Source organism: Rhodococcus sp. 05-2256-B1 (genome assembly GCF_002258465.1).
Classification (GTDB): Bacteria; Actinomycetota; Actinomycetes; order Mycobacteriales; family Mycobacteriaceae; genus Rhodococcoides; species Rhodococcoides fascians.
Map to the genome: position 1 here is coordinate 1 of NZ_NOZA01000026.1, position 461,373 is coordinate 461,373.

At 65.0% G+C, this 461,373-nt stretch carries 397 protein-coding genes, 6 tRNA genes, 4 pseudogenes and 2 riboswitches (1 of these 409 only partly in view); of the genes and pseudogenes, 239 read left to right on the forward strand and 168 right to left on the reverse strand.

Translation table 11 applies throughout. The features are described 5' to 3' along the window. The 3 genes and pseudogenes from CH285_RS13405 to CH285_RS13415 all read left to right on the forward strand — a co-directional run. Positions 1-127 (forward strand): annotated as a pseudogene (locus CH285_RS13405) (MBL fold metallo-hydrolase); the annotation flags it as partial. Positions 128-272: 145 nt separating this feature from the next. Then, entirely contained in the window at positions 273-947 is a 675-nt protein-coding gene (locus CH285_RS13410) for a DUF5642 family protein (RefSeq protein WP_371129016.1), read from the forward strand. 169 nt (positions 948-1,116) lie between these two features. Next, positions 1,117-2,232, forward strand: coding sequence for a DUF4192 domain-containing protein (locus CH285_RS13415; protein WP_094643152.1), 1,116 nt, complete (start codon positions 1,117-1,119; stop codon positions 2,230-2,232). Positions 2,233-2,244: 12 nt separating this feature from the next. Here the strand turns inward: CH285_RS13415 and galE are convergent, their stop codons facing one another. Then, positions 2,245-3,225 (reverse strand): UDP-glucose 4-epimerase GalE, encoded by a 981-nt coding sequence (gene galE / locus CH285_RS13420; RefSeq protein WP_027496874.1) that lies wholly within the window; start codon positions 3,223-3,225, stop codon positions 2,245-2,247. A 46-nt stretch (positions 3,226-3,271) separates the two neighbouring features. Continuing rightward, a complete protein-coding gene (locus CH285_RS13425) occupies positions 3,272-3,958 on the reverse strand; it encodes a metal-dependent transcriptional regulator (RefSeq protein ID WP_027496875.1) in 687 nt (228 codons plus the stop codon). Between the two features lie 185 nt (positions 3,959-4,143). On the opposite strand from CH285_RS13425, the gene CH285_RS13430 reads away from it, so the two are divergent. Together CH285_RS13430 and CH285_RS13435 are read left to right on the forward strand one after the other, a co-directional pair. Then, on the forward strand, positions 4,144-5,412 hold the full coding sequence (locus CH285_RS13430; RefSeq protein ID WP_052054723.1) for an acetoin utilization protein AcuC: 1,269 nt from the start codon (positions 4,144-4,146) through the stop codon (positions 5,410-5,412). A 64-nt stretch (positions 5,413-5,476) separates the two neighbouring features. After that, positions 5,477-8,134: a bifunctional acetate--CoA ligase family protein/GNAT family N-acetyltransferase gene (locus CH285_RS13435; RefSeq protein WP_027496877.1), complete on the forward strand. Its 2,658-nt coding sequence runs from the start codon at positions 5,477-5,479 to the stop codon at positions 8,132-8,134. A 137-nt stretch (positions 8,135-8,271) separates the two neighbouring features. On the opposite strand, the gene CH285_RS13440 is transcribed toward CH285_RS13435, so the two are convergent. The 3 genes from CH285_RS13440 to CH285_RS13450 form a co-directional block, all read right to left on the reverse strand. Then, positions 8,272-9,243 (reverse strand): sigma-70 family RNA polymerase sigma factor, encoded by a 972-nt coding sequence (locus tag CH285_RS13440; protein WP_027496878.1) that lies wholly within the window; start codon positions 9,241-9,243, stop codon positions 8,272-8,274. A 169-nt stretch (positions 9,244-9,412) separates the two neighbouring features. Further along, positions 9,413-10,894 carry a N5-glutamine methyltransferase family protein gene (locus CH285_RS13445; protein WP_094643246.1) on the reverse strand — a complete coding sequence of 494 codons (1,482 nt, stop codon included), beginning with the start codon at positions 10,892-10,894 and terminating at the stop codon, positions 9,413-9,415. 45 nt (positions 10,895-10,939) lie between these two features. Continuing rightward, the gene (locus CH285_RS13450) at positions 10,940-11,308 is read right to left on the reverse strand and encodes a DUF3099 domain-containing protein (RefSeq protein WP_027496880.1); all 369 of its coding nucleotides are present in this window, start codon (positions 11,306-11,308) and stop codon (positions 10,940-10,942) included. 91 nt (positions 11,309-11,399) lie between these two features. Here CH285_RS13450 and CH285_RS13455 point away from each other — a divergent pair, with 91 nt between their 5' ends. Further along, positions 11,400-11,636, forward strand: coding sequence for a DUF3039 domain-containing protein (locus tag CH285_RS13455; protein ID WP_027496881.1), 237 nt, complete (start codon positions 11,400-11,402; stop codon positions 11,634-11,636). Between the two features lie 38 nt (positions 11,637-11,674). Here the strand turns inward: CH285_RS13455 and CH285_RS13460 are convergent, their stop codons facing one another. After that, positions 11,675-12,757 (reverse strand): YihY/virulence factor BrkB family protein, encoded by a 1,083-nt coding sequence (locus CH285_RS13460; protein WP_255032307.1) that lies wholly within the window; start codon positions 12,755-12,757, stop codon positions 11,675-11,677. A 191-nt stretch (positions 12,758-12,948) separates the two neighbouring features. On the opposite strand from CH285_RS13460, the gene CH285_RS13465 reads away from it, so the two are divergent. Next, entirely contained in the window at positions 12,949-14,688 is a 1,740-nt protein-coding gene (locus tag CH285_RS13465; RefSeq protein ID WP_027496883.1) for a DEAD/DEAH box helicase, read from the forward strand. 149 nt (positions 14,689-14,837) lie between these two features. Here CH285_RS13465 and CH285_RS13470 read toward each other — a convergent pair whose 3' ends face one another. Continuing rightward, the gene (locus tag CH285_RS13470; protein WP_027496884.1) at positions 14,838-15,032 is read right to left on the reverse strand and encodes a DUF7455 domain-containing protein; all 195 of its coding nucleotides are present in this window, start codon (positions 15,030-15,032) and stop codon (positions 14,838-14,840) included. A 233-nt stretch (positions 15,033-15,265) separates the two neighbouring features. Here CH285_RS13470 and CH285_RS13475 point away from each other — a divergent pair, with 233 nt between their 5' ends. Both CH285_RS13475 and CH285_RS13480 read left to right on the forward strand, forming a co-directional pair. Continuing rightward, the gene (locus CH285_RS13475) at positions 15,266-16,195 is read left to right on the forward strand and encodes an EamA family transporter (RefSeq protein WP_094643153.1); all 930 of its coding nucleotides are present in this window, start codon (positions 15,266-15,268) and stop codon (positions 16,193-16,195) included. Positions 16,196-16,266: 71 nt separating this feature from the next. Continuing rightward, complete coding sequence (locus CH285_RS13480; protein WP_027496886.1) at positions 16,267-16,626, forward strand: DUF952 domain-containing protein; 360 nt, start codon at positions 16,267-16,269, stop codon at positions 16,624-16,626. 78 nt (positions 16,627-16,704) lie between these two features. On the opposite strand, the gene CH285_RS13485 is transcribed toward CH285_RS13480, so the two are convergent. Further along, positions 16,705-18,033 carry an RNA polymerase sigma factor gene (locus tag CH285_RS13485; protein ID WP_032365052.1) on the reverse strand — a complete coding sequence of 443 codons (1,329 nt, stop codon included), beginning with the start codon at positions 18,031-18,033 and terminating at the stop codon, positions 16,705-16,707. 160 nt (positions 18,034-18,193) lie between these two features. Then, a complete protein-coding gene (ppgK, locus tag CH285_RS13490) occupies positions 18,194-19,018 on the reverse strand; it encodes a polyphosphate--glucose phosphotransferase (protein ID WP_048318496.1) in 825 nt (274 codons plus the stop codon). 198 nt (positions 19,019-19,216) lie between these two features. On the opposite strand from ppgK, the gene CH285_RS13495 reads away from it, so the two are divergent. Next, positions 19,217-20,116 (forward strand): inositol monophosphatase family protein, encoded by a 900-nt coding sequence (locus CH285_RS13495; protein ID WP_370878780.1) that lies wholly within the window; start codon positions 19,217-19,219, stop codon positions 20,114-20,116. Between the two features lie 48 nt (positions 20,117-20,164). Here the strand turns inward: CH285_RS13495 and cei are convergent, their stop codons facing one another. Beyond that, complete coding sequence (cei, locus tag CH285_RS13500; protein ID WP_027496890.1) at positions 20,165-20,845, reverse strand: envelope integrity protein Cei; 681 nt, start codon at positions 20,843-20,845, stop codon at positions 20,165-20,167. A gap of 545 nt (positions 20,846-21,390) precedes the next feature. Between cei and CH285_RS13505 the strand changes: the two genes are divergently transcribed. Then, entirely contained in the window at positions 21,391-21,693 is a 303-nt protein-coding gene (locus tag CH285_RS13505; protein ID WP_027496891.1) for a DUF4193 domain-containing protein, read from the forward strand. 103 nt (positions 21,694-21,796) lie between these two features. Here CH285_RS13505 and CH285_RS13510 read toward each other — a convergent pair whose 3' ends face one another. Then, the gene (locus tag CH285_RS13510; RefSeq protein WP_032365098.1) at positions 21,797-22,291 is read right to left on the reverse strand and encodes a DUF3093 domain-containing protein; all 495 of its coding nucleotides are present in this window, start codon (positions 22,289-22,291) and stop codon (positions 21,797-21,799) included. A gap of 196 nt (positions 22,292-22,487) precedes the next feature. On the opposite strand from CH285_RS13510, the gene dut reads away from it, so the two are divergent. Both dut and CH285_RS13520 read left to right on the forward strand, forming a co-directional pair. Then, on the forward strand, positions 22,488-22,955 hold the full coding sequence (gene dut, locus CH285_RS13515; RefSeq protein ID WP_027496893.1) for a dUTP diphosphatase: 468 nt from the start codon (positions 22,488-22,490) through the stop codon (positions 22,953-22,955). A 78-nt stretch (positions 22,956-23,033) separates the two neighbouring features. Continuing rightward, positions 23,034-23,861, forward strand: a complete 828-nt coding sequence (locus CH285_RS13520; protein ID WP_032370445.1) for a DUF3710 domain-containing protein — start codon at positions 23,034-23,036, stop codon at positions 23,859-23,861. Positions 23,862-23,867: 6 nt separating this feature from the next. On the opposite strand, the gene CH285_RS13525 is transcribed toward CH285_RS13520, so the two are convergent. Continuing rightward, on the reverse strand, positions 23,868-24,578 hold the full coding sequence (locus CH285_RS13525; protein WP_255032309.1) for an alpha/beta fold hydrolase: 711 nt from the start codon (positions 24,576-24,578) through the stop codon (positions 23,868-23,870). 167 nt (positions 24,579-24,745) lie between these two features. Here CH285_RS13525 and CH285_RS13530 point away from each other — a divergent pair, with 167 nt between their 5' ends. Continuing rightward, a complete protein-coding gene (locus CH285_RS13530; RefSeq protein WP_027496896.1) occupies positions 24,746-25,123 on the forward strand; it encodes an OB-fold nucleic acid binding domain-containing protein in 378 nt (125 codons plus the stop codon). A gap of 28 nt (positions 25,124-25,151) precedes the next feature. Further along, positions 25,152-25,895 (forward strand): DUF3159 domain-containing protein, encoded by a 744-nt coding sequence (locus CH285_RS13535; RefSeq protein ID WP_371827921.1) that lies wholly within the window; start codon positions 25,152-25,154, stop codon positions 25,893-25,895. Here CH285_RS13535 and CH285_RS13540 read toward each other — a convergent pair. Further along, complete coding sequence (locus CH285_RS13540) at positions 25,869-26,528, reverse strand: potassium channel family protein (RefSeq protein ID WP_032365054.1); 660 nt, start codon at positions 26,526-26,528, stop codon at positions 25,869-25,871. The genes CH285_RS13535 and CH285_RS13540 overlap by 27 nt on opposite strands. A gap of 49 nt (positions 26,529-26,577) precedes the next feature. Beyond that, on the reverse strand, positions 26,578-27,243 hold the full coding sequence (locus CH285_RS13545) for a potassium channel family protein (protein WP_027496899.1): 666 nt from the start codon (positions 27,241-27,243) through the stop codon (positions 26,578-26,580). Positions 27,244-27,423: 180 nt separating this feature from the next. Between CH285_RS13545 and CH285_RS13550 the strand changes: the two genes are divergently transcribed. From CH285_RS13550 to CH285_RS13560, 3 genes are read left to right on the forward strand one after another with little or no spacing between them, the layout of a single operon-like run. After that, positions 27,424-29,421 carry an APC family permease gene (locus tag CH285_RS13550; protein WP_032372799.1) on the forward strand — a complete coding sequence of 666 codons (1,998 nt, stop codon included), beginning with the start codon at positions 27,424-27,426 and terminating at the stop codon, positions 29,419-29,421. Next, positions 29,418-30,689 carry a class I SAM-dependent RNA methyltransferase gene (locus CH285_RS13555; protein WP_094643155.1) on the forward strand — a complete coding sequence of 424 codons (1,272 nt, stop codon included), beginning with the start codon at positions 29,418-29,420 and terminating at the stop codon, positions 30,687-30,689. The genes CH285_RS13550 and CH285_RS13555 overlap by 4 nt, the downstream gene beginning before the upstream one ends. A 44-nt stretch (positions 30,690-30,733) precedes the next feature. Beyond that, positions 30,734-31,729, forward strand: coding sequence for an iron-siderophore ABC transporter substrate-binding protein (locus CH285_RS13560; RefSeq protein ID WP_052073644.1), 996 nt, complete (start codon positions 30,734-30,736; stop codon positions 31,727-31,729). Here the strand turns inward: CH285_RS13560 and CH285_RS27525 are convergent. After that, a complete protein-coding gene (locus tag CH285_RS27525) occupies positions 31,681-31,878 on the reverse strand; it encodes a hypothetical protein (protein ID WP_141215011.1) in 198 nt (65 codons plus the stop codon). The genes CH285_RS13560 and CH285_RS27525 overlap by 49 nt on opposite strands. 25 nt (positions 31,879-31,903) lie before the next feature. On the opposite strand from CH285_RS27525, the gene CH285_RS13565 reads away from it, so the two are divergent. After that, on the forward strand, positions 31,904-32,425 hold the full coding sequence (locus tag CH285_RS13565; protein WP_027496903.1) for a CGNR zinc finger domain-containing protein: 522 nt from the start codon (positions 31,904-31,906) through the stop codon (positions 32,423-32,425). Positions 32,426-32,447: 22 nt separating this feature from the next. Here the strand turns inward: CH285_RS13565 and CH285_RS13570 are convergent, their stop codons facing one another. Together CH285_RS13570 and CH285_RS13575 are read right to left on the reverse strand one after the other, a co-directional pair. Further along, entirely contained in the window at positions 32,448-33,287 is an 840-nt protein-coding gene (locus CH285_RS13570) for an ABC transporter permease (protein ID WP_094643156.1), read from the reverse strand. Beyond that, complete coding sequence (locus tag CH285_RS13575; protein WP_045841783.1) at positions 33,284-34,297, reverse strand: daunorubicin resistance protein DrrA family ABC transporter ATP-binding protein; 1,014 nt, start codon at positions 34,295-34,297, stop codon at positions 33,284-33,286. Before CH285_RS13575 ends, CH285_RS13570 begins: the two co-directional genes overlap by 4 nt. A 163-nt stretch (positions 34,298-34,460) precedes the next feature. On the opposite strand from CH285_RS13575, the gene CH285_RS13580 reads away from it, so the two are divergent. Continuing rightward, positions 34,461-35,216, forward strand: coding sequence for a sigma-70 family RNA polymerase sigma factor (locus CH285_RS13580; RefSeq protein ID WP_027496905.1), 756 nt, complete (start codon positions 34,461-34,463; stop codon positions 35,214-35,216). Next, the gene (locus CH285_RS13585) at positions 35,213-35,971 is read left to right on the forward strand and encodes an anti-sigma factor (protein ID WP_032382119.1); all 759 of its coding nucleotides are present in this window, start codon (positions 35,213-35,215) and stop codon (positions 35,969-35,971) included. The genes CH285_RS13580 and CH285_RS13585 overlap by 4 nt, the downstream gene beginning before the upstream one ends. A gap of 42 nt (positions 35,972-36,013) precedes the next feature. Here the strand turns inward: CH285_RS13585 and glsA are convergent, their stop codons facing one another. Then, a complete protein-coding gene (gene glsA / locus CH285_RS13590; protein ID WP_094643157.1) occupies positions 36,014-37,840 on the reverse strand; it encodes a glutaminase A in 1,827 nt (608 codons plus the stop codon). A gap of 180 nt (positions 37,841-38,020) precedes the next feature. On the opposite strand from glsA, the gene dxs reads away from it, so the two are divergent. Continuing rightward, on the forward strand, positions 38,021-39,901 hold the full coding sequence (dxs, locus tag CH285_RS13595; RefSeq protein ID WP_027496908.1) for a 1-deoxy-D-xylulose-5-phosphate synthase: 1,881 nt from the start codon (positions 38,021-38,023) through the stop codon (positions 39,899-39,901). Here the strand turns inward: dxs and CH285_RS27945 are convergent. From CH285_RS27945 to CH285_RS13640, 9 genes and pseudogenes are all read right to left on the reverse strand, one after another. Continuing rightward, complete coding sequence (locus CH285_RS27945; protein WP_176458607.1) at positions 39,888-40,112, reverse strand: hypothetical protein; 225 nt, start codon at positions 40,110-40,112, stop codon at positions 39,888-39,890. The genes dxs and CH285_RS27945 overlap by 14 nt on opposite strands. A 61-nt stretch (positions 40,113-40,173) precedes the next feature. Next, positions 40,174-41,151, reverse strand: a pseudogene (locus CH285_RS28710) (MFS transporter); the annotation flags it as partial. A gap of 99 nt (positions 41,152-41,250) precedes the next feature. Continuing rightward, positions 41,251-42,648 carry a sugar porter family MFS transporter gene (locus CH285_RS13605; protein WP_032365061.1) on the reverse strand — a complete coding sequence of 466 codons (1,398 nt, stop codon included), beginning with the start codon at positions 42,646-42,648 and terminating at the stop codon, positions 41,251-41,253. Between the two features lie 218 nt (positions 42,649-42,866). After that, positions 42,867-43,613 (reverse strand): SDR family oxidoreductase, encoded by a 747-nt coding sequence (locus CH285_RS13615; RefSeq protein ID WP_057474669.1) that lies wholly within the window; start codon positions 43,611-43,613, stop codon positions 42,867-42,869. A gap of 92 nt (positions 43,614-43,705) precedes the next feature. After that, complete coding sequence (gene sigJ / locus CH285_RS13620; RefSeq protein ID WP_057474670.1) at positions 43,706-44,566, reverse strand: RNA polymerase sigma factor SigJ; 861 nt, start codon at positions 44,564-44,566, stop codon at positions 43,706-43,708. Positions 44,567-44,663: 97 nt separating this feature from the next. Beyond that, positions 44,664-46,769 carry a 3-hydroxyacyl-CoA dehydrogenase NAD-binding domain-containing protein gene (locus CH285_RS13625; protein ID WP_027496914.1) on the reverse strand — a complete coding sequence of 702 codons (2,106 nt, stop codon included), beginning with the start codon at positions 46,767-46,769 and terminating at the stop codon, positions 44,664-44,666. Then, on the reverse strand, positions 46,766-47,992 hold the full coding sequence (locus CH285_RS13630; RefSeq protein ID WP_094643159.1) for a thiolase family protein: 1,227 nt from the start codon (positions 47,990-47,992) through the stop codon (positions 46,766-46,768). The genes CH285_RS13625 and CH285_RS13630 overlap by 4 nt, the downstream gene beginning before the upstream one ends. A gap of 72 nt (positions 47,993-48,064) precedes the next feature. Next, positions 48,065-49,345, reverse strand: coding sequence for an HRDC domain-containing protein (locus tag CH285_RS13635; RefSeq protein WP_094643160.1), 1,281 nt, complete (start codon positions 49,343-49,345; stop codon positions 48,065-48,067). Positions 49,346-49,404: 59 nt separating this feature from the next. Further along, positions 49,405-49,947: a DUF3000 domain-containing protein gene (locus tag CH285_RS13640; protein WP_239536507.1), complete on the reverse strand. Its 543-nt coding sequence runs from the start codon at positions 49,945-49,947 to the stop codon at positions 49,405-49,407. A 221-nt stretch (positions 49,948-50,168) separates the two neighbouring features. On the opposite strand from CH285_RS13640, the gene hemE reads away from it, so the two are divergent. From hemE to CH285_RS13665, 5 genes are read left to right on the forward strand one after another with little or no spacing between them, the layout of a single operon-like run. Further along, positions 50,169-51,242 (forward strand): uroporphyrinogen decarboxylase, encoded by a 1,074-nt coding sequence (hemE, locus tag CH285_RS13645; RefSeq protein ID WP_094643247.1) that lies wholly within the window; start codon positions 50,169-50,171, stop codon positions 51,240-51,242. After that, complete coding sequence (locus CH285_RS13650) at positions 51,239-52,594, forward strand: protoporphyrinogen oxidase (RefSeq protein ID WP_094643162.1); 1,356 nt, start codon at positions 51,239-51,241, stop codon at positions 52,592-52,594. The genes hemE and CH285_RS13650 overlap by 4 nt, the downstream gene beginning before the upstream one ends. A gap of 5 nt (positions 52,595-52,599) precedes the next feature. Beyond that, entirely contained in the window at positions 52,600-53,295 is a 696-nt protein-coding gene (hemQ, locus tag CH285_RS13655; RefSeq protein ID WP_094643163.1) for a hydrogen peroxide-dependent heme synthase, read from the forward strand. Further along, positions 53,292-53,996: an HAD family hydrolase gene (locus CH285_RS13660; protein ID WP_228139211.1), complete on the forward strand. Its 705-nt coding sequence runs from the start codon at positions 53,292-53,294 to the stop codon at positions 53,994-53,996. The genes hemQ and CH285_RS13660 overlap by 4 nt, the downstream gene beginning before the upstream one ends. After that, entirely contained in the window at positions 53,993-56,314 is a 2,322-nt protein-coding gene (locus tag CH285_RS13665; protein WP_255032310.1) for a molybdopterin-dependent oxidoreductase, read from the forward strand. The genes CH285_RS13660 and CH285_RS13665 overlap by 4 nt, the downstream gene beginning before the upstream one ends. Here CH285_RS13665 and CH285_RS13670 read toward each other — a convergent pair. From CH285_RS13670 to CH285_RS13695, 6 genes are all read right to left on the reverse strand, one after another. After that, positions 56,292-56,750 (reverse strand): MaoC family dehydratase, encoded by a 459-nt coding sequence (locus tag CH285_RS13670; RefSeq protein ID WP_027496923.1) that lies wholly within the window; start codon positions 56,748-56,750, stop codon positions 56,292-56,294. The two genes, CH285_RS13665 and CH285_RS13670, sit on opposite strands and share 23 nt — an antisense overlap. Positions 56,751-56,838: 88 nt before the next feature. Then, a complete protein-coding gene (locus tag CH285_RS13675) occupies positions 56,839-57,648 on the reverse strand; it encodes a polysaccharide pyruvyl transferase family protein (protein WP_094643164.1) in 810 nt (269 codons plus the stop codon). 125 nt (positions 57,649-57,773) lie between these two features. After that, the gene (msrB, locus tag CH285_RS13680) at positions 57,774-58,202 is read right to left on the reverse strand and encodes a peptide-methionine (R)-S-oxide reductase MsrB (protein ID WP_027496925.1); all 429 of its coding nucleotides are present in this window, start codon (positions 58,200-58,202) and stop codon (positions 57,774-57,776) included. 27 nt (positions 58,203-58,229) lie between these two features. Then, positions 58,230-59,507 (reverse strand): glycosyltransferase family 87 protein, encoded by a 1,278-nt coding sequence (locus CH285_RS13685; protein WP_205912393.1) that lies wholly within the window; start codon positions 59,505-59,507, stop codon positions 58,230-58,232. A 47-nt stretch (positions 59,508-59,554) separates the two neighbouring features. Further along, positions 59,555-61,129, reverse strand: a complete 1,575-nt coding sequence (locus CH285_RS13690; RefSeq protein WP_045841772.1) for an alpha/beta fold hydrolase — start codon at positions 61,127-61,129, stop codon at positions 59,555-59,557. Positions 61,130-61,177: 48 nt separating this feature from the next. Beyond that, positions 61,178-61,963, reverse strand: a complete 786-nt coding sequence (locus CH285_RS13695) for a pyrimidine reductase family protein (protein WP_032370461.1) — start codon at positions 61,961-61,963, stop codon at positions 61,178-61,180. Positions 61,964-61,997: 34 nt separating this feature from the next. On the opposite strand from CH285_RS13695, the gene zapE reads away from it, so the two are divergent. Continuing rightward, complete coding sequence (gene zapE, locus CH285_RS13700) at positions 61,998-63,011, forward strand: cell division protein ZapE (RefSeq protein WP_027496929.1); 1,014 nt, start codon at positions 61,998-62,000, stop codon at positions 63,009-63,011. A gap of 21 nt (positions 63,012-63,032) precedes the next feature. On the opposite strand, the gene CH285_RS13705 is transcribed toward zapE, so the two are convergent. The 7 genes from CH285_RS13705 to CH285_RS13730 form a co-directional block, all read right to left on the reverse strand. After that, positions 63,033-63,560 carry a GNAT family N-acetyltransferase gene (locus CH285_RS13705; protein WP_255032312.1) on the reverse strand — a complete coding sequence of 176 codons (528 nt, stop codon included), beginning with the start codon at positions 63,558-63,560 and terminating at the stop codon, positions 63,033-63,035. Then, a complete protein-coding gene (locus tag CH285_RS28420; protein WP_032382104.1) occupies positions 63,557-64,009 on the reverse strand; it encodes a hypothetical protein in 453 nt (150 codons plus the stop codon). Before CH285_RS28420 ends, CH285_RS13705 begins: the two co-directional genes overlap by 4 nt. Before the next feature lie 17 nt (positions 64,010-64,026). Next, positions 64,027-64,734, reverse strand: coding sequence for an alpha/beta hydrolase family protein (locus CH285_RS13710; RefSeq protein ID WP_094660337.1), 708 nt, complete (start codon positions 64,732-64,734; stop codon positions 64,027-64,029). Next, a complete protein-coding gene (locus CH285_RS13715) occupies positions 64,727-65,077 on the reverse strand; it encodes a hypothetical protein (protein WP_094643167.1) in 351 nt (116 codons plus the stop codon). The genes CH285_RS13710 and CH285_RS13715 overlap by 8 nt, the downstream gene beginning before the upstream one ends. 126 nt (positions 65,078-65,203) lie before the next feature. After that, a tRNA-Val gene (locus CH285_RS13720) sits at positions 65,204-65,278 on the reverse strand. 38 nt (positions 65,279-65,316) lie between these two features. Next, positions 65,317-65,387: transfer RNA gene (locus CH285_RS13725), tRNA-Cys, on the reverse strand. Between the two features lie 17 nt (positions 65,388-65,404). Beyond that, a tRNA-Gly gene (locus CH285_RS13730) sits at positions 65,405-65,476 on the reverse strand. A gap of 265 nt (positions 65,477-65,741) precedes the next feature. On the opposite strand from CH285_RS13730, the gene CH285_RS13735 reads away from it, so the two are divergent. From CH285_RS13735 to pdxS, 9 genes are all read left to right on the forward strand, one after another. Further along, a tRNA-Val gene (locus CH285_RS13735) sits at positions 65,742-65,813 on the forward strand. 147 nt (positions 65,814-65,960) lie between these two features. Next, a complete protein-coding gene (locus CH285_RS13740) occupies positions 65,961-66,353 on the forward strand; it encodes a TIGR02611 family protein (protein ID WP_094621941.1) in 393 nt (130 codons plus the stop codon). Between the two features lie 101 nt (positions 66,354-66,454). Continuing rightward, positions 66,455-68,515 (forward strand): threonine--tRNA ligase, encoded by a 2,061-nt coding sequence (thrS, locus tag CH285_RS13745; RefSeq protein WP_094643168.1) that lies wholly within the window; start codon positions 66,455-66,457, stop codon positions 68,513-68,515. Position 68,516: 1 nt separating this feature from the next. After that, on the forward strand, positions 68,517-69,071 hold the full coding sequence (locus CH285_RS13750; RefSeq protein ID WP_032365076.1) for an HIT family protein: 555 nt from the start codon (positions 68,517-68,519) through the stop codon (positions 69,069-69,071). A 25-nt stretch (positions 69,072-69,096) separates the two neighbouring features. After that, a complete protein-coding gene (gene pgsA / locus CH285_RS13755) occupies positions 69,097-69,780 on the forward strand; it encodes a phosphatidylinositol phosphate synthase (RefSeq protein WP_027496936.1) in 684 nt (227 codons plus the stop codon). Beyond that, a complete protein-coding gene (locus tag CH285_RS13760; protein ID WP_032372505.1) occupies positions 69,777-70,682 on the forward strand; it encodes a phosphatidylinositol mannoside acyltransferase in 906 nt (301 codons plus the stop codon). The genes pgsA and CH285_RS13760 overlap by 4 nt, the downstream gene beginning before the upstream one ends. Then, positions 70,679-71,803: a glycosyltransferase family 4 protein gene (locus CH285_RS13765; RefSeq protein WP_027496938.1), complete on the forward strand. Its 1,125-nt coding sequence runs from the start codon at positions 70,679-70,681 to the stop codon at positions 71,801-71,803. The genes CH285_RS13760 and CH285_RS13765 overlap by 4 nt, the downstream gene beginning before the upstream one ends. Beyond that, positions 71,803-72,828 carry an NUDIX hydrolase gene (locus CH285_RS13770; protein WP_032365079.1) on the forward strand — a complete coding sequence of 342 codons (1,026 nt, stop codon included), beginning with the start codon at positions 71,803-71,805 and terminating at the stop codon, positions 72,826-72,828. Before CH285_RS13765 ends, CH285_RS13770 begins: the two co-directional genes overlap by 1 nt. Before the next feature lie 239 nt (positions 72,829-73,067). After that, the gene (gene pdxS / locus CH285_RS13775) at positions 73,068-73,943 is read left to right on the forward strand and encodes a pyridoxal 5'-phosphate synthase lyase subunit PdxS (RefSeq protein ID WP_094652899.1); all 876 of its coding nucleotides are present in this window, start codon (positions 73,068-73,070) and stop codon (positions 73,941-73,943) included. 22 nt (positions 73,944-73,965) lie between these two features. Here the strand turns inward: pdxS and CH285_RS13780 are convergent, their stop codons facing one another. Then, the gene (locus tag CH285_RS13780) at positions 73,966-74,619 is read right to left on the reverse strand and encodes a hypothetical protein (protein WP_230073520.1); all 654 of its coding nucleotides are present in this window, start codon (positions 74,617-74,619) and stop codon (positions 73,966-73,968) included. A 40-nt stretch (positions 74,620-74,659) separates the two neighbouring features. Between CH285_RS13780 and CH285_RS13785 the strand changes: the two genes are divergently transcribed. The 12 genes from CH285_RS13785 (at position 74,660) to CH285_RS13840 (ending at position 87,876) form a co-directional block, all read left to right on the forward strand. Beyond that, positions 74,660-75,511 (forward strand): acyl-CoA thioesterase, encoded by an 852-nt coding sequence (locus CH285_RS13785; RefSeq protein WP_027496942.1) that lies wholly within the window; start codon positions 74,660-74,662, stop codon positions 75,509-75,511. Next, a complete protein-coding gene (gene pdxT / locus CH285_RS13790) occupies positions 75,508-76,110 on the forward strand; it encodes a pyridoxal 5'-phosphate synthase glutaminase subunit PdxT (protein WP_027496943.1) in 603 nt (200 codons plus the stop codon). The genes CH285_RS13785 and pdxT overlap by 4 nt, the downstream gene beginning before the upstream one ends. 88 nt (positions 76,111-76,198) lie before the next feature. Beyond that, on the forward strand, positions 76,199-76,957 hold the full coding sequence (locus tag CH285_RS13795) for a YebC/PmpR family DNA-binding transcriptional regulator (RefSeq protein ID WP_027496944.1): 759 nt from the start codon (positions 76,199-76,201) through the stop codon (positions 76,955-76,957). A 106-nt stretch (positions 76,958-77,063) separates the two neighbouring features. After that, entirely contained in the window at positions 77,064-77,681 is a 618-nt protein-coding gene (gene ruvC, locus CH285_RS13800; RefSeq protein ID WP_032370470.1) for a crossover junction endodeoxyribonuclease RuvC, read from the forward strand. Continuing rightward, the gene (ruvA, locus tag CH285_RS13805; protein ID WP_027496945.1) at positions 77,678-78,283 is read left to right on the forward strand and encodes a Holliday junction branch migration protein RuvA; all 606 of its coding nucleotides are present in this window, start codon (positions 77,678-77,680) and stop codon (positions 78,281-78,283) included. Before ruvC ends, ruvA begins: the two co-directional genes overlap by 4 nt. A 54-nt stretch (positions 78,284-78,337) precedes the next feature. Further along, positions 78,338-79,366, forward strand: coding sequence for a Holliday junction branch migration DNA helicase RuvB (gene ruvB / locus CH285_RS13810; protein WP_045841916.1), 1,029 nt, complete (start codon positions 78,338-78,340; stop codon positions 79,364-79,366). A 138-nt stretch (positions 79,367-79,504) separates the two neighbouring features. Then, positions 79,505-79,930, forward strand: a complete 426-nt coding sequence (gene yajC / locus CH285_RS13815; RefSeq protein ID WP_032370471.1) for a preprotein translocase subunit YajC — start codon at positions 79,505-79,507, stop codon at positions 79,928-79,930. Between the two features lie 160 nt (positions 79,931-80,090). Beyond that, positions 80,091-81,860, forward strand: a complete 1,770-nt coding sequence (gene secD, locus CH285_RS13820) for a protein translocase subunit SecD (RefSeq protein ID WP_032370472.1) — start codon at positions 80,091-80,093, stop codon at positions 81,858-81,860. A 1-nt stretch (position 81,861) separates the two neighbouring features. Beyond that, positions 81,862-83,043 carry a protein translocase subunit SecF gene (gene secF / locus CH285_RS13825; RefSeq protein ID WP_032370473.1) on the forward strand — a complete coding sequence of 394 codons (1,182 nt, stop codon included), beginning with the start codon at positions 81,862-81,864 and terminating at the stop codon, positions 83,041-83,043. Positions 83,044-83,063: 20 nt separating this feature from the next. Continuing rightward, positions 83,064-84,767: an ABC transporter substrate-binding protein gene (locus tag CH285_RS13830; protein ID WP_032388433.1), complete on the forward strand. Its 1,704-nt coding sequence runs from the start codon at positions 83,064-83,066 to the stop codon at positions 84,765-84,767. Continuing rightward, positions 84,764-85,321, forward strand: coding sequence for an adenine phosphoribosyltransferase (locus CH285_RS13835; RefSeq protein WP_052066250.1), 558 nt, complete (start codon positions 84,764-84,766; stop codon positions 85,319-85,321). Before CH285_RS13830 ends, CH285_RS13835 begins: the two co-directional genes overlap by 4 nt. 299 nt (positions 85,322-85,620) lie before the next feature. Beyond that, positions 85,621-87,876, forward strand: a complete 2,256-nt coding sequence (locus tag CH285_RS13840; RefSeq protein ID WP_167327864.1) for a RelA/SpoT family protein — start codon at positions 85,621-85,623, stop codon at positions 87,874-87,876. A 72-nt stretch (positions 87,877-87,948) separates the two neighbouring features. Here the strand turns inward: CH285_RS13840 and CH285_RS13845 are convergent, their stop codons facing one another. Together CH285_RS13845 and CH285_RS13850 are read right to left on the reverse strand one after the other, a co-directional pair. Continuing rightward, a complete protein-coding gene (locus CH285_RS13845; RefSeq protein ID WP_255032314.1) occupies positions 87,949-88,746 on the reverse strand; it encodes a peptidylprolyl isomerase in 798 nt (265 codons plus the stop codon). Further along, positions 88,743-89,606, reverse strand: a complete 864-nt coding sequence (locus CH285_RS13850; protein WP_094643249.1) for a peptidylprolyl isomerase — start codon at positions 89,604-89,606, stop codon at positions 88,743-88,745. Before CH285_RS13850 ends, CH285_RS13845 begins: the two co-directional genes overlap by 4 nt. 191 nt (positions 89,607-89,797) lie before the next feature. On the opposite strand from CH285_RS13850, the gene CH285_RS13855 reads away from it, so the two are divergent. The 3 genes from CH285_RS13855 to CH285_RS13865 are packed head-to-tail and all read left to right on the forward strand — an operon-like array spanning position 89,798 to position 92,392. Further along, positions 89,798-90,490: an MBL fold metallo-hydrolase gene (locus tag CH285_RS13855; protein ID WP_032372498.1), complete on the forward strand. Its 693-nt coding sequence runs from the start codon at positions 89,798-89,800 to the stop codon at positions 90,488-90,490. 2 nt (positions 90,491-90,492) lie between these two features. After that, complete coding sequence (gene hisS / locus CH285_RS13860) at positions 90,493-91,764, forward strand: histidine--tRNA ligase (RefSeq protein WP_032388471.1); 1,272 nt, start codon at positions 90,493-90,495, stop codon at positions 91,762-91,764. After that, entirely contained in the window at positions 91,754-92,392 is a 639-nt protein-coding gene (locus CH285_RS13865) for a hypothetical protein (protein WP_032365086.1), read from the forward strand. The genes hisS and CH285_RS13865 overlap by 11 nt, the downstream gene beginning before the upstream one ends. Before the next feature lie 13 nt (positions 92,393-92,405). On the opposite strand, the gene CH285_RS13870 is transcribed toward CH285_RS13865, so the two are convergent. Beyond that, entirely contained in the window at positions 92,406-92,876 is a 471-nt protein-coding gene (locus CH285_RS13870; protein WP_032370476.1) for a DUF3237 domain-containing protein, read from the reverse strand. A 128-nt stretch (positions 92,877-93,004) separates the two neighbouring features. Between CH285_RS13870 and CH285_RS13875 the strand changes: the two genes are divergently transcribed. Continuing rightward, positions 93,005-94,033 carry an Rv2578c family radical SAM protein gene (locus CH285_RS13875; protein WP_032370477.1) on the forward strand — a complete coding sequence of 343 codons (1,029 nt, stop codon included), beginning with the start codon at positions 93,005-93,007 and terminating at the stop codon, positions 94,031-94,033. A gap of 11 nt (positions 94,034-94,044) precedes the next feature. On the opposite strand, the gene ypfJ is transcribed toward CH285_RS13875, so the two are convergent. Beyond that, positions 94,045-94,962: a KPN_02809 family neutral zinc metallopeptidase gene (gene ypfJ / locus CH285_RS13880; RefSeq protein ID WP_032370624.1), complete on the reverse strand. Its 918-nt coding sequence runs from the start codon at positions 94,960-94,962 to the stop codon at positions 94,045-94,047. Between the two features lie 169 nt (positions 94,963-95,131). Here ypfJ and aspS point away from each other — a divergent pair, with 169 nt between their 5' ends. Beyond that, on the forward strand, positions 95,132-96,919 hold the full coding sequence (gene aspS, locus CH285_RS13885) for an aspartate--tRNA ligase (RefSeq protein ID WP_027496961.1): 1,788 nt from the start codon (positions 95,132-95,134) through the stop codon (positions 96,917-96,919). A gap of 81 nt (positions 96,920-97,000) precedes the next feature. Here aspS and CH285_RS13890 read toward each other — a convergent pair whose 3' ends face one another. Continuing rightward, positions 97,001-98,044: a hypothetical protein gene (locus tag CH285_RS13890; RefSeq protein ID WP_027496962.1), complete on the reverse strand. Its 1,044-nt coding sequence runs from the start codon at positions 98,042-98,044 to the stop codon at positions 97,001-97,003. 230 nt (positions 98,045-98,274) lie between these two features. On the opposite strand from CH285_RS13890, the gene CH285_RS13895 reads away from it, so the two are divergent. The 13 genes from CH285_RS13895 to aroB all read left to right on the forward strand — a co-directional run bounded on the left by CH285_RS13895 (position 98,275) and on the right by aroB (position 117,244). Continuing rightward, the gene (locus CH285_RS13895) at positions 98,275-101,664 is read left to right on the forward strand and encodes a transglutaminase family protein (RefSeq protein ID WP_032387320.1); all 3,390 of its coding nucleotides are present in this window, start codon (positions 98,275-98,277) and stop codon (positions 101,662-101,664) included. 127 nt (positions 101,665-101,791) lie between these two features. After that, on the forward strand, positions 101,792-104,476 hold the full coding sequence (locus CH285_RS13900; RefSeq protein ID WP_027496964.1) for a circularly permuted type 2 ATP-grasp protein: 2,685 nt from the start codon (positions 101,792-101,794) through the stop codon (positions 104,474-104,476). Beyond that, positions 104,473-105,381 (forward strand): transglutaminase family protein, encoded by a 909-nt coding sequence (locus CH285_RS13905; protein ID WP_032382091.1) that lies wholly within the window; start codon positions 104,473-104,475, stop codon positions 105,379-105,381. The genes CH285_RS13900 and CH285_RS13905 overlap by 4 nt, the downstream gene beginning before the upstream one ends. 153 nt (positions 105,382-105,534) lie before the next feature. Further along, positions 105,535-106,704: a kinase gene (locus tag CH285_RS13910; protein WP_027496966.1), complete on the forward strand. Its 1,170-nt coding sequence runs from the start codon at positions 105,535-105,537 to the stop codon at positions 106,702-106,704. A gap of 133 nt (positions 106,705-106,837) precedes the next feature. Then, positions 106,838-108,145 (forward strand): replication-associated recombination protein A, encoded by a 1,308-nt coding sequence (locus tag CH285_RS13915; RefSeq protein ID WP_239536259.1) that lies wholly within the window; start codon positions 106,838-106,840, stop codon positions 108,143-108,145. A 43-nt stretch (positions 108,146-108,188) separates the two neighbouring features. After that, on the forward strand, positions 108,189-110,858 hold the full coding sequence (gene alaS / locus CH285_RS13920; protein ID WP_094643170.1) for an alanine--tRNA ligase: 2,670 nt from the start codon (positions 108,189-108,191) through the stop codon (positions 110,856-110,858). Positions 110,859-110,860: 2 nt separating this feature from the next. Next, entirely contained in the window at positions 110,861-111,394 is a 534-nt protein-coding gene (ruvX, locus tag CH285_RS13925) for a Holliday junction resolvase RuvX (protein WP_032372486.1), read from the forward strand. Next, positions 111,391-112,824, forward strand: coding sequence for an endolytic transglycosylase MltG (locus CH285_RS13930; RefSeq protein ID WP_094643171.1), 1,434 nt, complete (start codon positions 111,391-111,393; stop codon positions 112,822-112,824). Before ruvX ends, CH285_RS13930 begins: the two co-directional genes overlap by 4 nt. Position 112,825: 1 nt before the next feature. Next, on the forward strand, positions 112,826-113,638 hold the full coding sequence (locus tag CH285_RS13935) for a shikimate dehydrogenase (protein ID WP_094643172.1): 813 nt from the start codon (positions 112,826-112,828) through the stop codon (positions 113,636-113,638). Between the two features lie 144 nt (positions 113,639-113,782). Continuing rightward, positions 113,783-114,370, forward strand: a complete 588-nt coding sequence (locus CH285_RS13940; RefSeq protein ID WP_094643173.1) for a prepilin peptidase — start codon at positions 113,783-113,785, stop codon at positions 114,368-114,370. A 12-nt stretch (positions 114,371-114,382) separates the two neighbouring features. Next, entirely contained in the window at positions 114,383-115,570 is a 1,188-nt protein-coding gene (gene aroC / locus CH285_RS13945; protein WP_094643174.1) for a chorismate synthase, read from the forward strand. Continuing rightward, positions 115,567-116,121, forward strand: coding sequence for a shikimate kinase (locus CH285_RS13950; protein WP_027496974.1), 555 nt, complete (start codon positions 115,567-115,569; stop codon positions 116,119-116,121). Before aroC ends, CH285_RS13950 begins: the two co-directional genes overlap by 4 nt. A 10-nt stretch (positions 116,122-116,131) precedes the next feature. Continuing rightward, on the forward strand, positions 116,132-117,244 hold the full coding sequence (gene aroB / locus CH285_RS13955) for a 3-dehydroquinate synthase (RefSeq protein ID WP_032365738.1): 1,113 nt from the start codon (positions 116,132-116,134) through the stop codon (positions 117,242-117,244). 101 nt (positions 117,245-117,345) lie between these two features. On the opposite strand, the gene CH285_RS13960 is transcribed toward aroB, so the two are convergent. Further along, positions 117,346-117,996, reverse strand: coding sequence for a B-4DMT family transporter (locus CH285_RS13960; protein ID WP_027496976.1), 651 nt, complete (start codon positions 117,994-117,996; stop codon positions 117,346-117,348). A gap of 115 nt (positions 117,997-118,111) precedes the next feature. Between CH285_RS13960 and CH285_RS13965 the strand changes: the two genes are divergently transcribed. From CH285_RS13965 to CH285_RS14040, 16 genes are all read left to right on the forward strand, one after another. Further along, positions 118,112-119,203, forward strand: a complete 1,092-nt coding sequence (locus CH285_RS13965) for a M24 family metallopeptidase (RefSeq protein ID WP_032388425.1) — start codon at positions 118,112-118,114, stop codon at positions 119,201-119,203. Between the two features lie 76 nt (positions 119,204-119,279). Next, entirely contained in the window at positions 119,280-119,843 is a 564-nt protein-coding gene (gene efp, locus CH285_RS13970) for an elongation factor P (protein ID WP_027496978.1), read from the forward strand. Between the two features lies 1 nt (position 119,844). Continuing rightward, positions 119,845-120,399 carry a transcription antitermination factor NusB gene (gene nusB / locus CH285_RS13975; protein ID WP_032365740.1) on the forward strand — a complete coding sequence of 185 codons (555 nt, stop codon included), beginning with the start codon at positions 119,845-119,847 and terminating at the stop codon, positions 120,397-120,399. A 141-nt stretch (positions 120,400-120,540) separates the two neighbouring features. Beyond that, positions 120,541-121,128 (forward strand): bifunctional pyr operon transcriptional regulator/uracil phosphoribosyltransferase PyrR, encoded by a 588-nt coding sequence (gene pyrR / locus CH285_RS13980; protein WP_027496980.1) that lies wholly within the window; start codon positions 120,541-120,543, stop codon positions 121,126-121,128. Further along, positions 121,125-122,093, forward strand: a complete 969-nt coding sequence (locus CH285_RS13985; protein ID WP_094643175.1) for an aspartate carbamoyltransferase catalytic subunit — start codon at positions 121,125-121,127, stop codon at positions 122,091-122,093. The genes pyrR and CH285_RS13985 overlap by 4 nt, the downstream gene beginning before the upstream one ends. Next, positions 122,090-123,406 carry a dihydroorotase gene (locus CH285_RS13990; protein WP_094643176.1) on the forward strand — a complete coding sequence of 439 codons (1,317 nt, stop codon included), beginning with the start codon at positions 122,090-122,092 and terminating at the stop codon, positions 123,404-123,406. Before CH285_RS13985 ends, CH285_RS13990 begins: the two co-directional genes overlap by 4 nt. A gap of 4 nt (positions 123,407-123,410) precedes the next feature. Then, positions 123,411-123,917, forward strand: coding sequence for a PH-like domain-containing protein (locus tag CH285_RS13995; RefSeq protein ID WP_027496983.1), 507 nt, complete (start codon positions 123,411-123,413; stop codon positions 123,915-123,917). After that, entirely contained in the window at positions 123,803-125,044 is a 1,242-nt protein-coding gene (carA, locus tag CH285_RS14000) for a glutamine-hydrolyzing carbamoyl-phosphate synthase small subunit (protein WP_373454737.1), read from the forward strand. The genes CH285_RS13995 and carA overlap by 115 nt, the downstream gene beginning before the upstream one ends. Next, complete coding sequence (carB, locus tag CH285_RS14005) at positions 125,044-128,385, forward strand: carbamoyl-phosphate synthase large subunit (protein WP_032382082.1); 3,342 nt, start codon at positions 125,044-125,046, stop codon at positions 128,383-128,385. Before carA ends, carB begins: the two co-directional genes overlap by 1 nt. After that, positions 128,382-129,212, forward strand: coding sequence for an orotidine-5'-phosphate decarboxylase (gene pyrF, locus CH285_RS14010; protein ID WP_094643178.1), 831 nt, complete (start codon positions 128,382-128,384; stop codon positions 129,210-129,212). The genes carB and pyrF overlap by 4 nt, the downstream gene beginning before the upstream one ends. A gap of 205 nt (positions 129,213-129,417) precedes the next feature. Further along, the gene (gene mihF, locus CH285_RS14015) at positions 129,418-129,738 is read left to right on the forward strand and encodes an integration host factor, actinobacterial type (RefSeq protein WP_027496987.1); all 321 of its coding nucleotides are present in this window, start codon (positions 129,418-129,420) and stop codon (positions 129,736-129,738) included. Between the two features lie 5 nt (positions 129,739-129,743). Further along, on the forward strand, positions 129,744-130,355 hold the full coding sequence (gmk, locus tag CH285_RS14020) for a guanylate kinase (protein WP_176457079.1): 612 nt from the start codon (positions 129,744-129,746) through the stop codon (positions 130,353-130,355). A gap of 72 nt (positions 130,356-130,427) precedes the next feature. Next, positions 130,428-130,733: a DNA-directed RNA polymerase subunit omega gene (gene rpoZ, locus CH285_RS14025; protein ID WP_008716576.1), complete on the forward strand. Its 306-nt coding sequence runs from the start codon at positions 130,428-130,430 to the stop codon at positions 130,731-130,733. A gap of 23 nt (positions 130,734-130,756) precedes the next feature. After that, complete coding sequence (gene coaBC, locus CH285_RS14030; protein WP_094643179.1) at positions 130,757-132,010, forward strand: bifunctional phosphopantothenoylcysteine decarboxylase/phosphopantothenate--cysteine ligase CoaBC; 1,254 nt, start codon at positions 130,757-130,759, stop codon at positions 132,008-132,010. 180 nt (positions 132,011-132,190) lie between these two features. After that, a complete protein-coding gene (gene metK / locus CH285_RS14035) occupies positions 132,191-133,405 on the forward strand; it encodes a methionine adenosyltransferase (protein WP_032365746.1) in 1,215 nt (404 codons plus the stop codon). A gap of 156 nt (positions 133,406-133,561) precedes the next feature. Next, a complete protein-coding gene (locus CH285_RS14040) occupies positions 133,562-135,529 on the forward strand; it encodes a primosomal protein N' (RefSeq protein ID WP_176457092.1) in 1,968 nt (655 codons plus the stop codon). A 96-nt stretch (positions 135,530-135,625) separates the two neighbouring features. Here the strand turns inward: CH285_RS14040 and CH285_RS28715 are convergent, their stop codons facing one another. After that, positions 135,626-136,051, reverse strand: a complete 426-nt coding sequence (locus tag CH285_RS28715; RefSeq protein WP_373454738.1) for a hypothetical protein — start codon at positions 136,049-136,051, stop codon at positions 135,626-135,628. On the opposite strand from CH285_RS28715, the gene CH285_RS28720 reads away from it, so the two are divergent. The 3 genes from CH285_RS28720 (at position 136,046) to CH285_RS14055 (ending at position 138,942) form a co-directional block, all read left to right on the forward strand. Further along, positions 136,046-136,465, forward strand: a complete 420-nt coding sequence (locus tag CH285_RS28720; RefSeq protein WP_032365748.1) for a PadR family transcriptional regulator — start codon at positions 136,046-136,048, stop codon at positions 136,463-136,465. The genes CH285_RS28715 and CH285_RS28720 overlap by 6 nt on opposite strands. 87 nt (positions 136,466-136,552) lie before the next feature. Then, on the forward strand, positions 136,553-137,476 hold the full coding sequence (fmt, locus tag CH285_RS14050; protein WP_032372469.1) for a methionyl-tRNA formyltransferase: 924 nt from the start codon (positions 136,553-136,555) through the stop codon (positions 137,474-137,476). Further along, positions 137,473-138,942 carry an RsmB/NOP family class I SAM-dependent RNA methyltransferase gene (locus CH285_RS14055; protein ID WP_032400775.1) on the forward strand — a complete coding sequence of 490 codons (1,470 nt, stop codon included), beginning with the start codon at positions 137,473-137,475 and terminating at the stop codon, positions 138,940-138,942. Before fmt ends, CH285_RS14055 begins: the two co-directional genes overlap by 4 nt. Here CH285_RS14055 and CH285_RS14060 read toward each other — a convergent pair whose 3' ends face one another. Further along, entirely contained in the window at positions 138,943-139,332 is a 390-nt protein-coding gene (locus CH285_RS14060; protein WP_094643180.1) for an MmcQ/YjbR family DNA-binding protein, read from the reverse strand. 36 nt (positions 139,333-139,368) lie between these two features. On the opposite strand from CH285_RS14060, the gene rpe reads away from it, so the two are divergent. The 16 genes from rpe to CH285_RS27535 all read left to right on the forward strand — a co-directional run bounded on the left by rpe (position 139,369) and on the right by CH285_RS27535 (position 155,792). After that, positions 139,369-140,043, forward strand: a complete 675-nt coding sequence (rpe, locus tag CH285_RS14065; protein ID WP_032365752.1) for a ribulose-phosphate 3-epimerase — start codon at positions 139,369-139,371, stop codon at positions 140,041-140,043. A 38-nt stretch (positions 140,044-140,081) separates the two neighbouring features. Then, positions 140,082-141,074, forward strand: coding sequence for a bifunctional diaminohydroxyphosphoribosylaminopyrimidine deaminase/5-amino-6-(5-phosphoribosylamino)uracil reductase RibD (gene ribD / locus CH285_RS14070; RefSeq protein ID WP_094643252.1), 993 nt, complete (start codon positions 140,082-140,084; stop codon positions 141,072-141,074). Continuing rightward, positions 141,075-141,686: a riboflavin synthase gene (locus CH285_RS14075; RefSeq protein WP_027496999.1), complete on the forward strand. Its 612-nt coding sequence runs from the start codon at positions 141,075-141,077 to the stop codon at positions 141,684-141,686. It abuts the gene before it with no gap. A gap of 87 nt (positions 141,687-141,773) precedes the next feature. Continuing rightward, positions 141,774-143,072 carry a bifunctional 3,4-dihydroxy-2-butanone-4-phosphate synthase/GTP cyclohydrolase II gene (locus CH285_RS14080; protein WP_094643253.1) on the forward strand — a complete coding sequence of 433 codons (1,299 nt, stop codon included), beginning with the start codon at positions 141,774-141,776 and terminating at the stop codon, positions 143,070-143,072. Further along, positions 143,069-143,566, forward strand: coding sequence for a 6,7-dimethyl-8-ribityllumazine synthase (ribH, locus tag CH285_RS14085; RefSeq protein WP_032382074.1), 498 nt, complete (start codon positions 143,069-143,071; stop codon positions 143,564-143,566). The genes CH285_RS14080 and ribH overlap by 4 nt, the downstream gene beginning before the upstream one ends. Then, positions 143,563-144,036, forward strand: coding sequence for a PH domain-containing protein (locus CH285_RS14090; RefSeq protein WP_027497001.1), 474 nt, complete (start codon positions 143,563-143,565; stop codon positions 144,034-144,036). The genes ribH and CH285_RS14090 overlap by 4 nt, the downstream gene beginning before the upstream one ends. Before the next feature lie 80 nt (positions 144,037-144,116). After that, positions 144,117-146,210: an excinuclease ABC subunit UvrC gene (gene uvrC, locus CH285_RS14095; protein WP_048318514.1), complete on the forward strand. Its 2,094-nt coding sequence runs from the start codon at positions 144,117-144,119 to the stop codon at positions 146,208-146,210. Positions 146,211-146,296: 86 nt separating this feature from the next. After that, entirely contained in the window at positions 146,297-147,163 is an 867-nt protein-coding gene (rapZ, locus tag CH285_RS14100) for an RNase adapter RapZ (RefSeq protein ID WP_057474741.1), read from the forward strand. Then, positions 147,160-148,188, forward strand: coding sequence for a gluconeogenesis factor YvcK family protein (locus tag CH285_RS14105; RefSeq protein WP_094643181.1), 1,029 nt, complete (start codon positions 147,160-147,162; stop codon positions 148,186-148,188). Before rapZ ends, CH285_RS14105 begins: the two co-directional genes overlap by 4 nt. After that, positions 148,179-149,162, forward strand: coding sequence for a DNA-binding protein WhiA (whiA, locus tag CH285_RS14110; RefSeq protein ID WP_027497005.1), 984 nt, complete (start codon positions 148,179-148,181; stop codon positions 149,160-149,162). Before CH285_RS14105 ends, whiA begins: the two co-directional genes overlap by 10 nt. A 121-nt stretch (positions 149,163-149,283) precedes the next feature. Continuing rightward, on the forward strand, positions 149,284-150,303 hold the full coding sequence (gene gap, locus CH285_RS14115; protein ID WP_008716538.1) for a type I glyceraldehyde-3-phosphate dehydrogenase: 1,020 nt from the start codon (positions 149,284-149,286) through the stop codon (positions 150,301-150,303). Positions 150,304-150,308: 5 nt separating this feature from the next. Beyond that, the gene (locus CH285_RS14120) at positions 150,309-151,520 is read left to right on the forward strand and encodes a phosphoglycerate kinase (protein ID WP_094643182.1); all 1,212 of its coding nucleotides are present in this window, start codon (positions 150,309-150,311) and stop codon (positions 151,518-151,520) included. A gap of 3 nt (positions 151,521-151,523) precedes the next feature. Beyond that, positions 151,524-152,309 carry a triose-phosphate isomerase gene (gene tpiA, locus CH285_RS14125; protein WP_027497007.1) on the forward strand — a complete coding sequence of 262 codons (786 nt, stop codon included), beginning with the start codon at positions 151,524-151,526 and terminating at the stop codon, positions 152,307-152,309. A gap of 119 nt (positions 152,310-152,428) precedes the next feature. Further along, positions 152,429-152,662 carry a preprotein translocase subunit SecG gene (gene secG, locus CH285_RS14130; protein ID WP_027497008.1) on the forward strand — a complete coding sequence of 78 codons (234 nt, stop codon included), beginning with the start codon at positions 152,429-152,431 and terminating at the stop codon, positions 152,660-152,662. A gap of 51 nt (positions 152,663-152,713) precedes the next feature. Beyond that, positions 152,714-155,545 carry a phosphoenolpyruvate carboxylase gene (gene ppc, locus CH285_RS14135; protein ID WP_032372464.1) on the forward strand — a complete coding sequence of 944 codons (2,832 nt, stop codon included), beginning with the start codon at positions 152,714-152,716 and terminating at the stop codon, positions 155,543-155,545. A gap of 61 nt (positions 155,546-155,606) precedes the next feature. Continuing rightward, positions 155,607-155,792: a hypothetical protein gene (locus tag CH285_RS27535; protein ID WP_139278435.1), complete on the forward strand. Its 186-nt coding sequence runs from the start codon at positions 155,607-155,609 to the stop codon at positions 155,790-155,792. Positions 155,793-155,845: 53 nt separating this feature from the next. Here the strand turns inward: CH285_RS27535 and pgl are convergent, their stop codons facing one another. Genes pgl through tkt form a run of 5 tightly spaced genes read right to left on the reverse strand, consistent with a single transcriptional unit; the run spans position 155,846 to position 162,274 of the window. Further along, positions 155,846-156,589, reverse strand: coding sequence for a 6-phosphogluconolactonase (gene pgl / locus CH285_RS14140; protein WP_027497010.1), 744 nt, complete (start codon positions 156,587-156,589; stop codon positions 155,846-155,848). After that, entirely contained in the window at positions 156,582-157,490 is a 909-nt protein-coding gene (gene opcA / locus CH285_RS14145; protein WP_027497011.1) for a glucose-6-phosphate dehydrogenase assembly protein OpcA, read from the reverse strand. The genes pgl and opcA overlap by 8 nt, the downstream gene beginning before the upstream one ends. After that, complete coding sequence (gene zwf, locus CH285_RS14150; protein WP_027497012.1) at positions 157,487-159,043, reverse strand: glucose-6-phosphate dehydrogenase; 1,557 nt, start codon at positions 159,041-159,043, stop codon at positions 157,487-157,489. Before zwf ends, opcA begins: the two co-directional genes overlap by 4 nt. A 3-nt stretch (positions 159,044-159,046) precedes the next feature. Further along, the gene (gene tal / locus CH285_RS14155; protein WP_027497013.1) at positions 159,047-160,171 is read right to left on the reverse strand and encodes a transaldolase; all 1,125 of its coding nucleotides are present in this window, start codon (positions 160,169-160,171) and stop codon (positions 159,047-159,049) included. 3 nt (positions 160,172-160,174) lie between these two features. Continuing rightward, complete coding sequence (tkt, locus tag CH285_RS14160) at positions 160,175-162,274, reverse strand: transketolase (protein WP_094643183.1); 2,100 nt, start codon at positions 162,272-162,274, stop codon at positions 160,175-160,177. A 444-nt stretch (positions 162,275-162,718) separates the two neighbouring features. Between tkt and CH285_RS14165 the strand changes: the two genes are divergently transcribed. Continuing rightward, positions 162,719-163,723 (forward strand): heme o synthase, encoded by a 1,005-nt coding sequence (locus CH285_RS14165; protein ID WP_027497015.1) that lies wholly within the window; start codon positions 162,719-162,721, stop codon positions 163,721-163,723. A gap of 28 nt (positions 163,724-163,751) precedes the next feature. Here CH285_RS14165 and CH285_RS14170 read toward each other — a convergent pair whose 3' ends face one another. Next, positions 163,752-164,717: a quinone oxidoreductase family protein gene (locus CH285_RS14170; protein WP_094643184.1), complete on the reverse strand. Its 966-nt coding sequence runs from the start codon at positions 164,715-164,717 to the stop codon at positions 163,752-163,754. A gap of 135 nt (positions 164,718-164,852) precedes the next feature. On the opposite strand from CH285_RS14170, the gene CH285_RS14175 reads away from it, so the two are divergent. Next, positions 164,853-165,227, forward strand: a complete 375-nt coding sequence (locus CH285_RS14175; RefSeq protein ID WP_027497017.1) for a hypothetical protein — start codon at positions 164,853-164,855, stop codon at positions 165,225-165,227. Between the two features lie 188 nt (positions 165,228-165,415). Here CH285_RS14175 and CH285_RS14180 read toward each other — a convergent pair whose 3' ends face one another. The 4 genes from CH285_RS14180 to mptB all read right to left on the reverse strand — a co-directional run bounded on the left by CH285_RS14180 (position 165,416) and on the right by mptB (position 169,884). After that, on the reverse strand, positions 165,416-166,420 hold the full coding sequence (locus tag CH285_RS14180) for a COX15/CtaA family protein (protein WP_094622132.1): 1,005 nt from the start codon (positions 166,418-166,420) through the stop codon (positions 165,416-165,418). 67 nt (positions 166,421-166,487) lie between these two features. Continuing rightward, on the reverse strand, positions 166,488-167,288 hold the full coding sequence (locus CH285_RS14185; RefSeq protein ID WP_032387335.1) for an ABC transporter permease: 801 nt from the start codon (positions 167,286-167,288) through the stop codon (positions 166,488-166,490). Further along, positions 167,285-168,229 carry an ABC transporter ATP-binding protein gene (locus CH285_RS14190; protein ID WP_032365765.1) on the reverse strand — a complete coding sequence of 315 codons (945 nt, stop codon included), beginning with the start codon at positions 168,227-168,229 and terminating at the stop codon, positions 167,285-167,287. Before CH285_RS14190 ends, CH285_RS14185 begins: the two co-directional genes overlap by 4 nt. Continuing rightward, complete coding sequence (mptB, locus tag CH285_RS14195) at positions 168,226-169,884, reverse strand: polyprenol phosphomannose-dependent alpha 1,6 mannosyltransferase MptB (RefSeq protein WP_230073640.1); 1,659 nt, start codon at positions 169,882-169,884, stop codon at positions 168,226-168,228. The genes CH285_RS14190 and mptB overlap by 4 nt, the downstream gene beginning before the upstream one ends. Positions 169,885-170,056: 172 nt before the next feature. Here mptB and CH285_RS14200 point away from each other — a divergent pair, with 172 nt between their 5' ends. Genes CH285_RS14200 through CH285_RS14230 form a run of 7 tightly spaced genes read left to right on the forward strand, consistent with a single transcriptional unit; the run spans position 170,057 to position 176,625 of the window. Next, positions 170,057-170,983 (forward strand): helix-turn-helix transcriptional regulator, encoded by a 927-nt coding sequence (locus CH285_RS14200; protein ID WP_371828012.1) that lies wholly within the window; start codon positions 170,057-170,059, stop codon positions 170,981-170,983. Continuing rightward, positions 170,980-172,425, forward strand: coding sequence for a Fe-S cluster assembly protein SufB (gene sufB / locus CH285_RS14205; protein WP_027497021.1), 1,446 nt, complete (start codon positions 170,980-170,982; stop codon positions 172,423-172,425). Before CH285_RS14200 ends, sufB begins: the two co-directional genes overlap by 4 nt. Before the next feature lie 24 nt (positions 172,426-172,449). After that, entirely contained in the window at positions 172,450-173,640 is a 1,191-nt protein-coding gene (gene sufD, locus CH285_RS14210; protein ID WP_094643254.1) for a Fe-S cluster assembly protein SufD, read from the forward strand. Between the two features lie 39 nt (positions 173,641-173,679). Next, positions 173,680-174,456, forward strand: coding sequence for a Fe-S cluster assembly ATPase SufC (gene sufC, locus CH285_RS14215; RefSeq protein WP_027497023.1), 777 nt, complete (start codon positions 173,680-173,682; stop codon positions 174,454-174,456). A 2-nt stretch (positions 174,457-174,458) separates the two neighbouring features. Beyond that, complete coding sequence (locus CH285_RS14220; protein ID WP_094643186.1) at positions 174,459-175,751, forward strand: cysteine desulfurase; 1,293 nt, start codon at positions 174,459-174,461, stop codon at positions 175,749-175,751. Continuing rightward, on the forward strand, positions 175,751-176,248 hold the full coding sequence (sufU, locus tag CH285_RS14225) for a Fe-S cluster assembly sulfur transfer protein SufU (RefSeq protein WP_027497025.1): 498 nt from the start codon (positions 175,751-175,753) through the stop codon (positions 176,246-176,248). The genes CH285_RS14220 and sufU overlap by 1 nt, the downstream gene beginning before the upstream one ends. Further along, the gene (locus CH285_RS14230) at positions 176,245-176,625 is read left to right on the forward strand and encodes a metal-sulfur cluster assembly factor (RefSeq protein WP_027497026.1); all 381 of its coding nucleotides are present in this window, start codon (positions 176,245-176,247) and stop codon (positions 176,623-176,625) included. Before sufU ends, CH285_RS14230 begins: the two co-directional genes overlap by 4 nt. A 21-nt stretch (positions 176,626-176,646) precedes the next feature. On the opposite strand, the gene ku is transcribed toward CH285_RS14230, so the two are convergent. Genes ku through CH285_RS14245 form a run of 3 tightly spaced genes read right to left on the reverse strand, consistent with a single transcriptional unit; the run spans position 176,647 to position 179,597 of the window. Further along, complete coding sequence (gene ku, locus CH285_RS14235; RefSeq protein WP_027497027.1) at positions 176,647-177,618, reverse strand: non-homologous end joining protein Ku; 972 nt, start codon at positions 177,616-177,618, stop codon at positions 176,647-176,649. Between the two features lie 51 nt (positions 177,619-177,669). Then, positions 177,670-178,812, reverse strand: coding sequence for a lycopene cyclase family protein (locus tag CH285_RS14240; RefSeq protein WP_094643187.1), 1,143 nt, complete (start codon positions 178,810-178,812; stop codon positions 177,670-177,672). Then, positions 178,809-179,597 (reverse strand): SDR family oxidoreductase, encoded by a 789-nt coding sequence (locus tag CH285_RS14245; RefSeq protein WP_094698396.1) that lies wholly within the window; start codon positions 179,595-179,597, stop codon positions 178,809-178,811. Before CH285_RS14245 ends, CH285_RS14240 begins: the two co-directional genes overlap by 4 nt. A 156-nt stretch (positions 179,598-179,753) precedes the next feature. Between CH285_RS14245 and CH285_RS14250 the strand changes: the two genes are divergently transcribed. Further along, complete coding sequence (locus CH285_RS14250; RefSeq protein WP_027497030.1) at positions 179,754-181,385, forward strand: ABC-F family ATP-binding cassette domain-containing protein; 1,632 nt, start codon at positions 179,754-179,756, stop codon at positions 181,383-181,385. Here the strand turns inward: CH285_RS14250 and CH285_RS14255 are convergent. Next, positions 181,373-181,954 carry a TetR/AcrR family transcriptional regulator gene (locus CH285_RS14255; RefSeq protein ID WP_027497031.1) on the reverse strand — a complete coding sequence of 194 codons (582 nt, stop codon included), beginning with the start codon at positions 181,952-181,954 and terminating at the stop codon, positions 181,373-181,375. The two genes, CH285_RS14250 and CH285_RS14255, sit on opposite strands and share 13 nt — an antisense overlap. 117 nt (positions 181,955-182,071) lie before the next feature. Further along, the gene (locus tag CH285_RS14260) at positions 182,072-184,882 is read right to left on the reverse strand and encodes an aconitate hydratase (protein ID WP_027497032.1); all 2,811 of its coding nucleotides are present in this window, start codon (positions 184,880-184,882) and stop codon (positions 182,072-182,074) included. Positions 184,883-185,229: 347 nt separating this feature from the next. Between CH285_RS14260 and CH285_RS14265 the strand changes: the two genes are divergently transcribed. The 8 genes from CH285_RS14265 to CH285_RS14300 all read left to right on the forward strand — a co-directional run bounded on the left by CH285_RS14265 (position 185,230) and on the right by CH285_RS14300 (position 194,092). After that, positions 185,230-185,772, forward strand: a complete 543-nt coding sequence (locus CH285_RS14265) for an Rv1476 family membrane protein (RefSeq protein ID WP_057474701.1) — start codon at positions 185,230-185,232, stop codon at positions 185,770-185,772. Positions 185,773-186,175: 403 nt separating this feature from the next. Continuing rightward, positions 186,176-187,726, forward strand: a complete 1,551-nt coding sequence (locus CH285_RS14270; protein ID WP_371129002.1) for an NlpC/P60 family protein — start codon at positions 186,176-186,178, stop codon at positions 187,724-187,726. Positions 187,727-187,947: 221 nt separating this feature from the next. Then, entirely contained in the window at positions 187,948-189,258 is a 1,311-nt protein-coding gene (locus CH285_RS14275; protein ID WP_373454739.1) for an AAA family ATPase, read from the forward strand. Continuing rightward, the gene (locus tag CH285_RS14280; RefSeq protein WP_032365771.1) at positions 189,255-190,241 is read left to right on the forward strand and encodes a DUF58 domain-containing protein; all 987 of its coding nucleotides are present in this window, start codon (positions 189,255-189,257) and stop codon (positions 190,239-190,241) included. Before CH285_RS14275 ends, CH285_RS14280 begins: the two co-directional genes overlap by 4 nt. Next, the gene (locus tag CH285_RS14285; protein WP_032365772.1) at positions 190,238-191,236 is read left to right on the forward strand and encodes a VWA domain-containing protein; all 999 of its coding nucleotides are present in this window, start codon (positions 190,238-190,240) and stop codon (positions 191,234-191,236) included. Before CH285_RS14280 ends, CH285_RS14285 begins: the two co-directional genes overlap by 4 nt. A gap of 66 nt (positions 191,237-191,302) precedes the next feature. Continuing rightward, on the forward strand, positions 191,303-192,025 hold the full coding sequence (fabG1, locus tag CH285_RS14290) for a 3-oxoacyl-ACP reductase FabG1 (protein ID WP_094643189.1): 723 nt from the start codon (positions 191,303-191,305) through the stop codon (positions 192,023-192,025). 60 nt (positions 192,026-192,085) lie between these two features. Then, positions 192,086-192,910 carry an NADH-dependent enoyl-ACP reductase InhA gene (gene inhA / locus CH285_RS14295; RefSeq protein WP_027497037.1) on the forward strand — a complete coding sequence of 275 codons (825 nt, stop codon included), beginning with the start codon at positions 192,086-192,088 and terminating at the stop codon, positions 192,908-192,910. 102 nt (positions 192,911-193,012) lie between these two features. Continuing rightward, positions 193,013-194,092, forward strand: coding sequence for a ferrochelatase (locus CH285_RS14300; protein ID WP_032365774.1), 1,080 nt, complete (start codon positions 193,013-193,015; stop codon positions 194,090-194,092). A 63-nt stretch (positions 194,093-194,155) separates the two neighbouring features. Here the strand turns inward: CH285_RS14300 and CH285_RS14305 are convergent, their stop codons facing one another. Further along, the gene (locus CH285_RS14305; RefSeq protein ID WP_176457081.1) at positions 194,156-194,989 is read right to left on the reverse strand and encodes a hypothetical protein; all 834 of its coding nucleotides are present in this window, start codon (positions 194,987-194,989) and stop codon (positions 194,156-194,158) included. A gap of 76 nt (positions 194,990-195,065) precedes the next feature. On the opposite strand from CH285_RS14305, the gene CH285_RS14310 reads away from it, so the two are divergent. The 3 genes from CH285_RS14310 to CH285_RS14320 are packed head-to-tail and all read left to right on the forward strand — an operon-like array spanning position 195,066 to position 197,550. Beyond that, on the forward strand, positions 195,066-195,872 hold the full coding sequence (locus tag CH285_RS14310) for a DUF3097 domain-containing protein (RefSeq protein ID WP_032365846.1): 807 nt from the start codon (positions 195,066-195,068) through the stop codon (positions 195,870-195,872). A gap of 56 nt (positions 195,873-195,928) precedes the next feature. Further along, entirely contained in the window at positions 195,929-196,360 is a 432-nt protein-coding gene (locus tag CH285_RS14315) for an NfeD family protein (protein WP_027497041.1), read from the forward strand. 5 nt (positions 196,361-196,365) lie between these two features. Then, a complete protein-coding gene (locus tag CH285_RS14320) occupies positions 196,366-197,550 on the forward strand; it encodes an SPFH domain-containing protein (RefSeq protein WP_032370513.1) in 1,185 nt (394 codons plus the stop codon). Here the strand turns inward: CH285_RS14320 and CH285_RS14325 are convergent, their stop codons facing one another. From CH285_RS14325 to CH285_RS14335, 3 genes are read right to left on the reverse strand one after another with little or no spacing between them, the layout of a single operon-like run. After that, positions 197,551-198,060 carry a hypothetical protein gene (locus CH285_RS14325; protein ID WP_032370514.1) on the reverse strand — a complete coding sequence of 170 codons (510 nt, stop codon included), beginning with the start codon at positions 198,058-198,060 and terminating at the stop codon, positions 197,551-197,553. Beyond that, a complete protein-coding gene (locus tag CH285_RS14330) occupies positions 198,057-198,656 on the reverse strand; it encodes a hypothetical protein (RefSeq protein ID WP_032370515.1) in 600 nt (199 codons plus the stop codon). Before CH285_RS14330 ends, CH285_RS14325 begins: the two co-directional genes overlap by 4 nt. Before the next feature lie 31 nt (positions 198,657-198,687). Continuing rightward, entirely contained in the window at positions 198,688-199,404 is a 717-nt protein-coding gene (locus CH285_RS14335; protein ID WP_032370516.1) for a TVP38/TMEM64 family protein, read from the reverse strand. A gap of 199 nt (positions 199,405-199,603) precedes the next feature. On the opposite strand from CH285_RS14335, the gene mutA reads away from it, so the two are divergent. Genes mutA through meaB form a run of 3 tightly spaced genes read left to right on the forward strand, consistent with a single transcriptional unit; the run spans position 199,604 to position 204,752 of the window. Continuing rightward, positions 199,604-201,484, forward strand: a complete 1,881-nt coding sequence (gene mutA / locus CH285_RS14340; RefSeq protein ID WP_094643191.1) for a methylmalonyl-CoA mutase small subunit — start codon at positions 199,604-199,606, stop codon at positions 201,482-201,484. Continuing rightward, a complete protein-coding gene (gene scpA / locus CH285_RS14345; RefSeq protein WP_032365779.1) occupies positions 201,481-203,751 on the forward strand; it encodes a methylmalonyl-CoA mutase in 2,271 nt (756 codons plus the stop codon). The genes mutA and scpA overlap by 4 nt, the downstream gene beginning before the upstream one ends. Positions 203,752-203,753: 2 nt before the next feature. Then, entirely contained in the window at positions 203,754-204,752 is a 999-nt protein-coding gene (meaB, locus tag CH285_RS14350) for a methylmalonyl Co-A mutase-associated GTPase MeaB (protein ID WP_032370517.1), read from the forward strand. Here meaB and CH285_RS14355 read toward each other — a convergent pair. Together CH285_RS14355 and CH285_RS14360 are read right to left on the reverse strand one after the other, a co-directional pair. Next, complete coding sequence (locus CH285_RS14355; RefSeq protein WP_032370518.1) at positions 204,729-205,802, reverse strand: nucleoside hydrolase; 1,074 nt, start codon at positions 205,800-205,802, stop codon at positions 204,729-204,731. The two genes, meaB and CH285_RS14355, sit on opposite strands and share 24 nt — an antisense overlap. Then, complete coding sequence (locus tag CH285_RS14360) at positions 205,799-206,269, reverse strand: OsmC family protein (protein WP_032370519.1); 471 nt, start codon at positions 206,267-206,269, stop codon at positions 205,799-205,801. The genes CH285_RS14355 and CH285_RS14360 overlap by 4 nt, the downstream gene beginning before the upstream one ends. A gap of 306 nt (positions 206,270-206,575) precedes the next feature. On the opposite strand from CH285_RS14360, the gene proP reads away from it, so the two are divergent. Next, positions 206,576-208,006: a glycine betaine/L-proline transporter ProP gene (gene proP / locus CH285_RS14365; RefSeq protein WP_370878783.1), complete on the forward strand. Its 1,431-nt coding sequence runs from the start codon at positions 206,576-206,578 to the stop codon at positions 208,004-208,006. Here proP and CH285_RS14370 read toward each other — a convergent pair. The 5 genes from CH285_RS14370 to CH285_RS14390 all read right to left on the reverse strand — a co-directional run bounded on the left by CH285_RS14370 (position 207,995) and on the right by CH285_RS14390 (position 213,955). Next, a complete protein-coding gene (locus CH285_RS14370) occupies positions 207,995-209,323 on the reverse strand; it encodes a CoA transferase (RefSeq protein WP_176458609.1) in 1,329 nt (442 codons plus the stop codon). The two genes, proP and CH285_RS14370, sit on opposite strands and share 12 nt — an antisense overlap. A gap of 5 nt (positions 209,324-209,328) precedes the next feature. Further along, positions 209,329-210,594 carry a saccharopine dehydrogenase family protein gene (locus CH285_RS14375; RefSeq protein ID WP_094643192.1) on the reverse strand — a complete coding sequence of 422 codons (1,266 nt, stop codon included), beginning with the start codon at positions 210,592-210,594 and terminating at the stop codon, positions 209,329-209,331. A 38-nt stretch (positions 210,595-210,632) separates the two neighbouring features. Beyond that, a complete protein-coding gene (locus CH285_RS14380) occupies positions 210,633-212,129 on the reverse strand; it encodes a glutamate-cysteine ligase family protein (RefSeq protein ID WP_027497054.1) in 1,497 nt (498 codons plus the stop codon). A gap of 134 nt (positions 212,130-212,263) precedes the next feature. Next, the gene (locus CH285_RS14385; RefSeq protein ID WP_032382054.1) at positions 212,264-213,727 is read right to left on the reverse strand and encodes an SDR family NAD(P)-dependent oxidoreductase; all 1,464 of its coding nucleotides are present in this window, start codon (positions 213,725-213,727) and stop codon (positions 212,264-212,266) included. A 142-nt stretch (positions 213,728-213,869) separates the two neighbouring features. Next, positions 213,870-213,955: transfer RNA gene (locus CH285_RS14390), tRNA-Leu, on the reverse strand. A gap of 193 nt (positions 213,956-214,148) precedes the next feature. On the opposite strand from CH285_RS14390, the gene CH285_RS14395 reads away from it, so the two are divergent. Together CH285_RS14395 and CH285_RS14400 are read left to right on the forward strand one after the other, a co-directional pair. Further along, positions 214,149-215,507, forward strand: coding sequence for a M20/M25/M40 family metallo-hydrolase (locus CH285_RS14395; RefSeq protein ID WP_080729261.1), 1,359 nt, complete (start codon positions 214,149-214,151; stop codon positions 215,505-215,507). 16 nt (positions 215,508-215,523) lie between these two features. After that, positions 215,524-216,051 carry a YbhB/YbcL family Raf kinase inhibitor-like protein gene (locus CH285_RS14400; protein ID WP_027497057.1) on the forward strand — a complete coding sequence of 176 codons (528 nt, stop codon included), beginning with the start codon at positions 215,524-215,526 and terminating at the stop codon, positions 216,049-216,051. Positions 216,052-216,116: 65 nt separating this feature from the next. On the opposite strand, the gene CH285_RS14405 is transcribed toward CH285_RS14400, so the two are convergent. From CH285_RS14405 to CH285_RS14415, 3 genes are all read right to left on the reverse strand, one after another. Continuing rightward, complete coding sequence (locus CH285_RS14405; RefSeq protein WP_032382135.1) at positions 216,117-217,187, reverse strand: quinone-dependent dihydroorotate dehydrogenase; 1,071 nt, start codon at positions 217,185-217,187, stop codon at positions 216,117-216,119. Positions 217,188-217,265: 78 nt separating this feature from the next. After that, entirely contained in the window at positions 217,266-217,505 is a 240-nt protein-coding gene (locus tag CH285_RS14410; protein WP_027497059.1) for a DUF5703 family protein, read from the reverse strand. 81 nt (positions 217,506-217,586) lie between these two features. Further along, a complete protein-coding gene (locus CH285_RS14415; protein ID WP_094643193.1) occupies positions 217,587-218,612 on the reverse strand; it encodes a YncE family protein in 1,026 nt (341 codons plus the stop codon). On the opposite strand from CH285_RS14415, the gene CH285_RS14420 reads away from it, so the two are divergent. Further along, complete coding sequence (locus CH285_RS14420) at positions 218,611-219,144, forward strand: hypothetical protein (protein WP_228139215.1); 534 nt, start codon at positions 218,611-218,613, stop codon at positions 219,142-219,144. The two genes, CH285_RS14415 and CH285_RS14420, sit on opposite strands and share 2 nt — an antisense overlap. A 21-nt stretch (positions 219,145-219,165) precedes the next feature. Here CH285_RS14420 and CH285_RS14425 read toward each other — a convergent pair whose 3' ends face one another. The 4 genes from CH285_RS14425 to CH285_RS14440 form a co-directional block, all read right to left on the reverse strand. Then, positions 219,166-219,999, reverse strand: coding sequence for a heme ABC transporter ATP-binding protein (locus CH285_RS14425; protein WP_027497061.1), 834 nt, complete (start codon positions 219,997-219,999; stop codon positions 219,166-219,168). Next, the gene (locus CH285_RS14430; RefSeq protein WP_027497062.1) at positions 219,996-221,063 is read right to left on the reverse strand and encodes a FecCD family ABC transporter permease; all 1,068 of its coding nucleotides are present in this window, start codon (positions 221,061-221,063) and stop codon (positions 219,996-219,998) included. The genes CH285_RS14425 and CH285_RS14430 overlap by 4 nt, the downstream gene beginning before the upstream one ends. Next, on the reverse strand, positions 221,060-222,025 hold the full coding sequence (locus CH285_RS14435; RefSeq protein ID WP_371828013.1) for a heme/hemin ABC transporter substrate-binding protein: 966 nt from the start codon (positions 222,023-222,025) through the stop codon (positions 221,060-221,062). The genes CH285_RS14430 and CH285_RS14435 overlap by 4 nt, the downstream gene beginning before the upstream one ends. Positions 222,026-222,128: 103 nt before the next feature. Further along, on the reverse strand, positions 222,129-223,061 hold the full coding sequence (locus CH285_RS14440) for an aldo/keto reductase (RefSeq protein WP_032370527.1): 933 nt from the start codon (positions 223,059-223,061) through the stop codon (positions 222,129-222,131). Between the two features lie 244 nt (positions 223,062-223,305). Here CH285_RS14440 and CH285_RS14445 point away from each other — a divergent pair, with 244 nt between their 5' ends. From CH285_RS14445 to mshC, 5 genes are all read left to right on the forward strand, one after another. After that, a complete protein-coding gene (locus CH285_RS14445) occupies positions 223,306-224,136 on the forward strand; it encodes an undecaprenyl-diphosphate phosphatase (protein WP_370878785.1) in 831 nt (276 codons plus the stop codon). A gap of 25 nt (positions 224,137-224,161) precedes the next feature. Next, the gene (locus CH285_RS14450; RefSeq protein ID WP_027497066.1) at positions 224,162-224,881 is read left to right on the forward strand and encodes a histidine phosphatase family protein; all 720 of its coding nucleotides are present in this window, start codon (positions 224,162-224,164) and stop codon (positions 224,879-224,881) included. Between the two features lie 135 nt (positions 224,882-225,016). Further along, positions 225,017-225,607, forward strand: coding sequence for a DUF3090 domain-containing protein (locus CH285_RS14455; RefSeq protein ID WP_027497067.1), 591 nt, complete (start codon positions 225,017-225,019; stop codon positions 225,605-225,607). A gap of 35 nt (positions 225,608-225,642) precedes the next feature. Further along, positions 225,643-226,416: an SCO1664 family protein gene (locus CH285_RS14460; RefSeq protein WP_167328042.1), complete on the forward strand. Its 774-nt coding sequence runs from the start codon at positions 225,643-225,645 to the stop codon at positions 226,414-226,416. Positions 226,417-226,440: 24 nt separating this feature from the next. Further along, the gene (gene mshC / locus CH285_RS14465; protein ID WP_027497069.1) at positions 226,441-227,682 is read left to right on the forward strand and encodes a cysteine--1-D-myo-inosityl 2-amino-2-deoxy-alpha-D-glucopyranoside ligase; all 1,242 of its coding nucleotides are present in this window, start codon (positions 226,441-226,443) and stop codon (positions 227,680-227,682) included. On the opposite strand, the gene CH285_RS14470 is transcribed toward mshC, so the two are convergent. From CH285_RS14470 to CH285_RS14505, 8 genes are all read right to left on the reverse strand, one after another. After that, complete coding sequence (locus CH285_RS14470) at positions 227,679-228,917, reverse strand: DUF2399 domain-containing protein (protein ID WP_176458610.1); 1,239 nt, start codon at positions 228,915-228,917, stop codon at positions 227,679-227,681. The two genes, mshC and CH285_RS14470, sit on opposite strands and share 4 nt — an antisense overlap. After that, positions 228,907-233,091, reverse strand: a complete 4,185-nt coding sequence (locus tag CH285_RS14475) for a TIGR02680 family protein (RefSeq protein WP_094643194.1) — start codon at positions 233,089-233,091, stop codon at positions 228,907-228,909. Before CH285_RS14475 ends, CH285_RS14470 begins: the two co-directional genes overlap by 11 nt. Positions 233,092-233,095: 4 nt before the next feature. Next, positions 233,096-234,511 carry a DUF2398 family protein gene (locus tag CH285_RS14480; protein WP_032370531.1) on the reverse strand — a complete coding sequence of 472 codons (1,416 nt, stop codon included), beginning with the start codon at positions 234,509-234,511 and terminating at the stop codon, positions 233,096-233,098. Continuing rightward, on the reverse strand, positions 234,508-235,983 hold the full coding sequence (locus CH285_RS14485; protein ID WP_027497073.1) for a TIGR02677 family protein: 1,476 nt from the start codon (positions 235,981-235,983) through the stop codon (positions 234,508-234,510). Before CH285_RS14485 ends, CH285_RS14480 begins: the two co-directional genes overlap by 4 nt. 158 nt (positions 235,984-236,141) lie before the next feature. Next, on the reverse strand, positions 236,142-236,441 hold the full coding sequence (locus CH285_RS14490; protein WP_027497074.1) for a Rieske (2Fe-2S) protein: 300 nt from the start codon (positions 236,439-236,441) through the stop codon (positions 236,142-236,144). Further along, positions 236,438-238,927 (reverse strand): nitrite reductase large subunit NirB, encoded by a 2,490-nt coding sequence (nirB, locus tag CH285_RS14495; RefSeq protein ID WP_094643195.1) that lies wholly within the window; start codon positions 238,925-238,927, stop codon positions 236,438-236,440. The genes CH285_RS14490 and nirB overlap by 4 nt, the downstream gene beginning before the upstream one ends. Beyond that, the gene (locus CH285_RS14500) at positions 238,927-239,274 is read right to left on the reverse strand and encodes a hypothetical protein (protein WP_027497076.1); all 348 of its coding nucleotides are present in this window, start codon (positions 239,272-239,274) and stop codon (positions 238,927-238,929) included. Before CH285_RS14500 ends, nirB begins: the two co-directional genes overlap by 1 nt. 101 nt (positions 239,275-239,375) lie before the next feature. Further along, on the reverse strand, positions 239,376-240,356 hold the full coding sequence (locus CH285_RS14505) for a PAC2 family protein (RefSeq protein ID WP_228139408.1): 981 nt from the start codon (positions 240,354-240,356) through the stop codon (positions 239,376-239,378). A gap of 104 nt (positions 240,357-240,460) precedes the next feature. Here CH285_RS14505 and metH point away from each other — a divergent pair, with 104 nt between their 5' ends. Genes metH through hisG form a run of 4 tightly spaced genes read left to right on the forward strand, consistent with a single transcriptional unit; the run spans position 240,461 to position 245,914 of the window. Beyond that, positions 240,461-244,030, forward strand: a complete 3,570-nt coding sequence (metH, locus tag CH285_RS14510) for a methionine synthase (RefSeq protein ID WP_094643196.1) — start codon at positions 240,461-240,463, stop codon at positions 244,028-244,030. Then, on the forward strand, positions 244,023-244,691 hold the full coding sequence (locus CH285_RS14515; RefSeq protein ID WP_032365803.1) for an HAD family hydrolase: 669 nt from the start codon (positions 244,023-244,025) through the stop codon (positions 244,689-244,691). Before metH ends, CH285_RS14515 begins: the two co-directional genes overlap by 8 nt. Positions 244,692-244,750: 59 nt before the next feature. Continuing rightward, entirely contained in the window at positions 244,751-245,014 is a 264-nt protein-coding gene (locus CH285_RS14520) for a phosphoribosyl-ATP diphosphatase (RefSeq protein WP_027497080.1), read from the forward strand. 48 nt (positions 245,015-245,062) lie between these two features. Next, positions 245,063-245,914 (forward strand): ATP phosphoribosyltransferase, encoded by an 852-nt coding sequence (gene hisG / locus CH285_RS14525; protein WP_094643256.1) that lies wholly within the window; start codon positions 245,063-245,065, stop codon positions 245,912-245,914. Positions 245,915-245,947: 33 nt separating this feature from the next. Here hisG and CH285_RS14530 read toward each other — a convergent pair whose 3' ends face one another. Together CH285_RS14530 and CH285_RS14535 are read right to left on the reverse strand one after the other, a co-directional pair. Continuing rightward, on the reverse strand, positions 245,948-246,760 hold the full coding sequence (locus tag CH285_RS14530) for a thioesterase family protein (protein WP_094643197.1): 813 nt from the start codon (positions 246,758-246,760) through the stop codon (positions 245,948-245,950). Then, positions 246,757-247,563, reverse strand: a complete 807-nt coding sequence (locus CH285_RS14535) for a RecB family exonuclease (protein WP_045841904.1) — start codon at positions 247,561-247,563, stop codon at positions 246,757-246,759. Before CH285_RS14535 ends, CH285_RS14530 begins: the two co-directional genes overlap by 4 nt. A 447-nt stretch (positions 247,564-248,010) precedes the next feature. Here CH285_RS14535 and CH285_RS14540 point away from each other — a divergent pair, with 447 nt between their 5' ends. Further along, positions 248,011-248,826, forward strand: a complete 816-nt coding sequence (locus CH285_RS14540; protein WP_048318521.1) for a tRNA (adenine-N1)-methyltransferase — start codon at positions 248,011-248,013, stop codon at positions 248,824-248,826. A gap of 22 nt (positions 248,827-248,848) precedes the next feature. On the opposite strand, the gene CH285_RS14545 is transcribed toward CH285_RS14540, so the two are convergent. After that, positions 248,849-249,334, reverse strand: a complete 486-nt coding sequence (locus tag CH285_RS14545) for a hypothetical protein (protein WP_255032336.1) — start codon at positions 249,332-249,334, stop codon at positions 248,849-248,851. Positions 249,335-249,518: 184 nt separating this feature from the next. On the opposite strand from CH285_RS14545, the gene arc reads away from it, so the two are divergent. The 5 genes from arc to prcA all read left to right on the forward strand — a co-directional run bounded on the left by arc (position 249,519) and on the right by prcA (position 254,961). After that, positions 249,519-251,282 (forward strand): proteasome ATPase, encoded by a 1,764-nt coding sequence (arc, locus tag CH285_RS14550; RefSeq protein WP_027497084.1) that lies wholly within the window; start codon positions 249,519-249,521, stop codon positions 251,280-251,282. Positions 251,283-251,363: 81 nt separating this feature from the next. Continuing rightward, the gene (gene dop, locus CH285_RS14555) at positions 251,364-252,863 is read left to right on the forward strand and encodes a depupylase/deamidase Dop (protein ID WP_094643198.1); all 1,500 of its coding nucleotides are present in this window, start codon (positions 251,364-251,366) and stop codon (positions 252,861-252,863) included. A 195-nt stretch (positions 252,864-253,058) separates the two neighbouring features. Further along, a complete protein-coding gene (locus tag CH285_RS14560) occupies positions 253,059-253,253 on the forward strand; it encodes a ubiquitin-like protein Pup (RefSeq protein WP_027497086.1) in 195 nt (64 codons plus the stop codon). Continuing rightward, positions 253,250-254,191, forward strand: a complete 942-nt coding sequence (prcB, locus tag CH285_RS14565) for a proteasome subunit beta (protein WP_027497087.1) — start codon at positions 253,250-253,252, stop codon at positions 254,189-254,191. Before CH285_RS14560 ends, prcB begins: the two co-directional genes overlap by 4 nt. Further along, complete coding sequence (gene prcA / locus CH285_RS14570; RefSeq protein ID WP_027497088.1) at positions 254,188-254,961, forward strand: proteasome subunit alpha; 774 nt, start codon at positions 254,188-254,190, stop codon at positions 254,959-254,961. The genes prcB and prcA overlap by 4 nt, the downstream gene beginning before the upstream one ends. Positions 254,962-254,998: 37 nt before the next feature. Here the strand turns inward: prcA and CH285_RS14575 are convergent, their stop codons facing one another. Next, complete coding sequence (locus tag CH285_RS14575) at positions 254,999-256,468, reverse strand: bifunctional phosphatase PAP2/diacylglycerol kinase family protein (RefSeq protein WP_027497089.1); 1,470 nt, start codon at positions 256,466-256,468, stop codon at positions 254,999-255,001. Between the two features lie 76 nt (positions 256,469-256,544). Between CH285_RS14575 and pafA the strand changes: the two genes are divergently transcribed. From pafA to CH285_RS14610, 7 genes are all read left to right on the forward strand, one after another. After that, the gene (gene pafA / locus CH285_RS14580) at positions 256,545-257,903 is read left to right on the forward strand and encodes a Pup--protein ligase (RefSeq protein ID WP_174557245.1); all 1,359 of its coding nucleotides are present in this window, start codon (positions 256,545-256,547) and stop codon (positions 257,901-257,903) included. Positions 257,904-257,996: 93 nt separating this feature from the next. Beyond that, on the forward strand, positions 257,997-258,989 hold the full coding sequence (locus CH285_RS14585) for a helix-turn-helix transcriptional regulator (RefSeq protein WP_027497091.1): 993 nt from the start codon (positions 257,997-257,999) through the stop codon (positions 258,987-258,989). After that, positions 258,986-259,981: a helix-turn-helix transcriptional regulator gene (locus CH285_RS14590; RefSeq protein WP_027497092.1), complete on the forward strand. Its 996-nt coding sequence runs from the start codon at positions 258,986-258,988 to the stop codon at positions 259,979-259,981. Before CH285_RS14585 ends, CH285_RS14590 begins: the two co-directional genes overlap by 4 nt. A gap of 85 nt (positions 259,982-260,066) precedes the next feature. After that, complete coding sequence (tatA, locus tag CH285_RS14595; RefSeq protein ID WP_027497093.1) at positions 260,067-260,333, forward strand: Sec-independent protein translocase subunit TatA; 267 nt, start codon at positions 260,067-260,069, stop codon at positions 260,331-260,333. A 109-nt stretch (positions 260,334-260,442) separates the two neighbouring features. Beyond that, the gene (gene tatC, locus CH285_RS14600) at positions 260,443-261,414 is read left to right on the forward strand and encodes a twin-arginine translocase subunit TatC (RefSeq protein WP_094643199.1); all 972 of its coding nucleotides are present in this window, start codon (positions 260,443-260,445) and stop codon (positions 261,412-261,414) included. A gap of 27 nt (positions 261,415-261,441) precedes the next feature. Continuing rightward, positions 261,442-264,216 (forward strand): DEAD/DEAH box helicase, encoded by a 2,775-nt coding sequence (locus CH285_RS14605; protein WP_051365148.1) that lies wholly within the window; start codon positions 261,442-261,444, stop codon positions 264,214-264,216. Between the two features lie 122 nt (positions 264,217-264,338). Continuing rightward, complete coding sequence (locus CH285_RS14610; protein WP_094643200.1) at positions 264,339-265,343, forward strand: DUF4333 domain-containing protein; 1,005 nt, start codon at positions 264,339-264,341, stop codon at positions 265,341-265,343. A gap of 6 nt (positions 265,344-265,349) precedes the next feature. Here CH285_RS14610 and CH285_RS14615 read toward each other — a convergent pair whose 3' ends face one another. Then, entirely contained in the window at positions 265,350-266,327 is a 978-nt protein-coding gene (locus CH285_RS14615) for a 5'-3' exonuclease (protein WP_027497097.1), read from the reverse strand. Between the two features lie 27 nt (positions 266,328-266,354). Here CH285_RS14615 and CH285_RS14620 point away from each other — a divergent pair, with 27 nt between their 5' ends. Both CH285_RS14620 and CH285_RS14625 read left to right on the forward strand, forming a co-directional pair. Then, positions 266,355-267,485, forward strand: a complete 1,131-nt coding sequence (locus tag CH285_RS14620; RefSeq protein WP_027497098.1) for a M24 family metallopeptidase — start codon at positions 266,355-266,357, stop codon at positions 267,483-267,485. Then, positions 267,482-268,069, forward strand: coding sequence for a nucleotidyltransferase family protein (locus CH285_RS14625; protein ID WP_027497099.1), 588 nt, complete (start codon positions 267,482-267,484; stop codon positions 268,067-268,069). Before CH285_RS14620 ends, CH285_RS14625 begins: the two co-directional genes overlap by 4 nt. Here CH285_RS14625 and CH285_RS14630 read toward each other — a convergent pair. Further along, positions 268,066-268,479: a TIGR03618 family F420-dependent PPOX class oxidoreductase gene (locus CH285_RS14630; RefSeq protein ID WP_032365855.1), complete on the reverse strand. Its 414-nt coding sequence runs from the start codon at positions 268,477-268,479 to the stop codon at positions 268,066-268,068. The two genes, CH285_RS14625 and CH285_RS14630, sit on opposite strands and share 4 nt — an antisense overlap. A gap of 64 nt (positions 268,480-268,543) precedes the next feature. Here CH285_RS14630 and CH285_RS14635 point away from each other — a divergent pair, with 64 nt between their 5' ends. The 3 genes from CH285_RS14635 to CH285_RS14645 are packed head-to-tail and all read left to right on the forward strand — an operon-like array spanning position 268,544 to position 271,310. Then, positions 268,544-269,302 carry an SDR family NAD(P)-dependent oxidoreductase gene (locus tag CH285_RS14635; protein ID WP_027497101.1) on the forward strand — a complete coding sequence of 253 codons (759 nt, stop codon included), beginning with the start codon at positions 268,544-268,546 and terminating at the stop codon, positions 269,300-269,302. Next, positions 269,275-270,567 (forward strand): precorrin-6y C5,15-methyltransferase (decarboxylating) subunit CbiE, encoded by a 1,293-nt coding sequence (gene cbiE / locus CH285_RS14640; RefSeq protein ID WP_237606212.1) that lies wholly within the window; start codon positions 269,275-269,277, stop codon positions 270,565-270,567. The genes CH285_RS14635 and cbiE overlap by 28 nt, the downstream gene beginning before the upstream one ends. After that, a complete protein-coding gene (locus CH285_RS14645; RefSeq protein ID WP_027497102.1) occupies positions 270,564-271,310 on the forward strand; it encodes a cobalt-precorrin-6A reductase in 747 nt (248 codons plus the stop codon). Before cbiE ends, CH285_RS14645 begins: the two co-directional genes overlap by 4 nt. Here CH285_RS14645 and CH285_RS14650 read toward each other — a convergent pair. Genes CH285_RS14650 through cobG form a run of 3 tightly spaced genes read right to left on the reverse strand, consistent with a single transcriptional unit; the run spans position 271,293 to position 274,594 of the window. Next, complete coding sequence (locus CH285_RS14650; protein WP_027497103.1) at positions 271,293-272,786, reverse strand: precorrin-2 C(20)-methyltransferase; 1,494 nt, start codon at positions 272,784-272,786, stop codon at positions 271,293-271,295. The two genes, CH285_RS14645 and CH285_RS14650, sit on opposite strands and share 18 nt — an antisense overlap. After that, on the reverse strand, positions 272,783-273,409 hold the full coding sequence (locus tag CH285_RS14655) for a precorrin-8X methylmutase (RefSeq protein ID WP_027497104.1): 627 nt from the start codon (positions 273,407-273,409) through the stop codon (positions 272,783-272,785). Before CH285_RS14655 ends, CH285_RS14650 begins: the two co-directional genes overlap by 4 nt. Positions 273,410-273,463: 54 nt before the next feature. Next, positions 273,464-274,594, reverse strand: a complete 1,131-nt coding sequence (gene cobG, locus CH285_RS14660) for a precorrin-3B synthase (protein ID WP_094643201.1) — start codon at positions 274,592-274,594, stop codon at positions 273,464-273,466. 281 nt (positions 274,595-274,875) lie between these two features. Here cobG and cobN point away from each other — a divergent pair, with 281 nt between their 5' ends. The 3 genes from cobN (at position 274,876) to CH285_RS14675 (ending at position 279,394) form a co-directional block, all read left to right on the forward strand. Continuing rightward, positions 274,876-278,481, forward strand: a complete 3,606-nt coding sequence (gene cobN, locus CH285_RS14665) for a cobaltochelatase subunit CobN (protein ID WP_032388381.1) — start codon at positions 274,876-274,878, stop codon at positions 278,479-278,481. Positions 278,482-278,499: 18 nt separating this feature from the next. Further along, complete coding sequence (locus CH285_RS14670; RefSeq protein WP_027497107.1) at positions 278,500-278,880, forward strand: PPOX class F420-dependent oxidoreductase; 381 nt, start codon at positions 278,500-278,502, stop codon at positions 278,878-278,880. Between the two features lie 88 nt (positions 278,881-278,968). Continuing rightward, complete coding sequence (locus CH285_RS14675; RefSeq protein ID WP_032365857.1) at positions 278,969-279,394, forward strand: VOC family protein; 426 nt, start codon at positions 278,969-278,971, stop codon at positions 279,392-279,394. A gap of 39 nt (positions 279,395-279,433) precedes the next feature. Here CH285_RS14675 and CH285_RS14680 read toward each other — a convergent pair whose 3' ends face one another. The 3 genes from CH285_RS14680 to CH285_RS14690 are packed head-to-tail and all read right to left on the reverse strand — an operon-like array spanning position 279,434 to position 283,096. Continuing rightward, complete coding sequence (locus tag CH285_RS14680; protein ID WP_094643202.1) at positions 279,434-280,795, reverse strand: metallopeptidase TldD-related protein; 1,362 nt, start codon at positions 280,793-280,795, stop codon at positions 279,434-279,436. Beyond that, positions 280,792-282,318 carry a TldD/PmbA family protein gene (locus CH285_RS14685; protein WP_094643203.1) on the reverse strand — a complete coding sequence of 509 codons (1,527 nt, stop codon included), beginning with the start codon at positions 282,316-282,318 and terminating at the stop codon, positions 280,792-280,794. The genes CH285_RS14680 and CH285_RS14685 overlap by 4 nt, the downstream gene beginning before the upstream one ends. A gap of 10 nt (positions 282,319-282,328) precedes the next feature. After that, entirely contained in the window at positions 282,329-283,096 is a 768-nt protein-coding gene (locus tag CH285_RS14690; RefSeq protein WP_032370548.1) for a TSUP family transporter, read from the reverse strand. Between the two features lie 17 nt (positions 283,097-283,113). Between CH285_RS14690 and CH285_RS14695 the strand changes: the two genes are divergently transcribed. The 7 genes from CH285_RS14695 (at position 283,114) to CH285_RS14725 (ending at position 316,831) form a co-directional block, all read left to right on the forward strand. Next, positions 283,114-284,274: a sensor histidine kinase gene (locus CH285_RS14695; RefSeq protein WP_032372415.1), complete on the forward strand. Its 1,161-nt coding sequence runs from the start codon at positions 283,114-283,116 to the stop codon at positions 284,272-284,274. A 16-nt stretch (positions 284,275-284,290) separates the two neighbouring features. Then, the gene (locus CH285_RS14700) at positions 284,291-284,947 is read left to right on the forward strand and encodes a response regulator (protein WP_027497113.1); all 657 of its coding nucleotides are present in this window, start codon (positions 284,291-284,293) and stop codon (positions 284,945-284,947) included. 81 nt (positions 284,948-285,028) lie between these two features. Next, complete coding sequence (locus CH285_RS14705; protein WP_032400742.1) at positions 285,029-285,565, forward strand: FxsA family protein; 537 nt, start codon at positions 285,029-285,031, stop codon at positions 285,563-285,565. A gap of 17 nt (positions 285,566-285,582) precedes the next feature. Further along, positions 285,583-287,178, forward strand: coding sequence for an amidohydrolase (locus CH285_RS14710; protein WP_094643204.1), 1,596 nt, complete (start codon positions 285,583-285,585; stop codon positions 287,176-287,178). Then, a complete protein-coding gene (gene lnt / locus CH285_RS14715) occupies positions 287,168-288,745 on the forward strand; it encodes an apolipoprotein N-acyltransferase (RefSeq protein ID WP_032388456.1) in 1,578 nt (525 codons plus the stop codon). Before CH285_RS14710 ends, lnt begins: the two co-directional genes overlap by 11 nt. A gap of 636 nt (positions 288,746-289,381) precedes the next feature. After that, on the forward strand, positions 289,382-316,135 hold the full coding sequence (locus CH285_RS14720) for a non-ribosomal peptide synthase/polyketide synthase (protein ID WP_176458611.1): 26,754 nt from the start codon (positions 289,382-289,384) through the stop codon (positions 316,133-316,135). A 99-nt stretch (positions 316,136-316,234) separates the two neighbouring features. Then, complete coding sequence (locus tag CH285_RS14725) at positions 316,235-316,831, forward strand: hypothetical protein (protein WP_032365824.1); 597 nt, start codon at positions 316,235-316,237, stop codon at positions 316,829-316,831. Positions 316,832-316,885: 54 nt separating this feature from the next. On the opposite strand, the gene pabB is transcribed toward CH285_RS14725, so the two are convergent. The 3 genes from pabB to CH285_RS14740 form a co-directional block, all read right to left on the reverse strand. Continuing rightward, a complete protein-coding gene (gene pabB, locus CH285_RS14730) occupies positions 316,886-318,961 on the reverse strand; it encodes an aminodeoxychorismate synthase component I (RefSeq protein ID WP_032370553.1) in 2,076 nt (691 codons plus the stop codon). A 10-nt stretch (positions 318,962-318,971) separates the two neighbouring features. Then, positions 318,972-319,367 carry a chorismate mutase family protein gene (locus tag CH285_RS14735; protein WP_027497119.1) on the reverse strand — a complete coding sequence of 132 codons (396 nt, stop codon included), beginning with the start codon at positions 319,365-319,367 and terminating at the stop codon, positions 318,972-318,974. Positions 319,368-319,642: 275 nt separating this feature from the next. After that, positions 319,643-319,981 (reverse strand): RNA polymerase-binding protein RbpA, encoded by a 339-nt coding sequence (locus tag CH285_RS14740; RefSeq protein WP_027497120.1) that lies wholly within the window; start codon positions 319,979-319,981, stop codon positions 319,643-319,645. A 30-nt stretch (positions 319,982-320,011) separates the two neighbouring features. Between CH285_RS14740 and CH285_RS27955 the strand changes: the two genes are divergently transcribed. The 4 genes from CH285_RS27955 to CH285_RS14755 all read left to right on the forward strand — a co-directional run bounded on the left by CH285_RS27955 (position 320,012) and on the right by CH285_RS14755 (position 322,930). Continuing rightward, positions 320,012-320,152: a hypothetical protein gene (locus CH285_RS27955; protein ID WP_155288453.1), complete on the forward strand. Its 141-nt coding sequence runs from the start codon at positions 320,012-320,014 to the stop codon at positions 320,150-320,152. Between the two features lie 6 nt (positions 320,153-320,158). Then, complete coding sequence (locus tag CH285_RS14745; protein ID WP_032370554.1) at positions 320,159-320,491, forward strand: hypothetical protein; 333 nt, start codon at positions 320,159-320,161, stop codon at positions 320,489-320,491. Positions 320,492-320,633: 142 nt separating this feature from the next. After that, positions 320,634-321,089 carry a tellurite resistance TerB family protein gene (locus tag CH285_RS14750; RefSeq protein WP_027497122.1) on the forward strand — a complete coding sequence of 152 codons (456 nt, stop codon included), beginning with the start codon at positions 320,634-320,636 and terminating at the stop codon, positions 321,087-321,089. Between the two features lie 203 nt (positions 321,090-321,292). Continuing rightward, a complete protein-coding gene (locus CH285_RS14755; RefSeq protein ID WP_032370555.1) occupies positions 321,293-322,930 on the forward strand; it encodes a cation:proton antiporter family protein in 1,638 nt (545 codons plus the stop codon). A 51-nt stretch (positions 322,931-322,981) separates the two neighbouring features. Here CH285_RS14755 and CH285_RS14760 read toward each other — a convergent pair whose 3' ends face one another. Then, positions 322,982-324,580: a TPM domain-containing protein gene (locus CH285_RS14760; RefSeq protein ID WP_032370556.1), complete on the reverse strand. Its 1,599-nt coding sequence runs from the start codon at positions 324,578-324,580 to the stop codon at positions 322,982-322,984. 661 nt (positions 324,581-325,241) lie between these two features. On the opposite strand from CH285_RS14760, the gene CH285_RS14765 reads away from it, so the two are divergent. From CH285_RS14765 to CH285_RS14775, 3 genes are read left to right on the forward strand one after another with little or no spacing between them, the layout of a single operon-like run. Next, the gene (locus CH285_RS14765) at positions 325,242-326,345 is read left to right on the forward strand and encodes a tyrosine-type recombinase/integrase (RefSeq protein ID WP_094643205.1); all 1,104 of its coding nucleotides are present in this window, start codon (positions 325,242-325,244) and stop codon (positions 326,343-326,345) included. Further along, the gene (locus CH285_RS14770) at positions 326,342-326,680 is read left to right on the forward strand and encodes a helix-turn-helix domain-containing protein (RefSeq protein WP_032365829.1); all 339 of its coding nucleotides are present in this window, start codon (positions 326,342-326,344) and stop codon (positions 326,678-326,680) included. Before CH285_RS14765 ends, CH285_RS14770 begins: the two co-directional genes overlap by 4 nt. Beyond that, a complete protein-coding gene (locus tag CH285_RS14775) occupies positions 326,670-328,148 on the forward strand; it encodes a recombinase XerD (protein ID WP_176458612.1) in 1,479 nt (492 codons plus the stop codon). The genes CH285_RS14770 and CH285_RS14775 overlap by 11 nt, the downstream gene beginning before the upstream one ends. A 22-nt stretch (positions 328,149-328,170) precedes the next feature. Here the strand turns inward: CH285_RS14775 and CH285_RS14780 are convergent, their stop codons facing one another. Continuing rightward, complete coding sequence (locus CH285_RS14780; protein ID WP_094643206.1) at positions 328,171-329,466, reverse strand: hypothetical protein; 1,296 nt, start codon at positions 329,464-329,466, stop codon at positions 328,171-328,173. 377 nt (positions 329,467-329,843) lie between these two features. Between CH285_RS14780 and CH285_RS14795 the strand changes: the two genes are divergently transcribed. Then, the gene (locus CH285_RS14795; protein WP_094643207.1) at positions 329,844-330,257 is read left to right on the forward strand and encodes an SgcJ/EcaC family oxidoreductase; all 414 of its coding nucleotides are present in this window, start codon (positions 329,844-329,846) and stop codon (positions 330,255-330,257) included. A 97-nt stretch (positions 330,258-330,354) separates the two neighbouring features. Here CH285_RS14795 and CH285_RS14800 read toward each other — a convergent pair whose 3' ends face one another. Beyond that, a complete protein-coding gene (locus CH285_RS14800) occupies positions 330,355-331,239 on the reverse strand; it encodes a hypothetical protein (RefSeq protein WP_141215013.1) in 885 nt (294 codons plus the stop codon). Between the two features lie 330 nt (positions 331,240-331,569). Between CH285_RS14800 and CH285_RS14805 the strand changes: the two genes are divergently transcribed. The 3 genes from CH285_RS14805 (at position 331,570) to CH285_RS14815 (ending at position 333,097) form a co-directional block, all read left to right on the forward strand. Beyond that, positions 331,570-332,109 (forward strand): helix-turn-helix domain-containing protein, encoded by a 540-nt coding sequence (locus CH285_RS14805; RefSeq protein ID WP_094643209.1) that lies wholly within the window; start codon positions 331,570-331,572, stop codon positions 332,107-332,109. Continuing rightward, on the forward strand, positions 332,106-332,591 hold the full coding sequence (locus CH285_RS14810; RefSeq protein ID WP_094643210.1) for a YbaK/EbsC family protein: 486 nt from the start codon (positions 332,106-332,108) through the stop codon (positions 332,589-332,591). The genes CH285_RS14805 and CH285_RS14810 overlap by 4 nt, the downstream gene beginning before the upstream one ends. 161 nt (positions 332,592-332,752) lie before the next feature. Next, the gene (locus tag CH285_RS14815) at positions 332,753-333,097 is read left to right on the forward strand and encodes a cupin domain-containing protein (protein ID WP_255032328.1); all 345 of its coding nucleotides are present in this window, start codon (positions 332,753-332,755) and stop codon (positions 333,095-333,097) included. A 462-nt stretch (positions 333,098-333,559) separates the two neighbouring features. On the opposite strand, the gene CH285_RS14820 is transcribed toward CH285_RS14815, so the two are convergent. Together CH285_RS14820 and CH285_RS14825 are read right to left on the reverse strand one after the other, a co-directional pair. Then, complete coding sequence (locus CH285_RS14820; RefSeq protein WP_094643212.1) at positions 333,560-334,105, reverse strand: pyridoxamine 5'-phosphate oxidase family protein; 546 nt, start codon at positions 334,103-334,105, stop codon at positions 333,560-333,562. Positions 334,106-334,331: 226 nt separating this feature from the next. Further along, complete coding sequence (locus tag CH285_RS14825; RefSeq protein ID WP_094643213.1) at positions 334,332-334,706, reverse strand: winged helix-turn-helix transcriptional regulator; 375 nt, start codon at positions 334,704-334,706, stop codon at positions 334,332-334,334. 122 nt (positions 334,707-334,828) lie between these two features. Between CH285_RS14825 and CH285_RS14830 the strand changes: the two genes are divergently transcribed. Together CH285_RS14830 and CH285_RS14835 are read left to right on the forward strand one after the other, a co-directional pair. Continuing rightward, the gene (locus CH285_RS14830) at positions 334,829-336,166 is read left to right on the forward strand and encodes an MFS transporter (RefSeq protein ID WP_094643214.1); all 1,338 of its coding nucleotides are present in this window, start codon (positions 334,829-334,831) and stop codon (positions 336,164-336,166) included. 368 nt (positions 336,167-336,534) lie between these two features. After that, entirely contained in the window at positions 336,535-337,722 is a 1,188-nt protein-coding gene (locus CH285_RS14835; RefSeq protein ID WP_094643215.1) for a Cmx/CmrA family chloramphenicol efflux MFS transporter, read from the forward strand. Positions 337,723-338,254: 532 nt separating this feature from the next. Here CH285_RS14835 and CH285_RS14840 read toward each other — a convergent pair. Beyond that, positions 338,255-338,707: a MerR family transcriptional regulator gene (locus tag CH285_RS14840; RefSeq protein ID WP_094643216.1), complete on the reverse strand. Its 453-nt coding sequence runs from the start codon at positions 338,705-338,707 to the stop codon at positions 338,255-338,257. 56 nt (positions 338,708-338,763) lie between these two features. On the opposite strand from CH285_RS14840, the gene CH285_RS14845 reads away from it, so the two are divergent. Continuing rightward, positions 338,764-339,741, forward strand: a complete 978-nt coding sequence (locus CH285_RS14845; RefSeq protein ID WP_094643217.1) for an SDR family NAD(P)-dependent oxidoreductase — start codon at positions 338,764-338,766, stop codon at positions 339,739-339,741. 182 nt (positions 339,742-339,923) lie between these two features. Here the strand turns inward: CH285_RS14845 and CH285_RS27960 are convergent, their stop codons facing one another. Beyond that, positions 339,924-340,070 carry a hypothetical protein gene (locus tag CH285_RS27960; protein WP_176458613.1) on the reverse strand — a complete coding sequence of 49 codons (147 nt, stop codon included), beginning with the start codon at positions 340,068-340,070 and terminating at the stop codon, positions 339,924-339,926. Between the two features lie 60 nt (positions 340,071-340,130). On the opposite strand from CH285_RS27960, the gene CH285_RS14850 reads away from it, so the two are divergent. Together CH285_RS14850 and CH285_RS14855 are read left to right on the forward strand one after the other, a co-directional pair. Continuing rightward, entirely contained in the window at positions 340,131-340,688 is a 558-nt protein-coding gene (locus CH285_RS14850; protein ID WP_094643218.1) for a TetR/AcrR family transcriptional regulator, read from the forward strand. 149 nt (positions 340,689-340,837) lie between these two features. Then, entirely contained in the window at positions 340,838-341,791 is a 954-nt protein-coding gene (locus tag CH285_RS14855) for an aldo/keto reductase (protein ID WP_094643219.1), read from the forward strand. Between the two features lie 848 nt (positions 341,792-342,639). On the opposite strand, the gene CH285_RS14860 is transcribed toward CH285_RS14855, so the two are convergent. From CH285_RS14860 to CH285_RS14880, 5 genes and pseudogenes are all read right to left on the reverse strand, one after another. After that, positions 342,640-343,086 carry a VOC family protein gene (locus CH285_RS14860; RefSeq protein WP_032372409.1) on the reverse strand — a complete coding sequence of 149 codons (447 nt, stop codon included), beginning with the start codon at positions 343,084-343,086 and terminating at the stop codon, positions 342,640-342,642. A gap of 139 nt (positions 343,087-343,225) precedes the next feature. Continuing rightward, positions 343,226-344,065 (reverse strand): SDR family NAD(P)-dependent oxidoreductase, encoded by an 840-nt coding sequence (locus CH285_RS14865; RefSeq protein WP_094643220.1) that lies wholly within the window; start codon positions 344,063-344,065, stop codon positions 343,226-343,228. Further along, positions 344,062-344,406 carry a nuclear transport factor 2 family protein gene (locus CH285_RS14870; protein WP_255032329.1) on the reverse strand — a complete coding sequence of 115 codons (345 nt, stop codon included), beginning with the start codon at positions 344,404-344,406 and terminating at the stop codon, positions 344,062-344,064. Before CH285_RS14870 ends, CH285_RS14865 begins: the two co-directional genes overlap by 4 nt. A 93-nt stretch (positions 344,407-344,499) precedes the next feature. Then, positions 344,500-345,738, reverse strand: a pseudogene (locus CH285_RS14875) (benzoate/H(+) symporter BenE family transporter). Positions 345,739-345,753: 15 nt separating this feature from the next. Then, positions 345,754-345,841: riboswitch (ZMP/ZTP riboswitch) on the reverse strand. Between the two features lie 223 nt (positions 345,842-346,064). After that, complete coding sequence (locus tag CH285_RS14880; RefSeq protein ID WP_230592982.1) at positions 346,065-346,928, reverse strand: hypothetical protein; 864 nt, start codon at positions 346,926-346,928, stop codon at positions 346,065-346,067. Between the two features lie 12 nt (positions 346,929-346,940). On the opposite strand from CH285_RS14880, the pseudogene CH285_RS28425 reads away from it, so the two are divergent. The 3 genes and pseudogenes from CH285_RS28425 to CH285_RS14890 all read left to right on the forward strand — a co-directional run. Further along, positions 346,941-347,024 (forward strand): annotated as a pseudogene (locus tag CH285_RS28425) (hypothetical protein); the annotation flags it as partial. A gap of 33 nt (positions 347,025-347,057) precedes the next feature. Further along, on the forward strand, positions 347,058-347,852 hold the full coding sequence (locus tag CH285_RS14885; protein ID WP_052068838.1) for an EAL domain-containing protein: 795 nt from the start codon (positions 347,058-347,060) through the stop codon (positions 347,850-347,852). Positions 347,853-348,110: 258 nt separating this feature from the next. Continuing rightward, on the forward strand, positions 348,111-348,518 hold the full coding sequence (locus CH285_RS14890) for a hypothetical protein (protein ID WP_094643260.1): 408 nt from the start codon (positions 348,111-348,113) through the stop codon (positions 348,516-348,518). Here the strand turns inward: CH285_RS14890 and CH285_RS14895 are convergent. Beyond that, the gene (locus tag CH285_RS14895) at positions 348,491-349,000 is read right to left on the reverse strand and encodes a hypothetical protein (RefSeq protein ID WP_141215014.1); all 510 of its coding nucleotides are present in this window, start codon (positions 348,998-349,000) and stop codon (positions 348,491-348,493) included. The genes CH285_RS14890 and CH285_RS14895 overlap by 28 nt on opposite strands. A 94-nt stretch (positions 349,001-349,094) precedes the next feature. Here CH285_RS14895 and helR point away from each other — a divergent pair, with 94 nt between their 5' ends. Then, positions 349,095-351,257: an RNA polymerase recycling motor ATPase HelR gene (gene helR / locus CH285_RS14900; protein ID WP_032370561.1), complete on the forward strand. Its 2,163-nt coding sequence runs from the start codon at positions 349,095-349,097 to the stop codon at positions 351,255-351,257. Here helR and CH285_RS14905 read toward each other — a convergent pair. Next, positions 351,213-352,133 carry a LysR family transcriptional regulator gene (locus CH285_RS14905; RefSeq protein WP_032370562.1) on the reverse strand — a complete coding sequence of 307 codons (921 nt, stop codon included), beginning with the start codon at positions 352,131-352,133 and terminating at the stop codon, positions 351,213-351,215. The genes helR and CH285_RS14905 overlap by 45 nt on opposite strands. Positions 352,134-352,206: 73 nt before the next feature. Here CH285_RS14905 and dapA point away from each other — a divergent pair, with 73 nt between their 5' ends. The 5 genes from dapA (at position 352,207) to CH285_RS14930 (ending at position 358,609) form a co-directional block, all read left to right on the forward strand. After that, the gene (dapA, locus tag CH285_RS14910; protein WP_048320355.1) at positions 352,207-353,151 is read left to right on the forward strand and encodes a 4-hydroxy-tetrahydrodipicolinate synthase; all 945 of its coding nucleotides are present in this window, start codon (positions 352,207-352,209) and stop codon (positions 353,149-353,151) included. A 71-nt stretch (positions 353,152-353,222) separates the two neighbouring features. Next, the gene (locus CH285_RS14915) at positions 353,223-355,604 is read left to right on the forward strand and encodes an ATP-binding cassette domain-containing protein (RefSeq protein ID WP_032388369.1); all 2,382 of its coding nucleotides are present in this window, start codon (positions 353,223-353,225) and stop codon (positions 355,602-355,604) included. Positions 355,605-355,633: 29 nt separating this feature from the next. Next, a complete protein-coding gene (locus tag CH285_RS14920; RefSeq protein ID WP_027497135.1) occupies positions 355,634-356,194 on the forward strand; it encodes an isochorismatase family protein in 561 nt (186 codons plus the stop codon). Between the two features lie 98 nt (positions 356,195-356,292). Then, positions 356,293-357,093, forward strand: coding sequence for a HugZ family pyridoxamine 5'-phosphate oxidase (locus tag CH285_RS14925; protein WP_027497136.1), 801 nt, complete (start codon positions 356,293-356,295; stop codon positions 357,091-357,093). Between the two features lie 112 nt (positions 357,094-357,205). Continuing rightward, complete coding sequence (locus CH285_RS14930) at positions 357,206-358,609, forward strand: NAD(P)/FAD-dependent oxidoreductase (protein ID WP_032366182.1); 1,404 nt, start codon at positions 357,206-357,208, stop codon at positions 358,607-358,609. 91 nt (positions 358,610-358,700) lie between these two features. Here the strand turns inward: CH285_RS14930 and CH285_RS14935 are convergent, their stop codons facing one another. The 8 genes from CH285_RS14935 to CH285_RS14970 all read right to left on the reverse strand — a co-directional run bounded on the left by CH285_RS14935 (position 358,701) and on the right by CH285_RS14970 (position 365,906). Further along, positions 358,701-359,360 carry an urease accessory protein UreD gene (locus CH285_RS14935; RefSeq protein WP_032370565.1) on the reverse strand — a complete coding sequence of 220 codons (660 nt, stop codon included), beginning with the start codon at positions 359,358-359,360 and terminating at the stop codon, positions 358,701-358,703. Positions 359,361-359,363: 3 nt separating this feature from the next. Continuing rightward, the gene (gene ureG, locus CH285_RS14940) at positions 359,364-360,068 is read right to left on the reverse strand and encodes an urease accessory protein UreG (RefSeq protein WP_032370566.1); all 705 of its coding nucleotides are present in this window, start codon (positions 360,066-360,068) and stop codon (positions 359,364-359,366) included. Positions 360,069-360,129: 61 nt separating this feature from the next. Beyond that, positions 360,130-360,819, reverse strand: coding sequence for an urease accessory protein UreF (locus tag CH285_RS14945; protein ID WP_052060889.1), 690 nt, complete (start codon positions 360,817-360,819; stop codon positions 360,130-360,132). After that, positions 360,819-362,540 carry an urease subunit alpha gene (locus tag CH285_RS14950; RefSeq protein WP_027497140.1) on the reverse strand — a complete coding sequence of 574 codons (1,722 nt, stop codon included), beginning with the start codon at positions 362,538-362,540 and terminating at the stop codon, positions 360,819-360,821. Before CH285_RS14950 ends, CH285_RS14945 begins: the two co-directional genes overlap by 1 nt. Further along, positions 362,540-363,172 carry an urease subunit gamma gene (locus CH285_RS14955; RefSeq protein ID WP_052060888.1) on the reverse strand — a complete coding sequence of 211 codons (633 nt, stop codon included), beginning with the start codon at positions 363,170-363,172 and terminating at the stop codon, positions 362,540-362,542. The genes CH285_RS14950 and CH285_RS14955 overlap by 1 nt, the downstream gene beginning before the upstream one ends. Positions 363,173-363,222: 50 nt before the next feature. Further along, positions 363,223-364,494 carry a DUF6986 family protein gene (locus tag CH285_RS14960; protein ID WP_052066255.1) on the reverse strand — a complete coding sequence of 424 codons (1,272 nt, stop codon included), beginning with the start codon at positions 364,492-364,494 and terminating at the stop codon, positions 363,223-363,225. A gap of 5 nt (positions 364,495-364,499) precedes the next feature. After that, a complete protein-coding gene (locus CH285_RS14965) occupies positions 364,500-364,961 on the reverse strand; it encodes a PaaI family thioesterase (RefSeq protein ID WP_027497142.1) in 462 nt (153 codons plus the stop codon). A gap of 222 nt (positions 364,962-365,183) precedes the next feature. Then, positions 365,184-365,906 carry a hypothetical protein gene (locus CH285_RS14970; protein WP_228139410.1) on the reverse strand — a complete coding sequence of 241 codons (723 nt, stop codon included), beginning with the start codon at positions 365,904-365,906 and terminating at the stop codon, positions 365,184-365,186. Between the two features lie 222 nt (positions 365,907-366,128). Here CH285_RS14970 and CH285_RS14975 point away from each other — a divergent pair, with 222 nt between their 5' ends. From CH285_RS14975 to CH285_RS14985, 3 genes are read left to right on the forward strand one after another with little or no spacing between them, the layout of a single operon-like run. Next, the gene (locus tag CH285_RS14975; RefSeq protein ID WP_080729245.1) at positions 366,129-367,604 is read left to right on the forward strand and encodes an iron chelate uptake ABC transporter family permease subunit; all 1,476 of its coding nucleotides are present in this window, start codon (positions 366,129-366,131) and stop codon (positions 367,602-367,604) included. A gap of 47 nt (positions 367,605-367,651) precedes the next feature. Continuing rightward, on the forward strand, positions 367,652-368,704 hold the full coding sequence (locus CH285_RS14980) for a FecCD family ABC transporter permease (protein WP_174557250.1): 1,053 nt from the start codon (positions 367,652-367,654) through the stop codon (positions 368,702-368,704). Beyond that, the gene (locus CH285_RS14985) at positions 368,701-369,570 is read left to right on the forward strand and encodes an ABC transporter ATP-binding protein (RefSeq protein ID WP_027497146.1); all 870 of its coding nucleotides are present in this window, start codon (positions 368,701-368,703) and stop codon (positions 369,568-369,570) included. The genes CH285_RS14980 and CH285_RS14985 overlap by 4 nt, the downstream gene beginning before the upstream one ends. Positions 369,571-369,579: 9 nt before the next feature. Here the strand turns inward: CH285_RS14985 and CH285_RS14990 are convergent, their stop codons facing one another. Together CH285_RS14990 and CH285_RS14995 are read right to left on the reverse strand one after the other, a co-directional pair. After that, on the reverse strand, positions 369,580-372,102 hold the full coding sequence (locus tag CH285_RS14990; RefSeq protein WP_094643261.1) for a bifunctional lysylphosphatidylglycerol flippase/synthetase MprF: 2,523 nt from the start codon (positions 372,100-372,102) through the stop codon (positions 369,580-369,582). Positions 372,103-372,203: 101 nt separating this feature from the next. Beyond that, positions 372,204-373,505, reverse strand: coding sequence for an alpha/beta hydrolase (locus CH285_RS14995; protein ID WP_094643221.1), 1,302 nt, complete (start codon positions 373,503-373,505; stop codon positions 372,204-372,206). A gap of 194 nt (positions 373,506-373,699) precedes the next feature. Between CH285_RS14995 and CH285_RS15000 the strand changes: the two genes are divergently transcribed. The 4 genes from CH285_RS15000 to gndA all read left to right on the forward strand — a co-directional run bounded on the left by CH285_RS15000 (position 373,700) and on the right by gndA (position 378,757). Continuing rightward, the gene (locus tag CH285_RS15000; protein ID WP_032366177.1) at positions 373,700-374,116 is read left to right on the forward strand and encodes a BlaI/MecI/CopY family transcriptional regulator; all 417 of its coding nucleotides are present in this window, start codon (positions 373,700-373,702) and stop codon (positions 374,114-374,116) included. 23 nt (positions 374,117-374,139) lie between these two features. Beyond that, a complete protein-coding gene (locus tag CH285_RS15005) occupies positions 374,140-375,096 on the forward strand; it encodes a M56 family metallopeptidase (RefSeq protein WP_032370570.1) in 957 nt (318 codons plus the stop codon). Between the two features lie 281 nt (positions 375,097-375,377). Next, positions 375,378-377,141: a DEAD/DEAH box helicase gene (locus CH285_RS15010; protein ID WP_032370571.1), complete on the forward strand. Its 1,764-nt coding sequence runs from the start codon at positions 375,378-375,380 to the stop codon at positions 377,139-377,141. A gap of 164 nt (positions 377,142-377,305) precedes the next feature. Then, on the forward strand, positions 377,306-378,757 hold the full coding sequence (gene gndA, locus CH285_RS15015; protein ID WP_032388365.1) for an NADP-dependent phosphogluconate dehydrogenase: 1,452 nt from the start codon (positions 377,306-377,308) through the stop codon (positions 378,755-378,757). Between the two features lie 71 nt (positions 378,758-378,828). Here the strand turns inward: gndA and CH285_RS15020 are convergent, their stop codons facing one another. Then, on the reverse strand, positions 378,829-379,356 hold the full coding sequence (locus tag CH285_RS15020) for a DUF4262 domain-containing protein (RefSeq protein ID WP_052060886.1): 528 nt from the start codon (positions 379,354-379,356) through the stop codon (positions 378,829-378,831). 87 nt (positions 379,357-379,443) lie between these two features. On the opposite strand from CH285_RS15020, the gene CH285_RS15025 reads away from it, so the two are divergent. The 9 genes from CH285_RS15025 (at position 379,444) to CH285_RS15070 (ending at position 391,970) form a co-directional block, all read left to right on the forward strand. Next, positions 379,444-380,772: a DEAD/DEAH box helicase gene (locus CH285_RS15025; protein ID WP_094643222.1), complete on the forward strand. Its 1,329-nt coding sequence runs from the start codon at positions 379,444-379,446 to the stop codon at positions 380,770-380,772. Beyond that, positions 380,769-381,668, forward strand: a complete 900-nt coding sequence (locus CH285_RS15030) for a DMT family transporter (protein ID WP_094643223.1) — start codon at positions 380,769-380,771, stop codon at positions 381,666-381,668. The genes CH285_RS15025 and CH285_RS15030 overlap by 4 nt, the downstream gene beginning before the upstream one ends. 11 nt (positions 381,669-381,679) lie before the next feature. After that, a complete protein-coding gene (locus tag CH285_RS15035; RefSeq protein ID WP_032366171.1) occupies positions 381,680-383,116 on the forward strand; it encodes a GuaB1 family IMP dehydrogenase-related protein in 1,437 nt (478 codons plus the stop codon). 331 nt (positions 383,117-383,447) lie between these two features. Beyond that, positions 383,448-384,827 (forward strand): hemolysin family protein, encoded by a 1,380-nt coding sequence (locus CH285_RS15045; RefSeq protein WP_027497158.1) that lies wholly within the window; start codon positions 383,448-383,450, stop codon positions 384,825-384,827. Then, positions 384,820-385,941 carry a hemolysin family protein gene (locus tag CH285_RS15050; RefSeq protein WP_027497159.1) on the forward strand — a complete coding sequence of 374 codons (1,122 nt, stop codon included), beginning with the start codon at positions 384,820-384,822 and terminating at the stop codon, positions 385,939-385,941. Before CH285_RS15045 ends, CH285_RS15050 begins: the two co-directional genes overlap by 8 nt. After that, complete coding sequence (locus CH285_RS15055) at positions 385,942-386,856, forward strand: 3-methyladenine DNA glycosylase (protein ID WP_094643224.1); 915 nt, start codon at positions 385,942-385,944, stop codon at positions 386,854-386,856. Positions 386,857-386,920: 64 nt separating this feature from the next. Further along, a complete protein-coding gene (locus tag CH285_RS15060) occupies positions 386,921-389,095 on the forward strand; it encodes a malate synthase G (RefSeq protein ID WP_094643262.1) in 2,175 nt (724 codons plus the stop codon). 67 nt (positions 389,096-389,162) lie between these two features. Next, positions 389,163-390,827, forward strand: a complete 1,665-nt coding sequence (locus tag CH285_RS15065; RefSeq protein ID WP_255032330.1) for a VWA domain-containing protein — start codon at positions 389,163-389,165, stop codon at positions 390,825-390,827. Positions 390,828-390,830: 3 nt separating this feature from the next. Continuing rightward, positions 390,831-391,970, forward strand: a complete 1,140-nt coding sequence (locus tag CH285_RS15070; RefSeq protein ID WP_094643225.1) for a metallophosphoesterase — start codon at positions 390,831-390,833, stop codon at positions 391,968-391,970. 31 nt (positions 391,971-392,001) lie between these two features. Here CH285_RS15070 and gcvP read toward each other — a convergent pair whose 3' ends face one another. The 12 genes from gcvP to idi form a co-directional block, all read right to left on the reverse strand. Continuing rightward, a complete protein-coding gene (gene gcvP / locus CH285_RS15075) occupies positions 392,002-394,842 on the reverse strand; it encodes an aminomethyl-transferring glycine dehydrogenase (RefSeq protein ID WP_094643264.1) in 2,841 nt (946 codons plus the stop codon). A 205-nt stretch (positions 394,843-395,047) separates the two neighbouring features. Next, a riboswitch (glycine riboswitch) is annotated at positions 395,048-395,145 on the reverse strand. Positions 395,146-395,157: 12 nt separating this feature from the next. Then, on the reverse strand, positions 395,158-395,697 hold the full coding sequence (locus CH285_RS15080; protein ID WP_157226114.1) for a MerR family transcriptional regulator: 540 nt from the start codon (positions 395,695-395,697) through the stop codon (positions 395,158-395,160). Between the two features lie 413 nt (positions 395,698-396,110). Beyond that, positions 396,111-396,584 (reverse strand): bifunctional nuclease family protein, encoded by a 474-nt coding sequence (locus CH285_RS15085; RefSeq protein WP_027497166.1) that lies wholly within the window; start codon positions 396,582-396,584, stop codon positions 396,111-396,113. 97 nt (positions 396,585-396,681) lie between these two features. Beyond that, positions 396,682-397,419, reverse strand: coding sequence for a transcriptional regulator FtsR (ftsR, locus tag CH285_RS15090; protein WP_027497167.1), 738 nt, complete (start codon positions 397,417-397,419; stop codon positions 396,682-396,684). Continuing rightward, entirely contained in the window at positions 397,416-397,913 is a 498-nt protein-coding gene (gene garA / locus CH285_RS15095; protein WP_027497168.1) for a glycogen accumulation regulator GarA, read from the reverse strand. The genes ftsR and garA overlap by 4 nt, the downstream gene beginning before the upstream one ends. A gap of 229 nt (positions 397,914-398,142) precedes the next feature. Continuing rightward, the gene (gene gcvH / locus CH285_RS15100) at positions 398,143-398,547 is read right to left on the reverse strand and encodes a glycine cleavage system protein GcvH (RefSeq protein WP_027497169.1); all 405 of its coding nucleotides are present in this window, start codon (positions 398,545-398,547) and stop codon (positions 398,143-398,145) included. A gap of 40 nt (positions 398,548-398,587) precedes the next feature. Continuing rightward, on the reverse strand, positions 398,588-399,319 hold the full coding sequence (locus CH285_RS15105; RefSeq protein ID WP_027497170.1) for a DUF881 domain-containing protein: 732 nt from the start codon (positions 399,317-399,319) through the stop codon (positions 398,588-398,590). Positions 399,320-399,322: 3 nt separating this feature from the next. Then, on the reverse strand, positions 399,323-399,703 hold the full coding sequence (locus CH285_RS15110; protein ID WP_027497171.1) for a small basic family protein: 381 nt from the start codon (positions 399,701-399,703) through the stop codon (positions 399,323-399,325). A gap of 56 nt (positions 399,704-399,759) precedes the next feature. Continuing rightward, on the reverse strand, positions 399,760-400,614 hold the full coding sequence (locus tag CH285_RS15115) for a DUF881 domain-containing protein (RefSeq protein ID WP_032366220.1): 855 nt from the start codon (positions 400,612-400,614) through the stop codon (positions 399,760-399,762). Positions 400,615-400,616: 2 nt separating this feature from the next. Then, a complete protein-coding gene (locus CH285_RS15120) occupies positions 400,617-401,222 on the reverse strand; it encodes a CDP-alcohol phosphatidyltransferase family protein (protein ID WP_032366166.1) in 606 nt (201 codons plus the stop codon). 67 nt (positions 401,223-401,289) lie between these two features. Next, a complete protein-coding gene (locus CH285_RS15125; protein WP_094643265.1) occupies positions 401,290-401,871 on the reverse strand; it encodes an NUDIX hydrolase in 582 nt (193 codons plus the stop codon). A gap of 69 nt (positions 401,872-401,940) precedes the next feature. Continuing rightward, on the reverse strand, positions 401,941-402,549 hold the full coding sequence (idi, locus tag CH285_RS15130) for an isopentenyl-diphosphate Delta-isomerase (RefSeq protein ID WP_032366164.1): 609 nt from the start codon (positions 402,547-402,549) through the stop codon (positions 401,941-401,943). A 44-nt stretch (positions 402,550-402,593) separates the two neighbouring features. On the opposite strand from idi, the gene CH285_RS27965 reads away from it, so the two are divergent. The 3 genes from CH285_RS27965 to CH285_RS15140 all read left to right on the forward strand — a co-directional run bounded on the left by CH285_RS27965 (position 402,594) and on the right by CH285_RS15140 (position 404,373). Further along, a complete protein-coding gene (locus CH285_RS27965) occupies positions 402,594-402,755 on the forward strand; it encodes a hypothetical protein (RefSeq protein ID WP_176458614.1) in 162 nt (53 codons plus the stop codon). Positions 402,756-402,859: 104 nt separating this feature from the next. Continuing rightward, positions 402,860-403,114 carry a hypothetical protein gene (locus CH285_RS15135; RefSeq protein WP_027497175.1) on the forward strand — a complete coding sequence of 85 codons (255 nt, stop codon included), beginning with the start codon at positions 402,860-402,862 and terminating at the stop codon, positions 403,112-403,114. After that, complete coding sequence (locus tag CH285_RS15140; RefSeq protein WP_052053295.1) at positions 403,111-404,373, forward strand: cupin domain-containing protein; 1,263 nt, start codon at positions 403,111-403,113, stop codon at positions 404,371-404,373. The genes CH285_RS15135 and CH285_RS15140 overlap by 4 nt, the downstream gene beginning before the upstream one ends. 15 nt (positions 404,374-404,388) lie before the next feature. On the opposite strand, the gene CH285_RS15145 is transcribed toward CH285_RS15140, so the two are convergent. Then, positions 404,389-405,150, reverse strand: coding sequence for an SDR family NAD(P)-dependent oxidoreductase (locus CH285_RS15145; RefSeq protein ID WP_027497177.1), 762 nt, complete (start codon positions 405,148-405,150; stop codon positions 404,389-404,391). 34 nt (positions 405,151-405,184) lie between these two features. After that, entirely contained in the window at positions 405,185-406,981 is a 1,797-nt protein-coding gene (locus CH285_RS15150; RefSeq protein WP_094643226.1) for an acyl-CoA dehydrogenase, read from the reverse strand. Positions 406,982-407,313: 332 nt separating this feature from the next. Here CH285_RS15150 and car point away from each other — a divergent pair, with 332 nt between their 5' ends. Together car and CH285_RS15160 are read left to right on the forward strand one after the other, a co-directional pair. Then, the gene (gene car, locus CH285_RS15155; protein ID WP_179271315.1) at positions 407,314-410,859 is read left to right on the forward strand and encodes a carboxylic acid reductase; all 3,546 of its coding nucleotides are present in this window, start codon (positions 407,314-407,316) and stop codon (positions 410,857-410,859) included. 72 nt (positions 410,860-410,931) lie between these two features. Next, positions 410,932-411,228: a DUF503 domain-containing protein gene (locus CH285_RS15160; protein WP_032366161.1), complete on the forward strand. Its 297-nt coding sequence runs from the start codon at positions 410,932-410,934 to the stop codon at positions 411,226-411,228. Positions 411,229-411,269: 41 nt separating this feature from the next. On the opposite strand, the gene CH285_RS15165 is transcribed toward CH285_RS15160, so the two are convergent. Beyond that, positions 411,270-411,833, reverse strand: coding sequence for a dihydrofolate reductase family protein (locus CH285_RS15165; RefSeq protein ID WP_032366160.1), 564 nt, complete (start codon positions 411,831-411,833; stop codon positions 411,270-411,272). 103 nt (positions 411,834-411,936) lie between these two features. On the opposite strand from CH285_RS15165, the gene CH285_RS15170 reads away from it, so the two are divergent. The 4 genes from CH285_RS15170 to CH285_RS15185 all read left to right on the forward strand — a co-directional run bounded on the left by CH285_RS15170 (position 411,937) and on the right by CH285_RS15185 (position 413,531). Next, positions 411,937-412,239 (forward strand): hypothetical protein, encoded by a 303-nt coding sequence (locus CH285_RS15170; protein ID WP_032366159.1) that lies wholly within the window; start codon positions 411,937-411,939, stop codon positions 412,237-412,239. Positions 412,240-412,287: 48 nt separating this feature from the next. Beyond that, the gene (locus tag CH285_RS15175) at positions 412,288-412,716 is read left to right on the forward strand and encodes a hypothetical protein (RefSeq protein WP_094643228.1); all 429 of its coding nucleotides are present in this window, start codon (positions 412,288-412,290) and stop codon (positions 412,714-412,716) included. Beyond that, positions 412,713-413,024, forward strand: coding sequence for a transcriptional regulator (locus CH285_RS15180; protein ID WP_032366157.1), 312 nt, complete (start codon positions 412,713-412,715; stop codon positions 413,022-413,024). The genes CH285_RS15175 and CH285_RS15180 overlap by 4 nt, the downstream gene beginning before the upstream one ends. 87 nt (positions 413,025-413,111) lie before the next feature. Then, positions 413,112-413,531 (forward strand): VOC family protein, encoded by a 420-nt coding sequence (locus CH285_RS15185; RefSeq protein ID WP_032366156.1) that lies wholly within the window; start codon positions 413,112-413,114, stop codon positions 413,529-413,531. Positions 413,532-413,555: 24 nt separating this feature from the next. Here the strand turns inward: CH285_RS15185 and CH285_RS15190 are convergent, their stop codons facing one another. The 3 genes from CH285_RS15190 to CH285_RS15200 form a co-directional block, all read right to left on the reverse strand. After that, on the reverse strand, positions 413,556-414,827 hold the full coding sequence (locus CH285_RS15190; RefSeq protein WP_094643266.1) for an MFS transporter: 1,272 nt from the start codon (positions 414,825-414,827) through the stop codon (positions 413,556-413,558). A 13-nt stretch (positions 414,828-414,840) separates the two neighbouring features. After that, positions 414,841-415,473 (reverse strand): GyrI-like domain-containing protein, encoded by a 633-nt coding sequence (locus CH285_RS15195; protein ID WP_048320319.1) that lies wholly within the window; start codon positions 415,471-415,473, stop codon positions 414,841-414,843. A 123-nt stretch (positions 415,474-415,596) separates the two neighbouring features. Next, positions 415,597-416,814, reverse strand: a complete 1,218-nt coding sequence (locus tag CH285_RS15200) for an EAL domain-containing protein (protein WP_255032332.1) — start codon at positions 416,812-416,814, stop codon at positions 415,597-415,599. A gap of 169 nt (positions 416,815-416,983) precedes the next feature. On the opposite strand from CH285_RS15200, the gene CH285_RS15205 reads away from it, so the two are divergent. The 4 genes from CH285_RS15205 (at position 416,984) to CH285_RS15220 (ending at position 423,003) form a co-directional block, all read left to right on the forward strand. Next, positions 416,984-418,324, forward strand: a complete 1,341-nt coding sequence (locus tag CH285_RS15205; RefSeq protein WP_057474942.1) for a serine/threonine-protein kinase — start codon at positions 416,984-416,986, stop codon at positions 418,322-418,324. Between the two features lie 31 nt (positions 418,325-418,355). Further along, positions 418,356-419,699 (forward strand): flavin monoamine oxidase family protein, encoded by a 1,344-nt coding sequence (locus CH285_RS15210; protein ID WP_094643230.1) that lies wholly within the window; start codon positions 418,356-418,358, stop codon positions 419,697-419,699. Positions 419,700-419,856: 157 nt separating this feature from the next. Further along, entirely contained in the window at positions 419,857-421,920 is a 2,064-nt protein-coding gene (locus CH285_RS15215) for an AMP-binding protein (protein ID WP_094643231.1), read from the forward strand. A gap of 414 nt (positions 421,921-422,334) precedes the next feature. After that, positions 422,335-423,003 carry a response regulator gene (locus CH285_RS15220; protein WP_032366150.1) on the forward strand — a complete coding sequence of 223 codons (669 nt, stop codon included), beginning with the start codon at positions 422,335-422,337 and terminating at the stop codon, positions 423,001-423,003. Between the two features lie 7 nt (positions 423,004-423,010). On the opposite strand, the gene CH285_RS15225 is transcribed toward CH285_RS15220, so the two are convergent. Further along, positions 423,011-423,379 carry a response regulator gene (locus CH285_RS15225; RefSeq protein WP_255032337.1) on the reverse strand — a complete coding sequence of 123 codons (369 nt, stop codon included), beginning with the start codon at positions 423,377-423,379 and terminating at the stop codon, positions 423,011-423,013. 75 nt (positions 423,380-423,454) lie between these two features. On the opposite strand from CH285_RS15225, the gene CH285_RS15230 reads away from it, so the two are divergent. The 8 genes from CH285_RS15230 (at position 423,455) to CH285_RS15265 (ending at position 432,529) form a co-directional block, all read left to right on the forward strand. Further along, positions 423,455-425,275, forward strand: coding sequence for a sensor histidine kinase (locus CH285_RS15230; protein ID WP_094643233.1), 1,821 nt, complete (start codon positions 423,455-423,457; stop codon positions 425,273-425,275). A gap of 117 nt (positions 425,276-425,392) precedes the next feature. Next, on the forward strand, positions 425,393-426,214 hold the full coding sequence (locus CH285_RS15235; protein ID WP_032366147.1) for an alpha/beta fold hydrolase: 822 nt from the start codon (positions 425,393-425,395) through the stop codon (positions 426,212-426,214). A 40-nt stretch (positions 426,215-426,254) separates the two neighbouring features. Further along, positions 426,255-427,088: an NmrA family NAD(P)-binding protein gene (locus tag CH285_RS15240; protein ID WP_094643234.1), complete on the forward strand. Its 834-nt coding sequence runs from the start codon at positions 426,255-426,257 to the stop codon at positions 427,086-427,088. Then, a complete protein-coding gene (locus tag CH285_RS15245; RefSeq protein WP_094643235.1) occupies positions 427,049-428,704 on the forward strand; it encodes an MFS transporter in 1,656 nt (551 codons plus the stop codon). The genes CH285_RS15240 and CH285_RS15245 overlap by 40 nt, the downstream gene beginning before the upstream one ends. Then, a complete protein-coding gene (locus CH285_RS15250; protein WP_080729248.1) occupies positions 428,701-429,084 on the forward strand; it encodes a VOC family protein in 384 nt (127 codons plus the stop codon). Before CH285_RS15245 ends, CH285_RS15250 begins: the two co-directional genes overlap by 4 nt. Positions 429,085-429,131: 47 nt before the next feature. After that, a complete protein-coding gene (locus CH285_RS15255; RefSeq protein ID WP_032384307.1) occupies positions 429,132-429,950 on the forward strand; it encodes an Fpg/Nei family DNA glycosylase in 819 nt (272 codons plus the stop codon). Between the two features lie 153 nt (positions 429,951-430,103). After that, positions 430,104-431,957: a DEAD/DEAH box helicase gene (locus tag CH285_RS15260; RefSeq protein WP_094643236.1), complete on the forward strand. Its 1,854-nt coding sequence runs from the start codon at positions 430,104-430,106 to the stop codon at positions 431,955-431,957. Between the two features lie 197 nt (positions 431,958-432,154). Continuing rightward, a complete protein-coding gene (locus tag CH285_RS15265) occupies positions 432,155-432,529 on the forward strand; it encodes a hypothetical protein (RefSeq protein ID WP_141215015.1) in 375 nt (124 codons plus the stop codon). 16 nt (positions 432,530-432,545) lie between these two features. Here CH285_RS15265 and CH285_RS15270 read toward each other — a convergent pair whose 3' ends face one another. Further along, positions 432,546-433,010, reverse strand: coding sequence for an SRPBCC family protein (locus CH285_RS15270; RefSeq protein WP_027497200.1), 465 nt, complete (start codon positions 433,008-433,010; stop codon positions 432,546-432,548). Between the two features lie 131 nt (positions 433,011-433,141). Between CH285_RS15270 and CH285_RS15275 the strand changes: the two genes are divergently transcribed. Continuing rightward, entirely contained in the window at positions 433,142-434,086 is a 945-nt protein-coding gene (locus tag CH285_RS15275) for a phosphotransferase family protein (RefSeq protein ID WP_217900680.1), read from the forward strand. A 35-nt stretch (positions 434,087-434,121) separates the two neighbouring features. Here CH285_RS15275 and CH285_RS15280 read toward each other — a convergent pair whose 3' ends face one another. Then, positions 434,122-436,110, reverse strand: coding sequence for a TerD family protein (locus CH285_RS15280; RefSeq protein WP_094643238.1), 1,989 nt, complete (start codon positions 436,108-436,110; stop codon positions 434,122-434,124). Between the two features lie 272 nt (positions 436,111-436,382). On the opposite strand from CH285_RS15280, the gene CH285_RS15285 reads away from it, so the two are divergent. Further along, complete coding sequence (locus CH285_RS15285; RefSeq protein ID WP_255032333.1) at positions 436,383-437,255, forward strand: SMP-30/gluconolactonase/LRE family protein; 873 nt, start codon at positions 436,383-436,385, stop codon at positions 437,253-437,255. Between the two features lie 361 nt (positions 437,256-437,616). Here CH285_RS15285 and CH285_RS15290 read toward each other — a convergent pair whose 3' ends face one another. The 4 genes from CH285_RS15290 to CH285_RS15305 all read right to left on the reverse strand — a co-directional run bounded on the left by CH285_RS15290 (position 437,617) and on the right by CH285_RS15305 (position 441,275). Further along, entirely contained in the window at positions 437,617-438,366 is a 750-nt protein-coding gene (locus CH285_RS15290) for an amino acid ABC transporter ATP-binding protein (protein ID WP_032384335.1), read from the reverse strand. A gap of 44 nt (positions 438,367-438,410) precedes the next feature. Beyond that, positions 438,411-439,151 carry an amino acid ABC transporter permease gene (locus CH285_RS15295; RefSeq protein ID WP_032366140.1) on the reverse strand — a complete coding sequence of 247 codons (741 nt, stop codon included), beginning with the start codon at positions 439,149-439,151 and terminating at the stop codon, positions 438,411-438,413. Positions 439,152-439,181: 30 nt separating this feature from the next. Further along, on the reverse strand, positions 439,182-440,042 hold the full coding sequence (locus tag CH285_RS15300; protein ID WP_032388343.1) for an ABC transporter substrate-binding protein: 861 nt from the start codon (positions 440,040-440,042) through the stop codon (positions 439,182-439,184). A gap of 228 nt (positions 440,043-440,270) precedes the next feature. Further along, the gene (locus CH285_RS15305) at positions 440,271-441,275 is read right to left on the reverse strand and encodes a LacI family DNA-binding transcriptional regulator (RefSeq protein WP_032388342.1); all 1,005 of its coding nucleotides are present in this window, start codon (positions 441,273-441,275) and stop codon (positions 440,271-440,273) included. 171 nt (positions 441,276-441,446) lie between these two features. On the opposite strand from CH285_RS15305, the gene CH285_RS15310 reads away from it, so the two are divergent. From CH285_RS15310 to hydA, 4 genes are read left to right on the forward strand one after another with little or no spacing between them, the layout of a single operon-like run. Beyond that, entirely contained in the window at positions 441,447-442,409 is a 963-nt protein-coding gene (locus tag CH285_RS15310; RefSeq protein ID WP_032388341.1) for a dihydrodipicolinate synthase family protein, read from the forward strand. Continuing rightward, positions 442,399-443,547 carry an NAD(P)/FAD-dependent oxidoreductase gene (locus CH285_RS15315; RefSeq protein ID WP_094643240.1) on the forward strand — a complete coding sequence of 383 codons (1,149 nt, stop codon included), beginning with the start codon at positions 442,399-442,401 and terminating at the stop codon, positions 443,545-443,547. The genes CH285_RS15310 and CH285_RS15315 overlap by 11 nt, the downstream gene beginning before the upstream one ends. Positions 443,548-443,560: 13 nt before the next feature. After that, positions 443,561-443,947, forward strand: coding sequence for an allophanate hydrolase-related protein (locus tag CH285_RS15320; protein ID WP_032388339.1), 387 nt, complete (start codon positions 443,561-443,563; stop codon positions 443,945-443,947). Continuing rightward, complete coding sequence (hydA, locus tag CH285_RS15325) at positions 443,917-445,332, forward strand: dihydropyrimidinase (RefSeq protein WP_230073625.1); 1,416 nt, start codon at positions 443,917-443,919, stop codon at positions 445,330-445,332. Before CH285_RS15320 ends, hydA begins: the two co-directional genes overlap by 31 nt. Positions 445,333-445,388: 56 nt before the next feature. Here hydA and CH285_RS15330 read toward each other — a convergent pair whose 3' ends face one another. From CH285_RS15330 to CH285_RS15345, 4 genes are all read right to left on the reverse strand, one after another. Beyond that, positions 445,389-445,805 (reverse strand): hypothetical protein, encoded by a 417-nt coding sequence (locus CH285_RS15330; RefSeq protein WP_032366134.1) that lies wholly within the window; start codon positions 445,803-445,805, stop codon positions 445,389-445,391. Positions 445,806-446,722: 917 nt separating this feature from the next. Further along, positions 446,723-447,505 (reverse strand): cyclase family protein, encoded by a 783-nt coding sequence (locus tag CH285_RS15335; protein WP_032388338.1) that lies wholly within the window; start codon positions 447,503-447,505, stop codon positions 446,723-446,725. Positions 447,506-447,689: 184 nt separating this feature from the next. Continuing rightward, positions 447,690-448,634: a fumarylacetoacetate hydrolase family protein gene (locus CH285_RS15340; protein WP_094643241.1), complete on the reverse strand. Its 945-nt coding sequence runs from the start codon at positions 448,632-448,634 to the stop codon at positions 447,690-447,692. A gap of 73 nt (positions 448,635-448,707) precedes the next feature. Then, entirely contained in the window at positions 448,708-450,159 is a 1,452-nt protein-coding gene (locus CH285_RS15345) for an amidohydrolase family protein (RefSeq protein WP_032388336.1), read from the reverse strand. A 159-nt stretch (positions 450,160-450,318) separates the two neighbouring features. Here CH285_RS15345 and CH285_RS15350 point away from each other — a divergent pair, with 159 nt between their 5' ends. The 3 genes from CH285_RS15350 (at position 450,319) to CH285_RS15360 (ending at position 452,647) form a co-directional block, all read left to right on the forward strand. Beyond that, positions 450,319-451,221, forward strand: coding sequence for a LysR family transcriptional regulator (locus CH285_RS15350; protein ID WP_032388335.1), 903 nt, complete (start codon positions 450,319-450,321; stop codon positions 451,219-451,221). Between the two features lie 377 nt (positions 451,222-451,598). Then, on the forward strand, positions 451,599-452,000 hold the full coding sequence (locus tag CH285_RS15355) for an ester cyclase (protein ID WP_032388440.1): 402 nt from the start codon (positions 451,599-451,601) through the stop codon (positions 451,998-452,000). A 251-nt stretch (positions 452,001-452,251) separates the two neighbouring features. Next, positions 452,252-452,647, forward strand: a complete 396-nt coding sequence (locus CH285_RS15360; protein WP_141215016.1) for a hypothetical protein — start codon at positions 452,252-452,254, stop codon at positions 452,645-452,647. 279 nt (positions 452,648-452,926) lie between these two features. On the opposite strand, the gene CH285_RS27970 is transcribed toward CH285_RS15360, so the two are convergent. Next, positions 452,927-453,082 carry a hypothetical protein gene (locus CH285_RS27970; RefSeq protein WP_155290163.1) on the reverse strand — a complete coding sequence of 52 codons (156 nt, stop codon included), beginning with the start codon at positions 453,080-453,082 and terminating at the stop codon, positions 452,927-452,929. Between the two features lie 365 nt (positions 453,083-453,447). Between CH285_RS27970 and CH285_RS15370 the strand changes: the two genes are divergently transcribed. Then, complete coding sequence (locus CH285_RS15370) at positions 453,448-454,335, forward strand: hypothetical protein (protein ID WP_141215017.1); 888 nt, start codon at positions 453,448-453,450, stop codon at positions 454,333-454,335. A 137-nt stretch (positions 454,336-454,472) separates the two neighbouring features. Here CH285_RS15370 and CH285_RS15375 read toward each other — a convergent pair. The 8 genes from CH285_RS15375 to xerD all read right to left on the reverse strand — a co-directional run. After that, positions 454,473-454,546: transfer RNA gene (locus CH285_RS15375), tRNA-Pro, on the reverse strand. A gap of 85 nt (positions 454,547-454,631) precedes the next feature. Beyond that, positions 454,632-456,080: a ribosome biogenesis GTPase Der gene (der, locus tag CH285_RS15380; RefSeq protein WP_027497207.1), complete on the reverse strand. Its 1,449-nt coding sequence runs from the start codon at positions 456,078-456,080 to the stop codon at positions 454,632-454,634. Next, complete coding sequence (gene cmk, locus CH285_RS15385; RefSeq protein WP_094643244.1) at positions 456,077-456,760, reverse strand: (d)CMP kinase; 684 nt, start codon at positions 456,758-456,760, stop codon at positions 456,077-456,079. The genes der and cmk overlap by 4 nt, the downstream gene beginning before the upstream one ends. Then, positions 456,760-457,941, reverse strand: coding sequence for a pseudouridine synthase (locus CH285_RS15390; protein ID WP_080729250.1), 1,182 nt, complete (start codon positions 457,939-457,941; stop codon positions 456,760-456,762). The genes cmk and CH285_RS15390 overlap by 1 nt, the downstream gene beginning before the upstream one ends. A gap of 12 nt (positions 457,942-457,953) precedes the next feature. Further along, positions 457,954-458,637: an SMC-Scp complex subunit ScpB gene (scpB, locus tag CH285_RS15395; protein ID WP_032388333.1), complete on the reverse strand. Its 684-nt coding sequence runs from the start codon at positions 458,635-458,637 to the stop codon at positions 457,954-457,956. Then, positions 458,634-459,470 (reverse strand): segregation and condensation protein A, encoded by an 837-nt coding sequence (locus CH285_RS15400; RefSeq protein ID WP_032388332.1) that lies wholly within the window; start codon positions 459,468-459,470, stop codon positions 458,634-458,636. The genes scpB and CH285_RS15400 overlap by 4 nt, the downstream gene beginning before the upstream one ends. Beyond that, complete coding sequence (locus CH285_RS15405; RefSeq protein ID WP_048320374.1) at positions 459,467-460,432, reverse strand: ParA family protein; 966 nt, start codon at positions 460,430-460,432, stop codon at positions 459,467-459,469. Before CH285_RS15405 ends, CH285_RS15400 begins: the two co-directional genes overlap by 4 nt. A 164-nt stretch (positions 460,433-460,596) precedes the next feature. Continuing rightward, a protein-coding gene (gene xerD / locus CH285_RS15410) for a site-specific tyrosine recombinase XerD (protein ID WP_094643245.1) crosses the window boundary here: on the reverse strand, positions 460,597-461,373 show its 3' portion. Its footprint extends 138 nt past the window's final position; 777 of the gene's 915 nt are visible here — the last part of the coding sequence; its start codon lies beyond the right edge, outside the window; it ends in the stop codon at positions 460,597-460,599.

Genomic DNA, 461,373 nt, shown 5'->3' on the forward strand with positions numbered 1-461,373 from the left:
CGGCTCGATCCGGGATCGGTTGTTCGCGTTGCCCGCCGAGACCCGGGTCAACACCGGGCACGGAGACGGAACGAGTATCGGGGACGAGTCCCCGCACCTGGAGGAATGGATAGCCCGCGGGAACTGACACCGACGACACTGCCGTAGCTCGCCTGCCGCGTTCGAGGTAGGTGGAATGAGACAGTGGTGGGGACGCCGAAGCGCTCGCTGCGGCGTCCCCACGAACTCGAAGAGGACTTCACGTGAGCCGCGCCGCACAGACCCGCCTGACCATCGCTGCCACGTCGGCGGCGATCGGAGCATTCGTGCTGGTGGGGTGCAGCTCCACCGTCACCGGAACAGCCGAGCCCACTGCCGGTGGCACCACCGCATCGCAGCCCGGCACGGACCTGAACACACTGCTCATCGACCCGGCGAGCTTCCCGGCCCCGTACGACGCGTTGGTTCTGCCCCAGCAGGCCATCTCGCAGGCCGCTCCCGATCTCAGCGGAATACCGGCCGGCGCCGAGGTCAGCCCGGCGGGGTGCAAACCAGCGGACCAGGACTTCGGCCCGACCGGTACGGCGATGATCGTCGGCACCGACAACGACAGTCGATCCACGATCTCCATCGAACTGACCGCTGTCGACCAGCCGCTCTCGGCGCGCAAAGAGCAGCTCGAACAGTGCGGCGAAGTGACCGCAACCAAGTCCGGTGCCACCTCCACGGTCACGTCCACGCTGACACCCGCACCGCCGATAGACGCTGACGACACACTCGCCGTGCGACAGACCGTCTCGTCGGGCACCGGCGGGGATGCCGTCACCCAGTCGATGTTGACCCTGATGGCGCAGGTCGACGGCGTGCGGATCTCGGCGACATTCATGTCCTTCGGGTCCGCCACACCCGATGCGATGACGTTGGACGAGCTGTTCACGGCCGCGGTGCAGAAGGTGAACCAGAGCTGACGTTCTCCCGCCGGAGTGGCGGCCTCTCTAGCAGAGCGGACCGACACGGTCCGCTCGGCGGAGGCGGGTGGACGCCGTTTCATCCACAGAGAGTCCGGCATGCACAGGGTGCTGCTCGGCCCCTGGTCGAGCCGGGAAGGCACCACGGAGCCTCGTAAGACTTCGAGGCATGTACACACCGACGAACTCCCACGACCCCTTTTCCGGTCGACACCGCGTACGGATCGGTGACGCGAGCGAACTGTTGGCCGCGATCCCGGCGATGCTCGGCTTCGATCCCCATCGATCGATGGTGCTGATCGCGCTCGAGGACGGCGGCACCAGCATCGGCCCAACGATGCGGCACGACCTCGTGCTGGCCGGCGAACACACCGATCGACGTGCGGGTAGCGACACTCGCGCCACGCCGGACATGCTCGACGTCATCGACTACCTGGCGGGCTACTGCGCATTCGAGAACATCGTCTCGGTGATCGCTGTGTTCGTCGACGACAGACTCGGCCGCAACGAGCGAACGCACTACACACTCGACGTTCAGGATCTGGTGAACGAGCTCGAGGTCACCCTCCCGACGTTCGGTGTGCGGCTCGAAGCCGCCTTCGCAACCTCGGCCATTGCCGATGCCGCGCACTGGTGGTCGCTACAGGGCCCACGGCAGCACGGTCGTATCGCCGATCCGACGGCATCGCCGCTGACGGTGGCCAGAGTGCTGGACGGCTATCCGGTGCGAGGATCGAGAGACGAGCTCGCCGAATTCATCGCACCCGGCCCGGTCGAGACGGTGCAGGCAGTCGCCGCCGAGATGGCAAGGTTTCGGCGCAGCGATGCACTGTCGCTGACCGACCACCTGACAGCGGTGTTGTCCTACCTCGCGCGGTCTCCCTACGACTCCGAGCTCGAGACCATCGACTTCGCGCGGGTCGCCGTCGCGATCGGGCATGTGCAGGTCCGGGACGCGGTTCTGGCACTGACTCTCGGTGAGGATGCAGATGTCGTCGAAGAATTCTGGGCGCACCTCGTCCGTGTGGTTCCGAACCGCGAAAGAGCAATAGCAGCAACACTTCTCGCGTTCAGTGCCTACGTGCGAGGAGACGGACCGATGGCCCGAATCGCGATCGATGCGGCCCTGAAGGCAGACAGCTCCCACAGTTTGGCGTCGCTGTTGGACCGGTCGCTCGGTGTCGGTGCCAGTCCTGCCCTGGTTCGCGAAGTCGCCGAGAGTGGGTTCGCCTGTGCGCGAGCCTGTGGCATTCGGCTACCGGGCGACCCGTTCGGTCGGCGCTGATCTGGAGTCTGCTCAGCGAGCCGCGTGAGAACGGTCGCCGAGCTGCTGCAGAAAGTCCCACGCATCGGACACGATGCGATCGAGATCGGTCAACTCCGGCGTCCAATGCAGTTCCTCGACGGCACGGGCGCTCGATGCGATCAGCACGGCCGGATCACCGAGCCTGCGAGGCGCATGTTCGACGGCAATGGGCAGTCCGGTGACGCGCTTGCACGACGAGATGACCTCGTCGACGGAGAATCCCGTTCCGCTGCCGAGGTTGTAGATGGAGTGCCGACCGGGTTGGGCGGCATCGACGGCGAGGATGTGCGCTTCGGCGAGATCGGCGACGTGGATGTAATCGCGGACGGCTGTGCCGTCGGGAGTGGGCCAGTCCGTGCCGAACACCGAGATCTTCTCTCGCTGACCGAGGGCGACCTGTAATACGAGGGGGATGAGATGGGTCTCGACGACGCGGTTCTCACCGAAACCCTTGTACGCGCCGGCCACGTTGAAGTACCTCAGACTGGTAGCGGCGAGACCGTAGGCCGCTGCGTACGAGGTGATGGCGTGGTCGATCGCGAGTTTCGTCGCACCGTACGGGTTGGTGGGACGTGTGGGGTCGTCCTCGGTGATGGGAGTCTTCTCGGGCTCGCCGTAGGTGGCCGCGGTGGAGGAGAACACCAACTTGGGGGTGCCGGAGGACCGGATCGCGTCCAGAAGAGCCAGGGACGTCACTACGTTCCCACTCCAGTACTTGTCCGGCGACACAACCGACTCGCCCACCAACGACTGCGCTGCGAAATGCAGAACTGCATCGAAGTCGCCGCCCGTCAATACTTCCGCCGCGACGTCTTTGATGTCACCCTCGACGAAAGTGACCCCGGCGGGAACGGCATCCCGATTACCGGTGGACAGGTTGTCCACGACGACGACCTCATGGCCGCGTTCGTCGAGTACCGCCGCGCACACACTGCCGACGTACCCTGCACCACCGGTAACGAGAAGCTTCACTGTTCGATCTCCCTCACACGCGGCAGAGGCCGTCCGTGGGAAGAGATCAGACCTTCTTCACCTGAACGGCATGCGCCATTTCGTCGGATATGTCGACACCACTGTGTCCTGGCACCGTGATCGTCACCGACCCGGGCTTGGCTTCGACTGTAACCCGGGCATCGGGAACCACGCCCGCCTCGCGTAGCTGAGCGATGACCTCGGGGTCGGACTGAACGTGCTCGGCCAAGCGGCGAACGACGACCGCCGTAGGCTCGCCGAGCGGTACGTCGGTGAGACGAATGAGAGCCTCCGGTGCCAGTGTCGTCTGACCCAGACCCAACTCCGCCAGACCAGGGATCGGATTACCGTAGGGCGAGGTCGTCGGGTTGTTCAGCACGGTGACCAACCGGCGCTCGACCTCCTCGCTCATCACGTGTTCCCAACGGCACGCCTCGGCGTGCACATCTTCCCAGCGCAGTCCGATGATGTCGACGAGCAGACGCTCCGCGAGACGGTGCTTGCGCATGACCGCGACGGCCAGGCTGCGGCCCTTCTCGGTCAGCTCCAGATGCCGGTCGCCGGCGACGGACAGAAGACCGTCGCGCTCCATTCGGGCGACGGTCTGACTGACGGTGGGACCACTCTGCTCCAGCCGCTCGGCGATCCGCGCGCGGAGCGGGATGACGCCTTCTTCTTCCAAATCGTAGATCGTCCGGAGGTACATCTCCGTGGTGTCGACCAGATCCTTCACACTCAACCCCTTCGTCGGGTTCGATCCTACCGTCAGCGGCTCTGAATCGGCGCTGCACCCGATGGCGGCGGGCGCGGCGCATCACAACCCCGGAAGCCGCTCGCCGTGGCGCGTCACAACCGGGTACCGAACACAACACCGGAACCCGGCAACACCATCCCGCGCGGCAACGTAGTTTTGTCCGTATGTCTGATCAGGCGACACGCGCCGCCGTATCCATTCCGAACCGTCCCGAGGACATCGTCGTGTGGAGCGCGGACTATCTCGGTTACCGGTGGAGCGACGACCATCCGATGAACCCGACGCGGCTCGATCTGACGATGGCCCTCGCCACCGATCTCGGTGTGTTGGCGGGCGTGGAGCTCGTCGAACCGTCGGCGGCACCGGACTCGGAGCTGCTGCGTTTCCATACCAGCGCGTACATCGAGGCCGTCAAGCGCGCGCCGTCGCAGGGTCCGGCCCTGCGAGACCCCGACGACGTCGTCCACGGTCTCGGTTCCGACGACAACCCGGTGTTCGAGCACATGCACGAAGCCAGCGCGATGCTGACCGGCGGCTCCTTGGCGGCCGCGCGTGAGATCGCGTCGGGGCGGGCCAGGAGAGCAGTGAGTATCGGCGGTGGAATGCACCACGCGATGGCCGATTGGGCCTCGGGCTTCTGCGTCTACAACGACGCCGCCATTGCCATTTCGTGGTTGCTGGACAACGGGTTCGATCGCATCGCCTACATCGACGTCGACGCACACCACGGCGACGGCGTCCAAGCAGCGTTTCTCGGTGATCCTCGGGTTCTGACGGTTTCGCTGCATCAGCACCCGGCAACACTGTGGCCGAACACCGGATGGTCGACGGAGGTAGGAACCGAACGCGGCGAGGGTTCCTCGATCAACGTCCCGCTGCTGCCCGGTACCGCAGATCGACTCTGGCTCCGTGCATTCCATGCGATCGTTCCGGGCGCGATCGGAGCGTTCCGGCCGCAGATCATCGTCAGTCAATGCGGCGTCGACAGTCACCGCGAGGATCCGCTCGCAGACCTCGCGCTCACCGTCGACGGGCAGAACGCGGCCTTCCTGGCGATGCGCGACCTTGCGGACCGATACTCGGAGGGACGGTGGTTGGCCGTCGGGGGAGGCGGGTACGGCCTCGTTCGGGTGGTTCCACGGGCCTGGACTCATCTGATCGCCGCTGCCCTCGGCCGCGACATCGATCCGATGGCACCCCTACCCGACACCTGGCGCGAGCGAGTGAGAACCATGGCACCGAGCGTGGATCTGCCCCAGACCATGGGCGACGGTGGGGATGTCGACTATCCCGCCTGGGACGGTCCCGGCGGATCGTTGGCCGGAACGGACGGCACCGACCGGGCACTCGAACGCGTCGACTCGGCCATCATCGCCACTCGTCGAGCAGTGTTTCCGCTGCTCGGACTCGATCCGGAGGACCCGCGTGACTGATTCCACCGGTACCGACCCGGCCGCCGAACAGGCCGCCGCGACAGACGAGAAGAGCAGCAAGGAACTGGCGCGAGAGCGCGCGGAAACAGAGTTTCCGCGGCACTGGGTCGCCGACGTTCTCACGTCGGACGGCGGCGTCGTGCACCTGCGGCCCATCGTGCCCTCGGACTCCGAGGCCATCGTGGCTTTTCACGGACGACTGTCGGAGCGCACCAGATACCTTCGGTACTTCGGCCCCTATCCGACGATGCCGCAGCGGGACGTTCTGAACTTCACCACTGTCGACCATCACGACCGTGTGGCCTTCGTCGCAGTACTGGGCGACGACATCATCGCGGTCGGCCGGTACGAGCGGCTACCCGAGGGCGACGGCAACTCGGCCGAGGTTGCATTCGTCGTCGCCGACGCCCACCAGGGCCGCGGACTCGGACCCATCCTGCTCGAGCACCTCGCGGGCGCGGCCGCCGAGAACGGCGTCAACATGTTCGTCGCCGAGGTGCTGGCCGAGAACCGCAACATGGTCACCGTGTTCCGGGAGGCCGGATATCAGGTGAGCCGTTCCTTCGAGGGCGGCGTCCTACGGCTGGAATTCGCGATCGATCCGAGCGAGGCGTTGCTGTCGGTGCGGAACTCTCGCGAGCGCGCAGCCGAGGCCCGTAGCGTTCGAAACGTACTCAGCCCTCGATCGGTCGCCGTCATCGGCGCATCGACCGACAGCTCCAAGGTGGGCAACGCGGTGCTGGCGAACTTGCTCGCCGGTAACTTCACGGGCCCGGTGTACCCCGTCAACGCCGACCACCGCTCGGTGCGCGGTGTCCGCGCGTACGCCACGGTGCACGACATCCCGGACCCGGTCGACCTTGCTATCGCGGCGGTTCCGGCCGATGCCATCGACGCGGTGCTCGACGACTGCCTGGACAAAGGTGTCAAAGCACTGCTGGTGGTGTCGGGTGGATTCGGCGAGACCGGGCCTGCGGGGCAGGAGAGCGAGCGCAGGCTGGTGCTCGCCGCCCGTGCCCACGGGATGCGATTGATCGGGCCCAACGCGCTCGGCGTCGCGAACACCGACCCGGAGTTCGGGTTGAACGCCACATTGGCGCCGCATCTGCCGACCCCGGGCAACGTCGGCTTCTTCTGCCAGTCCGGCGCGCTCGGCATCGCAATTCTCGACGAGGCAGCCAATCGCCGACTGGGTCTGTCGACATTCGTCTCTGCCGGCAACCGAGCGGACGTCTCGGGCAACGACCTGTTGCAGTACTGGGACTCCGACCCGGCGACCGAGGTGATTCTGCTGTACCTGGAGAGCTTCGGAAATCCCCGCAAATTCACCCGAATCGCTCGACGGGTCGCGCGCAGCAAGCCGATCATCGCGGTCAAGAGCGGCCGCGGAGCCGTACCACCCGCACACGCCATCGGTGCCGACATCGACGATTCCATCGTCCGAGCGTTGTTCGCCCAAGCCGGAGTGATCCAGGTCGACACCATCTCCGAATTGTTCGACTGTGCAGTACTGTTCGGCAACCAACCCTTGCCGGCCGGCCCACGCGTGGCCGTCGTGGGCAACTCCACGGCCCTGGGAGTCCTGGCCGTGGACGCCGCTCGCGCCAAAGGCTTGCATGCCGATATCCCGACCGACGTCGGACCGCAGGCCGGTCCCGAGGATTTTGCCGCGGCCGTCTCGTCGGCACTGGCCGCCTCCGACATCGATGCAGTGATCGTCGTGTTCGTGCCCCCGGTCGCGGTCGAGGTCGAACCGTTCGCGACTGCGCTGGGCAATGCGGTCCGGGGATCCGACAAGCCGGTGCTGTCGACATTCCTTGCCACCGAAGGTATCCCGGATGTGCTGGCTGTACGCGGGCCCGGCGGGCACCCGGTTCGGGGCTCAGTTCCGTCGTATTCGAGCCCCGAACGAGCCGTGGCGGCACTCGCCGCCGCGTGGCGGTATTCGTCCTGGCGCTCGCGGCCGGTGTCGAATCTGGTTCGACCCAAGAGCATCGACGGCGATCGCGCCAAGCAGCTGGTCCGGGATTGGCGTTCGGCAGGTGGCCAAGGGCGCTGGCTGTCGGATTTCGAGACTGCCGAACTGTTGGCCTGTTACGGCCTCGACGTCGTGGCGTTCCGCGCCGTCACCGACGAGAACGAGGCCGTCGCGGCGGCCGACGAACTGGGGTACCCGGTTGCCGTGAAGGCGACAGGGAAGCGGTGGCGGCACCGGCCCGATCTGGGCGGTGTCCGCTTGGACGTCGCCGACGCCTCGGCAGTACGGGTGGCATACCGCAACCTGGCCGCCGAATCCGGAGAGCCGCTACTGCATGTCCAGCGCATGGCAGTCAAGGGAATCGGCTGCGTGGTGCGGGTTCAGGACGACCCGTCGTTCGGATCGCTCATCTCGTTCGGTCTGGCCGGAGTGATCTCGGATCTGTTGGGCGACCGTGCCTACCGTGTGCTGCCGTTGACCGAGGACGAAGCGGCACAGTTGATCGACGCGCCGAAGGCTGCTCCGCTGTTGTCGGGCTATCGAAACGCCGTGCCGGTCAACAAGAGTGCGCTGATCGACCTCGTCCAGCGCATATCTGCGCTGGCCGAGGACATTCCCGACATCCGTGAGATTTCTTGCGAACCGGTGCTGGCATCCGCCGACGGCGCATACATCACCGATGCGCGAGTACGAATCGGGCCCGAACCGACGAAGGCAGACCTGGGTCCCCGACGATTGCGTTGACGAGGACTGTGTCGCCGAAAACGAGAGAAGCGGCGACCGAGCCGACGTCCCGAGGGGAAAGAACGTCGGTTCGGCCACCGCGTCGGATGGCGCGAACAGGAGTGGTCACCGTCGCTCCACCGGTCGGAGAACCGGAATCAGCTGGCGTACGAACGCAACTTCTCGGCGCGGTCACCCTGGCGAAGCTTGACCATCACCTCGCGCTCGATCTGACGCACGCGCTCGCGAGACAGTCCGAAGAGCTTGCCGATCTGATCGAGGGTGCGCGGCTGGCCGTCGTCCAAGCCGTAGCGCAGACGAATGACCTGCTGCTCACGTTCGTCGAGAGTGCCGAGCACGACGCGAACGTCGCTGTGCAGCAGCCCGGCGATGACGGCGTTCTCGGCGGACGTGGCTTCCGAGTCCTCGATGAAGTCACCCAGCGGCGCTTCCTCGTCGCTACCCACCGGCATGTCGAGGCTGACCGGATCCCGGCTGTGGTCGAGCAGATCCGCAATCTTCTCGACTGCGATGCCCGATTCACTCGACAGCTCCTCGTCGGTTGCCTCGCGTCCGAGCTGCTGATGCAGCTCCCGCTTGATCCGGGCGAGTTTGTTGACCTGCTCGACGAGGTGGACGGGGAGCCGAATCGTTCGGCTCTGATCTGCCATGCCGCGAGTGATGGCCTGACGGATCCACCACGTTGCGTAGGTCGAGAACTTGAAGCCCTTCGCGTAGTCGAACTTCTCCATGGCGCGAATCAGACCCAGGTTGCCCTCCTGGATCAGGTCGAGCAACGGCATTCCGCGACCGGTGTAGCGCTTGGCGAGCGAGACGACCAACCGGAGGTTTGCTTCGAGCAGATGGCTGCGCGCCGCACTTCCGTCTCGGACGATGATGGCCAGGTTGCGCTTCTTGACTGCGCTCAACCGCTTCGTGTTCTCGAGAACCTGCTTGGCGTACAGACCCGCCTCGATCCTCTTGGCCAGGTCGACCTCTTCTTCAGCCGTCAGCAACGCGGTGCGGCCGATGCCGTTGAGGTAGACGCGAACGAGATCGGCTGCTGGGCTCTGGGCGTCCAGATCGGCATCGGTGGGCCGCGGACGAATCGTGGTGCTGGGGCTGGTCATGACTTGCCTCCTGGTCGGTGGTGTCTCACAGGTTCAACGCTCGGGACGCTCCGATAAGTTCCCACGCCGATCCTTGTGATACCCGCCTGACCAGGGAATACGGCGGGTCCGTCCTGAGAAGTTGCTGAGAACGTTCGCAGCGGGAACGGCAGCGCAGCCCCAGGTCCGTTCAGCGAGCCGGCAACACGAGTCCGTGCCGCACCAGACCCTGCATCAGCGTCACCGCATGCCCCGCCAGTTCGTCGGCATCCTCACCGTGCGCGGCGGCGAGCAGCTCGACCAGTTCGCCCACCGCGAGCCCACCCGGACGCAGGCCTGCCAGAAGCGCGGCACCGAGATCGTCGACGTCGTGCTGCCACTGTGGTCCGTTTCCGCGGTGGACACGGATCGCCACCGGAGCCCAGCCCTCGTCGCCGGGAAGAAACACCCGTTCGAGCGCGGTGTTGGGGTCGAGAGTCAATACCGAGTCGAGAATGTCGTTGTCACGGAGCCACTCGAGCCGAGAGAAATACTCGAGCGACTCGTTCCCGAGCGGGTCGGAGAACCCGTGCGTCAACTCCTCGGCGAGCAGATCCGTCGGAGAGTCCGTCTTGCGTAGATAGACGAACCCGAAACCGACGCCCTCGACACCCGCGGCGGCGAAATGATCGAGCCAGGACTGGGCCACCGCGGCCGCATCGGGGTCGCGCGGGTCCAAACCGCCGTCGCGCATCCAGGTGCCCACATACAGAGCGGGGTCTGCCACGTCACGCTCGACCACCCAGGCGTCGACGCCGTGGGCGGGAAGCCAGGACGCCACTCTCGTACGCCAGTCCTCGCCCTCGATGTGCACCCACGACGCGAGGATGGCAGCAGTCCCACCGAGGGTGAGGTGCTCGGGTGCCTGGGCGATCATCAATGCGCTCGCACCGTCGAGGTCGAGGCCGGAATCTCGGTACGAGTGCAGTACTTCGGCTCGTCCCACGACGAACGGGGGATTGGCGACGATCCGATCGAACGTACGTCCGGCCACCGGCTCGAACCACGAACCGTGCAGCAATTCGACGTCGAGACCGTTGAGGGCCGTCGTCGCTGCCGCCAGATCCATCGAACGCGGGCTGATGTCGGTCGCGGTCACCGTCGTTGCGTAGTCGCACGCGTGGACGGCTTGGACGCCGCATCCGGTTCCGACGTCGAGGACGGTGTCCACTGAAGAGGTCGGTGTACCGCGCAACAACGACAGCGACGCCTGGCCGACGCCGAGCACATGATCGGTGGCCGTGTCGGCGACGCGCATGCTGCCGTCGGGATCGGAGACGATCCACCGGGTTCCGTGCCCGGCGTCGAGGGGCCGGATGTCGAGCAGGGTGCGCACCGTGGATCCGGTACGAGTGAGAATGCCGGCCGAGATGGCTTCGGAGACGGTCAGCGGTGCGAGAGCGGCCGCGACCTCGTCCTCGGGGCAGTCGTCGACCAGCAGGAACAATCGCACCAAGACACCCAGATCTCCGCCGCCGAGGCTCGCGTTGCGGACCGGTACCGGTTCGCTGCGTCCCAGTGCGGCGTGGGCGTCGGAGCCCAGCAACCTCAGGACGCCGTCGGCGTCGTAACCCGTGCGATCGAAGGCTTCACGGAGGGCAGCGGCGGCAGCGACCAGTGGGGACGGAGAAATCTGTGCGTTCACCGAGCAAGTGTCGCACCGCCTGTCGGCTTCCTGTCAGTCCTCGCCGGCTTCGATCACGCGGTGATTGCTCGATTCGATGGCCGGACTGTCGATGGTCCGGTAGTCGTACCGGCTCATTTCGTCCTTGGTACGCGGCGGCCGATCGTTCGCGATCAACACCGCCATCCATGGGAGCGGAATGGACAGACCGACGATCGCCATGGATATCCATGGGTTCATCCACATTCCGTATGCCAGTGCAGCGAGCACCAAGGCCGGTATGCGGAAGGACATGATGAACATGTACTTGCGGACACGCGCTTTGTGCTGCTCTTCCACCGACTGTTGCGCCTCGGTGATCAGGACGGGCCCATCCGGCGAGTCGCTGTACGCGCTTCCGTCGAACCCTGGGGTTCTCGTCATACCTCCACTGTGGCACTACCGCTCACAGATTGCATACGACGAGCTGTGCGACCGGTTCGAACACAGTGTGGCGACGGATTAATCTGTGTTCATGAGCACTCAGACGAAGGACCGTCCCGACATCGCTCCGGACGAAACCACCGACGATGACCGGCCGAAATTCTTCCATTACGTCAAGAAGAACAAGATCGCCGAAAGCGCCGTCATGGGTACCCATGTGGTAGCGCTGTGCGGCGAGGTGTTTCCGGTCACCAAGTCTGCAAAACCGGGCTCACCGGTGTGCCCCGACTGCAAGAAGGTCTACGAGGGCCTCAAGAAGGGCGAGTGACGGCTCACGTTCGACGGTGACTCCGCCGGGCCCGACCGTCACTGAGACGGTTCGGGCCGGTCGGATCGCTGCCGATCGCCGACCACTTTGATCGGGCCTGTGACTTTGATCGGGCCTGTGGCCAGACGCCGCGCTACCGCGGTCACCGGTCCCGACGGCTTGTCGTCCGCCGCTGCCTGCGCTGCGAGCCATTCACGCATTTGATCCATTCGGGTTGCTCTGGCCGGCCAGAACTCCTGGATCGTCGCGTTGAACTCGGCTCCGAGGACCACGGCGAAGCCGAGAAAGAACGTGAAGAGCAGAAACGCGATCGGAGTTGCCAGCGCACCGTAGGTGTAGCCGGTGCTGGTGACCCAGGTCAGGTACCGGCGGAGTACGGCGCTGGCAATCATGAAGAACACCCCGGCCAGCAGTGCTCCGCCGAGCAGACGATGCCAGGGCAGTGACGTGTGCAACGCCAGCTTGTACAACGTGGTCAGGCCGATGATCAGCAGCAAGCCGACGGCCGGGTAGTACAGGAAGTCGACGAGTTCGCTGCCGACGGTCAGCCACGAATCGGGCAGTATCTGCTGGACGTACACCGGTCCGAGTGCGACGAGCGGAAGCACGAACACCGCGATGATCAGGAAGCCGACGTACAGGAGCAGCGCGAAGAACCGCTGCCAGACGGGATTTCGAGCGTCGGCCTGTCCGTGTGCTTCGACGATGGAGTCCACGAACGTCGAGATCGCCGACGAGCCCGCCCACAGCGAGAGCAGAAAGCCGACCGAGACGATTTCACCGCTGCCCTGTGCGAGGACGTCTCGGACGGTCGGCGCGATGATCTGATCGACGACACTGCTGCTGAAGAGCGTGTTGCTGAAGGTGATGATCTTCGACTCGATGATGTCGACGGTGTTGGGGCCGAACCATCCTCCGACGAAACCGAGACTGCCCAGCACCCCGAGCAGAAGGGGCGGTAGCGACAGCGTCTGCCAGAAGGCGGCGGTCGCGGCCTTGCTGAAGATCGAATCGTCCCAGGCCTTGCCGAGCGTGCGCAGAGTCACTTTCCACACCGCACGTAGCGGGTTTCTCGCCGACAATCGCGGCGGCGTGGGAGTTGGGCTTGCAGACTCGCTCATGGTGCCTCCAGCATTCCTGACCGATGCCGACTTCGCCTAACGACCGACGCGCCGTGTCGCGTCCGACATCACCCCAGCGATGCGGGATCCGTCGGTACGGAGCGATAGGCTCGTCGGCGGACACTGCAGGGCTACCGAGAGCGCGAGGAATTTACATCGATGCCAGGAACCGGCGGCCAGTGAGCGCTGACATGTTCGATCCCACACCACCATCCACCGATCAGACGGCTGCGCCCGTCGCCGGCGGGGCACCTCTACGTGCCTGGCAGCGACGCGCGCTGACGAAGTATCTCGTCGCCTCGCCCAAGGACTTCCTGGCGGTGGCGACCCCGGGTGCAGGTAAGACCACGTTCGCCCTGCGCGTCGCCGCCGAACTGCTCGCGCACCGCACCGTCGATCAGGTGACGGTGGTGGCACCCACCGAGCACCTCAAGCATCAGTGGGCCGAGTCGGCGGCGCGGGTGGGCATTGCGTTGGACTCACGCTTCTCCAACTCGACTGGGCAGACCTCGAGTGACTACCACGGTGTGGTGGTGACCTACGCGCAGATCGCCTCGCATCCGTTCAAGCACCGAGTGCGCACGGAGGCCCGCAAGACTCTGGTGATCCTCGACGAGATCCACCACGGTGGTGACGCGAAGAGCTGGGGCGAGGGCATCCGCGAGGCGTTCGGCGACGCCACCCGACGCCTTGCGTTGACGGGTACTCCGTTCCGCAGTGACGACAGTCCCATTCCGTTCGTCAATTACGAACCGGATCAGGACGGCCTGATGCGGTCGAAGGCCGATCACGCGTACGGCTACTCCGACGCCCTCGCCGACGGAGTCGTTCGCCCGGTCGTCTTCCTCGCGTATTCCGGGGAGGCACGGTGGCGGGACAGCGCAGGCGAGGAGTACACCGCTCGGTTGGGCGAGCCGCTGAATGCGGAGCAGACCGCACGGGCCTGGCGTACCGCCCTCGACCCGCAGGGCGACTGGATGCCCGCGGTGCTGTTGGCTGCGAACACACGATTGGCACAGTTGCGGTCGGGCGGTATGCCCGACGCAGGTGGTCTCGTGATCGCGACCGACCAGACGGTGGCGCGGGCCTACGCCAAGCTGATCGAGGTGATCACGGGGGAGACGCCGACCCTCGTCCTCTCCGACGACCCCACATCCTCGGCTCGTATCGCCGAGTTCGGCAAGAGTGATCAGCGGTGGATGGTTGCCGTTCGCATGGTGTCCGAGGGTGTCGACGTTCCCCGTCTCGCCGTCGGCGTCTACGCCACCAGTGCATCCACTCCGCTGTACTTCGCGCAGGCGATCGGCCGTTTCGTGCGATCACGCCGTAAGGGCGAGACGGCGAGCGTCTTCCTGCCGTCGGTACCGGTCCTGCTCGACCTCGCCTCACAGCTCGAGGCTCAGCGCGACCATATTCTCGGCAAGCCCCACCGCGAGAAGGACGGCTTCGACGACGAGCTGCTGGCCGACGCCAACAAGCAGAAGGACGAGCTGGGCGAGGAAGAGAAGGCGTACACCTCCCTCGGCGCGGATGCCGAGCTCGATCAGGTGATCTACGACGGTTCCTCGTTCGGGACCGCGACGTTCTCGGGCAGCGACGAAGAGGCCGACTATCTCGGGCTCCCCGGCCTGCTCGACGCGACGCAGATGCGCGACCTGCTTCGCCAGCGTCAGCAGGAGCAGATCGACAAACCCGCTGCGGGCCCGGCGGTCCCCGCGCCTGCCGTCGTCAACGACAGGGCCACCAGTGCCGGCCAGTTGGCCGGCCTGAGGCGGGAATTGAACAGTTTGGTTGCGGTGTACCACCACCGGACGGGGAAGCCGCACGGCGTCATTCACGGCGATCTGCGTCGAATCTGCGGTGGCCCGCCGACGGCGATGGCATCGGCGGAGCAGCTGGGTGAGCGAATCGCACAGTTGCGCAAGATGTAGCACCCGACGGACGAGTGCTGCCGGCGGACTGTGCCGGTGACACGACAACGACGGACGGTCCAGAGACCGTCCGTCGTTGTGATCGTGCGTTGATGCAGTTGTATCGGTACAGCTGTGGCGAACTGGCGTCCCCCGACGAGTCGGTGGGGTTACACCGTGGAGTCCGATTCGGTCATCACCGTTGCGTTCACTTCACGCAAGCGGGCTTCGTGCTCGGTGGCGTGGTGACCGCAGAAGAGAAGCTCTCCACCGGTCGAGAGCACGACACGCGCGCGAGCCCCTGCACCGCACCGGTCGCACCGGTCCGCTGCTGTCAATTGTGGGCTGGTCAATGTTCCGGGCATGACTCCTCCGTACTGGCTTGCGGGTATGTCCCGTTCGCCTGGGGCCGGTCCGCCGCGTCGGTATGGCGCGGTTCGTTCACTCTGTCAGACGTATGGCGGTCACGCGTTGTTCCCGAGCGCGTTTCTTTGTGTTGTCACTAACACGAAACATGTCCTACGAGCAGGAACGCCGTGGATCCTGTTCGCTGACAGCTGATACGGAATGGGACGGGTGGCGGCAGTAGGGTCCCGGTGTGGCTTCGACTTCTTTCTCGCTGTCCGGCGCTTCGAGGCTGGGTATCCCGTCGCTGTTCGTGATCGGTGCCGTATGCATGTACGTCGGTGCGGCCATCGGAGTGTTCCTGTTCGACACGGTGAACCCGGCTGCGGTGGCCTGGCTGCGGGGCTTCGGTGCCGCTGTCGTCCTGATCGCCTGGCGCAGGCCGTGGCGTCGACGCGGCGGTGCCGGATCCGCATGGACGGTACGACGCGCGGTGACCGCTGCCGCGTTCGGAGCGGCCACCATCGGCATGAACGTGATGTTCTACGAGGCCATCGCTCGGCTGCCCCTGGGTGCGGCGGTCGCCATCGAGTTTCTGGGCCCGATCGTCGTCGCCGCAGCAGGATCTCGGAAGCTCACCGATGCACTCGCGGTCGTTCTGGTGGTCGCCGGCGTTGCTGCCATCGCGTCGGCTCAGTTCGAGGGCGGCGAGGTGGGATTGATCGGAATCGCGTTCGCGCTCGGTTCGGCGGCTCTGTGGGCGGCGTACATCGTGCTGGGCAAGTCCGTGGCCGACGCCGGGCAGGGGCTCGACGACATGGCCGCCGGTTTCGGAATCGCATCGGTGGTTCTCGCCGTGCCGCTGTTCGCACCGTTCGCATTCGCGCACACCGACGTTCTGAGCGACTGGCGCATCTGGGTTCTGGGCCTGGGCGTCGGATTGCTGTCGAGCGTCGTTCCGTACGTTCTCGACCAGTACGTCCTGGTCCGAGTGGGTCGGGCTCGCTTCGCGTTGCTGTTGGCGTTGCTGCCCGCGACCGCGACTGTCGTCGGTGCCGTGGTGCTGACCCAGGTGCCGACGCTGCTCGAGTCCCTGGGAATCCTTGCCGTCATCGCCGCAGTGGTGCTCGGCGGCCTGCCGGGCCGAACGCGCGGTGGGGCACCCACGCTGCCCCCGCCCTGACTTCCAGGACACGGCTCGGGGACGCGCGGGGTAAGGGACACGAGGCCCCGAGAACCCGGCACAATGGCGGTGTGACCGAACGAACCGACGTCCTCGTACATCTGTGCACCACGGAGGAGTGGTCGAGAATCCGGGGCGGTACCGAGTACACGCCGGAGTCGTTCGCCGAACTGGGTTTCGTTCACCTCTCCACGCCCGAGCAGGTGCATCTGCCCGCGAACCGGCTCTTCCCAGGACGCACCGATCTGGTGCTGCTGGCGCTGGACCCAGCGCGGTTGAGTGCGCCGGTGCAGTGGGAGCCGGGTGTGCCGTCCGACCCGCAGTCGATGCTGTTTCCGCACCTGTACGGACCGCTACCGCTCGTGGCCGTCACTGCCGCCGTCGAGTACCGACCGGGGCCAGCCGGGGATTTCGGGACGCCCGTGCTCTGACCGAAAGCCTGGCAGTCGCCAGCAACGAGAAGCGACCGCCGATCCGAAGATCGACGGTCGCTTGTCGTTCGAAGATTGTCAGTCCAGGTAGTCGCGCAGAACCTGGGACCGCGACGGGTGCCGCAGCTTCGACATCGTCTTGGACTCGATCTGACGAATTCGCTCGCGGGTGACTCCGTACACCTGCCCGATCTCGTCGAGGGTGCGGGGCTGTCCATCGGTGAGGCCGAAGCGCAGGCGGACCACGCCTGCTTCTCGCTCGGAGAGCGTCTCGAGCACCGACTGAAGCTGATCCTGCAGAAGCGTGAACGACACCGCGTCGACCGCGACGACAGCTTCGGAGTCCTCGATGAAGTCCCCGAGCTGGCTGTCACCCTCGTCACCGATGGTCTGGTCGAGGGAAATCGGCTCGCGAGCGTACTGCTGGATCTCCAGCACCTTCTCGGGCGTGATGTCCATCTCCTTGGCGAGTTCTTCGGGAGTGGGCTCGCGGCCCAGATCCTGCAGGAGCTCACGCTGGATGCGTCCGAGCTTGTTGATGACCTCGACCATGTGCACCGGGATACGAATGGTGCGGGCCTGGTCTGCCATGGCACGAGTGATGGCCTGGCGGATCCACCAGGTGGCATACGTCGAGAACTTGTAGCCCTTGGTGTAGTCGAACTTCTCGACTGCGCGAATCAGACCCAGGTTGCCCTCCTGGATGAGATCCAGGAACGCCATGCCGCGGCCCGTGTAGCGCTTGGCCAGCGATACGACGAGGCGGAGGTTTGCCTCGAGCAGGTGGTTCTTGGCGCGGTTGCCGTCACGGCAGATCCAGGTCATGTCACGCCGCTGGGCGACGGGGAGCTTCTCGCCCTTCTCCGCGGACTCGCGCATCTTCTCGACGGCGAACAGTCCTGCCTCGATCCGCTTGGCGAGCTCGACCTCTTCCTCGGCGTTGAGAAGGGCGACCTTGCCGATCTGCTTGAGGTACGCGCGGACCGAGTCCGCCGATGCGGTGAGCTCGGCGTCCTTGCGGGCCTGACGCAGCGCTTCGGATTCCTCTTCGTCCCAGACGAAGTCTCCCGACGCCTTGTCCTCGGCGGTCGGCTCGCTCGTTGCGTCCTCTTCGGTGTCGTCGCCTGCGGCGACGACCTCGACGACGTCGTTCGCTGCGGCGGCGAGATCACCTTCGGAGATGTCGATGTCTTCGATTCCCGGGGTGCTCTCGTCGACGTCATCGCCGGTGGCGGGAGCTGCTGTCTTCTTCGCTGCGGCCTTCTTGGCCGGTGCCTTCTTGGCGGCGGCGCGTTTGGCCGGTGCCTTCTTAGCCGGTGCCTTCGCGGCGGGTGCCTTGACAGCAGGTTCAGGTGTCGCAGTTCCAGGTTCGGAATCTACGGTCTGACGGATATCGGTGGCTGCCACGTACGCCCTTTCGTGACGAAGTCGTGCGGCGTCACGCCAGAGTTGTTTCCGGCGGAGAGGTCTTCGGATTCGGCCGGCTGCGTACCGGCACACACCATTGTAACGACCTCTCAGGAGTTTGTTACCTACCCTCGTCCTTCGCAGGTGGCGACACCGCGTGTCAGTGCGGAGATCCAGCCGATGTACCGGTCTCGGCAGACGCGACGGCACTGTCCGCAGCGAGGGCCGCTCCGACGATGCCCGCCGTGTTCAGCAGGGTCGCGGGGACCACCGGAGTTCGGTTGGTCAGGTGCGGAATCCACTTCTCGCTCTTGCGACTGATTCCGCCACCGGCAATGAACAGGTCGGGCCACAGCAGCGCCTCGAACGTCGCGAGCACGGTGGAGACCTCTTTTGCCCATTCCTTGTAGGACAGCCCCTTGTTCTCCTTCACCGAGGACGCCGCGCGATGCTCGGCTTCCTTGCCACCGATCTCCATGTGTCCGAACTCGGTGTTCGGCAGCAGAACTCCGTTGTGCAGAACGGCGGAACCGATCCCGGTGCCGAACGTGAGCAGAACGACGACCCCGTCCTTGCCCTTGCCGCCGCCGTACTTGTCCTCGGCGACCCCGGCGGCATCCGCGTCGTTGAGGACGGTGATGTTCTCGTTTCCGATGGCCTTCGCGAACAGTGCGCGCGCATCGGTGTCGATCCAGCTCTTGTCGATGTTGGCGGCCGAACGAGCCACACCGTTGGTGACCACCGCGGGCAGAGTGACGCCGATCGGTCCGGTCCACTCGAAATGAGCGACGATCTCGGCCACGGTCCGCGCGACGGCGTCGGGGGTCGAGGGCTGAGGCGTCTCGATCTTGTAGCGATCGCCCACGAGCTCACCGGTGTTCAGGTCGACGATGCCGCCCTTGATGCCGCTGCCACCGACGTCGACGCCGAACCCGTGACGCTCGGCCGTCGCCGCGGTGCTGTTGTCCGAACCTGGCTGTGTCATGTCGATGCCGCTCCTGGCCTGATCGAATTCGTGTGTGCCGTCGCTTCGGAACAATAGTGCCGTCCGTTCGTCGGCGTGACGCCGACGCTGTAGCGGACGGCCCGCCGAGTGCCGCGGTGGTGCCGCGCCGGCGAAGTGTGTTGCGATGTACGCGTGCCGAAACATGACGGAACGCAGACCCACACCGCCACTGAGCAATTGCCGCAGACGCCGGCAACCGTAGAACGGTCGGATACCGAACCGACGACACGTGATGTGGAGGCACTGCGCGGGGTCGCCGTTCGGGTTGCCACGGAGGCAGCCGAACACGTGCGAACGCGTCGTCCGCAGGTGTTCGGTGGCAGTCCCGCTGCGGAGGCAGCTGCCGTGCAGTCCAAGAGCACACCGACCGATCCGGTCACCGTCGTGGACACCGAAACCGAACGTGTTCTTCGCGAATTGTTGGCGCGGCTGCGTCCCACCGATTCCGTCCTCGGTGAGGAGGAAGGTGGCGGAGACGAATCCGTCGACGGAGTTAGGTGGGTGCTGGATCCGATCGACGGAACCGTCAATTTCATGTACGGCATTCCCGCGTACGCGGTCTCTGTCGCCGCGCAGATCGACGGAGAGAGCGTGGCAGGGGCCGTCGTCGACGTGGCCCGCGATGTGGTCTATTCGGCCGCGCAGGGGCATGGGGCGACGGCTCGGTACGCAGACGGTCGTATCGAACGGCTGCAGTGTTCGGGTGTGACCGAATTGTCGATGACGTTGTTGGCCACCGGATTCGGGTACGGATCACGACGCCGCGCGGCGCAGGGCGCGATCATCGCCGAACTGCTGCCGAAGGTGCGAGATATTCGCCGAATCGGTTCTGCAGCATTGGATCTGTGCATGGTCGCGTCCGGTGCCGTCGACGCACACTTCGAGCACGGGCTCAGCCCGTGGGACTGGGCGGCGGGGTCGCTGATCGCTGCCGAGGCCGGAGCCCTCGTCGATGTGCCCGCAGCGACGTCGACGAGTGCGGACGGAGTCGTCACCGTGGCGATGGCCCCGGGAATCGCCGAACCCCTGACTGCCGCCCTACGACTCGTCGGCGCACTCGATCCGATTCCGAGCTGACGGACTGGTCCGTCTCAGCAGTGCAACCGTCTCAGCAGCGCGATCGACTCAGCAACGAGACTGGCGCGCGGCGGCGAGCAGATCGGGGTCGAGGGGCTGCGGCGCGGCACCGGGGGCTGCGCCCGCCAGCGTGCGTAGCACTTCCTCTGCGTCGTCGTTCGGCTGAATCTCGCTGAAGTAGGTGCCGAGTGCCAGATCCACCGAGTCGTCGGTTCTCGAGTCCTCGATGAGTTCTGCACACGGTGCGAGGAGCCATACCGCGCTCGCGGCACCGATACCCGCGGATCCGAATCGGATCTGGCCTTGGCACTGCATGTTCTGGTCGACGTAGACGGGATCGTTGCCCACCTGCACGTCCGGAGCACTCGCGAAGCCGTAGTCACTGAGCTGAGCCGCCACGTGTGCAGCTTGGCCGCGTTCGCCGTTGGCGTTGAACACTCGTACCTTCGATGCCGACAGGGCGGCAGGCTCGACGTCGAGAAGTGTCGTCGGGTCGACTTCCTCGCCGAGGGCAACCGGCTGCGTTCCGTCGGTGGCAGCGGTCGTGGTCGGGGTGTTGCATTCGGCAGTGGCCGATGTCGTCTCGGTGGTGGTGAACACCTTGACCCACACGACCACGGCGAGCAGAGCGAGTACTGCGAACACGGCGATGATCGGAAGTGCGCGGCGTCGACGGAACGGACGGCCGCGGTCGTCGACCGGCTGGCCTTCGGTGATCAGAGAAACCACAGTGATTCTTCGCCTTTCCGTCGGCAGTCGCCGAGACCGGTACACGGAGTCGGTTCACACCGACGCGTGCCTACTGTAGATGCCCGCGGTCCTCGGCGACGGCACACTCGGCCGCGAGGTCGCCGAAAGCAGTGCACGCGACCCGTTTGCACCGCGAAAACCAGCAGCAGAACTGCTTCTGCGGACTGCGGAATGAAGCCGGTGATCTCGGTGTTGATGCGGCGTGCACGGAGGCAATGAAGTGATCGGCGATTCGGTTTCGGCTTTGGGGTCGGCGTCGGCTATTGTCTGGCGGCCGCAGTGCTTAAGAAACAGAAAGCTGCCGGTGAATCGTCGATCAGGTGAGCGAAATCTCGATCGAGTTTCAACCGGCGGAATTCGGGAACTACCCGGTGTAGTTTCCGGCACCGCGTGATGAACCTGTTCGATCGAGAATCAAATCGGTGGGAGCGAGCAAGCGCCCTCTTCACAGCCGACGGCCACAAGCCGACCACACCGGCAGCTTCCACCACACACACGTACGAAGATGAGGGGTTACGAGAACAATGGCAACCGATTACGACGCTCCGAGAAGAACAGAATCCGACGACGTCTCGGAGGACTCTCTCGAAGAACTGAAGGCTCGCCGCAACGAGGCGCAGTCCGCAGTCGTCGATGTGGACGAGTCAGACACCGCCGAGTCCTTCGAGCTCCCGGGTGCCGACCTGTCCGGCGAAGAGCTTTCGGTCCGGGTGGTTCCCAAGCAGGCGGACGAATTCACCTGTTCGAGCTGCTTCCTGGTGCACCACCGCAGTCGACTGGCCAGCGATGCCAACGGTGTCCTCATGTGCCGGGACTGCGCTGCCTGATCGACGGCAAGCCCTGATCGACGGCAAGCCCTGATCGAGGGCAGGCGATGCCCGGCCGAGCGGCCGGGCAGTGAGGTTTCGCAGCGAGAGCCCGACGGCTGGGTCAGCGGGCTTCCACGCCGTGGGCACTGAGCACGGCGAGTAGATCCTCCGGCCGCTTGGTGCTGATCAACCAGTAGGGCGTCGGGTCGTCCGGGTCGTCCAGTACGACGATCACCATCTGTTTCACCCAGGTGCGGTGCTGTACGAAGGCAAGCGGGTCCAGCTGCCTTCCCAGCGCCGCACTTTTTGCTGTCGCGGGCACCACGGCTGCCTTGGACGCGACATCGAGAGGCAGATGCGCTTTGCCGACCCGTAGCTCGAGGCCGGCGGACGACGACTCGGTCGAGTCCGAGCTCGGATCGGTGGCCACCACCTGCACACGTAACCTGCTGAACGCCACCAGAGCCCAGGCGACCAGGGGCAGGAGCAACACGTAGGGCAGCCAGGCGCGAACACCGGGGGCACCCATGTGTACCTCCGCTGCGAGTAGTACCGCCAGCGCTGCGCCGGCCACCCACCACCAGAGGGGTACCCACAGTCGTTCGGCGTAGAGCACCGACTCCGAGCCGGGGGAACCGGCACGCGAGGTGGGGTCGTCGGACTCGGGGTTCGCCCGATCGGCCTGTCGATCTGCAGTCACCCCACCCAGGGTAGTCGCCGCGCCGACGGCGAAGCAGATCAGCGTAGTCTCGTTCGACGTGAGTGACGAAGTCATCGAGTCCCGCAACACGCTTTCCGGCGACCAGCTCGAGGTGCCCCCGGACCGCCCCGGGGAGGTTCGACTTCGCCGGTTGGACCCAGATCTACCGGTTCCCACGCGTGCGCACGAGGGTGACGCGGGTGTGGATCTGCGGATCACCGCGCCAGTGACGATCGCTCCGGGCGAACGGGTTCTCGTGGGCACGGGGATTGCGGTGGCCCTGCCCCTCGGGATGGTGGGGCTGATCCACCCGCGCTCGGGCCTGGCGGCCAAATCGGGACTGTCGGTCGTCAACACCCCTGGCACCATCGACGCTGGATACCGCGGGGAGATCAAGGTCTGCTTGATCAACCACGATCTCCGGACGCCCATCGTGCTCGATCGCGGCGATCGAATCGCTCAGTTGGTGGTGCAGCGCGTCGAATTGGTCGAGTTCGTCGAAGTGGATCGACTCGACGACACCGTTCGAGGGGACGGCGGTCACGGTTCGACCGGCGGACATGCGAGTCTGGTGCAGTGACGTCCTACGTAGTGCGTCTGTCGCGACGGTCGTCGGTGTACAGCGAACTGAATGCAACCGAGAAGAAGAGAGCTGAACATGTTCGGACGGCGTAAGAAGAACGACGCCGGCAGTGCCTCCGCGTCCAGCGCGGAGCCATTCGTCGACGGCCGCGACGACGACAACGACGATGCGACCGCGGACACCACCGTCGAGGGGCCCCACGATCTCGGTGATCTGGACGAGGATCGCGAGAGCGTTGCGGCGAACCGGCTGGATCTCGGCTCGGTGTTGATCCCTCTCCCCGAGGGCGGGCAACTGCAGGTCGAGATGTCTCAGGCGGGCAGCCCGCAGGCAGTACACATCGTCACCCAGTTCGGGCGCATCACCATCGCCGCCTACGCTGCCCCGAAGTCTCCGGGGCAGTGGCGCGAGGTGGCGGCCGATCTGGCGACATCGCTCCGCAACGACAAGGCCGAGACGACCGTGGAGACCGGGCCGTGGGGCCGCGAGTTGGTCGGTGTCACCGCCAACGCCGATCTGCGCTTCATCGGTGTCGACGGGTATCGCTGGATGGTTCGATGCGTCCTCGCCGGGCCGTCGGGCGCGGTGGCGGAGGGGCAGCCCCTGGTCCAGCTCGCGCACTCGATTCTGCGACAGACCGTCGTCGACCGCGGCACCGATCCACACCCGGTGCGTACTCCGTTGCCGGTGGTTCTGCCGCAGGTGTTGGCCGAGCAACTGGCGGCTGCCGCGCAGCAGCAAGCAGCGCAGCAGGCCGCGCCGGCGCAGCCTGCTGCCCCTGACGCGAACACCGATGCGGCGCAGCAGCAGTCGATTCCGCAACCGGACGCCGAACAACCCGGTGCCGAGCGCGCTCCGCGCCGAGGGGCGTCCGGATCGGCGATTCAGCAACTGGGGGGCTGATCGGCGTCAGCCGTCGAGCGCCGCGGTCAGAGCGTCGACGGCTTCTCGGCCCAGGACCCCCGGGTCGAGTCCGATATCCGTCAATGTCACGGTCCGCAGTACGCCTCTCGGCAGGGCGCGAGCCCACTGCTCCGCCACCGCGATCGGATGCACCGGGTCGTCGATCGCGCCGACCACGACGGTCGGCGCGTCGATCCGCGCGAGACGGTCCAACTCCGGGCCTCGGTACGAGGCCGCCTCGTCCAGCGCGCGGGGGAGCGCCGGCCACTGCGACGCCCAGGATCGCGCCAGGGTGCGCGCGAGCCATTCTGGGCTCGACTCGGCCATGGTCGCCGTGACGCGGTCGAGCCCGTGTTCGCGAAGCGACCCAGCCGTGAACCGTGCACTCAGTGCAGCCGGTGAGCCGGTGGGATCGCCCGTCCACGCCGGCAGCGCCAGCGCCAACGCGACGACACTCGAGCGGTTGCGTTCGGCCCAGTGCGCCGCGACGGCTGCACCCAGCGAGATTCCGGCGACCACGACGGGACCGTGCGCGCGTACAGCGTCGTCGAGTGCACCGAGATAGCTCCCCACCACGCCGGTCGGGTCGGGTTCCACGGCGACAGTGGTCAATCCCACAACGTCGAACGCCTGCCCGAATGCCTCCTGCGCGAACTGCGCGTCCGATCCCGTCCCCGGTAGAACGATCGCGGTGGAGGTCTCGAATCGGGTGTGCACGAGACGATTGTGCACGCCCCCGTTCGACGGCGTGGCGGTGGTTGGTCAGCGCGCCGGATCGGGTCTACAGTGGCGAAGTACCAGCTATGACGAGGGAAACTCCCAGGTCGCCGCAACTGCTCCCAGGAGTGGAGCTGCGAGACGACCCCCACCCGCAGGAGCGCACAATGGCACCCGCTGCCGCAGGATACTTTCGCCGTTTGACGCGAAAGTTGACCGAGGACATCGATCAGCTCGACGCCGAGGAGATGGCCGAATCCTCCGAAGCGTCCGGAGCTCGACGCGCCTGCGATTGCTCGCGTGGCGAAGAGGTCACGATGTTGGGTCGTCTACGCAGCGTCGAAGCGTGTTCCAAGGCCGCGAACGCCAACATCGAAGCGGAGTTCTTCGACGGCACCGACACGGTGACTCTCCTGTGGATCGGCCGGCGCAAGATTGCCGGAATCGAGCCGGGCAAGACGGTTCTGGTGCGTGGCCGGGTCGGCGAACGCGATGGGCGCAAGATCGTCTACAACCCGTACTACGAACTGCGCGACGACAACTGATCGTCCCCGGTATGGCACTCTCGTTCTCGTGACGAACAGCGACGATGCAGTGCCGCACCCGAGAACGTCGGACACGCCGGAACCGGTACCCGACACGTCGACGCCGGACGCCGTGAAGACCGCCGCCCCCACCGTGCTCGAGCAGCTCGGCGGTGTGAGCGGATTGGTGTATTCCACGCTGCCCGTGGTCGTCTTCGTCCCGTTCAACAGCTACTTCGGCCTGTCGGTCGCTCTGTGGGCGGCGTTGGGTGTCGCCGCGGCCGTTCTGGTGTGGCGGCTGGTACGCCGCAGCCCGATACAACCGGCCATCTCCGGATTCTTCGGCGTCGGCATCTGCGCATTCATCGCGTACCGCACCGGGGACGCCAAGGGCTACTTCCTGTTCGGCATCTATACATCACTCGTCTACGGCGGGGCGTTCGTGCTGTCGGTACTCGCCCGGTGGCCGCTCGTCGGCGTCATCTGGGGTTACCTCAACGGCAAGGGAACGTCGTGGCGTCGGGAGCGGTCTGCGGTTCGCTACTACGACGTGGCCACTATCGCCTGGGCGTCGGTGTTCGCTGCGCGCTACATCGTTCAGTCCCAGCTCTACGACTCGGACCAGACCGGCTGGCTCGCGGTGGCACGGATCGGGATGGGGTGGCCCCTGACCGGCGTAGCCCTACTGGTGACTCTGTGGGCGGTGCGTCAGGCAGATCGAGCGCTGGACCTCGCATCGAACGACGAACAGGCCGACGAGCTGCCGTCAGGTCAGACCGACCGCAGCACGTAGTTCGTCCTCCACCTCTTTCGCCGCGACGAAGAGCAACTCGTCACCGCCTTCGAGTGGATCGTCGTGCTGCGGAACGATGACACGGCCACCGCGAAGAATCGTCACCAGTGCTGCGTCCCGCGGTAGCTGGAGCTTGCGTACCGGCTTGCCCGCCAGGGGCGTGTTCTCGGGCAGAGTGATCTCCACGAGATTTGCCTGCCCTTTGCGGAATGTCATCAGGTGGACCAGATCGCCTACCGATACGGCCTCCTCCACCAGTGACGCCAGCATGCGCGGGGTCGAGACTGCGACATCGACACCCCAGGCCGCGTCGAAGAGCCATTCGTTTCTGGGGTCGTTGACCCGGGCCACCACGCGGTTCACGCCGAACTCGGTTTTGGCCAGCAAGCTGAGCACCAGGTTCGCCTTGTCGTCGCCGGTAGCGGCGATCACTACGTCGTAGTTCTCGAGATGGGCGGCCTCGAGCAGACTCAACTCGCAGGCGTCCGCGAGCACCCATTCGGCCTCGGGTACCGCGGCCTGATCGACGTGGTCGAGTTTGCGTTCGAGGAGCATCACCTCGTGCTCGCTTCGGATCAATTCGCGTGCAATGGATCTGCCGACTGCGCCGGCACCGGCGATGGCGACTTTCATGGCTTCCCGTTCGGGTCGATGGGGGAGGAGAACAACGTACGGGCGAGCATCAGTCGTCCGACGGCGGCGGATTGCCGGCCAATGCGATGGCCTCGGCGACGGTCCCGGAGACGGCAGCGACGTACACCTCGTCGCCTGCCTGGATCACGGTGCGCTTGTCGGGCAGCAGTCCGGTGCCGAAACGGATGACGAACGCGGCCCGCGACCGGGTCGCATCCTCGAGTACCGACAATTTCTTGCCGATCCACGCATCGTGGAAGTCGAGCAGCACCACCGCGACGCTCCCGGACGGATCTCGCCACTTGGTGGTGGGGTCGTCCCGCAGAAGATTGTGCAGAAACCGGTCGGTCGCCCACGGCACTGTGGCCACGGTCGGAATACCGAGGCGCTCGTACACGGCGGCGCGTTTGGCGTCGTAGATCCTGGCGACGACCTTCTCGACGCCGAACGTCTCGCGCGCGACGCGCGCGGAGATGATGTTGGAATTGTCACCGGAGGATACGGCTGCGAATGCCTCCGCCTTCTCGATTCCGGCGCGCACCAACACATCTCGGTCGAATCCCATACCGACTACTCGATGCCCGCCGAAGTCGGGGTCGAGGCGCAGAAACGCGGTTTCGTCGCGGTCGATGATCGCCACCTCGTGCCCGATGCGCTCGAGCGCTCCGGCCAGCGATGCGCCGACACGGCCACACCCCATCACAACTACGTACAACGCCCAGCTCCGTCCCGATCTCGATTGCCGACCAACACTGCCGACGACATTGCCACCGTGTGCATGCGAGCACCAACGTATCGGGGATTCGTCACCGGCTCGACCGTGGGTGGGCATCGGATGGAAGTCAAAGGGCGCGTGGTTGCGCCGCCGGCGACCCGACGGCCTACGCTTCTGATCGTGTCCAAGGTCTCGACTGCCGCAAAGCGGCTGGTTCTCGGTAAGCCGTTCCGCAGCGACAAGCTCGGTCATACCTTGCTACCCAAGCGAATCGCGCTACCGGTGTTCGCCTCGGACGCCATGTCCTCGGTTGCGTACGCACCCGAAGAGATCTTCCTGGTGTTGTCCGTGGCCGGGATATCGGCGCTCACGTTCACTCCGTGGATCGGTCTCGCGGTCTGTGTCGTGATGGCGGTGGTGGTCGCCAGCTACCGGCAGAACGTGCACGCCTACCCGTCCGGCGGTGGTGATTACGAGGTCGCGACCACCAACCTCGGTCCTGCGGCGGGTCTGACCGTGGGTAGTGCATTGTTGGTGGACTACGTGCTGACCGTGGCGGTCTCCATTTCGGCGGCCGCGTCGAACATCGGTTCGGCCGTGCCCTTCGTCGCGCAGCACAAGGTGCTGTTCGCGGTGGTGGCCATCGTGTTCATCACGTCGATCAACCTGCGCGGTATCCGCGAGTCGGGTGCCGCGTTCGCCATTCCCACATACGCCTTCATGGGCGGCATGTTCCTGATGTTGGGCTACGGGTTGTTCCGGGTCTACGTGCTCGGAGACGACATTCACGCCGAGTCGGCGACGTTCGATCTGAAAGCCGAGGACTCGCATCTGTACGGGATCGCGTTCGCGTTCCTCGTCGCGCGGGCGTTCTCGTCGGGTTGCGCGGCGCTGACCGGAGTCGAGGCCATCAGTAACGGGGTGCCTGCCTTCGAGAAGCCCAAGTCCCGTAACGCGGCAACCACGCTGTTGCTGCTCGGCGGTATCGGCATCACGTTGTTGATGGGCATCATCGTGCTGGCGCAAAAGATCGGCATCAAGTACGCGATGGACCCGGAGGCGCAGCTGATCGGGGCACCGGATGGCTACCACCAGAAGACGTTGATCGCGCAGTTGGCGGAGGCGGTGTTCAGCGGGTTCCCCGTTGGGTTCTTCTTCATCACCGCCGTGACGGCGTTGATCCTGGTACTCGCCGCGAACACGGCATTCAACGGCTTCCCCGTGCTGGGCTCGGTGCTCGCTCAGGACCGGTATCTACCCCGACAGTTGCACACGCGCGGCGATCGCCTTGCCTTCAGTAACGGCATCCTGTTCCTGTCCGGTGCAGCCATCGTGTTCGTCGTGGTGTTCGGAGCAGAGGTCACCAAGCTCATCCAGCTCTACATCGTGGGTGTGTTCGTCTCGTTCACCCTGAGCCAGACCGGCATGATCCGGCACTGGACCCGCCTGCTCCGAACCGAGACCGATGGCGAGCAGCGCGGCAGGATGCAGCGCTCGCGGGTGGTCAACAGCGTCGGTCTGGCCATGACGGCGACCGTTCTCGTGATCGTGTTGATCACCAAGTTCGCTGCCGGAGCCTGGATCGCGATCGTGGCGATGGTGGCCATCTTCATCCTGATGCGGATGATCAGAAAGCACTACGACACCGTGGCGCGCGAGCTCGAGAACGAGGTGTGGGACGGCGTACTACCCAGCCGCACGCACTCGATCGTGCTGGTGTCCAAGCTGCACATGCCGACCCTGCGGGCTCTCGCCTACGCACGCGCGACCAGGCCCGACACTCTCGAAGCCGTCACCGTCAACGTCGACGAGGTGGACACCCGAGCATTGGTACGTGAATGGGAGGCCAGTGACGTCTCGGTACCCCTGAAGGTAGTCGAATCGCCCTACCGCGAAGTCACCAAGCCGGTTCTGGACTACGTCAAACGAGTTCGACGCGACTCACCACGTGATGTGGTGACCGTCTTCATCCCCGAGTACGTCGTCGGTCACTGGTGGGAGCAGGTCCTGCACAACCAGAGTGCGCTGAGATTGAAGTCCCGACTGCTGTTTCAACCCGGCGTGATGGTCACCAGCGTTCCGTGGCAGCTGCGCTCGTCGGAGAAGGCCAGGCGCGAGGTGCTCGGAAATGCGCCGGGTGCATCGCGTCGCGGCTACGAACCGCCGGCGGGCAAATGACCGAGAACTGGTTCGGGCTGGTGCTCGACGTCGAACTGGGTGCTCCCGGACACGGTGGGTTCTGCGTGGCCCGTCACGAAGGTCGGGTGGTGTTCGTCCGCCACGGGCTACCGGGGGAACGCGTCATGGCCAAGGTGACCGAGGATCGCGGTGGGTCGTTCTGCCGCGCCGACGCGATCGAGATCCTCACCGCGTCGCCGGACCGCATCGACGCTCGCTGCCCCATCTCCGGCCCCGGTGGTTCGGGATGCTGCGACTATTCTCACGCGATCCCCGAAGCCGGTCGTCGACTCAAGTCCTCCGTCGTCGCCGAACAGCTGCGCCGCGTCGCGGGCATCGAGAGGGACGTTCCGGTCGAGGAGTTGCCGGGCACCGGCGACGGCACCGGATGGCGGACCCGCGTTCGGCTGGCAGTGGATTCGGGTGGACGGCCCGGCTACCACCGCTATCGAAGCAGTTCGATCGTCACGGAGTTGTCGTGCCCGCAAATGGATCCAGTTGCGTTCGACGGATTGTCGGACCGTGAGTGGCGCGCAGGTGCCGAATTGCAGGTGGTCCTCGACGGTATGGGTGAACGCCATGTGGTGGAGGTGGCACCGGCCCAGTTGACGCGAACCGGACGCCGGTCTCCGGGCCGCCGCGGTGCGTCGGCGCGTCGAGCAGCGTCGTCCCGGGCCAGGCCGGAAAAGGCTGTCATCGGGTCGGGTCGCGTCACCGAATTCGTCTCGGCGCGGCCGTGGACACTCGATGCCACCGGCTTCTGGCAGGCGCACAAGGGAGCGGCCCAGGTGTACACCGACGTCGTGCGCGACTGGGCGGACGCCGATCCGGGTGACGGCGCATGGGATCTCTACGGCGGTGTCGGCGTGTTCGCGGCGGCTCTCGCCGAGCGGGTGGGATCGAGCGGACGAGTCACCAGCGTCGAGTTCTCGCGCCGGGCCGCCGAGGACGGGCGTTCGGCGCTGCACGACCTTGCTCAGGTCTCGTTCGCGCCGGGCCGGGTCGAGCGATCGATGGATTCATTGCCGGAATCGGTGGCGGTGGCGGTACTCGATCCGCCGCGAGCCGGTGCCGGACGCGACGTCATCGAAGGTCTCGCGACGCGGTCTCCCCGCACGATCGTCCATATCGGCTGCGATCCGGCATCGTTCGCGCGGGACGCGAGCCTCTACCGGGCAGCCGGTTACGAGCTGACGGACGTGCGCGCGTTCGACGCATTTCCTCTGACCAGCCACGTCGAATGTATCGGCCGCTTCGTCCGTAAATAGGGTTGCCTCACCAATCTTGGCGAGTCTGACGTACCGTTTCTCGGGTGAGAATTCGTCGCACCGTCGGTGCTGTGTCGGTCGCCCTGCTGTTCCTGACCGCCGTCGTCTCGTGTGGGTCGGGCGGGGACGACGGACCCGGATCGGAGGCACCGTCCGACGGAACGGCGGCTGCGTTCCCCGTCACGATCGATACCGAGTTCGGCGGCGTGACCGTCGACAGTGCCCCGCAGCGCGTCGTCGCGCTCGGCTGGGGCGACGCGGAAACCGCACTCGCGCTCGGTGTCTCACCGGTCGGTGCGAGCGACTGGCTCGCCTTCGGCGGCGACGGCGTCGGTCCGTGGGCGGCCGGGCTCTACGACGCACCACCGCAGATCATCGGGACGCAGGAGCCGTCGTTCGAGCAGGTCGCGGCGCTCGAGCCGGATCTGATCCTCGACACCAAGAGCTCCGGTGACGCCGATCGGTACGCCACGCTGTCCGCCATTGCTCCGACGGTGGGTATACCGGCGGGGGCGGACAACTACCTGACAACGCTCGAGCAGCAGGTCACGATGGTGGCCACGGCACTCGGCAAGCAGTCCGAAGGGGACGCGCTGCTCGCAGGAATCGCCGACCGTTTCGATGCAGCGGCCGCTGCCCATCCGGAATTCGCCGGCAAGACAGCGGTGGTCGGGGCCTACAGCGGCACCGGATACGGCGCATACATCTCGTCGAACAGTCGACTCGAGTTCATGAAGAAGCTCGGCTTCGTCACCAGCCCGGCCATCGATTCTCTTCCGCCGCGCGGCTTCTCGGTTCCGATTTCCGGGGAGGAGCTCGACCTGCTCGACGCCGACGTACTGATCGTCTTCCCCATCCAGAAGGCGCCGTCCGAGGTGACCGACAATCCGCTGTTCCAACGGATTCCGGCTGTCGCGGACGGCCGCTACGTCGTGTTCGACGACCCGGAAGTCGCGAAGTCCTACGCCACCAACTCGGCGCTGTCCATCGGCTATGCACTCGACACGGTGGTGCCTGCGGTGGCGAACGTGCTGGGGTGATCCATTTCGGCAACCGGGGCGAACGTCTGCGCGGGTACCGAGACGATGCGTTGAGCTCCGCAGTGGCAGCCCTGGTAGCCGACGAGGCCTTCGCTGGTGTCGTGCAGCGAGCGGGTGGTCCAGGAGTGTTTGCTGTGTTCGATGTCCATGCATCCACTGTGATGTAATGGTCTTGTGCACATCAACCCTTACGGGGAATATGCCGTGAAACTGGGCATCGACCTCCTCAACCGGCCACCCACGTCGCCGAGCGAATTGGGGGCCCGCTGCATCGACGCCGGCCTCGTTCCCGACTGGACTGCCACCGACGCCGATCTCGCGGACACACTCGAGTTCCTCCGCGAGTGGGCTCGCGTGGTGGATGCAGAGACAGCCGAGGAGCGGGCCGAGGCCCTGAACGCCCTCCTTGCACAGGCATCCGCGTACCCACGGTTGACCAACCATGCCGACGACGGCTGGCACATGCACTATCGCGATCCCAACATCGCGTTGGGTGGCGTCATCAGGGCACTGGTCGGTGTCGGTACCGCGCTGCACTTGACCGGTCGCGGAATGGACAGACTCCATCGGTGCGCCGCAGCCGACTGCACGACCGCCTTCGCCGACACCTCACGCACCGGACGGCAGCGGTACTGCGGAACCGTGTGCTCGAACCGGGACGCAGTCCGCCGACACCGAGCCCGCGCCGCATCCTGACGCTTGCACCGGGAGGCGCGGATCAGGACTTGCGGTTGTACAGCCGCATCGTGATCGGTCCGAAGATCGCCAGCATTGCCGCCGACAGCACCAGAGTCACTCCGAGTTGGCCGGTGTCGACATCGCCCTGCATCAGGCCTCGAAGTGACGTCACCAGAAAGCTGACCGGGTTGACGTCGACGAACGCACGAAGCCACCCCGGCATCGTGTTGGGGTCGACGAAGATGTTGCTCGCGAACGTCAGCGGAAACAGGATGAACATCGACATCCCCATCACGGCTGCCTCGGTGCGCACGATCATGGCGATCATCGTCCAGATCCAGGACAGGCAGAACGAGAACACGAGCAACAGCACTATCGATGCGATCACACCGAGCAGCCCGCCTTGCGGCCGGAAACCGAGAATCAGCCCCAAGATCAGTACGATCACCGACGCCAACGTGTAGCGCACGACGTCACCCAGCAACGCACCGACCAGCGGCGACGGACGCCAGATCGGCAACGATCGGAACCGGTCGAACACACCCTTCTCGATGTCCTTGTTCATCGTCACGCCGGTGTACATCGTGATCATCACCACGGTCTGCACCAGGATGCCCGGCAGCAGAAACTGGATGTACGCGTCGGTCGAACCGGCCAGAGCGCCACCGAACAGGTACGTGAACAACAGCGTGAACATGATCGGAAACGCCGTCACGTCGAACAACTGCTCCGGTACGTGCTTGATCTTCAGCAACGCCCGCCAGCCGAAACTCAGCGAGGTCGACAGCGACGACGGACGCTCCGGCCTCGGACCTGCGGCTGAGAGAACATCGATGATCGTCGACGCCTGTGGGGCGGATCGTTGGGCCTCGGTGTTCATGACGCGATCTCCCCGTTGTCGATTTCAGCTTTTTTCGCACCCACCGGCTCCACTCCCGCTCCCGCGTCGTGCCCGGTCAGCGCCAGGAACACCTCGTCCAGACTAGGCTGACCGAGGGTGAAGGACGCGATGGCGATTCCGGCGGATTCGAGAGCAGGAAGGATCGGTGCCGCCTGCGCCGGATTGTCCAGTCGTGCGGACACGGTGAACGGGTCGGCGTCCTCGGTCACGGTGCTGCCGACCAGATCTCGAACGATTCTCGCCGCGGCATTCCGGTGCCCGGCATCGAGCACGCGCAGGTGCAGTGAGTTCGATCCCACCGATGCCTTCAGCTCGCCCGTCGTGCCCTCGGCGATGACTTTGCCGTGGTCGATCACCGCCACGCGCCCGGCCAGGTGGTCGGCCTCGTCGAGATACTGCGTCGTCAGCAGTACCGTCGTGCCGCCTGCCACCAGTGCACGGACGATCTCCCAGACGTGATTGCGACTGCGGGGGTCCAGGCCGGTGGTGGGTTCGTCGAGAAAGATCAGCTCGGGGGTGACGATGATGCTCGCCGCGATGTCGATGCGCCTGCGCATGCCACCGGAGTAGGTCTTGACCTGTCGCGGTCCGGCGTCGGCGATGTCGAATGCTGTCAACAGTTGATCAGCGCGCGCTCGGGCGGCCGGACGTGAGTAGCCGAGCAGCCGCGCCAGCAGAACGAGATTCTCGGTGCCGGTCAGATCCTCGTCGAGCGAGGCGAATTGACCCGTGAGAGAGACTTTTCGGCGAACGGCCTCCGGCTCGGTTGCCACGTCGTGTCCCAGGACTCGTGCGCTGCCGCCGTCTATCGGAAGAAGTGTCGCCAGCATCCGGATGGTCGTGGTTTTCCCGGCCCCGTTGGGTCCGAGTACGCCGTACACCCCGCCGGACGGGATCGACAGATCCACGCCGTCGACTGCGGCGGTGGTGCCGAAATGTTTGACGAGCCCGTGGGTTTCGATGGCCGTCATGCGTGTCCGTCCCTCCATCGAGCTGTCCGCCCGATTGCCCGCGTTTGTCGATTCTCGCACCCAGGATGAAGCCCGGTCCAATTCTGCGCAAACGAATTTCGGTCGCGGACCATCCCTCGGGGTGTTTGTTCCGAATATGTACTGCGGCGGGAAAACGCGGAGGTTTCGATATGAGGGCTACATGACCACTAGTGTCATGATCGATGAACTCGATCATGAACCCGTCTGCTGGGACGACAGTCCGATGAGCGTGCCGTTCTCCGACGCTTCCGGATCTGCGGGCACCGGCCGTGACCGAACGCCGCCCGAGTCCGAGGACAGCACCTCGGTCGAGGATGCGGTGTGCGCAGTACCGAGCCCCCAGCTGAAGAATCTGCGTGCCGAGGAGACGGACCGTCTCCGTCGCCTGATGGCCGCCGTTGCCCAGGGCGACCGGTCGGCCTTCGCCGAGCTGTACGACGCCACGTCCTCCCGTGTGTACGGGATGGTGGTGCGCGTGCTTCGCGATCCGGGGTACAGCGAGGAGACCGCGCAGGAGGTGTTCCTCCAGATCTGGCGTGCGGCACCGAATTACGATCCGAGCCAGGGGAGTCCGCTGGCGTGGATCATGACGCTGGCACATCGCCGGGCGGTCGATCGGGTACGTAGCGAACAGTCGGGTACCGACCGCGAGGCGGCGTACGGTGCCGTGAGTCACACACCCGAGCACGATGAGGTACTCGAGACGGTGACCCAGCGGCTCGAATCGGAGGCGGTCGTGGCCTGTCTCGACACTCTGACCGATACGCAGAGCGAGTCGGTACGAATGGCTTATTACAGCGGGTACACCTATCGCGAGGTTGCCGAACGGCTCGGGGTGGCCGTGCCGACGATCAAATCGCGCATACGAGATGGATTGATCAAGTTGAAGACATGCCTGGGGGTGATCCCGCAATGAGTGAAGCGTCACGGCAACGACTGCTGGACGAAGCGGAGGTCTATGCCCTCCACGCGATGAGCGAGTCCGAGCGGCGCGCCATCGAATCCGAGCGAATCCGCGTCGACGAGACGACCCGGGCACAATTCGACATCCTCGTGGGTGAGATTCACGAAACGCTGGCGTTGGCTGCGGCGGCAGACGCGACTCCCGCACCCGAACGCGTGCGGGAGGCCGTGCTCGCGCGTGTCGCCGCGAGCGATCAGGAGCCGACGGTCCGAGAACTTCCGCCGAACGTCACTCCGCTGCACCGGCACCGACGTGAGCGCTCCAAGACGTGGCGATACTCGATGGTGTCCGCGGCTGCCGCGATCGTCGTCGCAGTCGGTGGTGTCGTCGTCGTCACGCAGACCATGGGCTCGGACCCGCAGCCTTCCCAGGCCGAGCAGATCGTCGCAGCGCCCGACGCTCGTGAGGCGTCCGCGGAGTTCCCGGGTGGCGGCACTGCAAAGGTGTCGTACTCGCTGAGCCGAGATGCGGTCGTGGTGACTCTGAACGGTGTCCCGGAGCCGCCCTCGGGCCGGGTCTACCAGATGTGGTTCGTCGACGGTGCGCCGCGCTCCGCCGGCGTTGTCACCGAGGATCAGCTCACGTCGAGCGACGGCACCGTGGTGGACGGCATGGGAGCGTCGACCAACTTCGCGTTCTCGCTCGAGCCTGCCGGCGGCTCGGCGCAGCCCACCGAGGTCCTCACGATGATCACGCTCGACGCCTGATCAGGGGCCAAGCACGTCCACTCGGGCGGTTCGACAGTCGGATCAGATGCCGATGTCGAACCGCCCGAGCGTCTTGACGACGGCCGCCATCTGGCCGTACGCGCCGCTGGCCAGATTTTCCAGTAGCGCCAGCTTCACTTCCGGGGCGTCCCGAGTCAGTGCCTCGAAATGCGATACCGACACGACCACCAGATCGACAGGGGTGTCGGCCACCATGTCCAGCAGGAACGGCACCGACATCAGCAGCGGCATCTCGCCGAAGCTCATCCCGGGGGAGAGCGTCGTGATGCGGTGTGTGCCCCCGTCTGCGGACACGGCCGTCGATGTCACTTCTCCGCGCAGAATCAAGAACAGACCCGCTGCCGGCGCACCACGGTGAACGATGACGTCGCCCCGTGCGTAGTGACGTTTCTCCAGATAAGGAGTCACCGAGTCGAATTGCTCGGTGGACAGACCGGCGAGCAACGGGTGCTCGGCCGGAGTGATCTCTGCCGGTTGCCGCGCGCCGGAGCAGTGCCGATCGAGCAGCAGGTTCTCTGCCCACTGGATGGCCGAGCTCAGACTCGAGTACACCCGGCCCGCCGGATCATTCGGGTCCAGGCTCGACGTCGTGTGGCCCATGATGGCTCTGGGATCCACCAGGCACACCACACAGCCGTGGTCGGCGAGATCGCGGCGTAGGTCCTCGAACATCGAACGGGCGATGTCGCTCACCTCGTCGACGCCACGAACGTCGATGACGAGTGCATCGAGATTCCGGTCGAGGTTGCCGATCTCGCGGACCGCTGTCTCGGCACCCGAGAACAGCAGGTCCCCGTGCAACTCGTAGACCCGCGCGCGGTCGCCGACTGCAGCGAGTGTGGCCTGTTCGATCTCGGATCGTCGTTTTCGCGACGGTGCCTCGGTGAGAACGTACCGACGTCGAATCGACGATTTCGCGGCCCGAGTGACGTGCAGAAAGTGCAATTCGAGTCTGGTGGAGAGTTCTCGGCAGGCAGCAACGCCGCGCACGCTGTTGCCGTGCGAATCGAGGCGGGGGGAGTAGACGGCGATGCCCATCTGCCCGGGAAGCACCGCCAGGATGCCGCCGCCGACCCCACTCTTGGCCGGCATACCCACCCGCGCCACCCAGTCGCCTGCGCCGTCGTACATGCCACAGGTCGTCATCACCGACAGCACGCGTTCGACCAGTGCGGGTGCCAGGGCGCGCTCCTTGGTGTGGGGATTGACTCCGTTGTTGGCCATCGTGGCGGCCATCATGGCCAGATCAGCCGCCGTGACGTCGATCGAGCACTGGCGGAAGTACAGGTCCACGGCGGCCTCCGGATCGTGGTCGATGATGCCGAAGGACCGCAGCATGTAGCCGATGGCGCGATTGCGGTGTCCGGTGCGCGCTTCGGATCGATACACCGCGTCGTTGAAGCTCAGAGACCTTCCTGCGTACCGGGAATACGACGCTCGGATGCGCTCGAATCGTTCCTCTGCGGTGCGGCCGCCGATGAGCGACGCGGACGTGATCGCACCCGCGTTGATCATCGGGTTTCGGGGCCGCTCGGTGACGGCGTCCAGGCTGATCTCGTTGAACGGCTCACCCGAGGGTTCGACGTCGATCTTGCCCGCGACGACGTCGAGGCCGCGGTCGGCCAGCGCGAGTGCATAGGTGAAGGGCTTGGAGATGGATTGGATGGTGAACGGCATCCTCGTGTCGCCGACTTCGTACACGTAGCCGTCGGTGGTCGTCAGGGCGATACCGAAGCCGTCCGGCGTCACGGCTGCGAGTTCGGGGATGTAGTCGGCGACCTGTCCCGACGCGTCGTCCCGGCACAGTTCGTGAACCCGGGTCAGGATGGCATCGACGACGTTGCTCATGGGCGACACTGTATGTCGGGTGTCCGTTTCGAGCGTATTCGAGGTTAGGGGCGACTGACCCCGGGCACCTGCCTACTCGACGGTAGTGTCGGCGAGACAATGCTGGACGGGGCGGCTGGGCGCAGCCACTCCGTAGACTGGTTTTTCGAATATGTTTTCCGGCCGGAGGGAGCGATCTCGTTGGGTGTCCTAGCGCGAATTCAGACGCCCGAGGACTTGCGCGACCTCGATAGTGCGGAGCTGGCCGAACTGGCTCGCGAGATCCGCGCCTTCCTGGTCGAGAAGGTATCGGCAACAGGGGGCCACCTCGGTCCCAATCTGGGAGTGGTGGAGCTGACTCTGGCGATCCACCGCACCTTCGACTCACCGCGTGATCCGGTCATCTTCGACACGGGCCACCAGGCCTACGTGCACAAGATGCTCACCGGACGCGCAGGAATGTTCGACACACTCCGCAAGCAGGGCGGGCTGTCCGGCTATCCGTCTCGGGTCGAGAGCGAACACGACTGGGTCGAGTCCTCCCACGCATCGGCATCCTTGTCGTATGCCGACGGGTTGGCCAAAGCGTTCGCCCTCAAGGGAGAGACCGACCGGCATGTCGTGGCTGTTGTCGGTGACGGCGCGCTGACGGGCGGTATGTGCTGGGAGGCGCTGAACAACATCGCCGCCGGCCGAGACCGGTCGCTGGTGATCGTCGTCAACGACAACGGCCGTTCGTACGCCCCGACCATCGGCGGGCTGGCCGATCACCTGGCAGCTCTGCGACTGCAGCCGGGATACGAGAAGATTCTCGACAACGGCCGCCGGATCGTACGACGGATCCCCGTCGTCGGCCGCGCCGCCTACACGATGCTGCACGGCATGAAAGCCGGAGTGAAGGACGCCATCAGCCCGCAGGTCATGTTTACCGATCTCGGCATCAAGTACCTCGGCCCGGTGGACGGTCACGACCAGCACGCCATGGAATCGGCACTGCGCAGAGCCAAGGCGTACGGCGGCCCGGTCATCGTGCACGCGGTGACGCGCAAGGGCATGGGCTACATCCATGCCGAGAACGACGTAGCCGACCAGATGCACGCCACCGGCGTCATCGATCCTGCGACCGGCCTGGCCCGATCCAAATCGGCTCCGGATTGGACGTCGGTGTTCTCGGCGGCGCTCATCGAGCAGGGCGAGCAGAACGAGGACGTCGTGGCCATCACCGCCGCAATGGCCGCGCCCACCGGGCTCGCGGCGTTCGGGGTGCGGTTTCCGGACCGAATGTTCGACGTGGGTATCGCCGAGCAGCATGCGATGACGTCGGCCGCCGGGCTTGCGCTCGGCGGCATGCATCCCGTGGTCGCCATCTACTCCACGTTCCTCAACCGCGCGTTCGATCAACTGCTGATGGACGTCGCCCTGTTGGGTCTTCCCGTCACCATCGTGTTGGATCGCGCGGGAGTCACCGGTGCCGACGGCGCGTCCCACAACGGCATGTGGGACATGTCTCTGCTCGGCATCGTTCCGGGCATGAAGGTGGCAGCGCCACGAGACGCCGCCACTCTTCGAGAGGAGCTGGCCGAGGCGATCGCCACCTCGGACGGCCCTACGGCACTTCGCTTCCCGAAGGGCGCGGTCACCGAAACGGTGCCTGCGGTGCGCAGGTTGGACGGAATACTCGATGTGCTGACCGAGCCGTCCGAGGCCACCGGCGACGTGCTGATCGTTGCCGTCGGGGTGTTCGGGTCGCTCGCCCTCGACGCCGCGAAAAAGCTCGAAGCAGAGGGTATTTCGGTTGCCGTCGTGGATCCACGCTGGGTGCTCCCGGTCCCGCAGTCGCTGCTCAAGATGGCCGAGGATTACCGGTTGGTCGTCACCGTCGAGGACAGCGGCCTGCACGGCGGGATAGGTTCGACGCTCTCGGCCGCGCTGCGCGGTGCCGGTGTCGACGTGCCCTGCCGCGATCTCGGTGTGCCGCAACGATTCCTGGACCACGCATCTCGGGAGCAACTGCACCACGAGTTCGGACTCACCTGCGAAACCGTGGTGCAGCAAGTTTCGCATTGGGTCAAGAGCCTCTGACGGCGTCGGCCGGCTCCGCCTCGCTTCCGACCACGGCGCGGCGGCCGGCCACCGCACCTGCTGCAGCCATGGGAATCGTGACCAACAGAAGAAACACAATCGACGGTTCCCACCGCTGCGTCGCCGAATGAACGGCCCCGCACACCAGCGGACCGGCAGCAGCCAGCACGTATCCGACCGTCTGCGCCATGGAACTGAGCGACGCAGCCATCACGGGCGTTCGAGGCCCGCAGATTCATCAACGTCATCGCGAGCGACAACTGCCCGCCCTGGCCCAAACCGAGCAGTACCGCCCACACCAGGGCCCAAGAATCGGCCGACGACACTATCCCGAGCAGGCCCACGCACGTCGGTAGCGTCACGGCGACCGCCAACGCGCTCTGATTCCCCAACCTTGTCGCGAGGCTCGGAACCGTCAATGCAGTCAGCACGCTGCTGACCGACAATGCCGTCAACAGCAGACCGGCATCACGCGCGTCCACCCCGCGATCACGAAAGATTGTAGGTAACCACGCGATCATCGAATAGGCCATCAGCGACTGCAAACCCATGAATGCCGTCAACGACCACGCCACGGGCGATGTCAGAACCCCCGTGCGACTCCCAGGAGCGTCGTCGGGGAGTGTCGCCGACCCGGCAACCGACCGCCCGCGCGACAGCGTTCGCCCGAAGATCGCCATACATCCGGCGGCCAACACGACCGGAATCGACCACAGCCCCAGAACAATCCGCCAACCACCGTCGAAGGCCTCGGCCAAGGGAACGGACACTCCCGACGCCACTCCCGCACTGGCACTGATCACAGCGGTCAACAGCCCGGTCAACAACCCCAGTCGTCGCCCCGCCGCCGCATCGGGTTCACCTGTCGAGCTCCACTCTCGTACCACCAGACGGACGAAAACCGGACCCAACACATTCGCCACCGCGATACCCGCCGCCGCGACGAGAGTGCCGACCACGAGGATCGGCCACGACGGCACCGCGCGTACAGCTGTGCCGACGGCCACCAGGGACAGGCACACCACAAGAACGTGCGTGACAGGGACCCGGCGCACGAAATAGCGTGCGGTGGCGGCGAATACACCGAGGCAGATCACCGGGCCCGTGGTCAGCAACGCCATGGATGTCGAGTTCGCGGAGTAGAACTCGGCGATGTCGGAGGTGAGTGCCGACGTACTGCCGAACAGCAGGCGCAGGCTCAGTCCGAACACCACGACGGTGCCCACGGCGCATGCGATACGAAGCTTCATGTCCTACGTTCGACGGCAGATCGACCGACAGAGTGCACCCCCACCCTGCCTTATCGGTCCGAAAAACCGTGGACCCGCCGTCGTTCGGGCAACCTCGATTCAGACGCCCATCTCTTCGAGTTCCATCCCTTTGGTCTCGGTGATCTTGTATTTGACGAAGAAGAAGGAAAGGAGAGCGAACAGTGCGAAGAACGAGTAGATGAAGCCGAGTCCGATGGTGTCGGACAACGGCGGGAATGCCAATGTGATGGCGAAGTTCGCTATCCAGTTCGCGGCGGTACTGATGCCCAACGCCACTGCACGCATTCGATTGGGGAACATCTCTCCGAGCATCACCCACATGATCGGTCCCCATGTTGCTGCGAAGAAGACCACGAACAGATTTGCGCCGACGAGCGCTACCGGGCCCCACGGCGACGGCAATTCCAGTTGGTCGCCGCTTCCGACGGCTTGCGTGAACGAGACTGCGGCCAGGACCAAACCGACGAACATGCCGATCGAGCCGATCATCAACAGATTTCGGCGACCGAATCGATCGACGAACAAGATTGCGACGAATGTCATCGACACATTGATGACGGACGTGATCACCGACGTGACGAACGATTGATTCTCGCTGAAGCCCACCGACTTCCACAACGTCGTCGAGTAGTAGAAGATCGCGTTGATCCCGACGAACTGCTGCAGAATCGCCATCGTGATACCGACCCACACGATCGGCTGCAGACCGAATTTGGGTCCTCGGATATCGGCGAACGAGGATTTGGATTCTCGCCGGAGAGTCAGGCGAATTTCCCGGATGCGTTCGTCGGGGTTCACTTCGCCGGTGATGTCGCCCAGAATGCGTGCAGCTTCCTCGTCGAGGTGTTTACCCACCAGGTACCGAGGTGATTCTGGAATGAGTGTCGCGAGAAATCCGTAGACCAATGCGGGCGCGACGCCGACCAGGAACATCCACCGCCACGCTTCGAGGCCGAACCATAGATCGTTCGACGGTCCGCCTGCCGCATTCTGAAGAACCGCATCCGAGAGCAGCGCGGCAAAAATGCCGACCGTGATGGCCAGTTGCTGCAGCGATGCCAATCCACCGCGATAGCGAGCCGGTGCTATCTCCGAGATGTACGCGGGCGCGATCACCGACGCAATTCCGATACCCAGCCCGCCGAGGACCCTCCACAACATCAGATCGGGGACACTGAAGGCGAACCCGGACCCCACCGAGGAAATGGTGAACAGCGCAGAGCCGAGCAGCATCACCTTCTTGCGGCCCCAACTGTCGGCCAGGCGACCGGCGAACCAGGCTCCGACCGCGCACCCGAGGAGTGCGATTGCGACCGCGAACCCCGTGACGAACGAGGACAGAGCGAAATTCTCCTGGATCGAGTCGACTGCACCGTTGACGACGGACGAATCGAATCCGAACAGAAACCCGCCGACAGCGGCGGCGATGGTGACTCCGATGACCTTTGCGGTGTGCCGATCGGTCGATTGCGTCATGGCATGAACCAGCTTTCGGGTGAACAGCGTCCATGGTGGTCATCGCCATCTTCGTCCTCGCACACACGGAATGGGAGCGAAATCGCCTCGATATTCGTGGCGTGCAGCAATCCAAGTGCCGAAATAGGTGAATTGTCCGATATTGCGCTGTCGAACTCGAAGTTGCGGACGGAAAACTGCCGTAAGTCGTCCATAGCTTCGAGTTCGGCGGCAGGTGGCTATCGCGCCAGGGTGGCCGACCACTGATCGAAGGTCTGGAAACCGTGATCCGAACCGGTCGTGGTGACCAGCGTTCCGTCTCGCATCGCGCGACCGTATGCGCCGGGAATCGGGACCTCGAGCACCAGGCCACGGGCACCGATGGCACGTGCATAGCGCCGCACCATCTCGGCCATCCGTTCTTGTCTCGGCCCGCCGAGGTCGGCAACGCGGCCCGCGGGGGAGTGCTCGGCCAGATCAATCAATCGATCGGCGACCTCGCGGGCGGCGATCGGTTGCGAGACCATCTTCGGGACGATGCTCACCGGACCGAACGACGCGCGTGCACGGATCTGAGCGGCGAATTCGTGGAACTGAGTGGCTCGCAGGATCGTCCACGGCACCGACCCGGACCGAATCATGTTCTCCTGCTCGACTTTTCCGGCGTAGTACGAGTGCGGAGCCTTGTCTATCCCCACGATGGACAGCGCCACATGGTGGCCGACTCCGGCCTCGATCTCGGCCGCCAGCAAGTTGCGGGTGACGGCGGAGAAGAACGCCGTCGATTCCTTCGCCGAGACCGTTTGTGTCGACGCGACATCGACGACAGCGTCGACGCCGGCCAGAGCGTCGGACAGGCCGGTCCCGTCGGCGAGGTCGACACCGGCCGACCGCGACAGCACGACGATCTCGTGCCCTCGCTCACGCGCCACGTCGACGACATGCGTTCCGACGGTTCCTGTTCCACCGGCTACGGCGATTTTCATCGTGTGTCCACCTGTCCTGTTCGGAGTCGATCGGCTCGAGAAGTTCGGGCCTCACCTGCACTGACGACGTAGCCCACGAGAATGTATGGCCGTCACGACCAGTGTCGAAGTTTTTCCGGGTTGAGCACGATCCACACGTCGGTGACCACGGCGGAATCGGTGCGGAAACCGATCACACCGGTGACCACACCGTGTCGGCGAAGGACGACTCCGGTCAGGCCGTTGACCGATTCGATCGACCGGTCGAGGTCGGTGGACTTGACGGTGATACCCAGAACGAAGCGGGCGACCCGATCGGCCCCGCGAACCGGGTTGCGGGCCGCCGACACCCGTCCGCCGCCGTCACTGACGAGGGTGATGTCGGGGGCGAGCAGTGCGACGAGCGCATCGAGATCTCCGCCGGCGGCGGCAGCCACGAAAGCGCGGACGACGCGGTCGTGGGTGTTGGGTGCGCTCGGGCCGCGGCGATCGTCGTGCACCCGTCGCCGGGCGGCCGAGGCCAGTTGGCGGCAGGCGGCGGGGGTCCGACCGAGAACGTTCGCGATGTCGTCGAATGGAACCGCGAATGCATCGTGCAGCACGAACGCGACACGTTCTGCCGGGCTCAGTGAGTCCAGAACGACGAGCAACGCCAGGCCGACGGACTCGTGGAGGGCGATGCGGTCGGCCGGGTCCGATGTGCCGTCGTCGCCGGGCGCAAGGGCTCGGACGGGTTCGGGAAGCCATTGCCCCACATAGTGTTCCCGGCGTACGCGGGCGGATCCGAGCAGGTCCAGACAGATGCGGCCGACGACGCGGGTGAGCCACGCACGGGGGACGTCGATTTCGTCACGTTCGGCGTCGGTGAGTCGGTACCAGCGGAGCAGCGCTTCCGATGCTGCGTCCTCGGCGTCGCTGTAGGAACCCAGCATTCGATAGGCGATGCCGATCAACCGACTGCGTTCGCTGTTCATCGGATCAGACCTTATCCCGACACGAAAAAGCCGAGTTCGAGGTTATGGACGAAAATCAGAAGAAATCCGTCCATAACCTCGAACTCGGCAGGTAGAGCTAGACGCTGGCTACACCGGGCGCGAGGAAGCGCTGACCGGTGGCGGCCTCGGACGCGCCGCTGCGATCCAGGTACGGAGTGATACCGCCGTTCCAGAATCCGAAGCCTCCGCCCAGCAGCAGGCAGAGATCGATGTCCTGGGCCGCGGCAACGACCCCTTCGTCGAGCATGATCTTGATCTCGTCCGCGAAGGCGTTACGGGTTCGCTCGAGAACCTGTTCGGCCGTCGACGGTGAGTCACCCTGCGGCCACAGTGCGGCCACCTCAGGGTCGACGACCTGGCCCTCGGGTCCGTAGGTCCACACACCCGGCTTCTTCGCCTCGACGAGTGCACGGAATCCGGCGGAGTCCTTGAATCGCTCCGGGTACGCCTCGGCCAGTGTTTCCGCGGTGTGCAGAGCGACGGCCGGTCCGACGAGTGCCAGCAACGTCAGCGGGCTCATCGGCATGCCGAGTTCGCCCACAGCGCCGTCTGCCACATCGAACGGGGTGCCCTCGTCGATCGCGCTGATGATCTCGTTGGACGCGCGAGTAACGAGACGGTTGAAGACGAATCCGGGGAGATCCGCCGACAACACGGCCGACTTCTTCAGTGTCTTCGCCGTCGCGAATGCTGTTGCGAGAGTGGCATCGTCGGTCTTCTCGCCCTTGACGACCTCGAGCAGCGGAAGTACGGCCACGGGATTGAAGAAGTGGAAGCCCACCACGCGCTCGGGGTGCTTCAGGTCGGCCGCCATCTTCGTGATCGACAACGACGAGGTGTTGGTCGCGAGAATCGTCTCGGCAGAGACGAATTCCTCGACCTCGGCGAACACCTTCTTCTTCACGTCGAGGTTCTCGAAGACTGCCTCGATAACGAAGTCGGTGTTCGCGAATGCGGACTTGTCGATCGATCCGGACACCAACGCCTTCAAGCGATTTGCGGCGTCGGGGGACAGGCGCTTCTTGCCGAGCAGCTTGTCGATCTCGCTGTGAACGTAGCCGACGCCCTTGTCGATGCGCTCCTGATCGATGTCGGTGAGAATCACCGGCACCTTCAGCTGGCGCACGAACAGCAACGCGAGCTGGCTGGCCATCAGACCGGCACCGACGATGCCGACACCGGAGATCTTGCGGGCGAGCGACTTGTCGGGCGCACCGGCGGGACGCTTCGCGCGCTTCTGAACCAAGTCGAAGGCGTACAAACCGGCACGCAACTCGTCCTTGACCAACAGCGTCGACAGCGCGTCGTCCTCGGCCGCGAAGGCCTTGTCGAGAGACGCGGAATCGGTGATGTCGGTGTTCTTGGCCAGCTCGAGCAGGTCGACGGCAGCGACCGGTCCCGGTGCGAAATTGCCGGTCTTGCCGGCCACGATGCCCCGGGCACGGGCGATGGCGTCGTCCCAGGCCTGCCCGCGGTCGATCTCGGGACGAGCAGGGGTGATCTCGCCCTTGATGACCTGAGCGGCCCACGCGAGAGACTGCTCGAGGAAGTCGGCTCCGCCGAAGAGGGCGTCGGCGATGCCGAGGTCGAGTGCCTGCTTCGGCTTGAGGACGCGGTTCTGGTTCAGTGCGTTCTCGATGACGACGGTGACGGCGTTCGAGGCACCGATGATGTTGGGCAGCAACTGAGTTCCGCCCCATCCCGGTACCAGGCCGAGGAAGGCCTCGGGCAGGCCGAGCGCGGCAGCGTTCTCCGCGACGGTGCGGTAGTGCGAGTGCAGTCCCACTTCGAGTCCACCGCCGAGTGCGGCACCGTTGATGAAGGCGAACGTGGGAACCGTCGACTCGCGCAGGCGGCGGAAGACCTTGTGGCCGAGCTGCCCGATCTGCAGCGCCTCGTCCTTGGTCTTGATGTTCGGCACACCGTTGAGGTCGGCACCGACGGCGAAGATGAACGGCTTGCCGGTGACGGCGATGGCCATCGGGTTCGCTGCGAATGCCTCGTCGAGTGCGGCGTCGAACTTGGCGAGTCCGCCGGGACCGAAGGTCGACGGCTTGGTGTGATCGAAGCCGTTGTCGAGGGTCACGAGGGCGATGGAGCCGTCGAGCCCCGGTACGGACACAATCTTGGTGAACGCGTTCGTGACTACCTCGTCCTCGAACGCCGTCGTGATGTCACTCATGCCTTGACTCCTGAGTAATCGGCGTGGTTGGGGTTCTCCCAGATGACGGTGCCGCCCATGCCGAGACCGATGCACATGGTGGTCAGGCCGTAGCGGACGTCGGGTTGCTGGGCGAACTGACGGCTGAGCTGCGTCATCAGGCGAACGCCCGAGGAAGCGAGCGGGTGGCCACACGCGATGGCGCCGCCCCACTGGTTGACGCGGGGGTCGTCGTCGGCGATGCCGTAGTGCTCGAGGAAGGCGAGAACCTGGATACCGAAGGCCTCGTTGATCTCGAACAGGCCGATGTCGTCGATGCTCAATCCTGTTCGGCCGAGCAGCTTTTCGGTTGCGGGGACCGGGCCGATGCCCATGACGGCGGGATCGACACCGGCGAAGCTGAAGCCGACCATCCGCATACCGATGTTCAGGCCAAGTTCGTGCGCGGTGTCCTCACCGGCGAGGATCGCCGCGGTGGCGCCGTCGTTGAGACCGGCAGCATTGCCTGCGGTGACTCGACCTGCAGGCCGGAACGGCGTCTTGAGCTTGGCGAGATCGTCGACGGTGGTGCCGGGACGAGGTGGCTCGTCTTCGGTGGCCAGACCCCATCCTGCGGCGGATTTCGTGGCGACCGGAACGAGAGTGTCGGCGATGTAGCCGGCCTTCTTGGCGGCGTCGTACTTGTTCTGGCTCGCGACGGCGTAGGCGTCGGTGCGGTCCTTGGTGATGCTCGGGAACCGGTCGTGCAGGTTCTCGGCGGTGTTGCCCATCACCAGTGCACTGGGATCGACGAGCTTGTCGGCGAGGAAGCGCGGGTTGGGGTCGACACCCTCACCCATCGGGTGGCGGCCCATGTGCTCGACTCCGCCTGCGATGACGACGTCGTACTGGCCGAATCCGATTCCCGATCCGGTGGTGGTCACCGAGGTCATCGCACCCGCGCACATGCGGTCGATCGCAAATCCCGGGACGCTGCGGGGGAGCCCGGCCAGGAGAGCGGACGTCCGGCCGATGGTCAGGCCCTGATCGCCGGTCTGTGTGGTCGCAGCGATCGCGACCTCGTCGATGCGCTCGGGAGGAAGATTGGGGTTCTTGCGGAGAAGCTCGCGTATTGCTTTGACGACGAGGTCGTCTGCGCGAGTGTCGGCGTACATGCCCTTGGGGCCTGCTTTGCCGAACGGGGTACGGATGCCGTCGACGAAGACAACATTCCTCTGTGAGCTGGTGGACGGGGGTACAGACACGCTTTTCGATCCTCCCGACAGATGCGGACGACTCGTCCGGGTGCCCGGACGCGCCACCCACTGTAGCGGGTATTACCCGTCGGTAACTTGGGAAGGGTGCAGTGCCTTCGTCAGAACCGGTACCACCAGCGAGCGTTGCCAGGGCCGCGCCCCTCCTTCGGTCAGGCGAGTGTCGATGAGAGCTTCTGGATCGAGAGCGTCGTCGTCGGGAGTCCGCCAATCCCATACCAATCGGCGTAGCAGGTCCGGCATCAGGAGGTTCTCGACCGGCACCGATACCGACTCGCTGAGCTCGGTCATCGCCGCTCGCACGTCGGCGAGTCGGGCCGCTGCGTCCGGATCGCGGCGGGCCCATCGGTTGACCGGTGGCGGCCCGTCGAACGATGCCGCCATCGACGGCAACTCCGCGGTGGGCAGCGCCCGTGCTCGGGTCAGTGCCGAGGCCCACAACCGAGAGGACCGACGCTGACGGGGGCCGCCGAAGACGGGTAGCTGTTCGAGCTCCCGCGAGGACTTCGGATCGGCCGTCGCCGCGGCGACGATCGCCGAGTCGGGCAACACCCGGCTCGGTGCCACATCACGCTTGGCCGCCAATTCGTCTCGCGTGGCCCACAATTCGCGGACGGCAGCGAGGGTGCGGGGAGATTTGATCGCATGGATCCCCGATGTCCGACGCCATCTGTCGGTTTTCGGTTTGGGCGGGCCCAGGGCGAGGATGTGGGCGAACTCCTGTGCTGCCCACTCGGTTTTGCCCTGTGCCTCGAGTTCGGTGGCCATCGCGTCTCGCAGCTCGAGCAGAACTTCGACGTCGAGGGCGGCGTAGTTGAGCCAGGTGTCGGGGAGGGGTCGGGTGGACCAGTCGGCCGCGCCGTGCCCCTTCTGCAGGGCCAGGCCGAGGGTTCGCTCGACTATCGCACCGAGGCCGACGCGGTCGAATCCGGCCAGGCGGCCGGCGAGTTCGGTGTCGTAGAGCGTGGCGGGGACGAGCCCCAGTTCGGCGAGACCGGGCAGGTCCTGGTCCGCGGAGTGCAATACCCATTCGAGCGGGTTGATGACCTCGGCCAGGGGTGCGAGGTCGCCGGTGACGGGTATGGGGTCGAGCAACACGGTGCCTGCGCCGCGGCGGCGGAACTGCACGAGGTACGCACGTTGGGAGTAGCGGAAGCCGGACGCGCGCTCGGCGTCGACGGCGAGGGGCCCGTGGCCTGCGGCAAGTGCCTCTGCGGCTGCGCGAACGGCATCGGCGGTGTCGACGACGTCGGGAACCCCGTCAGCGGGGGCCAACAACGGAACGGCGACAGGCTCGTTCGCTTCTGCATCCGACGCGGTGTCCGGGGAACTCTCGGCTGACATGAGATGTGACTCTAGGCCCTGGGGCCGAACGGACCGGCAACTATGTACGACTGGAACTGCTATGTCCGACTGGAACTGCGCTGCCCGAGGGTGGTGATGCCCGCGGGCGGCAGGCCCGCGGCGTAGGCGAGCACCTCGCAGAACGCCTCGACGTGGGTCGAGAGATCCTCCGACGTCGCCGTCCAGGACGCACGAAGTTCGAGTTGGTGAGCCTTCGGCGGGCCGGCGATGTCGCCGTACCGTACCGAGCTGGTCGAGGTGACCGTGCCGCCGAGCGCGTTCAACGGTTCCGATCGCGATTCGAGGGCGTCGACCAGCCAACTCCAGCCGACCTCGGGGAGCAAAGGATCGTCGGCGAGGGACTCGTCCACATCGGCCTGGATGTACGCGACCAGGCGGTGAGTGCCGTTCCAGGCCTCGGCACCGTCGGGGTCGTACAACAGGATCAGACGGCCGAACGCGTCGCCGTCGCTCTGTTCGTCGATCTGCTCGGAGTCGGCGTGCTTGACCTCGGCACCGATCGCATAGCTGTAGGGAGCGAGTCTCTGCGGCGGCCGAATCGGACCGATTTCGATCGCCGGGTGTACCTGCGCCCGATGCATCGCGTCGATGGCGGCGCGGAAAGGCGCAGGTTCGGCGTCAGATCGGTGCTCGGTCACGTCACCGGACGTTAGACGCGTCACGTTGTCCTGCGATGGAGGCGCGCCGAGCCGTGATCGAACTGCGCCGAGCGTCCGTCGAACGATCCGAGTGTCCTGAACTGCGATGAGTGTCTCGCCCTCGAGGGTAACGGCGGTTGTCGCACGTGGCAGCATGGACGGTGATGAACGCCGAATCGCACACCGCAGCCCCCGCCCGACGAGAACTTCCGGAGGCACCGTTTCTGGCCGCGATCGACGGCCGACCGACGTCGAGGCGGCCGGTGTGGTTCATGCGTCAGGCCGGCAGGTCCCTTCCGGAATACCGCAAGATCCGTGCAGGCATCGGGATGTTGGACTCGTGCTTCCGGCCCGATCTGGTCGCCGAGATCACCTTGCAGCCCGTACGTCGTCACGACGTCGACGCAGCGATCCTCTTCTCCGACATCGTGGTTCCGCTCAAAGCCGCGGGCATCGATCTCGACATCGTCGCCGGTACCGGACCGGTGGTTGCGCATCCGGTGCGTTCGGCTGCGGACGTCGCGGCTCTGCCCGTCCTCACTGCCGACCAGGTGCAGCCGGTGGCCGACGCCGTCCGCATTCTCGCGCGTGAGCTGGAAAGCACTCCGCTGATCGGATTCGCCGGCGCACCCTTCACCCTTGCGTCGTACCTGGTCGAGGGTGGTCCGAGCCGCAATCACGAGAAGACCAAAGCTCTGATGCGGTCCGATCCGGCCACGTGGCACGCTTTGCTCGACGCATTGGCCTCCACCACGATCACCTTTCTGCAGGCCCAGCTGGCTGCGGGCGTCGACGCCGTTCAGGTGTTCGACTCCTGGGCGGGTGCACTCTCGCTCGCCGATTACCGCGAGTACGTATTGCCGCACTCGACACGAGTGTTCGACGCCGTGTCCTCGGCCGGCGTCCCGAAGATCCACTTCGGGGTCGGCACCGGAGAACTGCTCGGTGCCATGGGCGAGGCCGGTGCCGACGTGGTCGGGGTCGACTGGCGGATTCCGCTCGACGACGCGGTGCACCGGGTGGGCCATGGCAAGGCTCTACAAGGCAATCTCGATCCCGCAGTGCTGTTCGCGGGCTGGGACGCAGTCGAGGCCGAGGTCCGACGCATTGGTGCCGAGGCGGATCGTGCGATCGCGGCCGGTGCCCGCGGACACGTGTTCAATCTCGGCCACGGCGTGCTTCCCGATACCGATCCCGACATCCTGACTCGGGTCGTCTCGTTGGTGCATTCGTTGTGACCGTCCGGCGTTACGCCGTCGTGGGCGGCGGAATTTCCGGCCTCGTCGCGGCGTATCGCCTGCGGCAGGCGTGCGGGCCCGATGCTGAGATCACCGTGGTCGAGGCATCGTCCCGGGTGGGCGGCACCCTGCGCACCACCTCGGTCGGCGATCAGTCGCTCGATGTCGGTGCCGAGGCGTTCATCGGGCGCCGTCCGGAGGTGCCCGCCCTGCTTGCGGAACTGGGGCTCACCGATCAGCTGGTGCACCCGTCGACGGTGCGACCGCTCGTCTTCTCCGGTGGACGCACTCATCCACTTCCGGTGGGCACCCTGATGGGTATCCCGTCGTCGGCGGAGTCCGTCCGAGAGCTGGTCGATCCGTCCGAGCTGCACTTCATCGACACCGAGACCGAGCGGCCGTTTCGATGGGTCCGGGGCTCCGATGCCAGCGTGGCCGATCTCGTGGGCACACGTTTCGGGAACCAGGTGGTGAGCCGTTCGGTCGATCCACTGCTCGGCGGGGTCTACTCCGGTTCGGCGAGCTCCATCGGTGTCCGTGCTGCGCTGCCGACGCTGGCCGCTGCGTTGGACAACGGCGCGGCGAACCTGACCGAGGCTGTGCTGACGGCACTCCCGACTCCGTCCCCGGGGCCGGTGTTCGGTGGACTCCGGGACGGCTACGCGGTGCTGCTCGACGCCGTGGTTACAGTCACCGACGCTCGCGTTCTGCGCGAGACGAGCGTCGGCGAGATCCGCCGTGAGTCGGGCGGCTGGTTCGTCGATCGGGTAGGTGTGGTCGACGGGGTCGTGCTGGCGGTACCGGCACCGATACTGGCCGATCTCATCGCAGACCTCGCACCGGACGCGTCGCGCGCGGCCCGTGAGATCGAACTCGCGTCGTCGACGGTCGTGGCCATGGCGTTTCCGACGTCGACCGAGCTGCCGCAGAATTCGGGAATTCTGGTGGCGACGGACGCGGGGCTGGACGTGAAGGCGTTCACGCTGTCCAGTCGAAAGTGGCCGCACCTGGCCGAGCGCGACGCGGTACTGCTGCGAGCCTCGCTCGGGCGTTTCGGCGACGACACCGCCGCGCAGCGATCCGACGAGGACACGATCGACGTCGCGCTCGCCGACCTGGCCACGGTCTCGGGTATCGACACCCGGCCGCTGGCAGTGACCGTCCAGAGGTGGCCGGGCGGATTGCCGCAGTACGCTCCCGGACACCTCGACCGCGTCGCCGCCATCGAATCCGGAGTGTCCGAACTCGCCGGGCTCGCCGTGACCGGAGCGTGGCAGCGCGGCGTCGGGGTACCGGCCTGTATTGCGTCCGCCACCACCGCTGCCGCCCGTCTGGTCGAGGTGGCACGATAGGGGCCATGGCACGCCTCGATTACTCAGCGCTCAATTCGACTCTTCGGTACTTGATGTTCTCGGTCTACAAGGTCACACCCGGGGTTCTGGGCGACGACCGCGCGGCCGCTGCGAAGGAAGCCCGGGCATTCTTCGAGGGCCGTGAGGACAAGGGTGTCGTCGTGCGCGGGGTCTACGACATCGCCGGCATGCGGGCCGATGCCGACTTCATGGTGTGGACGCACGCCGAGCGCATCGAGGACCTGCAGGCGACGTACTCCGACTTCCGGAGCACCACCGCGCTGGGCAAGGCGAGCACGCCGGTATGGAGCAACACTGCTCTGCACCGCCCCGCCGAGTTCAACAAGAGCCACGTGCCTGCGTTCATCGCGGGCGAGGATCCGGGCGCGTACATCTGCGTGTACCCGTTCGTCCGCTCGATCGACTGGTACCTGCTGCCCGACGAGGAACGTCGAACGATGCTCGCCGATCACGGGAAGGCAGCACGCGACTACAAGGACGTGCGCGCCAACACCGTCCCCTCGTTCGCGCTCGGTGACTACGAGTGGATCCTGGCTTTCGAAGCCCCCGAGCTCGACCGCATCGTGGACCTGATGCGCGATCTCCGGGCCACCGAGGCACGCCGACACGTGCGCGAGGAGACGCCGTTCTTCACCGGCCCTCGGGTCGAGGTGGACGCGCTCGTCGAATCACTACCGTGACGGGGACGGACACACCCATCGTCGACGCCGTTCTCTTCGACTTCTCCGGCACACTCTTCCGACTGGAAGAGGAGCCGTCGTGGTTCGACGGTGTGCACGATGCCGACGGCGTTCCGGTCGACGGAGCCGGAGCCGCCGAGCTCATGCGACGCATGACCGCTCCGGTCGGCGAGACCGTCGAGTTCGACGACGCCACTCGGCACGCATGGCGTCATCGCGATCTGGATCCGGCCCTGCATCGGCAGGCGTATCTGCACGTTCTGGCGCAGTCCGGCATCACCGCCGAGGCACAGGCCGAATCGGTGTACGGACGAGTCATCGACGCCGACTCCTGGACGCCCTATCCCGACACGGAAGCGGCACTGTCGACATTGGCGGGACGGTCGATTCGCGTCGGGGTGCTGAGCAACATTGCCTTCGACATCCGTCCTGCGTTCACTGCTCGGGGCCTGGACCGGTACGTCGACGAATTCGTGCTCTCGTTCGAGGTCGGGCACGTCAAACCGCAACCGGAGATCTTCCGACATGCGGTGGCCGCTCTCGGCGTCGAGCCCGCGCGGACGCTGATGGTGGGCGACAGTGCCGAGGCCGACGGCGCGGCACAGGAGATCGGGTGCAGTTTCGCACTCGTCGATCCGGTGCCGACGGCCGAGCGTCCCGACGCACTGCTGGCAGCGTTGAGCGCGTTCGGGATTCGATGACCGGAGTGACCGGCGTCCAGCACATGGGCCACTGGGGGATGTTCCGCGCCGACTCGGACGGACGTGACGTCACCGCGATTCATCCTCAGGTGACGGACAGTAATCCTTCCCCGGTGCTGGGCAACCTCGTCGGTTCGGTGACCCATCGATCCCGCGTCACGTCGCCTGCGGTACGCAGGGGCTGGCTCGAGAACGGTCCCGGCCCCACCGACAGGCGCGGTAGCGAGGAGTTCGTCGACGTCTCGTGGGACGAGCTCACCGACCTGTTGTCGCGCGAGTTGCGCCGCGTGGTGGACACATTCGGTAACAACGCCATCTACGGCGGGTCGTACGGTTGGGCCAGTGCCGGCCGCTTTCATCATGCGCAGAGTCAGGTACACCGCTTCCTGAACTGCATCGGCGGCTACACGCGATCCGTGCACAGCTATTCGCTCGGTGCGACCGGCGTCATCATGCCGCACGTGCTCGGCGCGCACTGGAAGATGTTCTCCCGCTCCACATCCTGGTCCGTGATCGCCGAACACACCGAACTGCTGGTCGCATTCGGCGGTGTTCCGGTCAAGAACACAGGCATCAATCACGGTGGTACGTCGGATCATCCGACCGTCGGTTCGCTCGACGCGATGCGCGCCCGCGGCGGGCAGATCGTCACCGTCGGTCCATTGCGCAACGACATGTCGGGCGAGGCGCGGTGGATCGCCCCACGCCCCGGAACCGACGTGGCGATGATGCTGGCTCTGGCAAACGTCCTGGCCGACGAAAACCTGCACGACACAGCGTTTCTGGCGAAGTACTGCGAGGGTTACCCCGAGTTCGAGCGCTACCTTCTCGGCGTCTCGGACGGTGTGGCCAAGTCGCCGCAGTGGGCGTCGGAGATCTGCGGTATCGAGCCGTCCGTAATCGCAGAGCTGGCACGGGACATGGCGTCGAAACGCACGATGGTGACCGTCACGTGGTCCCTGCAACGTACGCAGCACGGTGAACAGGCTCCGTGGATGGGCATCACGTTGGCAGCGATGTTGGGCGAAATCGGCGTGCCTGGTGGGGGATTCGGACACGGATACGGCTCGATGAACGAGCCCGGCCTCGCTCCTGTGCCGTATCCGTTGCCGACACTGCCGCAGGGAATCAATCCGGTGGCCGATCTGATCCCGGTCGCAGCTGTCTCGGACATGCTGCTCAACCCCGGGCACGAATTCGACTACGACGGCCGACGTTTGGTCTATCCCGACATCAAAGTGGTCTATTGGGCGGGCGGCAACCCGTTTCATCACCACCAGGATCTGGGACGATTGCGCCGGGCACTCGGCAGGCCAGATACCGTCGTCGTTCACGATCCCTACTGGACGCCGATGGCCAAGCACGCAGACGTCGTCGTCCCGTCGACCACATCGCTGGAACGGTCGGATCTGAGCTGCACACGCAACGATCCACTGCTCGTGGCCATGGCACCGGCCGCCGAGCGATTCGCCGATTCGCGCGACGATTACGACACTTTCGCAGAACTCGCTATGAAACTCGGTGTGGGGCAGCAGTTCACCGAGGGGCGCACGTCACAGCAATGGCTCGAGCACATGTACGGGCAGTGGCGTGAGTATCTGCGGGCAGACGGCGTGCAGACCCCGGAATTCGACGACTTCACGCGTGAGGGTTCGTTCCGGATGAAGACCGAGGACGAGTTGACGTTCCTGGAGGATTTTCGCCAGGACCCGATCGGCAACGCGCTGCGGACACCGAGCGGCAAGATCGAGATATTCTCGGCGACGGTCGCGGGGTTCGATTACGAGGATTGCCGCGGGCACCCGATGTGGTTCGAGCCGCAGGAATGGCTCGGCGGGGCGCGGGCCGAGCAGTTTCCTCTGCACTTGATCGCCAACCAGCCGCGCACCAGGCTGCACAGTCAGCTCGATCACGGTGCGGTGAGCCGACATTCGAAGATTCAGGGCCGCGAGCCGATACGAATGCACCCGTCTGCGGCGGGGGCCAGGGGAGTGTCGGACGGCGATGTGGTGCGAGTGTTCAACGACCGCGGTTCGTGCCTGGCCGGGGTGGTCGTCGACGATGGGATGCTGGAATCGGTGGTGCAGTTGTCGACCGGTGCCTGGTACGACCCGTTGGACCGGGCCGACCCAGGGTCGATGTGCGTGCACGGCAGCGTGAACGTTCTCACCGCCGACGTCGGGTCGTCGTCGCTCTCGCGGGGGTGCACCGGGCAACACGTGCTGGTAGAGATTGAACGCTACGACGCGCCGCTGCCGCCGATCACCGCGTTCGATCCACCTAAGCGGACGAAGGTCAGAACACTACCCGCGAGATAATTTCGGCAACCAAGGCCGGCTTGTCCTCGCCTTCGATCTCGAGCGTTGCGGTCGTCACGATCTGCAGCGCTCCGCCCGACGCGTCCTCGACAGAGGTGAGGGTGGTCCGCAACCGGACATGGGATCCGACCTTGACCGGATTGATGAAGCGAACTTTGTTGGAGCCGTAGTTGATTCCGAGTTTGGTGTTCTCGATGGTGTAGATCTGCCAGTTGAGCATCGACACCAGGGACAGGCTCAGGAATCCGTGGGCGATCGGAGCGCCGAACGGGCTTTCTTTCTTCGCTCGTTCGACGTCGACGTGGATCCACTGGTGGTCGCCGGTGGCGTCGGCGAAGGTGTTCACCCGTTCCTGGGTGATCTGGAGCCAGTCGCTGGTTCCCAGTTCTTCGCCGACGGCCGCCTTGATCTGCTCTGGTGAGGTGAAAGTGCGCATGCTCACAGTATGCACCGTCGTAACAGGGCGCTCGAAAGCGATCGTGTGGGAGCGAACGATGACCGGCTCGAGTTTCGGCCTGTCGAATTCAAGCTGTGTAAGGCAGGGCGAACGGAAAAGCTCCGATCAGATTGTCCTGTTCTTTCAGATTCGGGACCGGCCGATATTCGTGCTGTAGCTGCGCCATTCGATCGTGATCTCGCGCAAGGTCCGATGAATGCTGGACAGCTTCTCGGTCGAAAGCAGAGTAATAATCGTCGAATTTGTATCCGTTGCCGCCTATGTCTCGCGGCAGCTTTATCCATGCGTTGGGGATGCCGTACGAGTCAGCAACGATCAAGCCGTGCAGACTCGTGGACATCACGAAGTCACAGGCAGTGATGTCGGCGATGACCTTGGCCGGCTTTCTGGACGGGTCGATCAACGTGACGCTCTTGTCTCGCGCAAGCGAGCGCACTACGGGATCCTTCTTGTGCACCCAGTGGTAGACGAGGCCGATCCGGCCGGGTACCCGTGGGGAGCGTGCATAGACTCTGTTCGCCAGCAGCCCGGGGTCCCCGACCGCGACCTCGCGCTCGGACTTGATGCGTCCCAGCGACAGATGTCCGCGAACCGCGTAGAAGTCGAAATCGGGGTAGCTGAAGTCTCGTTCGTGGGCGGCGTCACTGAGCATGAAACCCGAGCCCCAGACCTTGAGACCCTTCCGGGCCTGCATCAGCTGGACCATTTCCAGGGTGGAACCTGCCCCGATCATGTCGCAGCGCTTCGCGCGACGCCAGGAACACTTCTGCCCGAACAATGTTCCGACCAGTCCCGGCGTCAATTCGTCACCGAAATTGGGTGTGACGCCGGTGATTTTCACCTGGCACCACCAGAAGGTCTTGATCGACGTGGCCACAACCCCAAAGCTACCCTAACGATCGGGTCAAGCAGAGGTAATCTCCGGAGTTCGCGGCTCGGTTTCGACGCATCCTCAGCGCAGGTTCGCCGAGTGCGCGGCGATCCCCGGGATGTCCGGACCGATCAGGATGCAGGCTTGAGCACCAGAGAAATCGAGTTGATGCAGTACCGCTGGTCGGTCGGGGTGGGGTAGCCCTCGCCCTCGAAGACGTGGCCGAGGTGGCTGTGGCAGTTGCGGCAGACGACTTCGACGCGGCGCATACCGAGGGTGGTGTCCTCTTTCAGGATGACGGCGTCGCTGTCGGCCGGGTCGAAGAAAGACGGCCATCCGCAATGCGATTCGAACTTCTCGGTGCTGCGGAACAGTTCGGCTCCGCAGGCGCGGCACTCGTAGATGCCTTCGGTGGTGGTGTCGGTGTATTCGCCGACGCCCGGGCGCTCGGTACCGGCCTGACGCAGAACCGCGTACTCCTCGGGTGTCAGCTTCTCCCGCCACTGCGCGTCGGTGAGCTGGACGGCCGGAGCGGCATTGTTGTCTGTTGCTGAACTCATGCTGACACGCTAATACGATTTGCCGGGTTATGCCGTTTTCGCTGGTGACGCGGTCGGTAACAGGTAGCTGGGCTCGATTCCCTCGTCGAGCCGTCCCTCTGTTCTCGCGGCGAACCAGCGTCCGACGAGCACTCCGAAGATCACGACGATCAGCAGCGCCCAACCGAAGGTGGTGCGGAGATAGTCGAGGGCCCGTCCGGTTTCGATCCACCGTCCGGACAACCAACGATCGGCGTTCATGAACCCGTAGATCGCGAGCCAGGCCGGCCAGTTCCGGAGTAGCGAGTTCCTGAGCACGACCGTCATGAGCAACGGGAACAGCATCATCGAGTAGTACATCTGGCCCAGTGAGCCCAGCAGCCAGTGCGCGGTGAGGATCAGGCCGGAGGTGGTGGCGAAGAAGAACAGTCGATCTTCTCGGCAGTACCGGTAGAGCAACCACAGCGAGACCAACACCATGATGCCCAGGACGGCGCGGATGCCGAGGGTCAGGAACTCGGGCACTCCGTAGTAACGGCCGTTGCCGACGACAGCGCTGTTGAAGTAGTCACGCGTCTGCAGCAGGTACGGCAGCGTCCGATCGATGAAATTCATGGGATCGACGGACAACGGCCAGGCGATGGCCATCATCACCACCGGGATGGCGATCGAGGTGATGAACACCTTCCACTGTCTCGTCATCAGGGGGAGCAGCAGCAGTGGTGCGAGCATCGGCTTGATCGCCAGGGTCAAGCCCATCGCGACACCGGCGGACAAATCCTTGCGCTGCAACAGGAATCCGAGAAACGCCACTTCGCCGAGGAGTACGAAACCGTTGAAGTTGGTGAACACCAGTGTGTTCGTCACCGTCTCGCTGACGAAGGCAGCCAGGAGCAGGGCGGGTGCAGCCACCGAGTCCAACCGGAAGCCGAAGATGCGCAGCAGGATGTACAGCGCGACGAGGATGGCCACGGTGCTGGCAAGGATGAACAGCCAGCGAGAGCGCTCCGGGTCGATGATGGCGATGGGGGAGAGCAGCATCGTCGCGCTCGGCTGGTACAGGTAATGAGGATCGACCGAATCGAAGTTCGCGGTGTACACCGGCTGCCGGTTGAGGAACGCGAGAGCTGCGTTGTACACCGGGTTGAAGTCGTTGGTGACATCGCCGTTGACCGCCCTGATCACCACCCGATGCACGACGGTCATGATGGCGATCGGCCAGAGCGCGTACTTGATTACTTCGGCGGTGGTCCGCCCGGTACGCGGCTCCAGAAAGCTAAGTGACACCCGCGAACGGTACCCGAGACGGTCGGTGCGGCCGTTCAGGACACCCCGCGGGGCCCGTGTCTTTCGCGACCCTCCGAGGAGTCGAGTCAGGCCGGACAGACGGTGCCGTCGGTCGGAAGCGTCGTGTCTCGGGCGTAGGTGACAGCAGCACTCTGCAGGCACTGCGACCCGCCGATGCTCGGATGCCCGCTGCCCTGCCAGGCGGCCGACGCGACGGCGGCACCCGTCGCACCGATCAGGCCGGTGACCGAGGACAGGCCGCCGTTGCCGACGATCGGGTCGCCGGCGTTGGACAGCACCAGGACCGGAACGTCCAGCGAGGTGGGCAGTGGGACGGAGGGAGCTGTCGGCCAGGACGAGCACAGCAATGCCGTCAGGGCAGCGTCGGTTCCGTAGATCGGGTAGCGGTCGGTCCACCCCGGCGCCAGGTCGCGGACGCCCTGCGGAGATGGCCACTGCTGCCCGTCCGTGCAGCGGGCGACGAACTGGCCGTCGGTGCTGTACGCCGCCCGGCCTCGTTCGGCGAGCGCTGCGAGCGCAGTCGTGTCGGAGGCGGCGGCAGCGGAGAGCGTCGAGGACAGATCTCTCGCCCGCGTCGACGCGTCTCCCGCGGTCGAGGCCAGCGCAAAGGTGATCGCGTCGAGAATTTCGTGTGTGGACAGCGGTGCGAATTCGCCGCCGGCGGCGCGCTTGATCAACTGTGCCACTGCGGCCGTCGGGTCACTTCCGAGCGAGCAGTTCAGCGCGACGCAACGCTGTGCGAAGGCAGCGAACGCCGCTTCCTTGCCCTGAGTTCGCTGCTCGGCGAGCGTTGCCTGGTCGGCGTTGACGCCCGTCGGCGAATCGAGGATCAGGCGCGCGACGTTGTCGGGAAACTTCGCGGCGTAGGCCATGGCGGTGAGAGAACCGTTTCCCGCTCCGATCAGGCCGATCCGGTCCACGCCCCACAACTGTCGAAGCCGATCGAGATCGTCCGCGGCGTACCCGGTGCCGAAGGCGAGCTCCTGCGGCTGCAGGGTGTCGGTGCATTCGATGGTGGCGTCTCGTCCGGCGTCGACCGCGCGGTCGACGGAGTCCGAGTCGGATCTGGAGAACTGTCCCAGGGCATCGACGGCAGCCTTGGTAGGCGCCTGGGGTGTGTCGTCGATGCAGTCCACGGCCGTCGAGCGTCCGATGCCGCGGCGATCCACGGCAACGATCGGATGTGCCTCGAGCAGCGTGGCGAGTGGGCCGGCGGCCATCGTGGCCAAGGTTGCGATGGACGAACGATCCGAACCGGACGTGAACACCAGGGGCCCGGCATCGACGGGTGTCCGGTCGAGCGTGGCCCGAAGCGCCCCGACGGCGAAGGTGCCGAACATCTGACCGCTGGCGTCGACATCGGCCTCGTATTCACCGCATTCGAGCGTCAGGCCCGGCGTGGTGGCGGTGAGCCCGAACATTCCGAGGGTGGCCGAGGTGCACTCGGACCAATCGAGGTCGGTGGTCGGAACAGCGAGTGCAGCCGGTTCGGGCGGGGTTTCGGGCGACGACTCGGCGGGCTGACCGGGCGAGCGCTGCTCCACCGCCACTTCGGGACGGATCGACGGGCCGCCTCCACAGGCCGCGCAGACCGTGGCGACGAGGAGTACTGCGGCGAGCAACGAACGTTTCTGCGTCACGGTGCGAGGCTATCTACTTATGCTTCGCTGCCGCGCCCGCGTCTCTCGTCACGGCCGCACCCAGCGGGTCAACAGCGTGCCGTCGGTGTCGCCGAGCACGAGTGCGCGCTGCATGGACGTATCGGCGGCGTGTGCGGCATGGGCGATGCGGCCGGCAGGCCCACTGATCACCTTCGGTGAGATCGTCAGGCACACGTCGTCCGCCGCCCCGTCGGACACCAGCTGACCGAACAGTCCTGGTCCGCCCTCGCACAGCACGCGACCGAACCCGAGCTGGGACAGAGACTCGACAATGTCGGTGGTCGACACCGATTCGCCGGACACCTCGAGCACCGTCGCCCCGGCCGTCCGGAGTTCGCCTACCGCAGAGCGGTCCGCCGCGGCGGACGTGAGCACCACCGGCATCACCGCTGTGTCCGTCAGTAGGCGAGACCGCGCATCGATGGAGCCGGAGGCGGTGACGACCACGATGGTCGGCACCGATTCCTGACCGTTCGCCTGCCGGCGAGAGATGACATCGGGAGACAGGGCGACCCCGCCGTAGTTCTCTCCGCGCACGGTGCCGGCGCCGACGAGCACCGCATCGCACAGCTCACGCAGGATGCCGAACAACCGGGTGTCTGCCGGGGTGCCCAATCCGGCCGAGGCACCGTCGGAGGTGACGGACCCGTCGATACTGGAGACGAAATTGGTACGGATCCACGGTCGGCCCACATCGGTCGGGTAGGCATACAGCGATCGCAGACCGTCGTCGTCCACTTCCGTTCCGATGGCGGGGAGCGCTGCGGCGGCCTGCTCCGATGTGAAGTAGGTCCCAATATCGAGAAGCTGCATGAGTCACATGAGACCACGTCGTTACGCTCGATCAATGCCCGCACGCCTTGTCGACCGAAATCCCGTGGTCCCCTCCGATCAGCTGATCGCGCAGATGGTTCCGCCGGCGATGTTCGACGACGTCAGCTTCTCCTCGTACATTCCCGATCCCAAGGAGCCGACGCAGGCCGCTGCAGTCGCGAAAGCCGAGGAATTCGCGAACAAGGTGCAGAAGATTCGCGGCAAGGGCAAGCGCGGACTGTTCGGTAAGAAGACCCCGGCCACCGGTGCGGGGCTCTACCTCGACGGCGGCTTCGGCGTCGGTAAGACCCACTTGCTGGCCTCGATCTATCACAGCGTCCCCGAACCGAAGGCGTTCGGCACGTTCGTGGAGTTGACGCACGTCGTCGGTGCATTGGGCTTCAACAAGGCTCTCGAAGAGCTCTCGAACCACAGTGTTCTGTGCATCGACGAGTTCGAGCTCGACGATCCGGGCGACACGATGTTGGTCTCGCGACTGCTGTCGGAGCTCTCGCAGCGCGGCGTGTCCATCGTGGCGACGTCGAACACCCTGCCCGGCCAGCTCGGCGAAGGCCGCTTCGCAGCCGAGGACTTCCTGCGGGAGATCAAGAAGCTCGGTTCGATCTTCGAGTCCGTCCGCGTCGACGGTCCCGATTACCGGCACCGCGATCTGCCGCCGGCCCCGGAGCCGACGTCGGAGGGCGAGCTCATCGAGCGTGCCGACGGTATCGAGGGCGCGACCTTGGACGACTTCGACGACCTGCTGGCGCACCTGAGCACGCTGCACCCGTCGCGCTACGGCAAATTGTTGGACGGTATTCCCGCGGTGTTCCTGAAGAACGTTCACCCGGCTTCCGATCAGGCAATTGCGTTGCGACTGGTCGTCCTCGCCGACCGCCTGTACGACGCGGGTATTCCGGTGACGGCCTCGGGTGGCAAGCTCGACGAGATCTTCACCGAGGAGATGCTCGCGGGTGGTTACCGGAAGAAGTACCTCCGTGCGACGTCCCGTCTGCTCGCACTGTCTCGTTTCGCTGCCGTCGGCTGACCTGCCTCGGTCGAGGCAGGCTCAGAGCTGCACCTGCATGACGTAGTCGTCGTGCGTCCGGTCGCCGACGACGAACGTCTTGGTGCCGGCTGTCTCGAATCCGTGCTTGGCATAGAACTTCTGGGCGCGGACGTTCTGTTGGTTGACGCCCAGCCACGCCCCTCGGCAGCCATGCCGACGAGCACTGTCCAGCGCCGACGTCATCAGGCGCGCTGCGACTCCGCCGCCGTGTTCGGTGGGTCGGACGTACAGCTTGCTGATCTCTACCGTCGGCTCGTGGGACAGCGCCGAGCGGATGCCGGAGTCGGTGGGAGTGCCGAACACCAGCATCGCGTATCCGAGTACCTGTGCCTCGGCCGACTCGTCGAGCAGTACGGTCCGGTTCGGGTCGACGATGTACGTCTCGAAGTGCTTGGCAGACAACACGTTCGAGATGAAAGTCTCGATATCACCGGGTTGCGTTCCCGGTGGGCAGGCCAACGGGAAGGTCAGTGCGGCCAGGTCGGCGACTCGGTGCGCATCCGCCGGGCCCGCCTCACGAACGCTCACAGCTGATCGACGGCATTCTTCGCGTCCCGCAACGACAGCCCTGTTCGATCGCGCAGCAGCTTGATCGCCGCAATCGCTTTGCCTTCCGATTTGAGTGCCGTCAATCGGGGGAGGAGGTCGTCCCATCGCACGGGACCCGAACTCGCTGCATCGAGAATGGTCGACGGGGGAGGAAACGGTGCTCCGCGTTGCATCGTCTCGATTGCGTTCTTGGCATCGAGCAATCCGGCACCGGTTCGATCACGGAAGACCTTGATGGCCTGAATCTTCTTGTCGGCGGCCAACAATTGGTGAATTTCGGCTCGCGCACCGTCGTCCAGTCCTACCAGTTTCGAGCTCTGGGACGTGGCACGCGATCTGTCCGGCTTTCGACGCGCGAGGAACCAGGCCGCGAGCACCGCGGTATCGACGAGGACCAGCGCAACGATGAACCATCCCCAGGTCGGCATAACGTCAGTACACCACTTCAGCGTGACGGGTCGAAGAGCGGGACGACGCCCGGCCGATCGGCGGGCAGCGACTCGAACAGTGAGACAGCAGCATCGAGAGTCCGCTGCGCTGCGTCGTACTTCGCCGGTGCGAGATCGTGGCCTGCACCGTCGATGTCGATCAGCAGTGTGGGCGCGGGAACCAGCGCGAACGCCGCCCCGAGTTCTTCGGTGGTAGCGAACGGATCCTTGGTGCCGTGCAGCACAACAGTGGGGGTACGTAGGTCGGGCAGATGGTGGGTCCGAAGCTTGTCGGGCTTTCCCGGTGGGTGCAGGGGATAGGACGTCAGCACCAGACCGTCCACGAGACCCGGCTGCTCCGACGCGATCATCGATCCCTGCCTGCCGCCGTACGAATGCCCGCCGAACACGACGAACCCGTCGGTTTCCGCGCGCAGTCGATCGACGGCCGCGGCGATCCCCATCCGGTCCTCCTCGGAACGGGAGGGATGCGGAGGACCCTTGGCCTTGCGGACTCGGAACGGGAGGTCGAACCGCAACACCGTGAAGCCGGCCGCCGCCCACACCGACGCAATGTTCTGTAGGAGCACCGACCCGCAGTTGCCGCCCGCACCGTGAGTGAGAGCGAGCCCTCCGCGCGACGGGATCGGCGGCGTGTGAAGAAACGCGACGCCCCCGCCGAGTTCGATGTCGGCGGGGGCGTCGGGAACGTCGTGTTCAGCCATCGGTCGAGGACGTTACCTTTTCGTCGCTGCCGGCGTGATGGGTGTCCGTGCTGTCTGTTTCGGAGCTGTCGGATGCATCCTGATCGTCGGCATCCACCATCTCACCGTTGTCGTCGACCATGTCGGCAAAGGCTGTACCCGCGACGGTGCCGTTGGTTCCGGGGAGAGCCACAGTGGGCCGAGCGCCGGGTCGGTATCGGTCGTCGAGTCCCTCGACCGATTTCTTCGCTTCTTCGAGTGTGGCGTCGTCGACCTGAGGCTCTTCGCTGTCGGTCGCGTTACCGGGGCCGGCCGTGTCGGTGGGTGTTTCGTCCGTGGGTGCACTGCGAGCATCGTCCGACACGTGAGTGTCCTTCCATCGAAGTGTGTGCGTCGTCTCCACTGTGCACTTCTATGGCGTGAATCACCACCGAGACTGGGTAAGCCACAAAAAAGGACCCCCTCGAAAGGGGGTCCTTTGTTCTGACTGTGGTGCGCGATACTGGGATTGAACCAGTGACCTCTTCCGTGTCAGGGAAGCGCTCTCCCGCTGAGCTAATCGCGCATGTCCTCGCATCGGCCTTCACAACCGATGCACTAGCGAGGTGGAGACGGGAATCGAACCCGTGTGCACGGCTTTGCAGGCCGTTGCCTCACCACTCGGCCACTCCACCATGGGTCGAGACCCTCGAGCGGATGACGGGATTCGAACCCGCGACCCTCACCTTGGCAAGGTGATGCGCTACCACTGCGCCACATCCGCATACCCCGGAGGCAATCACTGCTGGGCAGTTGCTGTCTCCGTGGTGCGGGGAAAACATTAACCCAACGGGAGTGAAACTCACAAATCTCGTGGTCAGCCCCAGAATTCGGGTCTCTGGCGGCTGTGAACCGTGTGAAAGATGGGGTCGGGCCGGGTCCGGGGGAGCGAGGTCTGCGCTCGATGCAGGCGTCGAATGCGACATCGACGAGCCGGAGCAGGCGATTCGATCCACTGCGACACCTCGTGTTAATGTTTTGCCTCGTTCGGTCCCGTGGCTCAGTGGAAGAGCGTCCGCTTCACACGCGGAAGGTCGCTGGTTCGATCCCAGCCGGGACCACAGAGGAAGAAAGCCCGCACCGCTTGTCGGTGCGGGCTTTTTGGTGTTCCGTCCCGGTAATCTGACCCGGTGAGCACCGACGGATACACGTCCCGCGAGGCGGACGGCAAGACCAGCACAGCGGACTCGAGTGGTCCGGCAGAACAGCTGGCGAAGAAGCATCGACGGTTTCGGTCTCGCATCGCCGAGAACAAGTCGCTCGATCTCGCCTACCGGATCACTGTCGGTGTCGTCGGAGCTCTGGTGTTGGCGTTGGGTGTGCTGGCCATTCCGTACCCCGGCCCCGGCTGGCTGATCGTGTTCGCAGGACTGGGCATCCTGGCCTCGGAGTTCGAGTGGGCCAAGGGCGCGCTGCGCTTCGTCCGCAAGAGGTACGACGCGTTCATGGCCTGGTTCTCGAAGCAGTCGATCGTCGTCAAGGGACTCGGCGTGTTGTTCACGACGGTCGTCGTGCTCGCAACACTGTGGCTTCTGGGCACTTTCGCGCTGGTCGGAGGTTGGTTCGGCCTCGACTGGACCTGGCTCGAGAGTCCCTTGTGACGCACGCGCCGCGCTGAGGGCCGCGCGGTGGCCCGTTGCCGATAGGCTGTCGGAGGCCTTCCTGGCCAGATGAACCGATCGAGGAGTACATCGCTGTGAGCATGCCCGTTGTCGCCGCCGTCTTGCCCGCCCGCATCTCGGTGCAGGCAGGAACGACCGCAGGTACGGCGCTACGCGATACCGGTCTGCCGAACAAGGGTCCCGACGCGATCGTCGTCGTGCGAGATCCGGAGGGCAAGCTCCGTGATCTGTCGTGGGCTCCCGACTCCGATACCGAGGTCGAGCCCGTGCCGGCGAACACCGAGGACGGGCGAAGCGTCATCAGGCATTCGGCTGCGCACGTTCTTGCTCAGGCCGTTCAGGAACTCTTCCCCGATGCCAAGCTGGGCATCGGACCGTTCATCAAGGACGGCTTCTACTACGACTTCGACGTGAAGCAGCCGTTCACCCCAGAGGATCTGACTGCGCTCGAGAAGAAGATGAAGCAGATCGTCAAGGCCGGGCAGCGGTTCTCGCGTCGGGTATACGAATCGGTGGATCAGGCCCGGGAAGAGTTGGCGAACGAGCCCTACAAACTCGAACTGATCGACGACAAGTCCGGGATCGACGATCCCGAGGTCATGGAAGTCGGCGGGGGAGAGCTCACCGCGTACGACAACCTCAATCCCCGTACCGGTGAACGCATCTGGGGCGATCTGTGCCGCGGCCCGCACATCCCCACCACCAAGTACGTGCCGGCGTTCAAGCTCACCCGCAGCTCGGCTGCGTACTGGCGGGGCAACCAGGACAATGCCGATCTGCAACGCATCTACGGCACCGCGTGGGAGTCCACCGAGGCGCTCGATGCGCATCTCGAGTTGCTCGCCGAAGCCGAACGTCGTGATCACCGCAAGCTCGGTTCCGAGTTGGACCTGTTCAGCTTTCCCGACGAACTGGGTTCCGGTCTTCCGGTGTTCCACCCCAAGGGCGGCGTGATCCGCAACGAACTCGAGAACTACTCACGTCAGCGCCACATCGAAGAGGGCTACGAGTTCGTCAACACCCCGCACATCACCAAGGGCCATCTGTACGAGGTGTCCGGTCACCTCGATTGGTACCGGGACGGCATGTTCCCGGCGATGCACCTGGATGCCGAACTCGACGAGAACGGCGACGTGCGCAAGCCCGGCCAGGATTACTACCTCAAGCCGATGAACTGCCCGATGCACAATCTGATCTTCCGCTCCCGCGGCCGCTCGTACCGTGAACTGCCGCTGCGCTTGTTCGAGTTCGGCTCGGTTTATCGCTACGAGAAGTCCGGCGTCATCCACGGTCTGACCCGAGTGCGCGGCATGACCCAGGACGACGCGCACATCTTCTGCACTCGCGAACAGATGCGCGGCGAGCTCACCAGCACCCTCGAATTCGTTCTCGGGCTGCTCAAGGACTACGGACTCGACGACTTCTACCTCGAACTGTCGACTCGTAATCCGGAGAAGTCCGTCGGCAGCGACGAGGTCTGGGAAGAGGCCACCAACACCCTCGCCGAGGTGGCCGCGGCGTCGGGTCTCGATCTGGTGCCCGACCCGGGCGGTGCCGCGTTCTACGGTCCGAAGATCTCGGTGCAGGCGAAGGATGCGCTCGGCCGCACCTGGCAGATGTCGACCATTCAGCTCGACTTCAACCTGCCCGAGCGTTTCGAGCTCGAGTACACCGGTTCCGGTGGTACCAAGGAGCGCCCGGTGATGATTCACCGTGCCCTGTTCGGATCCATCGAGCGGTTCTTCGGTGTGCTGACCGAGCACTACGCCGGTGCTTTCCCGGCCTGGCTGGCGCCCGTGCAGGTCGTCGGAATTCCGGTGGCCGAGGTGCATCAGGACCACCTCTTCGCGGTGGTGAAGGAACTGAAGAAGCGCGGAGTCAGGGCCGAGGTCGACGCGAGCGACGACCGAATGCAGAAGAAGATCTTCAATCAGACAGCGCAGAAGGTCCCGTTCATGCTGCTGGCCGGCGAGCGCGACGTCGAAGCAGGTGCCGTCAGCTTCCGATTCCGGGACGGCACTCAGGTCAACGGGGTTCCGGTGGCGGAGGCCGTGACCGTGATCACCGAGTGGATCGCCGCGCGCAACAACGCATCACCGACCGCCGAACTCGTGCAGACCAGTACCGCCGGAGTGAGCTGACATGGAAGAACACGACGAGTCGATCGTTGCCACCGGTGCCGGTGAACCGGATCGGCTGCAGCGCTTGTGGACTCCCCATCGGATGTCGTACATCGCCGAGGCCCCACAGGGTTCGGCGGAGGGTTCGGTGAAGTCGACCGAGCCGTTCTCCGACATCCCGAAGATGACGGACGAGGACGGACTGGTCGTCGCGCGCGGCGAATCGGTGTATGCCGTACTCAACCTGTACCCGTACAACCCCGGCCACACGATGATCGTGCCGTACCGACGTGTCGCGGCGCTCGAGGATCTCACGCCCGCCGAGAGCTCGGAGCTGATGGCGTTCACGCAGAAGATGATTCGCGTGATCAAGCGAGTGTCGAGCCCGCACGGTTTCAATGTCGGCCTCAACCTCGGGGCGGCTGCAGGCGGTTCGCTGGCCGAGCACCTGCACCAGCACATCGTGCCGCGGTGGGGTGGTGACGCGAACTTCATCACGGTGATCGGCGGTGCCAAGGTGATGCCGCAACTGCTCCGCGACACTCGGGCCCTGCTTGCCTCGGCCTGGAACGAATGAACCACCGGCAAGGGGAGAGTGCGGCGTGCTGAGCATCTTCGGCCGTGCGCCGGTCTCGAAGTTGACGGCCCCGTTGGGCCGCGCGCTCAACAGCACCGGCCTGACTCCGGACTCGGTGACAATCATCGGCACGGTCGTCACCGTGACCGCTGCGGTGACGATGTTCCCTGCCGGCTACCTGTGGTGGGGCTCGATCGTCATCACCCTGTTCGTTCTGTTCGACATGCTCGACGGCGCGATGGCTCGCGCACGCGGAGGCGGCACCAAGTACGGTGCCGTTCTCGACGCGACGTGCGACCGCGTTGCGGACGGCGCGATCTTCGGCGGCTTGGCCTGGTGGGCCGTGTATTCCGAGAACGACAAGCTACTGCTCGTTGCCACTCTCGTCTGCCTGGTCACCTCGCAGGTCATCTCGTACGCCAAAGCGCGCGCCGAGGCCAGCGGCCTGTCCGCGGACGGTGGTTGGATCGAACGACCCGACCGCCTCGTCATCGTTCTGGTCGGGGCCGGGCTCACCGGTGTCGGAAGACATTTCGACATACCGTGGCTGGACAGTCTCATCTATCCCGCAATGTGGATTCTTGCCGCGCTGAGCATCGTGACCGTGTTCCAACGAGTGCTCGCCGTCCGCGGATCCGAGGGTGCCCGCGACATCATCGTGCCGCCGGCTCCATCGGTCTCCGACGACGGCGGTGTGGAGCCGACATGAATCTGTCGGAACGCGCGTCCGACGCCGGGTACGCCGCGGGGTGGCGTCTCGTCCGGTCGTTACCCGAGGGTGTCGCCCGTCGGTTGTTCGACCGCGGTGCCGACTTCGCCTCGTCCCGTAACGGCGGCCCGGATCAGCTGCGCCGCAATCTCGCTCGGGTGCTGGGGACCACGGCGGAGCAGGTCCCGGATGACCTGATCCGAGAGAGTGTTCGCTCCTACGCCCGGTACTGGCGTGAGGCATTCCGGCTGCCGTCGATGGACCTGGCCGCTCAGGCGGCCGTCATCGATCGATGCGTGTACGGCAAGGAACATCTCGAAGCGGCGCTCGGTGCCGGCAAGGGAGTGGTGCTCGCACTACCGCACAGCGGCAACTGGGACATGGCCGGAATGTGGTTGGTACGGACGCACGGTGGCCTCTCGACCGTGGCCGAGAGGCTAAAGCCGGAGTCGCTGTACCAACGCTTCGTGGCGTATCGCGAGAGCCTGGGATTCGAGATCTTTCCGCTCAGCGGCGGCGAGCAACCGCCCCTGCTCGCGTTGTCCGACAGACTGCGCCAGAACAAGGTGGTCTGCCTGCTCGGCGAACGAGACCTGGCCAAGCACGGAGTACCGGTGACCTTCTTCGGGGAACCGACACGAATGCCGGCAGGTGCGGCCAAGCTCGCCATCGACACCGGTGCCACGCTGCTCCCGGTACACGGCTACTTCGACGGCGACGGTTGGGGATTCGACATCTCGCCCGCGGTGGACGTCTCGCAGGGAGTAGCCGCTGCGACTCAGACGGTTGCGGATCATTTCGCCGCCGGAATCCGCGCTCATCCCGCCGATTGGCACATGCTGCAGCCGCTGTGGATGAGCGACTGGTCGGCAGAGCGCCGGGCCCGAATCGAGGGCACATGAGAATCGGCATGGTGTGCCCGTACTCGTTCGACGTGCCGGGCGGAGTGCAGGCCCACGTCCAGCAGTTGGCCGAGGTCTTCATCGAGCGCGGTCACCGGGTCAGCGTTCTGGCTCCCGCCTCGGACGGCGTCGAGCTCCCCGAATTCGTGGTGTCGGCCGGAGAAGCCTTGGCCATTCCGTACAACGGGTCGGTCGCCCGGCTGCGATTCGGCCCGGTGACGTACTCACGGATCCGAAAGTGGATCTCGGAGAACGACTTCGACGTGCTGCACATTCACGAGCCCAATGCGCCGAGTCTGTCGATGCTCGCACTCAAGGCCGCGGACGGCCCGATCGTGGCCACGTTCCACACATCCACCACCAAGTCTCTCGTGCTCAGCACGTTCCAGGGCGTGCTGCGGCCCTATCACGAGAAGATCAGCGGTCGGATCGCCGTGTCCGAGTTGGCGCGGCGATGGCAGGTCGAGGCGCTCGGGTCCGATGCGGTCGAAATTCCGAACGGAGTCGACGTGCCGGCGTTCGCCGACGCAGACGTGCTCGACGGCTATCCGCGTCCGGGCCGGACAGTGCTGTTCCTGGGCCGCTTCGACGAACCGCGCAAGGGAATGGCCGTGCTGCTGGGCGCGCTACCGGCCCTCGTCGAATCTCACCCCGACATCGAAATTCTCATCGTCGGCAGGGGCGACGAGGACAAGCTTCGCAAGGAAGCAGGCGCGCTGGCCTCGCATCTGACCTTCCTCGGCCAGGTGGACGACGCCACGAAGGCTTCCGCGATGCGTAGCGCCGACGTGTATTGCGCCCCCAACCTCGGCGGCGAAAGCTTCGGCATCGTTCTGGTGGAGGCGATGGCAGCCGGAACCCCCGTGGTGGCAAGCGAACTGGACGCTTTCCGTCGGGTCCTACGCGACGGCGCATGTGGCCTGCTGGTTCCGATCGACGATTCCGCGGCCCTCGCGGCAGCCGTCACCTCCATTCTGTCCGACGACGCCGTCCGCGAGCGTCTCGTCGACGCCGCCTCGGCGGCCGTGTCCACGTACGACTGGCCTGTTGTCGCCGAGCAGATCCTGCGCGTGTACGAGACGGTCACCCTCGGCGGGCAGAAAGTGCGAGCCGCGAGCTGATGACACTGTCTGCCGTCACCATCCTGGTTCTCGGACTGATCGCGGTTCTGATCCTCGTCGTCGGGCTGTGGGCCTACGGAACCGCCAACCGACTCGATCGGCTCCACGTTCGCACAGACCTCGCCTGGCAGGCCCTCGACGCCGCACTCGCGCGCCGAGCCGTCGTCGCGCGAGCCGTGTCGGCCGCCACCCGGGGCTCGGTGTCGTCGAGCAAAGAGCTTGCTGCACTGGCAGATCGAGCCGAACGCGCCGACCGGTCGCAGCGGGAGGAAGCGGAGAACGCGGTGTCCATGGCACTCGCCGTTGTCGAACCGGCTGCGCTGCCACCACAACTGGTCGCCGAACTCGCCGACGCCGAAGCACGCGTGTTGATCGCACGACGCTTCCACAACGACGCCGTCCGAGACACCCTCGCTCTGCGGGTTCGCCGTCCGGTGCGGTGGCTGCATCTCGGCGGCACCGCGGCCCTGCCGTCGTACTTCGAGATCGCGGAGCGCTCGGCCGCGGCAACGTTCGGTAGTGAGACTCGGGCGACGCCGCGTACCTCTGCGCGGGTGGTGTTGCTCGACGAGCGTGGCCGTGTCCTGCTCCTGCGTGGACACGACCCCACGGTGCCCGAGACGTTTTTCTGGTTCACCATCGGAGGTGCGGTCGAGAAGGGAGAGTCCCTTCGCGAGGCAGCGGTACGCGAAGTGCACGAGGAGACCGGCCTGACCGTCGACGCGTCCGACCTGCGCGGACCGCTGTGGCGTCGAGTTGCGACCTTCCCGTTCAACGGAACGTTGATCCGGTCCGAGGAACTGTTCTTCGCGCATCGGACGCAGGAGTTCGAGCCCGAGAGTGCCGGGTTCACGGACTTCGAGAGACGAACCGTCACCGGGCATCGCTGGTGTACCGAGGCAGACATCCGGGCGCTGAGTGCGGTCGGCGAAAACGTGTACCCACAGGATCTGGCCGAACTTCTCGACGAGGTCAACGTAGCGCTCGCGCGACGCGGCGACCCGGACGTCAGGGCCATCCGCTGACAATCTGGACCTTTCCGACCAGTCCAGCAATCGTCAAGTGGTTATGGGAAACGACGCGGTAGCGGCCTACAGTTCTGGGCGCGTCGCCGCGCCGGCCCGCCCCTTCGCGGGCAGGGCCGCGGCTCTGCGCGAAGATCCGGACTGCCGAGAACACAGGAGTTGGCTTGAGTACCCCACACGCCCCCAATTCGCCCGCTGCTTCCACTGGATCCGCTGACGGCGGGTCCAACGAGAACGGAATCGGCACCGCTCGCGTCAAGCGAGGTATGGCCGAGATGCTCAAGGGCGGCGTCATCATGGACGTGGTCACCGCAGACCAGGCGAAGATCGCCGAGGATGCCGGTGCCGTTGCCGTCATGGCGCTCGAGCGCGTTCCCGCCGACATCCGCGCGCAGGGCGGGGTGTCGCGGATGAGCGATCCGGACATGATCGACAGCATCATCTCCTCGGTCAGCATTCCGGTGATGGCCAAGGCCCGCATCGGGCACTTCGTCGAGGCGCAGATCCTGCAGAGCCTGGGTGTCGACTACATCGACGAGTCCGAGGTCCTCACCCCGGCCGACTATGCCAATCACATCGACAAGTGGAATTTCACCGTTCCGTTCGTGTGTGGTGCCACCAACCTGGGTGAAGCACTGCGTCGAATCACCGAGGGCGCAGCCATGATTCGCTCCAAGGGCGAGGCCGGCACCGGCGACGTCTCGAACGCGACGACCCACATGCGCAAGATTCGCGACGAGATTCGTCGTCTCACATCACTTCCCGAAGACGAGCTCTACGTCGCGGCGAAGGAATTGCAGGCTCCGTACGATCTCGTCGTCGAGATCGCCCGTGCCGGAAAGCTGCCCGTCACGTTGTTCACCGCCGGCGGTATCGCCACCCCGGCCGACGCAGCGATGATGATGCAACTCGGTGCCGAGGGAGTGTTCGTCGGATCGGGAATCTTCAAGTCCGGCAACCCGAAAGAACGTGCCGAGGCAATCGTCAAGGCCACTACCTTCTTCGACGACCCGGATGTCCTCGCCAAGGTCTCCCGTGGACTCGGCGAGGCGATGGTCGGCATCAACGTCGACGACCTGCCCGTCGCACACCGTCTCGCCGAGCGCGGTTGGTGACCGTCCTCTTCCGGTTGCGTAGCTACTGACTGCGTTCCAGTGCCGGTCGGTCCGGATGGTCCCACCGGACCGCGAAGTCCGGCCGCTCGGCGTACTCGTCGATCGAGTCGTAGTACTCGAGCAGTGCCGTGCAGGTCCATTGGTCGGCCGTGTCGGTTCTCCGACGCAGCGCACCCTCGGACAACCGCAACTGCACTCGAAGATCGACGTCCAGTCCTCGGCCCAGCAGCATCGGGCCGGCAATCAGGACTATGTGATTCGGCGCGGCCTCGACGGTACGAGCGCGGGCGGATCGATCGGTTGCCTCATCCCACAGACGCGGCAGATAGTGACCTCGGCCACCGGCACGCAGCGGCGCGATGACCTCGCGGATTACGGCATCGTAGTCGAACCACACAGTGCGGTAGCTCAATTCGTCCGTTCGCGAATACTCGAATCGAATGGACGCCGGCCGGACGTAATCGTGCAGGTCGACGACGTCGGCACGCCTGCCCTGTGCGCGGGCGTGTTCGGCTGTGCGAGAGGCGAAGTCGACCGGCTTCGCGGCGTCGGCACCGTCGACGACAACGATCGTTCGCGACTCGGCGGGGCACGCATCGACGATCGACCTGGTCAGAAGATCGGGAAATATCGGTATCGGTTGACCCACACCGACCATCTTGCCTGGTCCACTCATTGTTAGCCTGAGCCGTTGTCACAGAAAGGTGGACACAGCCATGGCCAGCATCGAGGACATTCTCGAATTGGAACGAATCGAGAACGACATCTATCGGGGACGCACGTTCCCGAGCCGGCTGCCGCGGACGTTCGGCGGCCAGGTTGCCGGCCAGGCGCTCGTCGCGGCCGTGCGCACCGTGGCACCCGAGTTCCGCGTGCATTCGCTGCACGGCTACTTTCTTCGGCCGGGTAACCCGAACGAGCCGGCCGTGTTCATGGTCGATCGTATTCGGGACGGCCGGTCGTTCTGCACTCGTCGAGTGACCGGAATTCAGCACGGCAAGGCCATCTTCACGATGTCCGCCTCGTTCCACGGCGACGACGACGGGATCTCCCATCAGGACCTCATGCCCGAGGTGGTCGGACCGGAATCGTTGCCCGACCCGACCACTCTGGCGGAGTACGACACCTCCTACTACAAGGAGTGGTCCGAATGGGACATCCGTCTCATTCCCGACGATCAGACCGTCAAGCATCCCAGTTTCGCTGCGCAGCAACGGGTCTGGTTCAGGTACCGCGACACGCTGCCCGACGATCAGGTGTTCCATGTCTGCGCGCTCGCCTACATGAGCGACATGACGCTCATCGGATCGGCCAAGGTGCCGCACCCGGACGCCGTCACGCAGACGGCCTCCCTCGATCACGCGCTGTGGTTCCTCAGGCCGTTCCGAGCGGACGAATGGCTGCTCTACGACCAGACGTCGCCGTCCGCTGATTTCGGACGAGCACTGGCACAGGGGCGAATCTTCGACATCTCCGGTCGTATGGTCGCCGCCGTCGTCCAAGAGGGACTGATGCGCTTCGAGCGGGACACCTCGAAGCCACACGTCGATCCCTTCGGATTGAAGTGACGCCGCCGACGATCGGCGTACTCGCACTGCAGGGCGATGTTCGCGAGCACTTGGCCGCACTGGAGTCGAGCGGTGCGCACGGAATCACCGTGCGGAGGCCGGACGAACTCGCCCGAATCGACGGGTTGATCATTCCCGGCGGCGAATCCACGACGATGAGCACTCTGCTCGGTGTATTCGATCTGCTCGGGCCGCTGCGCGCTCGTCTGGCCGAGGGTATGCCCGCGTACGGATCGTGCGCGGGGATGATCCTGTTGGCGTCGGACATTCTCGACACCAGGCCCGACGCGGAACACCTCGACGGTCTCGATATCACCGTGCGCCGCAACGCTTTCGGCCGACAGGTCGACTCGTTCGAGACCGATCTCGAATTCGCCGAGATCGAGGGCGGACCGATGCGCGCAGTGTTCATTCGTGCGCCTTGGGTCGAGCGTGTCGGTGCGGACGTCGAAGTACTCGCCACCGTCCCGAACGGGCCAGCTGCGGGCCGCGTGGTTGCCGTGCGGCAGAACCGAGTGCTGGCCACCAGCTTCCATCCCGAGGTCACCGGAGACGATCGAGTGCACCGACTCTTCGTGGACATGGTGCGCAGCGCGTAGAAACCCGTAATCGCCGGTTGGGGCGGAGCGATGACACGGGCGAGTAAAGTCGACAACACCGAATTCGAGCAGGAAGGGGCTCTATCGCATGAGCGGCCACTCAAAATGGGCCACCACCAAGCACAAGAAGGCGGTGATCGACGCCCGACGCGGCAAGTCGTTTGCCAAGCTCATCAAGAACATCGAGGTGGCGGCCCGCACGGGTGGTGGTGACCCCACGGGCAACCCGACGCTCTACGACGCCATCCAGAAGGCGAAGAAGACGTCGGTTCCCAACGACAACATCGAACGTGCGCGCAAGCGCGGAGCCGGCGAAGAAGCGGGCGGAGCCGACTGGCAGACCATCATGTACGAGGGTTACGGCCCCAACGGTGTCGCCATCCTCATCGAGTGCCTCACCGACAACCGCAATCGTGCAGCAGGCGAGGTTCGAGTAGCAATGACTCGAAACGGCGGAAACATGGCCGATCCGGGTTCGGTGTCCTACCTCTTCTCACGCAAAGGCGTCGTGACGCTCGAGAAGAACGGACAGAGCGAGGACGACGTGTTGATGGCGGTTCTCGAGGCCGGTGCCGAGGAAGTGAACGACAACGGCGACACGTTCGAGATCGTCAGTGAGCCGACCGATTTGATCGCAGTGCGTACCGCACTGCAGGACGCGGGCATCGACTACGACTCCGCGGAGGCGAGCTTCCAGGCTTCGGTCAACGTCCCGGTGGACGCGGACGGAGCGCGCAAGGTCTTCAAGCTGATCGACGCCCTCGAAGACAGCGACGACGTGCAGAACGTCTGGTCCAACGTCGACCTGTCGGACGAGGTCATGGCCGAACTGGACGACGAGGACTGACCCGGTCCTTTTGCTCACGGTGATCGACCGGGTGTCGTAGCCCTGATCCGTCGGTGCGCTCCGCTACGCTATCGAACAACAGTTCGTAAGCGGAAGGTGTGGTGGCGTGCGGGTGATGGGTGTCGACCCCGGTCTCACCAGGTGTGGGCTCAGTTTGATCGAGGGAGGCGTCGGTCGCACAGTCGTCGCTCTCGACGTGGATGTGGTCCGGACTCCCGCCGACATGGATCTCGCGCAGCGTCTGCTGCGGATATCCGAAGCAGCGGAATACTGGCTCGATACACACAAGCCGTCGGTCGTGGCGATCGAGCGAGTGTTCGCTCAGCACAACGTACGGACGGCCATGGGCACCGCGCAGGCAGGCGGCGTCATCGCACTGGCTGCGGCCCGGCGCGGTATCGACGTCTGCTTCCACACTCCCAGTGAGGTGAAGGCAGCCGTCACCGGCAACGGTTCGGCCGACAAGGCGCAGGTCACCGCCATGGTCATGCGCATTCTCGGGCTGCAGACCGCGCCGACTCCCGCTGATGCCGCAGATGCTTTGGCTCTGGGTATCTGTCACTGCTGGCGCGCCCCGATGATCGCCCGGATGGCCAAAGCCGAGGCGATGGCCGCCGAACAGAAGCGCAAGTACGACGCGCGTCTGGCCGAGGAACGCAAAGCTCGCGCCGCCGTGGCGCGCAAAATCGAGAAACTGGCCAAGAAGGAGGCGGGCGCACGGTGATCGCATCCATTCGCGGGTCGGTGATCGACATCGCTCTCGATCACGCAGTACTCGAGGCGGCCGGTGTCGGATATCGCGTCAATGCCACACCGGCGACGTTGGCGACGCTGCATCGGGGGAGCGAGTCCACTCTGCTCACCACCATGATCGTTCGCGAGGACTCGCAAACGCTGTACGGGTTTCCCGACAAGGAATCACGTGAGCTGTTCGAGCTGCTGCTCACGGTTTCCGGAGTCGGGCCACGAATTGCGATGGCCACACTTGCGGTACACGAACCCGACTCCCTGCGAACAGCTTTGGCGGACAGCGACATCGGGGCCCTCACCAGAGTTCCCGGTATCGGCAAGCGCGGGGCCGAGAGGATGGTGGTCGAGCTGCGAGACAAGGTCGACGCCGTTGTCGGCCGCGCCGGCAGTTCCGCGGTGCCCGGTTCCGGGGCCGGCAACTCGATGCGCGATCAGATCGTCGAAGCCCTGATCGGTCTCGGATTTCCGGCGAAGCAGGCCGAGGAGGCCACCGACGCGGTACTCGCACAGCAGCCCGAGGCCACGACGTCCACCGCACTGCGGGCCGCGTTGGCGTACCTCGGTAAGTCCAGGTAGGTCGGCGTGACCGAGGACGACGAGTTCGGGGAATCCCAGGTCGGTGCGGAGGCCATGTCCGACGACCTCGACATCGAGACCAGTCTGCGTCCGAAGAACCTCACCGATTTCATCGGTCAGCCTCGGGTGCGTGAGCAACTGCAGCTGGTGCTCTCGGGGGCGAAGATGCGCGGCGGCACCCCCGATCACATCCTGATGTCGGGTCCGCCCGGCCTGGGAAAGACCAGCATGGCGATGATCATCGCCGCGGAACTCGGCACGTCACTGCGGTTGACCTCCGGGCCCGCCCTCGAGCGTGCGGGCGATCTGGCCGCGATGCTCAGCAACCTCGTCGAAGGGGACGTGCTGTTCATCGACGAGATTCATCGGATCGCCCGGCCGGCCGAGGAAATGTTGTATCTGGCCATGGAGGACTTCCGTGTCGACGTGATCGTCGGCAAGGGGCCGGGAGCGACATCCATTCCCTTGGAGGTCGCCCCGTTCACTCTCGTCGGTGCGACCACCCGGTCCGGCGCGCTCACCGGACCGCTGCGCGACCGCTTCGGGTTCGTGGCGCACATGGATTTCTACGAGCCGAGTGAACTCGAACGAATTCTGATGCGATCCGCCGGGATTCTGGGTGTCCCCATCGACCGTGACGGCTGCGCCGAGATCGCAGGACGCTCGCGTGGCACACCCCGAATCGCGAACCGACTGCTGCGCCGAGTTCGCGACTACGCGGACGTGCGCGGGGACGGCACCGTCACCCAGGACACCGCCAAGGCCGCGCTCGTGGTCTACGACGTGGACAAGCTCGGACTGGATCGCCTCGACCGTGCCGTCCTCAGCGCGCTGATCCGAAGTTTCGGCGGGGGACCGGTGGGAGTGTCCACTCTCGCTGTCGCCGTCGGCGAGGAGCCCTCGACGGTCGAGGAAGTGTGTGAGCCGTTCCTGGTACGGGCCGGGATGATCGCCCGCACGCCGCGCGGTCGCGTCGCCACCGCCGCCGCCTGGCACCACCTCGGTCTCACCCCACCGCCGGACCTCGCAGTCGGGGGAATTTCGGTGCGATCGGCCGAGGTCCAGCAGGGATTATTCGAGTGAAACGGCCGCAACACGAGACGAACGGACCGAGCGGGCCACAGGTGATGGCACACTGGGTAGCTGCGAGGCCCGCACCAGCGATGTTCTCGCACGAGACAATGACGATTATCGAACCGAACTTCGAGGACTGACCTTCCGATGGATTTGCTGTTTCCGCTGCTGATCGTGGCCCTTCTGGTACCGCTGTTTCTCAACGCGCGCCGACAGAAGAAGGTGCTGGCCAAGACCACGGAAATGCAGGACTCGCTGAAGGTCGGCGACGAGGTCGTCACCACCGCAGGCCTGTATGCACGAGTGGTCCTGGTCGAGGACGACACGATCGACCTCGAGATCGCCGACGGCGTCATCACGACGTGGTCACGCGCCGTCGTGCGTGAGGTTCTGCCCGACGACACCGAGTTCGACGACGGCGAGTTGGACGAGAACACCTTCGATTCGGTGCCCGGCGCCGGCACCGCCGCGGTCGGCCCCACCGAGCCGGCAGCTCCGTCGCTGCACAAGGACGTCGGGAACCCCGCCGACGAAACCGTCGAGCAGACGACGAAGCGCCTCGAAAAAGAGTGACGTAACGAAGATCCGAACCGCTGTCGGAGACACAATCCGGCAGCGGTTTCGTCTGCGGTGAGCGTCGTGGTGCACAATCGCACCGCCCGCCGCTGACACAACGAGGCACGAGCCAACAGGAACAGACACTTTTCCACCGCCCAGAGGAGAATCACACACCGTGGCACCTTCCAGCGGATCGGTGCATCCCGCCCGCTATCTCGCCGTCTTCGCGGTGCTGATGGCGGCGGTGTATGCCCTGGTCTTCTTCACCGGAGACAAAGACCCCTCGCCGAAGTTGGGAATCGACCTGCAGGGCGGCACGCGAGTGACGCTGACTGCACGCACGCCCGACGGGAATGCGCCGTCGCAGGACAGCCTCAAGCAGGCGCAGCAGATCATCGAGACCCGCGTCAACGGTCTCGGCGTGTCCGGTTCCGAGGTGGTCATCGACGGCGACAATCTCGTCATCACGGTGCCCGGTGACGACAGCTCTCAGGCGAGAACTCTGGGGCAGACCGCTCGACTGTTCATTCGTCCGGTGGTGGGGTCGGTTGCACCATCCGCAGGCCAGGCAACGCCGGGTTCTCCGCAGACTCCGACGGACCCGGCTGCGCCGGCAGATCCGGCGACAGCCGTCGATCCTGCTGCTCCAGCTGCTCCGCAGAGTCGGGTGTTTCCGGCGCAGGATCCGACGACGGTAGACCCGACCCCCGCTCCGACAGCCGGTGCTCCGGCCTCGGACGCACCCGCGACGGACGCCCCGACCTCGAGTGATCCCGCCGAAGACGCGTCGCTGTCCGACGCCGATCGCGCCGCCCAGGAGATCGCCGACGCGAAGGCGCTTCGTCAGAGCGAGGATCAGCAGATACAGCAGCTCGCCATGCAGTCGCTCGATTGCAACGCCGCGGACCCGCTCGCCGGCAACGACGATCCTGCACTCCCGCTCGTGGCCTGCTCCACCGACGGAACAGCTGTCTACCTTCTCGGTCCGACGATCATCGACGGTCAGCAGATCGCCGACGCGACGTCGGGATTCGACAACCAGCAGGCTCAGTTCCAGGTGAGCCTGACGTTCGATTCCGAGGGGTCGAACACCTGGGCGCAGTTCACGGCTGCGAACCTGCAGAAGCAGGCCGCATTCGTACTGGACTCGAAGGTGATCAGCGCGCCGGTCATTCAGGGTGCCACTCCCGCCGGTAGTGCCACGTCGATCACCGGCAACTTCAACGCGCAGAGCGCTTCCGAACTGGCCAACACGCTCAAGTACGGTTCGCTGCCACTGTCGTTCGTGTCCTCCGAGGCCGAAACGGTCTCGGCCACATTGGGATTGGCGTCACTCGAAGCAGGCCTGATCGCCGGTGCCATCGGCTTGGCACTCGTGCTGGTCTACTGCCTGCTGTACTACCGAGCCCTCGGCCTGCTCACGGCTCTGTCGTTGGCGCTGGCCGGGCTCGTCGTCTACGGCATTCTGATCCTGCTCGGCAGGTGGATCAGCTTCACCCTCGACCTCGCCGGCATCGCCGGCCTGATCATCGGTATCGGTATGACCGCGGACTCTTTCGTGGTGTTCTTCGAACGCATCAAGGACGAGATTCGCGAGGGCCGCAGCTTCCGGTCCGCAGTGCCCCGCGGTTGGGCCCGCGCACGCAAGACCATCCTGTCCGGCAACGCGGTCAGCTTCATCGCCGCTGCCGTTCTGTACGTACTGGCGGTCGGTCAGGTGCGCGGCTTCGCGTTCACCCTGGGACTGACGACCATCCTCGATGTCATCGTCGTGGTGCTGGTGACGTGGCCGCTGGTGAATCTGGCGTCGAAGTCGAAATTCTGGTCCAAGCCGTCCGTCAACGGTCTCGGCGCGGTCCAGCAGATCGCGCTCGAACGAAAGCGCGCCGCCAACAAGGCAGTCGCCGTCAAGACCGGCGCCGCGTCGCCGTCGAAGGAGGCATGACATGTCCGATACGGCCACCTCGACCCCATCGCCTCTCGACGATTCGAGCGTCGACCAGTCCACGCAGCCCAGGCACAGTTGGTTCTCTCGTCTCTACACCGGCACCGGTGCATTCGAGATCGTCGGACGCCGCAGGTTCTACTACGTGCTGACCGGCGTCATCGTGCTGATCTGCCTGCTCAGCTTCCTCGTGCGTGGGTTCACGCTCGGTATCGACTTCGAGGGCGGCACCCGCATCGCATTGCCCGCCGCGGACAACATCTCCACCGAGCAGGTCGAAACCGTCTACAACGACTCGCTGGGTATGCCCCCGGTGTCGGTCCAGACGGTCGGCTCGGGTGCCGCGGCCACGGTGCAGATCCGTTCCGAGGCGCTCGATCCAGCCGAAGTCGACACTCTTCGACAGGCGCTGTTCCAGTCCTTCCAGCCGCAGGACAACTCGGGCACCGCAACGCCCAATGCCATCAGCGTCTCCGACGTGAGTGAGACATGGGGGAGTCAGATCACCCAGAAGGCTCTGATAGCCCTCGCGGTGTTCTTGGTGATCGTCAGCATCTACATCGCCATCCGATACGAACGAGACATGGCGCTGGCGGCCCTGGCCGCATTGGGCTTCGACCTCGTCGTGACCGCGGGCGTCTATTCACTCGTCGGCTTCGAGGTGACCCCGGCCACGGTGATCGGTCTGCTGACCATTCTGGGCTTCTCGCTGTACGACTCCGTCGTGGTGTTCGACAAGGTGGAGGAGAACACCCGAGGCATCTTGAACCTGCACCGCAAGACGTACGCGGAGCAGGCCAACCTCGCCGTGAATCAGACTCTGATGCGATCGATCAACACGACCGTGATCGGTGTTCTGCCGGTCATCGCATTGATGATCGTCGCGGTCTGGCTGCTGGGCGTGGGAACGCTCAAGGATCTCGCTCTCGTGCAGCTCGTCGGCATGATCGTCGGTGCCTACTCGTCCATCTTCTTCGCCACGCCGCTGTTGGTGACCCTGAAGGAGAAGTGGGGCCCGGTCGCGGTCCACACTCGCAAGGTCCACTCCAAGCGTGCCGACGCGGCGGCGCGCGCCGCCGGTCTCGCACCCGAACCGGTGGCCGTCGGCGCGGATGTCAGCAAGGCGTCGGCACCGCAGCCCGGCAATCGCCCCACTGGGAAGCGGAACAAGAAGCGCCGATAGCGAGATCGTAGAGATGGAGAGTGCACGTGGAACGTAGGTGGAGCGCGGCACTGCTGGCAGCGGGTCTGGCCGCAGCGTCGCTCACCGCATGTTCGGCCTCGGAGGACAAGGTGCCTTCCATCGGGTACTCGTTCGACAACGTGGTGAACAACTACAACGCCAGGACCGTCGACGGGGCCGCGTCGGGAGCGCGTCAGGCGTTCACACGAGTCCAGGTCGGGTTCAGCTACCTGGGACCGGACGGTGATGCGCTGTCGGACAACGACATCGGTACCGTCGCCGTGGTGCCAGGGGACGTTCTGACGCTGCAGTACACGATCGCGCCTGCGGCGAAATACTCCGACGGCGCACCGATGGCGTGCGATGACCTGGTGCTGGCGTGGGCCGCCAACAGCGGCCGGTTCGCCACCGACCGTCCCCTGTTCGACGCGGCGTCGACGGCGGGATACTCCGACATCGCGAGCATCGACTGCGTCCCCGGGTCCAAGGACGCCACCGTCGTCTTCGCCCCGGGCCGCAGCTACCAGAACTGGCGAGCTCTGTTCGGTGCCACCGATCTGTTGCCCGCACACGTGGCTGCGCGCGCGGCCGGGGTACCGAACGTCGTCGATCCCATAGTGGCCGGCGATGACGGTGTCGTCTCTCGGATCGCCGATTTCTGGAACACCGGGTGGACGTTGACGCCCGGTTCTGTCGACACGTCTCTGTTGCCGTCGGCCGGTCCGTACCGCGTCGACTCGTACACCGCCGAGGACGGGTTGGTTCTGGTCGCGAACGACGCCTGGTGGGGCATTCCGCCGGAGACGCAGAGAGTCGTGATCTGGCCCAAGGGCACCGACGTCCCGGCCAAGATTGCCGATGGATCTCTGGACGTGATCGACCAGGGTGCGGGTGCCATCGATCTGGGTTCGACCGAGGGGTTCGAGACCGTCACGGAACCGTCGCGAGGCGTCGAGCAGCTGACGTTCGCGACCCAGGGCGCGCTGGCGGAGGCGAGCGCTCGCCGGGCCGTGGCCGCATGCATCCCGCGAACGGACCTGTTCGACACACTCGGGCACCCTGGCTTCGAGGCACCGCCGGCCGGGCCCGGCTCCGGCGTCGTCGATTCTCGGCTGATGCAGCCGGACACTCTGGTGTACCCCTCGGTTGCCGCGACGGTCGGGGACCGGTACCAGCGGTCGGACCTGGACCGCGCGGGCAAGGAACTGGCCGCGTCGGGTAACAGTGCGCTGACCGTACGCGTCGGCTACCTGGCACCGGACGCGCGCCGCGCTCAGCTGGTCAGCCGAATGGCGACCGATTGTGCGGCGGCGGGGATCACCGTCGAGGACGCGAGCTCACCGGAGTTCACGCCGTCCGCGCTTCGTGCCGGAACAGTGGACGCCGTTCTCGGCGGCGCGGGGTCGCTGCCAGGGCCGACCGGCTCGGCGTCGTCCGTCGTCGCACGGTACTCGTTGCGAACCGGTATCGGCCTCAACGTGGGCGGGTACAGCAACGGGCGGATCGACTCGATCGTCGACCAGCTGGCGGTGACCGACGATCCCGAGCGCGTGCTGGCGTTGGCGACCGAGGGCGAGAACATTCTGTGGAACGACATGCCGTCGCTTCCGCTGTACAGCGAGCCGCGCACCACCGTCGTGAGCGACGGTATGCAGGACGTCGTGGCCAACCCCACGGCGGCCGGTGCCGGCTGGAACATGGATCGGTGGGTACTTCTGAAATGAGCGATTCGACAGTGGCTCAGGACGGCGGGGTGCGCGGTGATGCCGTGTCGGCCGTGCATCGGCTGACGCGGTGGGTGGACGATTTTCCCGTGGACGGGGTGCGGTTCGGCGACCTGACCCCGGTGTTCGCGGAGGGGCCCGCGTTGCGCAGCGTCGTCACGGCACTGGCGGAGGGTTTCGAGAACGTCGATCTGGTGGCCGGCATCGATGCCCGAGGGTTCCTGCTGGGAGCGGGCGTGGGACTCGAGCTCGGTTGCGGGGTGCTCGCTGTACGCAAGGCGGGCAAACTGCCGCCGCCCGTGCACTCGCGAACCTACGATCTCGAATACGGAACCGCGGAACTGCAGATTCCGACCTCCATCGAGCTGGCCGGTCGACGGGTGCTCGTGGTCGACGATGTCCTCGCCACCGGCGGTACCGTCGATGCGACAGCTCGGTTGTTGGCCGAGCAGGGCGCGGTGGTGGTCGGGGCGACCGTGGTGTTGGAAATCGAGGCGCTCGACGGCCGCAGCAAGTGCAGTGACTACCCGCTCGCCTGCCTGGTTCGAGTCTGAGGACTAAAGTCGACTGATACAGCGTCGACCGGATCTGTCCTGGCGTCGGCGCGAATGTGTGGCAGGAGGTGATGAGAGTGACCCGTTACATCGATCAGCCCTTGCCCGAGCGGCCCGCAGTCGCCGATCGGCCGGGAACCGGTGCGGATTCGGTCGCGTCCGGCGATACGAGCGCGGTCGTCGATACCGCAGTGGTCAACGATCCGGTGGTGGACAGACCGGGCGTGCGCGAGCCGGTGTCGAGTGATTCGGCGCAGGCCGACGACCAGGCGCCGTCGGGTGCACGCAATTCGGCACCCGTGCCCACCTCGGCCTCCCGTCGAGTTCGGGCGCGGCTCGCTCGTCGCATCACGGCCGGACGCAGCGCGGCGGTCAAGCCCGTCCTCGAACCTCTGGTCAGTCTGCATCGCGAGCTGTATCCCAAGGCCGATCTGACGCTGCTGCAGCGGGCCTACGACGTCGCGGACGAGCTGCATTCCACACAGATGCGCAAGTCCGGCGACCCGTACATCACCCATCCACTTGCCGTGGCGAACATCCTCGCCGAACTGGGTATGGACACCACCACGCTGGTTGCGGCCCTGCTGCACGACACGGTGGAGGACACCGGCTACTCGTTGGCCAAGTTGACCGAGGAGTTCGGTGACGAGGTGTCCCATCTTGTCGACGGGGTCACCAAGCTGGACAAGGTCGTACTGGGGACGGCCGCCGAGGGCGAGACCATCCGAAAGATGATCATCGCGATGGCGCGGGACCCGCGGGTGTTGGTCATCAAGGTCGCCGATCGACTGCACAACATGCGCACGATGCGATTCCTGCCCCCGGAAAAGCAGGCCCGCAAGGCCAAGGAAACACTGGAAGTCATTGCGCCGCTTGCTCATCGGCTGGGTATGGCCACCGTCAAATGGGAGCTCGAAGACCTGGCCTTCGCCATTCTCCATCCCAAGAAGTACGACGAGATCGTTCGGTTGGTCGCAGATCGGGCACCGTCCCGCGACACGTACCTCGAGAAGGTACGGGCCGAGATCAACGCCACACTGGCGGCATCGAGAATCAGCGCCGTCGTCGAGGGACGTCCCAAGCACTACTGGTCGATCTACCAGAAGATGATCGTCAAGGGCCGCGACTTCGACGACATCCACGACCTCGTGGGAGTGCGCATTCTGTGCGACGAGATCCGCGACTGCTATGCCGCGGTCGGCGTCGTGCACTCGCTGTGGCAGCCGATGGCGGGCCGCTTCAAGGACTACATCGCGCAGCCACGGTACGGCGTCTACCAGTCGCTGCACACCACGGTGATCGGGCCCGAGGGCAAGCCACTCGAAGTGCAGATTCGCACCAGGGACATGCACCGCACCGCGGAGTTCGGTATCGCTGCTCACTGGCGATACAAGGAGACCAAGGGCAAGCACTCTCAGGACAACGCCGAGGTCGACGACATGGCGTGGATGCGCCAGTTGCTCGACTGGCAGCGTGAAGCGGCCGACCCGGGCGAGTTCCTCGAATCTCTGCGCTACGACCTGGCGGTCAAGGAAATCTTCGTCTTCACCCCGAAGGGCGATGTCGTCACGCTTCCCGCCGGATCCTGTCCGGTCGACTTCGCCTATGCGGTGCACACCGAAGTGGGTCACCGCTGTATCGGAGCCCGGGTCAACGGTCGCCTGGTGGCACTCGAACGGACCCTCGACAACGGCGAGGTGGTCGAGGTCTTCACGTCCAAGGCCGTCACGGCCGGGCCGAGTCGAGATTGGCAGGGCTTCGTCGCGTCACCGCGTGCGAAGACCAAGATCCGTCAGTGGTTCGCCAAGGAACGTCGCGAAGAGGCCCTCGAAGCCGGTAAGGACGCCATCGCGAAAGAGGTCCGTCGCGGCGGACTTCCGTTGCAGCGCTTGATGAATGCCGAGTCCATGTCGGCCATCTCCCACGAACTGCGGTACGTGGACGTGTCGGCGCTGTACACCGCGGTCGGTGAGAACCACGTTTCTGCTCGCCACGTCGTGCAGAGGCTGGTCGCTCATCTCGGTGGTGTCGGTGACGTCGAGGAAGAACTCGCGGAGCGCTCTACGCCGTCGACCATTCCGACCAGACCGCGTCAGGTCGGAGACGCCGGGGTACTGGTCACCGGTGCCGAGGGTGTCGTGGCAAAACTCGCCAAGTGCTGCACCCCTGTACCCGGGGACGAGATACTGGGGTTCGTCACCCGCGGCGGGTCGGTCAGTGTCCACCGCACCGACTGCACCAATGCGCGGTCGCTCGAGGAGCAGTCCGAGCGCTTCATCGAGGTGCAATGGGCACCGTCGGCCTCCTCGGTGTTCCTCGTGGCCATTCAGATCGAGGCCCTGGACCGGCATCGGTTGCTCTCGGACGTCACGAAGGCTCTGGCCGACGAGAAGGTCAACATCCTCTCGGCATCCGTCGCGACGTCGGGCGATCGGGTGGCGATCAGCAAGTTCACGTTCGAGATGGGTGACCCCAAGCATCTGGGGCACGTGCTCAACGTCGTGCGCAACGTGGAGGGCGTGTACGACGTGTACCGGCTCACCTCGGCGGCCTGACCGAATTCCGACCCGATACGACGACAGGGTGAGCAGACATTTCTGCTCACCCTGTCGTCGTCGTGCGGTACCTCAGGTTGCCGAGGTGATGACCACCGGATTCGCTGGTGCTCCGTCCTCTGCACCGCCGCTGACTCCACCGGCCGCAATGGTGTCCAGGGTCTGCAGGCCGGCATCGGAGATGGTGCCGAACACCGTGTACTGCGGCGGCAGCACCGAGTCGGCGTATACCAGGAAGAACTGGCTGCCGTTGGTGTCAGGGCCTGCATTGGCCATGGCCAGGGTGCCACGGGGGTAGACGACCGGGTTCTGGGCCTGCGCGGGATCGTCGGCGAACGCGGTTGTGGGGTATTCGTTGGCGAAGCTGTAGCCGGGGCCGCCACGACCCGATCCCGACGGGTCGCCGCATTGCAACACTTCGAGGCCGGGGGAGGTGGTCAACCGATGACACGGTGCGCCGTCGAAGTAGCCCTGCTGAGCCAGGCTGACCACACTGTTGACGGCGCACGGGGCCTCGGTACGGTCGAGCGTCATTCCGATGTCGCCCTGGGTCGTCGACAGCGTCACGTCGACCGTTCCGAAGACGTCGATGTTCTCGGTCGGAGGCGGAGCAACCTCCTTGGCGGCCGGAGACTCCGCCGGGTACGCACACGAGACCGTATCGGTGGTCGGTTGCGGAACGGGCGGCAGCGCACCGAACCGCGACAGATTCAGCGGCGGCCGCGGGGTGGTCGTCGTGGCCGCCGTCGAGGCAGCGGTCGTCGAACCGGCCGGAGTGGGCGTGGCAGCGGTCTCTGTGGATCCGGAGCAGCCGGCGAGAAGAAGTACCGCAGCGGAGGCTGCGATCACCAGACCGGGTACGCGTGTCACAGGTCGCTCTGCATGGAGGTGATGTCCACCGGCTCGGCCGGTGCGCCGTCGGAGGCACCGCCCTGCGCACCCTTGGCCGCGATGGCATCCAAGGTGGCGAGACCGGTCTCGTCGATCGTGCCGAAGGCGGTGTAGGCGGGCGGGAGTTGCGAATCGCCGTAGACGAGGAAGAACTGGCTGCCGTTGGTGCCCGGGCCGGCGTTGGCCATCGCCAGGGTTCCGCGGGGGTACAGGACAGGAGTCTGCGCGGCAGGATCGCCCTCGGCGTACGTGTCGGTGGGGAACTCGTCGGCGAACTGGTAGCCCGGCCCGCCACTACCGGAGCCGGTGGGATCGCCGCACTGCAGCACCTGCAGGCCGGCACCCGTCGTCAGGCGGTGGCAGGTGGTGCCGTCGAAGTAGCCCTGATTGGCCAGGGACACGAAACTGTTCACCGTGCACGGGGATTCGGGGTTGTTCAGTGTCAGGCCGATGTTGCCGGCGGTGGTGGCCATGCTGTAGCTCAAGGGCTCGTCGCTGGTGGGGATGTTCTCGGTGCGGGGAGGGGTGTTGGGCTTGGCGGCCGGCTGTTCGGCGGCAGGGTACGAACAGTTCACCGTCTCGGGCAGCGGTTCCGTACGGCCCGCAGCGATGATCGAATCGGCCGGTGCAGACGTGGTCGAGTCCTGCGCCGTGCTCGCGTCGTCGTCACCGCGGGTCACCACGAAGACGACCGAGACAACGGCCACGACCGCAACCACACCGAGGATGGAGCCGGCGATCGTCAACTGCTTCCGACGTCGTGCTCGCTCTGCACGTCGTACGAGTTGGCGTTCGAGCTTTCGCTTGGCAGCCTCGCGCCGTTGCTCGTTGCTGGGCAATTCGTGTCCTCCCGCTTGTCCTGGTTCGACCACGCCTGCTCGCTGAGCGGGTGGGTCGTGTGGTAGCCGGCCGAAAATCGGCCAACGCGAGTTTGCCATCATTGCCTGAGAGCATGCTGGGGGGACCCGACGAGAACCTCCCCACTAAGCTGGCTCGGTACTTCGGCCTCTGCCTCTTAGGAGCGATTGTCTTGCTCGTCACCGGATTCCCCGCAGGAATGTTTCAGACGAACTGCTACATCCTCGCTCAGGACGACGCCTCCGAGTGCGTCGTGGTCGATCCCGGCCAGGATGCCGCCGATCCGTTGGTCGACTTCCTGACGCGATCCTCGCTGACCCCGACAGCGGTGCTGCTGACCCACGGTCATCTGGACCACACGTGGTCCGTGGAGCCGGTCTGCTCGAAGTACGGAATCCCCGCATACATTGCGCCCGAGGACCGATACATGTTGGCGGACCCGATCAAAGGGACCGGTCCGACGCTCGCTGCAGTGCTCGGCGACCTCGAGTTCCACGAGCCGGACGAGGTGATCGAGTTGGCACACGAGCAACGTCTGAGCCTCGCGGGAATCGACTTCACTGTCGTGCACACTCCGGGGCACACGCAGGGCTCGGTGGTGTTCCTCGCCGAGGCGGACGGCCCCGACGGGAATGTTCCGTTGGCGCTGACCGGCGACACCCTGTTCGCCGGGTCGATCGGCCGGACAGATCTGCCCGGCGGCGACCACGATCAACTTCTACGGTCCATCGCGTCGCGGTTGCTGCCGCTGCGCGACGAGACCGTCGTGCTCCCCGGACACGGCGGACAGAGTTCCATCGGTCAGGAACGCGGGTCCAATCCGTTCCTCGTTGGACTCGGCGACCCCGAGCAAGGAAAGCTGTGACCGTGAGCAAGCCGACCACCTTTTCCGCGCCCAAGGGCATTCCCGATTACTTCCCCCCGAATTCGGCCGAATTCGTCGCTGTCCGGGAGGGCCTCCTCGGTGCCGCCCGCGCCGCCGGGTACGGCCATATCGAACTCCCGATCTTCGAGGACACCGGGTTGTTCGCCCGGGGAGTCGGCGAATCGACCGACGTGGTCAGCAAGGAGATGTACACCTTCTCCGATCGCGGCGACCGATCGGTGACATTGCGTCCCGAGGGCACCGCCGGGGTCATGCGCGCTGTGATCGAGCACGGCTTGGACCGCGGGGCGCTGCCGGTCAAGTTGGCCTACGCCGGACCGTTCTTCCGGTACGAGCGCCCGCAGGCCGGCCGCTACCGCCAACTGCAGCAGGTCGGTGTCGAGGCGATCGGCGTCGACGACCCGGCGCTGGACGCCGAGGTCATCGCCGTTGCCGACGCCGGGTTCCGCGCCCTCGGTCTCACCGGGTTCAGGCTCGAGATCACCTCGCTCGGTGACGACACCTGCCGCCCGCAGTATCGAGAGTTGCTGCAGCAGTTCCTCTTTGCGCTTCCGTTGGACGAGGACACGCGTCGACGCGCCGAGATCAACCCGCTGCGGGTTCTCGATGACAAGCGGCCGGAGGTTCGCGAGATGACTGCCGACGCGCCGTTGATGCTCGACCATCTCTCCGATTCTGCGAAGCAGCACTTCGACGAGGTGCTGGCCTACCTCGATGTGATGAATGTTCCGTACCTGGTCAACCCGCGCATGGTTCGTGGACTCGACTACTACACGAAGACGACGTTCGAGTTCGTGCACGACGGCCTCGGGGCCCAATCGGGCATCGGCGGCGGCGGCCGCTACGACGGCCTGATGGAGCAGTTGGGCGGGCAGGCGCTGTCGGGTATCGGATTCGGGCTCGGTGTCGACCGCACCGTCCTCGCGTTGGCCGCCGAGGGCAAGACCGCAGGCACGACGTCGCGGTGTCAGGTGTTCGGCATCCCGATGGGTGCCGCGGCCAAACTCGCGATCGTCGACATCGCGGCGCAGTTGCGTGAACGTGGCATCGCGGTGGACATGGCGTACGGAAATCGCGGCATGAAGGGAGCGATGAAAGCGGCCGATCGTTCGGGAGCCCGATACGCACTCGTGCTGGGCGATCAAGAGCTGTCGGCCGAATCCATCGTGATGAAAGACCTTTCGAACGGCGAGCAGGAGACGGTCGCGTTGGCCGACGTGGTCGACGTCCTCGGAGTGCACCTTGGCCGATGACCCTCGGCCCTCGGCGGGTCCGGTAGCCCTCGATCTGGTCTCGGCGGAGTTCCTCGCGCCGCGGTTGCGCAAGATCGTGGTCGGTTCGCTACTGGTCGGAGTCGTGCTGGGCGTCGTTCTGGCGCTCGTCGTCCCCGTGTGGGTGGCAGTCCTCGTCGGAGTGATCGTCGGTGGTCCGGCGGCGCTGTCGGGTTGGCTGGGATTGCGCCGCCGGGTGTGGATCGACGGGCCACGGCTGTGCGCTCGGGGACTGCGTACCCGACGGCTGAACATGCCGGAGGTGGTGACGGCGGAAATGACCATCCGCACGGCCGGAATCGACCAGATCTCGCTGCGGCTCTACGACGGTCGTACTCGTATCGTTCTGCCGTTGGCGCTCTACACCAGGGGTGGCGGCCGCGAACTGCCGATTCTTGCGTTGCGCACGCTCGCCGATTCGCTGTGGACCACCGAACTCGTTCCCGCGGCGGCCATCGCGTCGGTGCTGGTGGATCAGCTGCGGGCCGAGGCGCGCGACGCCGGGCTGGACGAACGGCCCCTCTACCGAGCGATCGAACTGGTTCGCAGCAAGGGTCGCACTCCGCACGCGACGTTGACCGACCGGGAGGTCGCGCAGCTGCTCGGATGAGAGCGGACGGCTCTCAGGTCACCAGGAATGCGTCGAGCACCACGGCCTCGGCCGATCGTGAGCCGGAGGTGACGACGAGGGCCCGGTTGAGGTACGTGAACTTCGGAACAGCGGTCGACACTCGCAACGTGCCGCGGAAGTAGTAGGTCGCCGGGTCGACCTCTCGGTCGGGATCGTTCAGAGCGTCGATGACCTCGGCCGGTCCGAACTGGACTCCTCGGTAGTCGAGCGAAAGGTAACCGCCGGTTGCCAATTCGAGGACGAGATCGCTGCTGAACTCGGTGCACCCGTCGGGCCGGGTGACGCTGACGACGGTCGATCGAGCAGCCAGAGTGCCCTCGATGTCCGGGCCGGGTGCGGCCCCGCCGAGGACGGTGGTGACGACTCGGTCGCCTTCGGGCACCGAACCGATCTCGATGGCCGGTCCCAGGGTGAGGCCCAGGCGCAGAATGGGTTCCAGGGTCGGTGTGTTCGGGGCGGTCACGTGCGGTGCACTCCTAGGATCGACTTCGGGCCCTACGCTATCGCTTGTCGGCTGCCGGACCCGACCGGGGGATGCGGGGGAGCGATGCCGACCTTGACACGGCATAGAACAAATGTTCGACTGTGTGCATGCGATGGGCCGGTCAGACTCTCGATGCCGCAGACGAGGGCGCGCTACCGGGGCTGGAACGGTCCGGGCTCGTCCGCAGCGTGCAGACCCCGGAGTTCGAGGGCATCACATTTCACGAGGTGCTGTGCAAGAGTGCCCTGAACGAGGTTCCGGGCGAATCGCAGGTGCCGTTCTCGTGGACCGTCAATCCGATGCGCGGATGCTCGCATGCGTGCCGGTACTGCTTCGCGAGGCCGACACACGAATACCTGGACCTCGATTCCGGCAACGATTTCGACTCGCAGATCGTCGTCAAGACGAACGTTGCGGCAGTCCTCCGCAAAGAGCTCGCACGTCGATCCTGGAAGCGGGAGCCGGTCGCGCTGGGGACCAACACCGATCCCTATCAACGCGCCGAGGGGCGATATCGGTTGATGCCCGGCATCATTCGCGCGTTGACCGAGTCGGGTACGCCGTTCTCGATCCTGACCAAGGGAACGCTGTTGCGACGGGATCTGCCGCTGCTGACCCTGGCTGCACAGAAGGTCGACGTACACGTGAGCATCAGTTTGGCGATCCACGATGCAGATTTGCAGAAGCAGCTCGAACCCGGAACACCAAGTCCGCGAGCAAGGTTGGACCTCATCCGCGCCGTGCGGGATGCGGGACTCGACTGCGGTGTGCTGGTGGCGCCGGTCATTCCGTTTCTCACCGACGGAGCCAAACAACTCGACGGGCTGATCGCTGCGCTGGCCGAGGCCGGGGCGACGACCGTCACGGCGCTGCCGATGCATCTTCGATCGAGCACCAAGGACTGGTACATGAGCTGGCTGGTGAAGGAGCACCCGGCGTTGGTACGCAGATACCGCCAGCTCTACGGACACGGGGCGTACGTCACTCCGGAGTACAAGCAGTGGCTGAAGGCGAGAATCGATCCGCTGCTCGACACCTACGGTTTCGCCGCCGACCAGACCCGCGCGTTGCCCGCGAACGAGCCTGCCGAACCCCGCGGGTTGGTGACCTCGGGGCCGGCACTCACGCTGTTCTGAGCAGTACTGGTTCAGGGATTGTCGAGGTCGCGAGCCGAGAACGTGTCGCAGGCGGCCACTTGTCCGGTCTCGTAGCCGGTGGAGAACCACGCCTGGCGCTGGGCGGACGAGCCGTGCGTCCAGCCCTCGGGGTTGACCCGGCCGGTGGACGCCTGCTGAATCCGGTCGTCGCCCACCGAGGATGCGGCGGACAGTGCGTCGTCGATCTGGGCGGAGGTCAGCGGTTCGAGAAATGGGACGCCGCTCTTCGGGTCGACGGTCTCGGCCGCGTAGTGCGCCCAGATTCCTGCGTAGCAATCGGCTTGCAATTCCACCCGCACGCCACCGGACTCGGGACCCTGAGGGTCTTGCTGTGCGCGCCCGATGTCGCCCAACTGGTTCTGGATGTGGTGGCCGATCTCGTGCGCCACGACGTACTCCTGTGCCAGTGGCCCACCGCTGGAGCCGAACTGATCGACCAGGACCTGAAAGAAGCTCGTATCGAAATACGCCGTGGAATCGGCCGGACAGTAGAACGGCCCGACGGCGCTGGTGGCGTTGCCGCAGCCGGTGTTCGTTGCTCCGGAGAACAACCGCACGTCCGGCTGGACGTAGGCGACGCCGGTTTGAGGCTGCAGCTGCGATTCCCAGACGGTGTCCAGGCTTCCCACCGTGAAGTCGACGCGGCAGTTCACGTTGCTGTTCGCGTCTGCTACGTCGCAGTCGAGTGTTCCGGACGACCCGTCCTCGCCCTGCCCGGCGGAGCTGTCGCCCCCACTGATTTGGTTCAGTATTGCTCCCGGGTCGCCGCCGAAGAGCAGCGCGAGGACGATGATGACCAGCCCACCCGCGCCACCGCCGATCGCCAACTTGCCGCGTCCGCCGCCTCCGCCGCTACCACCGACGGAGACTCGGCCCGGTGTCGTTTGCGAGCCTTCTCTGAACGTCATGCTGGAGTTCCCCTCCGCCGAGCCCGCATACTCCGTGCGAACCGATACCGCCACTGTCGGTCTTAGCTTCGCATGCCGGGACGGGATCTCGTTTCCTTCTGCGGCGATGCGCTCCGTAGGATCGGTGAGCGAAGAACACGATCAGCGGATTTTTCTCGAAAGGACACCCGTGCTGCGCACCCATCTCGCCGGCTCATTACGCCCCGAGCACGTCGACCGAACTGTGACGTTGACGGGATGGGTGGCCCGTCGACGCGATCACGGTGGCGTCATCTTCATCGATCTGCGTGACGCATCCGGTGTGTCTCAGGTCGTCTTCCGCGAGGGAGCAGCGCTCGAGCAGGCCCACCGACTGCGCGCCGAGTACGTGGTGAAGGTGACCGGCAAGGTCGAGGGTCGTCCCGAAGGCAACGCGAACTACGAGATCCCCACCGGTGCCATCGAGGTCGAGGCATCCGAGATCGAGGTCCTGTCCGAGGCCGCACCGTTGCCGTTCCAGCTCGACGATCAGCCCGGTGAGGAAGCACGCCTCAAATACCGCTACCTCGACTTGCGCCGTGAGGGCCCCGGCCATGCCATTCGACTGCGTTCGCACGTCAACGCCGCCGCCCGATCGGTTCTGGCGCACCACGAGTTCGTCGAGGTCGAGACCCCGACGCTGACGCGTTCCACCCCCGAGGGCGCACGGGACTTCCTCGTTCCCGCTCGTCTGCAGCCGGGTAGCTTCTACGCACTGCCGCAGAGCCCGCAGCTGTTCAAGCAGCTGCTGATGGTCGGAGGTATCGAGCGGTACTACCAGATCGCTCGCTGCTATCGAGACGAAGACTTCCGGGCCGATCGTCAGCCCGAGTTCACCCAGCTCGACGTCGAGATGAGCTTCGTCACCCAGGACGACGTCATCCTGTTGGCCGAAGAAATTCTGGCGTCGCTGTGGAAGCTCGTCGGGCACCACTTCACGGCACCCATCCCGAGGATCACCTACGCCGAGGCCATGCGCCGGTACGGCTCCGACAAGCCCGATCTTCGATTCGACATCGAACTGGTCGAGTGCACGGATTTCTTCTCCGACACCACGTTCCGCGTCTTTCAGGCTCCGTACGTCGGTGCGGTCGTCATGCCCGGCGGTGCGTCGCAGCCCCGTAAGCAGCTCGACCGTTGGCAGGAATTCGCCAAGCAGCGTGGACACAAGGGCCTGGCCTACGTGCTGGTCGGTGAGGACGGCACCCTCGGCGGCCCGGTCGCGAAGAACTTGACCGACGCCGAACGGGACGGCCTCGCTGCGCACGTCGGCGCGAAGAACGGCGACGCGATCTTCTTCTCCGCCGGTCCGGTCAAGGCCTCCCGCGGACTGCTCGGCGCCGTCCGCGGCGAGATCGCACGCAAGCTCGACCTGATCGACCCCAAGGCGTGGGCGTTCGTGTGGGTCGTCGACGCGCCGCTGTTCGAGCCCACGTCCGACGCCACCGCCAGTGGCGACGTCGCCGTCGGGTCCGGGGCGTGGACGGCCGTGCACCATGCGTTCACGTCGCCGAAGCCGGAGTCGATGGACACATTCGACACCGATCCGGGATCTGCTCTGGCCTACGCCTACGACATCGTCTGCAACGGAAACGAGATCGGCGGCGGCAGTATTCGTATCCACCGCAAGGACATTCAGGAACGAGTGTTCGCGATCATGGGGATCGGCAAGGAAGAGGCCCAGGAGAAGTTCGGCTTCCTTCTCGATGCCTTCAGCTACGGCGCGCCGCCGCACGGCGGAATCGCGTTCGGTTGGGATCGCATCACCGCGCTGCTTGCCGGAGTCGATTCCATCCGTGAGGTCATCGCATTCCCCAAGTCCGGTGGCGGCATCGACCCGTTGACCGACGCGCCCGCACCGATCACCGCGCAGCAGCGCAAGGAATCGGGCGTCGACTTCACGCCGGAGAAGAAGGAAGAAGCGCCGACAGAGGCCTAGCCTCCACCCGAGGTCCGCAAGAACGAATGTCCCCGTAACGCAGTGCGTTACGGGGACATTCGCGTCTGTCGTGGTGCGAGATCAGCGCGCGGGAGTCAGGGGCCCGCCGGTGAGTACGCGGTAGGCGTAGTTGGTGGCGATCACCGAGACCGGAAGGGTGACGAGCAGACCGAGGCCGCACAGCACAATGCCGATGAAGTTGATGGCGGCGAGGGCCAGCAACAGCAGCAGGACCGGGCCGAAGTTCTTGACCGTCAGGTCGATGGACGACTTGATCGACTCGATCGCCGACTGGTTTCGATCGATCAGGAAAGTCAGTGCGAAGTTCGCGAGGAAACCGATCACGACCAGCAGGACGGTGCCCAGGAACGGAACGAAGCTCAGCACGACGCTGGCCACCGTCCAGATCACAGCCAGTACCGCAATCTGCGGAACGTTCGTGAGTTGGAAGAACCTGCCGAACGTCGGCTTCTGTGGACCACCCGTTTCGTCCAACGCTCCCCGTACGTATGCCGCATTCACGAAGTAGGACACGAATGTCGCGATCGTGGTCACCACCAGGAATGCGCCCGACGTCGCCGCGACGGCAGTACTTTCACCTCGGTCGGCAGCAGCGACCGCGGCCGTCAGGGTCGATGCGAACGTGACGATGAACACGGCGACGCTGACCGCCCACACGATGGCCGTGATACCGAGCCACGGTCCGGTGTTGGCCTTGAACTTGTCGAAGCCGTAGCTCAGTGCAGCACCGACGTCGAGTCGACCGGGGTTGGGTCCGAGAGGTGTCTGTCCGTAGTTCTGATTTCCGTAGTTCCCGTAGTTTCCCGGCGGCGGTGGGTAGTTTCCGGGAGGGGGTGGGTAGCCGCCCGGAGGCGGATAGCCGCCCTGAGGTGGGTAGTTTCCGGGCGGCGGTGGGTAGTTTCCGGGAGGGGGAGGATAGCCGCCCTGAGGCGGGTAGTTGCCTTGGGGCGGGTAGTTGCCGGGCGGTGGCGGGTAGCTGCCCTGATGCGGGTAGTTGCCGGGTGGTGGGTACCCGTTTCCCGGTGTCTGCGGCGTGTTCGGGTCCGGCTGGTCCGGGTTGGGTCCGCGACCGTATTGCGGTCCGTCGGGCGGGTTTTCACTCACGGTTCACCCTTCATGTCTGGCGTGGTACGTCGACGATTCGTCCGCATTTTCGAAGCTGAGCGAACCGTAGACCGATGAGGCGTGTCAAGGCGTTCGACACGTGGACGGTCGTGCGGGCCCGAATACCGTCGGGCATCGTCGATGGTTCGAATTCTTGCCGAGCGCACCGGGCCGGGGCCCACTAGGGTTGTTGTTTCTACCCATACCGGGACTATCACGAGGGGCTCGCCGTGGGCATCAAGGTTGCACTCGAACATCGCACCAGTTACCGATTCGACCGCACGGTCAAGATCTTTCCGCACGAGATCAGGCTGCGACCGGCACCGCATTCGCGCACTCCCATCGAGGCGTATTCGCTGAAGATCGAGCCGGCCGAGCATTTCGTCAACTGGCAGCAGGACGTCTTCGGCAACTTTCTCGCCCGCGTGGTGTTCCCCGAGCGAACCGACCATCTGTCCATCACGGTCGGACTCGTTGCGGACATGGCGTCGATCAATCCGTTGGATTTTTTCGTCGAGGAATGGGCGGAGCACTTCGGCTTCGCATACGAGGAACACGATCTGCCCGATCTCGAGCCCTATCTTCGCCCGGTGGACGAGGACAAGGCCGGTTCCGGGCCCGGGCCGGTCGTGTCCGCGTGGGTGGAGAAGCTGCAGGCCGCCGTCGTCGAGCGCGGAGAATCGTTGCGCACCATCGACTTTCTCGTCATGGCCAATCAGGCCGTGATGGCGGACGTCGGCTACTCGGTGCGGATGGAGCCCGGAGTGCAGACCCCGGACCTGACGTTGACGTCCGCCGTGGGATCGTGCCGTGACTCCGCGTGGTTGCTGGTGTCGGTCCTTCGTCAGATGGGCCTGGCCGCGCGTTTCGTCTCGGGTTACCTCGTCCAATTGTCCTCGGACGTGAAATCGCTGGACGGTCCGTCCGGGCCGGTCGAGGACTTCACCGACCTGCACGCCTGGACCGAGGTGTATCTCCCCGGTGCCGGTTGGGTCGGAATGGACCCCACCTCGGGCCTGTTCGCCGGCGAGGGGCACATTCCACTGTCGGCCACGCCGCATCCGTCGACCGCGGCCGCAATTTCCGGCGCGACGAGCAAATGCACAGCCGAACTGGACTTCTCGAACACTGTGGTGCGTGTTCACGAGGATCCGCGTACAACGTTGCCATACACGGCCGAGCAGTGGGACGCGATCGAGGCCACGGCCGAGAAGATCGACCGGCGCATGCTCGATCAGGACATTCGATTGACCGTCGGTGGTGAGCCGACGTTCGTCGCCATCGAGAACCAGGAAGCGCCCGAGTGGAACACCACCGCAGACGGTCCGCACAAGCGCAAGCTGGCCAGCGTTCTCGCAGAACGACTTCGAACCATCTACGCGCCCGACGGCATGGTCCAGCGCAGCCAGGGCAAATGGTATCCCGGTGAGCCTCTCCCACGATGGCAGGTGGGTTTGTTCTGGCGCACCGACGGCCAGGCACTGTGGCACGACTCGGACCTCATAGCCGATCCGTGGTCGGCGCACGATCTGCGTCCTGATCCAGTCGACAATTCCGTATCGCAGAAGCTGATCGACCGACTGGTCGACGGATTGGGTCTGCCCGCCTCGCAAGCGCGTCCGGCCTACGAGGATCCGCTCGTCAAGCTGTTGGATCTGGTGCGTCAGCCCTACGGGGATCCTCCGGCCGACGCCGACGATCTCGAACCGGGGACAGATTCCGCAGCTGCGAGAAGGCTTCTCCTCGAACGGCTCGACGCCAGTACCGACGAACCGGCGGCATTCGTGCTGCCGATCTCGCGGACCGAGGACGGCACTGGCTGGCAGAGCGCAGACTGGAAGCTGCGACGTGGGCGAATCGTGTTGTTGGAGGGGGATTCTCCCGCCGGGCTCCGTCTGCCGCTACGAGCGATCTCGTGGGACGGGGGTCCGGTCGAGAACCCGGCCGATCCCACCGCACCGAAACCCGATCTGCCGACCCCGCAGCTGACGCAGCAACCACCCCGGGCCGTCGACCCGGCCGAGTCGCGCTACGCGCAGGCGGTGCGGGAGACGTCCGGAGTGGGTGGAACTGCGGTGACCGCACTGGTCGCCGAGGTACGCGACGGCGTACTGCACGTGTTCATGCCGCCGATGGATCGATTGGACGACTTCGTCGATCTGGTCTCTCGGGTGGAGCGCGCCGCATCCGCGATCGAGACACCGGTCGTCCTCGAGGGTTACGGCCCGCCTTCGGATCCCCGTATCCAAACCCTCACGGTCACTCCGGATCCCGGGGTCATCGAGGTGAACGTTCAGCCGACGTCGTCGTGGGCGGAGCAGAACGAGCTGATGGAGCGCTTGTATCTCGAGGCGCGTAAATCACGGTTGAGTACCGAGGGTTTCGACAACGACGGCACCACTCGCGGCACCGGCGGTGGCAACCACATCACTCTGGGTGGCGTCACACCGTCCGATTCGCCGGTGCTGCGCCGACCGGACCTGCTGGTGTCTCTGTTGACACACTGGCAACGTCACCCGTCGCTGTCGTACCTGTTCTCGGGTCGATTCATCGGTACCACCTCGCAGGCCCCCCGAGCCGACGAAGGTCGTGAGGAGTCGCTCTACGAGCTCGAGGTTGCGTTCAGCGAGATCAAGCGTCTGACCGGTGCTGACCGTTCGGCATCGCCGTGGGTCGTCGATCGGGCGCTGCGGCACCTGCTCACCGACATCACCGGGAACACGCACCGTGCCGAGTTCTGCATCGACAAGCTGTACAGCCCCGACTCCACCCGCGGCAGGCTCGGTCTGCTCGAACTTCGCGGATTCGAGATGCCGCCGCATCATCAGATGGCGATGGTGCAGTCCTTACTCGTGCGCTCGATGGTCTCGCGATTCTGGGATACCCCGCTCGAAGCACCACTGATTCGGCACGGTGCCAACCTGCACGGTCGATACATGTTGCCGCACTTCGTGATCGGTGATATCGGCCGGGTCGCCGAGGACCTCCGCGAGCACGGCATCGAATTCGATACCAGCTGGCTGGACCCGTTCACCGAGTTTCGTTTCCCGCGCATCGGTACCACCGTCGTCGGCGATGCCGAGATCGAACTGCGCGGTGCAATCGAGCCGTGGAACACGCTCGGGGAGGAGTCGACGTCGTCGGGCACGGCGCGCTACGTGGACTCCTCGGTCGAGCGCATCCAGGTTCGCGTTGCCGGTGCCGATGTGGGCCGCTACCTGTTGACCTGCAACGGGGTGCCGGTACCGATGTTGCGCACCGAGCGACAGGACGTCCAGGTCGCCGGAGTTCGCTATCGCGCCTGGCAACCGCCGAGCGCGCTGCACCCCACGATCGAGGTGCAGAGTCCCTTGCGATTCGATCTGGTGGAGATGCAAACCGGACGCGCAGTCGGCGGGTGCTCGTATCACGTGGTGCACCCCGGCGGACGGTCGTACGACGGTCCACCGGTCAACTCGGTGGAGGCGGAAGCGCGACGCAACGGTCGTTTCGAGGAGGGCGGGTTCACGTCCGGCAAGGTGGACATAGCAAGATTGCTCGAGATGCACGCTCGCCAAGCGATCGACGTGACTGCGCCCGGCATGCTGGACCTGCGCCGGACCGGGGTTCACACGTCCTGAGGCGGGCAAGAAAAGAACGAGTCGACCGGTAGCGATTTCGGTCCGACGCGGAACGGGTGGATTCGGCAACGACCACGCCTCATCCGGCGACGGAGTGTGATCGACCGACGGAAGGAACAACGGCTCGATGGTGCCCGTGGATACCGCTCACAGTGAGGCGGGCCGCAGCGAGACGGCGGCCGGTGCGCCCGACCCCGCGTCACCCGACCTCGTGTCACCGTGGCTCGAATATCACGGTCGACGTGAGGCCGTGACGGGTCGCAGAGATCTGTTCGACGAGATGCTCGCTGCCGACGACACGGTGCGTCCGCACTGGGCGGAGTTGGTCGACGGTATGCGCGACGCCGGCCCGGGTGCCATGCAGACGTTGCAGTCCCGGGTCAGCCGGCTGGTCGACGATCACGGAATCACGTACAACCCGATTCCGACGGGCGGCAACGAGCCCGGGCCCAGTTCCGTGCGGTGGGGATTGGACAGCGTCCCGTACGTCGTTGCAGCGGACGAATGGGATCGGCTCGAAGCGGGGCTGGTTCAACGTTCGCAACTGCTCGACGCCATCCTGACCGACATCTACGGTGCGCAGGAGACAGTCCGGCGCGGTCTGATTCCGCCCGAGCTGATCTTCGGCAACCCCGGCTATCTTCGACCGGCGCACGCCATCACCGTCCCGGGTCCGCATCAGTTGTTCATGCACGCAGCCGACATCGCGCGCGGGTCCGACGGCCGGTTCTCGGTCGTTGCGGATCGCACTCAGGCACCGTCCGGGGTGGGGTATGCGCTGGCCGATCGGCGAGTGATGTCGCGGGCGATGCCGGAGCTGTTCCAGGCGAGCAATCCGAGGCCGCTGTCGACGTTCGCTCGGGCGATGCGCTTAGCGCTGCGTGACGCTGCACCCGCGTCCGCCGAGGATCCTGTCGTGGTGGTGTTGACGCCGGGGTCGCATTCCGAGACGGCGTTCGATCAGGCTTATCTGGCAACGGTTCTGGGCTTCCCGCTCGTCGAGAACGCCGATCTGGTGGTGCGGGACGGGTGTTTGTGGATGCGTTCGCTCGGCACACTGCGACGGGTGGACGTGGTGTTACGACGCGTCGACGCCGAGTTCGTTGACCCGCTCGATCTGCGTCCGGATTCGCATCTGGGTGTGGTCGGTCTGGTCGAGGTCCTGCGGCGCGGTGCGGTGAGCGTGGTCAACACTCTCGGTAGCGGAGTCCTCGAGAATCCCGCACTGACACCGTTGCTGCCGGCTCTGAGCCGGGCTCTGCTGGATGAGGATCTGACTCTCGATTCGGTCCCCACCTATTGGGGTGGTGATCCGATCGCACTCTCGCACATGCGAACTCGCTTCCGATCGCTGGTATTGAGATCCACCGTGTCCCGACGCGCGGTCGTGGGTCACGATCTCACCGAGCAGGCGGCCCGGGCGCTGTGGGACGAGGTCGAGGCAGCTCCGTGGAAATGGACCGGTCAGGAAGTGCCGGAGTTCTCGCTGGCTCCGGTGGGTTCGTCGTGGGGCAGCGGGTCGGGGGAGCAGTTGGCGGTTGCTCCGGCCCAGGTCGGAATGCGCTTGTTCACCGTCGCGCAGCGGGTCGGCTACACCCCGATGCGAGGCGGTCTGGGTCAGGTCATGATCACGGCGCCGGTCACCGAACCACTGATCACCGTCGCCTCCAAGGACGTGTGGGTCAAGTCGGTGGAGAGGGTCACTCCGGCCGATTCTGCTCCGCACACCCCGCCTGCCACGGTGGAGGAGTTGCCGCAGTACGCCGCGTCCAACGTCGAGGTGGTCAGTTCCCCGCGTGTGCTGGGCGATCTCTTCTGGTTCGGTCGGTACAGCGAACGCGCGGAGGACATGACACGTCTGCTCATCGCCGCCCGGGAGCGGGATCAGGACTATCGCTCGATGCCGTGGCTCGACGGCAGCGACAGCCTGCCGCTTCTGCTGGAAGCGGTCACGAAGGTATCGCGCACGGGACCGGGATTCCTGGACGAGACGATCCGCGCCGATGCGATGGCCGAAATGCGTTCGCTGATGCTCTCGGTGGAGCGCCTCGGTTCACTGGCGCAGTCGGTCGATCGGATGCAACAGGCAGCTCGTGCGGTGCGCGATCAACTCTCGAACGACACCTGGGCAGTGCTCGCTCGCATCGACACCGCGCTCGATGAGTTGGGCGAGTCGGCCGTCAACAACGGTGCCCAGCTGGCTGCATCGCAATCGAGCGTGCTGCGCGGTCTGCTCGCGCTGTCCGGACTGGCGTCGGAGTCGATGGTTCGCGACGCCGGTTGGTACCTGATGGACGCGGGCAAGCGAATAGAGCGGGGATTGCAACTGACAGCGTTGCTGTCAGCGACTCTGAGTCACGCCCTGACGCCGTCCACCGAACAGGCGGTCATCGATTCGGTGCTGTCTGCGGCAGAGTCCTCGGTGATCTATCGCCGACGCAACAGTGGTCGTGCACGGCCGGCTGCAGTTGCGCAGCTCCTGCTGTTCGACGCCGGCAACCCTCGCGCACTGGTGTACCAACTCGACCGCCTTCGTGACGACCTCGGGGCGCTACCGGATGCGTCCGGTAGCTCGCGGCCCGAACAACTCGTCGAGCAGATGCGGGTTCGGTTGCGGCGCGTCGACCCGGGTGATCTGGAGTCGGTCGACGCCACCGGGCGGCGGGTGGAACTGATCGAGCTCGTGGACGGTATTCACGATTCGCTCGAAGAACTGTCCCGAGTTGTTCTCGCGACGCACATGTCGCTGCCGGGCGGTACCCAGCCGCTGTGGGGCAGCGTCGGTGCGCGGATCGGAAGCGGGGCACGATGACGAGTCGTCGGTACCGAATCAAGCACATCACCACGTACACCTACTCCGATCGCGTCACGTCGTCCTACGGGCGAGGATTTCTCGCGCCGCGGGACATGGACGGGCAGCACTGCGTCGAGAAGTCGGTCACGGTGGAGCCGCCACCCACCGATCAATCGTTCGGCGTCGATGTCTACGGCAACGAAGACGTGTACTTCCACGTGACCAACGATCACGAGAAGCTGGTCGTCACGGCGGATTCGCTCGTCGAGGTGTACCCGCGGCCGGTGGACGAGACCACGTCGTGGCCTGCGACTGCCCCGTGGGAATCGGCCCGGATGGCCATGTTCGACCCCACCAGGACCGATGCAGCGGAGTCGGCACGTTCATCGGCGGTGGAGTTCGCCCTCGATCTGCCGACGCCGGAGATCACGGACGAGGTGCGAGCGTACGCCGCGCCCAGTTTCACGCCGGGGCGTCCGCTCGCGGACGTCATCGTCGATCTGACGCACCGGATCTTCACCGACTTTCGGTATCTGTCCGGGTCCACGACGGTATCGACCACCGTGGTCGACGTCCTCGCCGCACGCTCGGGGGTCTGTCAGGACTTCGCTCGGTTGGCCATCGCCTGTCTGCGGTCGCAGGGGTTGGCGGCACGGTACGTGTCGGGCTATCTCGCCACGGAACCGCCACCGGGCAAGGAACGCATGATCGGTGTCGATGCGACCCATGCGTGGGCCGCGGTGTGGATGCCCGACGACCGCTGGCTGGCCTTCGATCCGACCAATGATCAGCTGGTCGACGAGCGGTACGCGACGGTCGCCTGGGGCCGCGACTATGCCGACGTTCCGCCGTTGCGCGGGGTCATCTACACCGAGGCCGAGAAGAGCACGATCGCGGTGTCGGTCGACGTTGCACCAATGTAATTCGCGCTGCATACTTTGGTGGCTTCGGGGTAACCGGCCAGCTGGTCGGGTCTACGAATGGGATCTCGAAAGCCGCAAAACGGACAATCGTGTCTCTTTCGTAGCCGGCGACACGGCACAGTACGACGTAGCGAACAGGTAGCTTGGACAACGATGACCGCAACACTTGCAGACCCTGTATCCGAGGTAGTGGCAGCAGCCCAGCGACTACTGACCAAGCGCACCGGGGCACCGGTGACGCTGATCGATCCCGTCGACCTCGGGGGTAGTGGCCAAGCCATCGTGTTGCGAGTGAAGGTGTCCGAGAATCCTTTTCAGCTTCCGCGAACCCTTGTCATCAAGCAGGTGCGCGATCTTCCCGGAGAATCGGAGCTGCATTCCGAGCTCACCGATGTCGCCGGGTCGAGTGCATTTCTACGCGAGGCCGCCTCGTACCAGTTCGCGAATGCGCTGGCCACCGACAGCAGGCCGGGGCCGGAGCTGCACGCCTACGATCTCGATGCTCGGCTGTTGATTCTGAGCGACCTCGGTGACGCCAGTGCGATCCCCACGCTGCTGCGCAGTTCCGATGCATCGATGGTCACCAACTCGTTGATGGCCATGGCTCAGGCGCTCGGGCGCATGCATGCGGCAACCGTGGGCCGTGAGGACGATTTCGCAGCATTGCTTCGGCGGGTCGGCCAGCCCGACTCGGCAGACGGAATTTCCGCGCAGATACCCGACGCCCTCGCCGCGGTACCCGGCATGTTGACCGGATTGCTCGGAGTAGGGGCACCACCGGACGTCCTTCTCGAACGGGTCTCGCGCAGCGGACGGCTGTTCGCTCACGGGGCGTTCCGTGCCTTCAGCCCGTCGGATCTGTGTCCCGACAACATCATCGTCAACGACGAAGGCGTTCGATTCCTCGACTACGAGTGGGGCGGTTTTCGAGACGCCACTCTCGACATCACGTACGCGTTGGCGTCGTTCCCGGGGTGTTTGTGCAGTTTCGAGCTCTCGCACGATCGGGAGCAGGCCATGATCGACGCGTGGCGTTCGGAGGTCGTCGGCATCTGGCCTGCACTGGCGGACGACCACGTGCTGGCGACCAAGCTGCTCGACGCGAGGTTGATCTGGGTGTGGCTGACCACGTACTGGTTCCTACCCGACGATCACACTCGAATTGCCGCGGCGCGCGCACACCAGCTGTCGGTACCGCGGTCGCAGGCGCTGATTTCGCGGTGGTCGGTGCTCCAGGACAGCGCAGTGCGTTCGGGAGAGCCCGATATCGCCGACTACGCCGAGTCGGTCGTGTCCGCTCTGCGCGCGAAGCGGGACCGCTGAGCGCGAACGCGTTCGCCTTTCGTACCGTCGAATCGGTAGCGTTCGACCGGTGAGCGGCGGTTTCGGAAGTGACATCTCGGACGACGAGTCGGACGGCGACGGATTGTTCGATCCGCCCGCGGCACCGGATCCGATGATCGACGAGCCGCGTCCTACTTCCACGTACACGCGACCCGACGCACCGCTCGCTGTACGCATGCGACCGACGACGCTCGACGAGGTCGTCGGACAGTCTCATCTGCTGGCACCCGGCGCACCGTTGCGTCGTCTAGTCGAGGGATCCGGAGCGTCCTCGGTGATGCTGTACGGCCCGCCCGGAACAGGAAAAACCACGCTGGCGTCGTTGATCTCGGGGGCGACCGGTCGCAAGTTCGAGGCGTTGTCCGCCCTGTCGGCCGGGGTCAAGGAAGTGCGCAACGTCATCGAACTCGCGCGCCGCCGGCTGTTGTCCGGTGAGCAGACCGTGTTGTTCATCGACGAGGTCCACCGTTTCTCCAAGACCCAGCAGGACGCACTGCTCGCCGCCGTCGAGAACCGAATCGTGTTGCTCGTGGCCGCCACGACGGAGAATCCGTCCTTTTCGGTGGTGTCACCATTGCTGTCGAGATCGCTGGTGCTGCAATTGCAGCCGCTCGGCTCCGAGGACATCGAACTGTTGCTGACCCGTGCGGCCAACGATCCCCGAGGCCTGGACGGTGCGGTGACCATCGCCGAGGACGCAATGGATCACCTGGTGCGGCTCGCGGCCGGTGACGCCCGCCGAGCGTTGACGGCCCTCGAGGCGGCAGCGGGCGCCGCAACCGACGGAACGCTGGACCTCGCGACGGTCGAGGCCAGTGTCGACAAGGCCGCGGTGCGCTACGACCGTGACGGCGACCAGCACTACGACGTCATCAGTGCGTTCATCAAGTCGATCAGGGGATCCGACGTCGATGCCGCACTTCATTACCTCGCACGCATGATCACCGCGGGGGAGGACGCCCGCTTCATCGCGCGGCGGCTCGTCGTCCATGCGAGCGAGGACATCGGGATGGCCGATCCCACCGCACTGCAGACGGCCACCGCCGCGGCGAGTGCCGTGCAGATGATCGGGATGCCGGAGGCGCGACTGGCGCTGGCGCAGGCAACCATTCACCTGGCGACAGCGCCCAAGTCCGGTGCCGTGATCGGCGCACTCGGAGCGGCCATGGCCGACGTCGCCGCAGGCAAGTCCGGATCGGTGCCGCCGCATCTACGCGACGGTCACTACAAGGGTGCTCAGGGGTTGGGCAACGCGGTCGGATACAAATACCCGCACAGCAGTCCGGGTGGCGTGCTGGGGCAGCAGTATCCGCCCGACGAACTGGTCGGCGTGAACTACTACGAACCCACCGAACACGGTGCAGAGCGCGAAATAGCGACCCGGGTGGGCAAACTCCGTCGCATCATCCGAGGCCGATAGGCCCTCGAATCGGCACAGGGTCTGACGACGCTAACCTGTATCAGTGCAGACCCATGAGATCCGCAGGCGTTTCCTCGACCATTTCGTCAAGGCGGGACACACCGAAGTACCCAGTGCGTCGTTGATCCTCGACGATCCGAACCTGCTGTTCGTCAATGCGGGCATGGTTCCCTTCGTGCCGTTCTTCCTTGGGCAGCAGACGCCGCCGTACAAGACGGCGACGAGCGTCCAGAAGTGCGTGCGCACCCTCGACATCGAGAACGTCGGTATCACCACTCGGCACAACACGTTCTTCCAGATGGCCGGAAACTTCTCGTTCGGCGATTACTTCAAGCGCGACGCGATCAAGCATGCCTGGACCCTGCTGACCGACAGCGTCGAAGACGGCGGGTACGGGTTCGATCCCGAGCGGATCTGGGCCACGGCCTACCTCGACGACGACGAGGCGATCGAGCTGTGGAAGGAGATCGCCGGTCTGCCCGACGAACGCATCCAGCGTCGTGGAATGGCCGACAACTACTGGTCCATGGGAATCCCCGGACCCTGTGGGCCCTGCTCGGAGATCTACTACGACCGAGGCCCTGAGTTCGGCGCCGAAGGCGGCCCCGAAGCCGACGAGGACCGGTACATCGAAATCTGGAACCTCGTCTTCATGCAGAACGAACGCGGCCAAGGCATCAGCAAGGACGATTTCGAGATCCTCGGCCCACTGCCGAAGAAGAACATCGACACCGGCATGGGCGTCGAGCGCGTGGCATTCCTGCTCCAAGGCGTCGACAACGTGTACGAGACCGATCTCGTGCGGCCGGTCATCGCCAAGGCAGAGGAGCTGTCGGGTCGGACCTACGGCAGTAACCACGACGACGACGTCCGCTTCCGCGTCATCGCCGACCACGCGCGCACCGCTGCATTGCTGATCTCCGATGGAGTCAATCCCGGCAACGACGGCCGCGGCTACGTGCTTCGGCGCCTGCTGCGTCGCATCGTCCGATCCGCGCGTCTCCTCGGCGCACCCGACGAGACGATGGCGCAGTTCATCACCGTCGTCCGCGACACCATGGCCGAGTCGTACCCCAACCTGGTCACGGACTTCGATCGCATCCTCACCGTCGCAGTGGGGGAGGAGACCGCCTTCCTCAAGACCCTGACGTCGGGGTCGCGGCTGTTCGAGGGTGCCGCGGAGGCCGTCAAGGCGTCGGGCGCGAAGAAGATCGGCGGTGCCGAAGCCTTTGCGCTGCACGACACCTACGGGTTCCCGATCGACCTGACGCTCGAAATGGCCGCCGAGGCCGGACTGTCCGTGGACGAAGACGGATTCCGCTCGTTGATGGCCGAGCAACGCACTCGCGCCAAAGAGGACGCCCGCGCGCGCAAGCATGCACACGCCGACCTCACCGTCTACAAGGATTTCGTCGACGGTTCGCCGACCGAGTTCACCGGGTTCGACGAACTCGGTTCCGAGGCAACGGTTCTCGCGTTGATCTCCAACGGCGTTCGGGTTCCGACCGCGGTCGCCGGCGAGAGCGTGGAGATCATCCTCGACCGCAGCCCGCTGTACGCGGAATCCGGTGGTCAGATCGCCGACATCGGCACCATCACCGCACCCGGCCTGACCGTCAAGGTCAACGATGTGCAGAAGATCGCCAAGAAGGTATGGACCCACAAGTCCGTGGTCGACGCCGGCCAGATCACCGAGGGCGACACGGTGCACGTCGACGTCGACCACGCCTGGCGCAAGGGCGCCACCCAAGGGCACTCGGGCACGCACATGGTCCACGCTGCACTGCGCCAGGTGCTCGGACCCAATGCGACGCAGGCAGGCTCGCTGAACAAGCCGGGGTACCTGCGATTCGACTTCTCCTGGCAGGGCTCGCTGTCCGAGGCGCAGCGCGACGACATCGAGAATGTCTCCAACGATGCGGTCGGCTCGGACTACGAGGTCAACACCCTCGTCACCGACCTCGACAGCGCCAAGAAGATGGGGGCAATGGCGCTGTTCGGCGAGAACTACGGCGACGAGGTCCGCGTGGTCGAGATCGGCGGGCCGTTCTCGATGGAACTGTGCGGTGGCACTCACGTCCAACACTCGTCGCAGATCGGTCCGGTCACCATCCTCGGCGAATCCTCGGTCGGCTCGGGAGTACGCCGCGTCGAAGCCTTCGTCGGCCTCGACTCGTACCGCTACCTGGCGAAGGAACGCGCGCTGTTGGCCGGCGTCGCGTCGTCGTTGAAGGTCCCGTCCGAGGAGGTGCCGGCGCGCATCGAGAACCTGGTGGAGCGTCTTCGGGTCGCCGAGAAGGAACTGGAGTCGGTCAAGGCCGCGGCCGTACTGGCCTCGGCGGGAGAGTACGTCGGTAAGGCCGAACGGTTCGGTGACGTGCGAGCAGTCGTCGCGCAGGCACCCGACGGCGTCGGCGGGAACGACCTGCGCACGCTGGCCACCGACATCCGCGGCCGACTCGGGACGGATCCGGCCGTGGTCGTGCTGTTCGGCACGGTCGGTGGCAAGGTCCCGTTCGTGGTCTCGGTGAACAAGGCCGCCCAGGAGACCGGAATCGCGGCCGGCGAGCTGGTCGCGTCGTTCGGCCCGAGCATCGGTGGCCGAGGTGGTGGCAAGCCCGAACTCGCCCAGGGATCGGGCTCGGATGTCGCGGGCATCGCCGCAGGGATCGACGCCGCTCGGGCGCGATTGACCGAACTCACCACCCACTGACGATCGTGCCGACTCAGGGGCGAGGCCCCGATCGACCCGGCGTCGACGATCCGGGCCGCGGCAGACGCATCGGCATCGACGTCGGGAGCGTTCGCATCGGCATCGCGTCGTCCGACCCCGACGGCGTCCTCGCGACGCCCGTCGAAACGGTGCCGCGGTCCAAGGTCAAGGGACCCGATGCGCCGGACGTCGTCCGGGTGGCGGAGATCATTGCCGAGTACGAGGCCGTCGAGGTCGTCATCGGACTGCCTCGCACGTTGCGCGGTGAACGTGGAAGTGCAGTCGACGCGGCGGAGAGATTCGGCCGTTCTCTGCACAGGCGGTTGGGCGGCGTGCCGATTCGCATGGCCGACGAGAGACTGACTACGGTGAGCGCGTCGCGTGCCTTACGGGAGAGTGGTGTGCGCGCGAAGGATCAGCGATCGGTCATCGACCAGGCCGCCGCGGTAGCGATACTGCAGGGTTGGCTCGACGAACGACGGGCCGCGGCGCACCGAGCAACGACGAATTCAGGATCGACGGAGGTCGACGAGTGAGCAACCATGGGTCCGATGATCGGGGTCGACGGCGGGTGGCCCCGGACGAGGCCCACACCGATCCGATCGGGTATCGCGTGGACGAGGGCAGTGAGTTCCACCGGAGTATGAATCGGTCCCGGCCACCGCAACGCAGTGAACCGCATACGCAGGGCACCCGTCGTGCGGACCGCGAGGCCGGCGGTGGCCCGGCAGTCGACCCGGATGCCGGAGCGATGCCGCAGGCCGTGGGTCGGAGCCGCGCCGCCGGTCGCAGGGAACGCGCCGCGTCCAGCCGGAAGCGTCGTGGCCGAGTCGTCGCCCTGGTTCTCGGGCTGCTGTTGGTCGTCGCCGTGGCAGGAGGGGGGTACTTCGCAGTGAACAAGTTCGGGAATCGAACGACACCGAACGAGGACTTCGCGGCCGGTTCGTCCGGTGACGGAGTTGTGATTCAGGTCCATCCCAACGACACCGCCCAGCAAATCGGTACCGAGGCTGCGGACAAGGGCGTGGTGGCGAGTTCCGGAGCGTTCCTCGAAGCTGCGCTGCAGAACAATGCGATCACGTCGGTCCAGCCGGGTTTCTACCTGCTCACCAGCGGTGTTCCGGCTTCCCGCGCGGTCGAGGAGCTGGTGAATCCTGCCTCGCGGGTGGGAAACATGGTCATCTCGGAGGGGCGTCAACTGCACGACGCGAGAGACGTGAACACCGGTTCGGTCAAGAAGGGGATCTACACGCTGATCTCCGAGGCCAGCTGCGTGGATCGGACCGGCAGTGGCAGTCCGACGTGCATCAGCTACGACGATCTCAACGCAGCAGGAGCAGTCGACGATCCGGCGGCCCTGGGAGTGCCGCAGTGGGCAACCGACCGCGTCGAGGGCGTGCCGGACCGAGACCGCCAGCTCGAAGGTCTGATCGCCGCCGGAACGTGGGACTTCGATCCCAGCGCCGCTCCTGCGGACATCCTGAAACAACTGGTGTCCGAGAGCGCCACCCGGTACGAGGACACCGGAATCCTCACCGCGGGCAGCAACTCCGGACTGACCCCGTACGACACACTCGTCGCGGCATCGTTGGTGGAGCGTGAATCCCTGCCACAGGACTTCAGCAAAGTGGCGCGGGTGATCCTCAACCGTCTCGCGGTGCCGCAGAAGCTCGAATTCGACTCGACGGTGAACTACTCGCTCGACACCACCGAGGTGGCCACCACCGACGCCGATCGCGCCACGGTGACGCCCTGGAACACCTATGCCAGCGAAGGGTTGCCCGCCACTCCGATCTCGTCCCCGAGCATCGGTGCGGTACAGGCCGTCGAGATGCCGGCCGACGGAGACTGGCTGTACTTCGTGACCATCAACCAGGCTGGGGAGACGCTGTTCACCCGCAGTTACGACGAGCACCTGGCCAACATCGGCAAGGTGGAAGCCGGATTCCTCGACAGCGGCCGCTGACATGCGTGCCGCCGTACTCGGCAGCCCGATCGAGCACTCGAAGTCACCGGTGCTCCATCGGGCGGCCTACCGCGCCCTCGGCCTCGACGAGTGGACCTACGACCGTATCGAGTGCACTGCCGAGCAACTTCCCGGACTGGTCGACGTTTTCGGGCCGGATTGGGTCGGCGTGTCGGTGACGATGCCCGGCAAAGTCGCTGCTCTGACGTACGCGTCGGAACGTACCGAACGCGCCGTCCTGGCCGGGTCGGCCAACACTCTGCTGCGGACGGCGTCGGGATGGCGGGCGGACTGCACGGACGTGGACGGCGTCGTCGGCGCACTGCGAGATGCTCGAATCGACGATCTGACCGGTGCCGCCGTGACGGTGGTGGGTGCAGGAGGTACGTCGAGACCCGCGATCGTGGCACTGGCAACACTGGGTGCCGCGTCGGTCACGGTGGTTGCTCGATCGGCCGATCGTGCGACGGCCACTCTCGAGTGCGCGGTGGCCGCCGGGCTCCGCGCCGACTTCGCGCAGTTGAGCGATCCCGGGCTCGCCGACGTCGCAGCGGCGTCGGCCGTGCTGGTCAGCACCGTCCCCGCAGCCGGAGTTGCCCCCTTCGCGGCCGCTCTCGGCCGGGCACCCGTCGTACTCGATGCGATCTACGACCCCTGGCCGACCGCACTCGCCGCTGCGGTCGACGACGCCGGCGGAACGGTCATCAGCGGACTGTCGATGCTGCTCAACCAGGCCTACGGGCAGGTAGAGCAATTCACCGGTATGCCGGCACCCCGATCGGCCATGCGAGAGGCGCTCGGCGTCGTTCGGTAGCCGCGTTCTTTTGTCGGCCGACTGGCAACCTCCGTCGGCACCCGTCGATCATCGGCTGTACACAGGGCGGCGGTTGTCCACAGGTCTTTTCGTGACCTGGACTGTGCGCGCAACTCGGTTCGTCTCGGTGCGACGCTTCGAGCCATGTGGAGTCTGGGTGTTGCCGTCACGGTCGGTGCGGTCGCCGGTGTGGTGCTGCGCGTCGTGTTGCGTCGATGGGAGCCGCGTCTTCTACCGGCGCTGTGTGTCCTCGGATCCGGGTGGGCGTGGTGGCGGTTCGGGGAGAGCCCGGATGCCGCGTCGTGGGGGCTGATCACCTGGTGCGTACTGACGTGGTGGTTCGCAGCGCTGATCGCTGTCGACCTGCGGTGTCGCCGGCTGCCGAACGTGTTGACCGTTCCCGGTGCGGTCGTGGTTCCGGCAGTGCTGGTGGTGACGGGTTCGGCTCAGGCTCTGCTGGGCGGCGGGCTGCTGTTCGGCATCTACCTCGTGGTTCATCTCGGTGCGCCGAGGGCGTTCGGCGCGGGTGACGTCAAGCTCGCCTGGTCGGTGGGTTCGATCGCTTGCCTGGGCGGTACAGCCGGGTGGACCGTCGCGGCGTTGTCGGCGCCGGTGGCCACAGCCGTGGTGGGGTCGATCGCGGCGGCCTGCGGATACCCCGGTTCGCGCATCGCGCACGGGCCGTCGATGTGCGCGGCCACCCTGCTGGCAGTTGCGGCGGCCACGGCGTGAAAAGATGTTCGAGTGCTGCGCTGGATAACTGCCGGAGAATCCCACGGACCCGCTCTCGTCGCCATCCTCGAAGGAATGGTCGCGGGAGTCGAGGTGACCTCGAACGACATTGCTCGCCAACTCGCTCGCCGTCGCCTCGGTTACGGCCGCGGTGCTCGCATGAAGTTCGAAGCGGACAAGGTGACCCTCACGGGCGGCGTTCGTCACGGCCGGACCATGGGCGGGCCGGTGGCGATCGAGGTCGGCAACACCGAATGGCCGAAGTGGGAACAGGTGATGTCGGCCGACCCCGTCGACGAGGCCGTCCTCGCCGATCTGGCCCGCAACTCTCCACTGACTCGACCACGACCCGGGCATGCCGACTTCTCCGGGATGCTCAAGTACGGCTTCGACGACGCACGTCCGGTGCTCGAGCGTGCCAGTGCGCGAGAGACCGCGGCGCGGGTGGCGATCGGAACGGTCGCGCGGCTGTTCCTGAAGCAGGCGTTCGGCATCGACGTCGTTTCGCACGTGATCTCCATCGGTGCCTCGGATCCCTACGTCGGCCCGCCGCCCGCGGGCGCGGACATCGATGCCATCGACGAGTCTCCGGTGCGGGCCTTCGACAAGGCCGCCGAGGAGTCCATGATCGCCGAGATCGAAGCCGCCAAGAAAGACGGCGACACCCTCGGCGGCATCGTCGAGGTCGTCGTGCACGGACTGCCGGTCGGCCTCGGCTCGTTCGTCTCGGGTGAACGCAAGCTCGACGCCAGACTGGCGGCTGCGCTGATGGGCATCCAGGCGATCAAGGGTGTCGAGGTGGGCGACGGTTTCGAGACCGCGCGCCGACGCGGCAGTGTCGCACACGACGAGATCAAGCCGGGGCCAGACGGAGTTCTCCGCTCGACGAACCGTGCGGGCGGGATCGAAGGCGGAATGACCAACGGTGAGGCTCTGCGGGTGCGTGCCGCGATGAAGCCCATCTCCACGGTTCCCCGCGCCCTGTCGACGGTGGACATGTCGACCGGCGACGAAGCGGTCGCCATCCACCAGCGCTCGGACGTATGCGCTGTTCCGGCCGCCGGGGTCGTGGCAGAGACGATGGTTGCCCTCGTGCTCGCGCAGGCAGCGTTGGAGAAGTTCGGTGGGGATTCGCTGGCGGAGACGACGAGCAACGTCGACCACTACGTGAAGGGCACCGCCGCCCGACCTCCGCGATGAGCCCGTACGCGGTCCTCGTCGGACCGCCGGGTGCAGGAAAATCGACCATCGGACGGCGACTGGCCCAGGCGTTGAATCTGGATCTGTTCGATACCGACGTGGCCATCGAACGAAAAACCGGGCGAACCATTGCGGATATCTTCTCGCACGACGGTGAGCCTGCATTTCGCGAGATCGAAGAGCGGATCGTCGCCGATGCCCTCGCCTCGCACGACGGCATTCTTTCCCTCGGCGGCGGAGCCGTGTTGTCGGCTGCAACCCGAAAGCTGCTCGCCGCGCACACTGTGGTCTATCTGGAAATCAGTGTGTCGGAGGGGCTTCGGCGAACTGGGGCCAACACGTCTCGGCCACTGCTCGCGGGCCCGGACCCGCGCGCCAAGTACCAGGAATTGATGCGTCACCGCCGCCCCCTCTATCGCTCGGTTGCCACCGTGCGAGTGCGGACGGACAGTCGTAGTCCGGCCCGAGTCGTGAATCAGTTGGTGGCCAAGCTCACTGCTCTCGCACCGGTGCCCGTTCGCGAAGTGAACGACGAAACCCCCAGTAGATGAAGGTGATTCGATGACAGAGCCCGTACGCGTCCAGGTCGAGAGTGCCAACCCTTACCCGGTGATCATCGGCCGAGGCCTGTTGACGGACCTCGTCGACGAGCTCGCCGGAACCGCGACGGTCGCGATCTTCCATCAGCCACCCCTGGCCGAGACGGCCGAAGCAGTGCGAGCAGCGTTGGCGGACAAGGGGATCGATGCACACCGCATCGAAATTCCGGACGCCGAGGACGGCAAGGACCTCGCGGTCGCCGGATTCTGCTGGGAGGTGCTGGGACGCATCGGCCTGACCAGAAGTGACGCCATCGTCTCGCTCGGCGGCGGCGCGGCCACCGATCTCGCCGGTTTCGTTGCGGCGACGTGGATGCGCGGCGTTCGAATCGTCCACGTTCCGACGACTCTGCTGGCCATGGTCGACGCCGCCGTCGGTGGAAAGACCGGAATCAACACCGATGCCGGCAAGAACCTGGTCGGCTCGTTCCACGAACCGGCCGCGGTGCTGGTCGACCTCGCGACACTCGAGACAGTGCCGAAGAACGAGATCGTGTCGGGCCTGGCCGAGGTGATCAAAACCGGCTTCATCGCCGACCCGGTGATTCTGGACATCATCGAATCAGACCCCGCTGCGGCGCTCGATCCGACCGGCGACGTACTGCCGGAGCTCATCAGACGGTCCGTGGAAGTCAAGGCCAGGGTCGTGGCCGCCGATCTGCGGGAATCGAATCTACGGGAGATCCTGAACTACGGGCACACCCTCGCCCACGCCATCGAGCGACGCGAGCAGTATCGCTGGCGGCACGGAGCCGCGGTGTCGGTCGGGCTCGTGTTCGCCGCCGAGCTCGGTCGTCTGGCGGGCCGGCTCGACGACGCGACCGCGGACCGCCATCGGGCGATTCTCGAATCGGTCGGTCTGCCGGTGACCTACGACGAGCACGCGTTCGCGGATCTGCTCAAGGGAATGCAGACGGACAAGAAGAACCGCGCAGGCCTGCTTCGATTCGTCGTCCTGGACGGATTGGCCAAGCCCGGTCGACTCGAGGGCCCGGACCCGGCTCTGCTCGTCGCGGCTTTCTCGGCTGTGGGGCGCGAGGCTCCGGCGGCCGGTGGTTCCGCCATCATGTTGTAGATCCAGGTGTTGTACGCCTGCCACACGCTTTGAACACACAACGGGCGGTGGTCGATGCATCGGTGCATCGACCACCGCCCGTTGGACGTGTGCCGCGTGGATCAGGAGCCGTCGGCGCTCCCGTGACGGTTGCCGCGCTTGTCCATCCGGGGCTTGCCGTCGGCGTCGACAGCCGAGAACACCTCGGTGTCGGCCTCGCCGTGCTCGGGTGCCCATTGCGGTTCGGCCTGCGACCGTGTGCCCGCCTGGTCCGCCCGCTCGGCCGAGCCCGCGTTCACCAGCTGGCGCTCGTGTGCTCGCTCGGCGTCGGAGGTGGCCAACTTCTTCTTCGCCTCGCGGTTGACGATCTGCCTGCCGACGAACATCGCGATGCTCGCGACGACGAACACCGTCAGGATCGTGAACGCTGCGCCCGAGGTCAGCTCGAAGATCAGTCCGTTCTGGCCCAGGCTGAAGTCGACGAAGAAATCGATGATCCAACTGATCAATCCGGCAAGCAGGCCGCCGACCACAGCAGCCTTCAGCCAGACCATCGTCAGGTCCTCGCCCTTGTCCGGGTCGGGGTTCCTGCGTCGGTCGCGGATCCCGTCGATGCCGGCCCAGACGGCGATGACGAGCACGACGAGGGCATACGCCACCCATCGCAGCGCCGAACCGCTCAGAGGCCACATCGACACCGCTGCCCCCAGCAGCAGTCGAGCGACGACGTTGATCAAAGCCATACCTATGCCACGCACTGCCCACCCAGTCATGCGGCACAGCATATCCGCACGTGGCCGATTGTGTGTCGGGGCCCACAGGTTCGCCGTGGGGGCGGCGCAGCCGAGGCTCCCGATCCGTTGACGGCCGACCAGTAATGTCGGGAACATGTCTGCTGATTTCGGCGCCCGCCGCGGTGCCTTGCGAGAGCTGTTGACCCAGGACGGCCTCGACTCGATTCTGATCACCGACCTGCTCAATGTGCGCTACCTGACCGGCTTCACCGGCTCGAATGCCGCGCTGCTCGTGTCGACCGGAGGTGACGAGCGAACAGTGATCTGCACCGACGGCCGCTACGTCACCCAGGTCGCCGAGCAGGTTCCCGATTTGCGCGCAGAGATCGACCGCGCGTCGGCGCTGCACCTGCTCGGTGCCGGTATTTCCGGTCGCGGCACCCGTGTCGGCTTCGAGAGTCATGTGGTCACGGTCGACGCCCATCGTGCGTGGGCTCAGCTCGACGGCGGCCTCGAACTGGTGCGTGCGCCGGGAGTCGTGGAATCGCTGCGCATGGTCAAGGACGAGTACGAGGTGGGTGTGCTTCGAGACGCGTGCCGCGCCGCCGACGACGCGCTCGCCGAGCTTCTGAGCGGCGGCGGGATTCGTGCGGGCCGGACCGAGCGTGAGGTGGCTCGCGAGCTCGAATCGCTGATGCTCGATCACGGTGCCGACGCCGTCTCGTTCGAGACCATCGTCGCCGCCGGGGTGAACTCCGCGGTGCCGCATCACCGGCCGACCGACGCCGTCCTGGCCGAGGGGGACTTCGTCAAGCTGGACTTCGGCGCGCTGGTGGACGGGTACCACTCGGACATGACGCGCACCTTCGTCATCGGCGAGCCGGCGCAGTGGCAGCGCGAGCTGTACGAACTGGTGCAGCGGTCGCAGGCCGCAGGCCGCGAGGCGCTGGCACCCGGTATCGAGACCGCTTCGGTCGACGCCGCATCGCGGTCGGTCATCGAGGAGGCAGGGTACGGCGAGTACTTCCTGCACGGGCTCGGTCACGGAGTCGGCCTCGAAATTCACGAAGCGCCGGGAATCGCGAAGTCGAGCACCGGTACACTGCTGAGCGGTGCAGCGGTCACGGTCGAACCGGGTGTCTACTTCTCCGGCCGCGGCGGCGTTCGGATCGAGGACACACTCGTCGTTCGCGACGAGGGTCCGGAACTGCTCACCCTGACAAGCAAGGAACTCACGTCCGTCTAGCGCGCGGGCGGGAGCGAATCCCGCACGTGACCGACGGCGCGTCACGCGCACAAACGATTGAGGAGACGCGAAGCAAGTGGCTTCCACCAGCGATTTCAAGAACGGACTGGTTCTCAACCTGGAGAACCAGCTGTGGTCGATCATCGAATTTCAGCACGTCAAGCCCGGTAAGGGGCCTGCGTTCGTGCGAACCAAGCTCAAGAACGTGCTGTCGGGCAAGGTCGTCGACAAGACGTTCAACGCCGGTGTGAAGGTCGAGACCGCAACGGTCGACCGACGCGACATGACGTACCTCTACCACGACGGTAGCGACTACGTGTTCATGGATGCCGACACCTACGACCAGCTCTCCATCGGTGAGGCGACCGTCGGCGACGGCGCGCGATTCCTGCTCGAGAACCTCCGCGTCCAGGTCGCGATGCACGAGGGCGTCCCGCTGTACGTCGAGCTTCCCGTCACCGTCGAGCTCGAGGTCAAGCACACCGACCCCGGCCTGCAGGGAGACCGCTCGACCGGTGGCACCAAGCCGGCCACGCTCGAGACCGGAGCTGAGATCTCGGTGCCGTTGTTCATCAACACCGGCGACAAGCTCAAGGTCGATTCCCGTGACGGCAACTACCTCGGGCGTGTGAACTCCTAACGTGTCATCGAAGAAGTCGACATCCTCCGGTTCGCAGAACGGCGTCCCCGGCGCGAAGAAGCTGGGTGCGCGCCACAAGGCCCGCAAGCGTGCCGTGGATTTCCTGTTCGAGGCAGAAGCGCGCAACGTCGACCCGGTGAATCTGACCAGCGAACGGATCGAACTCGCGCGCGGCGACGACACGATCGCACCGGTCAGTGAGTACACCTCCACGCTGGTCGAGGGGGTGGCAGAGAACCTGGACCGACTGGACGGCGTGATCGCCGATCATCTCAAGGATTGGACGATCGGTCGCCTGCCCGCAGTCGATCGGGCGATCTTGCGGGTCGCGGTGTGGGAGCTCTTCCACGCCACCGACGTCCCACCGGTCGTTGCTGTCGACGAGGCCGTCGAGCTGGCCAAGCAGCTGTCCACCGACGATTCGCCGGGCTTCGTCAACGGTGTACTCGGCCAGATCGTGCTCGTGGCACCGCAGGTTCGCGCCGCTGCGGCTGCTGTGTCGTCGCGTCCCCAGGCCGCAGGCCCGGACGATGCGACGGTCGACTCCGATCTGTGACACACCCGTCCACGGCAGTGTGACCGAACGCTCTGCGAGCCTGGTGGGTTCGGTTCGCAGAGCGTTGCTAGGCTTTACGCAGTTCTAGTGCCAGACATCCTTTAACGATCCGTCCAGAGAGGCGGAGAAGGAGGTCGTAGTTTGCCTGCGCCCGAAAGTTCATCCGCCGATTCTGCCGTCCGTGAGCTGCTGTCCGCAGCCGATGTAGGTCGGACCATCTCTCGCATGGCTCACCAGATCATCGAGAAGACCGCGCTCGACGCTCCCGACTCGCCGCGTGTCGTGCTACTGGGCATTCCCACTCGCGGTACCACCCTGGCCGAGCGTCTCGCCGAACGTATCGAGGCGTTCTCCGGCGTGCGGCCCCCGCTCGGCTCGCTCGACATCACCCTGTACCGCGACGATCTGCGCAACAAACCGCACCGTCCACTCGAACGCACCTCGGTGCCGACCGGCGGAGTCGACGATGCTTTGGTCGTTCTGGTCGACGACGTGCTGTTCTCCGGCCGTACCGTCCGCTCGGCGCTCGACGCGCTGCGCGATCTCGGACGCCCTCGCGCCGTCCAACTCGCGGTCCTGATCGATCGCGGCCACCGCGAACTTCCCCTCCGGGCGGATTACGTGGGCAAGAACGTGCCCACGGCCCGCTCCGAGGACGTCTCGGTACTGCTCTCCGAGCACGACGGGCGGGATGGCGTCAGCTTGTCCGAGGGAGGATCGACGCGATGAAACACCTGCTGTCGGTCGCCGACCTCACTGCGGAATCCGCCACCGAACTGCTCGACGAGGCCGAGCGTTTCGAGCAGGCACTGCTCGGTCGCGAGGTCAAGAAGCTGCCGACGTTGCGCGGCCGGACGATCATGACCGTCTTCTTCGAGAACTCCACCCGAACTCGGGTGTCGTTCGAGGTCGCGGGCAAATGGATGAGCGCCGATGTGATCAACGTCAGTGCCAGCAGTTCGTCGGTATCCAAGGGGGAGTCCCTCCGCGACACTGCGATGACCCTGCGCGCGGCCGGTGCCGACGCACTCATCGTCCGCCACCCTGCGTCGGGTGCCGCGCACCAAATCGCCCGGTGGACCGCCGACCAAGGCGCTGGTCTCGATAGCCGTTCCGCTGGTGCCGGTCCTGCGGTCATCAATGCGGGCGACGGTACCCACGAACACCCCACTCAGGCGCTACTCGATGCCCTGACGGTTCGGCAACGCCTGGGCGATATCGCCGGTCGCCGCATCGCGATCGTCGGCGATGTTCTGCACAGCCGGGTAGCGCGATCGAATGCGATTCTCCTGTCCACCCTCGGAGCCGACGTCGTGCTGGTAGCGCCGCCGACTCTGCTGCCGGTCGGTGTCGAGGGCTGGCCGGTTCGGGTCTCGCACGACATCGATGCCGAGCTACCCGGGTTGGACGCGGTGTTGATGCTTCGGGTGCAGGCCGAGCGGATGAACGGCGGGTTCTTTCCGTCGGCGCGGGAGTACTCGATCACGTACGGGCTCTCGCAGCGCCGACTCGACTTGCTGCCCGAGCACGCCGTGGTGCTGCATCCGGGGCCGATGCTGCGCGGTATGGAGATCGCGTCCTCGGTGGCCGACTCGCCCAAAACTGCAGTCTTGCAACAGGTTACGAATGGAGTTCACGTGCGGATGGCAGTCCTGTTCCGATTGCTGGTCGGTTCGGACGGGGGAGCATCATGACCGCTCCGGCACCGTCGGTACTGCTGCGTGGAGTCCTGCTGTACGGCGAGGGCCCCGAAACGAACGTCCTGATCACTGGCGAGGAGATCGTCGAGATCGGGCCTGACGTCGACGCCGACGGTGCCGACGTGGTCGAGGCGCGCGGCCAGGTTCTGCTGCCCGGCTTCGTCGACATGCACACCCATCTGCGGGAGCCCGGTCGGGAAGACACCGAGACCATCGAATCCGGCTCCGCCGCAGCCGCTCTGGGTGGGTACACCGCCGTGTTCGCCATGGCCAACACCTCGCCGGTCGCGGATTCGGTCGTCGTGACCGACCATGTGTGGCGCCGCGGACAGGAAGTCGGGCTCGTCGACGTGCACCCCGTCGGGGCCGTCACCGTGGGGCTCGAAGGCAAGCAGTTGGCCGAGATGGCCACGATGGCTACCGGGGTCGGTCGGGTCAAGATGTTCTCCGACGACGGCCACTGCGTCGACGACCCACTGATCATGCGTCGCGCACTGGAGTATTCGAGTTCGCTCGGAGTGTTGATCGCCCAGCATGCGGAAGAGCCGCGATTGACCGTCGGTTCGGTCGCTCACGAGGGTCCCAACGCCGCCCGGCTCGGTCTCACCGGTTGGCCGCGTGCCGCCGAGGAATCGATCGTCGCGCGCGATGCCCTCCTCGCTCGGGACGCGAATGCGCGGGTGCACATCTGCCATGCCTCCACTGCCGGCACCGTCGAGTTGCTGAAATGGGCTCGGGGGCAGGGAATTTCGATCACCGCCGAGGTAACGCCCCATCACCTGCTCCTCGACGACTCGCGTCTGGAGACGTACGACGCCGTCAACAAGGTGAACCCGCCGTTGCGCGAGAAGTCCGACGTGGACGCGTTGCGCAAGGGTCTTGCCGACGGCGTGATCGATTGCGTGGCAACCGATCACGCACCGCATGCCGAGCAGGACAAATGCTGTGAGTTCTCCATCGCGCGGCCCGGGATGCTCGGACTGGAGACCGCGCTGTCAATCGTCGTCGACACGATGGTGAACCCGGGTCTGCTGGACTGGCGCGGTGTGGCGAGGGTCATGAGCGAACGCCCGGCCGAGATCGTCGGCCTGGCCGATCAGGGCCGTCCGATCGAGGTGGGCGAAATCGCCAACCTGACGCTGGTCGATCCGCAGGCCGACTGGACGGTGTCGGGCAAGAAGCTCGCCAGCGTCGCACACAACACACCGTTCGAGGACATGAGCTTCTCGTCCAAGGTGACCACGACCGTCTTCCGTGGACGTATCACCGTCCGCGACGGAGTCGTGGCGAACAGGGCAGGGGAGTAGAGCCGTGGACAGAGTTCTCATCGTCATCGGCTTCATCCTGTTCTGGGCGCTGATGATCGCGCTGATCTTCTGGGGTTGGCGCGGGCGTCAGAAGCGTCAGGAAGGACGCATCGGCGAGTTCCCGGCCGTGCCGGACGATCTGGGTGCCAACCGAATCCAGCCGGCCACCGGGCTCTACGTCGGCAGCACCATTGCGCCGAGTTGGCAGGACCGGATCGCCGTGGGCGACATCGGCCACCGCGCCACCGGCGAGCTGTCACGACACGAGAAGGGAATCCTCCTCGATCGGGACGGCGAGTCACCCATCTGGATTCCGAACGAATCGATCCGGGCGATCCGTACCGAGCGCGGACTCGCAGGCAAGGTCATGACCAAGGACGGTCTCCTGGTCATCCGATGGGAATTGCCGACGGGGACCGAAATAGACACCGGCTTCAGGGCCGACGACAAGCAGATCTACCCGGTGTGGACAGAGGGTTTCACCGGAGAAACCAAGGAGGAAACCGCGTGAGCAGCGCAGTTCTTGTTCTGGAGGACGGCCGGACGTTCCGCGGCACCGCGTTCGGGGCCCAGGGGCGCACGCTCGGCGAAGCCGTCTTCTGCACCGGTATGACCGGATACCAGGAGACGCTGACCGATCCGAGCTACCACCGCCAGATCGTGGTGGCCACGGCTCCGCAGATCGGCAACACCGGCTGGAATCAGGAGGACGGCGAGGCGGCCAGTGCCCAGGATCCCAACAAGATCTGGGTCGCCGGTTACGTCGTCCGAGATCCAGCGCGCCGCACCTCGAGTTGGCGTTCGACCGGAACTCTGCAGGATCAGCTCGAGGCGCAGAACGTCGTCGGCATCGCCGGAATCGACACGCGCGCCCTCGTCCGCCACCTGCGCACCCGCGGTTCGATGCGAGCGGGAGTGTTCTCGGGCGACGCCCTCGGCACCTCGGACGAGATGCTCGAGCAGGTGGTCGGTCAGCAGTCCATGCTCGGTGCCGATCTCGCCGGTGAGGTGACCACCGGTGCCGGGTACACCATCGAACCGACCGGCGATGCTCGATTCACCGTCGTGGCAGTCGATCTCGGTATCAAGACCAATACTCCACGGATGTTCGCCGAGCGCGGTATCCGCGTGCACGTGGTGCCGTCGAACACCAGCATCGAGCAGGTTCTCGAACTGAACCCGGACGGTGTGTTCCTGTCCAACGGCCCGGGAGACCCGGCCACGGCAGACACGAGTGTCGCGCTGACCAGGCAGGTACTCGAACGAGAGCTGCCGCTGTTCGGCATCTGCTTCGGCAACCAGATCTTAGGGCGGGCACTGGGTCGCGGCACGTACAAGATGAAGTTCGGCCACCGCGGCATGAACATCCCGGTGATCGAGCACACCACCGGTCGCATCGCGATCACCGCACAGAATCACGGATTCGCACTCGAAGGCGAAGCAGGCGAGGAGTTCGACACCGACTTCGGCCGGGCGCGCATCAGCCACACCTGCGCCAACGACGGCACCGTCGAGGGCGTCGAGCTGATCGGCGGCAGCGCCTTCTCGGTGCAGTACCACCCCGAGGCCGCGGCCGGCCCACACGACGCCGCCTACCTCTTCGACCGTTTCACCAGCGTCCTTCAGGAGAAGAAGTAATGCCACGCCGCACAGACCTGAACCACGTCCTGGTCATCGGATCGGGCCCGATCGTCATCGGCCAGGCCTGCGAGTTCGACTACTCCGGCACTCAGGCCTGCCGAGTGCTTCGTGAGGAAGGACTGCGGGTCAGCCTCGTCAACTCGAACCCGGCCACGATCATGACCGACCCGGAGTTCGCCGACGCGACGTACGTCGAGCCGATCACCGCGGAGTTCATCGAGAAGATCTTCGCTCGCGAGGCCGAGCAGGGCCACCCCATCCAGGCCGTGCTCGCGACCCTGGGCGGACAGACGGCTCTCAATGCTGCTGTCGCTCTGCACGATCAGGGCATTCTCACCAAGTACGGCGTCGAACTGATCGGGGCCGACTTCGACGCGATCCAGCGCGGCGAGGATCGACAGAAGTTCAAGGACATCGTCGCCAAGGTCGGTGGAGAATCCGCCAAGTCGGCCGTCTGCTACACGATGGACGAGGTGCGCGAGACCGTCGCCGAGCTCGGTTTCCCGGTCGTCGTCCGGCCGTCGTTCACGATGGGTGGGCTCGGTTCGGGATTGGCCTACAACGACGAGGATCTGACCCGGATCGCGGGAGGCGGCCTGGCGGCCTCCCCGACGGCCAACGTGCTGATCGAGGAGTCCATCCTCGGCTGGAAGGAATACGAGCTCGAGCTCATGCGTGACGGCCGCGACAACGTGGTCATCGTCTGTTCCATCGAGAACGTGGACCCGGTCGGCGTGCACACCGGTGACTCGGTCACCGTTGCGCCCGCGATGACGCTGACCGACCGCGAGTACCAGAAGATGCGCGACCTCTCCATCGACATCCTGCGCGAGGTGGGCGTCGACACCGGTGGCTGCAACATCCAGTTCGCGATGGATCCGGCCGACGGCCGACTGGTCGTCATCGAGATGAACCCGAGAGTGTCACGCTCGTCGGCTCTGGCGTCCAAGGCCACGGGCTACCCGATCGCCAAGATGGCCGCCAAGCTGGCCATCGGGTACACCCTCGACGAGATCGTCAACGACATCACCAAGGAGACGCCGGCCTGCTTCGAGCCGACGCTGGACTACGTGGTGGTCAAGGCACCACGATTCGCGTTCGAGAAGTTCCCCGGTGCCGACGGCACGCTGACCACGACGATGAAGTCCGTCGGCGAGGCGATGTCCATCGGCCGCAACTTCACCGAGGCCTTCGGCAAGGTGATGCGCTCGCTCGAAACCAAGCGCGCGGGCTACTGGACCGGCCCCGAGGTCGAGGCAGAAAGTCTGGAAGCGTTGCTGAAGGACCTGTCCGTACCGCAGGACGGTCGGATGTACGGGATCGAGAAGGCATTCGCTCTCGGTGCCACCCTCGAGCAGCTGTTCGAGGCGACCAAGATCGACCCGTGGTTCCTCGACCAGTTCCAGCAGATCCACGAACTCGGCGTCCAGGTTCGCGAGGCGGCCGAATTCGACGAGGCGCTGCTGCGTCAGGCCAAGTACCACGGTCTGTCCGATCGTCAGATCGCCGCTCTGCGCCCCGAACTCGACGGTGAGGACGGAGTGCGGGCGCTGCGCGACGAGCTCGGTGTGCACCCGGTCTACAAGACCGTCGACACCTGTGCGGCGGAGTTCGAGGCCAAGACCCCGTACCACTACGGCACCTACGAGCTCGACCCCGAAGCCGAGACCGAGGTTGCCCCGCAGCCGGACCGGCCCAAGGTACTGATCCTCGGATCCGGTCCCAACCGTATCGGTCAGGGCATCGAATTCGACTACAGCTGTGTGCATGCGGCGCTGACGCTGTCCGAGGCCGGCTACGAGACGGTCATGGTCAACTGCAACCCAGAGACCGTCTCCACCGACTACGACACCGCCGACCGCCTGTACTTCGAGCCGCTGACGTTCGAGGACGTGCTCGAGGTCTACCGAGCAGAGGCGGCGTCGGGCACGGTTCGTGGAGTCATCGTGCAGCTGGGCGGACAGACCCCGCTCGGTCTGGCGAAGCGACTGAAAGCCGCAGGCGTACCCATCGTCGGAACCTCTCCCGAGGCCATCGACCTCGCCGAGGACCGCGGAGAGTTCGGCAAGGTACTGGACGCGGCAGGACTGCCGGCAGCCAAGTACGGCACCGCGACGACGTTCGACGGGGCGCGTGAGATCGCCGCAGGAATCGGTTACCCGGTGTTGGTGCGCCCGTCGTACGTGCTGGGCGGACGCGGTATGGAGATCGTCTACGACGAGGCATCCCTGGCGACCTACATCTCCAATGCGACGGAGATCTCGGACGACCGACCGGTGCTGGTCGACCGGTTCCTGGAAGATGCCGTGGAGATCGACGTCGACGCGCTCTGCGACGGCACCGAGGTGTACATCGGCGGCATCATGGAGCACATCGAGGAGGCCGGCATCCACTCCGGCGACTCCGCATGTGCGCTGCCGCCGATCACGCTCGGCAAGACCGACCTGGAGAACGTGCGTCGATCGACCGAAGCCCTCGCGAAGGGAATCGGTGTCCAGGGCCTGCTGAACGTGCAGTACGCCCTCAAGGACGACATCCTGTACGTCCTCGAGGCCAACCCTCGGGCCAGCCGGACGGTGCCGTTCGTGTCCAAGGCGACGGCCGTGCAGCTGGCAAAGGCCTGCGCCCGAGTGATGTTGGGGGAGAGCATCGCCGAACTTCGGACTGCGGGAATCCTGCCCGAGACCGGAGACGGTGGCACCGTCCCGGCGGGTGCGCCCATCGCCGTCAAGGAAGCGGTGTTGCCGTTCAACAGGTTCCGCCGCGCGGACGGAACCGGCGTCGACACACTGCTCAGCCCGGAGATGAAGTCCACCGGCGAGGTCATGGGAATCGACTTCGATTTCGGTACCGCCTTCGCCAAGAGTCAGACCGCCGCGTACGGTTCGCTGCCCGCCGGCGGTGCAGTATTCGTGTCGGTGGCGAACAAGGACAAGCGGTCGTTGATCTTCCCGGTGAAACGACTCGCCGATCTCGGGTTCGACATCCTGGCCACCGAAGGAACCGCAGATGTGTTGCGGCGCAACGGAATCAAGTGCGAGCAGGTGTACAAGCAGTCGGGCGAGGATGTCCCGGAGGGTGAGCAGACGATCGTCGACCGAATTCTGGCCGGCGACATCGCGATGGTCATCAATACCCCGTACGGCAACTCCGGTCCCCGCGTCGACGGATACGAGATTCGTAGTGCCGCTGTGGCGCAGAACATTCCGTGCATCACCACGGTGCAGGGTGCGTCGGCCGCAGTGCAGGGCATCGAGGCAGCCATCGCCGGTGGAATCGGTGTTCGTTCCCTGCAGGATCTGCATGCGGGTCTGAAGGAAGGCCTGGTTCTGCCGTGAGTCATCACCACAGTTGGTCGGACCGGCTCCGGGCAGCGGTCGCCGCGCGCGGTCGGCTGTGCGTCGGCATCGATCCGCATCCGGCTCTGCTCGAGGCGTGGGACCTGCCGCGCTCGGCGGACGGTCTCGAGGTCTTCGCCGAGCTGTGTGTGGAGGCGTTCGTCGGTGAGGTGGCTGTCGTCAAGCCTCAGGTGGCGTTCTTCGAGTCGTACGGTTCGGCCGGCTATGCGGTTCTCGAGCGCACTGTCGGGGTGTTGCGGGAGGCAGGCACGTTGGTGATCGCCGATGCCAAGCGCGGCGATATCGGAACGACGATGGATGCGTACGCGCAGGCGTGGCTGGAGCCGGGTTCTCCGTTGTCGTCCGATGCCGTCACGGTGTCGCCGTACCTGGGGTTCGACTCGTTGGGTGCGGCGATCGACCGAGCTGTCGCAAACGACCGCGGTGTGTTCGTCCTTGCCCGGACGTCGAATCCGGAAGGTTCCGCGCTGCAGCACGCGTCGATGTCGACGGGTGGGTCCGTTGCGCAGTCGATCGTCGACGCGGCGGCTGCGCGCAACCGCGTCGATGCAGACACGGTGGGCCTGGTGGTCGGCGCCACCCGCGATCACGGCCTCGATCTGTCGGGCTACCGCGGGCCGGTGCTCGCGCCCGGCTTGGGTGCCCAAGGTGCCACGGTGAACGATCTGGCAGAGATCTTCCGTGATTGCCGAGAGCTGCTGTTGCCGAACTCCTCTCGGAGTGTGCTGGCGGCGGGTCCGTCGGTGACGGCGTTGCGTGCGGCGGCGACGCAGTTGCGTGACGAGATCGAAGCGGGTCTCGCATAGTCCATGGTCGCGTCGGCGAGCGTGTGGGGGTGGGTTAGCGGTGAGCGCCCGTCGTCGGTACGGTCGCTAACGCTGCCGACGACAATGCGAATCGACCGGGAATCCCTGCACGGATGGTCCTCGGCAGGCACCTACCGATGAGCGGCGAACCGATCCTGATCGGACCGGTCGCTCGCCCCGAAACGAGAAGACGGAGGAACCGACAGTGGCCCTTCCCCAGTTGACCCCCGAGCAGCGCGCTGCTGCCCTCGAAAAGGCAGCTATCGCCCGCAAGGCTCGCGCCGAGCTCAAGGAGCGCCTCAAGCGCGGCGGCACCGACCTCAAGCAGGTTCTCAAGGACGCCGAGACGGACGAGATTCTCGGCAAGATGAAGGTATCCGCATTGCTCGAGGCGTTGCCGAAGGTGGGCAAGGTCAAGGCCGCGGAGCTGATGACGGAGTTGGAGATCGCGCCCACTCGTCGACTGCGCGGACTCGGGGATCGGCAGCGCAAAGCGCTGTTGACGAAGTTCGATTTCGAGGCCTGACGACGGTGAGTGACACTGCGGCGACGTCCGTGCCGGAGCAGAAGCGGGGCCGGTTGGTGGTGCTGTCCGGCCCTTCCGGCGTCGGCAAGTCCAGTGTCGTTCGGCTCGTGCGCGCGGCGCTACCGGAGCTGGTCTTCAGTGTGTCGGTCACGACGCGATCGCCGCGCCCTGGCGAGGTGGACGGTCAGGACTACCACTTCGTGTCGTCCGAGGAGTTCGACCGGATGATCGCCGACGGTGAGCTGTTGGAGTGGGCGAGTATCCACGGCGGCCTGCAGCGGTCGGGAACTCCTGCGGCCGCAGTGGACGCTGCACTGGAGGCCGGCAGTCCGGTACTGCTCGAGCTCGATCTGGCCGGTGCGCGTGCCGTTCGGGTGTCCAAGCCGGAAGCTCTGTTGGTGTTCATGGCACCGCCGACGTGGGAAGACCTGGTCTCTCGTCTGGTCGGTCGAGCGACGGAGGAGAGCGCCGCAACCGAGCGGCGGCTGGAAACGGCGAGGGTGGAATTGGCGGCACAGGACGAGTTCGACACGGTCGTTGTCAATACCGATGTCGACCATTCGTGCGAACAGTTGGTATCCTTGTTGGTCGGTAGGTCGTCGGTCGGTAACAGCTGACCATTTTCACGGCGCACGAGGCCCCGACCAGCTAGTTCGTAGCACCAACGATGCAATTTCAGGAGATCATCAGTGAGCAGCACTTCAGCGGCCGTTTCCGACTTCGACGGACGCAGCGCTCTGCCGGCCTACGACACGCCGCTCGGCATCACCAATCCACCCATCGACGAATTGCTCGCGCGCACCTCGTCGAAGTACGCCCTCGTCATCTACGCGGCCAAGCGTGCACGCCAGATCAACGACTACTACAACCAGCTCGGTGACGGCATCCTCGAATACGTAGGACCGCTGGTTGAGCCCGGTCTGCAGGAAAAGCCGCTGTCCATCGCGCTTCGCGAGATCCACGCAGACCTCCTCGAGCACACCGAAGGCGAATAAGAACCCGACAGGGGACACCTGACGTGCATGTGGTCGTCGGAGTAGGCGGCGGTATCGCCGCCTACAAGAGTTGTGCGCTCATTCGAAAATTCACCGAGAACGGCCATCAGGTTCGAGTGATTCCGACTGCGTCGGCGCTCGAATTCGTGGGCCGCGCAACATTCGAGGCATTGTCCGGCCAGCCGGTGCACACCGGCGTGTTCGCCGATGTGCCCGAAGTGCCGCACGTCCGGCTGGGGCAGGAAGCGGATCTCGTCGTCGTCGCGCCGGCCACCGCGGACCTGATGGCTCGAATCGCGGGCGGGCGGGCGGACGATCTGCTCACCGCGACGTTGCTGACCGCTCGGTGCCCCGTCGTGTTGGCCCCGGCCATGCACACGGAGATGTGGGAACACCCGGCCACCGTCGCGAACGTCACCACGCTCCGATCGCGCGGTACCCAGGTGATCGAGCCTGCGTCCGGCCGGTTGACCGGACGCGACACCGGTTCGGGCCGACTGCCCGAGCCCGAGGAGATCTTCGCTCTCGCCATGCTGCTGACCGAACGTGCGCACGCGATGCCGCGCGATCTCGAGGGACGGCGAATTCTGATCTCGGCCGGTGGTACGCGGGAACCCCTCGATCCCGTTCGTTTTCTGGGGAATCGGAGTTCCGGCAAGCAGGGGTACGCATTGGCTCGCGTCGCAGCCCAGCGCGGTGCCCACGTGACCTTGATCGCCGGGTACACCAGCGACCTCGAGGCGCCCGCGGCGGTCGATGTGGTCCACGTGAAGACCGCGTCCGATATGCAGGACGCGGTGCGCTCGCATGCGACCGACGTCGACGCAGTGGTGATGGCGGCTGCGGTCGCCGACTTCAGACCCGAGTCCATCGCGAGCAGCAAGATCAAGAAGGGCTCGAACGAACCGTCGTCGATCCCTCTGGTCCGCAACGACGACATCCTCGCCGGTCTCGTGTCGGCTCGGCACAGCGGAGACGTCCGATCGTCGACGGTGATCGTCGGATTCGCCGCCGAGACGGGCGACGCCGACGGTGACGTGCTCACCTACGCGCGAGCCAAGCTCGAACGCAAAGGCTGCGATCTGCTCGTCGTCAATGCGGTGGGTGACGGCAAGGCCTTCGAGGTCGACCACAACGACGGCTGGTTGTTGGGGTCCGACGGCTCCGAGGCCGCGCTGGGGGAGGGCTCGAAAGCTCTGCTCGCCAGCAGGGTGTTGGATTCGGTCGCCCAGATGCTTCGCTCCCGCGATACGCGGCCCACTTCGGACACCCGCTGATGTCGAGGGTGCACGATCGATGTCGTAGCAGCTAGCGTTCTGGGTACCAGGGCGACAGCGCCGTAAAGGTTTGCGTGGCTCCCACAGGGGCGATAACACCGAGGGAACATCAATTTTCGTGGAGTGCTCGGCCGGCATCAGCCGTCGGGTCGGGCAAGAACATGCGTCGAGAGGAAGTCCGTGAGCAAGTCCGGTAGTCGGCTTTTCACCAGCGAGTCCGTTACAGAAGGTCATCCAGACAAGATCTGTGACGCCATCAGCGATTCCATCCTCGACGCTCTTCTCACCGAGGATCCGCGAGCCCGAGTGGCGGTGGAGACGCTCGTCACCACGGGCCAGGTCCACGTCGCAGGTGAGGTGAACACCACCGCCTACGCGGACATCCCGAAGATCGTGCGCGAGAAGGTGCTCGAAATCGGGTACGACTCGTCCGCCAAGGGATTCGACGGAAACTCCTGTGGTGTGAACGTCGCCATCGGCGCGCAGTCACCCGAGATCGCGCAGGGCGTCGACCATTCGCACGAGGCCCGCGTCGAGGGATTGTCCGACGACGAGATCGACCGTCAGGGTGCCGGCGACCAAGGATTGATGTTCGGCTACGCCAACACCGATACACCCGAGTTCATGCCGCTGCCGATTGCGTTGGCACACAGGCTGTCTCGGAGGCTGACCGAGGTTCGCAAGAGCGGTGTGCTGCCGTATCTGCGTCCGGACGGCAAGACTCAGGTCACCATCGAGTACGACGGGGACGACGCCGTTCGTCTCGATACCGTCGTGATCTCGACCCAGCATGCAGCAGACATCGACCTCGACAACCTGCTCACTCCCGACATCCGCGAGAAGGTCCTGGGCTCGGTACTCGCAGAGCTGGACGTACCGACTCTCGACACTTCGAACGTCCGGTTGCTGGTCAATCCCACCGGAAAGTTCGTGCTCGGTGGTCCGATGGGAGACGCCGGTCTGACCGGCCGAAAGATCATCGTCGACACGTACGGCGGCATGGCTCGGCACGGCGGCGGAGCATTCTCGGGCAAGGACCCGTCGAAGGTCGACCGCAGCGCCGCATACGCGATGAGGTGGGTCGCCAAGAATGCGGTCGCAGCCGGTCTGGCCGACCGCATCGAGGTGCAGGTGGCCTATGCGATCGGCAAGGCAGCACCGGTCGGTCTGTTCGTCGAGACGTTCGGCACCGAGAAGACCGATCCCGCGCGTATTCAGGCGGCGATCAGCGAGGTCTTCGACCTCCGTCCCGGTGCCATCATCCGCGACCTCGACCTGCTGCGCCCGATCTACGCGCAGACGGCCGCGTACGGTCACTTCGGACGTACCGACATCGATCTTCCGTGGGAATCCACCGATCGCGCCGACAAGCTCCGGGATGCGGCAGGCCTGTAGGTCCCTCCACTCCGGCAGCGATGCTGCCGCACGTACCCTGTTCGCACCGGCTCGGTGCTCCCACGACGAGTGTGGGGTGACGATCGAGAAGGAGGTGCGGTGGCTGGTGTGACGCCGGTAGCGGCAACCGATCTGCCGATCGCGCGCATTCTTCCGATGCTTCCGCTGCCGCACCTCGACCGCGAGTTCGATTACCTCGTTCCCGAGGACGCCAGCGACGATGCCCAGCCCGGTGTGCGGGTACGCGTCCGTTTTGCCGGCCGGCTCGTCGACGGGTTCGTACTCGCCAGGCTGGCCGAGACCGATCATCCCGGTCGTCTCGGCTGGCTCGACCGGGTCGTGTCCGCCGAGCGCGTACTGACTCCCGAGATCGCCGAGTTGGTGTCGGCGGTGGCCGATCGCTACGCAGGAACGCGAGCGGATGTGCTGCGTCTGGCGGTTCCGGCTCGCCACGCACGGGTCGAGGCAGAGCCCCCTCCGGTCGTCGACGAGGCAGCAGAGCCGGTCGTCGATCGCACGGGCTGGGCGGCGTATACCCATGGCTCCAATTTCCTCGATGCCCTCGGCGAGCACCGTGTTCCGCGTGCGGTGTGGCAGGCCCTACCCGGCGAGGTGTGGCCCGCTCGATTGGCCGAATTGGCTGCCGTCACCGTGGGGAGCGGACGGTCCGCAGTGGTCGTGGTGCCCGACCAACGGGATCTCGATCGTCTGGAGGGTGCATGCGCCGCGGCAGTCGGGGCCGACCGTGTGGTGGCGCTGTCGGCCGGTTTGGGACCGGCCAAGCGGTACCGGCAGTGGTTGCGCTGTCTGAGGTCGGGCCCCGTTGTCGTGGTGGGCACCCGCAGTGCGGTGTTCGCGCCCGTGTCGAACCTCGGCCTGATCGCGATCTGGGACGACGGCGACGACAGTTTCGCCGAACCACGCTCACCGTATCCGCATGCACGTGAGGTGGCGTTGCTCCGCGCGCACGTGTCGGGAGCCGCGGTCGTCGTCGGCGGACATTCTCGGACGGCCGAGGCCGAGGCTCTCGTCGATTCCGGCTGGGCCCACGACCTGGTCGCCCCACGTGAGCTGGTGCGTGAACGGCAACCTCACGTGGTCGCGCTGGCCGACTCGGACCACGCGCTCGCTCGGGATCCGGCAGCCCGGGTCGCGCGGCTACCGGCGATCGCTTTCGAGGCCGCACGTGCGGCGCTGAAAGCGGATACCCCTGTGCTGGTTCAGGTTCCACGCGCCGGTTATGTTCCGTCGCTGGCGTGTGCGAAGTGCCGCCATCCGGCTCGGTGTCGACGCTGCAACGGTCCGCTCGCCCTGCCCTCGGCTCCGGGCAGCGACGGCGCGGGCAGCCCGACGTGTTCCTGGTGCGGAATCGCCGATGCCGCACACCGCTGCACGGTCTGCGGGTCTCGCAACCTGCGCGCGGTGGTGATCGGAGCGGGACGCACGGCCGAGGAGCTCGGCCGCGCCTTTCCTGGCGTGCCGATACACAACTCCGGTGGGGCGACCGTCCTCGATACCGTGCGCCCCGGTGGTTCGCTCGTGGTGTCGACCGTCGGTGCCGAGCCGACCGTGGACGGCGGATACGGCGCCGCGCTGCTGCTCGACGGTTGGGCGTTGCTGGGCCGGGCGGATCTGCGTGCGGCAGAGGAGACACTGCGCCGCTGGATGACGGCTGCGTCGATGGTTCGGCCCGGGGCGGCTGGGGGACGTGTGGTCGTGGTGGCCGAGTCCGAGATCCCCACCGTCCAGGCCCTGGTGCGCTGGGATCCGCTGTGGCACGCGCGCAGTCAGCTGGACGAACGAGTCGAGGTTCGGTTTCCACCGGCCGTTCACGTGGCGGCGATCGACGGGACCACTGACGCGATAACAGCGTTGGTCGACAGTGCAGATCTACCCGAGACGGTCGAGGTACTGGGTCCCGTCGATCTCCCGGACGGTCAACGCGCACCTGCGGGTAGCGGCGAGGACGGGTTGTCCGGAGACGTGCAGCGGCTCCTGATCCGGGTTCCGCGAAGCACCGGAGCAGCGCTGGCGCGAGCGCTGTCGACTGCGCAGGCGTCCCGAAGCGCCAAGAAGCTCGGCGCGGGCGTACGGATTCAGATCGATCCCATTCGGATCGGGTGATGGGCTTTCTCTGTCCTGTTGCGTTCCCGTCGTCCAGATAGAGAGGCAACCTCAGGGCCTTGTCAAAGTTCTATTGCCGATATATCGTCGACTTGTTCAATCGATACGAAGGAGAACGAGATGAATTACGCATTCGAAGGCTTTGCACACGAATTCGGACGCCGCGGAGGTCCCCGAATGGGGTCTTTCGCAGGCAATCGGCACGGAGACCCGCGCCGACGCGGCGCGCCGTTCCAGATGTGGGTTGCGCGGGACGACGAGCACGGCCCGGCAGAAGACGGAGAACCAGACGGCGGAGAACGACACGAGAGAGGTCGGGGAAGGAGAGGTCACGGAGAACACGGCAGACGTCGGGGAGGTCCTGTCGGGCGGGGGCGTGACGGTATGTGGCCCGGTGGTGTCGGGGCCGGCGGTTTCGGGCCGAATGCCGACTTCGGTCGTGGTCGGGGCCGAGGCGGTCGGGGCCGACGTGGCGATGTCCGCGCTGCGATCCTCCTGCTGCTCGAGGACCGGCCGATGCACGGTTACGAACTCATCCAGCAGATCGCCGAGAAGAGCAACGGAACCTGGAAGCCGAGCCCGGGATCGATCTACCCGGCCTTGTCGCAGCTCGAAGACGAGGGCTTGGTGCTGATCGACAAGGTGGCCGGCCGGAAGACGGCAGCACTGACGGCCGAGGGCAGGCGTCATGTCGACGACCATCGAGCAGATCTCGGCAGTCCTTGGGACGACGTAGCCGATTCCGTCGGCATCGATGCGCGTGATCTTCGGGCACTGATCGGACAATTGATGGGAGCGGCCGGTCAGGTGGCCGGAGTCGGAACCGTGCGTCAGGTCGACCAGGCAGCCGAGGTGCTCATCGAGGCACGCCGATCGCTTTATCGCATCCTCGCGGAGGACGCTTCCGACAGTTCCGACAGCACCGACGCGACGTGATCGTCGGTGCGGAATCGTCGCACGCTGCCGTGACTCCCTAGGATGGACAACCGACATCGTTTCGTCCATCCCAGGGAGTTGCCTTCAGTGCGCGTCGTCTTCGCCGGAACACCGGAACCCGCGGTCCCGTCACTCGCGCGACTGGTGGAGTCCGAACGGCACGAGGTGATCGCCGTGGTCACCCGGCCCGACGCCGCAGCCGGCCGTGGACGCAAGACCGTGCGCTCGCCCGTAGGAGTGTTGGCGGACGAGCACGGCATCCCGGTACTCACTCCCGCGAGGCCGTCGGACCCGGAGTTCGTGGCGGCGCTGACCGACCTCGCCCCCGACGTGTGCCCGGTCGTTGCGTACGGCGCGTTGTTGCCGCAACAGGTACTCGACATACCTCGGTACGGCTGGATCAATCTGCACTTCTCACTGTTGCCCGCGTGGCGTGGCGCGGCACCGGTACAGGCCGCGATCGCCGCGGGCGACGACGTCACAGGAGCATCGACGTTCCTTCTCGACGTCGGGATGGACACCGGTCCGGTACTCGGTGTCACCACCGAACGGATTCGGGATTCCGACACCACGGGTGATCTGCTCGGGCGTCTGGCGTCGAGCGGAGCCCACTTGCTCGCCGCGACGTTGGACGCGATCGAGGACGGAACGGCGGCAGCGCTACCGCAATCCGAGGACGGTGTGTCCTACGCGAGCAAAGTGACAGTCGATGCCGCGCGCATCGACTGGACGAGATCCGCGGCATTCGTCGACCGACACATCAGATCCGTCACACCGGCCCCGGGCGCGTGGACGACCATCGGGGATCTCCGCGTCAAGATCGCTCCTGTTCAGCTGTCGCCGGACACGTTGGAGCCGGGAACGATCGACGTACGCAAGACCGGTGTACACATCGGAACCGGAACCGGCGCAGTCGTTCTCGGTGATATTCAACCTCAGGGCAAGAAGGTCATGAGGGCACTCGACTGGGCGCGCGGCGCTCGGCTGGACGATACGGCGGTGGCACGATGACAGAGCCCGACAGGCCTCGTAAGCGCGAGTCGAGCCAGCCCCGCAAGTACGTCAAGAAGTCACCGGGGGCACGTGGGCCCAAAGGGAACCGGCCGCCGCAGGGCACCGGACCCCGTGCGGTCGACGCGATCGATCCGGCACGGCGTGCGGCCAGAGACGTGCTCAAAGCGGTGCGGGAGCGCGATGCTTACGCGAACCTGGTGCTGCCCGGTTTGCTCCGCGAGCGCAAGTTGGACTCTCGCGATGCCGCGCTGGCCACCGAACTCGCCTACGGCGCATCTCGCGCGCGTGGTGTGCTCGACGCCGTGATCGCGCACGCGGCCGGGCGGCCTGCCGCAGAGATCGACGGACCACTGCTCGACATCCTTCGGCTCGGGGCCTATCAGTTGCTGCGCACCCGGGTTGCCCCGCATGCAGCCGTCGCCACGTCGGTGGACCTCGCCCGCTCCGAATTCGGTTCCGGCAAGGCAGGTTTCGTCAATGCTGTGCTGCGACGAGTGTCCGAGCGAACCGCAACGCAGTGGGTCGACGAGCTGGCACCGGCGACGACGGCGGATCCGGTCGGTCACCTGGCATTCGAATACGCCCATCCCAAATGGATTGCGCAGGCCTTCGCCGATGCGCTCGGAGCCGATGCCGGCGAACTCGCCGCGGTCCTCGAGGCGGACGACGCGCGTCCCTCGGTCCACCTCGTCGCGCGACCGGGAGAGATTTCCGCCGAAGAATTGGCGCTGATCACCGGGGGAGAGGAAGGTCCCTATTCGCCGTACGCGGTGCACCTCGACGGCGGCGACCCCGGCAAGCTCGATGCTGTCCGCGACGGTCTGGCCGGAGTCCAGGACGAGGGCAGTCAGCTCGTCGGCCGCGCGCTGACGTTGGCACCGTTGCTCGGCGACGACAGTGGCAGATGGTTGGACCTGTGCGCCGGTCCGGGCGGCAAGGCCGCCCTGCTCGGCGCCCTGGCGGAGATCGACGGTGCACGGGTCGACGCCGTCGAACCGACCCCGCACCGCGCCGACCTCGTGTCCAAGACCACCAAGGACCTACCGGTGACGGTGCACATCGTCGACGGCCGCGAGTCCGGACTCGACGCGGGTTACGACCGCGTGCTCGTCGACGCGCCGTGCACCGGTCTCGGAGCGCTGCGTCGTCGCCCCGAAGCGCGGTGGCGTCGCCAACCGTCCGACGTGGCGGCATTGGTCACCCTGCAGAAGGAATTGCTGGCGGCAGCGATCGATCTGGTCCGGCCCGGCGGGGTGGTGCTGTACTCGACGTGCTCGCCGCATCTGTCCGAAACAGCGGCCGTCGTTGCAGACGCCGTACGCCGGTACGGCGTCGAACAGCTCGACACCCGCGCGCTCGTGCCGGGAGTACCGCAACTGGGTGACGGCCCGTCGGTGCAACTGTGGCCGCATCGGCACGGTACCGACGCGATGTTCATGGCGGCGCTGCGCAAGCCGGTCTGATCACCCTCCGGCCAGGAACGCCTCGGCCACGTCTGCGGGTGCATACACCAGCCACCCGTCGACGAGGAGTTCGCGCAGTTCGTCGTCCTCGGCGTTGTCGACGTCGATCAGAACGGCAGAGAACCCGTCGAAGTGCGGGATCGTGAAGCACGAGCGCGGATGTGCGGCGAGGATGGCTTCCTTCTCGTGCAGGTCGGCAGTCCTGACGGCCAGGATCGGTCCGGCGGGCGGGGTCTCGTCGCCGAATCGTTTCAGGTCGGCCTTGCTGAACGGTCGTACCCACGCGAACACGTGCTTGCCGATGCCCCAGGCGGGATTCCCGTACCGAACGCTTTCGGTGACTTCGGGCAATTCGGCAAGGACGGCGCCCGCGGAGTCCATGGTGGCCATGTCGGCACGATACCGGCTCGACTAGGCTCACCAGTCGTGGTTTCCCCGATGATCGCTCCCTCGATTCTGTCCGCCGATTTCGCGCGCCTCGCCGCCGAAGCCGATGCCGTCGCGGGGGCCGATTGGCTCCACGTCGACGTCATGGACGCACACTTCGTCCCCAACCTCACCCTCGGGCTACCGGTGGTCGAGAGTCTGCTCAAAGCAACGAGCATTCCCCTCGATTGCCACTTGATGATCGAGGATCCGGCGCGCTGGGCCCCGCCGTATGCCGAGGCCGGGGCATACAACGTCACGTTCCACGCCGAAGCAACGGATGACCCCAGCGCCGTGGCGCGCGACATCAGGGCCGCCGGTGCGAAAGCCGGCCTGTCGGTGAAGCCGGGTACCCCGATCGAGCCCTACCTCGAGATTCTGCGCGACTTCGACACTCTTCTGGTGATGAGTGTGGAGCCCGGTTTCGGCGGGCAGTCGTTCATGCCCGAAGTACTGTCCAAAGCCAAAGCTGTTCGGGCACTTGTCGATTCCGGAGATCTACGCTTGGTGGTCGAGATCGACGGCGGCATCAACTCCGACACCATCGAGCAGGCCGCCGAGGCCGGCATCGATTGCTTCGTGGCCGGTTCGGCCGTGTACAACACCGCCGATCCCGCCGCCGCAGTGCGTGATCTCCGCGGCCGGGCCGCCCGCGCATCGCACCACCTGTCGTGACCGACGCCCCGGGCTCGGCCGTGTCGGTCGTCGAGGCCATGGCTCTGGCCGTCGACGCGTCCGAGGCCGCTCGGGGCATCAGCAGCCCCAACCCCGCGGTCGGTGCCGTGATCCTCGACGCCCGCGGCCTCGTCGTGGGCACCGGCTCCACCCGTCCACCCGGCGGCCCGCACGCCGAGATCGTCGCACTCACCGAGGCCGGCGACCGTGCGCGCGGCGGCACCGCGGTGGTGACACTCGAGCCGTGCAACCACACGGGCCGCACCGGACCGTGCTCGCAGGCCCTCGTCGCAGCCGGGGTCGCGTCGGTCGTCTTCGCGGTGGCGGATCCGAACCCGCTCGCGTCCGGCGGGGCAGACGCACTGCGGAACGCCGGGCTTCGCGTCGAACAGGGCGTGGGGACGCGCGAGGTACAGCAGGGGCCACTGCGGGCCTGGCTGCACAAACAACGCACCGGACGGCCGCACGTCACCTGGAAATACGCCGCGACGCTCGACGGACGCAGCGCGGCTGCCGACGGAACGAGTCAATGGATCACCGGACCCGAGGCGCGGGCGCACGTGCACGCCGAACGGGCCAAGCTCGACGCCATCGTCGTCGGAACCGGAACCGTACTGGCCGACGATCCACGGTTGACCGCCCGTCGCGCCGACGGCACCCTGGCACCGCATCAGCCGGTCCGAGTCGTCGTCGGATCGAGGCCGATACCGGCCACCGCCGCGATCCGCGGTCCGGAGGCCACGACGGTGTTTCTCGACACACACGACCCGGCTGCGGTGATCGAGGCACTCGGCGACCACACCGACATCCAGATAGAAGGTGGCCCGACTCTGGCCGGCGCGTTCCTCGCCGCCGGTCTCGTGGACCGCGTCGTCGCCTACCTCGCACCTGCGGTGTTGGGCACCGGCCCCGCCGCGGTGGAGAATGCGGGAATCGGAACAATTGCCGACGCAATTCGGTTCCGCACGGAGACAGTCACCATGATCGGCAACGACGTTCTTCTGAGTGTCGTGCCCGAAGGAGCGAAGTAGATGTTCACCGGAATCGTCGAAGAGCTGGGCGAGATCGTGGCCAAGGACGAACTGCCCGACGCCGCTCGCTTCACCGTCCGGGGCCCGGTGGTGACCTCCGATGCCGGCCACGGGGATTCCATCGCGGTGAACGGAGTGTGTCTGACCGTCGTCGAAGTACTTCCCGACGGCGGATTCACCGCCGACGTCATGCAGGAGACGTTGAACCGATCGAGCCTCGGCGCTCTGGATGTCGGCAGTCGCGTCAACCTCGAACGCGCAGCGGCACTCGGTAGCAGGCTCGGCGGGCACCTCGTCCAAGGACACGTCGACGGAACCGGCACGGTAGCCGGACGCAGCCCGTCCGAGAACTGGACCGTCGTGCGCATCACGATGCCCACGTCGGTAGCGCGCTACGTCGTCGAGAAAGGATCCATCACGGTCGACGGTGTTTCGCTCACCGTGTCCGGGCTCGGAGTCGACGACGGCGGGCACTGGTTCGAGATCTCGCTGATCCCCACCACCCTCGACCTGACCACACTCGGCACGGCCGAGGTGGGTTCACCGGTCAACCTCGAAGTCGACGTCATCGCCAAGTACGTGGAGCGGCTGCAGGCGATCGACGCACAGTAAGTACTGTTGAAGTGCACGCAGGTAACGGTGCATCGGAGACATATCCAGGGCGCTGAGCCAGGCCCGAGACCTATGGAGCGCACTTTCGTGACCAGGTTCGACAGTATCGAGCGCGCAGTTGCGGACATCGCTGCGGGCAAAGCAGTGGTGGTCGTCGACGACGAGGACCGCGAGAACGAAGGCGACCTCATCTTCGCCGCTGAGAAGGCCACCCCGGAACTGGTTGCCTTCATGGTCCGTTACACCTCGGGCTACCTCTGTGTCCCGTTGTCCGGTGAGGATTGCGACCGACTCGGCCTGCCGCCGATGTTCGCCACCAACCAGGACAAACACGGAACGGCGTACACCGTCACCGTCGACGCGCGAGAAGGTATCGGAACCGGTATCTCCGCCTCCGACCGAGCAGCCACGATGCGCCTGCTCGCGGACCCCGACACCGGAGCGAACGACTTCACCCGCCCCGGCCATGTCGTCCCGTTGCGCGCCAAGGAAGGCGGCGTACTGCGCCGCCCCGGCCACACCGAGGCCGCCGTGGACCTCGCCCGCATGGCCGACCTCCGCCCCGCCGGAGTCATCTGCGAGATCGTCAGCCAGAAGGACGAGGGAGCGATGGCGCAGACCGACGAGCTGCGGGTGTTCGCCGACGAACACGACCTCGCACTGATCTCGATCGCCGATCTGATCGCGTGGCGCCGTAAGCACGAGAAGCACGTCGTCCGCGTCGCCGACGCGCGAATCCCCACCAGCCACGGCACGTTCCGGGCCGTCGGCTACCAGAGCATCTACGACGAGGTCGAACACGTCGCGCTGGTGCGCGGCGACATCTCCGGCCCCGACGCCGACGGCAGCGACGTGCTGGTCCGGGTGCACTCCGAATGCCTCACCGGCGACGTCTTCGGATCGCTGCGCTGCGACTGCGGCCCACAGCTCGACGCCGCCCTCGAAATGGTGGCGGCCGAGGACCGGGGAATCGTGCTGTACATGCGAGGACACGAAGGACGCGGAATCGGCCTGCTGCACAAACTCCAGGCCTACCAACTCCAGGACGCAGGCTCGGACACCGTCGACGCCAACCTGCAGCTCGGTCTGCCCGCAGACTCCCGCGACTACGGAATCGGCGCCCAGATCCTCGTCGACCTCGGGGTCTCGTCCATGCGCCTGCTCACCAACAATCCGGCCAAACGAGTCGGGCTCGACGGCTACGGCCTCCACGTCACCGAGCGGGTGCCGATGCCGTTGCGCGCCAACGCCGAGAACCTGACCTACCTGCGCACCAAACGCGACCGCATGGGCCACGACCTGGTCGGCCTGGACGACTTCGAGCAAAATGACCCCGCACACCCCGCAGGCTCCACTCCTGTCCGCGAGAACGGGGTCAACCCATGAGCGGCGACGGCGAACCCACCCTTCAGCTGGCAGGCGCGAGTGATCTGAAGTTGGCTGTCGTGGCCGGTCAGTGGCATCGGACGATCTCCGAGGCGCTGCTCGCCGGTGCGCTCCGCAAAGCCGAGTCCGCCGGGGTACGCGACGTCACGGTCATTCGCGTCGCCGGAGCCATCGAACTACCCGTCGTCGCCCAGGCCCTGGCTCGCACCCACGATGCCGTCGTCGCTCTCGGCGTGGTCATCCGCGGCGGCACACCGCACTTCGAGTACGTCTGCGATGCCGTCACAGCCGGCCTGACACGGGTATCGCTCGACGAGGGCACTCCGGTCACCAACGGGGTGCTCACCACCAACGACGAGCAGCAGGCGCTCGATCGCGCCGGTCTGCCCGACTCGTTCGAGGACAAGGGTGGGCAGGCCACCGCGGCCGCCATCGACACGGCCCTGACCCTCAAGCACCTCCGGCAGCCGTGGACGAATCAGGACTTCCAATGACGCGCGACGAATCCCCGTCCGAATGGGACATGGAAGTGAAGTCCCGTAAGTCGGCCCGGTACGCGATCGCTGCCGCGGTGTTGCTCGTCGTCGCTCACTCGACTGTCGCGGTGCTGCTTCGGGTGTCGCCGACCGGGGTCTATTTCAGGACCGCCGATCAGCTGGCGATGGCGGGAATAGGCGTGTTGCTGGCGGGCCTGGCTCTGCTGCTCACCCGCCCGCGCATTCGCGTCGGTCCGGCAGGTGTGGCGGTCCGAAACGTGTTCTCGGAGCGGATGATCGAGTGGGACCTCGTGCGCGGCCTGTCATTTCCCGACGGGGCGATGTGGGCCAGGGTCGACATCCCCGACGACGAGTTCATCAATGTGATGGCCATCCAGTCCAACGATCGTGAGCACGCCGTCGCGGCCGTTCGAAAGTTCCGTGCGCTCGAGCGCGAGTACGCGCCCGCTCGCGTCGATCAGGACTGACTCTCTGCCGCACGCTCTCGTGCACCGCTGCTGAGCTGGAGATGCGGAGAACGTCGGACCCGACCGCTAACGTGGAAGGCGTGTCCGACCCCGCTACCTATCGTCCGGCCACCGGAACCATCCCGGTGGAACCGGGCGTGTACAAATTCCGCGATCCGCACGGTCGCGTCGTCTACGTAGGCAAGGCCAAGAGCCTTCGCAGTCGCCTCAATTCCTACTTCGCCGACGTGGCCTCGCTGCATCCGAGGACCCGGCAGATGGTCACCACCGCGGCGTCCGTGGAGTGGACGGTGGTCACCACCGAAGTCGAGGCACTGCAGCTCGAGTACAACTGGATCAAGGAATTCGATCCACGGTTCAATGTCCGCTACCGCGACGACAAGAGCTACCCGATGCTCGCGGTGACGATGAACGAGGAATTCCCACGCCTGTTCGTGTACCGCGGACCCCGCCGTAAGGGCGTGCGCTACTTCGGTCCCTACGCTCATGCGTGGGCCATTCGCGAGACGCTCGACCTGCTGCTGCGCGTGTTCCCGGCACGAACGTGCTCGACCGGAGTCTTCAAGCGGCACAACCAGATCGGTCGCCCCTGCCTGCTCGGGTACATCGACAAGTGCTCGGCGCCGTGCGTGGGACGCGTCAGTGCCGAAGAACACCGCAGTACCGTCGAGGACTTCTGCGACTTCCTGGCCGGCAAGACCGACAAACTCGTGCGACAGCTCGAGAAGAAGATGCAGGCGGCCTCGGAGGATCTCGACTTCGAGACCGCGGCACGGTTACGTGACGACGTGGGCGCGCTGCGTCGGGCGTTGGAGAAGCAGGCCGTGGTGCTCGGTGACGGTACCGACGCAGATCTGGTCGCATTCGCCACCGACGCCCTCGAAGCCGCCGTTCAGGTCTTCCACGTCCGCGGTGGCCGCGTACGGGGACAGCGCGGGTGGGTGGTCGAGAAGGCGGGTGAGGTGATCGAACGGCAGGACGAGGCCGACCTCCCCGCCCTCGTCGAACAGTTCCTCACCCAGTTCTACGGCGAACAGGCTGCGTTGTCCGCGCAGACCCCGGGCGGCGATGACGGCGGGTCCAACGCGGTTCCGCGTGAGGTACTGGTGCCGGTGTTACCGGACAACGCCGACGAAGTGCAGGTGTGGCTCAGCGAGTTGCGTGGATCCAATGTCACTTTGCGGGTTCCGCAGCGCGGCGACAAGAAGGCACTGGCCGAGACCGTCGAACGCAACGCCAAAGAGGCTCTGCAGCAGCACAAGCTGAAGCGTGCGGGTGATTTCACATCGAGATCTGCTGCGCTGCAAGGCATTCAGGAGGCGCTCGATCTGGATTCGGCACCGCTGAGAATCGAATGCATCGATATCTCGCACGTGCAGGGCACCGATGTGGTCGCGTCACTGGTCGTGTTCGAGGACGGATTGCCGCGCAAGAGCGACTACCGCCACTACGCGATCAAGGAAGCGGCAGGCGACGGGCATTCCGACGACGTCGCCAGCATCGCCGAGGTGACCCGGCGTCGTTTCCTCCGTCATTCTGCAGACGGAGCCAACGCTGTCGGCAGCGGCGGCGATCTGGCTCCCGAAGCCGCGCTCGATCCCCAAACCGGTAGGCCACGCAGGTTCGCTTATCCGCCCAACCTGTTCGTCGTCGACGGCGGTGCACCACAGGTCGCAGCGGCCGCAGCAGTGCTGGACGAACTCGGTGTCACCGACGTCGCCGTCGTCGGGCTCGCCAAACGACTGGAAGAAGTGTGGGTACCGGGGGAGGAGGATCCGGTGATCCTGCCGCGCACGAGTGAATCGCTCTATCTCCTGCAGCGAGTGCGCGACGAGGCGCACCGATTTGCCATCACCTTCCATCGAAGCAAGCGATCGCGCCGTATGACTGCGTCGGCCCTCGACTCGGTGCGCGGTCTCGGCGAGTCGAGGAGAACCGCGCTGGTGGCGCATTTCGGTTCGGTGGCCAATCTCAAGAAGGCAACGGTCGAAGAGATCGTCGAGGTCCCCGGAATCGGCGCGACCACCGCCAAGTCGGTGCTGGCCGCGTTGGGTTCCGACCCGAGCGGGGCCGATGTAGGCGATGATGGCAGCGCAACGGCAACGACACCGGGCGAGAACACGGCCGACCATGCGATCGAACCGCGTGTGGAATCGGCGGGACAGGCTTCGTAGTGAGCGAACACCAGACACAGGCACACCCACCGTCCGAGCCGCACCCCGGAAACCCCGAAGAGCGGGCCGACTCGCCGCACGACGGCATCGAAGTGGCGTTGGTCACGGGCGTGTCCGGCGCCGGGTTGCGCACGGCCGCCAAGATTCTCGAAGATCTGGGTTGGTACGTGGCCGACAACCTGCCGCCCGAGCTCATTTCCAAGATGGTCGATCTCGGGCTGGAGTCGCAGCCCCGTATCGAGCGTCTCGCCTTGGTGATGGACGTGCGCAGCCGCCTGTTCACCGGCGATCTGGGCTGGGTGGTCAAGGAACTCGACTCCAAGGGTGTGCGCAATCGCGTGCTGTTCCTGGATGCGTCCGACGCCGTGCTGGTCCAGCGGTTCGAATCGAATCGGCGCAGTCACCCGTTGCAGAACGACGGCCAGGACGGAACTCTGACCGAGGGGATCACGGCCGAGCGACTACGGCTCGCGCAGGTCAAGGCGGCCGCCGACCTGACCGTCGACACGACCTCGTTGTCGGTGCACCAGCTTCGGCGCAAGATCGAAACGGTCTTCGGGGCCTCCGACACTGTCGGCGTCGGCGTGACGGTCCAGTCCTTCGGCTTCAAGTACGGGCTACCGATGGATGCCGACCTGGTCTGCGACGTGCGTTTTCTGCCCAATCCCCATTGGGTGCCCGAACTGCGCGAACACACCGGTCAGGACGTGGATGTTCGCGACTACGTCCTCGGACAGAACGGGGCGCACGACTACCTGCAGACGTACACGCACCTGTTGAATCTGACCATCGAGGGATACGTGCGGGAAGGCAAGCGATACATGACGGTGGCCGTGGGCTGCACCGGAGGAAAACACCGAAGCGTCGCGATGACGGAGGCCCTGGCCGGTATTCTCGCCGAACAGGGGGACGTATCGGTCCGCGTCCTGCACCGTGATCTGGGCCGCGAATGAGCGATACTCCGCACCGTCCGGTATCGGGTTCGGGTCCCAAGATCGTCGCGCTGGGCGGCGGCCATGGTTTGTACGCGACGCTGTCGGCAGCTCGGCTGCTCAGCAGCGATGTCACTGCAGTCGTGACGGTCGCGGACGACGGCGGGTCCTCGGGTCGTCTGCGGGCAGAACTCGGCGTCATCCCGCCCGGCGATCTGCGGATGGCGCTGGCTGCCCTGGCGCGCTCGGACGCCAGGACCCAGCTGTGGACCGACGTCATTCAGCACCGATTCGGGGGCACCGGCGCCTTGGCCGGCCACTCGGTGGGCAATCTGGTTCTCGCCGGGCTCACCGAAGTACTCGGCGACCCGATAGCTGCCCTCGACGAGATGGTGCACATGCTCGGTATCGACGGACGAGTGCTGCCGATGTCACCGATTGCGCTCGACATCGAGGCCGATGTGTCCGGCCTCGAGGACGACCCACGCGTGAGTCGCGTCATTCGTGGTCAGGTCGCCGTCGCCACGACGCCCGGCAAGGTTCGACGCGTGCGGCTGTTGCCACCGGATCCGCCTGCGACGCCGGAGGCGCTGACCGCCATCGCCGCGGCGGACCTGGTCGTGCTCGGGCCAGGATCGTGGTTCTCGAGTGTCATTCCCCACGTTCTGGTGCCCGATCAGCTCGCTGCATTGGCGCGCACGAGTGCGCCCAAGGTGCTCGTACTCAACCTGGCACCGGAGCTGGGGGAGACCACCGGATTCTCCGCCGAGCGCCATGTCCACGTACTCTCCCAACACGCACCTGATTTGGGAATCGACCACGTGTTGGTCGATTCCGCCTCGGTCCCGGAGGGCAGCAACCGCGAGCACGTGGCGCGCGCCGCTGCCCGGCTCGGCGCTGGGGTCGTCTACGTCGACGTTGCCGAAACCGGCACTCACGCACATCATTACGGAAAGCTGGCTGCTGCTCTCGGAGCCATCGTGTCGTCCACCGACGGCTCGGCACCGACAGCGGCGCGCAGAGAGGGGATCACTTCGTGGCCATGACAGCGGAGGTCAAGGACGAGCTGAGCAGGCTCACCGTCAGTCAGGTCAGCTGCCGCAAGGCCGAGGTGTCCGCCCTGCTGCGTTTCGCCGGCGGGTTGCACATCGTCGCGGGTCGAGTGGTGGTGGAGGCCGAGGTGGATCTCGGCTCCATCGCACGGCGGCTGCGACGCGAGATCTTCGAGCTGTACGGCTACTCCTCGGATGTCCACATGCTCAGTGCCGGAGGCCTGCGCAAGACGTCTCGGTACGTGGTGCGCGTGGCCAAGGACGGTGAGGCTCTGGCCCGCCAGACCGGGCTGCTCGACCTCCGTGGACGTCCCGTGCGTGGCCTGCCCGCTCAGGTCGTGGGCGGCACGGTCGGCGACTCCGAGGCCGCGTGGCGCGGCGCGTTTCTCGCCCACGGCTCGCTCACCGAGCCGGGCCGGTCGTCCGCGCTCGAGATCAGCTGCCCCGGGCCCGAAGCGGCGCTCGCCCTCGTCGGTGCCGCTCGGCGCCTCGGCGTGGCAGCCAAGGCACGTGAGGTGCGCGGCACCGATCGAGTCGTCGTACGAGACGGCGAAGCAATCGGAGCGTTGCTCACGCGCATGGGCGCTCAGGACACCCGGTTGGTGTGGGAGGAGCGCCGGATGCGCCGCGAGGTGCGGGCCACCGCCAACCGTCTGGCCAATTTCGACGACGCCAACCTGCGCCGGTCCGCTCGGGCCGCGGTTGCGGCCGCCGCTCGCGTCGAGCGGGCTCTGCACATTCTGGGCGACGACGTACCCGATCATCTCGCTGCGGCAGGTTCGCTTCGGGTCCAGCACCGCCAGGCCTCGCTGGAGGAACTCGGTCAGTTGGCCGACCCGCCGATGACCAAGGACGCGGTGGCCGGTCGGATCCGGCGTCTGCTGTCCATGGCCGATCGGAAAGCGAAGGAGACCGGGATACCCGACACCGAGTCGGCGGTCACCGCGGAGCTGCTCGACGAGGCGTAGAGCGCCTCGATCGAGTGATGCGCGCGCTCCGCCGGAGCGCACACTAGGGTAGGAACCGCGTGTGGCACCCCGCATGCAGGCACGACCAGACATCTGTTTTCACAACTTTTAGGAGCGAACAGTGACGATCCGGGTAGGCGTCAACGGCTTCGGCCGCATCGGGCGTAACTTCTTCAGGGCTGTCGACGCGCAGAAGGCGCTCGGTACCACCGACATCGAAATCGTTGCTGTCAACGACCTGACCGACAACGCATCGCTCGCACACCTGCTCAAGTACGACTCGATCCTGGGCCGCTTGCCGCACGACGTCTCGCTCGAAGGCGAAGACACCATCGTCGTCGGCGGCCAGAAGATCAAGGCTCTGTCGCTGCGTGAGGGACCGTCCGCACTTCCGTGGGGTGACCTGGGTGTCGACGTCGTCGTCGAGTCCACCGGCATCTTCACCGACGCTGCGAAGGCTCAGGGTCACATCGACGCCGGTGCCAAGAAGGTCATCATCTCCGCGCCCGCCAAGGGCGAGGACATCACCATCGTCATGGGCGTCAACGACGACAAGTACGACGGCAGCCAGAACATCATCTCCAACGCGTCGTGCACCACCAACTGCCTCGGCCCCATCGCCAAGGTTCTCGACGACGAGTTCGGCATCGTCTCGGGTCTCATGACGACCATTCACGCGTACACGCAGGATCAGAACCTGCAGGACGGCCCGCACAGCGATCTGCGTCGTGCACGTGCCGCAGCTCTGAATGTCGTCCCCACCGGTACCGGTGCAGCCAAGGCCATCGGCCTGGTTCTCCCGCAGCTGCTCGGCAAGCTCGACGGCTACGCACTTCGGGTGCCGATCCCCACCGGCTCTGTCACCGACCTGACCGCTCTGCTGAAGAAGAAGGCCAGCGCCGAGGACATCAACGCCGCGATGAAGGCTGCCGCGGAGGGCCCGCTGAAGGGCATCCTGAAGTACAACACCGATCCCATCGTGTCCTCGGACATCGTCACCGATCCGCACTCGTCGATCTTCGACGCGCCGCTGACCAAGGTCATCGACGACCAGGTGAAGATCGTCTCCTGGTACGACAACGAGTGGGGCTACTCCAACCGCCTCGCCGACCTCATCGGTCTCGTCGGCAAGTCCCTCTGACACCGATGGCTGTCAAGACACTGCAGGATCTGCTCGATGCCGGTGTCGAAGGACGTGGCGTCCTCGTGCGATCGGACTTCAACGTCCCGCTCGAGGACGGCACGATCACCGACCCCGGCCGCATCCAGGCGTCGATTCCGACCCTTCGTGCACTGGTCGAAGCCGGAGCGAAGGTCATCGTCACCGCTCACCTCGGTCGCCCCGACGGCAAGCCCGATGCGAAGTACAGTCTGGCTCCGGTCGCTGCCAAGCTCGGCGAACTGCTCGGCCGGCACGTCCAGCTCGCGGGAGACGTTGTGGGTCAGGACGCCGAGGCACGCGCCGAGGGCCTGACCGACGGCGACGTACTGCTGCTCGAGAACATCCGCTTCGATTCGCGTGAGACCAGCAAGGACGAGTCCGAGCGAGCCGCACTGGCTCGCGAGCTCGTTGCTCTCGCCGGCGACGATGCGGCATTCGTCTCCGACGGATTCGGCGTCGTGCACCGCAAGCAGGCGTCGGTCTACGACGTGGCGCAGCTGCTTCCGCATTACGCGGGCACACTCGTCGCGGCCGAGGTCGAGGTGTTGGCCAAGCTGACCGAGGATGCGGCTCGTCCGTACGCGGTGGTGCTCGGCGGCTCCAAGGTCTCGGACAAGCTCGGCGTCATCGAGGCGTTGGCTCCCAAGGTCGACACCCTCGTCATCGGCGGCGGCATGGCGTTCACTTTCCTTGCGGCGCAGGGCTATTCGGTCGGTAACTCGCTGCTTCAGGAGGATCAGATCGGGGTCTGCAAGGACCTGCTCGAGCGCTTCGGCGACGTGATCCACCTTCCGGTCGACATCGTCGTAGGAGACAAGTTCGCGGCCGACGCCGAGTCGAAGACCGTGAAGGCGTCCGAAATTCCGGACGGCTGGATGGGTCTGGACATCGGACCGGACTCGGTCAGTCGTTTCGCCGTCGTGCTGTCCAATGCGAAGACGATCTTCTGGAACGGACCTGCAGGCGTCTTCGAGTTCGACAAGTTCTCGGCCGGTACCAAGGGCATCGCAGAGGCGATCATCGGAGCCACCGAGAAGGGCGCGTTCAGCGTGGTCGGTGGTGGTGATTCCGCGGCTGCGGTACGCACCCTCGGGCTGCCCGACGACGGCTTCTCGCACATCTCCACCGGTGGCGGTGCATCCCTCGAATACCTCGAGGGCAAGCAGCTGCCCGGTCTATCCGTCCTGGAGGCGTAACGCATGGCACGTAAGCCGCTCATCGCGGGCAACTGGAAGATGAACCTCAACCACCTCGAGGCCATCTCGCTTGTGCAGAAGATCGCCTTCTCGCTGCCCGAGAAGTACTTCGACAAGGTGGACGTCACGGTCATTCCGCCGTTCACCGACATCCGCAGCGTCCAGACGCTGATCGAAGGCGACAAGCTCCTGCTCACCTATGGTGCGCAGGACGTCTCCGCCGAGGACAGCGGCGCATTCACGGGCGAGATCAGCGGGTCGATGCTGGCCAAGCTGGGATGCACCTTCGTCGTGGTCGGCCACTCCGAGCGACGCACGTTGCACAGCGAGGACGACGCCGTCGTTCTGGCGAAGACGAAGGCTGCCTTGAAGAACGGGCTCACACCGATCGTGTGCATCGGCGAGGGTCTGAACATCCGTGAGGCCGGTGAGCACGTGGCCTACAACGTGGCTCAGCTCCGCGGTTCGCTCGATGGCCTCTCGGCCGACGACATCGCCAAGGTCGTCATCGCCTACGAGCCGGTATGGGCCATCGGCACGGGACGCGTGGCCTCGGCGTCGGACGCTCAGGAAGTGTGCGGTGCCATTCGGGAGGAATTGAAGGAATTGGCGTCGGCCGAGGTCGCCGCGGGCGTCCGCGTGCTGTACGGCGGTTCGGTCAACGCCAAGAACGTCGGCGAGATCGTCGGCCAGCCCGACGTCGACGGCGCGCTGGTCGGTGGCGCTTCGCTCAAGGCGGACGAGTTCGCCACATTGTCGGCCATCGCCGCAGGGGGACCGTTGCCCTGATCGGCCATCGTCACCGCTGCACAGAACTGGTTTCGGACACCTCGCTTCGGCGGGGTGTCCGAAGTCGTTCGTGGGGCCAGGTAGGCTGCTGAGGGCATCGAATCGAGTTTGAGGTGGACATGGATCTGTTTCTGGATATTCTGCTGGTCATCACCAGCCTGGCGCTGATCTTGCTGATCCTGCTGCATCGCGGCAAGGGTGGCGGTCTGTCCAGCCTGTTCGGTGGCGGCGTGCAGTCCAGCCTGTCCGGCTCCACGGTCGTCGAGAAGAACCTCGACCGCCTCACCGTATTCACCGGCCTCATCTGGCTCATCGCGATCCTCGGGATCGGTCTCGAGATCAAGTACACCTGATCCGTCCCGGCTCCGAGTGCGAGTTGACGGCCGAGCGACGATACTGGGGGGATGAGCGAATCCTCTTACGAGTCAGTCGGTTCCCCGGCATTCGTCACACCGACAGCTCGCGGGCGAGAGTTGACCGAGCCACTGCGGGAGGACATCCGCTATCTCGGCGGCATCCTCGGTGAGATCATTCGGGAACACGAGGGCGACGAGGTCTTCGAGCTCATCGAGTCCGCGCGAGTGGAATCCTTCGCGGTGCGCCGCTCGGAGATCGAACGCGACGACTCTGTCGGCCGGTACACCGATGTCGAAGTGGCTCAAGCTGTTCCGTTGATCCGCGCGTTCAGCCACTTTTCGTTGCTGGCGAACCTGGCCGAGGATCTTCACCGTGAGCGCCGGAGAGCCATTCATCTGGACAACGGAGACCCGCCGCAGGACAGCAGCCTGGACGCCACGTGGTCGAAGATCGACGCCGCCGCTCCGTCGCGCGAGCAGGTCGCCGCCGCGCTGACCGACGCGTTGGTGGCCCCGGTCATCACCGCGCACCCCACCGAAACGCGTCGTCGAACGGTGTTCGACGTCCAATCGAAGATCACCGCACTGATGCGTCGGCGCGAGGTCGCGTCGGCTGCCCCGGAGGGCAAAGCCGCCGGAGCCGCCAAGGAATTGGCCGTGATCGACGTGCAGATTCGCCGGCAGGTGCTGACGCTGTGGGAAACCGCCCTGATTCGGCTGTCGCGATTGCGCATCCAAGACGAGATCGAAGTGGGTCTCCGATACTTCGAGTCCTCGCTGTTCGATGTCATGCCCGCCCTCAATGCCGATGTCCGCGCGGCGCTGCGAGCGCGATGGCCGGAGGACGACCTGCTGCCGCGGCCGATACTTCGGCCGGGGTCGTGGATCGGAGGAGACCGCGACGGTAACCCGAACGTCACCGGCGAGGTGGTGCACACGGCCACTCATCAGGCCGGTTACGTGGCGTTCGAGCACTACCTCGACGAACTGGTTGCGTTGGAGAAAGAGTTGTCGATGTCCGCGCGGCTCGTCGCGGTCACCGAGGAACTGGAGGCTCTGGCCGAGGCGTCTGCGGAACCGGACGACCGCCGGGCCGACGAACCGTACCGTGTTGCCGTTGTCGGTATCCGGGCCCGGCTGACAGCAACGGCACGGGCGGTGCTCGACGCGGTTCCGGTGTCCGGAATCGATCTCGGTGCCAACCCGTATGCGAGCCCGCAGGAAGTCCTCGACGATCTCGACACTCTGGACCGCGCGCTCCGGGCCGACGGAGACGGTCTGATCGCCGACGATCGGCTGCTTCGACTGCGGCAATCGGTCGAGACGTTCGGATTTCATCTCCAGGCTCTGGACATGCGGCAGAACTCCGAGACCCACGAGGAAGTGGTCGCGGAGCTGTTGGCCTGGGCCGGGGTTCATCAGGACTACCGGTCTCTCGACGAGGACGAGCGCGTGTCGGTGCTGTCCCACGAACTCGCCACTCGGCGTCCCTTGATCGGGCCCACCGCGCAACTTAGTGACCTCGCTGCGAAGGAACTGGGCATCGTCAAGGCGGCCAAGGAGGCCATCGACCACCTGGGCCCGGACACCGTTCAGAACTACATCATCAGCATGTGTCAGTCCGTCAGTGACATGCTCGAGGCGGCCCTGCTGCTCAAGGAAGCGGGGATCTTCGATCCCGGCGTCGACGGTTCGGCACCTACGTCGACGGTGGGTGTCGTGCCGCTCTTCGAGACGATCGAGGACCTGCAGCAGGGTGCCGCGACGCTGCTCGCCACTCTCGACGTTCCGATCTATCGAGCTCTCGTCGCCGGTCGAGGCATGAACCAGGAGGTCATGCTCGGTTACTCGGACTCGAACAAGGACGGTGGCTATCTCGCGGCCAACTGGGCGCTGTATCGGGCAGAACTCGACCTGCTCGAAGCGTCCCGTAAGACAGGAATTCGGTTGCGACTCTTCCACGGTCGCGGTGGCACCGTCGGGCGCGGCGGCGGCCCCAGTTACGACGCGATTCTGGCGCAACCGCCCGGCGTGGTGCAGGGATCGCTTCGTCTCACCGAGCAGGGCGAGATCATTGCAGCGAAGTACGCCGAACCGTCGATGGCGCGGCGCAACCTCGAATCGTTGGTCGCGGGCACACTCGAATCGACGCTGCTCGACCTCGAAGGATTGGGTGACGGCGCCGAGGCCGCCTACGACGTTCTGGACGATCTCGCGGCCAAAGCTCGGGCAGCGTACGGCCGGCTGGTGCACGAGGAGCCCGGGTTCGTCGAGTACTTCCGCACGTCCACGCCCGTTGCCGAGGTCGGCGAGTTGAACATCGGGTCGCGTCCGGCGTCGCGTAAGCCGACGAATTCCGTGTACGACCTGCGTGCTATCCCCTGGGTGATGTCGTGGAGTCAGTGCCGCGTCATGCTGCCCGGCTGGTACGGCACCGGATCGGCGTTCGAGGAGTGGGTCGGTGACGACGACTCCAAGCTGGAGGTACTCGCGGATCTGTATCGAAAGTGGCCGTTCTTCCGCACTGTGCTGTCCAACCTGGCGCAGGTCATGGCCAAGTCCGATCTGGGCATCGCCGCTCGGTATGCGGAACTCGTTCCCGACGCCGACCTCCGCGCACGCATCTTCGGCATGATCGAGGCCGAACACGCCACCACCGTTCGGATGTATCTGAAGATCACCGGTCACAGTCGACTGCTTGAGGACAACCCGGCGCTGGAGCGATCGGTACACAACCGGTTCCCGTACCTGGAACCTCTCAACCAGATGCAGGTCGAGATGTTGCGTCGATACCGCAACGGCGACGACGACGAACGGGTCAAACGAGGAATCCTGCTGACGATGAACGGCCTGGCCACGGCACTACGCAACAGCGGCTAGCACCGTACGTCTCGCTGCGCTGCCGCGGAACCGGTGGCCGACAGTCTGCGTCCAACCGGGTATGAGGACGTGCAGAAACACTCTCGACGCGTGGCGGGACGGGACGGCGTATCGGGTGATCGCTCGATCGCGGTATGCGGACTTCCGAGGCGGACTCGGTGACGACGGCGAGTCCATGCGTGGTTCGGACGGCAGTGCTTCGGACGGCGTCGGTTCGAACGACTACGGCGTCGATTCAGGGGAGTGAATCTCCTGAATCGACGCCGCAGTACGTCTGCTGTCAGCTGTGGCTCGAGCCGATCACCGGTCCAGCTGTGAGGCCGCTGCCTCGTCGACGAACCAGACCGTCGATTCCGCGCCGATGGCACCGGCCGACGGCCAGTCGTCGGACGCTGCTCCGCCGACGGCGGCGGCAACGGCCTCGGCCTTCCCTGCACCGGACACCAGCAACCACACGTGCTTCGCCCTCCGGACGGCGGGCAGGGTGAGTGTGATGCGTACCGGCGGCGGCTTGGGGGAGTCCTCGACGGCCACGACGAAGCGATGCTGTTCGCGCACCGCGTCGGTGTGCGGGAAGAGCGAGTTGATGTGGCCCTCGCCGCCCATACCCAACAGGTGGATGTCGAAGTCGGGGCATTGACCGTCGTCGGCCCGTGAGTGCAGCGTCTGTGCGTACGCCGCCGCAGCCGTTTCCGGGTCGGAGCCGTAGGCACCGTCCGACGTCGCCATCGTGAACAGTCGATCCGGGTGCACGTCCACGTGCTTCAGCAGCGCGTCCGATGCCTGGACCTCGTTGCGCTCGGGGTCGCCCGAGGGCAGAAAGCGCTCGTCACCGAAGTAGATATCCACCCGCGACCAGTCGATGGCCCCGGAATCCGCGCGCAATGCCTCGAGGAGGGCGATTCCTGTCCCGCCTCCGGTCAACACCACCGACGCGACACCGCGCTCGGCCTGCGCCGCGACGACAACGTCGACGAAGCGAGTGCGGGCGGCATCGACCAGCCCTTGTGCGTCGAGGTATCGGAGGACCGACTGATTACTCATAGCTCACTTTCGACAGACCGTGGAGGGCGAGTTCGTAGATTTCGTCCGTGTCGAGCCGCCGCAGTTCCTCGGCCAGGCACTCGCGGGTGTTGCGACGTGCCAGAGCAACCTGAGCGTCGGGCTGACCGGTACGCCGCAGTGTGGCGGTTTTTCCAGTCTGCGGACGGGTCAGCGAAATACTGCTGTTCTCCCTGGTCAGCTCGACCTTGAGCTCGCCGGCTCGCCGGTAGACCGGCACGTCGAGCTTCGCCGCCAACCAGCCGGCCAGAATGTCGAGTGCAGGCTCCTCTGCCAGTCCCGACACGGTGGCCGAGGTGACGGCCTCGAACGGTGCCTGATCGAGGGCAGTCGCCAGCAGGCCGCGCCAGTAGGTGATTCGGCTCCACGACAGATCCGTATCACCCTCGGTGTAGCTGCTCAGCCGTCCCTTGATCGCTGCGGTGGTATCCGACGAATTGGTGGCGTCGGTGATCCGCCTGATCGCCAACCGGCCCAGTGGATCCTTCGCCGGTACCGTCGGTGCCTCGTCCGGCCACCAGGCGACGATCGGCGTATCCGGCAGCAGGAACGGAATGACGACGCTGTGTTCGTGATCGGCGAGCTCGCCGTTCAGTCGTAGTACGACGACCTCGGACGCGCCGGCGTCTCCACCGACGCGGATCTGGGCGTCGAGACTCGACTCGGCGGACCGATCACCGTGGATGAGGACGATGACGCGACAGGGATGTTCCCGGCTCGCCTCGTTCGCGGCATCGATCGCCCGTTCGGCCTTGCTCGCATCACGGCTGGCGACGATCAAGGTCAGCACACGGCCGATGGTGACCGCGCCACCTGCTTCACGAACCTCGACGAGCTTCTTGCCGACCTCGGCCGTCGTGGTGGCGGGAATGTCGACAATCACGGCCTTCTCCATTCGCGTCCGGTGCGGTGCATCATCTCGTCACCCGAGGACGGACCCCAGGTGCCGGCCTCGTACGGTTCGGCGGTGCCGCCCGAGGCCCAGTACTCGAGAATCGGGTCGAGAATCTTCCACGACAGTTCCACTTCGGCGTTGACCGGGAACAGTGAGGGCTCACCCAGGAGTACGTCGAGTATCAGTCGCTCGTACGCCTCCGGAGATGACTCGGTGAACGCCTGGCCGTAGCTGAAGTCCATGCTGACGTCGCGCACCTGCATGCTGGACCCGGGAACTTTGGAACCGAAGCGCATCGTGACGCCCTCGTCCGGCTGGACTCGAATGACCAGTGCGTTCTGCCCCAGTTCCTCGGTCATGGTGGCGTCGAACGGCAGATGGGGGGCACGCTTGAACACCATTGCGATCTCGGTGACTCTGCGGCCCAACGCCTTTCCCGTACGCAGATAGAACGGAACTCCACCCCAGCGCCGAGTGTCGACCTCGAGGGTGATGGCGGCGTAGGTTTCGGTGTTCGACTCGGAGTCGAACCCCTCTTCCTCCTTGAGCCCCTTCACTTTCTGGCTGCCCTGCCACCCGGCGGAGTACTGCCCGCGGGCGGACGTGCGATCGAGCGGCTCGGCGAGCTTGGTCGCCGAGAGCACCTTGATCTTCTCGGACTGCAGCTCGGTGGGGTTGAAACTCACCGGCTCCTCCATCGCAGTGATCGCGAGCAACTGGAGGAGATGGTTCTGAATGACGTCGCGGGCTGCCCCGATTCCGTCGTAATAGCCTGCGCGGCCACCCAATCCGATGTCCTCGGCCATCGTGATCTGCACGTGGTCCACATAGTGCGCGTTCCAGATCGGATCGAACAACTGGTTGGCGAAGCGCAGCGCGAGAATGTTCTGCACCGTCTCCTTGCCCAGGTAGTGATCGATCCGAAAGACGGTGTCCTCGGGGAACACTCGGTTCACGATCGCGTTGAGCTCCTTGGCGCTCTGCAAATCGTGACCGAACGGCTTCTCGATGACGACGCGTCGCCAGTTGCCGTCCTGCGCCTGGGCCAGTCCGGAGCGTGAAAGTTGTTGCAGTACAACAGGGAACGCGCCGGGTGGGATCGAGAGGTAGAAGGCATGGTTGCCGCCGGTGCCGCGGGTGGTGTCCAGCTCGGTGAGAGTCCGCGACAACTCGTCGAACGCGGCATCGTCGTCGAACGAACCCTGAACGAACCGGAAGCCCTCGGCAAGGGTGTTCCACACCTCTTCGCTGAACGGAGTTCGAGCATGATCGCGTACCGAGTCGTGCACGATCTTCTCGAAATCCTGGTTCTGCCACTCACGGCGAGCGAAGCCGACCAGGGCGAAACCGGGGGGTAGGAGCCCCCGGTTCGCCAGGTCGTACACCGCAGGCATGAGCTTCTTACGCGCGAGGTCACCGGTCACCCCGAAGATGACCATGCTGCACGGCCCGGCGATGCGGGGGAGCCGCTTGTCTCGCGCGTCGCGAAGTGGATTACGCCAGTCCGCGGAATTCAGGTTTTCTGTGTCTGCGGTGGGCACAGGTCAGCTCTTCTGACCTGCTTGGCGGAGCTGCTCCTCGGTAGCTTCGAGCAGCTCGTTCCACGCAGCCTCGAACTTCTGGACGCCCTCGTTCTCCAACGTCAGGAAGACGTCGGTGAGGTCGATTCCCAGGGCGGAGATGCGGTCGAAGATCTCCTGCGACTCCGGTCCCTTACCCGAGACGGTGTCGCCGACGATCTCGCCGTGGTCTGCGACCGCGTCCATGGTCTTCTCCGGCATCGTGTTCACGGTGTTCGGAGAGACGAGCTCGGTGACGTACATGGTGTCCGGGTAGGCATCGGACTTGACGCCCGTCGAAGCCCACAGTGGCCGCTGCGGACGTGCACCGTTGCCCGCGAGTTCGCGGAACCGAGGAGCCACCTCGAAGACCTGCTGGTACGCCACGTACGCGAGGCGCGCATTGGCCAGCGCGGCCTTGCCCTTGAGGGCCTCGGCGTCGGGGGTGCCGATGGCGTCCAGGCGGGAGTCGATCTCGCTGTCCACGCGGGACACGAAGAACGACGCCACGGAATGGATCTTGTCGAGGTCGTGACCGGCGGCGCGGGCGGCCTCGAGACCCTCGAGGTACGCGTTCATGACCAGCTCGTAGCGCTCGACGGAGAAGATCAGGGTCACGTTGACGCTGATTCCCTCACCGATCACCTTGGCAATGGCGGGGATGCCTTCTTCGGTTGCCGGAATCTTGATGAGGAGATTCGGACGGTCGACGATCTTCCAGAGTTCGACGGCCTGCTCGTACGTCTTGTCCGCGTCGTGCGCCATGCGGGGGTCGACCTCGATCGACACGCGTCCGTCGACGCCCGCGCTGGCCTCGTACTGCGGTACGAGGATGTCGCACGCCTCACGGACGTCGTCGGTGGTGACGGTGCGAATCGTGGTCTCGACATCGGCACCTTCGCCGGCGAGCTTGGTGACCTGCTCGTCGTAAGCATCGCCCTTGCTCAATGCGGCCTGGAAGATCGACGGGTTGGTCGTCACGCCGACGACGCTCTTGGTGTCGATCAGGTCCTTGAGGTTGCCCGACCGAATGCGGTCGCGGGACAGGTCGTCCAGCCAGACCGAAATTCCGGCGGCGGACAGCTCGGCAAGGTTTTTGTTCTGGGTCATGAGTTATCCCTTCACGTTGGTGATGGAGCGCTGCGCGGCAGCGACGACGGCGTCGGCCGTGAAGCCGAACTCGCGGAAAAGTGTTGCCGCATCGGCAGATTCGCCGTAGTGCTCGAGCGAGATGATCTCGCCGAAACCGCCGACGATCTTCCACCACGGCATCGCGATGCCGGCCTCGATGGACACCCGCGCCTTGACGGTAGGCGGAATGACCTGGTCGCGGTAGTTCTGGTCCTGGCTCTCGAACCACTCGACACACGGCATCGACACCACGCGTGCCGCGATGCCCTGCGCCTCGAGCAGCTTCTGGGCCTCCACCGCGTACTGCAGTTCGGAACCGGTGCCGATCAGGACGACGTCGGGAGCGGCCTTGGAGGACTCGGAGAGGATGTAGCCACCCTTCGAGACGCCCTCGAAGCTGGTGCCTTCCAGGATCGGGATGCCCTGACGCGTCAGCGCCAGGCCGACGGGCCCGCTGCTGCTCGACCTGGCGAGCACCGACTGCCAGGCGTAGGCCGTCTCGTTGGCGTCACCGGGGCGTACGACAGACAGGTTGGGAATTGCACGCAGGGCCGCGAGGTGCTCGACCGGCTGGTGCGTCGGGCCGTCCTCGCCGAGGCCGATGGAGTCGTGGGTCCATACGTAGATGGGATCGATGTCCATCAGCGACGCCAGGCGAACCGACGGCCGCATGTAGTCGCTGAACTGCATGAACGTTCCGCCGTACGCGCGGGTCGGACCGTGCATGACGATGCCCGACAGGATCGCACCCATGGCGTGCTCGCGGATACCGAAGTGCAGCGTGCGGCCGTAGGGCTCGGCGTCCCAGTCGTCGGTGGAGATCGATGTGGGGCCGAAGGACTTCGCACCCTTGATCGTGGTGTTGTTGCTGCCTGCGAGGTCGGCCGAGCCGCCCCACAGTTCCGGAAGAACGGGCCCGACGGCGTTGAGGACCTCGCCCGACGCCGCACGCGTGGCGACGGCCTTGCTGCCGGGCTCCCACGTGGGCAGCACGTCGGTCCAGTTCTCGGGCAGCGTGCCCTGCTGAAGACGGTCGAGCAACTGCTTGCGCTCGGGCTCACGGGCCGCCCAGGCCTCGAACTGCGTCATCCATTCGGTGTGCGCGGCGCGGCCACGTTCCTGGAGCTTGCGAGTGTGGCCGATGACCTCGTCGCTGACCTCGAATGTCTTGGCCGGGTCGAAGTCCAGGGCCTGCTTGACCTTCGCGACCTCTTCGTCGCCCAGAGCGGCACCGTGGACGGCACCGGTGTTCATCATCGTCGGAGCCGGGAACCCGATGATGGTCCGCAGCACGATGATCGACGGCTTGTCGGTGACGGCCTTGGCGGCCTCGATGGCGTCCTCGATCGCGGTGACGTTCTCGCCGCCCTCGACGACCTGTACGTGCCACCCGTAGGCCTCGTACCGCGCGGCGGTGTTCTCGGACAGGGCGATGTCGGTCGAGTGCTCGATCGAGATCTTGTTGTCGTCGTAGAACAGGATCAGGTTGCCGAGCTGCTGGGTGCCTGCGAGCGACGACGCCTCGGACGTGACGCCTTCTTCGATGTCGCCGTCGGAGGCGATCACGTAGATGAAGTGATCGAACGGGCTCTCGCCGAGCGCAGGTTCGGGATCGAACAGTCCGCGTTCACGGCGCGATGCCATTGCCATTCCCACAGCGGATGCCAGTCCCTGACCGAGAGGGCCGGTGGTGATCTCGACGCCGTCGGTGTGGCGGAACTCGGGGTGCCCCGGGGTCTTGGACTTGTAGGTCCGCAGTGCTTCGATGTCTGCGAGCTCGAGACCGAAACCGCCCAAGTAGAGCTGCAGGTACAGGGTGAGGCTCGAGTGACCGCACGACAGCACGAACCGGTCGCGGCCGATCCAGTGGGTGTCGGTGGGATCGTGGCGCATGGTGCGCTGGAAGAGGGTGTACGCGAGGGGAGCCAAGCTCATCGCGGTTCCGGGGTGGCCGTTGCCGACCTTCTGCACTGCGTCCGCTGCCAGGACACGAACGGTGTCGACCGCCCGGGTGTCCAGGTCCGTCCAGTCGCTGGGGTGGTGCGCCGTGGTGAGGACGTCAATATCGTCTGTGATCGACACGAGCAGAAATCTCCTGACATTCGTTCGAGTTGTGGCTCCGAGGATTCGTCGCTCGGCGGTAACTGCACAGCGCCTGCGTGAGGCGCGAACGTAGTCGATGCCGAAGGACGTCCCCCACCAGCCTAGTTCCGACCGACGCTACTGTCGTGCCTTCCCCCGTCGGAGCACGAACGTGTGTGGCGTCGCCGCATCGTTCTTCGGTTTGGGTGCCCTGCGAATTGGACGTGCAAACCCAGCCGTCTACCATCGTCTGTAGTAGGCGCATGCTCGACGGCTCCCGGGGGCAATTTCCGAACCGGGACCATCCGCGTGCGCGTCGGTGGCCGAGGTCCTCGTGAGGCGGTTCTCCCAGGATCGGTCGGCCGCCAGGAACGAACCCGCGTGCCCGACGGCGCGTGGCAAGTGGCCGAGCGCCAGAGAACGACAGTCGTGCGAGGAGACGCAGTGCGAATTGGGCAGCAGCCGGGCGGACACGGTTTCGCCGGCGGCCCCGGATTCGGAGCAGACGACCAGGGCGACACCGAACACGCCGCGCCGGCGTCGGCGCCGCGCAGAGCGTGGGCTCTCTTCCTGGCCTATGTCGCGCTGACGAAGCCTCGGGTCATCGAACTACTTCTCGTCACGACCATTCCCGCGATGCTGCTGGCAGATCGCGGTCACGTGGACCCGTGGCTGATTCTCACCACACTGTTCGGTGGAATGCTGGCCGCGGCGAGCGCGAACACCTTGAACATGGTGGTCGACGCAGACATCGACAAGGTGATGAAGCGCACCGAGAAGCGGCCGTTGGCCCGCGGCGCGATGCCCGTGTCGCACGCACTGGTGTTCGGTCTCGTCCTCGGGGTGTTCTCGTTCTTCTGGCTCTGGGCGACGACCAACCTCCTCAGCGGCGTGCTGGCCGTCGTCACGATCTGCTTCTACATCTTCGTCTACACCCTGGTGCTCAAGCGCCGAACTTCGCAGAACGTGGTGTGGGGCGGTGCCGCCGGCTGCATGCCGGTCATGATCGGCTGGTCCGCCGTCACCGGCACGATCGGCTGGCAGGCGCTGGTGATGTTCCTCGTCATCTTCCTGTGGACACCGCCGCACACGTGGGCCTTGATGCTTCGCTACAAGGAGGACTACCAGGCGGCCAACGTCCCGATGCTTCCTGCCGTCGCGTCGGAGACCAAGGTCACCAAGCACATCGTGCTCTACGCGTGGGCCACGGTTGCTGCGACGTTGGCACTGGCCCCGGGCTCCGGCGTCGTCTACGCGGTGATCGCGGTGGCATCGGGAATCTGGTTCCTCGTCGTGGCGCATCGCCTGTACGCAGGCGTGCGGGCTGGAACGCCGGTCAAGCCTCTCAAACTGTTCATCCTGTCCAACGAATACCTGGCGCTGGTGTTCTGCGGCCTCGCCGTCGACTCTGTCCTCGGCTGGCAGACGCTCGCCCAGCTGGTCTCCTGAGCGAGCGCCTCCTCACATCTGCACCCGATCAGGGGACGAGAACGATCGAACCGGTCGTCTTACGTCCTTCCAGGTCCATATGTGCCTGCGCGACATCTTCGAGCGCGTAGCGAGCGCCGACCTCGACCGTCAGAGCGCCGCTCGACAACGCCTCGAACACATCGCCCGCACGCCATTCGAGCTCGGCCCGGTCCCGTATGTGATGCGCCAGCGTGGGTCTGGTCAGAAACACCGATCCGGCCCCGTTGAGCCGTTGTGGGTCGAACGGCGGTACCGGTCCGCTCGCAGCACCGAACAGGGCCAGCGTGCCTCTGATGCGCAGCGACGCCAGACTGGCCTCGAACGTGTCGGCTCCGACACCGTCGTAGACGGCATGGACGCCCTCGCCGCCGGTGAGCTCGCGAACCTGGGCCGCAATGTCGTCGTCGTACCGCAGTACGTGGGCGGCACCGGCCTGGGCCGACCGCTCTGCTTTGGCATCGGTGGACACCGTCGTGATGACCTGTACGCCCTTTCCGACCGCCATCTGGGTCAGCAGTAGTCCGACGCCTCCCGCGCCCGCGTGCACGAGGACCGTTTCGCCGCTGCGCGCCGGGTAGGTGGACTCGATCAGGTAGTGCGCAGTCATACCCTGGAGCAGCGCCGACGCCGCCTGATCGGCCGGAACGCCGTCGGGAACGGATATGGCGGACGAGGCGTCCACGACGACGAACTCGGCATAGCTACCCGGCGCGGCCGCCCAGGCGATGCGGTCCCCAGGAGCGAACGCGGTGACGTCAGGGCCGGCCTCGTGGACAACTCCGGAACCCTCGTCGCCGGGGATGTAGGGCAGGGACCGTGGATACAGGCCGCGGCGGAAGTAGGTGTCGATGTAGTTGATCCCGATGGCGTCGACGCGCACGAGAACCTGCCCCGGTCCGGGCTCGGGAATGGGCACGTCCACGACGACCATGACCTCGGGTCCGCCGGTGTTGTCTACTCGAATGGCACGCATATTTCTGTTCTACACGGGAGCGATGTGAGTTCGAGAGCGGACGCACGCTTCCACGACGGGTGCGACAAGTTACCGATCAGTAGCGATTCGGCGGGCCGATGCCGCCACGGTGGACGACCTCGGTATCGTGTCTGCATGGCTACCGAAATCGACAGTGCGGGCAACGAGAAGGACACGTCCAACGAGGTTCCGAAGGGAACTCTCGCGGCTGTGAAGGCTTTTCTCGCCGATCACGGCAACTCGGCAAGTGTGGTGATCCAACCCATCGGTCGGGCCGGAACCCGGCTCACGCTGGTCGGCGCAGACGGAGTGCTCGGAGACCAGGTGGTTCCGTCCACAGCGGTCGCACACGCGATAGTCGCCAGGTTCGACGAACTGACCGAGGCGGAGTGGGACCGCGAGCTGGTCAGTTCGGTCAATCCGGCACCGGGCCATTACGAGAAGATGGCCGGCTGGGTCGCTCGGCAGAAGAAGTTCCCCAAGGCCCGCAACCAGGCCATCGTCGGGTAGGACGAGAGCCGCAAAGTTTTTTCGACTCGACGGGAACCGTCTCGCGGTCCGATGCGTCGAAATCAGTGGAGGGGCAGTCGGCCATCTGAGGGGGAGGTCGGCTGCCCCTCCACTGCGATTCGAAACTGCTGTGCTCGGACACGCGCGTGTCGGCCTGCTGAGGCCCGGCACCCGAAGACCGCCGGGCCTCAGGACGCTGCGGCGACCCTGTCCACGTCGGCTTCCCGATCGGCAACCGCAGGACCGCGTGTTCTGCACGATGCCCACAGCGCAGCCGTGGCAGCCGTGCAGGCACCGGCACCGGCAACGTGGAACGCGACGAGTACTGCGGGAACGCCCGTGAAGTACTGCACCAGGCCGATCAGGGACTGGGCCAGCACGATCGCCACCAGAACGTGAAGCCGCTGCTTGACGGCAGTCGGCGCTCCGACCGCGTACAGGGCGAAACCGAGCCCGACGAGCAGCGCGAGATACCCGACCAGGAATTGCGAGTGGGCGTGCACCAGCGTGACGATCTCGATGCCCAGGCGCGGTACCGGCTCGTCGATGCTCTTGTCGCCGGCGTGCGGGCCGGCACCGGTCACCATCGTCCCGGCGATCAGTACGCCGGTCAGCGCGACGCCGGACAGGGCAGTGAGCCCGCGTAGCGCGGCGGGGACGGTGGGCAGCGACTTCGGCGCGGCGTCGGTTTCACCCACCTTGACGAACAGCAGGGTAGCCAGCCAGACCATTGCCATCGACACCACGAGGTGAATGGCCACTGTCCACCACAGCAGGCCGGTCAGCACGGTGACGCCACCGATGACGGCCTGCACGACGGTTCCCAGCGGCATGAACCACGCGAAGAGCAACACCTCGCGCCGCCGGGCCGCGCGAGTGACAGCGAGAACGACCGCCGCAGCGGCGATGACCACCACGAAGGTGAGCAGTCGATTGCCGAACTCGACTGCCTGATGCAGCACCGGAACCTCGGATACTCCGACCGGCGTGAAGCTTCCGGGGAAGCACTGTGGCCAGGTGGGGCACCCGAGCCCGGAGCCGGTCACTCGAACCACCGCACCGGTGACGGCTATGCCGCCCTGGGTGAGGATGGCGATGAACGCCAGCACCCGCTGTACCCGCAGCGAGGGCAGGGGCAGATAGGCCACGAGGCGCAGGAACACGCCGTAGAGCTTCCGTAGGAGGTAGGGCACTCCACGATGGTAAACGCCGATCAACTACACAGCGTCGTTGGGTAGAGCGACCGGCGGAAAGCCTCGCTCAGGTGAATTTGAAGGTTCGGACCGCGAGAGTGCCGCAGACCGCAGCCCAGACGAGCAGCACGGCGATCCCGAAGAGGTCGAACGACGAGGCCACACCGCGGTTGAGCGCCTCGCCGAGTGCGCCGGACGGGACGATCCGTGCGACGTTCTGCAGGCCCTGCGGAATCTGGTCGTCGACGAACACCGCGCTGCCGATCCCGAGCATCACGAACCAGGCGACGTTGGCCAACGCCAACACGATCTCCGCCCGCAGTGTGCCGCCGAGCAGCAACCCCATCGAGGCGAACGTCACCGTTCCCAAAGCGATGACGACCGCCCCGAGCAGCAGGCCGGCCGCACTCGGTCGCCAGCCGAGGGCGACGCCGATCGAGCCCAGCAGAACCGACTGCATGATAACCACGATCACGACGGCTATAGACTTGCCGCCGATGATTCCCCACCGTGGGAGGGGCGTGGCACCGAGTCTCTTGAGGGCGCCGTAGCGACGATCGAACCCGACGGCAATCGCCTGTCCGGTGAATGCCGTCGACATGATGGCCACCATCATCACCGCCGGCACGACCCGCGCGACGCGGTCGTCGCCGAGCTCACCGAACGGCAGCAGGGTGAGTCCGATCAACAGCGTGATCGGAATGAACATCGTCAACAGCAGCTGCTCACCGTTGCGCAGCAACAACTTCAGCTCGAGACGCGACTGCGCGAACAGCATCCGAGCGGCCGACGCCGGCTGTGGGCGCGGCGCGAACAGTCCTGTCTCGAAACGGTTGTCGGCGAGCCGGGCTTCTCTGCGCACCGTCACATCCTCAATTCTCTGCCGGTCAGTTCGAGGAAGACGTCCTCGAGCCGCCGCTGATCGACCTGCAACTCCGTCGCCAACACGTTCTGCTGTGCGCACCAGGAGGTGACGACCACCAGGATCTGCGGTTCGATCACTCCGGTGACGACGTACGACCCCGGTGACGTCTCCGACGGTACGTAACCGGAGGGCAGGGCCGCGTCGAGCAGGGACAGATCGAGACCGGGGGGAGCGGAGAAGCGCAACTGTCCCTCGGCTCCCTGCTTGGTGAGCTCGGACGGGGATCCGGAGGCGACGACGCGACCGTTGTCGATGATGGTCAACCGATCCGCCAGCTGCTCGGCCTCGTCCATCAGATGTGTGGTCAGTAGAACGCCGACGCCGTCCCGTCGAAGTGCGTCGATCAATTCCCACACCAGCAGTCGGGCCTGGGCGTCGAGTCCGGCTGTCGGTTCGTCGAGAAACACCAACTCGGGGCGGCCGACGATGGCACAGGCCAACGCCAGTCGCTGCTGCTGGCCACCGGACAACCGTCGATAGGGTGTGCGGACCGCCGAGGTCAGGCCCAGACAGTCGAGCAGCCACGTCGTGTCGAGAGGGTCGGCCGAGTACGAGGCGACGAGCTCGAGCATTTCGCCCGCCTTGGACCCCGGGTAGGCACCGCCGCCCTGCAGCATGACGCCGATGCGGGGTCGGAGCTGGGCGGACTCGGCGATGGGGTCGAGGCCGAGGATTCTGACCGTGCCGCTGTCGGGTACGACGAAGCCTTCGCACATCTCGACGGTGGTGGTCTTTCCGGCACCGTTCGGGCCGAGCAGCGCGAGAACTTCACCCGCACCGATGCTCAGGCTCAGTCCGTCGACGGCGGTGGTGCCGTCGTAGGACTTGCGCACGTCGGTCAACTGCACGACAGGTTGCGCCGCATTCGAAGTCCCGGAGATCACGAGGACTCAGCGTATTCGTCGGTGTGCCGCTCGGGTGCCGGTGGTCCGCTGCGCGTGGGCCACGGCAGCCGGTTCCGTGTCAGCAGATACAACACGACGATGGTCAGGATGGTCATCACTGCGGCCTGCACGATCTGGAACGGCTGGTATTCGCTGCCGTTCGGCATGAGGATCACGCTGACCAAGGACGAGAAGGCAATGGCGGGACGCCGGAAGGACGGAGTGGTGGCCCATGCTGCCAGCGGGATCACCGCCCACAGCAGGTACCAGGGCTGGACTACCGGGAACAGCAGAACCACTGCTCCCAGCGCCACCCCCAGCGCTCCCACCGAGTGCAGTCGGCCCCTCAGAACAGCGACCAGCATGCGGATGACGATGACGCCGGCGACGACGGCTGCGATCGGCCGAGTGAGACTCAACACAGCGGTGGTGTGATCGCCGAGGCCGAGCAGCACGCCGACGAATCCGGTAGCCAGGCCGAGAATCGTGGGAATCGACATCCAGCTGCGCACCACCCCCGCGGTACCCAGAGTGTGGATCCAACCGAATCCGAGTCCGCTACCCAGGCTCACGGCGACTTGGACGGCAACGGCGATCGTGCCGAGCAGCAGCGCAGCGTAGACGACCGATCTCAGAGTGCCGCCCCACCGTCTCGACAGCGCCATGCCGACGAACCCCAGCGCTATCAGCGACGGGATCTTGATCGTCGACGAGAGTGCGATCACACCCGCTCCGCCGATGAGGAACGCGATATCGGTGCTGCGCAACGCACCCGGGCGCTCGATCGCACGCAGCGCCAGTTCGGTACCCGCGAGCATGAGCCCGATCATCAGGGCCTCGTTGTGAATTCCGGCGACCAGGTGGAACAGCAACAGCGGGTTCGCTGCACCGAGCCACAGTGCCGTGACCGACGCGACCCCGCAGCGGCGTGCGAGACGCGGCAGCGCCCAGACGATCAGCGCGACTCCCGCCAAGGCGAGCAGTCGGTGCAGGAAGATGCCGGCGACGATGTTCTCGCCGGTCAAGTACGTGATCCCGCGCCCCATCCACAGGAACAGCGGACCGTAGGGTGCCGGAGTCTCTCGCCAGATGTTGGGCACCGTCCGGGTCAGGACGTTGTCGGCCCCCAGTGCATCCACGGGGCCGATCTCGTAGGGGTCGAGACCGCGGGCCGTGATCTCGCTCTGGGCCAGGTAGGAGTAGACGTCGCGCGAGAACATAGGCGGTGCGACGCTCAGCGGCAGGATCCACAGCAGCAGAGTCCGGTCCATCTGCGATCGGGACAGGCGGCGGGGAGTCGCGCCCGATCGCGTCCGCCCCAGCGCGAACCTGCCGAGCAGTAGCCACGCGAGGACCACGACGACGGTTCCCGTCATGGTCACGGTCAGAGCCGACGTGGCCATGCGCGACGGCAGGCTCAGTAACCGGACGCCCGCGATCGGGTTCTGCAGTACCGGCTGCGCACCCGCGCCGAGCGCGCCGATCGCCATCAGCAGCGCGCCCGCGGCTCCGAAACGGCGAATGTTGCGTAGTTGAACGGTCTCGGCGGGATCGAGACCGGGTGCCTCCGGCTCGTCGCCGTGCAACGTGGCGACACCGGCACCCGGTGGGGTCGGTTCCAGGCCGAACACGCGCCGAGCAGGGGTGAGAATCATCCTGTGCAGCAGCGTGCCGCGCGCGGATTCGGGGTTCTCGGGATCGGGGGACGAGCTGGCACCGGTCGCGGAAGGCGAGTTCTCGGAACTCTGCTCACTCTCGGTCGATGGCACAGTGGGAGCGTAGCTGTGTGCAATAGCGCGATTCACCCGGTCCTCCGGACTCCGCGGCCTGCGTCGCTCGGCTCGGATTCACCTGAGGGATAGGGCACCCTTGCTGGACCAGGTGAAACAATTCCGTCACACTGGTGTTGTGAAAACAACCGAGAGCTCGCTCGTGCGTCCGGAAAGCGTCGATCCATCGACCGCCGGAGCAGGCGCGTCGTCGGTGCGACCGGCATCGGCCCCCGAGGGGCAGACGCGGGGCGCAGTGGTCACCCTACTGCTCGAAGAGGGCCCCATCACCGCGTCCGATATCGGCACTCGCCTTGGATTGAGCGCGGCCGGTGTCCGGCGCCACCTCGATGCGCTCATCGATGCAGGCGAGGCCAGGATCACCACCCCGGCCGGAGCACGTCAGCGTGGACGCGGGCGACCGGCCAAGCATTTCCAGCTCACCGCAGCCGGCCGCAATCGGCTGGGCCACACCTACGACGATCTGGCCGGAGCCGCCATGCGGCAGCTGCGCAAGATCGGTGGCAACGACGCCATCGAGACGTTCGCGCGGCAACGCGTCAACACCATCGTTGCCGACGTCGAACCCGCGACCGGTTCCGACGCACATGCCGTGGAAACGGCGGCGGGAAGAATTGCTGACGCGTTCAGTGCGGCGGGATTCTCGGCCACCACGCGGCAAGTCGGCAACGGAGTGCAGATCTGCCAACACCATTGCCCGGTGTCGCACGTCGCAGCAGAGTTTCCCGAACTGTGCGAGGCCGAACAAGCAGCGTTCGCCGAGATTCTCGGCACGCATGTGCAGCGTCTTGCCACCATTGCGAACGGCAACTGCGCCTGCACCACACACGTACCGCTCACCTCGACGCGATCGAGGAGCGGTCGATCCGATACCGACGTATCGACAGATAGTTCACACAAGATGACGTCCGACACGCAGCCCCGTGTCGGAGAACGCACACGCCTCCGGAAGGAGCCCGCATGACCGTCACACCAGACCAGGTGACACCCGCCGCGCCGCTGACTCAGGACGAGACCATCGCATCGCTCGGCACCTACGGATACGGCTGGGCCGATTCCGACGTGGCCGGCGCGAGCGCCAAGCGCGGCTTGTCCGAGGCTGTCGTCCGTGACATCTCGGCCAAGAAGAGCGAGCCCGAGTGGATGCTCGAAGCCCGTCTGAAGGCGCTCAAGACCTTCGACCGCAAGCCCATGCCCAACTGGGGTTCCGACCTGGACGGCATCGACTTCGACAACATCAAGTACTTCGTGCGATCTAGCGAGAAGCAGGCCGCTACGTGGGACGATCTGCCCGAGGACATCAAGAACACGTACGACAAGCTCGGCATCCCCGAAGCCGAGAAGCAGCGCCTGGTCTCCGGTGTCGCAGCTCAGTACGAGTCCGAGGTCGTCTACCACTCGATCCGTGAGGACCTCGAGGCGCAGGGTGTGTTGTTCCTCGACACCGACACCGCACTCAAGGAGCAGCCGGAGCTGTTCCGCGAGTACTTCGGCACCGTCATTCCGGCAGGCGACAACAAGTTCTCTGCGTTGAACACCGCAGTGTGGTCCGGTGGATCGTTCATCTACATCCCGCCGGGCGTGCACGTCGACATCCCGCTGCAGGCCTACTTTCGGATCAACACCGAGAACATGGGCCAGTTCGAGCGCACGCTGATCATCGTCGACGAGGGTGCCTACGTGCACTACGTCGAGGGCTGCACCGCGCCGATCTACAAGTCCGATTCGCTGCACTCCGCCGTGGTCGAGATCATCGTCAAGAAGGGTGGTCGTTGCCGGTACACGACCATTCAGAACTGGTCGAACAACGTCTACAACCTGGTCACCAAGCGCGCCAAGGCAGAAGCAGGCGCAACGATGGAGTGGGTCGACGGCAACATCGGCTCCAAGGTCACCATGAAGTACCCGGCTGTGTGGATGACCGGCGAATACGCCAAGGGCGAGGTTCTCTCGGTCGCGTTCGCAGGGCCCGATCAGCACCAGGACACCGGTTCCAAGATGCTGCACCTGGCACCGCACACGTCGTCGAACATCGTCAGCAAGTCCGTCGCCCGTGGCGGTGGACGGACGTCCTACCGCGGTCTGATCCAGATCAACAAGGGCGCGCACGGCTCGCGTTCGACGGTCAAGTGCGACGCCCTACTGGTCGACACGATCAGTCGGTCCGACACCTACCCGTACGTCGACATCCGTGAGGACGACGTGTCGATGGGTCACGAGGCCACTGTCTCGAAGGTCAGCGACGATCAGTTGTTCTACCTGATGAGCCGTGGCATGACCGAGGACGAAGCGATGGCCATGGTCGTCCGCGGATTCGTCGAGCCCATTGCTCGCGAACTGCCGATGGAGTACGCGCTCGAGCTCAACCGGCTCATCGAGTTGCAGATGGAAGGGTCGGTCGGATAAGTGAACAACCCCCTCACCGGAGTCATGGGTGCCGTGGCATCCGAGAACCCCGATTCCGCCAAGGAAGACAAGTCGAAGCTCGTCGCCAACAAGGGCGCTCAGTTCACGTCGTACGACGTGAACGCGTTCGAGGTGCCGTCGGGCCGCGACGAACTGTGGCGCTTCACGCCGCTGCGTCGTCTTCGCGGCCTGCACGACGGTTCGGCAGTCGCCGACGGGACCGCTCAGGTCACCGTCGGGGCTGCGGACCAGGTGGTCGTGGAGACCGTGGGACGTGACGACGATCGACTCGGGAAGGCCGGCGTGCCTGCCGATCGGATTGCCGCACAGGCATATTCGGCCTTCACCGAGGCCACGATCGTCAGTGTTCCCAACGAGGTCGAGGTAGCGGAGCCGATCGAGATCACGATCGACGGACCGGGCGTCGACCACGTCGCCTACGGACACGTGCAGATTTGCCTCGGCACGTTCGCTCGCGCCACCGTGGTGATCGATCAGCGCGGCAGCGGCACGTACGCCGAGAACGTCGAGTTCGTGCTGGGTGACAGCTCGCAGTTGCACGTCGTGCTGATCCAGGACTGGCAGTCGGACGCGGTGCACGTGGCCGCCCACCACGCCCTGCTCGGACGTGACTCGGTGTTGCGCCACTACAACGTCAGCCTCGGCGGCGACTTGGTGCGCATCAGCCCGACCGTGCGCTACAGCGCGCCCGGCGGTGACGCGAACATGCTCGGTGTGTACTTCGCCGACGCCGGTCAACACCTCGAGCAGCGACTGCTCGTCGACCATTCGGCTCCGCATTGCAAGTCGAACGTGATGTACAAGGGCGCGCTTCAGGGCGAAACCGGACCCGGCACCGTCGACGCACACACCGTATGGATCGGCGACGTTCTCATTCGCGCCGAGGCCGAGGGCACCGAGACGTACGAACTGAACCGAAATCTCGTGCTCACCGACGGCGCTCGCGCCGATTCGGTACCGAACCTGGAAATCGAAACCGGCGAGATCGTCGGAGCAGGGCACGCCAGTGCTACCGGCCGATTCGACGACGAGCAGCTGTTCTACCTACGTGCTCGCGGCATCTCGGAGGAGGTGGCCCGCCGACTGGTCGTCCGCGGCTTCTTCCACGAAATCATCGACAAGATTCCGGTCCCCGCCGTACGCGAGCGTCTCGATGCTGCCATCGAGACCGAGCTCGCCGTCGTCGGCGCGTAGGCCCAACCGAACCTTTCTCGACTGCACAAAGGAACTTTGATGTCCACACTCGAAATCCGCGATCTGCACGTCAGCGTCGCCAACACCGACTCGTCCGCCGAGCCGATCGACATCCTCAAAGGTGTCGATCTGACCGTGAAGTCCGGCGAGACGCACGCGATCATGGGACCCAACGGCTCCGGCAAGTCCACCTTGTCGTACGCCATTGCCGGCCACCCGAAGTACACCGTCACCTCCGGCACCATCACCCTCGACGGTGAAGACGTGCTCGAGATGAGCGTCGACGAGCGCGCCCGCGCAGGTCTGTTCCTGGCGATGCAGTACCCGGTGGAGGTGCCCGGAGTGTCGATGTCGAACTTCCTGCGCACCGCCGCCACCGCCGTGCGCGGCGAAGCCCCCAAGCTGCGGCACTGGGTCAAGGAAGCAAAGACCGCGATGAGCGAGCTCGAAATCGAGGCGAACTTCCTCGAGCGCAACGTCAACGAGGGTTTCTCCGGCGGCGAGAAGAAGCGTCACGAGATCCTGCAGCTGGGACTGCTCAAGCCGAAGATCGCCATTCTCGACGAGACCGATTCCGGCCTCGACGTCGACGCTTTGCGAGTGGTGTCCGAGGGCGTGAACAAGTACAAGGAGCGTGAAGACGGGGGAGTGCTGCTGATCACGCACTACACCCGCATTCTTCGCTACATCAAGCCCGACTTCGTGCACGTCTTCGTCAACGGTGAGATCGTCAAGTCCGGCGGTGCCGAGCTGGCCGACGAGCTCGAGGCCAACGGCTACGCCGGCTACACGCAGGCCGCGACCACCGGAGCATGAGTATGGCTGCACCGGCAGCTGTGGCGGTAGCGACATCGTTCGATGTCGCTACCGTTCGCCGCGATTTTCCTATCCTCTCGCGCACCGTCCGCGACGGAAAGCCGTTGGTGTATCTGGATTCCGGCGCAACCTCGCAGCGGCCGGTGCAGGTACTCGACGCCGAACGCGAGTTCCTCACCACCTGTAACGCGGCGGTGCACCGCGGGGCGCATCAGCTGGCCGAGGAAGCCACCGACGCGTACGAGGGAGCCAGGGCGGATATCGCCGCGTTCGTCGGTGCAGACGTCGACGAGATCGTCTTCACCAAGAACGCAACCGAGTCGCTCAACCTCGTGACGTACGTGTTGGCCGATCAGCGCTTCGATCGTCATCTCGGACCCGGTGACGAGATCGTCGTCACCGAACTCGAACACCACGCCAATCTCGTTCCGTGGCAAGAGCTTGCGGCCCGTACCGGCGCAACTCTGCGGTGGTACGGAGTGACCGACGACGGTCGAATCGACCTCGACTCGCTGGAATGGTCGTCCGCGGTGAAGGTCGTCGCGTTCACCCACCAGTCGAACGTGACCGGTGCCGTCGCTCCCGTCGAGGAGTTGGTGCGTCGCGCCCGAGCTGTCGGCGCGCTCGTCGTTCTCGACGCGTGCCAATCCGTGCCCCATATGAAGGTCGATTTCCACGACCTCGATGTCGACTACGCAGCGTTCTCCGGCCACAAGATGCTGGGACCCTCGGGTGTCGGAGTGTTGTACGGCAAGGCCGCGCTGCTCGATGCGATGCCGCCGTTCATCACCGGCGGATCGATGATCGAAACGGTCACGATGGAGAAGACGACGTTCGCGCCTCCGCCGCAACGCTTCGAGGCCGGTGTGCCCATGACGTCGCAGGTCATCGGGCTCGGTGCCGCCGTGCGGTACCTCGACAACATCGGTATCGACGCCGTGGCAGCTCACGAAAAGACCTTGGTCGCAGCGACTCTCGCCGAGTTCGCAAAGATCGACGGCGTTAGAGTCATCGGTCCGACGGAGAACGTCGATCGAGGTTCGGCAGTGTCGTTCGTCGTCGACGGTATCCACGCACACGACCTGGGGCAGATTCTCGACGACGAAGGCGTCGCCATTCGCGTCGGTCATCATTGCGCGTGGCCACTGCATCGGCGCTTCGGAGTGGCAGCGACCGCGCGGGCGTCTTTCGCGTTGTACAACACGGTCGAGGAAGTGCAGGTGCTCGCGAACGCGATTCGTCGCGCGCAATCGTTCTTCGGCACCGACCGCAATGGTGAGGAGGGACACGCCTGATGCGAATGGAACAGATGTACCAGGAAGTGATCCTCGATCACTACAAGCATCCGCACGGTCGTGGACTGCGCGAGCCGTTCGGTGCGGAGGTGCACCACGTCAATCCCACCTGCGGCGACGAGGTGACTCTGCGGGTTCACGTCGACAACGGCACCGTTGCGGACGTCTCGTACGACGGCCAGGGTTGCTCGATCAGCCAAGCCGCCACGTCGGTGCTGACCGATCAGGTGGTCGGCTTGTCAGTTCAGGACGCCCTGAAGACCGTGGATTCGTTCAGCGAGATGGTCGGCAGCAGAGGTACCGTCGAGGGAGACGAAGACGTCATCGGCGACGGCATTGCGTTCGCCGGTGTGGCCAAGTACCCGGCTCGCGTGAAATGCGCCTTGCTGGGTTGGATGGCTTTCAAGGATGCGGTTGTTCAAGTAGTGGACGCAGATACGACAGCTACGACGGGCGAGACCGCCCAGTCGGCACTTTCCGGAGGACAGCAATCATGACCGACGCAACAGAGACCACACCGGCTGTGACGACGACGCCGGTGGAACTCACCGCCGACGAGATCAAGGTGCTCGAGGACCTCGAAGAAGCGATGCGCGACGTCGTCGACCCCGAGCTGGGAATCAATGTCGTCGATCTCGGTTTGGTCTACGACATCAAGATCGACGCCGAGGACATCGTCACCGTCGACATGACACTGACATCGGCGGCCTGCCCGTTGACGGACGTCATCGAGGATCAGGCCCGTGGTGCGCTCGTGCGCAGTGGGCTCGCCGCCGACCTCAAGATCAACTGGGTCTGGATGCCGCCGTGGGGACCGGACAAGATCACCGACGACGGACGCGAGCAGCTTCGGGCCCTCGGCTTCACCGTCTGACGGTCCGGTCCGGCTGCCCCGTCACGCACCCTTCGCTTCGTCGGTCGACGGGGCAGCCTTCTTCGCTGCGGCCTTCTTGGCCGGAGCCTTCTTTGCCGGGGTCTTCCGCGCAGTGGTCTTCTTGGCAGCGGCCTTCTTGGCCGGTGTTTTCGACGACGAAGATTTCGAAGATGATGTTGTCGACGAATCGGACCCCGACTTAGCGTTCTTTCCCGCGGCCTCGACGCTGCGCTGGAGGGCGGCGACCAGATCCACGACCTCCGCGTCCTCGCCGTCGTCCTGTGACTCGGCCTCGGTGTGGATGACCTTCTCGCCACCGTTCGCCAGTGTCTCGTCGATCAGTTTGCGCAGTTCGATCTGGTAGTCGTCGGTGTACTCCGTCGGATCGAATTCCGAGGACATGCTCTCGACGAGCGACGTCGCCATCTTCACTTCTTGCGGGCGCGCCGACGGGGCGTCGTCGAGCGACGGGAATTCTGCGGCTCGTACCTCGTCCGGCCACAGCAGAGTCTGGATGACCAGCACGTTGTCACGGACCCTCAAGGCGGCCAGCCGCGTCTTCTGTCGCAGCGTGAAATGGACCAGCGCGGTGCGTTCGGTTTCTTCCAGCGTCTCTCGCAGCAGTACGTACGCCTTGGGCGACGACGAGTCGGGCTCCAGGAAGTAACTCTTGTCGTAGAGGATCGGATCGATCTGCTCGGTCGGAACGAATTCGAGAACGGGGATCTCGTGCTTCTCGGCAGCGGGGAGTTTGTCGAAGTCGTCGTCGGTGAGGATCACGCGCTCGCCGTCGGGCGAGTCGTACGCCTTGTCGATGTCGGCGAACTGGACCGATTTTCCGCATTCCTGGCAGATGCGGTCGTACTTGATTCGTCCGCCGTCCTTTGCGTGCACTTGATGAAACCGGATGTCGTGTTGCTCGGTGGCCGAGTAGACCTTCACCGGAACGTTGACGAGTCCGAAGGCGATCGAGCCTTTCCAAATGCTGCGCATGTGTTCATGATCGCCGACCGGGCGCCTGTGTGTCGACCGTTGCCGAGAAACTCAGCCGCGTCTCGGAGCGTGGACGACGGTGCGCGCGATGGCGAGCCTGGCCGAGACCGGAAGCGTAGGGAACATTCTCAGCATCGCGGTCATGGTCCCCATGGCGTCGTCGTGACCGGACAGGTAGGAGCGTTGCAGTTCGACCGGCAGCGAGAAGAAGCTGGCGAAGAACTGCGGAACCATCTCCGGCTCGAGGCTCAACGCAGTGCGCAGACCGAGATTGCGTAGCTTCTGCACCGTCCAGGTGTGGAGTGCACGTCGGCTCCCCGGCTTGCCGGTGCGAAGTCCGTCGACCAGGTGATCGGCAGACGCCAACGACGCGGCGACGCTGTATCCCGTCGCCGGATGCATCAGATTCGACCGCGACCCGAACAGGACGGGCCCGCTTCGTGGGGTGTGCAGCCGCGAGCGCGGCGGAGGTTCGACCGAAAAGCGCACCCGCTCGACGTCCTCGGTCCCGGTCGGCACGAGATCGCGTCGGGCGAGACGATGATGCAGACGAGTCCGGAGTACATCGAGGTGGAGGGCAGGCCTGCCGACCAGGCACGTTTCTTCGAGCAGAACGCGGTGGTCGTCGAGTGCGACGGCATAGAGAAAACTAGGAACTTCACCGGGTCGTACGCCGTTGTCGGTACGCCAATCCATGAACCAGGCGTCGGAGCCTTCCAGAATGGGCTCGGCGCGTTCCCGCTCGACGACGATTCCGTATGCGGTCTGTTGCGCCAGATCACGCGAGTCGAGCGTTCCTCGCGCATCGACGACGTGGCGAGCCGTGACAACCGTCCCGTCGACGGTGGTGACGCGGGTGCCGGTGACGTCGACTGCGGTGCCCGCGTGCACTCGTACGAGGTCGAGGGACAGCGAGGCTTGCAGGGCATGGGTGTCGAGCACGCAGTACGTCCGGTCGATGACGCGATGCCGATCGGTCCACACTGCGGGCCTGCGTGCAGTCGAGGCGATTGCGGACTCCGAGAGCCATGACGGCAATTCGTCCGCCCATGCCGAGTAGGTCGGCGTCCAGGTTCTGGACGGGTGCGGATCGAGTGCGAGAACGTCCATACCCGCGGCCGCGCAGCGGTGGGCGATCGCGCGACCCGCCGGTCCCAGCCCGATCACGGCGACGTCGGCCGACAGGTCGCTCACATTCCGCCGGTGGCGAGCAGGCCACCGTCGACGCGCACCGTCTCGCCGGTGATCCACGAGGACGCGTCCGAGACCAGGAACGCGACGAGCGATGCCACGTCCTCGGGGGTACCGAGTCGCTTCATCGGGTAGCCGGCCGCTGCTGCTTCTTCGCCGCCGGCGAACAACGCCTCGGCGAACTTGGTCTTCACCACGCCCGGCGCCACCGCGTTGACGCGGATCTTCGGACCGAGCTGCCATGCCAGCTCCTCGGTGAGCCGAATCAACGCAGCTTTGGATGCGCCGTACGCGGCAATGACTCCGGTGGAGCGGATGCCTGCGACGCTGGCGATGTTGACGACCGCACCGCCGTGTTCTCCCATCCACGCATGGAACGCGTTCTGCACGAAGCCGAGCGTGCCGACGACGTTGGTGTCGAAGATCTTGCTGACACCGACGAGGTCGGCATCCATCAGCGAGCCGTAGACGGGGTTGATACCGGTGTTGTTGACCAGGATGTCCAGCGAACCGAAGGTCTCGACGGTGCGGTCCACTGCGGTGCGCCGATGTTCCGGGTCGCCCGCGTTACCGTCCAGCGCGAGTACGGAGTCGCCGAGTTCCGCCGCGACGGCCAGCAACGGTTCCCGCTTACGCGCAGTGATGGCCACGTTGGCACCGCGCGCGAGCAGTTCTACGGCGATCGCGCGGCCGATGCCTCGACTACCCCCGGTGACCAGTGCGGTCCGTCCGGTGAGGTCGAGGGGCAGGGCTGGGCGGGCAGTGGCCGTTTCGGTGACGTCGGTCATCGCTCAGACGTTACCGGGGTCACCTGCGTTCCTGGGTGGAGGCACGTGAATGCTGAGCTAAAATGGGGGTTTGCTGTGCCGACCTACGGCGCTTTCATTGCTCGCTCGTCGGTCGACGAGCACTCATCTTGTTCGGCAATCGCTAGGAGCTCACGCGTGATCACCGCCACCGACCTCGAAGTTCGTGCCGGTGTGCGGACCCTTCTGTCCACCGAGGGGCCCGCGCTCCGCGTGCAGGCAGGTGACCGCATCGGGCTGGTCGGCCGCAACGGTGCCGGAAAAACCACCACGCTGCGCATCCTGGCGGGCGAGGGCGAACCTTATGCCGGCGAGGTCGTACGCACCGGAGACCTCGGCTATCTCCCGCAGGATCCCAAAGAGGGCGATCTGGACGTGCTGGCCAAGGACCGGGTGCTGTCGGCCCGCGGGCTGGACACCCTCCTGCACAGTATGGAGAAGCAGCAGGCTCTGATGGCCGAGGTTGCCGACGAGACATTGCTCGACAAAGCCGTCCGTAAGTACGGCGAGCTGGAAGAGCGGTTCGCGTCCCTCGGCGGCTACGAAGCCGAGAGCGAAGCGGCTCGCATCTGCAACAGCCTCGGCTTGGCCGACCGCATTCTCGGTCAACCGCTGCGAACCCTGTCCGGTGGTCAGCGCCGACGCGTCGAACTCGCTCGCATTCTGTTCGCCGCATCCGACGGCAGTGGCGGACGCTCGAACACCACATTGCTGCTCGACGAGCCCACCAACCACCTCGACGCCGATTCCATCACCTGGTTGCGCAGTTTCCTGCAGAACCACGAGGGCGGACTCATCGTGATCAGTCACGATGTCGAACTGCTCGGTGATGTCGTGAACAGGGTGTGGTTCCTCGATGCCGTGCGCGGTGAGGCCGACATCTACAACATGAACTGGAAGAAGTACCTCGACGCACGCGCCACGGACGAGCAACGGCGCCGTCGCGAACGCGCGAACGCGGAGAAGAAGGCGGGTGCGCTGCGCGTCCAGGCCGCCAAGATGGGTGCCAAGGCAACCAAAGCCGTTGCGGCACAGAACATGGCGAAGCGAGCAGACAAGCTGATGGCCAACCTCGATGCGGAGCGCGTATCCGACAAGGTTGCGCACATTCGCTTCCCTGAGCCTGCTCCTTGCGGCAAGACACCGTTGATGGCCAAGAACCTGACCAAGATGTACGGGTCGCTCGAGATCTTCGCCGGCGTCGATCTGGCGATCGACAGAGGAAGTCGAGTGGTGGTGCTCGGGCTCAACGGTGCGGGCAAGACGACGCTGCTTCGGATCCTCGCGGGAACCGAGAAGGCCGACACCGGCGAGATCGAACCCGGCCACGGCATGCGCGTGGGTTACTTCGCCCAGGAGCACGACACCCTCGACGACATGGCGTCGGTGTGGGAGAACATCCGGCATGCGGCACCCGACACCGGCGAGCAGGAGCTCAGATCGCTACTCGGTGCCTTCATGTTCACCGGACCCCAGCTCGAACAGCCGGCAGGAACACTGTCCGGCGGTGAGAAGACACGTCTGGCGCTGGCCGGGCTGGTGTCTTCGGCTGCGAACGTGCTGCTGCTCGACGAACCGACCAACAACCTCGATCCGATCTCACGTGAGCAGGTTCTCGACGCACTGCGCAGTTACAAGGGCGCCGTCGTGCTGGTGACTCACGATCCGGGTGCCGCCGAGGCGCTCTCACCGGAACGAGTCATCCTCCTTCCCGACGGCACCGAGGACCACTGGTCGCAGGACTACCTGGAACTGATTCAGCTGGCCTGACCCGGGTCGCGCCTGCGCACCGATTCCTCGACCAGATCCAGAATGGCCGACAGGTTCGACCCGCCGTTGCCCGACGCGATTCTGGCGACCAGACCGTCGAGAACGAGGTCCAGGTAGTCGGCCAGAACATCGTTCGGCACGTCGTCCCGAAGTTTCCCTGCCGTCTTCTGGCGCTCGAGTCGGCCGAGCGTCGCATCGGTCAGTTCGGCCGAACGCTCCGCCCAGCTGGTTCGGAAGTCGGCGTCGGTTCGTAGTCGTCGGGTGATCTCGAGCCGCGTTCCGAGCCACTCGAACTGCTCCGGCTGGGCCAGCATGTCTCGCATCACCTGAACCAGACCCTGCGTCGCCGCGACTTCTGCCATACGCCGGGCGTCCTCCTGCGCCAACGCGAGGAAGAGACCGTCCTTGTCCTTGAAGTGGTGAAAGATGGCTCCGCGGGAGAGGCCTGTCGCCTCCTCGAGGCGTCGCACGGTGGCACCCTCGTAGCCGAACTCTCCGAAGCATTTACGCGCGCCGTCGAGAATTTCGCTGCGGCGGGCCGCCAGGTGGTCTTCACTGACCTTGGGCACGTGTGAAACTCCTACTTTCCGATGAAGGGGCCCGTACCGATACGGCGATGGGCCCGAAACACGTATCGAGTTCCGGGCCCATCGCTGTGCGTGGCGTTTGTCTACAGTGCCGTGTGACTAGCCTCTGATCATGTTGCGCAGGACGTACTGCAGGATTCCGCCGTTGCGGTAGTAGTCCGCTTCACCGGGGGTATCGATACGGACCACGGCGTCGAACTCGACCTTGGTTCCGTCTTCCTTGGTCGCGGTCACCGCCATCGTCTTCGGGGTGGTGCCCTCGTTCAGCTTCTCGACGCCGATGATGTCGAACGTCTCGGTGCCGTCGAGCTTGAGCGACGCGGCGCTCTCGCCTGCCGGGAACTGCAGCGGAACGACGCCCATGCCGATGAGGTTGGAGCGGTGGATGCGCTCGAACGACTCGGTGATGACCGCCTTGACGCCCAGGAGCGAGGTGCCCTTGGCCGCCCAGTCACGGGAGCTTCCGGAGCCGTACTCCTTGCCGCCCAGCACGACCAGCGGGATGCCGGCCTTCTGGTAGTTCTGCGACGCATCGTAGATGAACGACTGCGGGCCACCGTCCTGGGTGAAGTCGCGGGTGTAGCCACCCGAGACGTCGTCGAGCAGTTGGTTCTTCAGACGGATGTTCGCGAACGTTCCGCGAATCATGACCTCGTGGTTGCCACGACGCGATCCGAGCGAGTTGTAATCCTTGCGCTCCACGCCGTGCGAATCGAGGTACTGAGCGGCAGGCGTACCGGCCTTGATGGGTCCTGCCGGGCTGATGTGGTCGGTGGTGACCGAATCGCCGAGCAGGGCCAGCACGCGGGCACCCTTGATGTCCTCGACCGGAGCCGGGTCCATCGTCATGCCGTCGAAGTACGGAGGCTTCCGCACGTACGTCGAGTTGGGATCCCACTCGAACGTGTCGCCCTCGGGGGTCGACAGGTTCTGCCAGCGGCTGTCACCGGCGAAGATCGTCTCGTAGGACTTGCTGAACATGTCCCGGCTGATCGAGGACTTGATCGTGTCCTCGATCTCCTGCGACGACGGCCAGATGTCCTTGAGGTACACGGGGTTGCCCTCGTGGTCGTTACCGAGCGCGTCGGTCTCGAAGTCGAAGTCCATCGTGCCCGCGAGGCCGTAAGCGATGACCAGCGGCGGAGAGGCCAGGTAGTTCATCTTGACGTCGGGGGAGATGCGACCCTCGAAGTTGCGGTTGCCCGACAACACGGCGGTCACCGAAAGATCGTTGTCGTTGATCGCCTTCGAGATCGGCTCGAGCAACGGGCCCGTGTTACCGATGCACGTGGTGCAGCCGTAGCCGCCCAGGAAGTAGCCGAGCTTCTCGAGGTACGGCCACAGGCCGGCCTTCTCGTAGTAGTCGGTCACGACCTGCGAACCGGGTGCCATGTTGGTCTTGACCCACGGCTTGGTGGACAGGCCCTTTTCGACGGCGTTGCGAGCGAGCAGTGCTGCGCCCAGCATGACCGACGGGTTGGAGGTGTTGGTGCAGGAGGTGATACCTGCCACCACGACGGCGCCATGGTCGAGAACGAACTCGCCTGCTTCGTCGGTGATGACACGAACCGGCTTGCTCGGGCGACCTTCGGAGCCGTATGCGGCGGACCGCACGTCGACTGCATCGTCTTCCGCGAAGCTCAGCGACGCGGGATCGCTGGCCGGGAACGACTCGTTGAGGGCCTCGTCCAGCTTGCTGTCACCCTCGTGCGCCGGGTGGTTCTCCTCCACGTAGTTGTGGATGTCCTTGCGGAACGCAACCTTGGACTCGGACAACAGGATTCGGTCCTGCGGGCGCTTCGGGCCTGCGATGGACGGGACGACCGTGTTGAGGTCGAGCTCGATGTACTCGGAGTACACGGCTTCGTTCTTCGGGTCGTGCCACATGCCCTGTTCCTTGGCGTACGCCTCGACGAGAGCGAGCTGCTCGTCGCTGCGGCCGGTGAGGCGCAGGTAGTTGATCGTCTCTTCGTCGATCGGGAAAATGGCTGCGGTGGAGCCGAATTCGGGGCTCATGTTGCCGAGGGTGGCGCGGTTGGCGAGGGGAACCTCGGCCACACCTTCGCCGTAGAACTCAACGAACTTCCCGACGACGCCGTGCTTGCGCAGCATCTCGGTGGCGGTCAGAACGACGTCGGTGGCCGTGACGCCCGGTTGAATCTCGCCCGAGAGCTTGAAGCCGACGACACGGGGGATCAGCATCGACACGGGCTGGCCGAGCATGGCAGCTTCGGCTTCGATTCCGCCGACGCCCCAGCCGAGCACGCCGAGGCCGTTGACCATCGTCGTGTGCGAGTCGGTTCCGACGCAGGTGTCGGGGTACGCCTGGCCCTTGCGGGTCATGACGGTCGGTGCGAGGTACTCGATGTTGACCTGGTGCACGATGCCCATGCCGGGCGGGACGACCTTGAAGTCGTCGAAGGCGCCCTGGCCCCAACGCAGGAACTGGTAACGCTCGCCGTTGCGCTCGTACTCGAGGTCGACGTTGCGCTCGAGTGCATCGGCGCGGCCGAACACGTCGAGGATGACCGAGTGGTCGATGACCATGTCGGCGGGGGAGAGGGGGTTGACCTTGTTGGGGTCGCCGCCGAGGGTGGTCACGGCCTCACGCATGGTGGCGAGGTCCACGACACACGGAACGCCGGTGAAGTCCTGCATGATGACTCGCGCAGGGGTGAACTGGATTTCGATACTCGGGTCGGCCGAGGGATCCCACGACGCGATCGAGCGAATATGGTCGGCGGTGATGTTGGCACCGTCCTCGGTGCGAAGGAGGTTCTCCGCGAGGACCTTCAGTGCATAGGGCAGTTTCTCGGCACCGGGCAAGGCCGACAGCCGAAAGATCTCGTACGAGTTCTCTCCGACTTCGAGGGTGCCCTTTGCACCGAATGAATTGTTACTTGCGGTCACTTCAGCTCCACTCGTCTATGAGGCACACCGCCGACGGGGCTGTGTCGACGGTTGAAGCGAGGCGCTGACCGTGTGTCTCGGCATGGCATCCCGCGTGCGGAGTGCTTGCGGACCCTCGGGCAGTGTCTCGATGGAAGTCTAACAGTACGCTTGTCCTGTGAAAACGTGCGGGTCTGTTTCGCGGTGGACACCGAGAGAACGACCCACGTCACAATCCTCACGTAGTGCTTCGTGCGACGCAATGAAGGGCGGCCTCAGTTGCCGCGTCGGGCATACCTGCCTCCCGAGAATCGACTGCACCGTGACGTAGGGTTCCACGCGACTGGTTCCTACCGACTGGACGAGAGATGACTGAGCCGATCCACGCTGTTTCCCCACTTGCCACCGATATCCCGGCAGGTCTGGACGTCGACAGCATCGTCGCCACGGTCCGCGAGTCGGGAGTCAGCGCTCCTGCGGGCGAGCAGGACGGACTGACTGCCGCCGTGAACCGAGCCGAGGACCACGGAATCGATCTGAGCATCGTGATCGTCCCCGACGAACCGCGTCACGATTCGCAGCTACGCGACCTCGCCACTGCGGTCGGTGCCCGCGAGGGCGGAACGGTGTTGGTGCTGAGCCCGGGGCAGGTCGGAACGTTCAGCGACTCGATCAGCCGAGTGACACTCGAAGCCGGGCAGGATCGCACCTACACCGGAAATCACGTCGTCGCCGCCGACAACTTCGTCGACACCCTCGTCGAGGACCAGACTCCGTGGGGCTTGCTGACGGGTGGGCTGGTGGTGATCGTCGCTGCGGTGGCCGCGTTGACAGCCGCTGTGAAGGTCCGGCGATATCGCGCGCGGTCGGCCACTGCCGACCCGCACGAAGCACAGCCCGTCGAGCGCTGACGTAGCGCGCACATTCGTCATTCGACCGACCGACACCGACGCGCGATTACGCCACCGGACGTCGGTCCGGAAAAAGTCCGAAAAATTGTTTCGGGCAAACACCGAGTTCACGGCATTATGCCTGGTGGAATTACAAATGTGTCATTTGTGACTGGAGTTTCTTTAGTGTGCGAAGTGTCGTACGGTGCCATTGGCACTGCTGGGGAAGGAGTGTCGCAGAAGGCAGGTGTCGTCCGTGGGGAACTCGGGAGGCCACTGCTTCGGGTGTGACTGACGTGGTTCGCACCTGTCGTGTCGCTGCGCGCCACTTTCCCGCCCGGCGAACATGTTCACCGTCACCTGCGATCGGGGTGGGAACGGGGAACGCCTCGACGGCACGACGGTCCTCTCGGGACCCGAGTGAATGCCGGACCCGAGGGAGACATTTGTGAGCCGACGTCCAGTTCGCGGCACGCGCCGCAGAGCGCTCGTCCGTACCCGATTCGTACTGGCAGGTGCCGGTCTGGTTCTCGCGCTGACCGCGACCATGCCCGGGGTCGCCGCCGCGGTACCGCCGCCCCCGCCCAACCCGTCCGATACAGACATCGCCGCTGCCGGCAGCGCCGTCGACTCACGCCTGGGGCAGGTCGGACAGCTGATCGACGCGATCGCATCCGCCAACCAGCAACTCGCACAGCTCGACGACGAGGTCGCCGTGAAGCGAGAAGGCGTCAACAAAGCCCTGGTCGACCTGCAGAACGCACGGGACGCCGCCGACGTGGCCGCAGCAGTCGTAGGAGCAGCGCAGCAGGCGCTCGCCGATGCAGGCACACAGATTCAGGCAGCCCAGCGCAAGTTCGACGAATTCGCCAAATCGAGCTACACCCAGGGCTCGGGCGTCGCCTCGATGGCGTCGTTCCTCGGTTCGAGCGGACCGGACGACGTTCTCGACCGCGCCCAGGTCCTGAAGGTGCTGTCCAACAGCCAGAATGCCGTGCTCGACAGCCTCCAGCGGGCCCGAACCGAGCAGGCGAACCGGGACTCGGCCGCCCGCGAATCCAAGCAGCAGGCGGACGCGGCAGCGTCCGAAGCCGAATCGAAGAAGGCCGAGGCCGAGCAGGCCATCGCTGCAGCGCAGGCAGCGTTGCAAGCCGAGGCCGATCAGAAAGCCGCAATCGAGTCCCAGCGAGACGCCGCTCAGACCGAGCTCGACGCAGCCCGAAGCAATGTGGCCGGCCTCCAGGGTCAACGAGCCGCATACAGCGACTGGGAGGCGCAGAAGGCAGCAGAGGACGCAGCAATAGCAGCAGCCGCAGCTGCCGCTCGTGAGGCCGCGGTTCAGGCGGCGGCGCGGGTCTCGGCCAACCTGGCCGCACAACAGCGAGCCGCTGCAATCGCCGAGGGCCAACGCTCGCACGTCGATGTCGACGACGACTCGAGTTCGTCCACCGACTCCGACAGTTCGAGCGGAACCACGACTCCGACCCAGCCCACACCCAGCAAGCCCACTCCCAGCAAGCCCAAGCCCTCGACCACACCGTCGGTCACGGGCAGTGCTGCCGTGGAATTGGCGATCGACCGCGGGATGAGCCAGCTCGGTGTTCCGTATTCCTGGGGCGGCGGCGACGAGAACGGGCCGACCAAGGGAATCCGAGACGGCGGAGTCGCAGACAGTTACGGCGACTACAACAAGGTCGGCTTCGACTGCTCCGGCCTCATGATCTACGCATTCGCAGGTCTGGGTATCTCTCTGCCCCACTACACCGGCTACCAGTACACGGCAGGCAAGCAGGTTCCGTCGTCGCAGATGAAGCGTGGCGACATGATCTTCTACGGACCGAACGCCAGTCAGCACGTCGCGCTCTACCTCGGCGACGGGAAAATGCTCGAGGCTCCGCAATCCGGATCGGTGGTCAAGGTCTCCGACGTCAGATACAGCGGTATGACGCCGTACGCCGTGCGCATGGTGTCCTGAGCTCGCTGTCGCTCCCGAGGTCGCTGTCCGGTACTTATGCGTCGTTCCGCAGGCTCCACTCCGGCGCGCGGGTCAGGGGTGGGTTTCGGCGCGCGCGAGCATCACCTGGAATAGTTGATCTCGGCGGTATGGAACGTGCCCGACGATGATCGACTGAAAGCGGTGAATTCTTGGTGACATCACGTGACGGCCGGATTTCGAACGACGAGGAGCCGACACAGATCGGGTCTTCGAGTCCGAATCCTCGGGGTGGGGAGCCGGAGCGGGTGGACAGTCCCGATCTCGCCGAGGACGTTCGGCTTCTCGAGAAGGCCGTGTACGAGGTCAAAAGGGTGATCGTCGGTCAGGATCGTCTGGTCGAGCGCATTCTGGTCGGCTTGTTGGCCCGTGGGCATGTGCTGCTGGAAGGCGTTCCCGGCGTGGCGAAGACCCTCGCAGTGGAGACGTTCGCCCGCGTGGTCGGTGGCTCGTTCTCCCGCGTCCAGTTCACCCCGGACCTGGTGCCCACCGACCTGGTCGGAACCCGCATCTACCGTCAGGGCCGCGAAGAGTTCGACACCGAACTCGGCCCGGTCGTCGCGAACTTCGTCCTTGCCGACGAGATCAACCGAGCACCGGCGAAGGTCCAGTCGGCGCTGCTCGAAGTCATGGCCGAGCGGCACGTGACCATCGGTGGCAAGACGTTCCCCATGCCCGATCCTTTCCTGGTGATGGCGACGCAGAACCCCATCGAGAACGAAGGCGTGTACCCGCTCCCGGAAGCCCAGCGCGACCGCTTCCTGTTCAAGATCGTCGTCGACTATCCGACGGTGGAAGAAGAACGCGAGATCGTCTACCGCATGGGGATCAAGGCCCCCGAGCCCAAGCAGATACTCGACCCTGTCGAGTTGGTCCGTCTGCAGAACCTGGCCAGTTCGGTGTTCGTGCACCACGCGCTCGTCGACTACGTGGTTCGGGTCATCGCCGCCACCCGCACGCCCGAACAGTTCGGGTTGGACGATGTCGGCAGCTGGATCGCATACGGGGCCTCCCCGCGTGCGACCCTCGGCATCATCGCTGCGTCCCGCGCCCTCGCCCTGCTGCGAGGCCGCGACTACGTCGTTCCTCAGGACGTGCTCGAGGTGATTCCCGACGTGCTCCGGCATCGGCTGGTGCTCTCCTACGATGCCCTCGCCGACGAAGTGACGCCCGAGACCGTGATCTCCCGCATTTTGCAGACCGTCGGACTACCGCAGGTGTCGCCGCAGGCGGTTCCGATGTCGCAGGACAACGGCACCGCACCCGGTCAGCCCTTCGGTGGCCAACAGGGCACACCGCAGTTTCCGGGAGCGGGGCCGCAGTATCCGGCTCAGGTACCGCATCCGGCCCAGGGGCAGTACCCGGGTCAGCCGCAGTTCCCCGGGCAAGGGCCCGGCTCGGCACCCCAGCCCGGACCCGAGCAGCGCCCACCGGGCGGTCCGGCCGGCGAACCCGCTCCGTCGCTGCACAAGCCGTCGGGTGATGCATCGTCGACCGGTTCGCCGGGTCAGTGAGCGCAGCCGACAGAGCCGGCCGAGGTGCGGTCTCACGGCCGCCGTCGTTTCGGTCCGGCGAACTGCGTGATCCGAAGTTGGCCGCCGCGCTACGCACGCTCGAGATAACGGTACGTAGGCGTCTCGACGGCGTTCTGCACGGCGACCACCTCGGCCTGATACCCGGCCCGGGATCCGAACCGGGAGACGCGCGCGAGTATCAGCCCGGTGACGACGTTCGGCAGATGGACTGGTCGGTCACTGCCCGGACGACACACCCACACGTGCGGCAGTCGGTGGCCGATCGCGAACTGGAAACGTGGCTTGTCGTCGATCTGTCGGCCAGCCTCGACTTCGGAACCGCGGGGTGCGAGAAGCGCGATCTCGCGGTCGCGGCCTCGGCCGCCATCACCCACCTGACCGGCGGCGGTGGTAATCGCATCGGAGCTGTCGTGGCCACCGGCGCGACGACGACGCGAATCCCGGCGCGCGGGGGCCGGGTGCACAGCCAGTCGATGCTGCGGACGATCGCTACGACACCGTCCGCCGCGGACGGCGTCCGAGGAGATCTTCGCGATGCCGTCGAGGCGCTGCGGCGTCCCGAACGCCGGCGCGGTCTGGCCGTGGTGATCAGCGACTTCCTCGGCCCGATCGACTGGGAGCGATCACTGCGGGCGATCTCTGCCAGACACGACGTACTGGCCGTCGAGGTACTCGATCCGCGAGACCTCGAACTTCCGGATGTGGGAGACGTGGTTCTGCACGACCCGGAGTCCGGCCGCACTCGGGAGTTCGCCGCGACGCCCCGGCTCCGCGCCGACTTCGCGCGAGCAGCCGCAGCACACCGCGACGACGTGGAGAAAGCGTTGCGCCGATGCGGGGCACCGCGTTTGACTCTGCGCACCGACGGTGACTGGATCGCCGATGTCGTCCGCTTCGTCACTGCTCGCAGGCACACCATCGGCTCCGGTTTCACCAATACCGCTAGGGCAGGTTCGCGATGAGCCTCACCGATTTCTCTGCGCCGTGGTGGCTCGCGTTTCTGGTCGTCGTCATCGCCCTGACGGCGGGGTACGTCTGGATTCAACGCCGCAAGCAGAAGCACGTGCTGCGTTTCTCCAACATGGAGTTGCTCGAGTCGGTCGCGCCGAACCGGCCCAATCGTCTGCGTCATCTCCCGACCGCACTGGTACTGGTCGGGCTGATGTTCCTGACCGTCGCGTTGGCCGGCCCCACTGCCGATCAACGTGTTCCACGCAACCGCGCGACGGTCATGCTCGTCATCGATGTGTCGCTGTCCATGGAAGCGACGGACGTCGAACCCACTCGGCTGGCTGCGGCCCAAGAAGCAGCGAAGTCGTTCGCCGATGGCCTCACACCCGGCATCAACCTCGGTCTCGTCGCATTCGCCGGCACTGCCTCGGTATTGGTCTCACCCACGGCCAACCGCGACGCCACCAAGTCGGCAATCGACAAACTGCAGCTCAGCGAGCGGACGGCCACCGGTGAAGCAATCTTCACCTCGCTGCAGTCGATCGACACTCTCGGCGCGATCCTCGGGGGTGGCGACGCGGCACCGCCTGCCCGCATCGTGCTGCTTTCGGACGGTAAGCAAACCGTTCCCCAGAACCTCGACGATCCACGGGGCGGCTACACCGCAGCGCGCGCAGCCAAGGACAAGGGAGTGCCGATCTCGACGATCTCGTTCGGCACCAGCTACGGGTCGGTCGAGATCGAAGACGAAGGTGGAGGCGGGGTCGAGCGCGTGCCCGTTCCTGTCGACGACCCGTCGTTGCGCGAGATCGCGACTCTGTCCGGGGGAAGTTTCTTCACGGCCTCCTCGCTCGAGGGCCTCCGAGACGTCTACGACACCCTGGAGGAGCAGATCGGCTTCGAGATCACCCGCGGGGACGCTTCGCGACCCTGGTTGATCCTCGGTGTCCTGTGCATCTCCGCCGGGCTCGGTTCGGCGTTGGTGATGCGGCAACGATTGCCGTGATCGCTGTTATTACTCACCAGTAAGTTTCGCTTTGTCATTCCAGGACGAACAGATAGGTTGCTAGGCATGTCCACACCTGACTTCATCGCGCGATCGGTACTCGTCACCGGAGGTAACCGGGGTATCGGTCTGGCCATCGCCCAACGGCTCAGTGCCGACGGACACAAGGTGGCCGTCACCCACCGCGGATCCGGGGCACCCGACGGATTGCTCGGGGTCGTCTGCGACGTCACCGACTCCGGTTCGGTCGACGCGGCCTTCAAGGAGGTCGAGGAGAAGCACGGACCCGTCGAGGTACTCGTCGCCAACGCGGGCATCACCGACGACACCCTGCTGATGCGTATGACCGAGGAGCAGTTCCAGCGGGTCATCGATGCGAACTTGACCGGAGCCTTCCGAGTCGCCAAACGCGCCAACCGGGCCATGCTGCGCGCGCGCTGGGGTCGGATGATCTTCCTCAGTTCCGTTGTCGCGATGGCCGGCGGGCCGGGGCAGATCAATTACGCGGCGTCCAAGGCCGGAGTCATCGGCATGGCCCGGTCGATCACGAGGGAGTTGGGTTCGCGGTCCATCACGGCGAACGTCGTCTCACCGGGATTCATCGAAACCGACATGACCGCAGAGTTGTCGGACGACTTGCGCGGCAAGGCGAAGGAATACATTCCACTTCAGCGTCTCGGTCAGCCCGAGGACGTTGCAGCAGTCGTGAGTTTCCTTGCGGGTCCGGACTCGTCGTACGTGTCCGGTGCTGTCATTCCCGTCGACGGCGGCATGGGCATGGGGCACTGAGAAACGTTCTCGTACAACGATTTCGATAGATATTCACCTCCGAATTAAGGACGCAGCATTATGGGCGGATTGCTCGAAGGCAAGACCATTCTCATCACCGGCATCATCACCGACGCGTCGATCGCGTTCCACGCCGCGGCCATGGCGCAGGAGCAGGGTGCCAAGGTGATCATCACCGGGTTCGATCGGCTGCGGCTCATCGACCGCATCGCGCAGCGGCTGCCCAAGGAGGTGCCCCCGGCGATCGAGCTCGACGCCACCAACGAAGAGCACCTCGCCGCGCTGGCGGACCGAATTCGTGAAGTAGCGCCGGAGGGTATCGACGGAGTTCTGCACTCCATCGCATTCGCACCTCGCACCCTGATGGGCCCGGATGCCAAGCCGTTCCTCGACGGCCCCGGCCCCGACGCGGCGAGGGCATTCGAGATCTCGGCGTGGAGCTACGCATCTCTCGCGCGTGCCGTGCTCCCGGTCATGAACGAGGGTGGCTCGATCGTCGGAATGGACTTCGATCCGCGGACGTCGATGCCGTACTACAACTGGATGGGCGTAGCCAAGGCTGCCCTCGAGTCGGTGAATCGTTACGTGGCACGGGAAGTGGGCGCAGCCAAGCGTATCCGCTCCAATCTCGTTGCAGCAGGACCGATCAGGACTCTTGCCGCCAAGGCGATTGCGGGCACCGCGACCGGCGATGCGGCCAAGATGGACCAGCTGAACGTGTACTGGGACGGTGCCGCTCCCATCGGATGGGACGTCAACGATCCGACCGTCGTCGCCAAGTCGATCGTCGCGTTGCTGTCGGATTGGCTGCCCGGAACCACCGGGTCGATCGTGTACGTCGACGGCGGAGCGAGCCACAACACGTACCTGCCCGAAAACATGTGACACGTCGGTGAGTGGAGTCCGACGTGGGCTCGCTCACCGTAGGTTTCGTCGACCGATTGTGCCCCTGCCGCAGCCCTGCTGCGACAGGGGCACAATGGATTCATGACCACCCCTGGAGATTTCGACGCACTGTTGGTGCTCTCGTTCGGCGGACCGGAAAAGCCCGCCGACGTTCGCCCGTTTCTCGAGAACGTCACTCGCGGACGTGGTGTGCCGCCCGAGCGTCTCGACGCTGTCGTCGAGCACTACATGCACTTCGGTGGCGTGTCACCGATCAACGAACTCAATCGCGACATCATCGCCGCACTGCAGGCCGAGTTCGATTCGGCCGGAATCGAATTGCCGATCTACTTCGGCAATCGCAATTGGCATCCGATGGTCGAGGACACCGTTGCGACGATGAAGGCGGACGGCGTCCGCTCCGCGCTCGTCTTCCCGACTTCCGCGTGGGGCGGGTATTCCGGGTGCAGGCAATACCACGAGGACATCGCCAGGGCCCGTGCGTCCGTGGGGGACGACGCCCCGCATTTGCTCAAGATCCGTCAGTACTACGACCACCCGTTGATGGTCGAGGCGTTCGCCGAGGCCGTCGATGCCGCGCGCAGGTCTCTGCCAGAGGAGCATCGGGCAGGAGCGCGGCTGGTGTTCACCGCGCATTCCATTCCGTCGGCAGCCGACGCCAATGCAGGCCCACCCGCGGATGGTGGCCACCTGTACAGCCGGCAGGTTGCGGAGGCGTCGCGTCTGGTCGCGGCCGCATCCGGCAGCACCGAATACGATCTGGTGTGGCAGTCTCGTTCCGGACCACCGCAGGTTCCGTGGCTCGACCCCGACATCTGCGATCATCTCGAAGCACTGTCCGAGAAGTCCGTCGACGCGGTGATCGTGTGCCCGATCGGTTTCGTGTCCGACCACCTCGAAGTGGTGTGGGATCTCGACACCGAAGCCGAAGAGAAGGCCCGTGAACTCGGGATGGCGTTCGCTCGCGCGGGTACGCCCGGCTCCGATGCTCGATTCCCGAAGATGATCAGGGAGCTGGTGGACGAGTATCGCGTCGGCGGGACGTGCCGAGGACTCGGCAGCGTTCCCGGCTACGGATCCACCCTCGACGGCAATCGATGTGCCGTCGGATGTTGCGAGCAGCCGACGCGTCCGTCACGGCCTGCGACGGCACCTGCCTGACTGGCGGCTCCTGCCTGTTCGCGTCCCAGCCCCGACAGGACCGCTACGTGTCGGTCCTGTCGGTCATCGGGCCGACTGCATCGAGGCACCGATGCTCGTCGCCACGGCGATGGTCCGGGCCGTGCGCACGGCGGCCCACAGCGGCCGGACGAGTTCTTCTCGGGCGGCCGCTGCGGCGGCAGTCGGTGCCTCCGAGGGAGCCGATCCGGCGGCGACGGTGAGGATGGCCGCGACCCGATCGGCCGATTCGAGCACTCGGAAGGCGCGTTCGGACATCTCGGGGGGATAGCGGTGCCGTGCAGCGTCGGCGATCAGCTCGGCGATGCGAGTGCGCGGGTCGGCCTCGAGAGTGCGGGTGGGGAGCGATTGCATCTGTGCGAGTGCATCCGCCGCGCCGCGCACGGCCTCGCGCATCTCGTACTCGGCCTCACCGAGACCTCGATCTCGGTGGGCGTGAGAGGGAACGTCGATCGAATACACGGTCCAGCGCAGCACGTCGGGGCCCTCGACGACGGGTACCACCCCGATTCCGGCGGAGCCCGGGGTACCGATCATCACCGCCTGCTCGGCACCGATCGCTGCACGAGAGAATTCTGTCCGGGCCGGCAGTTCGGCCACTGCGCCCGCTGCGGGCAGCACCAGACGTATCCGTTCCTCCCCGGCTGCGGGTGAGGGTCCTGCGTTCGCGGCGGTTCGGACCGCGGCGAGCGCCCCGGCGATGCCCTCTGCGTAGCCCGGAAAGCGCAGCCCGTACGTCGTTGCTGCTTCGTCGTCACCGGCACCGACCAGATGCATCGGTGCCCACTCGGACATCGCGTCGATGACGTCGTCCGGCGAACCGACACCGGCCAGCCAGGAACCGGCCCACAGGGCAAGACTTGCACTCGGAGAACACACGACTCACGAGCATAGGTCGGCGTGGCGAACCGTGCTCGGGACGCCGGTATCGCTAGCGTTGGTCGCCGTGAACGACATGTACGGCGGAGACATTCTCAAAGGGCACAGTCGCATGCGGAAGGTTCCGGCACCGGAGGTGCCGGCCGAGCGCGGCATGGTGGTCGAGGACGCGGGTTCGGGTTATTGCGGTGCTGTGGTCGGCTTCGAGCGCACGTACGACGGAGATTTCGTCCGACTCGAGGACGGCGCCCGAACGACGCGACTGTTCGCCTTGCGCGAGGCCGCATTTCTGATCGACGGCCGCCGGGTGACGCTGGTCCGCCCGAAGCCCGCGACCGCGGCCAAACCGACCAGATCGGCGTCCGGATCCACCAAGGTCGAGGGCCTGCGAGCCCGGACGGCTCGTGCCAGCCGTATCTGGGTCGAGGGTGTGCACGACGCGGCCCTGGTGGAAAGCGTGTGGGGACACGACCTTCGAGTGGAGGGCGTGGTCGTCGAACATCTCGAGGGCCTGGACAATCTGGGGGAGCGGTTGGCCGATTTCGGCCCCGGCCCGGGCCGGCGCGTCGGGGTCCTGGTCGACCACCTGGTGACCGGGTCCAAGGAATCGAAGATGACCAGATCGTTGGGCGAACACGTTCTCGTCACCGGCCATCCGTTCATCGACGTGTGGGAGGCCGTCAAGCCGTCGGCGGTCGGCATTGCGGCGTGGCCGAAGATTCCGCGCGGTCAGGACTGGAAGACCGGAATCTGTCGAGAGCTGGGCTGGGGAACTCCGCAAGAAGGATGGCGGCGGGTGTACTCGTCGGTGTCGAGCTTCCGAGATCTGGAGGCTCCACTGATCGGTGCCGTCGAACAGTTGGTCGATTTCGTCACCGAGTAGCTGTTACGACCAGCTGATCCGTCGGCGGATGTCCGATTCGTGCCAGGATGGAGCTTGTGGCAGCGATCTTGTGGCTCATAGCGGCGGTTGTGCTTGCCGGTGCCGAAGCACTGACGGGGGACTTCTTCCTACTGATGATCGCCGGCGGTGCGCTCGGTACCGCCGGGGTGTCGGCGTTGACCGACTTCCCGGTATGGGCAGACGCAATCGTTTTCGGCGTGTTGTCGTTGGCGTTGGTTCTGGGTCTGCGTCCGATCTTGTTGCGGCGCTTCGCACATCCGCCGGACACCCCGATGGGGGTTGCGGCTCTCACCGGTAAGAGTGCAGTCGTGCTCGAACAGGTCACTGCGCACGAAGGCCAGATCAAACTCGGTGGCGAGGTGTGGACCGCGCGTCCGTTGGACGAGACAGAGGTCTACGCCCCCGGTACCACCGTGACCGTGATGGAAATCGACGGTGCCACCGCCGTCGTATGGAAGGGACCGTAAAGCCAGTGGAAGCACTCATAGCACTGGCCGTCATCGTTGCGTTCGTCGCCGTGTTGATGGCCAAGTCCATCTCGATCGTCCCGCAAGCCGAGGCAGCAGTGATCGAAAGACTCGGTCGGTACACGCGTACCGTGTCCGGTCAGCTCACGTTCCTCGTCCCGTTCGTCGATCGCATCCGTGCGAAAGTCGATCTGCGAGAACGGGTCGTCTCGTTCCCGCCGCAGCCGGTCATCACCAAAGACAACCTGACGGTGTCGATCGACACCGTCGTCTATTTTCAGGTGACCAATCCACAGTCGGCCGTGTACGAGATCAACAACTACATCGTCGGTGTCGAGCAGTTGACCACCACCACGCTGCGTAACGTCGTCGGCGGAATGACGTTGGAAGAGACTCTGACGTCCCGTGATTCGATCAACGGTCAGCTCCGAGTGGTGCTGGACGAGGCCACCGGTCGGTGGGGTCTTCGAGTCGCCCGCGTCGAGCTCAAGAGCATCGATCCGCCACCCTCGATTCAGGAATCGATGGAGAAGCAGATGAAGGCCGACCGCGAGAAGCGTGCGACCATTCTCACGGCCGAGGGGCACCGTGAATCGGCGATCAAGACAGCCGAGGGCGACAAGCAGAGCCGAATCCTCGCAGCCGAGGGCGGTAAGCAGGCGGCCATCCTCACTGCCGAGGGTGAGCGTCAGTCCAGAATTCTGCGGGCTCAGGGTGATCGCGCCGCGAAGTACCTCGAGGCGCAGGGTCAGGCGAAGGCCATCGAGAAGGTCTTCGGTGCCATCAAGGCCGGTAAGCCCACTCCAGAACTGTTGGCTTACCAGTACATGCAGACGTTGCCCCAGATGGCGCAGGGCGACGCGAACAAGGTGTGGATGATCCCGAGCGATTTCGGCGACGCTCTCAAGGGATTCGCCAAGACCCTCGGAGCCCCAGGCGAGGACGGGGTGTTCCGATACGAGCCCAACGAGTCCGCGGGCAACGAGCCGAAGCCCGAGGATGACTCGGACGAGGTTGCGGAGTGGTTCGAGACAAAGACCGATCCGGCTGTCGCCGAAGCCGTCAAGGCCGCCGAGGCGGTGGCCCGTAAGCCGGTGGACACGTCGTTGGCCGCATCTCCGGAGCTGTCCAAGGGGCTGGATATCGGTGCCCTGTCGGCATCTCCCGAGGCAGAACCGGAAGCGCGCTGATCACGAATTGATCGCGAATCCCACGCCCGCTGCCGCCAGTGCCCACAGAACGCTGGCGAAGGTGCCGATGATGAACTGTTCGGAGGCGTGGGATTCGCGCAGTTCGGGGTAGCGCGCAAGTCCTTTGACCGCCAGTACGATGGCGATTCCCTCGGGCCAGCCGGTGAGAATGGATACCGCAACCGCTACACGTTCGAGAATTCCTATCGTCAACCCTCCACGCAGCGGCTCGACCGGCTCGTCGTCGGTCGAGTCGTTCTGTCGTCTGGCGACGCGAAAGACGCTCGGCACCACGGCGGTGCCGCCGACGGCGGCCACGGCAACGCTCAGGACGACTCCGACTGCATGACCGACGCCGTATGCCGGCCCGGCGAGCGTGGCAAGCACAGCGGCTGCGGTGAGCAGAGTCGAGGCAGCCGCAGTGGGGACCCACAGCCTGATGCGGTCACCGGCCGGGACGAGGGCGACCCCTGCCGTCAGAGCCAGAAGAACGAGGGCGACGACGATCATGACGTGTGACTTCCTGTCGCGTCAGCCGCGTTCAACAACCTGGAGGCAAGGGTGCGGCCGGCATTTTCGACGTGCCAGCCGGCGACGGAAAGTCGTTGCGACATAGCCTGTTTGCTGATGTCGAGCCTTTCGGCCGCGTCGGTCTGCGACATTCCCTCTGCCATGAGCGCAACCGCTTCTCGGCCCTGGTCCGAGCGACGAGCGACGAGTAAGGCCACCAAGGTCGATGCGGTTTCGGCGTCCTCGGCCGCTTCCGGCTCGGGTCCGGTGACGGCGAGCGCAGCAGGCGCATTCTTTGCTCTGGTGACGGCGTCTCGGGCAGCCTCGAATGCCTGGCCCCGGCCGGCGCGCGTCGTGTCGGGTAACGGAAGCTCGACCGAACCGACGCCGATTCCCACGCTCCAATGTGGCGTCGCCACCAGGTCGAGGGCGATCGCGACGACGGTTGCTGCGTCCTCACAGACGGCCTGGACCTCGTCGCCTGCGGTGCGTTCGAACGGGCGGATCAGATCGAATTCGCGATAGCGGTCCAGTAGATCGGGCACGCGATCGATGTCACGTCTGCTGCGACGCTGGTCGACGGTCATGACGAACATGCGACAAGGCTAGAGCGTTGATTTGATCAAGTCAAGCTTCCAGGCTTGATTGTCCCGAATCAAGGTTCTCACCCTGACGCCTGTTCTCCGGTGCCGACGCGGCCTCACGAGTCCGCGACAACCGCCAGTCGACGAACAACCCGCTCACGCCGATCGCAATGCAGATCCCGGACAGCACCAGCAGTGCCGGATGGGTCTGCCCGCCGATTGCTCCACCGATCACCACGATCCCGAGGGTGCCGGGCAGCATGCCGGCGGCAGTGGCCAGAGCGAAGGGGACGAGTCGAACCGCCGACACACCGCAGGCGTAGTTCACCAGAGAGAAAGGCACCGGGGCGATCAATCGCAGAGAGCCGACCGCGAGCCACCCTCGTCGGCGCAGGCTCTCGTCGACAGAGTCGAGAGCCGAATGCGACATTCGCGCCGCCACGGCTTCTCGCCCGATCGCCCGAACCAACAGCAGGGCGAGGACCGCGCTGACCGTAGAGGCGCCGATCGTCACCGCCAGACCGGTGAATGGCCCGAACAGCACTCCGGCGCTCAATGTGAACAGGGTTCTGGGAATGGGTGCAATGGTCACCAGTGCATGGACGGCGAAGAACACGAGCGGAAACGCAGGACCGACCGAGGTGCCCCACTGGCGCATCTGCTCGACGCTCGGATGCGGGACGAACACCGCAACGACAGCCAGGACGACGATCACCGCCAGTAGCGCGATCAGACGAAGGTCGCGCAGGTGCCGGGTCACGAGAGGCAAGAGTACCGGCGTGAGATGACAGAACGGTTCGGGAGCGGAGCCTGCGGAGTGACCAGACGGTTCGGGAGCGGAGCCTGCGGCGTGGGTCACCGAACGTGAGGTGATCCTCACGATAGCCTGCATGTAGGTGGGGTTAGCATCACTTCAAGTCGGGTGTAGGACTGCCCGCCGAACCGAGGGAGCAGCACACGTGTCCATCGCGTCGCACGAAGATGCCGCACGCAGTGCCCACGCGGCCTGGCAGCAGGCGGTGGCCGGGGTCCTGGCCAAGTCTCGCCGGGTCGATGTGGCCGATCTGCCTGCCGATCCCGAACATCTTCTCGATTCCACGACGTACGACGGAATCGCGGTGTCTCCGCTGTACACCGCGTTCGACGAGCGCCCCGAGGGTCCGTTGCCGGGGCAGTTTCCGTACCTGCGGGGGCGTGATCCGCATCGGGACGTCAATGCGGGCTGGAAGGTGTGCACGCGTCACGGTTCCGACGTTCGTGACGGTGTGCCCGCGCTGAACGGTCAGATCCTCGATTCGCTCGCCAACGGCACCAGTGCGCTCTGGTTGACGGTGGGGTCGCGTGGGTTGGATCCGTCGGATCTGTCGGAGGCTCTCCGTGGTGTGCTGCTCGAGCTGGCCCCGTTGACGATCGATGCCCGCAGGGATGTTCGCGCGGCAGCGACGGCACTGTTCGACGTTCTCGATGCGGCAGAGATCGACGATCGCGCCGCCGTCGACGTCAGACTCGGAGTGGACACTCTCACTGCTGCAGTGGCAGGCACGGAATCCATAGAGATGGCCGATGCACTCGACCTGGCTCGCGCGTGCATCGACCGCGCCGAGTCGATGCGTGCCATCACCGTCGACGGCACCGTGTTCCATAATCTCGGTGCGTCGGATGCGCAGGAACTGGGTGCGTCGATCGCGGCCGGGCTCGAGTACGTCCGATCGATGACCGAGAACGGTGTGGCCGTCTCGGATGCTTTGCGCCAGATCGAGTTTCGATTCGCAGCAACCGACGACCAGTTCCAGACCATCGCCAAGTTTCGCGCTGCTCGCATTCTGTGGGCGCGGATTGCGCAGGTGTGCGGTGCGCCCGACGCCGGTGATGCTCCTCAGCATGCGGTGACGTCGGAAGCGATGATGTCTCAGCGCGATCCGTGGGTGAACATGCTGCGTACCACTCTTGCGTCGTTTGGGGCCGGAGTGGGTGGTGCGGATTCGGTGACGGTGCTGCCGTTCGACGCGGCACTGAACGGTGGTGCCGCCGGAGTGTCCAAGACGTTCGCTGCCCGTATCGCGAGAAACACTCAGTTGCTCCTGCTGGAGGAAGCCCATCTGGGTCGGGTTCTGGATCCGGGTTCGGGCTCGTGGTACATCGAGGAACTCACGGCTGCGGTTGCCGCGACGGCGTGGGACTTCTTCCGGGGCGTCGAGGCTTCGGGCGGATTCGCTGCAGCAACCGCGGACGGTTTGCTGGTCGCCGACATCGAGAAGACCCGTGCAGAGCGCGAGTCCGACATCGCGCATCGCATCACTCCACTGACCGGTGTCAACGAGTTTCCCAATCTGGCCGAGGCCCCCCTGTCTCCCGAGCAGACGCAGCCTGCCGGCTCGGCACCCGTGTATCGGTACGGTCGGGCATTCGAGTCGCTCAGAGATCGATCGGATTCTTATCTGGCCCAACATGATTCGCGGCCCCAGGTGCTACTGGTCCCGTTGGGAACCGTCGCCGAGCACAACGTCCGGACGACCTTCGCGTCCAATCTGTTGGCGTCGGGGGGAATCGAAGCGGTCAACCCCGGCCCCCTGGGCGTGGACGCTGTCGCCGGTGCTGTCGAAGCGTCGGGAGCCTCGATCGCCGTGGTGTGCGGAACCGACAAGCGCTACGGCGACGAGGCCGCTACTGCCGTGGACGCTCTGCGTGCAGCAGGGGTCTCGCGGGTTTTGCTCGCCGGCCCGGAAAAGATCTTCGCCGGCGTCGACGGCCCGTCCCGTCCCGACGGATTCCTGACCGCCAAGGTCGACGCCGTCGCCGTGCTGACCGAACTTCTCGACACGCTGGGAGCCTCGAAGTGAGTACCGACGAGAACCGAATCTCGCACACCATCGGCAGTTTCGCCGACGTACCGCTGGTCGATCCCGACGAGCCGACGCCGTCGCCGCCGTCCGCGGAGGACGTGGCCACACACGTGAAGAACGGTGCCAAGGCGAACTTCTACACCCCCGAGCAGGTGGTGTGGTCCACTCCCGAGGGCATCGACGTCAAGCCGGTGTACACCGAGGCAGACCGGGACGCCGCCGAGGCCGAGGGCTACCCGTTGCACAGCTATCCGGGTGCCCCGCCGTTCCTCCGCGGGCCGTATCCCACGATGTACGTCAACCAACCGTGGACCATTCGCCAGTACGCCGGATTCTCCACCGCAGCCGAGTCCAACGCCTTCTACCGCCGCAACCTCGCGGCCGGGCAGAAAGGCCTGTCGGTGGCGTTCGATCTGGCCACGCACCGGGGCTACGACTCCGATCACCCGCGAGTGCAGGGTGACGTCGGAATGGCCGGTGTAGCAATCGATTCCATCTACGACATGCGACAGCTGTTCGACGGCATCGACCTCGGTAGCGTCTCGGTGTCGATGACGATGAACGGAGCGGTGCTGCCGATTCTGGCGCTGTACGTCGCCGCCGCGGAGGAGCAGGGCGTCGGGCCGGAGAAACTAGCCGGCACCATCCAGAACGACATCCTCAAAGAGTTCATGGTGCGCAACACCTACATCTATCCGCCGAAGCCGTCGATGCGCATCATCTCGGATATCTTTGCGTACACCAGCGAGAAGATGCCGAAGTACAACTCGATCTCCATCTCCGGCTACCACATCCAAGAAGCCGGTGCCACAGCCGATCTCGAACTCGCCTACACCCTCGCGGACGGTGTCGAGTACATCCGGGCCGGCCTGGACGCCGGCATGGACATCGACACGTTCGCGCCGCGGTTGTCGTTCTTCTGGGCCATCGGAATGAACTTCTTCATGGAGGTTGCCAAGCTCCGCGCCGGGCGGCTGCTGTGGGCCGAGCTCGTCCAACAATTCGAGCCCAAGAGTGCCAAATCCCGTTCCCTGCGCACTCATTCGCAGACGTCGGGTTGGTCGCTGACCGCACAGGACGTGTTCAACAACGTCGCCCGCACCTGTGTCGAAGCCATGGCCGCGACCCAGGGCCATACGCAGTCCCTGCACACCAACGCGCTCGACGAGGCACTGGCGTTGCCGACCGATTTCTCGGCCCGTATCGCCCGCAACACTCAGCTGCTCATCGCGCAGGAATCCAACACCGTTCGGCCGATCGATCCGTGGGGCGGGTCGCACTACGTCGAGTGGCTCACCCATCAGCTGGCGAATCGGGCTCGCGCACACATTGCGGAGGTCGAGGAAGCGGGCGGCATGGCTCAGGCCATCGGCGAAGGCATTCCGAAGTTGCGCATCGAGGAGGCGGCGGCTCGTACCCAGGCGCGCATCGACTCCGGCCGACAGCCGCTGGTGGGCGTAAACAAGTACGTGCCCGACGAGCCCGACACCATCGAGGTACTCAAGGTCGAGAACTCGAAGGTGCGAAAAGAGCAGATCGAGAAGCTCGAGCGTCTTCGTGCCGAGCGGGACACCGCCGAGGTCGAGGCGGCCCTGGCGAACCTGACCCGGGCCGCAGCGTCGGACCAGCCGGGTATGGAGAACAATCTGCTGGCTCTCGCCATCGATGCCGCCCGCAAGATGGCCACCGTCGGTGAGATTTCCGACGCCTTGGAGAAGGTCTACGGGCGCCATCAGGCGGAAATCCGGACAATCAGTGGTGTGTACCGCGACGAGGCAGGTAAATCCGAGAACATCACCCGCGCCACCGCGCTGGTCGAACAGTTCGCCGAGGACGAGGGCCGTCGTCCTCGTGTTCTGGTGTGCAAGATGGGGCAGGACGGACACGATCGAGGCCAGAAGGTCATTGCCACGGCGTTCGCCGACATCGGCTTCGACGTCGACGTCGGTCCGTTGTTCCAGACGCCCGAGGAGGTTGCCCGGCAGGCAGCGGACAACGACGTCCATGTCGTCGGCGTGTCGTCACTGGCGGCGGGCCATCTGACGCTGGTGCCCGCCTTGCGACAGGCCTTGGCCGACGTCGGGCGCGAGGACATCATGATCGTCGTCGGTGGCGTCATCCCCCCGGGCGATTTCGACGAGCTCTACGCGGCGGGTGCCGCGGCGATCTTCCCTCCGGGCACCGTCATCGCCGACGCGGCGATCGGTCTGGTGGAGAAGCTGTCCGTTGCGCTCGGGCATGCACCACGCGAGGCCAACGCCTGAATATGAACTCTCCGAACAAGGGCCGCGTCATCGACATCGATGCGGTGGCCGAGTCGGTCCGAGCGAACGAACGATCCGGGCTCGCCCGGGCGATCACGTTGGTCGAATCGACCCGCTCGGATCATCGTGACTTGGCACAGCGGTTGCTGCTTCGGGTGTTGCCCGACGCCGGCGGATCGCACCGGGTGGGCATCACCGGGGTTCCGGGGGTCGGGAAGTCGACGTTCATCGATGCGCTCGGAATGCGGTTGATCGAACAGGGACATCGGGTCGCGGTGCTTGCCGTCGATCCGTCGTCGACGCGGACCGGTGGTTCCATCCTGGGAGACAAAACCCGGATGTCGCGTCTCGCGGTGCAGGAGAACGCGTACATCAGGCCGTCGCCGACCTCGGGAACGTTGGGCGGAGTCGCACGCGCGACGAGAGAGACCATCGTGTTGCTCGAAGCCGCAGGGTTCGACGTGATCCTGGTCGAGACCGTGGGCGTGGGCCAGTCCGAGGTGACGGTCGCGAACATGGTCGACTGCTTCACGTTCCTCACGCTTGCGCGTACCGGGGATCAGTTGCAGGGCATCAAGAAGGGCGTTCTCGAACTCGCAGATCTGGTGGCCGTCAACAAGGCCGACGGCAAGCACGCGACCGACGCGAAGAACGCGGCGCGAGAGTTGGCGGGTGCACTGCGGCTGATTTATCCGCACGATGCGATCTGGAAGCCCCCGGTGTTGACGATGAGTGCCATCGAAGGCACCGGCCTCGACGAGTACTGGAACACGGTGCTCCGCCACCAGCAGGTGCTCCGTGACGCAGGCGAGTTCGCCGAGAAGCGGCGCAAGCAGCAGGTGGACTGGACGTGGACGATGGTCAACGATCAGCTACTGCGTCGGTTGGCTCAGAGCCCGTCGGTGAAGGCAATTCGAGACGACGTGGAATCTCGCGTGCGCGACGGGTCGCTCACGGCGGCGTTGGCCGCTCAGGAGCTACTCGACGCCTTCGATTCCTGACGCCTGCTGTCCCTGCTGGGTGGGGTACAGAGTCGCCGCCAGCTCGCCGACGCGTTCGACGAGCTGATCGAAGAACGCCTGAGGATCGGCGTGGGTGGCGATGGCTGCGTTCGGAGGCCTGCCCCACATTCCGCGCCAATCCGCCACCGTCGTTCCGCGAGTGAGGGTTCCGACCAGTTCCACGTCCACGGTCGCGTGCCGGTAGGTGGCGATATCCGGTTGCACCGCCACTGCTGCGGCGAACGGATCGTGCATGTGGGCCAGGAACCCCTGATCGTGATCGCGATGGAATTCGAAGTAGAAGCGGACCGCGTCCGAGAAATGACGCACGATCGGGTTCGAGGCCGTCGATCGCGCCCCCGGCGCATCGGTCGACGAGATCAGCTCGGCCGGAACGCTTCCGGCGCGTTCACCGAGAAGGCGAATGTGCTCGGGTGTCATCTCTATGGTCTCGGTGATGTCGAGTGCGCAGACGATCGGGCGGCGGTCCTCGGGTAGTCCGGAGAAAGCGGCGAAGACCTCCGCTGCAGCCTCGGGGTCCACCGCGATGTTCCACTCGCTCGTCGGCGTCGTGTTGCCCTGATGCTGAAAAGCACCACCCATCAACACCAATCGCTTCAACAGCCGAGGCAACTCGGGGTCTCGGCGAACCGCCAGCGCGAGATTGGTCAGCGGACCGGTGACGAGACCGGTGATCTCACCCGGTCGCGAGCGAATCAACTCGATCCACATCGTGGTGGCATCGCGTGCGGACAGGTCCCGACTCGACACCGGCAGCTCCGCATATCCGATGCCCTGCGGTCCGTGCGTGTCCTCGGTGGTCATCAAAGGTGCCACCAACGGCACCTGCGCACCGAGCGACACTTCGATATCGGCCGCGCGGCACAGGTCGAGCCAGGCCAGGTTGTTCGCGGCGACCTGGTTCACCGGCACGTTACCGGCGGTGGACGCTATGCCGAGGATCTCGGCCTCGTCGGTGGCCAACAGATACAGCAGTGCGAGCGAGTCGTCGATCCCGGTGTCGACGTCGACGATCATCGGTACGGTCATGCGTTCACCCGAGTCGTCGGGTTGTGGCGGACCGGGAAGTTGACCGATCGGGCGATGAAGCACTTGGCTGCGGCCTCGGCGTGCAGTTCCTCCGCACGGGTCACCATCGAGGAATCGGCGACCGTCACTACCGGAGCCAGGGTCACCTCGACGAACTGCCCCGAGCCGTCGGATTGCTCGGTCATGACCCCGGTGGGGGAGTCGACGTAGTCGGTGACGGTCACGTGCGACGCGGCGGCCAACCCGAGGTACCACAGCATGTGGCAGCTCGACAGCGACGCCACGAGTAGCTCCTCTGGATTCCACCGCTCGGGATCGCCGCGAAAGCTCGGATCGGAACTGGCCGAGAGATCGGGTTTTCCGGGTGCCGTGACCAAATGATCGCGGTCGTATGCGGCTGCATTCGCCGTCCCGTGTCCGCGATTGCCGGTCCAGCTCACGGCCAGGGCGTAGTCATGGGTGGGCATGGGTCCATCGTGCCAGGCCGCCGTCCACCGTCGTCACGCACGCCGGGGAGACCTGTCCGTATTGCGATCAATGCGCCAATTGTCAAGGTAGTGGCCAAGATTCGATCGACCGACCTCTACCTGGGGGAATGCACGCTCGTGCGTGCCGATGTCCGTTTCGGCGTTTGTCTGCTGGTCATTGCGCTCGCTAACGTTGCTGCAATGACGGTTGCGCAAGGTCCAGAATCGCCCGAGTCGTCACCCCAGATCCCGAAATGGGGCCAGCGCCACGTACAGCGTCTGCGGCGTGACGCATTCTTCAAACGTATGCGTCGCAAGCCGGCGATGTCGGAAGAGAGCATCACGGTCGTGGACCAGCCCATGCTCAAGCGGGCCGTGTCTGCTGCGGCACTGGGCAACACGATGGAATGGTTCGACTTCGGTGTGTACGGCTACCTGGCCGCGACACTGGGCAAGGTGTTCTACCCGGACGCGTCACCCGCGGTCCAGTTGCTGTCGACCTTCGCCACGTTCGCGGCCGCGTTCGTAGTACGGCCACTCGGTGGACTCTTCTTCGGCCCTCTCGGCGACCGCATCGGACGCCAGAAGGTCCTGGCCGCCACCATGATCATGATGTCGATCGGTACGTTGGCCGTCGGCCTGATTCCCAGCTACGACTCCATCGGAATCTGGGCTCCCATCCTGCTGCTCGTCGCCCGCCTGGTTCAGGGATTCTCCACCGGTGGTGAATACGGCGGTGCCACGACTTTCATCGCCGAATATTCACCCGACAAAAGACGAGGTTTCCTCGGCAGTTGGCTCGACTTCGGCACTTTCGTCGGATACGCGATGGGGTCCGGCTTGGTGACAATTCTGAATGCGGTACTGGGCGACGCCACCATGATCGAATGGGGCTGGCGCATACCGTTCTTCATTGCCGGACCGATGGGCATCATCGGTTTGTACCTGCGCCTCAAGCTGGAGGACACCCCCGCGTTCCGCAAGCAACTCGACGAGCACGACTCGAAGGTCAAGGCGCAGGAGACCGGACGCAGCTCGATCGGAAAGATCTTCACGGTCCATTGGAAAGCACTGCTCATCTGCATGGGAATCGTGTTGCTCTACAACGTCACCAACTACATGGTGACCTCGTACCTGCCCACGTACTTCACCGAGGTCGTCGGTCGCAGCCAGCTCAGCGCCGATCTGTTGGTCCTGTCCGCGATGGTCGTGGTCGTGTCCATCATCGTGGCCGTCGGTCGGCTGACGGACCGAATCGGCCGCAAGCCGGTGTTCGTGTTCGGTGCCATCGGACAGATAGTCCTGGCCATCCCGTGCTTCCTGCTCATCCAACGCAGCGGATGGATCGGACCTCTGATTGCGTGCCTGCTGCTGGGAGTGGTGCTGGCGTGCTTCGCCGCACCCAGCGCCTCCACCTTGCCTGCACTGTTCCCGACGCGCGTGCGCTACGCCGCACTGTCGATCGGATTCAACCTGTCGGTGTCGATCTTCGGCGGCACCACACCGCTGGTCACCTCGGCCCTGGTCAGTTCCACCGGCAGCACCATGATCCCGGCCTACTACCTGATCATCAGCGGCGTCATCGGTCTGATCGCCGTCGGTTTCCTCCGCGAGTCGGCTACTCAGCCGCTCGATGGTTCTCCGCCCCAGGTGGATTCGACCGAAGAGGCCAAGGATCTGTACACCGAGGCGTCTGCGCTGACCGGGAGTAGCTCCGCAGATCGGTCAGCGCGGTAACCAACCGGCCTCGTCGCTACCCCAGGCGTGAGCCGGGTACGCGTAGTCGGAGTAGCAGTCGAACACCGGTCTCGCTGCCGTCACCGAGCCGTGCGTGACCACGCACTCGGGTGGCGGTAGCGCGGCGGTGCCATGGTCGGGGTCCCTCCCGGGAAGTTCGGTCAGCCACGCCGCTGTTCGGGCGAGGGCGACGTCGACCGGTGCCGCAGTGCCCGACCCTTCTACGCGCGCCGCCAGTTCCGAGACGATTCCGGCAGCCAGCAGATAACCGCTCGCATGATCGAGCGCCTGAGCCGGAAGCCGACCGGGCCGACCGTCCCGGCCTTCCAGAGCAGAGATACCGCAGGCGGCCTGAACGAGGCTGTCGAAGCCCCGCCGCCGCGACCAGGGACCTTCTGTGCCCCATGCGCTGATGCGCCCGTGGACGAGGTCCACCCGGTGTTCGAGGCCGAAACGATCGAGGGCCCCCGGCCGATACCCGGTGACGAGCACGTCGGCCGAGTCGAGCAGCCCGAGCACCCGATCGAGTCCCTCCGCCGTGTCCAGGTCCAGCAGGGCCGACCGCTTGCCCTGGCCGTTCTCGAGATGCTGCCAGGGCAGTTCCGGGTGCCGGGGCGAATCGACACGGAGCACATCGGCACCGAGAAGTGCGAGAGCGCGCGTAGCGACAGGACCGGCAATCACCCGCGTCAGGTCGAGCACCCGGATACCCGCCAACGGGTATTCGGCACCCCCCGGCCGAAGCGACGGAAGCCGCCGGAACGACGGAAAGCGCACTCGGGCAGCCGGATCGGCCGCACCTCGTGCGACGACCGGACCGGAGCTCGCAGCAATTCCAGCGGGGTGAGCGGACCATTGTTCTTCCGTGCGCACCCGCACGGCCAGAGCGCCCGACCCCGCGCACAGCTCTTCGAGCCCGAACCCGGACATTCCGCGGAGTCGATCGCCGAACATGTCGATCGACTCCGCCGAGCCGGCACCACCGAGGCCCACCACACCGAGCAGTGCGTCTCGGTGGTGTGGGTAGTTGGCGTGGGTTCTCACCCAACCGTCGGACACCGGAAAGAAGCCGGACAGATCGGCAAAACCCTGCACCGGCTCGCCGTCGATCCGCAACACGGTATCGCCCATGAACGACGCGGCGATACGCGCCATGGACGCTGTCGGCGTCACCGTCTCGGAATCCGTCGTCACCGATCCCAGCGCGCTTTGCAACTGGGCGACGGCGGTGCCGAGGGCACCGACCGACTCGGCGGCGAGCGCCGCGACCGGAAGTGTCGATGCGAGATATCCAGTCGTGCCCGACGTTCCCTGCACCGCAATCAGTTCCGCTTGGCCCAGATCTCCATACCGGCCGCATTCAGACGGTCCACCAGAACGTCGCCCATGGCCGTCGCGGGAGTGAGAACTCCGCTGGCTTTCGGCAGTGCGTCTCCACCGAGAACCAGCGCGAGTGCGGACTCGGCGAGCATGACCGCCGTCGCCTTGTAGCCGGGGTCGCCGGACGCCTTGACCCGGGCCCGGTATCGCGCCCCGGACGTCGTCAGGGTGTATAGATCGACCGTGAAATGGCCCTTCTCTCGAGCCTTTTCACTGGGGCCGCTACCGGGCTTGGGCAGGATGCGATCGAGCACCTTGCCCGGCAGTACCGTCATGGCCGACACTCCGACGAACAGTCCTGCCGACAGTGCACCGGCGAGCACCGGGCTGACGACGGACGAGCCGACGCTCATCACCTCGCTGTACCGGAACTGCTTTCCGTAGGCCCAGTCTCGAAGTGCATTGGTACGCCGCACGACTCGTGTGTTGTACGAGGCCATCACGAACGGAGCCTTCCACCCGCGCACGCTCGGATCGATCTTCTTTCCGTCGATGAGCACGGTATCGAGTTGGCGGCCGAGCTGGGGCTCGAGGCTTCGATCGGGGCTCAGCGAATACGGACGGGCCGCGATGCGTCGGGCCCGCTTGTCCTTCTTCATGGCCTCGATCTGACCACGGAGCGAGTCGACGGTACCGCCACTGACCCCGCCCGACATCGAGGTGACCACGAGCGTGGTGTCGGTGAGTTCGCCCGCATTGTCGGCCGTGACGGCCTCGTACAAAGCGTGGACACCGATGTCGGACGGAACCGAGTCGAACCCACACGAGTGGACGATCCTGGCACCGGTACGTTGTGCGATCTCGTGGTTGGTATCGATGCTCTCGCGAGCGAAGAGCACCTCGCCGGTGAGGTCGACATAGTCGGTTCCGGCCTCGGCGCACGCAGTCGCCAGTGGCATGCCGTACTTGGCATACGGGCCGACCGTCGTGATGACGACTCGGGTCGATTCGGCCATGGATCGCAGCGCAGCGGTGTCGGCGGCGTCGGCTTCGATGACGGGCCAGTTCTGGGCGGTGGGTCCCAGTTCCTTTCGCGCTGCCTCGATGCGTCCGGTGGACCTGCCTGCCAGCGCGATACGGGTGTCGGCAGGCGCGTGTTCGGCGAGGTATTTCGCCGTCAGCTTTCCTACGAATCCGGTGACGCCGTAGACGACGATGTCGTGGGTGCGGTCGGGGCCTGAGGTGAAATCCGAGTCGGACGTAGTCATGGTTACGACACTAACGCGGACGCCGCCGGCAGCGTCGGCTAGTGGGTCCAGGTGTGCACGGGTTCTCCCGTGTCCATCCTGTCCACGTAATCTCCCAACATCCCCGCGAGAGCCTGCTCCCGAGTATCGCCGGCCCGTTCGCGCGCGACGACGGCGGCTCGCTGCCACCCCGAACCCGACTGCTTGGCCAGGCACCGCGCTTCGACAATGCCGAGATAACGGTCACGTACGGCAGAGTCGACGCCGTACGCGGCGAGACCGGCCTCGGCCATCGGAAGCAATCGGCGCAGTACCAGCTCCTGCGGACTCACCCAGCCGACCTCGGGCCAGTAGAGCATCGAATCGAACCCGCCGCGCGCCGCGGAGTGCACGTTCTCCTCGGCGGCATCGAACGACATCTGCGACCACAGGGGCCGATCGGCATCCGCGAGAGCCCGTACGGTGCCGTAGTAGAACGCGGCATCGGCGAGGGTGTCGACGACTGTCGGTCCGGCAGGCAGAACGCGGTTCTCGAGCCGGATGTGGTGCCCGTCGCCGGATCGATCGTAGATCGGCCGGTTCCACCGGTACACGGTTCCGTTGTGCATCCGCAGTTCCGACAGCGACGGTGTATCACCTCGGGCCAGAGCGGCTTTGGGGTCCTCTTCGCTGCACACCGGGAGCAGGGCGGGGAAGTAGCGCGAGTTCTCCTCGAACAGGTCGAAGATCGAGGTGATCCATCGCTCCCCGAACCACACTCGCGGGCGAACTCCCTGGTTCTTGAGTTCCTGCGGCCTCGTATCGGTGGCCTGCTCGAACAACGGTATGCGGGTCTCGTGCCACAGTGCACGCCCGGCGAGGAACGGCGAATTCGCGGCGAGCGCAACCTGAACACCCGACAACGCCTGTGCGGCATTCCAATACGACGCGAACTCGTCAGGGGCGACTTGCAGATGCAGTTGGACGGACGTGCAGGCCGCTTCGGGCAGAATCGTGTCGGTCACGATATCGAGGTTCTCGGCGGCCGCAGACCCGGGCAGACGCACGCCCGCGATCTTCAGTTCGATGTCCTCACCACGGGCGGCGAAGATCTGCTGGTTCAGTAGGTCGTATCGCGGATTCGCCGACAGCCAGCGGTGTTCGAAGTGTTCCTTCGTCAGAGTCGGGAGCATGCCGATCATGGCAAGTCGACTACCCGAGCCACGGGCCCGCTCGTCGGCAGCATTCAGCGATCGCCGCAGATCCGTCTCCAACTCGGCGATCGACGAGCCCCGCAGCGGTCGAGGATCGACGTTGATCTCGATGTTGAACTGGCCCAGCTCGGTCTGATAATCAGGATCGGCGATGGCGTCGAGTACCTCGGCATTGGCCATCGACGGTGCCATGTCCTCGTCTACGAGGTTGAGCTCGATCTCCATGCCGATCTGGGGTTCGCCGACCTGGAACGTCTCGTCGGCCAACATGATGGCCAACGCGTCGAGACAGTCCTGAACCTTCTGCCGAAACTGGTGTCGGTCCTGTCTGGTGAACTTTCGGCGTTCGACATCCTCGCCCATGGTGACCGCCTCACGCTGTGTCTCGGTGCCGTTCGCTCACGCGAGACGGCGTCGTTTCCGAGTATCGCAGCCCGGGGTTGCTCCGGGGCATCCACGTGCAGAATCGCCCGGAGGAACGACCCCGGGGCCGATCGTCACCAGGGCGAGGGCTGGTAATCCTTGAGGAACGAGCCGTACAGATCGACTCCGAGTTCGCCCTGCACGATGGGGTCGTACACCCGCGCAGCACCGTCGACCAGATCCAGCGGCGCGTGGAAGCCCTCGTCGGCCAGCCGCATCTTGGTGGGGTGCGGGCGCTCGTCGGTGATCCATCCGGTGTCGACGGCGGTCATCAGGATGCCGCTCTCCACCATCTCCTTGGCACTGGTGCGGGTCAGCATGTTCAATGCCGCCTTGGCCATGTTGGTGTGCGGATGCCCCGGGCCCTTGTATGCCCGACCGAACTGACCCTCCATGGCAGAAACGTTGACCACGTACTTGCGTCGAGCCTGTGACGCCTCCATCGACGCGCGCAGGCGTGAGACGAGGATGAACGGTGCCACGGAATTGCACAGCTGCACTTCGAGCAACTCGACCGGATCGACCTGCTCGACGGTGTGAATCCAGCTGTTGGTCTCGGCGAGGTCGGGCACCAGGCCGCCCGCGTCGATCGCCAGTCCGTTCTCGATGCGCTCCGCTGTCACCGAACCCGCCACCATCGCCAGAGACGCGACGTCGTCTGCACTCAGAGTCGCCGAGACCTGCTGACCGCCGATCGCCGTGGCCGGCAACGAGCTGGCCAACGACGCAGGGTGGGCGTCGCTGGTCTTGCCGAACGTGATCCGTTGCGGCCCGGCACCGTCGGTCAGTGCCGCGGGCAACGGTTCCGCTTCGGCGTCGGCCAGCGCGCTGTACGAGCCGGGGGAGCGCTTGACCGTCTGCGCAGCATTGTTGATCAGGATGTCGAGCGGTCCCTCGGCGGCGACCGAATCGGCAAGTGCCACAACCTGAGCGGGGTCTCGTAGATCGATACCGACGACGCGCAGGCGGTGCAACCACTGATCGCTGTCGTCCATCGCAGCGAACCGGCGCACGGCATCGTTGGGAAAACGCGTGGTGATCGTCGTGTGTGCGCCGTCGCGGAGCAGCCGAAGGGCGATGTACATGCCGATCTTCGCCCGACCTCCGGTCAGCAGTGCTCGCCGGCCGGACAGGTCGGTTCGTGCGTTGCGTTTGCCGCGGTTGAGCGCCGCGCACTCGGGACACAGCTGGTGGTAGAACGAATCGACATCGGTGTAGCGCTGCTTGCAGATGTAGCACGGGCGCGCCCTGATCAAGGTGCCCGCGATCTCACCCTCGGCGCGCGAGGTGAGGGACAGACCTGCGGTCTCGTCGTCGATACGATCCGGGGATCCGGTCGCCGTGGCCGCCACGACTGCCCGGTCGGCTGCGTTGACGGCGTTGCGTGCGGCAACGCGTCGAGCACGCTTGAGATCTTTGAACATGGCACCGGACGCCCGCTGGACGGCGATGGAATCCGGATGGTTCTTGTCCAGCTCGGCGGCTTGTGCGAGCACCCGCAGACACGTGTCGAGATCGGTGGGGTCGATCGAGTCCATCTTCAGTCTCCTAGCATCGGCCCGGTCGAGCCGTCGACGTGAGAACAACGAAAAAGACCCCGATTCCGAAGAATCAGGGTCAGTTTCGTCTGTCTCAACTCAGATCTTTGAAAATCTTTGTCTGTGAACAACATTCAGACGGTGTCCGAGGGGGGACTTGAACCCCCACGTCCGTTAATAGGACACTAGCACCTCAAGCTAGCGCGTCTGCCATTCCGCCACTCGGACATGTGCGACCGTTGCCGCATATTCTCTTGTTGCTCTCACAGCTGGTCGCTGTGCGCTGCGTAAGATTATCCGACGGGTTCCCGATAACCCAAATCCCCACGTCAGTTCATGCGTCGAGCGGTTTTCGGTGGTGCCCCGACCCCTCGGTGATGGTAGGAACGACGATGTGGCAAACGATTCGAACGATCCCGAAGTGAGCAATGCCCGAAGCCGAGGAGAACGCGCTCCCACCGTCGCTCTCGACGAAGTGGTGGAGCTGGTCAGCTCTCTGATCAGGTTCGACACCTCGAACACCGGCGAACTCGACACCACGGTCGGCGAGAAGGAATGCGCCGAATGGGTGGCGAGCAAGCTCGAAGAGGTGGGGTACGAGACCGAGTACGTCGAATCCGGTGCCCCCGGACGCGGCAACGTCTTCGCCTGGCTGCGCGGTGCCGACTCGTCCCGTGGAGCTCTGCTCGTACACGGACACCTCGACGTCGTCCCGGCCGAGCCGGCCGACTGGAGTGTGCACCCGTTCTCCGGAGCCGTCGAAGACGGCTACGTCTGGGGTCGAGGTGCCGTGGACATGAAGGACATGGTCGGGATGGCACTGGCGCTGGCCCGCCAGTTCAAATCGAACGGCACGGTTCCGCCCCGCGACATCCTGTTCGCGTTCCTCGCCGACGAGGAGGCAGGCGGCAAGTACGGATCGCACTGGCTGGTCGACAACCGACCGGATCTGTTCGAGGGCGTCACGGAGGCAGTCGGCGAAGTCGGCGGGTTCTCTCTGACGGTCGCTCGACCGGACGGCACCGAGAAGCGGCTGTACATGGTCGAAACCGCCGAGAAGAGTCTGGCGTGGATGCGGCTGACCGCGAAGGCGCGGGCCGGACACGGATCGTTCCTGCACGACGACAACGCCGTGACCTACCTGGCCGAGGCCGTCGCGAAACTGGGCAATCACACATTCCCCCTGGTGCTCACCGAGTCCGTGTCGCAGTTCTTGCAGGCGGTCTCCGAGGAATCCGGACTCGACTTCGATCCGACGTCACCGGACATCGACGGCACGCTGCTCAAACTCGGCAGCATCGCCCGCATCGTCGGCGCGACACTGCGCGACACGGCGAACCCCACGATGCTCTCGGCCGGCTACAAGGCCAACGTGATCCCGCAGACCGCGACGGCCGTGGTGGATTGCCGCGTGCTGCCCGGCCGCCAAGCCGCCTTCGAGAAGGAGGTCGACGAACTGATCGGCCCGAATGTCGAACGGGAATGGATCACCAAGCTCGAACCGTACGAGACCACATTCGACGGGGATCTCGTCGACGCGATGAACGACGCGGTCCTCGCGCACGACCCCAACGGCCGCACCGTGCCGTACATGTTGTCCGGCGGCACCGACGCAAAGGCGTTCGCGCGCATCGGAATTCGTTGCTTCGGGTTCGCTCCGCTCAAGCTTCCGCCCGAACTCGATTTCGCGGCGTTGTTTCACGGCATCGACGAACGAGTACCCGTGGAGTCGTTGGAGTTCGGCACACAGGTGCTCGAGCACTTCTTGATGCACAGCTGATACGAAAGGAACCATCGTGGCGTACAACCCATACGACTCGCTTCCGGACCTACCGTCCTTCGAGTTGACGTCCGAGGATGTGCAGGACGGCAAGCCCCTGAAGGCCCAGCAGGTCAGCGGAATCATGGGAGCCGGTGGACACGACAACTCCCCGCAGCTGTCCTGGTCCGGATTCCCCGAGGGCACCAAGAGCTTCGCGGTGACGGTCTACGATCCCGACGCACCCACGGCCTCGGGCTTCTGGCATTGGGCCGTGGCGAACATTCCGGTCGAGACGACGTCGCTGGTCTCGGGAGCAGGCGACGACGGTGGAACCGGGGTGCCCAGTACGGCCGTGACGCTGAAGAACGACGCGGGCCTGTTCCGGTACATCGGTGCTGCCCCACCCGCAGGCCACGGCCCACACCGCTACTTCATCGCGGTGCACGCCGTGGACGTCGATCGGCTCGAAGTCGACGAGACGGCGACCCCGGCGTACCTCGGGTTCAACCTGTTCTCGCACGCCATCGGACGTGCCGTGATCACGGGCACCTACGAGGCCTGATCGCGATCCCGTCGTGCGCGTTGTGCGTACCTCTGGGTACGCAAAACGCGCACGACGAGGGGCGGTCAGAGCTTGTTCTCCGAACCCACTGCGTCGGCCAGACGAGCGAATCCGTGCTGCTCGAGTCGGGACAGCAGACCACGGTTGATGTTCCTGATCCACAGCGGTCCGCCGTAGATGAACCCGGTGTATCCCTGCACCAGGGACGCACCGGCAACGATGCGTTCCCAGGCCTGCTCTTCCGTTTCGATTCCTCCCACCGAGATCAGCGTCAGCTGCGTCCCGACCCGGCGGTACAGGCGCCGAATGACGTCCAGCGAGCGAGCCTGCAGTGGAGCACCGGACAGCCCGCCTGCACCGATGGCCGCGACCGCCTCCGCGTCGGTACGGAGTCCGTCGCGAGAGACAGTCGTGTTGGTCGCCACGATGCCGTCGAGGCCGAGTTCGACAGCCAGATCAGCGACGGCGTCGATGTCCTCGTCGGACAAGTCCGGCGCAATCTTGACTAGAACCGGCACCGACACCACCGACTGCACGGCAACCAGAATCGGCCGCAACGATTCGACGGCCTGCAGATCCCGTAGACCCGGCGTGTTGGGGGAGCTGACATTGACGACGACAAAATCTGCCAGAGGCCCGAGCAATCGGGCGCTGGTGGTGTAATCGGCGGCGGCGTCCGCCGGCTCGACGATCTTCGTCTTGCCGATGTTCGCACCGATGGGAATCCGCGTTCTGCGCGAACGCAGTTTCGCGGCCGCGTACTCCGCACCGTGGTTGTTGAAGCCCATCCGATTGATGATCGCGCGGTCGAGAGGCAGCCGGAACAGACGAGGCGTCGGATTGCCGGGTTGCCCCTGCGCAGTCACGGTGCCGATCTCGGCGAACCCGAACCCCAGCGGGGCCCACGCATCGATGCCATCGGCGTTCTTGTCGAACCCGGCCGCAAGCCCGAGGGGTGCCGGAAACTCGATGCCGAATGCCGTCGAACGCAACCGCGGATCGTCGACGACGAACAGTGCACTTGCCAGCTTACGAAGCGGAGGAAGCGCCGCAACAGCCCTGAGAACACCGAACGCGAGGTGATGAATCCTCTCCGGCGATACGAGGAACATCAGGCGCAACAGGACGCGGTACAGACGGTCTCCCACGGTCTTCTTTCCGGTCGGTACTTCAGGGTCGTTGTTCGGAGTCGATCGGTGCTGCCGTCGAGCCGGTCAGATTCCGGGCTCCGGCACATGATGTGCGGTCTTCTTGCGCTTGAGCAACACGCGGCGACTTCCGTCGGTGTACAGACGTACCCGAGACAGCTCCCAGCCGCCGAATTCGGCCTGAATCGCGAGCCGCATCGATGCGGTCACGCGAGTGACGTCCGGTGGCAACCGGAGAGGGACGTACTCCCAGTCGTCGGACGGGGACACCTCCCACCCGACGGGCATCTTCGCTCGGCCCGGCATCGAATTCTCGTGTGCGTTCACGTGCCTCCACCATTCTCGAGGGTCGTTCCTGCGGGTACCGTCTCCTGCCGATTCAGCAGGTCAACGGCCCGCGGCGGGGATGCGCTGCAGCCCGTCCCCGGTCGCCGATCCCACGTACAGATCGCCGGTATCCGCGTCGACGGCAACCGAGTTCGGCTGTCGCACAGTGGGCAACCGTTGCGCCTCGACCGGAATTCCGGTGTCGAGTGTGTACCCGACCACCTCGTTGCGAGCCGGCAAGGTGACCCATGCAATACCGGATTGTTCATCGTAGGCGATCGCCCAGGGCGCGGACCCGACCGGAAACCGTTGCCGCATCAGCAGATCGTGCGAGGTGAAGACCAGCAGCTCGGTGCCGGTCGAGTCGGTGACCAGAAGTCGTCCGTACTCGTCGCTGGTCATCTCGGCGGCGCCTTCGCCCGCGCGCAGGGCCACACCGAGGGTGTCGTCGTCGAGGTTCAGATCGGTGATCGAGGTCTGGCGGCGATCGAGTACCGAGACACCGTCCGGTGTGCTGGCCAACGCGTCGGCCGAGGTCACGCCCGGTCCTGAGACCGTGCTCGTCACCTGTCCGGCGGCGTCGAGAATGCGGATACGCCCGGTGGCGTCACCGACCGCCGTGGTGCCGTCGGGTAGATCGGCAGCCGACAGAGTCCGGCCGTCGACGGGGGTATCGGTGCGCTGAGCGTCTGCCACGGTGATCCTCGAGAGAACTCCGTCCATCGGAACCAAGACACTCGAGTCGCGTCCGGCGACCAGCTCTGCAGCGGATCCGCCCAGATCCACCACGCGGGGCTCGCTCGACGCCTCCCCGTCCACCAGGCTCACGGTGGTCGACGCGTCGGTCAGGGCAACCAGAGTGCGCGTTGCAGAATCGAAAGTCAGTGCGTCCACGGGAGCGAAGGCGCGGACGACTCCGGCCGGAGCCACTGCAGTCGCGGGGGACAAGGCCGGCGGCTGCGGCTCGACGGTGATCTCGTCGGCGTTCTCGTCCTCGCTCGAGCAACCACCCAAACCGACGAGTGTGACGACGGCGAGCGCGGACGCCACTGCCGTCCTGGCCGTACGTGCCGACGGTGTTCGCATGGAACCGAACCTACTTCCTGTGGTGACTGCCCCTGGTAAGGCGCTGCCACATCTGTACCAGCGCGCGTCGACCTCGGCGAAATCGACAGCCCGGGACTCGGTGCCGTTCGTCGGGGGCGCGGAGACGGTAGCGTGTTCGATCGGCATCGAATTCGTGAACGAGCACGACATGGGAGCGGATGTGGGATCCGAAGGAACGCACTTCGTGGTCGAGGAAGTGAATGCGGGTACGCACGCCAACGGCTTCGGCAGAACCGACGACGGACGCGCGTTCGCGTTCAGAGTGCAGCGCAGCACGCTCTACGTGAAGATCTATCGGGCCGATGTCGTGTCGGCCGTGCCGGATCGAACCGAAGTGGACGCCGTCGCCGAGCACTCGGTCACCGAGATCGATCTGACCGACGAACGCAGCATCATCGGGGTGGTTCGTGACGCAGTCGCTCACGCTCAGCAGCTGTCGGATGTGTCACTGCGAGACACGGCAGTCCGGGCCTTCTTCAATCGCGTCAACTCTGCGCTCGAGGGTTTCTGAACCCTGGTCGTTCCGCAGGCTTCACTCCTGACCCCGCTTCGGGATCACCAGTTGCTCACCGGTGACGGGGTGGTCGAAGACATCGACCGGGTGTCGGTAGATCCGGCCGAGCCGCTCGGCGGTGAGAACCTCCCGGGGCGGTCCCGTAGCCACCAGCTCGCCTGCGTCGAGAATCGCGACCCGATCGGCGTAGGCCGCAGCAAGCCCCAGATCGTGCAGTACGACAACCACGGCACGACCGGACGCGGCCAGTGAACGCACCACGGCCATCACCGACTCCTGGTGTCTCACATCGAGCGCCGCGGTGGGTTCGTCGAGCATGATCGTGGCGGTGCGCTGTGCCATGACACGGGCCAACGCGACTCGGGACTGCTCACCGCCGGATAGGGAACCGAACGGACGTCCGGCGAATTCGGACACGTCGCAGGCGGCCATGGCGGCGGCCACCTGCGCGTCGTCCTCGCGTACCGCCGACGTTCCGGTCCACGGAGCTCGGCCCATCCGCACGATCTGCTCGACGGTGAATGCGAACCCGATCGCGTGCTGTTGCGGGAGCACGGCGCGTCGTCGCGCGAGGTCGACCGGCCGGAAGCGGGACAGTGGTCTCTCGCCGAGCAGTACCGATCCGGAACTGGGCTCGGTGTCTCCGGACAGGACCGACAGCAACGTGGACTTACCCGCCCCGTTCGGGCCCACGAGAGCCAGAATCTCTCCGACGACGACCTCGAGATGCACGTCGTTCAGAACGGCCCGGTCACCGCGGTGTGCGCCGACCCCCACGGCGACCAGGGTGCGTGAACCCGGTGTCGGGTCGGCAGGAATGTCGGAACGGTGTCCACCGAACTTCCCGATCATGCCCAGCCGCCCTGACGAGCCCGGGTGCGGCGCAGCAGCCAGAAGAAGAACGGTGCGCCCGCCAACGAGGTCACCATCCCGAGCGGAAGGTCGACGTTCGCCACGAGCGTCCGCGTGACGAGATCGGCCCCGAGGAGGACCACGCCTCCCGCGAGTGCGCTGGCAGGGATGAGTACCCGGTGCGCCGGACCGAGCACCATGCGCATGGCGTGGGGTACCACCAGACCCACGAACAGGATAATCCCGGTGAACGCCACTCCGGACGCGACGAGCACTGCGACGACCACGATGGCGAACTGACGCAGGCGCTCGACGTTCACGCCGAGATGGCGCGCCACGTACTCACCGAGTGCGAGCAGGTCCAGTCGGCGGGCGATCATCGACGACGCTCCGATCCCGACCAAGGCCAGCGGACCGACCACCGCGACCGACTGCCACGTGGCACCGGCAAGGGATCCCAACTGCCAGAAGACGATCTGGTCGCGAGCGGCCGGGCTGGCGACGAACGTGAAGAACGCGATCACGCCGCCCGCGAACGCATTGACGGCGACTCCGGTGAGGATGAGGGTCACCACCTCGGTTCGGCCGGCATTGCGAGCCAGGAAGTAGACCGCAATCGTGGTGACGAGTCCGCCCACGAAGGCTGCGAGCGCAACGGTCCAGACCCCGGCAAAGCTGCCGCCCAGGACGAAGACCGAGCTCGCACCGACAGCCGCGCCCGACGACACGCCGACGACACCGGGTTCGGCGAGAGGGTTGGCGAACACACCTTGGAGCAGTGCACCCGCGCATCCCAGACAGGCACCGACGAGCATCGCGAGGGTCAGCCGAGGAAACCGGACCTGCCAGAGGGTCACCTCGCCGCTGGGGTGAGCGGGCAGCGGGCCGATGTCGAGGCCCACCCGATGCGTCAAACTCCCCAACACTTCCGCCGGAGTCGTCGGTACCTGCCCGACGACAGCCGACACCAAGGCCAGGACCATCAGCACGACCGCCAGCGCGACGAACGTCGAGACCACTCGCGTCGTACCCGACCGCCACCGTGCAGACGACACGTCGCTCATGAGGCAGGTTCGTAGACGGCCTTCGACAATGCAGCCAGCACCTTTCCGGTGTTCGGACCGAAACTGAGAACGGTGCCGTCGTCCATGTCGACCACCCGACGCTGCTGGCCGGCGGGCGTCTGCGCGATACCGGGTATCTGCTCGAGCCCGTCGATCCCGCCGATCGATTGCAGCCCCTTCGTCATCATGAGAATCACGTCGGGTGCCGCAGCGATGAGTGCCTCACTGGTCACCGGGACGAACTGTTCGGTCAGACCCGATTCGACCCCTGCATCCCGAGCACCGATCGCCTCGATGAGAGCGTCCGCTCCGGAACCCGGACCGGCGAGCATCTTGATCGCCGGACCACGCATGTACAAGAACGCAACCTTCAGCGGCGCGGCGGATCGAGGCGCGTTCTGTGTCGCGGCGGCAATCTCTTCGGTTGCCCGTTGCGCCAGTGCGGAACCGGCGTCGGGAACCCCGAGAGCCGCCGCAACAGCGTCGATCTGTCCTGCTACCCCGGCCAGAGTTCGAGCGGGGTCGAAGTAGACGACCGGAATTCCCGCGGCCCGAATCTGATCCTGGACAGCGCGCGGGCCGATACTGGTGTCGGTCAGGACGACCGTCGGCGACAGCGCGAGAATGCCTTCGGCACTGAGCGAGTGGCCGGTAGGGGTGACGTCGGGTACGTCTGCTGCCGCGGGAAACGACGCCGAGGTGTCGCGCCCGACGAGATTGTCGCCGAGTCCGAGCGCGAACACCGTTTCGGCGAGGGTGCCGTACTGGTCGGCCGCCACGATCCTGCTGTTGTCCGAAATCGTGACGGGCACGCCGTCGAAACCGGTGACGGTGACCGGTAGTTCGGCAGCCGGATCGACCGCGATGGGCTCCGGATCAGGGTCGTCGACGACGGCGGTGCGTGGGCCGATCGTGCCGGAGTCCGGGACCGCGGAGTTGTTCACCGAACACGACACCAGCAGTCCGGCCGTCAGCAGCGCGGCGGCGAGGCGTTTGGCGATCACGACCATAGGTTAGCCTGCCCGACCTTCAGGTGACCTCACCCAGGCCGAGCAGCACCTGCGATCAACCGCTGACGTCGTCCAGGGCCGACGTGATAGCCGCCGGCAGTTCGAGCTCCTCGGCCATCAGAGCACCCATCAACTGGGCCAGATCGCGGGCACCGACGATCGCGCTGCTCACCCCGGGACGATCACGGGCCCACGCAAGGGCGACGACCAGGGGAGAGGTGGCAAGACCATCGGCGGCCGTGACCGCCGCATCGACGACACCTACCGCCGAGTCGGTCAGATACGCATTCACCGCGTCGGCGTGAAGCTCGTCGGCCCCGCGCGAATCGGCCGGAATCCCGTTGCGGTACTTACCCGTCAGGACACCACCCGCCAGGGGAACCGCCGCGAGGATGCCGATGCCGTGGTGCAGGGCGGCGGGAACCAGTTCGTCCTCGATCCCACGGGCCAACAGTGAGTACTCCGCCTGCGTAGACACGATCCGTCCGATACCGGCCGAACCGGCAGCCGTGGCCAATTGCCAGCCCAGATACCCGCGGGCACCGGTGTAGCGAACCCGTCCACTCGAGACGGCGTAGTCGAGTGTCGCCGCCACCTCGTCGACCGGGGTCATCGGATCCCACGTGGCCACCTGCCACAGGTCGAGATAGTCGGTACCGAGCTCACGCAGCGTTGCGTCCAACTGACCGAGCAGTCCGCGCCTCGAGCAATCGACGTGATACCGGCCGTACCGCGAACCGACCCCCGCGGCACTGCTGATCACCAAGTCCTGCCGAGGAACCACATCGTCGAGCAACTCCGCGAGTACTCGCTGAGCTCGACCGTCGCCGTACGCCGGAGACGTATCGACCAAGGTGCCGCCCGCCTCGGCGAACGCCGACAACTGCGCCGCAGCGTCGTCCCCATCGGTCCCGCTGCCCCACCCGAGAGTGCCGAGGCCGAGCCTCGACACCCGAAGTCCGCTGGTGCCGACCGATCTCTGCTTCATATGTGCCGAATGTCCTTTTACCTGTGATCGTCGGGTTCGTACTGGCCTGCCGCCAGTGCACAGTAGTGCGCCGCGCCGCTCGGTGTGAATGTGCCGCGCCGCTTCGCTGTGCTCGGTGTGAAAGTGCCGCGCCGGGTACGGTCGTCCCCGTGAATCGCGAATCCAGGGGGCGGGCACTCGCCCACGCGCCGGCAACAATCGAATCGTCCGCTTCGACGCTGGGACGGGGCGCCGCATGATCGACATGACGTGGCTGCAGGCGATCATCCTCGGCGCAGTCCAGGGACTGACGGAATTCCTTCCCATTTCCTCTTCCGGTCATCTGCGAATCGTGTCGGGGGTGTTCTGGAACGAGGACGCCGGCGCGTCGTTCACCGCGGTGACGCAGCTGGGTACCGAAGCCGCTGTCCTGCTGTTCTTCTGGCGCGACATCGTCAGAATCATCAAGGCCTGGTTCGTCGGATTGCGCAGGAAAGAAGAACGGGGTCTCGATTACCGCATGGGGTGGTACGTGATCATCGCCACCATCCCGATCGGCATTCTGGGTCTGTTGTTCAAGGATCAGATCCGCACCGGTGCGCGCAATCTGTATCTCATCGCGTTCATGCTGATCGCTTTCGCCGTGGTGATTGCCGTCGCGGAGAAGCTGGGCCGTAAGGAACGGCCGATCGAGAAACTCACCACCAGGGACGGCATCGTCATGGGCCTCGCTCAATGCCTGGCGCTGATTCCCGGAGTGTCCCGCTCCGGAGCCACCACCAGCGCCGGCCTGTTCCTCGGACTCGAACGCGAAGCTGCAGTGCGCTTTTCGTTCCTGCTCGCCATCCCGGCCGTCACGGCGTCCGGCTTGTTCTCGCTGCCCGACGCCTTCGAGCCGGTCGGCTCCGGCCTCGCCGCGTCGGGACCACAGCTGCTGGTGGCCACGATCATCGCGTTCGGCCTGGGTTATGCCTCGATCGCCTGGCTGCTCAAGTTCGTCGCGAACCATTCGCTGTACTGGTTCGTCGGTTACCGCATCGTGCTCGGTGTGGTTGTTCTGGGTCTGTTGGCCGGCGGGGTTGTCTCGGCTACGTGAACCGTTCCTCGTTAGGCTCGGAGCAATGACAGTCATCTTGCTTCGCCATGGACGTTCGACGTCGAACACTGCGGGCACGCTCGCAGGTCGGAGCGAAGGGGTGGAGCTCGACGACCGGGGCCGAGAGCAGGCACAGGCGGTTGCCGAACGGCTGGGGGTCCTCCCGGTCGTGGAGATCGTGCGCTCTCCGTTGTTGCGGTGCGAGCAGACCGTGGAACCGCTGGCCACTCGGTTGGGGCTGACTCCGATGGTCGAGGACAGGATCGTCGAGGTCGACTACGGACAATGGACCGGTCGAACCATCAAGGAGCTGCTGGCCGAGCCGCTGTGGAAGGTCGTTCAGCAGCATCCGTCCGCGGCGGTGTTCCCCGAAGGCGAAGGCTTGGCTACGGTGCAGCAACGCGCGGTCCAGGCGATACGGGAGCACGATGCGCGGCTGGCCGCCCACCACGGCCGGGATGTGCTGTGGGTGGCCTGCTCTCACGGGGATGTGATCAAGTCGGTGCTGTCCGATGCGATGGGTGCCCATCTCGATTCTTTCCAGCGGATCGTTGCCGATCCGGCGTCGATCAGCGTCGTGCGCTACACCTCGACTCGGCCGTTCGTGTTGCGGACCAACGACACCGGATCCGACTTGAGCGTGTTCGTGCCGAAGGCGGAAGAGCCGACGTCCGACGAAGCAGGCGCGAAACCCGACGTTGCAGACTCGTCCGATGCAGTGGTGGGCGGCGGCGCGGGCACCTAAAGATGCCGGTTCGCCGCCGATCTCCCGATCGGTGGCAGGCTGGAGGGCGAGCAATACCGTCCACGGTCGATCTGTGGCCGATAATGGAAGTTCGCGATTCGTTTCGCGGAGCTTTTCGAGTCGTTAGGAGGTGCAATGCCGCGCGCCATACACGTTTTTCGCACCCCTGATCGTTTCGTCGCCGGGACCGTAGGTGAGCCGGGTGACCGAACGTTCTTTCTCCAGGCGGTCCACGATGCCCGAGTGGTCTCGGTCGCGTTGGAGAAGCAGCAGGTACAGGTGCTGGCCGATCGAATGGGACTGCTGCTCGAGGAGGTGCAGCGTCGCTTCGGTACCGATGTGCCGACCGAGGAGGCCGAGACACTCGACACCAGCCCGTTGGTGACCCCGATCGACACCGAATTCAGGGTCGGCACGATGGGGTTGGGTTGGGACGCCGACGCCAATGCCGTCGTGGTGGAGTTGTTGGCCGTCAGTGAGGTCGAGGTCGACGAATCCGTCGTGCTCGACGACACCGACGAGGGCCCCGACGCGGTTCGAGTGTTTCTGACACCCGTTCAGGCTCGCGAGTTCGCAGCGCGGTCCGAGCTGGTCGTGGCAGCCGGCCGAGCGCCGTGCCCGCTGTGCGGCCTGCCGCTCGCCCCCGAGGGACACGTCTGCATCAGGACGAACGGCTACCGCCGCGGTGCCACCTTCGGTCCGGTGACAGAGGTCGACGAGTCTTGACCGTCGAACTACCTCCCTTCGAGGGCCGCGAGACCATGGAGACCGGCGAGCTGACTGTCGTCGGCCGGGTGGTTTCGGCGTCCAACGCCACCCTCGTGTGCGAGGCGGGCGACGGCGACTCGGCAGTGCGGTGCGTGTACAAACCCGTGCGCGGAGAGGTGCCGCTCTGGGACTTTCCCGACGGCACCCTCGCCGGGCGGGAGGTGGCGTCGTACGAGATCTCCGAGGCGCTCGGGTGGGGCGTGATTCCGCCCACGGTGCTGCGCGACGGTCCGTTCGGTCCCGGCATGGTGCAGAAGTGGATAGATACTCCCGAGGAGCGGGTCGAGGGCCGCGTGGACCTCGTCGACATCTGCCGTCCCGATCTCGTTCCGGCGGGCTGGATTCCGGTGTTGCAGGCCTACGACGGCGACGGCGAAGAGATCGCTCTGATCCATGCCGACGATCCACGCCTGCAGCGGATGGCGGTTCTCGACGTCATTCTCAACAATGCAGATCGCAAGGGTGGGCATGCCCTCGAAGGTCTCGACGGATATGTCTACGGGGTGGATCACGGCATCTGCCTGCACGCCGAGAACAAGCTGCGCACGGTTCTCTGGGGGTGGGCAGGCCAGGCGGTCGACGATGCTCTGATGGCCGACGTCGTGCGGTTCGTCGAGACCTTCGACACCGTCATCGCTCCACGGCTGGTCGACAAGATAACGCTGGCCGAAACCATTGCGGTGTTGGATCGGGCCCAGCAGCTGATCGCGCGCCCGGTCATGCCGGAACCTCGATCGAGCAGACCGATACCGTGGCCCGCCTTCTGAACGGGCTCGGATAGGCTCGGCTGCATGCATTCTTGGTCCAGCCCGGAGATCCCGACAATCCCAGGACAGGGTCCAGCGCTTCGGTTGTTCGATACCGCAGATCGCCAGGTCCGTCCGGTCACCCCCGGTTCGACCGCTCGCATGTACGTCTGCGGAATCACCCCGTACGACGCCACCCATCTGGGACATGCGGCAACGTATCTGACGTTCGATCTGATCAACCGCTTGTGGCGTGATGCGGGTATCGACGTGCACTACGTGCAGAACGTCACCGATGTCGACGATCCGCTGTTCGAGCGCGCGAATCGTGACGGTGAGGATTGGCGCGATCTCGGTGCGCGCGAGATCGAGCTGTTCCGCGCCGACATGGAGGCTCTGCGGGTCGTGCCTCCGCACGACTACATCGGTGCCGTCGAGTCGGTGGAGGAAGTCGTCGAACTGGTGGAGAAGCTGGTGGCGTCCGGCGCTGCCTACGTCGTCGACGACGCCGAGTACCCCGACGTGTACTTCCGTGCCGACGCCACCGAGCAGTTCGGCTACGAATCCGGCTACGACCGTCCCACCATGGACACGTTCTTCGCCGAACGCGGCGGAGATCCCGATCGTGCGGGCAAGCGCGATTCACTCGATGCGCTGCTCTGGCGCGCGGTACGTCCCGGCGAACCGTCGTGGCCGTCGCCGTGGGGCCCCGGCCGACCGGGCTGGCACATCGAATGCGCTGCCATTGCACTCAATCGCATCGGAACCGGTTTCGACATCCAGGGCGGCGGAAGCGATCTCATCTTCCCGCACCACGAGTTCTCGGCGGCACACGCCGAGGCGGCAACCGGTGACCCTCGGTTCGCCCGGCACTACGTGCACACGGGAATGATCGGTCTCGACGGCGAGAAGATGTCCAAGAGCCGCGGCAACCTGGTGTTCGTCTCGAAGCTCCGCGCAGAGAACGTCGATCCGGCCGCGGTGCGGCTGGGCCTGCTCGCGGGCCACTACCGGCAGGATCGGCCGTGGTCCGACGAGGTCCTCGAGCGAGCCCACACCCGTCTCGCGCTGTGGCGTCGAGCAGCGGCGCTCGAGTCCGCAGCGTCGGCCGACGACGTCGTCAACCGCCTGCGTCAGCATCTGGCCGATGACCTCGACACGCCCAAGGCTCTCGACGCCCTCGACGCGTGGGCGAGTTTCGCAGTCGAGCGCGGTGGATCGGATGCGAGCGCACCCGGCACTTTCGCCGATGCGGTCGATGCGCTGCTCGGAGTTCCGCTGCGTTAGTCCGCGGGCCCCAGGCGTAGATCTGCCAGCAGATCCGGGATCAGGCGTTCTTCCATGACCGCTCGTCCCGAATCACGCAGTGCAGCAGCCAGTTCCGGGTCCCACGGAGTGTCCGTGGGATGCCCCTTCAGTGGTTCCGAGTTGCGCGCGTCCAGTGCGCGGCGGTACGAGTCGACGTCCATTCGCCACGGCACCGCGTCGTACCGGGTGAGTGCGCGGGTCACCATGTGCATTCCGGCCCAGTCGAAATCGGCACGCCATTCGATCGTGGTGCCGGGGGCGCGCGCAGCCAGCAGCCGATGCACTGCGGCCGAGGGCTGACCGTCGGTGCAGATCAAGCTGGCACAGTTCGAGCCGAGAGAGCGGGCTGCGGCCGCGAGCACAGCGACGTTCTCGCACACGAACACGGTCGACGAGCTGTTGGTGAGAGGGCCGCGCGCGAGCATGTCCACGGTGACGGGAAAGGGCACGCCCTCGTCGGCTGCTTCGTTGAGCCAGCGAGCCACCGTGTTGGTCTCGACGACGCGGTAGCCGAGAACCAGTACCCGGCTCGACACGGCGTCGACCGACACTCCGGCCGTTTCCCACAGCGCTCTGATCCCCACTGGATCGACGGGTCGAGGCACGTTCTCGCGCAACGACAATGCATCGAGGACGAGTTTCGCGGCACCGCCGCCCGTGAGGGCCTTGGTATCACCGGTGGCCAGTTCCGCCAGCTCGGTGAGCGACATCCCGTCCACCGGAAGCAGCGCCAGGACTTGCGTTGCGACCCCGAGCGCGTCGACGGCGACGCGGCCACCGAGGGTGCCGTCCTGATTGAGCAACGACGCGATCCAGTGCTCGATCCACTCGCGATCGGTACCACCGCCGAGCGCCGCACGCGCCCGATCGAGCGCATCGGCGCGCAGCTGAGCCTTGTCGGCCGCAATGCGCTTCTTGTCCTGCAGCGGTGCCTGCCCGGCGAGGGTGTCGATCAGACCGATACCGCCGTTGAGCGGATGGCTCAGCCATGCGTCGAACCGCTCGAGATCGAGCCGGGTGCTCCGTGCCCGAGAGTGCAAGCTGGAGTTGGACTTCGAGATGGCACTGCACAGACGCCACAGTTCCGGCGCATCACTCAGGTCGACGATGATGTTACCGCCGACACGAAGCCAGTTGGACTCCAACTTCTTTCGCGCAGCGTCCAACAGCGCCGCCAATTCGACGCTGCCTCGCCACTCACTGTTACCGGCCAAACTCCAGCCCACCTTCGGTTCGGGTCGGCACCCGGCGGGTCAACGGTGATCCGAGGGCTGCTGCGAGGTCGGTGCCGTCGTGTTCGGCGAACAATTCACCGTTCTCCCACACCAGAAGTGCTGCGCTGACGGTGTTCTCGGCGGTCGAGTGCGCCAAATCGTAGTGTGCGCAACCGGGGACGTCCGCGTAGGTGATCCACAGGTCGTAACCGGTCATGAACAGATCCAGGTCGAATTGCACACTAAGTCCGAGCAATTCGCTACGACCGTTGTCGTCGACACCGGCGAACGCCTCGTCCAGCGCCAGCAACCGCGGCGAATGCGGATCGGCGGACGAGAGCATCACGTGCGCCGCGGCGAACAGCGGCAAATGCAGCGACACCGATTGCTCACCGCCCGAGAGCGCACTGTGACGAGCTACGGTCAGGCGATCCTCGTTGCCGTCGCCGCTGATGAGCGTGAACGCGAACACCCGCCAGCGACGATAGTCCAGTGTCGCGGACAGGATCTCGGGATACGACCGTTCCGGATGTGCCGCACGAGCGATCCTGATCTCCGATGCGAAGTGTGCGCGCATCGCGGCCAGATCGTCCTGGCTCAGCGCCGAGGCATCGCGGTCGAGCAGCTTGGACACTGCCCGCGCCCCGTCGTCGAGGTTGTCCGCGAGCACCCAGTGCACGCCGATCGTGTTGCCCGAGGACATACGGCGTTGCTTCATCTCTGCGGACATCTGGGCGATCAGCTCGCGTGCATCGACGGTGCGCTCGTGAATCTGCTGCGCCAACCCGGTCAGCAGCGCGTCTTCGAGAATTCGGCGTTCCTGCTCGGTCAACAGCAGTTCCTGGTCGGCCCGGGCGGCACCGATGCGGTCGGCGAAGTCTCCGACCGAGGAATAACCCTGCTCGTCCTGCACGCGTACCACCGTCAACCCGTCCGGTGCGTCCCACTGCAGGCGGTAGTCCTGACCGGAAGCGGCCAGTTGCGAGTCGAACTCCTGCAGTGCGCTCGTCAGCGCCGTTCGTGTCGACTTCCGGCTCGAGTCGGTCACTTTCACCGACGCCGTCGCCGTGTCGAGTGCCGAATGCAGCGCGAGCACCACCGATGGAAGTACCGGGACGTCGTCGTCGGGGCCGGCGGCCTGCTGAACCCGATACAGGATCTGTTCGACCGTCAGCCACGCCGAGTCGCTGGCCGGCCACGTATACGTCTCGTGCACGCCGAGGATGTGCAGCAGATCCTTGCGGGCGTATGGTGCCAGTCGGACAGCATCACCCAGGGCCTCGGTCACGGCAGCGCGCAGGCTCTCGAGCGCCGTGTTGCATGCACCCTCGGCCTTGCCGATCGCCTCACCGGCTTCCTTGTCCGCCTTTCGGGCTGCTCGCTGCTCGGCTCGGCACTTCTCGATGCGATCGCGCGCGTTTTCCAGGTCGGTGTTGATCTGTTCGGCCGTAGCACCGAGTTTCTCGCTCAGCAATTCCAGACGCTGCAGCTGTTGCCGATAGCTCTCGTCGGCTATCGCGGCTTCCTCGGCGAGTTCCTCGGCCAGTCCGGTGGCCTCCTCGAGGCGGTTGGTGGCCTCGCGCGCCCGCTCGGTCTCGCGTGCGTGGTCGCTGCGTTTACGGATGACCGCTGCGCCCTGATGCTCGAAATGGCGAATCGCTGCGGCGAGGGCATCGACATCGCGGCCCAGGTGCGGGGTGCGATGGGCCACGGCGACGGAGCGCAGTTGTTTCTCTTTCGCGGACAGGTCGGCGATCGCTTGGTCGAATTCTCGATCTGCCGCTGCAGACGCATCTTTGGAGGTGCGCAGCGCGCCTGCGGCTGCCGTGACGGCACGTTGCGCTTTGACGATGGCCGAGACTCGGGGGAGCTGCTTGGCGGCCGCGTTCAACGCCTGCACCAGCTCGCGTGCCGCCAGCTCGGCGGCGGTCGCGGTCGCGAGTTCGGCTGTCGCGGAATCGATCGCAGCACCGAGCTCGGCGATGCGCTGCTCTCGCCGACGCGCCCGCGCCGTTGCACCGATGTACTCGGCATCCGGTTTTGCGTGGCGACCCTGCTGCACTCCCTGCCAGTACCGACCGTCGACGCCTATCGAGACAGAACTGTCCAAGGGGTCGTTTCGATCCTGCTGCAATGCAATCGAATTCAGTACATCGAGAATTCGCGATTCCTGGACGGCAGTACCGGGCTCGGGTTCCAGCACGGACGCGAGCGTCGAACTGGTCGGCCTCGCGGCCACCGGTAGCGGCGACAGATATTGCTCCGACGTCGCGTCGACGGGGGAGTCTGCGGTCGGGTGGATCCACCCGTCGAGCAGGTTCGCGGCCTGCAGTGCGGATTCGATCCCCGCCGCGTCGGCAGAGGAGACCGCATCGGCAAACCGAACCAGTTGCCACAGTGGTGCGCCCGAGAGATCGGCACGGCTGTCGGTGCGCGCTGCGAACGGTGGTGGGGCATCGTCGTGTTCGGCTCGCACCAGGGACAGTTCGTCGCGCAGCGCCTTCACCTCGGCCTCGCGCGCGGCCACGTCGACGCGTGCCTGTGCCTGCCGGGCGCGAATCGCATCGATACCGTCCGAGGTCTGCTCGGCGAGCACCGATTCCAGGCTCGGGGCGTCGTCGTCGCCGATGCCTGCCAGGGCTGCGTCGAGGGCCTCGAACACAGCGGAGGTGATGCCTGCGGAGGAGTAGAGCGACGAGTTGCTCGACCACCAGGCCCGCAGGCCCGAAGCGAACTGCGCCTTCTCCAGGTCCACCGTCGCCTCGGCCTCGGTGACGGCAGCCGCGGCTGCTTCGAGCAACTCGCGCGCCTTCGTTGCGGCCTTCTCCGCGCGAGCGCGTTCCGTCGACGCCTTCTCGACGGTGGCCAGCGCCTCACGCACTGCACGTACGTCGCCGTCCCGTTCCTCGGCGTGCCCACGAAGCGCGGTACTGATCTGATCACTGCGCGCCGTGCCGGGCAATGGGGTCCACACGATGCCGGCATCCTCGGCCGCAGTCTGCAGCTCGTCCTCCGCGCGAGTCACCCCGGCAACGGAGTCCCGGAGTGCGGCGTCCGCCCGGGCAGCCTCGGCCGTGCGCTGCTCCAGTTCTGCTTGCGCTTTGCGTGCGCGATCGGCCTGCTGCGCCGTCGAGACCTCCAGCTTCGCAGCGGATTCGGCGAGATCGTCCAGTTGCTGCTTGCCCTCGTACGCGCTCGAGCGCTGCAGGGTTTCTCGGTCTGCGACGGCCTGATCGAGCGCACGCTCGGCCTCGTCGAATCGAGTCTCTGCGGCCGCCCGTTCCAGCAGACGCCGGTCCTGCAGGGCGGCGGCGGCGAAGTGTGCGGTGGTCGCGTGCGTCACGGCTTCGAGCCGACGCGAGACTTGTTCGACGTCCGAACGGGTTTGTACGCGAAGGTATTTGGAGTAGACCGACACGAAGTTCCTGGCCGCCTGATCGGCTTGGGCCAGTCCCTCCAGCGCGCGTCCTACTTCCTCCATGTCACTGAAGGAACGTGCCGCCTCGAGCACCAGTTGCTCGTCGAGGGGACGCAGACCGTCGGTCAGCGCCTGGGACAACCCTTTCGGATCGAGATTCTTGGCCAACTGCGGACGGCGAAGTGTCAGAATCAGATTGATCAACTGGTCGTACCGTTGCGCGCCGAGCCCGAACATTCGGGCATCGATCGCGGCGCGGTAGTCGACCGGACGATCGGTCAGGGCATCGCTGCCGAGTTGTTCGGCCAACTGCTTCTTCGTCAGCGGCCGGTCGTCGGAGCCCAACAACGAGAAGTCGACGCCCACTCGGCCGTCGGCCACGAAGTACCAGCGGGTCACCTTGTCGTTGTGGCGGCTCGCCCGCATACCGATTCCGACGGTCACCGATTCGGGGTCCTCGCGCGAGCCGCGGCCGAACTCCATCCACACGTACGAATGTGCGCTTTCCTGCCCTCGGTAGAGCAGGTTGGACTTCATCGTTCGTTCTTCACCGGCGAACGGGTTGAGTCGGCGCGGCTCGATCCGGCCGTCGAGGACGAAGGGAAACAGCACTTCGAGCGCTTTGGTCTTGCCGGATCCGTTGGGACCACGCAGCACCAATCGACCGTCGGCGAAAGAGAACTCCTGATCGCGGTAATCCCACAGGTTGACGATTCCGGCGCGCGTGGGCCGAAAGCGATTCGAGTGTGCGGTCATCTACTCAGGCCTCTACTTCGGATGGATCGGTACTGGGGGCTTGTTCGGTGCCGAAGAGCGAGTCCTGCGGGGCTCGGTCGCGCACGCTGACCATCACGTCTCGGTACCGAGCGATCACCGGTAGCACCAACACACCGCCGGATACGCTGTGTATCAAACGAAGTCGATGCAACAGCGCAATCGCACGGATGCGTAGACCGTCCCGGTCGGTCTGCCACTGCGCCGCGAACGTGCGACCGAATCGGTCCACGAGATCGTCGACGACCGAGACCAGCCAACTGTCCTCGATCAACGGATACTGTGTGCGCTCCGCCGAGTTCTCGACCGTCGTCGGATCGGCGGGAAATCCGAAGTCGGCCAGGTCACCGAAGATTCCGCCGCCGGGGATCGCGTCGTCCAACTGTTCGACGAGTAGGTCGCTCGCAGGTAGCGGATGCGTTGTGAGCGCCGGAGCGTCGGGATCCACGACCCGATCGGAGATTTCTCCCGCGATGAGCAACGCCACCTGAGCGATCGTTCCGGTGCTGGGAAAGCGGTGGTCGGACAACCGTCCCGAGGTGTCGATGAGGGCCACGCCCTCGGCGCGACGCTCGGCAACGAGACCGGTGAGCAACTCGACGTCGGCGACGGTCCTCGAGGCGGTCAGGGCGGTGCGTGCGTCCCCGTCGAGATCGTCGAGATAGACGACGGGGTGTTCGACCAACGCTCGGCGTACCGCACGCAGCGTTTCCTTCGGGTCTGCCTCACGCCCGGACTCGATGTGTCCGAGATCGGAATCCTCGGGATCGATCGGGGCATCCGAGCCGGCCAGCAGGCCACGAATCGAACGCAGGTGCTGCACGGCACGCGGCGGCCGAAACATCGCGACGACCACCGATCGGTCGATGTCGTACAGGGCCTCACCGGCCGTCGGATTGTTAGCCCAGCCCGTGGCGTCGCCGTCGGCCAGCGAGATCGCACCACGCGTGGCCAGCCATCCGATCGCGTCGACGAATGCGTCTCGGTCGCTCGCGCGGTCGGTCGTGAGTTCGACGCCGTCCACCTGACTCGACTCCGTCGCCACGTGATCGGCGAGTTCGGACAGAGTGATCTGGTTTCCGGCCCGACCGAGCGCGGCAAGCGCCAGCGCCAGATACGCGTACCTGCGGCGGTCGAACACCCGCTCGGAAGGCGTTCGCGCGGGTTGACTGTCGTCGAGACGATCGATCACGGGGAACAGACGCGCGGTCGTCTCGGTGACCTCGAAGCGGTAGCCGAACAGCTCCAGGAGATCCTCACGCAGTTCGGTTGCCCACCTGCGCAGCAGCGGTAACGCGATTCGATCGGGGTACGTCGCGGTGACCAGGTGATTGGACAATGCGACTCGGGCAGCCCGCTGGTAGGAATCCAGAGCGAGCGAGGAGATCTCACGTGCTCTCACCGGCGTGCCACCTCACTGACGTCGAGGGCGAGGCGGTCCAGATGCAATCGGCCACGGCTGGTGCGCACGATCGTCGAACGGTCGCTGTCGCTCAGCGTCAGGCGCACGCCACTGTCCGATCCGGACGAGTCCGAGGTGCGTCCGCTCACGCGTACCCGGGCAGTCAACGCGGCGTTGAGCAGGCTCAGCAACACTTCGGTTTCCTGCTCGTTCAGAATGCGGTCGTGGATTCCGGCCGAGGCGAGCGACTGCGCCGCGGCACTGCGTGATCGCTGCGACTCGAGTTGCTGCTCGCGCAGTCGTCTGATGCCGCCGTCGTTGCGCTGTACCCGCCCTGGAACGCCGGGGGTCGGAGTACGTCCTGTCTCGGCCAGCGTGCGCGAGATTTCGACCGGCGGTGCCTCCCACCATGATCGGGACATGGGGATGATGTCGGCGTCGGGATGGACCATCGACAGGTGCCGGGGTCGGCCGAGGCCGAACACGGCGTGAAACAGAGCATGTGCGCTGTCCTCGGTGGGGGCAGCAGCGAACCAGCCGGCGAGGTGACGCAGTTGGCTCTCGCGACTCACACCGCCCTTCCGAGTTTCGGTGACGCGCCGCAGCAGTGACAGCACAGCAGCGATCGCGCTCATCGTGCCCTCGCGGAGGCGCTCGGATTCGCTGAGCTCGGATTCGGCCGCGACGAACCAGTGCGACAACCCGGCCCATCGGTCGGTCCAGTCCGCTCGCCGTTCGTCGACGGAGAGAAAGACTCGTTCGTCGCTGATCGCGGCACGGTCGACGAGTTCCTCGATGCCGGTGCTCTCGACGAGTGCGATCGCTTCCGCCAACTTGGGGGCATAGCGGGTGAGATCGGAGCTGAACTCACGCATGTGCGTGAGCAGTGCATCCTTGTGCGCCAAGAACGATTCGGGCGTGATCTCGGTGGTGCGCACCAGGTCGCCCAGCACCAGATAGAAGTGGGCGGCGCGGGTCGCCATCTCCGACAACGTCGAATCGAGTCTGCTGAGCTTGCGGTAGATGCGGTCGCCGTCGGCCTGACGGTTCGCCTCGGCCAGCTCGTGCATGTCGGCCAGCAGCTCGGGCAGCACCAGCCGGGACAGCGAGGCGTCGTCCAGGCGCGCACCGAGCACGTCCTCGACCGCGCGGTAGGCCTTGTAGCCGGCCTGACCGAACTGGTAGACGAAGTGCCGGTTGCGGTATTCGGCGAGGGTCGCGGCGCGGGTGCCGTCGTAGCTGCGTTCGAGCAGACCCCAGGTGTGGAGTTGATCGAGCAGGGGTGCGATGTCCAGTGTGGTCAGCGCGTCGTGACGCCCGGGGCTACGAGCGATGAGATCGGCGACGTCGCCCGAGTGCAGCAACACCACGTAGTTCGCGCGAGCGGTGTCGAACGCCCGCAGTACTGCCAGGTATTCGGATCTTTTCTCGGCGACGGCGAACGAGAAGAGACCGAGACGGTCTTCCTCCACGAACGCATTCGCGGCACCCAGCCGTGCGTCCTCGCCTGATTCGGTCACTGGAACAGGGTAGGGGCTAGGAGTGGAGCCTGCGGAATGACCCTGGTGGGAGGAGTGGAGCCTGCGGAACGACCCTGGGGGTAGGAGTGCCAGTTGTTCAACCGTGCCGGTTACAGCTCCACGGTCACTTTTCCGTTCACCACGGCCGCGGGGTAGGTGCGGACCGACGAGATTCCACTCGGGCAGGTGCCGTCGTCGAGGGAGAAGGCGTATTGGTGAAGTGGGCAGACGACTACGGACCCGTCGATCTGGCCGTCGGCCAGTGGCCCGCCCCGGTGCGGGCAGACGGCGTCCATCGCGCGCACCGAACCGTCACCGAGCAGGAACACCGCGACCTGCTGACCGTCCACGACGTAGGCCCGTCCCTCGCCCGGAGTCAGATCTTCCAGCGCTCCCACTGGCACGCTCATCGGACCGGCACCTGTGGCAGCGGGAGCAGTGGCAGCGAGGGTGCGAACTGCGCGGGCGATTTGGGTGCCGTGCGGTCCTGCCATGGGTCCACGTAGCCGTCGACCGATGTTTGCAGTCGCTCGTCGAGTCCGGCGACGATGCCGTCACGGTCGTCGATCAGAACGCTCTGCAGTTCCTCCAAGCCGACGCGCGGAACCCAGGCGTACGTCCGTTCGAGCCACTGCGCGTTCTCCCGATAGTGCTGGATGAATCTGCCTGCCACTGTCATCACCTCCTCGGCTCCCGTCACGGTGGCCAACAGATCTCCCTTGCGGATGTGAGCCCCGGCCGCGCCGCCGACGTAGATCTCCCACCTGTCCTCGCCGACCGAGACCACGCCGAAGTCCTTGCACAGCGCCTCCGAGCAGTTGCGCGGGCAGCCGGCGACCGCGAGTTTGAGTTTCGCGGGAGTCTCCAAGCCTTGGAACCGCTCTTCGAGCGCGATGCCGAGAGCCGTCGAGTCGCCGAGACCGAAGCGGCAGAAGTCGCTGCCCACACAGGTTTTCACCGTGCGCATGCTCTTGCCGTAGGCGAAGCCGGAGGGCATGTCCAGATCGCCCCACACCTTGGGTAGGTCTTCCTTCTTGATCCCGAGGAGGTCGATGCGCTGTCCGCCCGTGACCTTGACCAGCGGCACGTTGTACTTGTCGGCAACGTCGGCGATCTTGCGCAGTTGGTCCGGGGTAGTGACGCCACCCTTCATCTGCGGTACCACCGAGAACGTGCCGTCCCGCTGAATGTTGGCGTGCACCCGGTCGTTGATGAACAGTGCGCCGCGCTCGTCCACCCAATCCGGACCCCAGACGGTGCGCAGCAGTGACGCCAGCGGCATCTTGGCGGCGGCGTCCTCGACGCCATCGGTCGCAAGCGCCGTGAACACCTGCGAGACTGCCCGGAGGTCTCGCGACCTGATCGCTTCGATCAGTTCCGGCTTCGTCATCGGGATACACGGCACGTACCGGTCTGCGGTGGGGTCCGCTTCGACCGCGCCACCGGATGCGCACGCGATGATGTCTTTCACCAACCCCTTGCAGGATCCACATCCCTTGCCTGCTCGGGTCTTCGCGGTCACGTCGCTCAGATTCTTCGCGCCCGCGTGCACGCAGGCCACGATGGCGCCCTTGGTGACGCCGTTGCAGTTGCACACCTGAACGTCGTCTGCCAGTTCGGCGGCTCCTGTTGCCGCAGAGGGCGTTCCCATGTCGAAGAGCATGCTGATGCGCTCGTCGGGCAGCGGCACCTTCTCGTCGAACGCCTGGGTGAGAAAGTTGGCCTTGGAGATGTCGCCCAGCAGAGTGGCACCGACGAGCTTGTTGTTCCGCACGATGACCGATTTGTACGTGCCACTGCGTGGTTCGTAGAACTGAACGAATTCGTCGTCGTCGCGCTCGGGCGCGGTGATCCCCATCGACGCGACGTCGACGCCGGCCACCTTGAGCTTGGTCGTCAGACGCGAACCGTGATACGCGGCAGCGGGATCGGCACCGGTGAGTACGTCGGCCAGGACAGCGGCCTGCTCCCAGAGGGGCGCGACGAGGCCGTACACCTCACCGCGGTGCTGACAGCATTCGCCGACGGCATAGATGGAACCCTCGTCCTCGCAGCGCAATTGGTCGTCGACCACGATTCCGCGTTCGATGACCAGGCCGCCGGCGCGGGCAAAATCGACACTGGGCCGAATTCCGGCGGTCACGACGACCATGTCGGCGTCCAGCGAGGTGCCGTCGTTGAAACCGACGCCGATGACGGTACCGTCGTCCGACCGCAACACCGAGGTGGTTCTCTTCGAGGTGTGGACACCGACGCCGAGCGACTCGATCTTGTTGCGCAAGACTCGTCCACCGCGCTCGTCGAGCTGCTGGTTCATCAGGTGCCCGGGGGAGTGCACCACGTTCACGTCCAGTCCCTGCGTCCGCAGTCCGTACGCTGCTTCGAGACCGAGCAGTCCGCCGCCGATCACCACCGCCGACACGTCGTCGCGTGACTGCGCCATCTGCAACATGCCGTTGGTGTCGGCGATCGTGCGGAATCCGAACACCCCACGTGCCAGTCTGCCGTCGGACTCGCGCAGACCGTCCATGTTCGGGAAGAACGTGTTGCTACCGGTGGCGATGATCAGTACGTCGTAGTCGACGGACCGACCGCTTTCGCAGACAACCGTTTTGGAGAACCGGTCGAGCGACACGGCTCGATCGCCCACGTGCAACGTCACGCCGTTCTCGCTGTACCAACTCATGGGGTTGAGAACGAGATCCTCGTCGTCGACGGTGGCCTCACCGGACAGCACGTGGGAGAGCATGATGCGGTTGTAATTGCCGTACGGTTCGTCGCCGATCATCGTGATGTCGAACAGCGAGCTGCCGTCTCGCTCGAGGATCTGCTCGACCGTCCGGGCACCGGCCATTCCGTTGCCGATCACGAGCAATCGCTGTTTTCCCGAAGGCATCAGACCAGCACCAGACCGAAGTCGACGACGACCTCTCCGCTGGTTCCGGCAGGGGCCGCGATCACCAGCTCGAGCACGGTGTCGGGATCGACGTCCTCGACGACCCGCAACGGAATGTTGACGCCGCTCTTGGCCCCCATCGGGAACATACGCATCGGGCTGCCGTCGCGCAGCAAGGTCACGACCACCAGCTCATCGCTCGAATTACCGCCCCGGAAGTACAGCGGTTGGGCCGTCACCCCCTCGGGGACGACGAAACTCAGGCTGGGATCGATCAACTCGGGCTTGTCCAGACCGTTGCCGGTGAAGGAGAAGACGCCTTGCAGAAATCGCGGTGTGCTGGCCATACCCACGAGGCTCCGGTGTCGGGGTGACGCCACCGCTGCGGTGACGTTACGTCGGCATCAGAAAGACCTCACCGGCTCCCGGCTCCTCGTGTGCGTTCGGGTCAGAGCCCGAAGTTGCCCGGGCCGCGCCGCCGGAGGTACTTCTCGAACTCGGCGGCGATGGCGTCGCCGTCGATCTTGGCGATCGCATCGGACATGTCCACCTCGGCGTCACCACGCTCCTCGAGGCTGCGCACGTATTCGCTGATCTCCTCGTCCTCTTTGGTCATCTCGTTGACCGCCTCCTCCCACTCCTCGGCCTGCGTGGGCAGCTCGCCGAGCGGCACCTCGATGTCGAGGACGTCTTCGACCCGCTGCAGCAACGCCACGGTGGCCTTCGGATTCGGTGGCTGTGAGACGTAATGGGGGACAGCAGCCCAGAACGACACGGCCGGCACCCCTGCCTTGACACATTCGTCCTGCAGAACGCCGGTGATACCGGTGGGCCCCTCGTAGCGGGTCTGCTCCAGGTTGAACTGTTCGGCCGACTCGGTGCTGTAGGCGGTGCCGGTCACCGGAACCGGCCTGGTGTGCGGGGTGTCCGCCAGCAGCGCGCCGAGAATGACGACGGTTTCGACGCCCAGCTGCTCGACGAACTCGAGCAGGTCGTCGCAGAAGCTGCGCCACCGCATGTTGGGCTCGATACCGCGCAACAGGACCACGTCACGGTCGCTGCCGGGCGGTGAACACACCGACAATCGGGTCGACGGCCACTCGATCTCGCGGGTGACCCCGTCGACCTGACGAACGGTCGGCCGATTGACCTGGTAGTCGTAGTAGTCCTCGGAGTCCAGCTCGGCCAGTGGGCTGGCGTCCCAGATCAGCTCCAGATGTTCGACCGCGCCGCTCGCCGCATCGCCTGCGTCGTTCCAGCCCTCGAAAGCGGCGACCAGTATGGGGGAGCGCAGCTCGGGAATGTCGTCGTCCAGATCGTCCTCGTCGTAATCGGCGTCGGCGTCTGTGGCGTTCGCCACAGCATCCTGCACGGCCTCGATCAGCGCGGCGTCCAAGGGGATGTCCGCGTCGGCACCTGATTTGTCCATTTTGTCGGTACCGTCGTCGGGCGGGGACTGATCATCGAGGTTTCGGGGACTCACCACGACAGCCTACGACTCGAGGTAACCGTGGTGCCCACTACTCTGTAGTGATGCCCGATCAACACAAGCCCGGTCTGCTCGATGCGATTTCACGTCGCGTTGTCATCGGCGACGGAGCAATGGGCACGATGCTCCAGGACGCCGACCTCACTCTCGACGACTTTCTCGGCCTCGAGGGATGCAACGAGATTCTGAACCACACCAGGCCCGACGTGCTGCGCGAGATTCATCGCGAGTACTTCGCGGCCGGCGCAGACGCCGTGGAAACGAACACGTTCGGATGCAACCTGCCCAACCTGGCCGACTACGACATCGAGGATCGAATCCGCGAGTTGGCCGAGAAAGGCACCCGGCTGGCCCGGGAGACTGCGGACGAAATGGGACCCGGCCGCGACGGGATGGATCGGTACGTCCTGGGTTCCATGGGCCCCGGAACCAAGCTCCCCACACTCGGCCACGCCCCGTTCGCACGGCTGCGCGACGCGTACACCGAAGCCGCGCTGGGAATGATCGACGGCGGTGCCGACGCCATTCTGGTCGAGACGTGCCAGGACCTGCTGCAGGTCAAGGCCGCGATCATCGGTAGCCAGCACGCCATGGACAAGCTCGGCGTCCGAATCCCGATCATCACCCATGTGACGGTCGAGACGACGGGCGCAATGCTGGTCGGCAGCGAGATCGGTGCAGCCCTCACTGCGCTCGAACCGCTGGGCATCGACATGATCGGACTGAACTGCGCCACCGGCCCCGCCGAGATGAGCGAACACCTGCGCCACCTGTCCAAGCATTCCCGTCTTCCGGTATCGGTGATGCCCAATGCCGGACTGCCCACGTTGGGCGCGAAGGGTGCCGAATACCCACTGACCGCCCCCGAATTGGCCGACGCTCTGAGCGGTTTCGTCCGCGAGTACGGGCTGGCACTCGTCGGCGGATGCTGCGGCACCACCCCCGAGCACATTCGTCAGGTTGCCGACATGGTGCACGGGGCGACGAAGCTGGAACGGAAGCCGGCCCCGGAGCCAGGCGTCTCCTCGCTCTACACCGCAGTGCCGTTCGAGCAGGACGCCAGCATCCTGATGATCGGCGAGCGCACCAACTCCAACGGCTCCAAGGCATTTCGTGACGCGATGCTCGCCGAGGACTACGAGAAGTGCCTCGACATCGCCAAGGATCAGACCCGCGACGGCGCGCACATGTTGGACCTCAACGTCGACTACGTCGGCCGCGACGGTGCCGCCGACATGGCCGCACTCGCCAGCAGATTGGCGACTGCGTCGACGCTGCCGATCATGCTCGATTCCACAGAACCGGCCGTGCTCGAAGCCGGCCTCGAGCACCTCGGTGGACGTAGCGCCGTCAACTCGGTCAACTACGAGGACGGCGACGGTCCCGACTCGCGGTTCCAGAAGATCATGCATCTGGTCAAGGAACACGGTGCCGCCGTCGTGGCTCTGACCATCGACGAGGAGGGGCAGGCGCGTACTGCCGAATGGAAGGTGCGTGTCGCCGATCGCCTGATCACCGACATCACCGAGAACTGGGGCCTGCGCCACGAGGACATCATCGTCGACACCCTCACCTTCCCGATCTCCACCGGCCAGGAAGAGGTTCGACGCGACGGCATCGAGACCATCGAGGCGATCCGGCAGCTCAAGGAGAAGTATCCGAAGGTGCACACCACCCTCGGATTGTCGAACATCTCGTTCGGCCTCAACCCTGCTGCCCGGCAGGTGCTGAACTCGGTCTTCCTGCACGAGTGCACCCAGGCCGGCCTCGACACCGCCATCGTGCACGCGTCGAAGATCCTGCCGATGAACAAGATTCCCGACGAGCAACGCGAGACCGCTCTGGATCTGGTGTACGACCGACGCCGCGAAGGCTACGACCCGCTGCAGAAGCTCATGCAGCTGTTCGAGGGCGTCTCGGCAGCATCGGCCCGGGAATCGCGCGCCGAGGAACTGGGTCGGCTGCCGTTGTTCGAGCGGCTCGAACGCCGCATCGTCGACGGCGAACGCAACGGCCTCGACACAGATCTCGACGCCGCGATGGCCGAGAAGCCGCCTCTCGAGATCATCAACGAGACGTTGCTGTCGGGCATGAAGACCGTCGGCGAGCTGTTCGGTTCCGGCCAGATGCAGTTGCCGTTCGTGCTGGCGTCCGCCGAGGTCATGAAGGCTGCCGTGGCGTACTTGGAGCCACACATGGAAGCGACGGACGACGACGGCAAGGGTCGCATCGTGCTCGGCACCGTCAAGGGCGACGTGCACGACATCGGCAAGAACCTCGTCGACATCATCCTGAGCAACAACGGCTACGAAGTTGTCAATCTCGGTATCAAGCAGCCGATTTCGACCATTCTCGAAGCCGCGTTGGACAAACGCGCAGACGTGATCGGCATGTCCGGGCTACTGGTGAAGTCGACGGTGGTCATGAAGGACAACCTGATCGAGCTCAACTCCCGCGGCGTGGCGGAGCAATTTCCGGTGCTTCTCGGCGGAGCTGCGTTGACGCGGTCATACGTCGAGAACGATCTGCAGGACGTGTACGAAGGCGACGTGCACTATGCGCGGGACGCGTTCGAGGGCCTGCGATTAATGGACACCATCATGACCACCAAGCGCGGTGGCGGTCCGGCCCCCGACAGTCCGGAGGCACTCGAAGCGAAGGCGAAGGCCGCCGAGCGCAAGGAACGTCACGAGAGGTCCAAGCGCATCGCGGAGAGGCGCAAGGCCGCCGAGGCTCCGGTCGTGGTACCCGAGCGATCCGACGTCGCTGCGGACATCGACATTCCGGTACCACCGTTCTGGGGCACCCGCATCGTCCGAGGCGTATCCCTGGCCGATTATTCGGGGCTGCTCGACGAACGTGCACTGTTCCTGGGGCAGTGGGGCCTACGAGGAGCCCGCAAGGGTGAGGGTGCCACTTACGAGGATCTGGTGGAGTCGGAAGGTAAACCGCGCCTGCGGTATTGGCTGGATCGGCTGAGCACGGACGGCATTCTCGCGCACGCCGCATTGGTGTACGGATACTTCCCGGCCGTTTCGGAGGGCGACGACGTCGTCGTGCTCACCGAGCCCGAACCCGATGCGCCCGAACGCTTTCGGTTCACGTTCCCCCGCCAGCACCGCGACCGCTTCCTCTGCATCGCGGACTTCGTCCGATCACGCACTGCCGCAAGGGAATCCGGGCAAGTCGACGTGCTGCCGATGAACCTGGTCACCATGGGGCAGCCCATCGCGGACTTCGCAAACGAATTGTTCGCAGCCGACGCGTACCGCGATTACCTCGAGGTGCACGGGATCGGAGTTCAGCTGACCGAGGCTCTCGCCGAATACTGGCATCGCCGAGTGCGCGAGGAACTGAAACTGTCCGACGGCAAATCGGTCGCCGCGGAGGACCCCACCGAGGCCGAGGGGTACTTCAAACTCGAATACCGCGGAGCTCGTTACTCGTTCGGCTACGGGGCATGCCCCGATCTCGAGGACCGGATCAAGCTCGCCGCACTCCTCGAACCCGAGCGAATCGGCGTCAAGCTCTCCGAGGAACTGCAGCTGCACCCCGAACAGTCGACCGATGCGTTCGTACTTCACCACCCGGAGGCCAAGTACTTCAATGTCTAGAACCCACCTGCACGGTGTCCTGTGGGACATGGACGGCACCCTGCTCGACTCGGAGAAGATCTGGGACGTGGCCATCGGTGAGTACTCCCGCACACTGGGAACCGAACTCAGCGCGGAAGTACGCGAGAGCACCCTCGGCAATTCGATGCGAGACGCCTTGCGCAAAGTGCTCGCCAATGCATCGGTTGCGGTCACCGACGACAACCTGGCCGAGGGCCGCGAGTGGTTGACCACGCGCGTCGGCGACATGTTCGCCGAGGGTATTCCGTGGCGGCCCGGTGCCAAGGATGCTCTTGCACTCGTACGCGACATGGGCCTGGCGACCGGATTGGTCACCAACACCGAACGTGGGCTCGTCGAGCGTGCACTGGAGACACTCGGGCGCGACTACTTCGACATCACCGTCAGCGGCGACGAGGTCGAGTTCGGGAAACCGCACCCGGCACCGTACCTGCGGGGTGCCGCGCTGCTCGGCGTCGACGTCGGCGCCTGCCTTGCAGTGGAGGATTCTCCGACAGGCTCCCTGTCCGCACATACTGCAGGCTGCCCGGTACTGGTCGTCCCGTCTGAGGTGGCTGTTCCGGCAGCGCCGGGCTACACCATCCGCGACGGTCTGGTCGGACTGACCGCCGACGACGTCCGGCGGGCCTGGGCGGCCTGACTCCTCGAATCTCGACCGAATTGATTCCGCTGGATACCGACGTGAAAGAATACGAATCCGTGAAGACTTTCGATTCCCTGTTCGCCGAGCTCACCGACCGCGCGAAAACCCGCCCCGAGGGCTCGGGCACCGTCGCTGCGTTGGACGCAGGTGTTCATTTCCAGGGAAAGAAGGTCCTCGAAGAGGCCGGCGAGGTGTGGATCGCCGCCGAACACGAGAGCGACGCTGCACTCGCCGAAGAAATTTCGCAGCTGCTGTACTGGGTTCAGGTCATGATGGTGGGTAGGGGAATCGAGCTCGAGGACGTCTACCGACATCTGTGAGGCAAGGCCCGAACGTCTCCTGTGAACTCACCGATGAAGGAAAACTCCATGCTGCGTGTAGCCGTACCCAACAAGGGCGCGTTGTCCGAATCCGCCGCCGAGATCCTCAGCGAGGCCGGCTACCGGCGTCGGAGCGACTCCAAGGATCTGACCGTCCTCGACCCGGCCAACGGGGTCGAATTCTTCTTTCTCCGTCCCAAGGACATTGCCATCTACGTCGGGTCGGGCCAGCTCGATCTGGGCATCACCGGACGAGACCTGGCTCTCGATTCCGGGGCAGCGGTCGAAGAGCGCCTGGCGCTCGGATTCGGCCGGTCGACGTTCCGTTACGCGGCACCCGTGGGCAAGGAATGGGCACCCGAGGACCTGGGCGGACTGCGCATCGCCACCTCGTACCCCAATCTCGTGCGTAAGGACCTGGCCGAGCGCGGCTTGGAGGCCACGGTGATCCGTCTCGACGGGGCCGTGGAAATTTCCATTCAACTCGGTGTCGCCGACGCCATCGCGGACGTGGTCGAATCGGGCCGATCACTGCGCCAGAACAATCTGGTCGCGTTCGGCGAATCGCTCTGCGATTCGGAGGGCGTACTTATCGAGCGCGCAGGCGCCCCGGGAACTGACTCCGCACGCAAGCAACTCATCGCCCGCGTACAGGGCGTCGTCTTCGCCCAGCAGTACCTGATGCTCGATTACGACTGCCCCAAGTCGATCCTCGACGAAGCCGTCAAGATCACCCCCGGCATCGAATCACCTACGCTCGCACCGATGGTCGACGACAACTGGGTTGCCGTGCGCGCCATGGTCTCTCGCAAGGTCCACAACAACGTGATGGACGAGCTCGCGGAACTGGGCGCGAAAGCCATTCTCGCCTCCGACATCAGGTCCTGCCGAGCGTTCTGAGTGCGTGGCGGAACGCCCGTCGTTCCGCCACGATCACGCGCGTCGGCGAACCAGCACAGTTTGGGCGATGCGCCCGACCGGCCCCCGTTCGTCACTGAGGGTGCCTGCGCACATGGCGATGCCGTCCGGACCCGTCGACGTCTCGGCCGATACTCCGATCCAGTCGCCCTGGGGTTCACGGAAGACGTGCACCGTCAGATCGGTGTTCAGGAACGTCCACTGCTCGATCGGCAATTTCGCACCCACACCGTTGGCGATGTCGGCAATCGAGAACAGCCGTTCGAGTGGCGTCATCAACTCACCCTGCACCAGAACAGGAGTCGGCTTCGCCCACACTTCACCGGGCCCCGCTGCGCCGAGCTCGGTGAGGAACTTGAACTCGACCGCGTCGAGGTATCCGGAGGTCCAGAGTCCGCCGAAGGTGCTGTCGACGCCGGCGCTCACCGGCCGCATCACCGGATCGCCCACGTGCACGACGTCGTCGGTGGGCTCGGTACGCATACGCCATGCGCTGCCCCGCGCCACCGCTCGCGCCGGCCCCGCTGATCCTCGAGCCCAGAGTTCGGCGACGACGAGTTCGACATTTGCGCCCGGCCGCGCCGTCCATGCGCGAATCGTGATGTCCGACACCGGAACAGGTCCGAGAATGTCGACGACCACCCGGCTGATTCGAGTATCGGGTCTGGCGTCGACCCGCTCGAGTGCGCGGACCAACAACGCGGACGGCGGAGCGCCGTGCTGCATCGTCGGTGCCCACAGGCTGACGGTGTGCTCGGTGGCGGTGACGATCTCGTAACCGTCGTCGTCGACACCGGCAGGAACGAAGAAGGCGTCCGGACTCGTCACAGCTCCGTCTCTTCCTGCTCCGCAGCCGCCTGCGGCCAACCGGGGTACGGCGGGGGAGTGCCGCCGAACTCGGGGCACAGTGCCCGGTGATCGCACCACTTGCACAGTGCGCCTTTCTTGGCGCGGAAGTCGCCTGTCTCACCGGCCGCCAGAATCGCCTTCCAGATGGCCGAGAGCATGCGCTCGAAGCGCAGCAGCTCACCCTCGTCCGGGGCGTACGTCAGCTCCTGCTTGTCGGCGAGGTACATCAACTTCAGTTGCGCGGGAACGACTCCGCGCATGCGCATGATCATCAGCGCATAGAACTTCATCTGGAACAGAGCTTTGGATTCGGTGAACTCACGCGGCGCACGTCCGGTCTTGTAATCGACGACGCGAATCATTCCGTTGGGTGCGACGTCGATCCGGTCGATGAATCCGCGCAGCGGCGTTCCGTCGTCCAACGCGATCTCGACGCGCTGTTCGCAGGACTCGGGATCGAAGTGCGTGGGATCTTCTAGTTCGTAGTACCCGTCCACCAGGGCACGAGCCCGGTCGAGAAACGCCGGACGGTCGTCCGCCGGAACCAGCGACGCGATGTCGGGTGACTCGGCCACGACCCGATCCCAGGCCGGGTCCACCAAATCGCGGGCTGTGGTGGGCACTCGATCGCGGGCAGGGAGTGCGTACAGGGCCTCGAGTGCGGCATGCACCACAGTTCCCTTCACCTGAGCTTCGGTGGAGACCTCGGGAAGTCGGTCCACGGCACGGAAGCGATACAACAGTGGGCACTGCTTGAAATCACCTGCGCGAGAAGGGGACAGAGCCGGGGTACTGCGGTTGCCGGACCTCGAACGCGGTACGCCGGCGCTGTCACCGACATCGAGAAGAGGTAAGTCGATGGGGCTCGACACGGAAATACTCACGACTGCGAGACTATGCCGCTGGTCCGACATCTTCGGTGAAGGCCGTAGTCTGGCACGTCGAGTCGTCCCCCGACGCCTGCCGATCGAGGCCGAGCGTCACATCGCAACGAAAGCAGGTCCGCTGTGTCCTCCGGTGATTCCACATCCGCGTCGACCGACGGATTCGAGGCCGACGCCACGGTCGACGCATCGCTGCCCAGTGCGGACGACGTGGTCACTGCCACGACCGACGAGATCGAACTCGACCCGAATGTCACGTCCGGCGCGGAGGTCGCTCCAGCTGCCGACGCCACAGCTGCCGACGCACCGGCGGAGACCGGCCCCGCCCGCAGCGGGCCGTTTCGAGTGGGCGATCGAGTTCAGCTCACCGACGGCAAGGGTCGTCACTACACGGTGGTACTGGAAGCCGGTAAGGAGTTCCATACTCACCGCGGCGGCATCACTCACGACAAACTGCTCGGTGCCGACGAGGGCAGCGTCGTCACCTCCGTCAACGGCACCCCCTACCTCGCGCTGCGGCCGCTGCTGACCGACTACGTGCTCTCGATGCCCCGCGGCGCCCAGGTGATCTACCCCAAGGACGCGGCGCAGATCGTGCACGAGGGTGACATGTTCCCCGGCGCACGGGTGCTCGAAGCCGGTGCAGGATCCGGCGCTCTGACGTGCTCACTGCTGCGTGCAGTCGGTACAGAAGGAACGGTCATCTCCTACGAGATCCGGCAGGACCACGCCGACTATGCCGTGAAGAACGTCGAGACGTTCTTCGGCGAGCGCCCGTCGAACTGGCACCTGACCGTGGCAGACGTCGACCAGTTCGGTGTCGATCGTCCGGGTGAGCAGGTCGATCGGGTGGTCCTGGACATGCTCGCGCCGTGGGACGCGTTGCCCGCGGTGTCCAAGGCCCTCGTCCCCGGTGGGGTGCTGCTGGTCTACGTGGCCACGGTGACGCAGCTGTCCAAGGTCGTCGAGGCGCTGCGCGCACAGGAGTGCTGGACCGAACCTCGATCGTGGGAGTCGATGGTTCGCGGCTGGCACGTGGTGGGTCTCGCAGTTCGCCCCGAGCACCGCATGCAGGGTCACACGGCATTCCTCGTCAGCGTTCGACGCCTCGCCGAGGGCACCGTGACCCCGAAACCGCAGCGTCGTTCCGGTAAGGGCTGACGCTGCAGGCTCGGCTGCCGACTCAGACGCAGGGTGCCTGGCCCATGGCCAGGATCTGGCACGTGCTGGCGTCCGACAGCTTCCAGGTGCCATCGATCAGCACCCAGGTCTGCGGTGCCGGAGCCGCGGTCCCGCGTGGAGTGGCGATGGCGACGTCCGCGGTGGACGTCTCACCGGCGACGGTCGGTTCCGACACCTCGAAGGTGATCGCTCCGTAGTTCGCCAGTGCGGCGGTCATCGTCTCCAGGTTCGTCAGGCGCGCCTGACCGTTCTCCACTGCCGCAGCCTTGGTCGCTGCGTCCACGTCCGGTGCGACCAGCTGCTGCAGCGAGGTCTGCAACTCGGCGACGGTAGGTGCTGTGACAGCCGGCCCGGCGGTGGTCGTCGGCATGGAGTCGCTGGTCGACGCGGAATTGTGATCGGCGTGATCGGATTCATCGCTCGAACTGCATCCTGTACCCACCAGAGCCACCGCGGCTACTGCGACGCTTGCCGAGAGAATACGCATTTTCACTGGTGAGGCCCCTGATTCCGTCGTCTGTCGATCGCTTGGTCAGGTGAGGCTAACATGAACTGGGATGGCCTTTCGGGGCCGCCGAGCAGAGTGGATGCCGGCCCCGTTCGAGGTGTCGGTCCGCATCTCCGCGCCGCTGCCGGTAGCGTTGATAGATCGTCACTGGGAGGAGTCGCTCATGAGCTCAACAGACAATCCGGATGTGGCCGCGGCCAGAGCCGAACTGGACGCCGTGCGAGCCGAAGTCGCGTCGCTACGGCGCCAACTGGGGGAGTCCCCCGAGCAGGTACGCGAGCTCGAGGGCCGGGTCGATTCCTTGTCGCTGCGCAACACGAAGTTGCTCGACACTCTCAAGGAGGCCCGACAACAGCTCATCGCGCTGCGCGAGGAGGTGGACCGTCTCGGTCAACCGCCGAGCGGATACGGCGTCCTGCTGAGCGTGTTCGATGACGGCACAGTCGACGTGTTCACGTCCGGTCGGAAGATGCGACTGACGTGCTCACCCAACATCGAGGCCGACACGCTCGCTCCGGGACAGACCGTGCGGTTGAACGAGGCGTTGACCATCGTCGAGGCGTGCACCTTCGATCAGGTCGGCGAGATCAGCACTCTCCGAGAGCTTCTGGGGGATGGATCGCGCGCTCTCGTCGTCGGACATGCCGACGAGGAACGGGTGGTCTGGCTGGCCAAACCGTTGATCGACATGGTCAACGACGACGGACCGGTCGACCCGGACGAGCCGTCACGGAAGCTCCGTCCCGGGGATTCGCTGCTGGTCGACACCAAGGCCGGCTACGCGTTCGAGCGCGTTCCCAAGGCCGAGGTGGAGGATCTCGTTCTCGAGGAGGTTCCGGACGTCGGATACGAGGACATCGGCGGTCTCGGTCGACAGATCGAGCAGATTCGGGACGCCGTAGAGCTGCCGTTCCTGCACAAGGACCTGTTCCGGGAGTACTCACTGCGGCCACCGAAGGGCGTGCTGCTGTACGGCCCTCCCGGGTGTGGAAAGACGTTGATCGCCAAGGCCGTTGCCAACTCGTTGGCCAAGAAGATCGCCGAGGCACGTGGCCAGGATGCGCGGGAGGCGAAGTCGTTCTTCCTCAACATCAAGGGCCCCGAGCTGCTCAACAAGTTCGTCGGTGAGACCGAGCGTCATATCCGCATGATCTTTCAGCGGGCACGAGAGAAGGCGTCCGAGGGCACCCCGGTCATCGTGTTCTTCGACGAGATGGACTCGATCTTCCGTACCCGCGGCTCCGGCGTCTCGTCCGACGTGGAGACGACGGTCGTTCCGCAGCTGCTCGCCGAGATCGACGGTGTCGAAGGTCTAGAGAACGTCATCGTGATCGGTGCGTCGAATCGCGAGGACATGATCGACCCGGCGATCCTGCGACCCGGCCGACTCGACGTGAAGATCAAGATCGAGCGTCCCGACGCCGAATCGGCACAGGACATCTTCTCGAAGTACCTGACCGATTCGCTTCCGGTCAACGCCGACGACGTCGCCGAGTTCGGCGGCGATCGCGCGGCGTGCATCCGGGGCATGATCGATCGCGTCGTCGAGCGCATGTACGCCGAGAGTGACGACAATCGGTTCCTCGAGGTCACCTACGCCAACGGGGACAAGGAAGTTCTGTACTTCAAGGACTTCAACTCCGGGGCCATGATCCAGAACATCGTCGACCGGGCAAAGAAGTACGCCATCAAGTCGGTTCTCGAAACCGGAAACGCCGGACTGCGGATTCAGCACCTTTTCGATTCCATCGTCGACGAGTTCGCGGAGAACGAAGATCTGCCGAACACCACGAATCCGGACGACTGGGCTCGGATCTCGGGCAAGAAGGGCGAGCGAATCGTCTACATTCGCACGTTGGTCACCGGTAAGAACGCCAGCGCGAGCCGGGCGATCGACACCGAGGCCAATACCGGTCAGTACCTGTAGATCCACCGCTGGGCAGTTTTCGGGGCGCGTCCGCACAGGGCGCGCCCCGAACTGCATCTGTCGGCCGTCTAGGCTCGACTTATGCAGCGCATCATCGGTATCGAGGTCGAGTACGGCATTTCTTCACCGACCGAACCCACCGCCAACCCGATCCTGACGTCCACCCAGGCGGTGTTGGCGTACGCGGCAGCCGCAGGAGTGCCCCGCGCCAAGCGCACCCGCTGGGACTACGAGGTGGAATCACCGCTGCGCGATGCACGAGGCTTCGATCTCGGACGGTTCAGCGGACCGGCTCCGGTCATCGATGCCGACGAGATCGGTGCGGCGAACATGATTCTCACCAACGGTGCCCGCCTGTACGTCGATCACGCGCACCCCGAGTACTCGGCCCCGGAGGTGCGGGACCCATTGGACGCGGTGATCTGGGACAAGGCAGGCGAACGCGTCATGGAAGCGGCCGCACGGCACGCGTCGAGCGTCCCGGGGGCTCCGCGCCTGCAGCTGTACAAGAACAACGTCGACGGCAAGGGCGCGTCGTACGGCACGCACGAGAACTACCTGATGTCGCGCGAGACGCCGTTCTCGGCGGTGATCGCGGGGCTCTCGCCGTTCTTCGCCTCCAGGCAGGTCATCACCGGCTCCGGTCGAGTCGGTATCGGCCAGTCGGGCGACGAGGCCGGGTTCCAGCTCTCGCAGCGAGCGGACTACATCGAGGTGGAGGTCGGACTGGAGACCACCCTCAAGCGCGGCATCATCAACACCCGGGACGAACCGCACGCAGACGCAGACAAGTACCGACGTCTGCACTGCATCATCGGCGACGCCAACCTGGCGGAGATGTCGACCTACCTCAAGGTGGGAGCCACGGCCCTCGTGCTCGACCTCATCGAGGCGGGCGTCGACCTGTCGGATCTGCAGCTGGCCAGGCCGGTCACGGCTGTCCATCAGATCAGCCACGATCCCACCCTGCGTAAAGCCGTGGCACTCGCCGACGGCCGCGAACTGACGGGCCTTGCGCTGCAGCGGATCTACCACCAGCGGGCGGCGAAGTTCGTGGCCGCCGAGGGCAGCGACGACGCACGAGCACTGGACGTGCTCGACAAGTGGGCGATGGTGCTGGACCTGCTCGAGCGCGATCCCATGGAGTGCGCGCATCTGCTGGACTGGCCGGCGAAACTGCGACTGCTCGAAGGCTTCCGACAGCGTGAGGGCCTCGGCTGGTCCGCTCCGCGGCTGCACCTGGTGGACCTGCAGTATTCCGATGTCCGCCTCGACAAGGGCCTATACAACAGGTTGGTCGCCCGCGGTTCGATGGATCGTCTCGTCACCGAGCAGCAGGTTCTCGATGCGGTCGGCACACCGCCCGACGACACGAGGGCCTACTTCCGCGGCGAATGCCTGCGCAAATTCGGTGCCGACATCGCCGCGGCGAGCTGGGACTCGGTCATCTTCGATCTCGGTGGCGATTCGTTGGTACGGATTCCGACGCTCGAGCCGTTGCGGGGAACGAAATCCCACGTCGGTGCCCTGCTGGAGTCCGTGGACAGTGCAGCGGAACTGGTCGACCAGCTCACCACCTGATCGTCCATGGCATTCGAATGGGTCGTTCGGCGGTGTCTTGCCAACCGGCGAGGTCGGACTGTCGGTAGGGTAAAGGTCCGTGCACTTTCGGCGGAACGTTCGGTAGCACTTGCACATCCACGCCGGTGCGCCTCGGATGACCCGGCGACCGTGCAGTAGATCTGTTTTCTCGATACACGGAGGAGGTCGGCGACTATGGCTCAGGAGCAGACACGGCGCTCGGGCGGCGGCGGCGACGACGAGGTCCCAGGCGACACGGGGGCCGGTGGCCAGGAACGGCGCGAGAAGTTGGCCGAGGAGACCGACGATCTTCTCGACGAGATCGACGACGTACTCGAGGAGAATGCCGAGGACTTCGTCCGCGCCTACGTTCAGAAGGGCGGCCAGTGACGGTGGATCGTTCGGACCCACGGTCGGCAGGCGACGGACCGGCGATTCCGCTGGGGTCCAGTAGCTCGTCCTTCTCCGACTACCTCCGGCAGCACGCCCCGCACCTGCTGCCGGAGAGCGGCCTCGCCGCGGACCTGGCGTCCCACGCCGCCAACGGCACCACCGACAAGTCCGGCATCGCTCCGCACGGGACGACGATCGTCGCCCTCACCTACGCGGGCGGGGTGCTGATCGCCGGTGATCGGCGCGCCACTCAGGGCAATCTGATCGCCAACCGGGACATGCAGAAGGTCTACGTCACCGACGAGTACTCCGCTGCGGGCATTGCCGGAACTGCGGGTATCGCAATCGAATTGGTTCGTCTGTTCGCTGTCGAACTCGAGCACTACGAGAAGATCGAGGGCGTGCCGCTCACCTTCAACGGCAAGGCCAACAAGTTGTCGTCGATGGTTCGGAGCAATCTGGGTGCGGCGATGCAGGGACTGGCTGCGGTGCCGTTGCTGGTCGGATTCGACATCGACATCTCCGATCCCGACAGAGCCGGACGCATCGTGTCGTACGACGTGGTCGGCGGGCGTTACGAGGAGCGGTCGGGCTATCACGCGGTGGGTTCGGGCTCGTTGTTCGCCAAATCCGCGCTCAAGAAGTTGTATCGCCCCGGAATGTCCGAGGACGAGGCGCTTCGGGCTGCAGTCGAGTCGCTGTACGACGCCGCCGACGACGACTCGGCCACCGGTGGTCCCGATGTCACCCGCGGCATCTACCCGACGGCGGTTGCCATCACGAGCGTCGGTGCGGACGACGTCGCGCACGATCGCATATCGGCTGCGGCCAGATCGGTTCTGGCAGAACGAACCGAGAGCGCAGCACACACCGGCGGCACGGACCACCACACCCGAGCAGGCCAGGAAGTCAGCGAAGGGGGTAGCGCGCTATGACGATGCCGTATTACGCATCTGCCGAACAGATCATGCGCGATCGTTCGGAATTGGCGCGCAAGGGAATCGGCCGCGGCCGCAGCGTCATCGTGCTGGCGTATGCCGACGGGGTCCTGTTCGTCGCCGAGAATCGCTCGACCGCGCTGCACAAGGTCAGTGAGCTCTACGACCGCATCGGTTTCGCTGCCGTCGGCAAGTACAACGAGTTCGAGAACCTACGCAAGGCCGGCATCCAGCACGCAGACATCAAGGGATACACCTACGATCGACGCGATGTCACCGGCCGGTCGTTGGCGAAGACCTACGCCCAGGCACTGGGCACCATCTTCACCGAGCAGCTCAAGCCGTACGAGGTCGAGATCTGCGTCGCCGAGGTGTCCCATCAGGACGAGCCGATGGCCACGCAGCTCTACCGCATCACGTACGACGGCTCCATCGTCGACGAACAGGATTTCGTCGTCATGGGCGGCACCACCGAGCCCATCGTGGCCGCGCTGAAGGATACGTACCGGTCCGGCCTCGGGTTGGCGGACGCAGTTCGTATCGCCGTCGACGCGCTCACCGCCGGTCCGACTTCGCCTGCGACTGCCGGTGCCGAGCCCGAGAAGAAGGTTCTCGAGGTGTCGGCCCTAGAGGTAGCCGTCCTGGATCAGGGGCGACCGCGTCGAGCGTTCCGGCGTATCGCTGGAGCTGCTCTGGCGGACATGTTGCCCGCATCGGCACCGTCCGCGACCGGCGACGGCTCCTCGGAGCCGGAGACTCCGCAGTAGTCCCCACACTTCGGATCGAGGTCGACGGCCTCGTGCTCTATCGCTTCCGGTAGAGCACGAGGCCGTTCTTGTCACTGCTGAACTGGAATGTCGTGCTGTCTCCGACGACCTCGCCGTCGGCCGCGAGGGCAACCGGGGCACCGTCCACCTCGACGGTCAAGCGTTGCGCCACACTGCGCACGTAGGCAGGCGACGAGCCGAGCGTTCCGGTGATCGTCGCCCACAGCAGTCGTGTTCTCGATGCCTTGGGTTCCGACGGGAGAAAGCGAACATCGAGGGTGCCGGTATGAATGCTGCTGCGCGACATGGGAACTTGATCGATCGGATCGTAGGTACCGTTGCCGACGAAGAGCATCCACACCGAGTGCGGCACCCCGTCGAGTCGAATGTTCAGTGGCTCTGCAGCCGCGAGCACTCGTGTCATCGCAACCGCAGCGGCCGGCCACTTACCGATTCGCTTCTGCAGCTTCTGCCGTAACCGCACCGAGTCGGGGTAACCCCCGAACGTCGCGGTGTTGACGAACGACACCCTGCGGCCGTCGACGTCCACCTCGGCGATGTCGACCAGTTCGGCGGTGCCCGCCTCGACGGCGGCGGCGGTGTCCTCGACTGCGGTCAGACCGGTGTCGCGAGCGAAGTGGTTGAGAGTGCCACCCGGAAACGCGGCGAGTGGCAGGCCGTTACGGGCGGCCGAGGCGGCGACGCTGACGACCGTGCCATCGCCTCCACACACTCCGAGAGCACGCGGCGTCGTGTTCCGAATTCTCTCTTCCAGTTGCTCGTTGAAGTCCCTCTCGGGATCGGGTACGAAGAGGTCGGCGTCGGGGAGCTCGCGACGGATGGCGTCCGGTACCGCCTCCGAACCGTCACCGGATCCGGGATTGACCAGCACCAACAGTCCCCGTCCGCCCGGCAGTGCCTCGACCTCGACCGGCGAGCCGAGATCGGCGGGCTTCGCCGAACGCACGGCCCACCAGCGGCGGGTCGACAGCGCGATCGCCGAACCGAGCGCCGCTCCGGCGACGACATCGGTGGGCCAGTGGACGCCGACGTGAACCCGGGAATAGCAGACTGCTGCGGCGACCGGAGCCAACAGCAATCCTGCCTTCGGTGATTCGATGGCGACCGCGGTGACGAAGGCGGCTGCGGACGCCGAGTGACCGGAGGGAAACGACGAGGACACCGGCGGGGCGAGCACCCGGCGGAGTACGGGAACCAGCTCGGTATCCGGCCTCGACCTCGGGAACACCGGCTTGAGCAGACCGTTCGCCACGGCGCTCGCACCCGCCACGGCGATCAGCCCCCGCACGCCGCCGCGTCGGGCCGAGCCACCGGCCGCGCCGAGAAGTGCGGCAGCTCCGAGCCACAGGCGACTGTGATCGGCGGCCGTGCTCAACGCGCGGAGCCCTGCATCCGCCCTGCTCGAGCGCAATGCCGCGCTTCGCGCAACGAGGGACAGGTCCCACGCGTGAACCGAGGCCGCAACAGACGTAGGCGTGGAAGTCATAGGGCCCAGCCTAGGCATGTGCGCCATCGAGGCGCTCCGACACATCCATCGGTGGCTTGCGTTGTAGTGTCGAAGTGTGCAGCGACGAATTATGGGCATCGAGACCGAGTTCGGTGTCACATGTACCTTTCACGGACACCGACGCCTGAGTCCGGACGAGGTGGCCCGCTACCTCTTCCGTCGCGTGGTCTCGTGGGGCCGCAGCTCGAATGTGTTCCTCCGCAACGGCGCTCGCCTCTATCTCGACGTCGGTTCGCATCCCGAGTACGCCACTGCCGAATGCGACAGCCTGCTGCAATTGGTCACCCATGATCGCGCTGGCGAGCGAGTACTCGAGGATTTGCTGATCGACGCCGAACAGCGTCTCGCCGAGGAGGGCATCGGCGGAGACATCTACCTGTTCAAGAACAACACCGATTCGGCGGGCAACTCCTACGGTTGCCACGAGAATTTCCTCGTCCAGCGAGCGGGCGAATTCTCGCGCATCTCGGATGTGCTCCTACCTTTCCTGGTCACCCGCCAATTGATCTGTGGCGCAGGCAAGGTGCTGCAGACACCCAAGGCCGCGACGTTCTGCCTCTCGCAGCGCGCCGAGCACATCTGGGAAGGCGTGTCGTCGGCCACCACTCGTTCGCGGCCGATCATCAACACTCGCGACGAACCGCACGCCGATGCCGAGAAGTATCGCCGGCTCCACGTCATCGTCGGCGATTCCAACATGGCCGAGACCTCGACCATGCTCAAGGTGGGGACGGCCGCACTCGTACTCGAGATGATCGAGGCAGGTGTCTCCTTCCGAGACTTCGCGCTGGACAATCCGATTCGGGCCATTCGCGAGGTCAGCCACGATCTGACCGGTCGCAGGCCGGTCCGCCTCGCCGGTGGCCGCCAGGCCAGTGCACTCGAAATCCAGCGTGAGTACTACTCCCGGGCCGTCGAGCATCTCCAGACGCGGGAGCCGAATGCTCAGGTGACACAGGTGGTGGACCTGTGGGGACGCACACTCGATGCCATCGAGTCGCAGGACTTCGCCAAGGTCGACACCGAAATCGACTGGGTCATCAAACGCAAGCTGTTCGAGCGGTATCAGGACCGCTACTCGATGGAACTTTCCGATCCCAAGATCGCTCAGCTCGATCTTGCGTACCACGACATCAAGCGTGGACGGGGAGTGTTCGACGTGCTGCAGCGCAAGGGTCTGGTCAAGCGAGTCACCGAGGACGAGCAGATCGACGAAGCGGTGAATCTGCCGCCGCAGACGACACGCGCGAAGCTGCGCGGTGAGTTCATCACCGCGGCCCAGGAAGCCGGACGCGACTTCACCGTCGACTGGGTACACCTGAAACTCAACGATCAGGCGCAGCGAACGGTGTTGTGCAAGGACCCGTTCCGTTCGGTCGACGAGCGCGTCGAGCGACTCATCGCATCGATGTAGTCCGGACCCGACTCGGCTGGAGGTCGGGTAGCGGTCCAGGCAACTCGGGTCGCTACAGCTCCGGCGGGCGGTGAACAACTAGGCTCGACTGTCGTGGCCACCACCAAAGTCGAACGCCTGATGAACCTGGTCATCTGTCTGTTGTCGACGCGTCAGTTCCTGACCGCGGAGTGGATCCGCGAGAGCGTTGCCGGGTACGACGACTCGACGAGCCTCGAAGCGTTCAGCAGGATGTTCGAGCGTGACAAGAACGAACTGCGCGATCTCGGGGTGCCCCTCGAGACCGGCATCGCCACGCGGTTCGGTGGTGTCGAGGGCTATCGCATCAACCGAGATGCCTACGAGCTGCCGGACATCGATCTCACCAGCGAGGAATCGGCTGCGGTCGCGGTGGCCGTCAAACTGTGGGAATCACCGGAACTGACCTCCGCGGCCCAGAGTGCGCTGCTGAAACTGCGCGCCGCAGGTATTCAGGTCGACCAGAACGAGTCGGCGGCTGCCGTCACGGCCGTTCCGGCCCGAACCCGCGGGTCCGAGCCCGCACTGGGCGCCCTGCTCGCGGCGATCGACGAGGGGAAGTCGGTGCGGTTCGAGCATCGACCCTCGTTGACCGAGCCGTTCGTCACCCGAACCGTCCAGCCGTGGGGCGTTGTGACGTTCCGGGGACGGTGGTATCTCGTGGGACACGACGTGGACCGAGACGACACCCGAACCTTCCGACTGTCCCGGATCGGCGACGACGTCAAAGCCTTCGGATCACCTCAGAGTGTCCGCAAGCCAGACGGTATCGATCTTCAGGACATCGTCCGCCGCGTCGCAGGCACGTCCTCGGTGTCGGGTACCGCGCGAGTGTGGCTCCAGGACGGTCGGGCGACGGAGCTGCGGAGGATGGGCACCGTGGTGGGGGAGCAGACGGTGGGGTCGCGCACCGGAACGGTCGTCGAGGTTCCGGTACGGTCCTGGGATTGGATTTCGCGGCTCATCGCCGGTCACGGTCCCGACGCGATGGTGTTGGCCCCGGCAGAGCTGCGGGCCGATGTCATCTCCACATTGCAGACTGCAGCCGAACTGGAGAACGAACGATGAGCGCGCGTCTGTCGGTGCGGTTGGCCCGCCTGCTCAACATGGTGCCCTTCTTTATGGCCAATCCGGGGTTGAGCGCCGAGGAGGCCGCTCGGGAACTGGGCGTGACCACCGCGACGCTGATGGCCGATCTCAATCAGCTCTGGATGTGCGGTCTGCCCGGGTACGGACCGGGTGACCTCATCGATCTGTCGTTCTCCGAGGAGAGCATCGACGTCACCTTCTCCGCCGGGATCGACCGGCCGCTGCGGTTGACGTCCACCGAGGCCACCGCACTGTTGGTCGCACTTCGGTCGTTGACCTCGATGCCGGGGATGGTCGATCCGTCGGCCGCTCAGCGAGCGATCGCGAAGATCGAGACCGCGGCCGGGTCGGCGGCGGCGAATGTGCCGCTCTCGTCCGACCACGACACGGCCGACGCGGAGGAGGGTCCGGTGTCGAGCACCGTACGGTCTGCGCTCCGAGCCCGGCACGCACTCGAACTCACCTACTATTCGGCGTCGCGAGACGTGCTCACCGAGCGCATCGTCGATCCGATCAGGACCGTGGTGGTCGACGACAACAGCTATCTGCAGGCATGGTGTCGCGGCGCCGAGGGCGTTCGGCTGTTCAGATTCGATCGCATCGATTCGGCCACCGAACTCGACGAACCGTCGTCTCCGCCGGAGTCGGTGCAGGACGAGGACGCGTTCGAGATCTTCAACGACGACCCCTCTCTGTCCCAAGCGCGGTTACGCGTCTCACCTGCGTTCACCTGGATCCTGGACTACTACCCGATGACGCAGGTAGCCGCCGATTCGGACGGGTCCATCGAGGTGACCATGCGTTTCGCGACGCTGCAGTGGATGACCCGGCTGACCCTCGGGTTCGGCGGTGGCGTCACCGTACTGGGACCTGAATCCTTGGTGAATTCCGTCCGCGATCGTGCGCGGTCCGCCCTGAATGCCTACGCGGAGCTCGACGCCACCGACACCGATGGCGGCCTCGCAACATGAACGTGAGGTGAAGCGGTGCGCTCCGTTGCCGAGCGCACCGCCCGCCGTCGGGTACGCTCGATTTATCTGATCTCAGGAGGTTCACATGGGATTCACCAGTCCCTGGCACTGGGCCATCGTTGCGGTGGTCGTCATCATTCTGTTCGGTTCCAAGAAGCTGCCCGAGGCTGCGCGTGGACTCGGACGCTCGTTGCGCATCTTCAAGAGCGAGGTCAAGGAGATGCAGAACGACGGCAAATCCGACACCGATACCGCGACTGCACAGCAGCCGGCCGCACCCGCTCAGCTGCCATCGCCGGCACCCGTGGCGCAGACCGAGACCACACCCCAGCACGACGCGAAGTCTGCCTGAGCGACGCCGCTCAGCACACCTTCGGTGCCGACGCGGCACCGAAGGTTCACTGCTGTCGGTGACGGCCTCGTGCCGCCTGCCGACCGAAGAAGGCTGACCGTAGAACACCATGCGCATTCCGTTCGATCCACGGCGCAGTAAGCGTCGAGTCAATCCCGACGGCACGATGTCGTTGGTCGATCACCTGTACGAGCTGCGAACCCGGCTGCTCTGGTCGCTGCTGGCCATCGCGGTGACCACTGCATTCGGATTCTTCTGGTACTCACACACGATCTTCGGCGTCGAAAGCCTCGGCGATCTGCTCCGAGGCCCGTACTGCACCCTGGACCCGAGCCTGCGTGCGGATCTGAGCAACGACGATCAGTGCCGCCTGCTCGCCACCGGCCCGTTCGACCAGTTCCTGCTGCGGTTCAAGGTGGCGTTCACCGCAGGCGTCGTGCTCGCCTGCCCCATCTGGCTGTACCAGATCTGGGCGTTCATCACTCCCGGCCTGTACGCCAACGAACGCCGTTACGCAGTCTCCTTCGTCACCGGTGCCGCTGCGCTGTTCGTGACCGGAGCGATTCTGGCGTACTTCGTCGTCGCCAAGGGCTTGCACTTTCTGCTGTCGATCGGTGACAACGTCCAGATCACGGCACTGAGCGGCGATCAGTACTTCGGTTTTCTGATCAATCTTCTGATCATCTTCGGTGTCAGCTTCGAAATACCGCTGCTGGTCGTCGGGTTGAACTTCGTCGGTGTTCTCACCTACGAACGCCTGAAGGCGTGGCGTCGCGGGTTGATCTTCGGACTGTTCGTGTTCGCGGCGATCGCAACGCCCGGACAGGATCCCTTCTCGATGCTGGCCTTGGCGTTGGCTCTGACGGTGCTCTTCGAGATGGCAGTGCAGATTGCGCGGATTCACGACAAGCGTAAGTTGCGCAAGAGAAGAGACGAATGGGGTGATGTGTCAGATGACGAAGCAACACGCATCGAAGGCGCAAGTTCTATCCAGGCCCCACACGCTGTCGCACCGACACCGCCGGTGGGCGGTATCGCCACTGCGACCCGAACACAGGCACAGTACGACGACACGATCTGATGTGAGTCCCAGCGACGGGGCGCGACCATGAGCGAGGCTGTTGTCGACACCCGGTCCAGGCCAGAACCCACGGAACTGCAACGGTTTTCCGCGGAGTTGAGTTTTCCGTTGGACCGCTTCCAAGTGGATGCGTGCACTGCATTGGAGAACGGTCACGGGGTGTTGGTCTGCGCCCCGACCGGCGCGGGCAAGACCGTGATCGGCGAGTTCGCGGTGCACCTGGCCCTCGCTGCCGGTCGCAAATGCTTCTACACCACCCCCATCAAGGCGCTGAGCAACCAGAAGTTCGCCGAGTTGACTGCGCGATACGGACGCGAGACGGTCGGTCTGTTGACCGGTGATTCCTCCATCAATCCGGATGCACCCATCGTCATCATGACGACCGAGGTGCTCCGCAACATGCTCTACGCATCCTCCGACGCACTGCGCGGGCTCTCGCACGTGGTGATGGACGAGGTGCACTACCTGGCGGATCGGTTCCGAGGTGCGGTGTGGGAAGAAGTAATCCTGCACCTGTCCGACGACGTGCGTCTGGTGAGCCTGTCCGCAACGGTCAGCAACGCCGAGGAGTTCGGCGCGTGGATGAGTACCGTTCGCGGCGACACCTCGGTCGTCGTGGACGAGAACCGTCCCGTTCCGCTCTCGCAGCACATCATGGTGGGCCGTCGGTTGTTCGATCTCTTCGACACCCGAGCACAGTCACCGGACGGCCACCAGAAGGTCGTCGTGGACCGAGACCTGGTGCGGCACGTCAAGCAGCGTCAGTCGCTGGACTCCATGGATCGGTGGCACGCACCGCACAGTCGAGGACGCGGAGGTCGAAGCGGGGGCGGCGGACGCGGCGGCCACCAGGGAGGCGGAGGTGCCAACCGTCCGCTGGCTCGTCCCGACGTGATCGCCAAGCTGGACGAGGAAGGTCTGCTCCCGGCCATCACGTTCATCTTCAGTCGTGCAGGCTGCGACGGGGCCCTGACTCAGTGCATGCGTTCGCGGCTGGTTCTGACGACGCCTGAGCAGGCCGAGGAGATCAGGTACATCGTCGAGAAGCACACCTCCGAACTCCCGCGCGAGGATCTGGAAGTGCTCGGCTTCTGGGAATGGCGAGATGCGCTCGAACGCGGGTTCGCCGCGCACCACGCCGGAATGCTGCCGGTCTTCCGCCACACCGTCGAGGAGCTGTTCGTCAAGGGATTGGTCAGAGCGGTGTTCGCCACCGAAACTCTGGCTCTCGGAATCAATATGCCTGCCCGAACCGTGGTGCTCGAAAAGCTGGTCAAGTTCAACGGTGAGACGCACGCGGAGCTGACACCGGGGGAGTACACCCAGCTGACCGGCCGGGCCGGGCGACGCGGAATCGACGTCGAGGGTCACGCGGTGGTGCTGTGGCAGCCCGGTACCGAACCGACCGAGGTGGCCGGACTCGCGTCGACGCGAACGTTTCCCCTCCGGAGCTCCTTCGCGCCCGCCTACAACATGTCGATCAATCTGATCGAACAGTTCGGGGCAGCGGATTCACGGCAGTTGCTCGAACGGTCCTTCGCTCAGTTCCAGGCCGACCGGTCCGTCGTCGGCATGGTCCGCGGTATCGAGAAGAACATGAAGACGTTGGAGGCGCTCGGCGCAACGCTCGGTGGCCCCGACGGGGAGTACTTCGAGTACGCGCGACTGCGCGAGCGTCTGAAGGATCGAGAGAAGACCCTCGAGCGTCAGAACAGGTCCGATCGGCGGGACAAAGCCGTCGACTCGTTGCGTGCGTTGCGCCGCGGCGACGTGATCTCGGTGCCGTCCGGACGGCGCAGCGGACTGGCAGTGGTACTCGAACCGGACGACGATCGCGGCGATCCGCGGCCGCTCGTGCTGACCGAGGACAAATGGGCCGGCCGTCTGTCCGCTGCCGATTTCCCAACGCCGGCAACGCCTCTCGGCTCCATGCGATTGCCACGGTTCGTCGATCACCGCACCGCCAAGACCCGTCGGGATCTGGCGGCGGCATTGGTCACCCGCGGCATATCCCAGCCCTCCGATCGAGTGGGACGAAAGTCGACCGCTGCCGACGACAAGGAGTTGGCAACCCTGCGGCGGGCCATCCGCTCGCATCCGGTGCACAGCCGGCCGGATCGCGAGGAACTCTCTCGAACCGGCGAACGCTACAACCGGCTGGCCCGGGAGACCGAGTCGATGCGGCAGAAGGTGTCGGCCACGACGAACTCGTTGGCCCGAACGTTCGACCGCATTCTGGCTTTGCTGGCGGACCGCGGTTACGTGACCCCGGGCAAGGATCCCAAGGTGACCGACGACGGTGCGCGATTGAGCCGGATCTATTCCGAATCCGATCTTCTGGTCGCGGAATGCCTCCGCGGCGGACTGTGGCAGGGCTTGTCGGCCGCAGAGTTGGCCGCAGTGGTCTCGGCCGTGGTCTACGAGTCCCGCTCCGAGGGAGACATCACCCCACACGGCCCGACCGGACCCATCAGGCACGCGTTGACGGAGACCGTGCGGGTGTGGCACGAGCTGCGGGCCGACGAGGTTCGGCACAAACTGCCACCGACCAGAGAGCCGGACATGGGCTTCGTCAAAGCGATCTACAAGTGGGCTTCCGACCATTCGCTCGTCGACGCACTGGTCGCGGCAGGCGACAACGGCAAGGCGCTGTCCGGTGGCGACTTCGTCCGTTGGTGTCGGCAGGTCATCGACCTGCTCGACCAGGTCCGGCTCGCCGCTCCCGAACCCGAGCTGTCGCGAACCGCCGCCCGTGCCGTCGCCGCGCTGCGACAAGGAGTGGTGGCCGTCGATGCCGCGTGACAGATGCTGCGTGACGGGCGCTGCGTGACGGGCCGAAACCGGACTGCCGGGTCGGTACAGCGGACGCAGCGACAAGCGGGATACTGTACCCCCGACGGATTCGAGATTTCAGTGGAGGCGAGATGAGCGGCCCATACGGTCCGACCGACCCCGACAACAGTTGGTCACGAACGCCGGACCAGGACGGTGCCGCAAAGGACGGGCAGGAAGCTTCCACCGGCGAAGCTGCGGCGACATCCGAATCGCAGACTCCGACTCCGTCGGCGTGGGGACAGTACGCGCCGCCCACCGGCACCCCGACCACGCAGTACGGCGAACCTTCCGGAGGCGCATACGGCCAGTCTCCGCAGGGGCAAACTCCGCAGGGGCACTACCCACAGGGCGGGTATCCCCAGGGGCAATACCCCCAGGGCGCGTATCCGGCCGGGCCCTACCCGCAGCAGGGTCAGAATCCCCAGGTTCAGGGTCCGCAGGGGCAGTACCCGCAGGGTTACAACCCGCAAAATCCGACAGCACAGAATCCCACCGCACAGAACCCGACCGCGCAATACCCGGCGGGACAGCCGTACGGGGCACCGTATCCGGGGACCGGACAGCAGCCTGTCGGTGACGCCGCCTACCAAAACCCCTACGCACCACAACAATTCGGTGGCAGTGGGCAGTACGGTGCCGGCCAGTACGGTCAGCAGCCTCCCTTCGCGGGCGGACAGAATCCGAATCAGCAGAATCCGAATCAGCAGTATCCCGGACAGCAGTATCCGGGCCAGTACCCCGGCCAGTTCCCGGGCCAGCAGCCAGGTCCCGGTCGCAGTGGCGCGCAGTCCAAGAAGCCGCTGATCATCGCGGGCTCCGTCATCGCCGTCGTGGCCGTGGTCGCGGCAGTGCTGTACTTCGCGTTCGGGCGCACGACCACCCTCGATACGACGGCCGCTCAGGACGGTATTCGCACGGTGTTGACCGAGTCCTACGGTGCCACGAACGTCTCGGGGGTGTCGTGCCCGCAGAACATCGAAGTCAAGGCCGGCACCAGCGTCGATTGCACGCTGACGGTCGACGGGGCGTTCAAGAAGGTGACGTTGACGTTCCTCAACGACGACGCCGACTACGAGGTCTCACTCCCGAAATAGCCCCGGTCAATTCTGCGACGCCGTGGCCGCCATCGCCGAGACGAGGCGGTCCACGGCGTTTCTGATTCCCAGGGTCTCCGCGAGCTTGTCGAGTGCCTCGAGATCTGCCGGTTCCGCCGGAATCTCGTCCGACCTCGACAGAACGACGTCGGCATCGGTGACGACCCGCACCACCGGCAGTGCCGCATCGAGGTAGTCGCTGGCGTTGGCCAGCTTCGCCCGAATTCCCTTGGCCATGTCCGACTCCGGATCTAGTGCCGCTGCACGCAGGGCCGCGACGGACTCGTACTGCAGCATGAGTGTGGAGGCCGTCTTCTCGCCGACACCCTTGACACCCGGTAGCCCGTCCGACGCGTCACCGCGCAGAAGCGCCAATTCCGCGTAGGCCGCTCCCGCGCGGTGCAACGGGACGCCGTACCGCTCGGCCACTTCGACCGGGCCGAAGAGTTCGGCCTTGGCCAAGCCTCGACCCACGTACAGCACCCGTACCTCGTTCGGTTCGTCCGCCGCCACCTGCAACAGATCTCGGTCGCCGCTGACCACGACGACGGGATCGCGTCGTTCCTGTGCAGCCAAGGTTCCGAGCACGTCGTCGGCCTCGAGGCCGTCGGCCCCCGCGGTGGCAATTCCCAACGCCGCCAGAACGTCCATGATCATGTCCACCTGTGGCGTCAGGGTCTCGGGAACCTCTTCGCTCTCGGCCACATCCGGCGCGGCGTCGGCAACCCGGTGAGCCTTGTACGAGGGAACGAGGTCCACTCGGAACTGTGGACGCCAGTCGAGGTCGAGGCATACAGCCAATCGGCTCGGTTCGGTTCGCGTGATCAGGGCCGAGATCATGTCGAGGAAACCTCGCACGGCATTGACGGGACGGCCGTCGGGCGCCGTAATCGACTCGGGCAGAGCGTAGTAGGCCCTGAACCACAGGCTCGCGCCGTCGAGGAGCAGCAACGGCGACTTTCCGGGGGTGGTCATGGGGCTCATCTTGCCGTACGGCACTAGCCTGGAGGTATGAGTGTCGATTCTTCTCGTTTTCCCAGCGATGTCTACGCCTCCAGACTCGCGCGCGCGGCCCGCCTGACGTCGGACGCAGGCTTGGACGCCCTGCTGATCACTCCGGGCCCGGATCTGCAGTATCTGATCGGGTCCACGGCCAGCTCGTTCGAGCGTCTCATCGCGTTGGTGGTGCCAGCCGACGGCAGCACTCCCAGCATCGTCGTGCCGCGGCTCGAACTCGCCGCGCTGGGTGACTCCGCCGCCGAGGACCTGTCACTGACGCTCGTCGATTGGGTGGACGGCGTCGATCCGTACGCGCTCGTGGCTGCGGCCGTGCCGGCCGGCAGCAAGACCGCTGTCGCCGACGTAATGCCCGCCCTGCACTTCGTGCCGCTGGCAATGATTTTCGGGACCGTGCCGGTACTGGCGACAGACGTTCTGCGCCAGCTGCGGATGATCAAGGACGACGCCGAGATCGATGCTCTGCGTCGAGCCGGTCATGCCATCGACCGGGTTCACGCCCGGATGGGCGAGTGGCTCCGAGTGGGCCGAACCGAAGCCCAGATCGCGGCAGACATCGCGACGGCGATCGTCGAGGAAGGCCATACCGCACCGGAATTCATCATCGTCGGCTCCGGTCCGCACGGTGCCGATCCGCACCACGAGGTCTCCGATCGTGTCGTCGAGGCCGGCGACGTGGTCGTCGTCGACATCGGTGGACCCGTTGCGCCGGGATACAACTCGGACTCCACTCGCACCTACAGTCTCGGCGAGCCTTCGGCCGAGGTCGCTACCCGGTACGCGGTACTGGAGCGAGCTCAGCAGGCAGCAGTCGACGCTGTGTCGCCGGGAGTCAGCGCGGAGTCCATCGACGCAGCCGCACGCGAGGTGTTGGTCGAAGCAGGTCTGGGAGAGGCGTTCCTGCACCGCACCGGACACGGTATCGGCCTGTCGGTGCACGAGGAGCCGTACATCGTGGCGGGCAACGACATCACTCTCACCGAGGGAATGGCGTTCAGCATCGAACCGGGCATCTATTTCCGTGGGCAGTGGGGTGCCAGGATCGAGGACATCGTCGTCGTGACGGCGGACGGGTGCGAATCGGTCAACCTCCGCCCCCACGGTCTCGCCGTGCTGCCGGTGTGACCGACGGCCGCCGAGCCGAGTTCGTCTCCGTCGTCAGGACGAATCCGATTGTGGCCGAGGTACTTCGGCGTGCGCCGCAGCTCGGGCTTTCGAATTGGTACCTGACGGCGGGCGGTCTGTTCCAAACCGTGTGGAATCACCTCGCCGACCGAGATCTCGGGGCCGGAATTCGCGACTACGACTTCTTCTACTTCGACGACACGGATCTGTCGTACGCCGCCGAGAACGACGTGATCGAGACCGCGGCCGACGTGTTCGCCGACCTCGGGGTCGATGTCGAAGTGCGTAATCAAGCGCGTGTACACCTGTGGTACGAGCAGCATTTCGGAGCGACGTTGGCTCCGTACCGAAGCTCCGAGGATGCCATCGACCACTTCGTGTCGACCACGTGCTGTTTCGGGATCACCGTGGACTCCCACGGTATGGACCGCGTTTATGCCCCACACGGCTTCGACGACCTGTTCGCCGGGATCGTCCGGCCGAATCCGCGATTGCCGATGCGGCACGTCTACGAGGCGAAGGCCGCGCGGTGGACCACCGAATGGCCGAACCTGACCGTTCTACCCTGGCCGACGGACGACTAGCGTCGCAGCAGCGAGCGGCTGCCCAGTACCCGCCGCACCGCTATCTCGACGACGACGCGGGTCGGATTCTCCCGCGGCACTCGATAGCGTCGGGCATAGCGGTTCTCCGCATCGGCGACCGACTCGTGGTCGTCACGAACGGTGGCCGGACCCTCCAACGTCAGCCAGCGGGCACCGTCGATCTGGGTGACGGCGGCGTAGGCACCGCGGCCGGCGTTGATCGCCTTCTGCGACACGTTGTTGGTGATGACACGGGCGACGTGCGCGTCCGCGTCGTAGGTGAACCCGACGGCGACGACATGGGGCGTGCCGTCCGGACGCAACGTCGTCAGCGTGGCGAGGTGCCGTTCGGTGAGGAATTCGATCGCCTCGTCGGTGAGGGCAGTCGCGTCAGCGGGGGTAGCGGCCATGACTCGACTGTAGTGACGTGCCCCGACTGCCACGAGCGGGGCTCGATCGGAGAGACTGTTCGGCGTGAGCAGACGATCTGAACCCGCCTCGGGAACGTTGTTGTTGCTCGGCGGCCGAAGCGAGATCGGTCTCGAGGTCGCCACTCGGCTGGCACCGGGACGAACGGTCGTACTGGCCGCTCGACGCAGTTCCGACCTGGCGACGCAAAGGTCACGTGTGCTGCAGGCAGGCGCGACGACCGTCTATGCGGTCGAGTTCGACGCGAACGCCATGGACACCCACGAGGAAATCCTGCGCTCCGTCGTGGAACGGCACGGGCCCATCGGGATCGTGGTGTTGGCGTTCGGGATTCTGGGGGATCAGACGCGCGCCGAGGACGACGCCGGGCATGCGCTGGAGGTGATCACGACCGACTTCCTGGCCCAGGCTTCCGTCCTCACCCACGCCGCGAAGGTACTGCGGGCGCAGAAGAGCGGCGATCTGGTGGTCTTCTCGTCCGTCGCGGGTGTCCGGGTCAGGCGGGCCAACTACGTCTACGGCTCGGCCAAAGCGGGTCTGGACGGTTTCGCCAGCGGACTGAGCGATTCCCTGCACGGCAGCGGCGTTCATCTGTTGCTCGCGCGCCCAGGGTTCGTCATCGGTTCGATGACCGAGGGCATGGACCCGGCACCGATGTCCAGCACACCCCATCAGGTGGCTGCCGCGGTGGTGGCTGCGCTGCGCAGCCGGAAGTCGACGGTGTGGATCCCCGGCACTCTTCGCCCGGTGTTCTTCGCGATGCGACTGCTTCCGCAATGGCTGTGGCGCAGGATGCCGCGCTGATGGCGGAGCCCAACCATCATCCCATCGCAGTGGTGGGAATCGGCGCGGACGGTTGGGACGGACTGTCTGCTGTCGCACGTGTCGTGGTCGAGCAGGCAGATGTCGTCTTCGGGTCGGCGAGGCAGCTCGCCGGCGTGGGGGACAGGTGCGCCGACGCTCGGGCGTGGCCCAGTCCGTTGCTGCCGAGCCTGCGGCCGATGATCGACTCCTGTGACGGCCGGACCGTGTGTGTGCTGGCCAGTGGCGACCCGATGTTTCACGGTATCGGTGTGAGCCTGGCTCGCGAATTCGGCGCCGAACGTCTGAGGGTGTATCCCGCACCGTCGTCGGTTTCGCTTGCCTGTGCGCGTCTGGGCTGGTCGCTCGCGCACACCACGACGGTGTCGCTGGTGAACAGCCCGGTCGAGACCGTCCTCCCGGAACTCGGCCACGGTCGTCGACTTCTCGTACTGAGCCGAGGCAGCTCGACACCGAGTGACGTGTGTGCGCTCTTGCGTGACAACGGTTTCGGTGCCAGTACGGTGAGCGTGCTCGAACAACTCGGCGGCCCGGCCGAACGCGTCACCCGGGGGACGGCGACGGACTCGACGTTCGCCGACGCCGACCCGCTCAACGTTGTCGCGCTCGAATGCGTTCGAGATCGCGGCGCCACCAGACTCACTCGCGTTCCGGGCCTGCCCGATTCGCAGTACACCGGCGACGGTCAGATGACCAAGCAGGAAGTGCGCGCACTGACGCTGTGCGCGTTGGCGCCCGGAGCCGGCGAGGTCCTGTGGGACGTCGGCGGAGGCTCGGGGACGATCGCCATCGAATGGATGCGCACCGATCCATCGTGTCGCGCAGTGACATTCGAGTCGTCCGGGGATCGTCGACACCAGATCACGACCAACGCACAACGGCTCGGGGTGCCCGGGCTGGCCGTGCTCGGCACTGCGCCCGGGGCTTTCGAAGAGGTCCCCGGCAGTGCAGGCGTTCCGGACGCGGTGTTCGTCGGCGGCGGGGCGACCGAGCCGGGCATGATCGAGCGGTGCTGGGCGGCCGTGCGTCCCGGTGGCCGATTGGTCGCCAATTCGGTGACCGCAGAATCGGATTCACTGCTGCTCTCGGCAGCTGCACGATACGGCGGTAGGCTGCGCCGGTTCCAGATCTACCGGGGTGAGCCGTTGGGGTCCTTCACCACCTGGCGACCACAACTGCCGGTCACCCAGTGGTGCGTGACGAAACCCTGGGGTGCGCCCGACGGGGCGGATGCGGACGAGCAGTGAAGGTCCTACTCCTGGGCGGCACGTCCGAATCCAGGCAACTCGCCGCCGCCGTGGCGGGCGTGCCCGGGATCGAGTTGATCACCTCGCTGGCCGGGCGCGTCGCCGAGCCGGCGCCGGTGTCGGGCCATACCAGGATCGGCGGTTTCGGCGGTGCCGACGCATTGGCACGGTGGATTCGAGACAACGCCGTCGATGCACTGGTCGACGCGACGCACCCGTTTGCCGCCACCATCACCGCGCATGCCGACTACGCTGCTCGGACAACCGGTGTCGCTCATCTCGTGCTGACCCGGCCACCGTGGATCGCGTCGGCGGACGACCAGTGGACCACCGTGGCATCCCTACCCGAGGCGGCCGCATCGATAGAACCGGGTAGTCGGGTGTTCCTCACCATCGGCAGGCAAGGCGTTCACCATTTCGCCGGAGTCGCCGATGCGTGGTTCCTGATTCGTTCGATAGATCCACCGACCGGTGCCGTTCCCCCTCGCGCCACCCTCGAGCTCGGCCGCGGGCCGTTCGACCTCGCGCACGAGTCGGCAATGCTCGCCGACAACCGAATAGACCTGCTGATCACCAAGAACAGCGGCGGCACGATGACCCGCGCCAAGCTCGACGCGGCGCGATCGGCCTCGATTCCCGTTCTGATGATCTCGCGACCCACCGTCGACATCTCGGCATTGACGGTCGACGAGGTCGATGCCGCCGCTCGGTGGTTGATCGAACGCCTACGCGTCACTCCCTGACGGGTAGCGCCGCGACGTGAACACTTTCGGACCGCTTCCGGTCTCCACCACCATCGTCATCGAGGAGCCGATGATGAGCAGGCACCGCATGTCGATCGACTCGGGATCGAGTTCGCCGAGGGTCACGGTGCGCACCGATTCCTGCGCACTGCCTACCGCCCGCCCGATCACCACCGGCGTCTCCGATGAACGATGTTCGAGCAGAACATCTTTCATGGCCGCGACCTGCCAGGTGCGGGTCTTCGACGCCGGGTTGTAGATCGCGATCGCCATGTCGGCTTCGGCCACTGCCGAGAGTCGTCGGGCCACCACGTCCCAGGGCTTGAGTCGATCGGAGAGGGAGATGACGGCGTAGTCGTGTCCGAGCGGCGCGCCGACGCGGCTGGCAACAGCATTGGCTGCCGTCATTCCCGGGACCACGCGTACCGGTACCGAACTCCACTGCTGTTCTGCTGCAACCTCGATGACCGCTGTCGCCATCGCGAACACGCCCGGATCACCCGAGGACACCACAGCGACGCGGCGACCCTGTTTGGCGAGGTCGAGGGCGAATGCCGCGCGCTCGGATTCGACCTTGTTGTCGCTTGCATGCCGAATCTGGCCGGGTCGCTGAGGAACTCGATCGATGTAAGTGATGTATCCGACCAGATCGGTCGCCGCCGCGAGTTCGGCTCGCACTTCGTCCGTCGTCCACACGTCGTCGCCCGGACCGAGACCGACGACGACCACTTCGCCGGTGCTGGTGGGCATGTCGGTTCGATTCGACGGACTCGGCACGACGATCATCGAGAAGTACGGCACGTTGTCCGCGTCGGCTGCATCGAGGACGCGTTGCTCGGCTGTACTGGCCCGCTCGACGTACCGCGCTTCGTCGAGCCTGCCGGATCGTTCCAATGCATCGAGCACGGTCGGATAGGTTCGACCGAGTTTCATGATGACCGCGGCGTCGGTGCCGCGGAGTCGGCGAGTGAGTTCGTTCACCGGCAAGGTGCCGGGGAGGACGGTGAAAACCTCGTCGCGCTCCACCAATGGAGTCGCCAGGGCGGCCGATGCAGCACTCACCGAGGTCACGCCGGGAACCACCTCGACCTCGAACCGGTGTGCCAGGCGTTTGTGCATGTGCATGTACGAGCTGTAGAACAGTGGATCGCCCTCGGCCAGAAGCACAACCGATCGGCCGGCGTCGAGATGAGCGGCGAGCCGTGCGGCAGCGGACTCGTAGAACTCGTCGATGGCCCCCTGATACCCACCGGGATGAGCCGTCGCCTCGGTGGTCACCGGATACACCAGGTGTTCCTCGATCTGCCCGTCGCGCATGTAACCGGCCGCGAGGGCGCGCGAGATGCTGCGACCGTGCCGAGCACTGTGGAACGCGACGACATCGGCCTCGCCGATCACGCGAGCGGCCTTGACGGTCAACAACTCCGGGTCGCCCGGGCCGACGCCCACTCCCCACAACTTTCCGCTGGAGCTCATTCTTGTTCGCTCGCAATGGCATTGACCGCGGCGACGGTGATGGGGCTGCCACCGCGTCTGCCCCGGACGACCAGATATTCCACGCCGAGGTCGGCGGCTATCAGGTCTTCCTTCGACTCCGCAGCGCCGATGAATCCGACCGGGCCGCCGACGATGGCTGCGGGCTTCGGAGCTCCGGCCGCGAGCATTTCCATGAGGTGGAACAGGGCGGTCGGCGCGTTTCCGATCGCGACGACGGCACCGCCCAGCTTGTCACCCCACAACTCCAGCGCGGCAGCGGTTCTCGTGGTGCCCATACTCCGAGCCAAATCCGGCACCCGAGGATCGGACAGGGTGCACAGCACCTCGTTGTCGGCCGGCAGACGGCGACGAGTGATACCGGCGGCAACCATATTGGCGTCGCACAACACGGGTGCCCCTGCGCGCAGGGCAGTTCGGGCGGACTCCACCACGTCGGGCGTGAAGCCGATCGTCTCGGTCAGGTCGATCTCACCGACAGCGTGAATCATGCGCACGACGACCTGGGCGACGTCCGGGGTGAACCGAGACAGATCCGCTTCGGCGCGGATGGTTGCGAAAGACTGGCGGTAGATCTCCGCGCCGTCACGGATGTAGTCGTGCATGCGTGTCACGATAGGGGAGAGGGACCCCTCAGCCGGAAGCCGGTCTCCAGGTGCTCAGGACACCTGGTAGCCGATTCCCGTCGCAATGACGTCGGTCACCTCGCCTTTGGGTCGGCCGCATCGACGCTCGCAACCGGACCAATGCTGCCGCTCGTCCCGTGGCGTCATCCGCGCATAGACCGCGGCCGCTAGGTCGGCTCGGACGTCGGCGAGGGACTTCTCGCAACCGGGCGATCCGGTGCAGGCACTGACTCGGATCCACGGTGACGCGGCGTCGAAGATCAGGCCCATGGGTGCGAGAACTCGAACGACCTGTTCGGCCGGTTCCTCGTCCAGATCACCCACGATCAGCGATCGCCACGGCGTCACGATCAGCGGACGATCGACGGCAGCGAGGAATTCGGCCAACCGCGCGCCGAGGACGCCGTTGGCCAGACCTGCGCCGAGCGCAACGTGGCCATCGTCCTGATCGAGCCAGCCGATCGGTGGCACCTCGACCGGCGCAGGCATGGCCAGTACCGGTCCGGCCTGCAACCCGAGCACGTCGACGATGCGCGCGGCACCGCCGTCCAGTTCCGCCAGTCGCCATTCCTTGTGGCGCAACCGGACGAAGGCATCCGCGCAGTCGAGCAGAGTCGAGACCACGTGCTCGCGGTCGACGCGTACACCGCTGTCGCGTCCTGCCAACAGCACTGCGAACGACCCGTCGGCCTGGGCGTACACCCCGAAGTCGGGTTCGAGTCCGCACAGATCCCCACGGCCGTCGTCCAGGGCGAACAATGTCCGGCCTGGCAGTCCGGCGAGCTCGGGGCGAGCGCACACGGCAGCGTCGAGCTCGCCGACGAGACTGCGGACGTCGTTGAGTCCGCCGACCCGGCCCGACAGCGGCGAGGCGAGAATGTTGCGCACGCGCTCGTGCGTCGGAGACGGCAGCAACCCGGCGGCGGCCAACCTGTTCGCGAGCTCGTCCGGGTCCGAGACCGCACGAACCTGAATGTTGCCCCTCGACGTGAGTTCGAGCGAGCCGTCGCCGAGCTCGGCCGCGGCCTCGGCCAGGACCTGCATCTGCTCCGGCAGCACGAGGCCGCCCGGGAGCCGGATTCTGGCCAACGGACCGTCCGCCGCGCGGTGCGTCGACAGAGCTCCGGGGCAGCCGTCGGGCACGGACCTACTGGGCGAACTCATGTTCACCAGGCTACAAGTGCGACGGGTGGCCCGATCTCGTCCCGGCACCGGTAGCATTCGATGTTCACGGCTCCGGCCGAGAGGAAACCGGTGAAATCCCGGTACGGTCGCGCCACCGTGACCGCCCTGTAGTTCGTCGAGAACAGCTCGTCGGGAATGGTTCTCGGGACCTGTTCTCGAGGATCGTGCCTTCGGGACGGGGCGGAAGTCGGACCCTCTCACCGACGAGCTAGGACGATTCACCGATCCAGGGGCGCGAAACCCCGAGGAGGGCGTTACCCGTGTTTCTGTTGCTGTCCACATCGGACACCGATCTGCTCAGTGCCCGCGCCAGTGGGGCCGATTTCACGTGGGGCAACCCGTCCCGCCTGCTGGCGGAAGACATCCCGTCGATGGCCGAATCGGCCGAGCTGATCATCGTCCGCATTCTCGGATCGCGTCGCTCGTGGGAGTCGGGAATCGAGGCCGTCCTGGCCACCGGTTTGCCCGTGGTCGTGCTGGGCGGCGAACAGGCCCCGGATGCGGATCTGATGGAGATCTCCACGGTGCCCGCCAACGTCGCCGCCCAAGCGCACAACTATCTGGCCGAGGGCGGCTCGGGCAATTTGCGGCAGCTGTACAACTTTCTGTCCGACACGGTGCTCCTCACCGGTCACGGTTTCGATGCCCCTCGACACCTGCCGACGTGGGGCCACCTCGAGCGGAACTCCGACCAGCACTCCGACGGCCCGACGGTGGCGATTCTGTACTACCGCGCTCAGCATCTCGCCGGAAATACCACCTACATCGATGCCCTCGCCGCCGCAGTCGAGAACGCCGGGGCGAACGCACTGCCCATCTACTGTGCGTCACTGCGTACGGCGGAAGCCGACCTGCTGGAGACGCTGAAGTCGGCGGATGCCTTGATCGTGACCGTGCTGGCTGCGGGCGGCACCAAACCCGCCGGCGCTTCGGCAGGCGGCGACGACGAAGCCTGGGATGTCGCCGAGCTCGCCGCCCTCGACGTTCCGATCCTGCAGGGTCTGTGCCTGACGAGTTCCCGCGCGACGTGGTCCGAGAACGACGACGGACTCTCGCCCCTCGACGTGGCCACGCAGGTCGCTGTCCCGGAATTCGACGGCCGCCTCATCACGGTTCCGTTCTCGTTCAAGGAGATCGACGACGACGGCCTGACCACGTACGTTCCGGACCACGAGCGAGCAGCACGCGTCGCCGGCATCGCCGTCCGCCATGCGCGGCTCCGACACATCCCGGCCGCCGACCGCCGAATCGCCCTGATGTTCTCGGCGTATCCCACCAAACATGCCCGCATCGGCAATGCCGTCGGCCTCGACACTCCCGCCAGCGCGATCGCGTTGATGTCGGACATGCGTGAGGCCGGTTACGACCTCGGACCGCTCGAGGGCCCGGATTCGGTGCCCGGTCTGGCGGCCCGAGACGGCGACGCACTGATCCACGCCTTGATCGCCCGTGGCGGTCAGGACCCCAACTGGCTCACCGACGCCCAGCTCGAGGGCAATCCCATTCGCATTTCGGCGGCCCGGTACCGCACCTGGTTCGAGCAGCTTCCCGACGACCTCCGCGAGGGCGTGATCGAACATTGGGGACCGGCACCGGGTGATCTCTACGTCGATCGTTCCGCTGATCCCGACGGTGAGATCGTCATCGCAGCAATGCAATTCGGCAATGTGGTCATCATGGTTCAGCCGCCGCGCGGATTCGGTGAGAAGCCCGTTGCGATCTACCACGACCCGGATCTGCCGCCGAGCCATCACTATTTGGCCGCCTACCGGTGGATCTCCGCAGCCCGCGAGGACGGCGGCTTCGGGGCCGACGCGATGGTTCATCTCGGTAAGCACGGCAACCTGGAATGGCTCCCCGGCAAGACCCTCGGCATGTCCGCCTCCTGCGGCACCGACGCTGCACTGGGCGACTTGCCGCTGATCTATCCCTTCCTGGTCAACGATCCGGGGGAGGGCACACAGGCCAAGCGGCGAGCCCACGCCACTCTCGTCGATCACCTCATCCCGCCGATGGCGCGAGCGGAGAGCTACGGAGACATCTCTCGGCTCGAACAGCTGCTGGACGAACACGCGAACATCTCGGCTCTCGATCCGGCCAAGCTACCGGCCATTCGCCAGCAGATCTGGACACTGATGACCGCGGCACAGATGCACAAGGACCTCGGACTCGACGAGCGTCCCGACGAGGAAGTGTTCGACGACATGCTGCTGCACGTCGACGGATGGCTGTGCGAGATCAAGGACGTGCAGATCCGCGACGGGCTGCACATCCTGGGCCAGGAGCCCGTCGGCGATGCCGAGGTCGAGTTGGTGCTGGCGATGCTGCGCGCTCGGCAGATGTGGGGCGGCGAGCAGACGGTGCCCGGTCTACGCGAAGCTCTCGGGCTCAGCGAGGACGGCGACGAGGAACGCACGCGCGTCGACAGCATCGAGGCCGTCGCGCACGGACTGGTCGCGGCAATGCAAGCGACGCAGTGGAATCCGGCCGAGGCCGAGCGGGTTGCGGGCGAACACGGTGACGTGGTCGCAGAGATTCTGAGGTTCGCCGCCGCCGAGGTGGTACCGCGTCTACGCGGAACTTCCCGCGAGATCGAGCAGGTGTTGCACGCTCTCGGCGGCGGGTTCATCGCGGCGGGTCCGAGCGGATCACCGCTGCGCGGCCTGATCAACGTGCTTCCTACCGGCCGCAATTTCTACTCGGTCGACCCGAAGGCCGTGCCGTCGAAACTGGCGTGGGAGACCGGTCAGGCGATGGCAGAATCCTTGCTCGCACGCTACCGCCAGGATCACGGCGAGTGGCCGAAATCCGTCGGTCTCTCGGTGTGGGGCACCTCGGCCATGCGCACCTCGGGCGACGACATCGCCGAGGTGTTCGCTCTGCTCGGAGTCTCCCCGGTGTGGGACGAGGCCTCGCGCCGGGTGACGCGCCTCGAGGTGATCGACCTCGACGAGCTCGGCCGCCCTCGCATCGATGTGACGGTTCGGATCAGTGGATTCTTCCGTGACGCGTTTCCGCACGTGCTCGCCCTTCTCGACGACGCGGTTCGGATGGTGGCTGCGTTGGACGAGGAGCCCGAGCAGAACTACGTCCGTGCACACGCGCAGGCCGATCTGGCCGAACACGGTGACGAACGACGTTCTACGACACGCATTTTCGGGTCGAAGCCAGGAACGTACGGTGCCGGGTTGCTTCAGCTGATCGACAGCAAGACGTGGCGCAGCGACGACGACCTCGCTCAGGTGTACACCACCTGGGGCGGCTTCGCCTACGGCCGCGGACTCGACGGAGTACCCGCGTCGGACGACATGCGCACTGCGTACAAGCGTATTGCCGTGGCCGCCAAGAACACCGATACACGTGAGCACGACATCGCCGATTCCGACGACTACTTCCAGTACCACGGCGGCATGGTCGCGACCGTGCGCGCGCTGACCGGAAAGTCGCCCGAGGCATACATCGGTGACAGCACGCGGCCGGAATCGGTTCGCACGCGCACACTCTCGGAAGAAACCGCCCGCGTCTTCCGCGCTCGGGTCGTCAACCCCCGGTGGCTCGAAGCCATGCGCAGGCACGGCTACAAGGGTGCGTTCGAGATGGCGGCGACCGTGGACTACCTGTTCGGTTACGACGCCACCACCGATGTGGTGCAGGACTGGATGTACGAGAAGTTGGCCGAGACCTATGTGCTCGACGAGCAGAACCAGAAGTTCATGCAACAGTCCAATCCCTGGGCACTGCACGGTATTGCCGAACGACTGCTCGAGGCCGCGGAGCGCAAGATGTGGGCCGAGCCGGACAAGCAGGTTCTCGACGGCTTGCGCCAGGTGTACCTGGAAACCGAAGGTGAGCTCGAGGGGGAGTAGCGACGTACCCTTCTTGGTATGACTGCCACCTTCGAGGACATTGCCAAGGGCAAGTACGTACTGCTGACGACGTTCAAGAAGGACGGCACCGCCGTACCGACCCCGCTCTGGGGTGCGCTCGACGGTGATCGTCTGCTCGTGTGGACGGTGTCGGATTCGTGGAAGGTCAAGCGCATTCGCCGTAACTCGAAGGTTCTGCTCGCACCGTGCGACATGCGCGGCAAACCCCAGGGCGACGCAGTCGACGCGACAGCCGAGATCCTCGATGCAGCCGGCACCGAGAAAGCGCGCGCGGCGATAGTGTCGAAGTACGGCATCCTGGGCTGGCTCACCGTGAAGGGCAGCGTTCTTCGAAGGGGCAAGAGCGGCTCGGTCGGGCTCGCGATCACTCCCGCGTAACCGGTCTGCACGACGACACCATCGTTGGTATGCGCAGTTCCGAATGCTTCATGAGGCGGCTTCCCCTGCTGCCGGAACGGAGCACCACGTGCCTATTGCAGTGACCGATTACAACCATGTCCGACTCACCGTCAGTGACATCGACCGATCCCGATCGTTCTACGACTCGGTGTTCGGCTTCGAGGTGGCCTACGCCTGGGATCCCGACGCGGACGAGGAGACCAAACAAGCCCTGTGGTTCCTCTTCGGCGGCGTGATCTACAAGTTCGGCGGGGGTTTGCTCGGTCTGCGCCCGGTCGCGCCGAGCGACGACACCTTCGCCGAAGATCGTTGTGGGCTGGACCACCTCAGCTTCACCGTCGATACCCGTGCCGCGCTCGAGGATGCAGTCAAGACGCTCGATGAGCTCGGCATCGCGCACGAGGGCATCAAGGACGCAGGGCCCGGACTGTCCATCGTGGAGTTCCGCGACCCCGACAACATCGCTCTCGAGCTGTCCGGACCCGACAAGTAACGGTCGGACGCAGGGCCTGCGGGAACGACCCCGCAGACCCTATTGCGCGGCGCTGACCGAGGACATGTGAAAGTCCGGAATGCGCAGCGGCGGCATTGCCGTGCGAGTGAACCAGTCCTTCCACTCGCGCGGCAGTGTCGCCTCGGTCCGTCCGGCCTCGGTGACACGTCGCAACAGACCCAGAGGACTCTCGTTGAACCGGAAGTTGTTGACGGCTCCGATGATGCGGCCGTCCTCGATGGCGTAGACACCGTCGCGGGTGAGACCCGTGAGCAGCAACGAGGTCGGATCGACCTCTCGGATGTACCACAGTGTCGTCAGTAACAGCCCGCGCTCGGTCGACGCGACCATCGCGTCGATCCCGGTGTCGCTGCCGCCGGTGAGGATCAGATTCTCCCCGGGGACGGCAACGGGTACCTCGAACTTCCGGGCTCCGGCGCGGGTATAGGCCAGTGCTGCGATCGCGCCGTCCCGGATCCAATCGACCCGGTCGATGCCGAGACCGTTGTCGAACACCGACACCGCATCACTGGAGGAGCCCGCCGCAACGAACGGCGCGTACCCGAGACCGGGCTCGCGAGGGTCGGAGTGCAGCGTCAGCGGCAGCTCGGTGAGCTTCTCGCCGACTCGGGTGCCACCGGCCCGCGAGAGTGCGGTGCGACCCTCCTGGGCCCCGCGCCCCTCCATGGTCCACATCAGGTAGATCATCAGATCGGCCACGGCGGAGGGCGGCAACACCGTGTCGTACCGACCGGCGGGACGCTCCACGGTGTTCTGCGCCCAGCCCAGCCTGGTGGACAATTCGTCGAGCATCGATGCCGCCGACACGTCGCGGAAATCGGCTGTACCTTTCCCCACCCAGGCACTCGCACCGGACCGCTTTCCGTTGATCTCGATCGACCCGGTCGGCTGTGTGAACGTGCGTCGCACACCGGTCGAGGTTCCGAGCCACACGTTGTCGACGCGATGCTCGGCGAATCCGTACAACGTGTCTCGGCCGTCGAATCCGACGTTCAGTTCCGTTGCCAGCGAACCGAACACGTCGATGGACGTGGCCTGCGCGTGTCGATCCCAGCCGTCCGGCTCGGAATCGGGGGTCAGCAGCGGCATCGCGTCGTCCGCAGGCTCGGCGGCGCGGGCCGCTGCTTCACTGGCACGCACGACGTCCGCGATCTCGTTCGGATCGACACTGGTGGACGACACCGAGCCCACCCGCGCCACGTCCCCGTTCCGGACGATGGACACCACCACCCACTGCCTCGAAGTGGAGACGCCGTTCGTGGTCATCGAATTGCCCGCCCACCGAAGCGTCGCGTCGCTGGAGTCGGTGACGAGGACGACGGTGTCGTCGACGCTCGCACACGCCAACGCACGTTCGATCACCTGCTGCGGCTCGATCATCGACCTGCCTCCGATCGGGTGTTGAGGACGTTGACCCCGCGGAACAGTGCGACCGGGCAACCGTGACTGACCGCGGCGACCTGACCGGGTTGGGCCTTGCCGCAGTTGAACGCCCCACCGAGTTTCCAGGTGGAGCGACCTCCGAGCAGTTCCATCGAACCCCAGAAATCCGTCGTCGTTGCCTGATAGGCGACGTCGCGCACCTGGCCGTCGAGCACACCGTTTCGAATCCGGTAGAAGCGTTGTCCGGTGAACTGGAAGTTGTACCGCTGCATATCGATCGACCACGATTTGTCGCCGACCACGTAGATACCGTCCTCGACCGCGGCGATGACCTCCTCGGTCGACCGATCGGTGTCGGGATCGGGCTGCAACGACACGTTCGCCATGCGTTGGATCGGAACGTGATGTGCGGAGTCGGCGTAGGAGCATCCGTTGGACCGTTCCAGTCCGAGCCTCGGGGCGAAGACCCGATCGAGTTGGTAGCCGACGAGTGTTCCGTCGCGAACCAGATCCCACTTCTGCGCGGCCACGCCGTCGTCGTCGTAGCCGATACTGGCGAGACCGTTCACTTCGGTCCGGTCTGCGGTGACGTGCATGATGGGTGAGCCGTAACGCAAGGTTCCGAGCTGATCGGGTGTGGCGAAGGACGTCCCGGCGTAGGCGGCCTCGTACCCGATCGCTCGGTCGTATTCCGTTGCGTGTCCGATGGATTCGTGGATGGTGAGCCACAGGTTGGTGGGATCGATGACGAGATCCGTCGGACCTGCCACCACCGACGGGGCCTTGACCTTCTCGGCCAGCCACTCCGGGATGCGCGCGAGTTCGTCCGCCCAGTCCCACGTGCTGTGTTCACCGAGGTATTCCCAGCCGCGTCCGACGGGCGGTGCCAATGTCCGCATCGAATCGAACGCACCGGCCGCTCGGTCCACGGCAGTGGCCTCGAACTGAGGGTGTAGTCGTACCCGTTGCTGAGTGATCGAGCTGCCCGCCGAATTGGCATAGAACGACTGTTCCTTGACCTGCAGCACCGACGCCGTGACGTGGTCGACGCCGTCGGAGGCGGACAACCTGGCCGAGTACTCGGCCAGCAGCGCCACTTTGTCGGTGGTGGGAACGTCGAACGGGTCGATCTCGTACTGCGAGACCCAGACCGCGTCCGAGTACACCGGTTCGGGCGCGAGTTCGACCCGTTCGCGGTTGAGCACGCGTAACGCCGTCGCCACCTCGGCCGCACGCCGCGCCGTGGTGGCAGCCGCGTCGGTACTCAGCTCGGCGTGAGAGGCGAAACCCCAGGTGCCGTCGACGACCACCCGCACCGCCAACCCGATTTCCCCCGCGTCGACGGCGGATTGCACCGAGCCGTCGCGCAGTGAAATCGACTGGGTCGTCAGCCGCTGCACCCGGAAGTCCGCATGCGAGGCTCCGGCCGTGCGCGCCGCGCTCAGGGCCGCGTCGGCCAGTTCTCGCAGGGGGAGGGCGAGGAAATCGGCGTCGACCGACCGGTCCGATGGTGTCGTCACGACTGTGACGCTAGCCGAATTGTTGCCAGCCGAGGCGTAGGACCATGCCGATCACGACGACGAGCAACACGATCCTGACGAAGCCTGCGCCCCTGGCGACCGCCGTCCTCGAACCGAGTACCGCACCGACGACATTGCAGGCGGCCATCGCAGCACCGAGTTGCCAGTACACACTGCCGGTGAATGCGAAGTAGGTCAGCGCACCGACATTGGAGCCGACGTTGATCACCTTTGCCATCGCGGCGCTGCGGACGAATTCGGTGCCCAGCATCGTCGCGAAGACGATGATGAGGAAGGTGCCGGTGCCGGGTCCGAGAATGCCGTCGTAGAACCCGATGCCGGCTGCGGCGAGGCCGATCACGATCAGAACTTTGCGATGGGTCGGGGGCGACGGTGCCGCGGTACGACCGATGGTCGGTCGGCAGGTTACCAGTACCGCAACGCCGACCAGCACGACCATGATGATCGGCACGAAGAGGTCGCGGTCGATCAACGACACCGCGGCAGCGCCCGCCGCCGAGGTCGTCGCCGCGATCGCGCCGGCAGGAACGAGCACCTTCCAGTCGAGCGAGACCTTGCGGGCGAACGTGACGACGGCGGCGACTGTTCCGAAGACTGCGGTCGCCTTGTTGGTCGCGAGGGCTGCCTGCTGTGTCAGTTGCGGTGCCACGAGCAAGATCGCCGGCAACAGAATGAGACCGCCGCCGCCGACCACGGCGTCGACCCATCCTGCTGCCGTCGCGGCGGCCATCAACAATCCCCAGTCCGCGACAGTCATACGGCAAACTCAATCACATGCGTCGATTCAGCCTGTGGCTCCGTGGCCAACCGTTCGTGGCCGACGCACTGCTCGCCGGTGGGCTTTTCGTCATCGAGATTCTCGTTTTCGTGAGTTCGGCCGACGGCCTGAACGGGCCGTTGTTTCTGGCCTTCTCGGTGGTCCTGACCGTTCCCGTCGCGTGGCGGCGTCGGTTCCCCAGGTCCGTGGCGGCCGTGGCGCTCGTGTCGACGTTCGTCGCCGACGTGTGGGGAGCCATGGTCGGGGATACCTCCAACGGCCATCCGGCCGCACTGGCGTTGCCGATCATGCTCTACACCCTGGTGGCCTACGTCGGCCGCGCACAGGGGGCCGTCTACGCCGCCGGTGTGGCCGCCTACTCGGTGTCGTCGTTGTTGCTCTTCCACCAGCCGTTGTTCACGACGCTGCTGTTCAGCGCTCTGCTGTACGCACTGTCGTGGGTCGCTGCCGAATTCCTCGGTGCCCGACGCGCATACGACGAGGCGATGGAAGCCCGACTGATCGTGGCCGAGTACGACCGGGATCGCCGCGCCGAGGAGGCCGTGCTCATGGAAAGAACACGTATCGCGCGCGAGCTGCACGATGTCGTCGCCCACGGGGTGAGCGTGATGGTGGTCCAGGCCGACGGGGCGTCGTATGCCATCCGGCGCAACCCCGAACGTGCCGAGCAGGCGGTGGCCAACATCTCGGCGACGGGCCGACAGGCGCTGGCCGAACTGCGTAGGACGGTCGCGCTGCTGCGGACGACCCCGGACGCGGACGACATGCCCGAGTACGGCACGGCCGGTCTTGCCCGCGTCGTGGAAATGATGAGTCGAGCCGGCCTGAACGTCGAGTTGGAACAGACGGGCAATCTCGACGACATCAGCCCGGCGATCAGTCTCGGCGTACACCGACTCGTCCAGGAATCGCTGACGAACGTTCTTCGGCACGCCGGCCACGCCCCGCGAGCCGTCGTGCGGGTCGCACGCGAAGCAGACACCGTCACCGTCGAGATCTCCGACAACGGCACCGGCAGTGCGGCACCACCGACCGGTGGCGGAGGACACGGACTGGTGGGGATGCGGGAGCGAGTCGCCGTGTTGCAGGGCACGTTGCAGGTCGGTCGAACACCCCAGGGCTCCTGGCTCGTGCGGGCGAGACTGCCGATCGAGTAGGCGTTAGGTTGTGTCGGTGCCGATCACCGTTGTCGTCGTGGACGACCAGGAACTGATGCGAATGGGCCTGAACATGGTGCTCGAAGCCCAGGACGACATCGAGGTGATCGGTGAAGCGTCCGACGGCTCCGGTGCCATCGAAGCCGTGGCACGGTTGGCGCCCGCCGTGGTCTTGATGGACGTCCGCATGCCCGGGATCGACGGGGTCTCCGCCACTCGAGCGATCACCGAATCGGGATCGGACACCAGGGTTCTGGTCATGACGACGTTCGATCTCGACGAGCACGTACTCGGTGCGCTCAGGGCAGGAGCCAGTGGATTTCTGCTCAAGGACACACCGCCCGAGGATCTGGTATCCGCGATTCGGAGCGTGGCTGCGGGTGACGCCGTCGTATCACCGAAAGTCACGAAGAGGCTGTTGTCGCGGTTCGTCGAGCGCACCGAGCCGGCCGTCGACCCATCGGTACTGGACGGCCTGACCGGGCGTGAGCGAGAGGTCATGGCGCACCTGGCAACCGGGCTGTCCAATGCCGAGATCGCGACGGTGTTGCACCTGTCCGAGGCGACCATCAAGACCCACATCGGCCGAATACTGACCAAACTGGGAGTACGTGACCGAGTGCAAGCCGTCGTACTCGCCTACGAATCCGGCCTCGTCAGACCCGGATCCTGAGAATCTCCAGGCAAACAGGACGCATCGGGAGAAAAACGACTGTGCCGGACGTTGTACGGACCAAGCGAAGAAAGGACCGTCATGCTCGCTCTGTTCGTGCTCTACGTAGTGGTCGAGGTTGCAGCCCTGGTCGCTGTGGGCAGTGCACTCGGTGTGCTGTGGACCGTGGTGCTGCTCATCGCCGGATCGTTGGTCGGTTCGTTGCTGGTCCGTTCGCAAGGCCGGCGGGTACTGGACGGCCTGCGACGCGCATCGCAGGGTGAACGCTCGGCCGAGGGAGCCGTGGCCGACGGCGCACTCTTCGCTGCAGGGTCGGTGGCCATGTTCGTGCCCGGCCTGGTGACCACGGTGGTAGGCCTGTTGCTGTTGATCCCACCGACTCGCTGGCTGCTCCGGCCTGCCGTGCTGTGGGCGGCCGCGCGGTGGCTGCCCCGAGTCGCGGCGTCCACTCGGCGCATGCGCCCCACGGTCATCGACGGTGAGGTACTCGACGACCGTACGGCCGACGAGAATCGCGGACCACGAACCACCGGGCCGTCGCTCGTTCTCGAGGGTGAGGTGATCGACCCGGGCCGCGTCGATCCCGCTGCCGGGGATTTCCCCAAGCCCCACCGGTAGGGGCAGACTGGTCGCTCGTGACCACCGAATTGTTCTGCGGCGGACGGATCTACAGTCCTTCGGCTCCCGATGCCACCGCCATGGCCGTGACCGACGGAATCATCAGCTGGATCGGTGAGGATCGCACCGGACGAGCCTTGCATCCCGGCGTTCCCGTCACCGATCTGGCCGGTTCGTTCGTCGCTCCGGCCTTCGTGGACACGCACGTTCACGTGACCGACCTCGGACTGTCGTTGATCGGCCTGGACCTGAGCCGGTCCACGTCGGTCGAGGACTGCGTACGCATGGTGCGAGAACATGCGGCATCCTCGGAAGACGACCTGATCTGGGGTCACGGTTGGGACGAGTCCACCTGGTCCGAACAACGTCCTCCCACCACCGCCGAACTCGATGCGGCTGCTCCCGGACGAGCGGTGTATCTCACCCGAGTCGACTCGCATTCTGCCGCCGTATCCACCCGGTTGCGGTTCGCCGCGTCCGCTGCCGACGCCACCTCCGACTACTCCGAACAGTCTCCATTGACCGCAGACGCCCACCATCGTGCTCGGCAGACCGCTCGCTCGCTGCTCACCGCCGACACCCGACGCCGGGCCAGGGCTGCTGCGCTCGATGCAGCAGCGGCGCACGGAATCGTCGCGGTCCACGAATGTGCAGGACCGGTGGTGTCGGGCATCGTCGATTTCCGAGAACTCATGAACACCGAGCACGGCGTCGAAGTACGCGGCTACTGGGGCGAGCTGGCAGATACCGCCGAACGCGCCCGCGAATTGCTCGAAGAGACCGGTGCCCACGGATTGGCAGGCGATATCTTCGTCGACGGATCTCTCGGGTCGCACACCGCATGGTTGAGCTCGCCGTACGCCGATGGTCCCGGAACCGGTGTGTCGTACGCAGATGTCGACGCCATAGCTGCACACATCGCCGCCTGCACGACGGCCGGAATTCAGGCCGGCTTCCACGTCATCGGCGACGCCGCTGTGTCGGCCGCCGTCACTGCATTCGGCCGGGTGGTCGCCGATCTGGGCACACCCGCCGTCGCGTCCTGCGGACACCGGCTCGAGCACGTGGCGATGGTGTCCGCGCAGCAAGCCGACCTGTTGGCGTCGTGGGGCGTCATCGCCAGCATGCAGCCGGCGTTCGACGCGGCGTGGGGCGGAGCCGACGGCCTCTACGCCGCGCGTCTGGGTGCCGAGCGTGCTGCCGAAGTCCATCCGTTCGCACGCCTGGCGTCTGCGGGAGTCTCGCTGGCGTTCGGCTCCGATGCGCCGGTGACGTCCCTCGATCCGTGGGCGACGGTCCGCGCTGCGGCGAACCACCGCACTCCGGGGAGCTCGGTGTCGCCCCGTGCTGCGTTCTCGGCTGCGACGCGCGGTGCATGGCGGGCGGGGGGAGTGCGCGACGGTCTGGCCGGAACACTGGTGCCGGGCGCCCCCGCGTCCTTTGCGGTGTGGGACGTGGACGAGCTCGTCGTGCGAGCACCGAAGGACAGCGTTCAACGGTGGTCGACCGACCCCCGTGCGGGCGTGGCACCGCTGCCCAGCCTCGAGGCGTCGTCCGTCGGTCCCCGCTGCTCGATGACGGTGCACCGTGGACGGGTCGTTCATGAGCAGTGAGAACTCCTCGACCGCGCGACTGACCCGGCTGTACGGGCCTGCGCTGTCGACCGTCCTGGCTGCCGTTGCCGGCGCGCTCGTCTTCGCCAGTTTTCCGCCGCGAACGCTCTGGTTTCTGGCACCCATCGGCATCGCAGTACTGGCACTGGTTCTGACGGGGTTCGGCGGTCGGCGATCGGTGTCGCTGAAAGGCGGATTCGGATACGGCTACGTGGCCGGCCTCGCCTTCTTCGTTCCTCTGCTCCCGTGGATCGGCGTCTACGTCGGCCCGGTGCCGTGGCTCGCGCTGGCCGCAGCCGAATCGGTATTCCTCGGTCTGTTCGGTATGACGGCCGTGCTGGTTGCGCGGAGCGCGTGGTGGCCGCTGTCGATGGCACTGATGTGGAGCGCCGCCGAGTGGCTTCGGGCGAGCGTTCCTTTCGGAGGATTTCCGTGGGGCCGGCTGGCGTTCGGACAACCCGAGGGCTGGTTGCTTCCGTTGGCGAGCATCGGAGGCGCACCGCTGCTCAGTTTCGGGGTCGCGCTCACCGGTACCGGACTGGCCGCGCTGGTGCTGACACTCACGCGTCGCGTCACCGCCCGATCGCTCGTCGGACCGGTCGTGACCACGGCGATCGCATCGATCTCTGCGGTGTCGCTGATCCCGACTCTGCACACGAACGACACCGGGGACGGCGATCGTACGGCGACGATCGCTGCCATTCAGGGCAGTGTTCCTCGCCTGGGGCTGGACTTCAACGCGCAGCGACGCGCGGTGCTGGACAACCATGTGCGCGAAACGATGGTGTTGGCCGCCGATGTCGACGCGGGCAAACAACCCGCGCCGGATCTCGTCGTGTGGCCGGAGAACGCGTCGGATATCGACCCGCTGCGCAACTCCGACGCTGCGACGCTCATCACGCAGGCGTCGGTTGCCGTCGGTGCCCCGATTCTCGTGGGCACCGTCCTGGTCAACGCGAACAACACGAACACCAATTCCGTCATCGCATGGAACGGTGCCGACGGACCAGGGGAGCGGCACGACAAGAAGATCATTCAGCCCTTCGGTGAATACTTGCCGTACCGAAGTTTTTTTCGGCTGTTTTCGGAATACGCCGATCGAGCGGGTTATTTCGTTCCTGGAAATGGAAACGGTGTCGTACACGCTGCAGGAATAGCGGCCGGAATAGCCACGTGCTACGAAGTCGCATTCGATCGAGCCCTCGACGAGTCCGTTCGTTCGGGTGCGCAATTCATCGCGATCCCTACCAACAACGCCACGTTCGGCGATACCGAAATGACGTATCAACAGCTGGCGATGTCGCGGGTGCGAGCCGTCGAACACGGACGCACCGTCGTGGTTGCGGCGACGAGCGGCGTCAGTGCCGTAGTCGGACCCGAGGGGAACGTCCTGCAACAAACCCCGCTGTTCGAGCCGGATGTACTGGTATCGACGGTCGAACTGCGGAGCTCGCTCACACCCGCAACACGCATCGGTTTCGGCGCGGAGCTGGCGCTGATTCTGGCCGCGGCAGTGGGGTTGATCGCGACGCTCGTCGACGTCCGACGTCGACGGCTTCGTGAATGAAACAATCGTCAAGTTTGTTCGGGTCGGTATTCGGCGCATCGACGGTCCGAATCACTATCATTCGTTCGATGTAAAAACGGCGGTCGGGTGGCGCACACAAGCGATCTTGTAACAAGCTTCCCCGAACAATCGATGCCCACTAGGACTACCGCACAAAAGAACTTCGCCGATGTTGTATCTTTGTAAGCCGCTGGAGGTGTTGGAGGTCCAGGATGCGGCCGCCGTCGTACCCCCGAACGCCGCCTCGGTCACGATGTCAGGGGAGCGAACAATCGGCATCGATGCCGCGTCCGGATCGAGCGCCTGACAGGGAGGGGGAACCGTGTTCCTGAGTTCACGGACACCGTCGATCGGCTCTACTTCGCGTGAGGTTCCCGCGATGCAGCCCGCCCGGTGAAAACGGGGTTCTTCCCTGTTTCAATCCGACAAGCTCCAGGCGACGAATCCAAACAGCCCCACAACCGCCACCGAGTGTGTGTGGACCGATACGAACGCAGACCAGAACGGACGCCAGAATTGCTCAATCGCGCGCAGACGCCGCCGCGGCCGGAGATCTCTCACCAGGCCGAAGGCTCCGATTCCACGGGTTCGACGTCGGCTTTTGCCGGTGCCTCCGTCCCGCCGAAAGGCAAGTGAATGCGCGCAGTGACCACCGGTGGCTCTCAGGTCCCGCCGACCGGAACAGGGTTCGACAATTCCTTCCCGCTGTCCTCGGCGCAGCGCGGAATGTGGTTTGCGCAACAACTCGCGCCTGACGTCGCTGTCTGTATCGCCCAATACGTCGATCTGCGCGGACCACTCGACATAGCGGTTCTCCAGGAGGCGTCGGCCCGCGCCGGGCACGAGTTCCAGTCGGCCTACCTGCGCCTGGCCCAGGTCGACGGGGAGCCGGTTCAGACGGTCGACCACGGCATAGATCAATCGGTGCATTACCTGGATCTTCGCGGCGAAGACGATCCGATGGCGTCCGCGCTGGCGTGGATAGACGAGAACTACGTCAAGCCGGTCGACATGGAGAACGATCCGCTCGTCGACAGCTGGATCCTTCAGGTCGAGGACGAACGCAACCTCTGGTACAGCAAGATCCACCACGTCGCCCTGGACGGCTACGGTGCCATGACACTGGTCCAGCGCACCGCCGCGCTCTACACCGCAGCGGTCGAGAATGTCGAACCCGAGCCGAACAAGGCAGCCGAACTTCGGCGACTGTACGACCTCGATCAGGAGTACCGGACGTCCACTCGTTTCGACACGGACAAGGAGTACTGGACATCCAGGGCCGCGGGCATCCACGACGGTGCCACGCTGTCCAACACACCCGGTCGTACCATCGCGGCCAGCAAGCTGCGCAGTGTCGCACTGCCCGATGACGTCGTCACCGAACTCGAAGCGTCGGACTCGACGAAGGGCGGGACGGCCGCCGCGGTGTTCATCGCTGCATTCGGCTGTTACCTCTCGCGCATGACCGGGCGAGAAGACGTCCTGGTCAATATCCCCGTGTCCGCGCGCACCACGGCCCTCCTCCGTCGATCCGGCGGAATGTTGGTCAACGTCGCACCCATTCCGATGCGCGTCTCCGAGAAGGCCACCGTCGGTGAACTCGTACAGCAGGTACAGCTCGAGCTGATGGGTGCGTTGCGGCACCAGAGGTTCAGCATCGAAGACATTCGGCGCGAGTTGGCAGCCACGGGAAGCGACAAACAACTCGCCGGCCCGATGGTCAACATGATGCTGTTCCATCAGCAGATTCAGCTCGGCTCGATCGTCGGCGAATTCAACATCGTCACGTCCGGCCCGGTCGAGGACCTCCTCGTCAACGTATACCAGAGTGGTACTCCCGCACGAACATTCGTCGATTTCCGGGCAAACCCCAACCGCTACGACGACAACGACCTGACGACGCATCACTCCAGTTTCGTCGACATGGTCACCGAATTCATCGCGTCCGGCCCGGACGTGCCCGTCCTGCAAGTTCATCCGGACAGCGCCCTCGAAGGTCGCCGCCGCCGCCGCGCTGCGGCGCACGTAGCCCACTGGGTCGATCGACTGGCCGATGCACCGGACCTGCTCGCGCTGCCGACCGACCGCCCCCGGCCTTCGCGCATCGGGCATGTTCGCGCATCGCACGAGGTTGCCCTCGGGTCCGCAGCGTGGGATGCCGTGAGCCGACTCGCCGACGACAGCTCGACCACCCCGTTCGTCGTGCTCGAATCCGCTGTGGCCGTTCTTCTTTCGCGTCTCGCATCCACCGACGACGTCTCGATCGCAGTACCCTCCGGCCGTGGCGAGACGGTTGTTCTGCGCACCCGCCCCGACGGCCGTCAGTCGTTCTCGGACTTCGTCGGCACCACCGCGGCAGAGTTCGTAGATGCGTCGGCCCACGCCGATGCCACCTTCGCCGAGATAGCCCGAGCACTCGGCTCGGCCGAAACCGGCTCGCACAACCCCCTCGCCCAGGTCGCGCTCCGCTTCGGGGAGTCTCCGCTTCCGCGCGACGGAATAGATTTCGATCTCGTCGTCACGGTTCACGAGTCCGAATCTCCGCATGTTGTCATCGATTACGCCACAGAACTGTTCGATGCCGGCAGTGTCGCTCAGATCGGTCGTCGTCTGGTGCGCATCGTCGACGCACTGACGAGTGACCCACAGCGTGCCGTCGGTGACGTGGAGTTGCTCTCCACCGCCGAACGTGCGCGCCTGGCTCCGGTTCGTGGTCCGCGTTCTGTTGCGGGTGTGGTGTTGCCGGAGTTGTTGGCTGGTGCGGTCGGTGTTGCTGGTGTCGGTGGTGTTGCGGTGGTGTCGGGTTCGCGGGTGCTCTCGTATGGGGAGTTGGATGCGGCATCGTCGCGTGTGGCGCGGGTGTTGATGTCGTGTGGTGTGGGTCCGGGGTCGTTCGTGGCGTTGGCGTTGTCGCGGTCGGTGGAGTCTGTGGTGGCGGTGTGGGCGGTGGCGAAGGCCGGTGGTGCGTTCTTGCCGGTGGATCCGAATTATCCGGTGGATCGGATCGAGCACATGTTGGTCGATTCCGGTGCTGTGGTGGGTGTGACGTTGGGTGCGCATCTGGATGCGGTTGCGGGTGTGGGTGGGGTGTCGTGGGTGGTGCTCGACGATGCCGATGTGGTGGCGGATCTGGCGTTCGCTTCGCCTGCTCCGGTGTTGGATGCCGAGCGTTCGGGTGTGTTGCGTCTCGATGATGCGGCGTATCTGATCTATACCTCGGGGTCCACGGGTGTGCCCAAGGGTGTGGTGGTCACTCATCGTGGTGTGGGGAACTTGGCTGCCGAGGAGCGGGTTCGGTTCGGTGTGGGGCCGTCGTCTCGGGTGTTGGCGTTCGCGTCGCCGAGTTTCGATGCGTCGATTCTCGAGTTCGTGTTGGCGTTCTCGGGTGGGGCGACGATGGTGATTGCGCCGGCGATGGTGTTCGGTGGGGTGGAGTTGGCGTCGTTGCTCGCCGAGGAGCGGGTCACGCATGCGTTCGTGACTCCGGCGGCGTTGGCGTCGGTGGATCCGGTGGGGTTGGATTCGGTGGAGGTCGTGGTCACCGGTGGTGATGTGTGTGCTCCGGAGTTGGTGGCGCGGTGGGCGCCGGGTCGGCGGATGTTCAATGCGTACGGTCCGACGGAGGCGACGATCTTCTCGTCGATTTCGTCGGCGTTGGTGGTGGGGGAGTCGGTCGATATCGGTTCGCCGACGATCGGTTTCGCGGAGGTGGTGTTGGATGCGCGGTTGAATCCGGTGCCCGTGGGTGTGGTGGGTGAGTTGTATCTGGCGGGTCCGGCGTTGGCTCGTGGGTATCACGCGCGGTCGGGGTTGTCGGCGGAGCGGTTCGTGGCCAATCCGTTCGGTGGTGCGGGTTCGCGGATGTATCGCACCGGTGATGTGGTGCGGTGGAATGCCTCGGGTGCGTTGGAGTATGTGGGGCGCAGCGATTTTCAGGTGAAGGTGCGTGGTTTCCGCATCGAGTTGGGTGAGATCGATTCGGTGTTGGCGGCTGTGTCGGGTGTCGATTTCGTGGTCACTGTCGGGCGTGAGTCCGCGGCGGGGTCGACGGTGTTGGTGTCGTATGTGTTGCCGGTGGCCGGTGCGTCGTTCGATGCCGGTGTGCTGCGGGATCATGCGGCGTCGGTGCTGCCTGCGCACATGGTGCCCTCGGCGTTCGTGATGTTGGAGTCGATCCCGTTGACTCCGGCCGGCAAACTCGACCGCAAAGCCCTCCCCGAACCCGAGCTCGGTTCGCAGAGCACCACGGAGTCGCCGGAAACCGAGTACGAGGCGGCTGTGGCTGCCGTGTTCTGCGACGTACTGGAGCTCGATCGTGTCGGCGTCACCGACAGCTTCTTCGATCTCGGCGGAAACTCCCTTGTCGCAACACGTTTGATCGCCCGCGTCAACGCAGCTCTGGGTACGGATCTGCGGGTCCTCGATCTGTTCGAGGCATCGACGGTTCGCACCCTCGCCGACCGTGCGGAGTCGACGGGCGCATCGCTGCACCGTCGCCCGGCATTGGTTCCCGCCGATCGGCCGGAGTCCGTTCCGCTGTCGCTGGCGCAGCAACGTATGTGGTTCATCAATCAGTTCGATGCATCCTCGCCTGCGTACAACATTCCTCTTCTCGTTCGCCTGTCGGGCCGGCTGGACGTCGATGCGATGTCCGCTGCCGTCGGCGACGTGCTGACTCGACACGAGTCGCTGCGCACGGTGTTCCCCACAGTGGGCGACCTGCCGAATCAGGTGATACTTCCGCCCGAGAACGTCACCGGACCGAACCTTCCGCTCCGCGTCGTCGACGTGGCTGCCGATGCCGTCGACGCGCTCGTACGTAGCTCCGCCACAACGGGATTCGACGTCACCGTCGATCTCCCTTTCCGGGCGGTTCTGTACCGCACCGGCCCGGAGAGCTTCGTGCTCTCGATCGTGGTCCATCACATCGCTGCCGACGGTGCCTCGATGGCACCGCTCGCCCGCGACGTCATGGTCGCCTACAGTGCTCGATCCGCGGGTTCGCAGCCGACGTGGGCGCCACTGCCGGTGCAGTACGCAGACTTCGCGCTGTGGCAGCACGACGTGCTCGGCGACGAGAACGACCCCACGTCCGTGGCAGCACGCCAGATCGAATTCTGGAAGTCCGCGCTGACCGACCTTCCCGACGTACTACCGATGCCGCTCGACCGACCGCGCCCCACCCGTCAGTCGATGCGCGGCAGCGTCACACCGTTCACCATTCCGGCCGATGTCGCAGCTCGCCTGTCTTCGGTTGCTGCCGAACACGAGTCGACTCTGTTCATGGTGGTGCACTCCGCTCTGGCCGTGCTCCTCGCGCGCCTGAGCGGCACCCAGGACATCGCCATCGGCACCCCGATCGCCGGCCGAGGGGACGCAGCACTCGACGATCTCGTCGGAATGTTCGTCGGAACCCTCGTTCTTCGCACGCAGGTCGAGCCACAGGCCAGCTTCGCCGAACTGCTCGCCGGCGCTCGTAGCTCCGACCTCGCGGCCTTCGACAACACCGACATTCCGTTCGAGCGGCTCGTGGACGTACTCGATCCCGCCAGGTCGACCGATCATTCACCCCTGTTCCAGGTGCTCCTCGAATTCCAGAACAACGCCACCGCAGTGCTCGAGCTACCCGAACTCGTCGTCGAGTTCGAGGAAATCGGTACCGACACTGCGAAATTCGACCTGCAGCTTCGCGTCGACCAGGAACCGGTCGACGAGTCCGGCGCCCTGTCGGCGTCGTTCACGTACGCAACGGATCTGTTCGATCCCGAGACCATCGACCGTTTCGTCGACCGGTTCCTGAGGATCGTCGCGACCATCGGCAGCTCGACGGACATTCGTACCGGCGACATCGACATTCTGTCCCCGGCCGAACGAGAACTCGTACTGTTCGAGTGGAACGACACCGCACGTCTCATCGAGGATCCGGTCCACCGGCAGCTCCACACCGGGGCCGTCGACATGACTCTGAGCAGTCTGTTCGACCGTCAGGTGCTGCGCAGTCCGTACTCGACCGCCCTCGTCTTCGAGGACGAGCACATCACCTACCTGGAGCTGGACGAGCGCGCCAATCAGCTTGCACGGCATCTCATTTCACTGGGCGTGGGGCCCGAGTCCCACGTCGGGCTCGCGATCCGACGTTCGATCGATCTGCTCGTGGGCATGTACGCGATCGTCAAGGCCGGCGGTGCCTATGTACCGATCGACCCCGATCACCCGGTCGAGCGATCGTCCTACGTGCTGTCGAGCGCTCAGCCGGTGTGCATTCTCACCACGAGCCGCGATTGGATCGACATCGCGGTCGCCACTCCCGTTCTCGCGGTGGATCTTCTCGACGTCTCCGATCGCGACCGCTCCTCGATCACTGACCAGGACCGCCTCGGAAGCCTGCACGGAGCCAACACCGCCTACGTGATCTACACCTCCGGCTCCACCGGCCGACCCAAGGGCGTCGCCGTCACGCACTCGGCCATCGTGAACCGACTGCTGTGGATGCAGGACGAGTACCACCTCGCGCCCGCCGACACGGTGTTGCAGAAGACCCCGGCCACGTTCGACGTATCGGTGTGGGAGTTCTTCTGGCCCCTACAGGTCGGTGCCAAGCTCGTCGTGGCGGAGCCCGACGGCCATCGCGACCCGGTGTACCTGTCGAAGATCATCGCGGCCGAACACATCACCACCGCGCACTTCGTGCCGTCGATGCTCGCGGTGTTCGCAGCCGGAGCTCGGGCTGCGGACTGTGTGTCACTACGGCTCGTCTTCTGCAGTGGCGAAGCACTTCCGCCCGCCACCGCCGCGCAGTTCGCGCAGTTCTCCCAGGCCGAGCTGCACAACCTCTACGGTCCTACCGAGGCCGCCGTCGACGTCAGCTACTACCACGTCACCGGCCACGACGGCGTGTCCATTCCCATCGGTTCGCCGGTCTGGAACACCCGTCTGTACGTGCTCGACGCGTCGCTTCGACCGGCCCCGATCGGTGCTCCCGGCGAGCTGTACCTGGCCGGAGTTCAGCTCGCTCGCGGCTACGTCGGCCGCGGCGATCTCACCGCCGATCGCTTCGTCGCCGATCCGTTCGGCGAGCCGGGTGAACGTCTCTACCGCACCGGCGACCTGGTTCGTTGGCGCGCCGACGGCGAACTCGAGTACATCGGCCGTACCGACTTCCAGGTGAAGCTGCGTGGTCTGCGTATCGAGCTTCCCGAGATCGAAGCGGTGCTGCTGCGCTCGGAGTCCGTCGCCCAGGCAATCGCTCTGGTGCACAAGGATCCGAACACCGGCGAGACGTTGGTGGCCTACGTGGTCTCCGCATCCGGTCACGCGGTCGACTCGGCCGAGGTAATCGCCGAAGCCGGACGTCGGCTGCCGGGGTACATGGTGCCCTCGCATGTGGTCGTACTCGACTCACTTCCTCTCAATGCCAGCGGCAAGCTCGACCGAAAGGCACTGCCGGCCCCCGAGTTCACCGTTGCTGCGTCCGAATTCGTCGGACCGGAGAATCCGGTCGAAGAGATCGTCGCGGGCGTCTTCGCGGATCTGCTCGGCGTTGCACAGGTCAGCGCGACCTCGAGCTTCTTCGAGATCGGCGGCAACTCGCTGATCGCGATGCGCCTCGTCGCACGCGTCAATGCCGCCCTCGGAACCGACATCGGCATCCGAGATCTGTTCGATTCACCGACTGTTCGATCGCTGTCCGCGGGCATCGACGTCAGCGCACAGGACTCCGCACCGACGCCTCGGTTGGTGCCTCAGGAACGACCCGCGGTGGTGCCGCTGTCGCTGGCACAGCAGCGGATGTGGTTCATCAATCAGTACGACACCGAGTCGGCTGCCTACAACGTCGCGTTCGCGATGCGCCTGAGCGGCCTCCTCGACGTCGACGCGATGCGCTCGGCCATAGCGGACGTGCTCACACGCCACGAGTCTCTTCGAACGATGTTCCCGCTCACCGACGACGGCCCCGTGCAGTCCGTCCTCGACGTGGCATCGGCCGTTCCGGACCTGACTCCGGTTCCCGCAGAGGACGACCGGCAGGTCGCCGAGCTCATCGGCGCCGTCGCCGGTGCCGGATTCGACGTCGTGGCCGATGTTCCGTTGCGCGTCCGCCTGATCCGTCAGGACGAGAACGAACACGTACTCGTCATGGTGGTCCATCACATCTCGTCCGACGGCTTCTCCAGCGCGCCGCTCGCCCGCGACCTGATGGTGGCGTACAGCGCCCGAGCTGCAGGTCATGCGCCGAGCCAGGAACCGTTGCCGGTGCAGTACGCCGACTACGCGCTGTGGCAGCGCCGTTTCCTCGGCGAGGAATCCGATCCCGACTCCCTGATGGCGAAGCAGGTGACGTACTGGGTCGACGCGTTGGCGGGCAGCCCGGAAGTGCTGCCGTTGCCGACCGATCGCCCGCGTCCGGCAGTTGCGTCCTTGCGCGGCGACACCGTCTCGTTCGCGATCGATCCCGCAGTACATGCTCGGCTCGTGGCCGTTGCCGCGCAGCACAATTCGAGCTCGTTCATGATCGTGCACGCCGCTCTGGCCGTGCTGCTGGCACGGCTGTCCGGTACCGAGGACATTTCGGTCGGCACACCGATCTCCGGTCGAGGCGATGCCGCACTCGACGAGCTCGTCGGCATGTTCGTCAACACGCTCGTCCTCCGCACGCAGGTGCCCGGGTCGACTCCGTTCGAGGATCTGTTGGCGGATGTGCGCACCGTCGACCTGGCGGCCTTCACCCACGCGGACGTGCCGTTCGAGCGGGTCGTCGACGCCGTCGACCCCGCCAGGTCCACCGCTCACGCCCCGTTGTTCCAGGTGATGCTCGAGTTCCAGCACACCGATCGCCCGACGGTGACCTTGCCCGGGCTGTCGATCGAGGGCATCGAACTGCCCAACGACATCTCCAACTTCGACCTGCAGCTCACGGTCTCCGAGGAGTTCGACGCTTCCGGGAACCCGGTCGGCATCGAAGCCAGCTTCCGTTACGCCACAGAACTGTTCGATGCCGACACCGTGCGTGTCATGTCCGATCGTCTGGTGCGGATCCTCGACGCTGTGACGGCCACGCCGTCCGTTCGCGTCGGCGACATCGACATCCTCTCGACCGACGAGTACTCCGCGTTGGCTCCGGTTCGTGGTCCGCGTTCTGTTGCGGGTGTGGTGTTGCCGGAGTTGTTGGCTGGTGCGGTCGGTGTTGCTGGTGTCGGTGGTGTTGCGGTGGTGTCGGGTTCGCGGGTGCTCTCGTATGGGGAGTTGGATGCGGCATCGTCGCGTGTGGCGCGGGTGTTGATGTCGTGTGGTGTGGGTCCGGGGTCGTTCGTGGCGTTGGCGTTGTCGCGGTCGGTGGAGTCTGTGGTGGCGGTGTGGGCGGTGGCGAAGGCCGGTGGTGCGTTCTTGCCGGTGGATCCGAATTATCCGGTGGATCGGATCGAGCACATGTTGGTCGATTCCGGTGCTGTGGTGGGTGTGACGTTGGGTGCGCATCTGGATGCGGTTGCGGGTGTGGGTGGGGTGTCGTGGGTGGTGCTCGACGATGCCGATGTGGTGGCGGATCTGGCGTTCGCTTCGCCTGCTCCGGTGTTGGATGCCGAGCGTTCGGGTGTGTTGCGTCTCGATGATGCGGCGTATCTGATCTATACCTCGGGGTCCACGGGTGTGCCCAAGGGTGTGGTGGTCACTCATCGTGGTGTGGGGAACTTGGCTGCCGAGGAGCGGGTTCGGTTCGGTGTGGGGCCGTCGTCTCGGGTGTTGGCGTTCGCGTCGCCGAGTTTCGATGCGTCGATTCTCGAGTTCGTGTTGGCGTTCTCGGGTGGGGCGACGATGGTGATTGCGCCGGCGATGGTGTTCGGTGGGGTGGAGTTGGCGTCGTTGCTCGCCGAGGAGCGGGTCACGCATGCGTTCGTGACTCCGGCGGCGTTGGCGTCGGTGGATCCGGTGGGGTTGGATTCGGTGGAGGTCGTGGTCACCGGTGGTGATGTGTGTGCTCCGGAGTTGGTGGCGCGGTGGGCGCCGGGTCGGCGGATGTTCAATGCGTACGGTCCGACGGAGGCGACGATCTTCTCGTCGATTTCGTCGGCGTTGGTGGTGGGGGAGTCGGTCGATATCGGTTCGCCGACGATCGGTTTCGCGGAGGTGGTGTTGGATGCGCGGTTGAATCCGGTGCCCGTGGGTGTGGTGGGTGAGTTGTATCTGGCGGGTCCGGCGTTGGCTCGTGGGTATCACGCGCGGTCGGGGTTGTCGGCGGAGCGGTTCGTGGCCAATCCGTTCGGTGGTGCGGGTTCGCGGATGTATCGCACCGGTGATGTGGTGCGGTGGAATGCCTCGGGTGCGTTGGAGTATGTGGGGCGCAGCGATTTTCAGGTGAAGGTGCGTGGTTTCCGCATCGAGTTGGGTGAGATCGATTCGGTGTTGGCGGCTGTGTCGGGTGTCGATTTCGTGGTCACTGTCGGGCGTGAGTCCGCGGCGGGGTCGACGGTGTTGGTGTCGTATGTGTTGCCGGTGGCCGGTGCGTCGTTCGATGCCGGTGTGCTGCGGGATCATGCGGCGTCGGTGCTGCCTGCGCACATGGTGCCCTCGGCGTTCGTGATGTTGGAGTCGATCCCGTTGACTCCGGCCGGCAAACTCGACCGCAAAGCCCTCCCCGAACCCGACTGGTCCGCTCAGGTCACCTCGGGACGCGACGCCGACAATGCCGTCGAGAAGACGCTCGCCGGTTTGTTCGCCGAGGTGCTCCGCCTCGATCGCGTCGGAGTCGACGACTCCTTCTTCGCGCTCGGCGGAGACAGCATCATGTCGATTCAGCTCGTCTCCCGCGCGAAAGCGGCAGGGCTGGCTCTGTCGCCGCGAGATGTGTTCGAGCACAAGACCGTTGCCGCACTGGCCGAGGTCGTCGCCGCCGGCGACGGGACCGTTCCGCTCGTGCTCGACGAGCTGCCCGGCGGTGGCGTCGGCGACGTCCCGCTCACCCCGATCGTGCACTGGATGCTCGACCGCACGTCGGTACTCGACAAGCACACACAGACTGCCGTGCTGACACTGCCGTCCGATATCGAGCTCGACGTTCTCGAAGCAACCGTTCAGACTGTCCTCGATCACCACGACATGCTCCGTGCAGTTCTGCACCGTGCCGGAGAGCCGTCGATGGAGGTGCTCCCGATCGGTTCCGTGACGGCGCAGTCCGTCGTCCGCCGGGTGGAGTCGAACAGTGTTCGGGGACCGGAGTTCTCGGATCAGGCCAGGTCGGAAGCCGCTGCAGCAGTGGATCGTCTGGCACCCGATGCCGGTGTCATGATTCAGATGGTCTGGTTCGACGCCGGCTCCGAAGGCAGCCGACTGCTCGTCGTCGCGCACCACCTGGTGATCGACGGCGTCTCGTGGCGAATTCTCGTGCCCGACCTCGCGTCGGCGTGGGCTCAGATCATCGGCGGCAGCACACCGGAACTGGCCCCGGTCGGTACCTCGATGCGTCGTTGGGCGCACGGCCTGCGGGAGGTCACCGCAACGCGTTCGGACGAGCTCGCAGTATGGCGCGACGCGCTCGCCGATCCCGATCCGCTGATCGGTTCACGCGCACTCGACCGCGAGATCGACGTCTATCGAACGGTGGACAAGGTCGAAGTCACTCTGTCGACCGATGTCACCGAGGGCCTGTTGACGGCTCTGCCCGAGGCGTTCCACGGCAGCGTCAACGACGGTCTGCTGGCCGCTCTGGCTCTGGCGACCGCCGTGTGGCGACGAAACCGCGGTGTCGTCGTGTCCGACGCACTGATCTCTCTCGAGGGCCACGGCCGTGAGGACCATGTGGTTCCGGGAGCCGATCTCAGCCGCACCATCGGTTGGTTCACCACCATCTACCCACTTCGACTGACCCTCGACGGGATCGACCTCGACGACGCTCTCGCCGGCGGGGACGCGGCAGCAGCGCTGGTCAAGTCCGTCAAGGAGCAGCTGCTCGCCGTTGCCGATCACGGCATCGGGTACGGCATGCTCCGCTACCTGGACGAGGAGGCCGGTGCGACACTGCGTGACTTCCCGGCACCCCAGGTCAGTTTCAACTACCTCGGTCGATACAGCACCGACGTTCCGGACGAGCTCCGCGGACACGGGTGGCTGCCGGTCGACGACTCCGGCGTCGGTGATTCCCAGGACGAGGACCTGCCGGTCGCCGCTGCGCTCGACATCAACGCGGTCACCACGGCCACACCGACCGGACCGCGGTTGGAGGCGACCTTCGCATTCCCGACGGGCGTGCTCGACGCCGACGAGGTCACCGAACTCGCCCAGTTGTGGAAGCAGGCTCTCACCGCGCTGACGCAGCTCGCTCAGCGACCGGGGACCGGCGGGTTCACCCCGTCCGATCTCGATCTGGTGAGCCTCGACCAGAAGTCCATCGACGATCTCGAGCGGGTGTACCCGACTCTCGACGACATCTGGTCGATGACGCCTCTGCAGGCCGGTTTGCTCTTCCATGCCGAACTGTCGGATCAGTCCGTCGATGCTTACATCGTGCAGCTGGTGCTCGACCTCCGCGGGGACGTCGACGAGGCTCGCTTCCGCCGCGCTGCCCAGGCTCTACTGCGGCGCCACGCGAACCTGCGCACGGCGTTCGTGCACAACAACGACGGCGAATCCATCCAGATCGTGCATCACGACGTCGATGTGCCGTGGACCTCGGTCGACCTGTCGTCGCTGAGCGTCGACGATCGCGCAGCCGAGCTCGAGAGAATCGAACACGACGACCGCGCAACGCGATTCAACATGGCACAGGCGCCGTTGTTGCGCTTCATGCTCGTGACGCTGGCCCCGGGCGAGTGGCGTCTGGTGATGACCAACCACCACATCCTGCTCGACGGATGGTCGACGCCGCTGCTCCTCAAGGACCTGCTCACGCTCTACGTCGTGGACGGCGACGACGCCGTTCTTCCGCGCGTACCTGCGTACCGCGACTACCTGTCGTGGTTGTCGCGGCGTGATCACTCGGCAGCTCGTGCGGCATGGACGGAAGCGCTCGCGGGTCTCGCCGAACCCACCCTGCTGACGCCGGTCGAGAGCCGTCGCCAGGAGTCGACATTGGCCGGCCGCGCGTTGGTTTCCCTGGACATCGAGCAGACCGAACGACTGCGCAGTCTCGCCCGGGCACGCGGCATCACGATGAACTCGATGGTGCAGGCTTCGTGGGCTATGGTGCTGGGCACGTTGACCGGTCGCACGGACGTAGTGTTCGGTGCCACCGTCTCGGGACGTCCGCCGGAGGTCTCGGATATCGAGTCCATGGTCGGTCTGTTCATCAACACGCTGCCGGTGCGCATCGTGCTGGATCCAGCCGAGACACTCGGCCAGTACCTCGATCGGGTGCAGGCCGAACAGGCTTCGCTGCTCGATCACCACTACCTGGGCCTGACCGATATCCAGCGTGCCGTCGGTCCCGCGGTCGCGTTCGACACGCTCACCGTGTTCGAGTCGTATCCGATGGACCGCGCGGGTCTGTCGGCCGAGACCGATCTCGCCGGCATGCGGGTGCACGACGTGCACGACGGCAGCGACACCGCACAGTATCCGCTGACCCTGGTCGCGATGGTCGACGACCGATTGCACATCGAAGCCAAGTACCTGCCCGGGCTGTTCGAGCACAGTGTCGTCGTCGCCACCGTCGATCGAATCGTGCGTGTTCTCGAGGCGATCGCGACCGACACCGACCAACGGGTCGCATCGCTGTCGCTGCTGTCCTCGGAGGAATCGAACAGGCTGGCCCCGGTACGTGGTCCCGCTTCCACGACCGAGCGCCTCCTGCCGGACATCCTCACCGATGCTGCTGCCCGCAACCCCGGTGGTACGGCAGTGTGGAGCGCAGGTCGGACACTGACCTACACCGAATTGGACACTCGGTCGTCTGCGCTGTCGCGTGCGTTGATCGCCCGCGGAGCAGGTCCGGAAACCGTTGTGGCACTTGCTTTGCCGCGCTCCATCGAATCGGTTCTCGCAATCTGGGCCGTGGCCAAGACCGGTGCGGCCTTCCTGCCGATCGATCCGAGTTACCCCCGTGATCGAGTCGAGCACATGCTGGTCGACTCCGGCGCGTCCATCGGCGTCACGTCGACCGAACACGTCGGTGCCGTCGAGGGTCTGGGCTCGGCTACGTGGTCCGTCCTCGACCGCGACGACACTCGCCGCGATCTCGCGAACCGTTCGACCGCACCGGTTCTCGACTCCGACCGCACTCGACCGGTACACATCGACCAGGTCGCGTACTTGATCTACACCTCCGGCTCCACCGGAGTTCCCAAAGGCGTCACCGTCACTCATCGCGGCCTGGCCAACCTGGCCGAGGAAGAACGGTCTCGTTTCGAGGTGACTCCGAACGCGCGGGTTCTCGCGTTCGCGTCACCGAGCTTCGATGCATCCATTCTCGAGCTGGCCATGGTGATTTCGGGTGCCGCCACGATGGTGATCGCACCCACCTCCGTCTACGGCGGCGTGGAGCTCGGCGAGCTCCTGGCGCAGCAGCACGTCACGCATGCGTTCGTGACTCCCGCGGCCCTCGCCTCGGTGGACCCCGACGGTCTGACCGAACTGAGCGTCGTTGCAACCGGTGGCGACGTGTGTCCGCCCGAGCTCGTCGCACGGTGGGCACCGGGCCGGCGCATGTTCAATGCGTACGGCCCCACGGAGGCCACCATCTTCTCCTCCGTCAGTGACCAGCTGCACGTTGGCTCGCCCATCGATATCGGCTCGCCGACAATCGGTTTCGGCGAGGTAGTGCTGGATTCGCGTCTGCATCCGGTACCGGTCGGTGTCGCAGGAGAGCTCTACCTCGCCGGCCCCGCCCTGGCGCGTGGCTACCATTCGCGATTCGGTCTGACGGCAGAGCGGTTCGTCGCGAACCCGTTCGGCGAGCCCGGCGAGCGTATGTACCGAACCGGCGACGTCGTGCGGTGGACCGAGTCGGGAACCCTCGAGTACGTCGGACGCAGCGACTTCCAGGTCAAGGTGCGCGGTTTCCGTATCGAGCTCGGCGAGATCGACGCGGTGCTGACCGATGATCCGACAGTCGAATTCGCTACGACGATCGGTGTCGACGGACCTGCCGGAAACACGATCCTGGTCGCCTACGTTCTTCCGCGGCCCGGCCACGAAATCGATGTGACGACGCTGCGCACTCGGGCGTCGAGTTCGCTTCCGACACACATGATTCCGACGGCGTTCGTTGCCCTGGAGTCGATCCCACTCACGCCCGCGGGCAAGCTCGATCGACAGGCGCTGCCCGCCCCGGATCTGCACCTCGGCAGCGACTCGCGCGCTCCTCGCAACGAGACCGAGCGAATCATCGCCGACATCTTCGGCGAGGTTCTCGGCGTGGGCAGCGTCGGCATCGACTCGAGCTTCTTCGATCTCGGTGGAGACTCGCTGAGCGCCACCCGCCTCACCGCTCGGGTGAATGCAGCCCTCGACACCGCTGTCAGCGTTCGTGCGTTGTTCGAGGCACCGACGGTCGAGTCGTTGGCGGTGCGAGTGCACAGCAACCCAGCCGGTGCCGCGCGCCGTCCGGCGCTCACTGCGAAGCCTCGCCCGAGCTCGATTCCGTTGTCGATGGCTCAGCAGAGAATGTGGTTCATCAACCAGTTCGACGTCGACTCGGCCGCCTACAACATCCCGCTCGCGGTTCGATTGACAGGCCGTCTCGACATCGAGGCAATGAACGCTGCGATCGGTGACGTGCTGGCGCGGCACGAGTCGCTGCGCACCGTGTTCCCCTCGCACGGCGATCGCCCCGAGCAGCACATTCTCGGCACCGACGCGGCGACGACCGATCTGCAGGTCGTCGACGTCGATGCCACCGAGATCGTCACCGCGATCTCGTCCGCTGCCGCCCGCGGATTCGACGTGTCGAAGGACCTGCCCTTCCGGGCCGTTCTGTACCGGACGGCACCCGAGGATTTCGTGCTGTCGATCATCGTGCATCACATTGCCGCCGACGGCGCGTCCATGGCACCGTTGGCCCGAGATGTCATGGTGGCGTACGGGTCTCGCGTGTCGGGGTTGGCCCCGATGTGGGTGCCGCTCGACGTTCAGTACGCCGATTTCGCGATGTGGCAACGCTCGGTTCTCGGCGACGAGTCCGACCCGAGCTCGGTGGCAGCACAGCAGCTGGAGTTCTGGAAGTCCACTCTCGCGGATCTACCCGAGCTGCTGCCGCTTCCGCTCGACCATCCTCGCCCGGCTCGGCAGTCGATGCGCGGCAACAGTGTTCGGTTCGAGATCGAGCCAGACGTCCACGCCGGCCTGGTGGACCTCGCCCGCGCGAACGACGCGACCGTGTTCATGGCCATGCATGCAGCATGGTCGATCCTCATGGCTCGCCTCAGCGGGACCGAGGACATCGCAGTCGGCACGCCCATCGCCGGGCGTGGCGACGCAGCGCTCGACGATTTGGTCGGCATGTTCGTCGGGACGCTGGTTCTGCGCACCGAGGTAGCACCCGATCTCTCGTTCACCGAGCTGCTCCGCCGAACCCGTACCGCGGACCTGGCGGCGTTCGACAACACCGACGTGCCGTTCGAGCGCCTCGTCGACGTCCTCGATCCGGCCCGGTCCACCGATCACTCGCCGTTGTTCCAGGTACTGCTCGAATTCCAGAACAACACCTCGGCGGCACTGGAGCTACCCGAACTCACCGTCGAGGCCGTCGACATCGACGCCCACGTCGCGAAGTTCGACCTCCAGCTGACCGTCGCGGAACGGTTCGACGACTCCGGTGCTCCGGCGGGCATGACCGCTGCGATCACCTATGCGGTCGACCTGTTCGACGAGATCTCCGTGGACGAGTTCTCGACTCGATTCGGTGCCGTCCTCGCCGGCGTGACCACCGATCCCGATCGTGCTGTCGGCGACATCGACATCCTGTTGCCGGGTGAATTCGACGCCATGGCCCGGCAGTGGAACCACGACGGACACACGGCGACCGATGCGACACTGGCCGACCGCTTCGCCGCTGCCGCTGCGCAGTTCCCCGAAGCACAGGCAGTCGTGTTCGGCGATCGCTCGCTGACCTACGCCGAGCTGGACGACCGCTCGAACCGACTTGCACGAATCCTCGTGTCGCGTGGCGTGACGGCGGAGTCCCTGGTGGCGGTTGCGATGCCGCGCACCGAGGAGCTGATCGTTGCTCTGCTGGCGGTCGTCAAATCCGGCGGCGGCTACCTCCCGATCGACGTCGGCTATCCGGCCGACCGGCTCGCCTTCATGCTCGACGACGCGTCACCGGTCTGTGTGATCTCCACCGTCGCCGACAGTGCATCGGTGCCTGCTTCCGATGTCGAGATGCTGCTGCTCGATGCACCCGAAGCGGTCGCCGAGCTGGCAAGCGTGTCCGGAGCCCCGCTGACCGACGCCGACCGCATCGGCACCACCGATGCCGATTCGATCGCCTACGTCATCTACACCTCGGGTAGTACCGGACGTCCCAAGGGTGTGCAGATCGCGCACCGTAACGTCGCGACGCTGTTCGCGAACACCACGGATCTGTTCCACTTCGACGACCGCGACGTGTGGACCATGTTCCACTCCTATGCGTTCGACTTCTCGGTGTGGGAACTGTGGGGACCACTGCTGCACGGCGGCACTCTCGTGGTCGTCGACTACTACACCGCACGCTCGCCGGAACTGTTCCGCGAGTTGCTGATTCGTGAGAAGGTCACGGTTCTCAACCAGACACCGACGGCGTTCTACCAGTTCGCCGAAGCCGATCGTGTGGCAACCGCGGCCGGTGGATCCGCCGACGGATCGGACGCACTGTCGCTGCGGTACGTCATCTTCGGTGGAGAAGCACTCGATCTCGGGCAGCTCGGTCGCTGGTACGCACGGCACGAGGAGACATCGCCGACCCTGGTCAACATGTACGGCATCACCGAGACGACGGTCCACGTGAGCCACCTGGCTCTGACCGAGCAGTTCGCGGCGTCCGCTTCGGCCAGCGTCATCGGCCAGGCGATCCCGGCGCTGCGTGTCGCCGTTCTCGACACCCGCCTCAATCCTGTTCCGCCCGGCGTCGTCGGGGAGATGTACGTGTCCGGGGCACAGCTCTCTCGCGGATACCTCGGCCGAGCAGGGCTGTCCGCAACACGTTTCGTTGCCGACCCCTCCGGCGATGCGGGTGCGCGTATGTACCGCACCGGCGACACCGCCAGGTGGAATCGCGATGGGGCTCTCGAATACCTGGGTCGAAGCGACATGCAGGTCCAGTTGCACGGCTTCCGTATCGAACTGGGCGAAATCGAAAGCGCGCTACTGGCATTCGATGGGGTAGCGGCTTCCGTGGTCGCCGTCCGCGACGACGGTTTCGGTGATCGCCTGATCGGCTACGTCGTGGCCGAGGCCGGTCGCGCGCTCGACCATGCGGCCGTTCTCGACTTCGTGGGCAACTCGTTGACCTCGTACATGGTGCCCGCAGCGTTGATCGTCCTGGACGAGCTGCCGCTGACCGCCAACGGCAAACTCGATCGCCGTGCACTCCCGGCACCGGACTTCTCGGCAAACGTCACCGAAAGTCGTTTGCCCGCAACCGAAGTCGAATCGATCCTGGCCGGTCTGTTCGCGGACGTTCTCGGGCTCGACAGCGTCGGCGTCGACGATTCGTTCTTCGCACTCGGCGGCGACAGCATCATGTCGATCCAGTTGGTCTCGCGCGCCAAGGCCGCCGGGCTGGTGCTGGCTCCCCGCGACATCTTCGAGCGCAAGACCGTGGCCGCTCTCGCCGAGGTCGCTGTTCTCGGCGGCGACGCCGTGGTGCTCGAGGAACTCGACGGTGGGGGAGTCGGCCCGATGCCGCTCACCCCGGTCGTGCGGTGGATGTTGGACCGCAGCACCGAATTCGGCCGTTACACACAAACAGCGCTGCTTCAGCTTCCGGTCGGCATCGAGCGCGAGACGCTCGAACGCACGGTGGCAGCGGTGCTCGATCGTCACGACATGCTGCGTGCGCGCCTCTACCAGGACGCAAACGGGGAGTGGCACGAGGAAGTGTCTCCGGTCGGAACAGTCTCGGCTGCGAGCGTCCTTCACGCGGTCTCGGTCGAATCCGTCGACGGCCCCGAATTCTCCGTCGTTGCCGCGGCCGAGCTCGACGCCGCTGCCGATCGTCTGGTTCCGGCCGACGGCGTCATGGTGCAGATGGTGTGGTTCCAGAGCCCCAATGGCTCGGGTCGACTGCTCGTGGTCGCCCACCACCTCGTGATCGACGGCGTGTCCTGGCGCATTCTGGTCCCCGACCTCGCCACGGCGTGGAGTCGGATCGTCGCCGGCCAGGAGCCTGAACTGGCTCCGATCGGTACCTCGATGCGTCGGTGGTCCACCGGACTCACCGAGGTCACGGCCGCCCGAACCGACGAGCTCGGACTGTGGCGTCGGATCCTCGACGGAGCCGACCCGACGATCGGTTCTCGCCCGCTCGACAAGAGAATCGACGTCGACGCCACCGTGCAGCGTGTCCGCACGTCTTTGCCGGTCGAGGTCACCGAGCGCCTGTTGACCACTGTCCCGGACGTGTTCCGCGGCAGCGTCAACGACGGCCTGCTGGCTGGTTTGGCTCTGGCCTTGACCGCGTGGCGTCGCGAACGCGGCGATGCGGTGCGGGACGCTCTCGTGACTCTCGAGGGTCACGGCCGCGAGGACGCTGTGGTGCCCGGTGCCGATCTCGGTCGGACCGTCGGCTGGTTCACCACCATCTTCCCCGTACGTCTCGATCTCGGGTCGCTCGACGTCGCCGACGCTCTGGCAGGCGGCGCGTCGGCCGGTGCTCTGGTCAAGACCATCAAGGAACAGCTGCTCGAGATCCCCGATCACGGCATCGGCTACGGCATGCTGCGGTACCTCGATTCCGCTGCAGGCGAGGCTCTGTCCGGCTTCGCCGCACCACAGGTCAGCTTCAACTACCTCGGCCGGTTCTCCACCGGATCCACCGAAGGCATGGACGACGTGGGTTGGATCCCGGTGGCCGACGCAGAGCTCGGCGACGCGCAGAATCCGGACATGCCGGTGCCTGCGGCGCTGGACATCAACGCTGTCACCACCTCGACCCCCGACGGCCCGCAGCTCGACGCGACGTTCGCCTTCCCCGCGGGCGTTCTCGACGCCGACGAGGTCGGCAGGTTGATCGAACTGTGGACGCAGGCCCTCACCTCGATCACCGAGCACGCCTCGGCCGACGGTGCGGGCGGCTTCACGCCGTCGGATCTCGAGCTGGTCGACATCGATCAGACATCCATCGATGCTCTGGAAGAGCAGTTCCCGAATCTCGACGACGTGTGGTCGTTGTCGCCTCTGCAGGCCGGCTTGCTGTTCCACGCTCGCCTGGCCGGCGAGATCGGCAGTGCCGGTTCGGGTGTCGACGCGTACATGGTTCAGCTGGGGCTCGAGCTCCGGGGAACTGTCGATGCGACGCGGATGCATGCTGCCGTCGACAAACTGGTCTCTCGCCATCCCAACCTGCGAGCAGCGTTCGTACACAACAGCAACGGCGAGTCACTGCAGATCGTGCAGAGTTCGGTCACTGTTCCGTGGTCCGAGATCGACCTTCGGGGGGAGCCCGATGTCGAGGTGGCCCTCGAGGCAGTTCTCGAGGCCGACCGTGCGGTGCGCTTCGAGATGGACCGGGCACCGCTGCTGCGGTTCACGCTCATCACCCTGGCCGACGATCACTGGCGTCTGCTGCTGACCAACCACCACATCCTGTTGGACGGATGGTCGACGCCGCTGGTCGTCAAGGAACTCATCACGCTCTACGTCACCGAGTCCGACGACTCGATGCTGCCGCGCATTCCTGCCTACCGGGACTACCTGGCCTGGATGCGCCAACGCGACGTGGCGATCTCCACCGCGCAATGGGTCAGTGCCATGGCCGGCGTGGAAGAACCCACGCTGTTGGTCACCGACGATCGTGGCCGGCAACTGTCCACCGTGTCGCAGGAGACCGAGCGGTCGTTGTCGGTCGAGACCACCGCGGCACTGCGTGACTTCGCTGCTCGCCGTGGATCGACCCTCAACACCCTCGTCCAGACCGCATGGGGCGTCGTGCTGGCCACCCTCACCGGACGCGAGGACGTCGTGTTCGGTGCGACGGTGTCGGGTCGTCCGCCGGAGGTTCCGGGTATCGAGGGCATGATCGGGCTGTTCATCAACACCCTGCCCGTCCGGGTCACGCTCGACCGGAGCGAAACGCTGGGTGCACTGGTCGATCGGGTTCAGGCCGAGCAGGCATCGCTGTTGGATCACCACTACCTCGGCCTGACCGATATCCAACGCGCAGCGGGTGCAGGCGTGGCTTTCGACACCTTGACGGTGTTCGAGTCGTACCCCGTCGACCGGGCCGGCGCTTCTGCGGCAACCGATTTCGCCGGTATGCAGGTCACCGACATTCTCGGAACCGACGCAGCGCACTACCCGCTGACTCTGGTTTCGTCGGTCGACGAGCGCCTCAACCTGAAGGCGAAGTACCTGCCGGAACTGTTCGACGTCGATTCCGTGCACGCCATCGTCGATCGCGTCGAGCGTGTCCTCGACGCCGTGCTCGAGGACGAACAGCAGCCACTGGGACGGCTGCGACTCCTCGGTGACGCCGAGTTCGCCTCGCTGGCACCGGTGTTCGGACCCGATGGACGCTCGGCCCGGCTGCTGCCGGAAATCTTCTCCGACGCTGCCGCGGTGAACCCGGACGCTATCGCACTGCGCAGCACCGACGGCGAAATGACGTACCGGGAGTTGGACCGTCGGTCCAACCGACTCGCTCGAATTCTGCTGGGCCACGGCGTGCGCACCGAGACCTTCGTGGCACTCGGCATCGCACGATCGATCGAATCGGTGCTGACGGTCTGGGCCGTCGCAAAATCCGGCGCGGCATTCGTACCGGTGGATCCCAACTACCCGGCCGATCGCATCGAGCACATGTTGGCCGACTCCGGAGCAACGTTCGGCGTCACCACCCGCGCCCATCTCGACGACCTGCCGTCGACCGTGCCCTGGATCGTCCTCGACGATCTGGCGACGGACGGCCCGAACGCAGTGAGCGACGAGCCGATCGGCGCCACCGAGCGGAACGGACGCATCGCCTTCGACAGCGCGGCGTACACCATCTACACCTCGGGTTCGACGGGTGTGCCCAAGGGTGTCGTCGTCACGCACTCCGGTCTCGACAACTTCGCAACCGAGCAGCGCGAGCGATACCGAATCACCAAAGACTCACGCACACTGCACGTCTCGTCCCCGAGCTTCGATGCATCCGTGCTCGAGTACCTACTCGCCTTCGGCGTCGGCGCGACGATGATCATCGTGCCGCCCACCGTGTACGGCGGCAACGAACTCGCGGCACTGTTGGCAGCGGAGTCGGTCACCCACGGCTTCATCACCCCGTCGGCTCTGGCGTCGGTCGACCCGAGCGGGCTCGACACGTTCGCCGACGTCGTCGTCGGTGGCGAGGCCGTACCGGCCGAGTTGGTCGCGAAGTGGGCACCGGGCCGGAATCTCTACAACGGTTACGGTCCGACCGAGGCCACGATCATGTCCAACATCAGCACGCCGATGACTGCAGGTGACACCGTCTCGATCGGTGGTCCTGTTCGCGGCGTGTACGAGGTGGTGCTCGATTCACGGCTGCAGCCTGTTCCTGTCGGCGTGGCAGGTGAGCTCTATCTCGCGGGTGTCGGACTCGCCCGCGGTTACCACGATCGATTGGGCCTGACGGCGGAGCGATTCGTCGCCGACCCGTTCGGCGCACCCGGCGCGCGGATGTACCGCACCGGAGACGTGGTGCGGTGGTCGCCGGATCTGACGATCGAATACGTCGGTCGAAGTGATTCGCAGGTCAAGGTTCGCGGCTTCCGCATCGAACTCGGCGAGATCGACGCGGCGCTCGCATCGCATCCGTCCGTGGACTTCGCCGCGACCTTCGGCACTCCGGGCCCGTCGGGAGCGACCGTCCTGGTGTCGTACGTACGAACCACCGAGGGCGCGGCGGACGCGTTCGATACCGGTGTCCTGCGCGACCACCTGGCCGGCATGTTGCCGTCGCACATGGTTCCCGCAGCCATCGTCGTGCTCGACGCCATTCCGCTCACACCGGTCGGAAAACTCGATCGGTCCGCGTTGCCGGTGCCCGAGTTCGGGTCGGCAACGTCGTACCGCGAGCCGAGCACGCCGGCCGAGCTCACCGTGGCCGCCGTGTTCGCCGAGATTCTCGACGTCGATCGGGTCGGTGCCGACGACAGCTTCTTCGAGCTCGGTGGAGACTCGCTCAGCGCCACCCGTGTCATCGCTCGCGTCAATGCCGAACTCGGCACCACGATCGGCGTGCGCACGATCTTCGAGATGCCGACCGTCGCCGGATTGGCGAGCGCGGTCGGCGCAACGTCCACACGGGCACAGCGTCCGAATCTCGTTGCGACACAACGTCCTGATCACATCCCGCTGTCTCTCGCACAGCAACGCATGTGGTTCATCAACCAGTTCGACACCACCTCGGCGGCGTACAACGTGCCACTGGTCGTCAAGTTGACCGGGCAGCTCGATACTGCGGCCCTCGCCGCGGCAGTCGTCGACGTCCTCGAGCGGCACGAATCGCTGCGGACGACGTTCCCGGACGGACCGGACTTCCCGGTCCAGCTCGTACATCCGGCCGTCGAGGTAGCTCCGGTGGTCGAGCCGGAAGCGATCGATGCCGGTGTGCTGACCGACCGGGTGGCGCACCTGGCGGGTCGTGGATTCGACGTGACGACCGAGATTCCGGTGCACGTCGAGCTGTTCCACGTCGTCGGTACCGATACCGATGCCGAGCCCGTCTTCGTGCTAGCGATGGTGGTGCATCACATCGCGGCCGACGGAGCCTCGATGGCACCGCTGGCACGGGACGTGGTGCTCGCGTACTCGGCGCGCACCACGGGAGCAGCGCCGGGCTGGGAGCCCTTGCCGGTGCAGTACGCCGACTACACGCTGTGGCAGCGTTCGTTGCTCGGCGACGAGAAGGACGAGTCGAGCGTGGCCGCGGCCCAGCTCGAGTACTGGTCGACGGCGCTCGCAGGTCTACCCGATCTGCTGCCGTTGCCCACCGATCGCCCGCGGCCCACCACGCAGGATTTCCGGGGTGGCCGGGTTCGCTTCACCGTCGACGCCGAGATCCATCGGGCACTCGTCGAGATCACCCGCGAGCAGAACGTCAGTATGTTCATGGTGTTGCACGCCGCGTTCGCGGTGGTGCTGGCGCGCCTGAGCGGTACCGACGACATCGCGATCACCACTCCGGTGGCAGGGCGCGGCGACGCGGCACTGGACGATCTCGTCGGCATGTTCGTCAACACCTTGGTGTTGCGCAGCCGGATCGACGACTCCGCCTCGTTCGTGGATCTGCTCACGCAGGTGAAAGCACACGACCTCGACGCCTTCGATCACACCGAGATGCCGTTCGAGCGCATCGTCGAGGTGCTCAATCCCACGCGATCGACGGCGTATGCACCGCTGTCGCAGGTGGCGTTGTCGTTCCAGAACAACGAGAAGGCGTCACTCGAGCTACCGGATCTGCGCGTGGAGGGCTTCGACTTCGACGTTCCCGTGGCCAAGCAGGATCTGCAACTCCTGGTGTCCGAGACCTTCGACGACGACGGGCGACCGACCGGATTCGAGGCAGCGTTCGATTACGCCACCTCGCTGTTCGACGCGTCCACCGTCGATGCGATCGCGGCGCGACTGGTTCGCGTACTCGACGCCGTCGGCAGCGATCGACTCACCGCGGTGGGGGATATCGACATTCTCGGTGCCGACGAGAAGCAGGCTCTGGCACCGGCTCGCGGGTCCGCCGACGTCGCGTTGCGAACGTGGCCGGAAATGCTCGCCGCCTCGGTGGCGCTCGACCCGTACGCGGTCGCCGTCACGTATCGGGGCGTGAGTCTGTCCTACGCCGACCTCGACAGTTGGTCGAACCGAATCGCGCGAATGCTCATCGACTACGGCGTCGGACCGGAAACGTTCGTCGCCTTGGCACTGCCTCGGTCCATCGAGTCGGTTCTGTCGGTGTGGGCGGTCGCCAAGACCGGTGCGGCATTCCTGCCGGTCGACCCGAACTACCCGGCCGACCGCATTGCGCACATGCTCGAAGATTCGCGTGCGGCAATGGGATTGACCGACGTCGACAGTCGGCAGTCGCTGCCCGACACCGTGCCGTGGCTCGTCCTGGACGATCCCGAGACGTCATCGGAGCTCTCTCGCTATCCCGTGGCCGCAGTCACCGATGCCGAGCGCACCGCGACCCTGCACCTCGACCACCCGGCGTACCTGATCTACACCTCGGGTTCGACCGGTCGCCCGAAGGGCGTTGCAGTGCGGCACCGGGGCCTGGCCAACCTGCAGGCCGAGGTGATCGATCGATTCCGTCCCACCCGGGATTCGCGGGTGTCGCACATCGCCTCGCCGAGTTTCGATGCCTCGGTGTACGAGCTCACGATGGCGTTCGGCGTCGGTGCCACCGTGGTGATCGTGCCGCCGGGAACGTTCGGCGGCAGCGAACTGGCCGACCTGCTCGAATCGGAACATGTCACACACGCATTCCTGACTCCGGCGGCGTTGTCCTCGATCGACGAAACACGTTTGGGCACGGTCCGCGTCCTCGCCGTCGGCGGCGAGGCCTGCACTCCGGAACTGGTGGCGAAGTGGGCACCGGGCCGCAAGATGTTCAACGGCTACGGTCCGACCGAGACGACCATTCAGGCGAGTGTCGGCGGTCCGTTGATGCCAGGCGGCACGGTGGACGTCGGCCGGCCGGGTACCGGATTCCGGTTCCTCGTGCTCGACGCACGTCTGCGGCCGGTCCCGGCCGGGGTGTCGGGCGAGCTGTACATCGCAGGCCCCGGTACGGCACGCGGTTACCTGCGACGGTTCGGGCTCACGTCCGAACGCTTCGTCGCAGACCCGTTCGGTACCGCCGGTGAGCGGATGTACCGAACCGGTGACGTCGTGCGCTGGGGGAGTACCGGTGTGCTCGAGTTCGTCGGACGCAGCGACTTCCAGGTCAAGGTCCGCGGATTCCGTATCGAGCTCGGCGAGATCGACTCCGCGCTCACCGATCACGACGAGGTCGGCTTCGCGGCGACCATCGGTCACAATGCGGCGTCGGGAGACACGGTTCTCGTGTCCTACGTCCTGCCGGCCGAGGGTGCATCGGTGGACGTCGAGGCATTGCGCGACAGTGTCGCGACCGTTCTTCCGCGCCACATGGTCCCGTCGACCATCATCGAACTCGCCGACATCCCACTCACTCCGGTGGGCAAGCTGGATCGACGCGCGCTCCCGGTGCCGGAACTGACGGTGTCGACGACGCCGTATCGGGCACCGAGTACCGATCTCGAAGCAGCCATCGCCGACGCGTTCGCCGAGGTATTGGGTGTCGAACGAGTCGGCATGGACGACAACTTCTTCGAGCTCGGTGGCACGTCGCTGGTGGCAACCAAGATCGGCCCGGCCATCGAGAACGCGGTCGGAGTTCGCGTCCCGCTGCAGGCATTGTTCGTCGATCCGACCCCGGCAGGGCTCGCGGCTCGGGTCGCGTCGGACGTCGATTCGTCCGGTGCGCAACTGGATTCGGTGTTCGGAGTGGTCATCCCACTGCGCAGCACAGGCTCCAAGGAACCGCTGTTCTGCGTCCATCCCGGAATCGGGTTGTCGTGGGGCTATGCGGGCCTGGTGTCCCAGATCGGTGACGACCGTCCCGTGTACGGCCTGCAGTTGCCCAGCATCGTGGAAGGCACGCCGTTCGGCTCGATTCGAGACCTCGCGCACCGGTACGCCGACGAGATTCGGGCTGTCCAGCCGGTCGGTCCGTACCACCTGCTCGGGTGGTCGCTCGGTGGTTCGCTCGCCCATGCGATCGCCGTGGAACTACGCAGCACCGGCAGCGAAGTGCAGACTCTCGCGTTGCTGGACAGCTACGTCGACGGCCATGACGAGACGGCCGACGGTGAGCTGAGCGTCGAGAACCTGCTCGCGGGTCTGGGGCTGGATCTGACTGCTCAGGCGTCGTCCGAGCCGTTGACCTACGAACGTGGTGTCGAACTGCTCGACGAATCCCTGGGGCAGACCACCGGTGTCACGGCGGATCATTTGCGCAGAATCAATGCAGGATTCGAGAACTCGACGCGAATCATGGCCGAGTTCATCCCGGACGTGTTCGACGGAAATGTTTTGTTCTTTTCTGCAACGAAAGGCGCGAGTGACGGAATTGTTCGGTCACCACAGGAATGGCGACCGTACGTGTCAGGAGATATCGTCATCCACGGTGTGGACGTTTTCCATAACGAAATGACCAATCCCGATGCTGTCTCGGTGATCGGTCCGGTTGTCGACGCACATCTGGGCAATACATATCCATAACGTTTGCGAGTGTTCTTCCGTGAAAGAGCACTCGCTCGAATACCATCGGCTTTCGATACTCGAGTGGTCGAATGCGAATCACTACTACCAGGGGACACAGTGAAACTGATCAGAACAGCAACGGTCGCGGTGGCGTTGACCGCAGCCGTAGCCACCGGCGCAGGCCAGGCCGTAGCGGATCCGACGTCGGAGTCGATGAACTACCAGACGTCGGTCAACCCGGATGGAACCGTCAAGACCATCCTCGACGCCGGTCTCTTCCGCGTCGATGCGACGAGCGAGACGGTGTCGATCGTCGACCAGGCCGGCTCCACGGTCGCGTCGATCCCGCTGGAGTACTCCATCAATGGAACCGTCTACTCCATTGCGCCCCTGATCGGTGCCGAAGGTCGGGAACTCACTCTCACCCCGCAGACCGTTCCTGTCGCTGAGGTCGCCGGCGCGAAGACCAAGCAGCAGGCCTTCGACAACATGGTCAACCAGCTCGCCATCGGTTGGAACAACGGCGGCGGCGTCGGCACGGCCATCGGTGCAGGCCTCGGCTTCGCCATCGGCTGCGTCTCGATCTTCCCGAACTTCATCTCGGGCTGCATCATCGGAACCGTGATCGGTACGGTCGCCGGCACGGTCATCGGAATCAACAACGCCAACCCCGAAGCTCAGCCTGCGGTGTTCGAGTACTTCACCACTGCGTAGAGCACGACGGCCACTGGCCGAGGGATGTGGAACAGCGGGTAGAGCGCGCGCGCTCTACCCGCTGTTCGCTGTCCGGCCCGTGAGGGCTCGACGCATCGACACCGCTTTGACCATCGTCTCCTCGAACTCCTCGTCGGGGTCCGAGAGCGCGACGATCGCGCCTCCAACGCCGTACGTGACCTCGTGCTCGGTCGCCACGATCGTGCGAATGACGATCGAGAAATCTGCCGTACCCGTGATCGAGAAGTAGCCGATGGCACCGGAATACACTCCGCGCGGCCCATCTTCGAGCTTGTCGATGATTGCCATCGTGCGAATCTTCGGAGCGCCGGTCATCGAGCCGCCGGGGAACGCCGCCCTGATGCAGTCGGCAGCCGACGCGTCGTCACGCAGCCGGCCACGAACCGTGGAGACCAATTGATGTACGGGAGCATAGGTTTCGACGTCGAACAGCTTCGGCACGTGTACCGAACCAGGAACGCACACCTGAGCCAGGTCGTTGCGCACCAAATCGACGATCATCAGATTCTCGGCCTTGTCCTTCTCGTTCGCGACGAGGTCGGCCTTGAGTGCGTTGTCCTCTTCGGGAGTGGCCCCGCGCGGCCGAGTTCCCTTGATGGGCTTGGACTCCACGATGCGGTCGGCGTCGATACGCAGGAATCGCTCGGGGGAGGCGCTCAGGACCGAGACGTCGGGAAAATTCAAGAAGGCACTGTACGGGGTGGGATTGATTTCCCGCATGTAGGAGTACGTCGCCGCGGGGTCGATTGAACCGGCCACGGTGGCAGTGTTCGTCAGGCAGACCTCGTAGGTTTCACCGGAACGGATTTCGGCGAGGCACTGAGAGATGAGGTCGAGGTAATGCCTGCGATCGTGCCTCAGCCGTGGCTCGAGGGACAACTCCGCGCCGAGCAACGGAGCACCGGATGCAGGTATCCCACTGGGCGCGCTCACGGTCTGCGCCTTCTCGGACAGTCCACTCAGCGTTGCGGTGACCGAGTCGAACCACTGCGCGAGGACCGGATCCCCGGGGGTATCGGCCAACCCCATCAAGTAAAGGGTGCCGGCCTCGTGGTCGAACACCAACGCCCGATCGGAGAACACCATCGAGGCGTCGGGGGTCGCCGAGGTGTGCACCAGCTGCCCGCCCGTATCGGCCTTGAGTTCGTACCCGAGGTAGCCGACGTAGCCCAGTCCGAATGCAAAGGGAAGATCGTGCCGCGGGGGAGTAGCTCGGCGACGTAGTTGGGCGTCGATGTAGTCGAAGAACGTCGAGTGGATATGTTCTCTCGTGCCGTCGGAGCCCTCGACGGTCACCATCGTCTCGGCTACCGAGTACGTCACGTATTCGGCGTGCGGCCCGGAGCAATCGCCCATGACGGTGAATCGGCACTCGGGCTCGAGTGCGGCGCTTCCGTCCAGCCAGAAACTCTTGGTGTCGTGCGCGAACAGCGTCTGGAACACGCGCTCGGAGTCGAAATCGCTGTCGATAGTGCGGGTTTCGATGGTGAACATCGAATCGTGGGTCCCCGCTGCGTTCGCTGCGCTCGAACGCGCAAGCGTCAGATCGCGGAAATTCGCCAGCAGCTCACGCCCGTATTCGGTGCTGATCGACTCGGGGTGGAACTGCACTCCCCACAACGGCTTGCTGTGATGACGAACCGCCATCACCAGACCGTCCGGGGTCCAGGCGACTTCCTCGAAGTCGGCGGGAGTCCGGGTGACGACCAGAGAGTGGTAGCGCACCACGGAATACGGCGAGGGAATCCCCTCGAACAGATCCACCCCGGTGTGCGTGATGTCGGTGATGCGGCCGTGCATCGGTGCGGGGGCCAGATCGACCTCGCCCCCGAAGAGGTGGCACATCCCCTGATGGCCGAGGCAGACACCCAGAATCGGGAGACCGGATTCGCTTATCACTCGACCACTGATACCGAAGTCCTGCTCGACGTCCGGGCGGCCGGGACCGGGCGAGATCACGACGTTGTCGAACGCGGCGAAGTCGAGGGAAGACCACGCGACGTCGTTCTTGACCACGGTCGGTGGTCGGCCGTTGACCTCGGCGAGGAGGCTGTACAGGTTGTAGGTGAACGAGTCGTAATTGTCCACCAGGAGGGTTCTGATCGTCATCGACGTACCTCTATCGTTCGCCCTCGAAGCCAGATTCTGGCCCCGGAGAATCGATGATGAGATCCTCGACGCGACACGCCTCGGCAATCATCGACTTGTACAACTCTTCGAGAAAGTCGGGCGACAATCCGTTCGCGGACGCGAACTCACGAGCCCGTTCGGTCACCACGCCCACCCGGCCCGGCTGCATCATGGGAATACCGAATTCGCGTTTGACGTGGGCCACCCGTACACACACATCGATTCGGTCGCGTACGGCTGCGCGCAAGACCTCGTCGATACCGTCCAATTCGCGGCGCAATTCCGCCAACTTTTGTTCGCCGACCGCAACGCGTCCGTCCGATTCCGAGTCGGACGCCGCCGTCCGCGGATCGTCGTGCAGACACTGATCGGAACCCTGGCTCACGAGTTGATGCCCCCTGTTTTCGACGACTACGGTGCTGATGATTATCGGTCGCAGCCGACATTTGTTACCGCGATCATCACAGACTCGGTAACCGACTACATGCGATGTTCGATGGTGTCATCCCGAGCCGTTTTCGCGCCACTCAAACGCGAAGAAAACGGACGCTGAACGACAATAATCACACAAGTCACCCGAAAAAAATCTCCGAGTTTCCAACCCATCGAAAAAATGCACCGCCGGATTGTTTCCAATCGGGCGGTGCATCGCTCAGGGGATCAGGCTCCGCGTCGCTTGACCTTCAGTAGATCGAGGCGCTCCTTCAGCAACTCTTCCAGTTCATCCACCGAACGGCGCTCGAGGAGCATGTCCCAGTGGGTACGAGGAGGCTTGACCTTCTTTGCCTCGGGCGCGGTGCCCTCGATCAGAGAACCCTCGAGTCCGTTACGGCACGCCCACGTACCGGGAATCTCGGCGTCGTCGGCGAACGGGACGTCGAATTCCTCACCGTTGTCGCAGCGATAGCGAGCTACGCGGCGGGGTGCCAAATCGTGATCACGATCGGTCTCGTAGCTGACGGCTCCCAGTCGACTACCTCGAAGTACACGATCTGCCATAGTGAAGTCCTCTCCATCGATAGTAGGTATGTGCGCCGATTCCACCGGCCGGTTTCGGCGCGGCCGAGCTTCGTCGTCCACCCACTGATCTACAACGTCGTCGAGCGTCCGTTCGTTCCCGGCTCGCCCGCGCAGATCAAGGCATCTTACCTCGCCGGCAAAGTAGGCTGAGCGACCATGTCCGTGAAAACCCGTCGCAACCAGACGTGCGAGTGGTGCGGACGTCCCATCGACGATGTCGGCACCGGCCGCAAACGACGGTACTGCCGACAATCGTGCAGACAACGTGCGTACGAGCAGCGCAGTGCCGTCAAGGGGACGTCCATTCCCGTCGACGCCGTCGTGCTGACCGCCGAGGAAGCATCGGCCGTTGCAGATCGCGCATTCGAACTGCGCTGCGCGGCCGAGGATGTCAGCACCGCAGTGGTAGAAGGTGCCGCCGCCGACGAACTGCAGCGCCTGTGTATCGAGCTCGTGGCGAAAGCACACGATGCCGAGCGGCTGCGCTGAGTATTTTCGGGGCTCCTCGCTGGTCGTCCTTCGTGCGGCGCGACGGTCGACGACATCGCTCCCGTCGTTGTTCACCGAGTCCGTGGACAATGGGCGACGCACGCGCGTCTTGCGCGGACGCAAAGACACACAGAGGAGCTCCATGGCGTTCTGGGATCAACTCAAGTCCAAAGCACAGGAATTGAACGGGCAGCTGCAAACCAAGACCAGCCAGTTCAAGAACAAAGAGTTCGCCAACGGCAGCATGGCGATGTGCGCTCTCATCGCCGCCGCGGACGGCACGATCGATCCGGCCGAGCGACAGAAGACGGCAGCGCTGATCGCCGGAAACGAAGCTCTCCGCGTCTTCGAGTCCGATGAGCTCCGCCAGAAGTTCGACTGGTACTGCGACAAGCTGCAGGGTGACTTCGACTTCGGAAAAGTCGAGGCCACCGCGACGATCGGCAAGTTGAAGTCCAAGCCGGACCAGGCCCGTGCCGTCATCCAGATCGGCATCATCATCGGCGGTGCCGACGGGCATTTCGACGACCACGAGAAGGCCGCCGTTCGCAACGCATGCTTCGCAGTGGGAATCGACCCGGCCGAGTTCGAGCTCTGACCCGCTCCGACGTGGGCATCGAGACCGGATGAGGTCTGCGGCGACCGACGACGCATCGACGTCGTCGGTCGCCGTCGCCGTCCCTGGATTCCATCTGTCCTGCAATTTCCTACTCCGCGGGTTACTTTGCTCGTTCCGGCTGGGTGCACAGACGTCGTCGACGCGTCACCGGACCGATCGATCCGTGACCGAGGAGACCGAGCATGACTGTTGCCGCGATTTATCTCGTCATCGCATTCGGCCTCGGCGGACTCGCGATGGCGGTGCGACTTCCTCCGTTGGTCGGCTTTCTGGCGGCTGGGTTCGTCATCAATGCTCTCGATGTCGGTGAGGTGCCGCAGCTGGACCTGCTCGCCGACTTGGGGGTGACGCTGCTGTTGTTCGCCATCGGCCTCAAGCTCGATCTCCGCATTCTGTTGCGCCGCGAGGTCTGGCTCACCACGTCGGTCCATCTCGCGATCAGCGTCGTGCTCGGAACCACGGTGTTGTGGTTGGCCGCCGTGGCCGGCCTGGCCATGCTGTCCGGGCAAAGCCTGACGACCATCGCACTCCTGGCCTTCGCCATGTCGTTCTCGAGCACCGTGTTCGTCGTCAAGGTACTCGAGGAGCGGGGGGAGTCGCATGCGCTCTACGGCCGCGTCGCCATCGGCGTCCTCGTCATGCAGGACATCGTCGCCGTCGTCTTCCTGACGGTCACCAGCGGCACTCTGCCCAGCCCATGGGCCTTCACCCTCGTCCTGCTGTGGCCGCTCACGCGAATTCTTCGGAGAATTTGGAGCGGGCTGGGGCACGGCGAGATGCAGTCGTTGTTCGGCATCGTGATGGCTCTGGTTCCGGGGTACGCACTGTTCTCCACGCTGGGCCTCAAAGGTGACCTCGGTGCCTTGATCATCGGTGTCCTGTTGGCTTCGCATTCCGCGTCGTCCGAACTCGCACGGTCTCTGTTCCACCTCAAGGAGCTTCTGTTGGTGGGCTTCTTCGTCTCGATAGGCCTGTCCGGACTACCCGATGTGCCCAGTCTCGTTGTCGCTCTGCTGATGATGCTCGTTCTGCCGCTCAAATCCGTGCTCTACGTAGCGCTGTTCGCCGCGATGAAACTTCGGTATCGAACGGCCCTGCTCGCAGGACTGAGTCTGATGAACTACTCGGAGTTCGGTCTGATCGTCGTCTCCGTCGGAGTGACGACCGGGCTGCTGGAACCCACGTGGCTGGTCGAGATGTCGATCGCGGTGGCTCTGAGTTTCGTGGTGTCCGCCCTTGTCAACGGCCGCGGCCACCTGATGGTCGAGAAGATGGCGAGCCGGCTGCCCGTCCAGGACGAGCAGAGCCTCCACCCCGAGGAACGCCCCGGTGATGCCGGCGACGCCGAAGTCGTCGTCATCGGCATGGGGCGTGTGGGGTTCGCGGCCTACCAGCGACTGAACGAGCACTACCGATTGGACGTGGTCGGAGTCGACTACGACGGCCCGCGCATCCGTCGACTGGCCGAGCAGGGACTGCGTGTCATCGAGGGCGATGCCACCGACCTCGACTTCTGGCACCGACTACGCAGATCGGATTCCGTCCGGATCGCGGTGCTCGCCATGCCGCGGCACGGTGCGAACGTCACTGCACTGGCGTGTCTGCGAGAGTCCGGCTTCGGTGGAACAGTGGCGGCGGTCGCACGGTACGACGACGAGGTGCAGTGGGCAAAAGACCAGGGCGTCGATATCGCCTTCAACGTCTACGCCGGCGCGGGTTTGGAACTGGCCGACCAAGTAGGGCATTCGACCCCGGAATACATCGACGATCGCACCGACTCCGAGACCGACGAGCCGCGTACACCGGACAACACCGGATAGGCCAGCGGTGCGAGTGATGGAGGCGCTCGCCGGAAACGAATGGGGGAGTCGTCAGGTACTGCCTGCCGCTCCGCCTCCTCCACCTGCACCTCCACCGGACGCAACGGATCCGCTACTGCTGGAGACGAACACACCGGAGAACGCAGACCAGGGGAGGACCACCGGGACACCCGCCGCGTAGTCGGCATCCGCGGGTGATGTGAAGGCTCGTAGCGGCGTGTCACTCCCGGGGTCGGTTGCGGCCTCTAGTCGTTTCCGAAAGAACGGGGCCAAGCCGAACGCAACGATGTCCGGCAGAGCTACGTTCAGATCGACCGACTCGTCGTTGTCCTTGGCGGCCTGCTTCAGTCCGTCGCGGTACGCCTCCCAGGGGCGAGAGGCGTCCAGGCCCGCGACCGAGAAGCGTGAGTAGGCGATCGCCGTCCACAGTCCTGCAACGAAGAGAAGGCCCGACAACACCGCCGCGAGCCACATCGTCCGTGCACCCGACGTCGCCACGGCAATTCCTCCGATTGCGAGAGCGCCGCCGAGTACGCCCAAACCGGCCAACGCTGTCCGGCGTCGACCTGAGCCGTCGGCGACGAATCCGCTGTCCCGCAGTGTTTTCTCCAAGAGTTCTTTGGTTGCACCGGGGCCTCGAGCGATCTTCTTCAACTCGTCGCCGGGTACGACATCGTCCTCGGCTCGTTCGGCGAGCATCGACCAGACCGTCTGTTGAACCTCGCCGCGGGCACGGGTTCGGTCGACAAGCCTGATCTCGACTGTCCCTTTGTCGACCTTTCCCGGCTTCTTGTCCTGCTCGAAGGTGAGCGCATCGGCGGTGGCAAGCGCCAGTACGGTCCCCGGTACGCCGCTGGGCTGCGCGCTGCGGTGCACCAGGGCGGTCGCGTACGCTGCATCGGTGACCTGGTCCGGTCGAACCGTCGTCGGATATTGTTGGGAGACAGTCGGTTTCGCTCGTCCCCGAAACACCGTTCCCACCAGAAGCAGCCCGAGAAGCGCGAACACCGAACCGGCCCACGGCAGCCAGGTCGAGCCTGGACCGTCGGCGAATCTGTCCAGGGCAGTCACCGGCGGACCGTTGCGAATGTCGGACGCCAAGCGATCTATGCCCGCGGTCAGGCTTCCTGCGACGTCACCATCTCGCAGCGGCGGAATCAGTGCGTCCTCGATGATGGCCTCTTGTTCGTCCCGCGGAACGTTACCGTCGTCGTACGTGGAGCCGACGAAGATGCCCGCGCGAGCCTCGTCGACCTTTCCCGGCTCCCGGTTGATCAGTATTGCGCCTGCAGTGTCCTGGTCGACGCCCGTCAGGGACACCCATCTCTGCTGCAGGTCTTCTACTTGATCCAACGTGTCGTCGGGGTCCGCATCGAGCTCACGCACGTACGCGATCACGTCCGCACCGGTGTCGGACTTCAAGTTCTCCAACTGACGTTGGATGTCCGCGGTCTGCGCCGGATTCAGGGAAAAACCCGTTCGGTCGTAGACACGCTGACCCGAGGTCAAACCCTCGAAGCCGGCGTCTCCGCCGGACGAATCGTCGGAGCAGCCGACGAGGCCGAACGATGCAATGAGGGCCATCAGTACGGCTGCAGCAACTCGGCGGTGGAAGTTCCGGCGACGGGATGTCTCGAGAAAGGCGTCCATCGAACGAACTCTAACCAGAGTTCGTATACGGTAGCCAGCACATTCGGCCGACGCGGCAGTGGATATCCAGACTGGTCTTCCTCACCGTTGTTTCGTCACTGTGACGAAACAACGGTGAGGAAAGAGCAGAGAGGGAGAGGGTGCCGTCCGGTCCGCAGTGCGCCGATCTCATGACAGCGGGCAGTCAGCGGGCCGGCTGCGATAGCTGTCGACCGGAAGCCCGTCACATCTCCCGCAGGCATTTCGATACCACCGGGACGCGTCGCGTCGACGCAGACTTCGGACAACGAAGTGCTTCGGCCGAATCGACTGCGTCGAGGAAAGTTGTTGGGCAGCAGCGAACTACGAGTCGATCTCAGCGAATTGCAGGTCGACAGTTTGCCGATAACCAACATTATGTCAGGTAGACCTCTGCATGTTGCATCCGATGAATCAGCCAGCTCGGGCACACTGACTGCTTGCATATCTGGGTGAAGTACGAAATCTGTTCAGCATGAGGAGGTTACGTGTTGCATGGCAGTCCGCCCGTTCGGACGTACTTCCCGAGGCTTCATCAGCCTGTAGTTTACGCTGTTCAACAACATTCTCTGGCAATGTTATTGACAGAGATGATTCATCCGGTGAATCATTGATTCGTTGAACGAGACGACGGAGGGGTGTCATGGGGGTCGATAGGAGCGGACGCGTCGTCCTGGTCGACTCGGTGACGCCACTGCATCCCGAGGAGCAAACCGTCGAGGACATGCTCACGGGATGGCGGAACCAGCAGCTGTGCCGAAACCTGCAGCTCGGCACCATCGAGCAACGGCAGCAGGTGGTCGTGCGGTTCATCGATTACACCAACGAGTTCCCGTGGGCATGGACCCCGTCCATGGTCGAGGAATACTTCGGAGACCTCCGCTCGATCCGGCGAACCGCGCACTCGACTATCCGCAGCTATCAGACCTCGCTCAAGCTGTTCTGCTCCTACATCAGCACCCCCGACTACGGGTGGGATCGACTGTGTGAGAGCCGCTTCGGTACTCACCCCGCTCAGGTGTTCTTCGAGTGGAACACCGCAGCGCACGTCCAGGACAACGAGCAGACACCGGCCAAGCGTGCCTTCACCAAGACCGAGTTACAACTGTTGTTCGACCACGCCGACACCCAGGTCGAGACGATCGCGGCCACAGGGCGAAAGGGGTGGCTGCCGGCGTACCGTGACGCGGTGATGCTCAAACTCGCCTACTCCTACGGGCTGCGGTTCAACGAAGTACGTCATCTGCAGAGCGTCGATTTCGCCCGCAATCCTCACGCTCGCGGGTTCGGCCGCTTCGGAGTTCTCAGTGTGCGCTATGGCAAGGCCAAACGTGGGTCACCCCCGAAACGGCGTAGCGTCCTGACGGTTTTCGACTGGACCCCTGAGATTGTCGAGGATTGGCTCACCCACGGCCAGCCCTATCTCGATGCTGGACTCGATCTGTTTCCGTCCGAACGTGGTGCGCTCGTTGCCGAATCGACTTTGATCCGCCGGTTTCGGCGCTACTGCACCGAGCTTCAGCTCTCCCCCGGGCTGGACCTGCATTCACTGCGTCGCTCGTACGCCACCCACTTGATCGAAGACGGCTGGGATCCGTTGTTCGTGCAACAGCAGATGGGTCACGAGCACGCCAGCACCACCTCCCTCTATACCTGCGTGTCGAGTGACTTCCGCAGTCGGACATTGCGGCGAGCGTTGGATGCGACCGTGAGCGACGCTCTGGGTATGGAAGGAGAAATCTCGTGAAACGCACCGTCGACTACACCTGGCGCCTACCCGAGCTGATGGCCGCACACGGCATGCACAACAGCACCGATCTCATCCCCCGCCTGCTCGAACGAGGAATCGCCCTCTCCCGCCCGCAGGTCTACCGCCTCGTCACGCAACGACCCGAACGTGTCTCGCTACAGATGATGGCGGCGCTCTGCGACATCTTCGGCTGCGGAATGCAGGACCTGGTCACCGTCACCGCAGCTGACGAACGCAAGAAGCGAACTGCAACGTCATCGGCACCGGACGTCGTCGAGCTCAACAAGACAGTCCGACCGCGACGCGCACGAGTGATCCGCGATGACCATTGAGATTCGACCCCGCAACACCGTTCGGGGGCGACCGAGAACCGGTGACGGATTCACCTGCGATCGATGCGGACGTGAGGCCGGCAAACCGCGCGTGCGCTGGCCCGACGGCAAGATCTGCGGAACGTGCTTCCACGCGGCAGTGCGCACCTACGGATACTGCGCAGCATGTGGATTCGAGCGCATGCTCCCCGGGCAAGTCGGAGATTCAGCTGTCTGTGTCGACTGCGCGGGCATTGCTACCGACTTCCATTGCAGGAGTTGCGGCACCGAGGCCGAGCACTACAGGCGCGGCATCTGCGCGCGCTGCGCCCTCCGTGACGACCTCACCTCGCTGCTTCTCGACAACCCCGCCGATCCTGCTGCCATGAACACACTGGTGGGCATCTTCTGCGCCGTGGACCGCCCCGAAAGTATCCACACCTGGAAACGATCCGCCAAGGTGCGAGAGCCGTTACGTCAGCTGGCAACCGGCCAGATTCCGATGACCCACGAAGGCCTCGACAGCGTCGGCGATGATCGCCGCACAATGCACCTGCGGGGCATCCTCGAACATCACCAACTGATTCCGCCGCGTGACCGCTACCTCGCCCTCTTCGAGGATTGGATCGCCGCCAAGATGACCGCCATCGATGACGGCTCGGTCCGGCGCTACGCCGAACAGTTCGCGACTTGGCACCACCTCAAACGAGTCCGCGCGATCGCAGCCGCAGGCAAACCTACCCGCGGACCCGTCCACGCCTCCAAACAGGACATCACCGAAACCATCAAGTTCCTGACCTGGCTCCATGACACCCGCAGCCGCACCGCCGCGACATGCAACCAGCTCGATGTCGACGAATGGACCGCCACCGGACCCACCACCCGGCAGGTCATTCGAACGTTCTTCGTCTGGGCCAAGACAATCCGCATCAACCGGACGGTGACGATCGCGCACCGCTCCCCTGCCCCGACAATCACTTTCACCCAAGATGAGCGGCTGCGCTGGATCCGTGAACTACTCACCGGCAGCAGTGAATCGCTCCCGTATCGAGTGGCCGGCATTCTCTTACTGCTCTACGCGCAACCGATGGTCAAGATCGCCGCACTCCGCACCGATCACCTCACTACCGACACCGACGGATTGTGCATCACCCTCGGTGCCGAACCAGCCCCGGTACCCGAACCCTTCGCGGTGCTTCTTCGACGTCATATCCAATCACGCACAACGCAACTCACCGGCACCGATACCGGCTGGCTGTTCCCCAGTATCCGCACCGGCCGCCATCTGCACCCCAACACGATGATGGACCGCATCCGATCATTGGGAATCAATCTGCTCGGCGCGCGCACGACGTCGCTTCGTACCCTCGTCACCCAGGTACCACCGCCGCTCGCCGCGGAAATGCTCGGATACAGCTACTCCGTCGCGCATCGCCACGCCGAGTTAGCAGCGCAGCCTTGGGCGCAGTACTCCGCGCAGCGGAAGTAGTCTCCAGCTCGGGTGACCACCCTCAAGCTTGCCTGTTTGTGGATCGGCGACGTGGGCGCTGCCACATCGAATGAAATTCACCATCGCCTGCGATTGCCTTCGCGAAGGTCGGCGGAGCGGGTAGTCGGGCATTTGGATTTGGGTTGTATTCGAGCGTGTATATGGTGTCGGACTTGAGAGCCATGCGGTTTGGTCTGTGATGCAGCACCCCAGACAGCCAGGCGTATCGCGGATTAGCCCACATCCGTTTCTCGATCGTGAGGCCGAGAAGGTCCCAGGTGTCAGTGTCTTTCCCAGACCCAGTGGGAATTTGGGGTGCGGTCGATGCAAGTGCGAGAAAATGCGGTGAGGCGGGGTCGTGCTGTCGTTTCTTTCGGTCAATTGATTTGCGAAGCGATTCGAAGGCGGCGGCACGGTCATCGTCGTTGAAGCAAGGGTTGACGGAGTAGCCGAAGGCGTGGCCGATGGACGGTCCGGAGGTGAAGGGTGGCCCGCCGTTAGCGTCGACGGCGTCCCAGTCAATGTGGCTGTCGTCTGCGAAGTGGAGCATGGGTCGCCAAGTCGCCCGGATGGGTCGTTCTGCGGCGTCGGGGGTCGTCGTAATCTGACCAGAATCACTGTTGCACACCATGTCGCAGAATTCATGGCTCCACAGTGTCGACACCAGGTCCTTGGGCGATCCGATCGGCAGTTCGACACGAATGTTCCGAGCTACGTCTCGTTTGCGCATTCGCGCGGAGAGCGTAGTGCTGATCATGTTGCTCATCCGCTGCCAAGCCGCGTAAGCCTCCCAGTGCCACACGGTCACTTCTATCGTGACAAGACCTTCAGGCATCCGGATGCCGTAGTCAGGGGACATCGGCTGGTTGCCTTTGCTGGGCCTCCAATCGCTGGGAACCAGTGGCTCGAGCAGCACAGGAGTCATGCGTAACGCGAGGACACTGCCAACCTCGAGTTCCGCAAGCGCCTCCTCGTAACCGAGGTCATCAACCGGGCGCAGCACGCTCTTGATGCGCTGAACGATTGTCCGCCCGACCCCCGGCGAGACGTTCCCCGCGAGACGTTGCAGCATGTCAGCGATATTTATCAAGTAGTTCGTTGATTGTCCGTTCCCGACGCCCCGCCAATGGTTGCCGAGCGGACCCACCGGGTTCTCCGCCCAAGCCGCATCATCGACGAACTCGAGAACTTGCCGGTAAAATTGCTGTACTTGCACGACTTCTTCTGGGCCACCTTCGCCCAGGTTTGCTGCCTCCGCGAGCGCCACAGGGTCGCTGTTGTGGAAGTAGATGTGCGCCGGATCTTCTGGGGTGCTCACGGACGGTGGGTCTGCGGAATCGGCGTCTGACGGCATGCTGAAGGCTACCGGGATTCCTTCGGGTGATGCACTGCGCGGGGCCGCGTGTCGGGTCACTGCGTTGCAGCGAGTCCGCTAGACAGTCGTGGTGAGCGACGGTTCTACTTTCGTAGCCGTTGCGCACCCGGTCCCTTTCGGACTAGTACATCGGCGGGGTTCGAGTATGGGCACGGGGTCGAGGACAGGCATCCGCAACCGATGCCGTTGGAGAAGTTGTCACGAAGCGCGGTGAGCTCTTCGATCTGTTCGGTGAAGTCGTCGCGCCACTGCCACGAAATCCAGGCCAAGATGCGTGCCGTTCTTGACCTCGAGTGTGCTTCATGTTGTGAAGTGTCGTCATGAACATATCCAGTACGAGCACCGATGACATTGATGAACTGGTTTCCCTTGTTGCAGAACTCGAACGCACGCAACGCGCAGAAGATGTCGACGCATTCCTGACACTGTTCGACGATGACGCAGTGTGGGTCACAGCCGGCGGAGCCCGTCTGATCGGCAAAGCGACCATCGCAGCATTCACGAGAAAAGTCCTGCCGGGCGCGTTTGCCGACGGCAGTGTCCGATACGAGGTCGAGCACGTCAGATTCATCACCGACGACGTTGCTTTGACAGGTGTGAACCAGGAATACCTGACCGCTGATGGGGACGCACTGTCCCCACCTCGAAAGGGGAAGCCGACCTATCTCTGGCACCGACACGCTGGACGGTGGCTTATTGCAAGCGGACAGAACACAACCGTCCCGGCCCCTTGAGGCAGTTTGCGAGAGATCAAACGAAGGAATGCGGCCACTCTAGATATGCACGCTTAGTAGTAGACGTCTGCATGTGCTGTGCAGCAATGTTTCTCGCTCATGCACAGTCACCGGACCCGTCGGTGATTCTGATTGAGCTGCGGCAGGGAGGCGAAGACGGGACAGTTGCCGGTCGTTTAGTGAGCGCTACGGACACGAGGACCACGCCGACGATCAATGCCAGCGACACGATGTCCGGAGTATGACCTGCGGCCAGCTGGACCAGCCACGTCAAACCTGGCAACAATGCGATGACAGCGATCGCCGGTAACGGAGCCGTACGCTGCACTCCGACCTGAAGCAAGAACAATGGAATGACGACGCCCACAACGCCGAAGACGAACAGCCGGGTCAGCTCACCGAGATCAGGTAATCGCGTACCGCCGACGATCCAGGCCGAGGCCGCGAGAACGTACGTGAGGTGAAATCGGTGTGCGTTGACCCAGACTGCACTGATTCCGTTGTTCCCGATGGATTTCGACAACAGAACCACCGCCGCCATACCGATGGCCGCCACGGCGGCCAGCGCAAGTCCCGCGACGGCCTGCGCGGAACCGGCGATTGGATCCGACAACTGCCACGTTCTGTGGGCGAGAGCAAGCCCTAACACCATCATGACCAAGATCAGCGTCGGTTCAGCTGCTCCACTCCATTCGCGACGACGTGACACGACCCAGGCTATGACCATCAGTGCCATCGGTCCCAACGCCGACTCGATCGAGCTTGTCGTCGACGCGGGGATCAAGCTGATCGACACGTAGAAGCTCAGAAACGTCGCGGCTGTGGCCAGGTTCATCCACACCACCGACACACGTACTACCCGTGTCACCGGAACGGGTTCGCTTCGACGCACCCTATCGACGCCGCCGAACACTGCCGCAGCGGCGGCAAAGGCCATGGCCGAAAAGACCAAACTGTCGGAGGGGCTGACGTCCTCTGTCATGAAACCTTGTACAACCGCCTGCATGACCACCGCTGCCAGAATCAGCAGGAGCGGGCGGTCACGCAAGGATATCTGGTGACTCATATGAAAGATGACTCCTCACTCTCGCGCACCTCCGAAGGTCTGAGAACTTGCGATGCCACATTTCCTGAGTGCGCGATCGGTATCGAGTGGCTTTGCCTGACGGACAATGAGCTGCAACGAGATGGATTGGTGAGCAGTATCTTTCGGCCAGAAGTCGGGGCATCTCACCGAAAGGCTGCGAGGCCTTGCCTTGACATGTCATGAAACCACGCTACGTTCGTTCTGTAAACAGAACGATGGGACGACATGGACGAAGACGTAGGAGAACGCTTGCGGGCCTTACGGGTCGACCGAGGGTGCTCGTTGTCCGAACTGGCTCGCCGTAGCGGAATCGGGAAGGGCACGATCTCCGAACTCGAGAACGGGCGCCGAGGAGCACGCCTGGACACCCTGTTCGCACTCACTCGTGCGCTGGAAGCACCACTGGGTGCGGTCCTGCCGAACCGTACCGGCAGCGAGTCGGTGGTGCACGGCGATTCGGTCGACGCCATCCTGGTGGACCGGTTCGAGACCGGCTCGCAGCTGATCGAGGTCTTCCGGGCATCGATCAGCGAAACCGTCCAACACTCAGCCCCCCACGCCAGCGGCATCGAAGAGACCGTGACCGTCATCGACGGACGGGTAGTGGTCGGCAACGGAGACAAGGAAATCGGAGCGGGTGAGAGTCACCGTTATCGAGGCGACGAACCCCACTCGTTTCGGTCAGTGGACGGTGTCGCCGCGGTCTTGATCCTGATGCACTACCCACTTCCGTCACAGACCCGACCGAAAGGAACGAACTCGTGAACGACAATCCGCTGCCCGAGCGCAGCCGTATCGTCGAGAAGCACCTGGCCGCAGCCGGGATTACAGCACCGATCCAGGAACTTCCGACCTCGACTCGGACGGCCGTCGAGGCCGCGGAAGCGTTGGGATGCGAGGTAGGAGCAATCGCCAGCAGTTTGCTGTTCGTCGCCGATGACGAACCCGTGCTCGTGATGACCAGTGGTCGACACCGCGTCGATCCGGTGCAGCTCGGCGCAGCGCTTGGTGTCGAGGATGTACGACTCGCGTCCGCAGAGCGCGTTCGGTCGGTGACCGGTCAAGCAATCGGGGGCGTCGCGCCCACCGGCCACCCCGAACCGATCAGAACCGTAATCGACGAGACACTGCAGCAATACTCGACCATCTGGGCTGCCGCAGGAACCCCCCACACCGTCATGGCGCTGACCTTCACCGACCTCATCACGTTGACGAACGGAACCCGCGTCGTCGTGGCGTCCGACTGACTCCAGGACAGAGACCCACCGCCGCGACAACGCACAACCCCGCCATCGACCTGAAAGACGACAACCGCACTTGGCGCCGACCGTCCCCGATCACATACGGAGAGAACCCAATGACGACTATCCGTCCTACCGAGTCACCAACGGACGATGGTGTCCGCAACGTGGACAGAGCCCTGTCCACGATTTCTGAACATTGGCAGCCGCACCGGCTCACCACCGTCAACGACTACGACGTGAAGGTGGTCAAGTTGCACGGTGAATTCGTGTGGCACACACACCCCGACACCGATGAACTCTTCCTCGTTGTTCAGGGCGAGCTGACAATCCAACTCCGCGATCGGGATGTGGTACTCGGACCCAACGATGTGTTCGTGGTCCCGAAAGGCATCGAGCACTGCCCCAAAGCAGATGGCGAAGTGCACGCAATCCTCTTCGAGCTCCAAGGGACCCCCAACACCGGTGATGCGGGGGGCGAGCGGACCTCGCGGACACGAGAGCTCTCGTAGGCCACCAAAACCGGAGTCGATCTCCCAGAAACCTGCAGCGCGACGTTGCCCGCCTGGCCTCGTGTTTTCGCTTCGATTGAGCGGTCAACCTAAGCCGGGCCGGTCGTCCGTCGTCTGGACCTGGAGATCTCCGATGCGGTCCCACGCCGGGGCGCGGTGCAATACGGCCACTTTCGATATGCAGAGCTACCGGTAAACGTCTGCATATGCTGTGGCACAGTCACTTTGAGGAAGAAGCAAGGCCGCAGGGATGGACTACGGACTCAGGCAATTTGCGGCGCTAAACAGCATCTAAGGTGATGCGTCAGCGCGCATCGATCCGGTGGTCACGCTGACCGGCATCACGATGACGGTGCTCAGAGACGACTACGCTAGCGGCGTCTTGATCGGTCTCGCGCTCGGAATGCTTGCGGAGGTGCACCGTCCCCGTTCGACCTCGGACCGGCAGTACGGCGCGGTCGATCACGTGGGAAAACCCGGCAGACCGTCGATGCTGACTGCGTTTCTTTCGGCGCGATATGTCACCATGCCGTCGACACCCTTCTTCTCGGCATGCCGGCGAATAAGATCGTGCTCGTCGACCACCTCCATCATCGGCACACCCCACCCGCACGAATCGCTGATTCTTGTCACATCGACCGATACGACAGCCCTGGTGCTCGGGTTCGCCGGGTGGCGCGCGACCACGTCGTCGAATATGGCATCGCCGGGCAGCCATACCGATCCCGTTCCGTGCAGCCGCACTATGCGCGGACGACTGTCGAAGGAGGCGAACATCAAGCAGACTCGACCGTTGTCGCGAATGTGCGCGATCGTTTCCACTCCACTTCCCGTGTAGTCGACCCACGCAACGTGGTGCTCTCCCAGTACGGAGAACGAATCATGGCCTCTGGGTGAAACATTGACATGTCCGTCACTCTGCAGAGGTGCCGTCCCGACGAACCACATCGGCTGCGCCTGGATCCATGTCTTCAGCGAGTCGTCGATACGCTCGTATATTTTCCCCACAGACGGCCCCTAATCTTGTCGACGTAATAATTTCACGGAGTGAAACAGTTCTTTTCACTCCTGCTGTCACTTGCAGGCGAAGAGAGATAATCAACGACCGCGTGGACAGATCGAGATTGCCAGGACCCGCAGTACGCGAAACGGGTGGCATCGATGTTGAGCGGACCCTATCTCTGAGTGGAAACTCGAAGCCTGAGATGGCAGCGTCACGCTAAATGCTCAGCAGTTAGCGTGACGAGCGGAGGTCATGTTTCGCAGGCAGGAGAACCTCTGCCGTGTACTGCTTTCCCCACTCATTGAGGGCATTGACGAAGGGTTCCAATGCTTTTCCTTGAGTGGTCAAGGAGTACTCGACTCGCGGTGGTACCTCGGGGTACGAAGTGCGCTCGACGATGCCGTCGCTCTCCAGTTCGCGAAGCTGACGAGTGAGAACTCGCGGAGTGATCGGTCCGACCAGACGACCTAGCGCTCCGTAGCGCACCGGGCCTCCAAGAAGATTTTTGACGATGGTCATCTTCCATGATCCGCCAAGCACCGCAATGCTCACCTCGACCGGGCAGACCTCGTATGCGCGCCGAACCGTGTCTCGCACCGCATTCATCCCGTCTCCCACTACTCCCCCAATAGTCCGCATACGTAGCGCGGTGCGATGAGACGACACCGTCCATATGGTCAATAATGTACATACTACCGCCTGGCGTACATATGGGCTACTTATTGCACATGAGTAATTCCAGGGAGCCGACCCTGACGCCGCCGCTACCAGCGAAGTCCCGAAGAATCCATCCCGCATGGCGTATGGTCGCCGTCGCCGCGGCCGCGTTGATGGCGACGGGTTCCTACACCACCATCGCTGGATTGATCACCGAGCCTCTGGTTACAACCCAGGACTGGAGCCGAGGTGATATCGGTGTCGCTGTCGCCATCAACATGGTTCTGTACGGAGCTGTTGCACCATTCAGTGCTGCGCTGATGGATCGCTACGGCATGCGTAAGATCTCCGTTTTCGCGCTCGTGCTGCTTGCTGGAAGCTCGACACTTCTGGTGACTGCAACTCCGAGCGCGGGATGGTTCATCGTGTGGTGGGGGTTCCTCGTCGGTGTCGGTACCGGTTCCATCACCATGGTTTTCGGCGCGACCGTTGCCAATAGATGGTTCGCGGACCGCATTGGACTGGCCACCGGCATTCTCACGTCGGCCAGTGTCGTCGGGCAGTTCGCGATACTTCCGCTGTTGTCGACGTTGATGTCGCGAACGGACTGGCGAGCACCGATCATGGTGTGTGGAGCTCTGGCTGCAGGGGCAGCGGCATTGACCCTCGCTCTTCGCGATCACCCCAGCGATCTGGACGTGACCCGATACGGCTCCAACCCTGGTCCTGATCTCGAGGCGAGGTCGACGACCGCGTTGCGGCAGAGTGCGTTGGCTCGCACCCTGCACGTGCTACGCAACTGCGTACGCAACCCCGCATTCTGGCTGCTGTCGTTCATGTTCTTCCTGTGCGGTGCCACCACAAACGGACTTCTGTGGTCCCACTTCACTCCGGCCGCGCACGACCACGGAATGGCAGCGACGGCAGCCTCTAGCTTGTTGGCCTTGGTTGGGATCGCCAACATCCTCGGCACTGTCTCGGCGGGGTGGCTCTCGGACCGAATGGAGCCCCGAATACTCCTTGCTGGATTCTTTCTGGTCCGCGGATCGACACTGGCCGTTCTTCCGCTGATCTTCACCAGTCAAGTGAATCCGAGTCTCGTCGGCTTCGCCATCATGTTCGGCATTCTTGACGTGGCCACTGTGCCGCCGACGATTGCGTTGTGCGGCCACTATTTCGGCGTTGACAGTGCATTGGCCTTTGGTTGGGTCAACGTCGCCCATCAGATCGGTGCTGGTGCCATGGCTGCCACGGGAGGTCTAATACGCGAATCCGTAGGGGCTTACACGTCCGTGTGGATACTCAGTGCGTTTCTGTGCGTTGCCGCTGCCATGATGGGAAGCATGACCGCGAAGATTCACACTAAGAGAAGCAAGCCGCCGGGACTCGCAACGACTGACAGCAACTGAGACACAGTCCAATACGACAAGTCTTGATATGCAGGGTTACCCGTAGAGTGCTGTAAATTCCTGCGGCACTGCGTCTCTCATTTCGAGTGATCGAGCAAATTGAGTGATTTCCTGCGGTCGCAACCCGATTTGGGTTGCTCCTCGTCTCGGGCGCCACTCGACTCGGCGACGCACCGAGTCTGTAGTGTGGTGGTCATGACGAGTCCCGAATCGGACAGAGCGGGGGCTCACGGTCACGCCGTCAGCCCCCTGAAACTCTGAGGTTCTAGCCTCCCCGTCCACGACTACCTGTGGCGGGTGATCGAGCGATTCTCGGGTTGGCCTGGTGACGAGACGCCCTTGGTCCATTCTCACCTCGGAGTTACTCGATGCCTTTCGCTCTCTACCTGCTTGCTCTTGCTGTTTTCGTCATGGGCACGTCGGAATTCATGCTTGCGGGTCTGGTCCCGGCGATTGCCGATGGCCTCGCCGTATCGGTCGGTTCCGCCGGCCTACTCACGTCGGCTTTCGCGGTCGGGATGGTTCTCGGTGCGCCCGTCATGGCTGCGTTCGCGCGCCGGTGGCCCGCGCGCGCCACGCTCGTGGGGTGCGTGGTGATCTTCGCGGTGTGCCACATCGTTGCGGCGCTCACTCCCGCGATTTCCGTGTTGTTCGCTACTCGTGTTGTCGCTGCAGTCGCGAACGCCGGGTTCTTGGCGGTTGCGCTGAGCACAGCGACCCGCCTGGTTGCACCGGGTCAGAAGGGCCGCGCTTTGGCAGTGCTGCTGTCCGGCACGACGATTGCGACCGTCGCCGGTGTCCCTGCGGGAGCACTGCTCGGCACTGCACTGGGTTGGCGGGCCACTTTCTGGGCAGTGGCACTGCTGTGTGTACCGGCAGCAGTGGGGATCGCCGCCGGCCTTCGCGGCAACCAGCGAACCGTGCAGGACGGGACTGACCGTGACCATTCTCTGAAGACCGAGCTGGCTCAGCTTCGAGCGCCTCGCCTGCTTGTCGTGATGCTGCTCGGAGCGCTCGTCAACGGCGGAACCTTCGCCGCATTTACCTACCTCGCACCCGTGGTCACCGAGACCGCCGGCCTGAATACGGCGTGGGTGCCTGCGGTGCTGGTGCTGTTCGGCACCGGGTCCTTCCTCGGAGTTGTTGCGGCGGGGCGTATTTCAGACACCCGCCCCCGGTTGCTCCTCGGGGTCTTCGCACCCGCTCTATTCTTGGGTTGGGTTGCTCTCGCGGTGCTCGCTGCACACCCTGCGCTGCTACTGATCCTCGTGTTCACCCAAGGCATTCTTGCTTTCGCAGTCGGGAGCACGTTGATCGCGCGGGTGCTGTATGCGGCGTCCTCCGCGCCGACGATGGGCGGTTCCTACGCGACAGTCGCTCTGAACATCGGTGCTGCTGCAGGACCTGCCCTCGGGGCGGCAGCACTGTCAGGTACGGGCAACCTCGCTGCAGTGGGGGTCGCTGCAGCCCTGACCGGAACAGCACTGCTCATATTGCTGCCCGCGCTGCGGCACATCACGCCGCCGAACAAGCGTGAAGAAGTACGCAAACCATGATCGAGATGAGCCAACGATTCGGCTCGCTGTCGGGCATCTAGGTTCTTGGGGCGTGTTGTTCGCCTCTCGATCGGTTTTAGTGCCACTCATCGCATGAACGACGGCCGCCCCGAGTGCCAGCGCACCGGAGAGAGTCGACACCGCGGTACCAGGTGAGAGGTCGATAAGCAGGAGCGCCGCCATCAGTACAGCGGAGACCACACAGTGCGTAGCGCCCGCCATCACGAATGGATACGTCGTACGGCGTAGCCATAGTGCTAACCGGTGGACCGGCTGCAAGGCAACCGAACGAGAGAGAAGTACCAGCGATGTCAACGCGCGACACCCCTCCCCCCCCGGCGCCACCGCCAAACCGTAGAAGAACCGGCAATCGACTTCCTCGAGGACCCTACGATCGACGGACCGGAGCCTGTGACCCGCGAGGAGTTCTCGCGCGACTCCAAATCGGATTCGTACACCGTAGACCGGCCCCCGCGACCGATTGGTGAGCAGGGAAGCGCCAGCCTCGGCGAATCTACGGTGAAGGAACGCACTACGGAGTAGCTCGCCGAATCGATGCTGTGTGCGCAGAGACGGCAGGCGTGGGGTCCCACAGGCCAGTAGCTGTCCCGCGATCGAGGTGGTCGGCGTACACGTCAACTTTCCATGCGATCAGTGACCGGCATTCTTCCAGTGCCTGGATCTGCGCTTCGACGCGTTTGTTGTGGGTGTCGAGCAGTTGTAGGCGTTCGGCCTCGTTGCCCGGGCCCTGACGTGCCAGTTCCGCGAACCGCTGCAAGTCGGACAGTGGCATTCCGGACTCGCGGAGTTTGACGCGGATCAGAAGCCATTCGACGTCCGACTCAGCGTAGTGCCTTCTGCCGCCGGTGCTTCGGCTAATCGGGCCGATCAACAGTCTTTGACGTTCGTAGAAACGCAACGCGTGGACACTGAGGCCAGTTCGCTTCGCCACCGCCCCGATCGTCAGGACAGGGTCATCTGCCATCGCATGTCCCTCTCGACTTGATCTAGACCGCGCTCTAGGTTTTAGCGTGCACCAGTATGAACCAGACCGAACAACAGCCCTTCGAGTCCGAGTTGTCCGCAGCGAGCACCGCCGCGGAGGTGATGACAGACGTGGACCTGGCGGGGGCAACTGCGGTGGTGACCGGGGGCTACTCCGGGCTGGGGCTCGAGACGACCCGCCGACTCGCGGAAGCCGGCGCTCGGGTCATCGTTCCCGCACGCCGCCCCGATCTTGCGCGAACCATCCTCGATGGCGTCCCTCGCTGCGAGGTCGTCGCTATGGATCTGTCGGATATGGACAGCGTGCGCGCTGCGGCAACGCACATCTCCGCTTGCGTCGACAAGATCGACATCCTGATGGCCGTGGCCGGTGTGATGGCCACCCCGGAACGCCGAATTGAGCCTGGGTGGGAAGCGCAATTCACGATCAACCATCTCGGGCACTTCCTACTCGTCAGCGAGCTGTACCCGCGGCTCGCCAACGGAGGTGCCCGCGTCGTGGTGAACTCCTCGGCGGGTCATGTGTTGTCCGACATTCGCTGGCACGACCCACACTTTCGCACCGGGTACGACAAGTGGCTTGCCTACGGTCAGGCCAAAACCGCGAACGCGCTGTTCGCGGTGCACTTCGACGCTGTCGGAAGCCCAGATGGAGTTCGAGGGTTCAGCGTGCATCCGGGCAAGATCATCACCGGTCTACAGCGCGATATGACCCTCGACGAACAGGTCGAACGCGGATGGATAGACCGACACGGCAACGTAATCGGTGCAGACTTCAAAACCGTCGCCCAAGGAGCCGCAACCGGGTTGTGGGCAGCGACGTCTCCGCACCTCGACGGGCGCGGCGGGGTCTATCTGGAGGACTGCAACGTGGCGACCGTATCCGGAGCCGACGACTCGCTCGATGACGGAGGTGTCCGTAAGTACGCCACTGATCCGGAGTCAGCAGCGCGTCTGTGGGATGTGTCGACCTTAGCCACCGCTGCAAGTCCCTTCGGTGGCTACTCACGTTGACGATCGAGCGGAAGTCCCAAGCGGCGCGCCATTGAGACGCTGAGCTATACGACCAGTTCTGATATGCAGAGATACCAGTAAACCTCTGCATATGTTGTCCCGCAATGTATTTCGATCGTACGTCTATTCAGGGGCGCATCGGGTGCACCAACATCGATAAGACCCTAGGCGATCCCGCCAGTTCAAACCCTGGCCAGCTTGTCGGTGGTTCCGATGGAGTGGGCTTCGATGATCAGTCCATATCGGAGCGGTGGTACGCGGACATGCTGCGTTCGCCGGGCATTGACGCCGAATGCGGTGATTTCGCCGAGGTTAAGCGGTTCGTCCATGCTGGCTGACGGGTACCGTGGTGCGTTCCGTCGACAGCGACCGTGAACGGCAGGAGCGGCATGGGTGATTCGAGGCGGCCACTGCGCGCCGACGCAGCCCGCAACCGGGCGCGGGTGCTGGAGGTGGCATACGAGGCGCTGGCCACCGAAGGCACGTCGGTATCGATCGACGAGATAGCCCGACGAGCGGGCGTCGGAGCCGGGACGGTGTGGCGCCACTTCCCCACCAAGACTGCGCTGTTGAGTGCGGTGATCGTCGGCCGCGTCCGAACACTGGCCGACACCGCCCGAGAGCTGCTCACCAGTGGCGATCCCAGCGAGGCGGTCTTCGAGTTCCTCCGTGCGGTGATCGCTGAGGGTGCACTCGACCGCTCACTCGCCGACGCGATGGCAGGCTCGGGTATCGACCTCGACGAGGTCGCACCCGGCGTCGAGGACGAGTTCCGCACTGTGCTCGGCGAGTTACTCGTCGCAGCGCAGCGCTCCGGCTCGGTCAAGACCACGGTCACGGCACCCGACCTCAAAGCACTGATCGTCGGTGCCCTGGCGATGCAGGCCTATGACGCCGAGGTGGCCGACCGCGTGACCGAGATGGCCATCATCGGGCTACGTCCCTGACGTCAGGTCCGGATAGTCGTTCTTTTACGTCGTCATCTCCTTCCGGAGAGTCGTGAACGTGTACGTTGATTTAAGCGGGGCGCACGCCCCGCTTAATCTCGCGGTACATTTTCCTGCCGCCTGGGCGGCCACGGACGAAAGGCAACGACATGCGGACACGAACGCTGGGAAGTTCTGGGATCGAGGTCGGCGAAATCGGATTGGGCTGCATGGGAATGAGTTTCGCCTACAGCGCCAACCAACGCGATGCCTCGGAATCATCGCGGGTGATCAACACCGCGATCGACCTCGGTGCCACCCTCATCGACACCGCGGACGTCTACGGCCCGTTCACCAACGAGGAACTTGTCGGTACCGCCATCAAGGGACGCCGCGATGAGGTGACGTTGGCGACGAAGGTCGGGATGGTGATCGATGACCGAGGCGGTCTCGCTCCCAACGGTCACCCTGGCCACATCCGATCGGGCATCGAGGCCTCACTGCAGCGACTCGGCACCGACGTCATCGATCTCTACCAGCTTCACCGGGTCGACCCGCAGGTTGCGCTCGACGAGACGTGGGGGGCCATGGCCGAGCTGGTCGAACGCGGTTTGGTGCGGGCAGTCGGTCTGTCCGAGGTGACCGTCGACCAGCTCGATACCGCACACGCGATCCATCCGGTCGCCAGCGTGCAGACGGAATTGTCGCTGTGGAGTACCGAGCAGCTCGCCGAGGTCGTGCCGTGGTGCGCCGCTCACAACGCGGCGTTCATTCCATACTCCCCTCTTGGTCGCGGCTTTCTGACCGGAGCCGTGAGCACCAGCGACGACCTCGAGGCCGATGACTGGCGACACAGCAACCCTCGATTCAGTGCAGAAGCGATTGCAGCCAACCAGTCACTGCTCGACACCGTCCGTCAGGTCGCTACCGATCACGACGCCACGCCGGTGCAGATTGCGCTGGCGTGGGTTCTCGCCCAGGGCACCCATGTCATCCCCATCCCGGGAACCAAGCGAGAGAAGTACCTGCGCGAGAACGTCAAAGCCAGCGATCTGGTGCTGTCCGCGGACGACCTCGACACGCTGTCGACGATCTCGACCCGCGTAGTCGGTACCCGCTACTGAACATTGCCTCGGCGCTGACCGAATACGAGCGCACCCTCGAGTTAGCGTGCGCCAACCCGAACCATCAGAACGTCGAACGTTACGACAGAGTGTCATCCGTCTATGTTGCCGTCGCGAAGAAGCGGATCGAGAATGTGAGGTGGATCGCAGCAACAGGTGCTGCTGCGATAGCAATGCTGCACCTGTTCACGGGTTTTCCCAGCATGATGGTCGTCACGGGCCCTGCATGCGTGGGTAGCAGGGATGAGCGTTCCGATCCTGGGGGCAGTCACGCATAAACGCCGAACGCTCGATGCCGTCGATGGCTGGCACGTTGTGTTCGTCAACTGGAACCGTCCCCGCCCCGACAGCAGCTAGGCACTGTCGAGGTCTTCGGTCAGATCTCCCCGCGACAGCCCACCACCGAACACCGAGCGCGGTTGTCTCTGTCGAGCCCCGAACCTGATTGGAGGTAAGGGCCTGCCATGACCAGCGCACGGCGCTGCGTCAGAGATTGGTCGGCAACTCCCGCCTTGCCGCACCTGCAACGACCGCAACGCACCATGTCCGCCACCCCCGGCACCGCCAGACGCGCCGAACTTCACCACACCGAAACCGAAGCGCTCCAACGCCTCCGGGGCGCGCCACGTCGGCACGCCCGGTTTCGACGTCACCGCACCGTCCGCTGGTTCGACGGCGTCCGAACCCGCTTCCGAACGAAGCAATGGCGGGTTGGCGGTCGGGCGGTCGGGCGGTCCGAGCATGACGGTAACCGGTACTTCACACCGGAACAGGACAATACGACGAGTTCTGATATGCAGGATTACCGGTACTGTCCTGAACGTTCGATCGACCTTGGTAATCGGTTGTCACTGCGGCGGCTCCATGAATTCGATCGTCTCTCCGTGTGGACCCACCGCGTACATCACGCGGGTGCCCACCTTTGCCCCGCCGGCAATAGGTTGAGGAGTTCCCTGCGCCGTCCACCCGAAGTCCGCGATTCGCGTCAGGACCGCGTCGATGTTGTCGACCTCGAAGGCAAGATGCGCGAAACCAGGATCGTGTGGTCGAGAGGATCCCTGCTCTCCCTCGACGTTGCGATATTCCAGCAGTTCGATCGTCTGCCCCGCAACGGATACCACCGCCATCCGGACTGTGGCCCCGTGCGCTCCGGTGACCTCTCCCAGAAACTCTCCACCCATCTCACCGGTGCGTTCGAGGACCGCGCCGAGACCATCGATCCAGAACCGAAGGGCGTCATCGAGGGAACCGACGGCGAAGCCGACGTGGTCGGAGCGAAGGATTCTGAACGACATGCCAGGAGCCTACGCCTGGCATGTTTCACGAATTGCGCTTCTGTTCGGCTCTCATCAGTCCGCCTCCGACGATCAACCGCTGGATCTCACCGGTCCCCTCGTGCAGCCGCGGCAGAATCAGCGAGCTCCACCAACTCGGTTACTCCGGAAAATCCGCGCTCCGAGACAGCCTTTCGTTCGACCGGATGTCGCCCAAGTTTTGTTCCAGCGCACCGATCACGGCGTCGTACCCGCTGTTGCCCAGGATCAGTCGGCGTGGCGGCGGGTCCTGAGCCATCGCTTCGATCACCGCACGGGCACCACGATACGGATCGCCCGGCTGCACCCCGTTCATGTCGACGAAATCGGCACGAACCTGTTCCAGCATGTCGTGGTAATCCGGAATCGCTTCCGCGACAGGCTCGTCGGCGAATCCAGCGTAGGCGTTGGTGCGGAAAGCCCCTGGTTCGACCGCCAACACGGAGATGCCGTGCTCGGCAACCTCCTGGCGCAGAGCGTCTGTGACGGCTTCGATCGCGTATTTCTTAGCGCTGTAGTAGCCGAATCCGACCGCCGCCAGAAGTCCGGCCACTGAGGATACGTTGACGATCCACCCACTTCTGCGGGTGCGCATTCCTGGTAGCACGGCTCGCGTAACGGACAGTACTGCAAAGAAATTCAGCTCGAACATTGCCCGGATCGAGGCTTCGTCCATTCCCTCGATCGATCCGTACCAGCCGCGACCGGCGTTGTTGACCAGCACGTCGATACCGCCGAAATGCTCTTCGGCCGTTCGTACCGCCTGCAGTACCTGTGCCGCGTCCGTGACGTCCACAGGCACGACGAGAACGCGGTCACCGTACTGATCGGCCCACGACGCCAGTTCCCCTGGACGCCGCGCCGTGAGTACCACGCGCTCCCCCGCCTCCAGCGCCACCTCGGCGTACGCCATGCCGAAGCCGCCTGGGGTGCCACCGGTGATGAACCATCGCTTGCTCATGGCTCGATCACCAACCGGTTGATCAGCGCGCCGTCCAGAGTGAAACGGTAGTGCAGGTCGGCGACTCCCCCGGGAAAATTGCCTTCCAGGTGCTGCGTGACGTCGACGGTCGTGCCGGTCGCGGTCGCTCCCGTGAACTCCGATGTGTAGGTGTACTCACTCTCATTGACCGAGGCGGTCAGCCAGGCCTCGATCTCGTCTCGGCCCGAGTGGTCGTGGCCCTCGTCGGTCACGACGGCATCTGCGGTGAACACGGTGATCGCGCGAGCGCCCTGTCGGGCATCGAGGGCGGTCATGAACTTCTTCACGTTGTCCGGGAGTGCATCCCATTCTGTGGTCATGACACCACGGTGATGCCTCCCCCAGGGGGAAGGTCAATACCGGATCGGCACACCGGTGTCGATGACCGAGACTCGCCCCGGCTCCCCGTCGACTCACGCTGTCTCCGAGGACGTCAAGCGGCGGTCCGTGGCTTGCCCAGCAGCAAAGCGTGCAGCCAGCCCGGCCAGGAGCGCCCAGAAGGCAGCGTTGACACCGACGATGACTGTACCGGACGCGGCGGTCACAAAAGTGATGACGACGGGGATTCGCTCTACCGGATCAGCGAACGCGGCGGTCAACGACGCGGCGAGTGTCCCGAGTAGGGCTAGTCCGGCGACCGCGGCAATGACACCGACGGGGGCAAGTGCAACGAGTGTGCCGAACGACGCCGACGCCACGCCGAGCAACATCAGGACGATTCCCGCAGTCAGACTTGCAATCCATCGGCGAGTGCGGTCCACACCCGCGTCCGGCCCGGCAGCCAGGGCGGCGCTGATTGCAGCCAGGTTGATCGCATGCCCGCCGGCGGTCGCGCCGAGCAGGGTGCCTGCGCCGGTCACGAGCATCGATCGCCGCCACGGAACCTGGTAGCCGAGACCGGCCATGACCGCTACACCCGGGACGTTCTGTGAAGCCATGGTCACGAGGTACAGCGGAAGTGCGATCCCGACGACACCCGCGACAGTGAACGTCGGCGAAGTCAAATGGACCCGAGGTACGAGGTCCGCCGGGCCCACCGTGGTTTCGCCGGCCGCCACCGTGATCCCGATGACGACTGCGGCGGCAAGCAAGGCGAGGGGCGCGGCCCAACGGGGCGAGAACCGAAGTGCAACAAGCTAAGTCAGGACAACCGGGGCGACAGCGATCGGGTTCACAGCCAACCCGGTGACCGGGCCGAGACAGAGCTGCAGGAGGACCCCGGCGAGCATGGCTTGGGCAAGCGAGGTGGGGATGCGGGTGACCAGCGCCGCGAGCTGGGGTACCAAACCGGTAAGGACGATCAGCACCCCCGTGACAAGGAACGCCCCCACCGCGGCGGGCCAACCGCCATCGACGGTGCCGGTGGTCGCGAGCAGGGCCGCGCCGGGGGTGGACCAGGCGGCGGTGATCGGCAGCCGAGTCTGCCAGGAAAGGACGATGCAGGCCAGACCCATGACGACGCTGACAGCGAGCAGGCCGCTGGCGGCTTGCTCGTAGTTTGCTCCTACCGCTGTCAGGCCGCTGAGGACTACAACGAACGAACTGGTGAACCCGACCAAGGCCGAGACCACGCCTGCCGTGATCGGTGGCGCCAGTCCACCCGTCTTACGTGCATCAGAATCGGCGGTATCACGCGGTGGGGTGTGGCTCATGGTTCTCCTCGGCTCGGTGGGAGCCCAGGCGCGCGGCAGACGTCAACAGACGAGGCCGCTTCCCGATGGTGATCCATCCACAGCGCCAGTCACGGCCCGACCACAGGGTAGACCGAAACTACGGACCATCGGTACCGGAACAACCGTGACCGCTTCATCCCATGGAGCAACCCGACGCGCACCACCCGAACCATCTTGGGTGCCATTGATGCTTTCGCCCGGTATCGAAAAGACTGTGCGCGTTGCGAACCCGGGCAGTCCTCGATGGTCGGCCGACGAAATCCGTGCCGCCGCCGAAGAGGGCCACGGTTCTATCGGTCGCAGTGTCATTCCGGGTCGTTCGAGCGTGCCTGCGTCTCTTCGATCCGTTGCCTCTGCCGCACACCGTATGCGGCTTCGGTGACTACGCGATCGTCTTCGAGGCCCGAACCGAGCGCCCCACCGATGGTCGCAATGGACGCGAGTAGCCAAGCGAGGCTGAGGTAATCGGAAAAGCCGACCGCGTGTCCGAGGGTGCTGGACAGCAGTCCCGGAGGAAGTGTGAGACACGCGGTCCCCAGCAGCATGCAGAACAGGGCTATGTGGAGGACGACAACGCCGATCACCAACGTCACGGCTGTCGCTGCGTTGTACAGCACAGATCTGTCTCGCTCTTCGGCTGATTTCGGCCGCTCCCACAATTCGTGATCGAGAATCAGCCACAGAACCATCGCCGCAATGGAGAGAATCGTCGCCGCGCACATTCGCCATGGGCCCATTGTGTCGGCGAACAACCAAATCGTGCTGGTAGCCAGCGCGAACGCTCCGGTGGCAAACGCTCCGACCAGCACTTTCGACAGCCCTGTCACGAGCCGCCACGGCCGGTTCGCCCGCACCATCCCCGACAACAGCCGCAACCGTCGAAGTCCCGACGGTGCGAAGAAGCGTGTTCCGCCCTCGATGTTCTCGCTGGGAAACCGCGATTGTGCGCCGGGTGGGGCTAGTTCCGGTTCACCCACGGCACAGGCGATTGCCAGTTCGGTCACCGTGCGGACGCGGTCCTCGATACGCACACCACCCACCGCTGCAACGGAGATGAGCGCGAATAATCGTTCGGCGCTGACGTCGGCCACCACCGGCATGGTGTCTTCTCGCCGTGGCAGATCGGTGAGGTACACACTGTCGAACGAGCGGAGGAGATCGCGCGACACATCGCCCGCACCATCGCGAAACCATTCGATGCCGAGGACGTCCCCATCCCACTCAGTGCCAGCATCGGTGTCGCTGTCTCCGACTCGAATTCGACAAGGCATGAGCTGATTCACCGGGCAGATCTGGCAATGTACCGCGCCAAGGACAGCGGAACCGGTGGCCATGCAGTTTTCGACCCGGGAGACCTGTACGACGCCGACCGGATCAGATCGCTGTCGGTCGACCTGCGCGCGGCATTGAGCTCGAACGAACTCACCATGGCATACCAACCTCTGGTGGACATCTCGACGCGTGAGGTCGTTGCAGTCGAGGCGCTCGCCCGCTGGAATCATCATGATCTAGGGCCTGTCGAGCCGACCGAATTCGTCGCAGTCGCCGAAAGAACACGTCTCGCAACACCATTGGGCGCATGGGCGCTCCGCGTCGCGTGCAGCGACGCAGTGCGGTGGCGCGCATTCTCCGACGTCGTGGTGCGCGTCAATGTCAGTGCGCTCCAACTGCGAGACCACGAGTTTCCGGCGCAGGTCGCCACTGTCCTGGCTGACACCGGCCTACCACCGAACGCACTGGGTCTGGAAGTGACCGAAACAGTGTGGGTCGCAGACACCGAACGAGTGGCGAATACCGTTGCGGCGCTGCACGCAATGGGCGTGTCCTTGCTCCTCGACGATATGGGCAAAGGGCACAGTTCCATGTCGTATCTGGACCGGTACCCGATGTTCGAGAGCTTCAAGATCGACAAGTCATACGTGGCCCGGTTGCCCGCCGTCCGCGCCAGGGCAATAATCTCGGCGATCGTTGCACTCGCCCGCGCGTTCGACGTCACAGTCGTCGGCGAAGGCGTCGAAACCGAAGAGCAACTCGAAGCACTCGCCGCAACAGGATGCGACGTAGCTCAGGATTCCTGCTCGGACGTCCGATGACCGCCGCAGCAATCACCGATCTGCTGCTCTCTTCTGACTGAACCCCCGTCACTTCGCTTCGTGATAGCGTGCCGAATCAGAGCTACTCGCATAGCCACCCCAGCTGCAGAAGGCACCCGCGCCGCCTCCGACAGCCCTTCAGGGGCAAGGTCCGCCCGGATCTGCGATGAAGAACGTTCAGTTACGTCACGCCGTGTTCATGATTTCCGACCGGTGCAACGGCGCGCGGGGCTGGTGCACAATGCGATTGGAACTCTCATGACCAGGAACCACGTCGAAAAGCACGCAGCTCGGGCTTACGCCGCGGCTCACGGAGTTGCGTATCGGCAGGGCCTTGCGGCGGCGCGCGCGAACTGCACCATCGTGCTGCCCTACGCGCAGCGACTGTTGATCGAAGCGATCGAGGGCTGCGGAATCCGCCACTGGTCCAACGTCCACGATTGGGACGGCTGCGGCCGAGCGAGCATCACCGACCTCGGCGGTGAGCGATTCGTGCTCACGCCCGATGTTGTCTTACCGGTCATTCGTGAACACCTCGACGCGCACCCCAATCTCGAACCCCTTCACATCGACAGCTACTTCGCCGACGAAGCAGTACAACGAAGCCTGTTCGGCGGCGTCATCTACCGACTCGAGCTTCACCGCGGTGGTGGGCTGACCGTCTGATGCCTCGTTACGCGTCGTGCACGCCGCTCCGTGAGTACGAGAAGTAGGCCGGGAATTCCGGCGACGGTCCATGGCGCTACCGCCCCGACAGTCGGAACCACCTGAAGCACTCCCAGTCCGCAGAAGTCCGATGAGTGTCCGCACACGATCGCGTCGTAGGGCGTTGCCACGAAGGAAATGGTCAGCGCCGTGGTGAGGAACGCCAGGACCCCGGTCGAGATGGCCGCCGCGAGCGCCTTCGGGGACGCACACAATCCGGTCCAACCCCACGCGAGAAGCGCTACGCAACATGTCACGCCGATCAGAGCGACAGCAGCGCCGACCTCACCGCCGTGACCGTCGACCCGTACGCCGGTCACAAAACCGAGCTGAACGGCTCCGCCGGCCAATACGCCCGTGCCGATCAAGGGAAGTAATCCACGCAGAACACGCAACGGGCGTCTGCGGCGTGATGCGGAGAAGAAGATTCGCTCTCTTTCCACTTTCAATGTATAGCTCACCCGGGGTCTTGCGGCAAGACCCCGTCGAGGGTTCAGAATGGCTCGCTGCACACCCGCACCATCGGATCGGAGTCCCGTGAAATCAGTGCCGCCCCATGTCTTCGACCTCCCCGACAGGCTCGCACCGAAGCGCCAACCCACGCTCATCGGTCATGACCGACAGCACTTTTCGGCGATCACCGCCAGCATCGAGAAGTCACGTTCCGACACGATCGCTCGATTGAACGCCATCCAGAAGTCATCCGGGCGGATGGGACAGGAGGTGATGGAACGTGATTTCGAGATTCACCGATTGAACGGGCGACTGCGCCAACTGCGTCGTTACGGTGCCGATCTGTGTCTGGGGAGGTTCGTCCCCATCGACTCGGACCAACCGGTGTACGTGGGGCGTACCGGCTTGCTCGGCGATGCGGGCGAGCAACTGCTCGTCGACTGGCGCTCCCCCGCTGCCGAGCCGTTCTTCGGTGCAACCCATGCCAACCCGATGGGGCTGAAAAGCCGTCGCCGCTATCGGTGGACGAACGGCAGCATCACCGACTACTGGGACGAAGTGTTCGATCCCACGTCTCTGGATGACAACGCCGCGCTGGACGATCAGTCCGCGTTCATCGCCAGTCTGGGTGCCGAGCGCTCACCTCGGATGCGTGACGTACTGGGCACGATCCAGGCGGATCAAGATGCGATCATTCGAGCCGATGCGCACGGGGCACTGGTGGTCGACGGCGGACCGGGAACCGGGAAAACTGTTGTTGCCCTTCACCGCACCGCGTACCTGCTGTACGCAGACTCACGGATAGGACACAACCGCGGCGGAGTACTGTTCATCGGTCCGCATCAGCCCTACCTCGCGTACGTCTCGGGCGTACTCCCCAGTCTCGGCGAGGAGGGAGTACAAACATGCACCCTGCGCGACCTCGTCGCAGAGGGAACACATGCGCTCGACGACACCGATCCTGTTGCGGCGCGGCTCAAGGAAGACCTCGACGTCGACGCCGTCATCGAGGCGGCTGTTGCCTTCTACGAACAACCACCGACCCACGACGTCACAGTCGAAACAGACTGGGGAACATTTGTATTGACGCCGAACGACTGGGTGGAGGCATTCGGTGCGCCAGATCCCGGTACGCCGCACAACGAGGCTCGCGAGCTGATCTGGGACCTACTGACCACCATCGTGACCGATCGCTGTGCCGCACAGGGATCCCGCGAAGAATTTCGGCAGTCGCTGCAGTTGAACGAGGATCTGCGTGACGTCCTGGAACGCTCGTGGACGATCGTCGATGCCGCAGACCTCGTCGCGGACTTGTGGACCGTTCCGGCATACCTGCGCACATGCGCACCCTGGCTCGACGCGGACGACATTCGAGCACTTCGATGCGCTGATGCGACACGCTGGACTGTGGCCGACCTACCGCTGCTCGACGCGGCACGGGCGCGACTCGGCGATCCGAAACATGCTCTACGACAAAGACGCCGATCACTGGCTGCTGCGATCGAACGCTCGCGAATGGACAGTGTCGTCGACGAGTTGATGGCGGTCGACGACGACGAGATGATGGCCGCGCAATTCCGTCAGGAGATAATTCGGGATGCACTCGTCGATTCGTCCGGCTTCGAGGACCATCCGACGGATCCGCTGGCGGGTCCCTTCGCGCACATCGTGATCGACGAGGCTCAGGAGTTGACCGATGCGCAGTGGCAGATGGTGATTCGGCGATGCCCTGCTGGGAGTTTCACCATCGTCGGAGACCGAGCGCAGTCTCGTCGGGGCTTTACCGAGACGTGGCCGGATCGGCTCGAACGAGTAGGTATCGACGAGGTGACCGTCGCCGCTCTCGGCGTGAATTACCGGACGCCGCAAGAAATTATGGACGTGGCCGAGCCGGTGATCCGGGCGGCGCTGCCCGACGCCAACGTTCCCACGTCGATACGCAGTACCGGCGTGCCGGTCGAATACGGTGACGTCGCATCGCTTTCGACGGTTCTCGCCGATTGGCTCGGTTCGACGACCGGCGGAACCGCATGCGTGATCGGTGATCCTACTTTTCCGCAGTCCGATCGAATCAGCTCGCTGACACCGCAGCTCGCCAAAGGTCTGGAATTCGATCTGGTCGTTCTGATCGACCCGGATTTGTTCGGCTCCGGCGTCGCAGGTGCTGTCGACACGTATGTGGCGATGACACGAGCCACAGGTCTACTCGTCGTCTTGACCACGTCGCAGCGCGAGCGAATCGAGTAGATCCAGCACGGCGTGGATCGCCGGACTCGCATCGGCGCTGCGCCTCCACGCGGCATGCACTTCTCGCTTGGGGGCGCGCGCCAGCGGGACCGCCACGAGCGTCGGGCCCAGAGGCGGTCGCGCGAGACGGGGAATCAGTGCCAGCACATTGTCTGCCTCCACCAGGGAAAGCTGAGTGGAGAAGTCGTCGACGAGGTGCCGAACGTCGATCTCGCTCGACGTGTCCGCGAACAATCGACGAAACCACTGGTGGCACACGGTGCCCGCCGGACTCGTCACCCACGGGTACTTCGCGAGGCCTACCGGTGTCAGTGGAGACTCCCCTGCGGCGAGGGGGTGGGTTCGATTCATGACGACATCGCCGTGGTCGGTGTGAATGGATCGCCGAACGATCGAGCGAGGAGCCACTGCGGGAACTCCGTCGGCGTCGTGCACCAGCGCCAGGTCTGCTGCTCCCGAATGCACACTGTGCAGCGCCTTATCCGGGTCCTCCTCCCCGATCTGCACGGTGAGGTCGGAATAGCGAGCGCTCGAGGTCGCGAGTGCAGGTGCGAGCAGACCGCGGATCGCAGTGGAGAATCCAACCACTCGTACCACCCCGCGCGCGGCACCCTCGTCTGCCGATCTCGCCGACTCCAGACACCGCTCGAGGGCGTGGAACACCTCGTCCGCGGATTCGACCACTGCCCGTCCGGCCGGCGTGAGCACAACACCTCTGCCCGCCTGCGCAAGTACCGGCGTTCCGACCTGGCGTTCGAGCCGTTTGATCTGCTGAGAGACGGCCGACGCGGTGTAGCCGAGCTCGTCGGCCGCTTTCGTCAGCGTGCCCAGGGCGGCAACTGCACGCAGCGCGTGGAGTGCATTGATATCGATCATGAAGCAAAGGTACGCAATACTGCCGAAATTACATCGCTGGACCGAGACGATCATGTGGGCTCACACTCGGACGATGAACATGTCCACTCCTTCGGCCACGTCGACGTTCGGCACCAACCTGGTTGCCATGTGCACACCGATGAACGCCGATGGGCAGGTGAGCCGCACCGGCACGGACGCCTTGCTGACCCACTTGCTCGCGACCGGTTGCGACGGCGTCGTCGTCGCCGGCACCACCGGGGAGGCACCGACTCTCACGCCGCGTGAGCAGGCCGATCTGATCACGGCGACGCGCGAATTCTCGGGCCACGCCCTGCGTGTGATCGCGGGTGTCGGCACCAACGACACCTCCGCCGGGATCGAGTCGGCGCGACGTGCCGCCGATGCGGGGGCCGACGCATTGCTCGTCACCGCCCCCTACTATTCGCGCCCCACGCAGGCCGGCGTCGCCGATCACATCGTCGCCATCGCCGATGCCGGAGCCCTTCCGGTCATGGTGTACGACGTGCCGGCTCGGACCGGTGTGCCGATCGACGCGTCGACCCTGGTCGACCTCTCGCGGCATACCTCGATCACGGCGGTCAAGGACGCGAAAGGCGACCTGTACGAGGCGATGAACGTCATGGCTGAAACCGACCTGGCCTATTACTGCGGTATCGACGAATTGACCCTGCCCTATCTGTGCTGCGGTGCAACGGGTTCGGTGAGTGTGGTCGGCAATGTCGTCGCCGACCGCTACGCCGACCTCTTCGACGCGGTCCGTGCCGGAGATCTGACTCGCGCGAACGCGGTACAGCGATCGCTGCTACCTCTCGTCGAGGCCGTCATGCGCACCACCCAGGGAGCGATCATGGCCAAGGCGGCCTTGGTCGCCATCGGTGTGCTGGTCGACGCCACGGTGCGGCGACCGTTGCTCGAATCGTCCGCCGCAGATCTGCAGCGTCTGACCCACGCGTTGGCGGTGACAGGAATCGATCAGGAATCGAGAAGCATGCGCGTTCCGATACGACTACCGTGATCGCACACATACCTCGGTGCAATCGACCTTCTCGGTTTCGGTTGCCGTGACGATCAGGAGACACCGCGAGCATGGCGACGACCAAGGTCACGCAGAAATCGGCAGCGCACGCCGCCGACAGTCACGATCTGATTCGAGTACAGGGCGCGCGGCAGAACAATCTCGCCGACATCAGCGTCGAACTTCCCAAGCGACGCCTCACGGTGTTCACCGGTGTCTCCGGGTCCGGAAAGAGCTCCCTCGTCTTCAGCACCATCGCGGCCGAATCCCAGCGCATGATCAACGAGACCTACAGCGCCTTCGTTCAGGGCTTCATGCCGACTCTCGCGCGGCCCGACGTCGATGTGATGGACGGGCTCACGACGGCCATCATCGTCGATCAACAGCGAATGGGTGCCAATCCCCACTCCACCGTCGGAACCGCCACCGACGCCTATGCCATGCTTCGCATTCTATTCAGCAGAGTGGGGAAGCCGTATATCGGCTCTGCACAGGCTTTTTCGTTCAACGTGGCATCGGTCTCCGGTGCAGGTGCTTACAAGGTGGACAAGGGAGGTCGTCAGACCACCGAAAAGAAGTCCTTCTCCGTCACCGGTGGAATGTGCCCGCGCTGCGAGGGACGCGGCTCGATCAGCGACTTCGACTTGAATGCCCTGTACGACGCGAGCAAGTCCCTCAACGAGAGCGCCATCACGATTCCCGGCTACAGCATGGAAGGCTGGTACGGCAGAATCTTTCGCGGCTGCGGTTACTTCGACCCCGACAAACCCATCGCGAAATACACGAAGAAAGAGCTCGACGATCTGCTGTATCGAGAGCCCACGAAGATCAAGGTCGAGGGCATCAATCTGACCTATTCCGGCCTGATCCCTCAGATCCAGAAGTCGTTCCTCTCTAAGGACGTCGACGCGATGCAGCCGCATATCCGGGCGTTCGTGGAGCGTGCGATCACGTTCACCACGTGTCCCGAATGCGACGGAACGCGGCTCAACGAGGGTGCACGATCGTCGAAGATCAAGGGCATCAACATCGCCGACGCCTGCTCGATGCAGATCAGCGATCTGGCCACGTGGGTCGCAGGCCTGAAGGAACCGTCGGTCGCACCGCTGCTGACGACGCTGAGCGAGACCCTGGACTCGTTCGTGGAGATCGGCCTCGGCTACCTGAGCCTGAATCGGCCGTCGGGCACACTGTCGGGCGGAGAAGCGCAGCGCACGAAGATGATTCGACATCTCGGCTCGTCGTTGACCGACGTCACCTACGTGTTCGACGAGCCGACGACGGGTCTTCACCCCCACGACATCGAACGGATGAACAACCTTCTTCTGCAGTTGCGGGACAAGGGAAACACCGTTCTCGTCGTCGAGCACAAGCCGGAAACGATCGCCATCGCCGACCATGTCGTCGACCTGGGGCCCGGTGCCGGCAGTGCGGGTGGGCACGTCTGCTTCGAGGGCACCGTCGACCAACTGAGGCAGAGCGATACGGTCACCGGCCGCCATTTCGACGACCGCGCGAGTCTCAAGGATTCGGTTCGCGAGTTCTCGGAGGTGCTCGAGATTCGAGGGGCGGATTCGCACAATCTGCGAGACGTGGACGTCGACGTTCCACTCGGCGTGCTGGTCGTTGTCACCGGAGTGGCGGGCTCCGGTAAGAGCTCGCTGATTCACGGGTCGCTTTCGGGCACCGACGATGTGGTCTCGGTCGATCAAGGTGCCATCCGCGGATCGAGGCGAAGCAACCCCGCGACCTACACGGGTCTGCTCGAACCCATCCGCAAAGCCTTCGCGAAGGAGAATGCGGTCAAACCCGCTCTGTTCAGCTCCAATTCGGAGGGTGCCTGCCCGACGTGCAATGGGGCGGGAGTCATCTACAGCGACCTCGCCATGATGGCCGGCGTTGCTACGACGTGTGAGGTGTGCGAGGGCAAACGGTTTCAAGCTTCGGTACTCGAGTACCATTTCGGCGGCCGAAACATCGACGAGGTGCTGTCCATGTCGGTGGCCGAGGCCGAGGATTTCTTCTCCGACGGACCGGCGAAACTGCTTGCAGCACAAAAGATTCTGCAACGGCTGAATGACGTCGGACTCGGCTACCTGAAGATCGGCCAGCCGCTGACGACTCTCTCGGGCGGCGAACGGCAACGACTCAAGCTCGCGACACACATGGCCGAGAAGGGTGGGGTGTACGTACTCGACGAGCCGACCACCGGGCTACACCTCGCCGATGTGGACAAACTGCTCGGGTTGCTCGACCGCCTGGTCGATTCGGGTAAGTCGGTGATCGTCATCGAGCACCATCAGGCCGTCATGGCCCACGCCGACTGGATCATCGACCTCGGCCCAGGAGCCGGGCACGACGGCGGCCTCGTGGTGTTCGAGGGCACCCCCGCAGATCTGGTGGCGGACGGATCCACCCTGACCGCGAAGCACCTGGCCGCGTACGTCGGATAGCTGACCAGAACCGACTCGATGGAGACGACGTGACCACCCTGCCCGACCGCCCTGCAACTGCACTGTTGATCGTCGACGTCCAGAACGACGTCATGGCCGCCGCCCACGATCGCACTCGCGTCGTCGACAACATGGTGCGACTGGTCTCACGAGCGCGAAAGACCGACACACCGGTGATCTGGGTGCAGCATTCCTCGGACCACGAGCTCGTGTCCGGCAGCCCGGGCTGGCAACTCGTGGAGGAACTTCCGATCGACGCCGGAGACGCATTGGTGCACAAGAAGCATGGAGACGCCTTCGAGGACACGTCCTTGGAGGAGGTGCTCGCCGGTGCCAGCGTCGGTCGTGTGGTGGTTGCCGGCGCGCAAACGGACTTCTGTGTGCGATCGACTCTGCACGGAGCTCTGATTCGTGGGTACGACGTGACCTTGGTCAGCGACGCCCACACGACGGAGAACCTGCCGGACCCCGCCCTGCCTACAGCGCAGCAGGTCATCGCGCACACGAACATGTACTGGGACAACCAGACCGCACCCGGTCGAACCGCATCGGCCGTCGCCACCGAGGACGTCGCGTTCGTCGGCCGCTAGCCTGACGCTCCTATTGTTGCTCTGTTCGACTCGTGCTGACGGCAACCCGGTCACGCACGCACACCATCTCGTTCCGGGACGAACGTAGACTGCCGCCCATGGCACTCGATCACGGCGATCCCGGCGACGCCCCGTCCGTTCCCCCTCCCCTGTCTCCGGTGGTCGCGGACCGTCGTCCGTCGGCGGCCGAGGAGGCGCGCACGATCGCTGCGTCCACCAATATTGCGACGCTGGCCAGCCTGACCGCCGACGGCGATCCATGGGCGTCGTTCGTGACATACGGCTTGCTCGACGGAGCACCCGTGCTGTGCGTGTCGCGGATGGCGGAGCATGGTCGAAATCTCGACGGTGATCCACGAGCGAGTCTGTCGATCGTTGCACCCCAGTCACAGACGGACCCGCTGGCCTCGGGCCGCATCACGCTGGCCGGGGTGGTCGAGCGACCGGCAGGAGCCGAGCTCACTGCCGCACGACAAGCGCATCTCGACGCGGTGCCGGCCGCCAAGTACTACGTGGATTACAGCGACTTCACGCTTTGGGTCATGCGAGTGCATCGGGTGCGATGGGTCGGCGGGTACGGCCGAATGGATTCGGCGACGGCCGACGCGTACTCCGAGGCGTCCCCGGATCCCGTGTCTCCGTCCTCGGCCTATGCCGTCGAGCACCTCAACGCGGACCATTCGACGTCTCTGTTGGCGATGGCCCGAAAGCTGGGGGGCTACCCGGACGCGACCTCGGCGACGTGTACGGCCGCAGATCGATACGGCCTCGATCTGAACGTCCACACACCGCGCGGTGTGGCCTACACCAGAGTCGGTTACGCCGAGCCCATCGATTCCGCGGACGAGCTGCGCGCTGCAACGGTGGAACTGGCCAAGAGGTCGGCTACTGCCCCGTAGTTCCCCGCGACAGCGATAGCTGCCCGACGACCGGTAGCTGGGCCCTTGGCGAGACGCTCCGCCCCGGGGCGACTACCGTTGTGGCTACATCGCAACGTCTAGGGAGCAGGTAATGAGCATCCAACCGGTCGAATCGAAGCGTCACCGTGTCGTCGTCATCGGTTCCGGGTTCGGAGGTCTGTTCGGCGTCAAGGCGCTCAAGAAGGCCGACGTCGACATCACCCTCGTCGCAAAGACGACCCACCACCTATTCCAGCCGCTGCTCTACCAGGTGGCCACAGGCATTCTGTCCGTCGGTGAGATCGCTCCCACTACCCGCGTCATCCTGCGCAAGCAGAAGAACGCCGAGGTGTTGCTGGGCGACGTGCTGAACATCGACCTCGAGGCCAAGACGGTCACGTCCAAGTTGCTCGAGCGCGTCACCGTCACCCCGTTCGACAGCCTGATCGTGGCCGCCGGTGCCCAGCAGTCGTACTTCGGTAACGACCATTTCGCCGAGTTCGCGCCCGGCATGAAGACAATCGACGATGCACTCGAACTGCGCGGACGCATCCTTGGAGCCTTCGAGCAGGCGGAACTCTCCGACGACCAGGAGGAGAAGGACCGCCTGATGACGTTCGTCGTCGTCGGAGCAGGTCCGACGGGTGTCGAACTCGCAGGGCAGATCGCAGAACTCGCCGACCGCACCCTCGACGGAGCGTTCCGCAACATCGATCCCCGCGACGCGCGCGTCATCCTGCTGGACGCCGCACCGGCCGTCCTTCCCCCGATGGGCGAGAAACTCGGCCGCAAGGCAGCCGAACGGCTCGAGAAGCTCGGTGTCGAGATCCAGCTCAACGCGATGGTCACCGACGTCGACAACGACGGCCTGACCGTCAAGGAAAAAGACGGAACGACGCGTCGTATCGAGGCTCAGTGCAAGGTCTGGTCCGCGGGCGTGCAGGGCAGCCCGCTCGGCAAGCAGCTGGCCGACCAGTCGGGTTCGGAGACGGACCGCGCCGGCCGAGTTCTGGTGGAACCGGATCTGACTGTCAAGGGTCATCCGAACGTCTTCGTCATCGGCGACTTGATGTCGGTCAAGGACGTTCCCGGCATGGCACAGGGTGCGATCCAGGGTGCCACCTACGCAGCCAAGCTGATCAAGGCATCGGTCAAGGGGCAGGACGACCCCACCCAGCGAGCACCCTTCAAGTACTTCGACAAGGGCTCCATGGCCACGGTGTCTCGGTTCAATGCGGTGGCGAAGGTCGGCAAGCTGGAGTTCGGTGGCTTCATCGCATGGCTCATGTGGCTCGCCCTCCACCTGTACTACCTGGTGGGGTACCGCAGCCGTATCACCACGGTCATTTCCTGGTTCGTCACGTTCCTCGGTAGAGGCCGTGCTCAGATGGCATCGACGGAGCAGCAGGTGTTCGCGCGGCTTGCCATCGAACAACTGAACTCTCTCGAGAAAGCGGGCGACGTGAACAAGCGGACGGCCGAGGTCGAAGAGGAACGCGAAAAAGCAGCGGGTTGATCCACGCAGCACCCGCAAGGTAAGCGAAGCAGAAAGGGCTCCGTCCGACGCACATCGTCGGACGGAGCCCTTTCTTTCTGCCCTGCCCGATCTATCGGGTCGGCTGAAGGCGATGACCGACGGAGGTACTCAGCGAGCCACCCCCGGCCAAGGACAACCGTACGGTGCCGCCCGCCAGATCGACCTCGGAATCCCGACTGTCCGGATAGCGAAGCGTGCTGGACATCGACATCGGTGCCGACAAGCCGTCGTGCGCCACCGTCCCCTCCCCCAGTTCCACCCGGTGGCGCAACAGCGGCCGGCCTCCCACATCGCAGTGCATCGAACTCGCCCACTGTCCCGCCACCTCGTCGAGCCTGCCGATCTGTACGCGCTCACGCAGCCAGAGATCCGAGTCTTGTTCCAGTTCGATGACATTGAGCACCGTATGAGAGGCATCGGAGACGACGACCATCGGCTCGGGGTCGAAGACGAGTGACGCTCCCGCCCCCAGCTCGACGTGCCAGTGCGCCGACGAATGACGTTGTGCTGCACCGGGCATCGCCAAGGACGCCGCCACACTACGCACATCCAGACGAGCGCCGGCAGCCACCGAGATCCTGACGCTGATGGTGTCTCCGCCGAGAGGCGTGGCCGCGGTGCCGATCAAGTGGACGGTGTCGGGCCCCGTCTGCCTACCTGCGAGTCCGCCGACCGATGTGATGCGGGGACTGCGTCGACGACTCGCGTCGATGCGGAGCTCGGTGTGCATCGTTCAGTGCGCGTGGTCGTGTGCGTCGGCGTCGGCGATGACCTTCAATTGCTCACGCACCCAGCCGAGCACCGTCGTTGCTGCGGGATCGTCCGTGAGAGAGATCAGGGCCGTGGGACGACCCTCGCGCACCTGCGCGGCGTCGCGCTCCATCACACCCAGATCCGCACCGACGTACGGCGCGAGATCGGTCTTGTTGACGACGAGCAGGTCGGAGAACGTCACGCCGGGACCACCCTTACGAGGCACCTTGTCTCCTCCCGCGACGTCGACGACAAAAATCTGGACGTCGATCAAACCGGACGAAAACGTGGCGGTGAGATTGTCGCCGCCGGACTCCACCAGAATCAGGTCGAGAGGGGGGTTGTTCTCGATCAGGTCGTCGATCGCGTCGAGATTGGCGGTGATGTCGTCGCGTATCGCGGTATGCGGACAGCCGCCGGTCTGCACGGCCGTGATGCGCTCGTCCGGCAACACTGCGTGCCGCCGCAAGAAGTCGGCATCCTCGGTGGTGTAGATGTCGTTGGTGAGCACGGCCAGAGACAGCTCGTCGCGGAGCTGGCGGCACAAGGCGGCCACCAAGGCGGTCTTGCCCGACCCGACGGGTCCGCCGATTCCCACACGCAAAGCATCGCCTGCGACCCGTGTGCGCTTGGGTCGGTCCAACCCGTGGTCGTGGGGCTCACCGTCGATCAGGTGCGGGGGCATGACATCTCCTTCGGTCGAGAAAACGGTACTGCGGTCGAGAACCGTGTCGGCGGTCGTGAGTTCAGGATACGAACAATGGGCGATCGCGGACGGCGTGGGCTTCCGCGAACATGTCCAGCAGCGGATCGGACAGCTCCATCAGAACCGGGAGCGATGCGCACGCGGCGTCGGCCACTTCATCGCAGAAGTCCCCCAACCGAATGGTGCACGAGGCAACCTCGGCGGGGTCGAGCGCAAGCAGACGTTGCGCCGCGATCGCCGAGCCGGTCATGGTGATGTACACCTGCACGGCCGCGGTGTCGGCGACGGACAGATCTGCTGCGAGTCCCACGTGCCCGGCCGCGACGGCCAGATGCGGCCGTCGGCCGATGGACTGCCAATCGTGATGCGGCCACGCTGATTTGGCCAATCTGAGCAACCCCCGACCCTGAGCTCGCGACGCAGCTCGCACTGCCGGCGACGGCGTCCGGGCATCGCACTCGGCATCGGCCGCATCCGTGTCCAACGAGCCGAGAACAACCGCACCCGCGATGGACGCCGCCGTGGCTCCCGACGTCCGAATTCGCCGACGCAGAAATGCCTCGAGGGTATCGATGTCGCGCACGAAACCTGATGCGATCGCTTCTTCGACTCCCCCGGAATGGACGTGCCCACCGGTGGGAAGCCGCGAATCTGCAAGCGAGAGAAGGGTTGTGACCTGTCGACGTGCAGCGTACGACGACGCAGTCGACGAGAGGGATCCAAGCGCCATCAGAAGAGGAAATACCGTTGCGCCATCGGCAATTCGGACGCCGGTTGTTCCTTCCACACCTCGCCGTCGATACGCACGGTGAAGGTGTCCGGATCGACTTCGATCTCCGGAAGCGAATCGTTGAGCGGCATATCGGCTTTCCTGATCCCGCGCACGTTCGCAACCGGAACGAGACGGCGATCGCACGCAAGGCGATCGGCCAGACCGTCCTCGATCGCTTGTGGCGCAACGAAATGCAGCGACGTCGCAGCGGCTGCCTTGGGTGACGCTCCGAACATCGGCCGCGGCAGCTCGGGTTGCGGCGTAGGAATGGATGCATTGGCGTCGCCCATCGCGGCCCACGCGATCATGCCGCCCTTGATGACCATGTGCGGACGCACACCGAAGAAGGCAGGATCCCACAACACCAGATCGGCGAGCTTGCCCGTTTCGATCGACCCGATCTCCGCATCGAGACCGTGGGCCACGGCCGGACAGATCGTGTACTTCGCGACGTATCGCCTGACCCGATTGTTGTCGGCACCGTTGTCCCCGGGCAGGTATCCGCGCCGCGCCTTCATGACATGAGCCGTCTGCCAGGTTCGCAGTACCACCTCACCGATACGTCCCATGGCCTGAGCGTCGCTGCCGATCATCGAGATCGCTCCCATGTCGTGCAGCAAGTCCTCGGCCGCGATGGTCGACGGCCGAATGCGGCTCTCGGCGAACGCCAGATCCTCCGGAATGCTCGGACTGAGGTGATGGCACACCATCAACATGTCGAGATGCTCGTCCAACGTGTTCACGGTGTGCGGACGCGTCGGATTGGTCGAGCTGGGCAGCACGTGTGCTTGCGCGGCAACGGTGATGATGTCGGGAGCGTGCCCGCCGCCGGCACCTTCGGTGTGATAAGCGTGTATTCCACGGCCGTTGATCGCAGCGAGGGTGGTCTCGACGAATCCGGCCTCGTTGAGGGTGTCTGAGTGAAGAGCCGCTTGAACCCCCGCCTCGTCGCACACTCGCAGGCACGCGTCGATCGCGGCGGGAGTCGACCCCCAATCCTCGTGCAACTTGAATCCCGAAGCGCCGCCGCGCAACTGCTCCCACATCGAATCGGGATTGACCGTGTTGCCTTTGCCGAGCAGCACGATGTTCATCGGCCAGTCGTCGAGCGATTCGAGCATCCTGGACAGATGCCACGCACCCGGGGTGACGGTGGTTGCCTTGCTCCCTTCCGCGGGCCCGGTACCACCCGCGATCACCGTGGTGATGCCGCCGCCGAGGGCTTCTTCCTTGATCTGCGGGCAGATGAGGTGCACATGGCAATCGATGCCGCCGGCCGTGACGATCTTTCCGTTGCCCGCGATGATCTCGGTCGATGGCCCGATCACGAGATCCGGATGAACGCCGGTCATGGTGTCGGGATTGCCGGCCTTTCCGAGCGCAACGATCCGACCGTCGCGAATACCGAGGTCTGCCTTGATGATTCCCCAGTAATCGACGACGACGACGCCGGTGATGACGGTATCCGGGGCACCGTCTGCCCGGGTGGCACGAGACTGGCCCATCGACTCACGGATCACTTTGCCGCCGCCGAACACCGCTTCCTCGCCGGCCTTGCCCGGACCGCCACTTCGGTCCTCGGTGATCTCGATCAGAAGGTCGGTGTCGGCCAACCGAATCCGATCACCCGTCGTAGGGCCGAACAACTGGGCGTATCGACTGCGACTCATACGCGCCATCAGCTGTCCAACTTTCCTGGAGGTGTCATGCTCAAGCCGTATACCTCGCGGGTCCCACCGAGGGGCACGAGTTGCACCGTCTGCTCGATGCCCGGCTCGAAGCGCACGGCAGTGCCGGCCGGAATGTCGAGCCGACACCCGTAGGCGCGATCGCGATCGAACTGCAGGGCGGCGTTCGCTTGAGGAAGATGCACGTGACTTCCCACCTGCACCGGTCGATCGCCGCCGTTCACCACCGTCAACGTGATCGATTCGGCGCCGTCGTTGATCTCGATATCTCCTGCGACGGTGAAGATCTCACCCGGAACCAGATGGCCGTCTCTGCGCTCGGGCGAGATCGGCTCGTGCACCGTGATCAGTTTCGTTCCGTCGGGGAACGTCGCTTCCACCATCACCTCGGGAAGCAGTTCGGGCACACCACTCAGTACGTCGTCGGCCGTGAGCACTTCCCGGCCCGACGCCATCAGCTCGGCCACGGACTTTCCGTCACGAGCACCCTCGAGGAGGTGATCGGTGATGACCGCGATCGCCTCGGGGTGATTGAGTTTCAGGCCGCGAGCACGGCGCCGCCGCGCGAGTTCGGCGGCGTAGCTGACGAGCAGTCGATCCTGCTCGTGCGGAGACAACCGCATGTAGGTTCTCCGTCCGATCGGTGATGATGCTCGGCAATTCTGACACGCAGTCAGCCCAAGGGCACGGTGACCGACCGATCGAGCAGACCCCGCAGGACATTTCGGTCGACAGAAGGGGCCACGTCCTGCAGTTCGGTGACCCCGAACGCGCCCGCGTCCAGGCCGCGTACCAAGACGCCCGCGAGAGCCTGCGCCGTCGCCGGCTCGTCCATCACATCTCCGCCGCGACGATCGAGGTAGTTGCCCAGCCGAGCTGCGGCGACGGGCATCGCGTGACGAAAGAACTCGAACGTGGCCAACCACCGCGTCACCAGATGACCGGGGTGCATGTCCCACCCCTGGTAGAAGCCCCGCTCGAGGGATCTGGTCACCAGATCGAAGTGGCGCCGCGCCGACGCTGCCACTTGTTCGGAGCTACCGGTCGGAACCACCTGGGTGGACCCGTCGCACACCCACACGCCTGTCTGCGCTGCCGCAACCAACATGATGTTCTTGGCATGGTCTGCCACCGGATGAGCCAGAGATTGCTGCGCCGATGTGATTCCACACGCCGCGCTGTAGTCGTAGGTGCCGTAGTGGAGCGACGTGCAGCGACCATCCGCGCGGGCTATCGCACGCGCCAACGTCGTCGTACCGTCGGCACCGATCACGGCCTGCGGGCTTTCGATCTGCAACTCGAAACGGAGTGCCCGATCGGGAAGACCGTGAGCCCGCTCGAGTTCATCGCACAACGCGACCACGGCCGAAACCTGCTCGACCGCGCGGAGTTTGGGCACTGTGAACACGAACCCGTCGGGCACTCCCCCGGCCCCGTCCAGGACGAGTTCCAGGGTTCGAATGCCACGCCGACGCTCATGAGCGGCAAGGCCTTTCGCACGGATGCCCAGCCACGACGGGCCCGCCGTGTCGTGTGCCAGCGCAGCCAACGCTGCACCTGCTGCCGCGGCGTGACGATCCTCGACGGCGTCGGAGCGCCACCCGTAGCCGTCCTCGAAATCGAACCTGAGGTCCTGGATCGGTGCTGCGTTCAGCCGGTCCCGTACCACCGGTAGAGCATCGGTGGTGCCGAGGCCGGCGAAGGCCTCGGGATGCGCATCGAGCAGGCCGAGGGCTGCGGTTCCCCATGCGGCCGGGATGTTCTCGGACGCCTCGGAGGCCGGGACGTAGACAGTGTGGGAGGGCTGCCCGCCTATTCGGTCTCCCGGATAGTGCTGCGCCAGATCGGCATCGATGGGCTCGAAGAGTGCTTCGATGCGGGCGAACGCGTCGTCGGTCAGCGCTCCGCCGGCGGAAGGGGGAACGACATCGTCGTGTCCGGTCATGGGCTTCACTGTCCCAGACGTGCTGTGTTTTCGATATTCGCCAGCCGCACTTTGCCCTGTGCCACCAGGCGACCGCCCTCGTCGGAGATGTCGACCTGCCAGAGTTGCTGGGTGCGGCCTCGATGGATCGGATGTCCGTGCGCGGCAAGAGAGCCCGAGCGCGTTGCTCGCAGGAAGTCCGTGCTGTTGTTCACCCCGACGACATGACCGCGCGAACCGAACCAGGCCGATCCACCGATGCTGGCAACCGATTCCACCACGGCGCACAGAACACCACCGTGCATGATCCCGGCCGGCTGGTGCAGTTGCGGGGTGACATCCCACTCTGCGCGAACGACGTCGCCGGTCACTTCTCGGTAGGTCAGTCCGACCACGCCGTCGAATCCGCGTCCGCAGAGTTCGGTCAACTGTTCCGGGGTGAGGGTCTCGAAGGGGCTCGCTTCGGTGGTGCCGTTCGAATCGGTCATTGCTCCGCTTCCGGTCGCGTACTGAGAATGTTCGCCGACTGCAGTCGACCCATGACCAGAAATACACGACACTCCGCCCGAGAAAATCGGTGGGCCTCTCGTTCGAGTCGAACGAGAGGCCCACCGTGGCAAGGACCGGGAGACACTGCAGCCCTCAGGTCTCCGGCGCGGTCCGTTGGTATGAAATTAGCATAGGCATACCTCATTTCGGACGCAAGGCCTTCAGGAGGCGCGTAGGCGCTGCCGGCCCGGGACTCCGACTCGCGATCGCACGGGCGCGCCGGCAGCGACCATTGCGTCGAGCAGTAACTGGCCTCGCCGCGTTCCGGCGGATGGGCCGGTCCCGGCCAAAATCGGGACGTACGTCGACGCACCGAGGATCGCGTCACCCACCAGCGCCCAGAAGACGCGAGCATCCAGCGGAGCCCGCTCACTGATCGCGCGATAGACAGACCCGAGAGACGTCAGGCACCGATGCGCGGTCCAGACGAGAAGAGCCTGTTCACAGGGCAACGTCACGGTTCCGGGCTCGCCGGCTGCCGGATCCTCCGGCAGCACTCGCAAGATGGGCGACGCAACTCCCGCCCAATCGATTCCCCCGTCGCTGTCCATATGGATCCACAAGTTCTCGATGCCCGGATCCCAGGCACGCGCTTCGAGCACGAGCAGTGCTGCAACCCGTCCGACCACCGCATGAATCAGCGCAGTCGCCACCTGCACCGCCGCAGCGTGCGGCACTTCGAGATCCTCGAGCGAACGGCGGTACATCTGCTCGACGCGACCGTCGTCGAGACCGACCGACAGCTGCCACCAACGCCGCTTGCCCTCGTCGGCCATGGCGGCCACCGCGTACATCCTCGGATAGTCGGGATTGAGCGCGCGCAGAGTGGAACACGACTCGGCCAACAGCGCGTGCCCACCGGATCGGTCCGAGAATCGGTGCACATCGGCCCAGCCCGTGAATGCCGCAGTTGCAACTGACACCTGAATGCTCCTTCTGTTCGTGATCGGTGAACTCGCCCCACCGTCGACCAATGGATGTAGGTTAGCCTAACCAGATACGGCTGCCGAGTCAGGCACCGCTACCCTTACCTCGTGTCGCACGGCGAGCAAGGGTTCCGTAACCTAAACCGTGTCCCTTCGATCCAGCGAGGAGTCACGACCCCAGTGACCACAGCTCCGCTACTCGGCCCTCACGGCTCGCGTCGCTCGCCCGACGAGCGATACGGGACCGAGGACGTGCCCACCGGGCCCGCACCGCGGAGTACACGCATCGCAGCCGCGGGGATCGACGCGCTGATCGTGCTCGTGCCGTTGTTCATCGGGTGGTCTATCGTCGACGCCCTTCGCGACGACAACGGCGGTGGCCAGGCCGACCGTGTCGTGTTCGGAGCCATTTCTGTTTCGGTGGCCGTCGCCTTGTTCGTCTGGAACCGCGGCTACCGCGATGGCAACGAGGGGCAGAGCACAGGTAGACGGTGGATGAGTCTGACGCTCCGCGACACCGACACCACCGGCCCGGTCGGTGTCCGTCGAGCTCTCCGTCGCCAGTTCGGTCTCGGCCGGTCCAGTTCGGAGGTCGTGCGCGAGAAGACCGCTGCAGCGGATGATTTCGAGCCCATTCCCAAGGATGGTTCGGTTGCCGCCATTCGCCGACGCAGATTGCTCGGCCTGGCAGTGCTGGTCGTCGCTCTGGCCGCCGGCATCTTTGCGAGCATCGCCATCGGTGCCCGACCACTGACGTTCGCCGAGATCGCCCATGCATTGATCGATTCGAACGGCACGGACACCGACATCATCGTGCGGACCTTGCGGGTCCCCCGAACGGTGCTGGCGTTGGTGGTCGGCATCGCGCTCGGTATCGCAGGTGCCCTCATCCAGGGACATACGCGCAACCCGCTGGCCGATGCCAGCTTGCTCGGCCTCAATTCCGGGGCTGCGTTCTTCGTCGTCATGGCCATCTACCTGTTCCGGTTCACCTCTCCGAGCCAGTACCTGTGGTTCGCGTTCGCGGGTTCGGCAGTGGCGAGCGTCGTGGTGTTCGGTCTGTCGTCCATCGGGTCGGGCAGATCGAGTCCGATCAACCTCGCCCTGGCGGGCGCGGGTGTCGCGTTCTTCCTCTCCGCGATGACGAATGCCGTCGTGTTGCTAGACCAGACGAGCCTCGACGGCTACCGCTTCTGGGTGGTCGGATCGGTCGCCGGTCGGGGGCTCGACGTGCTGTGGCAGGTTCTCCCCTTCCTGATTCTCGGTGTGCTGATCGCACTCGCCAGCACCCCGGGCCTGAACGTCATGAGCCTGGGCGAGGACGTTGCGCGGTCCCTCGGAACCAACATCGCGGTCACCCGAACCGTCGGAATCCTGGCCATCACTTTGCTGACCGGAGCGGCAACGGCCGCGTGCGGGCCCATTGCCTTCGTCGGCCTCGTCGTTCCGCATATCGCCCGAGCGGTGACCGGACCCGACTACCGCTGGCTCGTGCCCTACGCGGGCCTCATGGGCGGCGTGATGCTGATGATCGCCGACGTCATCGGACGCGTCGTGGTGCGCCCGGGCGAGTTGCAGGTGGGCATCGTCCTCGCACTCTTCGGCGCGCCGTTCTTCATCGCACTGGTACGCCGTAGAAAGTTGGCGAGCCTGTGACCGCCGAGATCCGGTCCCCCGAACCCTCCACGGCCGGTCCCGGCACCGTGCCCGCGCGGCCCGCCGTTCGCCTGGGGCGGGTGTCCCTCGTCCGCCGTCCACTGATGGTCGTCACCACCGTCCTCGTGGCTGCCGCCTTGATTCTCGTCATGTGTGTCAATATCGGCCGCGGCGACTTTCCGCTGTCGATCCCCCAGGTGCTCGATGTCCTGCTCGGCGGCGGAACGCGGATCGAACGGTTCATCGTCATGGACCTACGCCTGCCCCGGTCGTTGACGGGCTTGCTCGTCGGAGCGGCCCTGGGAATTTCCGGTGCGATCACGCAATCCATCTCTCGAAACGCACTCGCCAGTCCCGATATTCTCGGCATCACCGCCGGTGCCAGTGCTGCAGCCGTCGCGCTGATCGTCCTGGGCGGCGGCGGTACCTTCAGCGGTCTGCTCGCCACCCTCGGTCTGCCACTGGCAGCGCTGATCGGCGGAGTGCTCACCGCAATAGCGATCTACTCACTCGCCTGGCGGAAAGGCGTAGACGGCTTTCGCTTCATTCTGGTGGGAATCGCCGTCAACGCCATGCTCACGGCCGTCATCGGGTGGTTGCTGATCAGCGCCGACATCAACGACGTGTCGCGCGCGCAGGTCTGGCTCAACGGTTCTCTCAACGGAGCCAACTGGTCGACGGTGTGGCCGGTCGCAGTCGCCGTCGTCATCGTCGGGGGCGCAACCATCGTGTCGACGTTCACGCTGGGAGCACTGCGTCTGGGTGACGACAATGCACGATCGCTCGGAGTCCGGTTGCAGCACAGCCAAGCCGTGATGTTGCTCGCCGCCGTCGCACTCGCTGCCGTCGCCACGGCTGCGGCCGGACCGATCGCGTTCGTCGCACTGGCAGCCCCGCAGATCGCGGTACGGCTCCTTCGAACCCCGGGACCGCCGATCATCGCCTCGGCATTACTGGGCGGACTGCTGGTAGTGGCGAGTGATCTCATCGCGCGGACGATCCTGCCGGTGGAACTGCCGGTCGGCATCGTCACCTCGGCACTCGGTGGACCGTTCCTTCTGTACCTTCTCGTGCGCAGTAATCGAAAGGCTTCCGTATGACAATCAGCCACGCCTCGCGTTTGGTCGCAGACGATCTCAGCCTCGGTTACGGCGACCGGACCATCATCGAGCACCTCGACCTCGCGATTCACACCGGGGTGATCACCACCGTCATCGGCCCGAACGGCTGCGGCAAGTCGACCCTGTTGCGGTCGCTCGGACGCCTGCTCAAGCCCAAGGCCGGCAGCGTGATGCTCGACGGCCGGGCGATCTCCTCGATGAAGACCAAAGAGGTTGCCCGAACCCTGGGTATGCTGCCGCAGGCACCAACTGCTCCGGAAGGACTGACCGTCGCCGATCTGGTCTCGCGCGGTCGTCACCCCCATCAGTCGTGGATAAGGCAATGGAGCTCGGACGACGAGGCAGAAGTGGCCAACGCACTCGAACTCACCGGCGTCGGCGACCTCGCCGACCGTCCCGTCGACGAGCTGTCCGGTGGTCAACGACAACGCGCCTGGATTTCGATGGCACTGGCGCAAGGCACCGACATCCTGCTGTTGGACGAGCCGACGACCTACCTCGACCTTGCCCACTCCATCGAGGTACTCGACCTCGTCGATCGCCTGCACGAGGAGCTCGGCCGCACCATCGTCATGGTGTTGCACGATCTCAACCTCGCACTGCGATACAGCGACCAGTTGATCGTCATGAAGCAGGGAACCATCGTCACGTCCGGTCGCCCTCAGGACGTCATCTCGGAGGAACTACTGCTCGACGTGTTCGGTCTCGAGGCAGCCGTGATCGACGATCCCATGTCGGATCGCCCGCTCATCGTTCCGATCGGAACTCGCCACGTGTACGGGTCGGTCGGTGGTCCGGTGAAGTCGGACAGGCGTTCCGGGACACCGGACTCGCGGGCCGTCTAGCGCAGAGCGTCACCGCTCGATCATCGTTCGGACGAGCTTGAAGCCCTGACCGATGGACACGTCGGGCAGGTAGGCCCGGCCGATTGCGTTGCCGATACTGGGCAGGGCGGCCGGATCGGCGAACGTCATGTGCATCGGCTCGTAGCGCGGCTGGAATTTGGATTTGAATGCCAGCAGCGACCGGAACCCGTAGACAGGTTCGAGGGTGCGCCCAAGAACATCGAGCAACCGTTCGAGCAAGCCGGACAGCGTCGACTGCTCGGCGCTGGACACGTGCTCGGGCTGCTTCTCGTCGACTTTGGCCAGAGGTGCACCGGACAGGCTCAGGAACCTGGCCCCCTCCTGCTCGAGGAGCAGGGCGGCAGAGGCGATGAGAAACTCCATTGTCGGCCGAAAGCCTTCCGACCGTCTCCGCATGAAATCGAGCGTCCACCCGACGATGACGCCGTCCTCGTAGACGGGCATCCACGACGTCACCCCGTGCACGGTTCGATGTTCGTCGACGGCAATCAGGCATCGCACGTTCTCGTCGTCGACCTCCTCGAGTCCGCCGAGGGTGAAGCCCATCTCCGGCATCCCCTTGTCTGCTACCCACTCCTCGGAGATCGCGGTGATCTGATCGGTGATGGCCAGTGGAGCGGTGGGAAACCGAATCCACTCCGCAACGACGCCTGCCTTCTTCGCTCGATTGAGCGCAGTACGAACATCCTGGAACCGCTTGCCGGTGAACGCGATCCCGTCCAGATCGAGCACTGTCTCCTCACCGACCTGGATACCGCCCCAGCCGAGAGAATCGGTGATACGCCGGACGGCCGGGGTGACGGAGTAGAAACACGGAATCCACCCGTTCTTCGACGCGAATTCGGCAAACTCGACGACGTTGTCTCGCAACGATTCTCGCGGCCCGACGGGATCTCCGGTGGTCAAAGCCACGCCGGAAATGACGCGATACGCCACGTAGCTGCGGCCGTCGGCGCTGAACCAGTACTTGTTTCCGCGCCAGGTCGTCATCCACGACAGCGCCGAGCCGCTGTTCGACATCAGCACGCTGCGAGCCCGTTCGGTGGCATCGGTCTCCGGGCCGTACACCGGTGTGAGGAAGGTGCTGATCGTGAGCACGCACACCACGACCCAGAACACGACGCCGGTCCACTCGAACAGCAAGGTGGTCGGGATGCTCTGGGGTAGAAGGGCGGGCTCGAGCCACTGCAGATAGACCGGCGGAACCAGCCTCTGCGGGAAATCGATCAGCAGTCCGCCGAAGGACGGCGAGTCGGCGAAACCGCCGCGACCGAGATAGCCGCCGATCGAGTAGATCAGGCCGAGTCCTACTACGGCGGCCACGACGGACGCGGCCCAGCGTCGGTACGTGCCAGCCGGTGCCGACACGTCGAAGAACTTCCGAGTGACGATCAGGACCAGCAGGACGATCAGGGGCAGAAGGAAGGGCACGGCAGTGCGGTAGGCCGTGGGAGATTCCAGCCCGTAGAACAACGATTCGTCGTCACCGGCTTCGAGGAATCGGATGGCGTAGTTCGCCACCGACAGCGCGAGCAGAACCACCTGCGAAATCACTGCCATCGCCCACGCGAACCGTCGACCGCGGCGCAAACCGTCACTGACCACCAACAGGAACAGCGACGGCATGATGCTCAGGATCGTCGGTCCGACTCCGCCCAGCCTGAGGTCGAGCAGCCCGCGGCGGCATTCCACCGGATCGGTCGTGGCATCGGCGCAGATCTCACGAACCTCGGCAGCTGTGTACGGCACACCGCGAACCACGTCGCGAAGCACCGCGAACGGCCCCACAGCATTGGGGCTCAAGGCCGCCAGCACCGGACCCAGGGCACTGGCGGCGACGATCAGCGCGACCAGGACACGTCCTTCACGCTGCGTTCCCGCCAATCTCGGACCGCGCGCCGACCGGCCGACGATCCACGGGCCCACGATCAGACCGATCACCGCTGCCGCCAACCGAACGACGTCCTGCAGATGACCGCCGAACAAGGCCAGGGTCACCAGAAGGGTCAGCAGTCCGACGCGAATCCGCCTGCGCCACAGCGTGTCCATCCGCGACGTGGCAACCAGCACAACGCCACAGACCCATGTCGTCGGGCCCACGGCCGTACCTACGTGGAGGCGGAAACCCCAATCCTCGTCGACGGTCTTCGCCAGCACGGCCAGGCCCAGCCCGAACAACGACCCCGCAACCTGCGTCACGAATGCGGCTACCGCGAACCGACGGGAACCGATACGACGTTCGATCGGGGCAGCAGCGAGGAGCACCGCAACGGTCGCCACCACGCAGCCCGCAATATTCGGCGCTGCCAGACCAGATGTCAGCGGCGTCCAGAGATGCCAGTGCTCGAACGGGACGATGCCTACCGCGAAGTACCTGTCGACCTGACCATGGCCGTCCGACACGACGGCATACATCCCCGAAAGCCAGACCACGGCGAGCAGGGTGAAGCTGACCGGGGCACCCACGGCACCGAACAGGATCAGCGACCACAATCGCCGCGACTGCCGCATCGTCGCCGAGGCGGCGGATCTCACGACGGCCACCTTCTCGGACATCCACGTCGGTGCCGCAGCATCGATCGCTTCCGTCGGCCCCCCCGACTCGTCGGTGTTCACGCCGTCAGTCCTGTTCTCGTAGCCAGCCACGGCAGTTCTCGACGTAAGCCTTCGGACCACACCGCGAAGCTGTGTCCCCCTGGTACCTCCACGTACTGCACATCCATTCCAGCGGCCTTCGCCGCGTCGTACATCTCCTGCTGACCCGGTTGGTAATCCTTGTCCTCGGACCCCACGACGAAAATACCGGCAGAGTCCGGGTATCGACGCGATTTCAGCAGGTCGAGAGGGTTGATCGCGGTGAACGCTGCGGCGTTGCCGCCGAACGCCTGCTGCACGGTTCGATCTCGATCGCCGAGGGTCGGCTCTCGCTGACCCGACAGGTCGAGAAACGTGGGATAGACCTCGGGATGATTGGTGGCCATCTGTATCGAGCACGTTCCGCCGTAGGACAATCCGCCGATCGCCCAATGAGCACGGTTGCGATCCACCTGCAGGGAGTTGTCGATCCAATCGGGAACGTCACGTGCGAGGTACGTGGCCGCGTTGCCGAGTGTCGAATCCACGCAGAGCGGATTGGCGATCGACGAGCCGGTGCCGTCGGCCACGACCACCACCGGTGCCAGACCGGCATGATCACGCGCGAAGTTGTCCATGGTCTCGGCGAGCTTGCCCCCGTTGAACCAGTCTTCGGGTGCGCCGGGCTGGCCGGCGAGCAGTACGAGGACAGGAAGGAGCGGACGGGGATCGGCGAAGTAGGCCGGCGGTAGGTAGATCTGGGCGTCTCGCGCCGTGAAGTTCGACGCGGTGGCAGGAATGGTGGCGGAGGTGACGCGGCCGGCGGAAGGCAGGTCGGCAGGTGCGGACCAGACAGATTCCAGGGGCGTGCCGGTGACGGTGTCGGAGACCGGAGGCGGCACGTCCGAGAACGCTATGCGCTCGGCCGACTCGACACCGAGCGCATTACCCACGGTCGGATACGCATCGAATTCGAGGTTGACGTGCAGAGCAGACGTTGCCACCACGAGGACCGCCGCCAGCACCGACACCACTGTGCCGACCACGCCGCGGGCTGCGATCGACCGTGGTACGAGTGCGAACAGGGCAGCCACACCCACCCCGATCCACACGTAGATCGAGATGTCGATCGGATCGGGGAACGGACGCCATACTTTTTCGACCAGTACGTAACCGATAGCCGTGACGACGATCGCCGCGGTGGCAGCGATCGGCAGCGCACGCCTGGCGTACCGACGCGACCTCGAGACCAGCAACCACAGTCCGCCGGCGGCGCCGAGCGCGGACACGATCACCGGCAGTGGCCCATCGAGCAACGACAGCGAATCGAACCACTTCACGCGAGGTCTCCACTCATCTTTCCGACTCGGCCCAGCGGCACCAACTCTCGACAGAGTATGCCCACGGACCCGCTCACGGTCACGACCCGCCGACGCCACTCGACCGCGGCTATGACCGAGACCACAGCACACGGACGGTAGTTACTACTACGAGTAGTACGCATCCGCGTCGGACTGGCCGTAGACTCGGAGGAATGGCTGGCCTTGGTGAATTGGAACGCGCAGTAATGGACCATCTGTGGGAATCGACGGAGCCGCAGACCGTTCGTCAGGTCCACGAGGCCCTTGCGACTCATCGTGAACTCGCGTACACGACCGTGATGACGGTCCTGCAGCGTCTGGCGAAGAAAAGTTTGGTCGTCCAGCAGCGCGACGACCGAGCTCACCGCTACGCCCCGGTCCATGGTCGCGACGAGTTGGTCGCGAGCCTGATGGTCGACGCGTTGTCCCAGGCCCCCGCCTCCGGCGGTCGTGCAGCTGCCCTCGTGCACTTCGTCGGGCAGGTCGGAGCAGATGAGGCCGCCGCCCTCCGTGAAGCACTCGCGGCGCTGGAAGTGGCACAATCGACGACAGAGTCACCTTCTGCTGCAGAAGGCCGTCCGACGGACTGAGGCTCCTCGTAGTAAGTGAGGACATGAACTCCACCACTGCGCTGGTATTCGCGATACTCGCGCTGATCCTGGCTGGACCTGTGCCGGCGATGCTCGCCCGCGCGAGCTGGCCGTACCGGTCGCCTCGCGCTGCTCTGGTGCTGTGGCAGGCCATCGCCCTCGCGGCCGTGTTGTCGGCCTTCAGTTCCGGCCTCGCAATCGGCGGATTGCTGCTCGTGCCGGGCCCCGACGGCCGTCCGACCACGGCTCCGACCGACGAGATCGACGCCTTGGGCCTGCCTCTGTGGACCTTGTACGTGGTGGTGCTCGCGATCACTCTGGGCATCGGAGCGAAACTGATGTTCTCGGTGGCTCAGGTGGCGGTGCGTACCCGCCGTCGCCGCTCCCGTCATCGCATGTTGGTCGATCTGCTCGACCGGACCGACAAGAGCGACAATCCGTTCAGGGGCCTGCGTGATGCAGACATCCGGGTTCTGGACGCGGCGGAACCGATTGCGTATTGCCTGCCCGGACTACGGCAGCGGGTGGTGCTGAGCCGCGGAACGCTTGCCAGCCTCTCCGAAGCGGAAGTGACCGCGATCCTCAGCCACGAGCGATCACACCTACGATCCCGGCACGACCTCGTGCTGGAAGCGTTCACCGCGGTCAACGAGGCGTTCCCCAGAATTGTTCGTAGCAAGTCCGCCCTGAGCAGCGTTCAGTTGTTGGTCGAACTGCTGGCCGATGACACGGCGGTCAAGGTCACCGGACCCACCCCTCTCGCGCGCGCACTCGTGACGTGTGCCGGATCCACCGCACCGCGGGGTGCCATGGCAGCCGGCGGACCGCACACACTCATTCGCGTCCAGCGGTTGAGCGGGCCGGGCAGCGACGTCCGGGTCGCCGCTGTGGCATATCTGGCCGCCGTCGTCATACTCGTGCTGCCGACCATCTACGTCGCGATGCCGTGGCTCGAAGAGCTGAGCAAACTCCTCGGCTGATCGAGCGCCGCCACGTCAGGGGGGTCACGCAGGTCACACCCATCCGGGTGAACAAATGGCGGTACGTCCCGTACAGTAGAACTCGGTCGCCATCGCGACCAAGCAATCGAAATGGCACAAACAGCCCCACTTTATGCAGGTTCGACCTGCGTACCGATGGCCAGGTGACAGTGCCCTGGCTCGTATCAATGTGTTCTGGCTGTTTTTCGTGTTTCCCTTCTCGTCGGGTCTCTCAGCTTCGGGCTTATTGGCGTGCCCGCAATCCGGAGAGGCTTTACTGCGTGACCAACGCTGTTTCCAATACCACCGTTTCCCCCGAGTCCGACTCGACGGCCGTACCGACGCCCGCAGCGGCACCGGCGTTCACATTCGCCGAGCTCGGTCTGCCCGAGGCAGTCGTCGCGGCTCTCGCTCGTAACTCGATCACCGTGCCGTCCCCCATCCAGGAAAAGGCGCTTCCCGACGCCATCGCCGGCAAGAACGTCCTCGGTCGCGCGCAGACAGGTTCGGGCAAGACCCTCGCCTTCGGCCTGCCGATCCTGCAGCGCCTGTCGCTGCACACCGATCGACCGGCCGCCAAGCGCCCGCGTTCGCTCGTACTGGTTCCCACCCGCGAACTCGCGTTCCAGGTTGTCGAGTCGCTCGCTCCCTACGCCAACGCACAGGGCCTCCGGGTCATGCCTGCTGTCGGCGGAACCCCGTTCAACAAGCAGGTCGAGCAGCTTCGCCGCGGAGTCGACGTACTGGTCGCCACTCCGGGACGACTGGCAGATCACCTGCGTCAGGGCACCTGCATCCTCGACTCCATCGAGATCACCGCACTCGACGAGGCCGATCAGATGGCCGACATGGGCTTCCTGCCCGAGGTGCGCGCCGTACTCGCCGATACACCCGCAGACGGCCAGCGGATGCTGTTCTCGGCCACCCTCGACCGCGAGGTCCAGTCACTGGTTCGCCAGTTCCTGCCCGACCACGTCGAGCACTCCACCCAGGACGGCAAGGCCAGCGTCCGAACCATGGACCACTACGTCCTCATGGTCGACCGCGGCCAGAAGGATCTGGTGCTCTCGGAGATCGGTGCCCGTGAAGGCGGCCGCACCATCATGTTCGCACGCACCAAGCTGGGCTGCGACGGCATCACCGATCGCCTGCGCGCCCTCGGCATCGCTGCAGAGTCGCTGCACGGCGGCAAGGCACAGAACCAGCGCACCCGAGTGCTCGAGCGATTCAAGAACGGTCGTACCCCTGTGCTCGTGGCCACCGACGTCGCGGCCCGCGGAATTCACGTCGACGGAATCGACCTGGTCGTACACGTCGATCCGCCCGCTGACCACAAGGACTACCTGCACCGCGCCGGCCGCACGGCACGCGCCGGAGAAAAGGGCACCGTCGTCGCGATCGTGCTCCCCAATCAGCGTCGTCAGGTTCTGCGTTTGACCGGGATGGCCGGCGTCAAGGCCACCGCGGTCAACGTCTCCCCCGGTTCGGCCGAACTCAACAGCATCACCGGAGCCAAGAAGCCGACCGGTGAGCCGTTGCGTGCCGAATCCACCCCGCGTGATCGCAACAGCCGCCCGCGCACCGGTGGCTACCAGGGATCCAACCCCCGCAGCGGTGGCTACCAGGGTTCCAACCCGCGCAGCGAAGGCGGCTACCAGGGTGACCGTCCCCGCACGGGATACCAGGGATCGAGCCCTCGCACCGGCGGCTACCAGGGATCCAACCCGCGCAGCGAAGGCGGCTACCAGGGTGACCGTCCCCGCACCGGCTACCAGGGATCGAGCCCTCGCACCGGCGGCTACCAGGGATCCAACCCGCGCAGCGAAGGCGGCTACCAAGGTGACCGCCCGCGTCGCTCCGACTCGAGCTCGTACCGCGGCTCAGAGGGTCGCGGTTACGAAGGTCGCGGGTCGGACAACCGTGGCTCGGACAACCGTCGTCCCGCATCCGCCCCGCGCCAGGACGAGAACCGGTCGGGTGGGTTCCGTAGCCGCACCGAGCGTCGTTCGTACGACGGTTTCGACGGGCCTGCACGCAGCCACTGATCGATCGTTCGAGGCGAAGCCCTGATTCGACGGGCTTCGTCGCTCGAACCCCGAGGTGCCGCATTCTTCGCGAATGCGGCACCTTTTTCGTCGTGTCGGCCTGCGTCGCACCCGACCCAGGGGGTTGGCTCGCGCGAAATCGCGCGGCAAGGAAAGCTGTCTGTATGACCTCAGCAGCAAAAGAGACAGAACTGGCTCAGATCGGAGTCACCGGACTCGCCGTCATGGGCTCCAACATCGCGCGTAACTTCGCCCACCACGGGCACACTGTCGCGTTGCACAACCGCAGTATCGCTAAAACCGACGCGTTGATCGCCGAGCACGGTACCGAGGGCAACTTCATCCGTACCGAGACCATCGAGGAGTTCGTGGCCGCGTTGGCGAAGCCGCGGCGCGTGCTCATCATGGTGAAGGCAGGCGACCCGACAGATGCGGTGATCGAGGAACTCGCCGGTGTGATGGAGGAAGGCGACATCATCATCGACGGCGGCAACGCGCTCTACACCGACACGATCCGCCGCGAGGCGGCCATGAAGGACCGCGGTCTGCTCTTCGTCGGTGCCGGTATTTCCGGCGGCGAAGAGGGCGCGCTCAACGGCCCGTCGATCATGCCGGGTGGTCCGGCCGAGTCCTACAAGGCACTGGGACCGTTGCTCGAGTCCATCGCTGCGCAGGTGGACGGCACGCCGTGCTGCACGCACATCGGGCCCGACGGCTCCGGCCACTTCGTCAAGATGGTGCACAACGGCATCGAATACGCCGATATGCAGCTCATCGGCGAGGCGTACAACCTCTTTCGCGACGCGCTCGGGTACTCGCCTGCGCAGGTTGCAGACGTCTTCACCGAGTGGAACAAGGGCGATCTGGAGAGCTACCTCGTCGAGATCACTGCGGAGGTCCTTCGCCAGGTCGACGCGAAGACCGGGCAGCCACTGGTCGATGTGATCGTCGATGCTGCCGAGCAGAAGGGCACCGGTCGATGGACCGTCAAGGCGGCACTCGATCTCGGAGTGCCCGTGACCGGGATCGCCGAGGCAGTGTTCGCACGGGCTCTGTCGGGATCGCGGGCCCAGCGCAAGGCCGCTGTCGGCCTCGCATCGGGATCACTGGCCGACAAGCCGACCGATGCCGAGCAGTTCACCCACGACATCAGCCGGGCGCTGTACGCGTCGAAGATCGTCGCCTACGCACAGGGCTTCGATCAGATCGCGGCGGGTAGCGCCGAATACGATTGGAATCTGCATCCGGGCGATCTCGCCACGATCTGGCGTGGTGGCTGCATCATTCGGGCGCGATTCCTGAACCGCATCAAGGACGCGTACGACGACAACGCCGAACTACCGAGCCTCATCCTGGCGCCGTACTTCCGTGACGCCATCGAGAACGCGATCGACAGTTGGCGGCGCGTCGTCATCACGGCTGCGTCGCTCGGCATCCCGGTGCCTGCGTTCGCATCCTCGCTCTCGTACTACGACGCGCTGCGCGCCGAGCGTCTGCCTGCGGCCTTGACACAGGGACAGCGCGACTTCTTCGGTGCGCACACCTACGAGCGCACCGATTCCGAGGGCAAGTTCCACACTCTGTGGAGTGGAGATCGGTCCGAGATCGAAGCCTGACATCGGTCCCTCGCCGGTGGCACCGCGCGTACTTTCGTGCGGTGCCGCCGGTGTGATCGGTATCCGCTCGCTCAGAAGGGCACCGGCCCGAGTATCGGCTGCACCACCGTCGACGGAATTCCCTCCCACGGCAGTGCACCTTCGAGGTCCCTCCAGACGGCTTGTACGGCGCTGAAGCGTCCCGTGCCGTACACGTCGGAGGCGACGTACAGGATGTCCGCACAATCCGGTACGTCGATGGCCAGAAGATCGAATCCTGCTGCTGCACAACCGATTCCGGATTCGATGTCCAACATCCCCGACGCCACCGAAGTCCCCAGCGCGTTCAGGATCATCGAGGATTCACGTGGCCCGCGTCCCGTCACGACGATTTCGGGACTGCCCAGGTCGGTGAGACCGACCGTGTAGCAGAACGCGGGATGAATGCCGTCTCGATCGACCTCCGATTCCACGTACTGCAGCGCCCACCCGAATGTCTCGATCGTTGCCCTCACATCATCGATGTAATTGTCGACACCGAACCCTCGGCACATCTTGCACATGACTCCCCCACCTTCGCCGTGCAACCGCCCCTGCGGAGATTGCGTCTCGAACGCCATTCGAACTCACGTTCTAGGGCAAGTATTGCGTGCGGTACCGACAAGAACGGTCGAACGCGTCGTCGATCCGGCGGTAAGGTCAGCTCCATGCCGGGTCAATCCACTCGATCGTTCGCAGACCTCGGTCTCCCCGTCGTTCTGGTGCACTCCCTCAGGAATGCAGGTGCTCGCGACCCGTTTCCCATTCAGGTCGCGGCGATCCCCGATGCCCTTGCCGGACGGGACGTCCTCGGGCGCGCACCCACGGGCTCGGGTAAGACCCTGGCGTTCTCACTGCCGATTCTCGTCCACCTCGCCGGCAAGCGAAGCGCACCTGCGGCACCGCGCGGGTTGATTCTCGCCCCCACGCGGGAACTGGCACTGCAGATTCGTGAAGTACTCGACATCCACGGTGCCACCTTCGGACTTCGTACCGTCGGCGTCGTCGGAGGTGTTCCGCTCGAACGCAACGTCCGAGATATTCAGCGCGGAGTCGACATCGTGGTCGCGACTCCCGGCCGGCTCATCGATCTACTCCAGCGACGCTCGATCACACTCGAGCATGTCGAGGTCACCGTCATCGACGAAGCAGACCGCATGGTGGACATGGGTTTCCTGCCTCAGGTCGATTCACTGCTGGCCGCCACCCCGGCACACGGTCAGAGGATGTTGTTCTCCGCGACGCTGGACGGGGAGGTCGACGGGCTGGTCGAGAAGTTTCTGAAAGACCCCGCTGTGCACTCCACTGCGGCAGCCGTCAGCGAACCCGACATGACCCATTTCGTCTTCCGAATCGACGCGGCCCGAAAGACCGAAGTCGCTGCCGCACTTGCCAACCGCGACGGAAAGACACTTCTGTTCCTACGGACCACCCATGCCGTCGATCGACTCACCGACGAGTGCCTCGCGCTGGGTGTGCCGGTATCGTCGTTGCACGGCAACAAGACTCAGGCGCACCGCACCCGATCGCTCGCGGCCTTCGGCCAGGGCACGTCCGTGGCTCTCATCGCAACCGACGTGGCAGCCCGCGGTGTTCACGTCGACGACGTGACTCTCGTCGTTCACGTCGATCCCCCCGTCGATTTCAAGGATTACCTGCATCGCGCCGGACGTACTGCACGTGCCGGTGCCCGCGGAACCGTCGTGACGCTGGCAACGGACGACCAGTTGGATCGCGTCCGATCGATGGCCGACGAGGCCGGCGTTGCCGCCACGATCATCGATACCGATCTGGACCAGTCCGCGTGGCGTCGACCGACGGGCGCACGCACCCCGATCGGTCGACCGCTACCGGCCTCGGTACCGACGACGAGCGGTGCTGCGGCCGACCCCCGAACTGCGCGCGGTGCGGGCCGGACGGGTACGCCGGGCAGGCGTGGGCGGAGCGATGGCACCGGGAGCCGGCGGGGTGGCGGTAGCAGAGGACGACGCGGGTGACCGCGTCCTGGCCGGCGGTCGTACTCGCACTGATTTCGGCGTTCCTATTCGCTTGCGCGTCGGTCGCGCAACAGAGCGCGGCCGCGTCCGTCCCCGAAGGTGAATCCCTAGTTTCGGCACTGGTGCGTAGCCCGCGGTGGTGGGTGGGCGTCCTCGGAGACGGCGGTGGCTATGCGGTTCAGATCGCCGCGCTGTGGGTCGGCTCGGTGCTGGTCGTTCAACCTCTGCTGGTGACAGCACTGCTGTTCGCTCTCCCGATGTCGGCAAAGCTGGTCGGCAGAACACTGCCTGCCACCACCTGGGCGCTCGCCGTGGCGATGGCCGCGGCACTTGCCGTCTTCATCGTGGTGGGCGATCCGAGCGAGGGCAATACCGACGCCCCTTTCGTGCAGTGGCTCGTTCCATTGATCGCGGTGGCCGTCGTTGTCGGCTGCGCCGCCGCGGGCGGATTGCTGCTCACCTCGCCGGGAGTTCGGGCACTACTGCTCGGTGCAGCGGGAGGTTTGTTGTTCGGCCTGGCGGCTGCGCTGACCAAGAACGTCACCGACCTCGTCGACGGTAACCCGGTCGAGGCGCTGACGGCCTGGCAGACCTACACGCTGATCGGATCCGGCGTCGTCGGTTTCTACCTGCAGCAGCGTGCATTCCAGGTGGGTCCGCTGTCGGCGTCGATGCCGGCAGTGACGATCTGTGAACCACTCGGCGCGGCGTTCGTCGGAGTCACTGTCCTGAACGAGCGAATCAGAACCGAGGGCGCAGCCCTGACGGTCATCGTCGTGGCCGTGGCCGTCATGATCGTCACGACGGTCCTGCTGTCGCGTACGCAGGCCGCGAACGCGTCCGAACCGACCGCTCGGGACGGGGCGTCGAACCCAGGAAGTCCATCCGACCGGTAGTCTCGATCAACGTGCAGTTCCTCGATGGTCACCAGCCGCCCTACGATCTCACCTACGACGACGTCTTCCTCGTCCCGAACCGGACCGATGTCACTTCTCGTTTCGACGTGGACCTCAGCACGGTCGACGGGTCGGGAACGACCATTCCGATCGTGGTGTCGAACATGACCGCAGTATCGGGTCGGCGGATGGCCGAGACCGTCGCACGACGCGGTGCCATTGCCGTCATTCCGCAGGACCTGCCCACCGAGGCCGTGGCCGAAACGGTCGCATTCGTCAAGAGCAGAGATCTCGTTGCCGACACACCGGTCGTTCTCGGCCCCAACGCCTCGGTCTCCGATGCGCTCGCCCTGGTGCACAAGCGCGCTCATGGATCCGTCGTGATCGTCGAGCACGGCAAGCCCGTCGGTGTCGTCACCGAGAGCGCCTGCGCGGACGTCGATCGCTTCGCTCGGCTCAGCTCGGTGGCCGCGACCGACTTCGTGCGGGTGGCCCGCAACGCCTCACCCAAAGAGGTCTTCGAGATGATGGAGGCCGCCCACGCCCAGCTCGCGATCGTCGTCGAGGACGACGGTTCGTTGGCCGGTGTGGTGACGAACACCGGTGCCGTCCGCACCGGCATCTACGCCCCTGCCGTCGACGCGTCGGGACGGCTGCGGATCGCTGCCGCGGTCGGCATCAACGGCGACGTGGCGAAGAAGGCGACGGCACTGGTCGAGGCCGGTGCCGACGTCCTGGTGATGGATACCGCCCACGGGCACCAACAGAAGATGCTCGAAGCGTTGGCCGAAGTGCGTTCGCTCGATCTCGGCGTACCGCTCGCCGCCGGCAACGTCGTCTCCGCTCAGGGCACTCGTGACCTGGTGGCGGCGGGTGCGGACATCGTCAAGGTCGGTGTCGGCCCCGGGGCCATGTGCACCACTCGCATGATGACCGGCGTGGGTCGGCCGCAGTTCTCCGCCGTGGCCGACTGTTCGGCTGCCGCAGCCGAACTCGGTGCGTCGGTCTGGGCCGACGGCGGTGTTCGCCATCCTCGCGACGTCGCGCTCGCGCTCGCGGCCGGTGCCGCCAACGTCATGATCGGATCCTGGTTCGCGGGCACCTACGAATCTCCCGGAGACCTTCGCGTCGACGCGGCGGGCAACCGATACAAGGAAAGCTTCGGCATGGCGTCCAAGCGTGCCGTCGCGGCGCGCACTGCCACCGACGGGGCCTTCGACCGCGCCCGCAAGGCATTGTTCGAGGAAGGGATCTCCAGTTCCCGGATGCGACTGGATCCGGATCGTCCCGGCGTCGAAGACCTCATCGATCACATCTGCGCAGGTGTGCGCAGCACATGCACCTATGCCGGGGCCCGTTCCCTGCCCGAATTGGCCGAACGAGCCGTCCTCGGGGTCCAGTCGGCCGCAGGATTTGCCGAGGGGCGCCCCCTGCCGTCCGGGTGGTAACGCACCGAGACGGTTAGACTCACCCACTACGAGTTCGACGACGTTCGCTGTCGTTGCCCGCGCCGAGAAGACAACGTCGACTCGGCGCGGTGCGACGACGCGTCGGCCACCACCGGTGTGCCGCAACGCGAACCAGACAGAAGGGAATCAGGTGCCCGAGGCACCCACTATTTCGGTTGCCGGTTCGGCAACTGCGGAGCAGCACGACGACGGTTCCACATCGGAGGGATCCTCTATCGAGCCGGGAGAGAAACCCGGCGACACCGATTTCGACAGGTCCCCGCAGACGAGCGGAGCGGTACTGCTCTCTCAACTTCGGCGGCGTTGACCTGTGGCCACTCTCGTCACCATCGTCAGCCTGATCGGCTTCGTGGCGCTGACGGCAGGTACTGCCCTCTTCGTCGCGGCAGAGTTCTCCCTCACTGCTCTCGAACGCAGTGCGGTCGAGTCTCAGGCCGAGAACGGCGACCTACGCTCGCGCCAAGTTCTGCATGCTCACAAGACGCTGTCTTTTCAGTTGTCGGGCGCGCAGCTGGGCATCACGATCACCACCCTCATCACCGGTTATCTCGCGGAGCCGGTGCTGGCAGGATTCATTCGGCCGGTGACCACCGCGCTCGGTGCCTCGGACTCTCTTGCGTCGGGCATCTCCCTCGCGGTGGCTCTGATCTTGGCCACGTCGTTCTCGATGATTTTCGGTGAACTGGTCCCCAAGAACATCGCCATCGCGAAACCGATGTCGACCGCGCGGGTCACAGCCGGAGCGATGGCCGGGTTCTCCCTGATCTTCAAATGGGCGATCAACGGACTCAACGGCTCGGCCAACTGGCTCGTGCGACGGCTCGGCATCGAACCGGCCGAGGAACTGCGTTCGGCAAGATCACCGCAGGAGCTCGGTTCACTGGTCCGAACGTCGGCCCAGCAGGGCTCGATCGACGAGAACACCGCACGTCTGGTCGACCGGTCGTTGCAGTTCGGCGACCGCACCGCCGAGGAACTGATGACTCCGCGGGTCAAGATCGAGACTCTCGCCACCGACGCGACCGTCGCCGACCTGATCGAAACCGCTGCGCGAACGGGCTTCTCTCGGTTCCCGGTGGTCGACGGCGACCTGGACGACACCGTCGGTGTCGTACACATCAAGCATGCGTTCACGGTGGCCGGAGCGGACCGCCGGTCCACCACTGTCGAGTCCCTGGCGCGCGACGTTCCGGTCGTTCCGTCGAGCCTGGACGGCGACGCTGTGATGGAACGCGTGCGAGCCGACGGAATGCAGGTGGCCCTCGTGGTGGACGAGTACGGCGGCACCGCAGGCATGGTGACGATGGAAGATCTGATCGAGGAGATCGTCGGCGACGTGCGCGACGAACACGACGAGCCGGAACTGGACGTCGCTCGTTCGGGCGACGGCTGGGACTGCGCGGGGCTGCTTCGCATCGACGAGGTTGCGTCGGCGACGGGCTATTCGGCCCCGGAAGGCGAATACGAAACCATCGGGGGCCTGGTACTGATGCAACTCGGCCGGATTCCATCAGAGGGAGACGCGGTGCTTCTACCGTCCCCGGCGACGGAGGACGTCCCCGACGGCGACGGCGGGTGGATGGCGCGCGTGATCCGCATGGACGGCCGCCGTATCGATCGTGTGCTGATCCTGCCGGTCGACGCCGAAGCAGTGGCGCGTCTGCGATCGGACGGTGAGGTCGATGGGTGACTTCCTCGGGGTAGGTCTGGCAGTTCTGCTGCTGGCCGGAAACGCCTTCTTCGTCGGTGCCGAGTTCGCACTGATCTCAGCTCGCCGTGATCGTCTCGAGGCATTGCTGGCGCAGGGCAAGAAGCGCGCGCAGAGCGTCATCGAGGCCGGTCAGAATCTGTCGCAGATGCTCGCCGCGGCACAACTCGGCATCACGATCTGCTCGATTCTGCTCGGCCGCGTCGCCGAGCCCGCGGTCGCGCACTTGATCGAGGTGCCCCTGGAGCTGGTCGGCATCCCCGGCTCGTTCCTGCACCCGATCGCCTTCGCCATCGCGCTGACACTCGTCGTCGTCCTGCACATCCTCGTCGGCGAGATGGTCCCGAAGAACATCGCCATCGCCGGCCCGGAGAGCACCGCCATGGTGCTCGTGCCCATCCACCTGATGTTCATCAAGGTGGCGTTGCCCCTGATCTCGTTCTACAACCTGTGCGCCAACCTGACGCTGCGCATGCTTCGCATCGAGCCCAAGGACGAACTGAGTTCGTCCGTCTCGGCGGTGGAGCTGTCGCAGATGATCGGCGAATCGCGCTCGGAGGGACTGATCGACGCCGAGGAACACCGCAGATTGCGCCAGGCTCTCGAGACCTCGGGCCGAACCGTGGCCGAGGTTCTGATTCCCTCGCATCAGGTTCGGAGTATCGAGCTGTCCGGGCCGGACCACACTTTCGGTCCGACCCTCGGTTCGGTGGAACGCGCAGTCATCGAAACCGGGTTCTCTCGGTACCCGGTGCGTGATGCGAGCGGTTCCCTGGTGGGCTATCTGCACCTGAAGGACGTGCTCGACGACATGGCCGACGATTCCGCCGGCCCGGAGACCGTCATTCCCCGCAGCGACGTCAGGGCCCTGCCGGTGGTGTCCATAGACACCGTGCTCGACGACGCGCTGACGAAGCTGCGGCGCGCCAGTAGCCACCTCGGTGCCGTGCACGATGCGACCGGTGCCACGGTCGGCATCGTCGCGCTGGAGGATCTGGTGGAGGAGTTCGTGGGCACGGTTCGAGACGGGACTCACCGTGTCGCCGGTCCCCGACCGGGTCAGTCCGCACCTACCGGTACCCCGCGGAACGTCTGAATGGGCGGATCGGCAACGCTGACCGAGGCGGAGTGGACTGCCCGGCGAGACGCGCACTCGGCGCGGGTGGAGAGTCTCGTCGGCAGCTATCTGGTCGATCGCGGACACGGCAATGTGCATCCGGTGGTGGATTTCTTGTTCACCTACTACAGCCATCGCCCGGGTCAGTTGCGCCGATGGAATCCCGGCCACGGCACGGTTCTGACGGGCGATCGGGCGCGTGACTTCGCCGAATTCGCCTCGTACGAGCAGGTCGAGACTGCGGACGGTCCAGGATTCCGGGTGCGGTCGGATCTGCTCGAGCGACGCCGGCCCAGCATCGAGTTCGTTCTGGGTCTGCTGTCGGCGACGCGGGAGCGAGCGCCCCTGCTCGGCTGCTTCGGTCTGCACGAATGGGCGATGGTCTACCGCGGCGGCGACTCGGCAGTCCGGCACAGCCAGGTCCCATTGCGACTAGGTCACGAGGGAACCGACGCCGTGGTCGACTCGATGACGTTGCGGTGCACTCACTACGACGCCTACCGCTTCTTCACCGAGGACGCGGTACCGCGTAACGCCCTCGCGTTGTCCCCCGAGTCGCGCCTGGGGTCCGAGCAGCCCGGTTGCATCCACGCGTCTATGGATCTGTACAAGTGGTGCTACAAATTGGGTCCGTTGATCGACTCCGAGTTCGTGACCGACTGTTTCGAGTTGGCGTTGGAGGCTCGAACGATCGATATGCGCGCAAGTCCGTACGACCTGAGCGAGTACCATCTCGATCCCATCCGAATCGAAACTGCGGCTGGACGGGCAGAGTACGTTCGCGCACAGGGAGAGCTGTCGGAAAAGGCAGCTCCCCTACGCTCGGCACTGGTGGATCGGTGTCGAAATCTGCTCACCGGCGGCGGGTTCCGCGTCGGACCTACCGCCGAGTAACATCGACAGCGTTGTCGTGGGGACACCGTCACCGGTGTCCGTGACCGGAAAGAGTGAGGAATTCATGACCGATCGTGTGCAGGCTGGTGGACTTCAGGTCGCCAAGGTCCTATTCGATTTCGTCGAGAAGGAGGCGCTGCCGGGTACCGACGTAGATTCGGAGGCCTTCTGGGCCGGTGCCGCGTCGGTGATCGCCGATCTCGCTCCCAAGAACAAAGCGTTGCTTGCCGTCCGTGACGAGATCCAGGGCAAGGTCGACGCGTGGCACGGCGAACATGCCGGTGCCGATTACGACCGCGCAGCGTACAAGACCTTCCTGAAAGAGATCGGCTACCTGCTCGACGAGCCTGCCGACTTCCAGATCACCACCTCCGGCGTGGACACCGAGATCACCACCACGGCCGGGCCGCAGCTGGTGGTTCCTGTGCTCAATGCACGCTTTGCGATCAATGCCTCCAACGCACGATGGGGCTCGCTCTACGACGCCCTCTACGGAACGGACGCCATTCCCGAGACCGACGGAGCCGAGAAGGGCTCGAGCTACAACAAGGTCCGCGGAGACAAGGTCATCGCGTTCGCGCGTGACTTCCTCGACGAGGCATTGCCGCTGAGCTCCGGCTCGCACGTCGGGACCACCGGATACGTCGTCGACGCCGCGTCGCTGACAGTGACGTTGGCCGATGGCAGCACCGTGGGCCTGAAGGATCCGGCACAGCTGTTGGGATACCAGGGCACACCCGATGCGCCGACGGCCATCCTGTTCGTGCACAACGGTTTGCACTTCGAGATCCAGATCGACCCCGAGAGCCCGATCGGCAAGACCGACGGAGCAGGCGTCAAGGACGTGCTGCTCGAGTCGGCTGTCACCACGATCATGGACTTCGAGGATTCGGTCGCCGCAGTCGATGCCGACGACAAGGTTCTGGGCTACCGCAACTGGCTCGGCCTGATGAAGGGCGATCTCACCGAGGAGGTCTCCAAGGGCGGCAAGACGTTCACTCGTGCGATGAACAAGGACCGCACCTACACCTCGGTCGACGGTTCCGAGTTGACGCTGCACGGCCGTTCGCTGCTGTTCGTCCGCAACGTCGGCCACCTGATGACCTCCGACGCGATCCTCGACGCCGAGGGCAACGAGGTTCCCGAGGGCATCCTCGATGCACTGTTCACCTCGCTCGCCGGTCTGCACTCGCTGACTCCGGACAACGTGCTCTCGAACTCGCGCACGGGCTCGCTCTACATCGTCAAGCCGAAGATGCACGGACCGGACGAGGTCGCCTTCACCGCCGAACTGTTCGGCCGGGTCGAGCAGGTTCTCGGCCTGCCCACCAACACGCTCAAGGTCGGCATCATGGACGAGGAGCGCCGCACTACGGTCAACCTCAAGGCCTGCATCCAGGCCGCGTCCGAGCGGGTCGTCTTCATCAACACCGGCTTCCTCGACCGCACCGGCGACGAGATTCACACGTCGATGGAGGCAGGGCCCGTCGTTCGTAAGGGAGCGATGAAGGGCGAGAAGTGGATTGCCGCCTACGAGGACTTCAATGTCGACACCGGCCTGGCGGCCGGCCTGCAGGGCAAGGCGCAGATCGGCAAGGGCATGTGGGCCATGCCCGATCTGATGCACGACATGCTCGAGCAGAAGATCGGCCACCCCAAGGCCGGCGCGAACACTGCGTGGGTTCCCTCCCCCACCGCAGCGACCCTGCACGCCTTGCACTATCACAAGGTCGACGTGTTCGCCCGTCAACACGAGATCGCCCAAGCCAAGCGCGCCACCGTCGACGAGATCCTCGAGATCCCTCTCGCGCCGTCCACCGATTGGACGGACGAGGAGAAGCAGAACGAACTCGACAACAATTCGCAGTCCATCCTCGGTTACGTCGTGCGCTGGATCGACCACGGTGTCGGATGCTCCAAGGTGCCCGACATCAACGACATCGCTCTCATGGAAGACCGTGCGACGCTGCGTATTTCGAGCCAGTTCATTGCGAACTGGTTGCGGCACGGCATCGTCACCGAGGAGCAGGTGCGCGAATCGCTGAAGCGAATGGCACCGGTGGTCGACCGGCAGAACGCGTCCGATCCGACGTACAAGCCGTTGGCACCCGATTTCGACACCAACATCGCCTTCCAGGCTGCGAGTGATCTGATCTTCCAGGGCACGAGCCAGCCCAACGGGTACACCGAGCCGATCCTGCATCGCCGCCGACGGGAGTACAAGGCCGTCAACGCCTGACGGACTTGTCGACCACGTGGGTGAACACCGGAACTCAGGGCGCAGACGTACCATAGCCGCCGGGCCCGTGATCGTCGTACTGACGATCGCGGTCCTGGTGGCGGCCGTGTTCGGATGGTTTGCGCTGCGTGATCGAATTTCTGATCAGGGGATCGAGGCAGCCGACACCTGCGTGGAGGGACCGGCCGTCCTCACCGTGGCGGCCGACCCCGACATCTCCGCCGCGATCGAACAGCTGGCGACACGATTCGACGCGACCGCCCCGGTGATTCGCGATCACTGTGTGACAGTAGAGGTTCGAGCCATCGCATCCGATGCGGTGCGGGCGGCACTGAACTCCGGTGCCGACAACTGGGATGTCGGTGCGCTCGGCGCTCGTCCGGGTCTGTGGATACCCCAGTCCTCGGCAGACGTCGAGGCCGTCGTCGACCGTGGAGCCATCGACGGTACGCCGCGGCCTGTCGCATCGAGTCCGATCGTCCTCGCTGCACCGAGCGCGGTGGCCGACGCCGTCGTCGCCGCAGGCTCGAACTGGGCAGATCTGATACGACTGCAACGCGACCCGCAGGCTCTCGGACTCCCCGAATGGGGTGGGCTTCGACTCGCCGTGCCGTCCGGCTCCGACACCGGCGCGAGCACTCTTGCGGTCGCGGCCATCGCGGCAGGCGTACGCGGTGACCCGACCACCGCACTCACCGTCGATGAGGCCTCCTCGACGCAACTGGTGTCGGCGATGTCGGAGTTGGCGGTGACCGATACCGGCGCTGCCGCAACCTCGGCCTCCACCACGTACGACGCCCTCGCGGCGCTCGAGAATGCCGCAGGCCCCGACGCCGCCGTCCACGCGGTCCCGGTCACCGAACAGCAACTCGCGTCGACCGATTCCTCGACGCTGACCGCCGTTCGCCCACAGGGTGCAACGCCTGTCGCCGATCATCCGGCGGTCGTGCTCTCCGGTGACGAGACCTCCACCCGAGCAGCCGCGGCATTCGTGGATTTCGTTCGTCAGCCCGACGGTACGCAGACACTCCTGGACGCGGGATTCAGCGTGGACGAGCCCCAGGACGCGGGCATCGTCGCCCCACCATCGGGGCCGGTTGCCGACGCTCTGCTCGCTGTGCTTCGCAATCCGGTTCTGCCCCGCCGTGCCACTGTTCTACTCGACGTGTCCGAGTCGATGCGCACCACCGAAGGCGGTGCGACGCGGCTGCAGAACACTGTTCGCGCACTGAGCGAGCAGTTCCGACGAGTCCCCGACGCCACCGAACTCGGTCTGTGGAGTTTCAGCGAAGACCTGAACAACTCGCTGCCCTTCCGGGTGGATGTCCCGACCGGACCGATGACAGTTCCCGTCGGGACCACTCCGAGGCGCTCCGCCCTCGATGCGACCGCTGAGGCGTTGACGCCGGCAACCGGCTCGTTCACGTACGCGTCCGTCCTCGTCGCGTATCTCGACGCCGTGGCCGGTTACGTCCCCGGCCGCGTCAATTCGGTCGTGCTGATCACGGACGGCCCGGACGACTCACCCTTGTCGGCGGACGAGCTACTCACCGAACTGACATCGGCGTCCGATCCGGCGCGGCCGGTCGCGGTGAACGTCGTGCGCATCGGCGACGGCAGCCCTGCCCCCGTGTTTACCGACATCGCAGCTCGCACCGGCGGCACCGTGGACACGGTCCCGACATCGGATTCCCCAGACCTCCTCGATCGACTCGGAAAGTTGCTGTACTAGAACATGTCTCGTGTACTTTTTGTCGGCGTCTTCCTACTCCTCGTCACGCTCTTCCTGCACTGGCGGTTTCTCTCCGTAACGAGGGCACCGGCACGTGTCGGACGCCCTGCAGATCTGTTGCTGATACTTCTGTGGTTGTGCGCGGTGGTCGGCTTCGGCAGCGGCGTCGAGTTCGATCCGTCCTGGGCCCGTGGCCCGGCTTTCCTCGGCCTGACCTGGTTGGCGGTGGTGTTGTATCTGTTCCTCGGCACGGTCCTCGTTGCTCTTATCTGCACCGTCGTGCGGGTGATGTTCGCGCTGTCGCATCGTGATTCGACTGCTGTTCGGCTGCGCATATCGCGGGTCGGCTCCGTCGTCGTGGCTCTCGTCAGCGTCGTCGCAGTGGGGTACGGCCTCGTCGAAGCCGCCTCGCCTCGTGTCACACGCACCCAAGTTGCGCTCGACCGGTTGCCGGCCGAATTCGACGGTCTGCGAGTGGCATTGGTGTCCGATATCCATGCCGGGCCGTCTCGCGGTGCGGGCTTCGTGCGCAACGTCGTGGATTCGGTCAACGCGCAGAAGCCTGATGTCGTGCTGCTCGACGGCGATCTCATCGACGGGACAGTGGAGTTGGTCGGGGAAGACCTCGAGCCGCTGCGCGACCTCGAAGCCCCTCTCGGGGTCTTCGCTGTCAGCGGCAACCACGAGTTCTACGCGGGCGACGGCGGAGAGTGGCTCGACTTCTGGTCGACCCTCGACATCGACGTGTTGCGCAACGAGCGCACGACGATCACCCGTGATGGCGCTGCCATCGATATCGCCGGCATCAACGACGCCACTGCCCCGGAACCGTACGAACCGAATCTCGGCGCTGCGCTCGACGGCATCGACCCGGATCGCTTCGTGCTGTTGATGGCTCATCAGCCCAAGCAGGCTGTGGAGGCCTCCGAGCTGGGCGTGGACATGCAGGTATCCGGACACACTCATGGCGGGCAGATCTGGCCGATCCGCTATCTGGTGCCGCTCCAGCAGCCCAGTGTCGAGGGGCTGGACACGATCGGTGACACCACGCTCTACACCACCCGCGGTGCAGGCGCGTGGGGTCCGCCGGTGCGCGTGGCAGCCCCGCCCGAGATCGCGATGCTCGAACTCACGCGGGGCTGACCATCTGCCCGTCCATCGGGCGAACAGCAGGTCAGGCGAACGCCTCGATCGGCGGGCAGGAACACACCAGGTTGCGGTCGCCGTGCGCGCCGTCGATCCGCCGGACCGCGGGCCACACCTTCGGTCGGTCGTAGCCTGCGGGGTACGCCGCGAGTTCCCGCGAGTACGGGTGGTCCCAGTCGGCGACGAGGCATTGCGCCGTGTGCGGAGCGCCGCGCAACGGGTTGTCCTCTACGGTCCACTCGCCGGAGCCGACGCGGTCGATTTCCCTGCGGATGGAGATCATCGCGTCGCAGAATGCGTCGATCTCCTCCAGATTCTCGCTCTCGGTCGGCTCGACCATCAGGGTCCCCGGCACCGGGAAGCTCATCGTCGGCGCGTGGAAGCCGTAGTCCGCCAGTCTCTTCGCCACGTCGTCGACGGTGACGCCGGTGTCCTTGGTCAGACCTCGCAGATCGAGGATGCACTCGTGCGCCACCATGCCGTTGTCGCCTGTGTAGAGCACGGGGAAGTACTCGTCGAGGCGGCGCGCGATGTAGTTGGCCGACGCGATGGCGGTCAAGGTCGCCCGGCGTAGTCCCTGCGCACCCATCATCGCGATGTATGCCCACGTGATCGTCAGGATCGACGCGCTTCCGTACGGTGCGCCCGCAACGGTCGGACCGTCGCCCAGTTGCGGTGCCAGCGGGTGGCCGGGCAGGTACGGCTGCAGATGCGAACGGACGCCGATGGGCCCGACTCCGGGACCGCCACCGCCGTGCGGGATGCAGAAGGTCTTGTGCAGGTTCAGGTGACTGACGTCTCCGCCGAAACGACCCGGCCGAGCCAACCCGACCAGAGCGTTGAGGTTGGCACCGTCGACGTACACCTGTCCACCCGCGTCGTGCACCGCGGCACAGATGTCGGATATCTCGTGCTCGTACACACCGTGGGTGGAGGGGTAGGTGATCATGATGGCGGCGAGGGTGTCGGCGTGCTCGGCGATCTTGGCCCGCAGGTCGTCGACGTCGACGTCTCCGTTCGGTCGGCACGCCACCACGACGACGCGCATCCCGACCATCACCGCGGAGGCGGCGTTGGTGCCGTGTGCGCTCGACGGGATCAAGCAGACCGTGCGACCGGTGTCGCCGTTGGCCTGGTGGTATCGGCGGATCGCAAGTAGTCCCGCGTACTCGCCCTGGCTTCCTGCATTGGGCTGCAGGCTGACCGCGTCGTAGCCGGTGATGTCGACGAGCCACTGTTCGAGGTCGGCGATCACCCGGAGTAGTCCGGGAACGTCGGTCGACGGCGCGAACGGGTGTTGGCGCGCGAACTGAGGCCAGGTGATCGACTCCATTTCAGCGGTCGCGTTCAACTTCATCGTGCACGATCCCAGCGGGATCATGCTGCGGTCGAGGGCGATGTCCTTGTCCGACAGCGCCCGAAGGTAGCGCAGCATGGCTGTCTCGGTGCGGTAGCGCGTGAAGGCGGGATGCGTCAGGTACTCGGACGTACGGGCCCAATCGGCCGGGACGGACTCGGCTCCCGGTCCGGCGGGCTCGGCACCGAATGCAGCGAGCACATCGACGATGTGAGCCTCCGTGGTTGCCTCGTCACAGGCGATCGCGACGTGATCGTCGTCGACCGGTCGGAGGTTGATACCGCGTTGTTTGGCGGCATCGACGACGGTGTGGGCCGCGCCGGGGACCGCGGCGAGCACGGTATCGAAGAACTCGGCATGCACCACGTCGATGCCCGCAGCCTGCAACCCTGCTGCGAGGGTTCGAGCACGGGTGTTGACGCGAAGTGCGATCGCGCGCAGCCCATCCGCGCCGTGGTAGCTGGCGTACATCGCGGCCACGATGGCCAACAGCACCTGGGCGGTGCAGATGTTGGAGGTCGCCTTCTCACGGCGAATGTGCTGCTCGCGCGTCTGCAGGGCCAAGCGGTAGGCCCGATGTCCGTCTGCATCGACGGACACTCCCACCAACCGCCCTGGCAGCTGGCGCGAGTGACCGGAGCGCACTGCGAGATAACCGGCATGCGGACCGCCGTACCCCATTGGAACCCCGAAGCGCTGGGTGGTTCCGAAGCAGACGTCGGCACCGATTTCGCCGGGCGCGGTCACCAGGGTGGCGGCCAGCAGATCGACCCCGACTGCAACCAGCGCACCGCGCTCGTGTGCTGCCTCGATCGTGGCGGTGTGGTCCACCAGACGGCCTGATGCTCCCGGCAGCTGCGCCAGCACTCCGAAGAAGTCGCCTTCGGGCAGGCCGTCGGCGAGGTCGGCGTACACCAGCTCGATCCCGAGCGGTTCGGCGCGCGTAGCGAGCACGGCTTTGGTCTGCGGGAAAATATCCGAATCGACGACGAGGCGGGGTGACTTCGAGCCTCGGTTGGCGCGACGCATGAGCGTCATGGATTCGGCTGCGGCAGTGGACTCGTCGAGCATGGAGGCATTCGCGACATCCATACCGGTCAGGTCCGACACCATCGTCTGGAAATTGAGCAGTGCCTCGAGTCGGCCTTGACTGATCTCGGGCTGATAAGGGGTGTAGGCGGTGTACCAGGCCGGATTCTCCAGGATGCCGCGCGTGAGCACCGGAGGCGTCAGGGTGTCGTAGTAGCCCAGGCCGATCATCGAGGTGGCCACCGTGTTGCGGCCGGCGAGATCGGCCAGCGCGGCCAGCGCATCGTGCTCGCTCAGAGCAGGCGGCAATGTCGCCAGGCCATCGGGAACCCCGTCGACGACGGTATCGAGAATGGACTCGGGAACAGCCTTGCGGGCCAGCTCGTCGAGGCTGTCGACACCGATTGCGTCGAGAATGCGGGCCAGTTCGGTGGTGTCGGGGCCGATGTGTCTGTCGACGAAAGCCGATGCGGTCGAAGTCATTCGGTCGGTCACGGTCTACTCCCAGGGGTCCCAAGACAAGGCGTCGGACGGCCGGGGCATACGCGCCGACCGCTCCTCCCCCTCTGTCGTGTGCTCGCTGACGCGTGCGCCTGAGAGATTCGGTAGAACACGGCGCGCTGACGTGCGCGCACCGGCACCTTTCCCCTTGGGCGGGTGGGTGCTCCCACCACTTTCCAGAGTTGTCGAAGCCCACACGGTCCGTGTGCCTGAGAGATTGACGGGGAGGTATTGCTCCTTCGGCGTCCGAGACTGGATGCCTCGGAACTCTCCCGCGCAGGCGCGACGGTGAGAAGTCTAGCCGGTCTTACGACTCGCGCGATTCTTGCGGCGGGACGCCAGTTCGTCTTCGGGGCTCGGCTGGCTCTCTCCGCCGTCTGCTCGCTCGGCCGGGAAGTCGGCGATGGTGCCGGTGAGCTCGCGCATCGCGCCGTTGACGGCGATACCGAAGACGCCCTGCCCGCCCTGCAGCAGGTCGACTACTTCCTCGGCCGACGTGCACTCGTAGACGGTGGTGCCGTCGGAGAACAGGGTGATGTTGGCGAGGTCGCCCACGCCACGCTGGCGCAGGTGATCCACCGCGACGCGGATGTTCTGCAACGAGATTCCGGTGTCGAGTAGGCGCTTGACGATCTTGAGGACCAGCATGTCCTTGAACGAGTACAGCCGCTGGCTGCCCGAACCTGCTGCGCCTCGGATGGACGGTACGACCAGGCCCGTACGAGCCCAGTAGTCGAGTTGCCGATAGGTGATGCCGGCAATCTGGCACGCGCTGGGTACGCGGTATCCGACGAGTTCGTCGGGCACCGAATCGTCGGGGAACAGGCCGGGTTGAATGTCCTGCGACTGTGCGACAGGGCGATTCGACGCCTCGTCGGGGGTCTCGACCCGAGCATCGGCTGCGGACGCGTCCTCTGTCCGGCTTGCGGCGTCGGATTCTCGACTGCCGTGATGCTGCTGCGGCTGATCTCCCACTGACTGCTCCCTCTCGGATGTCTCACTGCGTTCGGATCCAGTCAGTACTGGGATCCGTCCGAAGCGCGCCTGAACGCCTCGGTGTACTCGCGTGAAGTCATACCGTGTACCAGGGCCAGACTACGCCTCGGCGGCAACCGAAGAGGCGTGAACTGCGTCGGTCCGGACTGCGCCGGCGATGAACTTCACTGGCACGAACGTTATGGGGGCGATCGACCAGATTCAACGCAACGCGCCGTAAACCTGAACCTAAAGTTGAGGTTGAGACTATTCCGTTACCCGTCGGTGGCCTTGAAGTCGTCCGGCGACACCGATTCGAGGAATTCCTTGAACTTCTCCACCTCGTCCTCCCGCTCGTCCGGCATCAGCAGGCCGGCCTCGGCGAGCACAGGCTCCTCCGCATAGATCGGGACTCCGGCACGGAGCGCGATGGCAACCGAATCCGACGGCCTCGCCGACACGCGGATGTCCTTGTCGAATACGAGATCGGCGTAGAAGGTGCCTTCCTGGAGGTCCACGATGCGCACCTCCTTGAGCTCGTGCCCCAACGCAGAGATCAGGTTCTTCACCAGATCGTGCGTCAGCGGCCGAGCCGGCTGCACACCTTGCTGCTCCAAAGCTATTGCGGCAGCTTCGGTTTGGCCGATCCAAATCGGGAGGTACCTATCTCCGTCGGATTCACGCAGCAGCAACACGGGCTGGTTCTGCGGCTGTTCGACACGAATACCGACCACACGCATTTCACTCATCGTGTCCACCTCACACCTCGAGAAATCTTCGCTGGTCGTCGCTGGTCCAGCTCACCAGAACCGAGTCTATTGGAATCCGAACCGGCGCGAGCGAACCTCACCGGTCGAGCGCACCACGCACCGCTGCTTTGACCAGACACGTATGCAAGGTCAACGACAGAGCTGCCAATTCCCGGATCATCTCTTCGGCACGATCACGTGCACCGGCATCGCGCCCCTTGGCGACCGGCCCGGCGATCTGAGCGACGAGACCCGCTTCGCGGTCCGCCGCGAGCTTGAACGCACGGAGGTGACGAACCTCGAGCCCGAACTGCAACATCGCGTGCGCGGTACGAGCGAGCGTGACGGCACCGTCGTCGTAGAACCCGGCCTGCCCGGGAGTGATCAGACCGCTGCGCAACAACTCGGTCAGGAAGGCGTCGTCGATGCCGGCCTGAGCCAGTAGATCTGCCTTGCTGATGCGGACCTCGCGATCGGGCAGGAACTCCTCCGGCGAGACTTCACCGGCCGCGATCGTCAACGACCGTGGGCGCTTGACCGAGGCGTCTGCTCTCTCGACGGTTGCAACGCCGTGGTCGATCGCTTCGAGTTGTTCCTTGATCACCTTCAGCGGCAGGTACTGATCACGCTGAGCGGTGAGCACGAACCGCAGCCGTTCGCAGTCCGCGATCGAGAAACGCCGATAGCCCGACGGAGTGCGCTCCGGAGAGATCAGACCCTCGGCTTCGAGGAATCTGATCTTCGAGATAGTCACGTCGGGAAAGTCGGGCCGGAGTCGATCGAGGACGGAGCCAATCGACATCCCCCCGCTGGACTGCTGCCCGACGGCGGTCACTGGCTTCCTGCACCCGCAGACGACTCGCCGACTGCAGATCCATTGCCGCCACGCGGCCCGGTGAGGAAGACCAGACGGAACTTGCCGATCTGCACCTCGTCACCGTTGGCGAGCACGGCGGAGTCGACCGGCTCACGGTTGACGTAGGTGCCGTTGAGGCTGCCCACGTCGACGACCTGGAAGTCGTCCTCGTCCTGGCGGAACTCTGCATGTCGACGGCTCACGGTGACGTCGTCGAGGAAGATGTCGCTGTCGGGGTGACGACCGGCCGACGTGGTCGGCTGGTCGAGCAGGAATCGGGATCCGGCGTTGGGACCACGCTTGACGACGAGCAGGGCAGCTCCGACAGGCAAGCCCTCGACACCCGATACCGGAGCTTCGGTGCTCTGGGCGGTAGCGGAGTTGTCCAGCTCCTGGAGGAAATCGGCGCGGAAGACCGAGGTGGTCTCGGCCGGCGACTCCCCGTAGTTGCTGTCGTTGTCGTTCTGGCTCACCGTTACTCCTTCTCAGTCCGTTGACCCGGGCAACGATCACCTCGGGTAACGCAGTACATGGTCTTCACTTCTGGTTCTGCTGGCGTTCGGTGGTGCGTTTCGGTTCCTCGGTGCGTGGCGGACCACTCACCATGCGCGACCTTCGCCCCGACAGGCTGTTCGCTCGGTGTCGACCGTACCCTGCGCGCCGAGGACCTGTGGTCGGTTGGCCGGTGTGTACGGCCCTTCGTCACTCAGCTGTGATGAGAGCATATCCGGCGGCATCGAGCATCGGTGCCAGCGCCGCGTCCAATGCCTCCGAGGATGCGACCTCGAGCTCGATCAGCCACCCGCCGGTGTACGGTCCGGAGTTCACCTTCTCGGGTTCGGAATCCAGATCTTCGTTCACGGCAACGACTTTGGCCGTGAGAGGACTGAACACGTCGGACACGCTCTTGGTCGATTCCACTTCACCGAGAGACTCGCCCGCGGTGACGCTGTCACCGATCGCCGGAAGCTGAACGAACACGACGTCGCCCAACTGAGTCTGGGCGTAGTCGGTGATACCGATTCGAACCGTCGCAGGCCCCGTCCGCTGCACCCACTCGTGCTCGGGGGTGTAAAGCAGATCAGCTGGTGTGTCGATGTCGCTCAACGCGGCATTCCCTTCCATCGTGCCCGGGGCGAGCGGGCGATCAGTTTCCGGGCTGAGCGTATTGACGTGGGCGCGGATCTCGCAAGGCGGAGACCGTGACCTGGTCCGATCGCTCGACTCGCGAGCTCGCCCCGTTGCGGGCGACCGTGTCGATCACCCCTCCCGGAATGTTCAGTGCAGCTTCCAGAGTCGCCGGATCTCCGATGGCAGTGAAGGTGTAGGGAGCGCGTAGTTCTCGGCCGTCCACCACGACTCGGCCGGCCGGTCCGGCCATCCACGAATCCACACCGATGCGGACGGCGACCCCACCACCGTCGATCTGCAACGCCTCGGCACCGGCGGCCCGCAGCTCCTGCAACGCGTCGAGCAGAACCTCTGCTCCGACGCCGGCGTCGGTGTCGTCGATCGTCAACGTGACGCCGGGTCCTCGGGCCGCCACGGTGCCGATCTGAATGGACAACGCGGACAATCTTTCCTGGGCTTCCGCCACCGCGGCGTCCGACCCGGAACCGGACTGCCGGAGGGTGGCGAGCGTGCCTTGAAGCGCGCTGATCTCGTCGCGGATCGACGCCTCGCGTCGCGTCAGGGAGTCCAACACCACCAAAAGGTCCTCGGGCCGCGAGTTCTCCAGATTGCCCGACGTGCTCGTTTCCCGCACCTGTGTCGCGATTCCGATTCCGAGGGCACACATCAACACGAGAGCGAGAATGCCGAACCACGTGCGCTGTCCACGTCGGGTGCGCCGACCGTGCCGTCCGGGGCCTGCGTTCATCGGTCAGGCACCGAAAAGCCGTCGGCGCAACGCAGCGGCGTTGCCGAAGATACGTATTCCGAGCACGACGACGATGGCGGTGGACAGTTGCGTTCCGACTCCGAGCTGATCGCCGAGCCACACGATGAGCGCCGCGACGAGGACGTTGAAGACGAAGGACACGACGAACACCTTGGCGTCGAAAATGCCGTCGAGAAAGGCGCGCACGCCGCCGAACACTGCATCGATAGCGGCCACGACGGCGATCGGCAGGTATGGGGCGACGACTGCTGGAACTCGAGGCCCGGCGACGAGACCGATCACGACTCCGACGACGAGCGCGACCAATGCTGCGAGCGCGAATCCGGCGCGGCCGGTGGCGGCGGGCTCGGTGCCGCCGGGCACCTCGGGACCGGGGCTGCCGGAGTCGGATGCCTCGACGTCCGGGACGTCACTCGCCGTCATCGTGGGGCCACCTCCTTCGCCTCGAACGACTCCCTGGCGACGGCCGGCCCGAACTCGAGATCGGTGGCAGGCCGTACCGAGAAACCGACACCGTAGAGCTGAGCGACCGTGCTCATGCGCAGGTACGCGTCGCTGACGGCGAACTGCACCTGAATGCGCTGCGGTGGACCGATCGCATCGATGTCGTAGGGCGAGGTGATCGGGCGATTGTCGAGCAGCATCGCGCCGCCTGCCTGTCTGATCGTCACGTTCGGCCCGACTCGATTGCCGTCGACGGACACCGCTTCGGCGCCGCTGGCCCACAGGGAGTTGACGACGGCAGCGATGTCGCGGTCGAGAACGGTTGCGCCGGAACCGGTACGGACCGATCTGTTGGATGCACCGCCTGCGGCAGGTTCTGTCACGACGACCGACAAGCCGGGACCGGTCACCGAGTCGATACCGGCCGCCGACTCGACCGCATCGAGACGGTCCAGGAGCTCGCTCCCGGCAGCATCGGACTGGAGCGCGCGATCACGCTCGGTCGATACCTGGGCTGCGAGTTCGTCCCTCGTGACGTCCAGTTCGGCCTCACGCTCCTGGGCAGCACGCACTGCAGCAGAGGCGTCGGCACTGGCCCGGTCGATCTCCGCCGCGTCGGAGGCCAGCTGCGACATCGCGACCCCGAAGACCACTCCGACAGCGACGGCACCGGTGATCAGCCAGAGGACAGGCGGCACCCTAGGGGTACGCACGTGGTGCGCCGACCGTTCGACGGCAGCGGCTGCGTAACCCGGATCGAGGTGATCCGTCAACAGCGATGTGAGCAGTGACGGAGTCGGGTTCCTCTTCGGTCGTGCTGGTGGCTGCACCGTCACCTGCCCGGTGCGGAGGTGGGCGCGATCGCTCGCGCGACGGCCACTGCCTTGCCGAGGTACAACGCACCGGTCCACGTGTACAGCACCGTCCCCCAGATCAGGAGCGCGTAACCGAGGGGCCCAGCGGCGTCGGCCACGGAACCGGTGCCCACGGAGACCAACAGCACCGGCAGCGCGATCATGACCACGAACGTGGCTGCCTTCCCGAGATAGATCACGTCCGGAGGCGGGAGGGAGCGACGTCGGTAGACGAACATGGTCAGGCCGAGAACCGCGTCTCGCCCGATCAGGATGGCAGCGACCCACCACGGGATGATGCCGCGCACCACGAATGCGACCAGCGTGCTGACGACGTACAAGCGATCGACGAGCGGGTCGAGAATCGCCCCCAGCCGCGACGACTGCCCGAGCAAACGCGCGAGTTTTCCGTCGAGCCAGTCGGTGCCGCCGCTGACGAGCAAAATGACCAGCGCCCAGCCGTCTGCCTGGGGGCCGAGAAGAAGAAACAAGAACAGCGGAACGCCGGCGAGTCGCACGGCACTGAGCAGGTTGGGAACAGTTGCGATCCGATCCGTTACCTCGAGTTCGCTCTTGTCCGTCACCGCTCACCTCCTGTCGCCTCGGGCGTCGTGGCAGCCGGCGCGAGCGCACCGGCGGTTCGAGGCCACGTTAGCGCCACGCGAACACCGGCTGCTCGAAGTCCGCGACCCGGGTGTGTCGACCGCGAAGGACCACTTCACGAAACTGGTGCACGATCGCACCCGTGGGAGCATGGATGGCACCGGTTCGGAACGGCCACCGAATCACGGGTCGGGGCGACTCGGGGATCGTGACGAATTCCGCATCGACATCGAGTTCGGCCTCGGTCACCTCGAACACTTCGGCCACCTCGTCGGCACTGGGCTGCAGCGACGACGAGTACTCGCCCACCCACACCACGAACGGTGTGATGACGTATCCCGAACGGGTGACGTAATCGTCGAGGCGCCCGAGTACCTCCCCCGGGTCGGTGCGAATGCCCAACTCTTCCTGGAGTTCACGCAGGCAGGCCTGTGCCGGGGTTTCGCCCGGATCGACTCCGCCACCAGGTAGTGCGTACTGACCCGGGTGAGCGCGCAATCGGCTCGGCCGTCTGGTCAACAGCAGGCGACGGTCTCCTCTCTCCCCGCCGACCGCCAGAGCAACAGCTGCGTGGCGCAGACCCTCGGCATCGGCTGTCCGAGACTCGAAGTGGCCGAGTGCACGCTCCATCGAGTCGCGGCCGAGGCAGTCGCTCGATTCGTCGCTACCCGCCACGAGTACCCACCGATTCGGTTGCCGTCATGCGGAATCCGCGAGACGCGCTGCCGGAGGAAGGAGTTCGTCGGCGGACGCGGGCCAGGCCAGTGCGTGCTCGGCCAACCCGGCGAGTTGCTCCACTTGTGTTCGACACCAGGGCGATACATCGATTCGGTCTGCGAGCACGTCGGCCGAGAATTCGGACCAGGACACCCATCGCGTTTCGTCGACCTCGTCAGGATCCGGGTCGAGTGTTGCGTCGTCGCCGACCGTCACTCGGTAGACGGGGCAGATCTCGTTCTCGACTATCCCGTTGTCCATCACAGCGCGGTACCGAAAATGCGGCAGCACCAGTTCCGCGGACCGGGCCTGCAGACCCAGCTCTTCGCCGATGCGTCGGAGCACTGCCGACTCCAGGTCCTCGCCGGGTGCTGGATGTCCACAACAACTGTTCGTCAACACGCCGGGCCACGTCGTCTTGCTCGACGCCCGTCGCGTGAGCAACACGGCACCGTCCTCACGCACCACGTAGCTGGAGAACGCCAGGTGCAGCGGGGTCTGTTCGGTGTGCACCGTGGTCTTGTCCTGGGTGCCGACGGCGCGGCCTTCGTCGTCGAGCAGCACCACGTGCTGCGCAGGGGATCGATCCATCGTTCCATGCTCCCACGGACGGACGGCCGGTCTAGTGTCGAACCATGGGACAGGACGACAAGGACAAGACAGACGGCAGCACCTCGACCGAACACGACACGGCGGATTCCCCCAAGGGCGGCCGCCCCGGACCGGTGGACGGCGGAGGCGGCGGTGGGATGGCGACACGAGAGAACGCCCCGGAGATCGCCGACGATCAGGAGTGATATTTCCCGGTGCCGTCGCTGTTTGAATCACAGAGATTGCGTCAATACCCCCGATGTTCCCGCGCTGCGCGAGAGCACGAACCTCCATCAACGGAAGGACCTCGATGAGCATCAACGACGACGACATCACCACCTCAGGCGGATCTGCAGGCGAAGGACCCGCTGACGGCGGATCCAATCCCGGCGGACACGACGGCGGAGCAGACGGCCCAGCCGGAGCAGGCGAAGGACCCGCTGACGGCGGATCGAATCCTGACGGACACGACGGCGGAGCCGACGGCCCAGCGGGTGGAGAAGGCCCGGCCGACGGCGGATCCAACCCCGGCGGACACGACGGCGGTGCGGACGGTTCCGCTTGATCATCGAGTCGAACGACGAGCGCGGACCGGGCAACCGGTCCGCGCTTCGTCGTCTCACCGGAATCGACGCCGCCACTTTCGCGGAGCGTCACTGGGGCACAGCACCCAAGTTCACCCGATCTGCCGAACTGTCCGGATCGTTCGAGGATCTGATGACGGTCGACGCGGTCGACGAGTTGATCGCCGAGCGCGGCGTACGCACCCCGTTCGTGCGGATGGCCAAGGACGGCCGTTTACTGGAGAAGAACAAGTTCACGGGGTCCGGAGGGTTCGGCGCCGAGATCACCGACCAGGTCGATTCCGCGGCGGTTCTGTCGGCCTTCGCGGCCGGCAACACTCTGGTGCTGCAGGGCCTGCATCGCCTGTGGCCGCCCTTGATTGCTTTCACCGGCGAGCTCGTTCGCGAGCTCGGCCACCCGGTACAGGTCAATTCCTACGTCACTCCGGCTGCGTCCCAGGGCTTTTCGCCGCATTACGATGTTCACGACGTATTCGTCGTGCAGATCGCCGGTAGTAAGCGGTGGACAATTCACTCGCCGGTGCATCGCCATCCACTGAACAATCAGCCGTGGTCGGACCGACGAGCAGCAGTGGAACGTCACGCCGACGACTCCCCGGAGTTGGACATCGTGCTCGAGCCCGGTGACGTTCTGTATCTCCCGCGCGGCTGGATCCATTCGGCGCAGGCCCTGGGCGAGACGACGGTGCATCTGACGATAGGCGTCGCGTCGTTCAACGATTACGACATCGCCCATCACACCCTCGGTGCTCTTCAGGACGTCGAGGGACTGCGCGCACCGTTGCCGGCCGGATGGGACCCGACCGACTCCGAGTCCGTTCTCCCCCACGTACGCCGCGTCCTCGGCGACATGCGCCGAGCACTCGACGAGTTGGATCGAGATCCCGAGGCGCTGCATCGGATCACCGAGCGTGTTGCGAGTCGGTACGACGAGCTGGTTCGACCCGAACCGGTGCGCCCCGTTCGCAGTGTTGCCCAGATGGGCGCGCTGCGGGGTCAGGACTCGATTCGGCTCAGGGCCGGGGTGATCGCGCGAGTGGTGCGAACCCCCGAGTCCGCGGCTGTCGTGCTGCGCGACAAAACCGTGTCGATGCCGCCTCAGTGCGCCGATGCCCTCGAATTGTTGCTCGAAGGATCGCCGTGCCGGTTGGATTCTCTGCCCGGCCTCGACACCGACGATGCTGTCGTGGTCGGTCGCAGGCTCGTGCGCGAAGGCATCGCAGTCACCGCCATCGAGTGATGGCGAGCCCGACCATCAGGTGATGGTCACGCCGCCGTCCACTGCGATGGTCTGGCCCGTCACGTATCCGCCCGCGTCGGACGCGAGCCAGACCGCGGTGGCGGCCAGTTCTTCGGGGTCGCCCTTGCGTCCGAGGATCATTCGGGGAGCCAATGCCTCGAGGTATCCCGGCTGGTAGGAATCGGTCATCTCGCTCTCGAAGAAACCAGGCGCAATAGCGTTGACGCGGATGCCTTTTCGAGCGCCCCACTGTTGCGCGAGGTCACGAGTGAGACCGACGATGGCCGCCTTGCTGGCACTGTAGGCAGCCTGAGGCAGACCGGCGGTGGTGAGCCCCAGAATGCTGGATATGTTCACGATCGAGCTTCCGGGCTGCATCACCCGTCCACACGCCTGAGCGGCCCAGTAGGAGCCGTTCAGGTTGATGTCGATGACAGAGCGGAACTGCTCGGGAGTCTCACGGGTGGCGGGGTACGCCGTGCCGACGCCGGCGTTGTTGATCAGCACGTCCACCTTGCCGAACTCGGCGACGGCGGCCTCGACCATGGCCGTGCACTGGTCGGGATCGACCACATCGGTTGCCACGCTCAGCGAACGCCCACCGACGCTGTCGATCAGTGCGGCAGTCTGTGCCAACTTGTCGACGCGACGGGCGGCCAGCACCACGTCGGCTCCGGCCTCGGCCGCCGCTTTCGCGAAAGACACTCCCAAACCGGACGATGCGCCCGTGACGATGACGACGCGGCCGTCGAGGCGGAATTTGTCCAAGATCGACATGTTCTGAAATCTCCTTGTATCGGGTGTCTCGTGCTCAGAACCAGGCGGGTGACATATCGAGGGTCGTTCGATCGAGAAGCGCCAGCAGATCGAGCTGTGCATCGACCTTCGGTAGCTCGTAGACGAAGAAGTACCGTGCAGCAGAGCGCTTTCCGTCGTAGAAGTCTCCGATTCGGTCTCCCACGGCAAGCAGCTGCTCGAGCCACATCCACGCGATGACCGTGTGGCCCATTGCCTCGAGGTAGGCCGTGGAATTCGCCAACGCCACGGCGGCGTCACCGGTACCCCAGACTGCGGCGGTGACCTCGACGATCCTCGAGAACCTGTTGTTCAGCTCGGTGCCGTACTGCTCGGCCGCTCCCCCGTGAGTCGATGCTCGCGTCACGGTCTCGGCGATTCGCTCGGCGAGCAGCGCCAACCCGGCACCGTTCTGCATGACGACCTTGCGGCCGAGTAGGTCCAAGCCCTGAATGCCGTGTGTACCTTCGTGAATGGGGTTGAGCCGGTTGTCGCGGTAGTGCTGTTCCACGTCGTAGTCGCGGGTGTAGCCGTAACCCCCGTGCACCTGAATGGCAAGACTGTTGGCCTCGAGACACCACTGCGAGGGCCAACTCTTGGCGATCGGTGTCAGTACGTCGAGCAACAGTGTCGATCGAGCTGCGTCGGCGGCGTCCGATGCCGAATCCTGGTGGTCCACCAAACGCGAGCAGTAGAGCCCGAGGGCCAATGCCCCCTCGACATACGACTTCTGCGCCAACAACATTCGGCGCACGTCGGCGTGCTCGATCAAAGCGACCGGAGGCGCGGCAGGATCCTTGGCTCCCAGTGGCCGTCCCTGGGTGCGCGTCTTCGCGTACTCGACGGACTTCAGGTAGCCGACGTAGCCGAGTGCGATCGCCAGGAATCCGACGCCGATCCGGGCCTCGTTCATCATGTGGAACATGTACGACAGACCACGGTTCTCCTCGGCGACGAGATAGCCGACTGCCCCGGCTTTCCCACCGGGAGAATGGGTTCCGTCGCCGAACGCGAGCAGAGTGTTGGTGGTACCGCGGTTGCCCATCTTGTGATTGAGCCCGGTCAGCACGATGTCGTTACGTTCGGCGATGCCGCCCTCACCGTTCGGCAGGAACTTGGGAACGATGAACAGCGAGATCCCTTTGACGCCGGGAGGTCCACCCGGCGTCTTCGCCAGAACCAGGTGCACGATGTTCTCGGTCAGTTCGTGATCTCCACCGGAGATCCACATCTTGGTACCGGTGAGCCGGTAGCTGCCGTCGTCCTGCGGCACAGCCTTCGTGGTGATGTCCGCCAGCGACGACCCGGCCTGCGGTTCGGACAAGCACATGGTGCCGAACCAACGCCCGTCGATCATGGGCCGCACGTAGTCGCGCACCTGCTCCGGGCTGCCGTAGGTGGCGATCAGATTGGCGTTGGCCATCGTCAGGAACGGATAAGACGACGTTCCAGCATTTGCAGCCTGGAAGAACGCCATGGCAGCACGAGAGACGGTGGCGGGCAACTGCATACCGCCGATCGATTCGTCGAACTGCCCGGCCATCAACCCCGCGTCGCGGTACACGTCGAGAGCGGCCTTCACCTCGGGGATCAGCTCCACCGCACCATCCCTGTTCATGGTGGGCTCCTGTGCATCGGCCTTCTTGTTGTGCGGGGCGAAATGCTTGTGGGCGATGTCTGCGCTCAGGTCCAGTACCGCATCGAACGTTTCGCGCGAGTGTTCCGCAAAACGTGGCCGCTCCGTCAACGCAACAACATCGAGCCATTCGTACAACAGAAAATCCAGGTCGCGGCGTGAGAGAACGTCCGACATTTCGCTGCTCCGATCGAGAGGGGTGACGCGTGAGCCGACGGCGTGAGCTCTACGAGGGAGCGGCAACCGCGTCGCACGTGACGTGCAACTCACCATACAAGTCGAGTTCGGTCGTCCACATCGAGTACCTACGCCGCCCGGATACACGACGGTTGCCCGGCATAGCAGTACGCGAGAAAGGTTGAAACACAGACATTTCCGGCCAATTGGACTATGAGCAGCGTCACGATTACCTACTCGGCCACGGGCATATACTTACCTTTGATAACGATATTCGACGTACGAGCACGATGATCCGGCGTCGTCCGGTGCATCGTGGAGGGGAGCGAAGCATGACCCGAACAATTGCCATGAAAAGCACAGTGGCCGTCGACAGCGAACACGATCGAGACATCCGCCAACGAGACCGTTTCCAGCATCTTCACGACAGCGATCCGGAGTTCCGGGCTGCCGAACCGGATCGGTCGGTTGCCGACGCGGCTCGTGAACTGGCACCCAACCTCGCTCGCGTGGTTGCCGAGATCATGACCAGGTACGCCGACCGCCCCGCCCTGGGACGCCGCGCGCGCACGATCGAGGACACCGACGGCAGCACTACCGCTCGCTTGCTCCCCCGATTCGACACGGTGACCTACGGGCAGGCCTGGGCCGACGCGGGAGCCTTGGCGTCCGCCCTCGGTCACGACGACGGCGGCATCGCTGCGGGCGACTTCGTGGCCACGCTCGGTTTCGCCGGCATCGACTACGTGATCACCGAACTGGCCACAATCCGTGTTGGCGCAGTCGCAGTTCCACTTCAGGCCGGAGCCACCGCGGGTCAACTGAGGGCCATCGTCGACGAGGTCGAGCCGGTGGTCCTGGCCTCCGACGTGGACAACCTCGCCGTCGCGATGGAGGTCGCCGGTCACTGCCGGTCGATCCGCACAGTGGTCGTACTCGACTACGACGACCGAATCGATGCCGACACCCGCGCGCTGACGTCCGCGCGCGAGGGTGTCCACGGGTCCGGCATTGCTGTTCGACCGCTCACCGAACTGGTGGACGAGGGTTCCCGACTCCCCCAGGTGCCGTTGTTCGACGTCGAGGATCCCGAGCGCCTCGCCGCACTGATCTACACCTCCGGCAGCACCGGTACTCCGAAAGGGGCGATGCATACCGAGCAGATCGTGTCCGGTGCGTGGACCGGGGCCTGGCATCGGACGGGTGCCTCGTCCGAGGGTGTCGACGAGCCGGCTTTTCCCGTCATCACTCTCGACTACCTACCGATGAGCCACCTTGCGGGCCGCGGGCTCGTTTTCTCGACTCTGGCGGCGGGCGGCACGGTTCATTTCGCCGGCTCCAGCGACCTGTCCACGTTGTTCGAGGACTTCGCTCTGGCGCGCCCCACGCTGGCGTTGTTGATTCCGCGGGTGTGCGAGATGATTCGCCACACCGTGCTCGCCGAAATCGATCGTGCGGTCGACGGTACCGATGCGGGCGAACACGAGCAGATTTCGCGAGGCGTGCTCGAGCGCGTGCGGTCCGAGCAGTTCGGTGGACGAATCCTGGCTGCAATGGTGGGCACTGCACCCATCGCCGCCGAGGTCAAGGATTTCGTGACCGACTTGCTCGACGTTCGGGTTCGCGACAATTACGGCTCGACCGAAGCCGGAATGGTACTTCTCGACGGGATTGTCGCGCGGCCACCGGTTCTCGAATACAAGTTGGACGACGTGCCCGAACTCGGCTATTTCTCCACCGACACTCCCCATCCACGTGGTGAGCTCCTACTCAAGACGACGTCGATCATCCCCGGCTACTACAAGCGGCCCGATGTGACCGCAGACGTCTTCGATTCGGACGGGTTCTACCGCACCGGCGATGTCGTGGCCGAGCTGGAACCGGACCGGCTCGCATACGTGGATCGTCGCAAGAACGTACTGAAGTTGGCCCAGGGCGAATTCGTCGCGTTGGCGCGCCTGGAAGCGGTGTTCGGTACGAGCGAGCTGGTGGACCAGATCTTCCTGTACGGCAACAGCCAGCGGTCGTATCTGTTGGCGATCGTCGTTCCTGCCCACGCGAACTCGACTGCGGGCGCGATCATGGAGTCGCTACAGCGGATCGCTCGCACGGAGTCGCTGAATTCGTACGAGATACCTCGCGAGGTCGTGCTCGAACGCGAGCCCTTCACTCAGGACAACGGTTTGCTGTCGGGTGCCGGAAAGCAATTGCGTCCCAAACTCGTCGAGCGGTACGGCGACGAACTCGAGCGTCGCTACGCAGAACTCGAATCGGGGCAGACCGATCGACTGCGTGAGCTCCGGCGTTCCGGTGCCCAGGCACCCGTGCTCGCCACGGTCGGGGACGCCGCCCAGGCTCTGCTCGGCTGTTCGGGCGCGGACATCCGGCCCGATGCCCACTTCACCGATCTCGGTGGTGACTCGTTGTCGGCGTTGACGTTTTCCACATTGCTGCGCGACATCTACGACGTCGACGTCGCGGTCGGGGTGATCACCGGACCCGCAATGGACTTGGCGGCTCTTGCCGACTACATCACGTCCGCGATCGACAACGATTCCGACACAGCGACATTCGCGTCGGTTCACGGACGCGACGCTTCCGTCGCGCTCGCATCGGATCTGACCCTGTCGGCATTTCTGGACGCCTCCCTGCTCGATGCCGCTCATCGAATTCCAGGCCCTCGGCCGGTAACGAACACCGTGCTGCTGACGGGAGCGAACGGCTACCTGGGCAGGTTTCTGTGCCTCGAATGGCTCGAGAAGATGGCAGCCGCCGGCGGAAGAGTCATCTGCCTGGTGCGCGGACGCTCCGATGCCGATGCCCGCGGTCGGCTCGACGCCGCCTTCGACAGCGGGGACGCGACGTTGTCCGATCGATACCGCGCCTTGGCCGACGCCGCACTCGACGTGATTGCAGGCGATCTGGGCACTCCCCGGTTCGGGTTGACCGACGATGTCTGGGAAGAGCTTTCCCGCCGCGTGGACCGCGTCGTGCACCCGGCAGCACTGGTCAATCACGCGCTGCCGTACGAGCACCTCTTCGGACCGAACGTCGTCGGAACGGCCGAGGTGATCCGGTTGGCCTTGACCGACCACATCAAGCCGGTGACCTACCTGTCGACGGTCGCGGTTGCCGTCGGTGTCGACGACTTCCACGAGAACGGTGACATTCGGGTCGACAGTGCGCAACGAGCAGTCGACGAGTCGTACGCCAACGGTTACGGAAACTCCAAGTGGGCAGGCGAAGTGTTGTTGCGCAACGCTTTCGACGAATACTCGCTTCCCGTCTCGGTCTTCCGGTCCGACATGATCCTCGCCCACAGCACCTGGTCCGGTCAGCTGAACGTCCCCGACGTATTCACGCGACTGATCCTGTCGGTGGTCGCAACCGGGCTGGCACCGAGAAGCTTCTATGCCACCGACACCGGAGCGCCCACCGACGAGCAGGGCAGGCCACTGGCTCATTACGACGGATTGCCTGCGGACTTCAGTGCAGCGGCCATCACCTCGATCGCGGGCGACGACGTGGCAGGCTACCGAACCTTCGACATCCTGAACCCCCACGACGACGACATATCGCTTGATACGTTCGTCGATTGGCTACGTGACGCGGGCTGCACCATCGAGATCGTCGACGACTACGACGAATGGTTCGAAAGGTTCAGCGCGGCAGTTCAGGAACTACCGGAGAAACAACGGTCACACTCGTTGTTGCCGCTGATCCACTCCTACGCGCATCCCCAGCACCCGTCGTCGGGAGCAATCCTGCCGGCAGACGAATTCGCGTCGGCTGTCGGCGATATCCCACACCTCGGGCGAGAACTGATCGAGAAGTATCTGGCCGATCTGGTAGCACTCGGCCTGGTGGCCAAGAGCTGACCGTTACCTGGTGCGGGCCCTTCGGCTCGCACCAGGTAGCCCCGCCCACTACCGCGGTACAGTCGAAAGCCTATGTGGATCGGATGGATAGAACTGGATTTTTTGTTGGGCGACGTGCACTCCCTGAAGGAGAAGCGCTCGGTGATTCGGCCCGTGATCTCGGAGCTGCATCGAAAATTCGCGGTGTCGGTCGCCGAAACCGACCATCGCGACCTGCACAGACGGGCCGAAATCGGAGCGTCGGTGGTAGCCGGCGACCTCGAGCACGTGACCGACATCCTCGACCGGGTCGAGCGGATGGCGGCGTCCCGACCCGAGCTTCATCTCGTAGCCGTTCGGCGGCGCACCCTGAAGAGCGACGACATCTGAATCGCGCGCTGTCGACGAATCCGGGTCTTCGACGATTACGGTTATCGACGGACGTCGAACACCTGCTTCTGGATGCCGTTGCCGTACACCTCGTGCTCCACCAGATCCAGGTGGGTCGTGGCCTTGTCACTGGAGCTGAACAGCCGCTTGCCCGCGCCGAGCAGCATCGGGAAGACCAACAGGTGGTAGCGGTCGACGAGACCGGCGTCGGCGAGGCTGCGACCCAGCGTCGCGCTGCCGTGCACCGAGATCGGCCCGCCTTCGGTCTCCCGGAGTTCGGCGACGTCGTCGATGCTGCGCAGAATGGTTGCCGGCCAACGGTCGTCGCTGCGCTCCAACGTCGTCGACACCACGTATCTGGGCATCGAGTTGTACCCGGAGAAGTCGTCCATTGTGGGCCAGATCGGGGCAAATGCCTCGTAGGAGGTTCGGCCCAGCAGCATGGCCGTGGCCTCGTCCTGCTCACGGCCCTTGATTTCGTACGCCGCAGGATCGAATTCGATGTCCTTGAACGTCCACCCTGCGTTGCGGTAGCCGACTTCCCCACCCGGTCCCTCCATGACGCCGTCGAGCGAAACGAACGCGGTCACGATCACGGTGCGCATGGGCAATCCTCAGTTCGGTTCAAGGAGAAAGCGGAGCAGGTGCCGGAATCGTAAACCACGCGTCGAACCGACCACAGACGTTGCTGGGTGGCAAGGTGGTCTCATGGCCGAGCAAGTGGAACGCACCGAAGACGGTCACTATGTCGTCATCAAGGGTCGACGGTGGCGCGCTACCGATCCCGATATTCCCGAGGATCGCAACGCCGAATTGCGCTCGATCCTCATGGCGTGGCGCAGAGACGTCAAACGCACCTCCGGTGCCACAGAGTCTCGCGCGGGCGTTCAAGCCGCCAAAGTCGCTCTGGGAGAACGAGGTACACCGTGGTGGGAACAGTCCCCGGACGAGCGACGGGCTCGATGGGAGGCCGATGTGCCACGGCCGACCGACACCGGTCCCGAGAACTGATCACACGAATCGTTGCCATATCGGAAACTATCCGATATGGTTTCCGATATGGAAAGCATCGATACGCCCACCTCGTCCGAAGCTCGAACGACTCTCGACGACATCGACCGAGTGCAACGCGCCGTGCGCGACACTCCGTGGCCGGTCTGGTTGTACGCCGTCAACGCAGTGCTCATCGGTGCGTTGGCACTCACGCCGCTGCTCACCGACTCCCACCGCACTGTCGCCCTGCTGATTCTGGCCGCGGCCATTGTGGCAACGAACGTGATCACCGGGTACCGAATGGGCACACCGTGGGCGCTGCCTACCAGCCGTGGATTTTTGGCGTCGGTCGCACTGTCCGTTGCTTTCGTGGTGGTAGCACTCGCATTCGCACAGCCATCCCTGCCGAGCTGGGCGTTGGTGCTCCTCGCTGCAGCAGCGACGGCGACCTACTCGTTCGGTTCGATCGCTCACTACCGGAGCACACACCGATGACGGACGATCTGGATCCGATCATTCATCCGGCGAACCGGCTGCGGATCTGCGCGCTGCTGGCGGCCGGTACGACGCTCGAGCTCGCCGTCGTCAAGGAACACAGTGGATTGAGCGCATCCGCGCTGAGCAAGCAGGTGGCGGCTCTGGTCGACGCCGGCTACGTGGACCAGCAGAGATCACGCACCGACTCGCGGCGGATGTGGCTATCGCTGACGAGGGAGGGAAAAAACGCCTACCGCCGCCATGTGGCTGCCCTCCGCGCCATTCTCGCGGAGGCCGACGCGAGCCCATCCGAGCCCGGGCGGTGAGTTCTCCCCCAGCTCCGTGTCTATCTTTCGACGGATGCAGTCGATGCAGCCCGCACCGGTCGTTCGATTCGAGAAGGAGTCCCTGCCATGCCCACACTCAGTCCGTACCTGTCGTTCCGTGACAATGCGCGCAACGCTATGGAGTTCTACCGCACGGTCTTCGGTGGAGAACTCACCATGACAACGTTCGGCGAGGGCCAGGCCACCGACGATCCATCCGAGAAGGACCTGATCATGCACGGCCAGTTGACAACTCCCAGCGGATTCACACTGATGGGGGCCGACACCCCGCCGTCGATGGAACACACACCCGGAAACACGATGAGCGTCTCGCTCTTCGGTACCGAGCACGAGGAATTGACGGGCTACTGGAACGCGCTGGCCGTCGACGCACAATTCACGATGGGTCTCGACGCAGCACCGTGGGGTGACGTATTCGGCATGCTCACCGACAAGTTCGGTGTGCAGTGGATGGTGAACATCTCCGGCTCGGTCGTCGAAAGCTGAGCGACGGAGGAGCAGTGGGCACCTTCAGTGGGTGCGCGATTCGACAGAGATGACCTCGTGCAGCCCTGTCGGCCCCCAGCCCCTGTCGAGCGCCACGATCAGCACCGCGCAACCGACTGCGGACAGCACCAGTGCGGAACCGAACAATGCGGTGTAACCGAACACGTCGCCGATCACGCCCGCCGTAAGTCCGGACGCACCCTGCGCAAAGACGATTGCACAGGCCATCAGTGTGTAATCGCTTCCTGCATAACGTTTTTCCGATGCGTCCATCATCAGCGCGAAAACGGCAACGGTTGCCGCGCCGCCCAGCACGTGTTCGGTGACGTTGGCCGCGACCAGAAGCGGAAACCCGCCGATGCCGAACGATGCCGCTACATACAACACAAGACTGAGGGTTTGGGCGATTCCGCCGACCAGCAGAGCCTGACGACGTCCGAAGCGAAAGGACAACCACGCGCCGAGCGCAGCACCTCCGAGTGCTGCCACCGACGACAGGCCGCCCTCGACCAGCGCGATCTGAGTCAAGGTCAGTCCGTTGTCCGAGAGGAACGGGCCGACCAGCGCCGAGCCCATCGAGTTTCCGAATTTGAAGCCGACGATGAGAAGAATGAACGCGACCATGCCAGGCCTGCGCAATCGGGACCACCAGGCCACAGCAAGTCGCGCCGGGCTCTCGGACTCGGGCTGCCGGTCGGTGTCCACGTCTGCCGCGGCCAGTTGCCTGTTCATGAACCAGACCGGGGCCGTCGCCAACAGGATCAGCAATGCCATCGCAACGAAGAGCACCTGCCATCCGGCAAAGGTGAACAGCCACAACAGCACTCCCCCGCCGCACACCATACCTATCCGGTACGCGCCCACCTGCAGACCGTTGCCCAGGCCGCGTTGCGACACCGTCAACGTGCGGACCGCTATCCCATCCGTTGCGATGTCCTGGGTGGCCGACAGCGCGTTGATGACGAAAATCCCGACGAAGAGCCAGCGCAGCGTCGAAGACAGATCGAGCAACGACAGTGCAAGCGCCACCAGCGCGGCGGACACCTGCAACGTCAGGAGCCACCGCCGCCTGGAACCGTAACGATCGACGTACGGTGCCCACAGAAATTTCAGCGCCCACGGCAGAAACAACACCCCGGTTGCACTGATCTTCACCAGCGAGAAACCCGACTCTCGAAGCACGACGGGCAGGGCCTGCGTGAAGATGCCGAACGGCAGACCCTGTGCGAAGTACAGGGCCCCGAGCAACGTGAGGGTGCCGACGGTGAACGACGCCGGACGCACCGCATTGGTCATGCCGGTCATCGTGTCAGAGCGAGGCCTCGTCCGCCGAGTACCGCACCGGTTGCCGAAGAATGGTGCGCAGCTTCGCCGGTTCGACCCGTCGTGGGTCACTGAGGTAGATCTCGTGATGACGACCGGTCATCGTCAGCCCGGCCTGCGGGATGTAGTGGTCGTGCATCTCGTCGAGCACCGCGGCCTCGTCATCGTAGGAACCGATGTGCAGAGTTTGCACGCACAGGCCCTCGTCGAGAGTGTCGAAGCGCATTCGGGCACGTCGGTCCGAACGGTTCTCGGATGCGTCGACCCCTACGGCGTGCTCGAACATCGTGTGGTCGATCCAGTCGGGTGCCATGATCATCACAGTCCAGAGCCAGTTCGACTTGTCCCGGCGCGTGGTGAAGGCCGCCATGTCCGTCGCCCACCACAAGGCTTCGAGCGGCGGGACGACGTAGTCGCGCCCCAGGTCGTTCTTACTTCTGAATTTGAGCCGATACGCAACGGGGAACAGCGCGGATACAGCATCGGAATATTCCGGCGCGGTGTTCGGATCCCCGTGGCCGTCGATCATCAAGTATTTCGTCGGTGGCACGGTCAGAACTCGAAACACGTTGGGCCGTGCCGAATACGAGTCGAGGGTCTTCTTGAAATCCGTCTTCATGCCCTCACCTCCTGCCGACTGCGGGTCAGTGTACCGAGTGCGCCGGGCTGGGGTCCCGTGGTCGACGTAGCCCCGTTCGGACGCACCCGGCTCAACGGAGACCTCGTCCCGACTCGAACCGGCTCACGCATGGGTCCGAGCGGGCAATCGGCGGAGCAGAAGCGTCGCCGCATCGAGGACCATGTGTCGGTCGTAGGTCAGGCAGTAGTCGTACAACACGCTTCCGTCGTGGGCAGTTCCGCTCTCCACCGCGATGAGAGCAACGCTGGACATCGGTGCCACGATGACAACCGAGCGCTCCGACGCCAGTGGTTCGTCCTCACCGACCGCAACGGTCCGAAACCGATGCTCACCCGGCATCGGCCGCGAGTCGAAGACGGCCAGGAGAGCCGTGCGCACAGCGAGGTCGTCGAACAACGCGACACGCTCGGCGGTCGACCCGGCCGACGCGTTCGTCGTCGCCAATACGACGGTCGACGCACCGGTGCCGTAGACACTGCGAAGCAGACCGTTCTCGATGTCGTCGAGAAGCCGTGCGTCAGCGCGTCGACGGGTTCCGAATCGATGGACCAGACCGTACGGCGTCACGGCAACAGGGGCCCGGACGGTTATTGCCGGCTCCAACTCGAGTGTGTCGGCCGTACCGCCGGTGGCTCCGAAGGTGGGTAGATGAGTCGGAGCGCCATACAAGTAGCCCTGGCCGAGAACCGCACCCATGTCGTGCGCAGTCGCTTCGTGCTGCTCCGTTTCGATTCCCTCGGCGAGCACCAGCGCACCGCTGCGTTCGGCCTCTGCGGCGACCGCGGACACCACGGACGCCGTGGCATAGCTCGAACGGCCCTGCACGAGAGACATATCCAGCTTGATGACGTCGGGCCGGAGCAGCGGAATAAGTGCCAGACTCGACGAGTCTGCACCCACATCGTCGAGCGCGACCCGCCATCCCAGGTCGCGGGCATGCTCTACCGCACGCAGCAGCCCGGCGGGGTCACCCATCAGATCTCGCTCGGTGATCTCGACGATGATCGACAACCGAGATGCCTCGGCCATCAATGGCAGGCACTCTCTCGGAGGTGGCGCGTCCAGGGCGGTGGGTTCCGCGTTGACGAACAACGCGAGTCCTTCGGGGAAACCGGCCTCGACAGCCCCGCTCAGGGCGCTGAGTCTGCACCGCCAGTCGAACTCGGCCGACTCGCCTCGATCGGCCGCCTCGCGCAGCAGCTGCGGCGGCGAGATCGCTTGCGCGTCGCCGCAGGTCCGCACCAGGGCTTCGTAACCCACGACAGCTCGGCCGTCCAACGCGACGATCGGCTGGTAGGTCGACGTGATATCGATCGTCATCGGCGAAAATTGCGCGTGCGAGGCGTCACGATGCACAGGCGGACCTCCCTCGGTACCCCTCGACGGTCCCCACCCGGGGAACCATCATGCCCGATGGTCGCCGGCCGCGCCCTCTTCCCTCGCCGACGGGCTATAGGGTGCTCGGAAGACTTCGGATCGGCGGTGAACAATGGTGGGTGCGAACTCCGACGATCACCTGTTCGCGGGCAGATATCGTCTGGGCAACGTCGTGGGGCGCGGCGGAATGGCAGATGTCGTTCGAGCCGACGACGACGTCCTCGGTAGGCCCGTTGCCGTGAAGATATTCCGTCAGGGTGAACCCGCACATACCGATGCACGGATCGATGCCGAGATCAGGACGCTCGCGTCGCTGTCGCATCCTGGCCTGGTGACGTTGTACGACGCCGGTACCGCCCCCTACACCGGCGGTATCCGAGTGCCGTTTCTGGTGATGGAGTTCGTCGACGGCCCCACTCTGAACGGCTACCGCGCAGGCCGCGCACTACCGGGCGATCTCGTCGCCCGGATGGGACACGAGATCGCTCGGGCCCTCTCCTATATCCACCACCGCGGCGTGATCCACCGCGACATCAAACCGGCCAACATCCTGGTCGCCCGAGAGCCGGCGTCGAGCACGGAACACTGCGTCAAGCTCACCGATTTCGGTATCGCTCGCATCGTCGACGCCGACCGCCTCACCGAGCACGGCACCACCGTCGGCACCGCTCACTATCTCAGCCCGGAACAGGCGACGGGCACCTCTGCGGGGCCTGCAACCGATATCTACAGCCTCGGATTGGTTCTCATCGAATGTCTTACCGGCGCAATGGTGTTCGACGGCAGCGCGGTGGCCGCAGCCGTGGCGCGCTTGCACCGCGACCCCGAGGTACCCGAGCAACTCGGGCCCCAGTGGCATTCGCTGCTGACGACGATGACGGCCAGACATCCCGAAAACAGGCCGACGGCGGACACCGTGGCCGACGCCTTACACAGTCTCTCCAGCGAACCGCCACCACCGCCGGCCACTGCGGTCCTGCCCGTCGCGAATTCGACAGCGGTTGTCGCCGAGCAGGATTCGGCCCGTCGACCAACGGAGGGTTCACGGCGTCGCGGTCTTGTCCCTGCGGCTGCGGCTGCACTGTTCGTCGCCGTCGCGTCGGCAATTGCCTGGATGGCAACCGGAACAGGCGACGAGCCGATCGAGACATCGCCGTCCACATCGGTCACCGCTCCGACCAGCCCGGCGCCCGTGACAACCGCATCCGAGTCCTCGATGCCGGTTGTCTCGAACCTCCCCCAGGACGTTCCCGCCCCCGCCGTCGAACAGGTGCCCGCCGAGCCGCCACAACCTGCGGCTCCACCGCGAAACGGGAACAACGGCAACGGTAATGCGGGCAATGGCAACTCCGGCAACGGGAGTCCAGGCAACAGCAACGGCAACGGCAATTCAGGCAACGGCAATTCAGGCAACGGGAACTCCGGCAACGGCAACCCCGGCCGTGGGAACTGAGCATGTCGGCAACCAAGGGAACGGACAGAGCATGACGCACGTCGACACCGTGGTGGTGGGAGCCGGCATTTCCGGCCTCACCGCAGCACGCATTCTGCACCGTGCGGGTCACCGTGTGGTCGTTCTCGAAGCCCGCGACCGCATCGGCGGACGGGTGCACACCCTGCGGACGGACGGACAGATTCTCGATGTCGGTGCGTCCTGGGTTCATGGAATCGACAACAATCCGCTGGCCGACGCAGTACAGGCTTTCGGCATTCCGACCAGTGAGTTCACGGTGGGGAGTTTTCAGCCGGACGGACGGCCCATTGCGTACTACTCACCGAACGGACGGCGTCTGAGCGAGGACGAGGTTGCGAGCTTCGCGTCGGACGTACACGTCGTCGACGAGCTGTTGGCGGCGACCATAGCGACATCGACCCTGGGCACGTCGTACGGGGATGCCGTGAACAGCACCGTGAAACGGCTCGCATGGGATCCTGATCGAATCGAACGGGTCCGGGAGTTCCTGGGTCACCGGGCCGAGGAACAGCTGGGTGTCGACCAGGGGATGCTCGATGCGCACGGGTTGGACGACGACGCGATCGAGGGTGACGAGGTCGTGTTCCCCGAGGGGTACGATCGGCTCGCGGTCTGTCTGGCCGACGGGCTGGATGTACGACTCGGCCATGAAGTGACACGCATCGCGTGGGGATCGAACAGCTCCTCCGTGGAGACTCTCACCGAGACGTTCTCGGCCGACCACATCGTGGTGACGGTTCCGATCGGCGTCCTGAAGTCACCGACCTTGCTTATCGAACCGCCTCTTCCCCATCCGGTGTCGACTGCGCTGGACGGACTCGAGATGAACGCGTTCGAGAAGGTGTTCCTACAGTTCCCGCATGCATTCTGGGACGAGGACGTCTACGCGATTCGGCAGCAGGGGGAGGCCGGGCGTTGGTGGCACTCGTGGTACGACGTCACCGTGCCGCAGGGGTTGCCCACGCTGCTCACGTTTGCGGCGGGGCCGTGTGCGCAGACGATCCGGCAGTGGTCCGACGCACGTATTGCCGAGTCGGTGCTCGACGCGCTTCGTGGCCTCTACGGCGAACGCGTGATCTCCCCGCAGCGGGTACATGTCACGCGATGGCAGGACGACCCGTTCTCCCGCGGTGCTTACTCGTACCCGGCGGTCGGCTCGCGACCGAGCGACCACGACGATCTGTCGACCCCGGTCGGCGGAGTTCTACACCTGGCCGGCGAGGCAACGTGGACGGACGATCCGTCGACGGTGACCGCGGCATTCCTGTCGGGACACCGAGCTGCGGAGCGAATCCTGGCCCGCACGGTTCCGTTCGACGAGCTCTGGGGCGGCGGCGAACTTCGTCCCAATTAGACGGAGATTCGCGTTTCCTTCCCGAAACCGCGCACCGGGATTACTATGACGACTTCATCCAGGCGGATGACCCGTTACCGATGTGCGCTGCCATTCTTCTGGTCGGTGCCGATGTGGCAGCGGCGCTGTTCGACACGGCAAGGCACAGGGGTGGACCATGGTTTCCGACGTCATCGACTGCAGCACGGTCTTCGCACACGACGTCGAGCAAGTGTGCGGGGTGCTCAGTGCGGTCGAACTGTACCCGCGATATTTCCCCGGTCTCGGGTACTGCCTTCTCAGCGAGTCGGCGAACCGCTACACGTGCGGCGTCGGTGGGGTCGAGCACGCACTCGAAGTCGTGGTGAACAGACGTAACCGGCCGATCATCACCGTCGAGCACGTCGAATCGGGCGGTTTCATCAGATTCACCCTCAGCGCGCGTTCACCGAGCGAGACCAAGATCGATGTGACGATCTTCCGAGCCGGCCTGGCCGGAACCTACTCGCCGCAACCCGAACACAATCGGGCAGTGGTCGACTGGGTCATGGGTGGCCTGAACAGGTTGGCCGAGTCCCTCTCCGGCGCAACGACATCGATCGTGTCCAACGCCGGCGATTCCCGGTCGCTACAGCTTGCGGTCCTCAAAACGATGATCGGTACCGGCGTCGTTCGTGCCGCGCGTCCTGATCGCGCATACCGGCAGCTGAACTCGCTGGCGAAATGGGGCTTCACCCTCGGCGGTGGCTTCGCGGCCGCCGCCGCCAAGTCACCGGACGAAATTGCCGTGATCGACGATCGCGGTACTCGCACGTTCGCAGAGATCCACCTGCGATCGCATCGGATAGCAGCAGGGTTCGCCGCATCCGGAATTCGCCCGGGAAGCACGGTAGGAGTTCTGGCCCGCAATCACACTGCCATGATCGAATGCGTCGTCGCCTGCGGCATGCTCGGTGTCGAGGTCGTACTTCTCAACACCGGCCTCGCGGCCCGCCAGATCGAGACCATCTCGAGTCGTCACCAGCTGCAAGCGCTGTTCGTCGACGACGAATTCGACAAGATGGTTCGCTACCTCCCCAACGACGTCCTCCGCGTCAGCTTGTCGGCTCATACCGTCGTCGCGGGCCGTCGCACTCTGGAGCATTTCGTCGCGGCTCCGTCCGCCACGTTCGACAGACCGCAACGGCCCGGATCCGTTGTCGTGCTGACCTCGGGCACCAGCGGGTCTCCCAAAGGTGCACTTCGCCCGACCCCACGCGGCTTCGGGACCGTCGCGGCCATGTTGTCCCGCATGCCACTTCGTATGAACGAGCGCATGCTGATCGCTGCGCCGATGTTCCACAGTTGGGGGCTGGCGGCGTTGCAGATCAGTACACCGCTGCGGGCAACAGTGGTTCTGCAGGATCGATTCGATCCGGAAGAGTGCTTGCGGACGATCCAGACTCATCGGTGCACGTCGCTGATCGCCGTCCCGATCATGTTGCAGCGCATACTCGATCTACCCGAGTCCGTGCGATCACGCTACGACACGTCCAGCTTGAAAGTCGTCGCGTGCAGCGGTTCGGCGTTGACGGGGTCGACCGTCTCGCGGTTCATGGACGCGTTCGGAGATGTTCTGTACAACTTCTACGGTTCCACCGAGGTCTCGTGGGCGACCATCGCCACACCGCAGGATCTGCGTGCAGCTCCCACTACCGCGGGTCGGCCGCCGCTCGGCACGACCATCGCCGTACTCGACGCCGACGGCGCAGTGGTTCCGACCGGCACTCTGGGCCGGATATTCGTAGGTAACGACATGCTCTTCGACGGCTACACCAACGCCGAGCCTCCGTCGACTGCTTCGGCTCGCGGTGCAGCACTCATGGATACCGGCGACCTCGGGTACATCGATTGCAACGGGCGGCTCTTCGTGTGCGGGCGGGACGACGAGATGATCATCTCCGGCGGCGAGAACGTGTTTCCCGGGCCAGTGGAGGACGCCATCGCCAACCTTCCTCAGGTCGGCGAGGTAGCGGTGGTCGGTGTACCGGACAACGAGTACGGTCAGCGCCTCGCGGCGTTCGTCGTCGGTCGTGGTGCTGCAGGCCTCGACGCAGATATGGTGCGGGCCTACATCCGAAATCGACTGAGCCGGTTCTCGGTGCCGCGAGACATCACGTTCCTCGAAGAACTCCCCCGAACCGCGACCGGCAAAGTGATCAAGAGGATGCTGGTCGAACCTCCCACGGCCGCCGGTATGTAAGCCCGTACGTCGACTTCCTCACCACCCCGCTTCCCGACTCCGCTCCGAGAACTCTCAGTTGTTTGACTGTTCAGAATCTGAGACTATTTGTGAGGAAGCGACACCCGTTCTGCGGGTGAGGGACGGAAGGGACGGAATGGCGATGTCGAGGTCATCGGATGAACCCCGTCAGGCTCGCGCCGCCCAGCCCGGGGATGCGTCGTCGTCCTTCCTGCAGTTGTTTTTCGAGGCAACCCGTGAGAACGACCTCTCCCCCGGGCCGAGTCCGAACCGTGGAATCCACGACGACCGATCGAGCGACTGAAGAATCGCGAAACCGAGTCGACACTCGAAGCGCGCAATAGAGTCGAATGACTGATGACAGCTCACGACGCCGCAGCCGATACTTCGAACCCGACGGGTTCGAGGAGCGTGATGTCCCAGATACGAGTAGTCATCGCCGATGACGACGTGTTGCTGCGAGAAGGCCTGGCCAGTCTGCTCACCCAGGCGGGCCTCGATGTCGTGGGCCGGGCCGGTGACGCCGAGGAGTTACTGGCGTTGCTCGAGAAAGATCCACCGGACCTGGCGATCATCGACATCAGGATGCCGCCGACCTACACCGCCGAGGGGCTCGACGCGGCCGTGAAGATCCGCGACCGTTTCCCCGACGTCTCTCTGCTGCTCCTGTCTGCTCACGTCGAAGTCGATCACGCACTCGAACTGCTCGACAGCGCGAACAACACCGCCAAGGGTATGGGTTACCTGCTCAAGAGCCGTGTGACCGACATCGCCGACTTCGTCTCGACGATAGATCGGATCGCGGCAGGATCGTCGGTCATCGATCCTGCTCTTGTCTACGAACTGGTTGCGGCCAAGCGCCGAGGTGATCCCCTCGGCGCGTTGAGTTCTCGCGAACGGGACGTCTTGACCTTGATGGCCGAAGGGCTCTCCAACGCGGGCATAGGCAGACGCTTGTGGATCACCGAAGGAACCGTCGAGAAGCACGTCCGAAGCATCCTGACCAAGTTGGACCTGTCGGAGACGGCCGACGATCACCGTCGCGTGCGAGCGGTGATCCTGTATCTGGACACCGTCGGGTGACCCGCCGTCAGGTGCCCAGCAGGGCTTCGATCGCGTTCGCCGACAGCTCGAATTTCGACAGGAAACCCTGGGCAGAACTGTTGTTCACCAGGTCTGCAAAGTCCTCCTCGTCGTGTGTCGACACGAGAATGACGGCAGGCGGAGGCGTCAGATCCTGGGCGTCGATCGCTTCGACCACGTCGAACCCACTGTCAGCACCCAAGTCGATATCGACCAGCACGAGATCGGGGTGGGTGGACAGTACTGCATCGATCGCCGAGGCGAGTGAGGTCGCCGTGCCGACCACCGACATCCCTGCCGATTCCAACAGTCGGCGTGCAGCGACACAGAAAGCGTCGCTGTCGTCGACGATCAGGCACTGCAGGCGGGAGGGCATCACTCTGTCGAGAGTGTCAGAGACGGCTCGGGTCGGCATTACCGCTAGCGGTAAATCGAGCAGTCGGATGTGCCGATGACGTCGGACACCGCCCTCCGCGACCGGCTCGTCACTGTGATACTCCGGCCGAGTGCGCCGCCGGTCGCCTGCGGAATCGCAGTGGCCGCAGCCGCCATCGCCGTCGAGATACTCGTTGTGCTGACGCTCAAACGGGTGTCACCCGAGAATGCTTTCGGTGCGATATTCCTGTTTGGAGTGCTGATCGTGTCTGCGGGGTGGGGCTTTCGTCTGTCGATCGCGACATCGGTCGCCAGTGCCGGCGCGTACGCCTACATCCATGTACTCGAAAGCAGTGAGAGCCTCGTCCCTGCACTGATCGTGTTTCTGGCACTGGCGCTTCTGACCAACGTGCTGGTTGGCCAATCACGTTTGCGCGCAACCGAATCCGATCAACGTCGACGAGAAGCAGACATGTTGGCGGCGTTCGCCAAGACCATCTTGCGCTCGGACCACACCCCGACAATGCTCGATGTTGCCAGCACCCGGCTGGCTGCGGTCCTCGACCTGCCCTTCGCGGTGTTGAAGCAAGGGAATGCCGACGCGTCCGTGGGGCAGGAGAAAATCCTGCTTCGGGACGGGGAGGTCGTCACCGCGTCGCTGCTGGTTCCCGCCGATCTCGATAGCGTCGATGCCCGCCGTATCCGCCGTGTCGTGCCTTCGTTGGAGGCTCTTCTTGCCGCCGCCCGCGACCGTCAGGACATGCACCTGCGTACCGTCGCGCTGGCACGCCAGCAAGCGTCACTGCGGAAGGTCGCAACATTGGTGGCGCTGCGGGCCGATCCGGATGACGTGTACCTCGCAGTCGCACACGAACTCACCGTCGGGTTGGACAACGAACATGTTTCGGTGATCCGCTACAGCGACGGGTATTACACGATTCTGGCGATCCGCGACGACTCCGCCGGTGAGCGCGTGCAAGCCGGTGATCGACTGCCGATCGGTGGGCAGAACGTGGCCACGATCGTCGCCGACACCGGCCGCGCCGCTGCCGTCGACTTCACCGAAGCGACCGGCGGTATCGCTGAGCGACTGGAGGGCAGGGGTATTCGCTGGGTCGAAGGTGTACCGATCACTGTCGACGGCAATACCTGGGGTGCCGTCATCATCGGCACGACAGCTACGCAGTATGCGGCCGGCGGTGAGACCCGAGATCGACTGGCCGACTTCGCCGACCTCGTTGCCACTGCGGTCTACAACCACGACACACGAGTTCAGCTGACGCGGTCCCGGTCCCGCGTGGTCGCCGCAGCCGACCAAGCCCGCCGAGGTATTGAGCGTGACCTGCACGACGGTGCCCAACAGCGAATCGTCTCTCTCGGAATGGAATTGCGCGGCGCCCAAGCCGCTGCCCCGGAGAATCTGACCGAGCTCCGCGCGATGTTGGACCGCAGCTTCGAGACGCTGTCGCAGGTGCACACCGACCTCCGCGAACTCAGTCGCGGCATCCATCCCGCAATCCTCTCGCGCGGAGGACTCGCACCGGCACTCAAGACGTTGGCCAGACGCAGTCCGATTCCCGTTGCCCTCACCGCCGACATTTCCTCCCGGATGGACGAATCGGTGGAAGTGGCTGCGTACTACGTGGTCGCCGAGGCGCTGACGAACACGGCCAAATATGCCGAGGCCACCGAAGTCGAGATCACCGCGCACCTGACCGAGGACAGCTTGGAACTGACTGTGACCGACAACGGCCGCGGAGGTGCCGATCCGAGCACAGGGTCGGGTTTGATCGGTTTGCAGGATCGGGTGGCGGCAGTCGGCGGCGAACTGACCATCGTCAGTCCACCCGGGGGTGGCACGACACTGTCGGTCCACATCGGGCTGTCTACCGGCTAGCAGGTAGCGGCGCCACCGGAATCTCCTCCCCCGCGTTGGATGGCAGCGGCGACGCGTTCGACCCGGGAACGGACGAATGTTGTCGGTACCCAATCGAACCGAACCAGGGAGCAGGCCATGCCGTACATCACCACCACCGACGGAACCGAGATCTACTACACCGAGCAGGGCACCGGAAAGCCAGTTCTGCTCAGTCACGGCTGGCCGCTGTCCTCGGACGCGTGGCAGCTCGAACTGAAGCTTCTCGCAGACGCCGGCTACCGCGCCATCGCACACGATCGCCGCGGCCACGGCCGGTCCTCGCAGACTGCCGTCGGCCACGACATGGACACCTACGCCAAGGATCTGGCCGAACTAGTCGAGGCCCTCGACTTGCAGGAACTCACCCTCATCGGACACTCGACCGGTGGCGGCGAGGTCGTGCGGTACGCCGCGCAGCACGGTGGCAGCCGCGTCGCTCGGGTGATCACTGCCGGTGCCGTTCCCCCGGTCATGCTGAAGTCCGAGGCCAACCCCGAGGGCACGCCGATCGAAGCACTCGACGACATCCGCAACGGCGTTCTCTACGATCGATCGCAGTTCTACAAGGACTTGTCCGAGCCGTTCTTCGGTGCCAACCGTGAGGGCTCCGCCATCTCCCAGGGCGCCAAGGACGACTTCTGGCGACAGGGGATGCTGGTCAATCTGACTGCTGCATACGACTGCGTGAAGGCGTTTTCCGAGACCGACTTCACCGAGGATCTCAAAGCGCTGACCGTCCCGATCTTCATCGCCCACGGTGACGACGACCAGATCGTGCCGATCGCCGCGGCGGCACTGAAAACCGCAGAACTCGTCCAGCACGGCACTCTCAAGGTCTACCCCGGTGCACCGCACGGAATCTACGGCGACTACCAGAAGGCCTTGGACGCAGACATTCTCGCCTTCATCGCCCAGTAGCAGCCCCGCTTTCGCCCTCCGGAACAAAGGTGACAACACGATGATCAGACCGTACGCAGTCGTCGGAGCAACCGGAGGGCAGGGCGGCGCGGTGGTGGATGCCCTGCTGGCGCAGGGGCTACCGGTGCGCGCAGTGGTGCGGCGTCATTCGGCCCGCGCGGATCGGCTACGTGAGCGAGGTGCCGAGATCGTCGTCGCGGACATCACCGATCGGGAATCGTCCGCGGCTGCATTGAGAGACAGTGCCGGTGCGTTCGTGATGACGACGCCGTTCGAGGACGGTCCCGCGGCCGAATTGGCTCAGGGCGCAGCCCTCGTCGATGCGGCGATCGCCGCGGAGGTTCCGCACGTGGTGTTCTCCTCGGTTGCGAGCGCTGACCGCCGCACCGGCATACCGCATTTCGAGACGAAGGCCGAAACCGAGGCACTGCTGCGTCGAGCTGGGCTGTCGTACACGATCGTCGGCCCCACCTACTTCTACGACAACCTTCTCGGCGGACTCGACGACGTCAGGGCCGGCCGCCTCGATCTGCCCTTGCCGCTCCACACGCCACTGCAGCAGCTGTCGCGGCGGGATCTGGGGCGGTTCGTCACCCTCGTGTTGACCGAACCCGCGCACTTTCACGAGATGCGAATCGATCTCGCGTCGGACGATCCGAGCTTGGAGGCCATGGCGAACACTCTCGGCGACGTTCTCGGAACCTCGGTGCAGCCGTATTCGAGCCGGGCACGGGACATAGGTTCCGAGGACATGAGAGCGATGTTCCAATTCTTGACCGACGTCGGATACGACGCGGACATCCACGGCTTGCGCACCCGATATCCCGAGGTCGAATGGCAGACATTCGCGCAATGGGCGGCGGGACTGGCGTGAGCACCACCGACACCACGCCGGCAGCACCGTCCGCGTGGTCACCGCTCCGGAATACCGTCTACCGCAGCCTCTTCATCGCACAGCTGGTCTCGAACATCGGCGGCTGGATGCAGACCGTCGGTGCGCAGTGGTTCCTGGTCGAACGTGAGGCGTCGACCACCATCATCGCCGCCGTGCAGACAGCAAGTCTGTTACCCACCCTGTTGCTGGCCCTGCTGGCAGGCGCGCTCGCCGACGCGCTCGATCGCCGCGTTCTGCTCATCGCGGTCGGTGCCGGTTCGATGCTGACCGGAATTGTGTTGACCGCACTGGCATGGACCGACACCTTGTCTCCGTGGGGATTGCTCGCCTGCACATTCGTATTGGGTTGCTGGACATCACTGTCCGCTCCCGCCTGGCAGGCCATTCAGCCCGAGCTGGTGAGCCGTGAAGAAATCCCGGCCGCCTCGGCGCTGGGCAGCGTGACCGTCAACGGGGCGCGGGCCGTCGGACCGGCGCTTGCCGGTGTACTGGTGGCATTGGCCGGGCCGACCTTCGTGTTCGCCATCAACGCCGCCTCCTTTCTCGCAACGTTGAGCGTGCTGATCGCATGGAAGCGCCCGAAACATCCACAAACGGATCGAGAAGGCCTTGCCGAGTCGATCCTGTCCGGGGTCCGCTACATCCGATCCGGCCCGATCGTTCGACGAATCATTCTGCGCTCGGCGTTGTTCGCCTTCCCCGCCTCTGCATTGTGGGCGCTACTGCCATCGGCTTCGTCGTCGGTACTGAAACTGGGCTCGGTGGGATACGGCGTGTTGTTGGGCGTACTCGGGGTCGGAGCCGTGATCGGGGTTGCCGCGACGCCGACGCTCCGAAAGCGTTGCAGCGCAAACACCTTGCTCGTCGGCTCTGCTGTCGGGTACGGCGTGGGAATGGCCGCGCTCGCGTGGCTTCCGCTGTGGGCGGTGGTCCCGGCGCTGTTGTTGTCCGGCATTGCCTGGATCACGACGTTGACCGCACTGAACGCGTCCATCCAGCTTTCGCTCGCCACCTGGGTTCGAGCGCGCGGGATGTCGGTCTACCTTCTGGTCTTCATGGGTTCTCAGGCCATCGGCTCGCTCGTGTGGGGATGGTTGGCGTCGAAGATCGGCATCGTCGACGCACTCGCGGTCGCGGTAGCCGCCTTGGCATTCGTCGCTGCGAGTGTCGCAGTCCTCCCCCTGCGACCCGAGACCGGCGTGCTCGACCGTGCGGTGTCCATGGCGTGGCCGACCCCGACCGTGATGTTCGAACCCGATCCGGACGACGGGCCGGTGCGGATCACCGTTACGTACCGAGTGGTCGACGACGCTCTGGAGCAATTTCTGACGTCGATGGCTCCGGTCGGGATCGCGCGGAAGCGAACGGGGGCGTACGCCTGGAACCTGTACCGGAGTCTGGACGTCGAGGACACCGTGGTCGAGCAGTTCACTGTGCCGTCGTGGAGCCAGTATCGACGTCAGCGAGAAGAAAGGTGGACCGGCTCCGACCACGACGTGGTGCAGAAAGCCCTGACCCACACCGTCGACGGCACTACCCGAACCGAAACCCACGACATCGCGCTGTCTGCGCGAACGAACCCGAACGGACAATGATGGACAACGCACTCTCGGGCGTGGGGAACGTCTTCTACTTCGCAGACGACCTCGCCGCCGCCGTCGACTGGTACCGAACGCTCCTGGGCACCGACCCCGTCGACGTACACGAGCAACTCGCCGCGTTCGACGTCTCCGGAACCCGGCTCACCGTCCACGTCACCGATTCGTACAACCGCCCCGCGGGGACCGCAGGGTCGGTCTCGTACTGGAACGTCGACGACGTGGACGCAGTGGTCGCCGGCTGCGTCGATCGCGGAGGCGTCGTGCATCGAGGTCCGAAATCGGTGTTCACCGGTGAACGTCTGTGCCAGGTTCTCGATCCGTTCGGCAACCTGATCGGCTTCAGACAGTTCGCCACCGGTAGGAAGCGCGCCTGACGACACAGGCTCGCGCATAGAGCCGGCGAATTGGGTACACCCGCTCCATGCCCGAACTACCCGAAGTCGAAAACGCTCGACAGGTCGTCGAGAAAGCCCTCGGACGCGTCATCGTCGATATCGATGACACCGACTCGTTCGAGTGCCGTCCACACATGCCGGGCGATATCGCCCACGCCCTGAAGGGCGGCAAGCTCACCGAGGCATGTCGACGTGGCAAGGCGATGTGGTGCGAAACCGTCACCGCCGACGGGTCCGGTGGTCCGACGCTGGGAATCCATCTCGGAATGGGCGGCCGCGTCATCGTCACCGCTCCCGACGGCGATCGCACGTCGCAGTACGGTGGCGGCGATCCGCACGTGGGCGAGCGCGACACCGACAAGCCCGAGTGGACGCGCTTTGCCATGACGTTCGAAGACGGGGGTCAGCTCCGGCTCTTCGACAAGCGCCGGCTCGGCCGAGTGCGCCTCGAACCCGATATCGATGCGTTGGGGCCCGATGCTGCGGAGATCACGCGCGACGACTTCCGGCACCGAATCGGTTCCAGCGGAGCACCTCTGAAAGCACGTTTGCTGGACCAAGCAGCAATTGCAGGCGTCGGCAATCTGTTGGCCGACGAGGTGCTGTGGCAGAGCAAGCAATCTCCGTCCAGACGGGCAAAGACTCTCACCACCGAGGAACTCGACGAGCTCCGCGTTGTTCTGCGTCGCGCCATCAGGTCGGCGATCAAGAAGGGTGGCGTGCACACAGGTGAGATCATCCCGTTCCGCAAGGCGGACGCGACGTGCCCACGCTGCGGTGCTCCGATGACTCGCGGAACGGTGGGCGGCCGCACCACGTGGTGGTGTTCGCGCGAGCAATCCTGATCGGTTCCACACCGCTGCGTGCTGCTCGATAGCGCTGTAGGACAGCAATTTTCGGAATTGTCAAGCACTGTTGAATGCGGCGAAATCCCGTTCGGGCACGTACCGTGTGGGCAGCTTCGGGTCTACCGAAGCGTTCACTCGGCTGGAGGTTGCATGCTTTCGACGACCGATACGGGCCTCGCTCCGCAGGTCACCTACCTGCCCCGTCGGCACTGTTTCGCTGTCTGGCAACCTGATTCCACAAGGACGACTACCACAGCGACGACGCCGATCGACCTTGCGCTACCCGATATGGGCGGCACCGTGACCGTACGGACCGTCGAAGCGCAGCTCGTCGAGCCGCGTCGCGTCGACCTCGAAGCGGCACTGGCAACGTCGGCAGGCCTCCCGGAAAGCGCGTCGGCCCGGGGGTGGCTGGCGGTTCTGCACCATCTGGAGCACCGGCCCCACTGCGCCGAGATTCCTACATCGCTGCTGGAATCACTCCCCCCGGCGGCGTACGCGGTACCCAACACGGGTGGGTCCAGCGTGTCGACCGCGCACGGTGCCGTCGACGCCCTACGCACCAGCCTGCACATGCAGGCCAATCTGGGCGACAGTGCGTCCACCTTCACCCCGCGGCCGTATCAGGTGCACGGTGCGTCCTGGATTCCGACCGTCGGAGAAGCCGGGGGTGGAGGAATTCTGGCCGACGAGATGGGGTTGGGCAAGACTCTGCAAGCCATCTCGCACATGATTGTGGGAGCCTCGCGGGGTGAAGGCAATTTTCTGGTGGTGTGCCCGACATCCCTGATCAGCAATTGGCGACGCGAGATCGAGAAGTTCTCCGCCGGCGACCTGACGGTCAATGTCTACCGGGGACCGAACCGCTCGCTCGGTGGATGTGGCGAGGTCGGCTGCGTGACCGTGACCGGATATCCGACATTGCGCTCCGACACCGACCGTCTGGCCGAGATCAGTTGGAACACGGTCTTCTTCGACGAAGCGCACGTCATGAAGAACTCGCGCACGCAGGTTTCCCGTGCCGCGCGACGACTGAGCTCGACAACTCGCATCGCACTGACCGGCACCCCGGTCGAGAACCGCATGGACGAACTGTGGGCCCTGATTGACCTCACCAACCCGGGTCTGCTCGGGACCAGAGCACGCTTCACTCGGCGATTTTCCGCACCCATCGAGAACGCAGGTTCGGCGGCTGCGCTTGCGCACTTGTCCCATTCCATAGCTCCGGTCGTCCTCCGACGGACGAAAGACGAAGTGGCGACCGACCTTCCACCCAAACAGCAGATAGACGTACTGTGCCCGATCACGAACGAGCAAGCGATGCTGTACAACTCGACGGTCGAGGCTGCATTCGACACCGGTTTCGGTTCTACACAACGCCGAGGGACTGCGGTGCTCGCTTTGCTGACCTCTCTGAAACTGATCTGCAACCACCCGGGTCTCGTGAACGGCAACATGTCTTCGTCGCCCGACCGTTCCGGGAAACTGGACAGGCTCACCGACATCATCGAGGAGCTCGCCGAATCGTCGCAGACCGCATTGGTTTTCACCCAGTACCGCAAGACCGGCGAGTTTCTCGCCGACCATCTCGCGCGTGTCACTGGAGCCGCCATACCCTTCTTCCACGGCGGACTCGACGTGGACCAGCGCGAGAAGATGGTGGACGAGTTTCAGGGCGGTAGCTGTCCCGTGATGGTGCTGAGCCTCAAAGCAGCCGGCTATGGGTTGAACCTCACCCGTGCGAGCACCGTCATCCATTACGACCGGTGGTGGAATCCGGCGGTGGAATCGCAGGCAACCGACCGGGTACATCGAATCGGACAGACCTCACCTGTGACAGTCATGGCGCTCACCACCGAAGGAACATTGGAGGAGTACATTGCGTCGCTGCACGCCCGGAAGAAAGCAATTGCAGGGTTGACCGAGGGGAACAACGAGACAGCGCTTGCCGCACTGGATGATTCGACACTCAGACAGACGTTGTCGCTGTCGGTGGCACGGTGATGGCATCCACTCCCCAGCCCCCGCCCTTCGGTGCGACTCCATGGGGCAAGGAATGGTTGCGTCGAGTCGAGCCGATCACCGCTACCCGACCCAATCCCATGCTTCCTCGAGCGCGGAGCCTGGCTCGTAGCGAGTCGGCCATCGTGGATACCAACACGATCGGTTCTATTCGCTGCGTGGTCTCAGCAGGAAAGAAAATGGAGACCGCGACATTCACGGTGCCGCGCTATTCGGCGGCTCACAAAAGGGCGGCTCTGCGCATCGTCGCCAGTCATCCGACTCACGGCAGAGGGAGCGGGGATCTGCCCGACGCGCTTCACGCGGAGCTGGTATCGGGGGGTCTGGCACCGGTTCCCATGGACGTCGACACGGCATGCACCTGTTCCAGCAGAACTGATCCTTGCGTTCACGTCACCGCAGCAACGTACGCGATCAGTCTGATCGTGGACCAGTCACCCACGACGGCGTTGGCTATACGTGGCCTGGACCTCGCCGAAGCCGCTGCGTCGAAGGACTTTCCAGCTCGATGGATGCACATCGAGAGCGTCGACGCAGCGGCGTTCTACGGCTGAACGTATGCCCGAAAGATCAGGACGTTGCCTCGACAGCGAGGCGTGCAAGTGTGTCGTTCAGCTGATCCTCGGTGACCAGGGGAAACCCGATCTGCTGGAGAAGCTTCTTGTCCGTGACCTTCGACCAGTCGTAGGTGTGCCGCACCAATGTCTCGTTGGGTCCCTGAGACTCCAGTTCCCACAACCATTCCCATCCGGGAGGCTCGTTGCCGGCCGGCGCGGTCTTCCATGCCAGTAGCTTGTCTTTGGCGTACCCGGTGACGACATTGTCGGTCTGGTATTCCCCACCCATGTGATCGCCCTGCATGTTCATCGTGAACTTCTCGCCGACCTTCTGAATTCGGTCTGCGTGGTCAACGCCGCGTACGAATCCCGAGCCGTCGAGTGCCTGATGCCGCTCGGGGTTGGACAGGACGTCGAAAATTGCGTCCACGGGCGCTTCGATGGTGCGTTCCACTGTCAGCTTTGCGTTCTCTGTCATATCTGCACGATGCCCAATACGCCGGATCCTCAATCATGGATACAGCCGAAAACAGGTGGACCGCGAAGGCTGCCTGGTGAGATGCTCGGCCGACACCGGGATTGCGGCACCCAGCGCAGCGGGACGGAGGCATGACGAGAATGTCCACCGATCTTGCTTCTTCCACTGCCACCTGGGTTCTCGAACACCTCGAACCCGGCGAACGTGTGACGGCCGTGGACTCGATGACCGGAGGCATCACGGCCGAGGTGCGTCGGCTCACTGTGGCAGATGATCAGCACGCCGTTCGCGTGCTCGTGTTGAAGAGCTACACGGCACCGTCAGCGCAGGAGCACGCTGAGGAATGGCTCAGACGCGAGGCTGAGGCTCTGACGTTGCTCGAGTCCGACAGCATCCCCACGCCTCTGTTGGCTGCAGCCGACTTTGCCGCGACGCAGTGCGCGCATCCATCGCTTCTCATGACCCTCCTGCCCGGGCAACCGCTGTACGACGACGGCACCCAGACCCGTATCCGATGCTTGGCGCAGCTTCTTGTGGCAATTCACTCGATCCCCGTGAAAGCCGGGCTTCGCAGATACTCGACAGGGTCTACTGCAGAGAGCGCCGTCGTTCCACCGACCGCCGACACCGATATTTGGTCGGCCGCGACCAGAGTCATCGGCCGCCCACCGTCGCGCTCCCAGGCCCGGTTGCTGCACAGCGACTTTCAGCCCGGCAACGTTCTGTTCGACACAGGACCTACCGGGCCAGCCGTCTCCGGCGTGCTCGACTGGGCCGGGATTTGTAGCGGACCTGCGGATCTGGACGTCGCGCATTGCTGCACGAATCTCGCACTTCTGCACGGGCCGTTGTGGGGTTTGCGATTCGCTGCTGAATACACCGAGGCCGGAGGCGTCCTCGCCGCCGAATGGTCCGACCGTCGATATTGGCGAGTGCGAAGTGCACTTGCGTGCTCCGAAGAGCTGCATCAGTGGGTAGTGCCGTGGCGCGCAGCAGGCCGGACAGACCTCACTGGACCAGTCATCGAGGATCGCTTGAACACTTACCTGGCGCTGACGATGAACGTAGATATGTGAAGCCGTTCAACCCGGGGTCCAGTCAAGCAGCGGAGTCATTCATGAGATGTGTGAGTGGTCGCTTCCGGTGCAGAAGGCGTCCACGGCTTCAGCGGCTGCACGACATCCCGGTAGAACGCGTCGAGACCGTCGGTCACGCTACCGATGAAGCTGGCCGCCGACCCCGAGCGCTTGCTGCCCATCTTCGTCGGGGACGTCAGCGTGAAATACTGCAGCTCGCTGGTCCGGCCTGATGTGAGTGATTTCGTGTCTGCTCGTACAGTTGCCAGGTTCTCGCACGATACTTCGCTCGCGTCTGCGAACACGGCTTCGACCAGGATGTCTGCGGGAGCGTTCTTCAGTTGTCTCAGTAGCCATGATGCTCGTCTGAGCGCGGTCCCGTCGGTCGGCGCGTCGATAGCGGTACTGCACTGAATCTTGTTCGTACGCATATCGGCTTCGACGGTGACGTCTCCGGCAGCGTCGGGGATGCGCAGAGTGGCAGAGAGGCATCCGGAGGCCACGAGCTGGTCGACGATGTACTCGTTGCGTGCCTGAGGATCTCCGTTGAACTTCCTCGGAAGGTGATGCTTGACGGTGACGCCGAGATCGGCCGTCATCCTCAACGCCAGGTGCCTCGACAGCGACGCCCACGTGTTCGCAACCGACAGAGCTTTGACATCACTGGAGCGAAGGGTTCCCGCGGTGACGGAATCCCGGACCGCTACCCAGTGGCGACCCATGTCGACGAACTCTGTCGCACCGGATTTCGGGTGCGTCAGGTAGCGCACGAGCTCACTGAGGATCCACACCTGTAACGAGTCGGCGAGGTCCCCGTGCGACAGCAACATTCGGGCTTCGTGAATTACCTCGGACCATGAGATGTGTCGCAGTGAAACCTTGTTGAGCTTGGTCTTGTTGACCTGCACCGGAAGCTCGCCTGCAGAGGCCGGGATGTCGTTGGACAGGCTGAGAACCGTTTCGTATCTGTGCCGTTTGGCGACATCGAGGTAGTTCTCGAGCTGCTCCTTCTGCAGCTTGCCTGTGCCTGTCTTCACTTCGAGCAATGCCGTCCATACCTGCCCCGCACGCGACACCCGGAAAACCCCGTCCGGAATGACCTTGCCTTCGCCTTTCACGAATTGCACCTCGAGGTAACCCTCGAATGGACCTGACGGTGCGCCAGCGTGCGCGCAGATCGCTCGGGCGAAGGGACGAACCGCTTGCATCGTTGCGATCAGCGCCGACGTGGCCCTCTTCTCCTGCTCTTCACCGAGCCCGACGCCGGAAATGGAGAACAGCCGAGCCGTCTGCCAGCCCTCTCCCCCAGCAAGCGTGAATTGCGGCGGACTGGCCTTCTTCACGGACGGCTTCTTCGTTCGCACGCCGCGCTTGGTGGGTTCGACGTCGACAAGCGACACATCGACGAGCTCACCGTTCTGGTCCGTAGCCTGTACGTGCGAATCCGCGACCTCGACGACGACCACATCGTCGGCACCGCCTTCCGGTTCGCCGTCGTCGACGTCCACGCCGAAATCCGTTGCGAGCCCTGCAAGCCCGGATTCCCAACCCTGCCCGACCGCGCGCAGTTTCCAGACACCGGCCCTTCGATACACCTCCCCGAACACCAGCGCACGCTCGGCGGTGGCGTCGGCGGTGAGGAACTCCCCCAGCACCGATCCGGTTTGATCCCGTACTTGGAGCGACAACTTTCCGAAGTCGCCCAACGGAGCATTGTCCGAGCTACCCGCTATGACTACTTTCTCGATATCTGCTGGGAGAGAGTCGAGATGGATCGACAGCCGTTCCTGTTTGCCTTCATCGGTGCTACTGCTGCCGAGATAACGCACTGATGCGTCGGCAGACTCCGATTGGTTGTAGAACACGAAGTCCGAGTCCGACCGAACGTGTCCGGTCGATGTCACCAACAGCGCGGATGCATCGAGGTCGCGCTCCGGGTCGACCCACGACACGATGACATCCAGCTGTGTCGCGTCGTCCGGTAAGGAAATATTCTGGCCCTTGACGAGAATGGGTGAACTCACGCTGACACGCTCCTGTCGGCAAACGGACTTGCGTTGCTCACCCTATTCACAACGCACCGGTGTCAGTCGCCCTCGCTCGACATTCATTCGTTCGACCTACGGCTGGGCCGATTCGGTCCGTGAGATCAGCGATCCATACACCTTGCTGTGGTCTGACTGCCTGTCCCTCGAATGGACTCAGCTTTTCCGACCGCACGGTCTCCATTATCGTTCGCACCATGTCTCTGGCCTCGAACAGACTTCGTTCACGTCTACTCGTCGGTGCAGTGGTTATGCTTGCCGCTCTCACGTCTGCACCTGCTCACGCCGGAACACCCGAGCCGGGCCCGCCGCCCATGACCTGTGCAGGCTGGTCGGTCGATACCGTGACGAGCGGACTCGACGAACCGGAGAATCTCGAACCCGACGGAGCCGGCGGGTTCTACATATCCGGAGCCTCCAGCATCGTGCACGTGGATGCAGGCGGCCATGTCGATCCAGTACTCGACAACCTCGCTGCTCCGCGAGGGATGCAGTTGCACGACGGCATCCTCTACTTTGTTGCCGGTCCAGGTCTTTCGCAATTCGACACCCGTACCGGCAAGGTCAGCGCGGTGACCGACATGGCGGCTCACGGACTTCTCCGGCTGCCGAACGGAGACTTCCTCACCACCGACGTGGGCACGGACATCGGCTCGCCTTCCCGAGGTCTGACCCGTTACGACCCGACCGCCGACGACGTCGAACAGAACTGGTCGCCCGTTCCTCGATCAGAAGGGTTGGCGCTCAGCCCGGACCACAGCCGGGTGTACACCGACGATCTGTTCACGGGCCAGGTCATCGAAGTACCCCTCGAAGCACCCGACGACTGGTCTGTGGTGGCTACAGTGCCGGGATTCTTTCCGGGCCTCGACGACCTGACCATGTCCGACGCCGGCACGCTGTATGTCGCCGCACACGTAGAAGGTTCCGTGCACAGCATCGACCCCAGAACAGGGACAACATGCGTCATTGCAGCAGGCATCTCGCCAGGATGGACGGGACCGAGTTCGGTACGCATCGGACCGTCAGCCAACGGATGGTCACTGTATGCAACCGTGTTCGACGGCACACTCCGACGCCTCACTCCCCCGCCCGGCGTGGATCTTGCACCGGTGAGATCCTGACCCGGTAGCCCTGCACAACCTGAATGCCGGTGCGATTCTGGACATCGACTCAGCCTGGACAGCCACGTGTTCGTCTCGGCTATCTGTCGTTGCCGAAGAACCACCAGGTGAGAACTATTGCTATGACCGCCGGGACGGCAAACATGACGGCGTTGAGCCAATGCGGGTTGCCAGTGTCGAGATCTGCCAGTGCCATGAGTATTCGCCCATCCGTCCGTCCTGTTGGACAAAACCGACTTCGATGGCTGAGCCTATACACAATGCAGCGAGATCACTCCTCCTCGCTCGATATCTATCCGTTCGACCTAATTCCCTCTCAGAAGAACGTGCGCTTCTGAGCTGGGACCATCAGTCGGTCGAATCAGAGTATGCGACTCAGAAATTGTTGTGTACGAGCATTTTTGGGTTTGTCGAAGAACTCACCAGGAGGTGCCTCTTCGACGATCTTTCCGTCGCTCATGAAGACAACCCTGTCTGCGGCCGCTTTCGCGAAGCCCATTTCGTGGCTGACCACCACCATCGTCATTCCCTCGTCGCGCAGTCGGAGCATGACGTCGAGAACCTCGTTGACCATCTCGGGATCGAGTGCCGACGTGGGCTCGTCGAACAGCATCACTTCGGGCTTCATCGCCAGTGCACGGGCGATCGCAACGCGCTGTTGCTGGCCACCGGACAGTTGTGACGGGTAGTTCTCCCCTTTGTCCGCCAGGCCGACGACATCGAGTAGCTCCTGAGCTTGCCTGCGCGCCTTGTCCTTCTGAGTGCCCAGGACATGGCGTGGACCCGATGCAACGTTGTCGAGCGCGGTCATCATGGGGAACAGATTGAAGCTTTGAAACACCATTCCGGTGTGATGCCGCTGCTTTGCGATCTGCGCCTCCGACAGCGGCATTCGCTTGGCCCCCTCCGAGAAGCCCATCATCTCGCCACAGACTCGGACGGTCCCGGATTCGATCGTCTCGAGACAGTTGAGCGTGCGCAGCAAGGTGCTCTTCCCACTTCCTGACGGCCCGAGAAGCAGAACCACTTCCCCTTTGTCCACCGTGAAATCGATGTCGTCGAGGACGACGAGATCGTTGTAGGCCTTTGTCATATTCCTGACCTCGACCATCATCGTCGCCTTCGTGGCCTTCGTGGTCGCAGACGTCGCACTCGTCATCGGTTCACAGCCTCGGCTTTCATTGCGCTGTCGTCGAGTTTCGGACTCGACGGTCCGCCCTTACGGCGGTAATTGCGGTCGTATCCACGCCCTACTCGTACTTCGATCATTTTCTGAATCAACCCCCACAGAGTCGTCAGCACCAAGAAGTACAACGCCGCCGCGCAGAGCCCCTCCAGCACACGGAAATTCACCTGCACCAAGAACTGGGTCCGTCGCAGCAATTCCTGTACGGAGATGACCGACACCAGAGTTGTGGTCTTGAGCAATCCGTTGAAGCTGTTGCCGAGAGGAGGAATCATCACCCGCAGAGCCTGCGGAAGAACCACCACGCGGAAGACCTTCGTGGGTGACATGCCGAGTGCTCGTGCCGCTTCGGTCTGTCCGGTTGGGACCGAGAGCAATCCGGAACGGACTATTTCCGAAAGGTATGCAGCTTCGTTGAGGACGAGACCCACGAGTGCCGCCTCGATCACGCCCAGCTTGATGCCGACCTGAGGCAGCCCGGTGTAGATGATCACCAGCTGCACCAGTAGTGGGGTGCCGCGCATCAGCCACACGTAGAACCCGGCGACTATCCGCAGGGGTACGAGCTTGGATGATCGAGCGGAGGCCACCACCACTGCGAGAGCGAGTCCGAGGATCATGCTGACTACGGTGAGCCAGATCGTGACCCACGCGCCTTCGAGCAGCTGGGCGCTCGTCAGGATGGAAAAGAATGCGTCCCAGGACCACATGTGGGTGCCTTTCGACTTGCGTTGGTCGGATCAGCTGTCGAGAGGACCGGTGCTCACGGCAATATCGCCGTCGTATCCGGTGACGTCGTACTGCTCGAACAGATCGGGAAGATATCCATCGCTCCTCATCTCCGACAGCACACGCGCCACCTCAGCGGAGGATTTGCTGCCCTTGGCGAATCCCATTGCCAGGGGTGCCTCGTTGATTCCACCGACGGCTGTCTCGAAGCGTCCGTCTTCCTGGTAGAACGACGTGACCGACTCCACGATGGAGGTGCCGTCGAGCTGGCCCGCCGAAAGTGCCTGATAGGCATCGGCATTGGTCTTGAACGTCTGCACCGTCAACGCGGGCTTACCCTCGGTCGCGAACTGCTCGGCCAACGCGGTCAACGTGTCGAATTCGTATCCGGGCGCTTCGACGCCGATGGTCTTGCCCGCCAGATCGTCCACACTGGAGATCGATTCGGGATTGCCCGACGGCACCGAGATCGATACTGCCTGCACCTCGTACGGAACAAGATCGATGGTTTCGGCGCGTGCGGGCGTGTAGAACATGCCGGTGTCGATCATGTCCCATCGACCGGCCTGCACACCGGGAATCTGCGCCTCGAACTCGATGTTGACGAACTTCGGCGTCAGGCACAGGCGCTTGGCGATCTCCTTGCCGAGGTCGACGCGCATGCCGATCACGTCCCCGTTCGGATCGACGTACTGCATGGGCGGAAGCGTTGCATTGGTGGCCATCGTCAGAGTGCCTTCTTCGGCGAGGTCCGAAGCACCGAGCGTGGGTGTGCAGTCCGTCGGCGCGGTTGCGGAATCGTCCGAGGAACTGCAGGCAGTGAGGCCGGCCACCACGACAGCGATAGCGGCGAGTCCTGTTAACTTGCGCATTGATCGAGCCTTTCGATATCGACTGCAGCACTACACGTTCGAGGACGGGGCGGCAGCGACAATGACGGAGTGATTCGAGCAGAGTCGATCCTTTGGGATCGATTGCATCAAGCGTCGCAGACGAATTCGGAGGCGTCAACGTGGTTAACATTGCCGACACGCGGTACATCAACTGTTAACCGTTCACATGTGATCGCGGTCCCGATTCCTGCAATCCGAAAACTCCGATCACAATGCGGCACACGACGCTCGCTCCACCAGACGAGCACCGATTCGATATGTACGCCCATCGGGTTCGAGCGAATCCTTGATCTGCTGAAACAACAGGTCCATGGCCACGTTGGCCAATTGGGCCGCGCCGTTGTCGACCACTGTGATTGCCGGCTGCCACATCGCGAGCCACGGCATGTCCTCGTGGCAGATCAGCGACAACTCGTCCGGCACCGACACACCCCTGCCGACGAGCGTGGGCAGGATGCCGAAGACAGCCTCGTGGTTGGCCGCATACAGAGCAGTCATTGCCTGGGGCGCATCCAGTAGTGAGTTGATCGCGTCGGCACCGAATTCGGTGGTGAACGGGCCTTTCCGGACGATCGTCTCGTCGACCGGGATACCTGCGTCCGCCAGCGCCAGTCGATAGCCCTCGAAGCGCTCACGGCCGGACGTCGCATCCTCGTTTCCACCGATATAGCCGATACGACTGTGCCCGAGCTCGATCAGATGCGCTGTCGCGTCGCGAGCACCCGTGACGTCGTCTGCCAGCACCGTCGAAGCCGAGCTCCCCTTGACCGAACGGATCAGGTTGACCACCGCACGGCCCTGCTCCAGGAGCGCATTCGACGCCGCCGCACTTCGACCGCTGCCGATCACGATGGTTCCGTCGACGCCATGCTCGCCCAGCATGGCGAGTACGTCGTCCTCGCGCGCCGGATCGGCATCGGTGATGCAGAGCAGGACCTGAAATCCGCTGGCTGCCGCTCTCTTCTGAACAACCTCGGCGACCGTGTGAAAGGTCGCATTGAGCAGGTTGTTCATGACCAGACCGACCAAGTGCGACCTGTTGGAGCGCAGCGCACTCGCAGCCCTGTTCGGCCGATATCCGAGAGCCCGGGCCGCATCCTCCACCGCTGCCCGCGTCTCCGCTGAGATCAGCGACGATCCACTCAATGCGCGTGATGCCGTGCTGCGCGAGACCCCAGCAGCGCTCGCAACGTCGATCAAGGTGACCGCCATCGGTTCTCCTTCTCTTGCTTCACGCCTCGGACAGACATATTCGACCGTGGTCGCGTTACAAGTACGTTTCCGGCTTGACGACTCGACCACCCCGAAGGCAGTCTATGCAATCGATCCCACAAATGCGGGTACGACGCGTCGTCGATAGTCCCGAGCCCGAAAGGCACTCCCATGAATCGCGATGATGTCGCGTGGTCCGGTTACTGGCCCGCTGCTCCTACACCGTTCACGCAGTCGGGTGACGTCGACACCGAGGCGATTTTCGATTTGATGAATCTTTACGCGCAGACGGGTGTTCACGGTGTACTCGTGAACGGCAGCACGGGCGAATGGTTCAGCCAGAACGACAACGAACGAAAGACCGTCGCGGAAGCATCGATCGATGCAGTTGCAGGCCGCTTCCCTGTCGTGATCGGTGTCAGCGCGTACACAGCTGCGCAGTCCTCCGCGCTCGCGAAGCATGCGGCTTCCGTCGGCGCGGACGGCATACTGGCGACGCCTCCGCCGTATGTACACACCTCGGCAGAAGAGACTTATAACTACTACCGAAGCGTCAGCACCGCAACATCATTGCCGTTCATGGCCTACAACTGGCCCCGTGGTGTTGCGGTCGACATGGGCACCACACCCGACCTGTTCTCTCGACTGGCCGACCTGGAGAACGTCGTCGCGATCAAAGACAGCACCGGTAATTGGCTCGCCATGCTCGACACCGTCGAGGCCGTGTCCGACCGCGTTCGTGTATTCGGGAGTTTCCTGCATCGACGCGGCCTTGCCACGCTGCTCGAACTGGGCGGGGACGGCAACATCGACGGCGGTGGGGTGGGCGCGCCCTTCGCGGCGCCGTTCTACGAGGCCGTCGCTGCACGTGACGCCGACACCGCACGCATGTGGGTCGATCGCTATCGCGCGTTCTCGGGCCGGCTCATCGCCTCGGACTACAGCGGCGTGTACGCCTCCCCCATTCCCCAGCTGAAGGCCGTGATGAACCTTCTCGGCCAACCGGGAGGCACCGTGCGCGAACCATTACTGCCGGTCACCGACGCCGACACGCTTGCCGCGCTGCGATCGGTCATCGTCGAATCGGGTATCGACGATGCCTACGCGACCGTAGGAGCTGTTCATGCGGTCTGAGGTCGACTTCGTTGTCATCGGAGCCGGAATCGTCGGTGCAGCAACGGCTCTCACCCTCACCCGCGCGGGATCCCGCGTTGCTGTGCTCGATCGCACCCTACCCAACACCGCCGGCTCCGGTACGACCGCGGGCAACCTGCACATCCAGACCATTCACACGCGCAGGCCCGGGCAGGGCACAGCCGTCGACGTCGAACAACTGCTTCCACTGCAGAAGTCGACGAGCACGCTGTGGAACACACTCGACGAGACGGTGCCCGGTCTCGGGCTGAACCGGTGTGGCGGGTTCATGGTGGCCGAAACCGAGGAGCAGGTCCACGCCCTCCTCACGAAGCACCGATGGGAACGAGATGCGGGGATCCCGACCGAGGTAATGACCGGCGATGAAGCTCGTCAGGCGCTACCGCTGCTCGGCCCGAGCATTCAGGCCGCAACCTGGTGTCCGTGGGACGGATTCGCGGAACCCGACCTCGCAGGTCCTGCCCTGTTGCGGCAGGCCGCGGCCGAAGGAGCGTCGGTTCATCCGTCGACACCGGTTACCGGATTGATCCACGACGGTGACGGTTGGACCGTCGGCACCGACGGTGGAACGTGGATTGCACCCGCGGTGATAGACGTTGCAGGTCCGTGGATGGCCCCGATCGCGGCTATGGCAGGGGTATCGCTCGATCTCGTCCCGACCTCGTTGCAGATGCACTCGCTCGATGCCGCCCCTCGGACACTCGACGTGCTGGTTCAGCACGTCGGAGAGGGAATGTCAATCAAGCAGAATCGATCGGGACGCCTCGTCCTCGGCGGCGGCTGGCCTGCAGGTGCGTTCCACGACAGCGAGCCGGCGCCGAGCAGATCCGACAGCACCACAGGAAACCTGGAGCAGGTTCGACGGCTTCTGCCTGCGCTGAGCCACAATGCGCTCCTCGATACCTGGACCGGGCCTGTGGTCACCACGCCCGACGAAATGCCGGTCATCGGCGAACTGGTCGGAGCCCCGGGACTCTTCGTGGCAGGCGGCACCTACTCCTTCACTTTCGCACCGCTGTGGGGGCACATCCTTACCGAGCAGGTGCACGGTAGAAAACCAGAACTCGACGTAACAGCGTTCTCTCCGAACCGTCTCGTCCGACTCCAAGCTCACTGAAAGAAGGCTTCGCATGGCACTGGTCACGATGTTCGTCAACGGACAGGCGATGTCCGGCGGCACCCTGAACGACGCGTTGCACAAGGCGCGATTCGTGGGGAAAGTCGATACCGCACCGAAATACCGATTCTACTCCGTGCGTGACGAATTCCCCGGTTTGCACCCGGTCTCAACCGATGGATTCGTGGTACCGGGCGAGCTCTACGAGGTCGAGTACGACGTATTGCGCGACGAGCTCCTGCCCAGGGAACCGAAGGAACTCGAACTCGGGGTCATCGAGTTGGCGGATGGCTCGGGCTCCCTGTCGATGCGAATGCGCGAGAGCTATCTGACGGACACGGGCGTCACCGACATCAGCGACCGCGGCGGATGGCTGACCTACCTCGCGAGCACACGATGAAGGTCGTGCGCGGTGGGACGGTTGTCGAATCCCATTGGGCCGCTCCGGCAGACCTGCTCATCGACGACGGCAGAGTCGTTGCGGTGCTCACCCCAGGGAGCGAGGTCGACGCGGCAGCAGAGGTCATCGATGCAACCGGGAAACTGGTGATGCCGGGTGGAGTCGATCCACACTGCCACGTCGGGTTCACCTCCGGCGAATTCACCTCGCTCGATTCGTATTTCGAGTGCACGACGGCGGCCGTGTTCGGCGGCACCACCACGATCATCGACTTCGCCATCCCCCGTCCCGGTCAACAGCCGCTGGACGCCGCCGAGGTACAGCGTGCGAAAGCGTCAAGCGGACTGTGCGATTCGGCTCTGCACGCCTGCGTCGTCGAGTGGACCGACACCACCGCGGACCAATTGAAGACTCTGGCGGACGGAGGCATCCGGACGGTCAAGATGTTCACCACCTATGCCGGTGAAACGATGGCGAACGAACACACCATTCTGAACACGATGCAGGCCACTCGCGATCTCGGCGGAATGGTCATCATCCACTGCGAGTCCGACGCCATCGTCACCGACGCGCAGAACCTCGCAGCCGCGTCGGACGGAGTCGATGCAGCACACATGTCGCAGACCCGGCCCGAGCTCGCCGAGACTGCCTCGGTCGCCGCCATTCTCGCGATCGCCGAGTCACAGAGCGCGCCGGTCTATTTCGTTCATCAGTCGACTCCGGCTGCAGTCGAACTGGTCGCGGACGCGCGTAAGCGAGGGCTCGTCGCCTTCACCGAATCGGTCGCTCACCATCTGATCCTCGACGACTCGGCCTACGAGGGTGAGCAACCCGAACGTTTTGTCTGCTGCCCACCGCTGCGTTCGGCCGAGGTGGTCGAGGAACTCGGGCGTCACCTGTTCACCGGGCACATCACCACCATCGGTTCCGACCATTGCTGCTACGACACCGCACAGAAGCAGGTGCACAGCCACGACGTGCGGCACATGCCCAACGGACTGCCCGGTGTCGAGACGCGTCTACCGGTGATCTACTCGCACTACGTAGACGGATTGGGTCTGACTGCCAGCAGATTCGTGGAATTGACCTCGGCGAATCCAGCGCGCACCAATGGCCTGTATCCACGCAAGGGATCGCTGATGCCGGGGTCCGACGCCGACATCGCGATCTGGGATCCCAAACTGGAATGGACGGTGACCACCGAAACACTGCACATGGCGACCGACTACACACCCTACGAGGGGCATCGACTTCGAGGAAAGCCGGTCACCGTGATTGTGGGCGGCGAGATTGTTGTCCAGAATGGAGAACTCGTCGACGCCACTCCCCGCGGACGCCACCTCGAAGCAGCACCGCTCGACTTCAGCGGAGCATTCAGTATGTGAGGCCCGGACCTTTACCGTCGGCGGGTTCAGCTACCCGACCGTGCTGCCACTCAGGTCTATTTATCGGCGAGACCTGTTGCCTCTGCCAAGTATTCGCGTGAGTCTCGAAACGTCTGCGCTACACCGCGTCCAGCGATCGCGTGGTACCGACTGATTTGGTCGTCATCGAGAGCATCGAGAACAGTGCTGGAATCTGCGTGCATCCAACCACCGTCTTGGACCAGTTCATGGGCGCGTTTGCCGTGCAGGGCAGAAATTCCCTCGACTCTGATCCCCTGGGGATCGGTCGACGCCGCAAGGTAGTAGGCCTTCTTGCCGGGGTAACCGGCCTTGACCTTCTCACGCAACCGGAAGACGGCGGCGACTGCGTCGTCGATGGCCGACGCCTGCTCCTCGGACTCGGAGGCCGAAACTCGCGCGATCTCCGCATCCAGCGCAGCGAGCAAAGTGGCGAGGTACTCGAGATCACTCATAGGCCCATGATGCCCTAGTGCAGTGTGCTCTCGAACCAACACCTGACGGAAAGAAATCGACGATGCCCCCGTCTCGGGGTCCGCGACGCGACGTACTGACACGCCGACCGTCTACAACTCCGTGACAGCGCCGGGGTTTGTCCCTCGCAGTTCGGGGGTCAACAGGGTCCTGTCGGAAGTCCCAATACCCGACGATAGGGTCATGAGCCGCCGACGACGCGGAGCTGTCCGGACGGTTCGTTGCACCACCTGCAGCTCCCGTCGATGTAGTCGTGGCCGTCTTCACGTCCGCACTCATCAACCGCGCATCCGCTGCCGCATGACAGCATCTGTCCACATCTGCACCGCTCGCCGTCGCACCCCGGGTGGTGAAGCGTTCGCGGCGGGGCACCGCAGTCGTGGCATTTGCTCCTGCCGTTGGGTATTCGACTGGGCCGCCACGTGCAACCCACTGAATCGAGCATTTCCAGATCACACGCCATGCAGATCGCCATGCCGTGCAGAGTCGCACAGAGCACCGACAGAAAATCTTCGATCGAACTCCATGACGCAACGTTGCGCCTCCGTGGCCAGGACGGGCTCAGCAGACGAAAGTGGGCCACAGACACCCACATGAACCGGAGCGTTACGATCGCCCACCGCTCCCCCATCCGAACAACCTTCTCCACCCGAGATGAGCGCCGCCGCCGGATCCGTGAGCTCCTCACCGGCAGCAGTAGATCGTTCACGTACCGAGTGGCCGCCATTCGTCTCCTGCTCCGTACTCAACCGATGGCGAAAATCGCCGCTCTACGCAAACCTGGCCGCTCACCACGGTGGCAGATCGACCCCTCCCATTTCACAGATTTACTGTTGGACAACAGTTTTCAAGGAATCGAAGGCGGCGCATCCTCCGGACCGAAAATGTGCGCCGGAGGTCAGTCGGTTGGCGAATCGAAAATCGCGACTGCTCGAGTCCATCCCGCCGAGGCAGCTGTAATTTTGACTGGGAAGCACGAGATCTCGAAGCCGGTGTGAGGTAGTTGCTCGAGCCCGTTGAGCTTTTCGAGATGGCAGTAGCCGATTTCGCGTCCGACACGATGCCCCTCCCAGATGATCGACGGGTCGTGTTCGGTGGCGTACCGGGCGGCAGTGTGTACGAAGGGGGCATCCCAGCTCCAAGCGTCGGTGCCGGTCAGGCGCACTCCTCTCTCCAATAGGTAGAGCGTGGCATCGCGGCCCATCCCGCAACCGGAGGCGACGTAGTCGTCATGCCCGTAGCGCGCGCCGGCCGAAGTGTTCACGACGACAATTTCGAGCGGCGACAGTTCGTGCCCGATACGGGTCAGTTCGTTCTCGACGTCGGCCGCTGTGACCACGTATCCATCCGGGAAGTGGCGGAAGTCGAGTTTGACTCCGGGCTGCAGGCACCAGTCGAGGGGCACTTCGTCGATGGTCGCTGCCCGCTTCCCACCGTCCATCACCGCAGAGTAGTGGTACGGCGCGTCGAGGTGGGTTCCGTTGTGGGTGGTAGCGCGCACCCATTCGTACGCCCACCCCTCGCCGTCCGGTAGATCGTCCTTGCTCGCGTCGGGAAAGAACGCAAGCAAGTCCTCGACGGTGTCAGCGTGGGTGTAGTAGTCGATGTGGGGTCCGAATCCGGGAGGATCGGACGCTATCCCGGTTTGAAGCGGAGCAGAGATGTCGATCAATTTTCGCATTGTTCGTTCCTTGTCTGTTCACGATGTAATGCGTTGCGGCCCAGAGGCAGTAGGCCTCGCAGTGATGTATCAGCACGTGGAGATGTCCGGCACCCGTACACGATCCTGTTTCCGGCGAGTTTTCGCTGCCGGTTGCGTTCTCGCGGAGGTCTTGCTGTACGGGTGCGGCAGAGGTGACTTCATGTCAGAACCCAGATGACAGCGGAAGGACATCGACGCCCGGAACAACTGTCTGGCGCACCTCTCCGAGTCCTTGCCCGGTCAGGGTCACGACGTCACCGGGACGCAGCCAACGATCGAAATCGTCGAGTTCGGGCGTGTCGACGTGTTCGAGGAGACAACCGCCGGGAACGGTTCCCGAGCCGACCACCTCACCCGGTTGCAGATCGACCCCGCGCGAGACGAAGGCCACGAGTTCGCCGAAGTCCCAATCCATTTCGCCCAGGTTGCCACGGGTGATCGCGTCACCGTTGACCGCGGCGGACAGCTCGATAGCGATCCGGCCGTCGCGCCGGTAATCCTCGAGCTCGTCGACGGTAACCAGAGCGGGCCCGAGGGTGAGCGCGCTGTCCTTGCTCTTTCCCATCCCGATGCCGAGGGCGAGATCGCGGAGCTGGTGGTCGCGTGCGGTCCAGTCGTTGAACAGGGTGTAACCGACGATGTGCTTCTCGGCGGTGCGCGGATCGAGGTCGCGGCCACCGCGGCCGATGACCGCTCCCACTTCGAGTTCGAGATCGAACATGGTGCTGCCAGGGGCAACCGGCACGTCCTCGTAAGGGCCCAGGACGCATCCGGCGTTGGAGAAGTAGAACGCCGGGATCTGCGACCACGCCTCGTGCAGCTCAGGGCTGCGTCCCATCGCGCGGTAACAGCCGCGAAGGTGGTCGAGGAAACACAGTCCGTCTCGCACCGAGGGAGGTCGTGGTATCGGTGCCAGCAATCGCACCTGGTCCAGCTCGCGGGTTTCGTCGGGGCATCGTGTCGCCGCCTCGCCGGCCTCGGTGAGGGCGTCGTCACCGGAGTTCAGAATCGACAGCAGACTGACGCCTGCGCGCAGTCCACGCACGGTCTCCCCGTCGATGATTCCGGTTCTCGGGCCACCGCCGCCGTCGTAGGTCACGAATCTCACCGGATCCTCCTGCCTGCCGACGGCACCGCATCGAGCTGACGATGCGGGGGTGAGCAGTGCGGTTGTTCCGTCATCACCGCGAAGCCACCGTCATCGCTTGGATTGCCTGTTCGTGAAAACTGCGCGTGAGCGGCTCGATCGCGGTGAATGCGCCCGGTGGGGTCCCGGGAAGTTCGCGACCTGCATCCCTGAGTCGCCCGAGGATGCGTTCGGACGCTGCATCGACTTCCGCTGTCAGCGACGCCCGATCGGTCACTGTCAGGATCCCGTCTCGTTTGACCACCCGACCGTCGACGATGACCGTGCGCACATCGGCTGCAGAGGTCTGGAACACCAGCGTGGCGTAGGGATCGAGCACAGGATGCTGTTCGAGAGCGGGCCCACCGATGATCTGGAGATCGGCACGCTTGCCAGGTGTCAGTGAACCGATGCGGTCACCGAGTCCCATGGCCTCGGCGGCGTTGACGGTGGTCCACTTCAGCGCCTCCCGCGCCGGCAGCGCGACTGCGTCGGGCATCTGCCCTGCTGCGTTGATCGGGTCGGCTGCGTCGGCGCGTGCACACGAGAGACCGAATCGAAGTTCGTGCCACAGGTCGCCGCTGTTGAGGGAGATCACGTCGGCCGAGAGTGTGGGGGCGATCCCGTGTTGCCGGCAGCGCTGGAAGACCGGACGACCGAAGCCCATGTTCATTTCCGTCTGCGACGAGATCGACACTCGGCCGCCGCTGCGTGCCAAAGCTTCCCATTCGGCGTCGCCGAAGCTGCAGCAGTGCACGTGGACCATGTCCGGGCCGAGCAAGCCCATCTGATCCATTTCGAGTATTCCGTTGCACAACGCGCTGCCGAATACACACCCGGCGTGATTGACCAGCAGGGCTTTTCGTTCGCGGGCGGCTGCCAGTTCCGAGACCGTGTCCGCCCAGGGAAGGCCGAAGATTTCCGACAACGAGACGCCCAGTGTGAGTCGGCCGTCGGAGGCGAAGTACGTATCGGCGATGCGATGGAAGTCTGCGAGACGTGCAGTGTGATCGCCGAATTGCGATCGCTCGGGTGAGCTTTCGAAGAATCCGTAGCAGAACGATGCGCGTATGCCGGATTGCAACAGGCCCTGAACGGTACCGTCGGAGTGGTCGGGAGTGTTGTTGCAGTGCGAGAAGTCCAGCAGTGTGGTGACACCGCTGTTGAGTGCGTCGACTGCGCCGTAGAAGTTGCCCAATCGGACGTCGTCGGCCGTGTAGGCCGGGGAGATTCCCAGCCGCATACCGAAGTAGTAGTCGCCGAGGGTCCAGTCACTGCAGATGCCGCGGAAGAGCGACTGCCACGTGTGCCGATGAGTATCGATGAAACCGGGCAGCACGATGTGGTTCGAGGCATCGATGACCTCGGCGTCGATGACCCCGAGGTTCGGTCCGACGGCAACGATCGTGTCGTCCTCGATCAGCACGTCCGCCGAGTCGAAGTCGCCGAGCGCGGGGTCCATGGTCAGGACTCGGCCGTTGCGGATCAGGGTGCGATGCGTGCTCATTGTTACCTCCGGCGAAGTTCATGGGTGTTGTGATCTACGACATTTCGGGTCTCCGTCGAAGTATGCTGACCAGCATCAGCCAGATCATCAGGCAAAAAGGTTGCGATCTTCTCGACCCCAATGGGCCGATCAACGGTACGGACTTGGCGGTGAATATCGGTGGACATACGATCCCTGCGATATGCGCTGACCCTGGCCGAGGAACTACATTTCGGGCGCGCCGCCCAAGCTCACTTCATCGGTGCGCAACCGTTCGGTCGACGCATCCAGGAACTCGAACGCGAACTCGGGACGGATCTGTTTCTGCGCACCAGCCGCAAGGTGGAACTCACCGAAGCCGGCCGAAGGTTTCTTCCCCGCGCGAATCGAGTGCTCGCAGATCTCGACGCCCTGATGTCGGTGCGTGAGGGTGAGCGTGCAGAGTCGGTGCTTCGCGTTGGCGTCCTGGGATTCGGGCTGGCCGATAACTGGTCGGCGACTCGTCAACTGCTCGACCGGCACCATCCGCGGCTACAGCTGTCCTATGTCGAACTCGACTGGGAAAACCAGTACGACGCAGTACGAACCGGAGAAGTCGACGTTGCGATCCTGCACGACGTCGGCGGTGCCGAGGACCTCCGAGTCGAGCAAGTGATCGAGATCGAACGATGCGCCGTCGTTCCCGCAGAATCGGAACTGGCAGACGCAACCCGTCTCACACCCGATGAGATTCACGACCGGCCGTGCATCAGACCGATAGGACAGCCCGGCCTCACTGCGTGGGCAGCGGGCCGCTACCCGCGTCACGGGGCCCAGGTGCGCTCGCCCCTCAACATCCCATCGGCAGTAGCGATGTCGGGGACGATCGGGGTGTACGCCGAGCCCGCACGGCGCTACCTGCCGAACCCCGACGTCCGCTACATCGCGCTCGACGGGCCACCCGCGATCATCGCCCTGGCATCACGACGGCAGGACCGTCGAGAGGGCACCGAGGCATTCCGCCGTGCCGTGCAGGCAACAACTGCATTGGTCGACCTGACGAGCACAACCGAGCCGCCCGGTTACGCCAGCGATGACCGTTGATCGTCGCGGTCCGGGCAGCTACGGCGTAGGCCCACTCCACAATTCGGTATGGGTGTACGCGGTGTCGACCACGTAGGCGTCGCGGTGATCGCGAGTCGCAACGTCGCGTGAGCGTTCGTCGCGCAACATTGGGTGAACTGCCTACACGCCGCGGCGCACGTCTTGGCTATTCCTGCGAGAGCGAGAGGACTGCACCGCGCGAAGTCAGCGCCACGACGGATTGGGGAGCGTTCGAACTGAAAAGCGGTCTCGAAACGGTGACTCGAACGGGCTCGTGGAAAACAGCCATTAGACAGTGGCGACGGTGAAATAATGTTCGTGCAGCTGATCCGCTGTCGTCCTGGCCAGGACTACGCGGGGCCTTTACCGTGGGCGGTATGGCGATTTTCGCAGACGATCCGCGCGGTACCTACGCTCGTTACATCACCGCCTGCAACGAACGGCGTTTCGGCGACCTCGACGAATTCATCACCACCGATGTCGAAGGTGTCCGCAGCGGCATTGACGGCTACCGCGACGGCCTTCGAGACATCACAGTCGCGTTCCCCGACTTCAGCTGGTGCATGGAGGACTTGGTCGTCGAGGGCCGGTTGATGACGGCTCGCCTGACGGATACCGGCACCCACCACGGTCAGTTCGATGGGATCGCGGCGACCGGCCGGTATGTGCAGATCCAAGAACTAGCGATGTACCGGCTCGATGACGACGGCAAGATCGCGCGCTGCTGGGGAGATCTCGAGGCTTCATTGCGCTGTGAACTGCTGGGCCGCGGAGAATAGCTGGCTGCGATCAGCGAAGAGACATACGAGGAGTTAGCGAGCGCGGTTGAGCGGCAGTAGCGCAAGTCGTCAGATCTACGCTTTTGCAGCGTCACGTCCGGCGTCAACGGGTCCACATGTAAACGTGAGCGGTCAGACAGCGGCTTCGAGACCGAAGCGCATTTCCGCCGTGTTCTAGTGGAACAGTGGACTGGGTCGAGAAAGAACTAAGGGTCGCTGGTCTTACCGGTACCTGCACAGCGGTGGGTGTCATGCTCCCCTGGGCCCTCGAAGGGACCTTGCTCCGGTTGGCGCTGCTGGTGTTTCCTGCGTTCTGCGGTGCCGTCGCCGGACTGTTGGTCGGTGTGATCGCAGTCGGTGGCGGCCGCTTCGCCTTGTGGTCGAACCGAATGTGGGCCGCACGATCTCACCACACCTGGCGACACCGATTCGCCGCGTGCACCGCAGCAGCGGTCACGCTGGCGATCTCTCTCACATTGTGCTGGCTGGTCGTCGCTGGCAGTGAAATCCTCACTGACACAGATGTATTCCCGTCCTGGTGGATCGCACTGGCAGCGATAACGGCGGCGAGTTACCTATTCGCCTACCTTCTCGCTCCCACGACGGACTGCGCCGCCCGAACACAGGACGGCTTCGGAGAGGTCTAGGTTCCAGCCCCGATCCTTGCTTGGCTTGATCCTGACGTGTGCCAGCCGCTGAACACCGTCGATCTATTGCGATCAGACGAGATGAGGCGGTTCGATCTGGACTCTGACCTCGACGACGATCCCGCTACCGAGTCCGATCATCTCCCGGCGTCGTACGTCTGAATCCGTGACCCCGCTGAACAATACGGCCAGTTCCACCACGCAGAGTCACCATTTCAGTCATTGGTACCTGAGGCGCAAGGCACGTGATCGAGTTCTCGGTCGAGGGCAGAGGAATTCTCAATCGTGGGTGTGCGGGCCTGCCGCCCGAGGATTGATGGTGTCGCAGTCCCACGTGATCCTGGCACCGAGCCACGAGTCGATGGCCTCGAACAGTTCGATCCCGCCGTTGAGCGCATTAGCCAACTCCGTCGCCCCTCCGACATAGGTCGACATGAGATCCACATCGCTAGCTACGAACCACGCACGATCCGCGGGCCACCAGATGTTCGGCAAGAATCCCTGCAACTCCCGCCCCGCGTCACCGACCGACCCACGCCCGAGCAGATGCCTTCGGCCAGGAAGGGGCAACCTGGAATCGTTCTCCGGGACGCCGCCCATCGCAGCGGTCGCGGCGTGGCACGGGCACAGCGCCGAGGAGATGCTGCGGACCTACGCGCACGCGGTGGAGGAATCGCTCACGAGCGCCGGGGCCACCATGTTCACCGAACCCGGCGAAGTCGCCGGATAATCGACCCAGTGCGACGCACGGCATCCAACCCGCGCTCACAGAATCGTAGAAGTTACGCCAGAATGCCAGAATGCCAGAATCGACAACTACCGAACGTGGTGCAGTCCTGATGGACTATGAGTCGAGGGACTTTCCCGTGTTTCGACCGATCGCAGATCTGTCGCCCGACCAATACGATCGCTTCTCCGACGCGTACGCGACGCTCGCGGCTTGTCGCGACGAGTCGATGTTCAACTTTGTCCGCGCGTGTGTAATGGACTTGATCGACTACATTGTCAAGGTCGGAAATACAGCGATCGAGACCAGGTCGGTACCCAGGACGGACGAGCGGGGATCCGACGTCGGCGAGTATGTCCGCACGCTCAGCCTCTCGGCATCCAACGCCTTCTTCGTCTACAGGGACCATCGGACACACGCAGCAAAAGTGCTCTCAGAGAAACGCGGCGACAGCACCAAGACAACGATCAAATCGATGCTGGATGATCTCAACGCGAACTGCTTCGGCTACCGCTGGTTACTTGAGCTTCGAAACGCATTGATGCACATGGACCTGCGCTCAGTAAGCTTCTCCGTCAAAGTCTCCGCGGACGCCGAACCGTCCTTCACTCTAAACATGGATCGGGAACAAGTACTGCAAACCAACAACCTCAAGAACGCGCGCAACGTGGCGCTCCGAGAAGAGCTCAAAGCTCTACCTGATGACCCCTCGGTCATCGACCTCCTTCAGGAGGCGTTGCCAGCAATCGCCGAAACCGAGCGCGAAGTCTTGAAGGCGCTGTACCCAGAATCCGTGCGTCGAGACGCCGGTCTGGTCGTCTGCGAACTGATCGATTTGTTTGAGGGTCGCAGAGGAACCTATTGCCTGTTCACAGGGCCGGGCTTCACAGCTGAGGACCGCATTCCGCCCCATTACCGACTGGAACCTGAGGTCCTAAGCCACGCTGAAACGTATCGATGAAGCGTCGCCTACAAGCACGCTCCTCGGCCGTCAAAACGACGACCACTCCGACCCACTGGGACATCGACACCGTTGCGACCATTGGCCAACCAACGGCGAAACCCGCTCTGACACAGGTCAGAGCGGGTTTCTTTGTGTCGGGCTGACAGGATTTGAACCTGCGACCACTTGACCCCCAGTCAAGTGCGCTACCAAGCTGCGCCACAGCCCGCCGCACCTCGAAAGGCGCTTGCTGAGATTACCCCAGCCCTACCCCTGAGAGGAAATCGCCTGCTCAGGGGCGGGGTCGGACTAGGTCAGCGGTTGTTGCCCTTGCCTGGCCGTTCTCGCTTCTCGCGGATACGTACCGAGACGCGGACGGGGCTGCCGTCGAAGTTGAACTCCTCACGCAGACGCCGCTCGATGAATCGGCGGTAGCCGGCCTCGAGGAAGCCGGTGGTGAAGAGCACGAACGTCGGCGGCCGGGTGCTGGCCTGCGTCGCGAACATGATGCGCGGCAGGCGTCCGCCTCGCATCGGCGGCGGAGTGGCCGCCACGACCTCTTTGAGCCACGTGTTGAGGCGTCCGGTGGGGACACGCTTGTCCCACGACTCCAGAGCAGTCTCCAGAGCGGGCACGAGCTTCTGCACGGCACGGCCGGTGTGCGCCGAGATGTTCACTCGCTGCGCCCACGGCACGCGCGCGAGATCGCGGTCGATTTCCTTCTCGAGCTGCTGACGACGATCGTCGTCCACCAGATCCCACTTGTTGAACGCCAACACCAATGCGCGGCCGGCATCGGAGACCATGCTGAGGACGCGCAGATCCTGCTCCGAGATCACCTGTGAGGCATCGAGAAGCAGAATTGCGACCTCGGCTGCTTCGATCGCGGACTTGGTGCGCAGCGACGCATAGAACTCGGCACCACTGGCATGACTGACGCGCTTGCGCAGTCCGGCGGTATCGACGAATCGCCATGTCTTGCCGCCCAATTCGACCAACGAGTCGACCGGGTCGACGGTGGTGCCTGCAACATCGTGCACCACCGAACGCTCGTCACCCGAGAGCTTGTTGATCAACGACGACTTGCCGACGTTCGGCTTACCGACCAGAGCGACACGCCTCGGTCCCCCACCGGGGATACCTTCGCGCGGAGTCTCCGGCAGAGCCTCGAGAACACGGTCGAGCAGATCACCGGTACCGCGGCCGTGGGTGGCGGACACCGATAGCGGCTCCCCCAGACCCAGAGACCACAGTGCGGCGACCTCGGACTCGGTGCGACCGTCGTCGACCTTGTTGGCCACTAACAGAACCGGAGTCTTCGACCGACGCAGCACTCGTGCCACTGCCTCGTCCGTCGTCGTCGAACCAACGCGGGCATCGACGACCAACAGGATCGCGTCGGCGGTGTTCATCGCCAACTCGGCCTGGCGCGCAACGGACTGTTGCAGCCCCTTGGCGTCGGGCTCCCAACCGCCGGTGTCCTGCACTAGGAAGCGTCGACCACTCCAGTTCGCCTCGTACGACACGCGGTCGCGAGTGACGCCCGGAACGTCCTCGACCACTGCTTCGCGGCGGCCGATGATGCGGTTGACGAGCGTCGACTTGCCGACGTTCGGTCGGCCCACCACGGCGAGAGTCGGTACGGCTACAGCATCTTCGCCGTCCTCACCCTCGTTGAGGTCGACGTACTCCCACTCGCCCTCGTCGCTCCACGTTCCGTCGCCCGCGGTTTCCGCTGCGCCCGAGAAGAATTCTTCACTCACTGGACTGCTCCACTTCTGTCGTTCACCACGAGCAGCAAACGCTCGATCACGCCGTCGAGATCCAGCTCGCTGGTATCGACGATCACCGAATCCTCGGCGGGACGAAGCGGTGACACTGCTCTCGTCGAATCTGCATGATCGCGGCGCTGCACATCCGCGAGCACGGATTCGTAGTCGTCGTCGCGACCCTGTTCGATGTTCTGTTTGTTCCGCCGTTCCGCACGCGCCTCCGGTGAGGCCGTCAGGAACACCTTCACGTCGGCGTCGGGAAGTACGACGGTGCCGATGTCGCGGCCCTCCACCACGATTCGCGTCGACGAGTTGGCGAGGTCGCGCTGCATCTGCACCAAGAGCTCACGCACCGCAGGCACCGCGGACACAGCCGAGACGGCTTTGGTCACTGCGTCGCCGCGGATTTCGCCGCTGACGTCCTCTCCGTCGAGCAAGACGGTCTCCGACAGTGGATCCTTCCCGATCTCGAGGGGAAGGGCGGCAACAGCTTTCGCGACCGCGTCTGCATCGGTGGGCTCGACGCCCGAACGCAGCACCCATACCGTTGCGACGCGGTACATCGCACCGGTGTCGAGGTAGCTTGCTTCGAGTGCCGATGCGAGCCGGCGCGATACCGACGACTTACCGGTGCCCGACGGCCCGTCCATCGCCACGACGAGCGCACTCATCACAGGCCTACGGATTCGTAGAGCTTGCCGATCTCGCCGCGGCCGAGAACACGCAGTGTTCCGGGACGCTGATCGCCGAGCACGATGTTGCCGACGTCGGTACGCACGAGGCGTCCCACCGGGAATCCGACCTTGTCGAACAACCGACGCACGATGTGCTTGCGGCCCTCGTGCAGCGTCACCTTGACGAGCGACTTGCCGTCCGAGATATCGAGCAGCTGGAAGCCGTCGACCTTCACCGGGCCGTCGTCTAGGGTGACGCCTTCGCGCAGCTGCTTGCCGAGCGTGCGGGGAATGGTGCCGAACAGCGTCGCGAGATAGGTCTTGGACACCTCGTACGACGGGTGCATCAGCCGGTGAGCAAGGTCACCGTCGTTGGTGAACAACAACAGTCCCTCGGTGTCGGCATCGAGCCGACCGACGTGGAACAGACGCTGGCCCGCCTGCACGCGCTCGGCGACGATGTCGCCGACGCACGGACGACCCAGATCGTCCGACATGGTGCACTGCCATCCGCGCGGCTTGTTCATCGCGAGATGAACCAGTTCTTCCTTCACGACGACACGAGTGCCGTCGACGCGAACGACGGCGATGTTCGGATCGATGCGGATGCCCTGCTCGGTGACGATGCGTCCGTCCACCTCGACGCGACCGTCGGCGATCAGCTCTTCCGCGGCCCGACGCGACGCGACACCGGCCTGCGCGAGCACCTTCTGCAACCGAACACCCTCACCGGCAGGCACGTGCTTGCGCGGGGACGAATCGGTGTACTGATGCTTCGCCGGCTTGGCGTTGCTGATGGTGGTTGCCGGAGCCTGCTTCTTCTGCGGCTTCGGCGGCTTGGGGCGCGACGGCTTCTTGCGGGGCACCGCGTCGTTGCTGCGATCGTTGATGCCCGTCTCGACGGGCTTGTTCTCGAACGATTCCCCCTGCTCGACGCCTCTGCGCGGGGCCGGTCGGCCACCGGTGCGGGGAGCGCCTGCGCGGGGTCCCCCGGTGCGAGGGGCACCGGTTCGGGGTGCACCGGCGCGGGGAGCGCCGTCCCGGGGTGCGGCGTCGCGGGTGCGATCTCCGCGGCGTGCGTCACGCGGGGTGTCCGACCGACCTGCGGTGGGCTTCCTGCGTGGGTCTTGTCTCTTGTTACGGTCCGGTGTGCCATCACGGCGAGCGGGCTTGTTCACTTGTCTTACCTATCAGTCGTCCGAGTCGAGCTCGGCTGCCGGATCGGGTTTCGATCCGCGGTTCTTGGTGGAGCGGGTCGTTCTGGGGTCGGTGTCCATGCTGTCACTGATCTCGTCGATCAGGTCCACTCCCGGCAACAGCGGTGCCAGTTCGGGTAGATCACCGAGCGATGCGAGCCCGAGCCGTTCGAGGAACAGCTCGGTGGTGCAGTACATCGTGCCGTTCGTCTCCGGGTCCGTTCCTGCTTCGGAGATCAGTCCACGGGCGAGCAACGTACGCATCACTCCATCGACATTGACTCCACGTACGGCGCTGACTCGTGCGCGGGTCAACGGTTGACGATAGGCGATCACGGCCAGGGTTTCCAATGCTGCACGTGTGAGCTTGGACCGAGCGCCGTCGAGAAGCAGCCGTTCGACGTACGGCGCATAGGCGGTTCGGGTGTAGAAACGCCACCCGTCGCCGGCGTAGCGGAGGTCGATTCCGCTGCGACGTTCGGTCAGTTCCGCGGCCATCCGGTTCAGGGCGGCGCGTACGCGGGCCACCGACGAGCCCACAGCCGATGCCAGTTGTTGGTCGGAGGCGGGAGTATCGACGATGAGCAGAACCGCCTCGAGTGCCGCCGCGAGCGTGTTGTCGTCGAGTTCGCCTGACTCGTCGACATCCTCGAGCTCGAGTTCCGGGTCGGCATTCATGCGTAGTCCTCTTCCGTGACCACGATGGGTCCTTCGTCCTTGCCGGTCCAGCTAACTCGAAGATCGCCGAGTGGTTCGGGTTGTTCGAAGGCGATCACCTGTTGCCGGAACAGTTCCAGCAACGCGAGGAAGCGCGCGATTATTTCGACCTGCACCTCGCAGTCCTGCACTAGCTCCGAGAACGATGCCCACTCGTTGAGTCCCCGGCCCTGCAGGTTCTCGAGCAACCACTCTGCCTGCTCGGGGATCGAAACCGCATGCTGATGAATGTGGTCGAGGCCCACTTGCGGGATCGGCTTGGGCCGAAACGCTGCGGCTGCGATGTCTGCGAACCTGGTCGGATCGACCCCCAGCAACACCTCGGGAATCAGATCGGCGAATCGATCTTCCACCGACACCGAGCGCGGATAACGCCGTAGCGCAGCGGCTTCCAGCTCACCGAACAGCAGGGCCACCTGCTTGTAGGCGCGGTACTGCAGCAACCGGGCGAACAGGAGATCGCGCACCTCGAGCAACGCGAGATCCTCGGCGTCCTCCACATCACCCGACGGCAGCAGACGAGCCGCCTTCAGATCGAGCAACGTCGCCGCGACGACGAGGAACTCCGTTGTCTGATCGAGTCCGACATCGGCACCGAGCGATTTGGTGAACGAGATGAAATCGTCGGTGACGGTGTGCAGCGCCACCTCGGTGACATCCATGCGGTGCTGACTGATCAGCGACAGCAGCAGATCGAACGGGCCCTCGAAGTTGAGCAACCGAACCCGAAATTTCGACGGATCCGCGTCGGCGGGAACCTCGATCGGGGCCTCGTCGGCAGCGTCGACCGTCACGGACCCGACCGGTAGATCACCTCGCGCGCAAGAGCGCGGTACGCCTGCGCGCCGCCGGATTTGGGAGCCCAGGTGGTGATCGGCTCACCGGCAACGCTGGTCTCGGGGAACCGGACCGTGCGAGTGATCACGGTGTCGTAGACGACGTCGCCGAACACCTCGACCACCCGCGTCATCACCTCGCGCGAGTGCAGCGTGCGGGCGTCGAACATCGTCACAACGATGCCGGCCAACTTCAGTCGCGGGTTCAGCCGATCGCGCACCTTCTCGACGGTGTCGTTGAGGAGAGCCAGACCGCGCAGACTGAAGTACTCGCACTCCATCGGAATGAGGACCTCGTCGGCACAGGTCAGCGCATTGACCGTCAGCAGGCCGAGCGAGGGCTGGCAGTCGATGAGCACGTAGTCGTAGCGGTCGAGAATGGGGTGCAGTACCCGTCCGAGCGTTTGCTCACGCCCCACCTCGGTGACCAGCTGGATCTCGGCGGCAGAAAGATCGATGTTGCTCGGCATCAGATCGAGATTGTCGACGCGAGTCCGCATGATGATGTCGTCGGCCGACACCTTCGCCTCCACGAGGAGGTTGTAGACCGTCAGATCGAGTTCGTGATGTGCGACGCCCAAGCCCGCGGACAGTGCGCCCTGCGGGTCGAGGTCGACGAGCAGCACGCGACGGCCGTAACCGGCCAGCGAGGCACCGAGATTGATGGTCGACGTCGTCTTGCCGACGCCGCCCTTCTGGTTGCACATCGCGATGATCTTGGCCGGGCCGTGACTGGCCAGCGGCTGCGGATCGGGAACCGGCCTCGTCTTGCGACCGGTGGGCCCGAGCTCGTTCGGAGCAGGAATGATGTCGCGTGTCTCCCGACTGGATTCCGGTTGACGTGTATGGAAAAGAGCGCCATCGCTGTGCGGATGAGACGGATGCGTTTCGCCGGTATCGGGGGTGACGGCGGGCTGCACGCCCCACGACGGTTCCGAGGCTGACTCCGCCGCTGGCGGCTGCGGTGTCGACACGTTCCAGCGCTCCCCTGTCCCGTTCGTCTTCGAGTAGTTCACGCAAACGCTACCGCTTGAGGCGACGGCATTGTCATCGGACACGCTGACACACGATTGCCGACCGCGTGCTAGCGCGCTCGCGGGTGCGCACCCGCCCACACTTCACGCAACGTCGTGACGGTGACGAGGGTGTAGATCTGTGTCGTGGTCACCGACGCGTGGCCGAGCAACTCCTGTACGACACGGACGTCGGCACCGCCGTCGAGCAGGTGCGTCGCAAACGAGTGCCGGAGCACGTGCGGCGAGACCCCGGCCGTGATTCCGGCCCGCTGCGCGGAGTCCTGCAATACCTGCCAGGCGCTCTGCCGCGACAGCCGACCGCCCCGCACATTGAGAAACAGCGCCGGATTCGAGCGGGCGACGAGCCCCGGCCGCCCGCGCACGAGGTATGCGTCGACCGCCTCGATGGCCGGCCTCCCCACCGGGACGACTCGATGTTTCCCGCCCTTGCCACGCAGGAGCACCGAGCGAGCCTCGGTGTCGATGTCGTCCACATCCAGACCGACGGCCTCGGAGATGCGCGCACCGGTGGAGTACAGCAGTTCGAGCAGTGCGCGATCCCGCAGACCACGCGGTGCGTCGGGACCGGCAATGGACGCCGATTCGAGCAGCGCCACGACCTGGTCGACGGGCAGCGACTTCGGTAGTCGTTTGGCCGGCTGCGGCGGCTTCACCTCGCTCGCGACGTTGCGCTCCACCATGCCCTCGGCCAGGGCAAAGCGGTGCAGACCACGAACCGCGATCAGCGTTCGAGCCGCCGAACTGGCTGCGAGGGACGGGAATTCGTCGTCGCCGCGCCGGAGGTACAGCACGAACTCGTTGATGTCGTTCTCGGTCACCTTGGC

Excerpts from the sequence above, each read along its gene's own strand:
- CH285_RS13760 (WP_032372505.1), top strand. The coding sequence starts at position 69,777 with ATGAATCTGTCGGAACGCGCGTCCGACGCCGGGTACGCCGCGGGGTGG.
- CH285_RS14930 (WP_032366182.1), top strand. The coding sequence starts at position 357,206 with ATGAGCATCCAACCGGTCGAATCGAAGCGTCACCGTGTCGTCGTCATC.
- CH285_RS13780 (WP_230073520.1), bottom strand. The coding sequence starts at position 74,619 with ATGAGTGGACCAGGCAAGATGGTCGGTGTGGGTCAACCGATACCGATA.
- glsA (WP_094643157.1), bottom strand. The coding sequence starts at position 37,840 with ATGAGCAACGTCGTCGATGCCATCCTGACCCGGGTTCACGAACTGTGC.
- meaB (WP_032370517.1), top strand. The coding sequence starts at position 203,754 with ATGAACTCTCCGAACAAGGGCCGCGTCATCGACATCGATGCGGTGGCC.
- CH285_RS14430 (WP_027497062.1), bottom strand. The coding sequence starts at position 221,063 with ATGAGCGACGTGTCGTCTGCACGGTGGCGGTCGGGTACGACGCGAGTG.
- CH285_RS15230 (WP_094643233.1), top strand. The coding sequence starts at position 423,455 with ATGACGTCGGACACCGCCCTCCGCGACCGGCTCGTCACTGTGATACTC.
- CH285_RS15275 (WP_217900680.1), top strand. The coding sequence starts at position 433,142 with ATGACGAGAATGTCCACCGATCTTGCTTCTTCCACTGCCACCTGGGTT.
- CH285_RS15210 (WP_094643230.1), top strand. The coding sequence starts at position 418,356 with ATGACGCACGTCGACACCGTGGTGGTGGGAGCCGGCATTTCCGGCCTC.
- CH285_RS14695 (WP_032372415.1), top strand. The coding sequence starts at position 283,114 with ATGCGTCGATTCAGCCTGTGGCTCCGTGGCCAACCGTTCGTGGCCGAC.
- CH285_RS15215 (WP_094643231.1), top strand. The coding sequence starts at position 419,857 with ATGGTTTCCGACGTCATCGACTGCAGCACGGTCTTCGCACACGACGTC.
- CH285_RS14120 (WP_094643182.1), top strand. The coding sequence starts at position 150,309 with ATGGCTGTCAAGACACTGCAGGATCTGCTCGATGCCGGTGTCGAAGGA.
- CH285_RS13950 (WP_027496974.1), top strand. The coding sequence starts at position 115,567 with ATGAGCCCGTACGCGGTCCTCGTCGGACCGCCGGGTGCAGGAAAATCG.
- CH285_RS13710 (WP_094660337.1), bottom strand. The coding sequence starts at position 64,734 with ATGGCTGAACACGACGTTCCCGACGCCCCCGCCGACATCGAACTCGGC.
- CH285_RS13795 (WP_027496944.1), top strand. The coding sequence starts at position 76,199 with ATGAGCGGCCACTCAAAATGGGCCACCACCAAGCACAAGAAGGCGGTG.
- ku (WP_027497027.1), bottom strand. The coding sequence starts at position 177,618 with ATGCGCAGCATTTGGAAAGGCTCGATCGCCTTCGGACTCGTCAACGTT.
- CH285_RS15135 (WP_027497175.1), top strand. The coding sequence starts at position 402,860 with ATGAGCATCAACGACGACGACATCACCACCTCAGGCGGATCTGCAGGC.
- CH285_RS14830 (WP_094643214.1), top strand. The coding sequence starts at position 334,829 with ATGAGTAATTCCAGGGAGCCGACCCTGACGCCGCCGCTACCAGCGAAG.
- CH285_RS15305 (WP_032388342.1), bottom strand. The coding sequence starts at position 441,275 with ATGGCGGTCACCTTGATCGACGTTGCGAGCGCTGCTGGGGTCTCGCGC.
- CH285_RS14885 (WP_052068838.1), top strand. The coding sequence starts at position 347,058 with ATGTACCGCGCCAAGGACAGCGGAACCGGTGGCCATGCAGTTTTCGAC.
- CH285_RS15315 (WP_094643240.1), top strand. The coding sequence starts at position 442,399 with ATGCGGTCTGAGGTCGACTTCGTTGTCATCGGAGCCGGAATCGTCGGT.
- CH285_RS13575 (WP_045841783.1), bottom strand. The coding sequence starts at position 34,297 with ATGGAGGGACGGACACGCATGACGGCCATCGAAACCCACGGGCTCGTC.
- idi (WP_032366164.1), bottom strand. The coding sequence starts at position 402,549 with ATGGATCGATCCCCTGCGCAGCACGTGGTGCTGCTCGACGACGAAGGC.
- CH285_RS15220 (WP_032366150.1), top strand. The coding sequence starts at position 422,335 with ATGTCCCAGATACGAGTAGTCATCGCCGATGACGACGTGTTGCTGCGA.
- CH285_RS14055 (WP_032400775.1), top strand. The coding sequence starts at position 137,473 with ATGACAGAGCCCGACAGGCCTCGTAAGCGCGAGTCGAGCCAGCCCCGC.
- CH285_RS14835 (WP_094643215.1), top strand. The coding sequence starts at position 336,535 with ATGCCTTTCGCTCTCTACCTGCTTGCTCTTGCTGTTTTCGTCATGGGC.
- CH285_RS14300 (WP_032365774.1), top strand. The coding sequence starts at position 193,013 with ATGACCACCCCTGGAGATTTCGACGCACTGTTGGTGCTCTCGTTCGGC.
- CH285_RS14855 (WP_094643219.1), top strand. The coding sequence starts at position 340,838 with ATGCGGACACGAACGCTGGGAAGTTCTGGGATCGAGGTCGGCGAAATC.
- CH285_RS13695 (WP_032370461.1), bottom strand. The coding sequence starts at position 61,963 with ATGCAGCTTCTCGATATTGGGACCTACTTCACATCGGAGCAGGCCGCC.
- CH285_RS13785 (WP_027496942.1), top strand. The coding sequence starts at position 74,660 with ATGGCCAGCATCGAGGACATTCTCGAATTGGAACGAATCGAGAACGAC.
- CH285_RS15055 (WP_094643224.1), top strand. The coding sequence starts at position 385,942 with ATGGGCGGATCGGCAACGCTGACCGAGGCGGAGTGGACTGCCCGGCGA.
- sufU (WP_027497025.1), top strand. The coding sequence starts at position 175,751 with ATGCGAATGGAACAGATGTACCAGGAAGTGATCCTCGATCACTACAAG.
- CH285_RS14105 (WP_094643181.1), top strand. The coding sequence starts at position 147,160 with ATGAGCGATACTCCGCACCGTCCGGTATCGGGTTCGGGTCCCAAGATC.
- CH285_RS14775 (WP_176458612.1), top strand. The coding sequence starts at position 326,670 with ATGACCATTGAGATTCGACCCCGCAACACCGTTCGGGGGCGACCGAGA.
- mshC (WP_027497069.1), top strand. The coding sequence starts at position 226,441 with ATGCATTCTTGGTCCAGCCCGGAGATCCCGACAATCCCAGGACAGGGT.
- sufB (WP_027497021.1), top strand. The coding sequence starts at position 170,980 with ATGACCGTCACACCAGACCAGGTGACACCCGCCGCGCCGCTGACTCAG.
- CH285_RS27965 (WP_176458614.1), top strand. The coding sequence starts at position 402,594 with ATGGGACAGGACGACAAGGACAAGACAGACGGCAGCACCTCGACCGAA.
- CH285_RS15200 (WP_255032332.1), bottom strand. The coding sequence starts at position 416,814 with ATGACGATCGATATCACGTCGACCTACCAGCCGATCGTCGCGTTGGAC.
- scpB (WP_032388333.1), bottom strand. The coding sequence starts at position 458,637 with ATGAATGCCGACCCGGAACTCGAGCTCGAGGATGTCGACGAGTCAGGC.
- CH285_RS14090 (WP_027497001.1), top strand. The coding sequence starts at position 143,563 with ATGACGCGCGACGAATCCCCGTCCGAATGGGACATGGAAGTGAAGTCC.
- CH285_RS14950 (WP_027497140.1), bottom strand. The coding sequence starts at position 362,540 with ATGGCGCGTATGAGTCGCAGTCGATACGCCCAGTTGTTCGGCCCTACG.
- CH285_RS15060 (WP_094643262.1), top strand. The coding sequence starts at position 386,921 with ATGACCGATCGTGTGCAGGCTGGTGGACTTCAGGTCGCCAAGGTCCTA.
- CH285_RS14630 (WP_032365855.1), bottom strand. The coding sequence starts at position 268,479 with ATGGCCGCTACCCCCGCTGACGCGACTGCCCTCACCGACGAGGCGATC.
- CH285_RS14040 (WP_176457092.1), top strand. The coding sequence starts at position 133,562 with ATGCTTCCGCTGCCGCACCTCGACCGCGAGTTCGATTACCTCGTTCCC.
- CH285_RS14445 (WP_370878785.1), top strand. The coding sequence starts at position 223,306 with ATGACGTGGCTGCAGGCGATCATCCTCGGCGCAGTCCAGGGACTGACG.
- CH285_RS15355 (WP_032388440.1), top strand. The coding sequence starts at position 451,599 with ATGGCGATTTTCGCAGACGATCCGCGCGGTACCTACGCTCGTTACATC.
- CH285_RS14385 (WP_032382054.1), bottom strand. The coding sequence starts at position 213,727 with ATGGACTCGATCGACCCCACCGATCTCGACACGTGTCTGCGGGTGCTC.
- CH285_RS13570 (WP_094643156.1), bottom strand. The coding sequence starts at position 33,287 with ATGAACACCGAGGCCCAACGATCCGCCCCACAGGCGTCGACGATCATC.
- CH285_RS13750 (WP_032365076.1), top strand. The coding sequence starts at position 68,517 with ATGGAAGAACACGACGAGTCGATCGTTGCCACCGGTGCCGGTGAACCG.
- CH285_RS14060 (WP_094643180.1), bottom strand. The coding sequence starts at position 139,332 with ATGGCCACCATGGACTCCGCGGGCGCCGTCCTTGCCGAATTGCCCGAA.
- ruvB (WP_045841916.1), top strand. The coding sequence starts at position 78,338 with ATGTCCGACGACCTCGACATCGAGACCAGTCTGCGTCCGAAGAACCTC.
- CH285_RS14245 (WP_094698396.1), bottom strand. The coding sequence starts at position 179,597 with ATGACCGACGTCACCGAAACGGCCACTGCCCGCCCAGCCCTGCCCCTC.
- CH285_RS13505 (WP_027496891.1), top strand. The coding sequence starts at position 21,391 with ATGGCAACCGATTACGACGCTCCGAGAAGAACAGAATCCGACGACGTC.
- CH285_RS14455 (WP_027497067.1), top strand. The coding sequence starts at position 225,017 with ATGCCGCGCGCCATACACGTTTTTCGCACCCCTGATCGTTTCGTCGCC.
- ppc (WP_032372464.1), top strand. The coding sequence starts at position 152,714 with ATGAGCGAATCCTCTTACGAGTCAGTCGGTTCCCCGGCATTCGTCACA.
- CH285_RS13465 (WP_027496883.1), top strand. The coding sequence starts at position 12,949 with ATGTTCGATCCCACACCACCATCCACCGATCAGACGGCTGCGCCCGTC.
- CH285_RS14220 (WP_094643186.1), top strand. The coding sequence starts at position 174,459 with ATGGCTGCACCGGCAGCTGTGGCGGTAGCGACATCGTTCGATGTCGCT.
- CH285_RS14440 (WP_032370527.1), bottom strand. The coding sequence starts at position 223,061 with ATGAAGCAGAGATCGGTCGGCACCAGCGGACTTCGGGTGTCGAGGCTC.
- CH285_RS13415 (WP_094643152.1), top strand. The coding sequence starts at position 1,117 with ATGTACACACCGACGAACTCCCACGACCCCTTTTCCGGTCGACACCGC.
- CH285_RS13910 (WP_027496966.1), top strand. The coding sequence starts at position 105,535 with ATGACCGCAACACTTGCAGACCCTGTATCCGAGGTAGTGGCAGCAGCC.
- CH285_RS28420 (WP_032382104.1), bottom strand. The coding sequence starts at position 64,009 with ATGCCGACCTGGGGATGGTTCATCGTTGCGCTGGTCCTCGTCGATACC.
- CH285_RS14905 (WP_032370562.1), bottom strand. The coding sequence starts at position 352,133 with ATGATCGATATCAATGCACTCCACGCGCTGCGTGCAGTTGCCGCCCTG.
- CH285_RS14890 (WP_094643260.1), top strand. The coding sequence starts at position 348,111 with ATGACCAGGAACCACGTCGAAAAGCACGCAGCTCGGGCTTACGCCGCG.
- CH285_RS13875 (WP_032370477.1), top strand. The coding sequence starts at position 93,005 with ATGCGATGGGCCGGTCAGACTCTCGATGCCGCAGACGAGGGCGCGCTA.
- dapA (WP_048320355.1), top strand. The coding sequence starts at position 352,207 with ATGAACATGTCCACTCCTTCGGCCACGTCGACGTTCGGCACCAACCTG.
- CH285_RS15085 (WP_027497166.1), bottom strand. The coding sequence starts at position 396,584 with ATGAGTGAAATGCGTGTGGTCGGTATTCGTGTCGAACAGCCGCAGAAC.
- CH285_RS14960 (WP_052066255.1), bottom strand. The coding sequence starts at position 364,494 with ATGACCGGACACGACGATGTCGTTCCCCCTTCCGCCGGCGGAGCGCTG.
- CH285_RS15330 (WP_032366134.1), bottom strand. The coding sequence starts at position 445,805 with ATGAGTGATCTCGAGTACCTCGCCACTTTGCTCGCTGCGCTGGATGCG.
- CH285_RS15105 (WP_027497170.1), bottom strand. The coding sequence starts at position 399,319 with ATGAACGCAGGCCCCGGACGGCACGGTCGGCGCACCCGACGTGGACAG.
- CH285_RS13915 (WP_239536259.1), top strand. The coding sequence starts at position 106,838 with ATGATCGACGAGCCGCGTCCTACTTCCACGTACACGCGACCCGACGCA.
- CH285_RS14845 (WP_094643217.1), top strand. The coding sequence starts at position 338,764 with ATGAACCAGACCGAACAACAGCCCTTCGAGTCCGAGTTGTCCGCAGCG.
- CH285_RS15260 (WP_094643236.1), top strand. The coding sequence starts at position 430,104 with ATGCTTTCGACGACCGATACGGGCCTCGCTCCGCAGGTCACCTACCTG.
- CH285_RS27525 (WP_141215011.1), bottom strand. The coding sequence starts at position 31,878 with ATGGACATCGAACACAGCAAACACTCCTGGACCACCCGCTCGCTGCAC.
- CH285_RS13430 (WP_052054723.1), top strand. The coding sequence starts at position 4,144 with ATGTCTGATCAGGCGACACGCGCCGCCGTATCCATTCCGAACCGTCCC.
- CH285_RS14925 (WP_027497136.1), top strand. The coding sequence starts at position 356,293 with ATGGCACTCGATCACGGCGATCCCGGCGACGCCCCGTCCGTTCCCCCT.
- CH285_RS15050 (WP_027497159.1), top strand. The coding sequence starts at position 384,820 with ATGGGTGACTTCCTCGGGGTAGGTCTGGCAGTTCTGCTGCTGGCCGGA.
- sufC (WP_027497023.1), top strand. The coding sequence starts at position 173,680 with ATGTCCACACTCGAAATCCGCGATCTGCACGTCAGCGTCGCCAACACC.
- CH285_RS15265 (WP_141215015.1), top strand. The coding sequence starts at position 432,155 with ATGGAGACCGCGACATTCACGGTGCCGCGCTATTCGGCGGCTCACAAA.
- CH285_RS14650 (WP_027497103.1), bottom strand. The coding sequence starts at position 272,786 with ATGAGCTCCAGCGGAAAGTTGTGGGGAGTGGGCGTCGGCCCGGGCGAC.
- CH285_RS15185 (WP_032366156.1), top strand. The coding sequence starts at position 413,112 with ATGCCCACACTCAGTCCGTACCTGTCGTTCCGTGACAATGCGCGCAAC.
- CH285_RS13635 (WP_094643160.1), bottom strand. The coding sequence starts at position 49,345 with ATGTCAGCCGAGAGTTCCCCGGACACCGCGTCGGATGCAGAAGCGAAC.
- CH285_RS15195 (WP_048320319.1), bottom strand. The coding sequence starts at position 415,473 with ATGAAGACGGATTTCAAGAAGACCCTCGACTCGTATTCGGCACGGCCC.
- CH285_RS13990 (WP_094643176.1), top strand. The coding sequence starts at position 122,090 with ATGACCGCTCCGGCACCGTCGGTACTGCTGCGTGGAGTCCTGCTGTAC.
- CH285_RS14740 (WP_027497120.1), bottom strand. The coding sequence starts at position 319,981 with ATGGCAGATCGTGTACTTCGAGGTAGTCGACTGGGAGCCGTCAGCTAC.
- cmk (WP_094643244.1), bottom strand. The coding sequence starts at position 456,760 with ATGAGTGCGCTCGTCGTGGCGATGGACGGGCCGTCGGGCACCGGTAAG.
- CH285_RS14515 (WP_032365803.1), top strand. The coding sequence starts at position 244,023 with ATGTCTAGAACCCACCTGCACGGTGTCCTGTGGGACATGGACGGCACC.
- CH285_RS15020 (WP_052060886.1), bottom strand. The coding sequence starts at position 379,356 with ATGGCGTTCGAGACGCAATCTCCGCAGGGGCGGTTGCACGGCGAAGGT.
- CH285_RS13555 (WP_094643155.1), top strand. The coding sequence starts at position 29,418 with ATGACCGAGAACTGGTTCGGGCTGGTGCTCGACGTCGAACTGGGTGCT.
- CH285_RS15250 (WP_080729248.1), top strand. The coding sequence starts at position 428,701 with ATGATGGACAACGCACTCTCGGGCGTGGGGAACGTCTTCTACTTCGCA.
- CH285_RS15160 (WP_032366161.1), top strand. The coding sequence starts at position 410,932 with ATGTGGATCGGATGGATAGAACTGGATTTTTTGTTGGGCGACGTGCAC.
- CH285_RS14410 (WP_027497059.1), bottom strand. The coding sequence starts at position 217,505 with ATGCCGGGCCGAGCGAAGATGCCCGTCGGGTGGGAGGTGTCCCCGTCC.
- CH285_RS14860 (WP_032372409.1), bottom strand. The coding sequence starts at position 343,086 with ATGTCGTTCAGAATCCTTCGCTCCGACCACGTCGGCTTCGCCGTCGGT.
- CH285_RS14460 (WP_167328042.1), top strand. The coding sequence starts at position 225,643 with ATGGAGACCGGCGAGCTGACTGTCGTCGGCCGGGTGGTTTCGGCGTCC.
- CH285_RS14310 (WP_032365846.1), top strand. The coding sequence starts at position 195,066 with ATGTACGGCGGAGACATTCTCAAAGGGCACAGTCGCATGCGGAAGGTT.
- secG (WP_027497008.1), top strand. The coding sequence starts at position 152,429 with ATGGATCTGTTTCTGGATATTCTGCTGGTCATCACCAGCCTGGCGCTG.
- CH285_RS14330 (WP_032370515.1), bottom strand. The coding sequence starts at position 198,656 with ATGTTCGTCATGACCGTCGACCAGCGTCGCAGCAGACGTGACATCGAT.
- CH285_RS15285 (WP_255032333.1), top strand. The coding sequence starts at position 436,383 with ATGCTTGCCGCTCTCACGTCTGCACCTGCTCACGCCGGAACACCCGAG.
- CH285_RS13960 (WP_027496976.1), bottom strand. The coding sequence starts at position 117,996 with ATGACTGGGTGGGCAGTGCGTGGCATAGGTATGGCTTTGATCAACGTC.
- CH285_RS27945 (WP_176458607.1), bottom strand. The coding sequence starts at position 40,112 with ATGGCTGCGTCGCTCAGTTCCATGGCGCAGACGGTCGGATACGTGCTG.
- CH285_RS15165 (WP_032366160.1), bottom strand. The coding sequence starts at position 411,833 with ATGCGCACCGTGATCGTGACCGCGTTCGTTTCGCTCGACGGCGTCATG.
- thrS (WP_094643168.1), top strand. The coding sequence starts at position 66,455 with ATGCCCGTTGTCGCCGCCGTCTTGCCCGCCCGCATCTCGGTGCAGGCA.
- CH285_RS14170 (WP_094643184.1), bottom strand. The coding sequence starts at position 164,717 with ATGCGTGCCATTCGAGTAGACAACACCGGCGGACCCGAGGTCATGGTC.
- CH285_RS13665 (WP_255032310.1), top strand. The coding sequence starts at position 53,993 with ATGACCGGAGTGACCGGCGTCCAGCACATGGGCCACTGGGGGATGTTC.
- CH285_RS14745 (WP_032370554.1), top strand. The coding sequence starts at position 320,159 with ATGTCCGTGAAAACCCGTCGCAACCAGACGTGCGAGTGGTGCGGACGT.
- CH285_RS13615 (WP_057474669.1), bottom strand. The coding sequence starts at position 43,613 with ATGAAAATCGCCGTAGCCGGTGGAACAGGAACCGTCGGAACGCATGTC.
- CH285_RS14265 (WP_057474701.1), top strand. The coding sequence starts at position 185,230 with ATGACTGAGCCGATCCACGCTGTTTCCCCACTTGCCACCGATATCCCG.
- CH285_RS14955 (WP_052060888.1), bottom strand. The coding sequence starts at position 363,172 with ATGCGGTTGTCTCCGCACGAGCAGGATCGACTGCTCGTCAGCTACGCC.
- CH285_RS15205 (WP_057474942.1), top strand. The coding sequence starts at position 416,984 with ATGGTGGGTGCGAACTCCGACGATCACCTGTTCGCGGGCAGATATCGT.
- CH285_RS14380 (WP_027497054.1), bottom strand. The coding sequence starts at position 212,129 with ATGGGCGAGGATGTCGAACGCCGAAAGTTCACCAGACAGGACCGACAC.
- CH285_RS14690 (WP_032370548.1), bottom strand. The coding sequence starts at position 283,096 with ATGACTGTCGCGGACTGGGGATTGTTGATGGCCGCCGCGACGGCAGCA.
- CH285_RS15335 (WP_032388338.1), bottom strand. The coding sequence starts at position 447,505 with ATGCGAAAATTGATCGACATCTCTGCTCCGCTTCAAACCGGGATAGCG.
- ribH (WP_032382074.1), top strand. The coding sequence starts at position 143,069 with ATGAGCGGCGACGGCGAACCCACCCTTCAGCTGGCAGGCGCGAGTGAT.
- CH285_RS14870 (WP_255032329.1), bottom strand. The coding sequence starts at position 344,406 with ATGACCACAGAATGGGATGCACTCCCGGACAACGTGAAGAAGTTCATG.
- CH285_RS15235 (WP_032366147.1), top strand. The coding sequence starts at position 425,393 with ATGCCGTACATCACCACCACCGACGGAACCGAGATCTACTACACCGAG.
- CH285_RS14415 (WP_094643193.1), bottom strand. The coding sequence starts at position 218,612 with ATGCGAACACCGTCGGCACGTACGGCCAGGACGGCAGTGGCGTCCGCG.
- CH285_RS13765 (WP_027496938.1), top strand. The coding sequence starts at position 70,679 with ATGAGAATCGGCATGGTGTGCCCGTACTCGTTCGACGTGCCGGGCGGA.
- CH285_RS14965 (WP_027497142.1), bottom strand. The coding sequence starts at position 364,961 with ATGACCGATTCGAACGGCACCACCGAAGCGAGCCCCTTCGAGACCCTC.
- CH285_RS14915 (WP_032388369.1), top strand. The coding sequence starts at position 353,223 with ATGGCGACGACCAAGGTCACGCAGAAATCGGCAGCGCACGCCGCCGAC.
- proP (WP_370878783.1), top strand. The coding sequence starts at position 206,576 with ATGCGTCGCAAGCCGGCGATGTCGGAAGAGAGCATCACGGTCGTGGAC.
- ppgK (WP_048318496.1), bottom strand. The coding sequence starts at position 19,018 with ATGACACAGCCAGGTTCGGACAACAGCACCGCGGCGACGGCCGAGCGT.
- CH285_RS13935 (WP_094643172.1), top strand. The coding sequence starts at position 112,826 with ATGCGTGCCGCCGTACTCGGCAGCCCGATCGAGCACTCGAAGTCACCG.
- secF (WP_032370473.1), top strand. The coding sequence starts at position 81,862 with ATGTCCGATACGGCCACCTCGACCCCATCGCCTCTCGACGATTCGAGC.
- CH285_RS14425 (WP_027497061.1), bottom strand. The coding sequence starts at position 219,999 with ATGATCGGGAAGTTCGGTGGACACCGTTCCGACATTCCTGCCGACCCG.
- CH285_RS14680 (WP_094643202.1), bottom strand. The coding sequence starts at position 280,795 with ATGATCGAGCCGCAGCAGGTGATCGAACGTGCGTTGGCGTGTGCGAGC.
- aroB (WP_032365738.1), top strand. The coding sequence starts at position 116,132 with ATGACAGAGCCCGTACGCGTCCAGGTCGAGAGTGCCAACCCTTACCCG.
- CH285_RS27535 (WP_139278435.1), top strand. The coding sequence starts at position 155,607 with ATGAGGACGTGCAGAAACACTCTCGACGCGTGGCGGGACGGGACGGCG.
- CH285_RS13905 (WP_032382091.1), top strand. The coding sequence starts at position 104,473 with ATGACGAGTCGTCGGTACCGAATCAAGCACATCACCACGTACACCTAC.
- CH285_RS14800 (WP_141215013.1), bottom strand. The coding sequence starts at position 331,239 with ATGACAGAGGACGTCAGCCCCTCCGACAGTTTGGTCTTTTCGGCCATG.
- zapE (WP_027496929.1), top strand. The coding sequence starts at position 61,998 with ATGCCCGCACGCCTTGTCGACCGAAATCCCGTGGTCCCCTCCGATCAG.
- CH285_RS27960 (WP_176458613.1), bottom strand. The coding sequence starts at position 340,070 with ATGGACGAACCGCTTAACCTCGGCGAAATCACCGCATTCGGCGTCAAT.
- sufD (WP_094643254.1), top strand. The coding sequence starts at position 172,450 with ATGGGTGCCGTGGCATCCGAGAACCCCGATTCCGCCAAGGAAGACAAG.
- carA (WP_373454737.1), top strand. The coding sequence starts at position 123,803 with ATGGGAATTGCCGACGGGGACCGAAATAGACACCGGCTTCAGGGCCGA.
- CH285_RS15000 (WP_032366177.1), top strand. The coding sequence starts at position 373,700 with ATGGCTGGCCTTGGTGAATTGGAACGCGCAGTAATGGACCATCTGTGG.
- CH285_RS14500 (WP_027497076.1), bottom strand. The coding sequence starts at position 239,274 with ATGGCCAGCACACCGCGATTTCTGCAAGGCGTCTTCTCCTTCACCGGC.
- CH285_RS14655 (WP_027497104.1), bottom strand. The coding sequence starts at position 273,409 with ATGCACGACTACATCCGTGACGGCGCGGAGATCTACCGCCAGTCTTTC.
- CH285_RS14490 (WP_027497074.1), bottom strand. The coding sequence starts at position 236,441 with ATGAGCGTGCCAGTGGGAGCGCTGGAAGATCTGACTCCGGGCGAGGGA.
- hemQ (WP_094643163.1), top strand. The coding sequence starts at position 52,600 with ATGGCACGCCTCGATTACTCAGCGCTCAATTCGACTCTTCGGTACTTG.
- CH285_RS14805 (WP_094643209.1), top strand. The coding sequence starts at position 331,570 with ATGGACGAAGACGTAGGAGAACGCTTGCGGGCCTTACGGGTCGACCGA.
- gndA (WP_032388365.1), top strand. The coding sequence starts at position 377,306 with ATGACCTCAGCAGCAAAAGAGACAGAACTGGCTCAGATCGGAGTCACC.
- CH285_RS15170 (WP_032366159.1), top strand. The coding sequence starts at position 411,937 with ATGGCCGAGCAAGTGGAACGCACCGAAGACGGTCACTATGTCGTCATC.
- CH285_RS13540 (WP_032365054.1), bottom strand. The coding sequence starts at position 26,528 with ATGAAAGTCGCCATCGCCGGTGCCGGCGCAGTCGGCAGATCCATTGCA.
- CH285_RS15345 (WP_032388336.1), bottom strand. The coding sequence starts at position 450,159 with ATGAGCACGCATCGCACCCTGATCCGCAACGGCCGAGTCCTGACCATG.
- CH285_RS13530 (WP_027496896.1), top strand. The coding sequence starts at position 24,746 with ATGGCACCCGCTGCCGCAGGATACTTTCGCCGTTTGACGCGAAAGTTG.
- CH285_RS14325 (WP_032370514.1), bottom strand. The coding sequence starts at position 198,060 with ATGATCGTCGTCGCCCTCGTTCTTCTGGCTCTGACGGCAGGGGTCGCC.
- cbiE (WP_237606212.1), top strand. The coding sequence starts at position 269,275 with ATGGCTGTGGCGCAGGATGCCGCGCTGATGGCGGAGCCCAACCATCAT.
- arc (WP_027497084.1), top strand. The coding sequence starts at position 249,519 with ATGAGCTCAACAGACAATCCGGATGTGGCCGCGGCCAGAGCCGAACTG.
- CH285_RS13985 (WP_094643175.1), top strand. The coding sequence starts at position 121,125 with ATGAAACACCTGCTGTCGGTCGCCGACCTCACTGCGGAATCCGCCACC.
- CH285_RS14760 (WP_032370556.1), bottom strand. The coding sequence starts at position 324,580 with ATGGACGCCTTTCTCGAGACATCCCGTCGCCGGAACTTCCACCGCCGA.
- inhA (WP_027497037.1), top strand. The coding sequence starts at position 192,086 with ATGGGCGGATTGCTCGAAGGCAAGACCATTCTCATCACCGGCATCATC.
- CH285_RS13455 (WP_027496881.1), top strand. The coding sequence starts at position 11,400 with ATGAGCACTCAGACGAAGGACCGTCCCGACATCGCTCCGGACGAAACC.
- tatC (WP_094643199.1), top strand. The coding sequence starts at position 260,443 with ATGCGCATTCCGTTCGATCCACGGCGCAGTAAGCGTCGAGTCAATCCC.
- nirB (WP_094643195.1), bottom strand. The coding sequence starts at position 238,927 with ATGCCTTCGGGAAAACAGCGATTGCTCGTGATCGGCAACGGAATGGCC.
- CH285_RS14945 (WP_052060889.1), bottom strand. The coding sequence starts at position 360,819 with ATGGCGCTTGGATCCCTCTCGTCGACTGCGTCGTCGTACGCTGCACGT.
- metH (WP_094643196.1), top strand. The coding sequence starts at position 240,461 with ATGCCCGATCAACACAAGCCCGGTCTGCTCGATGCGATTTCACGTCGC.
- yajC (WP_032370471.1), top strand. The coding sequence starts at position 79,505 with ATGGATTTGCTGTTTCCGCTGCTGATCGTGGCCCTTCTGGTACCGCTG.
- mptB (WP_230073640.1), bottom strand. The coding sequence starts at position 169,884 with ATGATTCTCACCCCTGCTCGGCGCGTGTTCGGCCTGGAACCGACCCCA.
- CH285_RS15145 (WP_027497177.1), bottom strand. The coding sequence starts at position 405,150 with ATGTCGATCTTGGACAAATTCCGCCTCGACGGCCGCGTCGTCATCGTC.
- CH285_RS13835 (WP_052066250.1), top strand. The coding sequence starts at position 84,764 with ATGAGCGATTCGACAGTGGCTCAGGACGGCGGGGTGCGCGGTGATGCC.
- gcvP (WP_094643264.1), bottom strand. The coding sequence starts at position 394,842 with ATGACTTCGACCGCATCGGCTTTCGTCGACAGACACATCGGCCCCGAC.
- CH285_RS14795 (WP_094643207.1), top strand. The coding sequence starts at position 329,844 with ATGAACATATCCAGTACGAGCACCGATGACATTGATGAACTGGTTTCC.
- CH285_RS15070 (WP_094643225.1), top strand. The coding sequence starts at position 390,831 with ATGTCTCGTGTACTTTTTGTCGGCGTCTTCCTACTCCTCGTCACGCTC.
- CH285_RS15125 (WP_094643265.1), bottom strand. The coding sequence starts at position 401,871 with ATGGAGCGTGCACTCGGCCACTTCGAGTCTCGGACAGCCGATGCCGAG.
- CH285_RS14575 (WP_027497089.1), bottom strand. The coding sequence starts at position 256,468 with ATGACTTCCACGCCTACGTCTGTTGCGGCCTCGGTTCACGCGTGGGAC.
- CH285_RS15225 (WP_255032337.1), bottom strand. The coding sequence starts at position 423,379 with ATGCCCTCCCGCCTGCAGTGCCTGATCGTCGACGACAGCGACGCTTTC.
- CH285_RS13585 (WP_032382119.1), top strand. The coding sequence starts at position 35,213 with ATGAGTGAAGCGTCACGGCAACGACTGCTGGACGAAGCGGAGGTCTAT.
- msrB (WP_027496925.1), bottom strand. The coding sequence starts at position 58,202 with ATGAGTTCAGCAACAGACAACAATGCCGCTCCGGCCGTCCAGCTCACC.
- CH285_RS28720 (WP_032365748.1), top strand. The coding sequence starts at position 136,046 with ATGCACGGTTACGAACTCATCCAGCAGATCGCCGAGAAGAGCAACGGA.
- hisG (WP_094643256.1), top strand. The coding sequence starts at position 245,063 with ATGCTGCGTGTAGCCGTACCCAACAAGGGCGCGTTGTCCGAATCCGCC.
- CH285_RS14840 (WP_094643216.1), bottom strand. The coding sequence starts at position 338,707 with ATGGCAGATGACCCTGTCCTGACGATCGGGGCGGTGGCGAAGCGAACT.
- CH285_RS13900 (WP_027496964.1), top strand. The coding sequence starts at position 101,792 with ATGGTGCCCGTGGATACCGCTCACAGTGAGGCGGGCCGCAGCGAGACG.
- CH285_RS14450 (WP_027497066.1), top strand. The coding sequence starts at position 224,162 with ATGACAGTCATCTTGCTTCGCCATGGACGTTCGACGTCGAACACTGCG.
- ypfJ (WP_032370624.1), bottom strand. The coding sequence starts at position 94,962 with ATGACGTTCAGAGAAGGCTCGCAAACGACACCGGGCCGAGTCTCCGTC.
- CH285_RS14355 (WP_032370518.1), bottom strand. The coding sequence starts at position 205,802 with ATGACCGTACCGATGATCGTCGACGTCGACACCGGGATCGACGACTCG.
- CH285_RS14935 (WP_032370565.1), bottom strand. The coding sequence starts at position 359,360 with ATGCACACCGAGCTCCGCATCGACGCGAGTCGTCGACGCAGTCCCCGC.
- CH285_RS15320 (WP_032388339.1), top strand. The coding sequence starts at position 443,561 with ATGGCACTGGTCACGATGTTCGTCAACGGACAGGCGATGTCCGGCGGC.
- tal (WP_027497013.1), bottom strand. The coding sequence starts at position 160,171 with ATGACCCAGAACAAAAACCTTGCCGAGCTGTCCGCCGCCGGAATTTCG.
- CH285_RS13625 (WP_027496914.1), bottom strand. The coding sequence starts at position 46,769 with ATGAGTGACATCACGACGGCGTTCGAGGACGAGGTAGTCACGAACGCG.
- CH285_RS14505 (WP_228139408.1), bottom strand. The coding sequence starts at position 240,356 with ATGGACAAATCAGGTGCCGACGCGGACATCCCCTTGGACGCCGCGCTG.
- CH285_RS14720 (WP_176458611.1), top strand. The coding sequence starts at position 289,382 with ATGCGCGCAGTGACCACCGGTGGCTCTCAGGTCCCGCCGACCGGAACA.
- CH285_RS14825 (WP_094643213.1), bottom strand. The coding sequence starts at position 334,706 with ATGAATGCGGTGCGAGACACGGTTCGGCGCGCATACGAGGTCTGCCCG.
- CH285_RS14985 (WP_027497146.1), top strand. The coding sequence starts at position 368,701 with ATGACAATCAGCCACGCCTCGCGTTTGGTCGCAGACGATCTCAGCCTC.
- CH285_RS13460 (WP_255032307.1), bottom strand. The coding sequence starts at position 12,757 with ATGAGCGAGTCTGCAAGCCCAACTCCCACGCCGCCGCGATTGTCGGCG.
- CH285_RS14765 (WP_094643205.1), top strand. The coding sequence starts at position 325,242 with ATGGGGGTCGATAGGAGCGGACGCGTCGTCCTGGTCGACTCGGTGACG.
- CH285_RS15190 (WP_094643266.1), bottom strand. The coding sequence starts at position 414,827 with ATGACCAATGCGGTGCGTCCGGCGTCGTTCACCGTCGGCACCCTCACG.
- pgl (WP_027497010.1), bottom strand. The coding sequence starts at position 156,589 with ATGAGTAATCAGTCGGTCCTCCGATACCTCGACGCACAAGGGCTGGTC.
- hydA (WP_230073625.1), top strand. The coding sequence starts at position 443,917 with ATGGCTGACCTACCTCGCGAGCACACGATGAAGGTCGTGCGCGGTGGG.
- dop (WP_094643198.1), top strand. The coding sequence starts at position 251,364 with ATGCAGCGCATCATCGGTATCGAGGTCGAGTACGGCATTTCTTCACCG.
- pabB (WP_032370553.1), bottom strand. The coding sequence starts at position 318,961 with ATGACGATCAGAACCCTCCTGGTGGACAATTACGACTCGTTCACCTAC.
- CH285_RS15245 (WP_094643235.1), top strand. The coding sequence starts at position 427,049 with ATGGCAGACATTCGCGCAATGGGCGGCGGGACTGGCGTGAGCACCACC.
- CH285_RS15175 (WP_094643228.1), top strand. The coding sequence starts at position 412,288 with ATGGAAAGCATCGATACGCCCACCTCGTCCGAAGCTCGAACGACTCTC.
- car (WP_179271315.1), top strand. The coding sequence starts at position 407,314 with ATGACCCGAACAATTGCCATGAAAAGCACAGTGGCCGTCGACAGCGAA.
- CH285_RS14270 (WP_371129002.1), top strand. The coding sequence starts at position 186,176 with ATGCCGGACCCGAGGGAGACATTTGTGAGCCGACGTCCAGTTCGCGGC.
- CH285_RS14590 (WP_027497092.1), top strand. The coding sequence starts at position 258,986 with ATGAGCGCGCGTCTGTCGGTGCGGTTGGCCCGCCTGCTCAACATGGTG.
- CH285_RS15290 (WP_032384335.1), bottom strand. The coding sequence starts at position 438,366 with ATGGTCGAGGTCAGGAATATGACAAAGGCCTACAACGATCTCGTCGTC.
- CH285_RS15025 (WP_094643222.1), top strand. The coding sequence starts at position 379,444 with ATGCCGGGTCAATCCACTCGATCGTTCGCAGACCTCGGTCTCCCCGTC.
- CH285_RS15300 (WP_032388343.1), bottom strand. The coding sequence starts at position 440,042 with ATGCGCAAGTTAACAGGACTCGCCGCTATCGCTGTCGTGGTGGCCGGC.
- CH285_RS14545 (WP_255032336.1), bottom strand. The coding sequence starts at position 249,334 with ATGCGTATTCTCTCGGCAAGCGTCGCAGTAGCCGCGGTGGCTCTGGTG.
- CH285_RS15005 (WP_032370570.1), top strand. The coding sequence starts at position 374,140 with ATGAACTCCACCACTGCGCTGGTATTCGCGATACTCGCGCTGATCCTG.
- CH285_RS13470 (WP_027496884.1), bottom strand. The coding sequence starts at position 15,032 with ATGCCCGGAACATTGACCAGCCCACAATTGACAGCAGCGGACCGGTGC.
- CH285_RS15255 (WP_032384307.1), top strand. The coding sequence starts at position 429,132 with ATGCCCGAACTACCCGAAGTCGAAAACGCTCGACAGGTCGTCGAGAAA.
- CH285_RS14670 (WP_027497107.1), top strand. The coding sequence starts at position 278,500 with ATGACTGCCACCTTCGAGGACATTGCCAAGGGCAAGTACGTACTGCTG.
- CH285_RS13440 (WP_027496878.1), bottom strand. The coding sequence starts at position 9,243 with ATGACCAGCCCCAGCACCACGATTCGTCCGCGGCCCACCGATGCCGAT.
- lnt (WP_032388456.1), top strand. The coding sequence starts at position 287,168 with ATGAGCAGTGAGAACTCCTCGACCGCGCGACTGACCCGGCTGTACGGG.
- CH285_RS14230 (WP_027497026.1), top strand. The coding sequence starts at position 176,245 with ATGACCGACGCAACAGAGACCACACCGGCTGTGACGACGACGCCGGTG.
- CH285_RS14560 (WP_027497086.1), top strand. The coding sequence starts at position 253,059 with ATGGCTCAGGAGCAGACACGGCGCTCGGGCGGCGGCGGCGACGACGAG.
- CH285_RS14605 (WP_051365148.1), top strand. The coding sequence starts at position 261,442 with ATGAGCGAGGCTGTTGTCGACACCCGGTCCAGGCCAGAACCCACGGAA.
- CH285_RS15240 (WP_094643234.1), top strand. The coding sequence starts at position 426,255 with ATGATCAGACCGTACGCAGTCGTCGGAGCAACCGGAGGGCAGGGCGGC.
- CH285_RS14755 (WP_032370555.1), top strand. The coding sequence starts at position 321,293 with ATGACTGTTGCCGCGATTTATCTCGTCATCGCATTCGGCCTCGGCGGA.
- CH285_RS14705 (WP_032400742.1), top strand. The coding sequence starts at position 285,029 with ATGCTCGCTCTGTTCGTGCTCTACGTAGTGGTCGAGGTTGCAGCCCTG.
- CH285_RS15180 (WP_032366157.1), top strand. The coding sequence starts at position 412,713 with ATGACGGACGATCTGGATCCGATCATTCATCCGGCGAACCGGCTGCGG.
- CH285_RS14375 (WP_094643192.1), bottom strand. The coding sequence starts at position 210,594 with ATGACTACGTCCGACTCGGATTTCACCTCAGGCCCCGACCGCACCCAC.
- CH285_RS15310 (WP_032388341.1), top strand. The coding sequence starts at position 441,447 with ATGAATCGCGATGATGTCGCGTGGTCCGGTTACTGGCCCGCTGCTCCT.
- ureG (WP_032370566.1), bottom strand. The coding sequence starts at position 360,068 with ATGCCCCCGCACCTGATCGACGGTGAGCCCCACGACCACGGGTTGGAC.
- CH285_RS14475 (WP_094643194.1), bottom strand. The coding sequence starts at position 233,091 with ATGACCGCACACTCGAATCGCTTTCGGCCCACGCGCGCCGGAATCGTC.
- CH285_RS13940 (WP_094643173.1), top strand. The coding sequence starts at position 113,783 with ATGTGGAGTCTGGGTGTTGCCGTCACGGTCGGTGCGGTCGCCGGTGTG.
- ribD (WP_094643252.1), top strand. The coding sequence starts at position 140,082 with ATGGCTCTGGCCGTCGACGCGTCCGAGGCCGCTCGGGGCATCAGCAGC.
- CH285_RS14865 (WP_094643220.1), bottom strand. The coding sequence starts at position 344,065 with ATGAGCAAGCGATGGTTCATCACCGGTGGCACCCCAGGCGGCTTCGGC.
- prcA (WP_027497088.1), top strand. The coding sequence starts at position 254,188 with ATGACGATGCCGTATTACGCATCTGCCGAACAGATCATGCGCGATCGT.
- CH285_RS14175 (WP_027497017.1), top strand. The coding sequence starts at position 164,853 with ATGGCTACCGAAATCGACAGTGCGGGCAACGAGAAGGACACGTCCAAC.
- tatA (WP_027497093.1), top strand. The coding sequence starts at position 260,067 with ATGGGATTCACCAGTCCCTGGCACTGGGCCATCGTTGCGGTGGTCGTC.
- CH285_RS14360 (WP_032370519.1), bottom strand. The coding sequence starts at position 206,269 with ATGCCCACCCATGACTACGCCCTGGCCGTGAGCTGGACCGGCAATCGC.
- sigJ (WP_057474670.1), bottom strand. The coding sequence starts at position 44,566 with ATGAACAGCGAACGCAGTCGGTTGATCGGCATCGCCTATCGAATGCTG.
- fabG1 (WP_094643189.1), top strand. The coding sequence starts at position 191,303 with ATGTCCACACCTGACTTCATCGCGCGATCGGTACTCGTCACCGGAGGT.
- CH285_RS14620 (WP_027497098.1), top strand. The coding sequence starts at position 266,355 with ATGAGTGTCGATTCTTCTCGTTTTCCCAGCGATGTCTACGCCTCCAGA.
- CH285_RS13770 (WP_032365079.1), top strand. The coding sequence starts at position 71,803 with ATGACACTGTCTGCCGTCACCATCCTGGTTCTCGGACTGATCGCGGTT.
- CH285_RS13670 (WP_027496923.1), bottom strand. The coding sequence starts at position 56,750 with ATGCGCACTTTCACCTCACCAGAGCAGATCAAGGCGGCCGTCGGCGAA.
- CH285_RS14075 (WP_027496999.1), top strand. The coding sequence starts at position 141,075 with ATGTTCACCGGAATCGTCGAAGAGCTGGGCGAGATCGTGGCCAAGGAC.
- CH285_RS27970 (WP_155290163.1), bottom strand. The coding sequence starts at position 453,082 with ATGTCGACCTATGTCGGAGGGGCGACGGAGTTGGCTAATGCGCTCAAC.
- CH285_RS13580 (WP_027496905.1), top strand. The coding sequence starts at position 34,461 with ATGACCACTAGTGTCATGATCGATGAACTCGATCATGAACCCGTCTGC.
- carB (WP_032382082.1), top strand. The coding sequence starts at position 125,044 with ATGCCACGCCGCACAGACCTGAACCACGTCCTGGTCATCGGATCGGGC.
- CH285_RS14610 (WP_094643200.1), top strand. The coding sequence starts at position 264,339 with ATGAGCGGCCCATACGGTCCGACCGACCCCGACAACAGTTGGTCACGA.
- cobG (WP_094643201.1), bottom strand. The coding sequence starts at position 274,594 with ATGAGTTCGCCCAGTAGGTCCGTGCCCGACGGCTGCCCCGGAGCTCTG.
- CH285_RS15150 (WP_094643226.1), bottom strand. The coding sequence starts at position 406,981 with ATGTCGGACGTTCTCTCACGCCGCGACCTGGATTTTCTGTTGTACGAA.
- CH285_RS14285 (WP_032365772.1), top strand. The coding sequence starts at position 190,238 with ATGAGCCTCACCGATTTCTCTGCGCCGTGGTGGCTCGCGTTTCTGGTC.
- CH285_RS15360 (WP_141215016.1), top strand. The coding sequence starts at position 452,252 with ATGCTCCCCTGGGCCCTCGAAGGGACCTTGCTCCGGTTGGCGCTGCTG.
- CH285_RS14850 (WP_094643218.1), top strand. The coding sequence starts at position 340,131 with ATGGGTGATTCGAGGCGGCCACTGCGCGCCGACGCAGCCCGCAACCGG.
- CH285_RS15270 (WP_027497200.1), bottom strand. The coding sequence starts at position 433,010 with ATGACAGAGAACGCAAAGCTGACAGTGGAACGCACCATCGAAGCGCCC.
- CH285_RS13640 (WP_239536507.1), bottom strand. The coding sequence starts at position 49,947 with ATGCATCGGGCGCAGGTACACCCGGCGATCGAAATCGGTCCGATTCGG.
- CH285_RS14990 (WP_094643261.1), bottom strand. The coding sequence starts at position 372,102 with ATGCGGCAGTCGCGGCGATTGTGGTCGCTGATCCTGTTCGGTGCCGTG.
- hemE (WP_094643247.1), top strand. The coding sequence starts at position 50,169 with ATGAACGCCGAATCGCACACCGCAGCCCCCGCCCGACGAGAACTTCCG.
- CH285_RS15295 (WP_032366140.1), bottom strand. The coding sequence starts at position 439,151 with ATGTGGTCCTGGGACGCATTCTTTTCCATCCTGACGAGCGCCCAGCTG.
- CH285_RS13965 (WP_032388425.1), top strand. The coding sequence starts at position 118,112 with ATGTCTGCTGATTTCGGCGCCCGCCGCGGTGCCTTGCGAGAGCTGTTG.
- tpiA (WP_027497007.1), top strand. The coding sequence starts at position 151,524 with ATGGCACGTAAGCCGCTCATCGCGGGCAACTGGAAGATGAACCTCAAC.
- CH285_RS15370 (WP_141215017.1), top strand. The coding sequence starts at position 453,448 with ATGCCAGAATCGACAACTACCGAACGTGGTGCAGTCCTGATGGACTAT.
- CH285_RS14750 (WP_027497122.1), top strand. The coding sequence starts at position 320,634 with ATGGCGTTCTGGGATCAACTCAAGTCCAAAGCACAGGAATTGAACGGG.
- CH285_RS13520 (WP_032370445.1), top strand. The coding sequence starts at position 23,034 with ATGTTCGGACGGCGTAAGAAGAACGACGCCGGCAGTGCCTCCGCGTCC.
- CH285_RS14420 (WP_228139215.1), top strand. The coding sequence starts at position 218,611 with ATGGAACCGAACCTACTTCCTGTGGTGACTGCCCCTGGTAAGGCGCTG.
- CH285_RS14615 (WP_027497097.1), bottom strand. The coding sequence starts at position 266,327 with ATGAGCCCCATGACCACCCCCGGAAAGTCGCCGTTGCTGCTCCTCGAC.
- CH285_RS13605 (WP_032365061.1), bottom strand. The coding sequence starts at position 42,648 with ATGACGCAATCGACCGATCGGCACACCGCAAAGGTCATCGGAGTCACC.
- CH285_RS13450 (WP_027496880.1), bottom strand. The coding sequence starts at position 11,308 with ATGACGAGAACCCCAGGGTTCGACGGAAGCGCGTACAGCGACTCGCCG.